Origin of the sequence: Pantoea sp. MBD-2R, from assembly GCF_039134845.1 — a bacterium.
In the GTDB taxonomy this organism is placed as follows: Bacteria; Pseudomonadota; Gammaproteobacteria; order Enterobacterales; family Enterobacteriaceae; genus Erwinia.
In genome coordinates, this window is record NZ_CP152417.1 from 1,256,141 (window position 1) to 1,717,513 (window position 461,373).

A 461,373-nucleotide genomic window follows, 5' to 3' on the forward strand; every position below is an offset into this window, starting at 1 on the left:
TTCTACAATGCTATTCCCTTGCTTCGTTTTCTAAATTTCGTTATTTATCCTCTTCTCACTAAAACGTAATCCTGTCTATAACGTACTCCTGTTACATTTTACCGTATTAAGCTGCGCTGACTTCCTTCTTGATGTTCTTAAATAGCCATGCTGGCTTGTTACATTATTTTCATCCGGTTTTTCGAGCGGTCACGCCTTATTTACGGGCTCTGCCGCTGGCTGTTTTAGCTGCATGCAATATAATGGCATGCAAATAAGGATTAACGCGTTCTCAGGAGGGGGAGAAGATGATTGAAAGAATGAAGCTACTGGAAAGTAAAGTAGAAACTCTGCTGATTGATGTAGCGGTAATTAAAGCGGACTACGCCACCCGAGTGGATATTGAAAGCGTACGAAGGGAAATTCGCTCTTCGATTACTGCGCAAACAAAATGGTTTATCGCGGCTTTATTTCTTCTGCCCGGATTGGGGCTGGGCATCGCAAAACTGTTGTTCTGAAGACAACGTCTCCGGTTTGCCAGCCCCTGTCTCCGGGCAATTAGTGGTGAGCGATCACCGAGGTAATGACGCCGGTGGCCACGGCAATCAGCACGTAGTTACCATCAATGTTCTGCCAGCGATGGCCCGCTGGTGGCGCTTTCAGGCCATGTTTGCGCCAGTCGTTCACCTGATAACCTTCACCACGGTATTTTTCCGGCAGAGGACGTCCCTTACGGAAGTCACCATGCTGAGCCGGGCGATGCTCTGCGTTATGCTGAGGCTGTGGCTCGTGACCACGTTGGTCGTGCTGTTGGCCGCCGTGCTGCTCATTTGGCTGACCGCCATGCTGATTGTTCTGAGGCGGACGCTTGACCGGCTGCTGTTGATGGCCATCCGGACCCTGCTGTGGACCCTCGGCAAAAGCGCTCAGGCTGGTGGTGGCAAACAGCAGCGCGGAAAGGGCAATAATTCCTGATTTTTTCATTGTAATGGTTCCTTGCAGGTCGAAAAATGTGATCTGATTCTGGTCAATCTGGGGGCGAAAGCGGTTTGTAACAATATCAATAATCTGAAGAAGAGGTTGATTAACGAAATATTTACGCTTTCCTGGCAATAATCTGACGCCGCATGGCGCGACGTCATAAGCTTTAGCGCACGTGAAAAGCCTGTTCCAGCATAAAGCGCTGCTGCTGCTCAGTGTAATTCACCCGCGAATTTTTACTGTTGGACCTTGCCAGAATCCACTCAACTTCAGCCTCCGTCAGCGGCTGAGGGTCGTGCCAGAAAGGGGTGATGGCCTGATCCTTCAGCCAGGATGCCAGCATTGTGGCGGGGGGCAGCGTAAAACCTGGAAAGAGTGCGGTGGATAGCTCGTCCATCAGTTGCTGCTGCTCTGCGTTATCGCTTTCACCGAGGAGGTGCAGGAAAGGCAGCAGTAAACGGCCGCAAATTTCGCCGTGGTGGTAATCTTTAATCGCGCCCAGCTCGCCCGCGATACCGTGGATCACGCCCAGCCCTGCCATACTCAGGCTTAATCCTCCCTGCCACGAAGCGATCATCATCTGTTCCCGGGCAATATTACCTTGCTCATCTTCACGATTCAGATGTGGCCAGGCGCTAATAAAAGCGCGCATGCCGGCAAGGGCGGTGTGACGAGTAAAAATATTGCCTTTGGCGGACAGGTAAGCTTCAAACAGATGAGTAAAAGCATCAATAGCACAGCACGCCAGCACCCGATCGGACGCACCGCGTAGCAAATCGGGATCGAGAATCGCTATCGGTGGAACAAAGTTGGCGTGGCGCAATGAGGCTTTGACTTTAGTTTCCACTTTCTCCGTGACCACTGCATTCTGCGTCACCTCACTCCCTGTGCCAGCCGTGGTTGGAACAGCGATCAGAGGCAGCGTTTCTCCACTGATGGCGGTATCACCCACTTTTTCCAGATAGCGCAGCGTGTTCAGTGGATGCTGGCTTAACGCAGCGAATGCCTTGGCTGCATCCAGCACGCTTCCGCCGCCAATGGCGACCACGCGCTGGACTTTGCCACGCCAGCGGGCAACCCAGGCATCAATTTCATTCGGTGAGGCTTCATGGCTGACGATTTCCATACCGATAAACTGCGGTGCCAGATCGGCTTCCAGCGCCTGCCAGGCAGGGCTTTTCAAAAAGGAGTGACCACAAAACAGCAGCGTGGGCAGCGGCGCATTGCACAACAGCGGCTGAAGTTCCCGCAGGCTCCCACGGCCAAAAAAGGTTTGTCGGTTAGCAATCTGGCTGGCGATCATAGCGAATCCTTACCGGATGAGGCGGTCTTGAATGAAGGTGACTCACTTTAGGTGAAAAGATCGCCCTGTATCAAAGCTTTCTTTTATCCAGAAGCACGCATCAGAGCGTGCGGGAAGGGCAGCTAAAGGTGATCATTTTGTCCTGGGGTGCGTTGATCACGCTAAAACGCGTATCGGAGAGTCGCTGAGCCAGCCAGCCTTCTTTCGTCACGGCAGACGGAATGTACTTTTGCGGATCGGCTGATTGAAGCGCACCGCTTTCCAGTTGCAGCTTATCCATCCGCACCCGGAACGAGGTAAAATGGTCGATGATTTCGCCTTCCGTATTGCCTAAGGACTGTCCGGCCAGGGTTTGCACTTTTCCTTCACACAGCGTTCCTTTTTCTCGCGATGAACAGCCGCTAAGCAAAAAAAGTGAGGCAAGCAGTGTGCCTGTAAGGATAAAAATCGCGGGAGCGACCCGCAAAAAACGTCTGGATTCCTGCCTGCGCATAATACGTCCTGATAAATAGCGAATGGCCTAAGTATAGTCATCCGTTTCAGGAACGGATGAGCATTGTATGGCGCTGTCAAACCGGTCGCAGGCCCGCCAACCCTGCTTGTTACAAGGGTATTATCATTTCGTGTGATATGACTGAATCAATTCAGCCAAATAGGTAACAACAGTTCGCAAACGCATTATTGAGTGCTACAATTCTGCCGCTTTTGATACTTTCCACTTATTCTCCGCTTTGAAACAGCCGTTTTCTTCGACTGAAGGCGCTATAACCCTGGTTTTTTAGGGGATTAAGCGGGCAAGTTCTGAAACTGCTTGTATACTTTTTCTGCAATGACGTATACGCGCTTCACCGTGCGGCGTCCGGGCGGACAGCAATTTCGTTATCGGGCGTCAGGCTGTGAAGCAATTGGCGAAAAATTTATCAATCGAACCGATCCTGTGAACAACAAAACTTCAGCTCTTTTCTTAGCACCGCTGTTTTTACTGCCTTCAGCAGTCAGTTACGCACAGTCCGCAACCTCGTCTGCGAGCGCCACAACCTCTGCTTCGTCTCAGGACGGATCGCTGATGGTGATTAAGCAGCGCAGCGGCTTATCCGAACTGGATACGCCTGCCGCCGTCAGCGTGGTAAGCGGGCAGGCTCTGCGCAGCAATACAGCTCAGGTTAATCTTTCAGAAGCATTGGGCAGCGTGCCGGGTTTGCAAATTCAAAACCGGCAGAATTACGCACAGGATCTGCAACTCTCCGTTCGCGGGTTTGGCAGCCGGTCAATGTACGGCGTGCGCGGCGTGCGTGTCTATGTCGATGGCATTCCAGCCACCATGCCGGACGGTCAGGGTCAGACGTCGAATATCGACATCAATTCGATTGATAAAGTAGAAGTGCTGCGCGGGCCTTACTCGGCGCTGTACGGTAACGCCTCAGGCGGCGTGGTGAATATTGATACCGAAACCGGCAGTCAGCCAACAACGCTATCAGCGGGCACCTATTACGGCAGCTATGGCAGCTGGCGCAACAGCGTTAAAGCCAGCGGATCAACGGGCGACGGTACACACGCTGGCGACGTGAATTACACGATTTCTGGTTCACGTTTCACCACTCGCGGTTTTCGCGACCACAGCGGGACGCAAAAAAACCTGGGTAACGGCAAGCTTGGCGTACGCCTCGATGATGTCAGCACCCTAACGCTGATGTTCAACAGCGTATCCGTTGATGCAAACGATCCCGGTGGACTTACCCGTTCAGAGTGGAAAGATGCGCCGCGTCAGTCTCCACGTGGCGATACATTCAATACGCGTAAGAGCCTTGACCAGACCCAGGTCGGCCTGCGTTATCAGCGTGATATGAGCGAAAACGACAAACTGACGCTCACGACCTGGCACGGCGAGCGGCATACCACGCAATATCAGTCTATCCCCGTAGCCGTGCAGACTCGCAGCCCTGCTTATCCTGGCGGCGTGATTGTGCTGGAACGTAAATATTCCGGCGTGGATACCCGCTGGAAGCATGACGATCAAATCGGTTCCGTTCCGTTCAGCATCACCGGCGGTCTGGATTATGAAACCATGACGGAACGCCGTCAGGGATTTCAGAACTTCGTGACCGAAAACGGTAGCACGATGCTGGGAGAGAAGGGCGATTTACGCCGGAACGAGAAGAACGTGATGTGGAATCTCGATCCTTACCTGCAAACTAGCTGGAATTTGACGCCAAAATGGACGCTGGATGCCGGAATGCGTTACAGCACGGTCAGCTTCGATTCCACCGATTACTACGTCACCACCGGCAACGGCGATGACAGCGGCAGCAAGCGTTATCACAAACTGTTGCCGATGGGCTCGCTGAACTATGCCGTCACCGATGCCTGGAACGTCTATTTCTCGGCCGGTCGCGGCTTTGAGACGCCAACCATTAATGAACTCTCCTACCGCTCAATTAGCGGCAATGAGACCGGACTGAATCTGGGCCTGAAGCCCTCCACCAGCGACACCTTCGAGCTGGGCAGCAAAACCCGTGTCGGCTACGGCCTGTTAACCGCCGCGCTGTTCCAGACAAATACCGACAACGAACTGGTGGTGGCGCAAAGCAGTAACGGTCGCTCAGTCTACAAAAACGCGGGTAAAACCCGGCGTCGCGGCCTGGAATTAGGGCTGGATCAGCAGTTCGCGGAAAACTGGCAGATGAAAATGGCCTGGACGCTGCTGGATGCCACTTATCGCAATGAAACCTGTGACGACAGCGGCAGCTGTACGCCGTCGGGAAACCGTCTGCCAGGCATCGCGCGCAATATGGGTTATGCTTCCTTAGGCTGGGTGCCGGAAGAGGGCTGGCACGCGGGCGCTGAAATTCGCTATATGAGCAGTATTCAGGCCAATGACGAAAACGATGCCAAAGCCCCTTCTTATACGGTGACCAGCCTGAACAGCGGCTACCGCTTTAACTGGGATAAGTGGTCGCTCGATACCTTCGCGCGTGTCGACAACCTGTTCGATAAACAGTATGTCGGTTCAGTGATTGTCAACGAGGGCAACGGGCGTTATTACGAGCCGGCGCCGGGACGTAACTACGGCATTGGCGCAACGCTCACTTATACCTTTATGTAAAAAAGAATCCAGAACAGCCTGCCGCAGAGCGAATGCCCTGCGGCAGGTTCGAAACATCGGGGTGGATAAGTCAGTATGAAACCGGGTGTTTTTTGCGATTGAGCTTATATGGCTTAATCGAAGACGTTAAATTTTGGTAAGGTCCATACTATGCAAAGTAAAGCACCGTTATCACGGATCCTCGTGATTCTTACGGCTGTATTTGCCGTCCTCAGCGGGTTGTACCTGTTGATTGGCGGTATCTGGCTGGCCAGGCTCGGCGGCTCGTTCTATTACATCATCGCGGGTGTGATTGAGCTGGTCGTTGCCTGGCTGCTGTTCCGTCGCCGTTCTTCAGCGCTGCTGTTGTATGCGGTATTCCTGCTGGCGACCCTGATTTGGTCGTTGTGGGAAGTGGGTTCTGATTTCTGGGCGCTGACGCCGCGTCTTGACGTCACCTTCTTCCTCGGCCTGTGGCTGGTTCTGCCGTTTGTTTACCGTGGTCTGTCACAGGGCAAATTCGCTCGTGGCGCACTGAGTGCGGTACTGGTGGTCACGGTGATTGCACTGGCTTACTCAGTGTTTAACGATCCGCAGGAAATCAACGGTTCCCTGACCCCGGAACAGGCTGCAAACGTCAACAAATCAGCTGATGGCATTGCAGCGGGCGACTGGCCTGCTTACGGTCGTACTCAGGCTGGAACCCGTTACTCGCCGTTGACGCAAATCAACGACAAAAACGTGGGTCAGCTGAAAGAAGCATGGACTTTCCGTACCGGTGATATGAAAGGCCCAACCGATCCGGGCGAACTGACTGATGAAGTCACGCCGATCAAAATCGGTGATTCCCTGTACCTGTGTACGCCTCACCAGATCCTGTTTGCTCTGGACGCGGCTACCGGTAAAGAGAAGTGGAAGTTCGATCCGAAGATGAAGACCGATCCTTCCTTCCAGCACGTGACCTGCCGTGGCGTTTCTTATCATGAAACCCCAGCCGCAGCAGCCACGCCAGCGGGCGGTAAACCAGCACTGTGCGCACGTCGCATTATCCTGCCGGTGAACGATGGTCACCTGTATGCCCTGGATGCAGAAACCGGCGCGCTGTGCCCGGAATTTGCTGAAAACGGCAAACTGAACCTGCAGCAGAACATGCCTTACGCGCGTGCGGGTGCTTATGAGCCAACTTCACCGCCTGTTATCACTGATAAAGTGATTGTGATTGCCGGTGCGGTAACCGATAACTACTCGACCAAAGAGCCATCTGGCGTGGTGCGTGGTTTTGATGTCAACACAGGTAAACTGCTGTGGGCATTCGATCCAGGCGCGAAAGATCCAAACGTGGTTCCGGAAGGCGAGCAGCACTATGTGCCGAACTCACCAAACTCCTGGGCACCTGCGGCTTATGACGCGAAACTGGATCTGGTTTACCTGCCAATCGGTGTAGCAACGCCAGATATCTGGGGCGGCAACCGTACGCCAGAAATCGAACGTTATGCGACCGGCCTGCTGGCGCTGAACGCGACGACAGGTAAAGTTGCCTGGTTCTACCAGACTGTTCACCACGATCTGTGGGATATGGACGTGCCTGCTCAGCCAACGCTGGCAGACATTACTGATAAGAGCGGCAACAGCGTACCGGTTATCTACGTGCCGACCAAAACGGGTGATATCTTCGTTCTGGATCGTCGTAGCGGTAAAGAAGTGGTTCCGGCTCCGGAAACCCCAGTGCCACAGGGCGCGGCTAAAGGCGACCACGTATCTCCTACCCAGCACTTCTCCGAACTGACCTACCGTCCGAAGAACAAGCTGACCGGTGCGGATATGTGGGGTGCGACAATTTATGATCAGCTGATCTGTCGCGTCATGTTCCACAGCATGCGTTATGAAGGTCCGTTCACACCACCTTCAGAGCAGGGTACCCTGGTATTCCCAGGCAACCTGGGTATGTTCGAGTGGGGCGGCATTTCTGTTAATACCGATCGTCAGATCGCGATTACCAACCCAATGGCGCTGCCGTTTGTTTCTCGTCTGATCCCACGTGGTCCGAACAACCCGATGTGGCCAAATGAGAAAGACAAAGGCGGCAGCGGTAGCGAGACTGGCGTTCAGCCACAGTATGGCGTGCCATACGGCGTGACCCTGAACCCGTTCCTGTCACCGCTGGGCTTCCCTTGCAAACAGCCAGCATGGGGTTATATCTCTGCGGTTGACCTGAAAACTAACGATATCGTGTGGAAAAAGCGCATCGGTACCGTTCGCGACAGCTCACCGGTTCCACTGCCGTTCAAGATGGGGATGCCTATGCTGGGCGGCCCAATCTCTACGGCGGGTAACGTGATGTTTATTGGTGCGACTGCGGATAACTATCTGCGCGCCTTTAACGTGACCAACGGTAAACCATTGTGGGAAGCTCGTCTGCCAGCGGGCGGCCAGGCGACGCCAATGACCTATGAAGTGAACGGCAAGCAGTACGTGCTGATCGCAGCGGGTGGTCATGGCTCCTTCGGCACCAAGCTGGGCGACTATATTGTTGCTTACGCACTGCCAGATGATGCTAAAAAATAAGCGATAACGGGCGTGCTATCTGCCGCCTGACAACGCCGGTTTTAAACGGCGTATCGACATAAGGCAACCGTTCAGCGGTTGCCTTTTTTTTGCCAAAGCGGCACGCTTATCAGTATCATAGTGAATGATTATCACTATTATTTTTATTCCCATGGAGACATTGTGTGACGATTCGTTCCTGGATTTTACTTGGTTCCCTGTTGGCGTCTGCGGGGTGCGCGGCGACCACTTATCCATTACAGATTACCGATATGGATAATCAGCAGATCACCCTGCCCAAAGAGCCTCAACATGTGATCCTCCAGGATGGTCGCGATATTTTAGCGCTGGCGTTGTTAGATCGTGATAATCCCTTTAAACGCGTGGTGGCATGGAATAACCTGCCGAAAAAGCAGGATCCGCAAACCTGGGATCTGCTGAAAAAGACCTGGCCTGAAGCCACAAAAATTATCGACATGGGGTTTAACGATCGGGGGGAAGTGAACCTTGAAAGCGTCATTGCTCAGAAGCCGGACCTGATGGTTGCGCAGCTGCGGGCGAAACCCGCGCTGAAACAAACGGGCGTGCTGGATACTCTGCAAAGATTGCATATTCCAGTGGTTTTCCTTGATTACGAACTGCATCCGGCGCAAAACACCGCCCGCAGCATCACGTTACTGGGCAAGGTACTTAATCAGGAAGCGCATGCGAAAGAATATACCGACTTCTACCAGCAGCACTGGAACAACATGCAGCAGAAAATTGCGCAGGTTAAGCAGAAGCCAACGGTATTTATTGAGCCTATCGCGGGTAACAGCGACAACTGCTGCTTTACTCATGGGCACAACGGCTGGGGCGGACTGGTGGAAGCGGTCGGCGGCAAAAACATAGGTTCAAGCCTGCTGCCAGGCGCATCAGGATTTGTGGCGCTGGAAAAAATTATCGCCATGAAGCCGGATGTTTATATTATGTCCGGTTCGAAGCGGCCCAATAATAATGTTCTGCCGTTTGGTTTTAATGTTTCGCCGCAAGAGGTTGGCGTAACGTTTAATCAGCTCATCCGCCGTAATGGATTGCAGCAAATCACGCCGGTGCAAGAAGGGAAGGTGTATGGTGTTTACCATCATTTTTACAACCACCCTTATAATATTATCGGGATGGAAATTCTGGCCAAAGATCTTTATCCGACTCAGTTTGCCGGACTGAACCCGACGGGGGATTTCCACCAGATCATTACCCGTTTTACTCAATTACCCGACGCCCCGGTCACGCTGAGTTATTCTCCGCAGCAAAAATAGTCTGCGTTATTGCACCAGATTTTCAGAAAAAAGGCGGCACGTTGTCGCCTTTTCACCTTATGATCTCCGCAATTTTATTTTCAGGTTGGCTTGCGATGTCTGAGTCTTCACACCTGCTTGATGTGCAGGATATTTGTTTGAAACAGGGTGACGAAACACGGCTGGCGCCGATTTCATTCACGCTTAATGCCGGAGAACGGATCTTACTGACAGGCCCGTCAGGCAGCGGCAAAAGTACCTTATTAAAAATTATTGCTTCGCTGTTGGAACCCTCTGGCGGTGAGATATTTTTTAAAGGCACTTCCTTTACGCAACTCAAGCCGGAAAAGTATCGGCAGCAAGTTTCCTACTGCTTTCAGACGCCGGTACTGTTTGGAACAACGGTTTTTGACAATCTGGCGCTGCCGTGGACGATTCGGCAGAGAAAAGTCGATGTTGCCGCGCTCAACAACGGGTTAGAGCGGGTCAATTTACCGCAAGAGATCCTAAATAAGAAAACGGAGCAGCTTTCCGGTGGGGAAAAACAGCGTGTTGCGTTATTGCGTAACCTGCAATTTCTGCCGGACGTTTTACTGCTGGATGAAATCACCAGCGCCTTAGACAAAGAAAATAAGCAGCTCATTAATCAGTTGATTGCCGAACGGGTAAACGAGCAGGGAGTGGCGGTGATTTGCATCAGCCACGACATAGCCGACATCGCTCAGGCGCAGCGGGTCATCACTTTGTCGCCGCCAGACAGGAAAGACGCGCATGAATCAGCATAATATTACTAATGAGTCGCTGGGGCTGGCGTTAATGCTGGTATTGCTGGCGTTATTTTTTAGTCGTAAAGAGAAGCTGGGGCTGGAAAAGGAGATGGTCTGGAGCGTCTCACGCGCCATTATTCAGTTAGTGATTGTCGGCTACGTACTTAAATATATCTTCGAACTGAATAATGCCTGGCTTACCGTGCTTATGGTGCTGTTTATCTGTGTGAACGCGGCACTTAACGCCCGCAAACGCAGCCGCAATATCGATCATGCTTTTAAACTGTCCTTTATCGCAATCGCCTTAAGTACGACCTTGACGCTGGCGATCCTGATTCTCAGTGGTTCAATTGAATTTACGCCCATGCAGGTAATTCCGGTTTCCGGCATGATTGCTGGCAATGCAATGGTTGCAGTGGGGTTATGTTACAGCAATCTTAACCAGCGCTTTCGCGATAATCGACAGCAGATACAGGAGATGCTAAGTCTTGGCGCTTCAATAAAAGTGGCGTCGGGGAGCCTTATCCGCGACAGCATTCGTGCGGCGATGATCCCGACAGTGGATGCGGCAAAAACGGTGGGTATTGTGAGTTTACCGGGCATGATGTCAGGGCTGATTTTTGCCGGCATCGATCCGGTTAAAGCGATCAAATACCAGATCATGGTGACGTTTATGCTGCTGGGCACCGCCAGCGTGTCGACAATTATCGCAGGATATCTCGCCAGTCGCCGGTTCTATAATGCCAGAGCGCAGTTGAAAGCAATGGATTAAACGCAGAAGAGGGATAATAACTGGCAGGACGATAATTTGCCTGCCAGTATCGGGCTATCAGAAGTTAATATTGGCGCTGATGCCGCCAATAAACGCATCCTTCACTTCGCTGACCGCACCTGGAGAAGCAACGTATTGCAGGTTAGGTCGCAGGCTCATCCAGTTGGTCAGGCGCGCATTGTAATAGACTTCATAGTTATATTCCGAGCCGCTCTGAACAGGTAAATAGGTCGGATTATTGTAGTCGTTCACGCCATTTTCCTGGTTGGTCTGACGCAGCATTTTACCGTAGTCGTCGTTGACGTGAATGCGTGCGGCGCCCACCCCAATCTCATCCGTTGGCCGCGCATCAAACGGACCTTTCCACACCAGCGCCAGCGATTGATAGTTATCGGTTTTTGAGGTTTTGTGATCGTTCATTACGGCCTGTGCCACAATGCCTAAACCACGTTGATTATCGCCATCCATTGCGGTCAGCTGTTGTTGCAGCAGCAAATAGCCGCCATAAGAATGGTCCTGTTCGCCATACTGACCGTTACTGTATGAGCTGTAGTTATCCCCACGGACGGAGGAGTAGTACATACCGACGCGATAATTCCCCTGTAGCTTTTCGTCACCGAGCTGCGGCTGCCAGCCTAATTCAGCCGGTACCAGATTACCTTCGGTATGGCCGCCATCAAGACGGAAGCCGTTGCCGGTATTATAGTTGGATGCGGTCTGATTATAGAAGCCTACCTGGAAGAACACTTCCGGTGTGAAGTTGAATTTCACACGGCCGCCCCATTGTGAAACCGGCCAGTTATACCAGCGGTCGCCTCGCCAGTTACCCGCCTGACCGCCACCGAACGCGAGGTTCTGGAAATTGCTGTCTTTGTTATCGAAATCTTCGCCTACCGTGACCCGTCCCGCTTTGATCTCCACTTTATGATCGAAGAAGCCCTTATTCAGCCAGAACTGGGTCAGACGCCAGGTTTGCCCGCGTCCCCATACTTCCTGTACGGAAGATAAGCCTCCAGAGCGCGGATCGTTAATATACTGCGTTAAATCCTGACCGTTACGGCTGGTAATGGTGGCCTGGAATTGGGTATCGTCCCAGTTGAGTAATTTTTCCAAATCTAAGGTTGTACCGAATCCCCATTGGTCGGTATAGCGCGCCGACGTTGACTGGTTGTAGCCTCCGGAGAAGTTACTGGCGGATTCCATGGTGTAGTTGACCTGAAACTTGACGCCGTCATTCTCCAGCTGGCTGCGATAACCGTCCCAGTCGCCGAAAGCATAGGGAGAATCAACGCTGAGCGGTGCATTTTCTGCCAGCGCCTGGCCTGAAGCCAGCAGTAAGCCAAAACCACAGAACGCCACAGTTCTTGTTAACGTGGTTTGCGGGAAGATGCTTTTCATGATGTTAACCTTGTTGTAGTGATAACGCTGTCTGGTGACCCCGGACAGAATTGCGGCGGTCCTCCACTTTTGTCAGCATTATCTCCGGTGTATAACAAAGCAACAGGGGGAAACCGCTAACTTTAAGCGTGAATGACGGCCATAACAGCAGAATGAAACCACTAATCAGGAATTTAATTGTTATAAATAGTGCTGAAGTCGTTTTGTTTTTGCTAAATAAGTTAAAAACTTTAGGTTGATCACGCTTTAAGAGGGGAAAAAGGGGAGGGGACTACAGCTGGCGGAAGTGGGGCTGACAGGCAGACAGCAAAAAGGGCCGGAGACCGGCCCTGATTGGTAGCGGCATCAGCTGCCGCCTGGCGGTTTAGCGGCGACCGAAAATCTTCGCGGCAAGAAAACCGACGCCAGCGGCAATAGCCAGCGAAACAAACGGCGAGTCCTGAGTTTTGGTTTTAACACAGTCCAGTGCGTCGTCAACGGCATAAGAAGCTTTTGCTGCGCCCTGACGTACTTTACCTTTTAACTCATGCTCAGGAGAATTGGCAGTCTTACCAAACTGCTCCTGGCCTTTACCCAGCGCTTCGTCAGCTTTATCGTTGGCTTTGTCTAATAAACTCATACTGTCTCCTTCTTGATGGCATGATTTCCTCATGAACGAATCTAAAGCATAGACCATCAAATCAGAGTTGCCGCTGCGGTTATGTGACTATTTATGAACAATGTAAAGAAAAGGGGCCGATAAATATCGGCCCCTTCAGCAATTAACTGGCAATCAGAGTATCAGTGTGACTTCATGCCAGCAGCGGTCATCATAAAGCGAAACAGTGTCGCGACGACGCCCAGCGCCATCACGCTCGCTGCGTAAATGACGACCATCCACAGGATGCGTTTCCACGCCGGGAGTTTAGGCGCTTGCTGTGTTTCAACCATACTTTCCTCCGTTTTACCTTTCTTCCCGCAGGGGCATTAACTGCCGCTCTGCGGGGTAACGCTGTCAGGTAAACAATGTGCCAATTATTGAAAACGAATTAATGGTAATGCTCGTTCGGATTGATCTTCCCGCGGAACACGTAGTAGCTCCAGAAGGTGTAAGCCAGGATGACCGGGATGATCAACAGTCCACCCACCAGCATAAAGCCCTGGCTCTGCGGCGGTGACGCGGCATCCCAGATGGTGATGTGTGGTGGAATGATGTTCGGCCATACGCTGATACCCAAACCGGTAAAGCCCAGGAACACCAGCGCCAGCGTCAGCAGGAACGGCGAGTAATGAGCATGACGCTTCAGTGCACGCAGCAGTCCCATTGAGGTCAGCAGCACCAGCACCGGCACTGGCAGGAACCAGAACAGGTTAGGCAGCGTGAACCAACGGTGCATGATGTCGGCGTGTTCCAGCGGCGTCCAGATGCTGACGATGGCGATAATGGCCAGTAGCGTCAGCAGCAGGGGCTTGGTCAGCGCGGTCATTTTGCGATGCAGTTCGTTCTCGGTTTTCATGATAAGCCAGGTGCTGCCCAGCAGCGCGTACGCGACGACCAGACCCAGACCACAGAACAACGCGAACGGCGTCAGCCAAACCAGTTCCGGACCGCTGTAAGCGCGGTTGGTTACTTCAAAACCGTTGATGAACGTACCCAGAACCACACCCTGACTGAAGGTGGCCAGGAAAGAACCGGCAATAAAGGATTTATCCCAGAATGGACGGTGTTCTTCCGTTGCCTTAAAGCGGAACTCAAAGGCCACACCACGGAAGATCAGGCCAATCAGCATCAGCGTCAGCGGAATCGACAGCGCATCAAGGATAACGGCATAAGCCAACGGGAAGGCGCCATACAGCGCCGCACCGCCCAGCACCAGCCAGGTTTCGTTGCCATCCCATACCGGCGCAACGGTGTTAACCATCATATCGCGCTCTGCGGCGTCCTTATTGAAAGGAAACAGAATGCCGATACCGAGGTCGAAACCATCCATCACGATATACATCAACGTTGAAAAGACGATGATGGTGAACCAGATAATTGAAGTATCAATGCCCACGTTATTTATCCTCTTCCTGCGTGTTTAACTTTTCTTTCACGGCAGACAGCGGACGCGCCTGAGTATGTTGAGTACCCGGTCCGCCTTCATGTTCTTCATGGCCTTCGCCCTGCTGTGGACCTTTCTTGATCAGATTGAACAGATAGGTATAGCCCACACCAAACACAGACGAGTAAACGACGATAAAGGCAATCAGGCTGATGCTCATATGCAGGTCGCCATGTGCCGACACCGCATCTTTGGTACGCAGCAGGCCATAAACTACCCACGGCTGACGACCGATTTCAGTCGTGAACCAGCCAGCCAGCAGTGCAATCAGACCAGATGGACCCATCAGCAACGCAAACCACAGGAACGGACGCGAGGTGTACAGGCGGCCACGGAAGCGCAACCACAGGCTTACCACACCCAGCAGAATCATCAGCATGCCCAGACCTGCCATGATGCGGAATGACCAGAACACCACCAGCGAGTTAGGACGGTCTTCTTTCGGGAAGGTCTTCAGCGCGGGTACTTGCTTATCCAGGCTGTGCGTCAGGATCAGGCTGCCCAGGTAAGGAATCTCCAGCGCATATTTGGTCTTTTCCTGCTCCATATCCGGAATACCGAACAGGATCAGCGGAGTAGGTTCGTTCGGTGGGTTTTCCCAGTGACCTTCAATCGCGGCAATCTTAGCCGGCTGATGCTCAAGCGTATTCAGACCGTGGGCATCACCCAGTACGGCCTGAATCGGCGAGACAATCAGCGCCATCCACAGGGCCATTGAAAGCATCTTACGGATGGCAGGCGTGTCGTTTTTGCGCAGCAAATGCCAGGCCGCAGAAGAGCCAACAAAGAAGGCACTGGCCAGGAAGGCCGCGGTAGACATGTGCAGAAGCCTGAACGGGAACGACGGGTTAAAGACAATTTTAAACCAGTCAACCGGGATCACCAGACCGTTCTGAATCGCAAAGCCCTGCGGCGTTTGCATCCAGCTGTTAGACGCGAGGATCCAGAATGTCGAGATGATGGTTCCCAGCGCAACCATGCAGGTGGCGAAGAAGTGCAGACCAGGACCTACGCGGTTCCAGCCAAACAGCATCACGCCCAGGAAGCCAGCTTCAAGGAAGAACGCGGTAAGCACTTCATAGGTCAGCAGGGGACCAGTGATGCTACCGGCAAACTGCGAGAATCCACTCCAGTTGGTACCAAACTGGTACGCCATCACCAGGCCGGACACCACGCCCATACCGAAGTTAACGGCGAAGATTTTCGACCAGAAATGGTAGAGGTCACGGTAGTCCTCGTTTCTGGTTTTCAGCCACAGACCTTCCAGCACCGCCAAAAAGCTGGCGAGCCCGATGGTGATAGCCGGGAAGAGAATATGGAAGGAAACGGTAAACCCGAACTGTATCCTCGCCAGGTGGAACGCATCTAATCCGAACATTGCTTACCTCGATCTAACATAAACTGCCTTTTCTTTTTTATTTACCAACAATTAACAAACGAGCCACATAATTACGCAGGCGCAATGTGGACTCTGTTATGCGGTTTTCAGAAGTTTGATCCTAAGACCAAATCAGGAGAAGGAGCAGCAACAATAATCGTGTTCTTGCATATAACAGCATAGATCTTTGCGATGAATTGTTTCATCGCCTCGTTAAATTATTTATGCAAACTGTTAAATATGGATTGCCGAATGATGCATATTTGTAAAAATAAAGTTTTTTTATGCCCTGGAAACGTTTTCATGCTGCTTTAAAAGGTAAAAATAAACAGAAGCAAAAAAAGCCTATTCGGTCGTTTTATTTATATATCTGGCGCCAGCCATAACTTTTTGGCGCAAATTGGCAGGGGGATATCATACTCAACAACATTTCAAACGCTGGAATAACGTCCCTTTATTCGCTAATGTTATTATAATGTTACCATGTGGAGAATGTGGGTTTAAATATTACGCTTAAGAATGTTATGCGAGATGAATAGTTACGCTGTGTAACCATTTCCTGTGCAAAGCAATGTAAATGTTACACAAGAAAAACGCATCTTGATTCATGCTGAATCATTTTGTTACATTCTGCTTTGCCCTAAAGTCAAATTTCTTGTCGAAAGTCAAAACCTGGCGATTTTTTGTGTGAGTGAACCCCTTCACAGAATGACAATGCCGACGTCGAAAGCCGTCTTATACCGGCGTGGACTGTTACTTCATCTTTCTAATCCTGAAGCCGTGCTGGTCTGGTTGGCCATTCTGTCACTGGGCGCGCATCCCCATGCCCCCGACTATGTAATGCCGCTGATGGTGGCTGGTTGTGCACTTTTAGGCGTGCTGGTATTTGGTAGCTATGCGTTAGTTTTTTCAACCGTGACGATGAATCGGGTCTATATAAAAGCCCGCCGGGGTATTGAAGGCCTGTTTGCCCTGTTTTTCGGTGCCGCAGGTATCAAGCTGTTGCTCTCCCGCCAGTAAAGTTACTCTGCTGCCACCTGTTATCAGGTGAGCAGCACCCTAACGCTATCCCTGATTCGCCTGCTTCTGGCGCCTCTCCTCACGACGCTTTGCCTCTGCTGACAATATGTCAAAAGTTTGATCTTCTTCTCAAAATGTAAATTACCCGGCCGCAGGGCGTATTAGTTTCGCCATGTTACCGTTAACATGCCAGCGCTGGAGTGAAGCATTTTTGACCTGTTTCTCTGTCACTACTACCTGCCATGATAAAGGCGGGAACATAATCAAGGGCTGCCTTGAGGCGCGCCGTCTGCTGGAGAAGAAATTCATGCCGTTAATCATCGTTGCTATTGGCGTAGTGCTGCTACTACTGCTGATGATCCGTTTTAAGCTAAATGGGTTTATTGCCCTGATACTGGTTGCACTGGCGGTCGGGGTAATGCAGGGCATGCCGGTCAATAAGGTTATTGGGTCGATCAAAGCTGGCGTAGGCGGAACCTTGGGTAGCCTGGCGCTGATCATGGGCTTCGGTGCCATGTTAGGCAAACTGCTGGCCGACTGCGGCGGCGCACAGCGCATTGCCACTACCCTTATCGCCAGGTTTGGTGAAAAACATATCCAGTGGGCGGTAGTGCTTACCGGATTCACCGTGGGTTTCGCATTATTTTATGAAGTGGGCTTCGTGCTGATGCTGCCGCTGGTGCTGACTATTGCTGCTGCGGCCCGCGTGCCGCTGCTGTTTGTTGGCGTCCCGATGGCGGCTGCACTTTCTGTGACGCACGGTTTTTTACCGCCGCATCCTGGCCCGACGGCTATCGCGACGCTGTTCCATGCTGATATGGGCAAAACTCTGCTGTTCGGTACGCTGTTAGGTATTCCTACGGTAATCCTCGCCGGCCCGGTCTTCGCACGCTTTTTAAAGAAAATCGATAAACCGATCCCACAAGGTTTGTACAACCCAAAAACCTTTACCGAAGCGGAAATGCCTTCGTTTGCGGTCAGCGTCTGGACTGCGCTGGTTCCGGTGGTGCTTATGGCGTTCAGAGCCGTAGCGGAAATGGTGTTGCCAAAAGGCCATGCGCTGCTGCCTTATGCCGAGTTTTTTGGCGATCCGATCATGGCAACGCTGATTGCGGTATTAATCGCACTTTTCACCTTTGGACTCAATCGGGGCCGCACCATGGATCAGGTAATGGATACGCTTACCGATTCCATTAAGATTATTGCAATGATGCTGCTGATTATCGGCGGCGGCGGGGCCTTCAAGCAGGTGCTGGTCGATAGCGGCGTGGACAAATACATCGCAAGTTTGATGGAAGGCAGTGCCGTTTCGCCGATCCTGATGGCCTGGTCGATCGCTGCCGCGCTGCGCATTGCGCTGGGGTCAGCAACGGTTGCGGCAATTACCGCTGGCGGGATTGTCGCGCCCATTATTGCCACTACCGGCGTCAGTCCAGAACTGATGGTGATTGCAGTGGGTTCGGGCAGCGTGATTTTCTCACATGTTAACGATCCGGGTTTTTGGCTGTTTAAAGAATATTTTAATTTGACGATTGGGGAAACGATGCGTTCCTGGTCAGTACTGGAAACCATTATTGCCGTCTGTGGTCTGGCAGGTTGCCTGCTGATGCAGGCAGTGATTTAAGCGCGTCCGTCGACTAATCGGAAACGAGGGGTTTCCGGTTAGTCCGCGTAATTCATTTCGCCGTTTTATTTCCTTAATTTCACAGGAAAAATTTATTTCCTCACCAGTATAAATAAGAGAAAGTTGCCAATAACCAAAGCGGGTAAGTATACTATCTCCTTGAATTGCTTATATTTTAAGACTTAAGTCAAATTTCTGAGAGTGACTCTTCTTTTTCCTCAGGGGCTGTTTTGCTTTATTACTGGCGCAGGCCAGCAAGCCTTAACGTCTAAAACGCTGTTTTTCGGTTTCTCACTTTTACTGGTTGGCGGGCATTAGCCTTGGGGATTATTTAGTTTGGAAAATCAACACTCAGATATCAACGCGACGGTACCCGAACTGTCGCTGAAGGGCATTCCTTCTACCATTCTTCGGCTGGGTAAGCATCTGGCCGACATGAAATATCAAATCGATATTTTAGGAAAAAATGGCTGGGCTGAACTGACGGCAAATCTGCACGGACTCGAACCGAGTGGTGAATGGGATGGCCCGGACGATGCGTTGACTTTTTTCAGCAAAATTTTCCCCTTTGCGATGCTGCCGGCGGAGACTGAACCGTTAGGCGTTTTCAATGTTCCGACCGAGCGGGTGATTAGCCGTAGCGGTCAATGGTGGCCCGATCACCTGAACGGCAACAGCGAGGCAAAATTGCGGGAACACCTTAATGGCCCCTTTGCGGCAGAAGGCACTTCCTGGTACTTTTTACCTGCGCTTGGTGTGCTTCTGGCAGCACAAGGTCAGAGCCGCGTTAACTACTGCCGCCAACATCATATTCCTTATATAACGGCCCGGATCAGTCATCTTGATTATCCTCCTGCCGATCGTTTTCGTCTTTATCACGTCACCAGAGGCGCAACGCGGCAAAGCTGGATCGTGATGAACGATCGCTATCTCCAGCAGATTCACCTGCCACGAATCACGTTGCCCGCGCTGACGACGTATGGCGTACATAGCGGTAGCTGGCCCCTGACGTTTCCGCCTGTGGAGCGTATTTTCGACGAGTTGCATAACCCGCAACCCGCTGAAAACTTCATTGCGCCCTGTGTCGATCTGGCGGCGGTGAAAGCACGCATGAAAGCAGAAAAGGAAATGGAAAAAAGAGCGAAAAAACCGGTCAAAATGGCGCTGAGCGATATGGATATTACCAATATCTGGCCTGTAAACATGACGCTTTCGTTTTTCTTCCTGGTGGCGCTGGTAGCCGCAGGATTAACGGCGGGAGAGGGTTGGATGGGCGGTCTGAGTATGCTGTTGTGCGGAATGGCTGGCAGCCTGTTACTGTTCATTGCGACGCCGGTTTTCCTGGTGAGTAAACGGCATCATCGTGCTTATCAACCTGAATCTGTCGCGCCAGAAGCATTGGAAGAGCCTGAAACAGTAACGGAATCACCTCCGACTACGCCAGCGGCGTAACCGCAGGGCCATTAACAAGGCCCTGCGTCAGTGGTTTTAATGGGGTTGCTGAAAACCGGCTTTCACCATTTCGTCCCGGAACGCGTTAGTAATGGTGTGATTACCGCCCGTCACCGGGTAAACCACGTTGTTGATCACGTCATCAAGGTAGTGCTCATTAAATTCCTGGCAGGTCACTTCAGCACCGCCCTCATCATTAATCGCAATCGTACCTCTGATGTGATTGCCGCTATCTTTTGCTTTCAGGCTGTATCGGCCCAAACTGCTATTAATTGTGCTCATAAGATCTCCTTGTTAACCATCGGGGAAAGTCATAGCAAGTGAGTTTATAACCAACGACGCAGTCATTTTAACGAGTGGCTTTTAGCGTGCCTAAACATTCTCTGTAAAGAAAACGCAGTTTGCGATCGCAATCGCAAAAAAATTGCGAAAAAAAACCCGACCGGATTGTTTTTTTAACTTATTGATTTTGCTGACTATACAAAAAAAGGGGCGATAGCGTAAATCGACAGGCGTTGGGCCACTGTTCTGGCATTTTTTGCGGGTCTGAAAGCAGAGTGGCAGAACTTCTTCTATACTCAAGTCACTACATCGTAGTGCTTTTTTTCAATATGGCTGAGGAAATGGAATGAAAATTATTCTCTGGATTATCGCGATTATCTTTATTGTCGGCCTGCTGACGCTTACTGGTGTCTTTAAAGTCCTGTTCTGATAAAGCTCGGGGTGGCAGTGCGTGTACCTGTATTGTCACCTTTTGCCTGTCGGGCCAAAAAGCTCGGTCAGCCGCTGCGGTAGTTTAGTTTTTTCTGCCGTGATGCGGCACTCTTCCTCTTCTCCATGCACCGTTCCCATGGCTTTCGTTCTGAAAAGACAATCCTTCAACGTAACAGGTTTCTGACAATTAGCGCAGACCGCACCATGATGTTTACCAAAATGGCCATCACTGGTGGTAAATATAAATCCCGCATGACCACATTTCCAGCAACGTATTCTCATGCCGGTTCCTCTTTCTGTATGCTTCTGAATGAGATTAATCTTACCAAAAAAAAATCTTAGATCGATAAATATTATTTATCAGTTGCGTATATTGATATTAACCGTTAACAACATGATTACTAACATCAAATTGTAACTGCTTTGCCTGGCTCATTAGAACTGACGATGAAAAGCACTCGTTTCAATCACTTTATTTTTCTTTTTGCTTAAATAAGCATTAATTGCGCAAAAGAGATGATTTAGATCAATATTTGATTAATGTATCCGATAAACGAGAAATTAAAGTTTAAACAGGCTTAATAAAAAATTTGTTTTTTTGACTTTTTTGCAAGTTATTTTTTGACTTGAATCAGGTTTATTGATCCAGCGCTATAAAAACCCTCCGGCGATTTTTTGTTCACGGTCATTCAGGAACCGTTTAAGCCTGATGTTTACAATAATGGCGTAACAGCAGCACCCCCGTTTTTTTACTTTTCCCGGCGGTGGCGTGCATTTTGTCAACACTCTTGGTTATCGGTAGATAAAAGTGAAATCAGACAAATCTTCTCTCATTATGCTGGGCATTGCTGGTTGCATTGCCTTAAGTAGTCCGGGGCATGCGCAAACGCTGGGTAGTGCTATCTCAAGCGGCTGGCAGGGCTTCAGCAACAGGGTCAGCACGACATGGAACGATCCGCAGGGTTACGATCTTTATGTACCTGCAATCACCTGGCATAACCGCTGGACCTACGACCGGGACAAAACCAACAGCTATAATGAGCGCCCGTGGGGCGCGGGTGGCGGTATTTCCCGTTATGATGACCAGGGCAACTGGAACGGTTTGTATCTGATGGCTTTCAAAGATTCCTATAATAAATGGGAACCTTTTGGTGGCTATGGCTGGGAAAAGATCTGGCGTCCGCTGGAGGATCAAAACTTTCGGCTGGGAATCGGTTATACAGCCGGGGTGACGGCGCGTGATAACTGGAAGTATATCCCCGTTCCGGCTCTCCTGCCGCTTGCTTCAGTGGGTTACCGCAAGGCCACCTTCCAGATGACTTATATTCCAGGTAGTTACAACAATGGCAACGTCTATTTTGCCTGGTTCAGATGGCAGTTTTAACGGCGGAAGTTATCTGAAATTATATTGTTATTGCAAAAAAGGCGATATTTATCACTTTTTCGCGATTGGCCACTGGACAAAAGCCTCGGCAATTGCTGTACTAACTGCCGACACAGTTTAGTGTCCATTTTTCATGTAAAGGTAATATAGATGTCTAAGATTAAAGGTAGCGTTAAGTGGTTTAATGAGTCCAAAGGATTCGGTTTCATTACTCCTGAAGATGGTAGCAAAGACGTGTTCGTACACTTCTCTGCCATCCAGAGCAACGGTTTCAAAACTCTGGCTGAAGGTCAGCGTGTAGAGTTCGAAATCACCAACGGTGCCAAAGGCCCATCTGCTGCTAACGTTGCCGCTATTTAAGTTATCAGACAGAATTTTAAAAACCCGCCTGATGGCGGGTTTTTTTTACCTCAATTTCTCCTCCCGCGCTCCCCGCCGCTTTTTGTGAACGCTATTTTCTTCTTTCACGCTTTGCGTAAAGATTGTGGCAAAAAATTATTCAAGAAACATTAATGTTTCTCCGCAACAGCTGTCGTGACTCACTTTTCCGCTGGCCGCGTATCTCCTTGAACGTTTTACGTAACATGAGGCGTTTGCTTATTGCGTCAGGCTGGCTATAAATTTTGTACGTCGTGAAGCCCAACGCTGAGATCGCAGGCTTAAATCCACAGGAGGAATAATGAAGATTCGTCTGGCGAAGGCCGGGGACAGTTTTGCCCTGAGTGCCCTGTTAACCGAACTGGGCTATGAGAATACCGAAACCTTTATTGAAAGGCGTCTGGCCCAGCTGATCAACGATCGCACTGAAAGGCTGCTTGTGGCTGAATATAACGGTATCGTTTTAGGCTTTCTCTCGCTGCATTTCATTCCACAACTGGCTTTGGCAGGAGATTTTGCGCGTGTCAGCTACTTCTGTATCGCTGAGGGAGAACGAAGCGCAGGCATGGGCCACCAGCTGCTACAGCATGCGGAACAGCTGGCTAAAGAAAGAGGCTGCGACCGGATGGAAGTCCATTGCCACCAGCGCAGACTCAAGGCCAATGCCTTTTATGAGCGGGAAGGATACAGCGAGTCCCCCCGTTATCTGATTAAAGATCTGAGCGAATAGCGCTCGAGTCCAGTCCGCTTGCCAGCACCAGCGCATCTGCAATGCTGTCGAGTTCGTTGCTGGCTAACCTGGCGGTACTGACGCGTATAAACTGATTACTGCCGCTGCGGCACCTTTCACCAGGCAGCACGGCGATCCCTCTTGCGGCAAGTGTGATCATGGCAAACTGCTCAGACTGCACCGGAATATAAAGGCTCAAACCATCGCGATCGGGAAGGTCAAGCCCGCGCTTAGCCAGCGCATCCAGCAGGCTGCGACGACGTTGCCGATAAATTGCTTTGGCCCGTTGGATTTGCTGCTGCGTGCCGCTATCGTTAATCATCCATGCCACTGCCTGTTGCAAAATGCGGCTGGTCCAGCTGGCGCCAAAATTACGCCAGGAGTGAATGCGTTTGATCAATGCCTGCGGGCCCGAAAGCACGGCCAGACGTAAATCCGGGCCATAGGCTTTTGAGTAGGAGCGCACATGCAGTGTTCGATCAGGGTAATGGCGCCCCAGACTTTGTGCTGGCCTCGCTGCCAGCTCACCAATGCCGTCGTCTTCGATGATTAGCGTATTGCTGCCCGCCAGGATCTGCGCCAGCTCCTCACGACGAGTTTGACTAACAGCATGACCGGTTGCGGAATGGGTGCCGGGCTGGTAGATCAGCGCCGTCGCGCCTTTATTCAGCAACATTTTTAGTGCGCCAGGTAACGGTCCCTGTTCGTCACAGGCCAGCGGCATCACTTCTGCGCCAATGTTGTCGAGCATATCCAGCAGCCTCGTTGCCGTTGGATCTTCAATAATGACTTTGTCTCCCGGCATAAATAACGTTTGTACGATACAGTTCATCGCATCGAATCCGCCATCCGTCGCCAGCCAGGCCTCCGCCGGAAAAGGCCAGCCGGGTTGGATTGCCGCCAGTAATCCAGGGGCGATAGCCTCACGCTGATAGCTGTTCAACTGAGGGCACTGAATGCCTTGCAGCATCGCTTCTCGCAGGTCCGGTAGCAGGGCAGGATCGGGCGAAGCCATAGCAAGGTCGGCGCGAATATTACTGCCATAATTACCAATCTTCTCAAAACGTACCGGTCTTGCCGTGAGGTTATCACCACATACCCAGACGCCGCTGCGGCCTTTTCCGGCAATCGCTTTCTGACGCTTGAGTTGCCCCCACGCGGCTGAAACCGTAGCCGGACTTACCGTTAAAATCTCTGCAAGCGTGCGTACCGGCGGCAGAGAAGTTCCTGGCGGGATTTCCCCAGATCGAATCAGTTCAGCAACCGCGGCGGCAATGCCTTTAATGGAAACGTCATTAATGCGTGCTGCCAGCCAGTCAGGGTCCAGCGTCGGGGTCATAAGAAATCCATTTGTTCAGTAACAAAGAAATTATTGTACAGATAATATCCTGGTCGTAGTATCGAAATTGTACAAAATGATTTTTTACCGGCGTTGCCTTGCAAACGCATTGACTGACACGAGAGAAAAAATGGTTACGATCAGACTGGCCGTTCGGGACTGGGACTATTTCACGCCGTTGGCGCTGGGTGACATCAAGCCTGAAGGCTTTGCGCTGGAAGTTCATCGCGTAGGAACGCTGGTCGGTGACTTAGCTACCAGCCCGGACTATGACGCAGCGGAGGTCTCCTTCAGCCGCTATGCTCAACTCAGGGCAAAAGGGGACACATCATTACTGGCGCTGCCGCATTTTTTAATGCGGGGGTTTCGTCAGCGCTGCATCATTACTACTGAAGACAGCCCGATCGTCTCGCTGGAACAGCTAAAAGGTAAAAATATTGGCGTTACAGGCTGGCAGGATTCCGGTAATACCTGGACTCGTGCGCTGCTGCGTGAAGCGGGAGTTGATATCAACGCCGCTTACTGGTTCGCAGGACGTTTAACCGCCGAACATCCGATCGTTGACCGTCTGAATGGTTTTGGTCGTCCCGGACGTATCGAAGCCGCACCGGGCGAGCACCCCCTGATCGATCTGCTGAAAGCGGGAGAGCTGGACGCTATCTTTACGCCCTTTATGCCCCAGGGATTTTTCCTGCCAGACTCCGGCCTGCGTCAGCTACAAACCGATTTCCGCCAGGCAGAACTGGCCTATTTTCAGCGTGTTGGTTATATCCCCGGTCATCACGTATTGGCATGCAAACCTGAGCTGGCGCTGGCGCATCCTGACGTCCCCCAGGCGCTGAGCGAACTTATCGATCGTTCTGCCCGACTCTGGTACGAGAAGCGGGAAAAATACGCGGATACCACCCCCTGGCTGCTCGACGACCTGCGCCGTACCGCGCAGGATTTACCGGCGAACTGGCAGGCTAATGGCCTTGAGGCCAATCGCAAGATGATTGGCGATTTCGCCACCGAGCTTTTCGAGCAGGGAATTGTTTCTCAACGCCTTACGCCGGAGGATCTCTTCCCGGCTGTACTGAAAGGAGCATAACGATGAAAGTTGCCTTAGGACAGTTTGCGGTCAGCCGTGAATGGCAGGATAACGCAGCAACCTGCATCAGTTTAATGACGCAGGCACAGGCGGGTGGGGCAGAGCTGCTGGTATTGCCGGAAGGCGTACTGGCACGCGATATCGCCGATCCGGACCTGGTTCTGAAAGCTGCCCAGCCGCTGAACGGTCCATTCCTCAGTGACATTTACGCGGCCAGTCGCGGCAATAATCTGACCACTATTATGACCGTGCACGTACCGACGGATGAAGGTAAAGCCCTGAACGTGCTCATCGCCGTGCGCAATGGTGAGATCGTCGCCCGTTACGACAAACTGCATCTTTATGATGCCTTCGCCATGCAGGAGTCCCGCAACGTCACCGCAGGCAATGAGGTTCCGCCGCTGCTTGAGGTCGCAGGAATGAAAGTTGGCCTGATGACGTGCTATGACGTGCGCTTTCCCGAACAGGCGCGCCGGTTAGTACTGGACGGTGCCGATGTGCTGGTATTGCCCGCCGCCTGGGTAAAAGGGCCGCTAAAAGAGATGCATTGGGAAGTGCTGGTGACCGCTCGTGCACTTGAAAACACCTGCTATCTGGTCGCCGTTGGAGAATGTGGCCCGCGCAATATCGGCAACAGCCTGGTTGTTGATCCGCTGGGTGTGGCGATAGCAAAAGCGGCCGAAGCGCCAGCGCTGGTTTTCGCCGATGTCGATCCCGCCCGTATTGCGCACGCGCGTCAGGTTTTACCGGTACTGGAAAATCGCCGTTTTGCTCGCCCTGAACTCAACTAAAACCGCGGGAAAACTATTGATGAAGATGAAAGCAACGGCTATTGCTTTGGCGATGGGCTTAATAGCAAGCAGCGCGCAGGCCACAGGGAGCATTCCGGTGCAGAATGTTGATCCTGCACTGCACGACCGTTTACCGGCCGATATCAAACAGGCTGGCAAGATGATTTCCGTGAACAACGGATCTTTTCCGCCGTACGAGATCGTCGAAGGGCCCACGTCGATGAGTGGGGCTTCTGCGGATCTTACCGAAGCGCTGGCCCAGCTGCTGGGCATCAAAATTGAACACGCAACCGTCAGCGGTCTGTCGGGCGTACTGGCGGGGATCAAATCGGGCCGCTATCAGTTGGCCATCGGTCCGATTGGCGACTATCCCGACAGGCAGCAAAAAAATGATTTTATCGACTACGTGCAGGAGTTTGTGGTGTTTGCCGTACAAAAAGGGAATCCGGCGCACATTAACGGGCTGGAAGATACCTGCGGGAAACGAATTGCCGTTATGGCCGCAGGCTCTGCCGAGCAGGTGATCCGCAAACAGTCCCAGGTGTGTACGGATGCAGGCAAACCTGCCGTCACGGTGCAGTCTTTTACCGATCAGCCTTCCTCTATTTTAGCCGTCCGCTCAAAACGCTCTGATGCCTTTTTCTCTTCTCAAGCCCCGCTGGTGTATTTTGTTCAGCAGGCGCATGGCCAGCTGGAACTCACCGGGCAAGGCAAGAAAAATGGCTTTGGTGATATTTTTCAGGGAACCGTAGTGCCAAAAGACTCAGCGCTGGGCAAGGTGGTGCTGGACGGCTACAACGTGCTGTTTGCCAACGGAACCTATGCGGCAATCATGAAAAAATGGCAGCTGGACGGCAACACTATCCCGCAGCCTGGATTCAATCTGGCTAAGGGGACAGGAAAATGACGACGGGTACCACGAATTCACGGGCCAGGGAAAGGGCAGACGTGCAACAGCGCGACGTGGCTTTTGCCCGTAGCGTACCGCGTTACGGTCGCCTGGCCAGCTGGATTATGGTGCTGCTGATTGCCGCCAACGCGAGCTGGCTGGTGGCAACCAATCCCAATTTCGAATGGCAGGTCGTGCTGAAATGGTTTACCGAAGCCTCGGTGCTGAAGGGGTTGCAGGTCACGCTTGGCCTGACGCTCGTTTCAATGGTGCTCGGCACGCTGTCAGGATTGCTGTTGGCCGTTGCCCGCCTGTCGGAAAACCGTCTGCTCAGAGGATTATCGGGTCTTTACATCTGGTTTTTCCGCGGCACGCCGCTGCTGGTTCAGCTAATCTTCTGGTACAACATGTCTACGCTGTTTCCCACTATTACGCTGGGTATTCCTTTAGGCGGCCCGATTCTGGCCAGCTGGAACACCAACGATTTGATCACACCCTTAACCGCGGCTATCGCCGGGCTGGCGCTCAACGAGGCGGCGTATATGGCCGAAATTATCCGTGCAGGTTTGCAGTCGGTGGATAGCGGTCAGGTAGAAACCACTCAGGCGTTTGGCATGAGCCGTGCTCGCGCACTGCGCCGTATCATTATCCCTCAGGCGATGCGCTCGATTATTCCGCCAACCGGTAATCAGTTGATCAGTATGATTAAAGCGACCTCTCTGGTCAGCGTTATTGCAATGGGCGATCTGCTCTATTCGGTGCAGTCGATCTATAACCGCACTTTTGAAGTGATCCCAATGCTAATGGTTGCCGTGATCTGGTATCTGCTGATTACCTCGGTGTTGAATATCGGGCAATCGGCTATTGAACGCTACTACTCACGTGGGATACGTCGTTCATCATCAGCAACGAAACGCCGTTTGCCCTCGGCGGAGACTAAAGCCAGTCCGCTGGTTAACCGTCCTTTACTGCATAAGGAAGATGTATGAACCCGATGCCGCTGATACGTGCCAGAAATGTGCAGAAAAGCTACGGTGATAATGAGGTGCTGAAGGGGATCGACCTTGATGTAATGCCGGGCGAAGTGGTAGTGATCCTTGGCCCTTCCGGCTCGGGAAAATCGACTTTTTTACGCTGCATCAATCATCTGGAAGATATGAATGCCGGGTCGATTATGATCGGTGAACATCAGGTGGGTTACGAGCTTAAAAAGGGGATGTTGCATCGTCTTTCTGCGCGCAAAATCGCTAAACAGCGGCAGGAAATCGGCATGGTCTTTCAGCAGTTCAACCTCTATCCGCATATGACCGTGTTGCAGAATATCATTGAAGCGCCAACAGGCGTCCACAAGCAACCGCGGGAAGAGGCGATTCGTTACGCCAGAGAATTACTGGCGACGGTCGGGCTGAGTGATAAGGCTGATGCCTGGCCACGTCATCTCTCTGGGGGGCAACAGCAGCGCGTAGCGATTGCGAGAGCGCTGGCAATACGTCCTAAGCTGATGCTGTTTGATGAACCCACTTCGGCACTGGATCCCGAGCTGGTCGGTGAAGTGTTGGCAACGATGCGTACGCTGGCGGATCGGGGATTAACGATGGTGGTTGTGACTCACGAAATAGGGTTCGCCCGTGAGGCTGCCGATCGGGTGGTATTTATGGACGGGGGCGTAGTGGTAGAGCAGGGGCCGCCGGATCGGGTGCTGGTTGCCCCAAAACATCCGCGATTTCAGGCTTTCCTGAGCCGTTTTATCTGATATGATCGGTGTGCCGTTGTGCAGATATTACTCTGTTACAGATTGCGGTTGTATTGACCAGCGATCTGCGCGTTAATACACTTTATGGTTATTGGCCTTTAGGGTCAGGTTAAAATAAAGAAGGTGTGTATGGAAGGTATCAGTATTGCCAAGCTGCTGATTATTGGTGCTCTGATCGTATTGCTGTTCGGAACCAACAAGTTACGATCTCTTGGTGGCGATCTGGGGTCAGCAATTAAGGGCTTTAAAAAGGCCATGAGCGACGACGACACTTCCGCGAAAAAAGCGCCGGTCGCTGAAGAAAAACCTGCTGAGCAAGTTGCACACAAAGAGTAATTCTCAGCTGGCACCATAAAAAAACGGATGACCTGTCATCCGTTTTTAGTTTCTGTTACCAAAATGTAAAATTTTATAACTTCTGAAACGATCTGTCGGATTAAAACGGTCCGCTATGAACCGTTTTGCCGCGCATTATTTCACTTCCAATCCTTTCGCCTGCATATCTGCATGATAAGAAGAACGTACAAACGGGCCGCAGGCTGCGTGCGTAAAGCCCATTTCCATTGCCGCTTCTTTCATCTCATCAAATTCTGCCGGACTGACGTAACGCTGTACGGGGAGATGATGGCGGCTTGGCTGCAAATATTGCCCCAGTGTCAGCATGGTGACGCCGTGGCGGCGCAGATCGCGCATCACTTCGACGATTTCCGCATTGGTTTCGCCCAGCCCAACCATCAAGCCTGATTTCGTGGGGATATCCGGATGCGCTTCTTTAAAACGTTCCAGTAATTTCAGCGACCACTCATAGTTAGCGCCCGGCCGAACCTGACGGTAAACACGCGGCACGTTTTCCAGATTGTGGTTAAAGACGTCTGGCGGCGTGGCGGTAAGAATATCCAGCGCACGATCCATACGGCCACGGAAGTCAGGCACTAACGTTTCAATCTTGATATTGGGGCTTTTTGCCCGAATAGCCGTAATGCAGTCTGCAAAGTGCTGTGCGCCGCCGTCACGTAAATCATCGCGATCGACAGAAGTAATAACCACATAACGCAGGCCCATATCGGCGATCGTCTGACCCAATTTTTCGGGTTCGTTAGCATCAGGCTGGATCGGACGGCCATGCGCCACATCGCAGAACGGGCAACGACGGGTACAAATTGCCCCGAGGATCATAAAGGTTGCGGTGCCGTGATTAAAACATTCAGCAAGGTTAGGGCAGGAAGCCTCTTCACAGACGGAATGCAGACCGTTTTTACGCATAGCGGCTTTGATGCCCTGAATGCGGCTGGAATCGGCAGGGAGTTTGATTTTCATCCACTCCGGCTTACGTAAGATCTCTGGGCGTTCTGTGACCACGGTTTTTACCGGGATCAGCGCCATTTTATCGGCATCGCGGTATTTGACGCCGCGTTCCATCTGAATGGGTTTACTCATAATCTTGCAAGTTCCAGGTTGGCATGCGCTAATCATCCGCAAAAACGAGCTGTAGTATTAAACTTTTTTTGATAAAGCGCGAAAATTATATCATCTCAGGTGCCAGGTTTCAGCCTGCTGAAGGCAGAAAATGTGACAGAATTGTAAATTTAACGCCATTCTTCCCGCAATAATATTAACGTGTCCAATAACCCTGCTGCGCCGCTTCGCACCCGTGCACTCATTACGATATCCAGCGGACGGCAGGGATAGAAAGCTGCCGGGCAAAATGTTCAATCAGTAATGGCTGAATGTCTGCCAGCGTGGTGCCTGCTTTCAGATCGGAAACCTGAGTCATTTCCAGGCCCGCATAGCCGCAAGGATTGATGCGGTGAAAAGGGGAGAGGTCCATATCAACGTTCAACGCCAGTCCATGGAAAGAGCAGCCGTTGCGGATACGTAATCCCAATGAGCAGATTTTCTTGCCGCTGACGTAAACGCCAGGCGCATCAGGTCTGGCTGCCGCTTCAATATCAAAATGCGCCAATGTCTCAACCACCGTCTGCTCGATAGCCGTAACCAGCTGGCGAACGCCGGTTTTCCTGCGTTTAAGGTTGAGCAACACGTACATAACTTGCTGGCCTGGACCGTGGTAAGTCACCTGACCGCCGCGGTCGCTCTGCATAACCGGGATATCCCCTGGACCAAGCAGATGCTCAGCTTTACCGGCCTGACCTTGAGTGAATACCGGCAGATGCTCGACCAGCCAGATTTCATCGGGGGTATCTTCGTCGCGCTGATTGGTAAAGTCGTGCATTGCCTGAGAGACAGGCGCCCATGGCTGTAGGCCAAGCTGGCGAATAAGCAGAGTTTCGTGCGGCAAAATGGCGGTCCGGTGAAGGAGTCAGACGGTCAGTATAACGCTGACAGAGGACGACAACCAGTCGCCTCCTGTCAGGCATGGCGCTTACAGCACCATGCGAACGATTTCGATTTTACCCAGCTCGTCGTACAGCGTTTCTACCTGCTCAATGTGCGTCGCCGTGATGGTAATAGAAACCGAGTGGTAGTTGCCTTTGCTGCTCGGTTTTACGTCCGGAGAGTAGTCACCCGGCGCGTGGCGCTGAACAACTTCAACCACTTGATCCACCAGCTCTGGCTGTGCCAGACCCATTACTTTATAAGTAAAGGGAGTTGGAAATTCGAGTAGTTCTTTAAGATTGGTTTTCATAAGGGCTCCGGTAACGCCAAAACAAAGACTCCCGCGTACGCGGGAGCCTACAGATAATCTCAATATGGGGTGCATTAACGCCGAAATCAAGAGGCCAATACAACCTGTTTCAAGGCATATTGCCGCTGATGGCGTCAGGGTTTAGCCAAACCAGTGATGGAACATCAGCTTAATATAATCCACGATGCGGCCAAAGAATCCACCTTCAGGCATTTCATTCAGCACCACCAGCGGATGTTGCTCAATAGTTTTGCCGTCCAGCTGGAAGTTGATGGTACCCACCACCTGGTTTTTAGCCAGCGGTGCATGCAGTTCGGTATTGGACAGCGTGTAGCTTGCTTTCAGATCCTTCATGCGGCCACGAGGAATGGTCAGATAAACATCTTTTTCCACGCCGAGCTGAACGCGATCGCTGTTACCAAACCAAACCGGCTCGGAAGCAAACTCTTTTCCTGCTTTCAGCGGCGCCACGGTTTCAAAGAAACGGAAGCCCCAGGTCAGGAGCTTCTTGCTCTCAACTTCACGACCTTTAAAGGTACGTCCGCCCATCACTGCTGAGATCAGGCGCATCTGGCCTTCCGTTGCAGAAGCGACAATATTATAGCCAGCCGCTTCGGTATGACCGGTTTTGATGCCGTCAACTTGTAAGCTGGTGTCCCACAGCAGGCCGTTGCGGTTGGTCTGGCGGATATTGTTAAAGGTAAAATCTTTCTCTTTATAAACTGCGTATTCATCCGGCACATCACGAATCAGTGCCTGACCGATCAACGCCATATCGCGTGCGGAGCTGTATTGTCCGTCAGCATCCAGGCCATGAACCGTCTGGAAGTGGGTGTTTTGCAGGCCAATCGCTTTAACGTAGTTGTTCATCAGGCCAACAAACGCATCCTGACTTCCCGCCACATAATCCGCCATCGCCACGCATGCATCATTACCCGATTGCAGCACGATACCACGGGTCAGCTGTGAAACCGGCACGCGGTCGCCCGGCTTCAGGAACATCAGTGAAGAGCCTTTGAACACCGGGTTTCCGGTTGCCCAGGCATCTTTACCCACGGTGACAACGTCTTCCTGATGAATTTTACCTGCTTTTACCGCCTGACCGATGACGTAGCTGGTCATCATTTTAGTCAGGCTGGCCGGATCGCGGCGCGCATCGGCATTTTTCTCTGCTAATACTTTGCCCGAGTTGTAGTCGATCAGGACATAGGCTTCAGCATCAATATCCGGAACGCCTGGGATCATTGTTTTAATATTTACGTCTTCAGCGTGAGCGAAGCTGGTCAGGCTGAGGGCAATCAGCGAGCCTGCCGTGAGGCGTTTAAGCAGTGGGAAAGAGGTGAGATTGTTCATGTAGGACTACAACATCCGTGGCTAAGTTAAAAAAAGTGACTCACTATAGCAAAAGCGGTTCTGCCCGGCATCCGTCTTTACCTGAGTGACAGACAAGTCATTGCAGATAAAAGACAAATGCCGGGACAGCATCACATTTTGCCTGGTGCGACGGTAATAAAGGACGTCAGGCTGGCTTCGCTGGAAAGCCGCTGCTGCAACGCGCTGGCCTGCTGACGCGAACTGAAATGACCCAGCTGGACGCGGTAAACATTTCCCCGACTGTCTACTTTACCGGGTACGCCAAACTGCTTGCTTAATGAATTCATTAGCTGATGAGCGCGGCTGGCATCGCTCAGGGCACCGACCTGCACAACATATCCTGTACCGGAAGCCGTTGCTACGTCGGATGCGACTGGCGCCGCGGCGGCAGCCGGCGCGGACATCGCCGCAGGGGCTGGCTCAGGTGCGGTAACCGGAGCCGGTTCGTTGCCTTCCAGAATGCCGTTGCGTAATGGCTGCGGTGCACCGAGGAAACCGCTGCTACGTACGGGCGCACCCATATTGTCATCACTATTCAGGCTGCTGTTATCAACCGGGCGGGATTCAGATTCCTGCGGCGAACTCATTGTCGGCTGTGCCGAAGTTTGATCCGCGCCAGCGCCCATCACGACCATACCGCCAGCAATGTCCGGGCGCGCCGGTAAGGCATAGCTCTGTTTCGCAACCGTGGTGCCTATTGTTCCCGGTCCCGACAGGGAACCGTCGGGTGCGACGTTGATAAAGTCCACTTTTACGCGGGTATTATTGGAAATATTCAGACGATCGCCTGCCGCTTTTGACAGGCTGATGATACGGCCAGGCTGAGCAGGGCCACGATCGTTAACGCGTACAACCAGCTGACGTCCATTTGCCAGGTTAGTAACCCGCACATAAGAAGGCAATGGTAAAGTCGGATGACCCGCGGTCAATGCTTCAGGATCGTATTGCTCGCCGGTGGCGGTACGACTGCCGTTGGCCGTTTCGCTGTACCAGCTCGCCAGCCCCGTTTCGCTAAAGTTCGATGCATCTTTCATGACACGATAATTTTTGCCGTTGGCGCGATAATCCTGATTTGCGCCAGGATTAAGGGGTTCATAGCGAGGTTCCACGCCGCCGATTTCAACAACAGGCCCGTTATAGGCGGGCTGTTGCTGAGTCACGGGTGCCTGCTGTTGTTCAGTAGTATTGCAGGCTGCCAGCATCGCTGTAGCCAGGCCAATCCAGAGCCAATCCTTACGCATGTATAAGCCTCTTATACGCTTTTCGACAACAGTTTACGGTGGGTATGGATCGACATAATAATGCCAAATCCGGCCATCAAAACAATCAGTGCGGAACCGCCATAACTCACCAGCGGCAACGGCACGCCTACCACCGGCAATATACCGCTGACCATGCCAATATTCACGAACACATAGACAAAGAAAATCAGCATCAGACCCCCGGCCATCACCCGGCCAAAGGTTGTCTGTGCCCGCGCCGCCATCAGCAGGCCGCGCATAATCACCAGCACGTACAGGACCAGCAGCACCAGTACGCCAACTAACCCTAACTCTTCCGCTAAAACCGCAAAGATAAAGTCAGTGTGGCGTTCGGGTAAAAACTCCAGCTGCGACTGTGTACCGTGCAACCAGCCTTTTCCGCGCAGGCCACCTGAGCCGATAGCGATTTTTGACTGAATAATGTGATATCCGGCACCCAGCGGATCGCTTTCCGGATCCAGTAGCATCATGACACGGTCGCGCTGGTAATCATGCATCAGAAAGAACCACAGTACCGGAATAAACGCGGCGACCAGTAGCACAGCCACAAGGATCAGTTTCCAGCTCATACCGGAAAGAAACAGCACAAACAGGCCGGACGCCGCAATCAAAATAGCGGTTCCCAGGTCAGGCTGAGCCGCAACCAGCAGCGTTGGCATAAAGATCAGCACCAGCGCAATGGCGGTATTTTTTAGCGTCGGCGGACAGACATCACGGTTAATAAAGCGAGCCACCATTAGCGGCACGGCGATTTTGGCGATCTCCGAGGGTTGAAAGCGCACCACGCCAAGATCCAGCCAGCGCTGAGCGCCTTTACTGATATGGCCGAATGCATCTACCGCAATCAGTAATACCACGCAAAGGATATAGAGATAGGGCGCCCATCCTTCGTAAACTCTCGGCGGGATTTGCGCCATTACCAGCATCATGACAATGCCCATCGCAATCTGGCCGAGTTTGCGCTCCATCATCCCAGGGTCCTGACCGCTGGCGCTCCAAATAACCAGCGCGCTGTAGACCAGCAGGGCAGAAATCAGAATAAAGAATGTTGGATCGACATGAATTCGGGTCCAGATCGTACGCTTCTGATGACGGTCGTTCATGGTTATTCACCTTCATAGCCAGACGGCACCGGGGCGGCATCTGGCAGGTTTGTATTGTTATCCCCGAGCATAATGTGATCGAGGATCTGACGCATAATGGTGCCGACAGCCGGACCTGCGCCGCCGTTTTCCAGAATCATGGTTACGGCTACGCGAGGCTTGTCGTAAGGGGCAAAAGCGGTCATTAATTTATGGTCTCGCAGCAGCTCGGACACCTTATGGGCGTTATAGGTTTCGTTGGCTTTCAGGCCAAACACCTGAGCCGTACCTGATTTTGCCGCAATTTTATAGGGGGCATCATCGAAGCTTTTGCGGGCAGTGCCGTTTGGCCTGTTCGCAACGCCATACATTCCGTCTTTGGCAATTTCCCAGTTACCCGAGTGAATATCGGCCACCGGCGGTACCTCCGGCGCACGCCAGGGCACTTTCACGTTGTTTTCTGCGCTCGCCATCATCAGATGCGGCGTTTTAACAATACCGTCGTTAATCAGGATCATCATCGCTTTATTCATCTGCACCGGCGTAGCAGTCCAGTAACCCTGACCGATGCCGACAGGGATGGTATCACCCTGATACCAGGGTTTTTTAAAGCGCTTCATCTTCCATTCGCGAGTTGGCATGTTGCCCGGCGTTTCTTCAGTCAGGTCGATGCCGGAAAGATGACCATAGCCAAACTTGCTCATCCATTCAGAGAGGCGATCGATGCCCATATCGTAAGCAACCTGGTAGAAGAAGGTATCTGCCGACTCCTCCAGTGATTTAGTCACGTTCAGACGACCATGGCCCCAATGTTTCCAGTCGCGAAAACGTTTTTCTGAACCTGGCAGCTGCCACCAGCCGGGGTCGAACAGGCTGGTATTGCGGTTGATCACGCCAGCCGAGAGTGCAGATACGGCAATATAAGGTTTGACCGTTGATGCCGGTGGATAGGCACCCTGAGTGGTGCGATTGATTAGCGGACGATTGGGGTCCTGCAACAGCATGTTGTAATCTTTACTGCTGATGCCGTCGACAAACAGGTTTGGGTCATAGCTGGGCATGGAGACCAGCGCCAGAACCTCTCCGCTGCGCGGATCGGTGACCACGACGGCGGCACGGCTGCCTGCCAGCAACGTTTCGATATACTGCTGCAATTTCAGATCGATGGTCAGCCAGATATCCTGTCCGGCCTGCGGCGGCTGCTCATGCAGCTGGCGAATTACGCGGCCACGGTTATTAACTTCAACCTCTTCATAGCCGGTTTTGCCATGCAATAAGTCTTCGTAATAACGTTCAATGCCCAGCTTGCCGATATCATGAGTGGCGGCGTAGTTTGGCCATTTTCCGGCTTTATCCAGTCTGTCGACATCACGATCGTTAATTTTAGAGACGTAACCCAGCACATGGGTCAGGGCAGAATTGTAGGGATAGTAACGGCGCTGATAGCCTTTCACTTCCACGCCGGGAAAAGCGTATTGATTAACCGCAAAGCGGGCAACCTGCACATCGTTCAGGCCGGTTTTGACCGGAATCGAGGTAAAGCGGCGGGAGCGTTTTCGTTCTTTTTCGAAGGCGACCAGATCTTCGTCGGTGAGATCGACAATTGGCCGCAGCGCCAGCAGCGTTTTTTCAAGGTCATCGACTTTTTCCGGAACTAATTCAATCTGATAAATGGTTCGGTTCAGCGCAAGGGGAATGCCATTACGATCGAAAATAATGCCGCGGCTGGGTGCAACAGGCACCAGCTTAATGCGGTTTTCATTTGAGCGGGTACTGTAATCGTTGTAGCGAATAATTTGCAGGTGGTACAGATTGACCACCAGGATACCGGAAAGCAGTAAAATGCCTAAAAAAGCGATCATCGCGCGGCGAACGAACAGCGTTTGCTCGGCGGTATAGTCACGAAAGGAGTTACGTTGTAATTTCATCCGCTGCTTAAGTGTATCCGTTTGAGCTTATTCGCGATGATAGGGGTGATTGGCGGTAATGCTCCAGGCACGATACAAACTCTCTGCCACCAGCACGCGAACCAGCGGATGGGGCAGGGTAAGTTTGGAGAGCGACCAGCTTTGCTCCGCCGCCGCTTTGCAGGCGGGAGAAAGGCCTTCTGGTCCACCAATCAGCAGGCTGACATCGCGACCATCCTGTTTCCAGCGTTCAAGCTGAGAGGCCAGCTGCGGGGTTTCCCACGGCTGACCCGGAATATCCAGCGTGACAATACGATTGCCCTTGCCAACGGCTGCCAGCATCATTTCGCCTTCTTTATCAAGGATACGTTTGATGTCGGCATTTTTACCGCGTTTGCCAGCCGGAACTTCAGTCAGTTCAAACGGCATATCTTTAGGAAAGCGGCGCAGATATTCCAGAAATCCGGTTTGCACCCAATCCGGCATTTTGGTGCCGACGGCGACCAGCTGCAACTTCACCGGTTAACTCCAGAGTTTTTCGAGTTCGTAGAGCTTACGGCTCTCTTCCTGCATAACGTGCACAATGACATCGCCGAGATCGACCACGACCCAATCTGCCGTTGCTTTACCATCCACGCCCAGCGGCTTAAGGCCTGCGGCACGGGATTCCTGCACCACGTGATCTGCAATAGACGCAACGTGACGGGTTGAAGTACCGGTGCAGATGATCATGCAGTCGGTGATACTGGATTTGCCCTGAACGTTAACAGAAACAATATCCTGGCCTTTCAGATCGTCAATCTTATCAATGACGAAGTCTTGGAGTGCTTGACCTTGCAAAAGGTTCCCCTTTGAGTAAATGAGTTATCGCGTCATTATCCCATGACGGCGTTTGAGATTCACGACCATTTAACTATTCTGTGAGTCGTCTTCCCGGCTTTCTGTGTATCAATGCTGAATTTGCATCAAGGAAAAACCTGGCAGCGGAGAATAACAGCCCTGGCCTGAGTGTCAATGGCCGTCACGCTTATCCTGACAGAGTTTTACATGGTGCGGCTAAAGGCGGCTATCCCGGGTAAAGTCGTCATAAAAGGGGATAAGCGACCGCGCGATATCGATGTTAAAAAACGGAATAAAAGTAAAATCGGGTGGGTTAATCAGAGCCGCGGCAATAACCGTAACGGCTGATTAATGAAAGGAACGTCCGATTTTATCTGGCGGAGAATAATTATCCGCGACGCTGATAAAGTCCCTGTTGGTTAATCCAGCTAATAACCGAAGCGGGCAGCAAATCGTCACAGGAAAGGCCCGCGTGAAAGCGTTGACGGATTTCCGTTGCGGAAATGGGCAGCAAGGCCGTATCGGCAAGAAAAACCGAACCGGCAGGCTGCTGATGCAGACGATCGATATCCTGAGTCTGATGGTCTTCCAGCCATTGTTGCAGGGCGGGCGTTTCCATTTTTGTGGCATAGCCTGGCCGTTTACAGACCAGAAGATGGCAATAATTCAGCAGCTCCTGCCAGCGGTGCCATTTGTGCAGCGTTAGCAAGGAATCCTGCCCGATAATAAAGCCCAGCGGCTGGTGTTCACCGCGCTCGGCCCGCACTTTAGCAAGTGTTTCAATGGTGTAAGAGGGCGTTTGGCGGGCCATTTCGCGGCAATCAACATTGAACAGCGGACGATCGGCAATGGCCAGCGACAACATTTTTACCCGCTGCTCAGAAGATGCTTCTGGCTGAGGGCGGTGCGGCGGCACATTATTAGGCAATAAGGTAATTTGCTGCAGTCCCAGCTGAGTGGCCAGCATTTCCACGGGACGCAAATGGCCGAAATGCACCGGATCAAAGGTGCCGCCAAACAGGGCCTGGAATGTTAGTGGCTCAGACATTGCAGAAACTCTCAGGGAAAGATCTACTGCATAGCAGCAGCGATAATGTTTCCAGTTCCGACCACACGGACTGCCCGTAGTCTTGTTTAAGGGTCAGCTCTATGCGGGTCAACAGATGAATGGCCTGCGTCAGCTGAGTGGCCGACAGACGCTGTAGCGCATCACTAAATAGCGGACGTCGGTTTTGCCAGATGCGGTGCTGGTCAAACAGCGTTCGCAACGGGGTTGTTGCCATCTGGCGCTGTAACGTTAACAGCATCATCAGCTCTCGTTGCACCGTTCGCAACAGGATAACCGGCTCGTTATCTTCAGCCTGCATTTGCTTCAGAATATGCTGTGCCCGTTTGCTTTTACCTGCCAGCAATGCATCCACCCAATGGAAAGGTGTAAAATGCGCAGCATCAAAAACCGCTTGTTCTACTCTGGGCAGCGTCAGTTTGCCGTCAGGCCACAGCAGTGAAAGACGTTCCAGCGCCTGTGACAGAGCCAGCAAGTTGCCTTCATAGCAATAACAAAGCAGCTGAATCGCCGCATCGTCGACAGCCAGTTTCATACTTTTGGCGCGGGTCGCTACCCAGCGTGGCAGCTGTGCCTGCTCAGGAGTTTGACAAGGAACCACAACGGCATGAGCGCTGAGCGCTTTAAACCAGGCGCTGTTTTCCTGCGCTTTGGTCAGTTTACTGGCACGCAGCATCAACAAGATATCGGCATGCAGTAGGGTAGAGAGGGTCAGCAACTGTTCAGCAATGGCTGCATTCGGCCCATTTTCAGGCAGGGTGAGCAGTAGCGTCTGACGACTGGCAAACAGGCTGAGTGCCTGGCAGGTAGAAAAGATAGCGTCCCAGTCCGTATGGGCATCAATCACTACGCTGAAATGCTCGGTAAAGCCCTGCTGTTGGGCGCTCGACCGAATAGCATCCTGCGACTCCTGCAAAAGTAGCGGCTCGTTGCCGGTCAGAATGTAGCAGGCGCGCAGCCCCTCATGGAGCTGCGCACCAAGCTGTTCAGGATAGATCCTGATCATTTGGCGTAAGAAGTATCAGGCAGAGTGTTGCGAGGCGAAGTTTGGTCGATAGCCGGTGGTGAAGCATCCAGCGTATTGATCGAACTGTCGTTCTCTGCCGCATGGACAGTCAGCAGCTTGCGCACCAGCTGTTGTGCTGCCTGAGTACGCATTTCACTGATAATAATATCCTGCTCAGAGTCCTTCGCCAGTGCGGCCAGCGGGTTATCGAAGAAGGAACGATAAACGGTTGCGCTAATCGGGTAGATACCTTTATTCGGGATCAGAACCTGAGCGGAAACGGTCATCATCAGTGAATATTCTGCTGTTTTACCGTCCTGGAAAATTGACGCGGTATCACGACCCTGGCTTTCGGTGCCGAGGCGCAGCGACGGCACGTCTTTACGAATGCCCGGCTTGTCGAGAATGGTTACGTTATTCAGTCGTAGCTGTTCACGAACAGCGCGAGCCAGCGGTCCGTAAGGATCGCCCGTATCCACAATCATTGTTTTCATTTCGGGTGGGACCGAAGTCGTCCCACGCAGATGATAGCCACAGCCGGCGGTGATCAACACCGCCAGGCCAGCGACCAGAGACATTATCAGATGTCGCACAATTCCTCCTGACATTAACCCACAACCAGGTTAAGCAGCTTGCCCTGAACGTAAATCACTTTACGGATAGTGACGCCATCAAGATATTTGGCGACCAGATGTTCCTGCGCGGCCCGGGCCTGTACCTGTTCCTGCGTAGCATCAGCGGGAACGGTGATTTTGCCGCGAACCTTACCGTTAACCTGCACCACGACCAGCAGAGAATCTTCCACCATTGCCGCATCGTCAGCCTCCGGCCACGGCGCATTGTCTACGTCGCCAGCACCGTTTAACGCTTCCCACAGGGTGAAGCAGGCATGCGGTGTGAACGGATAAAGCATGCGGACAACAGCCAGCAGCGCTTCGTTCATCAGTGCACGGTCCTGTTCACTTTCCTGCGGTGCGCGAGCCAGCTTGTTCATCAGTTCCATAATGGCCGCGATAGCGGTATTAAAGGTCTGACGACGGCCGATGTCATCGGAAACTTTAGCAATGGTTTTATGCAGATCGCGACGCAGCGATTTCTGATCGTCGTTCAGGCTGGCCACGTCGAGCGCTACGGTCGCGCCTTTTTCGCTGTGCTCAAATACCAGTTTCCAGACGCGTTTCAGGAAGCGGTTAGCGCCTTCCACGCCAGACTCCTGCCATTCCAGCGTCATGTCAGCCGGAGAAGCAAACATCATAAACAGGCGTACGGTATCCGCGCCGTAGCGTTCAACCATCACCTGTGGATCGATGCCGTTGTTTTTCGACTTCGACATTTTGCTCATGCCGGCGTAAACCAGTTCATGCCCGGCTTTATCAGTGGCTTTGGTAATGCGGCCTTTCTCGTCGCGCTCAACCGTAACATCAACCGGTGAAACCCAGTTACGCTCGCCGTTAACGCCCAGATAGTAGAAGGCGTCAGCCAGCACCATGCCCTGGCACAGCAGACGCTTAGCCGGTTCATCAGAGTTCACCAGGCCTGCGTCACGCAGCAGCTTGTGGAAGAAGCGGAAGTAGAGCAGGTGCATAATGGCGTGTTCGATACCGCCAACATACTGATCCACCGGCAGCCAGTAATTAGCCGCAGCCGGATCCAGCATGCCTTTATCGTAGTCCGGGCAGGTATAGCGCGCGTAATACCATGAAGACTCCATAAAGGTGTCAAAGGTGTCGGTTTCACGCAGCGCCGGCTGGCCGTTAACAGTGGTTTTTGCCCACTCAGCATCGGCTTTAATTGGGCTGGTAATACCATCCATCACCACATCTTCCGGCAGAATGACCGGCAGCTGATCTTCTGGCGTTGGCATTACGGTACCGTCTTCCAACGTGACCATAGGAATTGGCGCACCCCAGTAACGCTGACGGGAAACACCCCAGTCGCGCAGGCGATAGTTCACTTTACGTTCGCCAACACCTTTATCAGCCAGTGCCTGAGCGATGGCGTTGAAGCCCGCTTCATGATCCAGACCGTTGAACTCACCGGAGTTGAACAGGCTGCCTTTTTCGGTCATCGCCGCAGCGCTCACGTCGGGTTCGCTGCCGTCAAGGTTCAGCACGACAGGTTTGATCGCCAGATCGTATTTAGTCGCAAACTCCCAGTCACGCTGGTCGTGAGCCGGAACGGCCATTACAGCGCCGGTGCCGTATTCCATCAGCACAAAGTTAGCAACCCACACCGGCACTTTATCGCCAGTCAGCGGATGGATAGCAAACAGGCCGGTAGCCATGCCTTTCTTTTCCATCGTCGCCATCTCGGCTTCGGCCACTTTGGTGTTGCGGCATTCCGCGATAAAATCAGCCAGTGCCGGATTGTTTACCGAAGCCTGCGTTGCCAGCGGATGTCCGGCAGCAACGGCCACGTAGGTTGCACCCATAAAGGTGTCCGGACGGGTAGTGTAAACGGTCAGTTTCTCTTCGCTGGCATCAACATCAAAGGTGATTTCCACACCTTCAGAGCGGCCAATCCAGTTACGCTGCATGGTTTTAACCTGCTCAGGCCAGCTCTCCAGCGTGTCCAGATCGTTAAGCAGCTCATCGGCGTAGTCGGTGATTTTAACAAACCACTGAGGGATCTCTTTACGCTCAACTTTGCTGTCACAACGCCAGCAGCAGCCATCAATAACCTGTTCATTGGCCAGCACGGTCTGGTCGTTCGGGCACCAGTTCACCGCCGAGGTTTTTTTATAAACCAGGCCTTTTTCGTACAGTTTGGTGAAGAACCACTGTTCCCAGCGATAGTATTCGGGCTGGCAGGTAGCCAGTTCACGGTTCCAGTCATAGCCAAAGCCCAGCAGTTTCAGCTGGTTTTTCATGTAGGCGATGTTGTCGTAAGTCCACGGCGCGGGTGCCGTATTGTTTTTGACCGCAGCACCTTCAGCAGGCAGGCCAAAAGCATCCCAGCCGATGGGCTGCAGCACGTTTTTGCCCAGCATGCGCTGGTAGCGGGAAATGACATCACCAATGGTGTAATTACGAACATGGCCCATATGTAGGCGGCCAGAAGGATAGGGCAGCATGGAGAGGCAGTAATACTTCTCTTTACCTTCCTCTTCGGTCACTTTAAACGTTTGCTTCTCATCCCAATGCTGTTGAACACGGGATTCTATCTCTTCCGGGCGATATTGCTCTTGCATGGCAGCCAGTGGTCCTTTGTAAATAGCGCCTGCTACCTGAAGTAGCGCTGGGCTTTTGTTCATTTTGTTCGTTCAGATCCGCATAGCATAGCTGATTCGCCCCCGGCGCAACAACAGTAACCGCCCTGACAAGCGGCATTTCTCTGCAAGCTGGAAGACAGCGTGCAAAATTCAGCGCTGCCGTCACGCAATAATTTGTTAAGCGCTAAACTGATTGCAGCATATGTCGGCAGAAACAGGAGAAAAAATGAACAAGGTGGCTCAGTATTATCGGGAACTGGTTTCCTCTCTGACCGAGAGAATAAATAAAGGCGAGCATGATATTGATGCACTGGTTGAAAGCGCCCGTCAGCGAATGAATAACCGTGGCGAACTTACCCGCGATCAGATTGATGATGTAACCCGCGCTGTGCGTCGCGATCTGGAAGAGTTTGCCCGCAGCTATACGGAAAATCAGGATGAACCCAGCGACAGCGTATTTATGCGGGTCATTCGGGAAAGTATCTGGAAGGAACTGGCGGATATTACCGATAAGAGCCAGCTTGAATGGCGCGAGGTGTTTCAGGATTTGAATCATCACGGCGTCTATCAGAGCGGTGAAGTGGTGGGATTAGGCAATCTGGTCTGTGAACAATGCAATTTTACGCGCGCCATTTACACGCCCGAAACGCTTACGCGTTGCCCAAAGTGCGGCAACGACCAGTTTCAGCGTCAACCGTTCGAGCCCTAGCGTGCCTGAATCATTAAGGCTAAAACGGGTGACAGCATAAGAAACACGGGCCGATTATAACGATGTAAAAGAGATTACGTTACAGCCTGACTCGCGCCGTCCGTGGCGCGAGAATCTTTCTTAACGTGCCTGCGTTGCCTGTATTTTGAATTTTTGCGCCGCTTTTGGCCTTAATGCAGGATTTTAGCGAGAAAATCTTTTGCCCGATCGGACTGGGGATTGTTGAAAAAAGCATCCTTCGGAGAATCTTCCACAATCTTACCTTCATCCATAAAAATGACCCGGTTCGCCACTTTGCGGGCAAATCCCATCTCGTGCGTCACGACCATCATAGTCATGCCTTCATTAGCCAGCTCAACCATAACGTCCAGCACTTCATTAATCATCTCCGGATCGAGGGCTGAGGTAGGCTCATCAAACAGCATAGCAATCGGGTCCATACAAAGCGCACGAGCGATAGCCACGCGCTGCTGCTGACCACCAGAAAGCTGGCCGGGATGCTTATTGGCATGCGCTGAAAGGCCCACGCGCTCCAGGAGTTTTAATCCTTTCTGTCGCGCCTGTTCCTTATTACGCTTGAGGACTTTGACCTGTGCCAGCGTCAGGTTTTCGATAATGGTGAGATGCGGAAACAGTTCGAAATGTTGAAAAACCATGCCGACTTTTGCCCGCAGCTGGGCCAGATTAGTGCGTTTGTCGTTGACTGGCGTGCCGTTTACTTCAATCAGGCCTTCCTGGATCGGTTCCAGGCCATTGACCGTTTTGATTAGCGTGGACTTACCGGAACCCGATGGCCCGCACACAACCACCACTTCGCCTTTTTTCACTTCTGTTGAGCAGTCGGTCAGCACCTGAAAGTGACCATACCACTTTGAAACGTTTTTCAGGGTAATCATTTAAACAGTCCTTTTTCTTTTTAAATAGCTGACCAACAGCGAGGCGCTAAGGCTGATAACAAAATAGACAGCTCCGGCAAACAGCACCATTTCGATTTCGGTACCGTTATTAATGCCGATAGTGTCAGCCGTGCGGAAGAAGTCAGCAAGGCTGAGCACGTAAACCAGCGAGGTGTCCTGGAACAGGACGATGCCCTGTGTGAGCAGCAGAGGCACCATGGCGCGGAACGCCTGCGGCAGAATAATAAGCTGCATAGCCTGCCACTGCGTCATGCCCAGCGCCAGCGCGGCATTGCCCTGACCACGCGCAATACTGATGATCCCGGCACGAATAATTTCCGAATAGTAAGCGGCTTCGAACAGCGAAAACGCCACCATAGCGGAAATCAGGCGAATATCCGTTTTCGGTGAGAGGCCAAGCACCTGCTGGAGAAAACTGGGCACAACCAGATAGAACCACAGCAGCACCATCACTAAAGGAACCGAACGGAACAGGTTAACGTAAAGTTTGGCGAACCAGCTGATGGGCTTAAAGCTCGACAGGCGCATTACTGCCAGTAGCGTGCCCCAGATAATGCCAAAAACCACCGCGGTAACGGTAATCTTCAGCGTGATAATCATGCCGTTAACCAGGTAAGGCAGGTTTGGAGCAATTGTGCTCCAGTCAAATTCATACATTATTTGCCTCCCATGCCGCCAGGCAGACGGACTTTACGTTCTACCAGACTCATCAACAGCATCACTACGATGTTAATGCCGATATAGGCCAGCGTAATGGCGGTGAAGGATTCATAGGCATGCGCCGAGTAATCCAGCAGTTTTCCTGCCTGCGCGGCCATGTCGACCAGGCCGATCGTTGAAGCGATAGCGGAGTTTTTGACCAGGTTGAGCATTTCAGAGGTCATTGGCGGCACGATGACCCGATAGGCATTCGGCAGCAATACGTAGCGGTAAGTTTGCGGTAGCGTCAAGCCCATTGCCAGACCTGCATTTTTCTGCCCGCTCGGTAAAGACTGGATGGCTGCCCGAACCTGTTCGCAGACGCGAGCCGCGGTAAACAGCCCCAGGCACAGTACCGAGCAGGTAAAGAACTGAATATTGGGATCCAGTTCTGATTTAAACCACATGCCAATATTTTCCGGCAGCAGTTCAGGGATCACCAGATACCAGATAAAGAATTGCACAATCAGTGGAATATTACGGAACAGTTCCACGTAGCAGGTGCCAATAGCGACCAGCAGACGGTTAGGTGTGGTACGCAAAATACCAAACAGCGAACCGACAAAAAAGGCGATAATCCAGGCGCAGACCGAGACGGCGATAGTGACCTGAAAACCAGACCACAGCCATCCCAGATAGGTGGTATTACCGAACGGGGCCTGTTGCAGGAAAATTCCCCAGTTCCAATCGATTGACATTTTCAACTCCGGTAGAAAAAAGGGCAGCGACGCTACCCTGAAGATTGATGAGAGGTTTCAACAATCAGAGGGCAGCGACGGCCGCCCTTATTTTCTTTATTAGTTCAGTACGTTGTCGTTTGGTGCCTTGAAGGTCGCCTTCATGTCGTCCGACAGGGCGAAGTTCATATTCAGGTTCTTCGGCGGAATTGGCTGGCTGAACCATTTGCCGAACCATTTTTCCGCTTCCCCAGAGGTTTGTGCTTTAGCGATGGTGTCATCCATCAGCTGCTTGAAGCCGGTATCCCCTTTGCGCAGCATGCAGCCATAAGCTTCTTTTGACTGTGGCGTGCCGACAATTTCCCAGTTATCCGGTTTTTTAGCTTTAGCACGCTCTCCAGCCAGCAAGGCATCATCCATCATAAAGGCAACGGCGCGGCCGCTTTCGAGCGTACGGAAGGAGTCACCGTGGTCTTTCGCGCTAATAATGCGCATCTCCATTTTCTTTTCGTCATTCAGCTTGTTCAGTAAAATTTCGGAAGTGGTGCCAGAAGTGACGACCACGGTTTTGCCTTTCAGATCCGGGAAGTCTTTAATCGGGCTCCCTTTCTTCACCAGCAGGCGGGTGCCGATGACGAAAATCGTATCGGAAAACGCCGCCTGTTTTTGGCGCTCTGCGTTATTGGTCGTTGAGCCACATTCAAAATCGTAGGTGCCGTTTTGCAGTAAAGGAATGCGGTTCTGAGAGGTGATCGGCAGCATTTTTACCTGCAAATCTGGCTTATTCAGTTTTGCTTTGATCGCGGCAACGATGGCATCGGAATAGGCCTGAGAGTAGCCAACAACTTTTTGCTGATTATCGTAGTAAGAAAAAGGGACCGAAGATTCACGGTGACCCACAACAATGACGCCATTTTTGGCAATTTTATCCAACGTGGTAGTTTGCGGTGCCTCTTCTGCATGGGCAATCGCGGAGGCAAGGCCCAGTGCCAGGCACAGCCCCAGTTTCCGTAATTTCATCTCCAACTCCTTCGTTGTAAGGCGCCATAATAGTGCGCCGAGTGTGGTGTAGTGTTTATGGTCAAACGCGTTATTCAAATACAACAGCTTGATTACGCTTTAACATAGATGATTGTTAACGTAATGAAACAATAAAGTTTCTTTTTTGCGAGCCGCGCCGCACCAAATTAGCGCAGCTTACAGACCGTTGCGCCATGGTGAAGCAGGTGCTGGCTGCTAACGGTGCAATGGCGGACGCTGACGCGCTATTTGCTTACTTTTCAGCGAATTCGCCGTAATGTTTTGCAATAGACATGCCAGCTTATGCGCGCGATAAACTTAAGTCAGAGGACGGCGAGGAGAAGAGCGTAGGGTGAGAAAAAAAACGCTGAATCCGGAGAGATTCAGCGTTAAGGGGATTATCGGCGCTTGCGGCCCAACAGGATAGCAAAGGCACCAAACAGCAGCGTTGCTATCCATACTGGCCAGTTTCCAACGCGGGCATAAGGCGTTAGGCCTCGCGTCGGCGTCACCTGCGTCTCCAGTACGTTAGCGTTAAACTGTGGGATCATCTCTTCTGCGTTACCTGCTGCATCAACAACCGCCGTCACGCCGTTATTGGTATCACGCAGCAGCGGACGACCCAGCTCCAGCGCACGCATACGCGCCATCTGGAAGTGCTGCCATGGGCCAATGGAATGACCAAACCAGGCGTCATTTGAAATGGTCAGCAGAAAATCAGTATCGGGACGGAAGTTATCCCGCAGCTGCTGGCCGAGCACGATTTCGTAACAAATTGCCGCCGTCAGCTTATAGCCCGCCACCTCTAACTGCGGCTGTAGATAGTCGCCACGGCTAAAAGAAGACATCGGCAGGTCAAAGAAAGGTGCCAGCGGACGCAGCAACGTTTCCAGCGGGACGAATTCGCCAAAGGGCACCAGATGATTCTTCTGGTAACGATTGCCGCTGTGGTAATCGTAGGGTTTCTGATTACCCAATACGATAATCGAGTTGTAATCGTGATAGCGATTATTCTCAAGACGGGAATCGACAATCCCAGTAATCAGGCCGCTGCCCTGTGAACGAAGTTCTTCGTCTATTTCATGTAGAAAAGGCTGCTGATTCGTTTCGAGATCGGGAATTGCTGATTCAGGCCAGATAATTAGCGGCGCTTTACCCACGTAAGGACGGCTAAGCGACGTATAGGTTCTGAGTGTGTTAATCAGCTGGTTTGGATCCCATTTCAGCGACTGCGGGATGTTTCCCTGTACCAGCGCAACGTTTACTGCCCGTTCCGGCATCTCCTGATACCAGCTAATCTGGCGCAGTGGCCAGGGAAGAAGCAGCAGAGCCAGGGCAGCGACGGCGGTAATCCAGTTGCGTTTCACTGCGGCATAAACGGCCAGCCCCGCCACGATGGTCAGCACGAACGTAATGCCTTCCACGCCGGTCAGAGGGCCAAGCCCCTTCAGCGGACCATCAATCTGGCTGTAGCCAAACTGTAGCCACGGGAAACCTGTCAGTATCCAGCCCCGAAGGAATTCGGTAATTTGCCACAGTACGGGCGCAGCGAGCGTCAGGCGTAACAGGGTAGTTTTGGGGAAAAGGCGATTAAGCAGTGCAGCAAACAACATCGTGTAAAGCGAGAGATAAGCTGCCAGCAAAATAACCAGAAACACATTGACCGGGCCAGGCATGCCGCCAAACGTGGCAATACTGACGTAGACCCAGTTAACGCCGGTGCCAAACAGGCCAAAGCCCCAGACAAAGCCGATGGCGGTCGCCTGGCGAGTTGAACGGTCAAGCGTTAAGCCCAGCAGGCCCGCCAAAGAAATTAGGGCGGCAGGCCAAAAATCATAGGGCGAAAACGCCAGGGTGCCAGCGGCACCCGTCAGCAGCGCTAAAAGCAGGCGGACCCGCTGGCGCTGGTATAAAGAGGCAATAGCCATAAGGGAATTATTCTTCCAGTATCGGTTGCGGCGAATTTTCCGGAATTCTGACGTGGACCTGAATGATACGACGGCTATCGGCCATAGCGACCTTGAACTGGTAGCCTTCGATTTCAATGCTTTCTCCGCGCGCAGGGAGATGACCAAACGCCTGCATGACCAGACCGCCGATCGTATCCACTTCTTCATCGCTAAAGTGCGTTTCAAACACGTCGTTGAAGTCTTCAATTGGCGTTAATGCGCGGATCGTGTAGGTATGACGGCTCAGCTGACGGATATCGCGATCTTCTTCATCGTCATATTCGTCTTCAATTTCACCAACAATCAGTTCCAGAATATCTTCGATAGTCACCAGTCCGGAAACACCGCCGAACTCATCAATCACAATCGCCATATGATAACGCTGTGAACGGAACTCTTTCAGCATGCGGTCAACGCGCTTGCTTTCCGGCACGACAACCGCCGTACGCAGCACTTTTTCCATGCTAAACGGTTCAGATTCGCTGCTCATAAACGGCAGCAAATCTTTCGCCATTAGAATGCCTTCAACATGATCTTTATCTTCGCTGATTACCGGGAAACGGGAATGGGCAGATTCGATGATAACGTCCAGACACTCGTCGAGCGTCTGGTTACGCTTTAGCGTCACCATTTGCGAGCGAGGGATCATGATATCGCGCACGCGCTGCTCGGCAATATCCATGACGCCTTCCAGCATGTCGCGGGTATCCTGATCGATTAGCTCGTTCTGCTCTGAATCGCGGATGAGCTCCAGCAGGTCGTCGCGGTTTTTAGGCTCACCGTGAAACAGCTGGTTGAGGATAAGGGTGAAAAATCCCTTTTTACTACTGGGACTGTCATTGTTCTGTGAATGGTCATCGCTCATGGCGTTTTTGTTTCTGTCACTCATGTTGTGAGAAGGGGTATCCCTTCCGACGGATTGCCGAAAGGGACGGTGTTTACGGGAAATCTTTTTCCGAAATGTACGGGTCGTTATACCCAAGAGCAAGCATTATCTCGGTTTCGATGGACTCCATCTCTTCCGCTTCGTCATCTTCGATATGGTCATAGCCCAATAAATGCAGGCTGCCATGCACGACCATATGAGCCCAATGCGCCAGCAGAGGCTTTTCCTGTTCGATCGCCTCCTGCTCCACGACCTGCCGACAGATAATCAGGTCGCCCAACAGAGGAAGCTCAATGCCGGGCGGAGCTTCGAACGGGAAAGAGAGCACGTTTGTCGGCTTATCCTTACCGCGATAAGTGTGGTTCAGTTCATGACTTTCGGCTTCATCAACCACACGAATGGTCACTTCACTTTCTTCCTGAAACTGCGGTAATACTGCTTCCAGCCAGCGACGGAAATCAGCTTCTGCTGGCAGGCCGTCCGGCTTTTCGCAGGCTAACTGTAAATCAAGAATTACGGTACTCATTTATGCTCCTGCGCGGCCTGCTGTAGAGCAAGGGACTCACGCTTACGTTCTTCTGCCTGAGCGTCACGACGTTTTTGATCGGCAGCTTCCCAGGCTTCATAGGCAATAACGACGCGTGCAACTACCGGGTGACGCACAACATCCTCACTGTGGAAAAAGTTAAAGCTGATTTCCTCGACTTCGGATAACACTTCTATGGCATGACGAAGGCCGGATTTTAAATTACGCGGCAGGTCAATCTGCGTCACGTCGCCGGTGATAACCGCTTTTGAGTTGAAGCCGATACGGGTCAGAAACATCTTCATCTGTTCGATGGTGGTGTTCTGACTTTCATCAAGAATGATGAAGGCATCATTTAGCGTACGGCCACGCATATAGGCCAGCGGCGCAACCTCAATCACATTGCGTTCAATCAGTTTTTCCACGCGTTCAAAACCTAACATTTCAAACAGCGCGTCATATAACGGGCGTAAATAGGGATCGACTTTCTGGCTGAGATCGCCTGGCAGGAAGCCCAGCTTTTCACCTGCTTCTACTGCCGGACGGGTCAGTAAAATGCGCCGTACTTCCTGACGCTCCAGCGCATCGACCGCAGCTGCTACCGCCAGGTAGGTCTTACCCGTACCTGCGGGGCCGATCCCGAAGGTAATATCATGGTCAAGTATGTTAGCAACATACTGAGCCTGGTTCGGCGTGCGCGGTTTGATAACGCCGCGTTTGGTTTTGATATTCACGGCCTTGCCATATTCCGGCACGCTGTCAGCGGTTTGCTCCAGAACCCGGCTCTCTTTAATCGCCAGATGAATCTGTTCAGGATCGATATCCGGAATATGTCCGCGGACAGGGGCTGTATCAACATATAAATCACGCAGGATGCGTACGGCAGCATCGACAGTCAGCGCTTTACCGACCAGCTTGAAAGCGTTGTCGCGACGATTGATTTCAATGCCCAACCGGCGCTCCAGCTGCTTAATATTATCGTCAAATGGTCCGCACAGGCTCAGCAGGCGATGATTATCAGCAGGTTCTAAGATGATTTCGCGTGTTTCAATATTCAAACTAATCCTTTGGGTCGCTCAGGGCCAGGTTGAGGATGGCATTTGTATGGGCTTTGCAAAAGGCGTAGCCATAACGGAATTATTTATGGCAGTGCACCAATGCGCAAGCATCAGAAATGATATTTGGGCGAGGTCTGCACAAAGCAAGTGTCGGACGATGATTTGCAGCGGCATACCTGCGAGGCATGCCGCAATTTTTCGGGGAATCAAGGCTGGAAGAGACCTACACCCAGTTCGTTTTCTTTACGCGTACGCGCAATAACCGAAGCGGGGGTTTCGATGGTGCGCAGCCCCATCTGTTCTTCTGTGCGGACAATTTTTCCACGCAGGGAGTTGGTGTAAACGTCGACGATTTCAACATCAACGAACTTGCCAATCATTTCCGGCGTTCCCTCGAAGTTCACCACACGGTTGTTTTCAGTACGGCCAGAGAGCTCCATAACGTTTTTACGCGAGGTCCCTTCCACCAGAATACGCTGCACGGTGCCCAGCATGCGGCGGCTCCATGCCATCGCCTGCTGATTGATGCGATCCTGAAGGATCCACAGGCGCTGCTTCTTCTCTTCTTCAGGCACGTCATCAGGCAGATCGGCGGCTGGCGTGCCGGGACGAGCCGAATAAATAAAGCTAAAGCTGGTGTCGAAATTGATTTCGCCAATCAGCTTCATCGTCTGCTCGAAGTCCTGCTGCGTTTCGCCTGGGAAACCGATAATGAAGTCAGAGCTGATTTGAATATCAGGCCGGGCGGCAATCAGCTTGCGAATGATTGCTTTGTATTCCAGCGCAGTATGGGCACGCTTCATCATCGTCAGAACACGATCTGCACCGCTTTGCACCGGCAGATGCAGGAAGCTGACCAGCTCTGGCGTATCACGGTAAACATCAATGATATCGTCGGTAAACTCAATCGGATGGCTGGTGGTAAAGCGAATGCGGTCAATACCGTCAATGGCGGCAACCAGACGAAGCAGTTCAGCAAAGGTACAAATTTCCCCGTCAAAGCTTTCTCCGCGATAGGCATTAACGTTTTGTCCCAGCAGATTTACTTCACGCACGCCCTGTGCTGCAAGCTGGGCAATCTCAAACAGAATATCATCGCAAGGACGGCTGACTTCTTCACCCCGCGTATAAGGAACCACGCAGAAAGTACAATATTTGTTGCAGCCTTCCATAATGGAGACGAAAGCGGAAGGGCCATCGGCTCGCGGTTCTGGCAGACGGTCAAATTTCTCGATTTCCGGGAAGCTGATATCAACGATTGGGCTTTTGGTACCACGGACGCTATTGATCATCTCTGGCAGGCGGTGCAGCGTCTGCGGACCAAACACGATATCAACATAATGCGCACGCTGCCGAATATGTTCGCCTTCCTGCGAGGCAACGCAGCCGCCAACGCCGATAATAACGTCAGGCCGGGTGTCTTTAAACGTTTTCCAGCGCCCAAGCTGATGGAAAACTTTTTCCTGCGCCTTTTCACGAATTGAACAGGTGTTGAGCAGCAGTACGTCGGCTTCTTCCGCCACGTCAGTCAGGGTAAACCCATGGGTGCTGTTTAACAGGTCAGACATTTTGGATGAGTCATACTCATTCATCTGACAGCCCCAGGTTTTGATATAGAGTTTTTTTGTCATCTGGTTGCCATTCGTCATGCAGAAAGAAATGCAGGGCGCGTAGTGTAAAGTTTCGCTGCTGTTGTGACCAGTGCGCAGACTTTTCTGTTCGCAACAGCCTGTCAGCCCTCAAAAATCCGGTACACTTAGGGTAACAGAATTAGCCTTGATGTGTGTAGGTCTAAGCCGCACGAATGTCCAATGGACAGGAAACAAAATGACAGAAAAAACGCAAAAATGGGATGTTGTTATCGTAGGCGGCGGAATGGTGGGAGCCGCGCTGGCCAGTGGGTTGGCGGCTTATGGGTTCCGCGTTGCCGTGCTGGAACAGCAGGAACCGGCGGCATTCGATATCAACAGTACGCCGGATGTGAGGATCTCTGCGCTTGGCGCGGCTTCCGTCGATCTTCTGCGCCAGCTGGGCGTCTGGTCTCGTGTACAGGCAATGCGCAGCGCGCCTTACCGCAAGCTGGAAACCTGGGAGTGGCATACTGCACAGGTGAATTTTGATGCCGAATCACTGGGATTGCCTGAGCTGGGCTACATGGTTGAAAACAGCGTGCTGCAACTGGCTCTTTGGCAGCAACTCCAGCAGCAGGAAGTGACGTTGATCTCACCGGCGCGGCTGAAGGACCTGCAACCTTGCAACGGTGGCTGGCAACTTTCTCTTGAAAGCGGAGAAAATCTGCACGCGCGCCTGGTTGTTGGCGCTGATGGTGCCAGCTCGCAGGTGCGGCAGCTGGCGGGTATCGGGATTCATGGCTGGAATTATGCGCAATCCTGTATGCTTATCAGCGTTCGCTGTGAACAGGATGCAGGCGACTGTACCTGGCAACAGTTTACGCCTGAAGGGCCAAGAGCCTTCCTGCCGTTGTTTGATGGCTGGGCTTCGCTGGTGTGGTATGACAGTCCTGCCCGAATCCGCCAGCTCCAGACGATGGCGATGCCTCAGTTATCTGCGGAAATTAAAAAGCATTTTCCGGCACGATTGGGAAGAGTTACGCCCGTTACCGCCGGATCCTTCCCCCTGGTTCGGCGTCACGCTAGCCGCTACGTTCTTCCCGGTCTGGCTCTGGTGGGTGATGCGGCGCATACCATCAATCCTTTAGCGGGGCAGGGCGTTAACCTGGGCTATCGTGATGTGGATGCGCTAATCGATACGCTTACTGCCTCGCGCGATCGGGCTGAAGATTGGGCGGCGGAGAATGTCTTGTTACGCTACCAGCGCCAGCGGCTGAAAGATAATATGTTAATGCAGGGAGGGATGGATCTGTTTTATTTTGCGTTCAGTACGCCTGCCGCGCCTTTACGTATTTTGCGCAATCTGGGCCTGATGGCTGCGGAACGTTCCGGCGTGTTAAAACGTCAGGCGTTGCGTTATGCGCTTGGACTGTAAAAACGCTGAAATAAAACGGCCAGGATCCGGCGGCATGGAGGCCGCTACCGGAAAGTCTGACACCGGGCAAAGGTTAAAAGTCAGCCCGCCAGACGTATTCAGCCAGCAACAGACGTAAAAAAGCCCGCAAAAGCGGGCTTCTTTACTTATTGGCTGGGGTGCAGGGATTCGAACCCCGGAATGCTGGTATCAGAAACCAGTGCCTTACCGCTTGGCGACACCCCAATTTCTTGGGTGCGATCCGCGTTAACAGATCGTCTTTTTTATGGCTGGGGTGCAGGGATTCGAACCCCGGAATGCTGGTATCAGAAACCAGTGCCTTACCGCTTGGCGACACCCCAATAAAATTGGTGGCTACTACGGGAATCGAACCTGTGACCCCAGCATTATGAGTGCTGTGCTCTAACCAGCTGAGCTAAGTAGCCTAATTTTACTGCGTTACAACTATAGTACATCTGATGTGGCTGGGATACCTGGATTCGAACCAGGGAATGCCGGTATCAAAAACCGGTGCCTTACCGCTTGGCGATATCCCAATGTCCGCTTACAAGCACAACCCATCAGAAAAACTGGCTGGGGTACCTGGATTCGAACCAGGGAATGCCGGTATCAAAAACCGGTGCCTTACCGCTTGGCGATACCCCAACACATGCAATACCGCTGTCAGAAATGGTGCGGGAGGCGAGACTTGAACTCGCACACCTTGCGGCGCCAGAACCTAAATCTGGTGCGTCTACCAATTTCGCCACTCCCGCGCTAAAAAAAGATGGTGGCTACTACGGGAATCGAACCTGTGACCCCAGCATTATGAGTGCTGTGCTCTAACCAGCTGAGCTAAGTAGCCTTCTTTTTTCGCGTTACCTTCATCGGCGTTGCGGGGCGCATTATGCTAAGTTGGCCTGAAAGCGTCAACAAGTTTTTTCCCGTTTTTTATCTTAAATGATTCGTTTGTCTGGCTTATAACCAGTATGGCGACTAAATCAACAAAACCCGCTAAAAAAACGGCTCTTTTAAAACAATAACGGGCCGCTGACGGCCCGATGATGTTGAAAAAGACAGATTATTTATAAGCGGACTGGTGAACGCCTACGGCACGGCCTGAAGGGTCGTCCATGGTTTTGAACGCTTCGTCCCATTCAATGGCTTTAGCGGATGAGCAGGCCACGGATGGGCCACCCGGCACGCATTCTGCTGCGCTTGGAACCGGGAACAGCTCTTCAAAGATCTCACGATACAAATAGCCTTCTTTTGAGCCAGGCGTGTTGTATGGGAAACGGAAATGAGCCGTTTCCAGCTGCCGATCGCTAATTTGCTTTGCAGCCACTTCTTTTAGCGTATCAATCCAGCTGTAGCCCACGCCGTCGGAGAACTGCTCTTTCTGACGCCATGCAACGCTTTCTGGCAGGTAAGAAGAGAAACATTCACGCAGGATATGTTTTTCCATTTTGCCGTTAGCGCCACACATTTTATCGGCCGGGTTAATGCGCATTGCCACATCAAGGAATTTTTTATCCAGGAAGGGCACACGCGCTTCCACACCCCATGCAGACATCGCTTTGTTAGCACGAGCGCAGTCAAACATATGCAGAGCCAGCAGCTTACGCACGTTTTCTTCATGGAATTCTTTCGCGTTTGGCGCCTTATGGAAATAAAGATAGCCGCCAAAGACTTCATCTGCGCCTTCGCCCGACAGCACCATCTTGATGCCCATCGCTTTGATCTTACGTGACATCAGGTACATGGGTGTTGAAGCGCGAATGGTTGTCACATCATAAGTTTCAATGTGATAAATCACGTCGCGAATGGCATCCAGGCCTTCCTGCACGGTGAAATGAATTTCGTGGTGCACGGTGCCAAGATGCTCGGCAACAGATTTTGCTGCCTTCAGATCGGGAGAGCCTTCCAGACCGACGGCAAAAGAGTGCAGCTGTGGCCACCAGGCATCGCTCTTGTCCTGATCTTCAACACGTCTTGCTGCAAACTTTTTCGTTATCGCAGAGATAACAGACGAGTCCAGACCGCCTGAGAGCAGTACGCCATAGGGCACATCGGACATCAGGTGGCTTTTAACCGATTCCTCCAGCGCTTCTTTCAGCGCCGCCGCATCGGTCTTGTTGTGCTCAACCGCTTCATAGCTGAACCAGTCACGCTGCCAGTAACGGCGAATCTCGCCGTCGGTGCTGGACAGGTAGCTTCCTGGCGGGAATTCTTGAATTGATTTACACACCGGCACCAGGGCTTTCATTTCGGAAGCGACAAACAGGTTGCCGTGCTCATCGTTGCCCATATACAGCGGAATAATACCGATATGGTCACGACCAATCAGATACGTTTTCTTTTCTGTGTCGTACAGAATGAAAGCGAACATGCCCTGCAGGTCATCCAGGAAGTCCACGCCTTTTTCCTGATAAAGCGCCAGAATCACTTCACAGTCAGATTCGGTCTGGAACGTATAACGATCGCTCAGTTCTGCACGCAGCGCCTGATGGTTGTAGATTTCACCGTTCACTGCCAGCACGTGGGTATGCGCGGCGTTATAAAGAGGCTGTGCGCCGTTGTTAACATCGACAATAGACAGGCGCTCGTGCGCCAGAATAGCGTGGTCATCCGCATAGACGCCGGACCAGTCCGGACCACGGTGACGCATCAGACAGGAAAGCTTCAGGGCTTCCTTACGTAGCTCAGCAGCATCGCTTTTCAAATCTAAAACGCCAAAAATAGAACACATAGCCTTACTCCCTAACGACATCCCGCAACGGTGATGGTGATGATAACGAATCATGAACGGCGATTTGTTCGCCCGATAGATAAGAAAATGCGCTATATCGCTATCCTGATGCAAGCGTTTTAGCCTTTCTTTGGAAAAAAGGCTGTTGCCCAGGTGATATTTTTAGTGATTATTCAATGGAAGGGGTTTTTTATTATCGAATCGATAAATTTATTGCAAATCAGGTTAATAATTAATCAGCTTGTTAAGGTAAAAAAACCCGACGCAGTGGCCGGGCGGGAATTTACAGGATATCGATATCCGCAACGGACGGGAAAACCCAGCTGGGCCGGAACGGCATCGCATCAATGTCGCTTAATGTTGAAACGCCAGACAGCACCAAAATCGTTTCCAATCCGGCCTGGAAACCAGCCAGAATATCGGTACGCAGATTATCGCCAACAATAACGGTCTCTTCCGAGTGAGCCTGCATCTTGTTCAGTGCCGCCCGCATAATCCACGGGCTGGGTTTACCAACATAGAAAGGCGTACGGCCTGAAATTCTTTCAATACCCGCACACAGCGCGCCGCAGGCAGGCACAAAGCCGCGAGCGTGGGTGTCCGGGTTTGTTGCAATAAACCGCGCGCCGTTGGCAACAAACCAGGCCGCTTTTTGCATCATATCCCAGTTAAACGAGCGGGTTTCACCAACGATAACGAAATCCGGGTTGATATCGGTAATGGTGAAACCGGCTTTATAAAGTTCATGAATAAGCGCGCCTTCGCCAACCACATAGGCTTTTTTTCCTTCCTGACGGCGCAGGAAATCGGCGGTTGCCATCGCTGACGTATAAAAGACGCTTTCGGGCAGTTCGATACCGGCAGAAGAGAAGCGGTTAGCGAGGTCAAGGGCAGTCTGAGAAGGATAATTGGTCAGCACGACCAGCGGCATACCTTTATCCAGAATACGCTGCAAAAACTCATTCGCCCCAGGCACTGCGGTGTTGTCATGCATCAGCACGCCATCAATATCGCAGATCACGTTTTTTATCGTCATCTTTTCGCTGTCATTCAGAGTCAGAGTGCTCATTAACTTTCCAGTAAATGTTGTAATAGGATGCCGTTCAGCATAGCGCGCTTCGCCAGCGCAAAAGCGCCAATCGCTGAACGATGATCGATTTCAGAACGCACCACCGGCAGATTCTTTCGGAAGGCTTTTAGCACCTGAGTATTGATGCAGCCTTGAATCGCCGGTAGCAGAATTTTATCTGCTTCCGTTATCTCACCGGCAACAACCACCTTTTGTGGATTGAATAAGTTGATAGCGATAGCGATTGCTTTTCCAAGATGACGGCCGACATATTCAATAACTTCAGCTGCCAGCGCATCGCCCCGGTTAGCGGCCTTACAAATCTTCGCGATCTGGCAGTCATCCATACTCAGTATGCTGGGATAGCCGCGAGTCAATAACTGACGGACGCGGTTTTCGATAGCACCGTTGGCGGCAATCGTTTCCAGGCAGCCGAAATTGCCACAGTGGCAACGCTCGCCGAGCGGATCAACCTGAATATGACCCAGTTCGCCAACATTCCCATTGCTGCCAAGAAAAATATGGCCGTTTGCGATGATCCCGGCACCGGTTCCGCGATGAACTCGCACTAAAATAGAGTCCGCACAGTCGCGTGATGCACCGAAGTAGTGCTCCGCAAGCGCCAGGCTACGGATATCGTGTCCCACGAAGCTGGTGACATTAAAGCGCTGTTGCAGATTAGCGACGAGCGGCCAGTGATGCACATGAATATGCGGCATATAACGGATGACGCCATTATCCGGGTCAACCAGGCCGGGTAAGATCACCGAAATGGCAATCAGCTCTCGTATCTTACGCTGGTGCTGCTCAATAAAGCGGGCGATAGCGCTAAACAGCGCATTTTCCAGCGTTTCCTGGGTTCGTTCGGGGAGGGGATAGTCATCCTGCGCCAGTGACTTACCGCTGAGATCAAACAGGGAGAGCGTGGCGTCATTTCGGCCCAGACGAATGCCGATGGTATTAAAGCCCCGCGTTTCGGTGATGATAGAGATAGCGCGGCGGCCTCCGGTGGAGGCCTGCTGATCGACTTCTTTAATCAGCCCGCGTTCAATAAGCTGACGAGTGATTTTTGTGACGCTGGCGGGCGCTAGCTGGCTGAGTTCGGCGATCTTAATGCGCGATATCGGCCCTTGCTGGTCGATAAGCCGATAAACGGCCGCGCTGTTGAGTTGTTTTACAAGATCGACATTTCCTATTTGAGCCTGGCCGCCAGTGGTCATTCAGTTTCTACTCGCTTAAGACTTCGTCACCATTAACGAAAGTCTGGATTATTTGATAGTCACGGGTGAAAACCGTCAGATTCGCTACTTTTCCGGCCGTAACTGAACCTAACTTATCCTCTACACCCATAGCGCGCGCTGGATAAAGCGTTGCCATCCGCAGTGATTCTTCCAGTGAAATACCCGCATGTTCGACGCTGTTCGCCACAGCTTCGATCATCGTTAAGGCAGAACCACTGAGCGTACCCTGTTCGTCAACGCAAAGACCATCCCGATAGTATATTGTTTTTCCTGCAAAAATGAACTGGTCAATGGCTGCACCTGCTGGCGCAGTGGCGTCAGTAACCAGAATTAATTTGTCGCCTTTCAGGCGTTTTGCATTACGAATATTAACGTAGTTGACGTGTAAACCATCAGCGATAATGCCGCACCAGACGTCAGGTGAATCGAACAGAGTGCCGATCAAGCCCGGCTCGCGACCCGTAATAGGCGGCATCGCGTTATATAAATGGGTGGCGAAACTGATCCCGGCAGAAATCCCTTCACGCGCTTCGTCGCTGGTGGCGTAGGAATGTCCGGCGGAAATGACAATGCCCGCTTTGCTCAGTCGCGTGATGATCTCACTGTCGACCTGTTCTGGTGCCAGCGTAATCTTTGCAATGACATCGGCGTTTTCACAAAGGAAATCGACCAGCGCGGCATCCGGCTTGCGGATCAACGCGGGATCGTGCGTCCCCTTCTTCAATGGATTAAGCCACGGGCCTTCAAGGTGCAGCCCAAGCGCCTGATTAGCATTTTGCGCAAGATAAGCACGCATCACCTCAACGGCACGTTTGATCAGTTCATCAGTACTGGTAATCAGCGTAGGCAAGAAGCTGGTACAGCCCGACTTCTCATTTGCCCGCTGCATCACGGTCAGGGTTTCAACGCTGATGGCATTGATATCATCATTGAACTGGACGCCGCCGCAGCCGTTTAGCTGCAGGTCAATAAAACCGGGAGCAATTAGCGCGCCATTAACATCACGGGTTTCTGTGCCAGCAGGAAGCGCCTCAAGAGGACAAACTCGCTCAATCATTCCATCAGCAATAACAACAGCATGATTGTCCAGTACTTCGTGGCCGGTATAAATACGACCATGGGTTAAAGCGTACATACATTTTCTCCCGGTGTTATCAGGCATCACGCCCGATAACGGTGTGTCGATGATTTACAGATTTTTGACGTTTTCCGCTTCCATTTCGCGGAAGTATTTAACCGTTTTAACTTTCAGCTCCATCGTGGCGGGTTCGTCACACACCACAACCGCTTTGGCATGCAATTGCAGGCAACTAATGGTCCACATATGGTTCACATTGCCTTCTACCGCAGCCTGAAGCGCCTGAGCTTTTACATGACCCGTCACCAAAATCATCACTTCTTCAGCATCCAGCAGGGTGCCAACACCCACGGTTAACGCGTATTTTGGAACCTGATCAACATCGCCATCGAAGAAGCGAGAATTAGCAAGGCGCGTATCCTGAGTCAGGGTTTTAATACGGGTGCGTGAAGCCAGCGATGAAGCCGGTTCGTTGAAGGCGATATGACCGTCGTTGCCTACGCCGCCCATGAACAGATGGATTTTGCCGTAAGCGCGGATTTTCTCTTCATACTGGCGACATTCTGCGTCAATATCAGGCGCATTGCCATTCAGAAGATTGATATTTTCAGGTGAAATATCAACATGATCGAAAAAATTGCGGTGCATAAAACTGTGGTAGCTTTCTGGATGTTCTTTTGGCAAACCGACGTATTCATCCATGTTGAAAGTCACAACGTGTTTAAAGCTAACCTGGCCCGCTTTATGCATGTCAACCAGATGGCGGTAGGCTTCCAGCGGCGTGCCGCCGGTAGGCAGTCCAAGCACAAAAGGGCGTTCAGCAGTCGGCTGGAAGGCGTTAATGCGATTTACGATATGACGTGCTGCCCATTTTCCGACCTGGGCTGGCGTTGCCAGAGGGATCAGTCTCATGTATTACCTCATTAAAAACAGATTTTGAAAAGCGTCTGACGGTGCCCTTACTGCTAAGATAAAGCGTATCGCGTCAGGGCTGATATCCGCGAGGGATAAAACCGTAATGATTTTTTAGATCATAAAATAAGTTGCTATGCATGACCAGTGCCAGGCGAATAAAAAAGCGGTTTTAGGTGATAAAAATCACAGAAGTGAGGGTTTTAATTTGCGTAACGAATTAATTTTTCACTACACTCCACCGCATTATTCTGTCGTTATCAATATGACATTTTTACCATGATAAAAACGAAACGGGTTTTGACGCTTCAACGGGGCTCACAGGGGGAAGAGGGAAATGCTTAGTTATTTGCAAAAAGTAGGCAGGGCACTGATGGTGCCGGTAGCGACGCTACCTGCTGCCGCAATCCTGATGGGGATCGGCTACTGGCTGGACCCGGATGCATGGGGTGCAGGCAACGCTTTTGCGGCCTTACTGATCAAGTCCGGTGCCGCAATCATTGAACATATGTCGGTGCTGTTTGCGATCGGCGTGGCTTATGGAATGTCAAAAGACAAAGACGGTGCCGCTGCGTTGACCGGCTTTGTCGGCTTCCTGGTGGTCACGACGCTGTGTTCACCTGCTGCGGTCTCTATGATTCAGAAAATCCCGGTCGATCAGGTGCCTGCGGCTTTCGGTAAAATCGAAAACCAGTTTGTAGGCATCATGGTCGGGATCATTTCTGCCGAAATGTACAACCGCTTCAGCCACGTTGAACTTCCTAAGGCGCTCTCTTTCTTCAGCGGTCGTCGTCTGGTGCCGATTCTGGTCTCCTTCCTGATGATTCTAATCGCCTTTATCCTGATGTACGTCTGGCCGTTAATCTTTGGCGGCCTGGTCAGCTTTGGTGAGCATATTCAGAAGCTCGGCTCCGCGGGCGCGGGTGTTTATGCATTCTTTAACCGTTTGCTGATTCCGGTTGGTCTGCATCATGCGCTGAACTCCGTATTCTGGTTTGACGTCGCGGGTATTAACGATATTCCTAATTTCCTGGGCGGCGCTCAGTCGCTGGAAAGCGGTAAAGCCGTGGTAGGCATTACGGGGCGTTATCAGGCCGGTTTCTTCCCGGTGATGATGTTCGGCTTACCGGGTGCCGCGCTGGCAATTTATCAATGCTCACGTCCGGAAAACCGCGCCAAAGTCGGCGGGATTATGCTGGCCGCTGCGTTTGCCGCTTTCTTTACCGGTATCACCGAGCCGCTGGAATTCTCCTTTATGTTTGTGGCTCCGGTGTTGTATTTCATTCATGCCGTGCTAACGGGTCTCTCTGTTTACATCGCTGCAAGCATGCACTGGATTTCAGGCTTCGGCTTTAGCGCCGGTTTGGTGGATATGGTGCTACAGTCGCGCAATCCACTGGCGACGCACTGGTATATGCTGATCCCGCAGGGCTTAGTGTTCTTTGTTATCTATTACGTGGTATTCCGTTTTACTATCAAAAAATTCAACCTGTTAACGCCTGGCCGCGAGCTGGCTGTTGAAGGCGATGAAACCGATGGTTATGACGTAAATGTTGATAAGACGGGCAATGGAGAATCAGAAACAGAATCGTTAGCTCGCCACTATGTTAGCGCCGCAGGCGGCTCCGACAATCTGACTGCCATTGATGCCTGTATTACGCGTTTACGCCTGAACGTTAAGGACAGTAATGCGGTTAACGAATCACTGGCCAAACGGTTGGGAGCGTCGGGCGTGATTCGTCTTAACAAACAGAGCGTGCAGATTATTGTCGGTACGCGGGCCGAAACCATTGCCTCGGCGATGAAAACCGTGCTGGCGACAGGCCCGGTTAGCGCAGCGAGTGCGCCGGTGTCGGCCGGGGTTGCGGCGGCTCCGGTTGTACCCGCTTTTGTACCAAACAAGGTGACGGGGGTGGTTGCTACGCTGGTCGCGCCAGTTAGCGGCGAAGTGGTTGCGCTGGAACAGGTTCCTGATGAAGCGTTTGCCAGCAAAGCTGTAGGCGATGGACTGGCTATCAAGCCTACCAGCAGCACTGTGGTTTCACCCGCCAGCGGTACCGTAGTGAAAATTTTCAATACTAACCATGCGTTCTGCCTGGAAACCGATAGCGGTATTGAGGTCGTCGTTCATATGGGCCTCGACACCGTGGCGCTGGAAGGGAAGGGCTTTAGTCGCCTGGTTGAAGAGGGCGCACAGGTCACAACCGGACAGCCGGTCCTTGAAATGGATCTGGATTTCCTCAATGCAAATGCGCGTTCAATGATCAGCCCGGTGGTGGTCAGTAACATTGACGACTTCAGCGGAATCAGGCTGCTGGCCGGAACCACGGTGGTTGCCGGAGAAACGCCTGTTTATGAAGTTAAAAACTGAGTCCTGATTTAACGAAATGCCCAGGGCAGGAAGCGATTCCTGCCCTTTTTTTTCCTGTATACTAACAAACGGTTGTTTCCCTTCGTGGCTTTGTGGATCATACTCCGTTATTTCACGCACTAATTTAGCATTCCTGAGGAAATTGAGATGAGTGAGGCTGAAGCCCGCCCAACTAACTTTATTCGTCAGATCATCGACGAAGATCTGGCGACCGGCAAGCACACAAGCGTGCAAACCCGTTTTCCGCCGGAGCCAAACGGCTATCTGCACATTGGCCACGCCAAATCTATCTGCCTTAACTTTGGTATCGCACAAGATTATCAGGGGCAATGCAACCTGCGTTTTGATGATACCAACCCGGTTAAAGAAGATCTGGAATACGTTGAGTCAATCAAACACGATGTGCAATGGCTGGGCTTCGAGTGGAGTGGCGACGTCCGTTACTCATCTGACTACTTTGATCAGCTGCACAATTACGCCGTCGAGTTAATTAACAAAGGCCTGGCCTATGTTGATGAGCTGACGCCGGAGCAAATCCGTGAATATCGCGGCACCCTAACTTCTCCGGGTAAAAACAGTCCTTATCGCGATCGCAGCGTTGAAGAGAACCTGGCGCTGTTTGAAAAAATGCGTAACGGTGAGTTCGCCGAGGGTACTGCCTGCCTGCGTGCCAAAATTGATATGGCTTCCAACTTTATCGTAATGCGCGATCCGGTTCTGTACCGTATCAAGTTTGCTGAACACCATCAGACCGGCAACAAGTGGTGCATCTATCCGATGTATGATTTCACCCACTGCATTTCCGATGCGCTGGAAGGGATTACGCATTCACTTTGTACGCTGGAGTTCCAGGATAACCGCCGTCTGTATGACTGGGTGCTGGACAACATCACGATCCCTGCTCATCCGCGTCAGTACGAATTTTCACGTCTGAATCTCGAATACGCCATCATGTCCAAGCGTAAGCTGAACCTGCTGGTGACGGAAAAAGTGGTTGAAGGCTGGGACGATCCGCGCATGCTAACCGTTTCCGGTTTGCGCCGTCGTGGCTATTCTGCCGCGTCTATCCGCGAGTTTTGTCGCCGTATCGGTGTGACCAAACAGGACAACATTGTTGAAATGGCGTCGCTTGAATCCTGCATCCGTGACGATCTTAACGAAAATGCGCCGCGCGCGATGGCGGTTCTCGATCCGTTGAAGCTGGTCATTGAAAACCTGCCGGCGAATCACGAAGAAATTCTCACCATGCCGAACCATCCGAATAAACCGGAAATGGGAACGCGTGAAGTGCCATTCAGTCGTGAAATTTACATCGATCGTGCTGACTTCCGTGAAGAAGCTAATAAACATTACAAGCGTCTGGTGCTGGGCAAAGAAGTTCGCCTGCGCAACGCCTATGTGATTAAAGCAGAGCGCGTAGCGAAGGACGAAGAAGGCAATATCACCTGCCTGTTCTGCACCTGCGATATTGATACGCTGAGTAAAGATCCGGCTGACGGCCGCAAGGTAAAAGGTGTGATCCACTGGGTTTCTGCTGAACATGCGCTGCCCGTTGAGTTCCGTCTTTACGATCGCCTGTTTAGCGTACCGAATCCGGCTGCGGCAGAAGATTTCCTGACGACCATTAACCCGGAGTCGCTGGTTATCCGTCAGGGCTTTGTCGAGCCTGGTCTGCAACAGGCGCAGCCTTCAAGCCCTTATCAGTTTGAGCGCGAGGGCTATTTCTGTGCTGACAGCCTGTATTCTACCAGCAGCAAGCTGGTGTTTAACCGTACGGTTGGCCTGCGTGATACCTGGACAAAAACCGGCGAGTAAATACTCTTGCTGAGCAGAACAACGCGACCCTCGGGTCGCGTTTTTTTTCACTTCATTTTATTAACTCATCTCTTACAATAAAAATATAACATGTTTTTGGTCATGTTTTTCTCATTAAAATATCACTATTAATTGATAATTCGCGCCGCGAAAAATAGTATGTCGGAAGCTTTCATGATGGGAATTAAAATATTTTTTAGTTAAATATTTTATAAGAAAAAGGATTTTTATATGCAGCATTCTGTTTTTTTTCGAAATTCTTTGGGCATCGCTATCGTTTCAGTCATCGCTTTTAGTGGAACGCTCTATTCCACTCAGGCAGAAGCTGCTGGATTTATTGATGATGGCACAATGAACGCAAATCTTTATTACTGGCAACGTCATCGTGAACGTAAAGAGACGGATCCTGCCAGTAACCATTATGGGCAATATCAACAGAATCTTCATCATTCTACTTTTAATGGCAGTCTCGACTTCTCATCGGGTTATGCAGCAGATGTCATTGGCTTAGATCTGGCAGCATTTGGCGTAATGGAAATGTCAGGGAAGGGGCCAGCGGCGCCTAACGAGATTGCGTTTAGCGATGCCAAAACCCGCTGGGATGAAAAGTGGCGCGGTGATAAAAACGGCGCAACTATTTATAAAGCGGCGGTAAAAGTTAAAATTCAGGATTACTGGTTACGTGCTGGTTATATCCAGCCCGCTGGGCAAACATTACTGGCCCCGCACTGGAGCTTTCTGCCCGGAACTTACCGGGGAATAGAAGCTGGTGCAATATATGATTTCGCGGAAGCGGGCGCGCTGTCTGTTTCCTATATGTGGAGCGATGAATATAAAGCGCCATGGTATCGCAATATGTATCAATTCCGTAAAGCTGACGGAAAAACCGGCATATCTTATCTGCACTCCATTGGCGCTAAATATGATTTTAAAAACAATTTAATTATTGAAGGCGCAATGGGTCAGGCCGCTGACTACATGGATCAATATTTTAGTAAGGTTTCCTGGGCCTTCCCGGTTGCAGGAAACGATCTTCGCGCCAGCTGGCAATTTTACGGCGCACAGGACAAAGAGCATGGCGGGGCGGCTAACCCTAACGACGTGTATAACGGGCTGGCCTGGTTACAGGCACTGACGCTGGGCTATACGGCAGGCCCGCTCGATTTTCGTCTTGAAGGGACGATGGTCAAAGCCAACGGCAATCAGGGGTTTTTTCTGCAACGCATGACGCCCGGTTATGCCAGCTCGAATGGACGGCTTGACGTGTGGTGGGACTCGCGTTCGGATTTCAATGCCAATGGTGAAAAAGCCCTGTTCGCTGGCGTGATGTATGACCTGAAAAACTGGCAGCTGCCGGGCTGGGCGGTTGGAACGTCATATGCCTACGGCTGGGATGCGCGACCCTCAACGAATCCGCTTTATGACCAACACAGCCGGCTGAAAGAGTCTGCCTGGAATCTGGATCTGCTCTATAACGTGCAGCAAGGGCCGATCAAAGGCACCTCATTCAAGCTGCATTATACCCGCTATCAAAATCATTCCGATATCCCAAGCTGGGGCGGCGGCTACGGCAACATTTTCCAGGATGAAAAAGACCTTAAATTCATTGTGATGGCACCTTTCACTATTTTTGAGCCGGGCAGGCCATAAGCGCCGGTGCGGCATGTTGCGCAGAAAATCGAATAAATCTCTTACTCACGGACAAGGAATACGGATGAACAGGTTCAAGGCCAGTCTTGTTGCAGTAGCGTTGATGTCAGTATCAGGAACTCATGCCGCGCTTGCGGACCAGAAAATTGTCGATCGGATTAGTCAATTCGATGTGAAGTATAACGTCACCGATAATCAGGCCGCACTGCACGGGGTGGATTGTGCTGCACTGGGTGCCGACTGGGCCTCCTGTAACCGGGCTACCATTACGTTAACGAATCCAGGTCCGGCGATAAACAGTCGGGACTGGGCAATTTACATGTCTAACGTTCATCAAACGCTGAAGGTGGAAAACGACCAGTTCCGCATGGTGCATATCGTTGGGGACTTAACGCGACTGGAACCTACAGAAAAATTCAAAGGTTTTGCGGCGGGTGAATCGGTGGAAATCCCGATAATTAATGAATACTGGCAGCTGTTTATCACTGACGTGATGCCGCGCTGGTATGTCACGTCGGGGGATGCCAGGCCAAAAGTTATCACCAGCACTGATTCGGAAACACTAACGAATTTTGTCGAGCCTTTCGGCGATCGGTGGAAGCGTATTGCGGATGATAAAAATGTACTGATGGACGCTGCCAGCCGCTTGGAGAAAAACAGTGATGTGATCCCGCTTCCTGCTTCAGCGTTGCGAGGGCAGATTGTACCAACGCCATTACAGGTTAACATTCTGCCTGAGGATGCTGATCTGTCAAAGGGCGTCAGGCTTGATCTGGCTGCGCTTTCTGCTGATAAAGCGCTGGCGGTAAAACAACGTTTTGAGCTACTGGGACTGAAAGAGCAGGAGAAGGGCTATAAAATTTCCACCCGCATTGCGGGGGATACGCTGAGCAAAACGCTGGCGGTTGCGGGTGGTTATCATCTGACCATCGGCAAAGAAAAAGCGGAAGTGGTCGGTTACGATCAGAGCGGCGTGTTTTATGGTTTGCAGTCAATCCTCTCGCTGCTTCCTGCCGACGGCAGTGCGAAAATCGCCACTTTGCAAGCCAGTGACGCCCCACGCTTTGCGTATCGTGGCGTTTTCCTGGATGTGGCTCGTAACTTTCACAGCAAAGCCGCGATAATGCGCATGTTAGACCAGCTGGCGGCCTGGAAAATCAACGTGTTCCATTTCCACCTTAGTGATGATGAAGGCTGGAGAATTGAGATCCCCGGCCTGCCGGAACTGACCGAGGTAGGCAGTAAACGCTGTCACGATCTCAGCGAGCAACGCTGTTTACTGCCGCAGCTGGGTTCAGGGCCGGAAAGTGATAACAACGGTAGCGGCTATTTCAGCCGTCAGGATTATATCGCGATAGTGAAATATGCGGCGGCGCGTGGCATTGAAGTGATCCCGGAAATCGACATGCCTGCGCACGCGCGCGCAGCCGTCATCTCAATGGAGGCACGTTATAACAGGCTAATGGCACAAGGGAAAACCGCTGAAGCCTCCCAGTATCGTCTGGTCGATCCGACCGATAATTCGAATACGACTTCAGTACAGCTCTACGATCGTACCAGCTATCTTAATCCTTGCCTGGCTTCGTCCCTGCGCTTCACCGATAAAGTCATCAGTGAAATCCAGGCGATGCATCGTGAAGCCGGGCAGCCGATCAACACCTGGCACTTTGGCGGTGACGAGGCCAAAAATATTCGTTTCGGCACCGGCTATTCCGATATAAATAAACCTGTTGCGGGAACCGGCCTGCTCGACATGAGTAAAGAGGATAAGCCGTGGGCGAAATCACAGGTCTGTCAGGCCATGATCAAAGATGGCAAAGTCGAGGACATGGAACATTTGCCCAGCTACTTTGCGCGACAGGTCAGTCAGCAGGTGAAACAGCACGGCATTGGCAGAATGCAGGCGTGGCAGGATGGCCTGAAGGATGCCGAAAGTTCTCAGGCCTTTGCCACGGAGCACGTTGCGGTTAACTTCTGGGATACGCTGTACTGGGGCGGCTTTGATTCAGCCAATGACTGGGCGAACAAAGGTTATCAGGTCATTGTCTCTAACCCGGACTATGTCTATATGGATTTTCCGTATGAGGTGAATCCGCTGGAGCGCGGTTACTACTGGGGAACGCGCTTTAGCGATGAGCGTAAAATGTTCAGCTTTGCGCCGAATAACCTGCCACAAAACGCAGAAACCTCCGTAGACCGCGACGGCAAACCTTTTTCCGCGAAATCGGATAAAGCCTGGCCGGGCGCTTATGGCTTATCCGCCCAGCTGTGGAGTGAAACCGTGCGGACCGACGATCAGATGGAATATATGATCTTTCCTCGCGTTGTTTCGGTTGCCGAGCGGGCCTGGCATCGTGCTGCATGGGAGCAGGATTATCAGCCGGGCAGAGAATATATCGGTGGGGAAACAGCGCATGTTGACCACCAGGCGCAGCGAAAAGACTGGCAGCGATTTGCTAATCTGTTGGGGCAGCGTGAGCTGGCAAAACTGGATAAATCAGGTATTCACTACCGTCTGCCGGTGCCGGGCGCACGCATCGTTGCTGGCAAGCTGGAAGCCAACATCGCATTGCCAGGGATTGCTATCGACTACTCGCTTGACGAGGGAAAAAGCTGGCAGCGCTATGACCAGGCCGCGCAACCTGAGGTGAAGGGGAAGGCGATGGTGAGAGCGGTCAGCAGCGACGGCAAGCGCTTTAGCCGGAGTGAAACGCTGACAAACTGATTTACAAAATCTGAACAGCAGACGAAAAAAAACCGGTGAATTTCACCGGTTCTTTACTTGCACAGCTTACTTATCGTGCAGTGATTCGTCTTCGCGGCAGTCGCCGGTTGCGCAGTGACCATACAAATAGAGGCTATGGTTGCTGAGCTTGATGCCGTGACGTTCGGCGATATCACGCTGACGGGTTTCGATTGATTCATCGCTGAACTCGATCACTTTACCGCAGTCCAGGCAGATAAGATGATCGTGATGATGCTGCTGCGTCAGTTCGAAAACAGATTTACCGCCTTCAAAATTATGACGGGTCACGATACCCGCGTCGTCAAACTGGTTCAGAACGCGGTAAACCGTCGCCAGACCAATTTCTTCGCCCATATCGATCAGGCGTTTATATAAATCTTCCGCACTGACGTGATGGCTCTCTGGTTCCTGAAGCACTTCCAGAATTTTCAGTCGGGGAAGCGTGACTTTCAGGCCGGCCTTCTTTAATGCGGTGTTATTGTCAGTCATGCGGATATTGTCCTGTTACTTTGCTAGTCACTAAGTGGCTGAAAAGCCCTGAGCATCGGTCGACGCAAAAGCTGAGCGTCTCATTATAGAACTGATGCTTCGAAATAGAAACCACAGCGGGATTGCGCAACCGTTGAGGGAAGTAAGGATGAAAAGTCGTTACGTCCGGGAAAGCAAGTACCCATTTTCGCTGAGTTAACATTTCGCGCTGCCTCATCGCTGCCGCCGCCAGGGCGTAAGGCATATTGATGAGCTGGGTGACCGATGGCGTTATTCTACAGTTTTGCAGATGAAAGTTACAAATATGTACCTATTACTTCTATAGGAAAAAACAGTGACCCGATGTGAGATAGCTCGCACATCAGGCCCTTTCCTTATGCCTCAAGAATCTCTTTCAGCTGGAGTTCTTCATAAATCTGTTTGACCCACTTTTCGGTACGTTCGTTGGTCAACTCCGGCTGACGATCTTCATCGATGGCGAGGCCGAGGAAGTGATTGTCATCCGCCAGCCCTTTAGAGGCTTCAAAATGATATCCTTCGGTTGGCCAGTGACCGACGATGACCGCGCCGTTAGGCTCGATGATATCGCGGATAGTGCCCATCGCATCGCAGAAGTATTCTGCGTAGTCTTCCTGATCGCCACAACCAAACAGCGCAACCAGCTTACCGTTGAAGTCGATCTCTTCCAGCGTAGGGAAGAAATCGTCCCAGTCACACTGGGCTTCGCCGTAATACCAGGTTGGGATGCCCAGCAGTAAAATATCAAAGGCTTCAAGGTCTTCTTTGCTGCTTTTAGCGATATCATGAACTTCCGCAACCTCTTTACCGAGCTGCTTCTGGATCATTTTTGCAATGTTTTCCGTATTGCCCGTATCGCTGCCAAAGAAAATGCCTACGATTGCCATGATGTTAATAACCTCTTAAAACTTATAATGGAGGCGGCTAGCCTGCTTGTGTTAACGGCAATGATAGCAGACAGATTCAGGGGGATAAATCAGTAATCCGTCCGCATTTGTCGCTTTGTGCTTTGCCGCTGTATGAGCGTATTAGCGTTCAGGATGGGCCAGCTGGGCCATCACCATTTCTTCAATCAGCTCGCTGCGGCTCATATTACGCTGCTCGGCAAGCTGGTTCAGAGCATCAACCGCGTCACTGTTCATTTTCAGTTCCACGCGCTTCAGCCCGCGCACTTTATCACGCTTAAGCTGATTGCGTTTGTTGATACGCAACTGCTCATCACGCGTCAGCGGATTGGTTTTCGGTCGTCCCGGGCGACGCTCATCTGCGAACAGATCGATCGTGGTGCGGTCCGTGTTTTCTTTTGCCATAGAATCGTGATACTGAAAGGCTGGAGTTCTGATGGATTGAGCCATGATGTCACTGTCGTTGAGGCAGCGACAAAATTTTAGCGCGCCATCATACCCCAGTGAAAGTCGTGACGACAATGATTTAGCTTTTTAACAACCTTTTTGTTTCTGCTGAGCAAAAAAACGGCTGATAGCGCGTAAAACAGCATCAGGTTTTTCGGCATGCACCCAGTGACCCGCGCCGGCAATCACATGGGCGCGTGCCGCAGGAAACTGTTTCAGCAGTGCTTCACGATATTCCTCCGCCAGATAAGCGGAGAGTTCACCGCGAATAAACAGCGCCGGGCGTTGCCAGGCAGGCAGCGGTTGCCAGCCAATAATTTGATCATAGCATTGCCACAGCGCAGGGACATTAAATCGCCAGCGGCCTTCATGAAAGGACTTTAACAGGAATTGAATCACCCCTTCTTCATTGATTGTCTGGCGCATCAGGGCAGCCGCTTCGCTACGCGAGGTGACGCCGGCTTCGCTTACCGCATTTAGCGCCGCAAAAATCTCATCATGGTGACGGGTAGGGTAGGCGACCGGCGCAATATCAATTACCACCAGCTGTTCAACGCGTTCTGGTGCGAGGGAAGCCAGCGCCATTGCAATTTTTCCGCCCATCGAATGCCCAATAACCGCAAACTGCTCTACGCCCGCGTCATCCAGCGTTTCCAGCACGTCCTGAGCCATTTCCAGATAGTCCATTTTTTCAGAACGGGGAGAAAGTCCATGGTTGCGGACGTCCAGCTGGATCACCGGACGATCGTTTTTCAGGCTGCGGGCCAGAACGCCCAGATTATCCAGATTGCCAAAAAGGCCGTGAATCAGCACGACGGGCGAGTCAGAAACCGCAGATTGTTCAGATTGCAAGCGAGCATTCAATTTCATGGCAAAGTTCTTACAGTGGAAACGAGGGGTTAGGGTATCATGGAATCACGATTCTCTGCCGGACTGACCAGATGAATCATGACCCTCTTTTTGCGGCATATTCTGACTTTTGCTGGCAAACAGGGCTGGCGCTACACCCCGGCAGGATTTAACTTTATAATCCTCGTGTTAGAGTTGAACGATCGCTACCCACTTGAGGTGCGCCCGAATCAGCTCTTATCAGCAATAATCGTACTGGATCAAGATGAAAACTATTGAAGTCGACGAAGAGCTCTACCGTTATATCGCCAGCCACACTCAGCATATTGGTGAAAGCGCCTCTGACATTTTGCGCCGCATGCTTAAATTTTCCGCAGGCCAAAGCGCGCCGGCTGCGCCTGTCGCTGTTTCCAGCGCGACTGGCGAGAAAGTCGCAGCGCCTGTAAAAGAGGAAGCACGTCCGCAGGATCGCGTTCGCGCGGTTCGCGAGCTGCTGCTGTCGGATGAGTATGCTGAACAGAAAAAAGCGGTTAACCGCTTTATGCTGATTTTGTCGACTTTATACAATCTGGATCCCAAGGGATTTGCCGCCGCGACAGAATCACTTCTGGGCCGCACGCGCGTTTACTTTGCAGGTAATCAACAGACCCTGGTACAAAACGGCACCCATACCAAGCCACAGCATATTCCTGGGACGCCGTACTGGGTGATCACCAATACCAACACAGGTCGCAAACGCAGCATGGTTGAACATATCATGTCGTCAATGCAGTTCCCGACGGAACTGGCAGACAAAGTTTGCGGCACCCTCTAACTGATAAACTTTAGCGTCAGGGAGAAGCGCCAATGGCCAATCACCCCCGTGCCGGGCAACCAGCCCAGCAGAGCGATTTGATTAACGTTGCACAATTAACTTCGCAGTATTATGTCCTGCAACCTGAGCCAGGCAATGCAGAACATGCGGTGAAATTCGGCACATCCGGCCATCGCGGCAGTGCAGGACGTCATAGTTTCAATGAGACGCATATTCTGGCCATTGCTCAGGCAATCGCGGAAGAGCGCAAAAAGAATGGCGTTACAGGCCCCTGCTACGTAGGGAAAGATACGCACGCGCTGTCTGAACCGGCAATCATTTCCGTACTGGAAGTGCTGGCGGCCAACGGTGTTGATGTCATCGTGCAGCAGGACAACGGCTATACGCCAACGCCTGCGATTTCCAACGCCATCCTTGAGCATAATAAAGCAGGCGGCGCGCAGGCTGACGGTATCGTCATCACGCCTTCGCACAACCCACCTGAAGACGGCGGCATTAAGTACAATCCACCGAACGGCGGACCGGCTGATACTAACGTCACTAAAGTGGTTGAAGATCGTGCTAACGCCCTGATCAAAGATGGCCTGAAAGACGTTAAGCGTATCTCCCTGGCTAAAGCCTGGGAAAGCGGCCATTTGCAGGAGAAAGATCTGATCCAGCCTTATATTGAGGGCCTGGCGCAAATCATTGATATTCCTGCTATTCAGAAAGCCGGCCTGAAAATTGGCGTCGATCCATTAGGCGGCTCCGGCATTGCTTACTGGCAGCGTATCGCAGAATTCTACAACCTGGATCTGACTATCGTTAACGATTCTGTCGACCAGACCTTCCGCTTTATGCATCTGGATAAAGATGGCGTTATCCGTATGGATTGCTCGTCTGAGAGCGCGATGGCGGGCCTGCTGGCGCTGCGTGATAAGTTCGATCTCGCTTTTGCTAACGATCCGGATTATGACCGCCACGGTATCGTCACGCCTGCTGGCCTGATGAATCCTAACCATTACCTGGCTGTCGCGATCAATTACCTGTTCCAGCATCGTCCTCAGTGGGGCAAAGACGTTGCCGTCGGCAAAACGCTGGTATCCAGCGCGATGATCGACCGCGTGGTGAACGATATTGGCCGCAAGCTGGTGGAAGTCCCGGTTGGCTTCAAATGGTTTGTTGATGGTCTGTTTGACGGCAGCTTCGGCTTTGGCGGCGAAGAGAGCGCGGGTGCATCTTTCCTGCGCTTTGACGGTTCGCCATGGTCTACTGACAAAGACGGCATCATCATGTGCCTGCTGGCGGCAGAGATCACGGCCGTCACCGGTAAAAATCCGCAGCAGCATTATGACGAGCTGGCTGAGCGTTTCGGTGCGCCAAGCTACAACCGCCTGCAGGCTTCTGCCACTTCTGCGCAAAAAGCAGCGCTGTCTAAGCTGTCACCAGAAATGGTCAGCGCAGATACGCTGGCTGGCGATCCGATCACTGCACGCCTGACTGCCGCGCCTGGCAACGGCGCGTCAATCGGCGGTCTGAAAGTGATGACCGAGAACGGCTGGTTTGCGGCTCGTCCGTCCGGTACGGAAGATGCCTATAAAATCTATTGTGAAAGCTTCCTGGGTGCTGAGCATCGCGAGAAGATCGAAAAAGAAGCAGTAGAAATTGTCAGTGAAGTGTTGAAAAACGCCTGATTGACCGTTTAACGGAAAGGCGCTGAATCCAGCGCCTTTTTTTTGTCTTTTTTACCCTCCTTTCTCACCGCTTCCTTATCCGTTGCGCGACTCGATAACCATTCAGCACGTTCGGCACAGGATATTTATGTGAATAAAAAGTGATCAAAAGCACCCTGTTAACTTTTTTGTAACTTAATGACGGCAGACGGCCAAAAATGGCGATTTTTTCTACAAAATAGTGGTCGGATGAGTAGTAAAATTACAACGTAAGCGTTATCATTTTCGCCAGAATACCCCAGCCCATTTACCCGGAGGACGTATGAACCTTTATCAACCTTATTCGGTACGCCGTATTTTAATGCGTCGTCTTGCGGTGATCCTGGTCGGTGTCGCTGCATTACCCATCATGCTTTTCCGCCACGACAGAGCCAAATTTTATAGCTATCTGCACTGCGTCTGGTTAAAGACCAGTACCCAGCCAGTCTGGCTGGCGCAATCAGAAGCCGCAGGTGGCGATTTCTGGTGATAATCTCCCGCTCCGGCGGGATTTTTTTTGCCTTTCTTTCAACTTTTTCTCAGTATCACTGGGCCTGAAGGCAACTTTTCAGCTACACTTAAACTTCTACAAAACGTAGGAGGTTGTACAAGTATGAGCGAGAAAATTCCCGTGGGTATCAGTGCCTGCCTGCTTGGCGATAATGTCCGTTTCGACGGTGGTCACAAGCGCTGTGCGTTTGCAGCCGAAGATCTCGCCCCGTTTATGCGTTATGAGCCTGTATGTCCGGAAATGGCGATTGGATTACCTACGCCTCGTCCTGCGTTACGTCTGACCGAAATGGCTGATGGCGAAGTCGAGCTGTGCTTTAGCAATGGTAAGGGCGAGCCGGTAACGGACGCGATGCAGCGCTTTTCAGAGAAGAAAATCTCCTCTCTGCATCACCTTTGCGGCTACATCGTGTGTGCCAAATCACCGAGCTGCGGCATGGAGCGCGTGCGCGTTTATCAGCCCGACAACAACAATAATCGCAAGGCTGGCGAGGGTATCTTCACCCGCGAGCTGATGAAGCAAATGCCGTGGCTGCCGGTTGAAGAAGATGGTCGCCTGCACGACCCGGTTCTGCGTGAGAATTTTGTTGAACGCGTTTATACGCTGCATGAATTTAATGAAATGTGGCGCAGTGGCTTAACGCGCGGCAAGCTGATTGCCTTTCACAGTCGTTACAAGCTCTCACTGCTGGCGCATTCACAGCCTGAATATCGCGAAATAGGGCGTTTCGTCGCGGCCATCGAAAGCTGGTCTTCGCTGGAGGAGTATGCCATCGAATATCGTCAGCGCCTGATGGACTTGCTGAAGCACAAAGCGACGCGAGGCAACCACACTAACGTTATGATGCACGTTCAGGGGTATTTCCGACCGCAGCTGAACAGTAAACAGCGGCAGGAACTCACCTCGCTGATCGAGCACTATCGTCAGGGATTGCAGCCGCTGTTAGCGCCGATGACCTTGCTTAAACATTACATGTCGGAATACCCCGATCCTTATCTGGCGCAGCAGCGTTATTTCGAACCTTACCCGGAAGCGCTGCGTCTGCGCTACGGTCATTAATTCTGGAGTTTCATGGCCACCCATCTGGTCTGGATGCGCAACGATTTGCGCATCCATGATAACTACGCCTTACACGCAGCCTGCCGGGATGCCAAAGCGACCGTCATTACTTTGTTCATTGCCACGCCTGCCCAGTGGCAGACGCATCATATGGCAGCCAAACAGGCGGCATTTATCTATCAAAGCTTGCAGGAACTACAGGCTTCGCTGGCTGAAAAAGGGATTGCGCTGCACTGTCTGCACAGCAAAGACTTTACCGATTCTATCGGTGCGCTGACGGATTTTTGCCAGCAGCACAGCGTCGACCGGCTTTTTTATAATTATCAGTATGAAATTAATGAACGTGAGCGTGATGCGAAAGCCGAGCGGGCGCTCTCCAGGCTGGATATTGTTGTTCAGGGCTTTGATGACAGCCTGTTGCTGGCACCCGGCAGCGTACAAACCGGCAATCGTGAAATGTACAAAGTGTTCACGCCTTTCAGCCGGGCTTTTGTTAAGCGTCTGAACGAAGGATTACCCGAGTGCGTGCCTGCGCCACGCGCGCGCGAAGATGCGCCGCTGGCAAAAATACCGTCGCTTGAACCTTTTGATTATCCCTTTGAAGCGTTCGACCCGCAGCTATTTCCGGCAGGAGAAAAGGCGGCGCTACATCGCCTGCGTGAATTTAGCCAGCAGCCGGTAACCCACTATTCTAACCGCCGTGATATTCCCGCGGTTGATGGTACCAGTCGTCTGTCCGCTTATCTGGCTATCGGGGTGCTTTCACCACGCCAGTGTTTGCACCGGCTGCTGCGGGAACATCCCGACGCGCTGGAAAATCAGCAGATTTTCACCTGGCTGAACGAGCTGATTTGGCGCGAATTTTATCGCCACCTACTCGTTGCCTGGCCGTCGCTGTGTAAGCACCAGCCGTTTATCGGCTGGACGAAAAAGGTGGCGTGGCAGCGCAATCAGGAACATCTGACGGCCTGGCAGCAGGGAAAAACCGGCTATCCAATTGTGGATGCCGCCATGCGACAGCTGAACAGCCTGGGCTGGATGCATAATCGCCTGCGGATGATCACCGCCAGTTTTCTGATTAAAGATCTGCTGATCGACTGGCGGGAAGGGGAGCGCTACTTTATGGCGCAGCTGCTTGATGGCGATCTGGCCGCCAACAACGGTGGCTGGCAGTGGGCCGCGTCTACCGGTAACGACGCCGCACCTTATTTCCGTATCTTCAATCCGACTACGCAGGGTGAGCGTTTCGATAAAGACGGTGAGTTTATTCGCCAGTGGTTGCCCGAGCTGAAAGCGGTGCCGGATAAGCATATTCATCAACCTCATGCCTGGGCAAAGCAGCAGAAAATCTCGCTGGACTATCCCGATCCGATCGTGGACCACAAAGAAGCCCGTAAGCAAACGCTCGCGGCTTATGAAGCTGCCAGAAAATAACCGTTCCCAGCGGGCGGTTTTCTCCGCCCGTTCTCATCGATTGCCCCGTCTGCTATTGTTGCCGTTATCCCTCGCTTAAGGCTTTGATTTATTCCAGCCAGCACTTTCAGGAACAGTTATGCGAAATACCGAACTCGAACAAATCGTTAATCAGCAATTAAATACCGCGACCTTCAGCGACTATGCGCCAAACGGGCTTCAGGTTGAAGGACGCGAAGAAATAAAGAAAATCGTTACCGGCGTCACCGCCTGTCAGGCTTTGCTGGATGAAGCCGTCCGTCTGAAGGCGGATGCGGTGCTGGTACATCACGGCTATTTCTGGAAAAGCGAAGCGCCGGTGATTAAAGGCATGAAGCGCAACCGGTTGAAGACGCTGCTGGCGAACGATATCAATTTGTATGGCTGGCATCTGCCGCTGGATGCGCACCCGGAGCTGGGCAACAACGCGCAGCTGGCAAAAATGTTTGGCATTACCGTTAAGGGCGAGGTGATGCCGCTGGTGCCATGGGGCGAGCTGCCGGAGGCGTTGACCGGCGAGCAGCTGGCGGAACGTATCAGCAACGTGCTGGGACGCGAACCGCTGCACTGCGGTGATAATGCGCCACGCCTGATCCGCCGTATTGCCTGGTGTTCCGGCGGCGGGCAGGGCTTTATTGATGCCGCTGCCGCTTTTGGCGTGGATGCGTTTATCACGGGTGAAGTCTCCGAGCAGACCATCCACAGCGCCCGCGAGCAGGGACTGCACTTCTTTGCCGCTGGCCATCACGCTACCGAACGCGGCGGCATCAAAGCGCTGGGTGAATGGCTGGCGGAAAATCATGGACTTGATGTCAGCTTTATCGATATTGCCAATCCTGCCTGATCCTGAACGGGCGGTTTTTGCTACCGCCCATCACTGTTGTTGACACAACTCTTACATTTCCGCATAACTAGCTGTCCAGCAATTGAGTGGCCTCGATAAGCAGGCCCGGAGGAGTGTTTTGCAACGAGCACGTTGTTACCTTTTAGGCGAACGCGCGGTAGTGCTTGAGCTGGAACCCCCTGTTTCACTCAACAGCCAGCAGCGTATCTGGGGATTGTCGGCTCGCCTGACAAAACGACCTGAAGTGATCGAGGTCATCCCCGGTATGAACAACATCACGGTCATTCTTAGCGATCCGCAGAACACGGCGCTGGACGCCATCGAATGGCTACAGAACGGGTGGGAAAAAAGCGAAGCGCTTGAGTTGGACACGCGGCAGATCGCGATCCCCGTGATCTACGGCGGCGCTGCCGGGCCGGATTTGGATGAAGTCGCGCATCTTAGCGGCCTGACGCCACGACAGGTAGTCGAAGCGCACGCGGCGGCACACTACACCGTGTATTTTATCGGCTTTCAGCCGGGTTTCCCTTATATGGCCGGACTTGACGAACGCATTCATACGCCTCGTCGCGCCGAGCCTCGCGTTGCGGTTCCGGCAGGATCGGTGGGTATTGGCGGTAGCCAGACCGGTGTTTATCCGCTTTCCGCGCCGGGCGGCTGGCAGCTAATTGGCCTGACCACAGTCGCGCTTTTCACGCCGGAACAGCAGCCTCCGACCTATTTACGGCCGGGCGACAGCGTGCGATTTGTGCCGCAAAAGGAGGGGATATGCTGAAAATTTTACGTGCCGGGATGAGCACCACGCTACAGGATGCGGGCCGCACCGGTTGGCGTCAGTACGGTATCAGCTGTGGCGGTGTACTGGATCGGCCTGCGATGGAAACGGCCAATTTGCTGGTGGGCAATCAGCGAACCCGTGCGGTGCTGGAAATCACCCTGGGGCAGTTCTGCGCCGAGTTCGGCCGCGACGGCTGGATGGCGTTGACGGGCGCAGGATGCAACGCGGAACTGGACGGTAAACCCGTCTGGACCGGCTGGCGTACCGCAGTAAAAAAAGGTCAGCGCCTGACGCTGAAGATGCCGCAGCGCGGGATGCGCAGCTATCTTGCGGTTGATGGCGGTTTTGCGGTTCCCGAGGTGTTGGGATCGTGCAGTACCGATGTTAAAGCGGGCTTTGGCGGATTTAACGGCCAGCGCATTCAGGACGGTGACCTCCTGCCGCTTGCCGATCCGGCGCAGCATTTCAATAAGCCCGCCGGCGTGCGTCAGCTGCTGTTTGGCAACCGTGTCCGCGCCATGGTTGGGCCGGAATACTCTGAGTTCAGTCCGGAAAGCCGCGAAATATTCTGGCGAACGTCATGGCAGCTTAATCCGCAAAGTAACCGCATGGGTTATCGCTTGCAGGGCCGCGCACTAACGCGTACTGCTAAGCGTGAAATGTTATCGCACGGGCTTCTTCCCGGCGTTATCCAGGTGCCGCCTAACGGTCAGCCCATCGTGTTAATGGCCGATGCCCATACTACGGGCGGCTATCCACGCATCGCCTGCGTAATTGAGGCCGATCTCTATCATCTGGCGCAGATCCGTTTAGGGGAGCCGATTCACTTTGTCCACTGTTCGCTGGAAGAAGCGCTTCAGGCGAAGCGGGAACAGCAACGCGTCATTGAGCAAATGGCCTGGGGGTTACAACATGAAGGTTGATCTTAATGCCGATCTGGGCGAGGGCTGCGGTAACGATCGGGCGTTGTTGCAGCAGGTCTCCTCCGCCAACATCGCCTGTGGTTTCCATGCGGGTGATGCACAAACCATGAGGCAGAGCGTGCTTTGGGCGCTGGAATATGGCGTGGCAATTGGTGCGCATCCCAGCTTTCCCGACCGTGAAAATTTTGGCCGCACCCGAATGCAGCTTCCGGCAGAAACGGTACGGGCGCAGGTGATTTATCAGATCGGCGCGCTGAAGGCGATTGCACAAAGTGAAGGCGGCAGGCTGGTGCACGTTAAGCCACACGGCATGCTTTACAACCAGTCAGCGCAGGAGCCACAGCTGGCAGAAGCGATAGCACAAGCGGTGCTGGCCGTTGATGCCAGCCTGATTCTGGTCGGGCTGGCGAACAGCGAGTCGATTCGGGCCGCGCGTTCTCTGGGGCTGGCGACTAAACAAGAAGTTTTTGCCGACCGGGGCTATCAGGCTGACGGTACGCTGGTACCACGTTCTCAGCCAGGCGCGCTGATTGAGAGCGATGAGCAGGCCATTTCTCAAACGCTCAGCATGATCCAGCAGGGAAAAGTGCAGAGTATTACGGGTGAGTGGGTCAGTGTTCAGGCCGACACCGTTTGTCTGCACGGTGATGGCGCTCACGCGCTGGCTTTTGCCCGTCAGCTTCGCGAAGCATTTTCAGCGCAAAAAATTGACGTCAGCAGCCGCTGAAACAGGCGCAACGCCTGAAGAATGCCGCGCAACTTCGGAGGATGCATGGAAAATGCAGTAAATTTGTGGCCGCTGGCCGGCATTGCCGCCATCATTATCGGCTTTTTGTTACGTTTTAACCCGGCGCTGGTGGTGATTGTCTCCGGTATTATTACCGGTCTGGCCGCGTATATGCCGGTTGGCGATATTTTGGAAAAACTCGGATCCGGCTTTTTAAATACCCGTAATCTGCCGCTGATCCTGCTGCTGCCGCTGGTGGTGATTGGCCTGCTCGAACGTCACGGCCTTAAGGAGCGCGCGCAGGCGTGGATTGGGCAGATCAAAAGCGCCACGGCGGGCCGTTTGCTGATTGTTTATTTGCTGGCTCGTGAACTGACGGCGGCGATGGGACTGACCAGCCTGGGCGGCCATCCACAAATGGTACGTCCGCTGCTGGCACCGATGGCGGAAGGTACAACGGAGAATCGCTATGGCGATCTATCCCCAGAGGTTCGTCATCGGCTGCGCGCGATGGCCGCGGCAACGGATAACGTCGGTCTGTTTTTCGGCGAGGACATTTTTGTCGCCTTCGGCGCCATTATTTTTATGCATAATTTTATGCAGGAGGCCGCAGGCATCCAGACCGACCCGCTGCAAATTGCCATCTGGGGCATCCCCACCGCCGTTTGTGCTTTTTTGATCCATGCTTTCCGCTTACGTCGGCTGGATAAAACGCTGGCTGCCGAACTCTCCGCGCTTAGCGCACAGGCGCTGAAAGCAAAAGGGGAACGCTGATGTTTGAGCAGCAATATTTGTTCTGGCTGGCCAGCCTGCTGATGCTGGTGGTGGCGGTAATGTCCTGGCGGGATAAAGCCAATCCCCGACGCCTGACCACCGGGCTTTTCTGGGCGCTGTATGCGCTGGTGTTCTTTGTCGGTGACTGGACGGCGGAACTGATCGGTGCCCGGTCATTGCATATCATTATTGGCGTCATTGTTGTGGTGATGGCACTGATCGCCGGGCTTGGCGGTGTGAAACTGGGTTCTTATCACCAGCGCAGCCGTGAACAGCGCGAAGCCAGCGCTCAGCGGTTGCGTAACCGCTTATTCCTTCCGGCTTTGGCTATTCCCGTGGTCACGGTAGCCGGTGTGCTGTTAATCAATAATCTTCCTGGTCTGCAACTGGCACTGTTTGGGGCGGGCAACCACGCTACGCTTATCACGCTGTTTTCGATGACGATCGGCTGTCTTGTCAGCTGGTTGATTGCATTGAAATTGACGCGGGAAGGGCCGGCACAATCGGTGCAGGAAGCTCGCCGCCTGCTGGATGCTATCGGCTGGGCGTTTATTCTGCCTCAGCTGCTGGCGACGCTGGGCCTGCTGTTCACCACCGCTGGCGTCGGCACGGCAATTACTCATCTGACGGAAACGTATCTGGCCGTGGACAGCCGTTTCGCTGCGGTGGCGACCTATGCGATAGGCATGGCGCTGCTGACCATGGTGATGGGCAATGCCTTTGCCGCTTTTCCGATTGTGACGGCAGGGATCGGCATTCCCATCCTGGTTTTACAACATCATGGCAATCCGGCCGTGATGGCGGCGATCGGAATGTTTTCCGGCTATTGCGGCACGCTGATGACGCCGATGGCCGCCAATTACAATCTTGTACCGGCGGCATTGCTGGAGCTGCCGGATCGTAACGCGGTGATCAAAGCCCAGATCCCAACGGGCGTGCTATTGTTAATAGCGAATATTTTCCTGCTCTGGTTTTTAATGTTCTGACGAGGCAGCGCTGACAACAGTGCTGGTCACCGCCTTCGAACCTTTTGATGGCGAACTGATAAATTCTTCCTGGCGTCGCCAGCATGCCGCTACAGACCACAAGACTGGCGCTGGAAATGGCGCTGAGCATTGCACTAACGGTAGAAGAAGATCGTCGGCTGGAAGGTGGCGCAACACACTGAATAATGAAGGATGTGATAAATGCCAGAGGGTCCTGAGATCCGCCGGGCGGCGGATAAACTGGAAGCGGCGATTAAAGGTAAAACGCTGACCGATGTCTGGTTTGCATTTCCGCAGCTGAAAACGTACGAATCTTCGCTGATCGGTGAGCGGGTAGAGGCCATCGAAACGCGGGGGAAAGCCATTTTGACCCACTTTTCCAATGGGCTGACGCTTTACAGTCATAACCAATTGTACGGCGTCTGGCGCGTGGTAAAAAGCGGAACGGAACCACAAAGCAATCGAATATTACGGGTTCGGCTGGCCGCGGAAGATAAAACGCTGTTGCTCTACAGCGCCTCTGACATTGAAATGCATAACCAGGATACGCTGGGCGCGCACCCGTTTCTTCTACGGGTCGGGCCTGACGTGCTGGATATGACGCTGACGACTGAGCAGGTGAAAGAACGTCTGCTGTCGGCTAAATTCCGGCGGCGTCAGTTTAGCGGCCTGCTGCTTGACCAGGCATTTTTGGCGGGGTTGGGTAACTATCTGCGAGTGGAAATTCTCTGGCAGGCTGCGCTGGCACCCCAGCACAAAGCGCAGGATCTTTCACCGGAGCAGTTAGAGGTATTGGCGCAGGCGCTGCTGGATATTCCCCGGCTCTCTTATCAAACGCGCGGCGTGGCAAAGGAGAACAAGCATCATGGCGCACTGTTCAGCTTCAAAGTTTTTCACCGCGCCGGAAAAGCCTGCGAGCGCTGCGGTGGGATCATTGAAAAAACGTCGCTCTCCTCAAGGCCTTTTTACTGGTGTCCTGGCTGCCAGCAATAAAAAAAGCGCCGCAATGCGGCGCTTCTCATCTTTCCGACACGCGTTATTTGCTGTGTGACGTGAAGTCGCGCTGATCGTAGCCGGTATAAAGCTGGCGAGGACGGGCAATTTTGATGCCGTCGTCGTGCATCTCTTTCCAGTGAGCGATCCAGCCAACGGTACGCGCCATCGCGAAGATAACCGTAAACATGGAAGAAGGAATGCCCATCGCTTTCAGGATCAGACCTGAATAGAAATCGACGTTCGGATAGAGTTTGCGCTCAATGAAGTACGGGTCGTTTAGCGCGATATGTTCCAGCTCCATCGCCACTTCCAGCAAATCATCCTTCATGCCCAGCTCTTTCAGCACTTCGTGGCAAGTATCGCGCATCACGGTGGCACGTGGATCGTAGTTTTTGTAAACACGGTGACCAAAGCCCATCAGGCGGAAAGAGTCATTTTTATCTTTCGCTCGCTTGATGAATTCCGGAATGTGCTCCACGGTTTTAATCTCTTCCAGCATTCGCAGACAGGCTTCGTTTGCGCCGCCATGCGCCGGTCCCCACAGTGAAGCAATACCCGCCGCGATACAGGCAAACGGGTTAGCGCCGGAAGAACCTGCTGTACGCACGGTAGAGGTTGAGGCGTTCTGCTCGTGATCGGCATGCAGGATCAAAATACGATCCATCGCGCGTTCCAATACCGGGTTCACCACGTAATCTTCACACGGCGTGGAGAACATCATGTTCAGGAAGTTGGCGGAGTAGGAGAGATCGTTGCGCGGATAGACGAAGGGCTGGCCAATCGAATACTTGTAACACATTGCCGCAACGGTTGGCATTTTGGACAGCAAGCGGAAGGCAGCAATTTCACGGTGACGCTCAATATTGACGTCCATCGCATCATGATAGAAAGCCGCCAGCGCGCCGGTCACGCCACACATCACCGCCATCGGGTGCGAATCACGGCGGAAGCCGCGGAACAGATGGTGGATTTGCTCATGGATCATCGTATGACGCGTCACGATAGTACGGAATTCGTCAAACTGTTCTTTGGTTGGCGCTTCGCCATTCAGCAGGATATAGCACACTTCAAGATAATTAGAGTGCAGCGCCAGCTGATCGATAGGGAAACCACGGTGCAGCAGAATACCTTCGTCACCGTCGATATAGGTAATTTTAGACTCGCAGGACGCCGTAGACGTGAAGCCCGGGTCAAAGGTGAAATATCCTTTAGAGCCGAGACTACGGACATCAATCTCTTCCTGGCCTAACGTGCCACTCAGCACATCAAGTTCAATAGCCGCTTCACCCGGCAGGTTTAGCGTTGCTTTTTTATCAGCCATTTACAGTCTCCTTAGCGCCTTATCGATGAATCTATGACACCGGAAAAGCTATTATGTCCACCGCTGTGTGCTGATAAATTCATCAACTCTGTGGCATCTTATAATGTGCAGGGTACAGAGTGACGGGCACGTGCAGGCCGGGAGGGCATAATCGGGCTTCATTTCGCAGTTGTTAAAGATTCGGTCTGGTCGTAACTTATCAGTACCCGATACTCAGTGTGTCTATCACACCAATGTTACATAACTTGTGCTTAGGTGAAAGTGTATCCCCATAACTTTTGTGCATCATAGAACTTTTCACGCAGAGTTTGTAACAAGAATGTTGAAACTTTGTCAAATCAGATAATTAAATTTGTATAAATTGTGAAAAATGTGAGTGGGATCACTGTTCCACCGAAATGTTCCCAAGATGTTTGTAGGGGAATTGTAATGAGTTTGTGATCGACCTATACTGCCGCCAGGTCTCCGGAATACCCTGACACCAGGAGCCACCCAGCGTTTGTTTTACCGCGTCAATTAACACTGGATGTTGCTGTTTTGGTGCCGGTACAGAGCTTTACCACGCCCGTGGAAGGTTCTGAGCTTCAGGACCGGAGGAAGCAAAATAAGAAAGGCTGTGTGGGCAAAACCGTGAAAAAACAAAGACCTGTCAACTTGGATCTCTCAACGATCCGGTTTCCCGTTACTGCAATAGCGTCTATTCTCCACCGCGTGTCCGGCGTCATTACCTTTGTGGCCGTTGGAATACTGCTCTGGTTACTGGGCCTGTCACTCTCTTCGCCGGAAGGCTTCCTGCAGGCGTCAGCCGTGATGGATAGCTTTTTTGTTAAATTCATTATGTGGGGCATTCTTACCGCGCTGGCATATCATATTGTCGGTGGTGTTCGCCATATGTTAATGGATTTTGGCTACCTGGCAGAGACGCAAGTGGTGGGAACGCGCTCAGCGCAAATCTGCTTTGGTATCACCGTCGTGCTTTCAATTCTGGCTGGAGTCCTCGTATGTTAAGCAACGCTTCTGCATTAGGACGCAACGGCGTTCATGACTGGCTGCTGGTACGCGCATCAGCAATTATTATGACGCTCTACGTGCTCTACATCCTCGGTTTTGTGGTGATGTCGGACACGCTAACCTATGAGATCTGGCGCGGATTTTTTGCCTCCTCCGTTACTAAAGTTTTCACGCTGCTGACGCTGTTCTCCATTTTGATGCATGGCTGGATAGGGATGTGGCAGGTGCTGACAGACTACGTCAAACATCTGGCGACCCGTTTGCTGTTGCAGATGGCGATTGTCGTGGCGCTGTTTGTCTATGCGATTTATGGAACTGTAGTTGTGTGGGGTGCGTAAAATGAAGTTGCCAGTCAGAGAGTTTGACGCCGTTGTAGTCGGCGCTGGTGGTGCAGGCATGCGTGCTGCGCTACAGATTTCCCAATCGGGCCAAACCTGCGCCCTGTTATCGAAAGTCTTCCCAACCCGTTCGCATACTGTGTCTGCTCAGGGCGGTATCACCGTTGCGCTGGGCAATACCCATGACGACAACTGGGAATGGCACATGTACGACACGGTCAAAGGTTCCGACTATATCGGTGACCAGGACGCGATCGAATATATGTGTAAAACCGGCCCGGAGGCGATTCTGGAGCTGGAGCATATGGGTCTGCCTTTCTCCCGTCTGGACGATGGACGCATTTATCAGCGTCCCTTTGGCGGCCAGTCGAAAAATTTTGGCGGTGAGCAGGCAGCACGTACTGCTGCTGCTGCTGACCGTACCGGTCATGCGTTACTGCATACCCTTTACCAGCAGAACCTGAAAAACAAGACCACCATTTTCTCCGAGTGGTATGCGCTGGATCTGGTTAAAAACGCTGACGGCGCTATCGTTGGCTGTACCGCGCTGAATATTGAAGATGGCGAAGTCGTCTATTTCAAAGCGCGTGCGACGGTGCTGGCGACGGGCGGCGCGGGCCGCATTTATCAATCCACCACCAACGCCCATATCAATACCGGTGACGGTGTAGGCATGGCGTTGCGTGCCGGCGTGCCGGTGCAGGATATGGAAATGTGGCAGTTCCATCCGACAGGCATTGCCGGTGCAGGCGTGCTGGTGACGGAAGGCTGTCGTGGTGAAGGCGGTTATCTGCTGAACAAGCACGGCGAACGCTTTATGGAACGCTATGCGCCAAACGCGAAAGATCTGGCAGGCCGAGACGTGGTTGCCCGCTCAATGATGATTGAGATCCGTGAAGGCCGTGGCTGTGAAGGGCCATGGGGACCGCATATCAAACTGAAACTCGATCATCTGGGAAGCGAAGTACTGGAAGCGCGTCTGCCGGGCATTCTTGAATTGTCACGTACCTTTGCTCACGTGGATCCGGTAAAAGAACCGATTCCTGTTATTCCAACCTGCCACTACATGATGGGTGGCATTCCGACGAAAGTGACCGGTCAGGCGCTGACGGTCAACGAGCAGGGCGAAGATGTTGTTGTGCCGGGGCTGTTTGCCGTTGGCGAAATCGCCTGCGTCTCCGTGCATGGTTCCAACCGTCTGGGCGGCAACTCGCTGTTGGATCTGGTGGTATTTGGCCGTGCAGCGGGTCTGCATCTGCAACAGTCTATCCAGGAGCAGGGCGAACTGCTGGACGCTACCGACGACGAGATCGATGCGTCGCTGGCTCGCCTCAACCGCTGGAACAATACCGAGACCGGTGAAGATCCTGTTGAACTGCGTAAGGCTCTGCAAACCTGTATGCAAAATAACTTCTCGGTGTTCCGCGAAGGCGATGCAATGGCGAAAGGCCTTGAGGAACTGAAAGTCCTGCGCGAGCGCCTGAAAAATGCCCGTCTGGATGACCGTTCGCCTGACTTTAATACCCAGCGTATTGAGTGTCTGGAGCTGGATAACCTGATGGAAACCGCTTACGCCACGGCTGTTGCCGCTAACTATCGTACCGAAAGCCGTGGTGCTCACAGTCGCTTTGATTACCCTGAACGTGACGATGCAAACTGGTTATGCCACAGCGTGTATCTGCCGCAAACCGAAAGCATGACTCGCCGTGAGGTGAACATGCAGCCAAAACTGCGCGCGGCCTTCCCGCCGAAAGCACGTACCTACTAGTTTGCGGAGAATAAGAACATGAAAATCGAATTTTCTGTTTATCGTTATAACCCGGACGTGGACGACGCGCCGCGGATGCAGGATTACAGCCTGGAGTCGGAAGAAGGGCGGGACATGATGCTGCTGGATGCGCTGATCCAGCTGAAAGAGCAGGATTCGACGCTGGCTTTCCGCCGCTCATGCCGTGAAGGGGTTTGCGGCTCCGACGGCATCAACATGAACGGTAAAAATGGCCTGGCCTGTATCACGCCGGTCTCTGCTCTGGGTGCAGGAAAACGCAAAATTGTCATCCGACCACTGCCCGGTTTACCGGTAATCCGGGATTTGGTAGTAGACATGGGACAGTTCTACACTCAGTATGAGAAGATTAAGCCTTACTTGTTGAATAATGGGGAAAATCCACCGGCTCGCGAGCACTTGCAGCAGCCTGAACAACGCGAAAAGCTGGATGGTCTGTACGAATGTATACTTTGTGCATGCTGTTCGACCTCCTGCCCGTCGTTCTGGTGGAACCCGGACAAGTTTATTGGTCCGGCAGGGCTGCTGGCCGCTTACCGTTTCCTGATCGACAGTCGCGATACGGAAACCGGCCCGCGTCTGGACAATCTGAGCGATGCGTTCAGCGTGTTCCGCTGCCACAGTATTATGAACTGCGTGAGCGTTTGTCCGAAAGGGCTAAACCCGACACGCGCCATCGGCCATATTAAGTCGATGCTGTTACAGAGAAGCGCGTAAGCGTAACTCACCCGGAGACCTGCTGGTCTCCGGCTGTTTTATCAGGCTGAGTCCCGCTGATAAATGCGGAGCAAGGCCTGCGGCAAGTCGCTTATGCGGCGCGGGACATGCTTGTTCCGTTAAATTTTCACGGCGAAAAAAAAGCACAAAATGCTTAAGGGATCACAATGCAGAACAGCGCGATGAAACCGTGGCTGGACTCCTCCTGGCTGGCCGGCGCGAACCAGACCTACATAGAGCAGCTCTATGAGGACTATCTAACCGATCCTGACTCTGTTGACGTTGCCTGGAAATCGCTGTTCCAGCAGCTTCCTGGCGCTGGAGTCAGGCCTGAACAATTCCATTCGACAACCCGCGAGTATTTCAAGCGGCTGGCAAAAGACGCCACGCGCTATACCTCTTCCGTCAGCGATCCCGATACCAATGCCAAGCAGGTTAAAGTTCTACAGCTGATTAACGCCTTCCGTTTCCGTGGGCATCAGCTGGCGAATCTCGATCCGCTGGGACTGTGGCAGCAGGAATCGGTACCGGATTTGGATCCTGCCTTTCACGATCTGACCGAAGCGGATTTTCAGGAAACCTTTAACGTAGGATCTTTTGCGTTTGGCAAAGACACCATGCGTTTAGGCGATCTGTTTGATTTGCTGAAGCAAACCTATTGCGGGTCGATTGGCGCAGAATACATGCATATCACCAACACCGAAGAAAAACGCTGGATCCAACAGCGTATTGAATCGGTGGCGGGTCAGGCTTCTTTCTCGACGGACGAGAAAAAAGGTTTCCTGAAACAGCTGACCGCAGCGGAAGGGCTGGAACGCTATCTCGGTGCCAAATTCCCGGGCGCGAAACGCTTCTCGCTGGAAGGCGGTGATGCACTGGTGCCGATGCTGAATGAAATGATTCGGCATGCAGGTAAAAGCGGTACGCGTGAAGTGGTGTTGGGCATGGCGCACCGTGGCCGCCTGAACGTGCTGATTAACGTGCTGGGTAAAAAGCCGCAGGACCTGTTTGACGAATTCTCAGGCAAGCATAAAGAGCACCTCGGTACCGGCGACGTGAAATATCACATGGGCTTCTCGTCCGATGTGGAAACCGAAGGCGGCATGGTGCATCTGGCGCTGGCGTTCAACCCATCGCACCTTGAGATTGTCAGTCCGGTAGTGATGGGTTCGGTCCGCGCCCGTCTGGATCGTCTGGACGAGCCGAGCAGCAATAAAGTATTACCTATCACCATTCACGGTGATGCGGCAGTGACCGGTCAGGGCGTGGTTCAGGAAACGCTGAACATGTCTCAGGCGCGCGGCTACGAAGTGGGCGGTACCGTACGTATCGTGATCAATAACCAGATTGGTTTCACCACTTCCAACCCGAAAGATGCCCGTTCCACCCAGTACTGTACCGATATCGGCAAAATGGTACTGGCTCCTATTTTCCACGTTAATGCTGACGATCCTGAAGCGGTGGCGTTTGTTACCCGCCTGGCGTTGGATTTCCGTAACACCTTCAAACGCGACGTCTTTATTGACCTGGTTTGTTATCGCCGTCACGGCCATAACGAAGCGGATGAGCCAAGCGCGACTCAGCCGGTAATGTACCAGAAAATCAAGAAACACCCGACGCCGCGCAAGCTTTATGCCGACAGGCTGGAACGTGAACATATCGCCAGCCTGGAAGATGCCACGGAAATGGTCAACCTGTACCGCGACGCGCTGGACGCGGGCGAATGCGTGGTGCCGGAATGGCGTCCGATGAGCCTGCACTCCTTTACCTGGTCGCCGTATCTTAACCATGACTGGGATGAAAGCTATCCTTCCACGCTGGATCTGAAACGGTTGCAGGAGCTGGCAAAACGTATCAGCACCGTGCCAGAAGCAATTGAGATGCAGTCGCGCGTGGCGAAGATTTACAACGATCGCGCCGCCATGGCGGCAGGCGACAAGCCGTTCGACTGGGGGGCTGCTGAAAACCTGGCTTATGCCACGCTGGTAGATGAAGGCATTCCATGCCGTCTTTCTGGTGAAGACATGGGCCGTGGCACCTTCTTCCACCGTCATGCGGTTATTCATAACCAGGCGAACGGTTCGACCTGGACGCCGTTACAGCACATCCATAACGGCCAGGGCACGTTCAAGGTCTGGGACTCGGTTCTTTCTGAAGAAGCGGTGCTGGCGTTTGAATACGGTTATGCGACGGCAGAACCGCGCACGCTGACCATTTGGGAAGCGCAGTTCGGTGACTTTGCCAACGGCGCTCAGGTGGTCATCGACCAGTTCATCAGCTCCGGCGAGCAGAAATGGGGCCGGATGTGTGGCCTGGTGATGCTGCTGCCGCACGGCTATGAAGGTCAGGGCCCGGAACACTCCTCAGCGCGCCTTGAACGCTATTTGCAGCTGTGCGCAGAACAGAATATGCAGGTTTGCGTGCCTTCCACGCCCGCTCAGGTTTACCACATGCTGCGTCGTCAGGCGCTGCGCGGTATGCGCCGTCCGCTGGTAGTGATGTCGCCTAAATCTCTGCTGCGTCATCCGCTGGCGATCTCTTCACTGGAAGAGCTGGCTAACGGCGGCTTCCAGCCGGCGATTGGTGAAATTGACGATCTGGATCCGCAAGGCGTTAAGCGTGTGGTGATGTGTTCCGGCAAAGTGTATTACGACCTGCTGGAAAAACGCCGCAAAAACGAGCAGACCGATGTGGCTATCGTGCGTATCGAACAGCTCTATCCGTTCCCGCATAAGGCGGTACAGGACAAGCTGCAACAATACTCGCACGTGCATGATTTTGTCTGGTGCCAGGAAGAGCCACTCAATCAGGGTGCCTGGTACTGCAGTCAGCATCATTTCCGCGAAGTGTTGCCATTTGGTGCTTCATTACGTTACGCCGGTCGCCCCGCTTCGGCTTCCCCGGCAGTTGGCTATATGTCCGTTCACCAGCAGCAGCAGCAAGATCTGGTAAATGACGCGCTGAACGTTAATTAATTAAAGGAAAAATAATGAGTAGCGTAGATATCCTCGTTCCCGACCTGCCTGAGTCCGTTGCCGATGCCTCCGTGGCAACCTGGCACAAGAAACCGGGCGATACCGTCCAGCGTGACGAAGTACTGGTAGAAATTGAAACGGACAAAGTTGTGCTGGAAGTGCCTGCTTCTGCCGATGGCGTGCTGGAAGCGATTCTGGAAGACGAAGGCGCAACTGTCACTTCTCGTCAGACGCTGGGCCGCCTGAAAGAAGGCAACAGCGGCGGTAAAGAGAGTTCAGCGAAACCGGAGGCGAAAGAGTCTACTCCGGCTCAGCGCCAGAGCGCTTCGTTAGAAGATGAGAGCAACGATGCGCTCAGCCCGGCTATTCGTCGCCTGATTGCGGAACACAATCTTGATCCGGCTGCCATCAAAGGCACCGGCGTCGGTGGCCGTCTGACGCGTGAAGATGTGGAAAAACATCTGGCCAAAGCGCCAGAAGCCAAACCGGCTGAAGCGAAGGCGCCACAGGCTGCCACAGCGGCGCCAGCACCTTCACTGGCGGGCCGCAGCGAAAAACGCGTACCGATGACTCGTCTGCGTAAGCGTATCGCCGAACGTCTGCTGGAAGCGAAAAACAGCACCGCAATGCTGACAACGTTTAACGAAGTCAACATGCAGCCAATCATGAATCTGCGTAAGCAGTATGGTGAAGCGTTTGAGAAGCGCCACGGCATTCGCCTGGGCTTTATGTCCTTCTACCTGAAAGCCGTGGTTGAAGCGCTGAAGCGTTTCCCGGAAGTGAACGCGTCTATCGACGGCGAAGATGTGGTTTACCACAACTACTTTGATGTCAGTATTGCGGTTTCCACGCCTCGCGGCCTGGTCACGCCGGTACTGAAAGATATCGATGCGCTGGGCATGGCGGATATCGAGAAGAAAATCAAAGAGCTGGCGATCAAAGGCCGCGACGGCAAACTGACCGTAGACGAGCTTACCGGCGGTAACTTCACCATTACCAACGGCGGCGTCTTCGGTTCACTGATGTCCACGCCAATCATCAACCCACCGCAGAGCGCGATCCTTGGCATGCACGCCATTAAAGATCGCCCTATGGCGGTGAATGGTCAGGTTGTGATCCTGCCAATGATGTATCTGGCACTCTCTTATGACCACCGCCTGATCGACGGGAAAGAATCCGTCAGCTTCCTGGTGGCAATCAAAGAGCTGCTGGAAGATCCTTCACGTCTGCTGCTGGACGTTTAATCCCTGTCGGGTGCGGGCGGTTACCGCACCCAACCCTATGTGTGGCCGACACGCCGGCATTTGCCGGATTCGGCCGAGTCTTTTCCGACCTGGATGGATTAACAACATGAACTTACACGAATATCAGGCAAAACAGCTTTTTGCACGGTATGGTTTACCGGCACCTGTCGGCTATGCCTGCACCACTCCACGTGAAGCTGAAGAAGCCGCCTCAAAAATTGGCGCCGGTCCGTGGGTAGTGAAATGTCAGGTACACGCTGGCGGCCGCGGCAAAGCGGGCGGCGTGAAGGTAGTAAAAAGCAAGGAAGAGATTCGTGCTTTTGCTGAACACTGGCTGGGCAAGCGCCTGACCACCTATCAGACTGATGCCAACGGCCAGCCGGTTAACCAGATTCTGGTAGAAGCGGCAACCGATATCGATCAGGAACTTTATCTGGGCGCGGTTGTAGATCGCGGCACCCGTCGTGTGGTGTTCATGGCGTCTACTGAAGGCGGCGTGGAAATTGAAAAAGTGGCAGAAGAAACGCCGCACCTGATCCATAAAATGGCGCTGGATCCGTTAACCGGTCCACAGCCTTATCAGGGCCGTGAGCTGGCGTTCAAACTGGGCCTGACCGGTAAGCAGGTTGGTCAGTTCACCAAAATCTTTATGGGTCTGGCGAACCTGTTCCTGGAGCGCGATCTGGCGCTGGTGGAAATCAACCCGCTGGTTATCACTAAGCAGGGCGATCTGATCTGCCTGGACGGTAAACTGGGTGCCGATGGCAATGCCCTGTTCCGTCAGCCAGAACTGCGTGAAATGCGCGATCCAAGCCAGGAAGACTCCCGTGAGGCTCACGCTGCACAGTGGGAACTGAACTATGTGGCGCTGGAAGGCAACATCGGCTGTATGGTTAACGGCGCGGGCCTGGCAATGGGCACCATGGACATCGTTAAGCTGAGCGGTGGCCAGCCAGCGAACTTCCTCGACGTTGGCGGCGGCGCGACCAAAGAGCGCGTGACCGAAGCCTTTAAAATCATCCTGTCTGACGACGCGGTGAAAGCGGTCTTTGTTAACATCTTCGGCGGCATCGTGCGCTGTGACCTGATTGCTGATGGGATCATCGGCGCGGTGGCAGAAGTGGGTGTTAACGTACCGGTTGTGGTACGTCTGGAAGGAAACAATGCCGAGCTGGGCGCGTCAAAACTGGCGGACAGCGGTTTGAATATTATTGCAGCAACCAGCCTGAGTGACGCGGCACAGCGCGTTGTTGCCGCAGCGGAGGGGAAATAATGTCCATTTTAATCGATAAAAACACCAAGGTAATCTGCCAGGGCTTTACCGGCGGGCAGGGGACTTTCCACTCCGAACAGGCGCTGGCGTATGGTACGCAGCTGGTAGGCGGCGTAACGCCGGGTAAAGGCGGCACCGAACATCTTGGCCTGCCGGTATTCAACACCGTGCGTGAAGCCGTTGAAGCCACGGGCGCAACAGCATCCGTGATTTACGTTCCGGCACCGTTCTGCAAAGACGGTATCCTGGAAGCGATTGAAGCGGGTATCAAGCTGATCATCACCATTACGGAAGGTATCCCTACGCTGGATATGCTGACCGTAAAAGTGAAGCTGGATGAAGCCGGTGTACGGATGATTGGTCCAAACTGCCCGGGCGTGATTACCCCAGGCGAATGCAAAATCGGCATCATGCCGGGCCACATTCATAAACCAGGCCGTATCGGCATCGTTTCCCGTTCCGGCACGCTGACCTATGAAGCCGTGAAGCAGACAACTGACATCGGTTACGGTCAGTCTACCTGCGTCGGTATCGGCGGCGACCCCATCCCTGGCTCAAACTTTATCGATATCCTGAAACTGTTCCAGGACGATCCACAGACCGAAGCGATTGTGATGATCGGTGAAATTGGCGGTAGTGCAGAAGAAGAAGCCGCGGCCTTCATTAAAGAGCACGTCACCAAACCTGTTGTGGGCTATATCGCGGGTGTTACCGCGCCGAAAGGCAAGCGTATGGGTCATGCAGGCGCGATCATCGCGGGCGGTAAAGGCACGGCAGACGAGAAGTTTGCTGCGCTGGAAGCTGCGGGTGTGAAAACGGTGCGCAGCCTTGCCGATATTGGCGATGCAGTGAAAGCCGTACTGCCTGCTTAACGACGAGTAAGCGCTAAAACTGGCCACCTTCGGGTGGCTTTTTTTTTTGCTGTTAATAGGGGTTTCAGCGCACGACTCTCGGGCCATTAATAAACAATGCAGATTAAAAAAATTAACTATTATGCCAGTATGAACAGGCGTTAAATAAACGATATTGTTATGAATAATTAAAGAACAAACTTAATTTAAAAAACAAATGTGCAACAATCAAGAAAATTACGCGCCTTTCATTTCATACGAACTTAATTAAGATCAAAAAAACAGGATTTATATCAATTGCGGGATCTGGATAAAAAAACTGTTTTCATATTAAATTGCCCTGCATCAAAACAGTGAATTTGTTTAATAATAAAAATTAATGTTTTTGTCGTTTTCCGGCTGTCGGAACTGTTTGACAAAAGCATGGCGCGCTCGCGCTAAAAATAGAAATAATTATGAACAACGTATTCCTGGGGAACGTCCTGACGGCGCCTGGCCTGCAATCAGGCTTCAATGCCTTTTTGAACCCTTTACCTTTTAGGCTGCAATGCTGGATTGCACAGCCTGTCTGCGCCAATTTATGAGCAAGGAGTTAAAATGTTAGATATTGTTGAACTGTCGCGCTTACAGTTTGCTTTAACTGCAATGTATCATTTCCTGTTTGTCCCGTTAACGCTGGGGATGGCGTTTCTGCTGGCCATAATGGAAACGGTTTATGTGCTTTCAGGCAAACAAATTTATAAGGATATGACCAAGTTTTGGGGCAAGTTATTTGGCATTAACTTTGCGCTTGGCGTGGCAACCGGGCTGACAATGGAGTTTCAGTTCGGTACCAACTGGTCTTATTATTCCCATTACGTCGGCGATATTTTTGGTGCTCCGCTGGCTATTGAAGGCCTGATGGCCTTTTTTCTTGAATCAACCTTCGTCGGCCTGTTCTTTTTCGGCTGGGAGCGTCTGAGTAAGCGTCAGCATCTGGCCGTCACCTGGCTGGTGGCGCTGGGCTCGAATTTATCCGCGCTGTGGATTTTGGTTGCGAATGGCTGGATGCAAAATCCGGTCGCGTCAGAATTCAATTTCGAAACCATGCGTATGGAGATGGTCAGTTTCGCCGGGCTGGTGCTGAATCCGGTTGCACAGGTCAAATTCGTGCATACCGTCGCGGCAGGCTATACCACCGGCGCAATGTTTGTACTGGGCATCAGCGCTTATTATCTGCTGCGCGGTCGCGATGTCGCTTTTGCAAAGCGTTCTTTTGCAATTGCCGCCAGTTTTGGCATGGCAGCGATCCTCTCGGTTATCGTGCTGGGCGATGAGTCCGGCTATGAAATGGGCGACGTACAAAAAACCAAGCTGGCGGCCATTGAAGCGGAGTGGGAAACGCAACCGGCGCCTGCGGCCTTCACGCTATTCGGCCTCCCGGATCAGGACGCGCAGCAAAACCACTATGCAATCCAAATCCCCTGGGCGCTGGGACTGATCGCGACGCGCTCTGTTGATCAACAAGTTACCGGGTTGCGGGATCTGCTGGATCAGCATGAGATCCGTATTCGTAACGGCATGCAGGCTTATCATTTGCTTGAGCAATTACGGGCAGGCAACAGCGATCCGGCTGTAAAAAATGCTTTTGACGAAGTGAAGAACGATCTCGGTTATGGTCTTTTACTGAAGCGCTATACGGAAAATGTGACGGATGCCAGCGAAGCGCAAATCCGTCAGGCGACTAAAGATTCTATCCCCCGCGTCGCGCCGCTCTATTTCTCTTTCCGCATTATGGTCGCCTGCGGCGTTCTGATGCTGTTGATTATCGGCTGCGCTTTCTGGAGCGTGGTCCGTAACCGTATTGGAAAAAGCAGGCTGCTGTTGAAATGCGCGCTGTTTGGCATTCCGCTGCCGTGGATCGCTGTCGAAACGGGCTGGTTCGTTGCGGAATATGGTCGCCAGCCATGGGCGATTGGTGAAGTGCTGCCAACTGGCGTGGCAAATTCCTCCCTGACTACCGGCGATCTTCTATTTTCAATGATCCTGATTGCCGGCCTGTACACGCTTTTTCTGATTGCGGAAATGTACCTGATGATCAAATTTGCTCGCCTTGGCCCCAGCAGTTTGAAAACGGGCCGCTATCACTATGAACAATCGACGATTGCTGCTCCCCAGAAACGTTAGAACAGGAGAGAAAAAATGATAACTTATGAACTGTTGCGTTTCGTCTGGTGGGCGCTGATCGGCGTACTGCTGATTGGCTTCGCCATCGCGGACGGCTTTGATATGGGCGTGGGTATGCTTGGCCGTCTTCTGGGGCGAACGGATACCGAACGCCGCATTATGATTAACAGCATTGCGCCACACTGGGACGGCAATCAGGTTTGGCTAATCACCGCAGGCGGCGCGTTATTCGCTGCCTGGCCAATGGTCTATGCCGCAGCCTTCTCAGGCTTTTATGTCGCGATGATCCTGGTGCTGGCCTCACTCTTCTTCCGTCCGCTGGGTTTTGACTATCGTTCAAAAATCGAAAATCCACGCTGGCGCGGCATGTGGGACTGGGCAATTTTTATCGGCAGCTTTGTGCCGCCGCTGGTGATCGGCGTGGCCTTTGGCAACCTGCTGCAAGGCGTGCCTTTTCATGCGGATGAATATCTGCGTCTGTTCTATACCGGTAATTTCTTCCAGCTGCTGAATCCGTTTGCGCTGCTGGCAGGCATTGTTAGCGTCACCATGATCCTGACCCAGGGCGCGACATATTTACAAATGCGTACGGTGGGTGAACTGCACCTCCGTTCCCGTATCGCCGCGCAGATCTCAGCTTGCGTGATGCTGGTCTGTTTTGTAGTGGCTGGTCTTTGGGTAATGCGTGGAATTGAAGGCTATGTGGTGACCTCGGTAGTGGATCATAACGCCGCGTCCAACCCCCTGACGAAAACCGTCAGTCGTGAGGCGGGAGCCTGGCTGGTGAACTTCAACGCGATGCCTGTGCTGTGGAGCATTCCGCTGCTGGGGGTTGTGTTACCGCTACTGACTCTCCTCTGTTCACGATTAAAAAAAGGGGGCTGGGCGTTTGTGTTTTCCTCACTGACGCTGGCCTGCGTGATCCTCACTGCGGGCGTAGCGATGTTTCCGTTTATTATGCCTTCCAGCACGGTGCCTGATGTTAGCCTGACAATGTGGGATGCGACCTCCAGCCTGTTGACGCTAAAAATCATGACCGTAGCCGCCATTATTTTCGTGCCGATCATCCTGGCTTATACAACCTGGTGTTACTACAAAATGGCGGGTCGACTGACCAAAGCGCAGATTGAAGACAACACCCATTCTCTCTATTAATTGAGGAGCTGAACTATGTGGTATTTCGCCTGGATCCTTGGCACGCTACTGGCCTGTGCATTTGGCATCATTACCGCGCTGGCGATTGAACATATTGAAGACAGTGCCGCGCAGGAAAAACCGTAGCCATCAAGGCATCGGTCAGTTTTGAAACAGAGCCCGTCATGGGCTCTTTTTTTATCTCCGTGCCACTGCGGGTAGTAAAAGTCGCCTCTTTTTCAATCCCGACAGGGCAGGGGGACAAACTGCCCGATTTTTAACCGTGACCTCCCGCCATTCAATGCTGCTTTGCTCGCCGCTTGCGTCAGGATTTGTTTAAGATTTCTCCCGAAAACAGCTAAGTTGTTTCCAAAGGATAATTATTTTATTTACCCTCTGGCAATCCATTCCAAAGGCGTATGCTCTTGCGTATAGTAGCAACGTTTAAAAGCCATACCGGGATGTAGAGTGAGTACAACGCTGTTTCGATGGCCGGTCCGTGTCTACTACGAAGACACCGATGCCGGGGGGGTGGTTTACCACGCCAGCTATGTCGCTTTTTATGAACGGGCACGAACTGAGATGCTGCGTCAGCACCATTTCAGCCAGCAGGTGCTGCTTGAGCAGCAGGTTGGCTTTGTCGTGCGTCGTATCACGGTTGATTACCTTGCCCCTGCGCGTCTTGATGATTTAATTGAGGTGCAGAGTGAGGTGTCAAAAATGACCAGAACGACTATGACATTCACACAACGTATTGTTAATGCAGAAGGACGGACGCTGAATGAAGCGGAGGTTCTGATCGCCTGCATCAATCCACATCTGATGAAGCCCATTGCGCTTCCCAAGTCTATTGTCGCGGAGTTTATGCAGTGACTGACATGAACATTCTTGATTTGTTCCTGAAGGCTAGCCTTCTGGTCAAACTTATCATGTTGATTTTGATTGGATTTTCTATCGCCTCCTGGGCAATCATTATTCAGCGCACGCGCATTTTAAATGCGGCCGGGCGCGAGGCGGATGCCTTTGAAGACAAGTTCTGGTCAGGTATTGAACTGTCGCGTCTCTATCAGGAGAGCCAGTCTCGCCGTGACGAGTTAGGCGGTTCTGAACAGATTTTCTATGCAGGCTTCAAGGAATTTGCCCGTCTGCATCGCGCTAATAACCATGCGCCAGAAGCGGTGGTCGAAGGGGCAACGCGTGCGATGCGTATTTCTTTGAACCGCGAGCTGGAAACGCTGGAAAACCATATTCCTTTCCTTGGCACCGTGGGCTCTATTAGTCCTTATATCGGCCTGTTCGGTACGGTATGGGGCATTATGCATGCCTTTATTGCACTGGGCGCGGTTAAACAGGCGACTTTGCAGATGGTTGCGCCGGGTATTGCTGAAGCGCTGATTGCCACCGCTATCGGTCTGTTCGCGGCAATCCCTGCGGTAATGGCGTACAACCGTCTTAACCAACGCGTGAACAAGCTGGAACAGAATTACGATAACTTTATGGAAGAGTTCACGGCTATTCTGCACCGTCAGGCGTTCTCCAGCGAGAACAGCAAGTAAGAGCGGAGAGTATTATGGCCAGAACGCGTGGTCGCGGCGGTCGCCGCGACATGAAGTCCGAGATCAACATTGTTCCTCTGCTTGATGTTCTGCTGGTTCTGCTGCTGATCTTCATGGCAACGGCGCCAATCATTACGCAAAGCGTGGAGGTCGATCTGCCGGACGCAACGGATTCTAAAACTGTCTCCAGTGATGATAATCCACCCGTCATTGTCGAAGTGGCGGGCGTGGGGCAGTACAGCCTGGTAGTCGATCACGATCGGATGGAGCAGCTGCCGCCTGAGCAGGTTATGGCCGAGGCGCAGCGCCGTATCGAAGCCAATCCGAAGACGGTTTTCCTGATCGGCGGCGCGAAGGACGTGCCTTATGATGAGATCATTAAGGCGCTGAACTTGCTGCATCAGGCAGGCGTTAAGTCTGTTGGACTGATGACGCAGCCGATTTAATTTATTCGAACCGTTTTTGGGAATCGAGAGTGTCGAAGGCAACCGAGCAAAACGATAAGTTAAAACGCGCCATTATCATTTCAGTGATATTGCATATCTTCTTGATTGCACTCCTGATCTGGAGCTCGTTTAACGAACACATCGACGCCAGCAGTGGCGGCGGTGGCGGTAGCGATATAGATGCTGTGATGGTCGATTCTGGTGCGATAGTTGAGCAGTATAATCGCCAGCAGAATCAGCAAAGCGACAGTAAGCGTGCGGAACAGCAGCGCCAGAAAGCCGCTCAGCAGCAGGCGGAAGAGTTGCAGCAGAAGCAGGCCGCCGATCAACAGCGTCTGAAAGCGCTGGAAAAAGAACGCCTTCAGGCTCAGCAGGAAGCAAAAGAAGCGGCCCAACAGGCTGCCGAACAGAAAAAAGCGCAGGAGGCCGCGAAGCAGGCTCAGGCCGAGCAGAAGCAGGCCGAAGCCGCTGCGGCGCAAGCTAAAGCAGAGGCAAAAGCGCAGGCGGATGCGCAGGCTAAAGCCGCAGAAGCCAAAGCGCAGGCGGCTGCCCAGGCGAAATCCGCTGCCGCCGCGAAAGCGCAGGCTGATGCAAAAGCACAGGCTGATGCGCAGGCGAAAGCCGCCGCTGATGCACAGAAAAAAGCAGACGCTGAAGCGAAAAAAGCCGCCGCCGATGCCAAAAAACAGGCGGAAGCCGAAGCGAAACAGGCCGCTGCCGAAGCCGCTAAAGTGAAAGCCGCGCAGGAGGCGAAAGCCCAGGCCGCTGCGGATGCCAAAGCGCAGGCGCAGGAAGCGAAAGAGAAAGCGGCGCAGGCGGCGAAAGAAAAAGCCGAAGCCGCGAAAGAAAAAGCCGCTGAGGCAGCAAAAGAGAAGGCTGCTGAAGCTGCGAAGGAAAAAGCCGAAGCCGCTGAAAAAGCCAAAGCAGACGCTGCGGCGAAGGCCAAAGCCGATGCAGCTGCGAAAGCCAAAGCGGATGCTGCCGCAAAAGCCAAAGCTGCGGCAGATGCGAAGAAAAAAGCGGCAGCTGAAGCTGCGAAAGATAGCAGTGACGTTGACGATTTACTGGGCGGGCTGACTTCCGGCAAAAATGCGCCGAAAGAAGGCAAGTCCGGCGGCGCGGCGGGTCAGGGCAACCAGAAGAAGGCCGGGGCTTCAGGCGCGGCAATTGACAGCTATATTGGACAGGTGAAAGGGGCGATTGAGAGTAAGTTCTATGACTCCGATACCTTCAAAGGCAGAACCTGTGATGTGCGTATCAAACTGGCACCGGATGGCTTACTGATTTCTGCCACGCCGGCAGGGGGCGATTCTGCTTTATGTCAGGCTGCGATTAACGCCGCCCGCATGGCAAGAATTCCTAAGCCGCCAAGTGCTGAGGTTTATCAGGCGACTAAAGATGCGGTGCTCGAATTCAAACCATAAGAATTCGGTAACTTGCGGCATGTTGAACTAAGGTCAACATGCCGTACTCTATAGATGCACTATTGGTTCGTTGAAACACTGCTAGTTATCGTGGACGTTGCGTTCAGATAAGGGAGAAAAGATGAAGCAGGCATTACGTTTTGCACTAAGTTTCATGATGCTGTTTGTCGCCGTGGCGCATGCAGAAGTTCGCATTGAAATTACTCAGGGTGTTAACACCGCGCGTCCTATCGGCGTCGTGCCTTTTAAATGGGCAGGCCCGGGTGCAGCGCCGGAAGACATTGGCGGTATCGTTGCGGCAGATTTGCGCAACAGCGGTAAATTCAATCCTCTGGATCGTGCGCGTTTACCTCAGCAGCCCACCACAGCGGCAGAAGTTCAGCCAGCTGCATGGACTGCGCTGGGTATTGATGCGGTTGTTGTTGGTCAGGTTCAGCCTGGCGCAGACGGCAGCTACACCGTCTCTTACCAGCTGGTAGATACCTCCGGCAATCCGGGTGCTGTGCTGGCTCAGAATCAGTTCAAAGTGACTAAGCAGTGGTTGCGCTTTGCCGCGCACACCGCCAGTGATGAATCTTTTGAAAAGCTGACCGGTATCAAAGGCGCATTCCGTACGCGTATCGCCTATGTGGTGCAGACTAACGGTGGCCAGTTCCCATACGAGCTGCGCGTGTCTGACTACGACGGTTATAACCAGTTTGTCGTCCATCGCTCGCCTCAGCCGCTGATGTCTCCGGCCTGGTCCAAAGACGGTAGCAAACTCGCTTACGTTACCTTTGAGAGCGGTAAATCTGCGCTGGTCGTGCAGACGCTGGCGAATGGAGCCATTAAGCAGGTCGCTTCCTTCCCACGCCATAACGGTGCGCCTTCGTTCTCTCCAGATGGCAGTAAACTGGCATTTGCATTGTCGAAAAGCGGCAGCCTGAACCTGTACGTGATGGACCTGGCTTCTGGTCAGATCAACCAGATCACTGACGGTCGCTACAACAGTACTGAACCGACCTGGTTCCCGGATAGCCAGAGTCTGGCCTACACTTCCGACCAGGCAGGACGTCCGCAAATTTATAAAATCAGCGCTAATGGCGGCGCGGCACAACGTCTGACCTGGGAAGGTGGACAGAATCAGGATGCCGATGTCAGCTCTGATGGGAAATCACTGGTGATGATTAGCACCAACGGCGGTGCGCAACACGTCGCCAGACAAGATCTGGAAACGGGAGCCGTTCAACAATTAACGGACACGTTCCTGGATGAAACGCCAAGCATGGCACCAAACGGCACCATGGTAATCTACAGCTCTACGCAGGGCATGGGTTCCGTACTGCAGTTGGTTTCAACTGACGGGCGTTTCAAAGCGCGTCTTCCGGCAACTGATGGACAGGTCAAATTTCCTGCCTGGTCGCCGTATCTGTGATGCATTTAAAAATGTGCAAACAATAATAGGATTGTAGAAATGCAACTGAATAAAGTGCTGAAAGGCTTAATGCTGGCACTGCCAGTTATCGCAGTGGCTGCATGTAGCTCACACAAAAACAACAACAACGACCAGACCAACGGTATGGGCGATGATGCAAACGGTAGCATGAACAGCGGCATGAACGGCAACGGCGGCAACATGTCGTCTGACGAGCAGGCGCGCCTGCAGATGCAGGAACTGCAGAGAAACAACATCGTTTACTTTGGCCTGGACAAATTTGATATCCAGTCTGAATTCGCACAGATGCTGGATTCTCACGCGACTTTCCTGCGTAACAACCCGTCATACAAAGTGACCGTAGAAGGTCACGCGGATGAGCGCGGTACGCCAGAGTACAACATCGCCCTGGGCGAACGTCGTGCAACTGCCGTTAAAATGTACCTGCAGGGTAAAGGCGTTTCTGCTGACCAGATCTCTATCGTTTCTTACGGTAAAGAGAAGCCAGCTGTACTGGGCCACGACGAAGCGGCTTATGCCAAAAACCGTCGTGCCGTACTGGTATACTAAGAGAATCACATGATTAGTAACTTCAGACTTCACTTGCTGAGTCTGTCGTTACTGGTTGGCGTAGCGGCCCCCTGGGCCGCTAATGCCGAGGCGTCAATCAGTAACGTAGGTTCAGGCTCGGTCGATGACCGCGTCACCACGCTTGAGCGTATCTCCAATGCTCAGGGACAGCTTCTTCAACAGCTTCAGCAACAGCTCTCCGACACCCAGCGCGATATCGACTCACTCCGTGGTCAGATCCAGGAAAATCAATATCAGCTGAACCAGGTCACCGAGCGGCAAAAAAATATCTACCAGCAGCTAGACACGCTAAGCAGCAGCGGTGCCAGCGCGTCCCAGGCCGCTTCTGGCGATGCCAGTGCACCTGCGGCAGGCGGATCTTCAGCACCTGCTGATAACGCCGCGGCGGCGCCAACGCAAAGCGGGGATGCGAATACCGATTACAATGCCGCCGTTGCATTAGTATTGGAAAAAAAGCAGTTTGACCAGGCAATCGCTGCCTTTCAGGCTTTTGTGAAGAAGTACCCGGATTCAACGTATCAGCCAAACGCGAATTACTGGCTGGGACAGCTGAATTACAACAAAGGCAAAAAAGATGATGCGGCTTACTATTTTGCCACCGTGGTCAAAAAATACCCTAAATCACCGAAAAGTGCCGATGCGCTGTATAAGGTTGGGGTGATCATGCAGGAGAAAGGCGACAACGCGAAAGCGAAAGCGGTTTTCCAGCAGGTGGTCAAACAGTATCCAAACACGGATACAGCCAAACAAGCGCAAAAACGCGCTGCTGCGCTTTAAATGTCGAACTTTAGCCTGATATCGCATGAATTGTGGTCCAGTCGGGTGAAAGTCAGACAGTTGAACGGGTTATCTGAAAATAGTGGTTGCGCTGAATCGGTAAATCAGTAATATATGCCGCCGTTGCCGGGACATATGTTAAAACGTTTTGACAGCGCAAAAGTGGGTCGTTAGCTCAGTTGGTAGAGCAGTTGACTTTTAATCAATTGGTCGCAGGTTCGAATCCTGCACGACCCACCACTTTAAAGTTTCAGGCAGTACCGCTCGATGCGGGTCGTTAGCTCAGTTGGTAGAGCAGTTGACTTTTAATCAATTGGTCGCAGGTTCGAATCCTGCACGACCCACCATTATTCAGCAAGTTTCAGGCGCTGAACGATAGCATCAAAACGGCGAGCACCGCACAGCGGGTCGTTAGCTCAGTTGGTAGAGCAGTTGACTTTTAATCAATTGGTCGCAGGTTCGAATCCTGCACGACCCACCACTTTAAAAGTGAAAGCAGTAGTCAGGCGTGAAGGATTTGAACCTCTCTCAGGTTTCTGTTCAACACGGCAGTATCAGAAGTACCGAAGTGGGTGATTAGCTCAGTTGGTAGAGCATCTCCTTTACACGGAGGGGGTCGGCGGTTCGAGCCCGTCATCACCCACCACTTCGGGTCGTTAGCTCAGTTGGTAGAGCAGTTGACTTTTAATCAATTGGTCGCAGGTTCGAATCCTGCACGACCCACCAATGTAGAAAGGCGCCCTAAAGGCGCCTTTTTGCTATGCGTCATTCGTCAGGGTTCGAACCTGCAGCAGGTCGGGTCGACCAGAGGGAGACAACATTGCCGCAGGCAATGGCCCGAAGGGCGAGGCTTTAGCCGAGTCATCCTGCACGACCCACCAATGTAGAAAGGCGCCCTAAAGGCGCCTTTTTGCTATGCGTCATTCGTCAGGGTTCGAACCTGCAGCAGGTCGGGTCGACCAGAGGGAGACAACATTGCCGCAGGCAATGGCCCGAAGGGCGAGGCTTTAGCCGAGTCATCCTGCACGACCCACCAATGTAGAAAGGCGCCCTAAAGGCGCCTTTTTGCTTTTCTGCGTTTGTAGCATCGTCTAAAAAACCAAAAACCAAATTACGAGTCTGGCGCCAGTAAGGGGCAGAATACCGGCTCGCCGTGAATCCCTCCCGGGAGGCTTAACTGGCGCGTCCCTGCGCCAGATACCCGGCTTATCTGCCCCCTACTGCCGCCCGCAAACAATTGTGTCGTCTGTACGCAAATCAATTCCCATTATAACTTATCCGTTAGCCGCTATTTAAAAGCAGAGCCCTGCACCAGTCCAACAGCGATTTTGACAGCAGCACCGCTGTTTAAAGCAGGAAGGGCGGGCCGGATAAGCGGACCGTGACGCGCAGGGACGCGCGTCTCGAGCCTACAGGGAGGTATTTACGGCGAGTCCGAGTTCCGGCCCGCCCTTCCTCGCAGACGCCTGAGCCAAAGCGACTTACCCAGCCCACAGCGTTCACCCAGCCCACAGCGCTCACCCAGCCCACAGCGTTCACCCAGCCCACAGCGCTCACCCAGCCCACAGCGTTCACCCAGCCCACAGCACTCACCCAGCCCACAGCGCTCACCCAGCCCACAGCGTTCACCCAGCCCACAGCACTCACCCAGCCCACAGCACTCACCCAGCCCACAGCGCTCACCTAATCCACAGCAATCACCAACCACAACCCGCTATCCAACTTTTCCCGGCGTCAAATTTTTCCAGATATGCATCACCGCATAGCTCCGCCATGGACGCCAGGCCTGCGACAGCTGTTCCGCTTCCTTCGCCGTCACGCCGCCAAGATTTTTCCTCACAACGACATCGCTTGCAGGAAAGGCATCAGGCCAGCGCAGAGCACGCATAGCAATATACTGCGCAGTCCAGTCGCCAATGCCCGGCAGCGACGTCAGCAACATAATCGCCCGATCGGGCTGCATCACAACATCGGACAGCAGCGCTTTACTCACGCAGGCTTCGGCGAGCGCCAACAGGGCCCGGGCACGTGCGCCAACGATGCCCAGGCTGGCGATTTCATCCGCCGAAACGGTGATCAAACGTTCAGGTATGGGCGAAAGATGAGTGAGTTCTGGAAAAGGCGTTTCGATTGGCGTGCCAAAAGCATCCGCAAACCGCCCGCCCAGCGTGGTGGCCGCTTGAACAGTAATCTGTTGCCCGAGGATCGCCCGAACCGCCATTTCAAAATTATCGAACGCGCCAGGCACCCTGAGGCCTGGATCTTTTGACAGGCTTTCACCTAACCGCGGATCTTGCTGCAAATGAGCAACGATCAACGCCGGATGCGCATCCAAATCAAATAAATTTCTTAAGCGGCCGAGCAGCACAGGTAAAACCGGCGTCAGTGAATGGGTAAACTCAACTTTCAGCGCATTCGTTACCTGTACCACACGAATCCATCCCGTATGCTCTCCCAGACGCACCGTACGGGCGTAACTGATGTTATCGACACTCTCTACGCCTTTAATCGCTCGCTTGCTTAAAAAGCTTAACAGGCTTGCCCAGTCAAAAGGAGGCCGGTAGGTTAGCAGCAGCGAAGAGGTATCACCGGCAACCGCAACCGTATCTGCTGTGAGAGAGTTACGCAGGCGGCTGGGCGGCATGCGATAACGCGTGTTAAAAACGTCGTTAAAGCGCCTTAAGCTGGCGAAACCGCTGGCAAAAGCAATATCGGTAATCGGCAGTGTGGTTTCGGTAAGCAATTGTTTAGCCAGCAGCAATCGACGCGTTTGCTTCAACTCCACCGGTGAAACGCCCAGCTCCTTGTGTACGATGCGTCGGAGCTGGCGCAGGCTGAGCGAAAACTGCGAGGCGATTTTTTCGAGACTGCTGGTATTTTCCAATACGCCTTCTTCAATTCGCTGAACAAGCAACGTGGCGATACGATGGCTGCTATCCACCGGCGCATTGCCTGGCGCCAGCTCGGGACGGCAGCGTAAACAGGGACGGAAAGCGGCTTTCTCTGCCGCTTCGGCGCTGGCAAAAAACAGACAATTTTTAGCCAGCGGCGCTTTTACCGGACAAATAGGGCGGCAATAAATACCGGTTGAGGTCACGCCAACGAAAAAGACGCCGTCGAAGCGACTGTCGCGGGAAGTAAGCGCCTGATAAGCTATTTTTTCATCAATCATGGCATAATCCTGTAAGGCTGACGTTCACAGCCTGGTCGGTTTTATGCGACGAAACTCGCTGTTTTCGGTCAGCTAACTTTATTTATTTGCATGACCGAAAACGGCGGGTATATCGCCAACCAACGCGGATAATAAGTTCTGTCAGATAACTGACCACAATCCCGGGAGCAGGACAATGGACTATTTTTTTAAATTGTTGCCATCGCCAGTTGGCGAACTGACGCTTATCGCCAGCGACAACGGACTGGCCGCTATTCTGTGGGAAAATGAAAACCCGAAGCGCGTCAGAGCAATGATGCCTCAGGAAAATCCTTCTCATCCCATTTTGCTGGAGACGGAGCGCCAGCTGACGGAATATTTTGCCGGTCAACGCCGCTGTTTTACCGTCAAGCTCGATTTTGTCGGCACCGAGTTTCAGAAAAAAGTCTGGGCCGCGCTGGTAGCTATCCCGTTTGGCGAGACACGCAGCTACGCTGAAATTGCTCGTCAGATTGGGCATCCCGCCGCTGTTCGGGCGGTCGGTGCTGCAAACGGTAAAAACCCGATCTCTATTATCGCGCCCTGTCATCGTGTCATTGGATCCAATGGCAAACTCACCGGTTTTGCCGGTGGCCTGACCGCTAAAGCCCTGCTGCTAAAAATCGAAGCCACCGCAAACAGTGCTGAAGAATTCACCCTCAGTGAATGAAAATGCTGCTGAAGAAGGTGGTAAAAATTTCAGCGACAGAGGCATAAAATTCAGCTATCGTGTTTAGCATATAAAACAAATTAAGCCAGTAATGGCTTTTGTAACCTGACTGAAGCTGGTTTGGTTAAGTTAAACAAACGAGAGTGGTGCCATGAGCCTGATGTTCGATCCCGAAACCGCCGTTTATCCTTTCCCGCCTAAACCTGCCCGTCTGTCGGCGGACGAAAAACAGTTTTACCGTACCAGGATCAAAACGCTGCTGAAAGAACGAAATGCGGTGATGGTGGCGCATTATTACACCGATCCGGAAATTCAGGCGCTGGCGGAAGAGACCGGTGGCTGCGTGGCCGACTCGCTGGAGATGGCTCGCTTTGGCAGCCAGCATGCCGCCAGCACGCTGCTGGTCGCTGGCGTGCGATTTATGGGTGAAACCGCCAAAATACTCAGCCCGGAAAAAACCATTCTGATGCCGACGTTGCAGGCTGAATGTTCGCTGGATTTAGGCTGTCCGATTGACGAATTCAGCCGCTTCTGCGATGCGCATCCCGATCGTACCGTGGTGGTCTATGCCAATACGTCGGCGGCGGTTAAAGCACGCGCTGATTGGGTAGTGACCTCCAGTATAGCGGTTGAGCTGATTGAACATCTGGACTCGCTGGGCGAAAAAATTATCTGGGCACCCGACCGCCATCTTGGGCAGTACGTCACCCGTCAGACGGGCGCAGATATTCTTTGCTGGCAGGGTGCCTGTATCGTGCACGATGAGTTTAAAACTCAGGCGCTGGCGCGGATGAAAGCGCTCTATCCTGATGCGGCAGTGCTGGTGCACCCGGAATCCCCGCAGGCGATTGTAGAACTGGCCGATGCCGTCGGTTCAACCAGCCAGTTAATCGCTGCGGCAAAACAGTTGCCGCAGCGGCAAATGATTGTGGCAACCGATCGCGGTATCTTTTATAAAATGCAGCAGGCCTGTCCGGATAAGGAGCTGTTGGAGGCACCCACAGCGGGTGAGGGCGCAACCTGCCGCACCTGCGCGCACTGTCCGTGGATGGCGATGAACGGCCTGAAAGCAATAGCAGAAGGACTGGAGCAGGGCGGAAGTGCTCATGAAATACAGGTAGATGCCAAACTCCGTGAAGGCGCATTGCTACCCTTAAACCGTATGCTAACCTTTGCGGCAACGTTAAAATAAATCAGGATAACGACGCTTATATGGACTTTTTCAGCACGCACAATATTTTGGTACACATCCCTCTTGGCACGGGGGGTTACGACCTGTCGTGGATTGAAGCCATCGGCACGCTCGCCGGTCTGCTCTGCATCTGGCTTGCCAGCCTGGAAAAACTGGTTAACTACGCCTTTGGCCTGATTAACGTCACGCTGTTTGCGGTGATATTTTTCCAAATCCAACTCTACGCCAGTCTGCTGCTTCAACTGTTTTTCTTTGTGGCAAACATCTACGGGTGGTACGCCTGGAGCAGACAGAATGCGAATAATCAGCACGTATTACAGATCCGCTGGCTGAGCATGAAAAAGGCGCTGGGATGGGCGGGCGTTTGCGTGGTCGCGATTGGCCTGATGACGATCTGGATCAATCCGGTCTTTGCCTGGCTGACCCAGGTTGCCGTTACCGTCATGCAGTCGTCAGGACTGGCGGTAACCATGCCGCAGCTTCAGCCGGATGCTTTCCCGTTCTGGGATTCCTGCCTGATGGTGCTGTCGATTGTGGCAATGATTCTGATGACGCGCAAATACGTTGAAAACTGGCTGCTGTGGGTAGTGATCAATGTGATAAGCGTGATGATTTTTGCGCGGCAGGGAGTTTATGCGATGGCGTTGGAGTATGCGATCCTGACGTTGATTGCACTGAATGGTTCCTGGCTGTGGATCAAAAGCGCCCGTGAACAGGGTTCCCGGGCGCTTTCTTAACCTTTAGTGATGATGATGGGCATGAGCATGATCGTGCCCGCTTTTCCCCCAGGAGAGTTCGCAGTCGCCGTCATCGCAGCTCTGATACTCCATCTGCACCGTGGCGTGCTCTATCTGATAATGCTCATGCAGATAGTCATGGATGCGGTGCAGCAGGGCATCGTGATCGTAGGGAGGAATGACCTGAACATGCAGCGTCATCACCGGCTTTTCGCCCACCTGCCATAAATGAAGATGATGAACGTTTCGCACTTCAGGAATGCCACGCGTCAGCGCCCGTTTTAATTTATCCACGTCTACCGAAGGCGGGGTCCCTTCCAGCAGCTCATGAAAACTTTCTTTCATCAGCGCCCATGCGCTTCTTAATACCAGCAGCGCCACCACCACTGACAGAATCGGATCGACAGGCGTCCAGCCGGTATACATGATAATCAGCGCGGCAATGATGGCACCCACCGATCCCAGCAAGTCCCCCAGCACATGTAACGCGGCGGCACGGACGTTAAGGTTTTTTTCTTCGCTACCCTGATGCAGCAGCCAGAACGACAGCAGGTTCGCTAACAGACCACCGACTGCAATTACCAGCATAAATCCACCGGCAACCGGCTCTGGGTGCATAAAGCGCTGTAGAGCTTCCCAGACGATCAGTGCAGTGATGACCATCAGCGCCAGGGCATTAACAAAGGCAGCCAGCGTGGTTAAGCGCAGCAGACCAAAGGTATGGCGGCTGTTGGGCTTGCGATGGGCAAATTGTACGGCCAACAGCGCCATCAGCAGTGCGGCGGTATCCGTCAGCATGTGTCCGGCATCGGCCAGCAGCGCCAGTGAACCCGACAGCAGTCCGCCGACAATCTCAGCGACCATAAAAATAGCAGTGACCAGAAATGCGGCCAGTAAACGATTGCGGTTTCCACCGGTATGAGAATGCGAGTGCGCCATAATTATCCAGTTTTAAAATCAAGCATGCTTAATCATATCAATAATTTTACCTGACAAAACACAAAGACTTAACGTTAATAACGCTCTCTGCCGCAGTGCGATGCCTTATTAAAGCGTCAGTTTTTGAGAAATAAACCAGAACGTGTAAAATGAGCGTCAGAGAGGAGATTCTCTAAATGAAAAAGGAGAGCCAAAGCTCCCCTTTCAGTAAGATACCCGTTTGGATTACTGCGTGGTGCCATCCGTTTTGGTATCTGCACCGGGTCCGACTTTCTTATTGATATCCGGGCATTTACCGTCTTTACACTGGGTATTTTTATCAATCTGGTCGGCGGTCATCTTTGAATGATGTTTGGTGGTTTTATGCTTAGTGCCGTTGTGCGTGGCCGTTGCATCACCGGTGTTGTTGATTTTGCTGTTATCAACTTTGTTCGGTGCCAAATTCTCTTTTGCTCCACCCGCGGCTGCGCCCGCATCTGCCGCCTGGTTAGCGGTACCGTTGTTGCCGCCAGCGGCCATTGCTGCGCCACTGCCCAGAGTCATCGCTGCTGTCAGAAATACGATCGCAAACTTGTTCATCATTATGCTCCGTTAATGTTTTGTGTTGACGATCCAAACCTTGCTGAAAACGCGGTTTGAATAAAGAAATGGAGGAGGCGCAAGCGTCTCCCGCATAATGCTCACATTCGTGAAGCTTGTGATCTCTATGCGTTTTTTTTTAGTGTTGACCGATAAAAGTATAGTAAGGATTAGCAGAACAGCAAATTCGCCCGATGATTATTCAGGGAAAGTTGATTTACAGCCCCGTGCGCACGCGATAAATTGGCTGAGATGCGCCTGGTGTGCAGTATTGCCATGAAAATATCTGGAAATATTATGAATTATCAGAATGATGACCTGAGAATCAAAGAAATAAAAGAATTGCTTCCTCCTGTTGCCTTACTGGAAAAATTCCCGGCCACGGACACGGCGGCGAAAACAGTCGCTAAGGCCCGTCAGGCAATTCACAATATTCTGCAAAAAACCGACGACCGCTTATTAGTCGTCATTGGTCCTTGTTCCATCCATGATGTTACCGCCGCGAAAGAATACGCTCAGCGCCTGCTGAAGCTGCGCGAAGCGCTGAGTGATTCCCTGGAAGTGGTGATGCGGGTCTATTTTGAAAAACCGCGTACCACGGTGGGTTGGAAAGGACTGATTAACGATCCGCACATGGATAACAGCTATCAGATTAACGATGGCCTGCGTATTGCCCGTAAGCTGCTGCTGGACATTAACGATACTGGCTTACCGGCTGCCGGTGAGTTTCTGGACATGATTACTCCGCAGTACGTGGCCGATCTGATGAGCTGGGGGGCAATTGGCGCGCGCACCACCGAGTCCCAGGTGCACCGCGAACTTTCCTCCGGCCTTTCCTGTCCGGTAGGTTTTAAAAATGGTACCGACGGCACGATTAAGGTCGCTATCGACGCAATCAACGCGGCCAGCGCACCACACTGTTTCCTGTCAGTCACCAAATATGGCCATTCCGCCATTGTCGAAACCACCGGCAACGGCGACTGCCATATCATCCTGCGCGGCGGCAAAGAGCCAAACTACAGTGCGCACCATGTGAATGCCGTAAAAGCCGGCCTGGAAAAAGCGGGTCTGGACCCGCAGGTGATGATCGACTTCAGCCACGCTAACAGCAGCAAGCAGTTTAAAAAGCAGCTGACGGTGGCGGACGATGTCGCGCAGCAGATTGCGGGCGGTGACAAAGCGATTATCGGCGTAATGATTGAGAGCCATTTAGTCGAAGGCAATCAGAGTCTGGAAAGCGGCGAGCCGCTGGTTTACGGCAAAAGCGTTACCGACGGCTGCATCGGCTGGGAAGATACTGAAACTGTGCTGCGCCAGCTGGCAGACGCGGTAAAAGCCCGTCGCGGCTAAGTAAAGCGCCATAAAAAAATCCGCCCGAGGGCGGATTTTTTTATTGTCTGAACATCAGCAAATTACTTTGCTTTACCCTGGTTAGCCACGGCAGCCGCTTTCGCAGCGATCTCGTCGGCATCGCCCAGGTAGTAGTGTTTGATCGGCTTAAAGTTTTCGTCGAACTCATACACCAGTGGTACGCCAGTTGGGATGTTCAGTTCGAGGATCTCTTCTTCGCTCATGTTGTCCAGGTATTTCACCAGCGCACGCAGGGAGTTACCGTGTGCAGCGATGATCACTTTCTCACCGCTTTTCATGCGCGGCAGAATGGACTCGTTCCAGTAAGGCAGCACGCGATCGATGGTCAGCGCCAGGCTTTCGGTGGTTGGCAGCTGTTCAGCGGTCAGCGAAGCGTAACGTGGGTCGTGGCCAGGGAAACGTTCATCGGCACGATCCAGCTCTGGCGGAGTCACTGCAAAGCCGCGACGCCACTGTTTAACCTGCTCGTCACCGTATTTCTGTGCGGTTTCCGCTTTATCCAGGCCCTGTAGCGCACCGTAGTGACGCTCGTTCAGACGCCAGGATTTTTCAACCGGCAGCCAAACCTGATCCACTTCGTCCAGAATGTTCCACAGCGTGTGGATGGCACGTTTCAGCACGGAGGTATAAGCGAAGTCGAAGGTAAAACCTTCTTTTTTCAGCAGCTGACCCGCCGCTTTCGCTTCGGTACGCCCTTTATCGGAAAGATCAACATCGTACCATCCGGTAAAGCGGTTTTCATTGTTCCACTGGCTTTCGCCGTGACGTACCAGAACCAGCTTAGTTACAGCCATAGCTTAACTCCTTAAATTTCAGACGTTTCTGAGATAATGGTAAACCGAAAATTGCCCGACGCATTCCGTCGCAATTTCTACAGGCCATTACCATAACGGAAATCTGTGCAGCGCGTAAGCCTGTAGCCATCGCGATGCACGTTTTTCATGCGCTTAATCAAACCGCCGTCAGACGATAGCGCGTTACCGACTGATACGATTCACCGGGTTGTAGCCAGCAGTCGGGCTGTGGCCATTCAGGGTGATTCGGCGAGTCGGGCAGAAACTCGCTTTCCAGCGCGATGCCCTGAAAGGCAGTATAGACGCCCTGTTCGCGCGCCGGTGTGCCTTCCAGATAATTGCCGGAGTAAAACTGCAGCGCAGGCGCGGTCGTAAAGACGCTAAGCTTTAGCCGGCCATCCGCAGACCACAGTTCGGCGTTGGGCTGGTTATCCGCCACTTCGTTCAGCAGGAAAGCATGATCGTAGCCTTTCACCGCGCGCTGATCCGCATCCAGCAGGAAATCCTGCGCAACGCTTTTCAGCTGACGGAAATCAAAACCGCTATCGGTCACCGCGGTCAGATCGGCATTCGGTATCCCGTCGCGGTTCACCGGCAGATAGTAATCGGCGTTGAGCTGTAAACGATGATGACGGGCATCATCGTGCTGCGCATCCAGATTAAAATAGGCGTGATTAGTAAGATTGACCGGGCAGGGCTGGTCGACCGTTGCCTGATACTGGATCGACAGCGTATTGTCATCTTCCAGCCGGTAGAGCAGCGAAACCAACAGGTTGCCGGGATAACCCTGATCGCCATCGACAGATTCCAGTTTGTATTCCACTTCCTGCTCTGCCTGACGCACGATCTGCCAGCGGCGATGATGGAAGCCTTCCGGGCCGCCGTGCAGCTGATGCACGCCCTGATTCGCCGTCAGTTGAATAGATACGTCGTCTTTCTGCAACGTCGCGTTAGCGATGCGGTTAGCATAGCGGCCGACGGTCGCGCCCAGATAGGCCGTCTGATTCAGATAATCGGACGGTGTCGCGCAGCCCAGCAGAGCCTCACGTACGCTGCCATCTTTCATCGGGATACGCGCCGACAGCCAGGTCGCGCCCCAGTCCATAAACGTCGCAACCATGCCGCCAGCGTTGCGCAGCGTGGTGATACGCCACGGCTGGCCGTCGGGCGCATGGGAGTTGATTTCTCTTAGCATTGACCTGCTCCTGCCGATGCTTTACAGACGTAGAAGGTTTCTTTAATGCCGGATTGGGCTTCGTACTGCTCCGCCACGGCGGACTTCACGCTATCGACCAAATCCAGCGGCATCAGCGCCACGACACAGCCGCCGAAGCCGCCGCCGGTCATGCGCACGCCGCCACGCTCGCCGAGCGTCGCCTTAATGATTTCCACCAGCGTATCGATTGGCGGCACGGTGATTTCGAAGTCATCGCGCATGGAAGCGTGCGATTCCGCCATCAGCACGGCCATCCGCGCCAGATCGCCTTTTGCCAGCGCGCTAGCAGCTTCCAGCGTGCGGGCGTTTTCAGTTAGCACATGGCGAACGCGTTTAGCGACCAGCGGATCCAGCTCCTGTTCCCTTGCCGCAAACTGCTGCAAATCCACATCGCGCAGTGACGTTTTATCAAAGAAGCGGGCACCGGCTTCGCACTGCTGACGACGGGTATTGTACTCACTGCCCACCAGACTGCGGCGGAAGTTGGAGTTGATAATGACCACGGCAATATCTTCCGGCATTGGCACAGGTTGTGTACCCAGCGTCCGGCAGTCGAGCAGCATGGCGTGATCTTTCTCGCCCAGCGCGGAAATCAGCTGGTCCATAATGCCGCAGTTACAGCCGACAAACTGGTTTTCCGCTTCCTGACCGTTTACGGCGATGGCGGCACCGTCCAGCGGCAGCTGATACAACTGCTGGAAAACCGTGCCTACCGCCACTTCCAGCGAGGCGGAAGAACTCAGCCCCGCGCCCTGAGGCACGTTGCCCGCGATAACCATATCCACGCCAGCAAAATCACCGTTGCGCAGTTGCAGATGCTTCACCACGCCGCGCACGTAGTTAGACCACATCTGCGTTTCATGTGGGGTAATCGCGTCGTCCAGTGAAAAACTGTCCTGCTCGTTGTCGTAATCTGCTGCAATAACGCGGACCACGCGGTCGTCGCGTTTTGCACAGGCGATGACCGTTTGATAATCAATCGCACAAGGCAGCACAAAGCCATCATTGTAATCGGTATGCTCGCCGATCAGATTCACACGGCCCGGCGCCTGGAACGTCTGTGTTGCAGCATAGCCAAACTGGTCGGCAAAAAGCTGTTGGGTAGCGGTTTGTAATGTCATTCTGATGCTCCGGTCTCGCGGAAATGGATGTCGCTGACGGAGCGCAGGCGTTCAGCCGCCTGTTCCGCCGTTAAATCACGCTGGGTTTCTGCCAGCATCTCGTAGCCGACCATAAATTTGCGTACCGTCGCAGAACGCAGCAGCGGCGGATAGAAATGAGCATGAAGCTGCCAGTGTTGGTTTTCTTCGCCGTTAAACGGCGCGCCGTGCCAGCCCATGGAATAGGGGAAAGAGCACTGGAACAGGTTGTCGTAACGGCTGGTCAGTTTTTTCAACGCCAGGGCTAAATCCTTGCGCTGCGCATCGGTTAAATCGACCAGCCGTTTGACAGGCGCTTTTGGCAGCAGCAGCGTTTCAAATGGCCACGCCGCCCACCATGGCACCACGGCCAGCCAGTGTTCAGTTTCAACCACGGTTCTGCTGCCGTCTTTCAGTTCACGCGTGGCGTAATCCACCAGCATTGGCGAACCATGTTTGGCAAAGTAATCGCGCTGAAGATCGTCTTCGCGCTTCGCTTCATTGGGCAGGAAGCTGTTTGCCCAGACCTGGCCGTGCGGATGGGGATTGGAACAGCCCATCGCCGCGCCTTTATTTTCAAACACCTGCACCCACGGATAGTGCTGACCCAGATCGGCAACCTGTTCCTGCCAGGTTCGTACCACCTCTTCCAGTGCGGAAACGGAAAGTTCTGGCAGCGTTTTGCTGTGATCCGGCGAAAAGCAGATAACCCGGCTGGTGCCGCGCGCGCTTTCGCAGCGCATCAGAATATCTTCGCTTTCTGGCGCATCCGGCGTATCGGTCATCAGCGCAGCAAAATCGTTGGTAAACACATAGGTGCTGGTGTAATCGGGATTTTTATCGCCCGTTACGCGGGTGTTGCCAGGACAGAGAAAACAGTCCGGATCATGAGCCGGTAATTTTTCTTGTGAAGGCGTTTCCTGCGCGCCCTGCCATGGCCGTTTAGCACGATGGGGAGAGACCAGAATCCACTGATCTGACAGCGGGTTATAGCGGCGATGCGGATGATCGACCGGATTAAATTTTTGCATGTTTTGTCCTGATAACCTTACTTATACCAGCGAACCCTGGAGGAAAAATAGCACAATACGAGAGAATAAAGCGTGATCCAGTGTGGATAAATGGAATCGTTTACACAAACTGAAAAATCCGAAATAGCGGCCTTCAGGGGAAAATAATCGATAAACAGGCATGGCGCAATAGCATAAAGTGGTAGCGGTTACACTCAGAATGCAACCCGCGCCTGTACTATCTCAGCAGCGCCAGCTCAGTTCTGAGGTTAAACCACCTCTTCCTGCTGATAGCGATAGCCGCTGCCATCAGGCACAAAGGTTAAACGGTGTGTAATGCATTGCGGCGCATCTTCAGCATGGTGCGAAACAAACAGCAGCTGCGTTTTTCCTTCACCAATCAGCACGTCGACAAAGCGGCGCACCAGCTGACGGTTAATCGGGTCCAGTCCCTGAAGCGGTTCATCAAGGATGAGCAGAGCGGGATGCTTAACCAGCGCGCGCGCGATCAATACCAGCCGCTGTTGACCCCACGAGAGGCTGTGGAAAGGCACATCGGCGGCTTTGCTCATGCCAAGCCGCTGTAGCCACTGCGCTGCAAGCTGCTGCTGGCGGTCCGAAACGGCCTGGTAGATTCCAATGGAGTCGAAATAGCCGGAAAGAATGACGTTGCGCACGCTGCTGCTGACGCGGTAGTCAAGATGCAGGCTACTGCTGACATAACCGATATGCTGCTTGATGTCCCAAATGGTTTCGCCGCTGCCGCGACGGCGGCCGAACAGCGTTAAATCGTTACTGTAGCCCTGAGGATGATCGCCGGTCACCAGGCTGAGCAGCGTCGATTTTCCCGCGCCGTTCGGGCCAACAATTTGCCAGTGTTGCCCCGGCTGCACTTCCCAGCTCAGGTGATTAAGAATGGGTTTATCGTCATACGACACCACGCCATCGCGCAGTAAAATCAGCGGTAGCGCCGGTTCAGACTGCGCCTCATCAGGCTCGGGCAATGCCATTCCCTGTAAGCTTTCGCTGTGGGCCAGTTGTGCAACCAGCGCTTCAGCCAAAATTTCCTCACGTGGACCTACGTGAGTCAGCGTGCATTCAGCCAGCACGCCAACCTTATCGATAAAATCGGGAATATCATCAAAGCGATTCAGCACCAGCACAATGGTGTAATCCTGCTGATGCAGCCCGGCTAACACCTGCGCAAGATTAGCGCGTGAGGCCACATCCAGACCATCAAAAGGCTCATCAAGGATCAGCAAATCAGGCTGAGCCATCAGCGCCTGGCATAACAGCGTCTTACGCGTCTCGCCGGTTGAAAGGTATTTAAATCGCCTGTCGAGCAGGGAAGTAATGCCAAACAGCGCCGCCAGCTGTTCACAGCGCTCAGCGTTATTGATTTCAGCCTGAATAATCTGCGCGGTGGTGCGGCCGGTATCGTCTTCATCGGCGCTGAGCATGTCGGTGTTATTGCGCTGCCACTCCTCGGAGACCAGCTTTTGCAGCTGTTCGAGAGAAAGACGGGCAGGGCGGGAAAACTGCGTCGCCATCTTTCCTTTTGCCACCGGTAATTCGCCCGATAAGGCTTTAGCCAGCGAGGATTTACCGCTGCCGTTTGCGCCGACAAAAGCCCAGCTTTCACCCGCCTGGATGCAGAGATCGTTTAAGGTCAGGGTACGGGTACTGCTCAGATGAAACGTGCCTTGCGAAATATGCAACCCAGACATTGTTTATTCCATTTTATGCATTGTACCCCAACTAATAAACGCCAGCGGCCGCGCTGTCAAATGCGGCGGTTAATTTCAGAGTAGCGTGGCGATAATGACCTGGTCAGCATTAAAATGTGCTGTTACCGTCTGACCGGGTTGCAGTTTTTGCCGATCGACGCGATCGTTATCAAGCGTGGCGCACAGCGTTTCATTGCTGGCCAGGGTAATTAAAACTTCGCTGTGCGTGGCGCCTCGTTCAAGCTGGGCGAGCGTGCCGCTGAGCTGATTATCCGCCCCGGAAGCGCCTTGGGTAACATCGACCCACGGCGCTTTGATTAACACCAGCACTTCTTTTCCGGCGGTGAGCGCAAGACGATTCGCGCTTTGCTCGGTCAGCGCCACGTTGATGAGCGTTGCGCCATCGGCCAACAGGACTTCTACATGCTGCTGAATGGCCTCGGTATCGCGCTGTACAACGGTGCCAAAAAGCTGATTACGGGCGCTGGTCTGCAACGAAAAGCGAGCGATAGCGCCGAGCAGGCTGCCAAGCGGTACATCATCCTGTAAAACGTCGAACGCTTTTTGCTGAATCTGCTCCAGCAGGGCAAACAACTGGATCAGCCTCTCGCCACAGGGCGTCACCTGCGCACCGCCGCCGCCTTTGCCGCCGGTGGCACGCTCAACCAGCGTGCGGTCGGCCAGCGTGTTCATTTCATTAATCGCATCCCAGGCGCTTTTGTAGCTGATGCCTGCCAGCTTCGCGCCCTGGCTGATTGAGCCGGTGTGGCGGATCTGCTTCAGCAGTTCGATGCGGCGGGGATCGGCAAACAGTCGTTGTTGCAGCTTCAGAATCAGGGAAAGGTCGGCCTGCATAGCGGCTCCTGGTAAAAGGTTTTTCAGAATTGTACACCGTTGCGCGCGCCAGACGTAAAAACAGGTAAAACGCACAAAAGGTCAGTGCACTTTTTCTTCCCACAGATACAATGACTTCTTTTGGTCAGCAAGGGAGACAACCATGCTGGAATTACTGATGGGTCTTGGGGAAGCAATCCTCATGGTGCCGGTGGTGATGGCGATTATCCTCGGGCTGATTTACGGCCTGGGCGAAGTGTTTAACGTTATCTCCAAATTTGGTCACCGCAAGGACCAGACGGCGAAAAGCCGCCAGTAACAGAGCTTTATACCGCGCCCGCATTTTCCGGGCGCGTTTTTTTTGCGCGATCTCAACTTCTCTCTTCTCCTGCCGATAAATTACGTGACAAGGTTTTTTCTCGTTATAGTATCTCCTACATAACGACACCCTCTGGAGAACACCATGTCTGTGAAATTACGTCATTTCTTTATCGGTACAGTTTTAACGGCCAGCGTGGCAGGCCATGCCGTGGCGGCAGAAACTCTCACCGTATTTGCGGCTGCGTCGCTGACGAATGCATTGCAGGATATTGCTCAGCAGTATCAGCAGGGAAAAGAGGTGAAAATCGTCTCTTCGTTTGCCTCCTCTTCGACGCTGGCACGCCAGATAGAGCAGGGTGCGCCTGCGGATCTGTTTATCTCTGCCGATCAGCAGTGGATGGATTATGCTGCGCAGAAGAAAACGCTGGATGATGCCAGCCGCGTCACGCTGCTGGGTAACGATTTGGTGCTGGTTACGGCCGACGCGAAGGCTCCGCAGGTGGCGATTAACAAAACCACCGACTGGAAAAGCTTGCTGAAAGGCCAGCGTTTGTCGGTGGGCGATCCCGATCATGTACCCGCCGGTATTTACGCGAAAGAAGCGTTGCAAAACCTTGGTGCATGGTCTGAGTTAGAGCCGGTGTTGGCCCGGGGAAACAGCGTGCGAGCTGCGCTGGCGCTGGTCGAGCGTAACGAAACGCCTTACGGCATCGTGTATGGCTCCGATGCCATCGCCAGCAAAAAAGTCACCGTGGCCGGCGTCTTTCCCGCTGACAGCCACAAGCCAGTGGAATATCCCATGGCGATGCTGAAAGATCGTAATTCTGCCAGCGTTACCGCTTTCTACAACTATCTGAAAGGGCCAGATGCGGCGGCCGTTTTCAAACGTTACGGATTTACACCGGTATTATGATCCTTAGTGACCCCGAATGGCAGGCGATTGCGTTAAGCCTGAAAGTTTCAACAGTTGCGGTATTGTTCAGCCTGCCGTTCGGGATCCTGATGGCCTGGATACTGGTGCGTTGCCGTTTTCCAGGCAAAACCCTGCTCGACAGCCTGATCCATCTGCCGCTGGTGCTGCCACCGGTTGTGGTGGGCTATCTGCTGCTGATCGGCTTTGGGCGGCGCGGTTTTATCGGCGAATACCTGTATGACTGGTTCGGTTTTACCTTTGCTTTCAGCTGGCGGGGAGCCGCGCTGGCTTCCGCGGTTATCGCTTTTCCGCTGATGGTCAGAGCAATCCGTCTGGCGCTGGAAAGCGTCGACAGCAAGCTGGAGCTGGCGGCACGCACGCTGGGCGCCGGGCGCTGGCGGGTCTTCTTCACCATCACTTTACCGCTTACGCTGCCCGGGATTATTGCCGGAACGGTACTGGCTTTCGCCCGCTCGCTGGGCGAGTTCGGCGCCACTATCACCTTCGTGTCAAATATTCCTGGCGAAACCCGCACTATTCCTTCCGCGATGTATACCCTGATTGAAACGCCCGGTGCGGAAAACGCGGCGGCGCGTCTCTGCGTGATTGCTATTGTGCTGGCGCTCTGTTCGCTTTGGCTGTCGGAATGGCTTGCACGCTGGGGCCGCAAAAGGCTGGGGGGAACATGCTCGAACTGAATTTCACGCAGCGGCTGGGCGAGCATACGCTGAAAATTAATGCACAGCTGCCAGCCCGCGGTATTACCGCTATTTTTGGCGTGTCGGGCGCGGGTAAAACGTCCCTGATCAACGCAATTGGTGGCCTGACGCAGCCGCAGGAAGGCCGGATTGTGCTCAACGATCGTCTGCTCAGCGATGCCGCGTCGGGCCTGAACCTGCCGCCGGAGAAACGCCGAATTGGCTATGTATTTCAGGATGCCAGGCTGTTTCCTCACTATCGGGTGAAGGGCAATCTGGAATATGGCATGGCGAAAAGCATGCGGCCGCAGTTTGATTCGCTGGTCGCGCTGCTGGGCATTGGCGAGCTGCTGTCACGTTTTCCCGCCTCGCTTTCTGGCGGTGAAAAGCAGCGGGTAGCGATTGGCCGTGCGTTGCTGACTGCGCCTGAGATTTTATTGATGGATGAACCGCTGGCCTCGCTGGATCTGCCGCGCAAACGTGAGCTGCTGCCTTATCTGCAAAAGCTGGCAAAACAGGTTGAGATCCCCATTCTTTACGTCAGCCACAGCCTGGATGAAATTATTCAGCTGGCGGATAATGTGCTGGTGCTGGACAACGGTGAAGTCAAAGCGTTGGGCACGCTGGAGAAAGTCTGGGCCAGCAGCGCGATGCGGCCCTGGTTGCCCCGCGCCGAGCAAAGCACCGTGCTGAAAGTGCAGGTGCTTGAGCAGCATCCTCATTATGCGATGACCGCGCTGTCCTTAGGCGATCAGCATATTTGGGTCAGCCGCATCGATGCACCGCAGAAGACGCCGCTGCGCATTCGTATTCAGGCGGCGGACGTTTCGCTGATCCTACAGCCGCCGGTTAACAGCACTATCCGCAACGTGATCCCGGCGAAGGTTGCTGAACTGTTGGAAATTGAGGATCAAATTGAGGTGAAGCTGCTGGTCGGTCAAAGCGAATTGTGGGCGCGGATCACGCCCTGGGCTCGCGATGAGTTAATGATTAAACCGGGTATGTGGCTTTATGCGCAAATCAAAAGCGTGGCGATTGTCACCTGATTACAGCACTTCTTTGTAGATAGTGTCGGCAATGCCCGGTTCAAGATTGGTACCGATGACGCGACCGGCACGGGCTTTGATGGCGTCATCGGCATTGCCCATTGCCACGCCCAGCCCGACGTTTTCCAGCATGCTCAGGTCGTTATAGTTATCCCCGAAGGCCAGCACGTCGCGCATCTGATAACCTTGCGACTCGACCCATTCTGCCAGACGCTTACCTTTGCTGTTGCCCGCTTTGGCAATATCGACCTGATCGTGCCATGACCATTCGCAGGCCAGCCCCATCTCGTTTTCCACTTTTTCCGCGAACTGCTGTAGCGCGCGAGTGTCAGGATGTGAAAGCGCAAACTTCCAGATAGCGTCAGCCTGTTGGGCCGCTTTCGCCAGGCTGTCGACGTGATTAAACACCGGGCGCTGAGGTTCAGGCAGCGAAAGTCCCCAGTTAATCGTCCGCGTAACGTGGCCGGTTTCGGTCTGATAAAGCATCGCATTATCCACATACAGCAGCCCGTGGATCGCGGCTTTATCCAGCATCTCAATCACCCTGAGCGCCTGTGCTGCTGGCAGCGGATCGGCTTTTAAGACCTTTTTTGCATGATAATCATACAAATAGGTACCATTACAGCAAATTGCAGGTGTATCGAGCGCCAGCGCCTGATAAAAAGGATGGATGGCCACATGATGGCGGCCGGTCACAATCACCACCTTCACGCCAGCCTGCTGCGCTTTTTCCAGCGCGGCCAGTGATTCCGGCAGAATAGTTTTACCCGGCGTTAACAGAGTGCCGTCCAGGTCTAAAGCAATGATGCGATAACTCATAAACAGTTCCGAAAGTGACTTAATATGAGCTAATGAGTGTACACGGTGTGACCGGGTTAACAAAATTGACCGGCACAAATCACGCTACCCGCTTTGTCAAAACGCGCTACGCTGAAGCAGGTCAGAAACTCAGAACAAGGAGAATTCATGAAACAAGTCGTCTATACCGCCAGTCCGGAAAGCCAGCAAATTCACGTTTGGGATTTGAACGACAACGGGGCGTTAACCCTGTTGCAGGTTGTGGATGCGCCAGGTCAGGTGCAACCGATGGTGGTCAGTCCTGATAAAGGTTTTCTCTATGTTGGCGTGCGCCCCGATTTTCGCGTGATCGCTTACAAAATTGATGGGGAAGGAAAACTGGCAGAAGCAGGTCACGCATCACTGCCCGGCAGCCCTACGCATATTTCGACCGATCGGGAAGGGCGCTTTATCTTTGTCGGCTCCTATAACGATGCCTGTGTCAGCGTTACGCCGGTCGGCGCGGATGGCCTGCCTGGCGCGCCCGTCTCGGTGATCCACGGCCTGGACGGTTGTCACTCGGCCAACATCGATCTCAGCAATAAAACGCTGTTTGTCCCGGCACTGAAACAGGATCGTATCTGCCTGTTCGATTTGCAGGATAACGGCGGGCTGGTGGCGCATAAGCAACCTCAGGTGACTACGGTTGAAGGCGCCGGCCCGCGCCATATGGTGTTCCATCCAAACCAGCAGTATGCCTACTGCGTTAACGAACTGGACAGTACGGTTGACGTCTGGCAGCTGAATAACGCGCATGGCGAAGTCGAACGCGTACAAAGTCTGGATATGATGCCGGAAGGGTTTAGCGACACGCGCTGGGCGGCCGATATTCGCCTGACGCCAGATGGTCGTCATCTTTACAGCTGCGATCGCACGGCCAGCATTCTTACCGTGTTTAGCGTCAGCGAAGATGGCGGGTTGCTCACGATTGAAGGCTATCAGCCAACCGAAACGCAGCCGCGTGGTTTTAATATCGATCACAGCGGTAACTACCTGATTGCCTCAGGACAGAAATCGCATCACATTGAAGTGTACAAAATTACCGGTGAGCAAGGGTTGCTGGCACCGCTGGCGCGCTACGCGGTGGGTCAGGGCCCAATGTGGGTGACGATCGCGGCGCTTTGAAGGCGATGAGATTGGCAGCATAGTGCTGGCATGAGGAACATGGGCCGTCCACAAAGACGTAAAAAAGCGGCGTCCCTGCCGGCTCCGTGCATGGCCCAGGACGCTTTGTTCCCGTCCCATGATCCTCATGCTTTGACTTATTCACCGTCTGCAATAAGGGCAGGGGTAAGCCCGCCCTTATTTATTGCAGTTAGCTGTAGATAGCGGTAATCGATGCGCTGTCCAGCTGATGGAAATGGACATTAAAGCCCAGCATCGCCCCGCTGGCGTTTTCATCCACTTCCAGCGTCTCCACGTCTAAGGCATAGACGGTAAAGATATAGCGATGGCTTTCACCTTTTGGTGGTGCCGCGCCGCCGTATCCCGCTTTACCAAAATCGGTGCGCGTTTGCACCGAGCCGGAAGGCAGGTCGGCCACGCCAGAACCCGCGCCCTGTGGCAGAACACGCGTGTCAGCAGGCAGATTCGCCACGCCCCAGTGCCACCAGCCGGAACCGGTTGGCGCATCGGGATCGTAGCAGGTTACCACAAAACTTTTGGTGCCCGACGGCACCTCATCCCAAGCCAGATGCGGCGAAAGGTTATCACCGGTGTAGCCCATGCCGTTAAATACCTGGCGTTCCGGCAGCTTATCGCCATCGTTAAAATCCTGGCTGAACAGTTTCATTTCACCTCCTGGTGTTACAGATGCAGTAGTTTCAGCAGCTCCTCGGCTGCGGCTGCGGACGATGCAGGGTTTTGCCCGGTCACCAGATGACCATCGGTCAGGGCATAGCTTCCCCAGTCGTCGGTCTTTTCATAGTGGCCGCCCAGCGCTTTCAGCTCGTCCTCAACCAAAAAAGGTACCACATCTGTTAACCCAACGGCGCTTTCTTCGCTGTTGCTGAAACCGGTGACGCGTTTGCCCGCAACCAGTGGCGTGCTGTCTGGTTTTTTCGCATGGCGCAATACGCCCGGCGCGTGGCACACGGTGCCAACCGGTTTGCCGTTAGCATAGAAATTCTCAATCAGTTCAATACTGTGCTGATTTTCAGCCAGATCCCACAACGGGCCGTGACCGCCGGGATAGAACACGGCATCAAACGTGGTGCTGTCAATGCTATCCAGCTGTTGAGTGTTTGCCAGCGCCTGCTGGGCGACGATGTCTTTACGGAAACGCTCCGTATCCACCGTCTGCGCATCCGGCGCGTCGCTGACCGGATCAAGCGGTGGCTGGCCGCCCGCAGGCGAGGCCAGTACCACATTAGCTCCCGCATCGCGAAAGACGTAGTAAGGTGCCGCGAACTCCTCCAGCCAGAAACCGGTTTTCTTACCCGTGTTGCCCAACTGGTCATGGGAGGTCAGCACCATTAAAATTTTCATCTCGCTCTCCTTAAGGTTTGTCGCCGGCGACTCTGATCAGCACTTTGCCAAAGTTCTGGCCTTCTAACATGCCAATAAAGGTTTCCGGAGCATTGTCCAGGCCGTCGACGATATCTTCGCGGAACACGAAGCGATCTTCGGCTACCCACTGGCTCATTTGCTGGAAGAATTCGCCAAAGCGATGGCCGTAGTCCTGAGTGATGATAAAGCCTTCAACGCGCAGGCGCTTACGCAGGATTGCGCTCTGGAACTGTGGCAGATGATCCGGGCCAGGGGCGGTTTCCGTGCTGTTGTAGTCGGCAATCAAGCCACAAACCGGGATGCGGCCTTTGGTATTCATCAGCGGCAGAACGGCCTGGAATACCGGACCACCAACGCTTTCGAAATAGACATCGATGCCGTCGCGGCAATAGCGCTTCAGCGACTCGGCCAGATCGCCGGAGCGATGATCCAGGCAACGGTCAAAGCCCAGCACTTCTTCGGCGTAGCGGCATTTTTCTTCGCCGCCAGCAATGCCCACAACATAGCAGCCTTTCAGTTTGGCTATCTGTCCGACCATGGAACCCACTGCGCCGGTAGCCGCTGCCACCACCACGGTTTCGCCAGGCTGCGGATTACCGATATCCAGCAGACCCATATAGGCGGTGAAGCCGGTCATCCCAAGCATGCCCAGCGCCCAGGAAGGGTGCTTCAGCACCGGGCCGGTCAGTTTAAACAGGTCTTTGCCATCGGAAATGGCGAAATCCTGCCAGCCGCTCTGGCTGACAACCCAGTCGCCCGGCGCATAGTCTTCATGGTTAGATTGTTCAACGATAGCGACGGTGCCTGCGCCCATCACGTCATTGACTGCAATCGGCGGAACATAAGAAGGCGCGTCGCTCATGCGGCCACGCATATAGGGATCCAGCGAAAGCCAGACGGTACGCAACAGAATTTCACCTTTCCCTGGCGTGGGTACGTGCTGCGACTCAAGACGGAAATTCGCTTCGGTTGGCGCACCGTGAGGGCGTGAGGCCAACACAATGCGGCGGTTAGTCTGTTTATCTTGCGGCATGATCTTTCTCCTTATATTTACTGCTCGTAGGTAGAAAGCGTAGTGCATCAGCGCCTCTCTCGCCTGGTCGCACGTGCGGCGCATGGGGAGAAAGGCGGCTGGGGAACTCAGGCCATAAACAGCGCGGGACAGACCAGCGCCGCTGCAATAGCGTCTGTTAACTGCTGAAGTGCCTCAGGCTGGATGATATAAGGCGGCATCAGGTAGATCAGTTTGCCAAACGGGCGGATCCAGACGCCACGTTCGACAAAGAATCGCTGGAGTGCAGCCATATTTACCGGGTGATGGGTCTCAATGACGCCGATGGTGCCGAGCACGCGGGCATCCTTCACTTCCGGCAGATCCTGCAAAGGCAACAGAGCGGAACGCAGATGCGCTTCAATGTTCGCCACCTGCTGCTGCCAGTGATTCTCCTGCAACAGCGCCAGACTCTCGCTGGCAACGGCGCAGGCCAGTGGATTCCCCATAAAGGTAGGGCCGTGCATAAAGCAGCCCGCTTCGCCGTTGCTGATGGTGTTTGCCACATCGCGTGTGGTCAGCGTGGCGGAAAGCGTCAGGGTACCGCCCGTCAGCGCCTTGCCAACGCACATAATGTCGGGCGCAATCCCTGCATGTTCACAGGCAAACAGCTTGCCGGTACGGCCGAAACCGGTGGCAATCTCATCGGCAATCAGCAGGATGTTATGGCGATCGCAGAGTTCACGAACGCGCTGTAGGTAGCGTGGATGGTAAAAGCGCATGCCGCCCGCGCCCTGCACAATCGGTTCCAAAATCACCGCGGCCAGCTCATTCGTATGCTGCTCAATCAGCCGCGTGAAATCATCCGCATCGTTCTCCAGCCATTCGTCATCAAAACGACAGGCGGGCGCCGCGGCGAAAAGATGCGTCGGCAGATAGCCCTGGTACAGGCTGTGCATGGAGTTCTGCGGATCGCACACTGACATCGCCGCAAAGGTATCACCGTGATAGCCATTGCGCAGCGTCAGAAAACGCTGGCGCTTTTCGCCGCGCGCCTGCCAGTACTGCAACGCCATTTTCATCGAGACTTCCACCGCGACCGATCCCGAATCCGCCAGGAAAACGCACTCCAGACCGGCCGGCGTCATCGCTACCAGCTTACGGCACAGCGCCACGGCGGCAGGATGCGTAATCCCACCAAACATCACGTGTGACATCTGTTCAATCTGCGCATGCATTGCCTGGTTCAGGCGAGGGTGATTGTAGCCATGAATCGCCGCCCACCACGACGACATCCCGTCCGTCAGCTGTCGCCCGTCGGCCAGTTGCAGGGTGGTATCGAAGGCGTTAGTGACCGGATAAACCGGCAGCGGCTTGCTCATTGAGGTGTAAGGATGCCAGATATGGTCGCGGTCAAAGGCGAGATCGGAAGGGGTCATAAAAAACTTGTAAACCATTTTCAAAAAATTTAGTTTACAAGTATAACCAGGCAATAACGACAAAACAGCATTATTTTTGGAGCAAGCAATGGCAACTCGCTGGACAATCGCCCAGGCCCAGGCCCTTTTTGACAAGCCGTTTTTAGAGCTGATGTTCGAAGCGCAACAGATCCACCGTCAACATTTCGATCCGCGTCAGGTTCAGGTCAGCACGCTGCTGTCGATTAAAACCGGTGCCTGTCCGGAAGACTGTAAATACTGTCCGCAGAGCGCCCGTTATAAGACCGGCCTGGAGTCCGAGCGTCTGATGGAGGTGGAAGAGGTCCTGATCTCCGCGCGCAAAGCAAAAGCGGCCGGTTCTGACCGTTTCTGCATGGGTGCAGCATGGAAAAACCCGCACGAGCGCGATATGCCTTACCTTGAGCAGATGGTAAAAGGCGTAAAGGAGATGGGGCTGGAAACCTGTATGACGCTGGGCACGCTCAGTAACGATCAGGCGGCGCGTCTGGCGCATGCTGGTCTCGATTACTACAACCACAACCTCGACACCTCGCCGGAATTTTACGGCAGTATTATCACCACCCGCAGCTATCAGGAACGTCTGGATACGCTGGGCAAAGTCCGTGATGCGGGCATCAAGGTCTGCTCAGGCGGCATTGTAGGTCTTGGCGAAACCGTGAACGATCGCGCGGGCCTGCTGGTGCAGCTGGCGAACCTGCCGACGCCGCCCGAAAGCGTGCCGATTAACATGCTGGTAAAGGTCAAGGGAACGCCGCTGGCGGACAATGACGATGTCGATCCCTTTGATTTTATTCGAACTATCGCTGTGGCACGCATCATGATGCCGACGTCGCACGTCCGTCTTTCTGCGGGTCGTGAGTCGATGACTGAACAGACGCAGGCAATGTGCTTTATGGCGGGGGCAAACTCGATTTTCTACGGCTGCAAGCTGCTGACCACGCCGAACCCGGAAGAAGATAAAGACATGATGCTGTTCCGCAAACTGGGGCTGAACCCTCAGCACACCACCACGGAAGCGGGCGACAACGAACAGCAGCAAACGCTGGCGGGCCAGTTGCTCAACGCCGATACCGAACAGTTCTACAACGCGGCAGTGTAAATGGGCTGGCAACGAATCAGCCTGGCGCTTGCAGAGCGTCGGGCCAAAGGTCAGTTCCGTCAGCGCCGCGTCACTGACCAGGGGAACGCCCGCCTGTTGCAGGTAGATGGACGGCGCTACCTTAACTTTTCCGCCAACGACTATCTGGGCCTCAGCCACCATCCTCAGGTAATAACCGCCTGGCAACAGGGTGCGGAACGTTATGGTGTGGGCGCAGGGGGATCGGGACACGTAACCGGCTATAGCGTACCTCATCAGGAATTTGAACATCAGCTGGCCGACTGGCTGGGCTATCCGCGCGCGCTGCTGTTTATCTCAGGATTTGCCGCTAACCAGGCGGTGATCGGCGCCATGCTGGCGAAAGACGATCGCCTCTTTGCCGACAAGCTTGCCCATGCTTCACTGCTGGAGGCGGCCTCGCTCAGCCCGGCTACGCTGCGTCGCTTTGCGCATAATCAGCCCGCGTCGCTCGCAAAGCTGCTGGCAGGCAAAGAGGGAGAGGGCGAGACGCTGGTGGTAACGGAAGGCGTATTCAGCATGGATGGCGACAGCGCGCCGCTGGCCAAACTGCATCAGTTAACGCATCAACACCATGGCTGGCTGATGGTGGATGACGCGCACGGCATCGGAACCGTTGGCGAAGAGGGCCGTGGCAGCTGCTGGCAACAGCAGGTGAAGCCCGAACTACTGGTTGTCACCTTTGGCAAGGCCTTCGGACTGAGCGGCGCGGCGGTGTTGTGCAGCGAAGAGATCGCCGACTATCTGCTTCAGTTTGCTCGCCATCTGATTTACAGCACCGCGATGCCGCCGGCTCAGGCCTGCGCGTTGCAGGCGGCCTTGACCTGCGTTCGTCAGGGCGACGAGTTGCGTCAGCGCCTGCAACAAAATATTCAGCAGTTCCGTCAGGGCGCCGCTGAATGCGGGCTGAAAACCCTCGCATCCACGACCGCGATTCAGCCACTGATTGTTGGCGACGAGGTGCGAGCACTTGAGCTCGCGGAAAACCTGCGCGAGCAGGGCTGCTGGGTCACGGCAATCCGTCCGCCAACCGTGCCGCCAGGCACCGCCCGTCTGCGCATCACCCTGAGCGCGGCGCATCTGCCCGCTGATATCCAACGGCTGCTGGAGGTGCTCGATGACGCTAAGGGTTAATAAACATGCCGTTGCTCAAGCTTTTGGCCGGGCAGCGCAAAGCTATAACCAGCATGCGGAACTACAGCGTCTGTGTGGCGAAAAGCTGGCATCTTATGCGGCGCGTCAGCAGGGACTGAATGTTCTGGACGCCGGCTGCGGTCCGGGCTGGTTCAGCCAGCGCTGGCGCAGCGCGGGCAATCGGGTTACGGCGCTGGATTTATCTTCTGCCATGCTGGCGCAGGCGCGTGAAGAGAACACCGCCGATGATTATCAGCAGGGCGACATCGAAGCGCTGCCGTTTGCCGGCGGGCGGTTCGATCTGTGCTGGAGCAATCTGGCCGTGCAGTGGTGTGACGATTTGCGTCTGGCGCTGAAAGAACTGCGGCGCGTCACCCGACCTGGCGGACAGGTGCTGTTCTCGACGCTGGCGGCCGGATCGCTTAGTGAGATGCATATCGCCTGGCGCTCGCTGGATCTGCCTGCACCGGTCAACCGTTTTCTCCCGACGGAGGCTATTCACCAGGCGGGCCAGCCTTTTGGATTACGTCTTGAACAACAAACGTTAACGCTCGCTTTTGCCGACGTGCTCAGCGCCCTGAAATCGCTAAAGGGCATCGGCGCGACGCATCTGCACGAGGGGCGTAGCGGTGGCCTGAGCCGTCGGCATTTACATCAGCTGGCGCAGCACTGGCCGCGTGATGACCGTGGCTATCTGCTCAGCTATCAACTGGTTTATGGAGTAATAAATTGTGAGTAAGCGTTGGTTTATCACCGGCACGGATACGGAAGTCGGTAAAACCGTAGCCAGTACCGCACTGTTACAGGCAGCGAAAGCGGCAGGGTTTTGCAGCGTAGGGTACAAGCCGGTCGCTTCCGGGTGTGAGGTGACGGAAGCGGGCGTGCGTAATAGCGATGCGCTGGCTTTACAGCGTAACAGCGTGCTGACGCTGCCGTATGAAACGGTTAACCCGTTGGCCTTCGTCGAGCCCACTTCGCCGCATATCGTCAGTGCGGAGGAAGGCAGACCGATTACCTTTTCCCAGCTTTCGGCGGGGCTGGCAACGCTGAGTAGCCAGTCTGACTGGGTACTGACCGAAGGCGCAGGCGGCTGGTTTACACCGCTTTCTGAAACCACCACCTTTGCCGAATGGGTACAGCTGGAACAGCTGCCGGTGGTGCTGGTGGTTGGGGTGAAACTGGGCTGTATCAATCATGCCATGCTGACGGCGCAGGCAATTCAGGCCAGCGGACTGCGTCTGGCGGGCTGGATTGCAAACGACATCCAGCCCCGGGGCAAGCGGCATCAGGAATATATGGCTACCCTGACGCAGCGTTTGCCTGCACCGCTGCTGGGCGAAATCCCTTATCTGCACGACGGTAAAGATTTCGACCACTTAGGGCAGTATCTGCGCCTGCCTGAATAGCCGCGTGGCGGAAGGGATTCCGCCACAAATTCAGGACACCGTCAGCCAGGTGTTCACCATGCTTTCATCCAGCTGCGCGACCTTACCGTGCGCCACGTTGCGCCCGCGATGGAGCAGCAGGAAGTAGTCGGCCACCTTACGGATAAACGAAATCCGCTGCTCAAGTAGCAGGATCGTTAAGCCAAAATCGTGGTTAAGCCGGTGGATCAGATTGCCCATTTCCTCTTCCAGCCACGGCGCCATGCCTTCGGTTGGCTCATCCAGAATCAACAATTTCGGCTGCAAAACCAGTGCTCGTGCCAGCGCCAGCTGCTGTTGTTGATCGACCGGCAGCTCGCCGCAGCGCTGATGTCGCAGCGAGTAGAGCAGCGGAAACAGTTCAAACACCATCGGCGGAATGGCAGGGTGCCGTTGCTGACCCGCGCCTGCCAGCAGGGCAATTTGCAGATTGTCTTCGACGCTTAGCTGTGAAAAAAGGTGGCGGCCCTGCGGCACATAACCAATTCCCAGCGCAGCACGCTGTTCAACAGGCTGCATAAGGAGGTTTTGCGGCGGACCGTTGTCTTCCTGCCAGATCATCGAGCCACTGTTGATGGGCAGGTGACCCATAATGCAGTTGACCAGCGTGGTTTTTCCCATCCCTGGCCGCCCCAGCACGCCCGTACAGGTGCCCGGCGGCAAATCCAGATCGACATCCCACAAGATATGATTCTGCCCGTAAAACTGGTTAACAGAACGTAAGCTCAGCATCTGACACTCTCCTCCAGACAGTTTTCGATCGCACCTGATTGCATCCGCTCTACGTCGTGTGGCAAGCAGTCGTCAACGTTTCCTGCGAAACGTCTGCGGCTTTGTGCTTCTCGCTCTGGTGTTTTGAAAGCGTGAGGCGGTCTGAGTACCTTGCAATTCACAGGCCAACTTAAAAGGGGCGGTGACAAAATGGCCGTTGTGAGGAAATTAGCACCAGTTATTGGTCAGGAAATGTTAATAATTTACCGGTGAAACTGTCTTTTGCACTCTGTCAGTGCTCGTGACTTATCATCAGTGGTGCAATTGCCTGAATGGGAGGCAAAGATGGGGTGCTGGCAGACAGAAAATAAAGGGTGAAAAAGGCTGGCGCTGGCAAAATAAGTGTGCCTGACCGGCAGGAAAGAGGTTCTTAAACGACAAAAAAAAAGCAAAAAAAAATATTTGCGTACGCACTCATGCCCGACTGAAGATTTATACACAGCAGACGGCTCGGGCGTTACAATCAGTTATCCACTATTCCTGTGGATAACCGTGTGCATGACAGGATGAAAACCTGCCTGAGGCGAGAGCGGACGCGGCCTGAGCACGGGTTGCTGCGAAACTCATCTGAATTTTCATTCCACATAAAATCAGCTAGTTAACGAAAATCAAGCTGCTGAAATGGGCGGCATAATCCAGGTGCAGCATTTTGTCAGCACGTATTGACAAATGTTAAACTTTCATCCCGCCTGGGGATAACCTTCCGCCATGCCTAATGCTTAAGCATCGAGCGGTCCTGACGAAACGCGGGCCGGGCATTCACCTACACATCCTGCAAAATAACTGTAGATATATCCAGTCTTTTTTGCTGGCAAATTCGGCATAGCGGAGTAAAATTACTCTCCAGTCCGTGCTTTTTTATCACCAGGTAGCCATGCAATGAGCAAAGTCTTTAAACTCAACTCCGATTTCAAACCTTCTGGCGATCAGCCGGAGGCCATTCGCCGCCTCGAAGAAGGCCTTGAAGATGGGCTGGCGCATCAAACGCTGCTTGGGGTAACGGGGTCGGGTAAAACCTTTACCGTGGCAAACGTGATTGCCGATCTCAACCGTCCCACGATGGTTCTGGCGCCGAATAAGACCTTAGCAGCGCAACTTTACGGAGAGATGAAAGAATTTTTTCCTGATAACGCGGTGGAATATTTTGTCTCTTACTATGACTACTACCAGCCGGAAGCCTATGTGCCCAGCTCGGACACCTTTATCGAAAAGGATGCCTCGGTAAACGAACACATCGAACAGATGCGACTGTCGGCAACCAAGGCGCTGCTGGAGCGGCGTGATGTGATCGTGGTGGCCTCAGTGTCGGCCATTTACGGCCTTGGCGACCCCGATCTCTATCTGAAAATGATGCTGCATCTGTCGCGCGGAATGGTTATCGATCAGCGTGCTATTTTACGGCGGCTGGCGGAGCTGCAATATACCCGCAACGATCAGGCCTTCCAGCGCGGGACGTTCCGCGTGCGTGGCGAGGTGATTGATATTTTCCCGGCAGAATCGGATGACTACGCGCTGCGGGTTGAACTGTTTGACGAAGAGGTGGAGCGGTTATCGATTTTCGATCCGCTGACCGGGCAGATTGATTCGGTCATTCCTCGCTACACCATTTACCCTAAAACGCACTACGTCACGCCTCGCGAACGTATTTTGCAGGCAATGGAAGACATTAAAATCGAGCTGGGCGAGCGGCGTAAGACGTTGCTGGATAATAACAAATTGCTGGAAGAGCAGCGCATTTCCCAGCGCACACAGTTTGATCTCGAAATGATGAACGAGCTTGGCTACTGCTCAGGCATTGAAAACTATTCGCGCTACCTTTCCGGCCGTGGGCCGGGTGAAGCGCCGCCCACGCTGTTCGACTATCTGCCGGCGGATGGCCTGCTGGTGATCGATGAATCGCACGTTACCATTCCGCAGATTGGCGGCATGTATCGCGGCGACCGCGCGCGTAAAGAAACGCTGGTGGAATATGGTTTCCGACTGCCATCAGCGCTGGATAACCGCCCGATGAAGTTCGAAGAGTTTGAGTCGCTGGCACCACAGACTATTTACGTTTCCGCCACGCCCGGCAAATACGAGCTGGAAAAATCTGGCGGAGAAGTGATCGATCAGGTGGTGCGTCCGACGGGGCTGCTGGATCCGCTGATTGAAGTGCGGCCGGTCGCAACGCAGGTGGACGACCTGCTTTCTGAAATCCGTAAACGTGTGGCAATCAATGAACGCGTGCTGGTCACGGTACTGACCAAGCGCATGGCGGAGGATTTAACGGAGTATCTTACCGAGCACGGTGAGCGCGTCCGTTATCTGCACTCGGATATCGACACGGTAGAGCGCGTGGAAATCATTCGTGACCTGCGACTGGGTAAATTTGATGTGCTGGTCGGTATTAACCTGCTGCGAGAAGGTTTGGATATGCCTGAGGTTTCGCTGGTGGCGATCCTTGATGCGGATAAAGAAGGCTTCCTGCGTTCCGAGCGTTCACTGATCCAGACTATTGGCCGTGCGGCACGTAACGTTAACGGCAAAGCGATCCTTTACGGCGACAAAATCACCCCGTCAATGGAGCGCGCAATTGGTGAGACGGAGCGCCGTCGCGAGAAGCAGGAAATTTATAACAAGGAAAAAGGGATTGTACCGCAGGGCCTGAACAAGAAAATCGCCGATATTCTTGAGCTGGGGCAGGGGATCAACAAGAACAAAACCAAGGGAAGGGGCAAAACGCCGCTGCGCATTGTGGAAGACGATGCGGCGGTTATCGATTTGTCACCGAAAGGCTTGCAAAAACGCATCCGCGAGCTGGAGGCCAAAATGCAGGAGCATGCGCAGAATCTGGAATTCGAAGAGGCTGCCCACGTGCGTGACCAGCTGCACGAGGTGCGCGAGCTGTTTATCGCGGCTTCGTAATGGCGGAATCGCCCTTTTAGTCGTCATAAAACGGAAGGAGGCTGGGCCTCCTTCGTTCATCTCTCGGGCTTTAATCGCCTCGTTTTTGCCCAAATGCCTGCACCGCATGCTCCAGCGCGCTGTGCAGCAGCTGGCGGTCATGACGATAAGGAATATCTCCAGCTTCCAGCGGTTCCTGAATCACCAGGCGGTCGGTTAAACCGTGCGTATCGATCCGCGGGCTGACAACCACCGCGTCAATCACTTTCCTGCCGATATACTTTTCCATGATGGCCAGCTTGTCCGCCAGCGTCAGCTGCGCGGCTGCCGGGCTTAACTCCTTACCAAGATTGCCAATAAACACCATGGTTGCTGGCGTGCGACGCAGCGCCTGAGCCATATCGGGCATCAGCAATACCGGCATCAGGCTGGTATAAAAACTGCCCGGGCCGATCAGGATCAGATCCGCTTCGGCAATGGCCTGAATGGCTTCCCGGGTCGCTTTCACACCCTGAGAAAGCATCAGTTCCTGCGGCGGAGCGGACATCTGATCGATGGCCGTTTCGCCATAAATGAACTGGCCTTCATTGTCACGGGCGATTAAATCAACCGGCTGCTCGGACATGGGGATCAGAAACGCATCTACCTTCAGCAGATTACGAATCAAATTGATCGCTTCCAGCGGGCGCACGCTCAAATGATCCAGCGCTTTCAGCATCAGGTTGCCCAGATTGTGGCCAGCCAGCTCACCCTGACCGCCAAAGCGGTATTCAAACATCGCAGACGCGACGCTGGGCTCGGTAATCAGCTGGTTCAGGCAATTGCGCATATCGCCCCAGGCAATACCGCCTTCGGCACGGCGAATACGTCCCGTCGACCCGCCGTTGTCGGTGGTGGTTACAATGCCCGTCAGGCGCGATCCCAGAGGAGAAAGCGCCGACATCACGCGGCCCAGGCCATGCCCGCCGCCTATAGCGACGACGCGATCGAGATCGGCCAGTGTGCGATTACGCATAAAATTCCTTCAATATGTTAATACGGCGATAAACCTGTCGGCCAGTTTTGCCTTATTTTACGCGAATGTGGCGCGAAAATGCGGCGAAAAAACGTTATATATCAAAATACATAGCGAAACTCTGTTCTGGCAACGCTGCCTGATAAGCGGTAGAATTTCCCCACCATGATTTACGCAGTTAAGGGTAAATCACACTTAGCCCTGGCGCCTAAGTCTCCGGATAAGGTGCCCCGGCCGCAACCCCGAGTTGCCAGGGTGCAGAAAGAAATGCCTGCATCTCCCGTTATTTTGGAAAGGTGTTCTGGTGCCACAATTTACTGATAATTTCGACCGCAGCTTTTATTATCTGCGTCTGTCGATCACTGATGTCTGCAACTTCCGTTGCAATTACTGCCTGCCTGACGGTTATAAACCGCAGGGCGTTGCGAATAAAAGTTTCCTGTCGCTGGATGAGATCCGGCGTGTTACCCGTGCCTTTGCGGCTGCGGGGACGGAAAAAGTGCGCCTGACGGGTGGAGAACCTTCCCTGCGACGCGATTTTACCGAAATCATCGCTGCCGTGCGTGAAAATAGCGCAATACGTCAGCTCGCCGTGACCACCAACGGTTATCGGCTGGCACGTGACGTAGCGAAATGGCGCGAAGCAGGCCTGACGGCGCTCAATGTTAGCATCGACAGCCTGGATGCTCGCCAGTTTCATGCTATTACCGGCCAGGATAAATTTCACCAGGTGATGGACGGCATTGACGCTGCCTTCACGGCCGGTTTCAGCACGGTTAAAGTCAACACCGTGCTGATGCGCGATATTAATCATCATCATCTGGAAACCTTCCTCGACTGGATCCGAAATCGCCCAATCCAACTACGCTTTATTGAGCTGATGGAAACCGGCGACGGTGGCGAGCTGTTTCGTAAACACCATATTTCTGGCGAGGTTATCCGCGATCGGCTGGTGGCACAAGGCTGGATCAGGAAGGTGCGCGGGCGCAGCGACGGCCCGGCTCAGGTTTTCTGCCATCCTGACTACCAGGGCGAAATTGGCCTGATTATGCCTTACGAAAAAGATTTCTGCGCCAGCTGCAACCGTCTGCGGGTCTCTGCTACCGGTAAGCTCCATCTTTGCCTGTTTGGCGACGGTGGCGTTTCGCTGCGCGACCTGTTGCAGGATGACGACCAGCAGGATGCGTTGCAGGCGCGTATTGCCGCCAGCCTGCGTACGAAAAAGCAGACGCATTTTCTCCATCAGGGCAATACGGGTATTACGCAGAATCTGTCTTATATCGGCGGCTAACGCTAAGGATGTGATCAATGGGAAAATCGACGGCGGAATTTGTGCCGCTAAATGTTGCAGTACTGACCGTATCCGACAGCCGCGATGCGGCCAGCGACAGCTCCGGTGACTATCTGCGGGAAGCGTTAACCGAAGCAGGACATCAGGTGCTCGATCGCGCCATTGTGAAAGATAACCGTTACCGGATCCGCGCGGTGGTTTCCAGCTGGATCGCCAGCCTTGATATTCAGGTGGTGATCGTGAACGGCGGTACCGGTTTTAACAGCAAAAACAGCACGCCTGAAGCGCTGTTGCCGCTGTTTGACCGTGAAATCGACGGCTTTGGCGAATTGTTCCGCATGATCTCTTATGAAGATATTGGTAGCTCGACGCTCCAGTCGCGGGCCGTGGCCGGAATGGCAAATGAGACGCTGATTTTTGCCGTGCCCGGTTCTACCGGCGCCTGCCAGAGCGCCTGGGAACGCATCATTCAGGATCAGCTGGATGCCCGCACCCGTCCCTGTAATTTTGTTTCGCATGTGAAGAAGCCCTAACGTTATGCCGCAACTTACCCATATCAATGCCTCAGGCGAGGCGCACATGGTGGATGTTTCCGCCAAAAGTGAAACCGTACGTGAAGCGCGAGCCGAGGCCTTTGTGGTCATGCATCCCGACACGCTGCAAATGATCCTTGATGGCAGCCATCATAAAGGGGATGTTTTTGCGACGGCGCGCATTGCCGGTATTCAGGCGGCTAAACGCACATGGGAACTGATCCCGCTGTGCCATCCGCTGCTGTTAAGTAAAGTCGAGGTGACGCTGACTGCCGATCCGGCCAACAGCCGCGTACGCATTGAATCGCTATGTCGCCTGACCGGCAAAACCGGTGTGGAGATGGAAGCGCTGACCGCAGCATCGGTTGCCGCGCTGACTATCTATGACATGTGCAAAGCGGTGCAGAAAGATATCAGTATTGAACATTGTCGCCTGCTGAGTAAAAGCGGCGGTAAATCAGGAGATTTCAACGCGTTATGATTAACGTTCTGTTTTTTGCTCAGGTGCGTGAGCTGGTGGGCACGGGCAGCTTTACGATGACGAAAGATTACGCGACGGTGGAAGAACTGCGCGCCGTGCTGGCTGCTAAGGGCGACCGCTGGGCGCTGGCGCTTTCGCCAGACAAGCTGCTGGCATCGGTGAACCAAACGCTGGTCTCCTTCGATCATCCGCTTAAAGCCGGTGACGAAGTGGCGTTCTTCCCGCCGGTTACCGGAGGTTAAGATGACCACGCGGATCAGGGTAGGGCATGAACCTTTTGATATGGCGGAAGAGTACCGCTGGCTGGCCGCCTGTGATGAAGATGGCGCGGTCGTCACTTTTACCGGCAAGGTGCGTAATCATAACCTGGGCGATGACGTTTCGGCGCTGACGCTGGAACACTATCCGGGAATGACCGAAAAAGCGCTGGAAGAGATTGTGGCGGAAGCGCGCACGCGCTGGCCAATGCAGCGGGTCACCGTGATCCATCGTACTGGCGATCTGTTCCCCGGTGATGAAATCGTGCTGGTTGGCGTCAGTGGCGCTCATCGCGGTGCCGCCTTTGCCGCTGCCGAATTTATCATGGATTATCTTAAAACCCGTGCGCCTTTCTGGAAACGGGAAGCGACGCCGGAAGGTAATCGCTGGGTGGAATCTAAAGAGAGCGACCAGCAGGCCGCTGCGCGCTGGGAATAGTTCTGCCGAAAACAGGTAACTCCGATAGCGGAAAATCAACGCGCTGTGTACCCTTTACAGGACATCAAATAACAAGGAAAGTAATGACTTACTCTGCATTCAAGCGCGTTTCGCTGTTGGCTCTGCTGGTGCTGGCTGGCTGTAGTAATCAACCTGAGCACCCGCTTCCTGAACGGCGTCCGGCCGATGTTAAAGCGCAAATCAATCGCCTGTTGCCGGCGAAAGTCAGCGATCGCCAGGGCTGGACTAATGACATATTCGCGACCTTTAACGGTCAGGGCCTCGACGCGTCGGTGGCAAATCTCTGTTCGGTGATTGCCGTGGCGGACCAGGAATCTACCTTTAGCGCCGATGCGAACGTGCCGGGCCTGCCAAAAATTGCCTGGGGCGAAATCGACCGTCGGGCAGGCAAATTGCATATCCCTTCTTTTTTGGTGCGTACAGCGCTGATGATCACCTCGCCGAACGGCAAAAGCTATACCGAGCGGCTCGACAGCGTGCGCAGTGAGAAAGAGCTAAGCGCGATTTTCGACGACTTTATCAATATGGTGCCGATGGGGCAGAAGCTGTTTGGCAACCTGAACCCGATCCATACCGGCGGGCCGATGCAGGTCAGTATCGCTTTCGCTGAGGCACATGCTAAAGGCTATCCTTACCCGATTGATGGCAGCATACGACGTGAAGTCTTTTCCCGTCGCGGCGGCGTCTGGTTTGGCACAATGCATCTGCTGGGCTATCCGGCTCACTACAGCAAACAGATTTATCGCTTCGCCGACTTTAACGCAGGCTGGTACGCCAGCCGCAACGCGGCGTTTCAGGCGGCCGTGTCTCGTCTGACCGGCATTAAGCTGGCGCTGGATGGGGATTTGATTCAGTACGATTCCGATGCGGCAGGATCAACCGAGCTGGCGGTGCGCACATTGGCGAAACGCATGGATATGAGCAATCGGGAAATTCGTAACGCGCTGGAAAAGGGCGAGACGCTGGATTTCGAAAAAACCGAGCTGTGGCAGAAGGTGTTTGCGCTGGCGGATAAAAATGCCCGAACGCCACGTGAAATGCTGCCCGGTATCAAGCTGGAAAGCCCGAAAATCACTCGTAACCTGACTACAGCCTGGTTTGCTCAACGGGTTGATGGCCGCTACCAGAGCTGTCTGGCTCGGGGTAAATAGCCTGTTACGAATGAAGAAATAACCTCGTAAGCCGCTTTCAGCCTGCTAACACACTCAAAGCGCAAGGCTCATGTTCCTTGTGCCAGCACTATGTTAACAACCTCGAAAACGGGTCTTTTCAGCCGGTTTTTCGTTCCCTGGCGGTAGGTTTGCCGCTCAGGGAACAATTTTGCCTGCGCTAAGTAAACTGCGTTACACCGCTTCCAGCCGGAACAGCTGTACGGTTTGTGCCAGCTGCTTCGCCTGTTCTTCCAGCGAGGCCGCTGCTGCCGACATCTGCTGCACCAGCGCGGAGTTCTGTTGCGTTGCGCCATCCATCTGGTTCACCGCTACGGTTACCTGGCCGATGCCCTGAGACTGCTCATCGGACGCATGTACGATTTCCCCGATAATGGTTTTTACCGAGTTCACCGCCGTGGTCATTTCCTGCATGGTTCTGCCCGCATCCTGCACCAGTGATACGCCCAAATCGACACGCTGCGTGGATTCGCCAATCAGTGCGGAGATATCTTTTACCGCATTCGCACTTCGCTGCGCCAGGCTGCGCACTTCGGCGGCAACCACCGCAAAGCCACGGCCCTGTTCGCCCGCGCGGGCGGCTTCGACGGCTGCATTCAGCGCCAGTATATTGGTCTGGAATGCAATACCGTTAATGATGCTGGTGATGGCGCCAATCTTACGAGAACTGTCGTCGATTTGTTGCATAATCTGCACAACTTGCTGCACCAGTTGCTCACCGCGCTTCGCAATATCGGTGGCGTTGTTGGTCAGTTCCGTGGCGTTATGCGCATTATCGGCGTTGTGTTTCACGGTGGCGGTTAACTGTTCCATGCTGGCTGCGGTTTCTTCCAGCGCGGCAGCCTGCTGTTCAGTACGCGAGGCCAAATCAAGGTTGCCGGAAGCAATTTCTTCCGCGCCCTGGCGCACCGAGTCGCTGGCAGAAATGATTTCGCCCACCATGGTTCGCAGCTGTTGCTGCATGGTTTGCATGGCAAAGAAGATACTTTCCCGATCCCGTGCGGCGACCGGAATATCTGCTGACAGATTGCCTTCCGCCACGCCCAGCGCGATTTCCGCCGCCTGCGAAGGTTCGCCGCCCACCGGTTTAGAAATCTTACGGCTAAACATCAGGCCCAGTACCGTACAGACGATGACGATACTCAGCACCATCATAATCAGCGCATGAATCAGCTGGCGGTTAGCTTCAGCCATGACTGCTTTTACCGGCGTAACGATGCCCAGATACCACGGAAGGTCGCTGTTGCCAATTTTAACCGGACGCCAGGTTTCCAGCACGTCTTCGCCCAGTACGCTGTCATAATGCTCAACAACACCCTGAGTAAAACTGTCGGTTATGCCTTTATAAGGTTTACCCGCCTCGGCTTTGACCGGGCTTGAGACAACCAGCCCTTTATTAGACAGCAGCAGCGCGTAGCCGCTTCCCTGCCACGGCTTGATATCACCCACGCGTTTTTGCAGCGATGCCAGAGAAATATCCGCCGTTGCGACGCCTTTCAGCTGGTCACCATCCATAATTACCGCTGCAACGGAGGTGAGCAGCGTCGGCACGCCGTTATAGGCGTAGCTGTAAGGTTCAATCAGCACATCTTTTCTTAGCTGGCGTGGGATAAGATAGTAATCCCCCTGGCCCGGCGTCAGTATGGACGTGAGCGGATGCATGGCAAAATTGCCGCTGCTGTCGCGATCGACAAAATAAGCATAACGCCCCTCAGGCGCGGCATCTGGCTGATGAGCGAATTCTGCATCTTTACCATCGAACGCATTGGGTTCAAAGGTAACGGAAATTGACAGGTAGTCTGGATTTTGTTTCAGGGAGTATTTCAGCTGCTCGTCAGCCACTTTGCGATCGGTAATGCCCGCCGCAGGCAAAGCTAAAATGCTCTGGCCGACATCTCTGGCGATAGTGCGGGCATAGTCCAGATCTTGCTGTACGCTTAACGCATTGCTTTCGGCAATTTGCCCCAGATAGTCTTCGGCCAGCTTGCGCTGCTGTTGGCTGGACTGCCAGCTCAACAAACCGATTGTAATAGTGAAGCCGAGGGTGATGGTTAAAGCCCCCGTCAGGAGCATCACCGTGCGAGTACTCATTTTTCGCTTGTGGTTTGTTGTGGTCATCAGGCTACCCCGGAAAAGTAATAAAATAAGCTGAGACTTCCAGGTCAAGCGTGCTCCCTATAGTGAGACTATCGGCACAATCTGGTCGATCTTTATGCAGTGGCGTACCTTATTTGTGCAGCGCCTCGCTGCTCATAAGGTAAAAAGCCACCGGCGGCACTGGCTTAACCTCATCGGACTGTGCCAGACTTATCGCAACCCATTCATTTGTTAAAAGGAGAGCATGATGGATCGATATCCGCGTTCGAATGGCTCAATCGTGACCGGGGCCACAACCGGCCTGCAAACTTATATGGCTCAGGTTTATGGCTGGATGACCTGCGGCCTGCTGCTGACCGCCTTTGTTTCCTGGTTTGCGGCAAATACCCCAGCGGTAATGGAGCTGGTTTTTGCCAACCGTATTACCTTTTTTGGCTTGATTATTGTGCAATTAGGTCTGGTGTTCGTGCTGTCGGGGATGGTGCATAAGCTGAGCGGTGCGGTCGCAACCGGCCTGTTTATGCTTTACTCGGCGCTAACCGGACTGACGTTGGCCAGTATTTTCCTCGTTTATACGTACTCCTCTATCGCCAGTACCTTTGTGGTGACGGGCGGCATGTTCGGGGTGATGAGCTTCTGGGGTTACACCACCAAACGCGATTTAAGCCGCATGGGCAGCCTGCTGTTTATGGCGCTGATCGGTATTGTGCTGGCGTCAGTAGTGAACTACTGGCTGAAAAGTACGGCACTGATGTGGGCGGTGACCTATATTGGCGTGCTGGTGTTTGTCGGACTGACGGCGTACGACACGCAGAAGCTGAAGAACATCGGCGAGAATATCAATGTTGATGATAAAGAGAACCTGCGTCGCTACTCAATTATGGGCGCACTGACGCTTTATCTGGACTTTATTAACCTGTTCCTGATGCTGCTGCGTATTTTCGGCAACCGTCGTTAAGCAATAAAAAAAGGGGCGAAAATTCGCCCCTTTTTCGTATTCGTAGTGAATTAACATTGTACAGGCACGAGGAACACAGGCCTTCCACAAAGACGCAAAAACGGCGTCCGTGCCGGCTCGGCCTGGGCCGTCCATGGCCCAGGACGCTTTGTTCCAGGCCTGTGTTCCTCGCGCTTTGAGTCTGTCTGCCGTCTGAAAAGGGGCGAAAATTCGCCCCTTTTATTTATCTGTTACACGCTCAGCTTTGATTCTGCATATCCTGCTGATTTTTATGCCGCAGCGCTTTTGCCTGACTTTCCAGCCACAGGTAGAGCACCAGCGCCAGCAGCAGAGGAGCAATAAAGTAAATAACCCGATAGGCGAGCAGGGCGGCAATAATGCTACCGTGAGCCAGATGCTCGCCACCCAGCAGGGCAAGGAACACGGCTTCCAGCACGCCGATCCCGGCAGGAATATGAATAATGACGCCGGCAATACTGCTGATCAGCAACACGCCCAGAACCTGTGGGTAATCCACTTTTTCGCCCAACAGCAGCCAGATAATCGCGCCCATCACCAGCCAGTTGGCGCTGGAAACGGCAAATTGCAGGATCGCCATGCGAAACGACGGCAGCGCCAGCTTGTGGCCTTTAACCACCCAGCGGCGGCGTTTTGAAAAGGCGCAAAGCGCAAGATAGACCGCGACAAAAATCAGTAATCCAGCACCAATCGTTCGTAGCGTGCCTTCGCCAATAAACCAGCCAGAGGGCACCGGCACCATCCCGCTACTGAAGACCACACCTGCGACCAGGACATATCCCAGCCAGTTGGTTGCAATGCTCAGCGAAAAAATCCGCGTGATGGTACTCCCGCTAAGACCTAGCCGTGAATAGAGCCGGTAGCGCATTGCTACGCCGCCGACCCAGGTACTGAGCGTCAGGTTAAAGGCGTAGCAGATAAAAGAAACCAGCATCACCTGGCGCTTTTGCAGCTTATGGCCACAGTAGGCCTGACCAATCAGATCATAAACGCCATAGGTAAGATAGCTCACCACCACCAGCGCGATCGAAACACCGATTGCCGTACGATTGTAATTGGCAATGACCTCAACGACGTCATGCCAGTTAACCTTGCGGGCGTAGATCACCAGCAACACAATCACCGCAATAAAAAACAGCCAGGTGAATATTTTTTTCACCCATTTCCAGCGCGGATGTTTATCAGACATCAGGGATTAGCCCTCTCTTTTTCGGAATCTGACTCGACGCGATCCTGCGTTTCTATTTCGGGCTGTACCGGGGGCGGAACCTGCGCCAGTTTTGGCGTGTGGGCAGGCAGCCAGCCGGCGATAGCAGGGAAGTGACGCAGGAAGTGGAAGACCACCACGCTTTTACCGAACTGCCACCAGTTCTGTTTCGGGAGCCTGCTTTCATCAACGCGTTCGCAATCCTGCGACATCAGGCGGATCAGCTCGCCACGAATCACCTTATTAAAGGTGTGATCGTGGATCATCAGGTTGGCCTCAAGATTCAGTGACAGGCTCAGGGGATCCAAATTGCTGGAGCCAACCGTCGACCAGAAATTATCCTGTACGGCAATTTTGGCGTGAAGAGGGCGACGAATGTATTCGTAAATCTCCACGCCACCATCCACCAGATAATTATAAAGCAGCTCGGCGCCCACTTTAACAATTGGCATATCAGGTTTACCCTGAACAATCAGTTTTACCGACACGCCACGTTGGGCCGCGGAACGCATCTCTCGCAGTACACGATAGCCCGGGAAAAAATAGGCGTTGGCAATGATCACTTCTTCTTTCGCTTCCCGCAGCATATCCAGATAATTTTGTTCAATATCATCCGTATGCTGATCGTTATCCCGCCAGACAAACAGGATTTGCGCATCGCCCGGCGCATGATTGCGCGCCACGCGGCTTCGGTGATTATTCCACCAGCGTCGGTTCAATCCTTTGCTGTTGATCGCCTGCTGCACGTAGAGCGTAATATCCTGCACCACGGGGCCTTTGACCTCGACGGCATAGTCCTGCTTGGCTTCCGGGCCATAGCTGGAATTATGTTCAGCGGAGAAATTAATCCCTCCGACAAAAGCAATTTCGCCATCACAAACCACAATTTTGCGATGCATACGGCGGAAGACATTTGTTCGTACGCCTAACACCAGCGGACGTGGATCGTAAAAGACAAAGCGCACGCCGGCAGCGGTCAGGCTGCGGATAAATTCACCTGAAAGGTTATTTGATCCGTAGCCATCAAGCAGCATTTCAACCTTAACACCCCGATTGGCCGCTTCAAGAATCACTTTTTGCAATTCTTTACCCACATCGTCTTCAAAAAGGATAAACGTTTCGAGCATCACACTTTCGGTTGCCCGCTGTATGGCGCCAAAAACGCGCGGAAAATATTGCTCGCCATTGGCCAGCAAACGCAGACGGTTGCCATCACGCCATTCCGTTTTCATAGGTGAATCTCCACAGCCAGAGGCGCGTGATCGGACAGGTGCGACCAGGGTCGCAGCGGTATCGTTTGAGGGTGACTAATCCCTGCATTACGCACGTATATACGGTCCAGTCGTAACAGCGGAAAGCGGGCAGGGAATGTACGTGCGGGACGGCCGGATTTCCGGCTAAAAACCTCTTCCATCGCGGCTCCCTGGAATAAAATCTTATTCGCTTTCTGCTGCCAGTCATTAAAATCGCCCGCCACCACTACCGGTGCATCCGGCGGCAGAGTATTGAGTAGCTCGCAGAGCATATGTAATTGCGCGGTGCGATGTGCATCACGCAGTCCCAGGTGCACGCAGACCGTGTGTAACGTTATCTCTTTATCGGGGATCGTTATCTTACAGTATAGAAGACCCCGTTTTTCTGTGCCTTCCACAGAAACGTCGCGGTTCTCATATTCAACAATAGGAAAGCGGGAAAGCAGCGCATTCCCATGATGTCCTTCGGGATAGACTGCATTGCGGCCATAAGCAAAATCATTCCACATGGTATCGGCAAGAAACTCGTAATGCGGTTTTGCCGGCCAGTTTTCCACCTTTAGGGAATGCAGGGCGTGAGAGCCCATGACTTCCTGTAAAAACACAATATCAGCAGTTGTAGCTCTTACCGCGTCGCGCAGTTCCGGCAAAATAAAGCGTTTGTTAAAAGCGTTAAAACCCATATGCGTATTGATCGTCAGGACTTTTATTGAAAATCCTTGTGATTTTTGTGACATACTGTGCGCGCTCTCCTTTTCGACTGCAAAAAACAAAGTGTAGTCTCAGTCACAAAAGAGTGCCTTGAAGCGGAGATGTTTACTGCAATTTGTGAAAACTACGTTAGTCTGAGGAAATCCGTTATCACTTACTGTGGTAACAACACTGGGCGACCTCCGTTAGGTCTGCCAGGAGATAAAAATGAAATGGTCTAACCGTATCCAGATTGTCACCGGACAAACCTGTGTACATATCGCGCTGCACCTGTTGCTGATTGCCGCACTGGTGTGGGGATGGCAGCATCGGGCGCTGCTACAGGTCAGCACGGTTTTACTGGCGATGTATGCCAGCGTGTTCACCGTAATGCTGATGACTCAGCGCCTGCCTCGCTTGCGCCGCGTTGGCGACTTTCTGGAAGACGTGACTACCACGTACTATTTCGGAGCCGCTATGCTGGTGCTGTACCTGCTCTCACGCGTTATCCATAACAACCTGCTATTAGGATGCGTGGGCGTTCTGATGCTGACCGGACCCGCCGTGGTCTCCTTGCTGGCTAAAGAGCCCGTCCGCGCTCGCCAGCGTCATCGCTAAAGCGATACAGGCCACCTTCGGGTGGCCTGTTTTATTCCAGCGCGAGAATATTTCTCAGCATTGTCATAACATCTGTTATAATCCGCACCTTACGCACCGTGGTTTGTGCTCCCTTTCAACGTCAGGCGAAGCCTGGCGTCATTTTGTCCCCCTGGAAACTACACCGCTTGTCGCGGTCAGGGCGGACGGAGTCAGTCAACTTTATGTCATTTGATTCTCTCGGCCTTAATGCCGATATTTTGCGTGCAGTCACCGAACAGGGTTATAACGAGCCGACGCCAATTCAGCGCCAGGCTATTCCGGTCGTGCTGTCAGGTCGTGACCTGATGGCCAGCGCGCAAACCGGTACGGGCAAAACGGCCGGCTTTACCCTGCCATTGTTGCAGCTGTTAAGCAGCGCTAACCCGCATCCAAAAGGTCGTCGCCCGGTTCGTGCGCTGATCTTAACCCCCACCCGTGAGCTGGCAGCTCAGGTGGGGGAAAACGTTCATGACTACAGCAAATACCTCGACCTGCGTTCGCTGGTGGTATTTGGTGGCGTCAGCATCAACCCGCAAATGATGAAACTGCGTGGCGGCGTCGATGTGCTGGTTGCCACACCGGGTCGTCTGCTCGATCTGGAGCATCAGAACGCGCTGGATCTTTCTAAAGTAGAAATTTTGGTGCTGGATGAAGCGGACCGCATGCTGGATATGGGCTTTATCCATGACATCCGCCGCGTGCTGTCTAAACTTCCTGCAAAACGTCAGAACCTGCTGTTCTCCGCGACCTTCTCTGATGAGATCAAAGGTCTGGCAGAAAAGCTGCTGCACAATCCTGAGCAGGTTGAAGTGGCGCGTCGCAACACTGCTTCCGAGCAGATCACCCAGCACGTGCATTTCGTTGATAAGAAACGCAAGCGGGAACTGCTTTCGTTCCTGATTGGCCGTGATAACTGGCAGCAGGTTCTGGTGTTCACCCGCACCAAGCATGGCGCTAACCATCTTGCCGAGCAGCTGAACAAGGACGGCATTACGTCTGCCGCCATCCACGGCAATAAAAGTCAGGGCGCTCGTACTCGCGCGCTGAGCGATTTTAAAGACGGTAATATTCGTGTGCTGGTCGCGACCGACATTGCTGCGCGTGGTATCGACATCTCCGAACTGCCGCACGTGGTGAACTACGAGCTGCCAAACGTGCCGGAAGACTATGTACACCGTATTGGTCGTACCGGTCGTGCAGCAGCAACGGGCGAAGCGTTGTCACTGGTCTGCGTGGACGAACACAAACTGCTGCGTGACATTGAGCGCGTGCTGAAGCGTGAGATCCCACGTATCGCTATTGAAGGCTATGAGCCGGACCCTTCCATCAAAGCTGAGCCGATCCAGAATGGTCGTCAGCAGCGTGGTGGCGGTGCTGGCGGCGGCGCAGGCCGTGGTCGCGGTGGTGAACGCGGGCAGGGCGCGCGTGGTAACGGTGGCGGTGAACGCAGCCAAAGCCGTGGCAATGGTAACGGCGAGCGCAGCCAGTCTGCGGGCGAACGTAGCCAGAGCAATGGCCAGCGCCGTCAGGGCGCAGGTGCCGGCGCGGCGCGTACCGAAGGCAGCAGCAACGGTGCGCCACGCAACAAGACCCGTCAGCGCCGTTCTAATCCGGCCTGACAGTAACAGTTTCTAAGGGGGATCGCCCGATCCCCTTTCCTCACGCTACCAACGGTTTTTGACATGCGCGTTTTACTTGCCCCGATGGAGGGCGTGCTGGACTCACTGGTGCGCGAACTGCTCACCGAAGTCAATGACTACGATCTCTGCATCACCGAATTTCTGCGTGTTGTCGATCAGCTTTTGCCGGCCAAATCTTTCTATCGCCTGTGCCCTGAACTCCTTCATGCCAGCCGCACGCCTTCTGGTACGCTGGTTCGTATTCAGCTGTTAGGGCAGTATCCCGAATGGCTGGCCGAAAACGCAGCCCGCGCAGTTGAGCTGGGTTCCTGGGGCGTCGATCTGAACTGCGGTTGCCCCTCCAAAACCGTTAACGGCAGCGGCGGCGGCGCAACCTTACTAAAAGATCCCGAACTGATTTACCGTGGCGCAAAAGCCATGCGCGAAGCGGTGCCCGATCATTTACCGGTGACGGTGAAAGTGCGGCTGGGATGGGAATCTGACGCAAAGCAGTTTGAAATTGCCGATGCCGTGCAGCAGGCGGGGGCGAGCGAACTGGTGGTTCATGGTCGTACTAAAGAAGACGGGTATAAAGCCGAACGCATTAACTGGGAAGCGATTGGCGAAATCCGCCAGCGGCTGACGATCCCTGTCATTGCCAACGGCGAGATCTGGGACTGGGAAAGCGCTCAGGCGTGCATGCAGGTTACCGGCTGTGACTCGGTAATGATTGGCCGTGGCGCGCTAAATGTGCCGAATCTCAGCCGCGTGATTAAATATCATGAGCCGCGCATGCCCTGGCCGCAGGTGGTGACGCTACTGCACAAGTACGTTCAGCTGGAAAAACAAGGGGATACTGGTTTATACCACGTCGCCAGGATCAAACAGTGGCTGGGCTATCTGCGCAAGGAATATCGTGAGGCAACCGAATTGTTCAGCCATATTCGCGCGCTGAAAACCTCAGGCGAGATCGCGCGCTTTATTGACAGCTACAGCATGCGTACGGCACAGGCGCAGGACGTTTAGCGCCTGTCGTTACAATTTTGTAACATTAATTCCTGCGCAGCGCAGGATCTCTTAGCCTGCTAAGGGTATGATGTGACATATATCACAAACTTTATTCCGGCTCTGACATGACGGCGAATCCTGCATTAACCAGTGCGCAGCTTAACAAGCGCATTATCTCAGTGGTGATTTTCACCTTTTTCTGTTACCTGTCGATTGGTTTGCCGCTGGCGGTACTGCCTGGCTACGTGCATAACCAACTGGGCTACAGCTCTTTTATCGCCGGTCTGATTATCAGCCTGCAATACTTTGCCACCCTGATCAGCCGCCCGCAGGCGGGACGCTATGCCGATCTGCTGGGGCCAAAGAAGGTGGTGCTGCTGGGGTTGGTGTTGTGTGGTGCCAGCGGCCTGTTCAGCGTGCTGGCGGTCACTGTTAATGGGAGTTCACTGGTAAGCCTGATCCTGCTGGCCGTTGGTCGTGTGGTGTTAGGGCTGGGGGAAAGCCTGACGGCGACAGGATCCATTCTCTGGGGCATTAATATTGTTGGTACGACGCAGAGCGCCCGGGTGATCTCCTGGAACGGCGTCGCGACTTATCTGGCCATGGCTATCGGCGCGCCGCTGGGCGTGATGCTGAATGGCGCTTTTGGTATTCCCGGGTTTGCCGTGCTGATTATGTTGATGGCGATAGTCGGCTTCTGGATGGCAACCCAGCGGCTAACCGTGGTGGTTACTGTTGGGCAGCGGATTCCCTTTACTCAAGTCTTCTCACGGATCTGGCTGTATGGCCTGTGTCTGGGTTTAGGCACCATTGGATTTGGGACGATCGCGACCTTTATCACGCTGCTCTTTTCCAGTCGTGGCTGGAACGGCGCGGCCTTCTCGCTCACGCTGTTCAGCCTGGGCTTTGTGATGATGCGGCTGATATTCAGTAACTTCATCAGCCGTTTCGGCGGTATTCGCGTGTCGCTGGTCTCGTTTGCAATTGAATGCGCTGGCCTGCTGCTGATCTGGCAAGGTTCCTCTTCGCTTGTCGTTGATATTGGCGCTTTCCTGACCGGCTCTGGCTTCTCGCTGATTTTCCCGGCGCTGGGCGTGGAAGCCATTAAACAGGTTGCACCGCAAAACCAGGGGTCGGCATTAGGGCTCTACTCGGCATTCCTGGATTTCGGTTTAGGAATAACCGGGCCGGTCGCCGGTCTGCTAATTGGGCATTGGGGCGTGGACTCTATCTACCTCGCCGCTGCCGTTGTCGTGCTGTTTGCAGTGGCCATTACCTGGCGATTGAAGAGGGTAGCTGGCGTGCAGGCGCCGGCTGGTTGACGTCGGTCGGGGATTCATCCGGACGAAAAAGGAAAAATAATAAAGCCGCATTTAGCGGCTTTATTGCTTCTGCTTTTCCAGTTTGCGCTTAACATCTTCAATTAACCGGGGTCTTAAAATATGAAAGTCATTAATATATTTCTGAACAATGTCTTCGGGCATATTACCGTTGTGGCTTGAGCCATAATCTATCATCAAGATGATACGTTTATTGTGCACAATAAAGTCGGTATAGACGATGCAGGCATCGGAAGTTGCGTGGTGCTGATGTTTACTTAAAACGAAATTTACTGGCAGGACATGAATATGCAAAAGAGGTTCCGACAGGGCGGCCGCCGGTTTTCTGAAAGGCGCAATTTTACCGAAGCCACTAACAGTATCTGATAACTTGAATGCTTCCTGCTCCGGCCAGGAATGGAATTCAATAAGGTAGCCAGCGATGGCGGCAGCTTTTAAATCAGCACAAGCTTGATTAATCAAATCATTCTGCTTGCGTTTGCCGCTTAGCGTCTTTGTTTGATAAACTGCAAAGGCAGGAGTACAAAGCTTTTCAGGCCTCTTCAAATACTAAATCTCCATCCGTGCCATGTACAGATCTGTATTCCTCAGAGATTTTGACGGAATGCTGCAGCTCAGGAGCTGTTGCGTTCACATAAATAATTTGCGGATTAAGATTTACAGCTACCCTTCTTTGCGAAGAGCGCGCCTTGTGAAAAGACGCGCGTGACGGTGCCGTGGCCGCTACACCGTTACCTCTGGTAAAAGTCCGCATCGGAACTGAATTAGCTTTAAGTTTCATATTTGTTTCCTTCTCTGTTCGCTTTGCAGACAACTACTCAATGTGTCATATCCCGGCAGAAAGGAGACTATTGGCTTTTGAAAAGCGAATGCAACGCATTGACTATTAATTGTACGTTGTTCCTTTCAGGCTATCAAGAGGACCCGCTCCATCATTCCCCTTCAAAAGCGAGTAAACACCCAGTAAAGCGTGGCGGATAGGAGAATTGAGGCGGGTAGGGTTAGCACCCAGGCCATCGCCAGATTGCGCAACGTGGTCATTTGCAGTCCAGAGCGGTTTGCCGCCATGGTACCCGCCACGCCGGAAGAGAGCACATGGGTGGTGGAAACCGGCAGGCCAAAGGCATCCGCCGCACCAATCGTTGCCATGGCAACCAGCTCTGCGCTGGCACCCTGCGCGTAGCTAAGATGCGTTTTACCAATCTTTTCGCCGACCGTAACGACGATGCGTCGCCAGCCGACCATGGTGCCCAGCCCGAGCGCGATGGCGACCACCACTTTTACCCACCAGGGAATATAGCGCGTGGCGTTATCCAGCTCGCTTTTTAACGCCTGAAGATCCTGTTTCGTCTGTACAGGCAAATTCAGCTGCGAGTTGCTTTGCAGATGCTTAATGGTTTCGGATGCCAGATACATCGCGTTGCGAGTGTTGGAAACTGACTGTGCCGGGATATTATCAACGGTGCCGTACTGACGGATCTGCTCACCAATCCCACCGGTTAACTGTGCCAGCGCCGGAAGCACTTCAGGAACCAGCGTGCCGGTACGGACGTAAGCCGTTAACACACTGGCGGGTGAAGCGGGGGGTTCGATACCGGGCGACTGGCGCAGAAGTTCCTGCTGCGTTACGCTGGCAAGCGCGGCCACGCGTGGACTTTGTTCGGCAGGAATCGAGCGGTTCAACGCATAAGCCATCGGCATGGTGCCTACCAGAATCAGCATAATCAGCCCCATGCCTTTCTGGCCGTCGTTCGAGCCGTGGGCAAAAGAGACGCCGGTACAGGTCAGGATGAGCAGGCCGCGGATCCATCCTGGGGGCGCTTTATTCCCCTCTGGCGCGTCATAGAGCTGGCGATCTTTAATCACTTTTTTCATCAACAGCAACAGCGCCGCGGCACAGGCAAAGCCGATTACAGGCGAAAACAGCAGGGCATAGCCGACTTTCAGCGCCTGATCCCAATCCACGCCGCTGGTGCCGCTACGGCCGTGAATGAGCGCATTGGCCACGCCCACGCCGATAATCGATCCAATCAGCGTATGGGAAGAGGAGGCGGGCAGGCCCAACCACCAGGTCCCCAGATTCCAGATAATCGCCGAAAACAGCAGGGCGTAGATCATGGCGAATCCGGTACCGGTACCCGCCTGTAAAATCAGTTCAACCGGCAGCAGCGAAATAATGCCAAAGGCAACGGCGCCGCTGGAAAGCAGCACGCCCAAAAAATTAAAGAAACCGGACCAGACGACCGCAACGCCGGGGCTGAGCGAATGGGTGTAAATCACGGTTGCTACGGCGTTTGCCGTATCGTGAAAGCCGTTAACGAATTCAAAGCCCAGCGCGATTAACAGCGCCAGGCCCAGCAACAAATAGGGGACGTAGCTGGTCGAGGCGCCGCCTGCATCGCTGACGTCGTTAAATAAGTTCACGCCAGCAAAAGCAATGCCCAGCGCGAGCAGTAAAAAAAACGCTAAAACAGAACCACGGCTGTTTTTACGGTAAATCCCTGGATGGTTGCTGATGGCAGACCTCTGACGAATCGCACTGTTGTGGCTCATAAAACCTCTTTGCTTCGTGAATTAGCATGGCTTGTTTTCAGCAAAGCACACGCGCTATCTGTGAGGGTCTACGCCTGCCAGATGACAGAAAGATGACGCTGTGCGAAATCGCCTAAAGGTTATTGTGGTTAATCGCCTTATTTATCAGACAGTTTCCCCTGAATCCCCTGCTTGTTTTCGACTAAGGTATAGGAAACATCGCATCGCTATCCGAGGAATGTTCCCATTATTATCTCTGCTCCCCTGCCATCACCCCGCACGCTGGCAAGTCTCTCTCTTTGTCTGATACTCACCCCGACCCTTGCTGAAGCAGATACGGTATGGATGAAAAATGGCGATCGAATCAGCGGGACAGTACGCTCACTCAGTGATGGAAAGCTGGTGATGGATACCCGCTATGGCGGCACGCTTTCTCTTAACTGGATAGCGGTCAGTACGCTCTCCAGCGAAAAAGCTATCGATGTGCGAAATGGCAACGGGAAACAGGTATTTAAAGCGCAGCTGGAAGCCGCGGATCCGGGCTATATCGTGGTGCGACGCGGCGCAGATGAGCAAAGGGTGCAGGTTGGCAAATTTGAAGAGTTTATGAAGCCTAAGCCCAAAACGGATGCGCTGACCTGGACCGGCAATATTGATGCGGGCATCAGCCTGAAAAAGGCCTCGACCCATACCCAGGATTCCCATTTTTCTTACAATAACAAAATCAATATTGGTAAATGGCGTAACGATTTTGGCGGCACTTATACCCGCGAAAAAGAAGACGACACCATGAATACCGAAAACTACAGTTTGCGTTACGCGCTGGATTATAAATTTCGCGAACAGTTTTTCTGGCAGGGACGAGCCAGCTACAAGCGTGACTGGGTAGAAGATTTGTCGGAACAGTCGCTGATGGGCACCGGTCCGGGCTATCAGTTTTGGGATAACGAGCTGGGCTCGTTTTCGCTGGCGCTGCTGGGCGGCGCATTCAGCTATGGTTACAGTGATGGCAGCTCAGATAACCATTTTGGCGCTTCGGTGCGTTGGGATTATCAGCGCTATCTGAAGGGCAGAACCGTCACGCTATTTAGCCACGGTGATGTCGGCCATTCGCTGGACGAAGCCGGCATTTTTACCATGGACGCAGAAGTCGGGCTGCGCTATCAGTTAACCAGCTGGTCTTCGCTCAACGTCTCTTATGGTCACAGCCTGGTCAGCGGAACGCGGGATACGTTAAACGAGCGTAATTTTACTACCGGCCTGGGGGTTAAATGGTAAGCGTTGTCATGACGGGAGGATAAGGAAACGGGCCAGCAAGGTGCTGACCCGTTCTGATAGTTACGACTGAGTCGTTACCGTGGCCGCTTTTGCTGGCGCAGCGGCTTTTTTGTCATAAACCGGCCCTGGCTGGACAGGCGCGACGAAAGTGCTGTCGCTGGCGGTCGGTGCCTGAGGCTTCTGGCCCGCATCCGCATCTGGCGTCTGACCATTTGCTGTTGGCGCATCCGCCGGAGCCTGACCGTCTACCGTCGGCGTATCCGTAGCTGGCGCACTGGCCGCTGGCGCATCAGGATTCAGGATGTTAGCGCCCTGCGGCGTGACCGGCGTCAAGGGCTCTTCTTTTGGCACTGCACCGTCGTTTTCCTGAACAGGAATCGGTGCGCTGGAACCGTTAGCGGCGCCATTGACCTTGGTTGGCATCCCGGTACGTGCTTTCAACGCGTTTTCCATCGCGGCAGCATCAACGCTGGCATCTGCGGTCACTTTGTTGACTGCGGGAGTCAGGGTCAACGGCACCGGTTCACGTGAGTTGAACTGCTCTTCCGTTTGCGACAGCGGGTTGTGGACTTCCACCATGCGGGAACCATCGGGTTCAACAGAAGCCTTCACCGGCTGATCGATAAACTGTACGCGCGTGCCAACAGGCACATTGTCGAACAGCCATTTGATGTCGTCGGCACGTAAGCGAACGCAGCCATGGCTGACACGCAGGCCGATGCCGAAGTTGGCGTTGGTGCCGTGAATGGCATACAGACGGCCGATATAAAGCGCATAAAGGCCCATCGGGTTATCCGGGCCAGCCGGGAAGATTTTCGGCAACGGCGAACCGCTGGCGACGGAATCTTCATGCATTTTCTTGGTTGGCGTCCAGGTTGGGCCATCTTTCTTGCTCTGAACGGTAGTGGTCCAGTTGATCGGCGTATCTTTACCCAGCTCGCCCACGCCCACCGGCAGCACGACCACGGTTTTGGTGCCTTTTGGATAATAATAAAGACGCATTTCGGCGCTGTTAATCACAATGCCTTCACGCGGCGCGTCCGGCAGAATCAATTGCTGTGGAACAATCAGTTTTGAACCCGCTTTTGGCAGATAAACGTCAACGCCCGGATTGGCTTCCAGCATATTGCTCAGGCCCATCTGATACTGTGCAGCAAACGCTTCCAGCGGCAGTTTACTGTCCTGCGGTACGGTAATTTCAATATTCTCACCCACCACACGGCTGTTAGCCGCCGGTAGCGAGTAGACCACTGCAAAAGCAGAATGGCTGTAAGCCGTAATGGCCAGGGCTAAAGTAGCTAACGCGCGAATGCTCTTTTTCATATTCTTTCAGGTATAGCGCCATGTAAACTGTGGATAAAGAAGCCTGTACAGGTCGGGTGTGACCGGCTGCACATTATATGGGCATAATCGCTCAGGAAGAAACCCGCTTTTGTTACATCTGAGCTAACTTTACGCAGAATTTTAGCCTGCGCGATGATAACGTCCAGTTTGGCCTCAGGGTTGCCATAAAGGATCGTCGCCGTTGAGCTTGCGATTGAGGAAAAAAGCCGCACTGATTAACGCCAGATGGCTAAGCGCCTGCGGGGTGTTGCCGAGCGCAAAGCCCTGATGATCGAACTCTTCCGCATACAATCCCAGCGGATTGGCGTAGTTCAACAGCTTTTCAAATTCGAAATGCGCCTCGTAAACCCGCCCCGCGCGAGCCAGACATTCGACGTACCAGAACGAACAGGCTGTGAAAGCCCCTTCGTTGCCCTGCAAGCCGTCAGCAGGCGTTTCTTCAATGTTGTAGCGCCGCACCAGCCCGTCGTTAACCAGTTTCTCTTTAATGGTATCCAGCGTCGACAGCCAGTCGGGATCGGTCGCGCCGACAAACCGCACCAGCGGCATCAGCAGCATGGAGGCATCCACAAAACTGCCGTTTTTTGTCGCAACAAAATGCCCCTGTTCTTCATTCCAGAAATTGTTCCAGATATCCTCACGGATTTCGTCCCTGACGCGGCACCAACGATCGTAAGGGAAGGAGAGCGAACGTTTTTCGCCCAACCGAATCGCCCTGTCCATGGCCACCCAGCACATCAGCCGGGAATGCAGAAAATGCTGCGGTTCGCCGCGCATTTCCCAAATACCGGCATCGGGCTGATTCCAGCACTCGCCAACGTGGTCGATCATTTTACTGACGTGCGCCCAGCCACGATGTGAAATCGCTTCGCCATATTTATTCGCCAGATAAACCGCATCCATTAACTCGCCGTAGATATCCAGCTGCGACTGGTTCCAGGCATCGTTACCGATACGCACCGGCGTGGAATTGGCATAGCCGGACAGATTCAGTAATTCGCTTTCATGCAGTTCGGTGCCGCTGTCCAGCCGATACATGACCTGTAATTTTTCCACATCGTTATGGCTGTTTTCAACGCAGCGACCTACCCACTGGGTGAAGCTGTGCGCTTCTTCCACATAGCCCAGCCGCATGAGCGCGTACATGCTGAACGACGCATCACGTAGCCAGGAGGCGCGATAGTCCCAGTTCCGTTCGCCGCCCAACTCTTCCGGCAGACCAAACGTTGCGGCGGCGGCAATTGACCCATGCTTCCAGGAGGTCAGAAGCTTGAGGGTCAGCGCGGAACGATTGACCATCTCCTGCCAGCGACCGTGATAGGTGCTCTTTGCAGACCAGTGCCGCCAGTATTGCAATGTTTCCTGAAAACAGATTTCGGTATGCTCTTCGGTGACGTTTTCATCTTCCACGCTGCCCAGAACAAATTCACGGTGTTCACCCGTTTTCAGGGTGAAGGTGGCCGTGGCGGCATTTTCTCCCACGATGAAATCAGCCTTGCCCGTTAAGCACAGCGTCGGCTCTCCTTCCGCACTGAACAGCACTTTATTCTCTTGCAGGCTGGCAACAGTAGTGGCGCGTGCATAGTCATGAACCGGTGCGCAGCGCAGATGAAAGGTGGCTTCTCCCTGCACCACTTTTACCCGCCGGATAATGCGTGGTTGAGTATCTTCCCGCTGGCAGAGCGGCATATAGTCCGTGATCTCCGCCACGCCCTGGCGATCCAGCCAGCGCGTTTGCAGGATATTGGTATCAGGCAGATATAATTGCAGGCGTCGCGCCTCAGGCCAGTCCGGCGCAATGCTAAACAGACCCGCTTCATCGCCATCAAGCAAGGCGGTAAAGACCGACGGACTGTCGAGATTCGGCCAGCAAAAATAGTCAATAGCCCCATCATTGGCAATCAGCGCACAGGTACGCAGATCGCCAATGACGCCATGGTCTTCGATTTTTCTTTTTATCTCGCTCATTCCCTTCCTCATCTGATGGTGCGGGGCTGTTACGGTTAACTATAGCTACCGCATCAGCGAACCGGGTCAGGGAAGCGCAAGGAAGTGTAAACGGCCCGGAAATATCCTCTTCTATACTTTGAACGGGCTGACACCGACATCGAGGAGAGAGACATGAGTACATCTGAGAATAAAGTGGCCGTTATCACCGCTTCCGATTCCGGCATTGGTAAAGCCAGCGCCATCATGCTGGCCGAACAGGGCTTCGATATTGGCATTACCTGGCGTTCTGATGAAGAGGGCGCTCAGGATACGGCGGAGCAGGTTCGTGCGCTGGGCCGGAAAGCGGAGATCGAGCGGCTCGATTTGGCCGATCCTGAAGAGGGCGGTCGTTCACTTGAGGCATTAATTAAAAAATTAGGACGTATTGATGTGCTGGTGAATAACGCCGGTGCGAACTTCAAAGGGGATTTTCTTGAAACCCGCTTTGAAGACTGGCGTAAGGTTTTTACTGTCGACGTCGATGGCGCTTTTATCTGTGGGCAGATTGCCGCACGGCATATGGTCGATCGGGGAGAAGGCGGCAGAATTATTAATATTACCTCGGTGCATGAGCATACGCCGCTGCCCGGTTCGGTTTCCTATACTGCGGCGAAACATGCACTGGGAGGTTTGACGAAGGCGATGGCACTCAGCCTGATCCCGCATAAAATTTTGGTAAATTCTGTGGCGCCAGGCGCTATCGCGACGCCGATGAATGACATGAGCGATGATGACGCTAACAACGTCAACATCCCGGAAATCCCGGCAGGGCGGCCTGGCGATCCGCGTGAAATTGCCAGCATGGTAGGCTGGCTTTGCTCAGAATGGTCAAGCTATACCACCGGGCAGTCTTTTGTGATTGACGGCGGTTTTACGCTGGCAAACCCGCAATATTTCATTCAGTCGTAAAAGCAGGACTCAGGCTGCCACCCGCCTTTTATCCATCAGGTGCAAGGCGGGTGCGGCTTGATGAAAAATAATGAACAGCTTGTTTTCAGTTATTTTCCCGTGCTGAGCGGCGCTTGAACCAAATCCGCACGCCCCAGACCAGCACCAGAATCAGCACCACCCAGAAAATCTGCTTGAGATGGCGATCCAGTGCATGCAGCCACGGCGCAATAACCTGTCCGCCGACATAGCCTAAAGAGACAAAAATCAGCGCCCACAGGACGGCACCGATCACGTTTAGCAGCATAAACTTGTGCGGTTTTAACCGGCTGGCACCAATGATAATTGGCCCGACAATCCTCAGGCCATACATAAACCTGACGCCAATCACAAACAGCACCGGACGCTTGCGGATCAGCCGGTTGGCTTTGGCGATTTGTGTCTGATGCTTTTTAAAGCGTTTAAGAATAGTGTCGCCATAGTAGCGACCAAGGAAAAACAGTGCGGTATCGCCCAGAATCCCGCCCAGCATTGCTACCACGACCACCCAGCCATAATGCAACAGTCCTTCATGTGCAGCGACGCCACCCAGCAAGGTGAACGTTTCCCCTTCGGCAATGCAGCCAAAAAACAGCGCCAGGTAACCGTATTGTGAGATGAGGTGATTAACATCCATATGTGTGAACTCCTGCGGTTGTTGCGCTAAAACCCCTAAGTCTAACCGCTCTGGCTTAAAGCGGGTCAAAAGAGGGCAATTTCGCTATTTTTTTTCGTAACAAACTGAAGCGCTTACCGGAAACCTGCGCTGGGTAAAAAATAAACAGTTCATCATCACTTATACTTCAGCATGTCGCCAACCCGGGCGACTCGCTAAGGCTGAGGAGAGAAGATATGAACCACGTTTGGGGACTTCTTGCGCATCCTGACCGGGAGATGCGTGATATCAAGCAAGAGAACGAAACCGTCTCGCATCACTATACCCACCATGTTCTGTTAATGGCGCTTATACCTGTGGTCTGTGCATTTATTGGCACAACGCAGCTTGGCTGGGATTTTGGCGCTCAGCGAACCGTTCAGCTTTCGATGGTGAGTGGCGTTGGCCTGGCTATTCTGTTTTACGCCCTGATCCTGGCGGGCGTTGCGGTAATGGGCAGGGTGATTTACTGGATGGCGCGCGACTATCCACAGCGTCCCAGCCTTCAGCGTTGTACCGTCTTTGCTGGCTATGTTGCGACACCGCTATTTTTAAGCGGGCTGGTTGCGCTCTATCCACTGGTTTGGCTGTGTCTGTTCGTCGGCACAATGGCGCTGGTTTACACCGGTTATTTGCTCTATGTCGGTATTCCCATGTTCCTCAATATCGATCGTGAAGAGAGCCTGCGTTTTTCTGGCTCCACGCTGGCGATTGGCATCCTGGTTTTGGAAGTATTGATGGCACTCACTGTTGTGCTGTGGGGCTACGGCTATCGGCTTTTCTAGCTTCATTCGCCGCCGGGTTCCCGGCGGCGTTCTGGTAACGCCCGGAAACGAATATCCTGTAGGCGAAAAGTTAAATTTCATCGTATGATGCGCTTGCCAGCCCCCGTGAGGCCTGCTGTTTGCGGTGGCGGCGTGTGGCATTGCCATACCTGAATCACTACCCGCTTAAGTTTTTAACGATGCCTGCAAAAATCCGCTTGTCTCTTCTGAGTTTAGCTCTGCTTTTTTCTGGTCAGGCTCTTCTGCATCAGGCCGTCGCCAGTCCACGTCTGGCGGAAGTCGCCCCAGCAGCGCCACAGATTGCTTCTGGCAGTGCCATGGTTGTCGATCTCAATAACAACAAAGTGATCTATGCCAGTCATCCTGACCTGGTCAGACCCATGGCTTCCATTACTAAATTAATGACGGTAATGGTGACGCTGGATGCTCATCTGCCGATGGACGAAATGCTTAACGTCGACATCAGCCACACGCCTGAAATGCGCGGCGTCTTTTCCCGCGTCCGGCTGAACAGCGAAATCAGTCGTAAAAACATGATGCTGCTGGCACTCATGTCATCGGAAAACCGTGCGGCTGCCAGCCTGGCGCATCATTATCCTGGCGGCTACGATGCGTTTATCCGCGCGATGAATGCCAAAGCACGTGCCCTGGGCATGACGCATACGCATTATGTCGAGCCAACCGGCTTGTCGATCCAGAACGTCTCTACCGCACGTGATTTGACCAAACTACTGATGGCAACCCGAAGCTATCCGCTGATTGGACAACTGAGCACGACGCATGAAGAGATGGCCAGTTTTACCAGCCCAAATTACACGCTGCCGTTCCGCAACACTAACCATCTGGTCTACCGCCCGGACTGGAGCATTCAGCTGACCAAAACCGGCTTTACCAACGAGGCGGGCCACTGCCTGGTGATGCGTACCGTAATTAATCAGCGTCCGGTTGCGCTGGTGGTGATGGACGCCTTTGGCAAATATACCCATTTTGCTGATGCTAACCGTCTGCGCACCTGGATGGAAACGGGGAAAGTTTCACCGGTTCCGGCTGCGGCACTGAGCTATAAAAAGCAGAAAGCGGCAGAAGTGGTCAGTAACGACGGTCGCTCGGAAGCCGTCGAATAGTCAGGAAATCCTCTAGTGTCGGACCAGACAAAAGCTTAGACTGAGGCAAGCTTTTCTTGCTCTGGCTGGTCCGGCCTTGTTTGATATCTGGAAATTTTCATGTCTACATTATTCACCTTTATTCGCGTCTGTTTGCTGACACTGCTGGTTTTTTCGCCGGTCATGGTGCAGGCAGCAGACGATCAAACCAGCGAGCAAAGCAGCGAGGCACCGGCTAAAATCAATGCCGCTGTTGAACTGCCTAAAATGCAGAAAGTGCTGGATAAAATTAAGCAGCAGGTCTCCGGCGAAACCAACGACAGCAAGCTGAACGCGCTGAACGATTTGGCGCTGGAGCTTTCCAGCGATGCCGACACCTTAGTTCAGAGCATCACGCCGCAGCGTGCGCAGCTACAGGCGCAGCTGGCGGTTCTTGGCCCGGCGCCAAAAGCAGAAAGCGGCGTGAAAGAGACCGCAGAAGTCACCAGCAAGCGTAAAAATCTGGAAAGCCAGAAAAGCAAAATGGATGACCAGATCAAACAGGCTGAGGCGATCAAAAGCAGCGCCATCAATCTCTCCTCGCAAATTGTTAATCTGCGCCGTGATGCGCTAAAAACCCAGCTGGCGCTGAATGCCGGCAGTATTTTTGGCCCGCGCTTCTGGTCGCCGCTGTTTAATACCCAAAGCGATGACAATAACAAAGTCCATGACTTTATCGGCGAGCTGGCCGATACCGCGGCGCTTTCCTGGCAGCCGGGCTGGCGTTTTGGCACGGCTTTCTGGATCGTACTGGCTGGCCTGGTGGCAACCTTTGGACGTCGCTACTCCGAGGAGTTTTTGGCGTGGGTAGGCATTCATCTTCTGCCAGAAGGGCGCCTGCGTCGTAGCTTCCTTGCGGCGGCCATTGCCATGACCACGCTGGTGGCGATCGTGCTCTCATTTAACTTCCTCGATCTGGCCTTTACCCGCCATGATGAGGTGACGGACGACGTGCGGGATTTTGCCGATAAACTGGTCAGTCTGAGTATTTTGTGTGGCCTGATCGCCGGCCTTGGCCGGGCGTTTCTCTCAACCCGGCGGCCTTCCTGGCGCCTGCCAACCATCTCCAACGAAGTGGCACTGGCGTTAAAACCTTTTCCTCCGCTGACGGCCGGACTGGTCTTTGTTTTCCAGGCGCTGGAAAACCTGAACAGCAGCGCCAATACCAGCGTCGGCACCACGGTGTTAGCTAACGGTATTACTGCACTCCTGATTGGGGCAACCGCGCTTTCTATTAGCTTCCGTACCAATCGTGTTCGTCGGCGTATGGTGCTGGAGGGTTCCCAGCCGGAAGCGAAATCGACGCTGGTGGGCCTGATCCAAATGGCGATCACGCTGATTGGCGTCGCCATTATGGTTACGCTGGTGATTGGCTATGTCACCTTTGCCCGATTCCTGAGCTATGAGCTGATCTGGATGGGCATTGTTTTTGGCTCTTTCTACATCCTCAGTCATCTGGTGACGGACGGCTGCGAAAGCCTGTTTTCCACCAGCAACGCCAGCGGCAAGGGCATTCAGCGCTCGTTAAATATCGACGAACGTCATCTCAGCCAGGTAGCGGTGCTGCTGGGGGCGCTCGGTAAAACGATACTGGTGCTGGCGGCAGCCATGGCGTTACTGAACGGCACTTTCGGCAGCGCTACGCCGATTGAGCTGGTACAAAAAGCCATTGAGTTCTGGGGTGGAAAAGGGCTGGAGTCGCTGAATATTGTTCCGGCGCACGTGCTCAACGCGCTGCTGTGTCTGATTGTCGGCATCTATGTGCTGCGGTCGGTGAAGCGCTGGCTGGATCAGGATTTCCTGCCAAAAACCACTATGGATACCGGTATGCGCGTCTCGCTGATCACGCTGTTCAGCAACGTGGGTTATGTGCTGGTCTTCCTGCTGGCCCTGTCGATCATGGGGCTGCAATGGAACAAGCTGGCGTGGATCGTCAGTGCGCTGTCGGTAGGTATCGGTTTTGGCTTGCAGGAGATCGTAAAGAACTTTATTTCCGGTTTGATCCTGCTAACCGAACGTCCGGTCAAGGTCGGCGATTTGGTGAGCATCAGCGGCATCGAGGGCGATATCCGTCGTATTAACGTGCGCGCCACCGAAATTCAGCTGGGCGACAAATCAACGGTAATCGTCCCTAACTCGCAGTTTATCTCGCAGAACGTGCGTAACGCGACGATGGGCAATGCGCAGGGCGTGGTAACGATCACGCTGACTTTCCCGCTGGACATCGATCCGGTGCTGGTTCGTCAGCTGCTGCTTGATGTTTACATTGATAATGAGCGCATTCTGGAAATGCCAGAGCCATCGGTCTCATTTAAAGATCTCACTTCGGCAGGTATCGTACTGGCTGTCACCGGCAACGTCGCCAGCCCGCGTCAGGTTTCCGGCGCAAAAAGCGATCTGCTGTTCGATATCCTGACTCGCCTGCGCAAAGAGGGCGTCGTGCTGTCGACACCGCAAACCATGATTGTGGAACAGCGTAACGGGCAGAAGGTGGTGGTGCAGGACGGCGAGATTTAATCGTTTAGCCGCCGGTGTGGATGCTTTGGTGATGCGCCGCAAAACGGCGCTGCCGAATGAGCACCTGAAAGCAAAAAACCCGCTTAATGGCGGGTTTTTTGCGCTAAAGGCCAGGGCAATTTCTCATTTTTCCTGCTTGCCGCAGCTGCATTCCAGCCAGTTTTTTGCCTTGGTGGTTTTGCCGATACCGGGATTGAAACTGTTGGTCGGATCGAGCTGTCGATAGAAATCCTTCAGCTGGGGTTTGGCGACATATAAATGCCCAACGTTATGTTCGGCCGGATATTCCGCGCCGCGTTCTGCCAAAATCGCCAGCATCTTCTCTTTCAGCGCATGGACATCCACGCCTTTTTTCACAATGTAATCCTGATGGAAGACATGGCAGAAAAAGTGGCCGTAATAGAGGCGATGTACCAGCGCATCGTCAAACTCTGCGGGCAGTTGCTCAAACCAGTCGCGATCGTTACGGCGCAAAGCGATATCCAGCGCCAGAATATCCTCCACGTCCTGATGATGTACGGCATGATAACGAACGGCAGCGCCCGCTGCGGCAAAGCGATGCAGAAACGCTTTTGTCCCTTCTTCCGGCGTACATTCGAAAAATTGGCCGTCCGCCTGCTGAAAATAGCGGGTCAGATAGTCACGCGCTTCGGCCACCCCAGCACCGGACATCTTCAGCATCAGATGATGCTCAAAACGATCGCGGTACTGTTTCAGCCGCGGCGGAAGATGAGAAGGAAGTACATTACTCACCTTTTGCAGCAGGCGATCGATCAGGTTCGGTTTGATAAACGAAACGCGGCGCAACAGCGCATCGGCACGGCCTTTGAGCGTGAAAAACAGCGGCATCTTGTCGGTGCCGAGTTTATCGATCATCACAAAGGTATCTTTACCGTAGGTTTCGGCAATATCGAAAATATCGCGATGCAGATATTCTCCCGCAACCGGCAACTCTTTAAATTCACTAAGAATATGGCGGCGCAGTTCGTCCAGCACCGCAGTTTGGTTGGTGCCGATATAAAAGACCTGCTGGGCAGGCTCTACGGGAAAGGTATCCAACCGCACGGCAAACACCGCCAGTTTGCCCGCGCAGCCGGACGCTTCAAACAGCCGGCGGGGATCGGCGTTAAAACGCGAAGGGGTGTCGGCCTGTACATCACGCACGCGCTGCGCATAGTCGTGATCGGAGGCGTGGCGATTATCGTATTTCACATCGGCTGGCCGCCAGTTCTCGTCGTCGAGACGGCCAAGGATCTGTTCAGGCGTGCTGCCAAGGTCGATGCCCAGATGATTAACCAGCGTCAGTTTGCCGTTAGCATCGAGCTGGGCATACAGCGCCATTTCACTAAAGGCCGGGCCACGCTTAATCAGCGAACCGCCTGAATTATTACAAATGCCGCCCAGCACCGATGCGCCAATGCAGGACGATCCGATCACCGAGTGGGGTTCTCGCCCCAGAGGCTTAAGGATTTTCTCCAGCTGATAAAGCGTGCTGCCGGGGAAGGCCAATATCTGCTTCCCCTCGTCCAGCAGCTGGATTTTGTCCATTCTCAGCGTGCTGATAATCACAATGTCGCGGTCGTAATCGTTGCCGTCTGGCGTCGATCCCTCGGTCAGGCCGGTATTGGCCGCCTGCATTAATACAATGACGTCGGCCGCCACGCAGGCGGTAAGGATGCGCCACTGCTCCAGCAGCGTACCGGGGAAGACTACCGCCAGCGCGTCGCCGGAGCCTGAGCGAAAACCTTTGCGGTAGCGTTCAGTCTGGCTGGGATCGGTAAGAAGATGGTTGCGCCCGACGATGCGGGCCAGTTCGTTGACCAGCGTTTTGCTGGACGGGGAGGTTGTTTGCATGTCCTTTGTCCTGTTTTTTCGCACGACATAACTTTAGCACCGCTTAACAACGATGCGGTGTGCCAGCGTCAGCGTATTCAACCGCACCGGTTGAAAACTACCTGCTATCCTCAACTTATGGCACACTGACTGCCCTGAGATTTTTTCGTGATAAATCCTTGCCCTGCCGTTACCTGAGAGAAACCAACACGATGAAATGGATTTGCTCTGTTAGCTTTGCTGCCGCCATTCTGCTGCAGCCTGCCTTCGCGGAAAACGCGGCCCATCCTTTAACGCCAGCAGCCCGCGACGCTTATGTCACCGCTTTGCTGAAAAAAATGACGCTCGACGAAAAAATCGGTCAGCTGCGCTTAATCAGCGTTGGGCCGGATAATCCGAAAGAAGCGATCCGCGAGATGATTGCCCACGAGCAGGTTGGCGCGATTTTTAATACGGTCACGCGGCAGGATATCCGCGCTATGCAGGACCAGGTCATGCAACTCAGCCGCCTTAAAATTCCGCTGTTTTTTGCTTATGACGTGGTTCACGGTCAGCGCACCGTCTTCCCCATCCCGTTAGGGCTGGCGGCCAGCTGGGATCTGAATGCCGTGGCGGAAGTGGGGCGGATTTCCGCCTACGAAGCGGCGGACGATGGGTTGAATATGACCTGGGCGCCGATGGTCGACGTCACGCGTGAGCCGCGCTGGGGACGGGTATCAGAAGGTTTTGGTGAAGATACTTATCTGACCTCGGAACTGGGCCGTACGCTGGTGGCGTCAATGCAGGGCAAAAGTCCGGCAGACCGTTATTCCGTGATGACCAGCGTCAAGCATTTCGCGGCCTATGGTGCCGTGGAAGGCGGCCGGGACTACAACACGGTCGATATGAGCCCGCAGCGGCTGGCACAGGACTATTTACCGCCCTATAAGGCCGCGCTGGATGCCGGTAGCGGCGGCGTGATGGTCGCGCTCAACTCCCTGAACGGCGTTCCGGCAACGGCGGACAGCTGGCTGCTGAAAGATTTATTGCGCGACCAGTGGAAATTTAAAGGGATTACCATCAGCGATCATGGTGCCATCAAAGAGTTGATGAATCACGGCGTTGCCAGCGATCCCGAGGACGCGGTGCGCATTGCTATCAAGTCCGGCGTCAACATGAGCATGAGCGACGAGTACTACAGCAAATATCTGCCGAATTTGGTGAAAAGCGGCGCGGTCAGCGAAAAAGAGATCGACGATGCCACGCGTCACGTGCTGAACGTCAAATATGATATGGGCTTGTTTAACGATCCTTACAGCCATCTTGGCCCGGCAAATAGCGACCCGGCGGATACCAACGCGGAAAGCCGCTTACATCGTGCAGAAGCTCGTGACGTCGCGCGCAAAAGTATTGTGCTGCTGAAAAACCGTCTGGAGACGCTGCCGCTGAAAAAATCCGGCACCATTGCGTTGATCGGTCCTCTGGCCGACAGCCAGCGCGACATTATGGGCAGCTGGTCAGGTGCAGGCGTAGCGGGTCAGTCCGTTACCCTGTTGCAGGGGATGAAAAATGCGACGGCGGATAAGGCGACCATTCTGTATGCCAAAGGCGCAAATGCAACCGACAACAAAGGCGTGCAGGACTTCCTGAACCTGTATGAAAAAGCGGTCACCGTCGATTCACGCACGCCGCAGCAGATGCTGGATGAAGCGGTCGAAACGGCGAAAAAAGCCGATGTGGTTGTCGCCGTCGTCGGGGAAGCGCAGGGCATGGCGCATGAAGCGTCCAGCCGCAGCGAACTGACTATTCCGGCCTCGCAGCAGGCATTAATTGCCGCACTCAAAGCCACCGGTAAACCGCTGGTATTGGTTCTGATGAACGGCCGCCCGCTGACGCTGGTTAAAGAGGATCAGCAGGCCGATGCGCTGCTGGAAACCTGGTTTAGCGGTACCGAAGGCGGTAATGCGATTGCCGACGTGCTGTTTGGCGACTATAACCCGTCGGGCAAGCTGCCAATGTCGTTCCCGCGCTCTGTGGGTCAGATCCCGATTTACTATAATCATCTGAATACCGGCCGTCCTTACAATGCCAGCAAGCCAAACAAATATACGTCGCACTATTACGATGCAGCCAATGGTCCACTGTTCCCGTTTGGCTATGGATTGAGCTATACCACCTTTAACGTGTCGCCTGTCAGCTTGTCGGCTAAAACCCTGCTGCGGAACGGCACAATTAACGCCAGCATCACGCTGACCAATACCGGCAGCCGTGATGGCGCAACGGTGGTGCAGATGTATCTGCACGACCAAACGGCGAGCATCAGCCGCCCGGTTAAAGAGCTGAAAGGCTTTAAACGGGTTATGCTGAAAGCGGGCGAGTCGCAAACCGTGACTTTCCCTGTTGATGTGAACGCGTTGAAATTCTGGAATGCGAAAATGCAGCAGGTTGCCGAGCCGGGCAAATTCAGCGTGATGATTGGGCTGGATTCGGCGCGCACCAGCGAGGCAGAGTTTAGTTATCAGTAAAGCCGCTGGCCTGACAGGCTAACGATTTCAGGGGCGTTAATTCGCCCCTTTTTTACGCCATAATTTTTATCGGAAACCGCTATGCTCTCGTTTCGGGATAAAGTTCAACAGCAGGTCTTTCGCCTCAACGGTTTGGCGATGAGTGATTTCGACCTCTCCCAGCCGCCAGGCGATCCAGGATTGTATGGGCCGGACAGCGTCATCTGGCGGGTTCATGGCGATTTTTCGTCAATGCTCTGTGGTGGGATCGCTGCATTGCTGATGCAGATGCTGCATCCACTGGCGCTGGCTGGCGTCTGGGATCATTCCACTTTTCGCGACGATATGATGGGAAGACTGCGGCGTACCAGCCAGTTTATTGCCGTCACCACTTTCGGTAACACTGCCGATGCCTGGACGCTCATTGAGCGGGTTAAGCAGATCCATTTGCGGGTGAAAGGCGTGGACGCGCAGGGCAAAGCCTATGCCGCCAGCGATCCAGCGCTACTCACCTGGGTTCACGTTGCCGAAACCAGCCGTTTTCTCGCCGCTCACCTGCGTTATAAAAATCCCTCTTTGAGCCTGGAAGATCAGGATCGCTACTACGCGGAAGCGGCGCTAGTGGCTGAAGCGCTGGGTGCCGAAAATGTGCCAAAAACGACGCGCGGCGTGGCGATTTATCTCCAGGCGATGCAGCCACAGCTGCGCTGCGATGAACGCACCAAAGAAGTCCTTGCCCTGTTATTAAATTCTCCTGCACCGAGCTGGCAGGCTCGTCCGGCGATGAAAACGATGATGATGGCCGGGATTGAACTGTTGCCGCCCTGGGCGCAGCAGCAGTTCGGCTTTCGTTTTTCAGGCTATACGCGTCAGCCAATCCGCTGGCGAATGCAATTGCTGGCGGGCGCGCTGCGCTGGTGTATCCGGCGCGGCGCTTATTCACGGGCGATGGCGCGTATGGGCCGGGAACTTTGAGACTCTTTCCCTTGCCCTGACGTGGCACAACAGGAGATCCTGCTCTACTCTCGGAGGAAACAGGAACCCTCCACACCCAGCGTCGAGGCTCTATGACACAGTCGTATCGGATTGCTGAAGTTACCAATCAGCAACAAACGCTTATCGCAACGGTTGAACAGGATGAGCGTGCCGCCTATTTCTATATTCGCCCAGCGGAATCTTTTCGCGGTGAGTTCGCTGTGCGCGGCTGCTGGCTGAGAAACCTGCTGCCCGCGCCCGCGCAGGAAGACAACGAAGCGATGGCTCAGGGCAGGGTGCCGTTGCTCAGCGCCGAGTTCTGCCGCACGTTAGAAGCCGAACCGATGCTGGTACCTGCTGGTTTACAGGTTATTTGGGAGCCGAGCGACGATGGCGCGGCGCTGTGGTATCAGGGGCAGCTGCTGGCCGTCATTCCTGGCTGGAGCTTGTATCAGCAAAAACAGGTTAGCTTCTCGGCGGGCTGCATCAGGGAAAACCGCCTGACCGCGCCGTTGGGTTCAGCCTCGACCAACGACTATTACGCCCGTGCCGAGCAGCATCGTCATTTCTGGCGTGACTGGCACGATGGGCATCTTTGGGAGCCAATGCAGCGCGATTTGCTGAAATGCTATGAAGCGCAGTATGGCGAATCGCTAAAGTATTACGCTATCGATCAGGGCAACTGGCCGCCGATGGCCATCTCGCAGCACTACCATCAGGGCAGCTGGTACTTTCTGACGCTGGGCATGAGTATTCGGCCGATGCCATGGGTCGACTACCTTTATGACGATCTGGCTGCACAATACCGACGTGTTGAGCTGGCAATGGCCATCGACGCTGAAGTAATGACCGAGGAAAACGCGGTACAGATGGCAAGTGCGCTCGCCAGCTTCGCCCATTTTCCCTGGGCGCGGCTCAGCTGGCTGGGAGAAGGGCACACGCTGCAATCTTCCGTAGCGCCGGTAGGTTTTGAGGGATTTATTCTCTCTCACGCGCTGGCACGGGAAGAGAGTCGGTTCGCGCTGCCAAAGCGTGAAGGCGACAAGGTGAACCTGCTGTGGGCATCGCCAGTCACCACCGCAGAGCGTGAATTTGCTGAGGCGGACGACAAAGGCGGACTTGAGCTGATCGATCGCCTGCTGGATTACGGCGCGGGGCATATTTTCCGGCCACGCCAGCAGATCGTTGAACCGGCAAAATAATTGCCGGTACTGTCATAATTCCGCACGATTTTGTGCAGCCATCCTGACTGAAGATATGCCACAATTATCGGAGTTTCCTGAAGGAGTGTGCATGTCTGCAATTGAAGTCATTCTGGTCGATCGTCACGACCGTCCTGTCGGCAGAATGGAAAAGCTGGAAGTTCATCAAAAAGGGTTGCTGCATCGTGCGGTAACGGTGTATGTCTTCAATTCCCGTCATCAACTGTTACTCCAGCAGCGCGCCAGCGGCAAGTATCACTGTGGCGGGCTGTGGAGTAATACGACCTGCGGACATCCTCTGCCGGACGAAAGCACGCAGGATGCCGCCGAACGTCGACTTTTTGAAGAGATGGGGCTACGCCTGACGCTGCATCCAGCTTTTGAACTCAGCTACAACCTGCCGCTCAGCAATGGGCTGATCGAACACGAATATGGGCACGTCTGGTTTGCCTTCAGCGATGCCTTACCCCAGCCCAACCCGGACGAAGCGGACGACTGGCGCTATGCGTCACTGGCTGAGATCCAGCAAGAGATGCAGCAACATCCCGAACGGTTTACGCCCTGGTTCCTGTTAACCTTTGCGCGCGTTCAGCCGGCCTTTGCGCGTTTTTTAGCGCATCAGCAGGCTGGGTAGTGATCCGACTCCGTCGCGCCTCTCTGGCAACACCCCCTGAAAGGATGCGTTGCCAACCATCACTGCTTCTGCGTAGCAAAATCTTCCGCATCCACGTCGTAACCGGAAGGCTCCCAGCGTACGGTCATCAGCGCAATTAATCCTGCCAGCGGAGCCAGGCCAATCACCCAAAACACATTGGTGCCCAGCGTGGCGGAAAGCAGTGGGAACAGGAACAGGGAAACGGTGGAACTGCCGCGCATCAGCGTCTGGTTAAAGCCAACGCCCACGCCGCGCAGCGAGGTTGGGTAGCTTAACGAGGCGAAAGTCATGGTATGCGAACCTGGCCCAAAACCCTGGCCAAACAGAAATAGCGCCAGCATGGCGATGGAGACGGCGGCCTGGCCACCGTTATCCGGTCGGCCAATCAGCGCCAGGCCGATCAGCGCAATAAACTGGCATAAGTAGCCCAGCACGGTCATCTTCCATGCCCCGAAGCGCGGCACCAGACGCACAGCAAGCATGCCGCCGACGAAAGCAAACAGCAGGTTAAGCGCCAGCGAAACTAAAATGGTGGTCAGCATGGATTGTGCGAGGAAGCTGGAGATAATCACCGGCAGACCGAAAGCGACGGCGTTATAAGCGAAAGCGGAAGCAATCGCCGTCACGGTGGCGAGCAGGGTGCGGCGAAGATAGACGCCTTTTAGCAGCTCGCCATAATTGCGCCAGCTGGCACGGCGGGCAGGCGTGGCTGGGGTTAAATCGGCATCCTTTGCTACGTGCGCATTAATGCCATAAGAGTGCCGGAGAATGGCGGCAGCACCGTGCAGATCGCCCTGATTAGCCGCCCAGACCGGCGACTCGCTCATATAACGGCTGCGGATAGCGATGATCAGCAAGGCGGGAACCGCACCGAAGCCTAAAATAATTCGCCACAGCCAGCCCGCCTGCGCCTCGGGTAGCACCGAGTAAAAAAACAGTACCAGCAGATAGGAAACCGAGATGGCGGCATACCAGGTCGGACACCACATCGCAATGCTGGCCGCTTTATTTCCCCGGCCTTTCAGCTTTGAGAACTCGGCTAAGAAGGCCATGGCGACAGGGAGATCGATACCCACGCCCAGTCCCATCACAAAACGTGCAGCGGTCAGCACGTACTCATTGGGTGCCAGCGCACAGGCAAGCGCCGCCACAACAAAGAAGAACATATCGGCCATAAACACGCGGTAACGGCCAATTTTATCGGTGAGATAGCCGCCGATCAGCGCGCCGACAATGGCACCAAAAGCGATCGCCGAAGCCACCATTCCCGCGCCCGCAGGAGAAAGTCCAAATTCGCGCGTCACGTCTTTCATGCCGAAGGCGAGCGCACCTAAATCGTAGGCATCCAGAAAAACGCCGCCGAGCGCAATACCAATAACAATCCGTGCATTACTTCTGGCCTGCGTGCTGGTGTTTACCAGATGCGAGACGTCCGCCGCGCGGCGGATAGCGACAGCTTCGCCAGTGGCGATATTCCCTGCCGTGGCGATATGCGCCGAAGAAATTAAGTCGGTCATGATGTTGTGTTCTGATTTATTAAAATAGTTTTTGAGAATACTCCCGCCTGTAACAGAGTTAAATTCCGGCTGGTTATAAGTTAAAACCAAATCGGCAGGAACGGGTTTTCGTCGTGACTCACCGCGTCATAATAAAGTACTAAGTGATTAATTACTGCGCTATTCTTGAAGCTGACCAGGCAAAAAGGAACCAGGAAATGGCTAAATTGACGGGAAGGGTTGCCGGCATGGCGCTGGCGGTAGCGCTGGCAATGGCGGGCAGCGCTCAGGCAGCGGAACCGGTAAAAGTGGGCTCAAAGATTGATACCGAAGGCTCGCTGTTAGGCAATATCATTCTTCAGGTGTTGGAAAAGCACGGGGTGAAAACCGTTAACAAAATCCAGCTCGGCAATACCCAGGTGGTCAGAGGCGCGATTACGGCGGGAGAGCTGGATATCTACCCGGAATACACCGGCAACGGCGCGTTCTTTTTCCATGACGAACACGATCCGGCCTGGAAAAACGCGCAGGCAGGCTATGAGAAAGTAAAACAGCGGGACGAAGAAAAAAACCAGCTTATCTGGCTCACACCTGCACCGGCTAATAACAGCTGGACGATCGCCGTACGTGGCGACGTCGCGCAAAAAAATCATCTTAATTCCCTTCAGGATCTCAGCGCATATTTGAAAAATGGCGGCACCTTTAAGCTGGCGGCTTCCGCAGAGTTTATTGAGCGCGCCGATGCGCTGCCCGCTTTTCAGCAGGCATACGGCTTTAAGCTGAGTCAGGATCAGCTGCTGTCGCTGGCGGGCGGTGATACCGCGGTGACGCTGAAAGCGGCGGCGCAGCAGACCTCTGGCGTCAATGCGGCCATGGCCTATGGAACCGATGGCCCGGTAGCCGCGCTTGGCCTGCAAACGCTGAGCGATCCTAAGGGCGTGCAGCCAATCTACGCGCCTGCGCCGGTGATCCGCAGTGCGGTGCTGAAAGCGTATCCGCAGATTGGCGACTGGCTGAAGCCCGTTTTCGCCTCGCTGGATGAGAAAACGCTTCAGCAGCTCAACGCGCGCATTGCTGTAGAAGGGATGGATGCTAAGAAAGTCGCGGCGGACTACCTCCGGCAGCAAAAAATGCTGTAACGCGGCAACCACCAGCCTGAGCCGTCGGGGAAATTTTGCGCCTCACTATTCATAATCGCGTTGTACTGACGCTGGCACTTCTGCTGCTTCTCGCGGCCGGATTGCCGCTGCTTAACTGGGCGCCGAATCGCCTGGTCTCCGGGCAGCCGCTGTTCGTGCCGCAATTGCTGGAGGGAAATGGGCTGCTGCTGCTGTTCCCGGCCGGATTGCTGATAGCGCTGGTTTTTCTGCCTCAGAGCAGAGTCAGCCTCGGGCTGATGCTGATATGCAGTGAACTGTTGTTGATGGCGCTGCTTATCACCAGCGGCCGTGAAGCGGGTTTGCTGGCGCAGCGGGGCAGTGAGCTGGCGAGAACCTCATTTGGCAGCGGTTTCTGGCTATCCATCGCGCTGAGCCTGTTAATTGCTGCCGAGGCGATTTCTCACCTGACTTCACACGCACTGTGGCGGCTGCTGCTTAATGGACAAATCTGGCTACCGGTCATCGTTATCATTGCCAGCGGCCAGCTCGATCAGCTGGCACTATTGAAAGAGTATGCCAACCGCCAGGAAGTGTTCGATCAGGCGCTGAGTCGTCATTTACTGCTGCTGTTCGGTACGCTGCTACCAACGCTGCTTATCGGACTGCCGCTCGGCTGGTGCTGCTATCGCTTTCAGGCCGTTCAGTCTGCGGTTTTTCCCGTCCTGAATATCATTCAGACCGTCCCTTCCGTGGCGCTGTTTGGCCTGCTGATTGCACCGTTAAGCGGGCTTGCGCGACAATTTCCCTGGCTTAAAACGCTGGGCGTCAGCGGGATTGGGGTGGCACCGGCGCTCATTGCACTGGTGCTTTACGCGCTGTTGCCGCTGGTGCGAAGCGTGGTGGCCGGGTTGCAAAATGTGCCGCGTGAGGTGACGGAAACCGCCTGGGGAATGGGGATGACGCGCAGCCAGATTTTTTGGCAAGCCGAAATGCCGCTGGCGCTACCGGTGATGCTGGCAGGATTACGGGTTCTTACCGTGCAAACAATGGGCATGGCGGTGGTGGCCGCGCTGATCGGCGCGGGCGGATTCGGTGCGATTATTTTTCAGGGCTTGTTCAGCAGCGCGCTGGAACTGGTGCTGCTGGGCGTCATTCCTGTTGTGGCAATGGCGGTGATTGCCGATGGCTTATTTAAATTCGTTATTACCGCGGTGGAGGCGGCTCGCCCATGATTACCTTTGACCGGGTCAGCAAATATTTTTCGCATAAGGCTGCGGTCAGTGAACTGACGCTGCATATCGCCAAAGGCGAGTTTACGGTGCTGATTGGCACTTCCGGCTCGGGCAAATCCACCACGCTGAAAATGATCAACCGGCTGATTCCCCATGACGAAGGCTCTATTCAGGTGGCGGGAGAGGATATTCGCCGGATCAATCCTCAGACGCTGCGCCGCCGGATGGGCTATGCCATTCAGTCGACGGGCCTGTTTCCTCACTGGACGGTAGAAAAAAATATCGCCACGGTGCCAAACCTGCTGAAATGGCCGCCGCAACAGATTCGGCAGCGCGTCAGTGAACTGCTGGCGCTGCTGCATCTGGATGAATCGCTACGCCAGCGTTATCCGCATCAGCTTTCTGGCGGTCAGCAGCAGCGTGTTGGCGTGGCGCGGGCGCTGGCAGCCGATCCCGAAATACTGCTGATGGACGAACCTTTTGGCGCGCTGGATCCGGTTACGCGGGCGGCATTACAGCAGGAAATTACGCGTATTCACCAGATCTCTGGCCGAACGATTGTACTGGTGACGCACGACGTTGACGAGGCGCTGACGCTGGCCGATCGGCTGGTGTTAATGGATCAGGGGAAAATCGTGCAGCAGGGCACGCCGCTACAGCTGCTGACGCAGCCAGCCAGTGAGTTTGTGCGGGATTTCTTCGGGCGCAGCGAGCTGGGCATCCGGCTTTTATCGCTCGAAAACGCGGGTTCAGCGGCGCGGCGCGGCGAATGGCTTCAGGAGGAGGCGATTGTCGAAACCACCACGCTACGTGAAGCACTGTCACAGTTTATTGCGCGGCGAACCGATCGTCTGGCGGTGATGGATGTTAAACACCAGCCGCTTGGCGTCTTGCATTTTGCCGATCTTATCCGGCCACGGAGAGACTAAGATGCGGTTATTACGCGATCCCCTGATATGGCTGATCCTGTTTTTTATCGCTTTTGTGACGCTGTTGCCGCTGAGCGGCCCGCTTTTTGCCAGAGGGTTTCCCGAGCTGGAAAGGCCAGTCTATCAGCAGGACAGTTTTTGGCAGCTAACGCTGGCGCATATTGAACTGGTGGCGCTTTCCGGCACGATTGCCGTTGTGGCAGGGATGGGATGCGGAATAGCGGTGACGCGGCCAGCGGGGAAAGCCTTTCGATCCACGGTGGAAACGCTGGTCGCGGCGGGACAGACGTTTCCACCGGTTGCGGTGCTTGCTGTCGCCGTTCCACTTATCGGATTTGGTAAAGAGCCGGCGGTGATTGCGCTGGTGCTTTATGGGCTGTTGCCGATCCTCCAGGGCACTCTCGCCGGGATAACCGCCGTTCCGGCCAGCGTCCGTGAGATCGCAGAAGGCGCTGGAATGACACCCTGGCAGGTGTTATTGAGGGTGGAATTGCCGCTGGCCGCACCGGTGATTATTGCTGGCATTCGCACCTCAACAATCGTGAATATCGGCACGGCGGCAATAGCCTCAACGGTGGGCGCGAAAACGCTTGGCTCACCGGTAATTATTGGCCTGAGCGGGTTTAACACCGCCTGGATTATACAGGGAGCCTGCCTGATGGCGCTGCTGGCGGTGATTACCGATCGCCTGTTTGAGCGCCTGTTAAGGCAGTTCAGGAACGAATAAGGATGGTGTATCCGGTTAACATCACGCCGCCAATACCGCCCAGCGCCATCATCAGAAAGATGCAGACCACCCCAATTTTTTGCCAGTTCATGCCGTCGCTCGTTTGCAAATAAAGGAAGACGCGAAGTATAACGTTTTTCGCCCCTCAGGGTTAAGCCTTTGCTGGCTTTTATAACGGCATAAACGGAGGAAATCAGCTCAGGTGCGTGACTAAAAACCCCTGCTCCTGCCAGTGCGACATCTGTTCCTGCTGGCGGCGAGTCAGCGGTTTACCGGTAAAGATAAACAGCTGCTGTCCGGGAAACAGTTCAGGGCGAGGCAGCTCCAGCGGTTCGGCCAGCACGTCCATACGCCATCCCTGCTGCGACAGCCGCCAGGCTTCCAGCCAGATCCGGGTGCGGTCATCTGTTCCCCAGCCAATAATCAGCGCGTCTTTACCGGCTTTTTTTCTGCTGCCGGTCAGACAGAAGGCGACATAATCAATCAGGATGCCGTCCAGCAGGCTACACATCGCTCTTGCCGTGTTCTGATCCAGGCCCAACCGCTGTCTGATCGGAATAAATACGTGATCGATAAGCGCATCGGCGGGATGCTCCCGCCCGGTGGAAGCCACCTTCGCCCGGAGTTTGGAGGGTTTTACGTGGCGCAAAACCGTCATCATCTCTTCCTGAAGCGTTACCCAGCCATCATGAATATTGACGTTTTCGCCTTCCAGCAGCGCTTTTACTTTCCCTACAGGAACGCCGCTTTCAATCCAGCGCTTAATCTCTTCAATGCGCTGAATGTCCTCATCGTCGAACTGACGATGTCCGCCTTCGGTACGCGCGGGTTTCAGCAAGCCGTAGCGACGCTGCCATGCCCGAAGCGTGACCGGATTAATCCTGCATCGTTCAGCAACATCACCAATACTGTATAATGTCATTCATACCCTCAGACCTTATTCCACTCCCTTAACCGTATCGAACTCTTTATTGTTGTACAACTATTATTTGGTTGTACAAGTTGATGTAACGCGTGAAAAACTTTATATCTCATAAGCTGTAACGCTTTCATGCGTCTGATTCGTCCGGCGTCCATATGCACTTCTGGCAGACCGCTAATGAACAACATTGACTATCTATTACTAAATGCTGAGCAGGCTGATTCAGTGCGCGACGAGCTCTTTCATGTCCTGAGCGGCTGTGTCGCTACAGGAGCAAGTATAGGCTTTATCAGCACCGATCCTGAACCCATGATCGCATTCTGGCAAGGCGTAATAAGCAGTCTGGCAGCAGGCGAAAAAAAGCTGCTGGTGGCGCGCCAGCAGGGAAAAGTTGTGGCGACGGTGATTGTGGTGCTGGGCATGATGCCGAACGGCAGCCATCGCGCCGAAATCGCCAAGCTGCTGGTGCATCCTTCCGCCAGGCGACAGGGCATTGCGCGTGCGCTGCTGGAGCGAGCTGAAGATCTTGCTCGCCAGGCAGACCGCTCGCTGCTGGTGCTTGATACCCGTTCCGGTGACGTCGCTGAACAGCTCTACCTGGCGCAGGGTTGGCAAATCAGCGGGCAGATCCCGGCTTATGTGTTATCGACGGAGGGCATACTGGATGCCACCACGGTGATGTACAAGTTTTTAACGCCAGGCGAATAGTGCGTCTTGCGTAAAAAATGATTGAACGCAGTATCTGTTGCCAGTAATGTGATTCTGGTCACATCCTGAGCAGGTGCTGTCGCGGATTGCCTGCCCACCGATCCCCTTTTATGCCACTCGTTACCGTCGGATACACCCAAAAATATGTTCTATCTCAAAGTCATCAGTATCAGCTTTATCTGCGTGCTGCTGCTCTCTTTCGCACAGAGCTATGTTAAAGCCACCCACAGCGGCGTGGTGTTAACCGGTCAGAACTGGTCAACGGCTCGTCGGGATTCCGCCGGGCTGGCACCCGATGCACTGCACTATAAAGACACCGCGATTGTGCAGGTATATGCGGCACCCACCTTTGGCTGGCGCGGTCTGCTCGCCGTGCATCCGTGGATTATTTTTAAGAAAGCGGGCGAGACGCAATATCACCGTTATGAGGTGGTCAGCTGGGGAAGCAGCAATGTGATACGCCAGAACTATGCGCTGCCAGATGGTTTTTGGTTCGGCGCTAAACCGGGTCTGCTGGTGGAACACCGTGGCGCGGCGGCGGAAGCGATGATCCCGCATATTGAAGCCGCTATTGCCAGCTATCCCTGGCCACACACTTATCGCGTCTGGCCAGGCCCTAACAGCAACACCTTTTTAGCGCATATCGGCAGAGAAGTGCCCGCGCTGAAGCTGGATCTTCCGGCGAATGCCATTGGCAAGGACTTCCGCCCGCTAAGCCATCCGATTGGCCTGCCGCCTTCCGGTAAAGGTTTGCAGGTTTCCCTGCTGGGCGCGCTGGGCTTTACGATTGGCGCGCAGGAAGGTGTTGAAATCAACATTCTGGCCTTTAACCTGGGCGTGGATGTCCGCTCTCCGGCGCTGCGCTTGCCTTTTATTGGCCGTCTGGGCATGGCGAAAGCCAGCGACGTCAGCGGTTGAATTTAACGCCTGGCAGCACGCAGAGCATTTCATAAAGAATATTGGCGGCCAGCTGCGAGGTGGTGCCGTGAGCGATCTTTTCGCCAAACATTTCATCGTTGGTATCGGTGTGGGCATCAACATGAATCAGACCCACCGGCCCGTGTTTTTTCACCAGCGCCCGTAAAATTGCGGCCGAACGATGTAGCTATCAGGCAATGTTTTCGCTGATCTCCCGGCGTGGCCGCAGCCGTGAACCACTTCTGCGCGCCTTCCGTGATGAGGCAAAATTGCGTGCCGTGCTGAAGGATTAAACATGAAGTGCTGACGTAAAGTGCGTACTGTGTAAAAATACAGGTCGTTTTAGAAAAAAGTGGTCGTCATGGCGTTAAATGCCGCGTTAAAAGCGCAAATCGCTGGGTGGTACAAAGCCCTTCAGCAGCAAATTCCCGATTTTATTCCCCGCGCGCCGCAGCGGCAGATGATTGCCGAAGTGGCAAAAACGCTGGCCGGCGACGATGGCCGTCATCTGGCGATTGAAGCGCCTACGGGCGTCGGGAAAACGCTTTCCTATCTGATCCCGGGAATTGCTGTGAGCCGTGCGGAGGAGAAGCCGCTGGTGGTCAGTACCGCAAACGTGGCGTTGCAGGATCAAATCTTCAGTAAAGATCTGCCGCTGCTGAAAAAGATCATCCCCGATCTGCAATTTACCGCGGCCTTTGGGCGCGGGCGCTATGTTTGTCCCCGGAATCTCTCCGCGCTGGCAACCGATGAAGAGAAGCAGGGCGATTTGCTGCTGTTTCTTGACGATCGTATGACCGCCAGCAAAGACGAGCGCGAGCTTTGCACGTCGCTTGAAAAAAACCTCAATCGTCATCAGTGGGACGGTCTGCGCGACCACTGTGAAGAGACCATTGATGATTCGCTCTGGCAGCGCCTGAGTACTGATAAAGCCAACTGTCTCGGCAGCAACTGCCACTGGTTCCGGGAATGCCCGTTTTATGTAGCACGCCGGGAAATTGAAAATGCCGATGTGGTAGTGGCGAACCATGCGCTGGTGATGGCGGCGCTGGAAACGGAGTCGGTACTGCCGCCGCCGAAGAATCTGCTGCTGGTGCTGGATGAAGGCCATCATCTGCCGGATGTTGCCCGTGATGCGCTGGAGATGAGCGGCGACATTACGCCCGCCTGGAGCACGCTTCAGCTTGACCTGTTCTGCCGCCTGGTTGAACAGTGTATGGCGCAGTTCCGTCCTAAAAGGCCGCCGAATCTCAGTAATCCTGAGCGGCTGAAGGCACATTGTGAAGAGGTGCGCGAGCAGCTTCAGCAGCTGTCGCAGATCCTCAACCAGCTCCTGCCGGCAGATCCGCAGGAAGCGGAATACCGTTTTGAAATGGGGCGGCTGCCGGAAGAGGTGATGACGATTTGCGCGCGGCTGTTTAAGCTCAGTGACGGACTGCGCGGGCTGGCTGAAGCGTTGATGAACGATTTGAGTGAAAAGACCGGGCAGTTTGACGTGGTGCGCCTGCACCGCACGCTGCTGCAAATGAACCGCGCGCTTGGCTGGTTTGAAGCCAGCACCAAGCTGTGGCGGCTTTCGGCAATGGAACAGGCTTCCGGCGCACCGGTATCGAAGTGGGTGACCCGAGAGCTGCGCGAAGGCAATCCGCATCTGCTGTTCCACTGTGCCGGGATCCGCGTTAGCGACCAGCTGGAAAAACTGCTGTGGCGCAAAATTCCCCATGTGGTGCTGACCTCCGCGACGCTGCGCTCGCTGAACAGCTTTCAGCGCCTACAGGAAATGGCTGGCCTGAGTGAAAAAGTGGGCGACCGTTTCGTCGCGCTGGATTCGCCGTTTAACCACGTCACCCAGGGCAAGCTGATTATTCCTCAGATGCGCTATGAGCCGATGCTGGCTAATGAAGTCGCGCATCTGGCTGAAATGGCGCATTTTTTCCGCCAGCAGATCAAAGAGGGCGCGCACAAAGGCATTCTGGTGCTGTTTGCCAGCGGCCGGGCAATGCAGCAATTTATTGCTTATCTGCCCGAGCTGCGGCTGATGATGCTGGTACAGGGTGACAAACCGCGTCCGGCGCTGGTGGCGCTGCATCGTAAAAAAGTGCAGCAGGGTGAAACCAGCGTGCTGGTCGGTTTGCAGTCGTTTGCCGAGGGGCTGGATCTGAAAGGCGATCTGCTTTCGCAGGTGCATATTCATAAAATTGCTTTCCCCCCGGTGGACAGTCCGGTTATTTTGACCGAGGGCGAATGGCTGAAAAGCCTGAAGCGTTATCCGTTTGAAGTCCAAAGCCTGCCAAGCGCCTCTTTTAACTTAATTCAGCAGGTTGGCCGACTGATCCGCAGTCATGAATGTTTTGGCGAAATCATCATTTACGACGGACGCCTGTTGAGCAAAAGCTATGGCGCGCGTCTGCTGGGCGCGCTGCCGGTATTTCCGATTGAACAACCGGCTATGCCCGCAGGGGAACTGCCCAAGGCCAGCCCGCTGCTGAAAACGAAAAAAGCCGTGCGCCGTCGTCGCTAACAACTCAAGAGCAGAAGCATGGAATACACAAAAATTATCAAAGAAGTCGGGCGTGGAAAAAATCATGCCCGCGATCTCGATTTCACTACCGCCTGCGATCTTTACCGGCAGATGCTTGACGGTGCGGTGCCCGAGCTGGAAATGGGCGGCATCCTGATTGCGCTGCGTATCAAGGGAGAAGGCGAGGAGGAGATGCTCGGCTTTTATCAGGCGATGCAGGAACGCGTAATTACCTTAACGCCGCCGGCCAGTTTACCGATGCCGATTGTTATTCCCAGCTACAACGGCGCCCGTAAACAGGGCAACCTGACGCCGCTGCTGGCGTTGTTGCTTTCCGCGTTAGGCTTTCCGGTGGTGGTGCATGGCGTCAGCGATGACCCGACGCGTGTCACCAGCGAAGCGGTGTTCGCCGGGCTGGGCATCACGGCGAGTAGCGGTGCGGAGCAGGCGCAGCAGCGTCTGGAGCAGGGAAAGCTGGTGTTTATGTCGGTTGCCTCGCTTTGTCCGCCGCTGGCTGAACAGCTCTCGCTGCGCTGGCGGATGGGCGTACGGAACAGTGCTCATACGCTGGCTAAGCTGGTGACGCCGTTTGGCGAAGATGCTGCGCTGCGTCTCTCCAGCGTCTCGCACCCGGAATATATTGCGCGAGTCGGAAAATTTTTTCAGGCGATTGGCGGCCGGGCATTGCTGCTGAACGGCACCGAAGGCGAAGTGTATGCTAATCCGCAGCGCTGCCCGGCAATCAGCCTGATTGCTGGCGAGCAGCCAGAAGTGCTGCTGCCCCGTCAGGAAGAGAGCGGCATCGCGCGTGATGCATTACCCGAAGCCAAAGATGCACAGACCACCGCTGACTGGATCAAGCGCTGCCTGAACCGTGAAGTCCCGGTGCCACAGTCGCTGCGCCAGCAGATCGCCTGCTGCTACGTTGCTACAGGCCGTGCAAGCGATGTGGAAAGCGCGCTGGAACAGATTGCTAAAGCGGGTTACTAAGATCAAGCCTGCATGCCCTGCACGAGAGACTCCCGGCAGGGCCATGTCTACTGCTTACCGCATTTGTCAGCATCATCAATAATACGCTCCGCTAATTCCCGAAAAGGCATTCTCCTCAGCACATCGCCGGTGAGCACGGCGGCATCCGCTGTGTTTTCCATAAATTTTCGCAGATAATCTGAGTCGATATTTTGGCTTTTCAGACCACGGAGGGCATAAAGTTTTGCCTCGGGCGTGGCATCGGCAGATTCTAAAATGCTTTTAAAATCAGCTGCTGCCTGTGGACCGCGAAGGATTTCGGTATAAATACGCTCGCCGGGCGATATTTCACCGGCAAAACCATTCATACCCAGTGAAAACGTGGGAACCTGCGATAATTCAGTGCGGTTTTTTTTGCGAGGCGTTGACCAGAGAAGAGCTGATAGCAATACAGAGTGCCAGCATCGTAAGCTGAACGGTTTTGATTCCTGACATCATTCATTCCTTTGATTTTTCAGGCGGCAGATTTTTTGTCGTTCCGAGCGCATCAATGCGCTCAACGAAAACCCCAGGCGGCCAGTTTCGCCGCCCGGGCATTATCTTAGCGGCAGTAATTTTTCCGCCAGACGTGTCCAGATAGAGATCCCTTCGCCAATCAGCGCATCGTTAAAGTCGTAACGGGCGTTATGCAAAGGGGCGGACGGCGTTGCGCCATCGGCACCCAGCCAGAAGTAGGCTCCCGGGCAAACTTCCAGCATGCAGGCAAAATCTTCTGAAGCCATCGACGGGTTAATTTCCCAGTGCACGCGCTCCGGCGGCAGCAGCGACAACGCGCAGTCCCGCACGTTTTGTGCTTCCGCCTGATGATTACGGGTGACCGGGTAATCAGTAAGATACTGAATAGTGCCTTCAATGCCCATCGGTGAGGTAAAGGTCGTCACGAACTCATCAATCATCTTACGCACGTTGACCCGGACATCGCTCTGCAAACAGCGCAGCGTGCCGCGCAGCACAACGTTTTCCGGGATAACGTTAATCGCTTCGCCGCCGTTGATTTGAGTGATGCTGACCACCGCCGAGGCGAGCGGAGAAAGTCGGCGGGCAGGAATGGTTTGCAGCGCCAGAATCAGTTGCGCAGCGGCAACGATCGGGTCCGCGCCATTTTCCGGCATCGCGGCATGGCAGCTTTTGCCGCGCAGGGTGATTTCGAACGCATCCAGCGAGGCCATCATTGCACCGCTGTTGACTGCCAGATGCCCAACCGGCAGTCCGGGCCAGTTGTGCAGGCCGTAGATGGCGTCCATAGGGAACAGCGTAAACAGACCGTCTTCAACCATTTTACGTGCGCCACCCAGGTTCTCTTCCGCAGGCTGGAACACAAAATGCAGCGTGCCGCTGAAATTACGCGTGGCGCTAAGATGTTTGGCCGCTGCCAGCAGCATGGCGGTGTGGCCGTCATGGCCGCAGGCATGCATCACGCCAGGCTGAGCGGAGCGCCAGGCCGCATCGCCCAGTTCGGTGATGGGCAGCGCATCCATATCGGCACGAAAGCCGATAACCGGACCCGGGCCATTTTCCAGCGTGCCAACCACGCCGGTTCCGGCGAGTCCGGTATGTACCTGGAGCCCAAATGCTCGCAGCTGTTCCGCCACCTGACGTGAAGTTTGATGTTCGTAATAGCCCAGTTCCGGCCATGCGTGAAACTGCCTGCGCCACTGGGTGGCTTCTTCAATCAGCGAAACGGGGATCATTAAACCTTCACTCCTCTGCTGGCGGTAATCAATCAAGCTAAATTAAGGTAACACAGAAAGACAGGTGCCTCTCATCGTGATAAGCCGTTCTCCGGAAGCAGCAGCATTTCAATTTCCTGCCAGTTCTTTACCCGGCGATAGCCGGTAACCTGCACATTATGCGGCGCGGTGTAGAGAATGCCTTCACCACGAAAGTTTTCAAAATTCACCGCGTTATCGTCGATCATATAGTCAGCATTGATAATGCTTTTGTTGCCGCAGAATACAATATTGCTGGGTTTGATCGCCGGAAAATGATTTTTCAGCCAGCGAAATTTCGCGTTAAAAGAGGTGGGGATCTCCATTGCGGCGGTGGTGATAAATATCTCATAGTGCTTGCTGAGTTCTGCAATAACGCGCTGGCTGTCGGCGATAACATCCAGATCGCCAAAGAAATCTTCGTCATCCGTCACCAGCGTGAATATTTCCTGCAACATCTCGGGCTTATCCCGACGCAGATCGAATAAATTCAGATCGTGATGCGCCAGTTCCAGCGAGAAATGCGTGTTAACGGTTGTGACCATTTTAGGGTGAAAATCGGCGATGACTTCATCCATATCGATGGCAATTCTTTTCATTATCGCTCCATGACTGCGGAAAGGGTGAACGGACAGCATACCAAAAAAGCCAGAAGCGGGTGCTTCTGGCTGCTGATATCATGATGCAGGCATCGTTTGGCTCATCAGGATTTACGGGCATCCGGGCGGACTAAATCGAAGCGTAACTCCTCACTGATCGCATAGTAGGCGCTCGGACCGCCAGCGCGTAAAATAGGGTTCGCTTTGGCGGTCTGATAAATCCCTTCTTCAAGCAGTTGATGATCGATATGAATAGCCACCGCTTCCCCCAGCACCATCCATTGCTCTAATTTTTTGCCGCTGGCATCTTCTAACTGAATAAGCTGGGTCAGTTTGCATTCGAAATTGACCGGGCTTTCCGCCACCATACTGACGTTCACCTGCGTACCGGGAAGGGCTGTCAGCCCGGCAAGGGCGAACTCATCCTGGTCACTTGCGACGGAAGCGGAGCTTTCGTTCATCGCCACGGCCAGCTCGCGAGTCGCCAGATTCCAGACGAATTCACCGGTTTCAGCAATGTTCGCCACGCTGTCTTTCCAGCCCTGGCTGGAAAAACCGATAATCGGCGGCTGATAATTGAAGCAGTTAAAGAAACTGTAAGGCGCGAGATTACGCACGCCAGCGGCGCTTTGTGAGCTGATCCAGCCAATCGGGCGCGGGCCAATAATCGCATTTAGCGGGTCGTGCGGCAGGCCGTGGCCCAGGCGGGGTTGATAAGAGTGGCGTGAACGCGACATTGGAACTCCTTAAAATAAGATCAGTCATTTTATAGTAGCGGGTCTGAACAAGGAAAAAAGCCGGGAATTGTTTACGATCTTTACCGTAGCAGGTATCTTACGTGCCTTCAGATAAGAGAGTCGTTCATGAAAAACATCGCCGAAAAAAGCCAGCTTCATCCCCGTAACCGCCACCGTGGCCGCTACGATTTTCCTGCGCTGATTGCCAGCCATCCGCCGCTGGCCGCCTTTGTGGCAGTGAATCAGTATGGCGATGAGTCAGTTAATTTTGCCGATCCGGCGGCGGTGAAAATGCTGAATCAGGCGCTGCTGCACCATTTTTACCAGGTCGAAAACTGGAGCATTCCCGATGGTTTTCTCTGTCCGCCGGTGCCGGGCCGTGCCGATTACGTCCATCATCTGGCGGATTTGCTGGCAGAAGATAACCGCTCCGTTGTGCCACGCAACATTAACGTGCTGGACATTGGCTGTGGCGCGAACTGCATCTATCCGCTAATTGGTTATCGCGAATATGACTGGCGCTTTACCGGCAGTGAAGTTAACGAAGAGGCAATGCGCTCGGCAAATGCCATTATCGCAGCCAACCCTGGTCTGAATCGTGGCGTTCGCCTGCGTCGCCAGAAAGATCCTCAGGCCATCTTCAGCGGCATTATTCATAAAAATGAACAGTATCACGCGGTGATTTGCAATCCGCCGTTCCACGCGTCGGCCAGCGAGGCACAGCAGGGAACGCAGCGTAAAGTTCGTAACCTGGGCCTGGCAAAAAATTCGCCGCTGAACTTTGGCGGCCAGCAGGATGAGCTGTGGTGCGAAGGGGGCGAAAAAGCCTTTATCGCGCGTATGATTGCCGAAAGCCAGACCTTTGCCCGTCAGGTTGTCTGGTTTACCTCACTGGTCTCACGCAAAGAAAACCTGCCGGAAATCTGGCGTGCGCTGGAAGACGCCGAGGTAGCCGCCTTCCGTACCGTTGAAATGGCGCAGGGACAGAAACAGAGCCGGTTTATCGCCTGGACTTTCCTGGAAAAACCGGCTCGCGAACGTCAGATGTCTCGCGTTTAAATTGTCACGTTACTGTCCCGGCGCGGGCAGTGATGGCAGGCTGGCAGCGCCTTCAAGCTCGCTGCCGGTTTGCATCACCTGCACCGTCTGGTGCGGTGCTTTAATTCCTGCCGCATCAAAATGCTTCTTCACCCTGTTGTCGAGCGCAAAGCGTACGGTCCACTGTTTCAGCGGCTGCGTGGTGAAGGAGACACGAACCGTAAAGCCCTGATTCGTCAGCCCAACCAGCCCGGCGAAGTTCGGCTCGCCAATCACCATGCCGCGGATGGTGTCATCCTGCATCAGTTCCTCAACCGCTTCCCTAAGCGTCGCGTTAACGCGTTCGCTGTCTTCGCTGCGATCGACATCATAGTTAGCGACAAACGAGCCGATGCCACGCACAAAGTTGGCAAACGTGGTTATCGAAGACCAGGGAATAATATGATATGCGCCCGTATCCTGGCGGACCCCCACCGAGCGAATCGACATCCGCTCTACGGTGCCGGTAATCGCGCCGATGGTCACCAGATCGCCGGTGTTCATGCCGTTTTCAAACTGAATGAAAATACCGGTGATAATATCCTTCACCAGCGTTTGCGAACCGAACGAGACCGCCAGCCCCAGCGCGCCCGCACCGGCTAATAGCGGCGCGATATTCACGCCAATTTCAGACAGCAGGATCATAATGGTAATGGTGCTAATCACCACCGCCAGTGCGTTGCGGAACAGCGTGAGAAGCGTACGAGTTCGCGCACTGGGCATCGGCCTGCCGTGTGAATCCGAGGCCAGCCGACTTTCAATCAGGCTGGCAAGCAGCGTCCAGCCCACCGCCGAGAAGAACAGGATCATCACGATTCGAATAATCACATCGACCATTTTTACGCCAGCGCCGACGGTCAGCCAGTGCCAGAGATCGAACAGGTTCCACGCATTGAGCAGCAGCAGACTGACGGCAAATACCGTCAGGGTTCGTGCCAGCTTCAGCATCATAGAAATCCAGCTGTTGACCCGTTTTTGCAGCTCGGGATAGTTGCGGCGCAGTTCAGGCGACAGGATGATAGTTTTAGATATCCAGCGGCTGAGAATACCGGAAACCAGCGCGCCAAGACCAACAATGGCCAGCGAGCGAACCGTCGCAGACATCATAAATTTCAGGCTGTCGCCCGGGTTGAAGATGGATAGCAGAAACAGCGCGATAAAATAGGCACTCGCCAGCCAGTGCCAGATTGCAGCAAATGCTCTGATAAATAGCGAAAAAAAGCTCATTGAGCGATCGGCCAGACGGCCCAGATCCTGCTGGATACTGCGTCGGTTATGGAAGATCAGATAGAGCGCCCAGCCGGTAATTAGCCCCATCAGCACGATATTCACCAGTGCGGCAACCTGCACATTTACCTGATTGGAGACAATCGGCACAATCACCAGCAGACCATAACCAATTACGCTGCTCAGCCAGCTCAGGCGCGTGTTCCAGTAGAAGGCGCGTTCATCCGCAAGATGAAAGAAGCGCAGCTGTGGGTAGCGGGGACAGAATATGAGTCGCAGAATGGCTTTGAAAAATTCAATCAGTGCAAACGCATTGAGGAACAGCCCCTGTTGGTAAGCAATAGTCCGGCTACCGGCATTCAGTGAGTCACTGAGCATCTGTCCGACAAACAGCGCCAGAGCCAGCAGCAGCAGATCGAGAATAAAGGCTCCAATAATCATCGCAGGCAGGTGCAGCCAGTTCGTGCGATCGCTATTTTTCTGGCGTCCCCACTGGCCCATGCGGCGATAAACCGGCGTGATTGCCCGGCAAATCAGCCAGTAAAAGGCAAAAAGCGCAACGGCCAGCATAGCGAAGTGGCTCAGCGCATTAAAGAAAGTATTGTGATTGAATGGTTTATGAGGCGCACTAACAATATTGCGGTGGAGTTTTTTAAACTTATTCAAAAACTCACCGCCAAAATGGCGGCTGACGTCGGTTACGCTTTCCAGCACCGTTTTATCTTCTTCTTCGGCCGGTGGCGTCAGCACCGGCGCTTTGGTATCGGACGGGCTGTTGGCAGCGGAACGTAGCTGGGTGATTAATTCCTGACGGGATTGATCGTTTTGCAAAATATTAGCCAGCGCGGCCCACGCAGCTTTTTTTTCATCGACGCTGGGTTCTTGCGTACTACCGGACTGGGTTTGAGAGGCTGCAACGGCAGCGGCAGGTAACGATACGGCCTGAGTCTGTGCTGCAAAAAGTAAAAAAGTTACGGCAAGTAGCCACCGGACGGCGAGGCGCCAGGGTGGAAGGGTTCCCAACATCTTATTCTCCTGTTACGACGCAAAAGGGCGTCGACCAGAAAGTATAGTCTGCTAAGGTGCCAGCACAGGGAGAGGGGCGGTTTTTAAGAACAGGACGACGTAAAACGGGCGGAGGATCTCCGCCCGAAGGGATCAGGAAACGTGCTGCAAGAATTCCTGCAGGCGGGCGCCTGGTGGGTTATCAATTAACTCAGCCGGGTCGCCATCTTCCGCAATGCGGCCTTTATCGATGAAGATCAGACGGGACGCCACTTTTTTCGCAAAGCCCACTTCATGGGTCACGATAACCATGGTCATGCCTTCTTCCGCCAGATCCTGCATCACTTTTAACACTTCATGACGCAGTTCTGGATCCAGCGCGGAGGTGGGCTCATCAAACAACATCATCTTAGGCTTCACTGCCAGCGCACGAGCAATCGCGACGCGCTGCTGCTGTCCGCCTGACAGTTCAGAAGGGAAGTGATGAGCACGCTCGGCCAGGCCAACTTTACCAAGCAGCTCTTTCGCCAGGCGGTGCGCTTCCTCTTTTTTGGTGCCGCGTACGCGAATCGGACCAAAGGCGACGTTATCCAGCGCGTTCATCTGTGGGAACAGATGGAACTGCTGAAATACCATGCCTGCTTCCTGACGGATCAGGCGCTCGTCAACTTTCGGATCGTTGACTTTCAGCCCATCGACAATCAGCTCGCCGCTGGTGATCTCTTCCAGCTTGTTAATGCAGCGCAGCAGCGTCGATTTACCGGAACCGGAAGGCCCAATAATCACCACCACTTCACCCTGCTTGATGGTCAGATCGATATTGTGCAGAACCTGCGTCTGGCCGAAATGCTTGGAGACGTTTTTAAATTCAATCACAGGATTTTCATCCTTTTTTCAAGGCGACGCAGAACAAAGCTCAGCACCAGCGTAATAAACAGATAGATAACGGCCACGGCGCTCCAGATTTCCAGCGCGCGGAAGTTTCCGGCAATGATTTCCTGTCCCTGACGGGTCAGCTCGGCCACGCCGATGACGATAAACAGGGAAGTATCTTTGATACTGACGATCCACTGATTGCCCAGCGGCGGCAGCATACGGCGTAATGCCAGCGGCATGATGACGTAGCGCAGCGTTTCGCGACGAGAGAGTCCCAGCGCCAGGCCCGCTTCACGAAAGCCGTTATGAATAGACAGTACCGCGCCACGCGTGATTTCTGCGATGTAAGCGCCGGAGTTAATCATGATAGTGACCACGGCTGCGCTGAACGGATCGATGCGCAAATCGTTGAAGGCCATTGGCAGGGCAAAATAGATAAACATCACCTGCACAACAATGGGTGTGCCGCGAATAAGTTCAATAAAGACCAGCGCGATATTACGGGACAGCCAGCCACCGTAAGCGCGGGCAAAACCGGCAACCAGGCCGATAATTAAACCGCCAATCAGACCGAGGACCGAAATCCACAGCGTCAATCGGGCGCCCTCGAGCAGGGCCGGAATAGATGGCCAGATGGCGCTCCAGTCAAACTGCATTATTATTTCTCCGGATGAAAACCGTTCTTGTGTTGGTGTGAAAAACGCAGGCGCGGACGCCTGCGAAAGGTAAAAATGTTGAATTATTTAGGTTCGCTGCCGAACCATTTTTTATAAAGCGTATTGTAGGTGCCGTTTTCACGCAGTGTTTTCAGTGCGCCATTCACTTTTTCACGCAGTTCGTCGCTGCCTTTCGGGAAGGCGATGCCGTACTGCTGTGCTTCGATAGACTCGCCTACCGCTTTGAACTGGCCTTTGCCAGCGGTATTAATGAAGTACAGGATATTTGGCGTGTCATGCAGTACTGCGTCAGCACGGTTAGTGCCAAGTTCCATATAGGCGTTATCGATATTCGGGAACTGGCGTAAATCTTTAGACTTGATGTGCTGCTTAGCATAATCGACCGATCCGGTGCCGCTCTTAACAGCGACCACTTTACCGGTCAGGTCATTAATACCTTTGATCTGGTCATTATTGGCTTTCACCATCACCAGCAGGCCGCTTTTGTAGTATCCATCAGAGAAGTCGATCGCTTTTTTGCGCTCTTCGGTGATGGTGATACCGGCCAGCGCCAAATCAACGTTACGGGTTTGCAGGCCAGGAATGATCCCGCTGAAATCCATAGGCTTCAGGGTATAGTCAATCTTCAGCTCTTTAGCGATAGCGGCCCACAGGTCCACATCGAAGCCAACATATTGGTTACCCTGTTTGAACTCAAAAGGCACGAAAGCAGTATCGGTTGCAACAACCAGCTTTTTTTCTGCGGCAGTAGAAGAGACGGCAAACGCCAACGTCAGCGCTGCCAGGGAAAACTTAACAAGTGACTTCATCTTTTTATCCTTATAGCAGTCGGACAACGTTTTTTATCCGAGTGGCACTGGCCATATGAAAAAATTATGCCAGGTTTTCAAAATATATGGAAAACAGCACATTGAGTCAATTTTAATGGGCATTACGTAGGGTTAACGGAATAAAAGCACCATAAAGGGGCACCAAAATAGTGCATGCCGATCATTATGGTGCATTTAATGTTAGCCAGAATAAGAATAAAAACAAATATAAGGAGGAAGAGGGGAGAGTTCTGGATTGCACCAGAGATGAACATCAGCGCAACTGGCTATCCTTACTGCCACGACGATTATAAAGCGCAGCGGATTGTTGCTTGTCTCGCTGTTGCTGACACTGCACGCAATACTGCACGCCAGGTAACGCCAGCCGTCGAGCTTCGGGGATCGCTTCGCCACAGTGTTCACAATACTCAGCGCTGACGCCGCTATTGTGCATTGAGCGGCGAGCGCGGTTTACGGCATCTTCTACCGTGGAATCAATTTGCTCCTGAACTGCATCATCACGTGCCCAGCCACTGGCCATATTCTCCTCCAAAGCAGAAGGAGCAGATGAAAGGCCTCATCTGCTCCTGAATAATGCTCTACGAAAAGGCGCTAAAAACCTTATTCGATATTAGACTCGATGAACCACAGGAATTTATCCAGGTCGCGGGAAGCCGCGGTGAAAATGTCTGCGGTATCTTCATCTTCAACTTCGGTAATCGCTTTACGGGTATCATTCGCGACTACCGCATAACGTTCTGCCAGTGCTTTAAGATGATCCTGCACGGTGTGAATGTTCAGCGGATAGCTTTTCAGCGGCGTTCTGTCGTTAACAACCTGAGTCGTACCCAGTGCGACGCCACCCAGCTGTACTACACGCTCGGCGATAGTATCCTGATGATCGGTGATAGTCGTACGGAAACCATCCAGCATTTCGTGTACACCGATAAAGTTTGCGCCACGCATGTTCCAGTGCGCTTGCTTAGTAATCAGGGACAAATCAATGAACTCAGTCACCAGGCGATTCAGCACCTCAATGGTGGCTTTCTTTTCCTCGTCGGCCACATTGTTACGGGTGTAATGCAGATCGGATGACGTTGTTTTTACCAGTTTAGCGGTACTCATCATTAATATCCTCTTAATGGTCAGTTGTCCTGAATGTACGGGAATAAGTATAGCACCGGTTTTTAACTTTGCCGGGAAGGTCGTACCTATCGGTAGAATAGTGACGGCCTTTTACAGATAACCGACTGTAATCTGAGGTGATAAATGCGATTAATAAAGATTATCATTCAGCCGTGTTTTATAAATAATTGATATGTATGAATATTATTATTAATGAGCCGCGTGAGGCATCTTTTTCTAATTTTATTACTTTTTGTTTCCAGGATATTTCTGTATTTGCTAAAGCCTGGATGTTGATGGAAAAACAGCCGTTTAACATCAGGCTTTAAAAAAACATATCTGCTTTTTCAGAGCGATCCAAATTAATTAGTCGACCCGATCGCTGACGGGGGAAATTTGGGGCTTGCCCGCGCGGATCGTAAGCGTTGCGCCTGCTGAGGCCAGCACAATTGCCAGCAACCCAAGCCACTGAACCAGCGACAGGCGTTCTCCCAGAAACAACATCCCGGAAAGCGCCGCCATTGCCGGTTCCAGGCTCATTAGCGTACCGAACGTTTTTGCCGGTAAACGGGTTAGCGCGACCATTTCCAGTGAATAGGGCAATGCGCTGGAGAGCACCGCGATCGCCAGTGCTGCCGGAAGCAGCGACAGGCTCCAGATGCCGCCATCGGCATAAACCAGTCCCACGGGAACAAATATCAGCGAGGCAATCAGTGAGCCTGCCGCCACTGTCGCAGGGCCGTGATCTGCTCCCGCACGTTGACCGCTTAAGATATAAACAGCCCAGCACGCCCCCGCAAGAACCGCGAGCAGCGCGCCTTTAAGATCGACGCTGGCGATCTCTTTGCCCAGAGGCAATAAAAGCCAGAGTCCCAGCAACGCCAGCAACACCCAGAGAAAATCCAGCGGCTTGCGGGAGCCAGCCAGCGCCAGCGCCAGCGGACCGGTAAATTCCAGCGCAACGGCAATACCCAACGGTACCGTGCGAATGGCCAGATAAAAGGAATAGTTCATGGCGCCCAGCGCAAGGCCGTAACAAAGGAGGGGAAAACGCTGCTCTCTGCTAAAGCGCAGGCGCCAGGGCTTAAAGACGATACAAAGGATAATCGTACCAAAGCCAAGACGCAGGGCGGTGATGCCCGGTGCGCCTACCAGCGGAAACAACGTTTTGGCCATGGCTGCACCACCCTGAATGGAAGTCATGGCAATCAATAAAACCAGTATGGGTAACCAGAGTGGAGTGGCTTTTGGAACAGACGTAAACATCCTTCAGTCCAACCTTATTCGTCCATTAACACGCAAAAAAGTTCCCGAGAGTGTAATGTAAAGAGGTCGTTTTTCCTCTGTGTAAGATGAAAAAAGTGTAGGAATTTAGGAAAAAGTCGCTGTTGGAAGTAAAGAAGTGTCAGGTTTAATTAAGATTTATCTCAATGAACGTTTTTTTACATTACGAGTCAGGCGAAACGATAACGGTAAAAAGATAAGTAAAAATAATGACATAGATAAACCCGTTAACGTCCTGTTACACCAAACATTGTCTTGGACAACAAAATCGGGGCAGAGTTTCTCGCTAAGTTTTGTTATATTTTCAGCGTTGTCAGGAGATAAGTACTTTCACATTTGAGGTGGTTATGAAAAAAATTGCATGTCTTTCAGCACTGGCTTGTGTACTGGCGGTTTCTGCTGGTTCAGCAATGGCTCAGAGCACAGTTTCCGGCGGTTACGCACAAAGCGATATGCAGGGCGTGGCTAACAAAGCTAACGGTTTCAACCTGAAATATCGTTACGAAAACGGCAGCGATCCACTGGGTTGGATTGGCTCTTTCACCTACACCGAGAAAGATCGTACTGACGCCAGCGTTTATAACAAAGGCCAGTACTACGGAATCACCGGTGGTCCAGCTTACCGTCTGAACGACTGGGCAAGCATCTATGGTGTTGTTGGTATCGGCTACGGCAAATTCCAGCAGAACGCACCAGACCGCGTTAAGTCTGATTCAAGCGACGTTGGCTTCTCTTACGGTGCTGGCCTGCAGTTCAACCCAGGCATCGAAAACGTTGCCCTGGACGTTGGCTACGAGCAGAGCCGTATCCGTAGCGTTGACGTAGGTACCTGGATTGCTGGCGTAGGCTACAGCTTCTAAGTATCGCCTCATTCAGCTTTGGCTGTCTGATGAAAAAAATCCGCCCTTCGAGGCGGATTTTTTTATGGCTGAATCAGGAATGGGGCGCTTTTCTCGCCATCACCATTTCCAGCAGCATCAGCCGCAGCGTAAAGGGAGAGCGACAGAGCAGCTGAAGTAAAAGTGGCTTTTTCATCTCGTTTCCTCCGTTCACTTATTAAACAGGTATAGCACAGGCTATAATGTGTAGCCAGCGCTATTATGCGAAAATTTGTGCTTCTTTGAGCTTCGTTTACAATGTGGCACCAACAGACTGGTGCAGTGTTTGTTATGCATCAGTGATAATAAAAAGAGGAAGCTTAATGAGTCGTCGCGCAAAAAATTCAGTGCCCGCGCCACTGAAAGAAATTGAAGAGCATGTCGAAGGCTTTCGTCAGGTTCGGGAAGCCCATCGTCGTGAGCTGATTGATGACTATGTTGAGCTGATTTCCGACCTCATCCGTGAGTTCGGTGAAGCCCGCCAGGTTGATATGGCGGCGCGTCTGGGGGTTTCACAGCCTACCGTCGCTAAAATGTTGAAAAGACTGGCTGTGGCCGGCCTGGTTGAGCAGGTTCCCTATCGAGGCGTGTTCTTAACCGCAGAAGGGGAATCGCTGGCTGAAGAGAGCCGCAAGCGTCACCACATTGTGGAAACTTTTTTGCTGGCGCTGGGGATCAGTCCCGATACTGCCCGCCGCGATGCAGAAGGTTTGGAGCATCACGTCAGTGATGAAACGCTGGCTATATTCCAGAAATTTTACGAAAGCCGTCAGTAAACTTATCCCTCTGGTGGAACCCCATGGCAACGTTGCTCCGGCCTTTCCTGCACGATCGCTTCCTGCATCTGTTAGTTTTGCTGGGCCTGCTGCTGGCCTGCTTTGCGCCTTTCACGCTGCGGCAATTGCCTGCCGCCGTGGACTGGCCCACCATTCTCACCCTGGGTGGCCTGCTGATGCTCACCAAAGGCATCGAGGCCAGCGGCTATTTTGACGTTCTGGGACGAAGGCTGGTTCAGCGCTTTCAGTCGCAGCGCGCGCTGGCGCTGTTTTTAATCGCCGCTGCCGCGCTACTCTCAACTTTTCTTACCAACGATGTCGCATTGTTCATTCTGGTGCCGCTGACCCTGACCTTGCGTCACTATTCTTCATTGCCCGTCACTCGTCTGATTATCTTTGAAGCGCTGGCGGTTAACGCAGGTTCGCTGCTTACACCTATCGGTAATCCGCAAAATATCCTGTTATGGCAGCACGGCGGCGCAGGCTTTGGCCATTTTATCTGGCAAATGCTGCCGCTGGCCGGTGCGTTGCTGGCTAGCCTGCTGATCCTCACCGCTTTTAGCTTCCCCGGCCGGCGTATTGAGCGTGCAGAAGGGCGATCGGCGGTGAAATGGCAACGTTCCTTGTTAGTGGTTAGCGTGCTGCTTTACCTGTTTTTCGTGACGGCGCTGGAGCTGGGCTACGCTGGCTGGGGAGTTTTGCTGATATTCGCCGTTTATCTGCTGATGGCCCGTCACATTTTGCTGGCGATAGACTGGAGCCTGCTGGCAGTCTTTATCGCCATGTTTATTGACGTCTTTCTGCTGACAAAATTGCCCGCGTCTCAGGATCTGCTACAGCAAATGGTCCAGCTCTCCGCTGGCGGTAAATATCTGCTGGCGATTGGGCTGTCGCAGATTATCAGCAACGTACCCGCCACCATCCTGCTAATCGGCAGCCTGCCCGCGTCAACATTATTAGCCTGGGCGGTCAATATCGGGGGATTTGGGCTGCTTCCCGGCTCGCTGGCAAACCTGATTGCCTTACGAATGGCGAAAGATCGTACCGTCTGGCTGCGATTCCATTTCTACTCGTTGCCGATGCTGTTGTGGGCGATGGCGCTCGGATGGGGACTGCTTTTAGTTATAAATGCGGTCTAACGTGAGTCTATTCTGACTTCGTAAAGAAACGCTGGCATTTGTCAGTTTACGTCCTATGTTTATAGCAGAGTAAATCTTGCGGGCTCGGTTTGAGCCTGCCGTAACCTGATGAGAACTATGGCTAATCAATCTACTTCTTCCTCGGATGATGACAAAAGTCATCAGCACTCCGCTGAGCAGCAGGACGACAATCCGCAACAGGATAAAAACCCACAACAAAACGACGAGCAGCCTGAGCGCAAGCGCCCGGGTAAGAAGCCGCTGATCATTCTAGCTGTGGTGGTCGTGGTGATGGTGATTGTCGGCTTTTATTTCTGGTTTACCAGCCGCAACATTGAAACCACTGACGATGCTTTTACCGAGTCGGATGCGGTGACCATCGCGCCTAAGGCATCTGGCTATGTCACGCAACTGCTGGTGAAAGATAATCAGCGCGTGAAAAAGGGCGATCTGCTGGTGGTGATCGATCCGCAGGATAATCAGGCCCAGCGCGATCAGGCCCAGGCGCAGCTTGGACTGGCCACGGCCCAGCTTCATCAGGCGCAGGCACAGCTGGCGCTTTCTCGCGTACAGTATCCCGCGCAAAAAGACCAGGCTTTGGCACAGCAGGCGAAAGCTGAAGCGAACCTTGTGAACGCGCAGGAAGATGATAAACGTCAGCGCGGTGTTGATCCGCGAGCAACCTCGCAGCGTAATATCGATGCCGCCAGCGCACAGTTAAGAAGCGCCAGAGCGGAACTGCAAAGCGCCAAAGCGCAGGTGGAAGTCGCCTCACAAATTCAGCTGCAAATTCGTCAGCAGGAAACCAATGTTGAAGCCCGCCAACAGCAGGTTGAGCAGGCTAAGGCACAGTTGAATACCGCAAACCTTAACCTTTCCTATACCGAAGTCCGTGCGCCTTATGACGGTTTCGTCACTAAGCGTAACGTGCAGGTCGGTACGCTGGTTCAGGCCGGAAGCTCCCTTTTTTCCCTGGTCTCGCCTGATGTCTGGGTAACGGCAAACTTCAAAGAATCCCAGTTGGAACGAATGAATCCAGGCGACAAGGTTGAGATTACCGTCGATGCCTGGCCAGATATTAAGCTGGAAGGCCATGTGGACAGTATTCAGATGGGCTCGGGTTCGCGCTTCTCGACCTTCCCGTCAGAGAACGCCACCGGTAACTATGTGAAAATTGTTCAGCGCGTGCCGGTAAAAATTGTCATTGATAAAGGGCTGGATCCGAACAAGCCGCTGCCGCTGGGGCTTTCGGTGGAGCCTAAGGTGACGGTGGAATGAGTCACAGCGAAAGCTGGAAACCGGCCAGTAATCCCTGGCTGGTCGCCATGACGGTAACGCTGGCGGTGTTTATGGAGATCCTCGACACCACCATCGTTAACGTGGCGTTACCGCACGTCGCAGGTTCGCTCTCCTCCAGCTACGATGAGTCAACCTGGGTGCTGACCTCCTATCTGGTCGCCAACGGGATCGTGCTGCCCATTTCCGCCTTCCTCAGCCGTATGTTTGGCCGCAAGCAGTTCTTTTTGATCTGCATTGTGATGTTCACAATTTGCTCTTTCCTCTGCGGTATTGCTACCGAACTCTGGCAAATCATCCTCTTTAGGGTCCTTCAGGGCTTCTTTGGCGGCGGGCTGCAGCCGGTACAGCAATCGGTGCTGCTGGATTATTTCAAACCGGAAGATCGCGGTAAGGCATTTGGACTCTCGTCCATTGCGATTATCGTTGCGCCGGTACTCGGTCCCACGCTGGGCGGCTGGATCACCGATAACTACAGCTGGCGCTGGGTGTTCTTTATCAATATCCCGGTTGGCATTATCAGCGTGCTGGCTATTTACCAGCTGCTGGAAGATCCGCCGTGGGAGCGCAAATGGGCGAAGGGCAAGCTCAATATCGACTATATCGGTATCGGTTTGATTACCCTGGGTTTAGGATGCTTACAGGTGTTTCTCGACCGCGGTGAGGATGATGACTGGTTCAGCTCGCCGTTTATCGTCACCTTTGCCATTCTGAGCGCCATCGGGCTGGTTGGGGCAGTTTACTGGCTGCTGTATGCCAAAAAGCCGGTGGTCGACCTGCACGTGCTGAAAGATCGCAACTTCGCGGTTGCCAGCGTGCTGATGTCCGGTATGGCCGCTATTCTTTACGGCAGTTCCGTGGTAATCCCACAGCTGGCGCAACAGGATTTAGGCTACACCGCAACCTGGTCGGGGCTGGTGCTTTCGCCCGGTGCGGTATTGATTGTACTGACCATCCCGTTAGTGCTGAAGCTGATGCCAATTGTGCAGACGCGGTGGATCATCGCCTTTGGCTTCACCTGCCTGTTTGTCTCCTTTATCTATTCCGCCAAACTGACGCCGGATATCGACTTTACCACGCTGGTAATGATGCGCAGCGCGCAGACTATCGGGCTGGGCTTCCTGTTTGTGCCGCTGACCACCATCGCGTTTGTCACCATCCCACAGAGGCTAAATGCGGATGCCTCGGCGTTGTTTACGATGTGTCGTAACGTCGCCGGTTCGATAGGGATCTCGCTTTCAACCGCGATGATTACCGAACGCGAACAGGCACGCAGCGCCAGTATGGTGCATAACATGACGCCGCTAAATGAACCGTTTAACCTGACGGTAGAGCGCTGGGCGCAGGGCGTGAGGGACTTTACCTCCGCGGTGGGCGATCCGGTGACGATAGCGACTGGTCAGCTCTATCAGCAGATGATCGTGCAGGCGCGAATTCTCGCCTATATCGATGTCTTTATGGGCCTCAGCATTGTCGCCCTGGTTCTTATTCCATTTTGTTTACTGCTTGCGCCGATTAAGAGCGAGGGCAGTGCAGGAGCACACTGACATGAACGTTTCTCTTGATGCACGTTTGCGACTCAGCGTGCTGCTGGTCGCGGGTCTGACGTTATCGGCCTGTTCCGTTGGCCCGGATTACCGGCCGCCGAAACCGGTGACGCCGGCTTCTTTTAACAGCCTGCAATCGGACAGCGCTTCCCGACCTCAGGCAACGGCAACCAATCCTGGCTGGTGGAAATCGTTTAACGATCCCCAACTCAACAGCCTGATCGATCGGGCAATTGCCGGGAACCTGAGCTTACAGCAGGCGGTATTGCGTATTGCGGGTTCTCGCCAGCAGCTGAATCAGGCGCGAGGCGCATGGTTTCCGACGCTAAACGGCAGCGCTTCGGCGCAGCGCCAGCAGCTTGGGCTAAAGGGACAGCTGGAGTCGAAGGGCGTTTATCAGCAGCTGGATGACGTTGACACCGGCACCGATACCGATCTCTCTTCCGCACTGAATAGCCTGACGAAGCCGGTCGGGCTTTATCAGGGGAGTTTTGATGCGGCCTGGGAACTGGATCTGTGGGGCAAAGTGCGTCGCCAGGTAGAAATGGCTGGCGCGCAGCAGCAAGAATCTGTAGAGAGCCGCAATGATGCGCTGGTCTCGCTGGAGGCCGAAGTTGCCCGTACCTGGTTGCAGCTTCGCGGCGCGCAGTCGATCAGCCAGACGTTGGAAACCCAGATTGAGGTGGCGCAACAGACGCTGGAACTGACGCAGAGCCAGCAGCGTAATGGCCTGGCACCGCAGATGGACGTGGAAAATGCCCGGGCGCAGCTTAATTCTCTGCGGGCGCAGCTGCCGCAGTATCAGTCGCAAATTCATCAGGCCATGAACGGGCTGGCGGTGTTAATCGGCAAGCCGCCGGGCATGCTGGATGGCGAACTGGCGGTAAGTAAACCGATGCCTGCGCTGCCAAAAGCGATTCCGGTTGGCCTGCCTTCGACCCTGGCTCGCCGCCGCCCGGATGTGCGCCAGGCCGAGGCCAGACTGCACCAGGCTACCGCCAATATCGGGGTTTCTGTCGCCCAGCTGTTCCCGGATCTTTCCCTCACCGGCCAGTTTGGCATGCGGAATACCGATGCCAGCTATCTGGATAACTGGAGCAGCCACTTCTACAGCTACGGCGCTTCGCTCTCTATTCCAATCTTCCAGGGCGGCAGGCTGGTTTCAAGTGTGAAAGTGGCCAGAGCCGAACAGGCCAGTGCGGCGCTGGGCTATCGGCAGACTATCCTGACTGCATTGCAGGATGTGGAAAACGCGCTGGTCAGCTACCGTAACGATCAGCAACAGGTTGAGGGGCTGGATCAAACGGTAGAAGCGTTGCAAAACGCCTTCGATCTGGCAAGCGACAGCTATAAGCAGGGGCTTTCCTCCTTTATTGAAGCGCTTGATGCGCAGCGCCAGCTGGCGCAGGCGAAGCAGCAGGCCGCCTCGGCAAGGGTTCAAAGCAGCCTCGATCTGGTGGCCCTGTATAAAGCCCTTGGCGGCGGCTGGGAGCTATATCAAAACGTAACGCTGCCCGAATATTCCGTCTTCGGTCCAGCGGAAACCGGCGATGCACCCGTCCGATAAGTTGCGTTAACGCTCACCGCTGGTGGCAGGGATGCTCTGCCAGCGATGAGCCTGCCTGTTTGTTCCCCTCTCATCCTGCTCATCCCCCGTTTTTCCATTTTTTAATTTACGCACTCTACAACTGCCACAGGGAATGAAACGGCTCCCGCAGGTTATCGGTTTTTTCCCCCTTTTTACCTTAATTTGAAATAAACGTTTTAATTCTTTGCTGACCTCTCTAACGCCTCCTGGAGCATGCATAATGGCCGGAGACAATATTATTACCTGTTATATGATACTCCCGTCACAAAATGAGATGACTGTTGAGAGCTGTGCCGCAAAATTTAATTTTCATTGTTATTTTAAATGAAAAAAATGGACTAAGTTAGGATGCTATAAGGCCGTGCCGTATGCACCTGCCAGACGCTTTCATCCTGCATATCATTCCAAGAGGTTTGTCACCATTATGGCTAAAGAACAATATCTCACCCCCAATCGGGCTTCAGGCCCGAACAGCGCATCGCGAACGGAGCCCTTCGTGAAGATCATTGCCGTGATCGCCACGCTCGGCGGATTGCTGTTTGGGTACGACACCGGCGTTATCTCTGGCGCATTATTGTTTATGGGCGATGAGCTGCATCTCACGCCCTTTACCACCGGCCTGGTAACCAGTTCTCTGCTATTTGGTGCGGCCTTTGGTGCATTGCTTTCCGGACACTTTGCTGCGGCAGCCGGGCGGAAGAAAATCATTATTGTTCTTGCAGCGATCTTCGCTATCGGAGCGTTAGGAACCGCGATGGCTCCTGATGTCCACTGGATGATTTTCTTCCGCCTGGTGTTAGGCGTGGCCGTGGGCGGCGCATCGGCGACCGTACCGGTTTACATTGCTGAAATTGCGCCAGCGAATAAGCGCGGGCAGCTGGTCACGTTGCAGGAGCTCATGATAGTTTCCGGACAGATGCTGGCCTATATCTCCAATGCCGGGTTCAATGCTGCCTGGGGCGGTGAAAGTACCTGGCGCTGGATGCTGGCGATTGCGACTATTCCTGCGGTTGCTCTTTGGTTTGGCATGATGTTTATGCCTGATACGCCACGCTGGTATGCGATGAAAGGGCGTCTGGCCGAGGCGCGTCGGGTGCTGGAGCGTACCCGGGCAAAGAGCGATGTTGAGTGGGAAATGACTGAAATTGAAGAAACCCTCTCCGAAGAAGAAAATAAAGCTAAACCTCGGCTGCGTGAGCTGCGTAAACCCTGGTTATTCAAGCTATTTTTGATTGGCATCGGCGTGGCTGTTATTCAGCAGCTTTCGGGCGTGAATACCATTATGTATTACGCGCCCACCATGCTTAAAGCGGTGGGCATGAGTACCGATGCTGCGCTATTCGCCACCATTGCTAACGGCGCCATTTCGGTAATGATGACCTTTTTCGGCATCTGGCTGCTGGGAAAAATCGGCCGTCGTACGATGACGATGATCGGCCAGTTTGGCTGTACCGCCTGCCTGCTGTTTATTGGCTGTGTTTGCTACTTTATGCCGGAAACCATTAACGGGCAGGTTGATATAGTACGCAGCTATCTGGTACTGCTGGGCATGCTGATGTTTTTAAGTTTTCAACAGGGCGCGCTTTCACCCGTTACCTGGCTGCTGCTTTCTGAAATGTTCCCAACGCGGATGCGCGGAATATTCATGGGCGGCGCGGTCTTTGCCATGTGGATTGCGAATTTCTTAATTTCACTTGCTTTCCCGATGCTGCTGGCCAGCGTGGGTCTGTCAGGCGCGTTCTTTATCTTTGCGCTGATTGGCGTATTTGGCGCGATTTTTGTGGTCAAATGCGTGCCGGAAACCCGCAACCGTAGCCTGGAACAGATTGAGCACTATCTGCACGACTGGTTAAGCAATGACGCCGAAACGCGTTCAATTTCAACGCGGGAGCGTAAAGCAGAGAGTCACTAAGACGACGGTATGATTTTCCCTGGGGCAGCGGTGTATTCGCCGCCCCTTTTTTTTGGCATAATGCGCGCTGATTTATTCTCCCATCGTAAACGAAAGGCAATCCTGTGCTAGTTTCCAGCAACGTCACCATGCAGTTTGGCAGTAAGCCGCTGTTCGAAAACATCTCTGTCAAATTTGGCGGCGGCAACCGCTATGGCCTGATCGGTGCCAACGGTAGCGGCAAATCCACCTTTATGAAAATTCTCGGCGGCGATCTGGTGCCAAGCGCCGGGAACGTCTCGCTCGATCCTAATGAACGCATTGGTAAATTGCGTCAGGATCAGTTCGCTTTTGAACAATATAGCGTGCTGGATACGGTGATCATGGGCCACGGCGAGCTGTGGGAAGTGAAAGAAGAGCGTGACCGTATTTACGCGCTGCCGGAAATGAGCGAAGAAGACGGCTATAAAGTTGCCGATCTGGAAGTGCAATACGGTGAAATGGACGGTTACACCGCCGAAGCGCGTGCCGGTGAACTGCTGTTGGGCGTGGGCATTCCGCTGGAGCAGCATTACGGCCCGATGAGCGAAGTTGCGCCCGGCTGGAAACTGCGTGTCCTGCTGGCGCAGGCGCTGTTCTCCAACCCGGAGATCCTGCTGCTCGACGAACCAACCAACAACCTGGACATCGATACCATTCGCTGGCTGGAGCAGGTGCTGAACGAACGTAACAGCACCATGATCATCATTTCGCATGACCGTCACTTCCTGAATATGGTGTGCACGCACATGGCGGATCTGGACTACGGCGAGCTGCGTGTTTATCCGGGCAACTACGATGAATATATGACGGCGGCGACGCAGTCTCGTGAGCGTCTGCTGGCAGATAACGCGAAGAAGAAAGCGCAGATCAACGAACTGCAATCTTTCGTTAGTCGCTTCAGCGCCAACGCCTCCAAATCTCGCCAGGCGACTTCTCGTGCCAAGCAGATTGATAAAATCAAGCTGGAAGAAGTGAAGGCCTCCAGCCGCCAGAATCCGTTTATCCGTTTTGAACAGGATAAGAAGCTGTTCCGTAATGCGCTCCAGCTGGAATCCCTGACCAAAGGTTTTGATCAGGGGCCGCTGTTTAAAAACGTGAATCTGCTGCTGGAGGTCGGTGAAAAGCTGGCAATTATCGGCCCGAACGGTATCGGTAAAACCACGCTGCTAAAAACGCTGGTGGGTGAGCTTCAGCCTGATAGCGGTGAGGTCAAATGGTCTGAGAATGCCCAAATTGGCTACTATGCGCAGGACCACGCGCATGATTTTGCCGATGACCTGACGGTCTTTGACTGGATGAGCCAGTGGAAGCAGGAAAGTGACGACGAGCAGGCCGTTCGCGGCATTCTGGGACGTCTGCTGTTCAGCCAGGACGACATCAAAAAGCCAGCTAAGGTGCTCTCCGGTGGGGAAAAAGGACGCATGCTGTTTGGTAAATTGATGATGCAGAAGCCAAACGTGCTGATTATGGATGAACCGACTAACCACCTGGATATGGAATCCATCGAAGCGATCAACATGGCGCTGGAGATGTATGAAGGCACCCTGATTTTCGTTTCTCACGACCGTGAATTCGTCAGCTCGCTGGCCACGCGCGTGATTGAAATGACGCCGGGTAAACTGAACGACTTCACCGGCAACTACGAAGACTATCTGCGCAGCAAAGGTATCGTCTGATCGTATTGGAAGGGGAGGCGAAAGCTTCCCCTTTCACGTTCTGCGTCGGCGCTTTTCCCATCCGCCCTAAACGATTTCTACCCGATTCCGCCCGGATGATTTCGCCTGATACAGCGCCTTATCTGCCTGCCCGATAAGTTTCTGCCGGTTATTTTCAGCTTCGCTTCCTGGCGTCACATGCAGCCCGATACTGACGGTCACCACTTTGGCCGCGTTTTCACTGTTTTCGTGAGGAATAGCCAGAGTCGCAATCGCTTCTTTTGCTGCTTCAGCGAAGCGTAGCGCGCTCTCCTGCTCCCATCCGACAAGGATAACTGCAAATTCTTCCCCGCCGTACCGCGCAACAAGATCTTCAGACTGGTGAACAACGTTTTGTAAAGCACCCCCTATGCGCCTCAGACAATCGTCACCCGCCAGATGGCCGTAGGTATCGTTGAATCGCTTAAAGGAGTCGACATCGACCATTAACAGCGCCAGCGGGGTTCGCCATTGCTGCGAGCGCTCCAGACAGTGATCCAGATAAAGATCGAACTGGCGGCGGTTTGCCAGCCCGGTAAGGCTGTCTACCAGCGCCAGCGTTTGCAACGTGCGATTCATCGCCGCCAGCTGGTCGCGTGTTCGCGCCAGCTCCTCCTGATTGCGAATGCTGTAGCCGATATTACGCAATAATAAAGATCCCAGCACGGCAATCACTGCCAGCAGTAAAATACACAGCGCCACATAGACCAGCAGCTCCGTTAGCCAGGCATGGATCAGCTGTTTTTTGTCATATCCCACCGTCACCACCAGCGGATAACGCTTTAAGCTGGCGTAGCCAAAGACGCGTTCGACGCCGTCCAGGGCTGCGGCATAGATCGCCGTGCCGCTGTTGGACTTTTTCAACAGGCTGGTGAACAACGGGCTACCGGAAATATTACGGTTAATGGTGCTGTCGGGGAACGGGCTGGCATACAGGATATTACCGCTGTTGGTCATTAACGCCAGCAGCCCACGGTCGCCAAGATCGTAGTAGCCAAAAATTTGCCGGAAATAGTCAATCCGCAACGTAGCCAGCAGCACGCCCCGGAAAGAGCCATCACGGTTATTCAGACGCATTGAGAGCGGAACAACCAGGTCACCGGTACTGCGGCTGTGAATCACCTGACTTATCAGCATTTCAGAATCATTGTGCTGTTGATGATAGCGAAAATAAGCCCGATCGCTGTTGCTTCGATGCTGTTGCAGCGGTCCGCCGGAGGTAATAACCCAATTGCCCTGGGCATCGTAAACAAACAGCCCATGCAGCTGTGGGAGCGAGGCTTTACGCTCAACCAGCAGATTACGCAGATAGGTCTGCCTTTCCGGATCCAGTCCTACCAGCGTAATACGGTCACGCAAATCCTGTAGCGTAAGCTCTATCGGCAAAAAAGAGTCTTCGGCCTGGCGCGAGACCGATTGGGACAGGTTATGCGCGTCGCTCTGGGTCTCATTTAACATACGTTGCCAGCTGTTATACACAATCCAACCGTTTACCAGCAGGACGGCACAGCCGATCACCAGCAAAGAGACGATCAGCGATCGACGCAGTTTTAGCATGCTGACATCGGGTTGCGGGCGAAATTCCCCAGTCATGAAAACGCTCCCTTGCGTAAAATCGCAGTCCTGTAACTATAGTGGGGATGCGAAGAATCTGTTGTTTTTACGTAGAAAAGGTGTGAGTGAATGTGCGCGCCGTAGCAAAAACAGCGCGCGAATAAAAGTCGATCTGGAGAGGAAATCAGCCGCCACAAACTTCGCAAGCCGGATCTTTTGCCAGCGTCAGACTACGGAATTGCAGCGTCATAGCATCATAGATCAGCAGCTTACCCGCTACGCTTTCGCCATAATGGGTCAGTAAGCGAATGGCTTCCATCGCCTGTAGCGAGCCTATTACCCCAACCAGCGGCGCCATGACGCCTGCTTCCACGCAGCTTAGCGTGCCAGCGCCAAACAGGCGGCTCAGGCAGCGGTAGCAGGGATCATGTTCCTGCCAGCCAAAGACGCTGATTTGCCCTTCCATGCGGATTGCCGCGCCGGAAACCAGCGGGATTTTACTGGCAAAGCACAGCCGGTTGAGTTGTTCACGCGTGTCAACGTTATCGGTGCAGTCCAGTACCAGATCGTGGTCACTAATCAGTGCGCCCAGCGCATCGTCATCAAGCTGCTTGTTAATAGCCTGCACCGTCAGATGGGGGTTGATTTCGTTTAGCTGTTGCCGGGCGGACTCCACTTTTGCCATGCCGATTTGCGCGTCACGATGCAGGATCTGGCGTTGCAGGTTGGAGAGGGAAACCGTATCGAAATCCAGCAACGTTAGCTGGCCCACGCCAGCCGAAGCCAGATAAGGCGTGGCGGCACAGCCCAGGCCGCCCAGTCCAACCACCAGCACTTTTGATGCTTTCAGCTTCTCCTGACCCTCAAAGTCAAACCCGCGTAAAACGATCTGGCGGTTATAGCGCAGCATCTCTTCGTCGCTAAGTTCCGGTAGCATTAGCCCTCCAGCAAAGGGTTAAACGGTTCGACCTCAACCCATTCTCCGGCCTGCACGTTGCCGCGTTCGCGCTCAAGTACGATAAAACAGTTCGCCAGACTAAAGGAACTGAATACATGAGATCCCTGCGCGCCAGTACTATGAACTTCCAGTTCGCCGGCTGCATTACGCTGTAGCCTGCCGCGCTGAAAATCCAGTCGGCCGGGCGTCTTTTTCAGATTATCAGCCACTTTTACCCGCTGGCGTGGCGGAAGCGCTGCGCCTTGCTGGCCGCTAAGCTTCGCCAGCAGCGGCTGTACCAGCTGATAAAAGGTCAGTGCAGCGGAAACGGGATTGCCAGGCAGGCCGCAGAACCAGCTGCTTTGCAGACGACCAAAGGCGAAAGGTTTCCCCGGCTTGATCGCCAGCTTCCAGAAACTGATTTCACCCAATTCTTCCAGCATCGCTTTGGTGTAGTCAGCCTCGCCGACGGAAACGCCGCCGCTGCTGATTACCACATCCGCCTGTTCATCCGCCTGCATAAAAGCAGCCCGTAAAGCGGCCCGATCGTCAGGAATAATGCCGAGGTCGATCACTTCACAGCCCAGTTTATTCAACATCAATTGCACGGCGAAGCGGTTAGTATCATAAATCTGGCCTGCTGCCAGCGGCTGGCCCACCGGCTGCAATTCATCGCCTGTAGAGAAAACGGCTACGCGCAGCTTGCGCTTTACTTCCACCTTCGCTACCCCAAGCGAGGCGAGCAGAGGGAGCTCGGCGGCACCAAGACGCACGCCGGGGACTAATACGCTGGCACCGGCAACAATGTCTTCTCCAGCCAGCCGAATATTCTGACCTTTAACAACATCGGCACGAATAAAGACGGCCTCACCGACTTTTTCTGTCTCTTCCTGCATCACCACGGCATCACAGCCGTCGGGCACTGGCGCGCCGGTCATAATACGAATCGCGCTTCCGCCTGGCCATTCGCCCGTAAAAGGCGCACCGGCGAAAGCTTTTCCGGCAATATTCAGCGGTTTTCCTTCCTGAATATCGACCAGGCGTACGGCATAGCCATCCATCGCCGAGTTAGCAAAAGGGGGGACGTCAATGGGGGAAATGACCGCTGTGGCGGTGATCCGGCCCGGTGCTGTAACCAGTGAAAGCGTTTCAGTTTCAGCAACAGGGACGATTTGCGCGAGCATCGTTGCCAGCGCATCTTCAAGGGAGATAAGTCCCGCAGTAAAGGATTCCATAATGTCTCCAGCGTGCCTGACGCGAGGGCAGGCGTACAATCAATACGCTATTATGGCGTGAATTAACCTGAGGGTCACGTAAACCCATGCCAGTGTTATGTTATATAACCTTTTGTTATGAGCACTGTGTAAACTTTCCGCTTTACATCACTTTACCGCCTGCCTATAGTCAAAAACGATCAGAAATTTAATAAAAAAAATCTAACTTAGTGTTTTTCATGCCGATTTGGCACCGGGAGAACGGATTATGGTCAAGGCAGTTATCGCCATTCACGGCGGAGCGGGTGCGATCGCTCGTGCCAGCATGAGTGTGGAAAAAGAGCAGCTCTATATTCAGGCGCTTTCAGCCATTATTACTCAAGGCCAAACAATCTTAGCCGATGGCGGCAGCGCGCTGGATGCCGTTACCGAAGCCGTGCGTTTGCTGGAGGAGTGTCCGCTGTTCAACGCCGGAAAAGGCGCGGTCTTTACTCATCAGGGCACCCATGAACTTGATGCCTGCGTAATGGACGGTCATTCGCTACAGGCCGGAGCCGTGGCGGGCGTCAAACGCGTGCGTAATCCCGTTTTGGCGGCGCGGGCCGTGTTAGAGAACAGTCCGCACGTACTTTTGATTGGCGAAGGGGCTGAATCCTTTGCTTCAGACCATGGGCTTGAGCAGGTTGGCGCGGACTTTTTTTACACGCAGGAACGTTGGGATCAGCTGCAACGCGCCCTCTCCACGCAGCAAATGCTGCTGGATCATGACGGTGCCTCGCAAACGTCGGATGATCCTCTCGATCCGGATCGCAAATTTGGCACGGTAGGCGCGGTGGCACTGGATCAGTACGGTAATCTGGCGGCGGCCACCTCGACAGGCGGCATGACCAATAAACAGGCAGGACGCGTCGGCGACTCGCCAATTATTGGGGCGGGCTGCTATGCAAATAATGCCAACGTGGCGGTCTCCTGCACCGGCACAGGTGAAGTCTTTATGCGTACGCTGGCAGCCTATGATATTGCTGCACTGATGGAATATGGCGGTCTTTCGCTACAGGAAGCCAGCAATCGCGTGATTATGGAAAAAATTAAGGTACTTGGCGGCAGCGGCGGAGCAATTGCCGTAGACCGCGATGGCAACGTGGCGCTGCCGTTTAACAGCGAAGGCATGTACCGCGGTTTTGGCTACGTCGGTGACGCGCCAAACGTGGGTATCTATCGCGAAGCATAAAGGAGGCAGCATGGCTACGACCCCAACGTCAGGTTTATCTGCCGGACAGGTGCTTTCGGTGAGGGATCTTAACGTCAGTTTCAGCCAGCAGGGGGAGACTATCCATGCGGTAAAAAATCTCTCCCTCGAGGTTAAGCGTGGCGAAACGCTGGCCATTGTTGGTGAATCCGGCTCGGGAAAATCCGTGACCTCTTTAGCGCTGATGCGGCTTATTGAGCAGGGCGGAGGCCAGATCGACAGCGGAGAAATGTGGCTGCGGCGCAGAAGCGGTGATGTTATCGATCTTTCGCGTGCGCGGCAGTCAACGCTGCGCACCGTGCGCGGTGCCGATATGGCGATGATCTTTCAGGAACCGATGACCTCGCTTAACCCCGTTTTTACGGTTGGCGATCAGATTGCCGAGTCGATCCTGCTGCATCAGGGAAAAAGCCACCGTGAGGCGATGAAAGAAGCGGAACGCATGCTGGATCTGGTGCGGATCCCCGAAGCGCGCAGCGTGCTGTCGCGTTTTCCCCATCAGCTCTCTGGCGGCATGCGTCAGCGGGTAATGATTGCGATGGCGCTCTCCTGCCGACCCGCGCTGCTGATTGCGGATGAACCGACTACCGCGCTGGATGTCACCATTCAGGCGCAAATTCTGCAACTGATCCGCGTGCTGCAAAAAGAGATGGAAATGGGCGTCATTTTTATCACGCACGATATGGGTGTGGTAGCCGAAATGGCCGACCGCGTGCAGGTGATGTATCGCGGAGAAGTGGTGGAAACCGGACCGGTTGAAGCGATTTTTCAGGCACCGCAGCGTGATTACACTAAAGCGCTGCTGGCGGCCGTGCCGAAACTGGGCGCAATGACCGGCACGCTTTACCCGGCGAAATTTCCGGTGCTCACGCCGGGCGGCAATGACGATATTTCTCTGCCTCAGGATACTGTTCCGCCGGAGGCTAAACCGGTGTTGCAGGTGCGCGATTTAGTGACCCGTTTTGATATTCGCGGCGGCATTCTCAATCGGGTTAAGCGCCGCGTGCATGCGGTCGAAAAGGTCAGCTTCGATCTGCATCCCGGTGAAACGCTGGCGCTGGTGGGCGAGTCCGGCTGCGGCAAATCCACTACCGGCCGTTCCCTGCTGCGTCTGGTTGCCAGCCAGGGGGGAACCATCACCTTCAACGGGCAGCGCATCGATAACCTTACCGGTGCCGCGCTTTCGCATCTGCGCCGCGATATTCAGTTTATTTTTCAGGATCCCTACGCCTCTCTCGATCCGCGACTGACCGTGGGTTTCTCCATTATGGAGCCGCTGCTGGTTCACGGTATTGCCCGGGGTGACGAAGCTGAAAAGCGAGTGGCCTGGCTGCTGGAGCGCGTGGGCCTACTGCCGGAACATGCACGGCGTTATCCCCATGAGTTTTCGGGTGGTCAGCGTCAGCGCATCTGCATTGCCAGAGCGCTGGCGCTGAATCCAAAAGTGGTGATTGCCGACGAATCCGTTTCGGCGCTGGACGTTTCCATTCAGGCTCAAATCGTTAATTTAATGATGGATTTACAGCGCGAATTCGGTATCGCTTTCCTGTTTATTTCGCATGATATGGCGGTTGTCGAGCGGATCAGCCATCGCGTGGCGGTCATGTATCTCGGTCAGATTGTGGAAATCGGCCCGCGACAGTCCGTTTTTGAACATCCTCAGCATCCTTACACGCGTAAGCTGATGGCTGCGGTACCGGTTGCCGATCCCGCTCACCGTCGGCGTGAACGGCCGCTGCTGGTGGAAGAGATCCCAAGCCCTGTCAGAGCATTAGGCGATGAGCCACAGGTAGCACCGCTGCTTGAAGTCAGCGCCGGTCATTATGTCGCTCGTCATGCCGTAGGCGGCGCCTGAATTAGCTGTGCAAAACAACAAGGGATTACAGGAGAAAAACGCAAAATGATGAAACGTAAGTTACTGTTAACCGCCGGATTACTGGGCAGCTTTGCGGCGGTGCCAGCCTGGGCGGCGAAAGATGCGGTGATCGCTGTAGGATCCAACTTCACTACGCTAGACCCTTATGACGCTAACGACACCCTGTCGCAGGCGGTGGCGAAATCGTTCTATCAGGGTCTGTTTGGCTTTGATAAGGAGATGAAGCTGACCAATGTGCTGGCTGAAAGCGTTGATGCCAGCAAAGATGGCCTGACTTATACCATCAAGTTGCGCAGCGGCATCAAGTTCCAGGACGGCAGCGATTTTAATGCCGAAGCGGTAAAGGTCAACCTCGATCGTGCCAGCAATCCTGACAGCCATCTCAAACGCTATAACCTGTTCAAATCCATCGCTACCACGGAAGTCGTAGACCCGAAAACGGTGAAAATTACGCTGAAAGCGCCGTTCTCCGCCTTTATCAATACGCTCGCCAGCCCGGCAGCCGCGATGATTTCACCGACGGCGCTGAAAAAATATGGAAAAGAGATTGGTTTCCATCCGGTCGGCACCGGCCCTTATGAGCTGGAAACCTGGAATCAGACCGATTTTGTTAAGGTGAAGAAATTCGCTGGCTACTGGCACAAAGGCTATCCGAAGCTGGATACCATTACCTGGCGTCCGGTTGTCGATAACAACACTCGTGCCGCCATGCTGCAAACCGGTGAGGCTAACTTTGCTTTCCCAATCCCTTATGAGCAGGCCAAGCTGCTGGAGAAAAACAGCAAGCTGGATCTGGTGACGTCGCCGTCAATCATGCAGCGCTACATCAGTTTTAACGTGACGCAAAAGCCTTTTGATAATCCGAAAGTGCGTGAGGCGATCAACTTAGCCATCAACCGTCAGGCGCTGGTTAAGGTTGCTTTCGCCGGTTATGCCACGCCGGCAACCGGTATTGTGCCGCCTGCTATCCAGTATTCACAAAGCTATCCGGCCCCGGAATACAATCCGGCTAAAGCACGTGAATTGCTGAAAGAAGCGGGTTATCCAAACGGCTTTAGCACCACGTTATGGTCTTCGCACAACCACAGTACCGCGCAGAAAGTGTTGCAGTTCACCCAGCAGCAGCTGGCACAGATTGGTATTAAAGCGACCGTCACGGCAATGGATGCCGGACAGCGTGCAGCGGAAGTGGAAGACAAAGGGCAAAAAGAGAGCGGCGTGCGGATGTTTTATACCGGCTGGTCTGCGTCTACCGGTGAAGCTAACTGGGCATTGACGCCGCTGTTCGCCACGCAGTCCTGGCCGCCAACCATCTTTAACACCGCTTTCTACAGCAACACCCAGGTGGATAAAGATTTGACTGACGCACTGAACACCACTGATGGCGAGAAGAAAGCCGCGTTGTATAAAGACGCTCAGGATAAAATTTGGAAAGATCAGCCCTGGGCACCGTTGGTGGTGGAAAAACTGGTTTCCGCCAATACCAAAAATCTTACCGGTTTCTACGTGATGCCGGATACCTCGTTCAGCTTTGATGATGCCGATCTGAAGTAACTACGCTTGTTCGCCGCCGTGCGCCTCTGTGGCCACGGTGGCGAGGCGCAGGATAACCTATGCTCAATTATTTTATTAAACGCTTGCTGGGACTGATCCCCACGTTGTTGATCGTGGCGGTGCTGGTGTTCCTGTTTGTGCATATGCTGCCGGGCGATCCGGCAAGGTTGGTTGCGGGCCCGGAAGCAGATGCCACCGTGGTCGCCATGGTGCGTCAGCAGCTTGGCCTGGATCAGCCGCTGTTTCATCAGTTCTGGCATTTTATCAGCCATGCCGTGCAGGGTGATTTTGGCCAGTCAATGGTGTCAAAACGCCCGGTCTCAACAGAAATTGCCCAGCGCTTTTTGCCAACGTTGTGGCTGACGCTCAGCAGCATGGTGTGGTCGGTGATTTTTGGCATGTCGATCGGGATCGTTTCTGCCGTCTGGCGTAACCGCTGGCCTGACCGTCTGGGAATGACGCTGGCCGTTTCCGGCATCTCATTCCCCGCGTTTGCGCTGGGGATGTTGCTGATGCAGGTTTTCTCGGTCGAGCTGGGCTGGCTGCCTACCGTCGGTGCGGACAGCTGGCGGCACTATATTCTGCCTTCCCTTACCCTGGGGGCGGCGGTGGCGGCGGTGATGGCGCGCTTTACCCGAGCCTCCTTCGTCGAGGTGATGCAGGAAGACTATATGCGTACCGCGCGGGCAAAAGGCGTGCGCGAAACCTTCGTTGTCATCAAACATGGCCTGCGTAACGCCATGATCCCGGTTGTCACTATGATGGGCTTGCAGTTTGGTTTTCTGCTGGGCGGCTCTATTGTGGTGGAGGTGGTGTTTAACTGGCCGGGACTGGGACGCCTGCTCGTGGACTCGGTAGAAATGCGTGATTATCCGGTGGTACAGGCTGAAGTGCTGCTGTTCTCCCTGGAGTTTATTCTTATCAACCTGATTGTCGATATGCTCTATGCCGCGATCAACCCCGCGATTCGCTACAAATAAGGACCCGCGATGAAAAACTGGCGACGTAGCGCGGCTCTCTCCGCGATGCCAACTGTACACCGCGTGCGCACTCCCTGGCGGGAATTCTGGCGGCGTTTTCGCCGTCAGCCGGTGGCGATGATAGCCGGCATCTTTGTGGTGCTGCTTATTTTGCTGGCCGTTTTTGCGCCATGGATTGCGCCTTTTGATGCGGAAAACTATTTCGATTATGACCGCCTGACGGAAGGGCCGTCTGCGATGCACTGGTTTGGCGTGGATTCACTCGGCCGCGATATTTTTAGCCGCGTTTTGCTGGGGACGCGTTTATCGCTGATCTCGGGCTTTGTCTCCGTGGCAATTGGGGCGGCTATCGGTACTGCGCTTGGGTTGCTGGCGGGTTACTACGAAGGCTGGTGGGATCGCATTATTATGCGTATCAGCGACGTATTGTTTGCCTTCCCCGGCATCCTGCTGGCTATCGCCGTGGTGGCGATTATGGGCACGGGTATGGCGAACGTGGTGATTGCCGTCGCCATTTTCAGTATTCCCGCTTTCGCCCGCCTGGTCCGTGGTAATACGCTGGTGTTGAAGCAGATGACCTTTATTGAATCTGCCCGCAGTATTGGCGCATCGGATTTCACCATTATCATGCGCCATATCCTGCCAGGTACTCTCTCTTCCATCGTGGTCTATTTCACCATGCGTATCGGCACTTCGATTATCACCGCAGCGAGCCTTTCTTTTCTGGGGCTGGGCGCACAGCCGCCGACGCCGGAGTGGGGGGCAATGCTGAACGAAGCCCGTGCCGACATGGTGATGGCGCCGCATGTGGCGATTTTCCCGAGTCTGGCGATTTTTCTTACCGTTCTGGCTTTTAATCTGTTGGGCGATGGTTTGCGTGATGCCCTCGATCCAAAGTTAAAAAGCTGATTACATGGGTCTGCGCGTTTGCCTGTTGGCAGGCGCGAATTCTCTTTTCCTGTGCCAGGCTTACTCTTTTAACAGGAGGTCAGGCCGTGAAGGAATTCGATTACCAACAGGACTTTAAAACCATCGATTTTCGTCAGCAGCCCGAGCTTTATCAGGTTGGGCGCGGTGAGCAGGGCGTACTGATGGTCGAGCCTTATAAAAGTGAAATTCTACCGCACTGGCGCTTTAAAACGCCTGCCATTGCCGAGGTGTCGGCAAAGGAAATCATGAAGCTGTTTGAGGCGTACCGCGAGCAGGATGATTTTGTCGGTATGGACATGGCGCGTAAATTTATCCAGATGGGATATACCCGCGCCAGACGTTACGCCAATCATAAAGGCGGCCGTAAATACGATGACGATCGGCAGATCCTGCCCTATCACGTAAACGAAGAGAAAGCCGCCTCAGCGGCCATTTTTAAGGCCTGGTGGGACAAAATTCGCGAAGATCAGGATTATCTGGCCCGCAAGAAACAGCATCAGGCGAAATATGGCTGAGGCTGCTCTACCATGCTGCCGTGGTTGCTTCAGGCCGCCGCGCCTCTGCGTTGCGTGGCAAGGTGTCCTGCCCACAGTTCTGCAATCCACTTGACGCCTTTGGCGGTAAACCGCGCCTGAGAGAAAGCATGCTGATTCTCTCCCACGCTGGCATGGACCACGAAATAGCCCGCCTGGAGATGATGCTGCTGTGGCGTTAGTACGCCATTAGCGCGATACATGATATTGCGCTCAAACAGGAACTGTCGAAACTCCGGTTCTTTGACTTTAAGCATCTTACAAAGCTGGCGAAAACCCAGTGAGTCATCGACCTGCATATAGCGATCAAAAAAGTCCGCCTTTGGCGCCGTCAGCGCCAGCTGCTTTTCAGCGGTTTGGCGTCGTTCAAATTCCTCTGCCCATGCGCGTGCCGCGACAGCCGGATTGGTAAAGTCAGGCAAATGCGCATGCTGTTCGCGTTCCTGCCAGTTATCCAGCGCCTGGGCGATAAAGGCTGGTGCAAGGCGCGCGATCGCCTGTAACGAATCACGCTTGTTCAGAAAATATTCCTGGCGTGTCTCGCCTTCACGTTCATAAAGGTTGACCGACAGGGGCTGTGAAAGGCGCTGGGTGGTTTCCAGACTTTTAATTAACCGTTTCACTTCACCATGGGTAATGCCGATCATCTTAGCGATGTCGCGGCTGCTCATGGCGTTCGACTGATTCAGCGAATGACGGGTTTCTACTGGCATCATCATGGTCTTTACCCCTTACTGTCGGATAACAATGCCCTGTTGGGCAGTAGAAATAGTATACAATTGCCTGTTTAAATATCCAGTACTTTTTTTAGTCAAATTTTTAACGCGAAGTGATAACTTCTTCGCATAATTTTTAGGCTAAATGGTAATGTTGCAACAAGCCGCTATGCTTCAGATGTCTCTGCATTTTCCCGCTAAAAAGGAAGAATCTATGCACGCGCTGCGTATGTGTCTGGTTGTCGGGGTGATGGCTATAACCCTTACTGGCTGTGCTTCTAAAGTCACCGAAAAGCAAAATTTTTCGGGTTTTCTGTCCGATTACTCCCAATTAAAACCTACCCGTTCCCCGAGCGGGCATCCTACGCTTCGCTGGATCTCCCCCGATTTTCATTCTGCGGATTATCACGGCATCTTTTATATGCCGGTGGTCTATTACCCGCCAGCCCGGCCGACGGCGCGCGTAAATCAGACCACGCTCGACGGCTTGCGTAGATATGTTGATAGCCGGATGCAGGCTGCCGTTGCGAAACATAAACCCTTGGTGAGTTCCGGCGGCCCGGGCACGCTGATGATGAAAACGGCCATTACCGCCGTTAACGCAGAAAATCAGGATATGAAATTTTATGAAGTGGTGCCGGTGGCCGCGGTAATCGCCAGCACGATGGCGGCCTCAGGGCACCGTACGCAAAACAGCGTGCTCTATCTTGAAACCCAGTTAATTGATACCAAAACGGGTAACCCGGTGCTGGTGGCAGTCCGGAAAGCCTACGGTAAGAGCGTGGCAAACAGCAGCGCGCCGGTAACGCTGGATGATTTAAAACAGGCCGTAGATGAAATGGTTCAGGATGTGGCGGCTTTCCCGCCGCAGCCCTGAAGCTGACCGCCATTAAGGGGCGGCAGCTCAGGATCGACAGCGATCCCCTTCAGGAGAGAAAGCATGTTCCGATTACTGCACGGCAGCTTACTGGCTGGTGTCCTTTTAATGAACTGCCCGGTTCTGGCTGCAAAAACGACCGTTGAACAGCTGCAAAACGGATTAAATCACCCCTGGGCGGTCGCTTTTTTGCCAGGGAATCAGGGCATGTTGATCGCTGAACGTTCCGGCCAGCTACGGCACTGGCAAAACGGCACGCTTTCCGAACCGCTCGCCGGTGTGCCTGAAGTCTGGGCCGAGCGGCAGGGCGGGCTGCTTGATATTGCGCTATCCCCCGATTTTGTGCAGAACCGTCACGTTTATCTTAGCTATACCGAAGCTGACAGCAGCGGGCGCGCTGGTGCGGTAGTGGGTTACGGCACACTGAATCAGGAAAAAAGCCGGTTAACTGATTTTAAAGTGATCCTTCGACAAGAGCCGAAACTCTCGAGTGGCGCAAATCTGGGGTCGAGGCTGCTTTTCGACGAGAAGGGCTATCTCTATATCAGCTTTGGGGACAATTTTCAGGCCGCTACTGCGCAACAGCTAAACGCGCTGACCGGCAAGATTATCCGTCTGAATGCCGATGGCAGCGTGCCAAAAGATAACCCTTTTGTTAACCAGCAGGGTGCAAGAGGCGAAATCTGGACGTATGGGATGCGCAATCCACAGGGGCTGGCGCTAAATCCCTGGACTCACGAAATATGGGAAAGTGAGCATGGCCCGCGCGGCGGCGATGAGGTCAATATTCCGCGTAAAGGGAAGAATTATGGCTGGCCGTTGGCGACATGGGGCGTGGATTACAGCGGTGAAAAAGTCCCGGGTTCAAAAGGTGGGACAGTGCCAGGGACTGAGCAACCTGTTTTTTACTGGAAAGTCTCTCCCGCCATCAGCGGCATGGCGTTTTATAACAGCCAACGTTTCCCTCAGTGGAAGGATTCATTGTTTATCGGTTCATTAAAGGAAAAGAACCTTATTCATCTGACGGTCAATGGCGATCGTATTGTGGAAAAAGAACGTCTGTTGGGCGATCGCGGTGAACGCATTCGCGATGTCCGCACGGGACCAGATGGTTATCTGTATGTACTGACGGATGAATCGGATGGAAAATTACTGAAGGTTGGGCTGGAAAAATAAAGGGGCTGCCCGGCTGCCCGGCAGCCCGATTCCCTTATTTAAGCCACTGGCACACTTCCCAACCGCGCTGTTGTGCCAGCTGATGCAGGGGTTCAGCCGGATTGATTACCCAGGCATGGTCGGCATGTTCCAGCAACGGTAAATCATTCATCGAATCGCTGTAGGCCCAGGTCTGTGCAAAACCCGCGCTTTCTTGCAGCAACAGCCACTCTTTTAGCTGTCTGACTTTCCCGTGCGGGTGAGTCATTGTGCCATATGTCTGGCCGCTATAACGATCGTCTACGATCTCCACATCGATGGCCAGTGCACCATGTGCGCCCAGTTGCTGAGCGATAGGCGTGACCAGATGCTCACCGGTGGCTGAGACCACCATCACCCGATCACCGCGTTCCAGATGCCAGTTCATTCTTTTACGTGCGCAGGGATAAACCCTTGGCATCACGTCGCGCTGAATAAAACGTCTCACCCAACCCGAAACCGTCAGCGTACCCATCCCGGCGATCGGCGAGAGGGTCGTGTTCATGTATTCCTCAATTGAAAGCGACCCCTGGTGGTACTGCACCATCAACGCGCGTTCCTGCTCAATCAGTGCGGCTGGAGCAAAACCTTGCGAAACCAGCCAGCGTAACCACAGGCCAGTACTGTCTTCACAGATAAGCGTTTTATCAAGATCGAACAGAGCTAAATCCATCGTCATCACTCCTCAGCCGGGTTTAATTGAGATTAGTGGAGTTTTGTGACGGAAGTAGCAGTTCAGGACAAAATCAGAATTACCCGTACCTTGCCGGTAAGTCTGCGGAAAAAAAGGGGTTCTGGCCCGTGCTATACAGAATTCTCTATTAAACTCTAAAAAACTTTACGGTCGGACGGTTCAATTTTCGGCTGATAAACGATAGCGTAAACAGGATTTGCCTTAATTAATAAAAATATTGTTTTTCAAAAGGATACTTGGGTATCACCATGAATAAAATACGCCATTCTGTCGCTGCCAGCACGCTTTCTGCCCTTTTCCTGATTGTCGCTTCCCCCGTTTATGCCGTAGAGGCACCTGCTGCGCCGCAGATTGAAGCCAAAGCCTGGGTTCTGATGGATTATCACAGCGGCAAGGTGCTGGCGGAATCACACGCCGACGATCGTCTCGATCCTGCCAGCCTGACTAAAATGATGTCCAGCTACGTGATTGGGCAGGCGTTAAAGGCCGGAAAAATTCATAACGACGATCTGGTGACCGTTGGCAAAGACGCCTGGGCTACCGGTAATCCCGTGCTGAAAGGATCGTCGCTGATGTTTTTGAAGCCGGGCGATCGCATTCCGGTTTCTGAACTCAATAAAGGGATCATTATCCAGTCCGGTAACGATGCCAGTATTGCGCTGGCCGATTACGTTGCCGGCAGCCAGGACGCATTTGTCGGGCTGATGAACAATTACGTACGGGTACTGGGGCTGAAAAACACGCATTTCAAAACCGTTCACGGACTGGATTCTGACGGGCAATACAGTACCGCCAGGGATATGGCCCTGTTGGGACAGGCGTTGATTCGGGATGTGCCCGAAGAGTATGCGCTGCACCAGGAAAAAGAGTTTACCTTTAACCGCATCAGGCAGCATAACCGTAACCGGCTGTTGTGGAGTACCAACCTGCATGTCGATGGCATTAAAACCGGCCATACCGACGGCGCAGGAAATAATCTTGTTGCTTCAGCAACCGACGGCGATCAGCGTTTGATTTCAGTCGTGCTGGGTGCCGCGACGGATGCAGTACGCTTTCGCGAAAGTGAAAAGCTGCTGACCTGGGGTTTTCGCTTTTATGAAACGGTAACACCGATCAAAACCGATAAACCTTTTGCTACCCAGCGCGTTTGGTATGGCGACAAAAAAGAGGTTAACCTGGGCGTAGCCAGCGATGCGTCGATTACCGTGCCAAAAGGGCAAATGAAAAACCTGAAGGCCAGTTTTACGCTTTCGCAGCCTCAGCTCACCGCCCCACTGAAGAAAAATCAGGTTGTAGGCAACATTGATTTTCAGCTTGAGGGAAAAACCATAGAGCAGCGCCCGTTGGTGGTCATGGATGAGGTTAATGAAGGCGGATTTTTCAGTCGGATATGGGATTTTGTGATGATGAAAATGAACGGCTGGTTGGGTAAATGGTTTTCCTGAAAAGCCTGAGGGCAGACTGGCTGTCTGCCCTTAAATAATCCACTTAGAAGAAATCGTAAGCAATGGCTGAAATAGCAATCAGCCCAACCAGCACCACAAAAACATTGCTGAGTTTGCCGCTGTACTGACGCATCGCGGGCACTTTATTGATCGCGTACATCGGCATCAGGAACAGCAGAACGGCGATAATCGGCCCGCCCAGCGACTCAATCATACCCAAAATGCTTGGGTTCAATGTCGCTACCAGCCAGGTGGTAAAGAACATAAACACCGCCGTCATACGGTTGAGCTTGTTCTCTGACATTGCTTTGCCTTTTTCGCCCAGCGTTTTAACAATCAGTCCGTTAAATCCTTCGCGTGCGCCCAGGTAATGGCCAAGGAAAGATTTGGTAATGGCTACCATGGCAATGATCGGTGCCATCCAGGCCATTAGCGGCGTATTAAAGTGGTTCGCAAGATAAGAGAGAATAGAAATATTCTGTTCTTTGGCTTCCGCCAGGTTTTCGGGTGAAAGGCTGAGCACGCAGCTGAACACGAAGAACATCACCGTGACAACCATCATCAGATGACTGAAAGCCAGGATACGCGAACATTTCGGTTCAGCATCCGGGCCATATTCCTGACTCTTGGCTACCGCAAAAGCAGAGATAATCGGAGAGTGGTTAAACGAGAACACCATTACCGGAATAGCCAGCCACAACGTCATCCACAGACCGTTGCCTGTACCCGCAAGAGTGACGTTCTGGAAAATGGAACTGTTCCAGTGAGGGATCAGGAACAGCGCCAGCGCCATCAGCACCAGCACAAAAGGATAAACCAGTACGCTCATCGTTTTGACGATCATCTCTTTACCAAAACGTACGATAGTCATCAGGCCGACAATCAGTACCAGGGAGAGCAGCGCCCTCGGCGGTGCCTGAAGATGAAGCTGGTGGGTCATAAAGCTCTCGACCGTATTGGTGATCGCGACGCTGTAGACCAGCAAAATAGGATAGATAGCAAAGAAATAAAGCAGCGTCAGCAGCGTGCCTGCGCCCTTGCCGAAATGTTCTTCCACTACGCCGGTGATATCCTGATCTTTCCGCCCCGAAAGCACAAAACGGCACAGGCCACGGTGAGCAAAAAAGGTCATTGGAAACGCCAGCACGGCCATAATCAGCAAGGGGATCAGACCACCAATACCGGCGTTAATGGGTAAAAACAGCACGCCTGCGCCAATAGCGGTACCGTAAAGGCCCAACATCCACATCGTGTCACTCTTGCGCCAGCCTGTCGCAGCGCCGGCAGCTGTCTGCGACAGCGTAGCCGTTTTCGTTGATTCCATTGAAAATCTCCCGGTTGAAAGTAGTAAATTAAATAAGCGTTAAAAAGAAGGAAGCGTTATTTAATTTACGACTCTGAATAAGGCGAGCGACACTCTACCATCTGGAAAAGAAGAAGAAAGAGGAAGATGACAGCTTTGTGACCGCAGCAATAAGTAAGGTGGCATTTTTTTTAGAGTTATGCGCTGGAAGGTTTTTTTTATCTGGCGGTATCTTCTGGGGAAGGGGCGGTAAGGCAGTGATTAGGACTATATTATAGGTTTGTTTAATTGGTTAAATATCGACCTTTCAGGGTGAAAAATGCTCATATCGGTGATTTAAATATAATAATATCAATAAATTAAGTTATAAGGCCGTATGGGTTTGTTGCCGCTTTAACCCGTTGCGCAACATTCGAAATAAAATAGGCGGCAGATTTCGACTGTTGCGCAATAAGATGACGCGCTTTCTGGCAGCTGGTGAAAATAGACGCTGCCGTATGTTTACGCAATAAAGACGTTATTCAATCTCTTACCCAGCCTTTACGAATAGGTAAAGCAAACAGCAAGCGGTAAAGCGCAGAGATATTTTGTAGTAAACGTCGGCCACAGAAATGCCAGGCGACCTGAGCAAACAGGCAGGAGAGCATTCCCAGCAGCAGGCCGCCCAGCATATCCAGCGGCCAGTGAACACCCAGGAAAATTCGTGACCAGGCAATCAGTATGCCAGCCAGCATCAGAACCGCGCCGGACCAGGCCCGGTGCCAACACAGGAAGGCAATAGCAAAAGTAAAAATGATGGTGCCATGATTGCTGGGATAGGAATCACTCGGCGTGTGGGCCAAAAATTGATGACCAAAGCCGATAACAAACGGTCGTGGATGAGGATATAAATTGCCGATACACCATGAGATAGCCATGCCGTATGCAAGCGCAATTGCCGTTTTCAACACCAGTTCACGCTGCGATTTCACCTGACTTTGCGCGCCCCAAAACCACATAGCCACAATCAGTACAGGGACAACGGCAATCAAATCTTTGGCTATAAATATCGCCAGTGAGATGAGCCAGCCGGGCGTGTCGGGTGTGGCGTTAATCCACAAAAACAGCGTCCGGTTCAGCGCTTCCATCATGGTATGTCTCCTCGTCGGGTTCAGCAGAAAGTGTCGTATGCAAAAATGGCGGCCAGCGACATCGGCAGGCCATAAACTGAGCCGTAGCTATATATCGTCAGTAATATCAGGCGGATAACATAGAATCGAGACGGCACAAGTTAAATAGTCCCGCTCCTAATTCGGCAGGCGGTTGTCGTTTCGTTAAGATTGAATGAAGATTTTATGTTAATGCGATGAAAAATCCGCCAGGCAAGAGGATGCATAAGCGTTAAAAAAGGCAGGAGAGGGGCTGAAAGAAAAAAACCCGCTAATCATCAGATTAACGGGCTCCACAATTTGGGATTTCAAAGAAAAGCAGTGGCACTAATTAAGACTGCACGACAATATAAAAGTTCTCAAAGCAGCCAAAATATTTTTTTACCCACCAAACATTGGCCAGATTAACACAATCAGCGTCCCGGCCAGCGTAAGCAGTACGTTAGCGATAGCGTAAGTTCCGGCATAGCCCAGTGCGGGGATATTACTGCGTGCCGTATCGCTGATAATCTCCATTGCTGGCGCACAGGTACGTGCTCCCATAATGGCGCCAAACAGCAAAGCACGATTCATTTTTAATACCCACGCGCCAAATATAAAGCTAATAACTACCGGCAACAGGCTGACAATTAAACCCGCCACCAGCATCAACAGCCCGGTATCACCCAGCCCATGAGACAGGCCGCTGCCGGCGCTTAAACCCACACCCGCCATAAACACCATCAGGCCAAATTCTTTCACCATGGTCAATGCCCCTTGTGGGATATAGCCAAAGGTCGGGTGGTTTGCGCGCAGGAAACCCAGCATGATCCCGGCAAACAACAGGCCAGCCGCATTGCCAATGCTGAAACTAAAGCTGCTGAACTGAAAAGTAATCATGCCGACCATCAGGCCAATAATAAAGAAGGCGCAAAAAGCCAACAAATCGGTAACCTGACTGTGGATAGAGATAAAGCCAATCCGGTCGGCAACGGATTTAACCCGACGGGCTTCTCCGCTAATTTGTAATACGTCGCCTTTATTCAGGATGATGCTGTCATCAATCGGCATTTCGATTTGACTGCGGATAACCCGGTTAAGAAAGCAGCCGTGATCGGTCAGTTTCAGCTGGCTCAGGCGTTTATTTACCGCGTTATTATTTTTAACCACGATCTCTTCATTAATAATGCGCATGTCGAGTAAATCGCGGTCGAAAACTTCTTTACCGTTACGGAAGCTGGGATCGAGGCGGGAATGGGCGTCTGGATAACCGACCAGCGAGATCTCATCGCCCTGCTGCAATACCGCATCGCCGTCGGGATTCGCCAAAATGCCGTTGCGCCGGATTCGCTCAATGTAGCAGCCGGTCTGGCGATATATCCCCAGCTCGCGCAGGTTTTTGCCGTCGGTCCAGGCGACAAGTTCCGGCCCAACGCGATAGGCGCGTATAACGGGCAGATAGACTTTACGCTGGCTGTCGGGGTCCAGTCCGCGTTCGCGGGCGATTTGTTGCGCGCTGGTGGGCAGGTCCTGATGCTGTAATTTTGGCAAATAGCGTGCGCCAAAGATCAGGCTGACCAGCCCGATAAGATAGGTGAGGGCGTAGCCCAGGCTCAGGTTACTCTGCGCCTGAGCCAGCGTGCTGCCCGCAGGATAAGTTTGCCGCAGCGTATCGCCTGCCCCTACCAGAACCGGCGTTGAAGTCATCGATCCGGCCAGCATCCCGGCCGTCAGGCCAATATCCCAACCAAAAAGTTTCCCCAGCGCCAGCGCAACGATCACGGCGCTGCCGACCATCACCAGCGCAAGTAAGAGGTAATTTTTACCGTCGCGGAAGAAGATTGAAAAAAAGTTTGGCCCAGCTTCCACACCCACACAAAAAATAAATAACATAAAGCCCAAATTAAGGGCGTTAGGATTAATGCCGAAATGCTGCTGACCCAATAGCAATGAGACGACTAAAACGCCAATAGAATTACCCAGTTGGACAGAACCCAGTCGTAATTTACCCAGGCATAACCCCAACGCAAGCACGACAAATAATAACAGAATGTCATTTCCACTTAACAAATCTGCGACGTTTATATTCACGGTTTAACTTCTTGTTTACGAGTAACATGTTGAAATAATGGGTGTTTTGCGCTAAGTTTACTGTACTGCCAGCAGAGCAGCGGCAACGTTCAGGATTATCCGCGAATTACAGCCCAGCGCCATATAAAACGGTCGTCATTTTAATCGCTTCATTCTTTTTCAGCCAGTAAAAAGCCGTTGACGTTTGTAACGGTCTTTTGTTTATCAATAGCAGAGGAAAATGGCCCGGTATCATCCGGCCAGGTGACAACATCAATTACCGAGAGAAGATCCTATGGTGTTTAAGGGTATGTCCTGGACGAACCTGGTGTTCAGTCTTGTTCTCTTTAGTATCGTCTTTTTGGCGGTACGCTACGATATGGTCGCTGAAGGCTCAGGCTATGTACAAGCGCGGCCGGGTTTGCTGATGTTTACCATTCCTGGCGCGATTGCTGCGCTGACGTCCAAAGAGTCGCCGCTGACCGTGGCATTACTGGGAGCCCTATTGGCAATGCCTGTATGCCTGCTAATCCTGCATCTCTACAATATGCATTATCCCGGTTTCTTTATGGAGCTGGCTTTCGATACCAGCGCCATTTTCTGGTGCGGCTCTGGGGCGCTGGGTATCATGCTTTGCCGCACGCTGTTCTGGCATCCCCACAGCTAAACGCTTTGGGACATAACAGGGCGGCCATAAAAAAAGAGGACCGATAAATATCGGTCCTCTTCTTGCTGGCTCGCGCCATTGTTCTGTTTGAGAAATTACTGGAACAGGCCCAGATTTTCTTTGGCATAGGCTTCGAAATCCGTGCAGCCACCAATGTGGTTCTGATCCAGGAAGATCTGTGGCACGGTTTCAACAGGCTTACCGACGGTTTTTTCCAGATCGGCTTTGGTGATGCCTTCCGCATGGATATCGACATAGCGGAAGTTGAAATCTTCGCGTTCTTCAGTCAGCTTTTCAGCCAGCTCTTTTGCACGGACACAATAAGGACAGCCAGGACGTCCAAAAATTACTGCAAACATAGGTTTCTCCTCAAAGGTCAGTTCTTTCTGTGATGTACATCACAACTCATCACTCGCTGGCGCTTATGATGCCCGCTTCATCAGGTGAAAGAAAGAAGGATTTACCTGTTGGTTTAATTCGTGTTGTCTATAATCCCGGCGAAGCCTGTCGATAAATGACAGGCAAGCAGCACAAGCCAACGGGGGAGATGCCATGCGTGCTTTCAGTAAAATGCCCGTCCCAATCCTGGTTCTAGAGGCGTCAGGAGGAATTATGCTGGTTCTCTCTTACCTCACGCTGCATCAGATGCTACCCTTGCCGGCTTCTTTTTCCGCGCCATTAGCTGCCACCGTAATGCTTTTTGCGGGGATCGCGCTGATGCTACCCGCCGCGATTGTCATGATGTGGCGGACAGCAAAAGTGATGGCGCCGGAACTGTTTTATTTGCGTAAACGTACACCAGGAGACAAACATGACGCCGACCATTGAGCTACTTTGCTCTCATCGCTCTATTCGAACTTTTACTGACCAGCCTGTGAGCGATGCGCAACGCAAGGCGATCCTTGCCGCTGCACAGTCGGCTTCCAGCTCCAGTTTTTTACAGTGTTCCTCAATCATCCGTATTACTGACCCGGAGCTGCGCGCAAAGCTGGTAACGCTGAGCGGGGGGCAGAAGTATGTTGCTCAGGCTGCTGAGTTCTGGGTATTTTGCGCCGATTTTAACCGCCATTTGCAGATTTGTCCTGAAGCCCAGTTAGGGCTGGCGGAACAGCTTTTACTGGGCTGTGTGGATACCGCGCTGATGGGGCAAAACGCGATGATTGCGGCCGAATCACTGGGGCTGGGCGGCGTGTTTATTGGCGGTATCCGTAACGGCATTGCCGAGGTTACCGAACTGCTTGGTCTGCCAAAATTTGTGCTGCCGCTGTTTGGCCTCTGCCTCGGCTGGCCGGCACAAACGCCACAGGTTAAGCCGCGTATGCCCGCGGCGATGCTGGTGCATGAAAACCGCTATCAGCCCCTCGATCCAGACGTGCTGGCTACCTATGATCGCGAGCAGGAAGAGTATTATCTGTCGCGGGAGAGCAACCCTCGCCGTGAAAACTGGAGCGAGCATATCCAGAAGACCATCATCAAAGAAAATCGACCGTTTATGCTGGATTACCTGCATAAGCAGGGTTGGGCAACGCGTTAGGATCCCTGCGGAGGCACCTGGTGAAAATAGCGATTCTTTCCCGAGACGGTTCGCTCTATTCCTGTAAGCGGCTGTTACAGGCGGCAAAAGCACGAGGCCATAGCATTGAGGTTATCGATCCTCTCTCGTGCTATATGAATATTAATCCGGGTTCCTCAGCGATCCACTATCGCGGCAAGCAGCTGGGCCATTACGATGCGGTGATCCCACGCATCGGCTCAGCCATTACTTTTTATGGCACGGCCGTGCTGCGCCAGTTTGAAGTTTGCGGCAGTTTTCCGCTAAATGAGTCAGTGGCGATCACTCGTGCCCGCGATAAGCTGCGTTCGCTACAGCTGTTGGTCCGGCAGGGCATCGCGATGCCGGTGACGGGGTTTGCGCATTCGCCGGACGATACCAGCGATTTAATCGACATGGTAGGCGGTGCGCCGTTGGTGGTAAAGCTGCTGGAAGGCACGCAAGGCATTGGCGTCGTGCTGGCGGAAACCCGGCAGGCAGCGGAAAGCGTTATCGATGCCTTTCGGGGGCTGAACGCGCATATTCTGGTGCAGGAATTTATCAAGGAAGCGCAGGGAAAAGACATCCGCTGCCTGGTTGTTGGCGGAAACGTTGTAGCGGCCATTGAACGCAAAGCGCGAGAAGGCGACTTTCGTTCAAACCTGCATCGCGGCGGTACGGCTCGTCTGGTGGACATTACCGAAAGAGAACGTGAAATTGCCATCCGGGCAGCAGCTACGCTGGGTTTGGACGTTGCGGGCGTGGATATTTTACGCGCCAACCGCGGCCCGCTGGTGATGGAGGTGAATGCATCGCCAGGACTGGAAGGCGTCGAGAAAACCACGGGATTGGATATTGCCACCATGATGATTGCATGGATTGAGCAGCAGGCGCGCCCTGGCTTCTGTCTGAAAACGGGTGGCTAACCCGATATTTCTTTCACAATCGTGGTATTTAGACGCTTTTTTCCGTAAGCTAGGGCGCAATTTTAAGGCAGTATGAGATTGAATAAATGGATTCACTCGTCGTTCCGGATATTGATTTACTACGACGTTGGCTGGATCAGCAAAGCATCACCTGGTTTGAGTGTGACTCCTGTCAGGCCCTTCACCTGCCGCATATGCAAAATTTCGACGGGGTGTTCGATGCCAAGCTGGACCTCGTTGACGATGTCATTTTGTTCTCAGCGCTGGCTGAAGTTAAACCGACCGCACTGATCCCGCTGGTGGGAGAGTTATCACAAATCAATGCCAGCTCGCTGACCGTTAAGGCGTTTGTGGATATTCAGGATGACAATTTGCCGAAGCTGATTGTTTGTCAGTCACTCAGCGTGACGGCAGGCCTGACCTTTGGCCAGTTCGTACACTTTATGAAGCAGAGCGAAGAACAGATTTCGATGGTGGTTCTTGAAGCTTTTGCTAATCACCTGCTGATGATGGGCGAAGATGAAGATCGCGGCGAGTTCGTCGTTGCTCAGTCTGTGCTGCACTAATCTCCCTGTTCGGGTCAACTCATGTTGGCCCGCTCAACCCGACGCACATTCTTTCCTCGCACCAGCCTTTGCTGCTATTTCAACCAGTCCAACTCCTATCCCCGCAAATTTTTATGCTGTATTAATGCCTGATTATCCCTACTTTCATCGGCTTTACCTGCCGTTTAGCCTGTCATATAAACCAAAGGCGGCAAAACGTCGATAAAAGGCGTTTTTTACCTGCACCTCTGGCCTGAAGCGGCGTGTGGGTCTATCCTTGCGTGGGCGCATTTCGCGTGCAACGTCGCTGTAGATATCGATTTTTTCTATTAACAGCGTAATGAATAATCATTCATTATATGAAACTTATCCGCAGTTATTTGTTTGTCCTGTGGAAGCGGTGATTATCCCTGTTCAGGAGGATGGAAAATGTTCAGCCAGCGCAAAAAATGGTTGTCAGGTGTGGTTGCGGGCGTGGTAATGGCGGTTTCCGCCAGCTCAATGGCTGCTGATAAGACGCTGCACGTTTATAACTGGTCAGATTATATTTCGCCGGATACCGTGCCGAATTTTGAGAAGCAAAGCGGCATCAAAGTGGTTTACGACGTCTTCGATTCGAATGAAGTGCTCGAAGGCAAACTGATGGCCGGCAGTACCGGCTATGATGTTGTGGTGCCATCCTCCAGCTTCCTTGCCCGTCAGCTACAGTCGGGCGTATTTCAGCCGCTCGATAAGAGCAAGCTGCCAAACTATAAAAACCTCGATCCCGATTTGTTGAAAAAGCTGGAACAGCACGATCCGGGCAACAAATACGCCATCCCTTATCTGTGGGCGACCACCGGCATTGGCTACAACGTTGAGAAAGTCAAAGCGGCGTTAGGCAAAGATGCGCCGGTAGACAGCTGGGATCTGGTGCTGAAACCGGAAAACCTTGAGAAGCTGAAAAGCTGCGGCGTTTCGTTCCTCGATGCGCCTGAAGAAATTTTTGCCACCGTACTGAATTATCTGGGTAAGGATCCTAACAGCAGCGATCCCAAAGATTATTCAGGCGCGGCTACCGATCTACTGTTGAAGCTGCGTCCAAATATTCGCTACTTCCACTCCTCGCAGTACATTAACGATCTGGCTAACGGCAGTACCTGTGTGGCGATTGGCTGGGCGGGCGACATTATTCAGGCGAAGAACCGCGCGGCCACCGCTAAAAACGGCGTCAATATCAGTTATACCATTCCGAAAGAGGGTGCACTGGCGTTCTTCGATACGCTGGCTATTCCAAAAGATGCCAAAAATCTTGATGAGGCCTATCAGTTCCTTAATTATCTGCTGGAGCCGAAGGTGATCGCGGATGTTTCTAATAAAGTATTTTATGCCAACGGCAACAAAGCTTCAGTACCACTGATTAATGCCGACATTCGTAACAATCCTGGCATCTTCCCGCCAGCAGAAGTGATGGCTAAGCTGTTCGTGCTGAAAGTTCAGGATCCGAAACTTGATCGTGTGCGTACGCGAGCCTGGACTAAAGTTAAAAGTGGCAAGTAACTGACCTCCGCTTTGTCAATCTGCAACAGAGGTGCTTGTCCGGCCTCTGTTTTGTTTTTTTATGGCTATGCCAACTGTTAAGCGCCGGAGTGTAATGGAAGTGAACGACGCGATCCCTCGCCCGCAAAAAAAAGTTAGCAAGGCGGTCACGCCATTGCTGGAAATCCGCAATCTGACCAAGTCTTTCGACGGACAACATGCGGTTGATGACATTAATCTGACTATCTTCAATGGCGAAATCTTTGCGCTGCTGGGTGCATCCGGCTGTGGAAAGTCAACGCTGCTGCGTATGCTGGCCGGATTCGAGCCGCCAACTTCCGGTCAGATCCTGCTTGATGGTCAGGATCTGTCTCATGTTCCGCCTTATCAGCGTCCGATCAATATGATGTTTCAGTCCTACGCGCTGTTCCCGCACATGACGGTTGAACAGAATATCGCCTTTGGGCTGAAGCAGGATCGCCTGCCTAAAGATGAAATTGCCAGCCGCGTGGCCGAGATGCTGACCCTGGTGCATATGACGGAGTACGCAAAGCGTAAACCGCACCAGCTCTCAGGCGGGCAGCGCCAGCGTGTGGCGTTAGCTCGCAGTCTTGCCAAGCGTCCGAAACTGCTGCTGCTGGATGAGCCAATGGGCGCGCTGGATAAAAAGCTGCGCGATCGTATGCAGCTTGAGGTTGTCGATATCCTGGAACGCGTCGGCGCAACCTGCGTTATGGTGACGCACGACCAGGAAGAAGCAATGACCATGGCCGGACGTATCGCCATTATGAACCGGGGCAAGTTTGTGCAGATTGGCGAGCCGGAAGAAATCTACGAGCATCCCACCACGCGCTACAGCGCCGAATTTATTGGTTCGGTAAACCTGTTTGAAGGCCTGCTGCGTGAACGTCGCGCCGAGGGTTTGATTATCGACAGTCCGGGCTTGCTGCATCCGCTAAAAGTGGATTCGGATGCCTCGGTAATGGAAGGCGTACCGGTCCATGTCGCGCTGCGCCCGGAGAAGGTGATGCTGTGCGAAGAGATCCCGGCGGACGGCAATAACTTTGCCGTTGGCGAAGTGGTGCATATTGCCTATCTTGGCGACCTGTCGATTTACCATGTGCGACTGCATAGCGGTCAGATGATCAGCGCACAGTTGCAAAATGCTCATCGTTTCCGCAAAGGTGCGCCGACCTGGGGAGACGAAGTTCGTCTTTGCTGGGATGCGGACAGCTGCGTGGTTCTGACGGTGTAGTGGGGGAGCCATGAATCAACGTTCTGATACCGCTTCTCCGCCCGTTCGGATGAAGCAAAAACGTCCCGGCCTGTTTAGCACGTTACAATCAAGACAGGGCCGCAAGCTGGTTATCGCGCTGCCTTACCTGTGGCTGGTGCTGCTGTTCCTGCTGCCGTTTTTAATCGTACTGAAAATCAGTTTTTCAGATATCGCGCGTGCCATTCCGCCTTATACGGATCTGGTGACATGGGCCGATGGCCAACTGACCATGGTGATGAACCTGGGCAACTACCTGACGCTGACCGACGACCCGCTGTATATCGATGCTTATCTGCATTCATTACAGGTCGCCGCGATTTCTACCGTCATCTGCCTGCTAATTGGCTATCCACTTGCCTGGGCAATCGCGCACAGCCCGCGTTCCACACGCAACATTCTGCTGCTGTTGGTGATCCTGCCTTCCTGGACGTCGTTTTTGGTACGCGTCTACGCCTGGATGGGCATCCTTAATGACAACGGCATTCTGAACCGCTTTTTGCTGTGGACGGGTGTTATCGATCATCCGATAGCGATTCTGTACACCAACCTGGCGGTCTACATCGGTATCGTTTACTGCTATCTGCCGTTTATGGTGTTGCCGATCTATACCGCGCTGACGCGTATCGATTACTCGCTGGTGGAAGCGGCACTGGATTTGGGCGCTCGTCCGCTGAAAACCTTTTTCAGCGTGATTGTGCCACTCACCAAAGGCGGTATTATCGCCGGTTCCATGCTGGTATTTATTCCTGCGGTAGGCGAATACGTCATCCCGGAACTGCTTGGCGGCCCGGACAGCATTATGATTGGACGCGTGCTCTGGCAGGAGTTCTTTAATAACCGCGACTGGCCGGTCGCCTCGGCGCTGGCGGTGATTATTCTGTTAATCCTGATCCTGCCGATTATCTGGTTCCACAAGCATCAGAATAAAGAGATGGGAGAGAAGGCATGAGTTTACCCGTTGTCCGTTCGCCCTGGCGTATCGTTATTCTGGTGTTTTGTTTCTTCTTCCTGTACGCGCCGATGGCGCTGCTGGTGATTTACTCCTTTAACTCTTCTCAGCTGGCCGCGTGGGAAAGCTTCTCGCTGCACTGGTACAACGTATTATTTCATGATGATGCAATGATTAGTGCCGTAACGCTAAGTCTGAGTATTGCCGCACTGGCCGCTACCGCAGCGGTGGTGTTGGGAACGATTGCGGCGGTGGTCATCGTACGGTTTGGGCGTTTTAAAGGCTCAACCGGTTTTGCTTTTATGCTGACGGCACCGCTGGTGATGCCGGATGTGATCACCGGTCTGTCGCTGCTGCTGCTGTTTGTGGCGATGGGCAATACCTTTGGCTGGCCGGGCGATCGCGGCATGCTGACTATCTGGCTGGCACATGTGACCTTCTGTACGGCTTATGTGGCGGTGGTGATCAATTCGCGACTGCGCGAGCTGGATCGCTCAATTGAGGAAGCCGCGATGGATCTTGGCGCAACGCCGCTGAAGGTCTTTTTCGTCATTACCCTGCCAATGATAGCGCCGGCGATTGTCACCGGCTGGTTGCTGGCCTTTACGCTCTCGCTGGACGACCTGGTTATTGCAAGCTTCGTCACCGGGCCGGGCGCGACAACCTTGCCAATGCAGATCTTTGCCACCGTGCGTCGCGGCGTTAATCCGGAAATCAACGCGCTGGCGTCACTGATCCTGTTCGTGGTTGGCATCGTCGGCTTTATCGCCTGGCGATTTATGGCGCACGAAGAGAAGCAGCGACTAAGGGATATTCGCAAGGCCCGTGGCGGACATTAAATAGTTCTTCCTCAACAGTTGATATGAAAATGTCCGGTGCCTGTAAAGAGGGGCCGGGCATTTTTTATGTTGAGATTGTTCACTGCTGAAGAATATGACGAGTCATTCCCGGAGGGCTGGATATTCTCCTGGCGTCTCTTTTGTATTTTTCCCTTGCCTGAAACCATAACCAGCAGAGGTGCCAGCCCTCCAGATTAACTCCAAAGGTTTTGTACTTGCGCCAGTATTAGCCCAACACTTTATTCACGCAGGCTTTAAAGATTTTTACGCCAACCGGCAGCGAGTTCAGATCGAAACGCATATCGGGATGGTGCAGGCCGGGTACCAGCCCTGAGCCTAAGCCCCAAAAGCCCGCTTTAACCTGTGGACGCTGAACCGGATAGTGGAAGAAGTCCTCGCTGCCCGGCGTTGATCGAACCGACATCAACGCCTCTTCGCCCAGTACTTCGGTAATCGCTCCTGCAATCAGCGTGGTCATCTCGTCGTCGATCTCGGCGGCGGGCATCGACTTCACTATCTCGATTTCAGCGGTTGCGCCGAATGCGGCCACGCTCTGCAAAACGGCGCGTTCAACCCGGGATTGCAGCAGCGTCATATCTTCGTTTTCTGCCGCGCGCAGATCGAATATGACACGAGCCTCATCAGGTACCGAATTGGTGACGCCCGCATCGCATAAAAAGCGGGTGGCTTTTGCGCTCCAGCTTTTGCCTGGTGGCAGATGGATGGCATTGACGGCCTGCACTGCGCTCACGGCCGCGTCCAGTGCGTTGATGCCCAGATGCGGGCGTGCGGCATGGGCCGTCTGACCACGCACGGTTACTTCGATAGTCAGGCAGGCAGAATAGCGGACGGCAGGAATAGCGGTTCCGACCGCACACTCTTCTGCCGGACGCACATGGAAGCCCAGTATCATATCCACATCATCAACCGCGCCTCCGGCAATCATCGCCAGCGCGCCGGTACCCAACTCTTCAGCAGGCTGGAAAATAAGCTTCAGCCGGCCTTTTTTTACCGCTTTTTCCGCCATCAGCTCCTGCGCCGCCGTCAGTACTACCGAGGAATGCCCGTCATGACCACAGGTATGGCGTGCGCAGGCTTCACCGTTGATGATATGGCCGAGGGCATCCATATCAGCGCGTAGCGCCAGCGTCGGCCCCGGCACGCCGCTGTCCAGCACGGCCACGATGCCCGTTGTGCCATTAAAATTGTCCGTAACCCGATAGCCAGCGGCTTTCAACTGCTGGCTGATATAGGCAGAGGTTTTGAATTCCTGAAAACCCAGTTCCGGAATTTCATGCAGATAAGCGTAATGTTCTAAAACTTTTAACACGTTCAGTCTCCATCAGGCGGCGATCAGGCGATAAGGCGCATCACCAGCATAGCGATAACTGCGTTAATGACGCTGGTCAGCATCAGCAGCGGCCAGTATTTTTTCGGCACATCAGAAACGCCCAGCAGGCGTCCCATATATTGCAGTTGAGAACCCATCAGAAAAATAGCGGGAGCCAGAATAGTAATATCAATACCCGTTAGCACGCCCTTTGCCAGCAGGCTGACCGCCACGCCGGTTCCGGCGGAAGAAGAGAGCCAGGCGGTTAATAAAACGGTGATCGCTTCGCCGGGCAGGCCAAAAAGTCCCATAACCGGCGCAAAAACCTTACCGATAAAGCCCATGACGCCAAGCAAATTGAGCATTTCGGCAATGACATAGGCCATCACCACGTTGGGCATCAGGTTATGTGTGGCAATATGAAACCCTTTCCTGGCCCCCACAACGAAGATATCAAAAGGGTTGCTGCTGAGCGCAACCTGCGGTTTATTCTGCACAGGTAAAATCCTTTTTATAAACGGTATTCAGCGCCAGCCGGACGAAGGCGGCCCCAACAAATTTCAGCACGAACATCACCACCAGCGGCACCAGCACCGGCAGTGAAAGCGAAAGAAACAGCGCCGAGCCGATAGCGAAATAGTTATTGATCAGGCCCGCGCCGGAATATTGCCAGGCCGCCATAATCACCACCTCTTTTTTAGTAATCTGTTTCTCGTCATACAGCTCTTTGGTCAGGGCGGCACCCGCATCGGTACTTTGCAGATCGGTAATCAGCGCCAGGCCACAGCGGCCAGGAATGCCTAAAATCGGTTTGAGAAGCGGGGTCAGTAGCTTATGCGCAGCGCGGATAGCGCCGTAGTGGGTAAAGATTTCCAGCAGGCCCAGCGCCAGCATTACGGTCGGTATCAGTGAAAGGGCGAACAGAAATCCCGCTTTTGCGCCCGTGCCGCCTTCGCCTAAAAAGGTGGCGTGAGCGGCATCTTTAATCGCCCCAAACTTTCCGCCGAGGGTGGTGAAATCAAAGGCTCCCAGCCATTTCATGCCCTCAATATTAAAAAACAGCCCGGAGAAAAACAGTATTGCCACAATCAGGGCAAGATACGCCCCCAGACCAGGAGACCATTGTTGCGGGGGATTGACCTTCTCATTTGGCATCATTTGAAACTCCCTGAATAACTTTTGGTAATTGCGCAGCAAAGGTTTCCGGAGGTGGAAAGATTGCCTAATCTGCGCTAAAAATAGCTAACGGCTATTTCTCAGGAACAAGCAGGTATCGTGCCAGAAAACGGAAACAGGCCGGAAAACGAGAAAAAGCCGCTTTCATGTCGGCTGGCACGGATTTTCGCCGTCCTTGCAGAAGGCGTGTTGCCGTCAGGGAACAACAGCCTGGGCGTATTTTCTGTTGCAGCCGTTCGGAACCGGTCACGATCGGGTGGCGATGCACTCATTAAGTGCATCAACATCTTCAGCAGGAGAAAGCGATGTCAGAGGTGCTGAAAGAAGGGCAGGCGGCCCTGAAATCAAGTTCATCCGTACCGGTTCCCGTACTGGTCGCGGGGACGGCTATCATTGCTACCCGATTATTAGGCGTTGCGCTCCAGGCGCATGAGCTGGGTTTAGACGAGGTGCTCAGATTCGTGCATCGCAGCGCGCAGGCCTGGGATTCCACGCTGATTTTTATCGCCAGCCAGCTGTTGTTCTTTTTTGAATTGCGCTGCGCTATAGCAGTAATGCGTGGCCGCAACTGGGGACGGTGGGGATTCGGGCTGTCGCAGTTAGCGATCGTGTTTTATCTTTTTATCGCTTCAATGGGCTGGGTCTACCCTGAGCTTTTTAGCGTCAGTGGCGAAAACGGCCAGCAGATCCTCCACCTGCTGATTTCTCAAAAGCTGCCCGATTTGCTGGTTCTGCTGCTGTTGTTTGTCCCTGCGAGCAGCCGGGATTTTTTTCGGCAACGCTAAACGTACAGTGATACAATCTTCGCCCGCTTTTCGCTTTACGGAATAAACAGGCCTCTACATGCACTGCGCCCTTTATGATGCCGACCGCTGCCGCTCATGCCAGTGGCTGGACACCCCATACCCTCATCAGCTCGATCGCAAGCAGGAAAACCTGCGCCAGCTGCTTAATGAACAGCCGGTCAGGCAGTGGTTGCCTCCGGCCATTTCTGCTCAGCAGGCATTTCGTAACAAAGCGAAGATGGTGGTTAGCGGTAGCGTCGAGCGCCCAATTTTTGGCATCGTACATCGTGACGGCACGCCAGTGGATCTCTGTGAATGTCCGTTATATCCGTCGACTTTTGCTGAGGTATTTTCCCGGCTGAAGCCTTTTATTGCTCAGGCTGGCCTGACGCCCTATAACGTGGCACGCAGACGTGGCGAGTTAAAATTTATCCTGCTGACGCAAAGTACGCACAGCGGCGAAATGATGCTGCGATTTGTCTTGCGCTCTAAAGAGAAGCTGGCGCAGCTGGTGCGTGCATTGCCTGGGCTGCGCGAGCAGCTACCACAGCTGAGCGTCATTTCGGCGAATATTCAGCCGGTGCATATGGCTATTCTGGAAGGTGAGGAGGAGATCCCGCTGAGCGAAAACCAGACGCTTGCCGAGCAGTTAAACGATGTACCGCTGTGGATCCGTCCGCAAAGCTTCTTCCAGACGAATCCGGCCGTGGCTTCTTCACTGTACGCTACGGCACGGCAGTGGGTTAGCGAGCTGAATATCAGCAGCATGTGGGATCTGTTCTGCGGCGTGGGAGGCTTTGGTCTGCATTGCGCCACGCCGGAGATGGCGCTGACCGGGATTGAAATCAGTGCCGAAGCCATTGCCTGCGCCACACGCTCTGCTGAATTGATGGGCATGAAAAAAGTGAGTTTTGCCGCGCTCGATTCTACCGCCTTTGCCACTGGCGAAGGTGAAGTGCCCGATCTGGTGCTGGTGAATCCGCCGCGCCGCGGAATTGGCGTCGGGCTGTGCGACTATCTTAGCCAAATGGCCCCTGCATTTATCCTCTATTCCAGCTGCAACGCGCAGACTATGGCCAGCGATATTGCTCGCCTGAACGCGTATGCCGTCGAAAAAGTGCAGCTGTTCGATATGTTCCCGCACACCGCGCACAGCGAAGTGCTGGTTCTACTGCGACGACTTTGAAGGCTGTCCGCTGTTGCTGCCAAACCAGCGAAGCCTGAGCTGGCGTAACGTACCGTCGTCGCTCAGGCTTTGCAGCGCGGCGTTTAGGCTGCTCTTCAGCGCGTTATTATCTTTGCGCACGGCCATCGCCACACCGTAGCCAAAAAAATGGCTGTCGCGGACGGGCTGGCCGACAGCAGCCAGCTCGGGATGCGATTTCAGTACTTCGTGCATCGAAGGCGTATCGCCAAGGATCGCGTCAATCCGACTGTTTCGAATGTCCAGCAGCGCGTTCTGATAGTTGTCATAACTGACGGCGACCATATCCGGCCACTTTAAGGTCAGCCATGCCTGATGGGTCGTTTCGCTGCCCACGCCGATGCGCTTTCCCTTTAACTGCTCAATCGCAGCGTAACGGCCTTTAACGGCAATCAGCGTGGCGGAATTGATAAAGTAGGGCTGGGTAAAATCGACCTGTTCCTGACGCTCGGCCGTAACGTCGATACCGGAAATAACCACATCGTAGCGTTGAAACTTCAGTGAAGGCAGCAGCCGGTCAAAATCATTGTTGGTGAAGACACAGGTACGCTGCATCCGTGCACAGACGGCATTTGCCAGATCGATATCAAATCCTGCCAGCTGATTGTCATCGTTGAGATATTCAAAAGGAGGATTGATCGCGGCTGTTGCGATACGAATGGGGGGCGATGCAAATACAGGTATGCTGAAACCGATCAGCAGCAGGGGCAGTACAAATCTGAGCATCATTCGAGTCCTTGCGATCGAAAAAACCCGATTAGTATGTCTGCTCCCGCTGCGATGTTATCCGTTGATTAACCAGTAAAGAAGGGCTGTTATCCGTCAGTTACGGCGCTCGAAGGCCAGCGCACGGCGTTCAATTAATCGCATCATCAGCGTCAGCAAACCGTTTACACAAAGATAAATTACCCCTGCTGCCGCAAAGACCGTTACGTCATAGGTACGGCCATACAGCAGCTGCCCGTGTCCCATCACCTCCATCAGCGTGATGGTGTAAGCCAGCGAGGTACTTTTAAACACCAGCACCACCTCATTCGAATAGGAAGAGAGGGCGCGTTTAAAAGCATAGGGTAAAAGAATGCGCAGCGTATCTTTTCGGTTCATGCCCAGCGCGGCACAGGATTGCCACTGGCCGGCAGGAATCGCCCGCACCGCACCATAAAACAGCTGAGTGGTGTAGGCGGCACTGTTTAGCGACAGCGCCAGCAGCGCACAAAGCCAGGGCTGAGAAAGCAGATGCCACAGCCAGGGAACGGACTGAATGGATGGGAACTGGCCCGGACCGTAGTAGATCAGGAAAATCTGCACCAGCAGCGGCGTGCCGGTAAACAAGGTGATATAGACACGCACCAGCGCATTCAGGCCTGGCACTTTAAGCGACAGGATGACGGTAAACAACAGTGAGAGCAGCAGCGCCAAAATCAGCGAAGCGACCGTTAACGTCAGGCTGGTATGCAGGCCTTTTAGCAGCTCAGGCAAATAGCTCAGCATCCGTTATTCCCCTGCTCAAAACGCGTCGTCCGCGCTTCAATACGTTTAAGGATCTGCTGGCTCAACAGGGTGATAATCAGATAGATAGCCGCAGCACAGACGTACCAGGTAAAAGGTTCCTGAGTGCGCGCTGCAATGCTTTTGGTCTGCAACATAATGTCATTAACGCTAATCAACGAAACCAACGCGGTATCCTTCAGCAGCACCAGCCACTGATTTCCCAAACCCGGCAGGGCATGTCGCCACATCTGCGGCAGAATCAAACGGAAAAAAATCGCCGCCGTTTTCATCCCCAGCGCCTGGCCCGACTCCCACTGGCCTTGCGGTACCGCTTTTAATGCGCCACGTAAGGTTTGGGAAGCGTAGGAGGAATAGAGTATCGATAACGCAATCACGCCGCACAGGAACGGGCTGACGTCAAAATTCTCAATGGCTATTTGCACCGGAACATCAGTGAACCCAAGATGGATCGTGAAGCCATCGGAAAGCGTTAGCAGCAGCTGAGAGGCGCCGAAATAGACGAAAAGCACCACCAGAATTTCCGGCAGGCCACGAAACATCGTCACCAGACCGGTGCCGAGCCAGGCAATTGGCCGCCAGCGTGCTGACTCCCAGACGGCAAACAGCATCGCCAGAATCAGGCCAACCACCAGCGCAGAAACGGCAAGGCCGACGGTCATACCGGCGGCGCTTGCAAGAGGATAAAGTTCGTTCATTCAGGAATTACTGCTGGAACCATTTGCTGTAGATAGTTTTGTAAGTGCCGTTGGCCTTTACTTTATCCAGTGCGGTGTTGAACTTGTTTTGCAGGTCGGTATTACCCTGACGAACCGCGATGCCGAGACCGGTGCCGAAGTAGGCTTTGTCCGTGACTTTTTCACCAACCGGTGCCAGCGTAGCGTTTTGCTTCAGCCATTCGTTAACCACCGCCGTGTCGCCGAAGACGGCATCGATACGGCCATTTTTCAAATCCAGAATGGCATTTTGATAGCTGTCATACGGCACCATGCTGACACCTGACATTTTTTCAGTCAGGTATTTCTGGTGAGTCGTTCCGTTCTGCACGCCAACGCGCTTGCCCTTCAGCGCGTCCACGCTGGCAACTTTGCCTTTCTGCGCAATAAACAGCGCGGAGTTGTCGTAATAAGTTTTAGAGAACAGCACCTGTTTCTCACGTTCAGGCGTAACGTCCATCCCCGCCATTACCGCATCGAAGCGGCGGAATTTCAGGCTGGGGATCAGGCTGTCAAACGCCTGATTGGTAAAGGTACAGGTCGCGTTTATTTCACGGCACAGCGCATTGGCTAAATCAACATCGAAGCCCTGAATTTTGTTATCGGAATCAACAAATTCAAACGGAGGATAGGATGCTTCGGTCGCAAAACGGATGGTCTGGGCAGCGCTTGCGCTCAGGCTTAATCCGGCTAACAGCGCGGCAAGTACGATTTTTTTCATCATTATGTCCTGCATCAGTGCGATAGATAATTAGCAAACGCGTCGGTTTGCGGCTGTGTAAAGCGGCTGGCATCACCCTGTTCAACCACGTAACCATTTTCCATATACACTACGCGGCTGGCGGTTTTACGCGCCACTTCGACTTCGTGGGTGACAATCACCTGAGTAATATTGGTCTGGGCCAGTTCCTGAATGATCGAAACAATCTGAGCGGTGATCTCAGGATCCAGCGCGGCGGTAGGTTCATCGAACAGCAACACCGCAGGCTCCATCATCAACGCACGGGCAATGGCGACGCGCTGCTGCTGACCACCCGAAAGATGCAGTGGAAAACGATCGGCAAATTTGGTCAGACGCAAACGGTCCAACAGTTTATCGGCGCGGGCATGGGCTAACTCTTTATTCAGACCCAGTACGCGGCAGGGCGCTTCAATCAGGTTTTGCTTCACCGTCAGGTGAGGCCAGAGATTGTATTGCTGAAAGACCATGCCGACGTTTTGACGCAGTTCACGGATGGCGGCGTCGCCTGGCTTTTTGCTGAAGTCAAAATGATGACCCGCAATGCCCAACGTACCGGATCGCGGCATCTCAAGCAGGTTTAAAACGCGCAGCAGAGAGCTCTTACCGGCACCGCTTGGACCCAGCAGAACCAGCGTTTCGCCTTCGGGGCACGCCAGTTGAATGTCAAACAGCGCCTGATGGGCGCCATAAAAGCAGTTAATACCGTTAAGTTGAATACTCATGCGCAAAAAGTGAATAGCAATTGATGCTGCGAATGGTAACGTTGACGGCATACTTATGCAATCATCGTGGCGAAAAATTCGTTTCTGACCGTGAATATTGTTAAAGGCTAGCACAAAATGGCGTGAATCGGGTGAAAATACATCAGCTAAGGTGAGCACAACGGTATAAGTAGTGGTTTGTCAGGCGACAAAAATGTTAAGACGCGCGCGAGACGAGACGGGAAAAAAGCGACACGGGCCCTGGATAGCCCGTGCCGAGTCTCTTACTTCAGCAAACGCTGACTCAGGGAGCCGCCGTCAAGATGCGGGTTCGGGCTGGCATAACGGATATCATCTACGGTCCAGCACGTCCCTTCCCGTACCATCAGCACTTCATCCTGCCACGGTGGGTTGCCATCGCGGCTCAGGTTCACCCGCAGGGGAATATTACGCGCGTCAGTATTAGGAATGGTCGATGAATCCGCTACGCTGGCTGAGTCAGGTCCGGCTGCCAGGCTGGAAAAAAGATCGCCCTGATTTAACTGGCTTTCCTTTTTCGGATCGCTATTGGCGGCCAGCAGCGTTTGATAAAGTTTACCGCTCAGGTAAGGGCGATATTTTGCCAGCTGTTGAGCATTTGGCAGTCCTTGTGTCGGCTGTTCAGTGCGTAAATCGTAAAACTGTTGTGCAACAGAATCCGGGCCGCCATCGACGCACGGGCCGGTACGGCTACCAATGTCCTTGTAAGCGGGTTGTACCGTGGTACAGGCGCTGAGCAGCAGCGCCAGCGGAGCCAGTGCGGCAAGCTGGATTTTCATCTTGATTTCCTTATGGTTTCTGGATGACGATTTTTAGCATAAAGTATAGCCGCTCTGCTTGACTACAAGGGCTACACTCAACTTTCAGGAGGAAACGCGATGAAATTTTCTACTACCCCAACGCTGGAAGGCCAGCCGATTACCGAATACTGCGGCGTTGTCACCGGTGAAGCGATTCTTGGCGCGAACATCTTTCGCGATTTTTTTGCCGGGATCCGCGATATCGTTGGTGGCCGCTCTGGCGCCTATGAGAAAGAATTGCGTAAAGCACGCCAAATCGCCTTTGCGGAACTGGAAGACCAGGCAAAAGCGTTAGGGGCGGATGCAGTGGTCGGTATTGATATCGATTACGAGACGGTTGGCAAAGACAGCAGCATGCTGATGGTCAGCGTCAGCGGCACTGCTGTAAAAACGCGTCGCTGATGCGTCTGATGTTCGCGCTTGCAGCCGCCCTGCTGCTAAGCGCCTGTGCGCCGTCAGGACTGGAAAAACATCACGGCTACGTGGTGGATACCACCCATCCCGCCTGGGGCGCGCGACCGCGCATAAAAGTGCTGGTCATCCATTACACGGCGGAAGATTTTCCCAGTTCGCTGGCAACGCTGACCGATCGCGAAGTGAGCGCGCATTATCTGATTCCGGCGCAGCCACAAGAGCAGGGCAAGCTGCCTGTGGTATTACGTCTGGTGCCAGAATCTCAGCTTGCATGGCATGCAGGGATCAGCTTCTGGCGAGGCGCAACGCGGTTGAACGATACTTCTGTTGGCATTGAGCTGGAAAACCGCGGATACAGGGGGCACGCCGGTGAACGCGTCTGGTATCCCTTCAGCGCGCCGCAGATGAGCGTGCTGCTTCCGTTAATGCACGACATCGTACAGCGCTATGCTTTACTGCCGCAGAACGTTGTGGGTCACAGCGATATTGCGCCGCAGCGTAAGCAGGATCCCGGGCCGCTGTTTCCCTGGCACTGGCTGTCTCAGCAGGGCATCGGTGCCTGGCCTGACGGCAAGCGCGTTGATTATTATCTGGCAGGAAGAGCGCCGGAGCAGCCGATCGATCCGGCGGTATTGTTATCATTACTGGCGCGTTATGGCTATGAAGTCACGCCGGACATGAGCGCAAAACAGCAGCAAAAAGTCATTGCGGCATTTCAAATGCATTTCCGTCCGGCGGATTATTGCGGTCTGGCCGATGCCGAAAGCGAGGCTATTGCGCGCGCGCTGCTGGAGAAGTACGGTTCGGACTAGCCAAAAATGCTTCCCATTCGCTTACCAGCGTTTCCAGCGCATGACGATCCACGTCCAGATGCGTTACCAGGCGAGTCACCGAACCGGTACTGAGCAAAATGTTTTTGCTGTGCATCCATTCTTTCAGCGGTGCGACCTGTGATTCCGGCAGGCGTACAAACACCATATTGGTATCCTGACGGGAAACATCGACGCCAATCTCTCTCAGCTGTCCGGCCAGCCAGGCGGCATTGTTATGGTCATCTTTTAGTCGCGCAATATGGTGTTCCAGCGCGTACAGGCCACCGGCAGCGAGAATGCCCGTCTGACGCATTGCGCCGCCGGTCATCTTGCGCCAGCGCCGCGCCCGCTGAATATACGCTTCAGAGCCGCACAGCAGCGAACCGGCTGAGGTACCCAATCCTTTTGACAGGCAAATAGTTAGCGTGTCGCAATAACGGGTTAGTTCTTCCAGTTCGACGCCCAGCTCAACCGCAGCATTGAAAATGCGTGCGCCGTCAACGTGCAGCGCAAGCTTGCGTTCACGGGTAAAGTTCCAGGCATCCCGTAAATAATTGAGTGGCAAAACTTTGCCGTTATGGGTGTTTTCCAGACTGAGCAGCTTTGTCATAGCGAAATGAAAATCATCGGGTTTGATAAACTGCGCGACAACGTCCAGCGGCAAGGTGCCGTCTGCTGCGGCAAGGATTGGCTGCGGCTGGATACTGCCCAATACGGCTGCGCCGCCCGCTTCGTATTTGTAGTTATGGGCCAGTTGCCCAACGATATATTCTTCGCCACGCTGGCAGTGGCAGAGCAGGGCGACAAGATTAGCTTGCGTACCGGTAGGTAAAAACAGGGCTGCGGCTTTGCCGCTGAGCGTTGCCGCTTTCGCTTCCAGCGCGTTGACCGTCGGGTCATCGCCGTACACATCGTCGCCCGTTTCCGCCGACATCATTGCTGACAGCATCGCGGCGCTGGGACGAGTAACTGTATCACTGCGTAAATCGATCACCATTGCGTTCCTCTTATAAAAACGGACGCCGCAGCGCCCGTAACAAAAGACCCACAATGGTTTTACCGTAGCCAGTTGGTTTTTGCCAGCTCAACGACTTCATTACCCCTGCCGTTGATCAACGCGCGCAGCATATACAGGCTAAAGCCTTTTGCCTGCTCCATTTTAATCTGCGGCGGCATCACCAGTTCTTCACTGGCCGTCACCACGTCCAGTAATACCGGGCCGTCGTGGGCCAGCATCTCCTGGATTGCGGCATCCAGATCGGAAGCACGCTCCACACGAATGCCTTTCACGCCGCAGGCATTGGCAATGGCAGCAAAGCTTGGGTTTTGCAACGCTGTACCGTCGGTCAGATAGCCGCCGGACTGCATCTCCATCGCTACAAAGCCCAGTACGCTATTATTAAAGACGACCAGCTTGACCGGCAGTTTCAGCTGAGCGACGGAGAGAAAATCGCCCATCAGCATTGAAAAACCGCCATCACCGCACATCGCGATAACCTGGCGCTGTCTGTCAATTGACTGCGCACCGAGCGCCTGCGGCATTGCGTTGGCCATCGAGCCATGGTTGAACGATCCGATCAGGCGGCGCTTGCCGTTCATTTTCAGATAACGTGCAGCCCAGACGGTCGGTGTGCCGACGTCACAGGTGAAGATCGCGTCGTCACTGGCAAACGTGCTGAGCTGCTGCGCCAGATACTGCGGGTGAATCGCCTGTTTATCATTGGCCGTGGCCAGGTCATCAAGATCCTTCCTGGCTTCCTGATAGTGCTTCAGCGCTTTGTCGAGGAAATCCCGATCCTGTTTCACTTCCAGCAGCGGCTGCAAGGCAAGCAGCGTGGTTCGGATATCGCCAATCAGTGCCATATCGACATGGCAGTGAGAGCCGAGGCTGCCGGGATCGATATCGATCTGAATGATCTTCGCTTTTTCAGGATAAAAAGCGCGATAGGGGAAGCGCGTGCCAAGCAGCACGACGGTATCAGCGTTCATCATGGCCTGAAAACCGGAAGAGAAGCCAATCAGCCCGGTCATTCCCACATCGTAAGGATTGTCATATTCAACGTGTTCTTTGCCACGCAGCGCATGAACAATGGGTGCTTTTAACGTTTCCGCCAGCTTCACCAGTTCAGGATGAGCGCCTGCGCAGCCACAGCCGCACATCAGGGTGATGTTTTTTGATTCATTGAGCAGTTGCGCCAGCTTGGTCAGCTCGCCTGTAGCCGGTAAAACTAACGGCTGCTGAGGCGGATACCATTCGGCGCTGGCGCCCTCAGGAGCCGGTTGCAGCGCTATATCGCCGGGCAGGACCACCACGGAAACGCCACGGTTCAGGATAGCTTTGCGCATCGCAATGCCTAACACCTGCGGCAACTGTTCCGGATTGGATACCAGTTCACAGTAATGGCTGCACTCTTTGAACAGCTCCTGCGGATGCGTTTCCTGAAAATAGCCGCTGCCGATTTCGCTGGAAGGAATGTGGGCGGCAATGGCCAGTACCGGCACGTTGTTACGATGGCAGTCAAACAGCCCGTTGATCAGATGCAGGTTGCCCGGCCCACAGGACCCGGCGCAAACGGCCAGCTCACCGCTGATCTGCGCCTCAGCGCCCGCGGCGAAAGCGGCCACTTCTTCATGACGAGTTGGCATCCATTCGATGGTGCCCATGCGATTCAGACTGTCGCTCAGGCCGTTAAGTGAATCCCCGGTGACGCCCCAAATGCGTTTAACGCCGGCGTTTTCAAGTGTTTTTGCTACCAGTGCAGCTACAGTTTGTTTCATCTCTGGCTCCTTTTTATGCAGTGAAAGGGTCATCGTCCCGATGGCAAGATGATCTTCAGCAAAAAGCATAGTCGAGGCTGAGAGAAGGGCGAGCGGATGCTAACGGACAGTTTCCCGGTAAAGAGTGCAACTCTCCCAAAGCCACGCCAGGTGGCTCTGGTTTTGCAACAATGAACCCACCGCTCTGCACGAGTGGGTAAAAGAAGTGTAACCTGGCGTAAAACTAAACGCGTTAAGCCGCAAAGAACGCAATTAACACCGGGGCCAGCAGGCTGAGAATGAAGCCATGTACGATAGCCGCTGGGACAATTTCCATGCCACCGCTACGCTGTAGCACCGGCAGCGTGAAATCCATTGAGGTTGCCCCACACAGGCCCAGCGCGGTTGAGCGATGCCGGGATATGAGCGCTGGAATAAACATAATCGCCATCAGCTCGCGCAACAGATCGTTGAAAAATGCCGCGCTGCCAATGACCGGGCCGAAAGCGCCGCTCATCATAATACCGGAAAGGGAATACCAGCCAAAGCCGGAGGCCATCGCCAGACCGGTTCTGAGCGGTAAATTCAGCATTAGCGCGGCAATGACGCCGCCGACCAGCGCGCTCATAAAGACCATAAAGGCCACAATCATTCCGCGCCGGTTGAGCACAATCTGTTTGAGTGTCATGCCACTTCCACGCAGCTGCACACCCACCAGAAACAGCAGAAAAAGCAGCGCATATTCACTGGCGGTGGAGGCGTAAGACAACGGTCCCCAGTGACTGAGACCTGTGACGAAACCGAGAACGACGACGCCGCAGAGTTTCAGCGATTCCAGCGCCATCTGTAATCTTGAAGGAAGCACTTCCAGACGATGATTGTGCTGCCATGGACGGCGATTTTCCAACAGGCGCAGCGCTAACAGATTACATAGCAGGATACAGGCCGCGCTCACCAGGCAATATTGCACTATTGAAAGCAGGTTATGGACCAGATTGTCCAGAAAAGCCAGGCTGATCCCCATGAAAAACAGGATGATATAAACCATCCAGCTCAATACTTTGTTGACCATGGTAATCAGGGCAGCATTTTTCGGTAATAAATAGCCAACGATCAGCGGAATCAGAATGATCAGTAATCCGGAGTACATGCGGCGGGTCATCCATGGCAAAAGGAAGGTAAGGCGCTATTCTCGCGGAGTTTTTTTATTGAGTAAAGGCTTCATCGCGGGCCGTCCTGACGCCGTATGAAAAAATTTTAAGGAAATTAATTTCATGTAAACACGCCTTGAAAAATGACAGGACGGCTCCATTTTACTAGTGTTGGTAATTGTTACCCATAAAAATGCCAGCGCGGTTGGCTGGCATTTTATCGCAAGGTTGGTCAGAATGAGTGAAGAGACGGTCAGGCACTGACTGCCACCGCGGTCTCCACAGGAACGATAAGGCTGGCGTGATTGCCTTTCGGCCCCTGATGCACATCAAACTGGACTTGCTGCCCGGCTTTCAGCGTTCTGTAGCCGTCCATCTGGATAGTGGAATAATGAGCGAAAATATCTTCGCCGCCACCGACCGGACAGATAAAGCCGAAGCCTTTGGCGTTATTGAACCATTTAACAGTACCCGTCTCCATGCTTCTACATCCCTCGCAAGACATTCAAATGAGTGGGTTGGCGAGGCGTTAGCCTCAAAGCTGGTTACAACGCATTCAGCTTATGCCTGTACTGTAGAGAAATGGCATTGAGCGTCAAGCAAATGGCGTGTCCAGGCGAGGACGAAATCACCAAAATTTGAGGCAGTTAACGCTATTGCCGTTTTTGTGATGAAGGTCGCGTAGTGGCACTTTGAGTCAGAAATTCATTGGCGCTGACCAGCATTTTGGGCGTGTTAAACTTACCCTTAGTAGTGTTAGTCTGGCGCAAGCGAGCAACGTTTTCAGATCGGGTATGTATGGGAAACACTAACGATTGGCTTAATTTTGAACATCTTGCAGATGACAAACTTCGGGAAGGCCTTAAGCCACCTTCGATGTATAAAGTTATTCTTAATAATGACGATTATACACCTATGGAATTTGTTATTGACGTGCTGCAAAAGTTCTTTTCTTATGATGTTGAACGTGCAACGCAACTGATGCTCACGGTCCACTATCAGGGAAAGGCGATCTGCGGTGTTTTTACTGCCGAAGTGGCAGAGACCAAAGTCGCTCACGTAAACAAGTACGCCAGGGAAAATGAACATCCGTTGCTGTGTACGCTGGAAAAAGCCTGAATAAGGCGATCTATTGGGGGAAGTGTCTATGCTCAATCAAGAACTGGAACTCAGTTTAAATATGGCTTTCGCCAGAGCGCGCGAGCACCGACACGAGTTTATGACCGTGGAGCATTTGTTACTGGCGCTGCTCAGTAACCCATCGGCCCGTGAGGCACTTGAAGCCTGCACGGTTGATATTGTTGCTCTGCGACAGGAACTTGAAGCCTTCATCGAACAGACAACGCCAGTGTTACCGGTTAGCGAAGAAGAGCGCGATACTCAGCCCACGCTGAGTTTCCAACGCGTTCTGCAACGTGCCGTATTCCATGTGCAGTCGTCCGGACGCAGTGAAGTCGCTGGCGCTAACGTCCTGGTCGCGATCTTTAGCGAACAGGAATCGCAGGCCGCTTATCTGCTGCGCAAACATGAAGTCAGCCGTCTTGATGTGGTGAACTTTATTTCGCACGGCACGCGCAAAGATGAACCCGGTCAGGCACCGGGTGCAGAAAATCCAGTTAACGAAGAGCAAGCAGGCGGGGAGGAACGTATGGAAAACTTCACCACCAATCTTAATCAGCTTGCTCGCGTAGGCGGTATCGATCCGCTGATCGGGCGCGATAAAGAGCTGGAACGGACGATTCAGGTTCTTTGCCGCCGCCGCAAAAACAACCCGCTGCTGGTGGGTGAGTCCGGCGTGGGTAAAACGGCCATTGCTGAAGGTCTGGCATGGCGTATCGTGCAGGGCGACGTGCCGGAAGTGATGAAGGACGCCACGATTTATTCGCTGGATATTGGCTCGCTGTTAGCCGGTACCAAATACCGCGGCGATTTTGAAAAACGTTTTAAAGCGCTGCTAAAACAGCTTGAACAGGACAACAGCAGCATTCTGTTTATCGATGAAATTCATACGATCATCGGCGCAGGTGCCGCGTCCGGCGGGCAGGTGGATGCCGCTAACCTGATCAAGCCGCTGCTCTCCAGCGGTAAAATCCGCGTGATGGGTTCAACCACCTATCAGGAGTTCAGCAACATTTTTGAAAAAGACCGCGCGCTGGCGCGTCGTTTCCAGAAAATTGATATTACTGAACCTTCGGTCGACGAAACGGTACAGATCCTTAACGGCCTGAAGCCGAAATACGAAGCGCACCACGACGTTCGTTATACCGCCAAAGCGGTTCGTGCTGCCGTGGAGCTGGCAGTCAAATATATCAACGATCGTCACTTGCCTGACAAAGCTATTGACGTGATCGATGAGGCTGGCGCTCGCGCGCGTCTGATGCCGGTCAGTAAACGCAAGAAAACGGTTAACGTTGCGGATATTGAATCCGTTGTTGCCCGCATCGCGCGTATTCCTGAAAAGAGTGTTTCTGCAACCGATCGCGATACGCTCAAAACGCTTGGCGATCGCCTGAAAATGCTGGTGTTCGGTCAGGACAATGCGATCGAAGCCTTAACCGAAGCGATTAAAATGAGTCGTGCGGGATTGGGCCAGGATCGTAAGCCTGTCGGTTCTTTCCTGTTTGCTGGCCCAACGGGCGTCGGTAAAACAGAAGTTACCGTTCAGCTGGCTAAAGCGCTGGGCATCGAACTGCTGCGCTTTGATATGTCCGAGTATATGGAGCGCCACACCGTCAGTCGCCTGATTGGTGCGCCTCCAGGCTATGTCGGTTTCGATCAGGGCGGTTTGCTGACGGATGCAGTCATCAAGCATCCTCACGCCGTAGTGCTGCTTGATGAAATCGAGAAAGCGCATCCGGATGTGTTTAACCTGCTGTTACAGGTGATGGATAACGGTATGCTGACCGATAACAATGGTCGTAAAGCCGATTTCCGTAACGTGGTATTGGTAATGACGACGAACGCCGGTGTTCGTGAAACCGAACGTAAGTCTATTGGCCTGATCCAACAGGACAACAGCACCGATGCCATGGAAGAGATCAAAAAAATCTTTACGCCAGAGTTCCGTAACCGTCTCGACAATATCATTTGGTTCAAACATCTCGATGCCGTGGTTATTCATCAGGTTGTCGATAAGTTTATTGTTGAGCTACAGGCACAGCTGGATGCGAAGGGCGTTTCGCTGGAAGTTACTGATGAAGCGCGTAACTGGCTGGCTGATAAAGGTTACGATAAAGCGATGGGCGCACGCCCAATGGCGCGTACCGTGCAGGAAAACCTGAAAAAACCGTTGGCGAACGAGTTGCTGTTCGGTTCTCTGGTAGATGGCGGATCGGTTGCGGTGGCGCTCGATAAAGAGAAGAACCAGCTGACCTATCAGTTCCTCAGTGCGGAGAAGCGCAAAACGGAAGGTTCAGTGCATTAAGCCTGAGCGCTAAAATGCGAAAGGCCGGAGATTCTCCGGCCTTTTTTACAGGTGCAGACTCAACATCAGGCTACACGACAGATAAGCTAATTAGCGACTACGGAAGACAATGCGGCCTTTGCTCAGGTCGTACGGGGTCAGCTCAACAGTGACTTTGTCGCCCGTCAGGATGCGGATATAGTTTTTGCGCATTTTACCGGAGATGTGAGCGGTAACCACGTGTCCGTTTTCTAGTTCAACGCGAAACATGGTGTTAGGTAACGTATCCAGTACGGTACCCTGCATTTCAATATTGTCTTCTTTGGCCATCGAATCCTCTAGGTGTTACAACCTTAGTTTTGAACCGGCAAATAATGCCGAATTTCAAGTATTATGTAAAGAATTGTTGGTGATTTCACCAGCATCAGCCGCTCTGTTACGCGCTTTGCGCAGAGAAGCTCACGATTAAAACTGAGTAGTGTATTGGCGTCTGCGTGAGAGAGTTGCGGGCTAAGAATGGGTTCTACATTCGCTCCTGCGCGTAATGAAAACCAAAAGACAAGGGCTTAAGTATTCCCAGCCAGGCCACTCCCGGCTCGCCAGTAACAGGAGGCGATGGGCGGACGACATACCAAACGCGCATATTATATCACTGTTATGCCAACTTGCGTGGAAAACATCGCGCAATCGCCCTAAAAAAGGGTTTGTGGCCGCCAGCAGTCGGCTGATAGCGCCAAATCTGATAGCGAATTGACCAGTTGCAGATAATTTGTCCGGGCAATCTCTTCCGCACCCAGCGAGGCGGTATGAGGATTCAAAACCTGACAGTCAATCAGCTTGCCGCCCTGTTGCTGAAAATAGCGGCTGAAAACCAGTAACGCCGTTTTAGACGCATTTTCACTGCGGCTAAACATCGACTCGCCACAAAAAATCTGCCCCAGCGCCAGGCCGTACATGCCGCCCACCAACTCATTATCCCGCCAGACTTCAACAGACTGCGCATCACCAGCATCAAACAGCTTCATCCATGCGCGCCTGACGTCATGGGTAATCCAGGTGCCCTCATCGCGATCGGCAGCACAGCCCTCAATAACGTCCTGAAAGTTTTGATTTAGCGTGACGCGATAGGGCGAACGCTGATGAAAACGTTTCATGCTGCGGCTGAGGTGAAATTTTTCCGGATAAAGCACGGCACGGGGATCGGGCGACCACCACAGAATAGGATCCCCGGGAGAAAACCAGGGAAAAATACCGCGGTGGTAAGCACTGAGCAGCCGTGGCACGCTAAGGTCGCCGCCCATTGCCAGCAGCCCGTTAGGTTCACGCAGCGCCATCTCTGGCGGCGGGAAATTGAGTGATTCCCTGGATAGCTGGATCAGTCGCATAGTCACTGTCTCTGTCAAACGAGAGGGTAGACTATAGCGCAATCCGTTGATGGAAGGCGCTGTAATGGCTCTCTTTTGAGATTAATTCGAGATGATTTCCTTGCTCCACCAGCCTGCCGCCATCCATGACGCAGATTCTGTCAAAGCGATGCAATCCCTGCAGGCGATGCGTTACCATAATCAGCGTTTTATCCTGCGCTATTTCCTGCAACAGCTGTAGAATTTGCTGCTCTGTTTCGGCATCCAGGCCTTCTGTAGGTTCATCCAGCAATAGCAGGGAACCATTATGCAGCAACGCACGGGCAAGCCCCAGCCGCCGCTGTTCTCCGCCTGACAGCTGGCGTCCCCCATCGCCTAACCAGCTATTCAAACCCTGACCATCTTCCAGCAGGGTGTGCAATCCGACGCGCTGCAAGACCTCTGTCAGTTGTGAGTCGCTGCTGTCAGGCGATGCCAGCAACAGATTGTCACGCAGCGTATTGCTAAAAATATGCACCCGCTGCGTTACAACGCTGGTCAGTTTTCGCAACGAGGCTTCATCCCATGTTGGCAGCAAATGCCCGTTAAGCCAGATTTCACCCTGATCGGGATCCCATGCGCGGGTTAACAGCTGAAGTAAAGTTGATTTACCGCAACCTGTTCGGCCCAGCAGCGCAATGTGTTCGCCTGAGGCAATTTCCAGCGAAAAATTTTCTATTGCAGAGACGCCGGAATCGTAGCGGAAACTCAGGTTACGCAGGCTAAGAGCGGCACCGTGAGTTTTATGAGTAAACGGGCGAGAAAACGTTACCGCAGGTTTTTGCGCCAGGATCTGTGCCACACGACGTGCTGAAGTCATAACCTGACCGAGATGCAGAAAAGCGCTGCCAACCGGGGCTAATGCTTCAAAAGCAGCCAAAGAACAAAACACAAAGAGCGCGATTAACGCACCAGGTTCATTAGCGTTCGCTGTAGTGCCAGCACTCAGCCAGAACACCACTACCACCACTAAACCCGTTATGAGCAGCAGCAAAGCTTGCGACAGGCCCGCCAGGCCCACCTGTTTCCGTTGCGCCTGCTGCCATAACGTTTCGGTCTTATCCAGCTCAAGACGAAAGCGGGACGCTGCGCCATAAATTTTCAGTTCAGCCTGACTTTGTAGCCAGCCAGTCAACTGACTTCGATACTGCGCTCGCAGATGGGTAAGATCGTTCCCTGCATTACGACCCGCGCAATAAAATAGCGGCGGCAGTAGCAGCAGCGTCAGCAGCATGATGCCGCCAATGATCATCGCCAGCTGCCCGTCAAAGCAGCTCAGGCCCGCTGTCACCGCTACAATTACCACAAAAGCGCCAGTCAACGGTGAAAGTATTCGCAGATAGAGATGATCAAGCGTATCGACATCAGCAACCAGTCGGTTAAGGAGATCGCCCTGACTGAAACGGCGTAGTCCGGCAGGAGAGAGCGGGATGAATTTGCTAAAGGTAAATACCCGCAGGTGTTCCAGTACGCGAAACGTTCCTTCATGACTTACCAGACGTTCGGCATAGCGCGCTGCGGTGCGAATTATTGCTGCGCCCCGCACGCCAGCCGCGGGCAGCAGATAGTTAAAGCTAAACAGCCCTGCGGCGCCAGCTGTTGAACAGGCCGCCAGAAACCAGCCTGACAGCGTCAGCAGACCGATACTGGCTAACAGCGTAAGCACGGCCAGTGCGACCCCAAGCGTCAAAAGAAATACATGGCGACGGTAGAGCCGCAGAAAGGGCAGAAGCGTCCTCATTCAGCTTTCTCCTCACGTCGTGACGCCAGCGCCGCAAAAGGCCCTGACGCCTGTAGCAGTTGCTCTCTGACACCCTGCTGGACAATTTTGCCTTCCTGCATTACCCAAATTTCATCCCAACGATCCAGCTCGTTCAGCTGGTGGGTGATCAGCAGCGTGCTCTGGTTAAAAGAGGCATAATGTAAAGCCTGATTAACGCGTTGTTCGCTGCTGCGGTCCAGGCTGGCATTGGGTTCATCCAACAGCAGGAGCCTGCAAGATTTATACAGTGCGCGGGCAACAGCAATACGCTGCGCCTGACCAACGGAGAGTGAAGCAGCAAGCTCCGCCGTTGTATTGGCACCAAACCGGCCAATAAATTCACTGACGCCAGCCAGCTGGCAAACGTGCTGCATTTTTTGACTATCAACAGTGCCATTCAGCGCAATATTCTCTTCTATCGTCGCGGCAGGTAAATGCGGATTTTGTCCAACCCATGCCAGCTGCTGCTGCCAGTATTCCGGCTGGATATCCCGCAACTCTGTGCCGTTGATTCGTAGCGATCCGCGATAGGGAAGATGTCCAAGCAGTACATTAAGCAGAGAGGTTTTCCCGGCGCCACTTTTGCCTACTAAAGCAATTCGTTTCCCGTGTGGCCAGATGAAGCTCATTGGGCCGGCAAGGACGACGCCATCGCCTGTAGTAATAACCAGCGCTTCTGCGGTGATATTCAGGCCCGGGCTAAAGTCTGGAATACTCACGCCCTGCGGTACTTCAGCGCTTGTTTCCGAACATAAAAATTGTTCAAGCGCATCCGCTGCGCCTACCGCCTGGGCTTTGGCATGATAATAGGTCCCCAGATCCCGTAACGGCTGGAAAAATTCGGGTGCCAGCAGCAGCGCAAAGAAACCAGCAAATAAAGTCACGCCCGTACCGTAATGCCCGAAATTTAATTCGCCCAGATAAGAGAAGCCGAAATAAACCGCCACGACCGCGATAGAAATGGAAGCGAAAAACTCCAGTACAGCGGAAGAGAGAAAAGCCAGCCGTAACACTTCCATCGTACGTTGACGAAATTCGCCAGAAGCCGTGCCAATTTGTGCTGTTTCTGCTTCAGCCCGGTGAAAAAGGCGCAACGTATCCAGACCACGAAGGCGATCGAGAAAGTGGCCGCTCAATCTTGCCAGCGCCTGGAAATTGCGCCTGTTCGCCTCAGCAGCGCCAATACCAACCATCACCATAAATAAGGGAATCAGAGGGGCTGCGACCAGCAAAATCATGGCGGCTGCCCAGTTGACCGGTACAAGGCCAATCAGAATAAAGCAGGGAACGATAGCGGCCAGCCGCATTTGGGGAAGATAGCGCGCATAGTAATCCTGCATATCTTCAATTTGTTCCAGCAGCAGCGTGGCCCAACTCCCGGCTGGCTTGCCGCGGATCGTGGCCGGGCCAGTAGCGTCGAGACGATCGAGGATCTGACGCCGCAGCGCTTTTCTGATGACGTTGCCACAGGCGAAGCCCACTTTTTCTCGTAGCCAGGCGAGAAGGGCGCGTAACAAAAAGCAGGAAAAAAGCAGGATAAACTGCGGGATAACGGATTCGCGGGGAAGGTGATCGGCGATCAACCGCTGAAGTAGCGTAGCCATCAGCCAGGCTTGTAACAGAATCAGCAACGCGCTGATGATGCCTAAGAACAGTGAAAGCTGAAGCCAGCCCTGGCTATATATGCTCTGGTCTTTCAACCAGCGGAGCAACTGTTGCTGTCGTGACTTATCCATGCCTTACCGCATTGCCGGAAGTTTAGCGCGGGACACGCCGAACGACCTTGTAATTAACAGGGGAAATGACCGGCGATAATACAGTCTGCAAATGAAAAAGGCGACCTGTGAAGGTCGCCTCAGGCAAAATTGAATCAGACGTTTAACAACTTACTGAGAATCTTTAACTAGCCCGTCAAGATAACGTTCAGCATCCAGCGCGGCCATACAGCCTGTTCCCGCAGAAGTGATCGCCTGGCGATAGATATGATCCATCACGTCGCCAGCGGCAAACACGCCTGGAATGCTGGTTTGCGTAGCGTTGCCGTGCAGACCAGACTGAACCTTGATGTAACCATTTTCCAGTTCCAGCTGATCTTTAAAAATCGCAGTATTAGGGCTGTGGCCGATAGCAACAAACAGGCCAGCAACGTTAAGTTCTTCAGTCTGTGCATCATTCAGCGCTGAACGCAAACGCAAAGCGCTGACGCCCATCTGGTCACCCAATACTTCATCCAGCGTCTGATTGGTATGCAGAACGATGTTGCCGTTGCGCACTTTTTCCATCAGGCGGTCAATAAGGATTTTTTCTGCACGGAAGCTGTCACGGCGATGGATAAGGTGCACTTCAGCTGCAATATTCGCCAGATAAAGCGCTTCTTCCACAGCGGTGTTGCCGCCGCCAATTACCGCAACTTTTTGATTGCGATAGAAGAAACCATCACAGGTCGCACAGGCGGAAACGCCGCGGCCCTTAAAGGCGTCTTCCGATGGCAGGCCAAGATAGCGCGCAGAAGCGCCGGTTGCGATAATCAGCGCGTCGGCGGTATATTCACCGCTATCACCCGTCAGGCGAAACGGACGATTTTGCAAATCGACGCTATGGATATGGTCAAAGATAATCTCGGTGTTGAATTTTTCCGCATGCTCCTGCATGCGCTCCATCAACGCCGGCCCGGTCAAATCGTGCGGATCGCCAGGCCAGTTTTCAACTTCGGTCGTGGTGGTCAACTGACCGCCTTTTTCCAAACCGGTAATCAGCACCGGATTTAAGTTAGCGCGTGCCGCATAGACGGCAGCCGTGTAGCCCGCTGGGCCGGAACCCAGGATAAGTAATTTACTGTGTTTGGCCACGCTCATGAGACCCTCATTGATTGACTGGCATTTGTTTTGATTGTAGGGAATTTACTGCGGCAAAAAAAGCATTCTGCAATTTTGTTAACGATGACTGCAAAAGGTTTAACCAATTCACCGTTGAACCATCACGGGGAAATTTGCGCTAAAACAGGGCATATAACGCGAGATGATGGTGCAGCTCAGCGAAAATACCCATTAAAAAACAGTCACGCAGCGACACATCTGGCATGTTGTACTGATTTTAGTTGTTTTGCTTTGACAATCGGCTGCGCTTTTGCGAAAACAGTGTAGGAAGCGGAGAGGATTCAGGCTGGCAAACGCAGGTTTTCCCTGTTTTGGCGCATCAGCCGAATAAACTCAGTCTGTCATTGGTCATGACGCATGGTGTGGACAGACAGCATGCGTCAGGCGGATGGGCGTTTTATTTCGCAACAGGCTCCAGACTTCACTTAGAACAACTCTGTACAGTGAATACGTCCAGAGTATGGCAGGTAAAGGGAAGGCATTAAGAGAGACAATAATAATGGTAGACAATAAAAAACGACCTGGAAAAGATCTCGACAGGATCGATCGTAATATCCTTAATGAGTTGCAGAAGGATGGCCGCATCTCCAACGTCGAGCTTTCGAAACGAGTGGGCTTATCACCTACGCCGTGTCTTGAGCGTGTGCGTCGTCTTGAAAGGCAGGGGTTTATTCTTGGCTATACTGCCCAGTTGAACCCGCATTATCTGGATGCATCGCTACTGGTATTCGTTGAGATTACTCTGAATCGTGGCGCACCCGACGTGTTTGAGCAATTTAACGCCGCCGTACAAAAACTTGAGGAAACTCAAGAGTGTCATCTTGTTTCAGGCGATTTTGACTATCTGCTGAAAACCCGCGTACCCGATATGTCTGCCTACCGTAAATTGTTGGGGGAAACCCTGCTACGCCTGCCTGGCGTGAACGATACGCGGACCTACGTGGTCATGGAAGAAGTGAAGCAAAGTAACCGCTTAGTCATTAAAACGCGGTAACACAGGGCAGGTGCAAAACCTGGTAGTTTTCGGTACACTCCTGTGAATTCATACAGGTTCAGCGTCGGGCATACCCGGCGCTGTTGCCTTCATAGTTTACAGGCACCTGGAGAGTACTCTTGAGCCAGGAATACACAGAAGATAAAGAAGTTTCGTTACAACCGCTGAGCAGTGGGCGTCGTCTGCTGGAAGCGTTATTAATCATTGTTGCTCTTTTCGCCGTTTACCTGATGGTAGCATTGCTGAGCTTCAATCCTTCCGATCCCAGCTGGTCGCAAACCGCCTGGCATGAACCTATCCATAATTTGGGCGGCGGCGTTGGCGCCTGGCTTGCGGATACGCTGTTTTTCATTTTTGGCGTCATGGCCTATGCCATCCCTCCCGTTATTCTGGGGCTGTGCTGGATCACGTTCCGTCAGCGACATTCTCAGGATTACATCGACTATTTTGCCGTGGCGTTGCGTTTGATTGGCGTGCTGGCATTAGTGGTGACTTCCTGCGGCCTGGCCGCGCTGAATGCAGATGATATCTGGTATTTCGCTTCTGGCGGCGTCATCGGCAGCCTGCTGAGTAATGCTATGGCTCCCTGGTTCAATGGCGCAGGCGGGACGTTAACGCTGTTGTGCGTTTGGGCCGCTGGGCTGACGCTTTACACCGGCTGGTCATGGTTGACGATTGCTGAAAAGATCGGCGCTGCGGTTATGGGCGTTCTGACCTTTGCCAGCAACCGGTCTCGTCATGACGAGCGGTGGCATGAAGATGATGAGGAGCAAGAACATGACGAAGCGGCTTCATCATTAAAGCTTCAGGCACATGATGACGATGAGCACGATATTTTGTTATCAGCGCCGAAAAAAGTTCATGATGATAAAGAAGGATATGAAGAGGATGACCACGATCCGTTGCTGAGCAAACCCGTTGCTGCGGCTGTTGCTCAGCGTTCTTCGGAAGCCCCGGCCATTATCACGGCTCGGCCTCTGGCACCTGAAGCACCTGCTCTGGCCGCGTCTCAGGCTGTCTCTCCACCTGTCTCTGCCTCCACCCCAACGCAGGTCGCGACGCAACAACCTGCGTCAACGACTCCGGTCGCGACGGCAAGTGTGCCGCCAGAGCTTTACCGGTTTGAAGAGCCAGCGGAAACGCCTGCGCCATCCGTGCCGGTTGCAGAAGATGAAGGTCCGAGCATGGGCAACTGGCGTGAAGCGTCAGGCTCACCGTTTGATTTCTCTTCCTCAGCATCTTCTCAGCCAGCAGATATTGTGGCGGGCAGCATGACGGCTGAAGCAGCGAAAGCGGCGGCGGCATCCGGCGCCTTTATGCCGGGCTTCAGCGCAACCAGTGAAGCGGCTAATCCGCAGGTTAAGCAAGGTATCGGGCCTGAGTTACCTCGTCCTAATCCGGTAAAGCTTCCTACACGCCGTGAGCTCGCTTCTTATGGCATCAAACTTCCTTCACAGCGCATTGCCGAAGAGAAGGCTAAAGAAGAGGAACTGCGCCAGCAGCAGGCCGCCGTTGAAACTAATACGGATGCTCAGGTACAGGAGGAAGCGCATTTGCGCGAGGCTTTCATGGCTCAGCAACAGACGCGCTACGGTGAAAGTTACGCTGAGGAAGATGAAGAGGAAGCACAGCATCAGGCTGAGCTTGCACGTCAGTTTGCCGGACAGCAGAATCAACGTTACGGGCAGCCAGAGCCGGAAAATAATGCTGCGCTGAAACTGGATACTGCGGGCGCATTCGATTTCTCACCAATGGACGATCTGGTCGACGATGGTCCAAGTGAGCCGCTGTTTACCTTATCTGCCGTAGCGGAAGAAACTGTTAAGCCTGTTGAGCAGCCCCAGTGGCAGCAACACAGCCATGCTCCACAACAGACGCAGGCTCAGCAAGCTGCGCCATCGTGGCAGGCCGCTCGGCCGGAAGCCCCAGCTCAGCAAGCTGCGCCGTCATGGCGGGCTGCCCAGCCGGAAGCCCCGGTTCAGCAAGCTGCGCCGTCATGGCAGGCTGCCCAGCCGGAAGCCCCGGTTCAGCAAGCTGCGCCGTCATGGCAGGCTGCCCAGCCGGAAGCCCCGGTTCAGCAAGCTGCGCCATCGTGGCAGGCCGCTCAGCCGGAAGCCCCGGCTCAGCAAGCTGCGCCGTCATGGCAGACTGCCCAGCCGGAAGCCCCGGTTCAGCAGCCAGAAGCCGCCAATCCAATGGCCGACAGCCTGTTTCATCCGTTCCTGGTACGACATGAACAGCCGTTGGAAAAACCGACTACGCCATTGCCAACGCTTGATTTGTTGACGGCACCGCCAGCAGAAGCTGAGCCCGTAGACATGTTTGCCCTGGAGCAAACCGCTCGACTGGTTGAAGCTCGCCTGGCTGACTATCGCGTTAAAGCTGAAGTAGTCGGTATTTCGCCGGGGCCGGTGATCACACGTTTTGAACTGGATTTGGCACCGGGTGTTAAAGCGGCTCGTATTTCTAATCTTTCACGTGACCTTGCTCGTTCACTCTCTGCCGTAGCGGTACGTGTAGTGGAAGTCATCCCAGGTAAGCCATACGTGGGTCTTGAGCTGCCTAATAAGCATCGTCAGACGGTTTACATGCGTGAAGTACTTGAGTGCGATAAGTTCCGTGACAATCCTTCACCGCTAGCTGTTGTGCTGGGTAAAGATATTGCAGGACAGCCAGTCGTGGCGGATCTGGCAAAAATGCCACACTTGCTGGTTGCCGGTACAACGGGCTCCGGTAAGTCTGTTGGCGTGAACGCCATGATCATCAGCATGCTTTATAAAGCTACGCCGGAAGAAGTTCGCTTTATCATGATCGATCCAAAAATGCTGGAGCTGTCGGTTTACGAAGGCATTCCGCATTTGCTGACTGAAGTGGTCACCGATATGAAGGATGCGGCGAACGCGCTGCGCTGGAGTGTCGGTGAGATGGAGCGACGCTATAAGCTGATGTCCGCACTGGGCGTGCGTAATCTGGCTGGCTATAACGAGAAAGTGAAGCTGGCTGAAGCGATGGGGCGTCCTATTCCGGATCCTTTCTGGAAACCGGGTGACAGCATGGATACTACGCCGCCGGTGCTGGAAAAACTGCCTTACATTGTTGTATTGGTTGATGAGTTCGCCGATCTGATGATGGCGGTTGGTAAGAAAGTGGAAGAGCTGATTGCTCGTCTGGCGCAGAAAGCGCGTGCTGCCGGTATCCATCTGGTTCTGGCTACACAGCGTCCTTCTGTTGATGTTATAACCGGGTTGATTAAGGCGAACATACCAACGCGTATTGCCTTTACCGTTTCCAGTAAAATCGACTCCCGCACGATCCTCGATCAGGGCGGAGCCGAATCGCTGTTGGGAATGGGGGACATGCTGTATATGCCGCCGAACTCCTCAATGCCAATGCGTGTTCATGGCGCATTTGTCCTTGATCAGGAGGTTCATGCGGTCGTACAGGATTGGAAAGCACGCGGGCGCCCTCAGTATATCGAAAGCATTACTGCTGGTGAGGAAAGCGAAAGCGGTGCGCTCGGTCTTGATGCTGATGAAGAACTGGATCCTCTTTTCGATCAGGCAGTGTCGTTCGTGGTTGAAAAACGACGGGCTTCCATTTCTGGGGTGCAACGCCAGTTCCGTATCGGTTATAACCGTGCGGCCCGAATTATTGAGCAGATGGAAGCACAAAGTATCGTGTCGACGCCGGGTCATAACGGTAACCGGGAAGTCCTCTCGCCACCGCCCCATGAAATGTAATAGCAGCAAACGCTAAGCAGCGGGCCGGGATAATCCGGCCCGTTGAGTTTGCACGCGATATCCCCATATCTACTCTGTCCGTCAGGGGATTAAGGTTAATCTCCTGTTGCAATCGTTGCAGTCCGGCTACAGTTATCCACACAGGTTTACCCGCTAACCGGGATAAAATAGTTTCAATAAGGATGCCCTGATGAAAAAATTAATGATTTCCTGCTGTCTGCTTGCTGCTTTCTCTTCTGCCAGCGTGCTGGCTGACGCCTCTTCCGATCTGCAGCAGCGTCTGGACAAAGTGAAAAGCTTCCATGCCAGCTTTACGCAAAAAGTGACTGACGGCAGCGGCCAATCCGTCCAGGATGGTGAAGGTGAACTGTGGGTTAAACGCCCTAATCTTTTCAACTGGCATATGACCGCCCCTGATGAAAGTATCCTGATTTCAGATGGCGAAACGCTGTGGTTCTATAACCCTTTTGTTGAGCAGGTCAGCGCTACCTGGCTGAAGAATGCCACCAGCAATACGCCGTTTATGCTGATTGCCCGTAATCAGGGTAATGACTGGAAACAATACAACATCAAGCAACTGGGTGATAATTTTGAACTGACGCCGAAATCGGCCGATGGCAATTTGAAGCAGTTCACCATTAACGTTTCCAAAAGCGGAACCATTAACCAGTTCAGTGCGGTAGAACAAGATGGCCAGCGCAGCAGCTATGCGCTCAAAAGTCAGCAGAATGGTGCTGTCGCAGCCGATAAGTTCAAGTTTACGCCGCCAAAAGGCGTGACGCTGGACGATCAACGTCAGTGAGGTTAGCGTGAGCAGTCTGTCTCTGGATTTCTCCCACAACGAATTTCAGCCATTGGCCGCACGCATGCGGCCCCGTAAGCTTGCCGAATATATTGGTCAGCAGCATCTTCTGGCAGCGGGTAAACCTTTGCCCCGGGCAATTGAAGCGGGGCATCTGCACTCGATGATCCTCTGGGGGCCGCCGGGCACCGGAAAGACGACGCTGGCCGAAATTATTGGCCATTATGGCCAGGCTGACGTTGAACGTATTTCCGCGGTAACCTCTGGCGTCAAAGAAATTCGTGAGGCTATTGAACGTGCACGTCAAAACCGCAATGCGGGACGACGCACGATTCTGTTTGTGGACGAGGTGCATCGCTTCAACAAAAGCCAGCAGGATGCTTTTTTACCGCACATTGAAGATGGCACTATCACGTTCATTGGCGCGACTACTGAAAATCCCTCCTTTGAACTGAATTCGGCGTTACTTTCCCGGGCACGTGTCTATTTGCTGAAGTCCCTTACCCGCGAAGATATTGAAACCGTGCTGGATCAGGCGATGAAGGATGAGGCGCGGGGTTACGGCAAGCAAAATATTGTTCTGCCAGACGAAACCCGGCGGATGGTAGCTGAATTAGTTAGCGGTGATGCACGCCGAGCTTTAAATACGTTGGAAATGATGGCCGATATGGCCGAAGTGGACAGCAAAGGCCTGCGCACGCTCACGGTGCAACTCCTGAATGAAGTATCAGGCGAGCGTAGCGCCAGATTCGACAATAAAGGCGATCGTTATTACGATCTGATCTCTGCGCTGCATAAATCTGTCCGAGGCTCCGCGCCCGATGCGGCTTTGTATTGGTATGCCCGCATTATTACCGCAGGCGGCGATCCTTTGTATGTTGCCCGTCGGTTGCTTGCTATTGCTTCTGAAGATGTCGGTAATGCCGATCCTCGCGGTATGCAGGTGGCGATTTCAGCATGGGATTGTTTTACCCGTGTTGGCCCGGCTGAAGGCGAGCGGGCAATTGCACAGGCGATCGTTTACCTGGCTTGCGCACCGAAAAGTAACGCTGTTTATACCGCTTTTAAAGCAGCAATGCGTGATGCTCGCGATAACCCGGACTACGATGTTCCTGAGCACTTGCGCAATGCGCCAACTAAATTGATGAAAGAGATGGGGCTGGGTGCAGAGTATCGTTACGCTCACGATGAACCGAATGCTTATGCGGCAGGCGAGGACTATTTCCCGGCTGAAATGGCGATGACTCGCTATTACCGTCCCACCTCGCGAGGGCTGGAAGGGAAGATTGGTGAAAAGCTCACCTGGCTCGCTGAGCAGGATCAAAATAGCCCGACAAAACGCTATCGCTAACATTAACGTTGCGGTAAGGTTAGCAAGGAATTCAACGTATTCGCCGTGCGGATGCGCCCTTCTTTAATTAAATACTTATCACAGGACAAGCATGCTCGATCCTAATCTGCTGCGTAATGAGCCAGACGCAGTCGCTGAAAAACTGGCACGCCGGGGCTTTAAGCTGGACGTTGACACGCTGCGCTCGCAGGAAGAACGCCGCAAAGTCCTCCAGGTCGAAACGGAAACCCTGCAGGCAGAACGTAACTCCCGATCCAAATCTATCGGGCAGGCCAAAGCGCGTGGGGAAGACATCGAGCCGTTACGTCAGGAAGTGAACGCGCTGGGCGAACGCCTGGATGCGGCCAAAGCGGAACTTGATCTATTACAGAACCAAATTCGTGACGTTGCCTTAGCTATACCGAACATTCCGGTTGATGAAGTCCCTCTCGGTAAAGACGATAGCGATAACCTGGAAGTGAGTCGCTGGGGCGAGCCGCGCCACTATGATTTTGCAGTACGCGATCATGTAGAACTGGGTGAAATGGCTGCCGGGCTGGACTTTGCTGCTGCGGTGAAGCTAACCGGTTCACGTTTTGTGGTCATGAAAGGGCAGATTGCGCTGATGCACCGTGCGCTCAGCCAGTTTATGCTGGATCTGCATACTGAGCAGCATGGCTATCTGGAAACTTATGTTCCTTACCTGGTCAACCATACTTCTCTGTACGGTACCGGACAGCTGCCGAAGTTTGGTGAAGATCTGTTCCATACTCGTCCACTGGCAGAAGAAGCTTCTGCCAGTGATTATGCGTTGATCCCAACGTCTGAAGTCCCGCTGACTAACCTGGTTCGCGATGAAATCCTTGAAGAAGAGTCGCTGCCGTTAAAACTGACTGCTCATACTCCGTGCTTCCGTTCTGAAGCGGGCGCTTACGGTCGTGATACCCGCGGTCTGATCCGCATGCATCAGTTCGACAAAGTTGAAATGGTGCAAATCACGCGTCCGGAAGATTCCATGCAGGCGCTGGAAGAGTTGGTTGGGCACGCAGAAAAAGTGCTGCAGCTGCTGGAATTGCCTTACCGTAAAGTGCTGCTGTGTACCGGTGATATGGGCTTTGGTTCCTGCAAAACCTACGATCTGGAAGTGTGGCTCCCGGCTCAGGACACTTACCGTGAAATTTCATCCTGTTCCAATATGGGTGATTTCCAGGCACGTCGCATGCAGGCTCGCTGCCGCAGTAAAACCGAGAAAAAGCCGCGCCTTGTTCATACTCTGAATGGTTCAGGTTTGGCTGTAGGGCGTACTCTGGTCGCGGTGCTGGAGAACTATCAGCAGGCTGATGGCCGTATTGCTGTTCCTGAAGTGCTGCGTCCGTATATGAAAGGCCTTGAATTTATTGGCTGACGCTCAGCGTGTTATAAAAAACCTGCGGCTTTGTCTGCAGGTTTTTTTTATCCGTAAACCTTTAAAAACATCTGAAATTCGTTTCTTTATCAGCAATAAAAATCATCGATAATGAAAGCGGTATTTTTGTTAATACGCTCATTTTTCATAGAGATAACGTAATTACAGCCTGGCAACGTTGTTGCGTTAACTTATTGAAGATAAAAAAATTAAATCGGTTCGCAGCAAATCGTGCTGCATGCGATTTTTGGCCGTTGACTTTAATCTGGCGAGTGGCATTATGCGCGCCAAATCCTCTGCTGTTTTGGTAGTTTCCTGACTATGTCAACCTGGTCCCGTCCCGTAATTATGCTGCTTTGCGGCCTGCTGCTATTGACCATTTCTATCGCCGTGCTGAATACGCTGGTGCCGCTGTGGCTTACCCATGATGCGTTGCCAACCTGGCAAGTGGGTGGCGTGAGTTCATCTTATTTTACGGGCAACCTGGTGGGGGCATTACTCGCAGGCTGGTTGATTAAGCGACTCGGTTTTAATCGCGCTTATTATATCGCCTCAATTACTTTTGCTCTGGCTACGGCAGCTTTAGGACTGGAAAGCGGATTTCTTTCGTGGTCTTTATGGCGCTTTGTTGCAGGAATTGGTTGCGCGCTAATTTGGGTTGTGGTGGAAAGTGCTTTACTGTGCAGCGGAACGCTTCGTAATCGTGGCCAACTACTGGCTGCCTATATGATCGTTTATTATCTGGGAACGGTTGCCGGACAGCTTCTGGTTAGCAAAATGTCTACCGGCCTGCTGCATGTCCTGCCCTGGGTGACCGGTTTTATTGTTGCAGCCATTTTGCCGCTGATTTTTACTCAGATTACGGCTAAGTCCGAGGATGAAGAAACATCAGGCCGTATGTGGTCTATGTTGCGTCGTCGCAGTGCGCGTCTTGGTATTAACGGCTGCATTATTTCTGGGATCCTGTTGGGCTCGCTGTACGGCCTGATGCCGCTTTATCTTTCCCATCAGGGCATGAGCGACGCGAACGTCGGATACTGGATGGCGCTGCTTATTAGCGCGGGTATTATCGGGCAATGGCCGGTCGGACGACTTGCCGACCGTTATGGTCGTTTGCTGGTGCTTCGCGTGCAGGTTTTTGGCGTCATTCTGGGCGCACTGGCAATGCTCAGTAATACTGCCATGGCACCAGCATTATTCGTTTTAGGCTGTGCAGGTTTTACACTTTATCCCGTCGCTATGTCATGGGCCTGTGAGAAAGTGTCGCATCATGAGCTGGTGTCTATGAATCAGGCACTGTTGCTCAGTTACACGTTGGGAAGCCTTGCCGGCCCCGCGCTGACATCGTTACTGATGCAAAATTATTCCGATCGGGTGTTGTTTGTCATGATTGCCGCCGTAGCATTTATCTATCTGGTTATGCTGTTGCGTAAGGCCGATCAGCATGCCACACCGATTGCCCATGCATAAGTGCTAAAAATAAAGCCGACGGTTTAAAAGAGCAGGGCGGAGAAATCCGCCCTGGTTTAATACATAACCTTGTGGCCGTAGCCTTCGAGTATATGCTTTACCCGTTCCATGGTTTCGGCTTTCGGCGGATGAACGCCGTCCAGCTTATATTCCTCTCCCATCGCTATCCATTTGTGCTTACCCAGTTCGTGATAGGGCAAAAGCTCAATTTTTTCGACGTTTCCCATATCTCGGGTAAATTCACCAAGGCGATGGGCAGACTCATCATCATCTGAATAGCCCGGAACCACCACATAACGTATCCAGGTACGAATATTTTTCTTCGCAAGGTAACGCGCAAAATCCAGCGTACGCCGGTTCGAGACCCCGACAAGTATCTGGTGAACGTCATCATTTATCTGTTTCAGATCTAACATCACCAGATCGGTAACGTCCAGTAATTCATCAATAACCGGGTCGTAACGGCGTACAAAACCATTGGTATCCAGACAGGTATTAATCCCTTCTGCATGACAGGCGCGGAACCAGTCACGCACGAATTCGGCTTGCAGGATAGCCTCTCCGCCGGATGCCGTTACGCCGCCGCCGGAAGCATTCATGAAGTGACGGTAGGAGACAACATCCTTCATCAGCTCTTCAACAGTAATTTCCTTGCCGCCGTGCGTATCCCATGTATCACGATTATGGCAATACAGGCAGCGCATCAGGCAACCCTGAAAGAAGGTGATAAAACGGATGCCGGGACCATCAACGGTCCCACAGGATTCAAATGAGTGAATACGACCAGTGACTGACATTGCGATGAATTCTCCATAGTAGACCTGCGTTGCTGGCAGGGACGCAGTCTTAGCTGCGTTAAATCTGTTTTGCCAGCCGCCTGAGGCGAATGGCCTGAGAAGGCTGGCAAATCAGACTGAGAAAAGGCTCCAGCGGCGTGGAGCCTTTGCTTCTCAGAGAGATGAAGTTACATAGTCTGAGTGAAGGTACGGGTAATAACGTCCTGCTGTTGCTCTTTGGTCAGGGAGTTGAAACGTACTGCATAGCCTGAAACACGAATAGTCAGCTGAGGATATTTCTCAGGGTCATTCATCGCATCAAGCAGCATCTCACGGTTCATTACGTTTACATTCAGATGTTGACCGCCTTCAATGCTGGATTCATGGTGGAAGTAACCATCCATCAGCCCCGCAAGGTTAGCTTTACGTACGTCATCATCTTTACCCAACGCGTTTGGTACGATAGAGAAGGTGTAAGAGATGCCGTCTTTCGCGTAAGCAAACGGGAGTTTTGCTACTGACGTCAGAGAAGCGACAGCACCCTTCTGGTCGCGACCGTGCATTGGGTTAGCCCCAGGTCCGAATGGTGCACCGGCGCGGCGACCATCTGGTGTGTTACCTGTTTTTTTGCCGTAAACCACGTTTGAAGTGATAGTCAGTACTGATTGTGTTGGCACCGCATTACGGTAAGTCTGCAGTTTCTGAATTTTCTTCATGAAACGTTCAACAAGGTCGCAGGCGATATCATCGACGCGAGCATCATTATTACCAAACTGCGGATATTCACCTTCGATTTTGAAATCAACGGCAAGACCATCTTCATCACGGATGGTGGAAACTTTTGCATATTTAATTGCGGAAAGTGAGTCAGCAGCAACTGACAGACCAGCAATACCACATGCCATAGTGCGATACACATCGCGATCGTGCAGCGCCATCAGTGAGGCTTCATAACTATATTTATCATGCATATAGTGGATGACGTTAAGCGCAGTAACATACTGTTTGGCCAGCCAGTCCATAAAGTGATCCATGCGAGCCATGACTTTCTCATAGTCCAGCACTTCATCCATCATTGGCGCTTCTTTAGGGCCAACCTGCATTTTTAACTTCTCATCCACGCCGCCATTAATAGCGTAAAGCATGGTTTTAGCGAGGTTTGCTCGTGCACCGAAGAACTGCATTTGTTTGCCAACAATCATTGGGCTTACGCAACAGGCGATAGCATAATCATCGTTGTTAAAGTCTGGACGCATCAGATCGTCATTTTCATACTGAACGGATGACGTATCAATTGAGACTTTTGCCGCATACTTTTTGAAGTTAAGTGGCAATTTCTCTGACCACAAAATGGTCATATTAGGTTCAGGTGATGGACCCATTGTGTAAAGGGTATTGAGGAAGCGGAAGCTGTTTTTTGTCACCAGCGTACGGCCGTCTACACCCATACCAGCCAGAGACTCTGTGGCCCAGATTGGGTCGCCAGAGAAGAGTTCGTCATATTCCGGCGTACGCAGGAAGCGAACCATACGCAGCTTCATTACCAGATGATCGATAAGCTCCTGAGCGGCTTCCTCGGTAATTTTGCCCTCTTTCAGATCGCGTTCGATATAGATATCAAGGAATGTTGATACGCGCCCAAAGGACATTGCTGCGCCATTCTGTGATTTCACCGCAGCCAGATAACCGAAGTAAGTCCACTGTACTGCTTCCTGAGCGGTTTTAGCTGGCCCGGAGATATCGCAACCGTATTTGGCTGCCATCTCTTTAATCTGTTGTAGCGCACGATGCTGATCGGCAATCTCTTCACGCAGACGGATTGTCGCTTCAAGGTTTACGCCGTTTTCCATATCGCTCTGCAGTGAGGTGAACTGAGCGAATTTATCTTTCATCAGTAAATCAATGCCGTATAACGCAACACGACGATAATCACCAATGATGCGACCACGACCATAAGCATCTGGTAAACCGGTCAGCACGCCTGATTTGCGGCAGCGCAGGATATCGGGCGTGTAAACATCAAACACGCCCTGGTTATGGGTTTTACGATAATCAGTAAAAACTTTTTTCAGGCCAGCATCTAACTCGCGACCGTAAACTTTACAGGAACCTTCTACCATCTTGATGCCGCCAAAAGGGATCAGCGCGCGTTTCAGAGGTGCTTCAGTTTGTAAACCAACAATGGTTTCCAGCTTTTTATCTATATAACCAGCATCATGTGAAGTGATAGTGGATGCCAGATCGGTATCAAAATCGACTGGCGCATGGGTGCGGTTTTCCAGCTTAATGCCTTCCATAACCTTATCCCACAACGCCGTGGTGGCTGCGGTAGCGCCGCTCAGGAACGTTTCGTCACCTTCATAAGGCGTATAGTTTTTTTGGATAAAATCACGAACATTAATGCTGTTCTGCCACTCACCTGCTGCAAAGCTTTCCCAGGCAATGGCCTGTTTTTCATTGTGGTCGCTCATTTGATACCTACCTTAATGACTAGAATTTTTTTCGTTCCCGCCGTCGTTGCGCAGCGGGGCCAAATTACATTGCTGGCAATCAATGATGATCGCCTTCTCGCAGATAAATAACCCAGTAGGTCAAGCCTACCAGCAGGCCGCCGCCGATAATGTTACCGAGAGTGACTGGAATGAGATTGTCGATAACAAAATTGCTGACGGTCAGGCTTGAGAAGTGTGCTGCTGTGGTTCCTGTCGCTTGCCAGAACTCTGGGGCAGCAAAATCCTTAATAACGATGGCCAGCGGAATCATGAACATGTTAGCAATACTGTGCTCGAAACCACTCGCAACAAACATGCCAACGGGTAAGACCATCGCCAACATTTTGTCGGTCAGCGTTCGCCCCGAATAGCTCATCCAGACCGCCATGCATACCATCAGGTTAGCAAGCGTACCCAGACACAGTGCTTCAATAAAAGTATGGTGCATTTTATGATCAGCCGTTTGCAGAACATTTAATCCCCATGCACCATTAGCCACCATATATTGGCCGGCAAACCAAATCAGCCCAACGAAGAACATTGCGCCGAAGAAATTTCCGATATAAACGTTAATCCAGTTTTTAGCTAACTGGCTCCAGGTAATGCGTCCACTGGCTTTCGCTACCATAGTGAGAACGGTTGAGGTAAACAAGTCTGCACCACAAACGACCACCAGCATCAGTCCCAGTGAGAAACAGATACCGCCAACCAGTTTTGCCAGCCCCCACGGAACGGTTTCTGTCCCTGTGGTTGCCGTAATATAAAAAACAAAAGCAATTGAAATAAAAACGCCAGCAGTAATTGCAAGGAAAAAAGTGGTGAAGGGATGTTTCGTCGCCTTATAGACGCCAGCCTCTTCAGCGAAGAGGGCCATTTCAGACGGTACTCTCAAATCAAACGGGTTGCCAGCTTTCACACTAACGTCTCCCAAAATTATTCAACAATTAAATACTAACAAAGGAGTATAGGGGAGAATTTGATATGGATCATATTGCGTCAGAATGGAGAGGGTATAAAGCCTCCAAAATGTAGGGTTATTAACATTAAACTTTTGATTTATAAGAAATAAATAAATTTTAAAATATAAAATAAAATTGCTTTTTCGGCACGATTTGTATTGTTCAGGACGAAAACCAGGAGGTTGTTGTAGCTAGAGTGTAATAATGGTAATTAATGGAAATATTTAGATCACCTTTTATTAACTTTGCGCGGCTTACGCTTTTTTTTTCTGGATAAAAGAAATGGATCTAATTATTAAACGATGGCCTGCAATAATATGCAGGCCATCAAAAGATTATTTCCAGTAGCGGCGTTTTGCCTGCTGGAGTTTTTCATAAGCGGCAAGTAGTGATTGATGCGCCGGGAAGGCCAACAATTCATCATCCACATTCTGCAGTCCATAGAATGGCGCTTCGCCACTAATGGCTGCTGATGCCGCATCCACCGCATCCTGTCCATACATACGTACAAAAGCATGATGATACTGAACAGGATCGCGTTCCTCTTCCAGGCTCAGTAGCAGCAGGGTTTGTAAGCAGCGATAGTAGTTCGCGCGAGCAGGTGTAAAGATTGACGCATTGAACTCCATGGTCCATTCAGTCCAAATCAGCGCTTGATCAATATCACCACCGGCAAGGGCCAGCATAGCCTTCAGTTCACCAATGCGCAGTGTATACCAACCGTTATCTTTTCCGGTTGCCAGGCCTAAAAGTTCACGAACACGTGTGAAATCATCATGGCCGTCTTCGTCCAGCCGCTCAATTAACGCTAAATAGTCTTCTTTTTCCCACTGGCTTTCTGGTAAAGAGAGCAGCGTATAGCGCAGATAAGCGCCCATACTGTTGTTTGCTAACAGTAAATCTTCAGCTGGATAAATATCAGACATGCCAGGTACGATGATTCGACAGGCATACACGTCAAGATGCTGATAATCCGCAATATAGACTTCCTGGTCCTCTGCCTTAAAGATGGCCATCAGCGTGGCGAATTCTTCTTCAGTAGTGCCGGCAAAGCTCCAGTCTGCAAACGGATAATCTGCTTCATCCTTAAACATATCCCAGGAGATCAAGCCGCTGGAATCAATGAAGTGTGTTTCCAGATTAGCGTGTTCAGCCACTTCTTCATCGTCGAAAGTCGGTGGCGTAAATACGTCGAGATCTTTCAGGCTACGACCCTGCAATAGCTCGGTCACGGTGCGCTCAAGCGCAACGCCAAAATCAGGATGTGCACCAAAGGAAGCAAAGCAGGTACCATTTTCAGGATTGAAAAGTACCACGCAGATCACGGGATACTTGCCACCTAATGAGGCATCGTAAGAGAAGATCGGAAAACCTTCGGCTTCCAGTTTGTTAATTGACTCTACAACACCCGGATAGCGGTTAAGCACTTCCTGAGGAATTTCTGGGAGACTAATGGATTCGGCAATAATGCGGTTTTTAATATAACGTTCAAAAACTTCTGAGAGCCCCTGAACCCGCGCTTCGTTCGCCGTATTGCCCGCTGACATGCCGTTCGACACGTACAAATTGCCGATGATATTCATCGGAATATAAACCGTTTGCTGATCGGACTGGCGGGTAAAGGGCAGACCGCAAATCCCGCGGGCGGCATTGCCCGACTGAAGGTCAATTAAATCGCTGGCGCTGACCGACTGTTCTGGATCGTAAAAAGCCGTCAGGCGAGCATCGAGAATGCCTTCAGGAAGGCTGTCGTCCTCCGGCAGCGGAAACCATTTTTCATTGGGATAATGGACAAAGTCACCCTTTGCAATGGATTTGCCCAGCCAGAAGTCCGCAAAAAAGTAGTTGGTCGACAGGCGTTCAAAGTATTCGCCCAGGGCAGAAGCCAGCGCAGCTTTTTTACTGGCACCTTTACCATTGGTAAAACACAGTGGGCAGTCACGATCGCGAATATGGACTGACCAGACATGCGGAACGGGATTCAGCCAGGACGCTTCTTCAATATTGAAGCCCAGATCCTGTAGTTTTTGCTGAAAGCGTGTAATTGAGTCTTCCAACGCGGCATCTTTGCCTGGAATATAAGTTTGCGTCATAGGTAAAGCCCACTCGTTTTGGGTTGTGCCGAAAGCGCGCAATGATACGGTGTTTCCACCTGATTCGCTATCCGACCTGGATAATTTCATGGTCCCTATCATGGCATTTTTATCCTGCTGTGTTAGCGAGGAAAAGCTATTGCGGATATTGCCTCACAAAATATCGCTATCATTACATTAACCCTTACAAGCTGTTGCGGGATGTCATCCGGAACTGGTCGGCTTACCGGATTAAACATTGCAGCTAACGGATGGCGATGATAAAACCGATAGCAGAATCGAACCGATTGAACAGAAAGTGGTGAGGGGAAATGAGCCAGGTTTTCAATTTTAGCTCCGGTCCAGCGATGCTGCCGGTAGAAGTGCTGCGTCGTGCCGAACAGGAACTCTGCAACTGGCAGGGTTTAGGAACCTCCGTTATGGAGGTCAGTCATCGCAGTAAAGAATTCACTCAGGTTGCTGAAGAGGCAGAGAAAGATTTTCGCGATCTGCTGAAAATCCCCGCCAACTACAAAGTATTATTCTGTCACGGTGGCGCGCGCGCGCAGTTTGCGGCAGTGCCGATGAATCTGCTGGGTAACCACTCAACAGCAGATTATGTCGATGGCGGCTACTGGGCACAAAGCGCTATTAAAGAAGCGACAAAATATTGCACTCCTAACGTTATTGATGCCAAAACAACGCTTGATGGGTTGCGGGCGATTACCCCAATGAGCAGCTGGTCGTTGTCAGACGAAGCGGCCTATGTGCACTACTGCCCTAATGAAACTATTGATGGTATCGCTATTGATGAAGAGCCTGATTTCGGCGACAAAATTGCGGTAGCTGATTTATCATCGACCATCCTTTCTCGCCCTCTGGATATTAACCGTTACGGCGTAATTTACGCGGGAGCGCAAAAAAATATCGGCCCTGCAGGCCTGACGCTTGTTGTGGTCCGCGAAGACTTATTGGGTAAAGCCCAGCAAGCGTTGCCATCAATTCTTGATTACAAGGTATTAAGCGACAACGATTCTATGTTCAACACGCCGCCTACTTTTGCATGGTACCTTTCTGGTCTGGTCTTTAAATGGCTAAAAGAGCAGGGCGGGGTAGGTGAACTGAATAAGCGTAATCAGGCTAAAGCTGACCTCTTATATGGCACTATCGATAACAGTGATTTTTATCGTAATGATGTCGCCGGGCGTAACCGCTCGCGGATGAACATTCCGTTCCAGCTGGCGGATGCCGCATTGGACAGCGTGTTTATCGAAGAGTCGGTAGCAGCGGGTCTGCATTCGCTGAAAGGGCATCGCGCGGTAGGCGGGATGCGTGCGTCGATTTACAATGCTATGCCGCTCGAAGGCGTGCAGGCGTTAACTGATTTTATGATTGATTTTGAACGTCGTCACGGCTAAAGCGGTGATGCGGTTCTAAAATTGAAAACCCTGCAGCTTTGCGGGGTTTTATTGCATTTTATTTGGAGAATAAGTTTCACATGCAGGAATCTCTGACACTACAACCTGTCGCGCTGGTGGATGGTACCGTTAATCTTCCCGGGTCTAAAAGCGTTTCTAACCGTGCACTGCTTCTGGCTGCCCTCGCAAAAGGTACGACTCGCCTGACTAATCTGTTAGACAGTGACGATGTACGCCATATGCTTACTGCTCTTGAGGCATTAGGCGTGAGCTACACGCTGTCAGAACAGCGTACCGTCTGCGAAATTACCGGACAGGGCGGCCCGTTGCATGCAGACCTGCCGCTGGAATTATTCCTGGGAAATGCAGGTACGGCTATGCGTCCGTTGGCCGCTGCACTATGTCTGGGAAGCAATAATATTGTCCTGACTGGCGAGCCGCGCATGAAAGAGCGTCCTATTGGCCATCTGGTTGATGCTTTGCGTCAGGGCGGCGCGCAAATTGACTATCTGGAACAGGAAAACTATCCGCCGCTGCGTCTTAAAGGTGGTTTTATCGGTGGTGAAGTTACCGTTGACGGTAGCGTATCAAGTCAGTTCCTCACCGCGTTGTTAATGACGGCACCCCTTGCGTCCGCCGATACGAAAATCGTTATTAAGGGCGATCTGGTTTCTAAACCTTATATTGATATCACCCTTAATCTGATGAAAACCTTCGGCGTTAACGTACAGAACGACAGCTACGGCGTATTCCATATTGCGGGCAACCAGCAGTATGTTTCGCCTGGCGAGTATCTTGTCGAAGGTGACGCCTCTTCTGCTTCCTACTTCCTGGCCGCGGCGGCAATTAAGGGCGGTACGATAAAAGTGACCGGAATTGGCCGCAACAGTATGCAGGGCGATATCCGCTTTGCTGACGTACTGGAAAAGATGGGGGCTACCGTAGAATGGGGTGATGATTATATTGCCTGTACGCGTGGAGAGCTAAATGCAATTGATTTGGATATGAATCATATCCCTGACGCTGCTATGACTATCGCTACCGCCGCTCTCTTTGCTAAAGGGACAACGGTAATGAGAAATATCTATAACTGGCGTGTGAAAGAAACCGATCGTTTGGCTGCGATGGCAACTGAGTTACGTAAAGTTGGTGCGGAAGTTGAAGAAGGACACGACTACATTCGTGTCACCCCGCCAGAAAAGATCCTGTTTGCTGAAATCGGTACTTATAACGATCATCGTATGGCGATGTGTTTCTCGCTGGTAGCCCTTTCTTCTACAGCCGTCACGATCCTTGACCCAGGCTGTACGGCAAAAACTTTCCCAGACTATTTTGAGCAGTTTGCCCGGCTCAGCCAGCCAGCATAACTTTGCAAGTCTGCTGTCGTCATGTACAGCAGACTTGCGAGACTCCTCACGCTCCAGAGCATAACTATCATCAAAATCATCTGACGCTGAACGATTAATTTTGGGACGTCTATGCTTAGGGGGTAACGATCGGGGCGAGAGCAGCGTATAATGCGCGGCGATCTTTGTCTGAGTAAGTCAACAGACACCCACCGACAGGAGAATGATATGACGGCTATAGCCCCGGTGATCACTATTGATGGCCCTAGCGGTGCCGGTAAAGGGACCTTGTGTAAAGCGATGGCTGAGGCGCTGCGGTGGCATCTGCTGGATTCAGGCGCCATCTATCGTGTTCTGGCACTTGCGGCGTTGCATCATCAGGTGGACATCACTTCGGAAGAGGCGCTGGTGCCAATCGCCGCTCATCTTGACGTGCGTTTTGTATCTACCAACGGCGAGATGGAAGTGATCCTGGAAGGCGAAAACGTCTCCGGTGAAATTCGTACTCAGGATGTCAGCAACACTGCATCTAAAGTTGCTGCTTTCCCTCGCGTTCGTGAAGCGCTGCTGCGTCGTCAACGCGCTTTTCGCGAGGCACCCGGTCTGATTGCAGACGGCCGAGATATGGGAACAGTCGTGTTTCCAGATGCGCCAGTAAAGATTTTCCTGGATGCCAGCTCTGAAGAGCGTGCTCACCGCCGTATGCTACAGTTGCAGGAGAAAGGCTTTAATGTTAACTTTGAACGCCTTTTATCCGAGATAAAAGAGCGCGATGAGCGCGATCGGAATCGTTCGATTGCGCCTTTAAGGCCGGCAGAGGATGCGTTAGTACTGGATTCAACCAGCATGTCCATTGAGCAAGTGATTGAAATTTCGCTTAATCATGCGCGTGAAAAACTCGCTCTGTCGCTGTAGCATCGCAGTAACCGATTTTCTTAACCCTTTGATATGGATGTCATGGGGCATGTGAAACAACCCCATCCGGCAGGAAGTCAGGTGGACGTTAAATTGAAGAATCCTGAAGATTATCAATATGACTGAATCTTTTGCTCAACTATTTGAAGAATCCTTAAAAACAATCGAAACCCGCCCGGGTTCCATCGTTCGTGGCGTTGTTGTCTCTATCGACAAAGACGTTGTTCTGGTTGATGCGGGCCTGAAATCTGAATCTGCAATTCCTGCAGAGCAGTTCAAAAACGCAGCCGGCGAACTGGAAATCCAGGTTGGCGACGAAGTTGACGTTGCTCTGGATGCAGTAGAAGACGGCTTCGGTGAAACCCTGCTGTCCCGTGAGAAAGCTAAACGTCATGAAGCTTGGATCACGCTGGAAAAAGCTTACGAAGACGCTGAAACTGTTACCGGTGTTATCAACGGCAAAGTTAAAGGTGGCTTCACTGTTGAGCTGAACGGTATTCGTGCGTTCCTGCCAGGTTCTCTGGTTGATGTGCGTCCAGTACGTGACACGCTGCACCTGGAAGGCAAAGAGCTTGAGTTCAAAGTAATCAAGCTGGATCAGAAACGTAACAACGTGGTGGTTTCACGTCGTGCGGTTATCGAATCCGAAAACAGCGCAGAGCGCGATCAGCTGCTGGAAAACCTGCAGGAAGGCATGGAAGTTAAAGGTATCGTTAAGAACCTGACTGACTACGGTGCATTCGTTGATCTGGGCGGCGTTGACGGCCTGCTGCACATCACTGATATGGCATGGAAACGCGTTAAGCATCCAAGCGAAATCGTGAATGTTGGCGACGAAATCACAGTTAAAGTGCTGAAGTTCGACCGCGAGCGCACCCGTGTTTCTCTGGGTCTGAAACAGCTGGGCGAAGATCCATGGGTCGCTATCGCTAAGCGTTACCCAGAAGGCACTCGTCTGACTGGCCGTGTAACTAACCTGACCGACTACGGCTGCTTCGTTGAAATCGAAGAAGGCGTTGAAGGCCTGGTACACGTTTCAGAAATGGACTGGACCAACAAAAACATTCATCCGTCTAAAGTTGTTAACGTTGGCGATGTTGTTGAAGTTATGGTTCTGGACATCGATGAAGAACGTCGTCGTATCTCCCTGGGTCTGAAGCAGTGCAAATCTAACCCATGGCAGCAGTTCGCGGAAACCCACAACAAGGGCGACCGTGTTGAAGGTAAAATCAAGTCAATCACTGACTTCGGTATCTTCATCGGCCTGGACGGCGGCATCGACGGCTTGGTTCACCTGTCTGACATCTCCTGGAACGCTACCGGAGAAGAAGCAGTTCGTGAATACAAGAAAGGCGACGAAATCGCTGCGGTGGTTCTGCAGGTTGACGCAGAGCGCGAGCGTATCTCCCTGGGCGTTAAGCAGCTGGCAGAAGATCCGTTCAACAACTACATCTCTCTGAACAAGAAAGGTGCAATTGTTAACGGTAAAGTGACTGCAGTTGACGCTAAAGGTGCTACAGTTGAATTAGCTGACGGCGTTGAAGGTTACCTGCGCGCTTCAGAAGCTTCTGTTGACCGCGTAGAAGACGCAACTCTGGTTCTGAATGTTGGCGACGATGTTGAAGCTAAATTCACCGGTGTTGATCGTAAAAACCGCGTTGTTAGCCTGTCTGTACGTGCTAAAGACCAGGCAGACGAGAAAGAAGCCATCAATACTGTGAACGCTAAACAGGAAGACGGTAACTTCTCTAACGCTATGGCTGAAGCATTTAAAGCAGCTAAAGGCGAGTAATTGCGCTTGCATCAGGGCAGCTCAGGTTGCCCTGAAATAGCCATCACTGTCAGAGCTTTTTCCTAAAGGGATTAACCGGAGGATTTATGACCAAGTCAGAACTGATTGAAAGACTTGCTGGCCAGCACTCTCATATTCCGGCGAAAGTCGTTGAGGATGCGGTAAAAGAGATGCTTGAGCACATGGCGACCACATTGGCGCAGGGTGAACGCATCGAAATCCGGGGCTTCGGCAGTTTTTCTTTGCACTATCGTGCACCTCGAACTGGCCGTAACCCGAAAACGGGTGACAAAGTAGAGTTGGAAGGTAAATACGTTCCACACTTTAAGCCAGGTAAAGAGCTGCGCGATCGCGCGAATATTTACGGCTAGAGCTTACGCATTACAGCAATAAAACGACACTTCGGTGTCGTTTTTTTTGCCATGATTTCGTGCAGCCAAAGCTGGAAGGTGTTTCACAAAATATTTTGCCGCATGCAGTAAATCGCGAAAAACTTTGCGCATTGGCTCTGAAACAAAATATCAGCTTGCGGTTACCTCATAGATAATGCGCCACACTCTCCGTAACAGACAACATGGAGAGTTAACTATGCCTTACAGCCTTAGCAGGCTGTCGATATGGACGATCATCGCAGCGCTACCGCTTACCTTTCTTTCCCAGTTACCCGACGCAAAGTACGACTGGGTTTTGATGGTAACAGGCACGATATTTCTGGCCTGTCGTCAGCAATGGCTTAAAGAAGGCGCAATCCTGTTATTACTTTTTCTCTGGATGATCACGCCAGGAAGAGAACTCGTGCGGCAAATTCATTTCCTCTCCGCACGCCCTCTTGAAGCTACGGTGATTATTGACCAGGTGCAGCCGCTAACAGAGAGGATGAGGGTAAGGATTGTTCAGGCCGCTGAACAGCCCTTTTTTTCTCCGATTTATGCTCAGTTAAGCCTGAAAAATATCCCACAAAAATTTTGTGGCGGCCAGCGCTGGAAAATGCGGCTACGGCTTCGTCCCGTGCATGCAAGGCTCAACGAAGGCGGCTTTGATTCCCAACGTTTTGCTCTGGCAAACAGCATGCCATTGACCGGTAAAATCCTTAGCATGCAGCCAGTTAACAGCAGTTGTGGCTGGCGTGAGAAAATTATAGAAAGTCGCCGACAGAAATATGATGGTTTGCCATGGCAAGCCGTTATCTCAGCGCTCGCCTTTGGTGACAGAGGAGAGATGAGCACAGAGATAAAAACCCTTCTGCGAGAAACTGGCACCGCGCATCTGATGGCGATATCCGGCATGCATATCGGCCTGGCAGCCAGTCTGGGCTGGCTTATAACACGACTATTACAACTGTGTTTTCGTGCGCACTGGATAGGCTATCGCTTACCTCTGGCAGGAAGCCTGGTAATGGCGCTGATTTACAGCTGGATGTCAGGTGGCAGCGCGCCTGCAATGCGGGCAATTCTGGCGCTCATTACATGGAGTTTGCTACGGCTGAATGGGCGATGCTGTACAAACTGGCAGGTTTGGGCACTCTGCATTGCGGTCATCGTGTTTTTCGATCCACTAAGTATGCTTTCAGACAGCCTGTGGCTGTCGGCAGTAGCGGTAGCGGGTCTGCTATTCTGGTATCAATGGTTTCCATTGCCAGCATGCTTCATGGCAAAAAAACGCTGGTTACTACTGCGCCTGCTGCATTTACAGACAGGACTTTTTTTGCTGCTCATGCCGGTGCAAATAATGATATTTCATGGTATCAGCCTGAGCGCGCTGCTGGCTAATCTGTGGGCCGTACCCCTGGTTACTCTACTGACAGTGCCATTAATCCTTTGCGCTATTTTACTGGACTATTTTAATCCGCTGAGTTCCTTGCTGTGGTGGGCTGTCGACCAGACGCTGATGCTGGTATTTCGGCCGCTTCAGGCGCTGCCAGCCGGTTGGATCTTTGTTGACCGCGAAGGGCTATGGTTGAGTATGCTCGCCTGGCTGATTCTGGTGACGGGGCGCTTCGGCTGGTGGCGAACGTCACCCTTCGCCGTGATTGGGCTTTGTCTTTCTGTGGGATGCTGGCGGCTGAATATCCGCCAGCCGGAATGGCGCCTTGATATGCTGGACGTTGGGCATGGCCTTGCGGTGGCCATTTCACAGCAGGGAAAAGCTACCCTGTATGATACCGGCAATCAGTGGATTGGAGGAGACGCGGCGCTTAGCCACATTCTGCCCTGGTTACGCTGGCAGGGGCTAACAGTGCAGCATATTGTTCTCAGTCACGGGCACTTAGATCATATTGGCGGCCTGGAAAGTTTACAGACTGCTTTCCCACAGGCCGTTATTCATAGCGGATTAAACAAGTCAGGGCATTTGCCTTGCCATCAGGGTGTTAGCTGGCGCTGGCAATCCTTGAGATTTCAGGCCATTTGGCCCCGGCATCAGGAGCCTCAGGCAGGCAACAATCAGTCGTGTGTCGTTGCGGTGACGGATGGCAAATGGCGCGTGTTATTAACCGGCGATATTGAAGCGCCTGCCGAGTTGGAAATAGTGAAATTGTACCGCTCAGCATTGCAGGCTGAGGTCATTCAGGTTCCTCATCATGGCAGCGGAACATCGTCAATGCCGCCTTTGCTGAGAAGCGTGGGCGGAAAAGCGGCACTGGCCTCGGCGGCGCGTTATAGCGCATGGAAATTTCCTGCCGATCGTATCATTTCTCGTTATAAAGAGAATGGTTACCAATGGTATGACACGGCAGCGGATGGGCAAGTCCGCATAGAATTTTTCAATGAAAACTGGCGTGTTTTGCGGTTAAGAGCGCAAATAATGTCCCGTTGGTACCATCAGTGGTTTGGCGTACCACGTTAATCCAGGTAGAATAAGCGGCTATTTCAATTAAAGCTGGTTAAATAATGCATCAGGATAAAGATCTCTCCACCTGGCAGACTTTTCAACGCCTCTGGCCGATGATCAAACCATTTAAAGCAGGACTGGCTGTATCGTCCGTTGCACTCATTATTAACGCGGCGGGTGATGTGCTGATGATGTCGTTGCTGAAGCCATTACTGGATGACGGTTTTGGTAAAGCGGATACTTCTGTACTGATCTGGATGCCGCTGGTGGTCATCGGCTTAATGCTGGTGCGTGGTGTATCAAGCTATATCTCAAGCTACTGCATCTCGTGGGTTTCCGGCAACGTGGTTATGAGCATGCGGCGTCGTTTGTTCAGCCATATGATGGGCATGCCTGTAGCGTTTTTTGATCAACAGTCGACAGGTACGCTGCTTTCACGAATTACTTACGATTCTGAACAGGTCGCTTCTTCCTCTTCCAGCGCGCTGGTAACGGTTGTGCGTGAAGGTGCCTCTATTATTGGCCTGTTTATCATGATGTTCTATTACAGCTGGCAGCTGTCTCTGATCCTGATTTTACTCGCGCCGGTGGTCTCTTTTGCTATTCGCACGGTCTCTAAGCGCTTTCGTAATATCAGTAAAGGTATGCAGAACACCATGGGGCAGGTCACAACCAGCGCCGAGCAGATGCTGAAAGGGCATAAAGAAGTGCTGATTTTTGGTGGACAGCAGATTGAGAGCGAGCGTTTTGAGCGCGTCAGTAACCGCATGCGCCAGCAGGGCATGAAGCTGGTTTCTGCCTCCTCCATTTCCGATCCAATTATTCAGCTGATTGCCTCCCTGGCGCTGGCCTTTGTCTTGTATGCCGCCAGTTTCCCGAGCGTAATGGCAACGCTGACCGCCGGTACTATTACCGTGGTCTTTACCTCGATGTTTGGCCTGATGCGTCCGCTGAAGTCATTGACCAACGTTAACGCTCAGTTCCAGCGCGGCATGGCAGCCTGCCAGACGCTGTTCTCCATTCTGGATAGCGAGCAGGAAACGGATACCGGTAGCCGTACGATCGAACGTGCGCGTGGAGACATAGAGTTCCGCAACGTGACCTTTACCTATCCGGGACGCGAAACGCCTGCGTTACACAATATCAACCTGTCGATACCTGAAGGGAAAACGGTCGCGCTGGTAGGCCGTTCTGGTTCCGGCAAATCGACTATCGCGAGCCTGATGACGCGCTTCTACGATATCCAACAGGGAGAAATCCTGATGGATGGCCATGATTTGCGGGAATATACGCTCAGTTCTCTACGTAATCAGGTTGCGCTGGTTTCGCAGAACGTTCACCTGTTTAACGACACGGTTGCCAATAACATCGCCTACGCCCGCCATGAAAAATACAGTCGCGAGCAGATAGAAAAGGCAGCCGAAATGGCGCATGCGATGGATTTCATCAATAAAATGGATCAGGGTCTGGATACGGTGATTGGTGAAAATGGCGTATTGCTATCAGGTGGCCAGCGCCAGCGTATCGCTATTGCGCGCGCCCTTCTGCGAGATTGCCCAATTCTGATCCTTGATGAGGCAACTTCAGCGCTCGATACTGAATCAGAGCGTGCAATCCAGTCTGCGCTGGATGAACTGCAAAAAAACCGCACTTCGCTGGTTATTGCTCACCGCCTTTCTACGATTGAAAAAGCCGATGAGATTGTGGTGGTGGAAGATGGCCATATCGTTGAACGCGGCAGCCACGCAGCGCTGCTGGAGAAAAATGGTGCTTACGCGCAGCTTCACAAGATGCAGTTTGGTCAATGATTGAACGTATCTGGAGCGGGCGCTCTGCGCTTTGGCTGCTGCTTCTGCCGCTGAGCTGGCTGTATGGGCTGATCGCTAATCTGATCCGCCTGAGCTATCGTTGGGGCTGGCGGAAAGCCTGGCGGGCGCCTGTACCGGTTGTTGTCGTAGGAAATTTGACGGCAGGAGGCAACGGGAAAACGCCCGTTGTCATCTGGCTGGTGCAGGCTTTGCAACAGCGCGGATTTAAACCGGGCGTTGTTTCCAGAGGGTATGGCGGCAAAGCAGACCGCTATCCATTGGTGCTGAATGCGCAGACAACCACAGCACAAGCAGGCGACGAACCGGTACTGATTTATCAGCGGACCGGGGCAGCCGTCGCCGTGTCACCTCGCAGAAAAGAAGCGGTGCAGGCACTGCTTCAGCAGGATGATATCGACATCATCATCACTGATGATGGCCTGCAACATTATGCGCTGGCGAGAGACTTTGAAATCGTTGTCATTGATGGCAAGCGCCGTTTCGGTAATGGCTGGTGGCTGCCCGCCGGACCAATGCGCGAGCGGGCTTCTCGTCTGCGTAGCGTTAACGCAGTCATTACTAATGGCGGAGAGGCGTTAGAAAATGAAATATCTATGCAGCTGGTTCCGGCCCGGGCGGTAAATCTTAAAACCGGGATAACTCAGCCCGTCTCTTCGCTTACCGGCGTCGTGGCAATGGCTGGCATTGGTCATCCGCCACGCTTCTTTGCCACGCTGCGTCAGCAGGGCGTTATTCTGGAAAAGGAAGTCCCCTTTGCCGATCACCATGCCTACAGTGAATCTCAACTGACATCGCTGGTAACACCCGAACAAACGCTGCTGATGACCGAGAAAGATGCCGTTAAGGCCAGGCATTTTGCGGCGGCCAACTGGTGGTATTTACCGGTTAACGCCGATTTTCCGCCTGCACAAAGCGACGATCTGCTAAGTCGTATTGCCGCACTAAAATCTACGCGTTAATAGGCTGAAAAAAGGCGCTAAACTTAATGCATCTTATTAATTGGGATGCATTATGACCTCTCTTTGCCTTTCGCTAAAGCAGGCTCGTCACCTTCATCTGGCGGCTCAGGGCCTGTTGCGTCCGGCCAGGCGTAAAGCACAATTTGCTGATATTACCCGCACCATCCGCCAGATCGCTTTATTGCAAATCGACACAATTCACGTTGTTGCCCGCAGCCCTTATCTGGTGCTGTTCAGCCGTCTTGGCGATTATCCGCAGCAATGGCTGGGCGACGCGCTGAGTCAGGGAAAACTGTTTGAGTACTGGGCGCACGAAGCCTGTTTTATTCCTGCGGAAGACTACCCGCTGCTGCGGCATCGTATGCTTAACCCACAGCATCTTGGCTGGAAATATAACAGTGAATGGGTAAACACCTGGCAGCAGGAAATTGCGCAACTGATTGACTATATCCGTGAAAAAGGCCCGGTTAGAGCAGCGGATTTCGCCGCGCCACCCGGCCAGAAACCGGGCTGGTGGGCCTGGAAACCCCATAAGCGGCATCTGGAAAATTTGTTTAGCGCGGGGGAATTAATGGTGACAGAACGGCGTAACTTCCAGCGGGTTTACGATCTTCGTCAACGGGTTTTACCTGACTGGGATGATGCGGTTCATGCGGTGGCGGAATCGGAAGCGGTGCAGCAGCTGCTGCGCAACAGTGCGGCAAGTCTTGGCGTATTCCGTGCCGGCTGGCTACCGGACTATTATCGTCTTAAGCGCGCACCGGTTAAAGAAACGCTAGCAGAATGGCTTGCTTCAGGGGAAGTCGTGGACGTTGAGATAGAACAGTTAGGGCAAGGCTATGTACATTCCTCGCTGTTACCCCTGCTTGAGAACTTGCCGGCCGCCACGCATACGGCCGTGCTTTCTCCCTTTGATCCTGTTGTCTGGGATCGCAGGCGTGCGCTTGAGCTGTTCGGCTTTGACTATCGTCTGGAATGTTACACGCCAGCAGCGAAGCGGCAATATGGCTATTTTGTTCTGCCGATCCTGCACCGTGGCGAACTGAAAGGGCGACTGGACGCGAAAATGCTGCGACAGGAAAAAGTCCTGCTGATCAAACAGCTCTGGCTGGAACCGGGCGTCAAAATAACGCAGTCGCTGCGGGACGATTTGCAGCAGGCGATCTCTCGTTTTGCACGCTGGCAGGCGGCGGAAAAAGTCGAGCTGAACAGACTGCCGCCTGAGCTTGCCACCGTCTGGCATAAAAGCTGGTTGCTATAACCGCGACGGGGAGGTTAACTGCTCTGCGTCGAGCTATGATATTCTAATAATCTGTCTGACCGGGTCCACCACGGAGATATCATGGATCATCGTTTACTTGAAATCGTTGCTTGTCCGGTTTGTCACGGCAAGCTGTATTACAACAAAGATCAGCAGGAGCTTATTTGCAAACCTGACGGTCTGGCTTACCCGTTTCGTGACGGCATTCCTGTCCTGCTGGAAGTAGAAGCGCGCTCGCTGTCACTGGAAGAGAGCCATCCATGAGTTTTGTCGCTATCATTCCTGCGCGTTTCGCCTCCACGCGTTTGCCGGGAAAACCGTTGGTAGATATTCATGGCAAGCCAATGGTTGTGCACGTGATGGAGCGAGCGCTTGAATCAGGTGCCGAGCGCGTCATTGTCGCTACCGATAACGATGAAGTAGCGCGAGCGGTTGAAGCGGCAGGCGGGGAAGTTTGTATGACCCGCGCCGATCATCAGTCGGGAACCGAGCGCCTGGCTGAAGTGATTGAGCGCTATCAGTTTGCCGACGATACGGTAATTGTTAACGTTCAGGGCGATGAGCCGATGATCCCGCCGGTTATTATTCGCCAGGTGGCTGAGAATTTGGCAAAAAGCGAAGCCGGTATGGCCACGCTGGCGGTACCCATCGAGTCGGCTGAAGAAGCTTTCAATCCGAACGCGGTGAAGGTAGTGATGGATGCGAAAGGTTATGCACTCTATTTTTCGCGCGCCACTATCCCCTGGGATCGCGAACGTTTTACCGCCTCGCGTGAAACCATCGGCGAGCATTTTCTTCGTCACATTGGTATTTACGGTTATCGAGCCGGTTTTATTCGTCGCTACGTAAGCTGGCAACCTAGCCCGCTGGAGCAAATTGAGCTGCTGGAGCAGCTTCGTGTGCTGTGGTACGGCGAAAAAATCCATGTAGATGTCGCCAAAGCGATCCCCAGTGTGGGCGTCGACACGCCAGAAGATCTGGCCCGCGTTCGTACCGCGATGAAGTAAATTTTAAAGGGCCGCTGCTGGCCCTTTTTTTCTGCTCTTTGCGATCTGCCAGGGTAAAAATGGGTCAATGGGTCCATGCTTAACAGAGTGCGACAGAGGAGCAGAAGATGGAACAACTTCGTTCGGAACTTTCACTGGTGCTTGGCGAAACGCTGAGCCGCCTTGAGTGTGTCAGTGAACAACCTTATGCCAGTCTTTACTCGCTTTATGACCGCCACGGCCATTCGCTGCCGCTGGTAGCAAAATATTTTAATATCAAAGGGATCGCTTCGCAGGAAGCCTACAAGCTTTCAATGCTGGCTCGCGACAGCACCATCCGCATGCCTACGGTATACGGTATGATGGTCAGCCAGGAGCCGCCGGTTCATGAGGTATTGCTGCTTGAAAGAATGGGCGGCGTTTCGGTAGAAGCGCCAACCCGGACGCCCGGCCGTTGGCTCCAGCTTCAGGAGCAGATAGTCGAGGCGTTGCTGGCCTGGCACCGCATTGACAGCCATGGTCTGGTCGGCAACGTGGACAGCTCGCAGGAAAACGACTGGCCGACATGGTATAAGCAGCGGGTTGAGGTTTTGTGGTCGACGCTGGGCTTTATGCGTCCGGATCTGCTGTCCATGGACGATCACCGCCTGCTGTTTCGCTGCCGCCAAAATCTTGCCACGCTGTTTGAAGATTTTGACGATCCTTGTGTGCTGGTGCACGGTAACGTCACCCTGCGCAGCATGCTAAAAGAAGCCTGGAGCGATCAGCTATTGTCGATGGTAAGCCCGGGCCCAATGCTTTGGGCTCCGCGTGAATACGATCTTTTCCGCCTTTGTGAAGAGGGGGCGGGCGAGGCGCTGCTGTTCCATTATCTCAAGCAGGCGCCCGTTGATGAGGGTTTTATTGCCCGCCGCTGGCTCTACACGCTGTGGGATGAAACTGACCGTTTGCTCCATACCGGCCAGTTTAACCGGCAGCGCTTCGATGTTGCTGCCCGCTCAATCGGCCCCTGGCTCGGAGAGTGAGGCTTCTTGTGCGGTCAGGCTTTGCCACAGGCGGCCCAGCGACTCGTAAATGGCGCGTTCGCTGTGGCTAAGCCACATAGCGGAAGGGATCGCTTTCTCCCAGAAGTTAAGCGGCGAGGTAATCGCCAGCTGGTTAGCCGGTGCAGGCAGCGGATGCAAACCTTGCGCCTGAAAGAAGATCATGGCGCGCGGTAAATGCGAGGCCGATGTCACCAGCAGAAAAGGGCGATTGCCGACAACGTGAGCCACTTCCCTCGCTTCCTGTCGCGTATCGCGTGGCTTATCAAGAGTAATAATGTCTGAGTCTGGCACGCCCAGCGACTGTGCTACGCGCGCACTAATGTCTGCCGAACTGACCGGGTTGCGCTGAGCCGCAGCGCCGGTAAAAATCATTTTTGAACCTGGATTTTCCCGCCACAGGCGAATGCCTTCCACCAACCTCGGCAAGCTGTTACCGATCATATTTGACCCCGGCGCCCAATTCGGATTCCACGTATAGCCGCCGCCCAGCACCACCACATAATCGACTTTTTGCCGATCCGTCCAGGTGGCATAGCGGTTTTCAATCGGCGCAAGCATGCTGTCGGCAATCGGTTGCAGGCTGATGAGCAGCAATAACAGCCAGGCGGAAGAAAGGATTATTTTGCCGGTTTTCTGCCAGCGACTGAACCAGAGCAATAAAAGACCACTCGCCATCACTATCAGCAGCAAGGGCAGGGGCAGTAACAGGCTACCGGTCACTTTTTTTAACGCAAAAAGCATGGAAACGGGTTCCTTTTGTCCGAAAAAACGCCACCCGAGAGCGAAGCAGTGACGGAAAGGTTCATTCTCCGCCAGTGTATGCCAAAATAGCCGCCGGATTCACCTTTTGCCCAGCCCGGAGACCTTTATGCAGGACCGCAACTTTGATGATATCGCGGAAAAATTTTCGCAGAATATCTACGGTACCACCAAAGGCCGCATCCGCCAGGCCATTGTCTGGCAGGAGCTGGAAGCGATTTTAGCCACTCTGCCTGCGGGTCCCCTTAAGGTACTGGATGCTGGTGGCGGCGAGGGGCAAATTGCCTGCGGCCTTGCCAGCCTCGGACACCAGGTCTTGCTCTGCGATTTATCTGAAGAAATGCTACAGCGCGCGCGCCTCAATGCCGAAGAAAAAGGTGTGAGCGAGCACATGCAATTTAAACAAATTAGCGCGCAACAGGTGGGTCAACATTTGGATCAGCCTGTCGATCTGGTATTGTTTCACGCTGTGCTGGAATGGGTCGCCGATCCTGAAGCCGTACTGGCTGCGTTATACAATACGCTGGCACCCGGCGGCGTTCTTTCGCTGATGTTTTATAACCTCAACGGACTGATGATGCAGACGCTGGTGCTGGGCAATTTTGGCTATATGCAGGCCGATTTGCGTAAGCGCAAACGCAAAACGCTGTCGCCGGACTATCCACGAGAACCGGAGCAGGTTTATCGCTGGTTAAACGAGGCCGGCTTTGAAATTGAAAATAAAGCTGGCGTGCGGGTTTTTCACGATTACATGCGTGACAAAAACAAGCAAACCGAAAGATTCGAAGAAATTCTGGCGCTGGAAAAACGCTTCTGCCGTCAGGAACCTTTTTTAAGTTTGGGCCGTTATATCCACGTTACCGCGCGGAAGCCCATAAACAGGACGAACCATGAGTGAATTTTCCCAGACAGTACCGGAACTGGTTGCCTGGGCGCGAAAAAATGACTTTTCCGTCTCGTTGCCCACCGAACGTCTGGCATTTTTGCTGGCAGTAGCCACCCTCAACGGCGAGCGCATGGATGGCGAAATGAGCGAGGGCGAACTGACAGATGCTTTCCGCCATGTCAGTGAAGGTTTTGAGCAGACCAGTGAAACCGTTGGCGTTCGTGCTAATAACGCGATCAACGATATGGTACGTCAGCGTTTACTTAACCGTTTCACCAGCGAACATGCGGAAGGTCATGCGATTTATCGACTGACGCCGCTGGCCATCGGCATTACGGATTATTACATCCGCCAGCGCGAATTCTCCACGTTGCGACTTTCCATGCAGCTGTCGATTGTGGCCGGTGAACTCAAACGCGCGGCCGATGCCGCCGATGAAGATGGTGATGATTTTCACTGGCATCGTAACGTTTTTGCGCCATTGAAATATTCCGTCGCGGAAATTTTCGACAGCATCGATATCACGCAGCGCATCATGGATGAGCAGCAGCAGGCGGTGAAAGACGATATCGCCCAGCTTTTAAACAAAGACTGGCGTGCAGCGATCTCCAGCTGTGAACTGTTGCTGAACGAAACGTCAGGTACGCTGCGCGAGCTACAGGATACGCTTGAAGCGGCTGGCGACAAGCTCCAGGCCAATCTGCTGCGCATTCAGGATGCCACGCTGAACAGCCCGGACCTGGGCTTTATCGACAAGCTGGTGTTCGATCTGCAAAACAAACTTGACCGCATTATCAGCTGGGGCCAGCAGGCGATTGACCTGTGGATCGGCTATGACCGTCACGTGCATAAATTTATCCGTACCGCGATTGATATGGATAAAAACCGCGTGTTCGCTCAGCGGCTGCGTCAGTCGGTGCAAAACTATTTCGATAATCCATGGGCGCTGACTTATGCCAACGCCGATCGCCTGTTTGACGTGCGCGATGAAGAACTGACGCTGCGTAATGAAGAAGTCACCGGCGAGCTGCCGTCCGAGCTTGAATACGAAGAATTTAATGAAATTCGTGAACAGCTGGCAGCCATGATTGAAGAGGCGCTGGCTATCTATAAGGCGCAGCAAAAACCCCTCAACCTGGGCATGGTAATGCGTGACTATCTGGCCCAGTATCCCCGTGCGCGTCATTTTGATGTCGCAAGAATTGTCGTCGATCAGGCCGTGCGTTTAGGCGTGGCCGAAGCAGATTTCTCCGGCCTGCCCGCAGAGTGGCAGGTCATTAATGATTACGGAGCCAAGGTACAGGCGCATGTCATCGATAAATATTGAACAAGTAATGCCGGTTAAGCTGGCGATGGCGCTGGCTAATCCGATTTTTCCGGCGCTGGACAGTCAGCTTCGCGCCGGTCGCCATATTGGCATTGAAGAATTAGACAATCATGCCTTTTTGATGGACTACCAGGAGTACCTGGAAGAGTTCTATCACCGCTATAACGTGGAGCTGATCCGCGCGCCGGAAGGTTTCTTCTATTTGCGTCCGCGTTCCACCACGCTGATCCCGCGTTCGGTGCTTTCCGAGCTGGACATGATGGTGGGAAAAATCCTCTGCTACCTCTATCTCAGCCCTGAGCGCCTGGCCAATGAAGGGATTTTTACCCAGCAGGAACTGTATGACGAACTGCTGTCGCTGGCGGATGAAAACAAACTGCTGAAGCTGGTGAACCAGCGCTCAACGGGTTCTGACCTCGATCGACAGAAGCTACAGGAAAAAATGCGTGCCTCGCTAAGCCGCCTGCGCCGTCTGGGCATGGTGTGGTTTATGGGTAATGACAGCAGTAAATTTCGCATTATGGAATCCGTTTTCCGCTTTGGGGCCGATGTCCGCAGTGGCGACGATGTCCGTGAAGCGCAGCTTCGCATGATCAGAGACGGCGAAGCAATGCCGACCGAAAGCGCGCGTGCATTACAAGATGACAGCGAAGAGGACAGCAACGGGTCCGATAACGCGGAGAATGAGTAAATGATTGAACGCGGAAAGTTTCGCTCCCTGACGCTGGTTAACTGGAACGGTTTTTTTGCCCGCACCTTCGATCTGGACGAGCTGGTGACCACGCTCTCTGGCGGTAACGGTGCCGGTAAATCCACGACCATGGCGGCGTTTGTTACTGCACTGATCCCAGACCTGACGCTGCTGCATTTCCGTAACACCACGGAAGCGGGCGCGACCTCAGGTTCGCGTGACAAAGGCCTGCACGGTAAATTACGGCCGGGCGTCTGTTATGCCGCGCTTGACGTAGTGAACTCGCTTCATCAGCGCGTTATCGTTGGGGTACGGTTACAGCAGGTTGCCGGCCGCGATCGCAAAGTGGATATTAAGCCTTTCAGTATCCATGGCCTGCCAATGTCGCTCAACCCGACCGAAGTGCTGACTGAAACGGTCAACGCGCGTCAGGCGCGTGTTTTACCGCTTAGCGAACTGAAAGATAAGTTCGAAGCGATGGAAAGCGTGCAGTTTAAACAGTACAACTCCATTGCCGATTATCACTCGGTGATGTTCGATCTGGGCATCGTCGCGCGTCGCCTTCGTACGGCTTCTGACCGCAGCAAATATTACCGCCTGATTGAAGCGTCGCTCTACGGCGGTATCTCCAGCGCCATCACCCGCTCGCTGCGTGACTACCTGTTGCCGGAAAATGGCGGCGTGCGCAAGGCGTTCCAGGACATGGAAGCCGCACTGCGTGAAAACCGCATGACGCTGGAAGCGATTCGCGTCACCCAGTCCGACCGCGATCTGTTTAAGCATCTGATTACCGAAGCGACCAACTATGTGGCCGCCGACTATATGCGTCATGCCAATGAACGACGCATCCATCTCGATGGCGCCATCCAACAACGCAGCGAGCTGTTCGGCAGCCGTAAGCAGCTGGCGAGCGAGCAGTATCGTCACATTGAGATGGCTCGCGAACTGGCCGAGCATAACGGTGCGGAAAACGATCTGGAAACGGATTACCAGAGCGCCAGCGACCATCTCAATCTTGTGCAAACCGCAATGCGTCAGCAGGAAAAAATCGAACGCTACGAAGGCGATATCGATGAGCTGACCTATCGTCTGGAAGAGCAAAACGAGGTCGTGGCCGAAGCACGAGAAGTGCAGGAAGACAATGAAGCCCGTGCGGAAGCCGCCGAGCTGGAAGTGGATGAGCTGAAAAGCCAGCTGGCGGATTATCAGCAGGCGCTGGACGTCCAGCAAACCCGTGCAATTCAGTATCAACAGGCGCTGGGTGCCTTAAAACGCGCGCAGGAAATTTGTCAGATCCGCGATCTGAATATTGATAATGCAGATGAGTGGCAGGAAACCTTCCAGGCACGTGAGCAGGAGGCCACCGACCGGCTGCTGATGCTTGAGCAGAAGATGAGCGTGGCAGAAGCCGCGCACAGCCAGTTTGAACAGGCATTTGATTTGGTCACGCGCATTGGCGGATCGGTCAGCCGCAGCGATGCGTATCAAACCGGGCGCGAATTGCTGCGTGATGCCAGCAACCAGCGCTATCACGCTGAACAGCTGCAATCGCTGCGTTCGCGCCTGGCAGAAATGGAGCAGCGCCTGCGTGAACAGCAGGAAGCCGAGCGTTTGCTGAACGAGTTCTGCAAGCGTCACGGTCAGCAGTATGAGCCGGAAGAACTGGAAGCGTTGCAGCACGAGCTGGAAGCGCGAATTGAGCAACTGACGGAAAGCGTCTCGGACGCTGGCGAACGTCGGATGGCAATGCGTCAGGAGCTGGAACAGGTCAGCGACCGTATCGCTCGCCTGACCAGGCAGGCGCCACAGTGGCTGGCGGCGCAGGAAACGCTAACGCAGCTGAGTGAACAGACGGGCCAGGCGCTGGAAAACAGCCAGCAGGTCACTGAATTCATGCAGCAATTGCTGGAGCGTGAACGCGAAACTACCGTTGAACGTGATGAAGTCTCTGCGCGTAAGCGTGAGATCGAGAATCAGATTGAGCGTCTGAGCCAGCCGGGCGGTGCGGATGACAGCCGCCTGAATAACCTGGCTGAGCGGTTTGGCGGCGTGCTGCTTTCTGAAATCTACGATGATGTGACGATTGAAGATGCGCCTTATTTCTCCGCGCTTTACGGTCCGTCGCGTCACGCTATCGTGGTGCCCGATCTCTCGCTGGTGCGTGAGCAGCTGGATGGCCTGGAAGAGTGCCCGGAAGATCTTTACCTGATCGAAGGCGATCCGCAATCCTTTGACGACAGCGTCTTCAACGTTGAAGAGCTGCAACGGGCCGTGGTGGTCAAGGCGGGCGACCGTCAGTGGCGCTATTCACGTTTTCCAAAGGTGCCGCTGTTTGGCCGCGCTGCCCGTGAAAACCAGCTCGAACTGCTGCACGCGGAGCGTGAAACGCTGGCCGAGCGTTATGCCACCTTGTCCTTTGACGTGCAAAAAACGCAGCGACTGCATCAATCGTTCAGCCGCTTTATCGGTAGCCATCTTGGCGTGGCGTTTGAGGCAGATCCTGAAGCGGAAATGCGTCAGCTTAACGGCCGCCGTAACGAGCTGGAGCGCGCCCTCAGCGCTCATGAAAGTGAAAATCAGCAGCAGCGTCAGCAGTTTGAGCAGGCCAAAGAGGGCGTGGCTCAGCTGAACCGCCTGATGCCGCGTATCAGTCTGCTGCTGGATGAGACCTTACAGGATCGCTACGATGAAATCCTCGAGCGTCTGGATGAGGCACAGGAAGCCGCACGTTTCCTGCAACAGCATGCGGCTCACCTGGCAAAACTTGAGCCTTTACTGTCAGTATTGCAGAGCGATCCCGAGCAGCACGAACAGCTGAAGATGGACTATCAGCAGGCGCAGCAGACCCAGCGCGAAGCGCGCCAGCAGGCATTCGCCATTACCGAAGTTGTTCAGCGCCGCACGCACTTTAGCTACGTTGATTCTGCCGGAATGCTGGACGGCAACAGCGATCTGAATGAAAAACTGCGTCGTCGTCTTGAGCAGGCCGAATCGGAGCGTGCCCGTGCCCGTGAACGATTGAAAGGCCATCAGGCGCAGCTTACGCAATATTCTCAGGTGCTGGCCTCGCTGAAAAGTTCGTATGATGCCAAGCGCGACATGCTGAAAGAGTTGCAGCAGGAAATGCAGGATATCGGCGTGCAGGCGGATGCCAGCGCCGAAGAACGTGCCCGTCTGCGACGCGACGAACTCTACTCCTCGCTGACTAACAACCGCGCCCGCCGCAATCAGCTGGAGAAGCAACTGACCTTCTGCGAAGCAGAAATGGATGCACTGCAGAAAAAACTGAAGCGCATAGAGCGCGACTACCATCAGAGCCGTGAGCAGGTGGTGAACGCCAAAGCCGGATGGGTGGCAGTGCTGCGCATGGTGAAAGACAATGGAGTGGAACGTCGTCTGCATCGCCGCGAGCTGGCTTATCTGGGCGGTGATGAACTCCGTTCCATGTCGGATAAGGCGTTAGGTGCGCTACGCCTGGCGGTTGCGGATAACGAACATCTGCGCGATATCCTGCGGATGTCCGAAGATCCTAAGCGTCCTGAACGAAAAATTGAATTCTTCATTGCCGTTTACCAGCATCTGCGTGAACGTATTCGTCAGGATATTATTCGCACCGACGATCCGGTCGAAGCGATCGAGCAGATGGAAATCGAGCTGAACCGCCTGAGCGAGGAGCTCACGGCGCGTGAAAAAACGTTGGCCATCAGCTCACGCAGCGCCGCCAACATCATTCGCAAAACGATTCAGCGCGAGCAGAACCGGATTCGCCAGCTGAACCAGGGCCTGCAAAGCGTGAGCTTCGGTCAGGTGCAAAGCGTACGTCTTAACGTAAACGTGAGGGAGTCGCATTCAACGCTGCTGGACGTGCTGTCGGAACAGCACGAACAGCATCAGGACCTGTTTAACAGCAATCGTCTGACCTTCTCTGAGGCGCTGGCTAAGCTCTATCAGCGTCTGAATCCGCAGATCGATATGGGGCAGCGTACGCCGCAAACGATCGGCGAGGAACTGCTGGATTATCGCAACTATCTGGAAATGGAAGTGGAGGTTAATCGCGGTTCAGACGGCTGGCTGCGTGCGGAAAGCGGGGCGCTTTCAACGGGCGAAGCGATTGGTACCGGGATGTCGATTCTGGTGATGGTGGTGCAAAGCTGGGAAGAAGAGTCTCGCCGTCTGCGCGGCAAAGATATCTCTCCTTGCCGACTGCTGTTCCTCGATGAAGCCGCGCGTCTGGATGCGAAATCTATCGCTACGCTGTTTGAACTTTGCGATCGGCTTGAGATGCAGTTAATCATTGCTGCGCCGGAAAATATCAGTCCGGAAAAAGGCACCACCTACAAGCTGGTGCGTAAGGTGATTAATAATACCGAGCACGTGCATGTCGTTGGATTGCGTGGATTTGCGGCGGAACCGGCAACAAGAAATACGCTGGAAGAGTCAGAGGAGCAGCCGCTCACTCTGTGATAAAAATGGTCCGGTTTTTACAGCAGTATTGATAGTAAAAAGCGGCCACAGCGATTAATCTGTTACACGGCATTTGCTGCACCGCGGCAAGTGCCGTTTTCTTTTCTATACTGTTAACAATGACTAATCAACAGATGGTCATCGTCTGTTCCGACACGCTAAGGAGGCAAGGGATGTTGCTGACAAAACACGCTATAAGGTTATGGTCGGGCTGTTGCCTGACACTGTTACTCGGACAGACGCTACCGGCAGTTGCGGCTACGCCTTCCTATGCTGCGCCGGTAAACACTATCGTCTCTGTTTCTCATGCCCAGTCACGGTTACAGGCGTTATTTGCGACCGGCTATCGTCCATTTTATTTGAAAACGCTCGCGCCACTGTATGCGGCTTATGATATGCAGCCTATGTGGCAGGATCGTGAAGCCGTGCAGCAATTTCAGCAGCAGCTGGCCGAGGTTGCTATCTCAGGCGTTCAGCCGCAGTTTACCCAATGGGTGAGGCTGCTAACCGACCCATCCGTTACCGGGCTTGCTCGCGATGTGGTGTTGTCAGATGCCATGCTGGGATACCTGCAGTTTGTTTCGACAGTGCCAGCAAAAGGGGAAACCTGGCTCTACAGCAACGTCCCTTACAAACTGGACGTCCCTGCATTATCCATCATTAATCAATGGCAGCAGGCAGTACAGCACGGTGCAACCAGCGTATTTGTCGCTTCGCTGGTGCCGCAGCATCCCCAGTATGCGTTAATGCATCAGGCGTTAAAAAAGCTGCTGGCTGATAACCGGCCATGGCCGCAGCTCGCCAGCCGTCAAACGCTGCGTCCCGGTCAGATCAGTGACGACATGCCTGCCTTACGCGAAATTTTGCAGCGAACCAACATGCTGACGCCGGGCAATGACGCCCCTAAACCTGATGACGATGCGGTGCCAACGACTGCGGTACCGGCTTCTGTAGTTGATGAGGATGCGGTAGTAAGCCCTTCTGCCGCGCCAGTAGCGGAAAGCACTCAGGCAAACACGCCTGAACCTGCCGGAGAGGTGAACGGCAGTGCTCTGCCTGCAAATCCGGGGCAGATCTATTCCGCTGAACTGGTGGAAGGCGTGAAGCGTTTCCAGCGCTGGCAGGGATTGGAAGCGGATGGCGCTATTGGTCCACGTACGCGGGAATGGCTGAACGTTTCGCCACAGCTACGGGCCTCGCTGCTGGCACTGAATATCCAGCGCTTGCGGCTGCTGCCGGATGATATGCACAACGGGATTATGGTTAATATTCCCAACTTTTCGTTGATCTATTATCTGAACGGAAGTCAGATTCTGGCATCAAGAGTGATTGTTGGCCGTCCCGATCGAAAAACGCCGTTGATGCGCAGTGCGTTGAATAATGTGGTACTGAATCCGCCGTGGAACGTGCCGACTTCACTGGTTCGTCAGGATATCATTCCGAAGGTCAAACAGGATCCGGCTTATCTGTTCAAGCACAACTATACGCTGCTTTCTGGCTGGAGCAGTGATGCAGAGGTGATCGATCCTTCAATGATCGACTGGCATATGGTTTCGGCAGCCTCTTTCCCTTACCGGGTTCGCCAGGCGCCAGGCGCGACCAACTCGCTCGGCCGCTTCAAGTTTAATATGCCAAGTTCAGACGCTATTTATCTGCACGACACGCCAAATCATAATCTGTTCCAGAAAGATATTCGGGCGCTCAGTTCCGGATGCGTGAGGGTAAATAAGGCTTCCGATCTGGCAAATCTGCTGCTGCAGGATGCGGGTTGGAACGATTCACGTATTTCAAACACCCTGAAAGAGGGCGACACGCGCTACGTCTCTATTCGCCATCGCATCCCGGTGAACCTTTATTACCTGACCGCCTGGGTCGCTGACGATGGTAAAACGCAGTTTCGTACAGATATTTACAATTATGACATGACGGCGCGTTCAGGCGCACAGGTGTTAGCAAAGGCGGGCCAGCTGTTACTCTAGTTTTTGATTCTTCACGCTTTACTTTTCTCCGATTGCGTCCTGCATCGGAACGGGCACGGCAGGGACTTTAGGAAATGCCGTGCCCGTCACACTTCGTCGGTTGACGCAGCATTTTTACCCAGTTAAGGTTCGGGACGGTGACTATTTTCACCCTTTCAGAACATTTTAGCCGGGTAATACAGATTAATGGATAAATTCGACTCTCATCGCCGCAAATTGCTGGCCCTGGGCGGTTGCGCGTTAGGTTTGTCGCTGCTTCCGGGACAGGCGTTCGCTTCGCTGTCCACCTCTCGTCCAAGGGTTTTAACGCTGAATAACTTGCACACCGGAGAAAACCTCAAAACGGAATTCTTTAACGGTAAAAGCTATGACAAGGACGAGTTAACGCGCCTAAACCATTTTTTCCGTGATTATCGTGCCAACCAGATCAAAAGCATCGATCCGCACCTGTTCGATCAGCTTTATCTGCTCCAGGCCATGCTGAATACGCGCAAGCCAGTGCAGCTGATTTCAGGCTACCGCACGCTGGCAACCAATAATTCTCTCCGTTCACACGGCTCTGGCGTAGCAAAACACAGTTATCATACGCGGGGCCAGGCAATGGATTTTCATATCGAGGGCATCGCCCTGAGCAATGTACGCAAAGCGGCGCTTTCCATGAAAGCGGGGGGTGTAGGATACTACCCAAGCAGTAACTTTGTGCATATTGATACCGGGCCGGCGCGGCACTGGTAAGATGAAATTCCGGCCCGTGGGCTGGTGGTAATGGAGCATTATGGAATATCAAATCATACCGGTAACGGCATTCTCACAGAACTGTTCGTTAATCTGGTGTTCGGAAACGTTGCAGGCCGCAATCGTCGATCCGGGCGGTGATGCAGAAAAAATTCAGGCCAGCGTGAAAGCAAAGGGCGTGACGGTCACTCAAATTTTGTTGACCCATGGCCATCTTGACCATGTTGGCGCAGCAGCAGAACTGGCTGCTTTCTATAATGTTCCGATTATTGGGCCACATAAAGCTGACGCTTTCTGGCTGGAAAACCTGCCTGCGCAAAGCCAGATGTTTGGCTTTCCTGAGTGCGCTCCGCTATTGCCCGATCGCTGGCTGGAGGAGGGCGAAAAAGTCCAGACAGGAAATATCACTTTTGAGGTTCTGCTCTGCCCGGGACACACGCCGGGACACATCGTTTTTTTCGATCCCGCTTCGCGGATTTTGATATCAGGAGATGTGATCTTTAACGGCGGCGTAGGACGAACCGACTTCCCGCAGGGCAGCCACGATGATCTGATTCATGCCATCAAACACAAACTTCTCCCGTTAGGAGATGACGTGACGTTCCTGCCGGGCCACGGTCCGATGTCGACGCTGGGCCGCGAAAGAATAGCGAATCCTTTTTTGCAGTAACGGGACAGCATGAAATAAAAAAGCCTGCATTGAGCAGGCTTTTTTTTGCGCGCAATTTACAGCACGGCAACGATGGCTTCGCACAGTGGTGACATATTATCTGGCGTCATGCCTGCGACATTCACACGGCCTGAATTAACGGCATACACACCAAATTCTTCACGTAATCTGATGACCTGATCCTTGCTCAGCCCGCTGAACGAGAACATGCCGTTTTGGTTAATAATGAAGCTGAAATCGCCCTTAGCTCCTTTCTCCTGCAACGTATTAACAAACAGCTGACGCATGCGGTGAATGCGCTGACGCATATCGGTCAGCTCCTGCTCCCAGAGCGTACGTAACGTCTCGTTGCTGAGGATAGTGGCGACAACGGCCGCACCGTGCGCCGGTGGGTTTGAATAGTTGGCGCGGATGGTGGCTTTGACCTGGCTGAAAGCGGTATCAGCAATGCTGGCTTCACTGGCTACCAGCGTAAAAGCACCCACGCGCTCGTTATACAAACCAAAGTTTTTTGAATAAGAGCTGGCCACGATCAGTTCCTGATGACTTGCCGCGAAAATGCGCAGGCCTTCAGCGTCCTCTTCCAGCCCACGGGCAAAGCCCTGGTAGGCGAAATCGAACAGCGGTAGCCAGCCGTTAGCCAGCGACAGCTCAGCCAGCTGCGCCCACTGCTCAGCAGTAGGGTCGATGCCGGTTGGGTTATGGCAGCAGCCGTGAAACAGCACGACGTCACCCGCTTTAGCTTCACGCAGCGAGTTCAGCATGCCGTCAAAATCCAGTCCATGAGCGGCGGCGTCGTAATACTGATATTCAACGACTTCCAGACCGGCAGCGGCAAAAACGTTTTTGTGGTTTGGCCAGCTTGGATTACTGACCCAGATGCGTTTAGCGCTGGTCTGGGTGGCGATGAAATCGGCAGCAATACGCAGAGCACCCGTACCGCCAGGCGTCTGTGCAGTACGTGCACGCTTGTCTTGCAGAATGGCATTCTCTTTACCGAACAGCAGCACCTGAGTACATTTGCCAAAATCGGCGATGCCGTCGATGCTCAGATAATTTTTAGTCGTTTCATTTTCCAGCAGGTACTGCTCGGCTTTTTTTACGCTGGTCAGCACCGGGGTTTGCCCGGTTTCGTCTTTATACACGCCAATGCCGAGATTGATTTTATTAGGGCGTTCATCGGCGCGGAAAAGGTCGGCAAGGCCAAGGATAGGATCTGCGGCAGCAGCTGCAATGCGTTCAAACATAATGGAAGTCCGTTAGCTTAATCTGAAACGAAGTGGGTTTTCAGATTACCGCCGCCGTAACAAAATTGCCAACCGTTTGCGTGAAAAAGTGGATTAATAGCAGGAAGTTTTGAGGACAGACAGGCGAGCGACATTTATTTCAGAGATAAAAAAACGGGGCCGAAGCCCCGTTTTTCGTGTTGGCCGGAGGATAAATCCTCAGGCCCGCAATTAGAACTGGTAAACCAGACCTACTGCCACGGTGTCGTCGGTGTTCAGACCCAGTGGATTGTTGTCATCCAGCAGGTTGATCTGATAGTCAACGTAGGTAGACATGTTTTTGTTGAAGTAGTAGGTTGCGCCCACATCAACGTATTTGATCAGGTCAGCATCGCCAACGCCTTCAATATCCTTGCCTTTAGACTGCACGTAGGCAACGGATGGACGCAGACCGAAGTCAAACTGATACTGAGCGACTAATTCAATGTTCTGCGCTTTGTTAGCGAACGATGCGATTGACGCATCGCTGCCGTCAGAGAAGGTTCCGCTGTAAGAGATTGGCGTTGCGTTACGGGTTTCGCCGTACATTGCCGCCAGGTAAACGCTGTTAGCGTCATATTTCAGCGCGGTTGCCCATGCTTCAGCACGTTTGCCTGCGCCGCTGTTGTTAATAGTAATGGTATCAGCACTATCTTTAGAGTTCACTGCGGTACGAACACCAGCTGCCTGTGCATTAGTACGGTCATAAGAACCGTAAGCACCCGATACGCCTACACCGATTGGAGAGGTGTAGCTGGTAGACAACGCATAGCCGTCGCCGTTAGCACGACGGGTATCATCACGATCGTTCTTGCCCTGGTACTGTACAGCGAAGTCCCAGCCGTCAACCAGGCCGAAGAAGTTGGTGTTACGGTAGGTCAGAACGCCGGTAGTACGGCCGCCCAGGACGCCCAGGTCAGTATAAGCAGAGTCGCCACCGAATTCTGGCAGCATATCGGTCCAGCCCATTGGATCGTACAGCAGGCTGTAGTTACGGCCGTAGTCAATAGAGCCAAATTCAGCGAATTTCAGACCGGCGAAGCCCAGACGCGTTTTGTTACCGTCCTGCGCGTCTGAACCTTCTGAATTAGAAGCGTTAGCATTGTATTCCCACTGGCCGTAACCGGTCAGCTGGTCGTTAATCTGGGTTTCACCTTTGAAACCAAAGCGCACATAACTCTGGTCGCCGTCGTTGCCGTCATTATCAGAGAAGTAATGCAGACCAACTGCTTTGCCATAGAGGTCCAGCTTATTGCCGTCTTTATTATAAATTTCTGCTGCATTGGCTGCACCAGCGGCTAAAAGTGCTGGGATAACCAGTGCCAGAATGTTGCGCTTCATCATTATTTATTACCCTCATTGGAGTTATTTGGACACCTGCCACTGCCGTCAACAATTCTTTACAGAACCCTGAACCGAGTTTGGTGTCTTCCTGTGTCTGCACGCATCTTTCCATTCAGCGGTCGGTTAATCTACTCCGAAAATGCTACTAATCTCCTATTCTGGTTACAGGAGGAAAATATGTATTTCAAAATGTAAAATACAGGGAACTTTGTGAAGCATCTCATAATTTACAAAAATAAAAAAAGGCCAGCGAGGCTGACCTTTGTTATATATATGAATTTCTTATATTTAATGCCGAAAATCAGAAGCTGGCATTACGCGGTGTTCTTGGGAATGCAATCACGTCACGAACATTTTGCACGCCAGTAACATAAGCAATCAGGCGTTCGAACCCTAAGCCAAATCCTGAATGAGGGACTGTGCCATAGCGACGCAGATCGCGATACCACCAATAATCTTCTTTATTCAGACCCATTTCAGCCAGTCGCGCATCCAATACATCCAGACGCTCTTCACGCTGTGAACCGCCGATGATTTCACCAATGCCAGGCGCGAGAACATCCATAGCAGCCACGGTTTTACCATCGTCGTTCAGGCGCATGTAAAAGGCCTTGATGTCTTTTGGATAGTTTTTAACAACCACCGGCGCTTTGAAGTGTTTCTCTGCCAGATAACGCTCGTGTTCAGAAGAGAGATCGATGCCCCAGGAAACCGCATTTTCAAACTTTTCGCCACAGGCTTTCAGAATTTCGACGGCTTCGGTGTAATCCACCTGAGCAAAGTCTGTGGTTACAAATTGCTCAAGGCGTGAAATGGCTTCTTTGTCTACGCGCTCAGCGAAGAAGGCCATATCGTCAGCACGCTCTTCCAGAACGGCTTTGAACACATACTTCAGCATCGCTTCCGCTAATGCGGCATTATCTTCCAGATCGGCAAAGGCGACTTCCGGTTCAAGCATCCAGAATTCGGCCAGATGGCGGCTGGTATTTGAGTTTTCCGCACGGAAGGTGGGGCCAAAGGTATAGATTTTAGAAATTGCGCTGGCATAGGTTTCGCCGTTCAGCTGACCGGAAACGGTCAGGAAGGCTTCTTTGCCAAAAAAGTCTTCGTCATAATTGACTTTGCCTTCCGGCGTGCGCGGCAGGTTTTCCATATCCAGCGTAGAAACGCGGAACATTTCGCCAGCACCTTCGGTATCGGAGGCGGTAATCAGCGGTGTGGAAACCCAGAAAAAGCCTTGCTCATCAAAGAAACGATGCAGCGCCTGAGCCAGCGTGTGACGAACGCGAGCAACAGCACCAATCAGGTTGGTGCGCGGGCGCAGGTGAGCCACTTCACGCAGGTATTCAATGCTGTGACGCTTGGCAGCCATTGGATAGGTATCAGGATCGTCAACCCAGCCGACAACTTCAACGGCCGTGGCCTGAATCTCGAAGCTCTGGCCTTCGCCCGGAGATTCAACCACTTTACCGGTAATCATCACGGAACAGCCGGTAGTCAGACGCAGCACTTCTTCCTGATAATTATTCAGAGAATTATTGACGACAGCCTGGACGGGATTAAAGCAGGAGCCGTCATATACGGCGATAAAGGAAATACCGGCTTTTGAATCTCTTCGGGTACGTACCCAACCGCGAACGGTGACTTCGCTGTCAACCGCGACCCGGCCGTGCAGTAAATCCGCTACAGGCACAACGCTCATATAAAGTCTCTCTTTTCATCAGAATTAGAAATATCCCCGAAAATCGGGGTATGGCTATGTTACTTGCCGACGGACGAGACACAAGCAGAATTCGTTGTAATGAGGGAGATTTATTGCGTCAAAGCGGAAGAGAGGAGAAGAGGGGGGCGCCTCTTCTCCCTGAGCTATTCACTAGCTGGCTTTTTTCACCAGCGGCAAATCAAAGGCTTTTCGCAAAGCGCGGACGAAAGCTTTATCCTGACAAATTGTTTTGCCAGGGCTGTCGGAGAGTTTAGCAACCGGCTTGCCGTTACATTCCACCAGCTTGATCACGATATTAAGCGGCTTGACCTGAGGGATATCGCAGGTCAGACGCGTACCGATACCAAAGATGACGTTGGCACGCTGTCCAAAGTGGCGATAGAGGTCGAGCGCTTTATCCAAATCAAGATTATCGGAAAAGACCAGCGTCTTGCTTTGGGGATCAATGCCCAGCTTTTGGTAATGGGCGATAGCTTTTTCCCCCCATTCAACCGGATCGCCCGAATCATGGCGCAAACCCTGATAGCTGCTGGCGAAGTGCTGGCCGAAATCACGCAGGAAAGCGTCCATGGTGATACAGTCAGTCAGGGCAATGCCCAGGCTGTCAGGATATTCCTCCAGCCATGCCTGAAGCGCTGCGCGCTGGCTGTTCGCCAACACCGGGCTGATTTGTTGATGTGCCTGGAACCATTCGTGAGCCTGAGTCCCCACCGGTGCCAGCTGTAACTGACGGGCAACATCATAATTGCTGGAACCAACCAGCCACGGAAAATCTGCTTTCAGCGTGCTGACAATCGCCATCTGCACATCGCGTGAAAAACGGCGGCGCGTCCCAAAATCCATCAGCTTAAAGCGTGACATATCTAAATCGTTGGTCAGCGTGCTGAAACCAGCCAGCTTGCTTTGCAATCGTTCGACGGCCATCTCTGGCTGCACGGTTGGCGAGCGATGGCGGTGAACCACTTCACTGATCAGCGCCAGCAGAGGGACTTCCCACAGAATCACTTCCAGCCAGGGGCCGGCAATACGGATATCGAGCTTGCCCTGATGATTACGCACGCGGACCTGAGAGGGGTCGTAACGGAATTGCCGTAGCCACTGGAGGTAATCCGGCGTAAAAAAGGGCAGCCCGGAAAGGTATTCAGCTTCTTCGCTGGTGAGCGCCAGCGACTGCATCATACTAATCTGACTCGAAATTTCATCAGCGTAGATGCCGAGAAGATCGTCACCCCGGCAGCGAAACTCCGCTACGACGGAAACCTTCTGATAACGATGAAATACCGCCTGTTGCATATGCAACTTGTAGGCATCGGTGTCCAGCAATGTGGTCAGTATCGGGGAAGCATGTCGTGTCATGGTGCGTTTCAGCATCCTCTGGCGAAGAGCGTTATCCCTGGTTAAAAAAAAGGAAAAGACGCAGGAGTATAACTTGAATACTCATTTATTGAACCCGATCACAGCACAATTCAGCAGGGCAGGTCGAGGGCAATCTGTGCGCTTGTTAATGGAATGTATATTTTAACCGCATTATTCACCGCAGAACCGCATTCTCCGTGGCAACATCACGACAACAGGAATAGACTTGAAACGGTTAACTAATTATCGACGTGAGAAGGACTTATGACGCAATTGCCGCAAGCCAAGCATCGCCATGATTATCGTGCGCCGGATTATACTATTACCGATATTGACCTCACCTTTGTCCTTGATGCCGCCACCACCCGAGTCACGGCTGAGAGCCGGGTAAAGCGCTTAGGAAACCCCGGCGCGCCGTTGCGTCTCGACGGCGGCGACCTGACGCTGGTTTCTCTGGAAGTGGATGGCCAGGCGTGGTCGCATTATCAGCTGGAAGACGGGGCGCTTACCCTGACCAATTTACCGGAAACTTTCTCGTTGAAGATCGTCAACGATATTCATCCGGACAAGAACACCGCGCTGGAAGGGCTGTATAAGTCTGGCGAAGCGCTGTGCACGCAGTGTGAAGCTGAAGGTTTCCGCCATATTACCTGGTATCTCGATCGGCCCGACGTGCTCGCCCGTTTTACGACGACGCTGATCGCAGAAAAGCATCTCTATCCCTATCTGTTGTCGAACGGCAACCGGATCGATGGCGGCGAGGTGGGAGATGGCCGTCACTGGACCAAATGGGAAGATCCCTTCCCGAAACCTTGCTATCTGTTCGCGCTGGTCGCAGGCGATTTTGATGTATTACGCGACAGTTTCAAAACGCGTTCAGGCCGCGATGTGGCGCTGGAGATATTTGTCGATCGCGGCAATCTCGATCGCGCTGACTGGGCCATGACCTCGTTGAAAAACAGCATGAAGTGGGATGAAGAACGCTTCGGGCTGGAATACGACCTGGACATTTTCATGATCGTCGCCGTTGATTTCTTCAACATGGGCGCAATGGAAAACAAAGGCCTGAACGTCTTTAACGCCAAATACGTGCTGGCTAAAGCGGAAACCGCGACGGACAAAGACTATCTCGGCATTGAAGCTGTAATTGGTCATGAATATTTCCATAACTGGACCGGTAACCGCGTCACCTGCCGCGACTGGTTCCAGTTAAGCCTGAAAGAAGGTTTGACCGTTTTCCGCGATCAGGAGTTCAGCTCTGATTTGGGTTCCCGCGCGGTTAACCGTATTGATAACGTACGCATTATGCGTGGCGCGCAGTTTGCGGAAGATGCCAGCCCGATGGCGCATCCAATCCGTCCTGAACAAGTTATCGAAATGAATAACTTCTACACCCTGACCGTGTATGAAAAGGGTTCGGAAGTGATCCGCATGATGCACACGCTGTTAGGCGAAGAAAACTTCCAGAAAGGCATTCAGCTCTACTTCGAGCGTCACGACGGCAGTGCGGCAACCTGTGATGATTTTGTTCAGGCGATGGAAGATGCCTCTAATGTCGATCTCTCACAGTTCCGCCGCTGGTACAGCCAGTCGGGCACGCCAGTGCTCTCAATCCGGGATGATTACAATCCTGAGCTGGAACAATATACGCTGCACGTCACGCAAATGACGCCGCCGACTGCCGACCAAAAGCAAAAGCTGCCGCTGCATATTCCGCTTGATATCGAGCTTTACGACGGCGAAGGCAACGTGATTCCTTTGCAGCACAACGGTCATCCTGTGCATCACGTGCTGAACGTGACGGAAGAGTTCCAGAGCTTCGTTTTCGATAACGTTTACTTCCAGCCGGTGCCTTCTTTGCTGCGTGAATTCTCTGCGCCAGTGAAGCTGGATTACAACTGGAGTGATGCTCAGCTGACCTTCCTGATGCGTTATGCCCGCAATGATTTTTCTCGCTGGGACGCCGCTCAGAGTCTGCTTGCTACCTACATCAAACTCAACGTGGCGCGTTACCAGCAGGGGCAGCCGCTCTCTCTGCCGCTGCACGTGGCGGATGCCTTCCGCGCGGTGCTGCTGGAAGAGAACAGCGATCCCGCGTTGATGGCGCTGATCCTGACATTGCCGACGGAGAATGAAATAGCCGAGCTGTTTGATGTTATCGATCCGGAAGCGATTGCAGAAGTCAGGGAGTCGCTGCTGCGCACGCTGGCGACAGAACTGGCTGATGAGTGGCTGGCGGTTTATCACGCGCATCACAGCACGGAATATCGCATCGATCATGCGGATATCGGCAAGCGTGCATTGAAAAACGTTTGCCTGACCTATCTGGCATTTGGCGACGCTAAGCTGGCGGAAAAACTGATTGTTTCCCAGTTTAACAAGGCCAACAACATGACCGATTCGCTGGCGGCGATGGTGGCTTCTGTCGCGGCACAGTTGCCTTGCCGTGATGAACTGTTAACTGAGTTCGACGAGCGCTGGCATCGGGACGGACTGGTGATGGATAAGTGGTTTAGCCTCCAGGCGACAAGCCCGGCGGACGACGTGCTTAGCCGTGTACGGGCGCTGTTAAGCCATCGCTCGTTTACCCTGAGTAATCCAAACCGCATCCGCTCACTGGTTGGCGCATTCGCGTCTGGCAATCCTGCGGCTTTCCACGCGAAAGACGGCAGCGGCTATCAGTTCCTGGTGGAAATCCTGACGGATTTGAATACGCGTAATCCTCAGGTAGCCGCGCGAATGATTGAGCCGCTGATCCGCCTGAAACGCTATGATGCCGACCGTCAGGCATTGATGCGCAGCGCGCTGGAGCAGTTAAAAGGGCTGGAGAACCTCTCCGGCGATCTGTATGAGAAGATCGCTAAAGCCCTAAATAACTAACCGTTAGCCATAAAAATGGCCCGGCGCTGATGAGGCGTTGGGCCATTTTATAAGGAAAAAACTATCGTTGAGCGTAACGCTTTTCCACTTCTACCGGCGAGCGCTTCATCACGCGATCCAGCACTTCCGCTTCCAGCTCGGCCAGGCGCACTGAACCTTTACGGCGCGGACGCGGCAAATCAATCGTTAAATCCAGTCCAATCTGACCTTCTTCAATTAACAGGACGCGATCGGCCATGGCGACGGCTTCGCTCACATCGTGCGTCACCAGCAGCACGGTGAAATGATGGCGTTGCCAGAGAGATTCAATTAAATCCTGCATCTCAATGCGGGTTAGTGCATCCAGCGCGCCTAAGGGTTCATCAAGCAACAGCAGGCCCGGACGGTGGATCAGCGCACGCGCCAGCGCGACACGCTGTTTCTGACCACCGGAAAGCGCCGCCGGCCACTCTTTCGCCCGGTCAGCCAGGCCGACCGCTTCAAGCGCTTCCAGCGCCGCGGTTTTCCAGGCTTTGCCTTTTAAGCCCAGACCGACGTTATCGATAATACTTTTCCAGGGCAGCAAACGTGCATCCTGGAACATCAGGCGGGTATCGTCTCTTGCTTCACTCAGCGATGCGCTTCCGGCCAGTAGCTCACCGGTTGAGGTCTTTTCCAGCCCGGCCAGCAGGCGGAGAAGCGTACTTTTGCCGCAGCCGCTGCGTCCCACCACCGCCACAAACTGGCCGGAAGGGATATGCAGATCGATGTTATTCAGTACTGTCCTGCCGTTATACTGCTTGCTGACGCCGTTAATCACCAGAGGCGTGCCGGCATTGAGACGCGCCGGAGCGGTTTTTACTTCACTCATGCATTTTCCTCTTTCAGTTGATAAGCCGGGTGCCAGCGCAGCCAGACGCGTTCGAGTAACAGCGCGCTGACGTCAGCCAGTTTACCGAGCAGGGCATAAAGGATAATGGCGACTACCACCACATCCGTTTGTAAGAATTCGCGAGCGTTCATTGCCAGATAGCCAATACCTGAATTCGCGGAAATGGTTTCTGCAACAATCAGCGTCAGCCACATCAAACCCAGTGCAAAACGTACGCCGACCATAATGGAAGGCAGCGCTCCCGGCAGCACTACCTGAATAAACAGGCTCCAGCCGGAAAGACCATAGCTGCGCGCCATTTCTACCAGTCCGCGATCGATATTGCGGATGCCGTGATAAGTATTGAGATAAATCGGGAACAGCGTCCCCAGCGCCACCAGGAAAATCTTGGCGGATTCGTCAATGCCGAACCAGAGGATCACCAGCGGGATGAGCGCCAGGTGCGGTACGTTACGCAGCATCTGCACTGAGGTATCCAGCAGGCGTTCGCCAAGGCGTGACATACCGGTAATCAGTCCCAGAATCAGCCCAATTGACCCGCCAATACTGAAACCAATAGCGGCACGCCAGCTGCTGATCGCCAGGTGCTGCCACAACTCACCGCTGGCGGAAAGATTCCAGAAAGTGACCACAATGGCTTCCGGCGACGGCAGGATACGGGTTGAAAGCCAACCCGTTTGTGAGGCAATTTGCCAGACCACGATCAGCAGGACAGGTAACGCCCAGGGGATAAGCTGATTTCCGATGCGGTTAAGTTGTTTTTTCATAGTGACCTCAGCTCTGCGAAACTTTTTGTGGCGCGAAGTCATGCGCTACCGCTTCGCCATGCGCGGTAATGGCATGCGGCCTGGGCACTTCCGGCACGTTCAGATCGAGATGCGGGAACAGCAGTTCTCCCACGCGGTAAGCCTCTTCCAGATGCGGATAGCCCGACAGAATAAAGGTTTCAATGCCCAGATCGGCATATTCCTGCATTCTTGCTGCTACCGTTTCGCCATCGCCGACCAGTGCCGTACCCGCACCACCGCGCACCAGGCCAACGCCTGCCCACAGATTCGGGCTGATTTCCAGCTTGTCGCGGCGACCCCCGTGCAGCGCGGCCATACGGTGCTGGCCAACGGAATCGGTCTTCGCCAGCGCGGCCTGAGCTTTAGCAATGGTGGCATCATCCAGATGTGAGATCAGACGATCGGCCGCTTTCCACGCTTCTTCATTGGTTTCACGCACGATAACGTGCAAACGAATGCCGAATTTTACCTTGCGGCCCTGTGCGGCTGCTTTGGAGCGCACCTGTTCAATTTTCTCTTTAACCTGCGCCGGAGGCTCGCCCCAGGTCAGATAAACGTCGACCTGTTCAGCGGCCAGATCCTGCGCGGGTTCAGAAGAACCGCCAAACCACAGCGGTGGGCGCGGCTGTTGTACCGGTTTGAACATCAGACGTGCGCCACGGACGTGCACGTGTTTGCCTTCGTAATCAACCGTTTCGCCTTCGAGCACACGTCGCCATACGCGGGTAAATTCGGCAGATTCATCATACCGTTCTTTGTGATCGAGGAAAACGCCATCACCGGCCAGTTCTTCTGCATCACCGCCCGTTACCAGGTTGAACAGTGCGCGGCCGTTAGAGAGGCGATCCAGCGTTGCCGCCTGGCGCGCGGCCTGAGTAGGGGAGATAACGCCAGGGCGCAGCGCGACCAAAAAACGCAGGCGTTGCGTAACCGGGATCAGCGACGCTGCAACCAGCCAGGCATCTTCGCAGGAACGACCGGTTGGAATTAACACGCCGCCAAAGCCTAAACGATCGGCCGCCTGAGCAATTTGTTGCAGATAACCATGATCGACCGGACGTGCGCCTTCGGCAGTCCCTAAATAATGACCATCACCGTGGGTTGGCAGAAACCAGAAAACAGAAAGGCTCATCGTGTCACTCCTTATTCAGTCACGGAAGTGGCGTGCCAGATACGGCTGGCTACGTCGACTTTTACCGGCATTAAATGATTGGCATAAAACAGATCGGCAGTATGCTGTTGGGCTTTGGCCGTTTTCTCACTTACCGGGCCAATAATCGTTGGCGGCCGGTGGTCAAGATAACTGGCAATAACCGGTTCAGGCAGGCCAATGGTTTTAGAGAGGAGGGCGATACTTTGCGTGCGATCGCTGCGCGTTAGCTCGTCGGCCTGGCTAAAGGTATCCAATACCGCATTGACAAAGGGACCGTTGGCTTCGGTAAACGAGCGGGTCGCCAGGTAAAAAGAACCTGTCAGGTTCAAATCGCTGCCGTCTGCCAGCACCCGGACGCCGCCTTGAAGCAACGCGGCGGAGTAGTAAGGATCCCAAATCGCCCACGCATCCACATCGCCCTGCTGGAAGGCTGCACGCGCGTCAGCAGGTGTCAGATAGGTTGGTTTGATATCGCTGAACGTCAGGCCAGCTTTCGTCAATGCACGCAGCAGTAAATTGTGTGAACTGGAGCCTTTCTGGAAGGCGACCTTATGGCCTTTCAGGTCAGCTACGGTTTTAATCGGGCTGTTTTCCGGTACCAAAATCACTTCGGACTGCGGCTTCGGTGGCTCAGAGCCGACATACAGCAGATCCGCACCTGCCGCCTGAGCAAAGATTGGCGGGATATCGCCGGTACTGCCTAAATCAATGCTGTTAACGTTTAAGGCTTCCAGCATTTGTGGGCCAGCAGGGAACTCAACCCATTTGATCTGCGTACCGGGAAAACGCTTTTCCAGCAGCTGGTGGGAACGGGCCAGCGCCATACTGACTGAACCTTTCTGATAACCAATACGGAAAGTTTTGGGTGCGGCGGGTTCGGCAGCAAAAGTGCTGCCCATTAACAAACCAGTGACTGCCAGTGCCGATACGAAACGCGTAAACAAACTCATGCTTTCTTCCTTATACGGCAGTAGCCAGTGGCTGGTGTCGACGCGCAAGCGCATGCCAAAACGTCTCCACCGACTCAGCAATACGGTCCGCCAGGAGTGGGGAAAGCTCCGGCTGCCGGTCGTAGTTTGCGATCTGACTGTCGTCAGCGAAGACACCGTGCAGCACTTCCTGAGCTTTCAGGGCGTTCAGAACCGGCTTGAGGGCATAGTCAACCGCCAGCATATGAGCAAGCGTCCCGCCAGTCGCCAGCGGCAGCACCACTTTATGTTCCAGTGCGCGCTCGGGCAGTAAATCCAGCAGCGTTTTCAATGCGCCGGAAAACGAGGCTTTATAGACCGGGGTTGCCACGATCAGGCCATCCGCGCTCTCCAAATCCTCCCGCAGTGCCAGCAGGGCAGGGGAATCAAAACGCGCATAAAGCAGATCTTCAGGATGAAAATTATGCAGGTTCCAGGGTATGACTTCGACGCCGCGCTGTTCAAGGGCCTGCTGGCAGAGCGTCAGCAGGGCTGTAGACCGGGAAGGATAGCGAGGACTTCCTGCCAAAGTAATAACGCGCATCACCACTCCTTATAACTAAAAGTTATTGATTAAGCTTATTTTCAAACCGATGGAACTATCCTGACAGAGTGTGCAGAGAGGCTTAAATGATTTATCCGGCATATTTAAGTCGATTTTTAGATAAGAAAGGCGGGCCTGAGGAGAAACAGTGAAAAAAGAGCAGGATGCAACAGCGAAACCGGACGCAAACGTTTTACTTTCCGGTCAAACGACTTTACCATTTTCCCCCGCGCCTGCAGCGTCACTGCGTCGTCTTCAACCCGTATCTTCTTCCGCAACATGTCCATAATAAAGGCGGGAAAGGTCAGGGTACCGCACGCATTTTCAGGGTAGGTATCGTTGCGATACCACCGTTAGCTTTTTCCCGGGTCCGGTATCGCCGGCCATTCAGGAGCGAACATGTACAATCTGGTCCGTAAGGCGCTGTTTCAGCTGGATGCTGAACGTGCGCATGAACTGACTTTACAGCAGCTGCACCGCATAACCGGTACGCCACTGCTTCATCTGGCTCGTCAAACGCTGCCTTTCAAACCGGTAAACTGTATGGGGCTGGTATTTAAAAATCCCCTTGGCCTGGCCGCAGGACTGGATAAAAACGGTGAATGTATTGATGCCTTTGGCGCAATGGGCTTTGGATCGATTGAAATTGGTACGGTAACGCCACGCCCGCAGCCGGGTAATGACAAGCCAAGAATGTTTCGTATTCTGGAGGCGGAAGGGATCATTAACCGCATGGGTTTCAATAACCTCGGCGTAGACCATTTGGTCGAAAACGTAAAAAAAGCGCATTTCGATGGTGTCCTGGGCATTAATATCGGGAAAAATAAAGATACGCCGGTCGAACTGGGCAAAGAAGATTATTTAATCTGTATGGAAAAGGTTTATCCCTGGGCGGGATATATTGCGATTAATATCTCTTCACCAAATACGCCTGGATTACGTACGCTGCAATATGGCGAAGCATTGGACGATTTGCTGTTAGCGATAAAACAAAAACAGCAAGAGCTTGAAAAGCTACATCATAAATATGTTCCCGTTGCGGTAAAAATTGCGCCGGACCTCACAGAAGAAGAGCTTATCCAGATCGCGGATAGTTTAGTGCGGCACAACATTGATGGTGTTATTGCGACCAATACAACGCTGGACCGTTCTCTGGTTAACGGCTTAAAACACAGCGATGAAATGGGCGGGCTGAGCGGTCGCCCGCTGCAATTGCGCAGTACGGAAATTGTTCGCCGACTTTCACATGAACTTCAGGGACGGCTACCGATAATTGGCGTAGGTGGAATAGATTCCCTGGTCTCTGCCAGAGAAAAAATGGCCGCTGGCGCGTCGCTGGTGCAAATATATTCCGGCTTTATTTATAAAGGGCCGCCTTTGATAAAAGAAATTGTCACGAATTTGATCTGAAACCGACTTAACTTAGCCAGGGGCTTTATTTTCGCCTCTGGCTCGTTTATATTTTGTCCTGTTTACCCATTATTCAGACTATTGTGATGGCGTTGGCCGTCATCAACATATAGCGTGCTTACCTTTATTCATTACAGGACGCCCTATGAGGATTAAACCTGACAACAGCTGGCGCTGGTTTTTCGATGCTGAAAACGACCGCATGATGCTGGATATGGCCGACGGGACGCTATTCTGCTCACGCTTCCCGCGTAAGATGCTCACGCCAGATGCCTTCACGCCTTCGGGATTCTGTGTTGATGATGCCGCGCTGTTTAACAGCTTTGAAGAGAACAGCCGTAATGGCGATTTGAACGATGAGCAGCGTACCGAGCTGATATTAAACGCGCTGGTGGCACAACGCTTTCTTAAGCCGCTGATGCCCAAAAGCTGGCATTTCGAAACGCATCTGCAAAACAAAACGCCTGTTGAGGGTGAGATGGTAGCGGTACGCCTGTGTGAAAACGGCGAAGAAGCGACGCTGCTGGTGGTTGAAGCCGGAGAAAGCGCGGCGCTCTGTCTGCTGGCGCAGCCGCAACTGGCGCTGGCAGGTCGCACCATGATGCTTGGCGATGCCATCAAGGTGATGAACGATCGCCTGCTTCCGGCTATTTCGCAGTACCATTTCTCTTTTGCTCGCGCGGTGTAACCGAATCGTTATCCGCGCCCGGTAACAGCGTTTGGGCTGGCGTCATCGCTGGCTAATGACGATATTGCCTGTGGGAATGCAGCTGCAGGTCAGGATGGATTGATCCTCACGAACCGCCCCTTTTTTCATAGCGCGAACCTGGCCCGCTTCCAGCCTGACGCGGCAACTGCCACAAATTCCGGCGCGGCATGAGTAGGGAATGCGATAACCCTGCATTTCCAACTGCTCCAGCAACACCTGTTGATTGTTGCCGCGGAATGTTTCTCCCTGCCAACAGATCGTCACGCTCTCGGCCGCCTCATTAACCACTTCTAATGCTTCAGCAATCACGCCCGCGCCATAGGCACGTGGTGCGCTTGTTTCCAACACCTCAAGCTCATCGCCCACCCGCAGAATCCCGCTGTTGCGGGCGATAAGATTCAAACCAAAATCGACATCTCCGCTGCCATCCGCTGCGGTACGAAATTTTTGCAGCGTGCTCAGAGGTTCGCCAGTGGGATGTTTTCGGCCGCGCTCGGGACTGACGGTCGTAAAAATACAGCGGCTGCACGGTTTGGGGACATCAAATTCAACGCTGCCGATCTTGACCCGGGACCAGCTGTCTTCCGCCCAGGGCGTTGCGCCGGTTACCACCAGGTTGGGCCTGAACTGTTCCAGTTTGACCCCTGCCGGACAGCGCTGGCGTAAATCCTGAAGGGACGCTTCATTAACCAGCAGAAAAGGGAAGCCATCGGCGAATCCCAGCGGCACCTGCTGAAACCGTTTTACCCGGCGGGTCATTTCCGGGCCAACCCAGCGTAGCTGCACGGCGCGAGGAAAAAAGCCGCTCAGCCATTCATTAATAGCGTCAGGAGCGATCGATGAGGTGAAACTATTGCCCCAGATTTCTGTTGGCGCAGCAACGTTGGCAAAATCGGCAAAGCAAATTGTCGCGCTGCTGCCGTCCGGCGCGGCCAGATACAAACCTTCAGGAGTCAGCGCGGGGGTGAAAAGCACCATTTCAGGATACTGGCGGGCAGTGATAAATGTCCCGTCCGGGTCAGTCAGCATAAACACGCGATCGAAAGCCAGACCGCTTGCCAGCACCTGAGCATGGGAAACCTGGGTGCCGCGCATGGATTTTACCGGGTGAATAAACAGACGAGACAGGCCGATCATAAGATCTCCGGGCAGAAAAAGGGATGCCAGCGCGAAAAACTGCCGGGGGAGCTGACGAAAAGAAGCTAACTTTATGACATGTGCCTGCGATTAGCTATAATGCGCAGCAATTTTCTGAAGACGATAAGTGACGGTATGAATTCTCTGTTTGCCAGTACGGCGCGTGGGCTCGAAGAGCTGTTAAAAAGTGAACTGGAAGCGATGGGGGCGCAAGCCTGCCAGGTTGTCCAGGGCGGCGTACATTATCAGGGTGACGATCGTCTGATGTACCAGAGCCTGATGTGGAGCCGTCTGGCTTCCCGCATCCTGCTGCCGCTGACCGAGTGTGGCGTCTATAGCGACCTGGATCTCTATCTGGGCGTGCAGGCGATCGACTGGCCGGCCATGTTCGGCAGCGATAAAACCTTTGCCGTGCATTTCAGCGGCCTGAATGAAGTGATTCGCAACAGCCAGTACGGTGCGCTGAAAGTCAAAGACGCCATCGTGGACAGCTTCACGCGTAAAAACCTGCCGCGCCCGGATGTGGATCGCGAGCAGCCCGATATTCGCGTTAACGTCTGGCTGAATAAAGACACCGCGAGCATTGCGCTTGATCTGAGCGGAGAAGGTCTGCATCAGCGCGGCTATCGCCAGCAGACTGGCCAGGCACCTTTAAAAGAGAACCTGGCCGCGGCAATCGTGCTGCGTTCCGGCTGGCAAGCGGGTACGCCGCTGGTGGATCCGATGTGCGGTTCAGGAACCTTGCTGATCGAAGCGGCGATGATTGCCAGCGATCGTGCGCCTGGCCTGCATCGCACCCACTGGGGCTTTACCGGCTGGAATAAATTTGATGACGTGCTGTGGCGTGAAGTGACCAGCGAAGCACAAGTTCGTGCTCGCCGGGGCGTGCAGGAAACGACTTCACGTTTCTTTGGCTACGATAACGATTCCCGCGTGATTGAACGTGCGCGTGCCAACGCCCGTCGCGCAGGCCTGGCGGACATTATCGGTTTCACCGTACAGGACGTGCTGAAACTGACTAATCCACTGCCTGAAGGGCCGGTGGGCACCGTGCTGAGCAACCCGCCTTACGGTGAGCGTCTGGAAAGCGAACCCGCGCTGATTGCTCTGCACAGCCAGCTCGGCCGTATTATGAAGAATCACTTCGGCGGCTGGAACCTGTCGCTGTTCAGCGCGTCACCAGAACTGTTGAGCTGCCTGCAACTGCGTGCAGAGCGCCAGTTCAAAGCCAAAAATGGTCCGCTGGACTGCGTGCAGAAAAACTACCAGCTGGCGGTCAGCGCTTCGCCAAACCCGGCTGGGCAGATCGCTGAAGACTACGCTAACCGCCTGCGTAAAAACTTGAAGAAGCTGGAGAAATGGGCGCGTCAGGAAGGCATCGAATGCTACCGTATTTATGACGCCGATCTGCCGGATTATAATGTCGCGGTCGATCGTTATGGCGAGTGGGTCGTGGTGCAGGAATACGCGCCGCCAAAAACCATCGACCCAACCAAAGCCCGTCAGCGCCTGTTCGACGTGATTTCCGCCACGCTCAGCGTGCTGGATCTGCCAGCAAACAAGCTGGTCATGAAAACCCGCGAGCGTCAGAAAGGCAAAAGCCAGTATCAGAAGCTGGGCGAGAAGGGCGACTTCTTTGAAGTTTCCGAATTTAACGCAAAGCTGTGGGTGAACCTGACTGACTATCTCGATACCGGTCTGTTCCTCGATCACCGGGTTGCCCGCAAAATGCTGGGTCAGATGAGCAAAGGAAAAGATTTCCTTAACCTGTTTGCTTATACCGGCAGCGCCAGCGTTCACGCAGGCCTCGGCGGCGCGCGCAGTACCACGACTGTAGATATGTCCCGCACCTATCTGGAATGGGCCGAGCGTAACCTGCGCCTGAACGGATTGACCGGACGTCAACACCGCCTGATGCAGGCCGACTGCCTGAGCTGGCTGCGTGACTCCGACGAGCAGTTCGATCTGATCTTTATCGATCCGCCAACGTTCTCAAACTCCAAACGTATGGAAGAGAGTTTTGACGTGCAGCGCGATCATTTATTGTTGATGAAAGATCTGAAAAGGCTGCTGCGTAAAGGCGGCACCGTGATGTTCTCCAACAACAAACGCGGCTTCAAAATGGACCACGACGGGCTGGCTGAGCTGAATCTTGCTGCGCAGGAAATCACCGCCAAAACCCAGTCGCAGGATTTTGCCCGCAACCGTCAAATTCATAACTGCTGGCTGATTACTCACGCCGGTAAGGAATAAGTTTTTATGTCACTGATCAGTATTCATGGTGCTTACCTCTCCTTCAGCGATGCACCGCTGCTGGATAACACCGAACTGCATATCGAAGAAAACGAGCGCGTCTGTCTGGTTGGCCGTAACGGCGCAGGCAAATCCACGCTGATGAAAATCATCAACCGCGAGCAGCCGCTGGATGACGGCCGCATCATTTATGAGCAGGACCTGGTCATTGCGCGTCTGCAACAGGATCCGCCGCGGAATGTGAAAGGCTCGGTTTATGATTTTGTTGCCGAAGGTGTTAACGAGCAGGCCGAGTACCTGAAGGCCTATCACGCCATCTCGCATCTGGTCATGAGCGACCCGAGCGACAAGAACCTGAACGAGATGGGAAGGCTGCAAAGCATTCTCGATCATCAGAACCTCTGGCAGCTGGAAACGCGTATTCAGGACGTGCTGAAACAGATTGGCCTGGACGGTGATGCGCCACTTTCCTCGCTTTCCGGCGGCTGGCTGCGTAAAGCGGCGCTGGGCCGTGCGCTGGTCAGCAATCCACGCGTTTTAATGCTGGATGAGCCAACTAACCACCTGGATATCGAAACTATCGACTGGCTGGAAACGTTCCTGAAAACGTTCCAGGGCAGCATTATCTTTATCTCGCACGACCGTTCGTTTATTCGCAATATGGCGACGCGCATTGTCGACCTGGATCGCGGCAAGCTGGTCTCCTGGCCGGGCGATTACGATCAGTTCCTGCTGGGCAAAGAAGAAGCGCTGCGCGTGGAAGAGATGCAGAATGCAGAGTTTGACCGCAAGCTGGCGCAGGAAGAAGTCTGGATCCGTCAGGGCATCAAGGCTCGGCGTACCCGTAACGAAGGACGTGTGCGCGCGCTGAAAGCGTTGCGTAACGAGCGTGCCGAGCGTCGTGAAGTGATGGGCAAAGCCAATATGCAGGTAGAAGAGGCGAGCCGCTCCGGTAAGATCGTCTTTGAGCTGGAAGACGTTAGCTACGGCGTTGCAGGCAAGCAGCTGGTAAAAGGTTTCTCCCGCCAGGTACAGCGCGGCGATAAAATTGCGCTAATTGGCCCGAACGGCTGCGGCAAGTCCACGCTGCTGAAACTGATGTTGGATCAGCTGAAACCGGACAGCGGTCGTGTACATATTGGTACCAAACTTGAAGTGGCTTATTTCGATCAGCACCGCACCGAACTGGATCCCGATCGGACGGTGATGGACAACCTCGCGGAAGGCAAACAGGAAGTGATGGTTAACGGCAAGCCGCGTCACGTTCTGGGTTATCTCCAGGATTTCCTGTTCCATCCTAAACGCGCGATGACGCCGGTGCGAGCGCTGTCTGGCGGAGAACGTAACCGCCTGCTGCTGGCGCGTCTGTTCCTGAAGCCCAGCAACTTGCTGATCCTCGATGAACCGACCAACGATCTGGACGTTGAAACGCTGGAGCTGCTGGAGGAGCTGATCGACGGCTATCAGGGCACGGTACTGCTGGTCAGCCACGATCGTCAGTTTGTTGATAACACCGTAACCGAATGTTGGATCTTTGAAGGTCAGGGTGAAATCGGTGCCTTTGTTGGCGGTTATCACGATGCCCAGCTGCAACGGACGGCTTACAAGCATACCCGTAGTGCGGCGCAAAATACGCCAGCATCGCAACGTCAGGAAACCGTAAAAAACGAACCGGCAAAACGTCCCGCCGCTAAAATGAGTTATAACCTGCAACGGGAACTGGAACAGCTGCCGCAGAAAATGGAGCAGCTGGAAGCACAGCTGGCTGCATTGCAGGCTAAAGTGGCGGATGCCAGCTTCTTTAATCAGCCTCATGACGTGACGCAACCGGTCCTGGATGCCTTAGCCAGCGCCGAGCAGGAGCTGGAAGTGGCGTTTGAGCGCTGGGAATATCTGGAATCGCTGAAAAACGGTTAAAACCATGAGGTAATGTATGTGTTCATCGCACCAGGCCGACAAGTGGATGCTCTGCCCGCAGTGTGACCTGATGACACAGTTACCGGAACTAAAGCCGGGCAGCAAAGCCAGCTGCCCGCGCTGCGAAACCACGCTGGTGGTTAACTGGGATGAGCCGCGCAAGCGGCCAACCGGCTATGCGCTTGCCGCGTTGTTTATGCTGGTTCTGGCTAATCTGTTTCCCTTCGTCAATATGCATGTGGCTGGGCTGAGCAGTGAAATAACCCTGATGCGGATCCCTCAGGTGATGGTTTCTGAGGACTACAATAGCCTGGCAACGCTGTTTATGCTGTTCGTGCAGGCCGTGCCTGCCGTCTGCATGGTAGCGATCTTGCTGTTGGTGAATCCCGTCAGAATCCCGTTACCGCTGAAACGCGTAATGGCACGTATTTTGTTTCAAATTAAAAGCTGGGGAATGGCAGAGATTTTTCTTGCTGGCGTTCTGGTGAGCTTCGTCAAGCTGATGGCCTATGGCGATGTCGGCATCGGCACCAGTTTCATTCCGTGGTGCCTGTTTTGTCTGTTACAGGTTCGCGCTTTTCAATGTGTGGACAGGCGCTGGATGTGGCAGCGAATAGCCCCGGTTCCGGAGTTGCCGGCCAAACCGGTGCCGGCAATCAGTGGGCTTCGACAGGGTATGCGCTCCTGTAGTTGCTGCACCGCCATTCTTTCAGCCGATCGGTTTACCTGCCCACGCTGTGGTACAGGTGGCCACGTCCGTCGCAAAAACAGCCTGCAATGGACGCTGGCGCTGCTGATGACCTCCATATTGCTCTATATCCCCGCTAATGTGATGCCAATCATGATTACCGAATCGCTGGGGACGAAGATGACGTCAACGATTATGGCTGGTGTAGTTTTACTGTGGAGCGAGGGATCATATCCCATTGCGCTGGTCATTTTTATTGCCAGTATCATGGTGCCTTCGTTGAAAATGCTGGCCATAGGCTGGTTATGTTGGGATGCCAATGGCAAAGGCACACCGCATCACGACAGCGAAAAAATGCACAAAATTTATGAAGTAGTGGAATTTGTTGGCCGCTGGTCAATGATTGACGTATTTGTGATTGCGGTACTTTCTGCACTGGTGCGGATGGGGCAATTGATGAGTATTTATCCCGCGACGGGGGCGTTGCTTTTCGCTCTGGTAGTCATCCTGACGATGTTTGCTGCCATGGTCTTTGACCCTCGTTTGACCTGGGATCGTGTACGTGAAAACAGTATTGAGGAGCCGAGCATTGCAGGAAAATAATCACGGCGTAGCGAAGGTTGATCAAATCAAACGCTGGTCACCCGTCTGGATCATCCCCATTGTCACCTTATTGATCGGTGCATGGATCCTTTATTATCACTTCAGCCATCAGGGGCCGCTGGTTACGCTGATCACCACCAATGCTGAAGGCATTGAGGGCGGAAAAACGGCGATTAAAAGCCGCAGCGTCGATGTTGGCGTGGTCGAAAGCGCGGTGCTGACCGATGACCTGCATCATGTTGAAATCACCGCTCGCCTGAATTCCGGGATGGAAAAGCTGCTCAAAGGCGACAGCGCATTCTGGGTGGTTAAACCGACTATCGGCCGCGAAGGCGTGACCGGACTGGGCACCTTGCTTTCTGGCGCCTATATTGAGCTGCAACCGGGCAATAAAGGTGACAAGCCGGAGCAATATAAGCTGCTGGATGCGCCTCCTCTTGCCCCGCCGGATGCTAAAGGCATCAGGATTACCCTCGACAGCGCGAAAGCCGGCCAGCTGAATCCCGGCGATCCGGTACTGTTCCGTGGCTACCGGGTGGGTTCAGTGGAGACCAGTCATTTCGATGCGGATAAACGCATGATGACGTATCAGCTGTTTGTTGCTGCGCCTTACGATCGTCTGGTGACCACCAACGTTCGCTTCTGGAAAGACAGCGGTATCGCAGTGGATATGTCGGCCTCAGGAATGCGTGTGGAAATGGGTTCACTGACCACGCTATTTAGTGGCGGCGTCAGTTTTGACGTGCCGGACGGCTGGGAACTCGGGAAAATCGCCGACAACAAATCTGAATATAAACTGTTTGACGATCAGCGCAGCATCCAGGATTCCCTCTACACCGTGCACAGAGACTTCCTGATGTTCTTCAGCGATTCAATTCGTGGCCTGCAACCCGGCGCACCGGTTGAGTTCCGTGGCATCCGTCTGGGAACCGTTGCAGAGGTGCCGTTTAAATCGACCAAAGTCAGACAGCAGCTGGGTAACGATTATCGTATTCCTGTGCTGATCCGCATTGAGCCCGATCGTTTCCAGAGCATGCTGGGCAAAGACTTTGATATCGAACAGCATCTGAAAGACGGTATTAAGGCCGGTTTAAGAGCGTCGCTGAAGTCAGCTAACCTGCTCACCGGTTCGCTTTATATCGATCTGGACTTCAATGAAAATGCGAAGCCCGTTACCGGCCCTACATCGTTTGCTGGCTATGAGCTTATCCCGACGACAAGCGGGGGTCTGGCGCAGATTCAGCAGAAGCTAATGGATACGCTGGATAAAATTAATAATCTGCCGCTGAATCCAATGATTAATCAGGCAACCGGCACGCTGAAAGAGAGTCAGCGTACTATTCGGGAGCTGCAAAAAACGTTGGATAACATTAATCAGATTACCGGTAGCCAGTCGATGAAAGAGCTGCCGCAGGATATGCAGAAAACGCTACGCGAGCTGAATAACAGCATGAAGGGCTTCCAGCCTGGCGCGCCTGCTTACAGTAAACTGGTTGGCGATATGCAACGTCTGGATCAGGTATTACGGGAGCTTCAGCCGGTCCTGAAAACGCTGAATGCCAAAAGTAATGCGCTGGTGTTTGAAGCGAAACCCGGACAGGACCCACAGCCGAAGAGGGCGAAATAATGATGAAATGGATCCCCGTTGCCCTGGCGCTGGCGCTGAGCGCCTGTAGTAGCACGCCTGAGACGACCTATTATCAACTACCTTCAGCTGCGAAAAGCACGGTAGCAAGCAGCAGTGCCAACGCGCTGCGTCCTTCGGTGTTTGTGCAGCATGTTTCCGTGCCTGACTATCTGGCCGGTAACGGCCTGGTGTATCAGGCCAGTGAAGTGAAATATGTGATTGCCAGTAATAATCTCTGGGCCAGCCCGCTGGATCAACAGCTACAGCAGACCTTAGTGGCTAATCTCAGCGAGGCGTTGCCGGGCTGGTTGGTCTCTGCTTCGCCGCTGGGGCAGCAGCAAGATACGCTCACCGTAAACGTTACGGGCTTTCACGGACGCTATGATGGTCATGCCGTTCTGAGTGGTGACTGGGTACTGGAACATCAGGGACAAATCCTGAAGCGTTCTTTTGCGCTGGATATCCCACAGAAAGAGGACGGCTATGATGCGCTGGTCAAAACGCTGGCTCAGGGGTGGCAGCAGGAAGCCCAGCAGATGGCCAACGCCGTCCGCAGTAATAATTAAGGAAAATTAATCTATCCGCTAAGCCCTTGATTATCGCAATTCAGATTTATGCGTAATCGGGGCTTTTTTTATGCTTTTACAGCAGCTTATCAAAATTCCTCGGGTGAATTCAGAGAATGCATCGTGAAGGTGCTTATGCATTTTTATGACATTGGCGTGAATTTTGCGCATTGAAATTAATGTCAAATGGCGTTAGAACTAAATTGTGATTGCGTATGCACTCACTGATTTCTTTCCACCAGATTCCACCTGACCTGAAGAGGGGATTACAGGCATGATGAAGAGACAGAAACGAGATCGGCTCGAACGGGCACATTCACGAGGTTATCAGGCCGGTATTACCGGGCGTCCCAAAGAGATGTGTCCCTATCAAATGATAGACGCGAGGTCTCACTGGTTGGGAGGTTGGCGACAAGCTATGGAGGACAGGACGGTTACTGCGTAACCCGATTGTTCAGTGTAAAAAAGGACGAGGACCTCCGCCGCAGCGGAGGTTTCTGTTTTAGCGACTTAGAAAGCGGTCGTATCTTTAAACAGACCGACTTTCAGATCGGTAGCGTTATAAATAACATGGCCGTCTACCAGCACTTCACCATCTGCCACGCCCATCACCAGCTTACGGTTAATTACGCGCTTAAAATGAATGCGGTAGGAAACTTTTTTCGCGTCAGGCAAAACCTGACCGGTAAATTTCACTTCGCCCACGCCCAGCGCACGGCCTTTACCTTCAGCGCCTAACCAGCCGAGGTAGAATCCAACCAGCTGCCACATCGCATCCAGACCCAGACAGCCCGGCATAACCGGATCGCCGATAAAATGACAGCCAAAGAACCACAGGTCTGGATTGATATCCAGTTCAGCTTCCACGAAGCCTTTACCATAATTGCCGCCGTCTTCGGTCATTTTCACTACGCGGTCCATCATCAGCATATTACCAGATGGCAACGGTGGGCCTTCAGCGCCGAAAAGTTCACCACGACCGGAAGCAATCAGGTCTTCTTTTGTATAGGATTCGCGTTTATCTACCATGTTCTCAATAAGCCTTATTTTAATGAATCACGAAGGTTAGCTTACAGCTGTAAGCTGAACAAGTCCGATCAGCGCTGGTTGAACCAGTTTAACCAGCGCAGCGGCCAGGCACGCTGGCGCCCGTCCTGCTGAGTAATTTGCGTAATGCGTTCCTGTATTGATCGTAGCAAACAGGAACCTTCTTCTTTATCCCACTCTGCGCCAGTCAGAAGCGGAAGGGCCTCTTCAACGCTTTCCACCGCCCAGATATGGAAGGTACCTTCTCGTACGGCATCCACCACTTCCTGCTGTAACGAAAGATGGCGAACGTTGGCTACAGGAATAATAACGCCCTGTTTACCGTTAAGCTCGCGCTGATGACAAATATGGAAGAAGCCTTCAATTTTTTCGTTAAGGCCGCCTACCGGTTGTACGCGACCAAACTGATCAACCGAGCCGGTGACAGCAATTTGTTGAGTAATTGGTTGACCTGACAGCGCGCTAATCAGTGCGCAAAGCTCCGCAAGAGAGGCGCTGTCACCGTCTACTTCAGAATAAGATTGCTCAAACACTAATGACGCCGAGAAGGGAAGCTGCTGCTCTAATTCAAGTTCTGCAATCAACCACGCCTGCATAATCATCATGCCTTTAGCATGGATGTTGCCGCCAAGTTCGGCCTTGCGCTCAACGTCATGAAACTCGCCGTCGCCGACGTGAACGACGCAGCTAATTCTTGAAGGTTCTCCAAAGGCGCGCGGATGACCCGGAAATTCAATTACCGACAGGGCATTAATTTGCCCAACCATCTCGCCTTCAGTCTCAATTAAGATCTGTTCAAGCAGGATTTGGTCCCGTACGCGCTCGGCAAGGAAACCTTCACGCCATTCGCGCGTTTCCAGTGCGGTTTGCAGATGTTCACCGCCGATCGCCTCATCAGGACTGTACATGGACGCCTCTTGCAACTGGCGGGCTATCCATGCAGGGCAGAGCGGCAGCGTATCCTGATCGCCGGTGTAACGCACCGCTTCACGGATCAGTACTGGCCAAAAGTCTTCGGCAATCTCGCCATGACCCTCCGCGGCTGCGATAGTGCGTATCCACTTAACCCACAGGCTGAAAGCGTCGCCATCAACAATCTGGATGTTATCTTCATACTCTGAATAGAGCACCAGCGAAGCGAGTTCCGGCTCCATTTCCTGAAAATCTGCCAGCGCATCGCGTTCACCCGTTAATATCAGGCGAAGTTGCAGCGGCATAGGCGGAATAGCAACCGGCAGCGGTCGCGTATCATCCTGAGAGTGCCACTCGAAGCGTTGAGTCGTCAGGATTTTCTTTAAACGTAGCCACAGGAGTGGTTGGGCCAGCAAAGCTCGCAGCGAAAGGATCAGCGTCCCGCCGTTAGCTTTGTGAACCAGACCAGGCTCCAGCGTTATAACGTTATTAAACTGACGGAAACAACCAAAAAGCTGTTCAGTTTCAATCCAGTCAGCGCGATGGATACCGCCCTCGCTGGCAAAATTGTCCTGCAACGATGTGGCAGGTCGCCAGCTAATCGATGCGCCGTCAATCAGATAATGACCACCGTAGAGCGTGACGTCTTCACTGTCATCGATGCCGGACATCACTTCTTGCAGTAACGCCTGGTATTCCACGTTTTCTGGCATTTTTACCAGCATTAGCGGGGTTTTAGCTGGCGTATCCAGCAATAAACTCAGGCCGCTGTACAGCCTCGACTGTACTGCAGAAAAATTGAAATCGTCTTCAGGAACCTGTGAAAAAAAGGGCTGAATGCTGTCGGTATCGGGCTGCAGGGCACGCCATTCAAGTCGGTTGTTGGTCAAAGTTATCGTATTATTCTTCAAAGGAGTAAATGCGGCATTATACAAGATTTCAGCCTGTTAAGCACCGCAGACATGCATTACCCTGCACTCTGTAACAGAGTTTATGAGATAAGCCCCGTTTTCTGTGCGGCACCGATAAAAAAGCTGTTATTCTAAATAAGTTATGTGAGCGGCATGAGATCCCGATGAAATATCAGCAACTGGAAAATCTGGAAAGCGGGTGGAAATGGAAATACCTCGTAAAAAAGCACCGGGAAGGTGAGGCGATCACGCGTTATCCCGAGCGCAGCGCTGCGGAGGTTGCTGTTGGGGAACTGCTGGCAATAGAGAATCGGCCGGTTGAGGTGGTGCAGTGGATTAGCCAGCACATGAATCCTGCTCTTGAAAACCGCATGAAGCAAACGATTCGTGCTCGACGTAAGCGCCATTTCAATGCGGAACATCAGCATACGCGAAAAAAATCGATCGATTTGGAATATCTGGTTTGGCAACGTCTGGCCGGTCTTGCGCAGCGCCGACACAGTACCTTATCGGAAACGATTGTTCAGCTCATTGAAGATGCCGAGCGTAAAGAGCAGTATGCCAGTCAGATGTCTTCCCTGAAACAGGATTTGCAGGCTATTTTAGGTAAGCCAGATTAGCTGGGCTACGGCAATATTTCTCCATGCCCTGACCAAAAAAAACCTCGCCGAAGCGAGGTTTTTTTATCAAAGCGAAACTTAGCCCTGTGGCTGAGTTACAACGTCTTTGATGCCTTTAACCTGAATTTCTACACGACGGTCTGGACCCAGACATTCGATCAGGGCATTACGGCCTTTCACGCTGTCACAGGTGTTGCCGGTAACTGGGTTAGATTCACCCATGCCACGTGCAGAGATCTTGTTAGAAGGGATGCCTTTAGAAACGAGGTAGTCAACAACAGACTGTGCACGTTTCTCAGACAGTTTCTGGTTGTACTGCTCTGAACCGATACGGTCAGTGAAGCCCAGAACGACAACGTTGCCGTCTTTAGGATCCAGGGAGCTCAGCTGGGTGTACAGCTGATCCAGAGCCTGCTGACCTTCTGGCTTCAGAGTTGCCTTGTTGAAGGTGAACAGAACGTCTGATTTCAGAGTGAAACGCTTGGTTTCAACAACTGGAGCTGGAGCCGGAGCCGGCGCTACTACTGGAGCAGCTTCGTCCTGGCCAAAGCGGTAGGAAACACCTACGCTCAGCATGGCGTTGTCTGGACGCGCACCAACGGTGTTCGCATCACCAATGTTGTTAACCCACTGGTAATCCAGACGGGTAGCCCAGTTTTTGGTTACTGCGTATTCAACACCAACGGCTGCCAGCGGAGAAACACCGGTGTCGTGATCGCTGATGCGAACACCGTTGTTGTTTTGCGTGGAGTCAGCGCGCCATACCATGCCGCCCAGACGAGTGTACACGTCCAGATCGTCATAGATTGGGTAGCTCAGTTTAGCAGCCAGCTGAACGCCCTGTGCTTTGAATGCGCCGTTTACGTTGTTGCCTTTGTTAGGCATACGACCTAACCAGTCATAACCCAGTTCGAAGCCCAGGTACTGGTTAGCCTGATAGCCACCGAATGCACCAGCGCCCAGCTGGCTTTCGTGAGTTGGGCCGTCGTTGTTTGCATAACCGTTACCGTAGTAACCAGTGTCGTGATACTGAGACCAGCCCAGTTTTGCACCGGTGTACCAGGTGTCATCTTTAGGGGCGGCCTGCGCTACGGTAGCGAAGCCAGCCAGTGCCACTGCAATTGCGATAGCTGTCTTTTTCATTTTTGCGCCTCGTTATCATCCAAATAGGCAATGAGCTTTCATTAGCTCTTTGATTAATCCTTCGCCGGGTTATGACGCTCGATTATGACTCATCCAAAAAAGGGAGATTATTGAGCACCCTGGCGACGTAAAGTCTACAACGTACCAGCAAACTTACAAGTAAGATGTGAGGGGCGCCAGCAAAAAAACAGGGATTTATACACAATTTTACACATTCACAACGAACTAAATGGCAAAAAAGGTGACTGCGGAAGTGAGCTAACCCGTTGTCCCGCCGCGTCATAGCATAATCAGACGGTTATCACGTGCTCAGGAGACCTTTCTCATGAGAAAGGTCCTATTTTTACTTAATGATACAAACTTGAGTGAATTTTTAGTCCGTTAAAGGGTCTCTGCCCGGCAATATTGTTCGAATTCGGGCGCATGATCAGTCCTAAAGCCTGGCCACAAGATGCCGCTTCCTGAAGTCTGCGACGCTCGTCCGGCGTCATTTCGCCAGGCAACCAACCTAACACCACGCTGTAATTTCCTGTCTGTAAAGCTTTAATCATTGCTTCGACAGTCGTAATGGCTTCAGTCGATTGTACCTGCATCACTTTATCGAGCGGTAAACCCGACTGACGTAGCCAGCTACGGCTTAATTTTTGTGGCGGGGTCAGCCATAGCTGCCAGCGGGACTGGGTACCCAGCTGCTGCAGAAGGGGTAATAACAGCATTTGCGTGAGGGCAGGCTGATCATCGCAGTAAATCAGTTCGCTGATTAAGCCTGTGGCCTGTGCCGATGCGGTACAGGCAGAAGCCTGGCGGAAACTGGCGTTAGCAGAAGGAGATTTCAGGAAATGAGTATGCATAATTGGCGTCGCTCGCAGGTCACTGTATGGATATACAGTATAAGGGCGGTGCATAAAGATCAACCTTATTTTTCTGATAACGCCTCGCAAAATCTGAATGCAACTGACCGTAACGGCAATTATTAATTGAACCTGTTACCGCAATTGCATAGCTTTCCTTCTGGCAAAAAAAGTATCCGACCTATTGTTTTTCTTAAAGGAATAGCATCATGTACGATTCGAAAAAAAGGATTGAAACTGCGAAGCATCATCTTGCGGAACTGGGGAAAATTGGCAGCAGAAGTCAGTTTGGCGGTTACAGCCTTTCGGTTGAAGAGGTGGTTTTTGCTTTGGTCTCTGAGGGTGAACTTTATCTGCGCGCCTGCGAGCAAGTCAGACCTTACCTGGCGGAGCGGAAAATGGAGCCGCTGTGCTATTACAAACGCGGACTGCCGGTTGAACTTGAGTATTATCGGGTTGACGAGCCGTTATGGAATGAACATGAGCAACTGGTGGCGCTGTCGAAGCTTTGTCTTAATGGTGCTCGCCAGCATCGACTGCTGCAAAAGCAAAACCGCCGTTTAAAAGATCTGCCGAATCTCACTGTCCGTATGGAAACGTTGCTGAGACAGGTCGGGGTTTGCACCATTGCTATGTTAAAAGAACAGGGCGCCAGACGAACCTGGCTTAAACTACGAGAATTCAATAAAAATTTGAGTATTAACGTGCTCTTCGCACTGGAGGGAGCAATCCTTGAACGACATCATGAGGCATTGCCCGAAGCGGTTAAAGCAGAGTTGCGCCATTGGTACAGCGAAACTCTGCGCGCTCAGGCGAAACAACAGAAGCCTTAACCGGCATCCATGACCTTTTTTTTCAACAGGGCAATTTCTGGCAATAACGCAACAAGCAGTCCGATCTGTTGCAGAACCAGAGGCTCTTTCGTTGCCGGGTCAGCTTCGATAGCGGCGATTCGAACTGAAAGCTGGCTCAGCAGCCTCACGGCCTTCTCGTCATTAGCGGTATCTGTATGCAACAGGTCATCAACATAGCAAACGGCATCGTCCAAAAGTAACAGAACCGTCTGGTTAGCGATTTTTTCACGATGTGCGCCCAGTGCAGAGATATAGCTGAGAAAAGAATGGTTTAAGCACAGCAAACGAAAGGCATCTTCCCGCAGACCCGGGGTGGCATTCTTTTCGGCGGAAATGTTGGAGACGACCGAAGCCAGTTCTGCATCACTGTTATGGGCATCCCGACGGGCGATTCGATATTCAAGACGGTTATCTTTACCCTGATGATACTGCACCAGAATTGCATCCAGATAACGGCAGTTAGCATCAAGCGAACGTTCCGCAACGGCTGATAAGCGACGAAAACGCCAGTCCGGCCAGATAAAGGCTACGGCCAGCCAGGCGATACCACAGCCAATTAAGGTGTCGACAATACGCGGAAGGGCAATTTCGAATCCCTCTCCTAACAGGTTGAAACAGAACAGAACCAGTAAGGTGATAAACAGCGTGGCGTTGGCGTATTGAGATTGCCGGAAAGCAAAAAATAGCACGCCACTGACAACCATCAAGATCAGCTGGCCTTCCACCGAAGGAATCAACCACAAAAGCGGCAGACCAATAATAATGCCGGCGACCGTGCCTACAATACGCAGCGCTAAGCGTCGTTTGGTCGCGTTATAGTTTGGCTGACAGACAAACAGGCTGGTAAGCAGGATCCAGTAGCCATGTTCGAGACCGGTCAACTGAATAAAACCATAACCTGTGCAGAGCAGCAGTGACATACGTACTGCATGACGGAAAAGCGGCGATTGCGGCGATAAATGACGACTCAGACGCAGACGAATATCCGCCCAGCCAGTCAGCCCTTCGCTGGATAACGTCTGGTTATTACCCGTGCTGTTTTCTTCTAAAACCTGCTCAGATTCAATCGTCGCCAGCTGCGCGTCAATTGCTTTAAGATTATGCAGAAGATATTTCATGGCCTTTACCTCGCTACTTTGAGGTTGAGCGGCCGTCAGGCGATCCAGCGCGCCCTGTAAGTGCACAAACGCCCGTTCGAAACGCGCATCATGTTGCCAGGGTTCCCGCATCAGTATGCAGTTTGCTAACTGCTGACAGGCTTTTGCCTGCATTGTCAGAAGGCGCTGAAAGCGGAACAGAATATCGCTGTAACGATATTCTTTGCGCAAGGCATGGTACTGCGCATGGGACGAACTGGCGCGCTCATGAATATCCTGAGCAACGAAGTAATAGTGCAGCGTGCGTCGCGTTCCCCGTTGCCCCCGGTCGCCCCGTAAACGAGACTGAATAGAAATTTTTGTCTGATTCAGCGTAGCGACTAAGTTGCTGTTAGCCATGGCTGTTTCAATCAATGACGCATCGTCGTTTTCTTCTATATCGGGATCGAACAGGTTTGCCTTGGCTTCCAGATAGGTCGCCAGTCCTTCAAAACAGCGAGCAATATTTTCCTGTAAAGGGCGAATAGGAAAAATAACGTGGCCGGTCAGCGTCAGCAGGTTGTACCAGACCGCGCCGAGCAGCAGAAGCACCGGCTGCAAATACCATTGGGGGAAAAGCTGCACGCCTAAAAGGGTATAGATGGCAATCAGCAGAGCACCAAAAGCGATAGTGGCATAACGCTGGCCCAGCGCGCCAAGCAGGATAAATCCCCATGTGGAAAGCGCCAGCCCGATAATAAACAGCCAGGGGAACGGCACAAGCAACTCTACGGAAACCGAGGCTACGCAAAAGCAAACCAGCGTAATCAGCAAATTACGAAGGCGGCCGCTAAGGCGATCGTCAAGATCGGCCAGCGCGGCCGCAACGACACCCAGCGTAAGCGGGATAGTCCAGGTTATCTGACCAAGCAGCCAGGGCACACTGGTGGTGCCTGCCAGAGCAAAGAAAATGCGCAGGTTGTATAACACCGCGCTGTTATAGGCATAGCGGCGTAATCCAGGCGTTAACGTTAATCGCATGATTTTACTCAGTTGAAACGACTACGGGCATTGGCTTCGCGTGCGGCTTGAGCCACTTCAACGCTGACAACCCGCCGTCCCACCGGCCAAAGCGCAATGGCGGCAATTTTAAGATTGGCGATGCCGGTGGGAATACCGATGATCGTCAGACATTGGCCAATGCCTGCAATAATATGCATAACGCACAGCCACCAGCCGCAAAAAATCAGCCAGATAATATTTAGCAGCGTGCCGCCTGAGTTCATCAGGGCATTCTTTTTACCCGGATATAACTCATCAACGTGCATCGCTTCATTACCATAAGGCAGCAGAGAGAGCTTCGTGATCTCCCAGCAGGAACGGGTTAGCGGGAGAGTGAAAATAAACACAATGCTGAGCAAAGTGACGATAAGCCAGGAAAGCGTGGTAAGAAAGCCACCCATAATAAAGTTCAGAATGTTTAAAACGGTACGCATCAGTTATTCCTCTCGGTGCGCAGGATCAGAGACAGGTCAATGCGTTGATTGTACCGTGTTTTAAGGCTGGAGCGGTACATCGCTCGCAGTTAAACTGACAGCACTAAAATAACCAGAGCCAGGGGCCGGTCATGGAACTGAAAGCAACATCGCTGGGGAGGCATCTGGCGCAGCATCCCTACAACCGGGTACGGTTGCTGAACGCAGGTGTGGAAGTCAGCGGTGAAAAGCATGAATACCTTATCCCGTTTAATCAGCTCTTAGCGATTCGCTGTAAGCGAGGTTTAGTTTGGGGAGAGCTGGAGTTTTCTCTGCCAGACGATAAAGTTGTGCGGCTACACGGCACGGAGTGGCAGGAGACCCAGCGATTCTTTCATTATCTCAATCAGGCATGGCAGGCCTGGAGTGAGGAGATGAGCGTTATCTCAGCGCAGGTTCTTCAGCAACAGGTTGCGGGGCTTGAAGCCTTATCGCAACAAGATCGCTGGCTAAAAAAGAACGACACCGCAGGTTGGCGGACGGCCATTCTGGATGCGTTTTCCGCACTTCCTTTGCCCGTGGCGAGGCTTCAGGCGTTTGATAACTGCCGTGAAGCGTGGCTGTTCTGTCAGTCATGGCTGGAAAACAGCGAAAGCCTGCGGGAAAAACGCAATGCACAGTGGTCAGAAAAAATGCTGGTGGCGTATGCGGATTTTTTCACTAAGGTTGAAAGCTCGCCGCTGAATACTTCTCAGGCTAAAGCTATCGTCAATGGGGAAGATGTTGTATTGGTCCTTGCGGGGGCAGGAAGCGGTAAAACCTCGGTGCTGATTGCTCGGGCGGGCTGGCTGATGATGCGTAAGCAGGCCTCGGCAGAACAGATCCTGTTGTTAGCTTTTAGTCGTCAGGCCGCAGAGGAAATGAACGGGCGTATCAAAGCCCGACTGGATACCGGCGGTATTGAGGCGCGTACCTTCCACTCGCTGGCCCTGAGTATTATCCAGCAGGCGAGTAACAAATCACCTGTCATCAGCAAGCTGGAAACGGACACTTCGCTACGTCATAAGCTATTAATTGACGTCTGGCGGCAGCAGTGCAGTGAGAAAAAAGCGCACGCAAATGGCTGGAAGCAGTGGTTGCAGGACGAACTGGGTTGGGAACTGAGCGAAGGCGATTACTGGAAAGACGAGCACCTGGCGAAACGTCTTGCCAGTCGTCTTGAACGCTGGCTGGAGTTAGTGCGTATGCATGGTGGTGCGCAGGCCGCGATGATTGAGTCTGCCCCGGAAGAAATCCGCGATCTTTTTTCCAAACGAGTAAAGCTAATGGCGCCTCTGCTTAAAGCCTGGAAAAGTGCATTGAAGGAAGAAGGGGCAACTGATTTTTCAGGGCTGATTCATCAGGCGGTGAATCTTGTTGAGAAAGGGCGCTTTATCAGCCCGTGGAAGCATATCCTGGTCGATGAGTTTCAGGATATTTCGCCTCAGCGAGCTGCGCTACTTGCAGCATTAAGACGGCAGAACAGTCAGACATCGCTGTTTGCCGTAGGGGATGACTGGCAGGCAATTTACCGTTTTAACGGCGCTGAAATGAGCCTGACTACCGCTTTCCATCCTTATTTCGGGGAAGGGGATCGTTGTGTACTGGACACAACCTATCGTTTCAACGATCGCATCGGCGAGATAGCGAGCAACTTCATTCAGAGCAATCCTCACCAGTTAAAGAAATCGTTGAACAGCCTGCGTAAAGGCAACAAAAAAGCGATATCGCTGTTACCTCAGTCGCAGTTAGAAGCACTACTGGATAAACTTAGCGGTTATGCAACTGCCGATGAGCGGATATTAATTCTCGCGCGCTACCATCATCTGCGGCCGGTTCTGTTGGATAAAGCGGCAACGCGCTGGCCCAGGCTACACCTCGATTTCGCGACCGTGCATGCCAGCAAAGGTCAGCAGGCAGACTATGTTCTGCTGACAGGCTTGCAGTGCGGGGCAGAAGGTTTCCCTGCACCGGCGAGGGAGTCAGTAATGGAACAGGCGTTGCTGCCTGAACCTGAGGATTTTCCGGATGCGGAAGAGCGGCGACTGGCTTACGTAGCAATAACCCGAGCGAAGCAGCAGGCCTGGTTATTGTTCGATGCTGACAACCCGTCCGTTTTCGTTGATGAGTTCAAACGGCTCGGCGTGCCGGTGTTACGCAAGCCCTGAAACCTGCGCATCCCTTACTTCAGGTATTGCGGTAAATAACGTTGAGAATGGGAGAGCCCGCTTGAAGCTGCATGACCGCTATTTACAGACCGGTGGACGCGGCCAGGAATCAGCTGGTATGCAACGCTCTCATTAACAGAACAAAACGCTGGCGCGTGGCAGAATCAACCTGTTGATACCATAATTGTAAAACGCGCGTGCCTGGCGAATTTCCCTGGGCAACAGCAGAATCGGAAATGCTGGTCGGATTGGCCGACGTATGAGGCTGTGCAAAACGGGGAACCGATGCGGCTTTACCCTGCAAATTGAAGGCGATCATCGCCTGTTCGTAGTTTTCGCTGGTGGTCGTTAATCGGTCCTGCAAGCTTTCAATTTTATTACCCTGTTCGTCGTAAAGCTGAAATTCAGGATGTTTATTAAAAGCGTGCCCTTGTTGCATCGTATTTAATGCCGGCAAGGTTATGGTAATAGCCTGTACTCGCGCAGTGAAAGTGGCGACCAGCGGCGTAGAAAGCCACGGGGAGGCTAGTTGATGTTTATTTAGAAGGTTTTTTTCTACGCGAAACAACACCTGATGCTGTCCACGTTCGAGCTCCAAACCTTCTGCACCCTTAAGAAGCGAACCTGAAATTTTGCGTCCATCAAGCACCAACAGGTCGATATCAGACGATAGCTTTAAGGTGGTCGCCGTGACTGGGGCCGCCATCAACATTGTCAGCAAACCTGTTATGACCAAACCCAGCTTCATTCATTCTCCAGAGACGCAGGACGCGAAAACAACTAATGTATCAAAGTCTTTCAGTATGGCAGCATAGTAACATTTTAACATATTTTTCGTGCTAAATATTTTGCTTCGGACATTATTAGCATCAGCCGTCTCTATCCTGACCTGGATCCTGTCAGTAAATTATCGTCGTAAGGAGCAAAAGGTATGTCTGATCAAACAATGGCAGAGGTTTTAAGCACTACGCAACATATCGCGCTGGTCGGAGCCAGTGATAAACCGACCAGAGCCAGCTACGGCGTAATGGCCTATTTGCTGGGGCAGGGTTACAAAGTCACGCCTGTTAGCCCAAAACTGGCCGGACAAACTCTGCTTGGCCAGCCAGTATATGCCAGCCTGGACCAGATTCCAGAGCCGGTAGATATGGTAGACGTATTTCGTAATGCAGAAGCTGCTTATGGCGTAGCGCAGGAAGCTATTGCCATCGGCGCAAAATCGTTATGGCTACAGCTGGGGGTAATCAATGAACAAGCGGCAGTGCTGGCGGCAGAAGCGGGGCTGAAGGTGGTAATGGATCGCTGTCCTAAAATTGAAATCCCACGACTGGGGCTGGAGAAGAAATAAAAAACCCCGCTCTGCGGGGTTTTATCAATTTCTGAGGCGCGGGGCCTGCAACTGTTCACGAATAGAAGCCGCAAGCTCATCCATTGACGGATGTTCCGGGTGCTCGCCCGGCAGTTCCCAACTCAGTTGAGCTTCTGCGAGATAAGTATGCACCGTTTCGCCCTCTTCGTTTTCCATAACGACGTGGTACCAGGGCGCATTGCGTAACGAGCCGCCGTCAGCAACGTCATCAATTTGTGGATCCTCAAGTGAATACTCGGGATCGACATCCACCACTACGCCTAAAAAACCAAGCAGCTGGTGGCGTACCTGTTGGCCCAATCCAAATTTGCTGGCAATCATTGTGACCTCCTCAGAAACCTTGCCCTGCTACCAAGATGGGGGCAGGGACAGCGTTTTCAAGTCACAGTACGCGACAGGCAAATCCTTTCAGGTATAACCCTTCCGGATAGCTGGCGATCACCGGGTGATCGGCGGCCTGCCGGAACTGCTCTATAAATTGTACTTCACGCTGGGCATCCAGTGCGGCATCGGCAATGATTTTCTGGAACAGTTCAGTCGGCATCAGGCCGGAACAGGAAAACGTCAGCAAGGTTCCACCCGGATTCAACAGCTGCATCGCGAGCATATTGATATCTTTATAACCGCGGCAGGCGCCCATCAGCTGATTTTTGTTTTCAACAAACTTTGGCGGATCCATAACGATGAGATCGAATTTCTCTCCGCTATCGCGATAACGACGCAGCAGTTTGAAAACGTCATCACGCAGGAACTCAGCCTTAGACAGATCCAGCCCGTTTAACTCGACGTTCTGTTTTGCTACGTCCAGCGCGGCCTGAGAGGTATCAACGCTGATAACCTGTTCGCAGCCACCCATCAGAGCCGAGACGGCGAAACCGCCAGTATAGGAGAAGCAGTTCAGTACGCGCTTATCTTTTGCATAGCGGCGAGTTGCCAGACGGCTGTCGCGCTGATCCAGATAATAACCGGTTTTGTGGCCGGTCTGGATATCGACCAGCAGCTTCATACCGTGCTCGGTAATCGGCAGCAGTTCCGGAGGCGTATCACCCAATACCACGCCCTGGGCAAGTTCCAGGCCTTCTTTTTTACGCACCGCCACGTCAGAGCGATCGTAAATAGCACAGTCTGGGTAGCAGCTCTGAAGCGCGGAGATCAGCGGCGCGCGCTGATATTCGGCACCGGCCGACAGCAGCTGCAAGACTAAAAAGTTACCGAAGCGGTCAATGGTTATGCCCGGCAGGCCATCAGATTCACCGGCGATCAGGCGGTAGCTGTCCAGATCGTCACGCACGGCCAGCCAGTCGCGCAGTTGCTGCGCCGCCTTCAGGCGTTTAATAAAGAATTCAATGTCGATTGACTCATCCTGATCCCAGCTCCAGACGCGGGCACGGATCTGAGAAGCGGGAGACCAGGCTGCACGGGCCAGCCATTTACCCTGGCTGTCGCAAACGTCAATGGTTTCACCTGATTGGGCTTTGCCTTCCAGGCGGGCGACCGCACCGGAAAAGACCCATGGATGGCGACGAAGTAAGGACTTTTCACGTCCTTTGGCAAGAATTAAACGAACAGTCATATTTGCTATGCTTAAAGTCAGAAAATCAGGCGTTATTGTCCGGTGCCTACCGGCAAAATGCAATCTGTCTGTGCAGGAGGAAATCATGACGGCTATCGCAAAGCGAATCTGGGTACACGGGGTGGTGCAAGGGGTCGGTTTTCGCTACCACACTCAGCAGCAGGCAAAATCACAGGGGCTGAAGGGTTACGCCCGTAACCTTGATGACGGCAGTGTTGAAGTCCTGGCTTACGGGGAAGAAAAAGAGGTTGAGGCGTTGATTGCCTGGCTGAAAGCGGGCGGGCCACGATCGGCAAAAGTAGAAAAAGTGTTGGCTGAGCCTTTTCAGCCGCGTGAAGAACTTACAGGCTTCACGACGGGCTGAAAAGTGAAGGCGGCTGCTAAAGGCATTTTGCTGGCTTGGGCAGCCCGGCAATTTTAGTGGCTTGCTTCGCCGGGCCTTTCGGGAAAAGACGAAACAGGTAGCGGCTGTTGCCTTTTTCTTCGCCATATTTTTTCGCCATTGCTTTCACCAGCATGCGCACGGCAGGCGAAGTATTGAATTCCAGATAGAATTCACGTACGAAGCGCACCACTTCCCAATGCGCCTCGCTCAGTGCGATATCTTCTTCTTCCGCCAGCAGCGGCGCCAACGCTTCATGCCAGTCGGCCGTGTTCATCAGATAGCCCTGAGCGTCGCGTTCAATTTCTTTACCGTCAAAAAACACCTTGTTGCCTCGTTTACCGCATTTGATTCCCAGTCTAGCAAATTTCCCCGCTACAAAAAAATAAGGCCCCGCTATACGGAGCCTTATTGTGAGGATTGATATTAATTACTGCGGGACATACCGAGAATGCTCAGCAGACTGACAAAGATGTTATAGAGAGAAACATAAAGGCTAACGGTAGCGCGAATATAGTTGGTTTCGCCGCCGTGAATGATGTTGCTGGTTTCCCACAGGATAGCGCCAGAGGAGAACAGAACAAACATTACGCTGATGGCCAGGTGCAGCGCCGGAATATGCAGGAACAGATTAGCGACGACGGCAACTAACAGCACAACGAAGCCCGCCATCATCATCCCGCCAAGGAAGGACATATCTTTGCGGGTCGTCAGTACATAGGCGGAGCAGCAGAAAAACACCAGCGCCGTGCCGCCGAGCGCCATACCAATTACATCGCCCATCCCGGCTGAAAGCAGCGTATTAAGGATGGGCCCCAGGCTGTAACCTAAAAAGCCGGTAAAGGCGAAGGCCGCTAAAATACCGGCCGGACTGTCAGCCAGACGATACGTTAAGAACATCAGGCCATAAAAGCCCGCCAGCATCAGAAGCAGGCCCGGCGCGGGGAGGGCGAATACGGTACTGAGCGTGGCGGTGACCGCAGAGAAAGCCAGCGTCAGGCCCAGCAAAAAATAGGTATTACGCAAAACTTTGTGGGTTGAAAGCAACGAACGTTCGCGTGTGCTTGATACAATGCGTTCCATAAAATGCCTCTCAGGGTCATCAGAATAGCAGTGAGAATAAGGAGCGAGGCGGAGCGGGGGAAGACGTTTTACCCTTCTTTACTCGTTATGCCGCTGCTTTTGTGAGTAAGTTGGCGTTAATAGCAGCAAAAGAATCTTAATTGGTTGTTTATTCAGCAGTCGAATCAAAACCCACTTTACATCGTGAAAGAGGATGTTTATAGTTCGCCTCATTGTGGAGGGGTGGCCGAGTGGCTGAAGGCACCGGTCTTGAAAACCGGCGACGGGAAACCGTTCGAGAGTTCGAATCTCTCCTCCTCCACCATCAAATTTAACGGGTCAGCGAAAGCTGGCCCGTTTTGCTTTGTGCTTCAGCAAACCCGCTGATAACATTTCTGCTTCTGCTTCTGCTTCTGCTTCTGCTTCTGCTTCTGCTTCTGCTTCTGCTTCTGCTTTTGAAACTTATCCGTTTTCCAGCCTGTTCCGGTCGTTTTTTCAGCGCGGGTGGCGTGTTTCCGAACAAATTGCTCAAATAATGAATAAAAGCACCTAAATTCAATAAAATAGGTAATATTTTGCTTGGCAAGCTTAGCGTCATCCCCTATACTGCGCGCCATCAGTTACCCAAGACGTTTCAACAAGCGTTGTAGCTGATAAAAGTGTGGAGGGGTGGCCGAGTGGCTGAAGGCACCGGTCTTGAAAACCGGCGACGGGAAACCGTTCGAGAGTTCGAATCTCTCCTCCTCCACCATCAAATTTAACGGGTCAGCGAAAGCTGGCCCGTTTTGCTTTCTGCCCAGTCATTTTTATTCCGGCTTCGTTTGGAGAGATGATTAGAGCATTCCTAAACATCCTGTTTCTTTTCAAACTCCTGATGCGTCTCAACCGCAAAGGCGATAGTCTGCTATATTCTCAACACTAATGACTGACCCTATACCTGGCCTGTTTTCCAGACATGCCGTTGCCGTCTCAGTGTGGGTGTGGGCCTTGTTCCTGTCATATCACCATTTCGAGGCCGGGTGATTTACCTTGAATCAATGGAAAAAACACATGATTAAAAAGTATAGTCTCTGCGCGTTAGCGGTTTGCTCGGCACTTTCCGGGATCACAGCCTATGCAGCCGACGACAATTATCAGCTTGAGCAAGTGTTAATGATGAGTCGCCATAATCTCCGTGCGCCCCTGGCTGATAACGGCAGCGTCCTTGCTCAGGCTACGAAAAAAAACTGGCCGCAGTGGGATGTCCCGGGTGGACAGCTCACGACGAAAGGCGGCGTGCTGGAAGTGTACATGGGGCGTTATACCCGTGAATGGCTGGCGCAGCAGGGATTGGTGAAAGAGGGTGAATGCCCAACCAGCGATGATATTTATGCCTATGCCAACAGCCTGCAACGCACCGTAGCGACCGCGCAGTTCTTTATCACCGGCGCTTTCCCTGGCTGTGATATCCCTGTTTCTCACCAGGATGAAATGGGAACCATGGATCCAGTCTTTAATCCTGTTATCACTGATGGCAGTGAAGCCTTTAATAAGCAGGCGCTGACGGCCATGAACAGCGCAGCTGAAAAACTGTCGTTGAAGCCAGCGTTTCAGCGTCTTGAAAAAATTATCGACTATAAAAACGCGCCAGCCTGTAATGGTAAAAAACAGTGCGATCTCTCCAGCGATAACCAGAACCAGTTTAGCGCCGAAAACGGCAAAGAGCCTGGCGTTTCTGGCCCGCTAAAAATCGGTAACTCGCTGGTCGATGCCTTTACCCTGCAATATTATGAAGGCTTGCCAATGGAGCAGGTTGCCTGGGGGCAGATCAAGACGCCAGAGCAGTGGAAAGAGCTGTCGGCCATCAAAAATGGCTATCAGGATACGCTGTTTACCTCGCCTGACGTTGCCCGTGATGTCGCCGCACCGTTAGTCGACTACATCCGCAGCATGCTGGTGGATGAAGACAAGGCAACGGCACCCAAAGTCACGCTAATGGTTGGTCACGACTCCAATATTGCTTCCTTACTTACCGCGCTGGATTTCAAAGCGTACACGTTGCCCGATCAAAATGAGCGCACGCCAATTGGCGGCATGATTCAGTTCCAGCGCTGGCACGACAAGAAAAATAATCAGGAGCTGGTAAAAGTCGAGTACGTTTATCAAAGTAGCGAACAGCTTCGTGACGCCACGCCGCTGTCGCTGGATACGCCACCGAAACGCGTGACGCTACAGATGAACGGCTGTCAGACGGATGCCAATGGTTTCTGCCCATGGGATCAGTTCACTCAGGTACTGAATAAAGCGATTACGGGAACGCCGATGGCCGCTGCTCAACCGCAGACGCCCCCAGCGCCAGTCGCCGCTCCGGCGGAAAACGACCGTGCTACAGCAAAAGCCTTAGCCGATAAGGCTGCTGCGGATAAGATTGCGGCAGAAAAGGCGGCTCAGGCAAAAGCATCAGCTGAAAAAGCCGCTGCGGATAAGGCGGCTGCGCAGAAAGCTGCGGAAGCTAAGGCCGCGGCAGACAAAGCTGCTGAGGAGCAGGCGGCAAAAGAGAAAGCCGCTGCGGATAAAGCGACTAAAGAAAAAGCCGGCAAAGAAAAAGCTGCTCCAGCGGCAAAAGCCGCAGCGGACAAAAATGCTGCAAACGTCGAGTCCGAAAAAGCGAAGGCCACTGCTGCTCAGCCTCAGCCTGCTGCGGGTTAACGTTTAACAGCGTAGTAAAAAGCCAATACTATTTTGGCTCCAGGCTGTTAACGCACTCATCACGCCAGCACCGTGTTAAAACTTCAAGCCAACATTATGTTGGCTTTTTTTGACAGCAAAAAGGCCGACAGTCGTCGGCCTTTTTATCACCAGTCGGCGAAATTAACTTTCGCTGCTGACGACGACCAGTTTCTGGTTAACAAACTCTTTAATGCCCAGATCGGACAGTTCACGACCGTAACCTGAACGCTTCACGCCGCCAAACGGCAGCTCGGCGGAAGTGTCGGTAGACGAGTTAATGTAAACCATACCGGTCTCGATACGGGAGGCCAGCTGCTTGCCGCGTTCGATATCACGCGTGAATACCGAGCCGCCAAGTCCGTAGTGAGAATCGTTAGCCAGCTTCACTACCTCATCATCATTTTTGACGATGTAGATCTGCGCAACCGGGCCAAAGAACTCTTCAAAATAAGCCGGGTTATCGCGAGTGATACCCGAAAGAATAGTTGGCTGATAGAAGCAACCTTCACCTTCCACTGCCTTGCCGCCTAAATGCAGTTTGGCACCTTTTGCCACAGCCTCGTCAACCTGTTTCACCAGCGTATCACGCGCGCTTGAGGATGAAAGAGGGCCAAGGGTGGTGCTTTCATCCAACGGATCGCCAATTTTGACTTCACGGAATGCCTGGGTAAATTTCTCCAGGAAAGCGTCGGCCACTTTCTCATGAACAAGAAAACGCTTGGCAGCGGTACAGACCTGACCACAGTTGCTCAGGCGAGCGCCAACACCCGCTTTCACTGCTTTATCCAGATCGCTGTCATCCAGCACGACAAACACGTCGTTGCCGCCTAACTCAAGAGTGGTTTTCTTCAGGTATTTACCGGCCTGCTGTGCAACAGCGCTACCCGCACGCTCGGAGCCGGTTAGCGCCGCACCCTGTACGCGGTCATCCGCGATCAGTGACGCAATCTGATCGTTACTGACGAAAAGATTGGTCCAGGCACCTTTTGGTGCACCGGCTTCCAGCACCAGTTCTTCAAACAGCGTGGCGCAATGCGGTACGTTGGCGGCATGCTTAGCCAGCACTGGATTACCGGCGGCCAGGTTAGGGGCCAGAACGCGCATCAGCTGATAGAACGGGAAGTTCCAGGGTTCAACGGCAACCAGCACGCCAACAGGATGATTTTCGACCCATGCTTCACCAAGCTCGCTTGGATAACGGGTCGGCGCCAGAAAACGCTCGGCATTTTCTGCATAATAACGGGCAATTTGCGCGCAGAGTTTTACTTCCCCACGGCTTTGACCGATCAGCTTACCCATCTCAACGCTGGCCGCTTTTGCCAGCTCTTCAGCACGACTGTCGATCAGGTCGGCTAGCTTTTTTAGTACCTGAACGCGTGGCTGGATGGGGCCTTTCGACCAGGAAGAGTGATAAAGATCGTCAGCAACGGTTAACGCCTGCTCGACCTGCTGTTCGTTATGGTCTGGCCAGTTTTTAATAAGTTTGTTGTTAGCGGGATTAATTGTCTTATATGACATGCGGACTCCTTATTAAGTCTCCGGCCTGATTGTCAGGCTTAATGAACGTGAAGGTAAGCCTGGCAGCCAGACGGCAGATTAGCCAGGCACGAAGGCCTTTACCGGACGAATCCTGGAGAAAGCTTCACTCGTTTGAAAAGGCTTAACTTTTATCAGGACATGTCAGCAGGCATGAAAAAGGGCGGAAATTTCCGCCCTGATACGCTCGGTTAGCTAGACGTTTTTACGCTCGACAACCTTGTTGTCCCAGGTCAGCACATCCTGATCCGTTTTGTCGAAAGCACGCAGCAATACGTCGTCATTGCCCTGTTGCTCCCAGATCGCTTCGGCGAGTTTTTCATCGTAGTTCGCCACTTCAAAAATGGCTTCGGCAATTTCCGGGGAGGTTCCACGCAGACTGGCCCATTCTCCCACGTGATGTTCTTTCGATTGTTGCGTTGCCATAATTGTCTCCTGTGAATTGAGATTATCCGTTCAGTTTTACTGCAAGTCCGGCGACATATTCGCCCTGATAGCGAGCAATATTCAGCTCTTCTTCGCTGGGTTGGCGCGATCCGTCACCCCCGGCAAGCGTTGTCGCACCGTAAGGTGTGCCGCCACGAACCTGAGAAATATCAAAGAGTTCTTTAGTACCGTAGCCGATAGGCACGATCACCATGCCGTGATGAGCGAGGGTGGTCCAGGTCGACGTAATGGTCTGTTCCTGGCCGCCACCGGTCCCGGTAGAGGAAAAGACGCTGGCAAGTTTGCCGTAAAGCGCACCTGATGCCCACAGACCGCCAGTCCGATCGAGGAAGTTACGCATCTGACCGGACATGTTGCCAAAACGGGTCGGGGTACCAAGCAGGATAGCGTCATATTGCGGAAGTTCATCCGGCGTCGCCTCTGCGGCCGTCTGCTGGGTTTTGCCGCCAACCTGCGCAAAGCGCTCGGCATCCATGGTTTCCGGAACGCGCTTGATCGTCACCTCTGCCCCGGTAACGCGACGCGCACCTTCGGCCACGGCATTCGCCATGGTTTCCACATGGCCGTACATTGAATAATAAAGCACTAAGACTTTCGCCATCAGTCACTCCTTGATTGGTTTGAGATCGTCGCCAGATTGACCTGAGAGAAAAGTATAGATGAGGCTAACGAAGCCTGCCGGGAAGGTGGCTTTAGCTGCTTAAAACATCGCCAGTAATGACGTTTTTTTACGAAAAGTATTAGTAGTAATAATGTTATTATTCAGCCGCTTCATACAGTGCGAGAGCGGTAAAGTGCAATGACAGACATAAATAATTACCATGACCGGACGGGTAATCTATGCTTATTAACGCGGCCAGGAGTCTGGGTTTCCGAAAATGTCGCAGCGGTAAGCCCTACGCTTACTGCGAGAATACAGTATGACAGCTTAACTATTCGGAGGTAAGAAATGGCAGAACATCGTGGTGGATCTGGAAATTTCGCTGAAGACCGTAAGCGAGCATCAGAAGCGGGCCGTAAAGGCGGTAAAGCCAGTGGGGGGAATTTTAAAAATGACCCTCAGCGCGCTTCACTGGCAGGCGAAAAGGGCGGACGTAACAGCCGCGGCAGTCGTGACAAGACGGAATAAGCTGATACGTCCCTGAAACCGCCGGGCTGGTTCCGGCGGTTGACCCCATTCCTTTCCCCCTGCACACTAGCGCCAACTTTTGCTCTGAGCCTTCTTTATGCCAGCTTTCTTCTCGCGTTATAAACTCTCATTCAGTTCTCAAGAACGGGTTCTGGTGCTGATTACCATGGTCTGGGGCGGTACGTTTCTGGCCGTCCATAAGGCGATGGCCGTTAGCGGCCCCTTCTTTTTTGTCGGTGCGCGTTTTGCTACCGCAGCGGGGTTGCTGGCGCTGATTTCATGGCGCGCTTTGCGAGGCCTGACGCTGAACGAAATCAAAGCAGGCGCGGCGACAGGCCTGGCTATTGCCTGTGGTTATGGCCTGCAAACCTGGGGGATGCAGACCATCTCCAGCAGTAAATCCGCCTTTATCACCGCCATGTACGTGCCGCTGGTGCCGTTATTACAATGGATTTTTTTACGGCGTCTGCCGGGGCTGATGGCGTGGATCGGCATTGTGCTGGCCTTCAGCGGACTGCTGCTGCTGGCCGGGCCTGAGGGCAACACGCTGACGTTCTACGTTGGCGAAACTGCTACGCTGCTCAGCACGCTCGCTATTGCCGCAGAAATTATTTTAATCAGCGCCAGTGCCGGGAAAGTGGATGTTAAAAGGGTAACTGTTGTACAGCTGGCCGTTGCTTCGCTGATGGCGTTTCTGCTGATGCTACCCAACGGCGAATCGGTCCCGCCGCTCACCCCTTATCTGCTTTGTAGCGCCGTGGGATTGGGCCTTGCCAGCGCGGTAATTCAGGTAACAATGAACTGGGCGCAGCGCAGCGTTTCGCCAACCCGTGCAACGGTCATTTACTCAGGTGAACCGGTATGGGCGGGGCTGGTTGGGCGAATCGCAGGCGAGAGATTGCCCGCTGTCGCGTTACTGGGCGGTGCGCTGATTGTGGTGGGCGTTTTAGTGAGTGAACTGAAACTTAAACGCAAGAAGGCGAAGACAACGTCTTCGCCAGAGAACATTGAGATTGGCTAACTGTCTTGTCGCGCCACGCTGCCGCCGGTCAGCGCCGAGGCGCGGCGATGGCTGAGCAGGGCATTGAGGGCGATCGCGCCGAATGTCGCGGTGCCGATGCCGCCCATGGTGAAGTTACCGATTTTCAACGCGAAATCGCCCGCTCCTAACACCAGCGTAACGGCTACCGTAATCAGATTGCCGTTCTGGCCCAGATCAACATTATTCTGCACCCAGATACGGGCGCCGGCTACGGCAATAAGGCCAAACACGACGATAGATGCGCCGCCAATCACCGGCGCGGGGATGGTATGGATCAATGCGCCAAACTTTGGCGAAAAGCCCAGCAAAATTGCGATGGCGGCTGCGGCGACAAACACCAGCGTTGAATAAACTTTGGTGACTGCCATCACCCCGATATTTTCTGCATAGGTGGTGACGCCGCTGCCGCCGACGCTGCCGGAAAGCATGGTTGCCAGTCCGTCGCCCACGAAAGCACGCCCCATCCACGCATCCATATTTCTTCCGGTCATCCCTGCCACCGCCTTGATATGGCCGAGATTTTCAGCAATCAGAATGATGGCGACGGGCGCAATCATAAATATTGCCTGAGTGTTAAATACCGGGCTGGTTGTTAACGGCAAGCCGAACCAGGCCGCATGAGTGACCAGGCTGAAATCGACAGGTTTACCCAAACCCAGGCCGTTAGTGAGCAGCGCATAAAGCGCCCAGGCGACGATCAGTCCGACTAAAATCAGTAAACGTTGAACCATCCCGCGCGTAAACACCGCCACCAAACCAATGCAGACAACGGTCATTACCGCCGTCCAGCTATCGAACATGGAAGCGGAAACGCTGTGTACTGCGATAGGCGCAAGATTCAGACCGATAGCCATCACCACGGCACCCGTGACGACAGGTGGCATCAGCTTCTCAATCCAGCGCGTACCGGCCTTCATCACAATCAGGCCAACCAGGGTATAAACTAACCCGCAGGCGATAATGCCGCCCAGCGCCACGCCGAGGTTCGGGTTCAGGCCCTGGCCGGTAAATCCGGTGACGGCAATGACCACGCCAACGAAGGCGGCGCTGGAGCCGAGATAGCTGGGAACCCGGCCGCCGGTTATCAGGAAAAATAACAAAGTGCCAATGCCCGACATCAGCACCGACAGATTCGGATCCAACCCCATCAGCAACGGCATCAGCACCGTGGCGCCAAACATTGCCACCGCATGCTGAAGCCCCATAATCATCGTTTGACCCAGCGGCAACCTTTCATCAGGTGCGACTATACCCTCAGCCGAGGCTGACTGTTTACGCCATTTTGGAAACCAGGACATTGCCATCGTCTTCTCCAGAGAAGTGAGTCATTAACCGCCGGGGCGGGGGATCAGGCTTCCTGCCGCATCAGCTGATGATAGCCGCGGTCGAAATAGATCAGACCGTGCGTGTCGTCGTTGCAAACCAGCGCCTGCGCCTCGCAAAGTAAAATATCGTGGGTGCCAACGCTCATCACCTGCGTGACTTTGCAGTCGAAAGAGGCTATAGCGCCGGTCAGGATGGGTGAACCGGTCACCAGCGTTGACCAGTCCGCCGCCTGGAAGCGATCGGCCATCGCTGTTTTACCGCCAAACAGGTTGGAGAGCGTTTCATGGCCCGACGCCAGGGTATTGATGCACAGCTGGCGGTTCGCGTTAAAAATCTCATAGACCGAAGCGGAACGGTTCAGGCACACCAGCAGCGTTGGCGGCGTATCGGTGACGCTGCATACCGCAGAAGCCGTAAAGCCAGCGCGTCCGGCCGGGCCGTCTGTAGTGATGATATTGACCGCTGCGCCAAGGCGCGCCATCGCATTACGGAAATCTTGTTTTTCCACACGGCTTTCCGAAACCGGTAATAGCGTATCCAGTGACATAACTGTTTCCTTATTCAATCGTACAGGCATCGGTGAAATTTAGCCGTGGCAGGCGGGCGTAGACTTTCTGACTGTCGCCGTAGCCGATATTGATCAGCAGATTGCTTTTCCAGCCGCTGTCGGCAAAGAAAGCCGTATCGACCGCCGCGCGATCGAAGCCGGACATGGGGCCGGTATCCAGCCCTGACGCCCGGCAGGCGGCGATCAAATAGGCAGCCTGTAGCGAGCTGTTGCGAAAGGCGGTTTCTTCGGCCAGTGCAGGGCTACTGGTAAACCAGGCTTTCGCATCCGCATGCGGAAAAAGCGCGGGCAGCCTGTCGTAGAAGGCGGGATCCCAGGCAACGATTGCCGTAACCGGCGCGGACAGGGTTTTTTCCACATTGCCGCTGGAAAGCGTGGGCCGCAGTTTGGCCTTGCCTTCGGGGCTTTTGACAAAGCAAAATCGGGCCGGGCTACAGTTAGCCGAGGTTGGTCCCATTTTGACCAACTCATAGAGTTTAAGGAGCTGGTCATCGGTAACCGGCCGATCCTGCCAGCCATTGTGCGTGCGCGCTGCGGTAAACAGCGTCTCTAACGCCAGTGAATTGAGGGCTTCTGCCATAACGGCTCCAGTTAAGCAGTGAGAGAGGCCGCCGTGGTATCGGCGAGCCAGTCCAGTACAAGTGAATTAAAGCCCGCGCTGTCGGTCACGCTCATGGCATGCCCACCCCACGTCATCTTTTTTAACGTGGCGTTTGGCAGCGCCTGGTAAAGCGCTTCTGAGCAGGTCCAGGGCACCAGCAAATCATCCTGCGAGCACACCAGCAGTACCGGCTGAGTAATTGTGGCGGCCTGTTGCGTAAAATCACAGGCCATCAGGGCATTCAGGCGACGAAGGAGATTTTCAGTTCCCTGGAAATGTGCGGCATGCAGTTTATCTTCTGCTTCAATCCGTTCCTGATGCGCCGCCAGCCAGTCGGCAGGGTAGAGAAACAGCGGCTGCGCCCGCACAAAAGCCTCAACGCCCACGTTCAGCAGCAGTTCCTGCCTGACGCTAAAGCAGCGACGGGTATGGGCATTTAGCCGCAGCCAGCCGTTCACAATCACCAGTTTCGTGACGCGTTTGGGGAAATCCAGCGCCAGCTGCATGGCGATCATACCGCCCAGTGCATGACCAAGGATTTCATAGCGATCGATGCCCTTTTCAGCCAGCGCCGCAGCCAGCTCGCCAGCCATGTCGCGCATGCTGTAACCATCAGGCACGCTGCCCGCGCTCCGGCCGGTACCGCGCTGGTCATAAGTGACAACCCGATACTGCTTACGCAGCGCCTCTAACTGCGGCAGCCAGAAGCTGCCCAGGCCGCCAAGCCCGGCGGAAAGCACCAGCGTTCTCGCCCCCGGATGCGGCAGACCCGATACGTCAATATGCATTCTTTACTCCTTTCCGATATGCGCAACGCTGGCGATCTCTATCAGCGCATCGGGCTTGACCAGACCACACTGAATGCAGAAACGGGCCGGTTTTTCCCCGGGGAAATACTCGGCATACACGTTATTGACCTCGCCGTAGTTGTTCCAGTCAGTGATAAAGATGGAATTGAAAGTCACATCGTCCATTGTGCCGCCGGCCGTTTCGATCACGCTTTTGATGGTTTCCAGCACGTGACGCGTTTGTGCCGCCGCGTCACCAACGTGGACAACATTATTATCTTTATCAAAAGGTAAGGTGCCGGAGACATACACCACGCCATCGGCAAGCGTACCCGGAACAAAGGGCGCAATCGGAATACTGGTTCCGGGTGGAGTAACGATCATTTTTGGCATTGCACTTTCTCCAGTCTGACGGGCTGTTTTATGCCGTTTGTTTCAGCGGCGCATCGGTGGTTTGCAGGCTTTGGCAAAAAGTTGTTACGTCGGACACCCAGCCAAAAAACGTTTCGATATTGAACAGCGCCGCCTGTTGCGCAAACGCCGGACCTGCCTGATAAGTGGCGTCTTCCAACACGATGCCGAAATATTCAAGGAAAAAGCCGTCGCGCAGGGTCGATTCGACGCAGACGTTAGTCGCGATGCCGGTAAACACCAGATGGCGGATGCCGCGGCTACGCAACATGCTGTCGAGAGGGGTATTAAAGAAGCCGCTATAGCGAGGTTTAGGCAACACGATGTCACCCGGCTGCGGCTGAAGCTGATCGACCAGTTCATAATCCCAGCCGCCTTTCGCCAGCAGTTTGCCTTCCAGCTCCGGGTTTGAACGCATGGTCTTCAGCGCGTTCGATTTATGCCAGTTTGGCGATCCCGGGCCGCCAGCCTCGACGTAGCGCTCATCCCAGCCGTTCTGGAACCAGATAATCTGAATACCGGCTTCACGTGCGGCTTTCACCGCGATATTGATCTTATCGATTACCGGTCGGGTAGCGGAAACATCAAAACCGGCCAGATCCAGATAGCCACCGCGGGTGGCGTAGGCATTCTGCATATCAACCACAATCAGCGCGGTCTGCTCCGGCGGAAAGGCAATGGCTTCCGGGCGCGCATCCAGCGTGATGCTGTTTTTCGTAGAGGCAGTAGTACAAACGACAGGTTCTTTCTTATTCATCAGGCCACCTCTTTTGCGGCATCGATAATGTGGCTACGGCAGGTCATCAGCGGCTGAATGCGCTGTCCAAAGTTCTCAATGCCTTCCAGGAAATCGTCGAAAGTCAGCAGAACGCCTTGCGTGCCTTCCACGGTCGCGACTTCATCCAGCATCCGCGCCACGTTGGCGTAAGAGCCAACCAGCGTCCCCATATTGATATTCACCGCAGAAGTAGGATCGGCCATCTGGCGCACATTGGTGTCGCTGCCGGAACGCTTATCCTGCTGGCTTTGCGTGGTCAGCCAGGCCAGCGCTTCTTCGTCCGCGCCTTCTTTATAACTTTCCCATTTCGCTCGCGCAGCGTCGTCTGTTTCGTCAGCGATAATCATAAACAGCACGTAAGAACCGACATCACGGACCGCTTCGTCGGCCGCGTTTTTCATTCTTTCCGCAGTGGGTGCGAAAGCGGTTGGGGTGTTCACGCCTTTGCCGAAGCAGAAGTTGTAATCGGCATATTTCGCCGAGAAAGCCATACCGGCATCGCTCTGGCCTGCACAGATCACCTTCATCGGTTTTTGCGGCTGCGGACTGACCCGGCAGTCGTTCATGGTAAAGAACTCGCCTTTTAAATCAGATTTTCCGGTACCCCACAGGTCACGCAGAACGGAAACATATTCGGTGAGATAATCGTAGCGGCGGGCGAAATAGTCATCGCCAGGCCAGATCCCCATCTGATCGTATTCCGGCTTCTGCCAGCCTGTAACCAGGTTGACGCCAAAACGGCCATTGGAAATGGAATCGACGGTGGCGGCCATACGCGCCACGATGGCCGGTGGCAAAGTGAGCGTGGCCGCAGTGGCGTAGATCTCAATGCGTGAGGTGACTGCCGCAAGACCGGCCATTAGCGTGAAGGATTCCAGGTTGTGATCCCAGAACTCGGTTTTGCCGCCAAAACCACGCAGCTTGATCATCGACAGGGCGAAATCGAAGTGATAGTGCTCGGCCTTCAGCACAATGGCTTTATTCAGTTCAAAAGTCGGTTTGTACTGCGGCGCAGCGGTTGAAATTAACCAGCCGTTATTGCCGATCGGGATAAAAACACCAATTTTCATAGGATGACCTCATTATTGTCGGTGACTACATTTCCCGCGCTGCGGTGCGTCCTGCGGTTCCATTGAGGCGGCGCTCGCTAAAGACATTGCAAAGGGCGTGCCAGCTCCTGAAAAACGATGACTATTCAATACGTTGAAAAATTTGTGTTAAAATCCTGTGGAGCAATTGGTCCAAAACAGACCATTTGGTAAAAAATTTGTGCACAAAAAGCATGCAGAGATGGTCACTAAAAGTGCATAGGCTGTTATCACGAGCTTTGTTATTATCCCGACACACCACATGGATCAGGGAGTCAAGGTGAAGTCTGCCGAAAAAATACCCGCAAAAGCGCCTTCACGGCGTACAAGAGCTGTTGCCGCCAAACGTACTGCCATCCTCACAGCGGCACTGGAACTGTTTTCACTGTACGGCATGCACGGCACCAGTTTGGATAAGGTGGCGGAAGGTGCGGACGTCTCGAAGACTAACCTGCTTTATTACTTTCCCTCGAAGGAAGCGCTTTACATTGCCGTCCTGAAAAATATTTTGGATGTCTGGCTGGCGCCGCTGCGAGCGCTGCGAGACGATCAGCAGCCGCTGACGGCCATCAGGGACTACATACGCTTAAAGCTGGAAGTCTCCCGCGATCATCCCCAGGCTTCCCGCCTGTTTTGCATGGAGATGCTGCAAGGTGCGCCTTTATTAAAAGGCGAGCTGGAAGGGGATTTGCGGACGCTGGTGGATGAGAAGTCGGCGGTAATTGAAGGGTGGATTCGGGAAGGCAAGCTGGCTGCGGTTGAGCCGCATCATCTGATCTTTATGCTGTGGGCTACCACCCAGCACTATGCCGATTTTGCCACGCAGGTGGAAGCCGTCACGGGGCGGACGCTCAGCGACGAAGACTTTTTTAACCAGACATTGGAGAACGTGCAGCGGATGGTAATAGAGGGGATTCGCGTTCGTTAAAAAAACGGGCCATAAAGGCCCGTTTCTCAGTTTATTAAGCCGTTTTTTTACGCTGGCGCAGCCACCAGCCGACCGCCAGCATGATAAACCACAGCGGCGTCACCATCAGCGCCTGGCGCGTGTCTTCCTGCAAGGACAGTAACACCAGCACGAAGGCAAAGAAGGCGATACACACCCAGCACATAAACTTGCCGAGCGGCATTTTATAGACGGACTCTGCATGCAGCTGCGGACGCTGCTTACGGTAAGCGAGATATGAACAGAGAATAATCGTCCAGACAAACATAAACAGAATGGCGGAAACGGTCGTCACCAGCGTGAACACCTTCATCACGTTAGGGATCAGGTAAATCAACGCTACGCCGCCTAACAGGCACAGGCAGGAGAAAAACAGCCCGGCTGTTGGCACCGCACGGCGTGAAAGCCGACCGAAACGAGGATGTGCCACCCCTTGCTGAGCCAGACCGTACAGCATCCGGCTGGTTGAAAAGATGCCGCTGTTGGCAGAAGAAGCGGCCGAAGTCAGCACCACAAAGTTCACAATACTGGCCGCCGCTGGCAAGCCAATCAGCATAAACATTTCAACAAACGGACTGCGGTCTGCCACCACGTGATTCCATGGCGTGACGGCCATGATCACCAGCAGCGCGAGCACGTAGAACATAATAATACGCAGCGGGATGGCATTGATGGCGCGTGGAAGAACCTTCTTAGGATCGTGCGTTTCTGCCGCTGCCGTCCCGACCAGTTCAATGCCGACAAAGGCGAAAACCGCAATCTGGAAGCCTGCAAAGAAGCCACTCAATCCTTTCGGGAACATGCCGCCATGATCCCAGATATTACTTAGCGAGGCCGTTCCGCCGCCCGGAGAGGGATAATGCATTGCAACCAGTACAATACCGGTGACAATCAGCGCAACGATGGCAATGATCTTGATAATGGCAAACCAAAACTCCATCTCGCCAAAAAGTTTTACCGTCGCAATATTTAACGACAGGAAAACCACGATGCAGAGCAGGGCGCTCATCCCAATCGAAAAATTAGGGAACCAGAGCTGGAAGTAGGAGCTAATGGCCACCACGTCAGCAATTCCGGTAACGACCCAGCAGAACCAGTAGGTCCAGCCAGTAAAATATCCCGCCCATGGGCCGAGCAGATCGGCAGCAAAATCGCTGAACGATTTATATTCGAGATTAGAAAGCAATAATTCGCCCATGGCGCGCATGACGAAAAACAGCATAAACCCGATGATCATATACACAAAAATAATGGAAGGCCCGGCCAGGCTAATGGTTTTACCCGAGCCCATAAACAGCCCGGTGCCGATAGCGCCGCCGATAGCAATCAGCTGGATATGTCGGTTATGTAAGTTACGCCGGAGCTCACCCGGCGCTTGTCCGGTAGAAGTGGTGTTACTGGATTGGTCAACCATAACGAAATTCTTGTCCTGTAGTGATGTTGTGTCAGCTCTGAAGGCTTTTAGTGAGTTGGAGATGTTTGCCTGCATAAGATAGTGCACTTATGCCGCTTACCGCTAACGCTTTTTCATTGGGGGAAAGAGGGCGTGACAAGGCGTCACGGTAAAGCCTCTTTCTGCCTTAAGGGCGCAAATCTTAACGTAAAAGCGCAACGCTTACAGGTAAAGTTATGGAAAGCAGGCCTGATTGCGCAAAAACACCGCTACACTTTTTTATCCCGAACCCCGCAGTATTTGCGTCAAATGGTTACAGCGATAAAAGGCGGAGGATAACTTCCTGATGAAAGGTTTGATCGCCGTGGGCGTGGTCATTTTGCTGGTACTACTGGTAACGCCCTTTCTGGAAAAAAATTTGCCGTCTGAATGGAATCCGTTTACGCCACTGCGTGTGACGGACGCACCAACAGTCGTCACCCGCTATAAGTTGAAACGCTTGCAGGGAGATACCGCTGGCTGCATTGCTATCCTGCAAAATGCCCGGGAGGCGGGCTACATCCGCTTTAGTCAGCCGCCACCCGTTTCTGGTGCCTGTCCAATTGCCGTCCCCATACGCGTACAAAGTTTTGGCGATGTGCGCCTTAGCGCCAGCTTTCTGGCCAGCTGTTCGCTGGCACTGAGCACCACGATGTTTGTTACGCAGGTAGCCAAGCCGCTGGCGGCTGCGGAGTTAGGCTCATCTTTAGCGCAGATCGATCATTTGGGGAGTTATGCCTGCCGAAATATCTATCATCGCGCTCAGGGGCGATTAAGCGAACATGCAACAGCCGATGCGCTCGATATTGCGGGTTTCAGGTTACAGAACGGCAGACGGATTAGCGTACTGCAAGACTGGCCCCGGCAGCAGCCACAGTCCCATTGGTTACAGGCTGTTTTCCAGCAAAGTTGTGACTATTATGGCAACGCTCTTGGACCTGGTTATAACAGCGCGCATGCGAATCATTTTCACCTGGGCATGCGCGGGTTTAATCTCTGCTCTGCCAGATAGTGGAAAAAGCGCTCTAATTTCAGGGGGCGGAGGAGCATTAGCTGAGGAAACGAAATATTCGGCAGGGTTTCGGGTGAACAGTCGGCAGGCTAGCCTGCCAAAAAATGACATATAAAAACCGGCGACAGGGCAGATGAAATTTATCATCCACACTATTTATGGGTGGTGAAAAACATCTTGTCTGGCGCTTCTGTATCTGAAGACCATTGGGCAGGCTTTCGCCGATAATGCTTCCTTTAATTAAACAATTTTGTTAAAGGCAAATTGAGGAGGAAAGAGGGAAAAAATTATTTTAATCAATAAGGTGAGAGATATCGTGCGTTTGCCGTTGACGATTTAATCGGATCTGGCAGCCGTTTAAAGTAAAATTTCAGTAAATAATACGATGTTTAAATGCATTGAATATTTCCAGGAAAAATCCTATTCTTATCATTAAAAAACCCACTCTAATCTTCGGTTTTTTCTCGTTGAGGCTGGGTTGCCATGCGGCTTCGAGGTGTGACCGTTTATTGATCAATTGACCGAAAATTTATTCAGTTGACGCGATGTGATAAAGAGCCAGATGAAAAAAAGCTTTCTTTTTTGTTATTATCAGATAGCGGAAAAATAAATGTGAGTTATTACTTTGAAGTCAACCGTTCATTTTTTCTGTATTAACAATTAATCTGAAAACAGGGTGGGGCTGATGGTTCATCCTGACGAGAAGCTAATGACTGCAGAAAATTATTTTAGTTGGCGCAATGACGTGCATTCTGCTTTTCTGCAGTGCGCCGGGACGGCAGAAATAACCCTGCTTCTCGAGCAGCAAACCATTAAGCTGGGGTTAACATTCTATGCACTGTATATTCGGCATCCGGTGCCGTTTACCCGGCCAAAAATATTTGTTTTCAGTAATTACCCTAAGAACTGGCTTAAAATCTGGCAGGCAGAGAACTTTGCGGAATCCGATCCGGTTATCGGTTATTGCCAGACGCCTGGAACCTTATTATTGTGGAATGATCCGCGCGTGCCGGAAAGCAACCCGGTTTTCGTCGCGGCAAAAGAGTATGGCATCAGATCGGGTTTTTCATACTCAAAGATGGTGACGAACAGAGCCGTTGGGATATTATCAATGGCATCAGGTAAATCTTTTGAAAAGATTGGCTTAACCCATGAAAAACACCTTAAGCTCCAGTATTTAACGGATCTTGCTTTGGAAGCGTTGCAACGGGTGAATGATATTTCGATGTCGATAATGAAGATGACATTAAGCCAGCGAGAATCTGAAATTCTCAAATGGACGGCAGAAGGGAAAACCTCTGCGGAAATATCACTGATTCTCGGTATTTCGGAAAATACTGTAAATTTTCACCAAAAAAAGATGCAAAAGAGGTTCAATGCCCCCAATAAAACGCAAGTGGCCTCTTATGCAGCCGCAACAGGTATGCTTTGAGTAAGTAACCACTACCAGATTTGGTAGTTCCGTATTATTTATCAGTTGTCTACCCTGCGCCCGGGGTGACAGTCCTGATCTGGACGTGCGAACGGGCATTCACGACGGAATGCGACTGAGGATCAATGATGAAAATTATTCAGACCAAGCTAAGAGACATGCCTTCCTCTTTGCTGGCAGAACTGGGAAGTTACCGTTACAGCGTTTTCGCCCGTGGCGAAGGCTGGTCTATCCCGTCCCGCTTAAGTACGCCGGGCCAGGAATATGACCGTTTTGACCGTTCCGATGTGATCTGGCTGCTGGCCTGGACCGCACAGCAGGGTATCTGCGGCTGTGCTCGCCTGATGCAATGGCAGTCACCTGAAACGGCAGCCTCAGATGAGGCGAATGCGACCAAAGAAAAAAAACTGCTTCCTGTATGGGAGATGTCGCGCTTTTCCGCCAGACTGGATGTTGACCCGGAATTGCCGCTCAGTATTCTCTGGCACAGCGTACAGCTGGCTGAACAGTCAGGAATCGAGTTTCTATACAGTGCGGCGACACCGATGCTTGAACAAATGTTCGAACAGCATCTTGTTGCTTATGAACCGCTGACGGCTGGCGTTATCCAGTCGGAAGATAACCTGTTTGCCGTCCGGATTCCGGTGACCCAGCCTAACCTGGCCGAGAAGTTTCGCGGCGCGCGTCGCTTTAGCCCTGAAGAAGTTTTGCCAACGTTGGGTGTGTCCGTCAGTTGGGGAGCCAGAGGACGTTAAGCCTGCCATTTTGCCCACAGCGTGATTAACAACCACGCTGCCACGCACCAGCATCCCACGGCGCTGCCCAGCGCCAAAGGAAGTCTCATCATCCCAACAAAATACCAGAGCGACAGCAGGTAAAGAAAATAGGGAATAATGGCCCACATGCCAAATACGATAGTGGCGCGTAACGCCTCAATCCCTCTTTCGCTGGCGACAACATAATGCGCGATTAAGGCAAAAGTGGGAAAGAGTGGCAGGAGGCCTGCGAGATAGTAGTTACGGGTTTTAGACAGAATACCGATGAGCACGACAACGAATGCCCCAAGTACCGCTTTGAAAAGTAAGCCCATTGTGTCAACCGGTCAGAATAAAAACATGACCATGTGATACTGGTGACAAAAAAGCAATGGGCTTGTTGCAAAGAAGAAGGAATTACTGGCGATAAGCCTGCTTGATTTGACTAATCGTGCTGCTGAACACGTCAGCCTGCTGCTGGTCGGTCAGCTGGGCAATATACTTTTCCATGTTAATAATCACTTTCCCGGCGTCTGCCTGACCCATTCCTTTCAACATAAATGTTACCAGCGCTTTCATACAAGCCATTTCTTCGGAAAGCGTCTGCGTCTCTTTGCTGGTTGAAAAGTCAGTATTGCTCATAATTTCTCCTTGGTCCTTATCGACAAAACAGCACCTGAATTTTTAGCGCTGAAAACGTAGCTTAGTTACAAGTATATCACATATCGGCCTGACGGAGACCGGCGGACGCGAATGCCTCATGTCCGCGTCGCTGTTTATTTCTGTTCTAACCCCCGGTAAAAAGAGGTAAGATCGCGGGTCAGAATTACATCCCGAACGACCCCGGTATTACTCATTTGGAGAGACCTTTTTGATTAGCGTTCTTCTTGTTGATGACCACGAACTGGTGCGAGCAGGCATCCGCCGCATACTGGAAGACATCAAAGGTTTTCAGGTTATCGGTGAAGTCAGCTGTGGCGAGGACGCGGTAAAATGGTGCCGCAGCAACAGCGTGGATGTGGTGCTGATGGATATGAACATGCCCGGCATTGGCGGTCTGGAAGCGACCCGTAAAATCGTTCGTTACAGCCCTGATATCAAAATTATCATGCTGACCATTCACACGGAAAATCCGCTCCCGACTCGGGTAATGCAGGCGGGTGCTTCGGGTTATCTGAGCAAAGGTGCCGCGCCGCAGGAAGTGGTCAGTGCGATCCGCCAGGTCAACGCTGGCCAGCGCTATATCGCTTCTGATATTGCCCAGCAGATGGCCCTGAGCCAGATTGAGCCGCAAAATACCGACTCGCCTTTCGATTGTTTGTCGGAACGGGAATTACAGATTATGCTGATGATCACTAAAGGTCAGAAAGTGGCGGAAATTTCCGAACAGCTTAATCTGAGTCCTAAAACCGTTAATAGCTATCGTTATCGCATGTTCAGCAAGCTCAACATCAGCGGTGACGTGGAATTAACGCACCTGGCCATCCGGCATGGCCTGTTCAATGCGGAGTCGTTAATCAGTAGTGAGTGATGTTTTTGATGCCAAATCTTTCCTGAAATCTGTCACCAGCCAGCCGGGCGTTTATCGCATGTACGATGCTGGCGGTACAGTCATCTATGTCGGTAAAGCCAAAGATTTAAAAAAACGCTTATCGAGCTACTTCCGGGGCAATCTGGCCAGCCGTAAAACCGAAGCGTTGGTCGACAGCATTCGCCAAATTGACGTGACGGTGACCCATACCGAAACGGAAGCGCTGCTGCTTGAGCATAACTACATCAAGCTTTATCAGCCGCGTTACAACGTGCTGTTGCGTGATGACAAATCTTATCCTTATATTTTCCTCAGCGCCGATGAGCATCCGCGGCTGGCCAGCCATCGTGGTGCCAAACACGCGAAAGGGGAATATTTTGGCCCGTTCCCGAACGGCTATGCGGTGCGGGAAACGCTGTCGCTACTGCAAAAAATCTTTCCGGTGCGCCAGTGTGAAAACAGCGTCTATCGCAATCGCACTCGCCCCTGTTTGCAATATCAAATTGGCCGCTGCCTGGGGCCGTGTGTTGCGGGTCTGGTGAGTGAAGAGGAGTATGCCCAGCAGATTGAGTACGTACGCCTGTTTTTGTCGGGTAAGGACGATCAGGTACTAAATCAGCTGGTTGCGCGCATGGAGTCTGCCAGTCAGGCGCTGAAATTTGAAGAAGCGGCCCGGTTGCGCGATCAGGTGCAGGCGGTTCGCCGCGTCACGGAACGCCAGTTTGTCTCTAATAACGGCGATGATCTGGACGTCATCGGTGTGGCCTTCGATTCCGGTATGGCCTGTCTGCATGTCCTTTTCATCCGTCAGGGCAAGGTGTTAGGTAGCCGCAGCTATTTCCCGAAAGTGCCGGGCGACACCGAGCTGGCTGAAGTGGTGCAAACCTTTGTTGGGCAGTTTTACCTGCAGGGCAGTCAGGCTCGTACGCTGCCCTCCGATATCCTGCTGGACTTTACGCTGCCGGAAAAAGATCTGCTGGCCGAATCGTTGACCGGGCTGGCTGGACGCCGCGTGACGATTCAGAGCAAACCGCGGGGCGACCGCGCGCGATATCTGAAACTGGCGCGTACTAATGCCAGCACGGCGCTGGTCAGCCGTTTATCGCAGCAATCGACTATTCATCAGCGTTTGCAGGCGCTGAGCGAGGTATTGGATCTTCCTGAAATCAAACGAATGGAATGCTTTGATATCAGTCATACCATGGGTGAACAAACGGTCGCTTCCTGCGTCGTTTTCGACAGTAACGGGCCGCTGCGAGCGGAATATCGACGCTATAACATCACCGGCATTACGCCAGGTGACGATTATGCGGCGATGAATCAGGTGTTGCGCCGTCGCTATGGCAAAGAACTGCTCGACGGTAAAATCCCGGACGTCATTTTGATTGATGGTGGCAAAGGGCAGCTGGCACAGGCGAAGAACGTTTTCGCTGAACTTGAGGTCAGCTGGGACAAAGATCGGCCGATCCTGTTGGGCGTGGCGAAAGGAAGCGATCGTAAAGCCGGGCTGGAAACGCTGTTCTTTGAACCGGAAGGGGAGGGCTTTTCCCTGCCGCCAGATTCGCCAGCGCTGCATGTTATTCAGCATATTCGTGATGACTCTCACAATCATGCAATTACGGGACATCGTAATAAACGGGCAAAAGTGAAGAACACCAGTTCGCTGGAGGCGATTGAAGGGATAGGGCCAAAACGGCGTCAGATGTTGCTTAAGTATATGGGAGGCCTGCAACCGCTGATGAACGCTTCCGTGGATGAAATCGCTAAAGTTCCGGGAATTTCCCGGCTGCTGGCAGAGAAAATCTTTTATTCGCTGAAACACTAGGCATTGCAACCCTCGTGGCATTGTAGGAACATAGGGACAAATTCTACTCTGCCCAGACAGTTAGCCTACCTATGCATTTTAACATTCCGACGTTGCTCACCCTGTTTCGTGTCTTTTTGATCCCGTTCTTTGTGCTGGCGTTCTATTTGCCATTCCAATGGGCACCTCTGGCCTGCGCGCTAATTTTCATTTTTGCCGCGATTACCGACTGGTTCGATGGTTATCTGGCGCGCCGCTGGAAGCAAACGACCCGCTTTGGGGCTTTCCTCGATCCGGTGGCGGATAAAGTCATGGTCGCAATCGCTCTGGTGCTGGTGGCAGAACATTTTCACTCCTGGTGGGTTACGCTACCTGCGGCAACGATGATCGCCCGTGAAATCATTATTTCGGCACTGCGTGAATGGATGGCTGAAATTGGTAAGCGCAGCAGCGTGGCGGTTTCCTGGATCGGCAAAGTGAAAACAACGGCCCAAATGTTGGCCTTGTTTGCTCTGCTGTGGCGTCCTGATGACCTCATTCAGGGTATCGGCATCGTCGCTTTATACATCGCTGCCGTACTGACATTCTGGTCTATGTATCAGTATTTGAGCGCTGCGCGGGGCGATCTGTTCGAAGGGTGATCGATACGATTCAAAAAGCAGCAAACAAACGAAAAGTGAGGATATTTGTGTTGACTCATTTCTCCAGGTCAGTAGAATGCAACGCATCGAAAGGCAGCTGGGTTGCCAGAAGATAAAGTAAATCAGCAGCTTCAACGAAGCGAGTTGAAAAAGCGGGAATAGCTCAGTTGGTAGAGCACGACCTTGCCAAGGTCGGGGTCGCGAGTTCGAGTCTCGTTTCCCGCTCCAAATTTAGTCAGCAGAATGATCTGATGACAGACGGAATTAAGGCGCGTTGGCAGAGTGGCCATGCAGCGGATTGCAAATCCGCCTACCTCGGTTCGACTCCGGGACGCGCCTCCAATTTACACCCATGCCCGGGTGGTGAAATCGGTAGACACAAGGGATTTAAAATCCCTCGGCTTATGGCTGTGCGGGTTCAAGTCCCGCCCCGGGCACCATATTTTTACTGCCGATTAAAACGAATAAAAACAAGCACTTTGTGCAATGTCGTCGAAACCGCCCACGGGCGGTTTTTTTGTGCCTGAAATTCCTTCCTGACATGCCGCTGGCATCATTTTTATGTATGTGCCTGGCTATTATTTTTCATTACCTGCCACAGGAACTATCTGCACTAAAAAGTCACTTTTGGTGCGGGCCATACGTACAGCTATCATATCTCCAGACTGGTTTATTTGGGTTGAAGCTAACCGGACTTGATATCACCTGTAGTGAGGTATAAAATTTTATACACAGGAGTGGTCAGAGAGAGCTAACGGATGGCAGAAAAAGAAATCAGGTGGCGTAGCACTGCTTTGTCTGATTTGAAGCGTTTTCCGATGGATGTTATCAGGCAGGCGGGTTTTGAGTTGCACAAAGTACAGCAAGGTCAAGATCCCAGTGATTTCAAAATCATCACTGGCTGGGGGCCGGGCGTGACTGAAATCAGGATTCGGGGCGAAGATGGCATCTACCGTGTGATGTACGTTGCAAAATTTGAGGAGGCTATTTATGTGCTCCACAGCTTCCAGAAGAAAACTCAAAAAACGAGTCCCAGGGATGTTACGGCCATCAAGCAGCGCTATAAAGATTTGGAGCATGAACGGAGAATAAACAATGATTGATAAAATGAAGACCGGAACAACTCATGTGACCAGGGCAGGCGGTAACGTTTTTGCTGACCTCGGATTTGAACCAGAAGAAGCAACCCGTCTTCTGGCGCAATCAAATGCCGAAATTGCCCGTGCCGATGAATTGAAAAAGCAGCTTATGGAGGTAATCTCCGGATGGATGAAGGCTAACGGTCACAGACAGTTGGACGCTGCCAAAATCCTGCATGTTTCTCGTCCCCGGATTTCGGACTTAGTTAATCAAAAAACGGATAAATTTACTCTGGATACGCTGGTTGGCATGCTGGGCAATACGGGTAAAAGAGTGAGTCTGCATATTGAATAACTGATTTTTTTTAAAACCTCCCGGCTTATGGCTGTGCGGGTTCAAGTCCCGCCCCGGGCACCCTATTTTTACTGCCGATTAAAACGAATAAAAACAAGCACGTTGTGCAATGTTGTCGAAACCGCCCACGGGCGGTTTTTTTGTGCCTGAAATTCCTGTCTCAATGGCTTTACTGCTGGCTGGACGTTAATCTCACGTCGTCACGATAAAGTAAATTTGCAATAAGACATAATTCGTCACGCGGATTTAGCAATCGTCTTCCCTTCGACTATGCTCCTTCAGTATACTCGCTGACTCTAATTAATTAGCAACCTAATTATCAGGCTTTTGAATCTTGAATTCACAGGAACTTAACTTCTCGCGGCTGCTCCATCTGACGGCGTTGGCATGGCGTCAGGCCATCGATCGCCGTATGAAAGATGACGGGCTGAGTATGAGCAGCTGGATGGCCGTGGCGACGCTGGCAAGGCAAAGTGAGCCGATGAATCAAAAAGAGCTCGCTCAGGTACTGGGCTTGGAAGACGCTACCGTTGTGCCAATCATTGAACGCCTGGTTAAACAGCAGCTGGTCGAGCGCTTTCAGCCAGCCGAAGATCGGCGCAAGCGGCTGCTCCTCGTTACGCCGAAGGGTATCGAACTCTTTAAGAAGCTCTCCGTAGAGTCGGATAAACTGCGTGACGAACTGCTGGTTAATATTAGCCGTGATGAACTGGCAGTAACTCAGCGAGTGCTGCAAAAGCTACTGAAAGCGACCGAGGCGAAATAGCGTGCCGCGCAACCGTCCCGATCCTTTCGTCCCACGCGAATGGGGGCCAGGCGAAAAGCCGATGCTGCCCGGCTCGCCGTCAACACCGCTTCATCCCACCCACAAACGCATCGCTTTTGGGCTGATTGGGTTGCTGATCTCAATTACGGGCGCCTTAAGCAATGCGCTGGTAACGGCTAATCTGACCAGTTTGCAGGGGGTATTTGGTGCTTATACCAATGAAATTGCCTGGCTGCCTGCGGTTTACGTTATGGGTAATATTTCGATTAACCTGCTGCTGGTCAAATTCCGCCAGCAGTTTGGGCTGCGTGCGTTTACCGAAGCATTCCTCGTCCTCTATGCGCTGGTCTCTTTTTTTCATCTTCTGGTTAACGATCTTAGCTCGGCCATTATCGTTCGTGCCGCGCATGGCATGGTGGGGGCGGCGCTGAGTTCGCTCGGCATCTATTATCAGGTGCAGGCGTGGCCCGCGAAACATCGTTTAAAAGCGTTGACCATTGGACTGGGTGCGTCTCAGCTGGCAATTCCGCTGGCGCGGCTGTTTTCCAGCGAGCTGCTCCAGCTGGATGAATGGCGTGGGCTTTACCTGTTTGAGCTGGGCCTGGCGATGGTCTGTCTTGGTGCGGTTCTGATACTGAAACTACCGCCCGGCGATCGCATGAAAGTCTTTGAAAAAAAGGATTTTTTGACGTTTATGCTGATGGCACCCGGCATGGCACTGTTCTGCGGCGTGCTGTCGCTGGGCCGAATAGAATGGTGGACCAGTACGCCGTGGCTCGGGATTTGCCTTGCTTTAGGTTTGGTGCTGGTGATCGCTGCCGTAGTGGTGGAGCATAACCGCAGTAATCCGCTGATCAATACCCGCTGGCTGCGAACCGGGGCCATATTCCGCTTAGGTATTGTGATGATCATGCTGCGAGTCACCCTCGCCGAGCAGAACACTGGCGCCATTGGTTATTTACAGCAGGTAGGATTACTTAACGATCAGCTGCAAGGTCTGGCGCTGGCGATCCTGGCGGGCGTAATCGCCGGCATTGTTACCAGCGCCTTAACGATTAATGTTAAGCATCTCAGCTGGCCGATAGTGATGTCGCTCCTGCTGATTATGATTGCTTCGCTAATGGATGCGCATTCCAGTCCGCTGACGCGCGCAAACAATATGTACTTCAGCCAGTTTCTGCTGGGATTCAGCAGTACCTTTTTTATCGCTCCCGCCCTGTTGCTGAACATTGGTAGCGTTGTCACGCAGCCGAAAAATTTGGTAAGCCTGGTGGTGCTGTTTGGCATGAGCCAGAACCTCGGCGGCCTGATGGGATCGGCGCTGCTGGGCACGTTCCAGACCTGGCGGGAAAAATATCACTCCAGCCTGTTGGGCGACCAGCTCTCTTATCTTGATCCAAACGTCACGGAAAGGCTGGCACAATACAGCAGTGTGTTTAACAGTTTCATTGGCGACAGCACCCTGCTTGGCGCGCAAAGTACCTCACAGTTACAAACGGTCGCTACGCTACAGGCCAACGTGCTGGCATATAATGATACCTACCTTCTTACGGCCGGGATGGCCTTTATCACGTTGATCTGGGTGCTGTGGCGCCTGTCGCGTCTGCGCTATCTCAACTGGCAACAGGCGAAGCGTGAAGCACTGGCAGAACAACAGGCAATGCAACAACCGACAACACCGATCGGTACGGGGAAACAATGAGTCAGCAGGAACAGAACCAGCTTCAAACCCAGGAAAGAAACAACAAGCTACGTATTATTTCCATCGCTTTTGGTGCAGGCATTGCGATTGTTGGCGTATTGATCATTCTTTTTGCCTGGCAGCTGCCGCCCTTCACCAGCCAAATCCAGTCGACCGAAAATGCCTATGTGCGCGGTCAGGTCACTTTTATCAGCCCTCAGGTTAACGGTTATGTTACTGCGGTAAACGTGCTGGATTATCAACCGGTACGCAAAGGCGAGGTGATGATGACCATTGATGACCGTATTTATAAACAGCGAGTGCATCAGGCACAGGCACAGCTGGCGATGAAAAAAGCGGCGCTGGCGAATAATATTCAGCAGCGACGCAGCGCGCAGGCGGTCATTGCACGGAACCAGGCCGCGCTGGAAAACGCACAGGCCCAGGCGGTAAAAAGTGCTCTGGATCTGAAGCGAGTTGAGAATCTGGTTTCTGACGGTTCGCTCTCCGTGCGCGAGCGGGATGCTTCGCGTGCCAGCAACAGCCAGACCCTGGCAGATGTCCAGCAGGCAAAAGCGACGCTGGAAGTTTCCCGGCAGGATTTACAAACTGCCATCGTCAACCGTGCTTCGATGGAAGCCGATGTCGCCAACGCGCAGGCCGCGCTGGAACTGGCGCAGATTGACCTGCAAAACACGCGAATTATTGCGCCGCGCGACGGCCAGCTGGGGCAAATAGCCGTGCGGCAGGGCGCATATGTTACTGCCGGCACGCGACTCACCTCGCTGGTACCGCAGCAGATGTGGGTTGTGGCAAATATGAAAGAAACGCAGATGGCGCGTATCAGGCCGGGCCTGCCGGTGACGTTTACCGTTGATGCGCTGGATAATGAGCAGTTTCATGGCGTCGTGGAATATATTTCACCTGCCGCAGGATCGGAATTTAGCGCTATTTCACCGGACAATGCTACCGGCAACTTTGTGAAGATCGCTCAGCGTATTCCAGTGCGGATCAATATCACCAGCGAAAATGTTCAACATTTGCGGCCGGGCATGTCCGTTGAGGTGAATATTGACACCTCTGCCAAAGACGATCGTCAGGAGAAAAAATGATGCGCCGGACCCTGTTTCTGGCGCTGGTTCTTAGCGCTGCCGGTTGTTCCACGCAGGTTGAAAAAGCTCCCGGCTCGCTGCCGGTGCCGGTGCAGTGGCGTAATCAGGTTGGGCCGTCAGCCCCGCCAGAAGCCGGCTGGTGGCGCGCGTTCGGCGATGAAAATCTGAATCAGCTGGTTGCGCAGGCACTACGCAATAATCTGGACATCCTGACCGCGCGTTCACGCGTCGATCAGTATCGCGCCGAACTGCGCGCCGCGCAGGGCGATAACTTCCCGACGCTTGATGCAGGCGTTGCGGCTTCACATGCCCGAGCTTTGTCCTCGGTCAGTGGACAGCCTTATGAATATGCCGTTTTCCAGGGGCTGTTGCAGGCTAACTACGATGTCGATCTGTGGGGGGCGCGCAGCAGCAGCATTGATGCCGCACAAGCGTCGCTGGCAGCGGTGCAGGCGGCCGCGTCTGCGGCTGAACTGACGATAGCCAGTTCGGTGGCATCGGGCTATATGACCTTGATCGCCCTTGATGAACAGCTGCGGGTAACGGAGGCAACGCTGTCGTCCCGGGAAAACTCACTCAAGCTTGCTCAGCGTCAGTTTGAAACCGGCTATACCTCCAAACTGGAATGGGTGCAGTCCCAATCGGAATACCAAACTGCGAAAGCGCAGATCCCGGTATTACAACATCAGATCGCCCAGCAGGAGAACGCGCTCAGTATTCTGGTCGGCATGAATCCACGAGAAATTGCCCGCCAGAGCCGTTTTGAACATGTGCTGCCACAGCAGCTTCCTGCGCTGCTCCCTTCAGAACTATTGCAGCGTCGTCCGGATATCGTGCAGGCCGAGCGTCTGCTGCTGGCCGCCGATGACTCGCTGATCGCGTCAAGGGCAAAGCTTTTGCCGTCATTAAACCTGACTGCCAGCGGTACGGTACAAAGCGGCGTGCTGCATCAGCTGGTGGATAATCCGTTTCGCTTATGGAGCATTGGCGGCAGCGTGCTAGCGCCCATTCTTAATCGGGAAGCGCTGACTGCCCAGGTCGATGTTTCCATGGCCTCGCGCAACCAGGCGCTCTATAACTATGAAAAAGTGGTACGCAATGCCTTCAGTGAAGTGAATAACGATCTGGATGCCATCATGCGCTACCAGCAGCAGCTGAGTGAACTACAGCAGCAGGAACAGGTGGTCAGCGAAGCATTGCGTATCTCACGTAACCGCTATCAGAACGGCTATGCGTCTTATCTGGATGAACTGGACGCCCAGCGAACCCTGTTCAGTACTCAGCTGAATGTGGTTCAGGTAAAAAATAATTTACTGCTGGCGCAGATCGACCTTTACCGTGCCCTGGGCGGCGGCTGGCGCGCTCAGTAAACCCTGATGCGCTAAGTTCACGTTTTCACATCTTTTTATCTGTTCCTGTAGCAGGAGGCGTTTGCCTGCCTGCTTATCCTGCGGCGAAAGGGGCGAATATAGCGCTTGCAATTCCTGTTACCGTGTCGATAATCGCAATCCGAATAATAATGATTATCACTTGTATTTTTATCAGGGAAACGTAATGAGCCACCTGCTTTCAACCCCTCAGCACTTCAAAATGACCGTGCTTGCCGCGCTGATTAGTTCTGCCGCCGCGCCAGCGCTGGCTGCGACCACCGAGGCCAGCACCAGCGAAAAAACCATGACGGTTGTTGCAACGCCAGAAAACAATTTCACGCCGGGCGGCGATCGGCTGGTGCCTGCCTATCTGGATGGCCAGATCGCCAACGGTGGCCGGATGGGGCTGCTTGGCGAGCAGGACGCGCATAATGTGCCGTTCAACGTCATCGGCTACACCGCAAAAATGATCCAGGATCAGCAAGCCACCACCCTGAAAGAGGTTGTCGCTAACGACGCCTCTGTGCAGAACGTGCAGGGCTATGGCAACTTTGCGGAAACCTACCGTATTCGTGGTTTCGATCTTGATGGCGACGACATGACCTTCGGCGGCCTGCCGGGCGTGATGCCGCGGCAGGTCGTTTCCACGCAGATAGTGGATCGCGTTGAAGTGTTTAAAGGATCGAATGCGCTGGTTAATGGCTCTGCTGCCAGCGGCGTTGGCGGCATGATCAACCTGGAACCCAAACATGCGGATGACACGCCACTGACGCGGCTGGGGGTGGATTACACGTCTGCCTCTCAGGTCGGCACTTCGCTGGATGTAGGGCGTCGCTTTGGTGACAATAATCAGTGGGGCGTACGCGCCAACGTGCTGCACCGTGAAGGCGAAACCGCCGTCGATAACGAGAAGCGTCGCGCAACGGTCGCCTCCCTTGGCCTGGATTATCGGGGCGATAAGTTGCGTACCTCGCTGGATCTGGGATATCAGAAACAGGCTTATCACGGTGGTCGCCTGGGGATCAATGTCAGCGGCGTTGATTTCATTCCTGAAGTGCCGCGCGCCACCAGCAACTACAGCCAGAACTGGGTTTACAGCGATATCGAAAGCGAGTTTGGTATGGCGCGTGCCGAGTACGATTTTGCGCCAAACTGGACGGCTTACGCCGGTATGGGCGGACAGCACTCTCATGAAATGGGCGCCTATGCGTCACCGAAATTGACCAGTGCAGACGGCTCCGCAACGATTGGCCGCATGGATACTAACAAAATCGTTGATGCATTTAGCGGCCAGACCGGCGTGCGCGGCAAGTTCAATACCGGCTTCGTCAGCCACAGCGTGAATGTGGGTTATGCCGCGCAGACTAAGCGTGAGAAAACGTCTTACGGTATGGCACTGACTTCAGCCGGCACCAACGTTTACAACACTTCTGCTGTCGCGGCACCTGAGAACACCTATTTTGGCGGCGATCTTGACAATCCTAAGCCCACAAGCCGGATCCGTACGGAAGGCCTGTTGCTGGCCGATACGCTGGGCTTCCTGGATGATAAAGTGCTGCTGACGGCGGGCGTGCGTCATCAAAAAGTGGTGGTGCGTAACTACGCTTACGGCACGGCGGTAGAGGATACCGACTCACGCTTCACCAAGTCGCGCTGGACGCCGGGTTATGGCCTGGTCGTTAAGCCATGGGAAGCGGTTTCCCTGTATGCCAACCACATTGAAGCGCTGCAACCGGGTGAAACTGCCTCAACGGGCGCGCTGAACGTAGGTAAAGTCACCGGTATTTCGCTCTCGAAGCAAAACGAAGTGGGGATGAAGCTGGACACCGGCCGGATTGGCGGCTCGCTGGCGCTGTTTGAGATCAAAAAGCCAGCAGGCATTATCGATCAGCAGACGGGTATGTTTGGCATGTATGGCGAACAGCGTAACCGTGGCGTGGAACTGAACGTCTTCGGTGAGCCGGTTTACGGCGTGCGGCTGAACGGCAGCGCGACCTGGCTGGATCCCAAAATGACCAAAACGGTTAACGGCACCAACGACGGTAAAAATGCCATCGGCGTGGCAAACTTTTATACCGTGCTGAGTGCGGAATATGACATCAAACCGGTTGAGGGATTAACCGCACTGGCCCGCGTCACCCATTCCGGCTCTCAATATGCTGACAGTGCGAACACCAAAAAACTCGACGGTTATACCACGCTGGATCTGGGCCTGCGCTACCGCACGAAGGTACAGGAAAACGACATGACCTGGCGTCTCGGCGTGGAAAACGTCACCAACAAGAAATACTGGTCAGGCGTGGAAAGCTACGGAACCTACATTTATCAGGGCGATCCGCGTGAGCTGAAGCTGTCAATGTCTTACGATTTTTAATCGCTCATTCTTACTGTTAAGGCAGGCTTTATCACGATGCCTGCTCACTTTACGGCACGGGTTCCCGTGCCGTTGCTTTTAGAATATCTCTTTTCATCATTGCCACATCTTAATGGTTTTCCCCCTGTCCCGATCTCTAACTGTTTCACTGTCCACTCATCGCAACGGTCTCATAACAGGGTTACTCTCATCATAAAGTAAATTTTATTTAACATTAATCCATGGTAAGCATTAGACATTTATTTGTTTGTTAATGATCTCTCGTTTCTTATGTAACATAAACCTTATTATTTATGCGACTTTTGGGACTGCTGTCGCAATTTTTAATTTTCTATGTCATGTTAAAATATTAATTTTATTTATGTAAAATATTTGTATAATTAATTATATTTAATGTTTTCTTGTTTATCTCTGGGAGAGCAACACGTGGCTGTAACAAGAAAATCGGTCGTAGACAAAGCAGTATCTGATGGGTTATTGAACAGGAGGATCTTGAAAATATGCAGTTTGGTAAGGTCTTTTGGCGGGGATACAACAGTCTCACCGGTACAGGGATTTGTTGATTTCCTCAAGGGTATGGAAATGCTGAATGATGAATACGTCAGAAATGGGATAACCCGGCAAACCCGAGCGCCTTTTCTCTATAACGAAGGGCTTATTGATACAGAAAGCACGCTGTTTTTAGCGCGGAAAGGTGAGGAAATCATTGGCACGGTCAGCCTGCTTTCCAGCACCAACAACCCGATGCCCAGTGAGAAACTTTTTGCTCAAGAGATCGCCGCACTGAATCTGCATAACAGGAAGGTTGTTGAGGTGGGAACGTTGTCGGTAAAAAAAACGCCGGCCGCGGAAAATGTTGTCTTCAGGCTTTACCTGTCGATCATGATGCATGCCATTTTTATCGAACAGGTCGACGATATTTTTATTCAGGTCAAAGAAAAAACCGCCTCGTTTTACATTAATAATTTGCTGTTTGAAAAGGTGGGTACAGCGAAAACACATCCCGACTACCGTAATCTGCAAGCTTCATTGCTCAGAGCCGATGTGAAAAATCTGCGGGAAAAGATCTACGAACAGCAATGCTATGGCGCAAAAGGATGGCTCAGGATATTGCATGGACTGGGTTTACTGGCCGAATTTAAATCTTTTTATCATGAGGAAACGCTAAGCGAACGGTTTAATCTTGGCGAACAGGATGCCGAAGTCTATCGTTACCTCTGCCATCTTTAAACGCATCCCGTCCAGACCGGACGGGATCAATTGTTTACTGTTATTGGCTGTTTCCGCCGACGACTTGATGAGACGAAAGTATTATTAAAAATCTGCTGCAACTGGATAAGAATCAATATTTTCAGAGGGGCCTGTGCTATCATTGCGCTTTCCTGAATTTCAGGTGCAGGAAGCCGGGCAGACAAGGAACGGTCGAAGTATAAATATATTTTATTACCTTAGCCCCGATGTGAATTCAGCTTTATTGCGCCGCGCCTGATTTAGCGCTGCGATTTGACCGATTGAGACTGGCGGTTTAAGACAGGACGTTTCGCCAGCAAGACCGTGGTTAAGATGACTGAACGTCCTGAAAACGATATTCCAAAAGATTCACGTTACCTCCTTGATGACGCCCATTTCGCCATTGTGGTGCTTGCAGTCACCTCTTTTACTCTTATAATCTTTGTTCTCATCATTACTTTACTGATGACGTAGTAGTCCCGAGCCTTGCTGTTTTCACCTGAAGGGAGAAAGACGAGTATGGAAACCAAAGAAGACAGATTGCTGGCTTTGGTTGGGTTGCTGGCTGCTGGCCTGATTACTGTGGTGGTGCTTTTCACCCTGACCTGGTTGTCGGACGTGCGTCGCGCGCCGGCCGAAAACTGGTCCGAAACCTGTATCCCACAAACGCTTACTTCTCCCCAACCGCATTCTTCATCCTGATTTGCTGGCTGCGAATTTCCAGTGCGTAGGGTTCATTGATAGTGCGATTACCATTGGCATCCGCCAGGCCAAACAGGCCGCCAGGCGAACGTCGGTCGTCAGCCCACGACGGGTAATCAACGGCGGGGAAAATGGAGATACCCTGAATATCCGCTCCCTGAGCGCGCGCCTGGTTAACCTGTTCAACTACGCGTCCCAGCCATGGGGCTCGCATCGCGCCTTCAGCCCCGGTTTCTGCAATCAACATCGGGCGCTGATAACGCTGCCAGACTTCCAGCAGCAGGCTGGCAAGAGGGCGGTATTCGGCCTGCTGTTCATCCAGCGGGTCGCCGTTGGTATACCATTGATTATCTGGATAATAATTTAATCCAATAATATCCAGCAGGCTGTCGTTGCCGCCCAGTTCAGGATGCAGACGGCCGCCAATCATATCCCAGGCTTCATATTGCGCTTCATGCTGGCGGCTGGCTTCAGCCAGATGCTCTTTCATCATGTCCGGTGCAGCAATATGCACCAGCGGATCGGTCAGTACGAAGCGGGCACCGGGCAGTTCCTCACGTATCGCATGCATTGCGGCGACCGAGGCCCTGACCAGTTGCAGTTTCAACTCCCGGCCACGGGCCGTAACGCCGGGATTAAACAGGGCGACTTCCGCTCCCGCCCACGACCAGAAAGAGATTTGATTCATTGGCGTAAAGAAGGGCGCAGAATAGCCCTCATCACGCATCAGTTTTGCCAGCGCCCGGGCGAAATGCGCAAAACGATCGACAAACGCAGGCTGCCAGATATCAAGCTGCGCCGGCCAGCCAAAGTGGGCCAGCTCCCAGATGACCTCCAGACCATTGTTTTCGGCGGCGTGCAGCATAGATAAAAATGTCGACCAGTCGTATTCGCCAGGTTTTTGCTCAATCAGATACCAGCGAGCGCTGTCCCGGGCGGTTAACAGCTGATGAGTCGCTAACAGCGCGTAGTCTTTGTCCAGCAGAGTATCGTGGCCGCTGTTAATCACCAGATCGACCCGTTTACCTTCGCCACGGCAGGCGGTGGAGCAGGCGAAACTGCCCTGAAAGAAGCTTTTAAACAGCGGTGCGTGATGCCCTTGAGGCAACATTTCATGCGGTTGATGCTTCATGATGCTTTCCTCATGACGGAGGCGCTCGGCCTGGATATGGGCTAAGTCTAGTCCAAATGCTCCCGCAGGCCTTTTTTCACCGGCAGGTTGGTTAAAGAAACGTTAAGAGCGCCGCAATCAGAACTGTCGCATGACAATTAAACGCAACCGGAACGATAATGCATCCGGTAGACTGGTCTTCGCCGTTCGTTTCAAGACGGAAGCGGGTGAACGCCCAATAATGTTGAATGCACTAAGGATCCCATGTGACCGAAGCTTTTACCGCAGAAGTTGGCGGCACCCCTGATGAAGAGACAACCCTGACACGTGCTGTCGCCTCGCTGGTGCAAAACCATCCTGAAGACAGTGGGATTCATCCGCTGGAAGAGGGATTGAACGCGTTCGCCGCCCGTTATCAACTGATGACGATGGCGGAGCATACCCTGGATATCCAGTACTATATTTGGCAGAACGATATGTCCGGGCGTTTGCTGTTCAGCGCCGTGCTTGATGCGGCCGATCGCGGCGTGAAAGTGCGTCTGCTGCTGGATGACAACAACACCATGGGGCTGGATAAAACGCTGAGCGAACTGAGCCGCCACCGCAATATTCAGGTGCGGCTGTTTAACCCGTTCTCGTTTCGTACGCTGCGAATGTTAGGTTATCTTTCTGATTTTGCACGTTTAAATCGGAGAATGCACAACAAAAGCTTTACCGTCGATCGGGAAGCGACGATTGTGGGTGGTCGCAATATCGGCGATGAGTATTTTGGCGCAGGGGAAGAGCCGCTGTTTTCCGATCTCGACGTGCTGGCCATTGGGCCGGTGGTTGAAGAAGTGACTGACGACTTTGAACGTTACTGGCAAAGTCGGGCCGTAAAACCCTTCAGCAAAGTGGTGGATATTGAGCAAAAAGCGGATCGCGCCGCGATTACCCTGCCTGATGAGTGGCGCAGCGATCCTCAGGTCGAGCGCTATCTTCAGCGTATTGAAGCCTCTTCTTTTGCCACGCAGCTGGCGAAAGGCGAACTGGAACTGACCTGGGCACGCACCCGCCTGTTAAGCGACGATCCGCGTAAAGGGCTGGGCCGTGCAAAAGCCTCCTCGCTCTTACCGCAACGTATGCTGGAAGTCATCGGCAAACCCGAGAAGCAGTTCGACATTATTTCCGCCTATTTTGTCCCCACTCGTGCGGGCGTGGCGCAGCTGCTGGCTTTGAGAAGAAAAGGGGTCAAAATTGCCATCCTGACCAATTCTCTGGCAGCAAATGATGTTTCAGTCGTCCATGCGGGCTATGCCAAGTGGCGGAAAAAACTGCTGCGCCATGGTGTAACGCTTTACGAGCTGAAGCCCCATTCCGACACGCGCGATACGCCACACGACCGGGGCTTGACCGGTAATTCAGGGTCAAGTTTACACGCCAAAACCTTCAGCGTGGATAACGAGAAGGTCTTTATTGGCTCCTTCAACTTCGATCCGCGCTCGGCGATGTTAAACACCGAAATGGGCTTTGTGATCGAGAGTGAAAAACTTGCCGCCAGCATTCACCAGCGTTTTGTCAGCAGGATGCGCGATCGTGCATGGACGCTGCGGCTGGACAAATGGGGAAGGGTAAACTGGGTGGAGTATCCGGGCGAAGGAGAAAAAGAATGGGTACACCGGCATGAACCCCGCACCCGTTTTATTCAGCGGTTACTCGTGCGTTTGGTGTGGCGACTGCCGATAGAGTGGCTGCTCTGATCCTGCCCGGTCTGAACCGGGCAGAAGCAGAGTGCCGTATTTTACCTTTGCGGCTTCCCGGAAAACAGGAAGCGCAGCAGCGGGATGCGCAGATGGATCTCGTAAAGAATAAAGGCAATACCGAAAACAAAGACCAGGCCAGTGAAAAAGCCCAGCGTGTTATTACCGATATGCGGCACCACGAAAATTCCGTACAGGATGGTCAGCGGATGGTGTACCAGATAGATAAACAGCGAGGCATTAACCAGATAGGTTACGCGCGGTGAATGAGAATTCAGAAAGCGGTGGCCCAATGAGAACACCACATTCACCATCCACAATCCCATCATCATCGACACTATCGCATCGATTTCATACAGCCAGCCCTCTCCTTTACTCCAGGTCTGATTTGCCACATAGGCAACGAAAGCCAGCGCCGAGCCGATAAATGTCCAGGGTACAGGTTTAACCAGCAATGCTTTAATCGCCGGATATTTCCATGCCATTGCGCCAAGGACAAAGAAGGGTAAGAAGAACAGTGATTGCATAAAGGCATAGTTAAACAAGCCATTACTCAACAGCTGCGGCTCGAATATAAACAGAAAACGACGTACTGCACCCCAGCCAAGGCTACAAAGCAAAATAGCGAAGCTGAGTTTGGTCCAGTTAATATCGGCATAATCTTTTGCCGGGCGCTGAGCATCCCGCAGCCATTTAAACATCGCCATTCCGGCAACAGTCAGGACCACCAGCACCAGTAAAAACCAGAGATGAGAAATTAAATCCCAGGAGAGGGCATTGAACTTTTGATAAAGCGTCAGGTTGCTCCAGTCGCCGATCTTCGTCGTCCAGGCTTTTATCATAAAAAATTGCGGTACTGTCAGCAGCGGTATCGCCGCCAGCATAGGAATGCCAACACGCTCCAGACGCACTTTCAGCCAGTGCCTCGACGCATATTTCAAAAAAAGCATATAGGAAAAATAACCGGAAATGACAAAGAAGACCTGCATGCGAAAAGCATGAATAAAATCATTTAACAACGTCAGCCATTCGGAGGACGCCAGGCTATTTACTGACCATGCCTGGCTCGAATAAATCAGGGAGACGTGAAACGGCACGCCCAAAAGCATCAGATAAGCCCGGATCGAATCAAAAAAATATTCTCGTTGCTGTGTTTTTTCCGTCATATTCATCCCATATTCAACGTGTTACAGCGTTTGCTCGCCCTGAGCCACGCTAAAGCTTACCGCTTACTCTAGTTGAGAAAACACGGGTATACTATCAGGGGAATCTGTATCCGCTAAGCACTTGAGAACAGGGCGCTAAAAGCAACAAATGAGAGGAACAAAAACGTTGTTGAGCTGTCGGAATGCTGAATTATCCATTAAGATGGATGGGATTGATTTAAGCACACGAAAGGGGGGGATGTGCTGATTAAAATGAAAAATAAGCCAGAACTGATGAAATTGCGCTTACTTGGTGCAACAGTTTTGCTGTCAATGTATGCCAGTTCAAGCTGGGCTTTTAGCATTGATGACGTCGCAAAACAGGCGAAAGATTTGGCAGGGAAAGGATACGAGGCGCCGAAAAGCAATTTGCCTTCCCAATTGCGCGATATGAAATATGCTGATTATCAGCAGATCCAGTTCAATCGCGATAAAGCCTGGTGGAGTAAGCTGAAGACCCCGTTCAAGCTGGAGTTTTACCATCAGGGCATGTATTTCGATACGCCAGTGCAAATTAATGAAGTGACCGCCACCAGCGTGCACGAGATTAAATACTCGCCGGATTATTTTAATTTCGGCAACGTTAAGCACGATCCTGAAACGGTCAAAAATCTGGGCTTTGCCGGATTTAAAGTTCTCTATCCGTTAAACAGTAAAAACAAGAAAGACGACGAGATTACCAGCTTCCTGGGCGCCAGCTACTTCCGCGTTATCGGCGCGGGTCAGGTATATGGCCTTTCTTCTCGTGGTCTGGCTATTGATACGGCGCTGCCGTCCGGCGAAGAGTTCCCACGCTTTAAAGCATTTTGGGTGGAACGGCCTAAACCGTCTGACAAGCATCTGGTTATCTATGCGCTGCTGGATTCGCCACGTGCCTCCGGTGCCTATCGCTTTACCATCACGCCAGGCAAAGAATCGACTGTTGACGTGCAGTCTAAAGTCTACCTGCGCGATAAAGTGGGCAAGCTGGGCGTAGCGCCACTCACCAGCATGTTCCTGTTTGGTCCAAGCCAGCCATCCACGCAGGTGAACTACCGTCCGGCGCTGCATGACTCTAACGGGCTTTCCATTCACGCCGGTAACGGTGAGTGGATCTGGCGTCCGCTGAACAACCCAAGGCATCTGGCGGTGAGCACCTTTACCGTTGAGAATCCACAAGGCTTTGGTTTGCTGCAACGCGGCCGTGATTTTGCCAAATATCAGGATCTGGACGATCGTTACGATCTGCGCCCAAGCGGCTGGATCGAACCGCAGGGTAAATGGGGTAAAGGCCATATCGAACTGGTTGAAATCCCAACGGCAGATGAAACCAACGACAACATCGTGGCTTTCTGGACGCCGGAAACCCTGCCTGAACCAGGCAAAGAGATGAACTTCAAATACCGCCTGCATTTCACGCGTGATGAGAACCAGCTGCACTCGGCGGACACCGCCTTTGTGAAAGATACGCTGCGTTCAACTGGCGACGTGAAGCAGTCCAACCTGGTTCGCCAGCCGGACGGCACCGTGGCCTTTGTCGTCGACTTTACCGGTCAGGATATGAGCAAACTGCCGGAGAATACGCCGGTAACGCCACAGGTGAGCATCGGTAACAACGGCGAGCTGGTGGAAAACAGCGTGCGTTACAACCCTGTTACCAAAGGGTGGCGTCTGATCATGCGCCTGCGCGTGAAAGACAACAAACAGCCTACGGAAATGCGTGCTGCGCTGGTTAACGGTGACAAGACGCTGACGGAAACCTGGAGCTATCAGTTGCCTGCCAATGAATAAGTCTACTGCTCTACCCACTGAATACATTGATGCGTTGCCCCTTTCCGAGCCGCGGAAAGGGGCGCTGCGCGAGACGCTGTCCACGCAGTCGGATAATGCCTTCAGCGAGCTACATCAGTCGCTGAGTGGAAAAGATTCGGCGGTGGAGCGTCCCGACGACGCGCCTCTGGAGTCGGTCAAATCACGTATTGAGATGACGTGGCCAGACTCCGTGGGCAAAGGGGAACAGTTCGCTGAAGACCCGCTGCATCGCACTACGCTGAAGGCTATGCCGAAGCACACCCGTTCTTCTATGTACCCGGAAGCCTGGCGCACTAACCCTGTTGGTCGCGCCTGGGACTCCCTGCGTGGTCGTAAATCGAAGCCTCGCTATGCCAATGCGGAAGAGCAGCGTTCGGAAGAAAAATGGCGTCATGTCGGTTCGATTCGTCGCTATATTCTGCTGCTTCTGACCATTGCACAGACGGTGATCGCCACCTGGTACATGAAAACCATTTTGCCTTATCAGGGCTGGGCGCTGATCGATCCGATGGAAATGATCAACCAGAACTGGCAGCAATCCGTATTGCAGATCCTGCCTTACGTGCTGCAAACGGGGATCCTGTTCCTGTTTGCCGTGCTGTTCTGCTGGGTCTCAGCGGGGTTCTGGACCGCGCTGATGGGCTTCCTGCAACTGCTGATAGGTAAAGATAAATACAGCATTTCATATAACAGTAACGATCAGGATCCGATTAACCCGGAACACCGCACCGCGCTGATTATGCCAATCTGTAATGAAGACGTTGAGCGCGTATTTGCGGGCCTGCGTGCTACCTGGGAATCCGTGGTCAGAACGGGTGAACAGCAGCACTTTGACGTCTACATTCTCAGCGACAGCTACAATCCGGATATCGCCCTGGCTGAACAAAAAGCCTGGATGGAGCTGGTGCGTGATGTCGGCGGGGAAGGGCGTATCTTCTATCGCCGTCGTCGTCGTCGTGTGAAGCGTAAGAGCGGTAATATCGATGACTTCTGCCGCCGTTGGGGCAGCCAGTACAGCTATATGGTGGTGCTGGATGCGGACAGCGTGATGAGCGGTGAGTGTCTCACCGGTCTGGTGCGCATGATGGAAGCCAATCCGAACGCCGGTATTATCCAGTCTTCGCCAAAAGCGTCAGGCATGGATACGCTGTATGCGCGTTGCCAGCAGTTCGCCACGCGCGTCTACGGTCCGCTGTTTACGGCGGGTCTGCACTTCTGGCAGCTGGGTGAATCGCACTACTGGGGTCATAACGCTATTATCCGCGTGAAGCCGTTCATTGAGCACTGTGCCTTAGCGCCGCTGCCTGGTGAAGGTTCTTTTGCCGGTTCGATATTGTCGCATGACTTCGTGGAAGCCGCGCTGATGCGTCGTGCTGGCTGGGGCGTGTGGATTGCTTACGATCTGCCGGGTTCCTACGAGGAACTGCCGCCAAATCTGCTGGACGAGCTGAAGCGCGACCGTCGCTGGTGTCACGGCAACCTGATGAACTTCCGTCTGTTCCTGGTAAAAGGGATGCACCCGGTACACCGTGCGGTGTTCCTGACCGGCGTAATGTCTTACCTGTCAGCACCCTTGTGGTTTATGTTCCTGGCGCTTTCCACTGCTTTACAGGTGGTGCATACGCTAATGGAACCGACCTACTTCCTGCAGCCGAGACAGCTGTTCCCGGTCTGGCCGCAGTGGCGTCCGGAACTGGCGATAGCGCTGTTCTCCACCACCATGGTTCTGCTGTTCCTGCCGAAGCTGCTCAGTATCATTCTGATCTGGTTCAAGGGCGCAAAACCTTATGGCGGGATCCTGCGCGTGACCCTTTCTCTGTTCCTGGAAGTCCTGTTCTCAGTCCTGCTGGCACCGGTACGTATGCTGTTCCATACCGTGTTTGTGGTCAGTGCGTTCCTCGGTTGGGAAGTGGTCTGGAACTCTCCGCAGCGTGATGATGATGCAACGCCATGGAGCGAGGCTTTTAAACGCCACGGTTCACAGATGGCATTGGGCATTGTCTGGGCCGCAGGCATGGGCTGGCTGGATCTGAACTTCCTGTGGTGGCTGGCACCGATCGTCTTCTCACTGATCCTGTCGCCATTCGTGTCGGTATTTTCCAGCCGGTCAACAACCGGTTTGGCCTCTAAGCGCGCAAAACTGTTCCTGATCCCGGAAGAGTTTGAGCCGCCAAGAGAGCTGGTTGATACCGAGCGTTACAATCAGCTGAATCGCGAGCGTGCGCTGAAAGATGGCTTTATGCATGCGTTGTTTAACCCATCGTTTAACGCCCTGGCAAGCGCAATGGCAACGTCGCGTCACCTGAAAAGCGAGATTCTTGAGTTTGCCCGCGATCGCCGTGTTGAACAGGCGCTGAGCGAATCGCCAGCTAAACTGGATCGGGATCGTCGCCTGGCGCTGATCAGCGACCCGGTAACGTTGTCGCGGATGCATTACCGCTTGTGGCAAAATGCCGACAAGTATCACGACTGGTTTGATTATTACCGGTCGCTGAAAATGAATCCTCTGGCGATCCAGTCAACGAAACTGTAGGTTCTTTTGGCCCGTGAAGGGCCATCAGCAACAAAAACCGGGAACAAGGGTTTCCGGTTTTTTTATTTCAACAACAAAGACTTACGTGAGGCGGCTAGACTTTCGCTTCCACGCCAGGTGCCGCCGAACGCACCATAAACTGCTCGGTAACGTCAGGCAAGTGAGTCAGGCACCAGTCGGCCATTGCCACTTCCTGTTCGCGAATTTGTGCAAAGATCTTCGCCCCCTCAGTGTCGCCGACCAGCTCGGCCGCCGCAATCAATGAGGTGTAGTTGGCGATTTCGAAATTCTCGAAGACGTAACCGCTGATCGCGCCTTTCACGACTTCATCATCGGCCAGCATGCCACCCATGGCCTGTCCAAGCGCGGTTAATTTACCTACCGCATCTTTCAGGGTGGAGTGAGAGGTATCGTAACGGTCAATAACGGACTGAACCAATACCTGCTGCTGACGCGTCTCTTCAATATGCTGTTCAATGCGGGCTTTGAGGTCCGGGTAATGCTCCAGACGTCCGGCCATTTTTTCCAGCATGCTTTCGGCCTGTTTTTCCATGGCATGTGCATCTTTTACCCATGCCAGATAATTCTCTTGGTGAGTCATAAAAAGTACCTCTTTTAATTTTTTTCAGACACGCCTTGCAGGCGTGAGATTTAAGGTTGTCGCCGATGTTTATTAAGGCTGTTGTTCAGCGATACCCGTCAGTTTTTCATCTGTGGCTTTTTCTTCTGCCAGCGTTTCTGCCAGCAGCTTTGCTGCATCCTGATAGCCGAGTTTCACGGCCATCGCGTAGAGCGTGCCGTAAGTCGCGATTTCATAATGTTCAACTTTTTGCGCCGCGCCGATCAGTCCGGCATCCCTGACGGGACCTGCCTCAACCGAATCGATAATTTCCTGAGCTTCTTCTGCAAGTCCCTCAAGCGCATGACACTTCATACGTTTGATCCGCACGCCTTCGGTACTTTCTACCAGCTGATCGAGTCGCTCAATTTGCCCGTGGGTTTCTTCAAGATGCTGTTTAAACGCGGCAACAAGCTTTTCATCAGTTGCCGCGCGGGCCATTTTAGGCAGAGCCCGGGTGATCTGTTTTTCTGCGCTGTAAATATCTGATAAGTCGTGGATAAACAGATCTTCCATCGTTTTAATCGTCATTATTTACTCCGGTCATGTAGAGGTAAAAGGAAATAAGAAAAAACAGGAGGGCTTTAGAACAAGGTTAGCTTATTATTTTCATTCCTGTAGAAAAGAGTAAGTTCAATATTTAATTTAAGCGGGTAAAAGGGATGGTCAATAGGTGGATTTGAAGCGGAACTCTAACCGATTCATCAGGTTAGACGTGGCGTTGAAAGAAAAAAAACGATGGAAAAATATTATTAATCTAGCCACGTTTAAAATTTCTGAAATAAATAAGAGCATGATGATAGTAAATTACATTAATCTGTTAATCATTTAGTCCGCCATGAAATAAAATTTCACTGGCGGACCGTTAATAGATTTTTCAAGTCGGGAATTATCGAATTTCATGTCCAGTTTTCAGAGCGTTGCGTGCTCCACGTTCAGCCCGGGTATCAGAATAATTTTGCGGCACTCTTCCTCACGTTTTTCGAAAATTTTATAGCCGCGTGCCGCATCCTCAAGCGGCAGATGATGGGTTACAATCTCTTCCGGCTTTAAATGGCCTTGTTCTATAAGCTGAAGCAGATCGGGAAGGTAAGCATGCACATGCGTTTGTCCCATCTTGAAAGTCAGTCCTTTATCGAACGCATCGCCAAAAAGGAAACCGTGGATAAAGCCTGCATAAACGCCCGGCACGCTGACGATGCCGCCTCGTCGTACGGCGGCGATGCACTGACGAAGCGCCTTGCCGCTGCTGCCTTCAAGCTTCAAATTACTTAATACGGTCTCGGTCAGACTGCCTTTCGCCTCAAAGCCCACCGCATCAATCACCGCATCCACACCCCGGTGCCCGGCGCTATGTTCAATAATCCAGGCAGCAGGATCGTCATTATCATCAAAATTGATAGGGATCACACCGTAACGTTCGTGGGCAAATTCAAGGCGATAAGGATGGTGATCGATCATGAAAATCTGTTCTGCACCGGCCAATCGTGCACAGGCCGCGCTTAACAATCCAACCGGACCTGCACCAAAGATCGCTACGCTTGACCCTTTCTTAAGCTCCGCATTTTTAACGGCCTGCCACGCCGTTGGCAAAATATCGGAAAGAAACAGTACCTTCTCATCCGCCAGCGTATCAGGGACTTTAAACGGTCCGGTATTGGCTTTGGGCACCCGAACATATTCCGCCTGACCACCGGGGACGCCACCATACAATTTACTGTAACCAAACAGCGCCGCAGGTGGGGTAATGCTTTTGCGATTTAAGGTTGCGCCCTTGCCGCTGTTGGTATTTTCGCAGGCCGCATACTGGTGCAGATGGCAGAAAAAACAGTCGCCGCAGGCAATGACGAAAGGAATAACAACCCGATCGCCTTTCGCTACGTTAGTTACCCCGCTGCCCGTTTCGACAACTTCACCCATAAATTCATGACCAAAAATATCACCGTGATGCGTACCAGGAATTTTGCCCCGGTAGAGGTGCAGGTCAGAACCACAAATTGCCGTAGCGGTTACACGCAAAATAATATCATCGGGCGCTTCGATACCAGGATCGGGCATAGTATCGACACTAACCCGATGTGGGCCATGATAAGTCAGGGCTTTCATAGGCTCAGCTCCGGTTATGGATCGGAAGAGGGAGAAAAATTGGGACGATCGGTGAAGAGGCGGTTCTTTTTAAGCGCATTACCTGGTCCTTATACTCAGACAAAGTTAATAAAGCATAGAACAAGAATGCAGTTTCAATTGTTGATTGTCCGTGATGCAGGGGATGAACAATGTCATGTAGGGTGAGGCGGGAAGAAGTGATATTTACAGTATTTTTGCGTTTTCAGGTCATCGTTGCGCAAACTGTTCCTGTACAATGGCGCGTTTTTTATTCAGTAAGAGGAAATAACAGTGACGCTTTTACGTAGCATGCTGGTGGGAATGTCTATTCTGACCCTGACCGGATGCGGCAGTATTATTAGCCGGACGTTTCCGGGGCAGGGCCACAGCAACCAGTATTATCCTGGCGTGCAGTGGGATGTCCGTGATACGCCCTGGCGCTTTCTGACCATTATCGATCTCCCGCTGTCGCTGGTGGTCGATACTTTGCTGCTGCCTGTTGATGCGCATCACGGACCTTATGAGTAAGGTCGGTTACTCCCAGCGATCGGCCCGATCGGAATCGCTGTTATCGTCTTCCCACTCTTCCGCCGCGGCTTTACCTTCTTCAGTATCGGCTGGCGGTTCGAGCTGGAACTCGCCCTCGTCCCATTCATGCAGCGTGTTTTCCGGCAGCCATTCCTGACGCAGTTCGATCTCATCGAAATCGCCGTCGAAAATAGCCTGTGCGGCTTCACCACTGCGCAGCGCCAGACATTCTCCCTCATCGCTCTCGTCGGTAAAGAACTCGGCCTGCCACATGATATCGCCGTCCTGCATAACATATTTTTGCAGGTTGAACTGGCTTACGGATGCATCATCTTCTTCCAGCTCTGGATTAGCGGCCAGGTACTCTTCACGTGCGGCGTCAATAGCCTCTTCCAGCGTTGCATACATGCTCATGGGGTTTCTCCGTAACAAAATTTGCAGGTTTATGAAGGATAGTCGAAGATCTGAGGGGGTAAAACGTGGAGCGAAAAAAAAATTATTAGGGATTTGTTTAATATTATTAATCAGTTACAGACAGCCGGGCAATCTGTGCAGGCAGCTGATACATCGAATCTATCACCACATCGGCTCCAGCCGCTTTCAGTCGCTCCGCATGATCGCGCCAGGTATGTGCACCACCGGTAAAGCCTGCAACATACATCCCTGCACGTTTTGCGGCCGTTACGCCATGTACGGAATCTTCAATAACCAGCGTGTTTTCAGGGACAGCTCGCATAACCGCCGCGGCATGAAGGAAGATATCGGGCTGCGGTTTACCGCGATTTGGCCCAAGATCGACAGCCGAGAAGACAGAGCCGGGAAACAACGACTTCAGCCCTACGTGCGTTAACATAAAATCGAGCTGTTCCCGACCCGAATTAGAACAAATGCATTTAGGATAATCCAGCTGGCTGATAACCTCGTACGTTCCGGTAATGCGCCTTAATTTTTCCTCAAATTCGCTATATAAAGCGTTATAAAATGTCTGATGAAGCGTATCGGGAAGGTTAACGCCGCTTTCTTCGCGCACTTTTGTTATCAGCTCATTCCACGCCAGCCCGCTGTAATGCGTGCAGAACGCCTCAAGGCCGATAACAACGCCGTGCTGCTCAAGCAGCGCGCGGGTAAGATTGATGCCGATAATTTCTGAATCAACCAGCACGCCATCACAGTCAAAAATAATCAGATCGAGTTGTTTCATCTGCTCTTCCTGAAGGGGGCTGGTCACGGCAAAAGCACGTGACCAGCCAGGGATAAACGGCAATTTACGCAGGCACCAGCACTTTTTTATGCTTATGCAGCAGTTGCTGAATATCCCGCAGCCGTCCTACGGCAACGGAAGAAAGCTTCTCTTTGGAGACGTTGCGGTCCAGTGAAATGCAGTCTTTCCACAGTGAGCGTCCGGCAATAACGCCTGAAGCACCATTACGTAGAGAAATATCAACCTGCCGGAGAAAAGTCTGGTGATCGACACCCGCAGAGAGCACGGCCCAGGGAATATCGCCGCAAATCTCTGTTACCTTAGCGCAGGCCGTTTCCGTGCCAGGATAGGGAATTTTCAGCACCTTGGAACCGCAATCAATACAGGCCTGACAGCCGTCCTGAATCAGCTGCGGAATTTTACTTTGATAAACGTCACTGCTCTCATTTTCCAGCTGATAAGTCAGGAACTCCACCACCAGCAGCAGATCCTCGCGAGCAAAATCGGCAATGACTTCACGCAGCGTAGCAAGATTAGCGGTGTTCGCTTCCGGCGTATCCATACGCAGATAAATCATAATTTTACCACCGGTCGCGCCCAGTTCACGGACTTTACGGGCGTTAACGCCCTCGACCATTTTAGAGATACGGTATCCCTGCGGTGACGTATCCCAGCCGGAAGCGTCCAGCCCGACCAGTAAGCCGGTATTGCGCGGCACCACATCCTCATCAACGATACCCGGCACGGCACAAATCGGATCAACCAGTACGCAGCCTGCTTCGGCGGCAAGATAACGGGTAATATCGTATTTGGTCTTGCCCAACGTTTCATTGCTAATTTTTGCCTGCTCTTCTGGCGTAGCGGCTAACAACGTTCGCATACCGCCACGCTGGTCACAGGCGACGACCATCATCGATCCCGTGGCATCACAGATCATTTGATAACCACGACGTTCGGCTGTTGTCATTTTATTCATTAGAGTAAACCTCATTGAGAAAAATTAGTTGCAGTTCAGTTGTTGATTGATCCAGGAAATAAGCCCGGCGCGGTTAATTTCCCGATCCTGTAATAGGGTATAAACGTCGCCGAGCTGCATCGGGCAGGCTCGCTCTGCCAGCTGCATTAATTCAGGTATATACTCTTCGCCAGGATGACCTTTAACGCGACAGGAACAGCGTGACTTATAGCGTTGGGCAACCTGCTCAGGCGAAATTTTATTCCATACTTCAACGTGATGTTGGCAGCCGCTCAGAGAAAGATAATCCGCCAAAATGGACTTATCACGAAAGCCAAACCAGGCATCCATAATAAATAAACTCTTTTCCGGCGCGGCCTTAACGATATTAAACATTGCCTCGTAAGCGGCATAACCCAGCTTTCGATTTAAGGGTCTGTCAATAACATCGGCGAACTGAACCATAAATGGCTCTTTAATTTCATCAATACTCAGGACAGGCGCATTAAAGTGGTCAGCCAGCAAACGGGCGACACGGCTTTTTCCTGAGGCTGGAATGCCATTGACTAAAATCAGTTTTTTCATAATAACCCAAGGATTTCATCAATTGTTTTCGCTTGTCTGATCCGCGTGAGTGTTTCTTCCTGATCGAGTAATTCCACAATCGAAGCAATCCCTTCCGTAATGTGCGAATCGCTGTCTACGCCGCCGAACATGACAATAATGTCGATAGGCTCACTGCCTTTGATAGAGACAGGTTGATCCAGCGTGACCATGCTAAAACCATTTTTAAGCACGCCACATTCCGGTCTGGCATGAGGAATAGCAATCCCTTCATCAAAAACATAATACGCGCCATACTTATTGGTATTATCAATAACGGCCTGTGGATAGTCAGCGGTGACAAAACCTCCTTCTATTAAGGGTCTGGCGGCTGTTTCGATTATCTTGCTCCAGCAATCAATATGCATTCCAATTTGAATATATTGATTCTGTGAAAGGAACTGTCGAATGCTCATAGTACCTCATATATTTTTACGGATGGTATTTCTCAGCTCGTCCATTTTTACAAAGATGTCATCTACGTGATGACGGTATACCGGACTGGCGGCATAGGTTTTCACCGCCTGGTTATATTTAATCATCAATTTTTTTTGGGTGTCATTATCCGAGGGCGCTTTTGATAGCGAGCTTTCCAACAGGGATATTTCCTGCTTAATCTTTTCCGCCGCTTCATGATTTTCATTTTGATGTTGTGGCTCAGATGAAATAAACATATTTTTCAATTTTGCAAACATAAAGCCTCCGCGTCTGTTCAGGCTAATACAGGACATTAATCAGGTTGTTTAACCAGCTTGCGGCTTGAGAACCAAATAATCAGCGTAACGAACAGGATAAAACCAATCACAAACGGCCAGTCATTCTGGAAGGCGTGACCTAAAATTAATCCGGTGCTGATAACGTCAGAATCGCTAAATGTGACGCCTTTAAAGCCGAAGGTTTCAAGTAGCGGCACCAGGATCGCCGGTAATAACGTGATAAACAGGCCATGAACGATACCGCCAATAATGGCGCCTTTTCTGCCGCCCATCGCATTACCAAATACGCCGGCCGTCCCGCCCGCGAAGAAGTTGGTGAGCAAGCCTGGCAGGATCATTGCCAGCCCAAACATGGGGAAAACAATCATGCCGATAATCGACCCTACCGTGGTGGCAAGAAAACCAACGATGACCGCATTGGGGGCATAGGGAAACAGCACCGGGCAATCCAGCGCCGGTATGGCGTTGGGCACCAGGCGCATGGCAATGCCTCTGAAAGCCGGCACCAGCTCATTAAGCAGCAAGCGCACGCCGCTGTAGAGCACAAATACCCCGGCGACAAACTGCATCGACTGCATAAATGCATACATGATGTAGTTTGTTTCTCCGGCGAACTGGGCAATGTAGCCCGGCCCGGCAAAAAAGGCAGGAATGAGATACATCGGTATCATTACCACCGCCATCGACAGATAGGTGTCCTGCAAAAACTTAAAGTTATCAGGTAGCTCCAGATCTTCCGTCGAGCGGGAGTTTTTCCCAATGGCGCGCGCGACGGCGGCCTGAACCAGATAGCCAATTGTGCAGAAGTGACCCAGGGCGACATCATCGGAATCGGTAATTTTCCGTACGATGGGTTGGGCAATAGCCGGCATCAGCACCGCCATGATGCCGCCGAATATCCCTCCGGTCAGGATCAGCGTCATGCCGGTTAACCCCGCTTTATAGCCGATAACGGTACCAATGGTGGCCATCCATAGCAGCGCCTGGCCGGTGAGAAAGATATATTTGAACGGCGTAATGCGCGCAATGATGATGTTGACGGCAAATATCACCAGTAGCGTCAGCGCCACTTCCGATCCCAGCTCGCGGTTCGCTACGCCAGCAATGGCAGCAACGTCGGTAATGTAGCCCTTCATACCAAAACCGTGGGTGAAAATATCATTGAGGAAGGTGAGTGATTCAACAATGATATTGATACCCGCCATCATGATCAGGAAACCCAGCAGGGTTTTAAACGTCCCCTCCAGCGTTTTCCCAACCGACTTTTTCTGTAAGATAAGGCCAAGCATGGCGATCAGCGCGATGAGAATTGAAGCCTGGCCTAAAAAATCTTTCACAATAAAATGAATAATAGCGTCCACGGATGACCTCACTTTTTTATTTTGAGCCTAAATAAGCCAGGATTTTTTCTTCAAGTTCTTTCTTGTCGGTCAGTTTGTTTAAGATAATAACGCGCTTCTTTTCGTCATCGCTGGCATCGGAGTTAAGAATGTCAGCAAATATTTTTTGAGTAAGAATAATGTCATATTTGAATGATGACGCTTCGGATACAGTGGTATGATCGATATCCGCATCGATAGACAGTTTTTGCAAAACAGATTTGGCGCTCATTTCGATAGCAAAGCTTGAGCCGAGGCCGCAGCCACATACGCAGAGTACTTTAAGCATGGTATTACCTCAGATAAGATTGTTGGCTTTAGCCAGTTTATAAAAGTTGCTTTCTTTATCTACCAAACGTTTGTCGGAATTATTAAGATCGACAGGTATGGCTTTATTGTTGTTATTTATAACAATGATTTTATTAGTCAGGCCGCTGTTTATGCATCTGACGACTTCTTCGGCCAGAATCGCGCCCTGTATAATTTCCTCTCCGGTAGGGGTGCCGTTTCTCAATCCATAGCCCATGATTGTTTTTCTAATTCTGATACCAATCTTGTGCTCAATTTTACCAATCATGGTATCAATAGCGCCCTGAAATCCAGGGGTATATTCTTTGGTATAGCCTTCTGAACAGAGAATAATGACGCTATTCTGCTGGTCGATCTTTGTGCGGATTTTTGCTGTCAGCTCATCGATATCCCAAACCGCTTCAGGAATAAGCGCGATATCCGCATTGCTTTTTAAGGCCGCCTGCAAGGTGAGTTCGCCGCAATAGCCGCCAAGTAACTCCACCATAAATACACGCCCCGGTAGTCCGCGGCCGGTATTGCGTAACTTTGCCACTTCACTAATCACCTGTTCGCAGGCAGTCGAAAATCCAATACTGTAGCTACTGCCGGTAATATCATTATCAATGGTCATGCCTATTCCGTAACAGTTGATACCATATTCGCTGAGCACCTTTAAAAACTGGAATGAGCCATCACCGCCGCCCATGACCAGACAATCAATCTTTTTTTGCCGGATGTTTTTTATGATCTTTTCGTAATCCGATTTCCTGCATTTCTCTTCTTTTCTTCCTGACGCAATAAGCGGAACCGAAGAGATCGATAAATCCACCAGATCCCGCCGTGATATCTCTTTTGCTGTGTTGTTAATAAGCCCGGAAATGCCGCCATCAAATATGACGATTTCAGAATCGGTCATCCTGTTTATCTGAAAGATAAAATTATTCATGCCGCTAACGTCACCACCACTAATGACTAATCCTATTTTCATGGCTGGCTCCTGAATAATTATTTTTGTTGTTTGTAGATTTGATGTTAATGATGCCCGAATTAAATTTTTCGAACCTGGTCACAATTTTGCAACGAAATAGGATTGCCACATAGCTTGACAGCGTTATATATCGCTTAATTATGTGAAGTAGATCGTCTTATTTTAGCGGGGTTTTAGTGATGGTGTTTGTAACGTGTTGTTTCTTTTAGGATTTAATTTTGTGAGCTGCATCGCGTTGATCGCAGCGGTTGGCATGAATAAGCTATTCGCGTATTTGTGAGTTAATTCACATTAAAATGGGTTTCGGTTTTTTGTTATGTCATTCAGGCAGCGCTGCGTTTCTCACGCTCCCTGCTTAAAAAAGAAAACCCCGGCCGAAGCCGGGGTTTTGCGTTCTGAGGTAAACCAGAAAGACTTACTGCAGCAGAGACAGCACGCCCTGTGGAACCTGGTTAGCTTTTGACAGCACGGAGGTACCGGCCTGCTGAAGGATCTGCGCTTTGGACATGTTAGACACTTCCGTTGCGTAGTCAGCATCCTGAATACGTGACTGAGACGCGGTCAGGTTGGTTACAGAGGTGTTCAGGTTGTTAATGGTAGATTCAAAACGGTTCTGAATCGCACCCAGGGCACTACGTGAAGTATCCACGTCTTTGATACGCGCATCGAGGTCAGAGAGGTTGCCGCCGGTCACGCTGAAGGTAGCGCCCAGGCCAGAAGCCTGGAAGCCTGCGCCTGACAGGTCGATGCTGATCACGTTAGCGTCGGTAGAATCGTTAGCGCCAACCTGGATTTTTACGCTGCCGGTGGTGTTGAAAATTGCCGTGCCGTTAAAGGTACTTGCCGCGCCGATACGGTTGATTTCAGACAGACGTGCATCAACTTCTTTCTGGATTGAGTCGATGTCGTCAGCACTGTTGGTGCCGTTTTTCGCCTGCACGGTCAGTTCACGAATACGCTGTAAGTTGGTGTTGATCTCGTTCATTGACCCTTCAGCCGTCTGAGTCAGAGAGATACCGTCGTTGGCGTTACGTGCTGCCTGAGTCAGACCTTTAATCTGAGAATTCATGCGGTTAGCGATAGCTTCGCCCGCAGCATCATCTTTTGCGCTGTTGATACGCAGACCAGAAGAAAGACGCTCGATGGCGGTGCTCAGAGAAGCCTGTGATTTGTTCAGGTTGTTCTGAGTGGTCAGGGACATGATGTTGGTATTGATAACGGACATAATAGTTTCCTTCAAGATTGACTTGGGTCGATTACGGCGCCCGGATGCCCGTCACCGTCAGTGAAATATTTATCGGCGAATGGTGAAATAACTTTAAACAGTTTCTGAATAAAATTTGATCTGAAGCGCGATGAAGAGCGCCGGGAAAAATCGCCGCTAAAAACCTTTAAATAACAACAGTGCAACATAAAAAAGTATTTACACATTTAAATGTTTAAATATAATGGGCGCCTTATCTCACCAGGAAACTCAACGCTATGACCAGTAAAACGCTTTTTACCCCGATGCAACTAGGCGGCCTGACGCTGCGTAACCGTATTGCATTGCCACCGTTAACCCGCTGCCGCAGCGAACAGCCGGGCAATATCCCAGGCGAGATGATGGTGGAGTATTATCGTCAGCGCGCCAGTGCGGGCTTTATGATCACCGAAGGTACGCAGATTGAACCACGTGGGCAGGGATACGCCTGGACGCCCGGCATCCACAGCGCAGAACAAATCAGCGGATGGAGAAACGTGACCGAGGCGGTTCATCAGCAGGGCGGCGTGATTTTCTGTCAGCTGTGGCATGTTGGACGCGTATCGCACACCGCCTTACAGCCGGGCAACCAGCCGCCGGTTGCGCCTTCAGTTGTTGCCGCTGAGGGTGTGCGCGTGTTTATTGAAACGGGGCCGGGCGCAGGCATTCTGACCGCGCCAAGTGAGCCGCGTGAGCTGAGCACCGCTGAAGTGAAAGAGATTGTAGAGCTGTATCGTAAAGCGGCGGAAAATGCGAAAGAAGCCGGTTTTGACGGCGTGGAACTGCATTCCGCCAATGGCTATCTGATCAATCAGTTTATCTCTGAACACAGCAATTTCCGCACGGATGAATACGGCGGCTCGCTGGAAAATCGCCTGCGTTTTTTACGGGAAATCATTGCCGCAGTCAGTTCGGTCTTTGGCAGTCAGCGGGTCGGCGTGCGTTTTGCACCGCTGTTCTCCAGCACTGACGAAGAACGTGTTTACCTGGGACTGGTGGAAAGCGATCCGCATACGACCTATATCACAGCGGCAAAAATGCTGAATGAGATGGCGATTGGCTATCTGTCGATTGCCGAAGCAGACTGGGATAACAGCCCGGATCTGCCGGAAAGCTTCCGCATTGCGCTTCGTGAGGCTTTCACCGGGCCGATTATGTATTCCGGCCGCTACACCCGTGAAAAAGCAGAGCGCGTGCTGGAAAATGGCTGGGGAGATCTGTTTGGTTTTGGCCGAACGTTTATCGCTAACCCGGATCTGCCAGCGCGTTTCCTGCACGATTATCCGCTAAACAGCGTTGATGCCTCTTCTCTGTATGGCGGAACCCGTAAAGGATATACTGACTATCCTTTTTATAAATGATTCTGTGAGGCTGCATGACACCTGAAAATGCCATGAAGTTGTTGGCTAACCCAACACGTATGGCAGTATTACACTGGCTCAAAAACCCGGCGCAGGCTTTTGCAAGCTACAGCCAGCTGTATGATTTCGAGCTCTATGGCGTCTGTGCCAGCCTCATTCAGGACAAGGCGGGGCTGTCACAGCCCGCCACGTCGCTTTGCCTGAAAGTTCTACAGGAAGCCGGGCTGCTTGAAGCCAGCAAGGTCGGTAAATGGACCTATTATCGCCGTTGCGAAGCCCGTATCAGCGAGGTAACCGGCTCGGTCACTGCTTTCCTTAACGACCTATAGCTCGACAGTGGAATGAGAAGGGCGGCGACGCAGCGTCCGCCAGGAATAAACGGCGTTGAACAGCACCACCAGCGCCGTCACCACAAATACCGCACGAAATCCCCAGTGCGCCGAAACCACGGCGCCCATCAGCGGGCCGGTGACATTACCGATATCGCGAAAAGACTGGTTATAGCTGAAGATACGCCCGGCAACCTGATTGCTGGCGTTATAAATCAATAGCGTTTGCACCGCTGGCAGCAAAGCACCGTCAGCCGCTCCCAACAGAAATCTCAAGATGCCAAGCTGGAAAGGATTCTGCACCAGCGACATTGGGATCAGCAGCAGAACAGAAAACACCAGCATCGCTATCAGGATCCGATCCGGGCCAATGCGATCCCCCAATTTTCCCAGTCGGGGTGCGCAAATTAAAGCCGCGACGCCGGGCACGGAAGCAATCAAACCGCTCACAAAAGCCAAATTCTGAATATTCCCCGCCAGATCGCGGACGTACAGCGTCAGAATTGGCGCAATCGAACCGGTAGCAACCTGAATAATCAGCGTGGTCACGAACAGCGACAGCACCAGTTTTGGCTTCTTCAGCGAGGTAAAAACCTGTCGGGCATGCAGCATGTCTTTTTTCAGCACCGGCACAAACTCTTCGCGGATAGCAAACAGCGTCATGATAAAGCAGATAAACAGCACGGCGGCAGTGATAAAAAACACCGGGCGCAGGCCAAAACTGTCGGCCAGCAGGCCGCCGATTAACGGTCCGATTAACGCACCGCTGACCGCCCCGGTGGACAACCAGCCCAGCGCCCAGCCGCTTCGTTTGCGGGGCACCTGGGTGGCGATCAGCGCATTTGCATTCGGCACAAAGCCACCGAGCAGCCCAAGCAGCGCACGCAGGGCGAGAAACTGCCAAATCGAGGTCGCCATTCCCATCAGCACCATCACAATCGCCATGCCCAGCGCCGAGCGAAGCAGCATCACTTTTCTGCCTTTACGATCGGCCAGCCCGCCCCAGAAAGGAGAAGCGATAGCCGAAAAAAGAAAGGTAATGCTGAAAACCAGCCCGGACCAGATATTGAGCGACTGCGGATCGGTTACGCCAAGCTGCTCGACATACAGCGGCAGGAAAGGCATCACCAGGCTGAAGGCCATACCCGTCAGAAAACAGCCGCACCAGGCGACGAACAGGTTTTTTTGCCAGTTAACGGAGGAGGGAGCAACGTCAGAAATCGCCATAAATAGCTGCGTGACCTCTCTGGAAGGTTATTGTTAGCACACTAATTATGCGCTTTTAATAATCCACTGAACAGAAAATAGCAGAGAAAAAGCAGGGTATTGACGGGAGGTTTAGCTTTCCGGCAGGCCGCTGGCAGCCTGCCAAAAAGTCGATTAATAGAGTGAAGGTTCGCCAGAAGGGCGGGTCTTAAAGCGGCGATGCAGCCACATGTATTGCTCGGGTGCCATCAGCACGCCATTCTCCACCACTTTATTCATCCGGGCGGCGGTAGCGGCTTCATCATCCAGCGGCACGGCTTCTTCGGCGGGCAGGATAACCATCTCATAGCCCCGGCCGTGCGGTAAGCGACGCGGAACAAAAGGGATCACCGCAGGCTGTCCACTGCGGATCAGCAGGTAACTGCCTTTGGTCGACGCGGCTTTTTCAACCCCAAAAAAGGGCACAAACACGCTACTTTTAGGACCGTAATCATGATCCGGCGCATACCAGATAATATCGCCGTTTTTCAGCGCGCGGATCATCCCTTTTAGATCTTTGCGATCCAGCATGCTTTTGTTAGATCGCATCCGGCCCCAGGTTTGCAGCCAGTCGAGCAGAGCATTATCGTTCGGACGGTAAACGCCGATACCGGGATTGTGGATGCCGAAAATTCGCGCGCCCAGTTCCAGCGTCAGAAAATGCATCCCGATCAGCAGTACGCCTTTCCCTTCCTGATGCGCCTTATCAATATGCTCCAGGCCGCTCACGTGGAACCACTTGCTGATCCGCCAGTCGGGCCAGAACCAGGCCATGCCGGTCTCAATCAATCCCATGCCGACGGATTCAAAATTACGTACTACCATCGCTTCGCGCTCTGCTTCCGGCATGTCAGGAAAGCAAAGCTCCAGATTGCGGCGGGCAATTTCAACGCGACTGCGAATAAACCGCATCGATAAACGGCCCAGCCCGCAGCCCAGCCGATAAAGTAACGGATAAGGCAACAGAACCAGCAGGTAAAGTAAGCCGATACCTAACCAGGTAAACCAATAACGGGGATGCAACAATGCACGCGTAAATTGAGGCAGCTGAGTCATAAGTTTCCAGACCGTAAAAAAAGGGCACCATTATGCTGCCCCGAATTTATAATTTATGGCCTATTGTGCCATTTTTAGCGGCTAACTGAAATAATGCGTTGTCTTTCAGACGGTTTATGACGCCAACAAAAGGATTGCTGGCGTCGGCAGGGTACTTTACGCGTTAAATAAGCCTTTTACTTCGTGAGGCTCGCAGCGCCAGTATTGCTCTGGCGCATCGACTTTGGCCCCCAGTTTTGCCGCGGCATGCCACGGCCAGCGTGGATCGTAGAGCATACCGCGCGCCAGGGCGACCATATCCGCCTGCTGTTCCACCAGCACCGCTTCTGCCTGTTCAGGTTCGGTAATCAGACCCACGGCAATCACCGGAATGGCGACGGCTTTTTTAATTCCGGCTGCAAAAGGCACCTGATAGTTAGGGCCGACGGCAATTTTCTGCTCTGGCGACAGGCCACCGCTGGAAACGTGAATATAAGCGCAACCTTCCTTCTCAAGGGCTTTGCTTAAGGCGATCGACTGCTCCAGATCCCAGCCGCCTTCAACCCAATCCGTTGCCGAAATACGCACGCCAACCGGTTTGTTTGCTGGGAAGACCCGGCGAACCTCGCGGAAAATCTCCAGCGTCAGACGCAGACGGTTTTCCAGCGAACCGCCATACTGGTCTTCACGCTTATTAGAAAGCGGCGAGAGGAACTGATGCAGCAAATAGCCATGTGCGGCGTGAACCTCAATCAGATCCAGACCCAGACGATCGGCCCGAATCGCGCTGTCAATAAACTGCTGTTTGATCTCTTCAATGCGCGCGGTGGTCAACGCCAGCGGCGCATTGTCGCCGTCGTTAAACGGCACGGCAGAAGGCGCTGAGGTTTGCCAGCCGCCCTGTTCAGGCTGCAAAAATCCGCCGCCCTGCCATGGCACATCGGTTGAGGCTTTACGGCCAGCATGCGCCAGCTGAATTCCAACGGGCATTTTGGAATAGTGGCGGACGTCTTTTAATACGTCACCCAGTGCCTGTTCGGTTTCGTCGTTCCACAGCCCTAAATCCTGCGGGGTTATCCGCCCGGCCGCTTCAACAGCGGCGGCTTCCACAATCAGCAGGCCAGCGCCAGAGAGGGCCAGATGCCCCAAATGGATACGATGCCACGCGGTCGCTTTACCATGATCGGCAGAATACTGGCACATTGGCGCAATGGCGATGCGGTTTTTCAGCGTTAGCTTACCCAGTTGGATTGGGCTGAAAAGTTGACTCATAGTTGCTCTCCGGTGTGAATCATTACGACATGCAAAAAGCTAACTATAGGCGGGATTTGTTTATGTCGTTGGTCCGCGTATGCTTTTCGGGTATGATAGCGCCCGCAAAATTTCTCTCTTGAACGCAGGAACGTACACCATGCCAGTGTTACATAACCTTGTATCCAATGAAGAACTGAAGGCGCGGATGTTGGCCGAGACCGAACCGCGTACCACAGTCTCTTTCTATAAGTATTTCACCATTAACGATCCTAAGGCCTTTCGCGATGCGCTTTACCTGGCGTTTACCCGTCTGAAAGTGTTTGGGCGCGTTTACGTTGCTCACGAAGGTATCAACGCGCAAATCAGCGTGCCGGCCAGCCAGTACGAAGCGATGAAAGCGATGCTGTATGCTTTCGATCCGGCACTGGACAACCTGCGAATGAACATTGCGCTGGATGATGACGGCAAATCCTTCTGGGTGCTGCGTCTGAAAGTGCGTGAGCGTATCGTTGCCGACGGCATCACTGATGAAAGCTTTGATGCCAGCGACGTGGGCGGCTATCTGAAAGCGGATGAAGTCAACGCCATGCTGGACGATCCGGAAGCGATCTTTGTTGATATGCGTAACCACTACGAATATGAAGTGGGCCATTTTGACCAGGCGCTGGAGATCCCGGCTGACACCTTCCGCGATCAGCTGCCAATGGCGGTTGATATGCTGCAAGACAGTAAAGACAAAAAGATCGTGATGTATTGCACCGGGGGGATTCGCTGCGAAAAAGCCAGCGCCTGGATGCGTCACAATGGTTTTGAAAACGTCTGGCACGTGGAAGGCGGCATCATTGAGTATGCCCGTCGCGCCCGTGAGCAAGGGTTACCGGTTCGCTTTAAGGGCAAAAACTTTGTCTTTGATGAGCGTATGGGCGAACGTATCTCTGATGATGTGATTGCACAGTGTCACCAGTGCGGTACCGCTTGCGACACGCACGTGAACTGCCTGAACGACGGCTGCCATCTGTTATTTATTCAGTGTCAAAGCTGTGCGGAGAAATACCATAACTGTTGCAGCCCAATCTGTATGGAAGAGTTAGCGCTTAGCCCGGAAGAGCAGCGCGCGCGCCGTGCGGGCCGTGAAAATGGTAATAAAATATTCAATAAGTCCCGTGGTTTACTGAATATGACGCTGAAAATCCCTGGGCCGGATAACTGATTTTCAGGGCCGTTCTGCTGGCCCAAAAGCGTTCTGCTCTGTTCTGTCAGTCATCTGCTGGCAGGGCAGAGCCTCTCCTGATTAGCGCTAAAACCTTGCGCCACATCGCGTGCCACGCAGGCTGCCGGCCCTCTCAATCGTTTTAAAATCGATTCGCCTTCATCAATTAGCACATAACTCACAAGAAACGCCCAATTACAGCGATTCCTGTCACAAACTTGAAAAAGCAAAGAACGTCGTATAGAGTAAATTACCGTAAAGAGACGTCATTACGCGTTTTACTTCCGATTTTTCGCTGCTTTATAGCTTTCATTCCCTTCTCTCGATTACGCGCTACACCGGCAACGAAAGCTATGATGCTGCTCTATTCATTCTGTCACTAAGGGGACTGCATGAGCGCTCAATCCGAACAAAAGCCAAAGAAGCATTTCTGGCAAAAAAAGCCGAAAGAGCTGGCTTTCGAAGATATCACCATCGTTGATAAAGACATGCTGAAGCGTGCCGTTGGCGCGGCCGCGCTGGGCAACGCCATGGAATGGTTCGACTTTGGTGTTTACAGCTATTTAGCCGTTACGCTGGGTAAAGTCTTTTTCCCGGGCGGCAACGCGGCGGCTCAGCTGCTGGCGACCTTTGGCGCTTTTGCTGCCGCCTTCCTGGTTCGTCCGGTTGGCGGCCTGGTCTTTGGCCCGTTGGGTGATAAGATCGGCCGCCAAAAAGTGCTGGCGATTACCATGATTATGATGTCGATCGGGACCTTCTGTATTGGTCTTATCCCCAGCTACGACAGCATCGGTATTCTGGCGCCGATTCTGCTGCTGGTGGCGCGTCTGGTACAGGGCTTCTCAACCGGTGGTGAATACGGCGGTGCGGCAACCTTTATTGCCGAATATTCCACTGATAACCGTCGCGGCTTTATGGGCAGCTTCCTGGAGTTCGGTACGCTGGGCGGTTATCTGCTGGGCGCCGGGTTAGTCACCATTATGACGGCGGCAATGCCGGCGGAAACGCTGCTGGACTGGGGCTGGCGTGTTCCCTTCTTCATTGCCGCACCGCTGGGGCTGTTTGGTCTCTACGTTCGTTTAAAACTGGAAGAAACGCCAGCTTTCCAAAAACATATGGAAAAACAGGACGCGCTGGAGCACAGCAAGCCGCGCCTGACGCTGCTGCAAATGTTAAGCAAGTACCGCGCGCAGATGCTGAAATGTATCGGCCTGGTGCTGCTGTTTAACGTTTCCAACTACATGCTGACCTCTTACATGCCAAGCTACCTGACCGGTATTTTAGGTCTTAGCGAGATGAGCAGCCTGCTACTGGTTCTGGTGGTGATGTTTGTGATGATGCCGCTGACGCTGTTTTCAGGACACTGGACCGACCGTCTGGGTCGCCGTCCGGTTATTCTTGGCGGGGCGATTGGCCTGATCGTACTGGCGGTACCTTGCCTGATGCTGATTGGTTCGGGAAATATGCTGCTGGTGTTCCTCGGCCTGATTATTCTGGGCGTGCTGCATACCTGCTTTAGCGGAACCATGCCCGCTACGCTGCCTGCACTGTTTGCGACCGATATCCGTTACAGCGCGCTGGCAATCGGCTTCAACCTTTCCGTGTCGCTGTTTGGGGGCACTACGCCGCTGATTACCACCTGGCTGGTGGATACCACGCATAACCTGCTGATGCCAGCTTATTACCTGATGGGTGCGGGTGCGATTGGCGTGCTGACTGTCTTCACCATGCGTGAAACGGCACGTAAACCCCTTTCCGGTTCCGCACCGGCAGTGGCCAGCGAAGCGGAAGCGCATAAGCTGATTAAGAAACTGCGCCTGCGTCAGCAGCAGAAGAAAGAAGCGGCCGCATTAGCCGCAAAATAATTTCTGGTAAATTAACTGGAAATTAACAGCACCATTTAAAATAGTGCTGTAAGTAAAAAAGACGGCCCGTTCAGGCCGTCTTTTTTTATTTAAAGCGGGATAAAGAGAAGGGCGATAAGTCAAATTGCGCTGTTTTATTCTGCGCAAATAGCGCGGCTATTTCGCCCAGCACCGTAGCGAATTTAAAACCGTGACCGCTTAAGCCGGTAATAATAAGTCGCTGTGGCGAGCCGGGAAGCGTATCAATGATAAAGTCTTCATCCGTCGTATTATCATAAGTACAGGCTTCACCGCGCAGACAAACGCCCACGCCGGGTAAAAACTGCCGTATAAAGCCAAACAGTTCGCTGCCGTCTTCGGCAACATTACCAAATGGCTTACGCTGTTCGGGCGCGGTAATGGGCTGTCCGCCGTCGTGTTTGCCTATTTTTATCGCGTTATTTTCTGCCGGGAAACCGTAGTAGTGCGAGCCGTCGGGCGTTTCCACGGTAAAAGCCGGAAACTGATTGTTTTCGCTGTAGCGTCCATCGGCCTGATGCCAGGCGAACACTTTGCGCACGGGCGTAACGGGCAGCGTGGGCAGCAGCGTTTTCACCCAGGTTCCCGCGCTCAACAACAGCTTATGGCCACGGTAGATGCCATCGTCGGTATGCACCAGTTGCAGGCCATCGCGCTCCTCAAGCGCGTTCACCGCACAATTAAAGAGCTGCGCGCAACCCGCTTCGCAGGCAAGCCGAATCAGCTGGCGAACGGCTTCTTCCGATTTCAGATAGCCAGAGTTGGGTTCGAAAACCCCCGTATAGCCTTCAGGAACAGCCAGTTGCGGCCAGCGCCGATTGATGTCCTCACCGTTCAGTATCTCAACCGGTAGGTTGAATTGCTCTGCGCTCTGGCGAACATTATGTATAAATTCTGAGGAAACAGGCGCAAGATTGATAACGCCGCTGCGCTGCATAATGCGCTCGCCACACTGTTTTTCCAGCTCGTCCCACAGCTGCTGTGCTCTGAGCACCAGTGGCACATAGCGTGATCCTTCACCGTAAGCATGGCGGATTAGCCGTGATTCACCATGATGGCTGCCTTCCCGATGCGGTGGATGCGCCCGGTCAATCATCAGTACACGCAGGCCGGCCTGGGTTGCATACCAGCCAGCGGCTGCGCCGACCGAACCGCTACCCACTATTATTAAGTCATATACCATCAGCGCCTTGCTCCTCTGTGAAATTGCCTGTCGCAGGATAGCAAAATGCGGCAGAAATGAAAAAGGCACCCCATGGGGTGCCTTCAGGCTAACGCGTTCAGAATTAATGCTTTTTGTAGTCGCGGTCCTGATAGTCAGTCGCTTCGATTTTCGCTATGCCAGCTTCAAGAATGGAAATGAATTGCCTGGCGACGTCGGTAGTCAACCAATAGGTCTGGCCAACCTCAGCTTCTTCTGTTTGCTGTTCGTTTGACGAAAGCGAATGTAGACGGATCATCATGGCATCGTAGCTGTCTACGGTACTGATATCCCACCCAATGAGGGGATGTGTCTGGATAACCTCTTTGTTCCTGTCCATTATAACCCCCTTATTACTCGTGTTAACGATGACAACGAAGTGATTTATCGAGGTTCAATGCGGCCTTTTTATTCATAGAGCAGGATAATTATAACATAATCTGCAATTCGTACAGAATGAAATTTTGTTCAGGGCCAAAACCCTCTATTTAAGCGGCAGCAAGCTTAACGGCAAAAAAAAATATCTTCATGCCCGTCAAGCTTCTGTCAAAAATAACATAGGGTCGATCAATAAATAGTCAGGTGATATTTTTTTCAAGCGCGTCAGCCAGCTCGGTGTAGTGCTGTTGAATATAGTCATCATATTCCTGATTAAGCGCTTGTTGACGGAGTTGCTGGATTAGCAATTGCGACGTATGGGCATCCAGACATAAAGAGAGGGAAGAAAAGGCGTTTTCCAGCACGCTAAGACGGCGTTGCTGCCCGGCTATCAGCGTCAGTAGTTCACCAAAAGTCATCGCTTCTTCGGGGTTTTCAGCCTGCATAGTTACTCCTCACCTGGGTCGCTAAACGAATCAGATCAGTCTACAACCTGCGGGCGATTCCGGCGAGTGCGGTCAGAAGCAAAGATAAAAAAAACCGGGCGGCGAAGCCCGGCAAAAAACGGAAAGTGAAAGCTCAGCGCCACCAGACCGCTGAACGTCACAATATCAACGCGTTCAGTCGGGCGGGCATTGAGCAGAAATTAGTCGGTGATAAACCAGTCGTCGGCGCTTTCCCAGGTTTCCTGGAGAATATCGGTGATTTGATCTTTGGCTTCTTTACCGCCGCCCATCACCGTCAGGTTGTTGGCACCAGCATAGCGTACAGAAACGCTGTTGGACGTTTCAGGAAAATGTTTATCGATACGCTTGCTGAGCTCTGCCGATAACGCATCAATTGCGCCAGCAGGAAGGGATGTGGTTTTTGCTACAGTGACTTCAATACGCATAAAAGCCTCCGAAAGAATTACTGTGAATATATACAGTAAGACCGGCGAAGGCAAATTATTTAATCAGCAATATTTAAAGTACAGCGGCTTAAAGTTCAACACGCCAGTTCAGCGTTTCACCCGCCAGGAACGGCACCAGCGTGTCATTACCCAGCGCAATGCTCTCCGGAACGGTCCACGGCTGGCGCACCAGTTTTATCCTGCCTTCATTCAGCGGCAGACCGTAGAAACGCGGGCCGTTTTCTGAACAGAACGCTTCAAAGTGCTGTAGCGCATCCATTTCTTCAAAGACGGTTGCATACGCAGGCAGAGAAGACGGCGCGTTAAAGACGCCAGCACAGCCGCAGCTTGCCTCTTTACGGTGACGTAAATGCGGCGCCGTATCCGTGCCGAGGAAGAAACGATCATGGCCAGAGGCAATTACCTTGCGCAACGCGTCCTGATGCACGTTTCGCTTCAGGATCGGCAGGCAGTAAAGGTGCGGACGAACGCCGCCAACCAGCATATGGTTGCGGTTAAACATCAGGTGCTGCGGGGTGATGGTTGCGCCAAGGAAACGATTGCCTTCCTGCACGTAAGCGGCCGCTTCTTTGGTGGTGATATGCTCAAACACCACTTTCAGCTCGGGATACTGTTTACGCAGTGGTTCCATTACCGTTTCGATAAAGCGCGCTTCACGGTCAAAAATATCAATATGCACGTCGGTGACTTCGCCGTGGATCAGCAGTGGCATCCCGATTTTCTGCATCCGCTCCAGCACCGTAGCAATGGCGGCAATATTCGTGACGCCATGGCTGGAGTTGGTCGTGGCATGCGCAGGATAAAGCTTCGCGGCGGTAAAGACGCCAGCGCTGAAGCCTTTTTCCACTTCATCCGCATCCAGGGAGTCAGTCAGGTAGCAGGTCATCAGCGGTTGAAACTGATGGCCAGCTGGGGTGGCGGCCAGAATGCGTTCGCGGTAGGCGAGGGCAGCGGCAACGCTGGTTACGGGCGGTACCAGATTAGGCATGACTATCGCGCGACCTGAAACCTCGCTGGTAAACGGCAGCACGGTTTGCAGCATTTCATCGTCACGCAGATGAATATGCCAGTCGTCAGGACGGCGGATAAGCAATTGCTGGGGTAAGGCGGTCATAAACAGGCTCCGGCAGAAATGAAATCAGGTCGATTTGGCCGGGTACCAAGCATAAGGATAAAGAAAGCGCTTTGCACCTGCTTTCACGCATTTTTAAAAAATAACGCTCCCCGGCGGTAAATGGCGGGGAGCGTTGGATTTGCATGGCGTTATTCGGTGAACGGGATCACCAGCTCGCCCGGTTTGACTTCCAGTCCTTTGGCAAAGCGTTTCGCCAGCGATTCCGCTTTGCTGCGGTCGGTACTGAGCACGTAGGCCGGGCGCTGATTAAAGTAATCTTTCAGCGACTGATTCAGGTAAGGCGTCAGGGTATTTAGCACGCCCTGCATCTTTTCTGGCTGAACCTGCACGTCGGTCAGCTGCATATCCTTCAAAAAGACCGCGCCCTTATCTTTATCAAATACCGGCTGCGCCTTCATGGTCAGCTGCATATCGGCCTGCTGAGGGCCAAACAGCGAGGTGATATTTACTTTCGCATGGCCGGATAACGTCACCTTATTAGGCTCTTCGCGGCCAATCTGACTTTTTAGATCGGTCAGCACAATATGTGCGTCGGCCAGTCCGGCCACGCCAATCTGCTTTTCATAATTATTGTGTTTTTGCAGCGCCTGGTTTACTTCCTGTTCGCTAATGGTGTACTGCGTCAGCTGATTACAGCCGGCCAGCAAAACGGCCAGCAGCAGGGCGCTCAGCCCCAAAAAAAACCTTTTCATAATGTCCTCTATGTGATGATTCAACAAACCCTTTTTGTGATGCCAAGCTTGCCCGACATCGGGGTTGATGTCACCAGAAGAGCGGTAAAGAGAAGGGGAATTATGTGTCGAAATAAAGCGAGCCCGGCAGAAACCGGGCTCGTCATCGGGCAGGAACGATCAGGCCGCGACGGAAGAGAGCAGGTTAATCTGCGTCTGTTTCGCCATATTATCGCGATAGTCAGCAACGCGGCCTGGATATTCCACCCCGGCCACCAGCGTCAGGGAGCGCAGCACCGGAAACAGATGAATATCATCGAGCGACAGCTCGCCGTTCACCGCATTGGGCTTCACAATCAGCTTATCGAGCTTGCGCAGATCGTCGTTAACATTTTTGATAAAGCCTTCAGAGTGCTGTTTCAGCTCTTCAAAGCTGCCCGCATTGGCTTCCTTTTTGTTGCGGAAGTAACTGCGAGCTTCCGGCGTGGCGAATTCGGCAAAAGGCGCAGCGGCAATCCTCGGCAGCAGCAGCTTATTCAAATAGCCGTTGATATGACGCAGCCAGTCGGTGATGGCCGGATTGGTTTTGCCGGTCAGCAGCGGTTCACCATCGCTTTTGTCAACATACTGCACAATGTCCAGACTCTCCGGCATGCAGCTGCCATCTTCTTTCATCAGGATCGGGGCCATTTTCTGGCCGATCAGCTTGGTAGGTGTCGCTTCGTCATCGTTCAGCATCACGACCAGTTCAACAGGCAGATTCTTCAGACCAAAAATCATTCGGGCTTTCACACAGAATGGGCAGTGATCGTAAATAAATAGTTTCAAGAACGCCTCCTTACAGCGATAAAGCTGATGGCAGTTGCCATCAATCTTCTGAATGTATTAAGGAAGTATGGAAGAGATTGACGATTTCTGAAATATTATCCGCATTATTTTCCCCAGTTGTGCGCGGGCGGTTATAGTGAAATGACGCAGGCTCTGTGAAGGATCGGCGGTAAATCGACCTTTAACCGGAGCCGCAAAATTTTTGACTCAGGCCAGATTCAGGAGAAAAGATGTTTGGCTATCGTTCCGCAGCCTCAAAAGTACGCCTGACCACCGACAGGTTAGTGATACGACTGGTTCACGAGCGTGATGCCTGGCGTCTGGCTGATTATTACGCAGAAAACCGCGCTTTTTTAAAGCCGTGGGAACCGATCCGCGATGAAAGCCACTGCTATCCGTCAGGCTGGCAGGCGAGGCTCGGCCTGATCGCTGATATGCACAGGCAGGGCAATGCTTACTATTTTGCGGTGATGGATCCTGATGAGAACGAAGTGCGTGGCGTGGCGAATTTCAGCAATGTCGTGCGCGGCTCGTTTCATGCCTGCTATCTGGGATATTCGCTCGGCGAAAAGTGGCAGGGGCAGGGAATGATGTTTGAGGCGCTGCAATCGGCGATCCGCTATATGCAGCGTCAGCAGCGTATTCACCGTATTATGGCAAACTACATGCCGCATAATCAGCGCAGCGGCAACTTACTGGCGCGGCTCGGTTTTGAAAAAGAGGGCTACGCCCGCGATTATCTGCTCATTGACGGCCGCTGGCAGGATCATGTGCTGACCGCGCTCACCGCCAAAGAGTGGACACCCGAACGACGTGGATCCCTGTAATGAAAATTCTTCTTTCGCCCGTTGAGGCACGCATCATTGGCTGCCTGCTGGAAAAGCAGGTCACAACGCCCGATCAATATCCTATGTCACTCAATGGCGTTGTCACCGCCAGCAACCAGAAATCCAACCGCGAGCCGGTTTTATCGTTAAGCGACAGCGCCGTACAGGACGCGCTGGACAGGCTGGCGAAAAAACATCTGGTGACTACGCAAAGCGGGTTCGGTAATCGCGTGGTGAAATATGAGCACCGTTTCTGCAACAGTGAATTTGGTCAGCTGAAGCTGTCGCCCGCTGAGTTTTCCCTGATTGCTACCTTGCTGCTGCGCGGCGCGCAAACGCCGGGCGAGCTTCGTACCCGCAGCGGTCGGTTACATGAATTTGCCGATATGACCGAGGTCGAAAAAACGCTGGAAGGATTAGCTTCGCGCGAGGATGGCCCTTTTGTGGTCAGGCTGGCGCGCGAGCCGGGCAAGCGTGAAAGCCGTTATATGCATCTGTTCAGCGGTGATGTGGATGAAGCCGCGTTTCCTGCTGAGGTGAGCGGCGAGGAGAGCAGTGAACTGAGTGAAAGGGTTGCGGCGCTGGAGCAGCAGGTGGCAGAAATGCAGCAGCAGCTGGCACGGTTGCTGGAAGGAGTCTGACGATGACGGCATTACGGATAGGCATTGTCGGTCTGGGCAGCATCGCCCAAAAAGCCTGGCTGCCGGTGCTTACACAAACGGCGGGCTGGCAGATTGCCGGGGCTTTTTCCCCTAATCAACAAAAAGCCCGGACGGTTTGCGACAGCTATCGCATTCCGCTGTTTTCCTCGCTGGATCAGCTGATTGACGCCAGCGATGCGCTGTTCGTTCATACCTCAACTGCCAGTCATTTCAGCATTGTCAGGCAGATTCTGCTGGCGGGAAAAGATGTCTGCGTCGATAAACCGCTGGCGGCAACGCTGGCCGAGGCGGAACAGCTGACCGAACTGGCCCACCGCCGGGGACGCAGGCTGATGGTGGCGTTTAATCGCCGCTTTGCGCCACGCTATTTGCAACTTAAGGCGGCAGCCGGGAGCCTTGCCTCGCTGCGTATGGATAAGCATCGCTGTGACAGCGTGGGGCCGCACGATCTGTTTTTCACCCTGCTTGATGATTATCTACATGTCGTGGATACCGCACTGTGGCTCAGCGGCGGCAAAGGACGGCTACAAAGCGGTACGCTGCTCACCAATGAGGTGGGTGAAATGCTGTATGCCGAACACCACTTCAGCGAGGCCAGCCTGCAAATCACCACCAGCATGCACCGTCGTGCCGGAACGCAGCGTGAAACGGTGACGGCGATTGCCGACGGCAGCGTCTGGCAGGTGGATGATATGCGGGATTTGCGTCAGGAAACGGCGGGCAAGGTCATTATTGATGCCGTCCCCGGCTGGCAAAGTACGCTGGAGCAGCGAGGCTTTGTCGGTGCGGCTCACCATTTCATCGACTGCGTAAAAAATCAGACTATGCCGCAAACGTCAGGCGAAGCGGCACTGCTGGCGCAGCGCATTGTGGAAAAGCTCTGGCGCGACAGCGATCGGGAATAATGCTGTAACAATCGGGTGTGGTTATTTCATTTCATATCAGTAGACTATGCCGGTTCCTGCACCGCCACTGACGGCTATCAGGCGATAACCGTGGCCCGCGCCACCTCATAGCATACTCAGGAAGACCATGAACCTGTTGAAATCACTGGCAGCGGTCAGCTCTATGACCCTGTTTTCTCGCGTGCTGGGCTTTGCACGCGACGCCATTGTGGCGAGAGTTTTTGGCGCAGGGATGGCCACCGATGCCTTCTTTGTCGCCTTCAAATTGCCTAACCTGTTACGTCGTATTTTTGCCGAAGGCGCCTTTTCCCAGGCCTTTGTGCCGATCCTCGCCGAGTACAAAAGCAAGCAGGGCGAAGAAGCCACGCGCGTTTTTATCGCTTACGTATCGGGCCTGCTGACGCTGGCGCTGGCGATCATCACCGTTCTTGGCATGTTTGCCGCGCCCTGGGTCATTTTGGTCACTGCGCCAGGTTTTGCGGATACCGCGGATAAATTTGCGCTCACCTCAGCGCTGCTGCGCGTGACCTTTCCTTATATTCTGCTGATCTCGCTGGCTTCACTGGTGGGCGCGATCCTCAATACCTGGAACCGTTTTTCCGTTCCGGCGTTTGCACCTACGCTGCTTAATATCAGCATGATTGGCTTTGCGCTGTTTGCCGCACCCCATTTCCATCCGCCGGTCATGGCGCTGGCCTGGGCCGTGGTGGCCGGTGGCGTATTGCAGCTGGGCTATCAGCTACCGCACTTGAAAAAAATCGGGATGCTGGTTCTGCCTCGTCTGAACCTGAAAGATGCTGGCGTATGGCGGGTGATGCGTCAGATGGGCCCGGCGATTCTTGGCGTGTCGGTCAGCCAGATTTCATTGATCATCAATACCATTTTCGCCTCTTTCCTCGTCTCCGGCTCGGTCTCCTGGATGTACTATGCGGATCGCCTGATGGAGTTTCCGTCCGGCGTGCTGGGTGTGGCGCTGGGAACCATTCTGCTGCCGTCGCTGGCGAAAAGCTTTGCCAGTGGCAATCATGAAGAATATAACCGCCTGATGGACTGGGGTCTGCGCCTTTGCTTCGTGCTGGCGCTACCGAGCGCCGTCGCGCTGGGAATTTTGGCAAAGCCGCTCACGGTGGCGCTGTTCCAGTACGGGAAATTTACCGCGTTCGATGCCTCAATGACGCAGCGCGCGCTGGTGGCTTATTCCGTCGGGCTGATGGGGCTGATCGTGGTGAAAATCCTGGCGCCGGGCTTCTATTCACGTCAGGACATCAAAACGCCGGTGAAAATCGCCATTATTACCCTGCTGATGACGCAGCTAATGAATCTGGCGTTTATCGGTCCGCTGAAGCACGCGGGACTTTCGCTTTCCATTGGTCTGGCGGCCTGCCTTAACGCTTCGCTGCTTTACTGGCAGCTGCGTAAACAGAAAATTTTCCAGCCTCAGCCTGGCTGGTTCAGTTTCCTGCTGCGTTTGATTTTTGCCGTCGTGGCGATGGCGGCGGCGCTGGTTGGCGCGCTGTGGCTGATGCCTGACTGGGCGCAGGGCAATATGCTGGAACGCCTGCTGCGACTGGCTGCGGTGTGTGCGGCCGGTGGTGGCGTTTATTTTGCCGTACTGGCCATCCTGGGATTCCGCGTCCGGGACTTCGCACGAACCACGGCGATATAATGAGCAGTAAGCTATACGGCGGCGGCGATCTTATCCACAAAAACAGGGGATAAGTTATGTACAACTGGTGCTAAACCGGTACATATATCGTCAGTGCGTCTGCCTCCGGAGGAGAACAGGCGCACCGTCAGCCGCTTTTTACAGCGTGGCGAGTCCATCGATAAGCGCGCCTCGCCACCATGCCATATCATGGCCGCCTGTATAGAGTTTCAGATCGCTATCCACGCCCGCTGCCAGTAAGCGTTGATGCAGCTGCTGCACATGCGGAACGGTTGTCCCTTCCAGCGTCCCCACGCACAACGCGATCCGCACTGCCTTTGGCGGTGTCGAAAGCACCTGCTCGCTCACCCAGGAAGCCGCGCTTGCCGTGAACATAAACGGACGTTTCTCTTTATCCGGCGACCACCACATGGAAGGAGAGTGGCTGAGCACGCAGCCGAAGATGTCCGGTGCACAGAGGGCGGCCATGAGTGCGGTTACGCCGCCCAGACTTTGTCCACACAGTACGGTTTGCGAACGGCCGGCCCAGGTTCTGTCGGGGTGATCTTCGCGAGCCTGAGGCACCAGCCGCCGGGCGATATCAATCACCAGCTGGCTCTCGCCGCCCAGGATGGCCGCGCGATCGGCCTGATCAAGATTATCGATGCCGAGTATCGCCATCGGGCCAATACGGCCGGTGTTTATCGCCACGTCGATAGCACTTGTCACGCCGACATGGTCGAACCATTTTTCGGCATCGGGCAATACCAGTAATCCCAACGGCGTTGATTTGGGCAGGTCGGGAAGGTAGAGACGAACGCGGCGCGGTTTACCGGCGACAACAGGGTACGAGGTGATAAGTTTACCCTGGCAGGCAGCGGTCATGCCCCATTCGCGTTGCTCAGGAGCCTGATCCAGGGCCAGCACGGATTCCGTTCCTCCTCCCACGTTAATACCCGGCATGTTATTCAGCGGATCGGCCTGACCGGTAAACGGCGGGCGGCGAGTACCAAAGTGCGCCAGCTGCCCGGATGACGTGCCCGGCGGAATTTCAGTAAGGGTGTATGAGCCGCAGTAGCTGGCCGGCAAGCGCAGCGTCAGCGTCCAGATGTTGTCTGCTACGTGAGTCATGTATCCCAGCGCGGCATGGTCTTTATCAGTAACACGATTCAGGAAGAGATAGACACCCTGTAGCGGCTTATCCGCGCGCCACAAAAAAGTCACATCGCGCTGGTCGTCATACTCTTCAACCCTGGTCACCAAAGGCAACCCAACAGATTCAACGTCGTGCCAGAACCGGGAGAGATCCGGCAAGGCGCGTGCAGTCAGCTGTGCGAATATCCGTTCTGTAACACCGTTATCACGGGGCGTGGAGAGCGAGCTGTTCCTCATTTTGGTATTCCCTGAAAGAGATAAGGTGATAAGCACGGCCAAGGTAAATTAACCGTGTTGTTATTTTAGAATGGTCGTAATTCGGTGTCACGTTAAAAAAAACAGACGAAAGTCTCAATATAAATTTATCAGTGAATTATCTGATTTGTTAAATTTAGTAGATGCAGGAAATAAAGGGTTATAAAAATTGAGTAGAATTACGAAATATAAGGTTTTAAGTGCACCTATTAACGCTGGATTAATGAGTTATTGAAATTAGATGAATGACGAAATAAAAGGTTATATGGATTTAGTAGTAGCAGGAAACGAATGGTTTTTTAAATTTAGTAGTCACAAGAAACGAAGGGCTATTGCTATGAGTTGCAAATGAGAATTATTTATAAAAATTTACATTACTTCTAAATTTGTGTTAGCGTTATAAACAGAGTCCTCCGAGGAAGGCTCCAGGTAAATAGCAAACTCAGTGATTTTCAACGGCATCGTTTCATCAGCGGGCGCTGGAACATCACTCTGCTGAGCTATTGTCGGACGAAACTATTTCTCTTGTTGGCTTCTGTATTACAGACAGAAACGATGCTCTGTTCCATATAGTTTATCCTGCGCATTCTGCTAAGAATGTGGCGCTCCCGGTCGCCTCTATTTTGCGATTAGGGAATAATGACAATCTGTTTTGTGGCGTTATTCCGAAATGCTGGCGGCTTGAACGTTATTATTTATTTTGGGAGAGGGGAGTCTGTATTCAACAGCGGCTTCGCAACAACAACGATTAGTTTGCGTCAGGTACGGTTACTGAGTCTTAAATAATGCGCCCCCTGTTTATTTTGCGGGGACTCAGTGCCGGTTAGCTGATTAGCCTGACCCGAGATTTGTGGCTGCCTCAGCAAGCGGGGGCTTGCGTAAGCTATCGAATTTCATCAGGTCAGGCAGGAGATGAATTTTCTCATGCGTATTCTTTTTGTCGGGCCACCTTTATATGGGCTTTTATACCCCGTGTTCTCGCTAGCCCAGGCTTTTCGCGTTAACGGGCATGAAGTGGTTATTGCCAGCGCGGGTAAATTTGCGCAGAAAGCGGCTGAAGCCGGTCTGGTCGCGTTTGATGCCGCGCCTGGATTTGATTCCGAGGCCGATTACCGGCGGCGGGAAGCGCTGCGCAAACAGAGCAATGCCGGCACCAAAATGGGCAACTTCTCGTTCTTCAGTGAAGAGATGGCGGACAGCCTGATGGAAATGGCAGGTGAGTGGAAGCCGGATTTAATTGTCTATCCGCCTCTCGGCGTGGTCGGCCCTTTAATTGCGGCTAAATATAATATTCCTGTGGTTATGCACTCCGTGGGCTTTGCCCACACGCCCTGGCATATCAAAGGCGTAACCCGCTCGCTGGCCGACGCCTATGCCCGCCATGGCGTTGCCGCTCCCCCGCGCGATTTGGCGTGGATTGACGTTACGCCGCCGAGTATGAGCATTTTGCAAAATGACGGCGAGCCGGTAATTCCAATGCAATATGTTCCCTATAACGGCGGCGGCGTGTGGGAAGACTGGTGGGAACCGACGCCAGACCGCAAGCGCTTGCTGGTCAGTCTTGGCACCGTTAAGCCGATGGCCGACGGGCTGGATCTGATTTCATGGGTGATGGATTCAGCAGATGAGGTGGATGCTGAGATCATTTTACATCTGTCCGCCAACGCGCGTTCTGACCTGCGGACATTACCCGCCAATGTGCGGCTGGTGGACTGGATCCCGATGGGCGCATTCCTGAACGGTGCCGATGGCTTTATCCATCACGGCGGCGCGGGAAATACGCTGACCGCTTTGCACGCCGGTATCCCGCAAATTGTCTTCGGCGAAGGGGCAGACCGTCCGGTAAATGCGAAGGCGGTGGTGGATCGCGGCTGCGGGATCATTCCCGGCAAGGAAGGATTGTCCAGCGATCTGGTCAATGCCTTCCTGAATAATCACTCGCTGCGCACGGCATCAGCCGACGTTGCAGCAGAAATGGCGGCGCAGGCCAGTCCCTCTGACGTGGCTGACACTCTGATAGCCAGGCTAAACACGCGCTGACCGTCAACGCTACGCCAGTGACGGGCTGCCTGCGGCTGAGGAAGAGCAAAGGCAGCCTGCACTGAAGTCATTAACCCGATTTACCTGAGTACGGCATAACGGTTGCACTCAGGAATTTTTCTCTAGCAGATGAAGGAGGCGCGATGCCCACTGCTCATTCTCCAAAGCCAGCTGGCTGGATTGTACGTCTTGCTGGCGTGTGCTGGGAACGTAAGAAGTTAAGCCTGATTGTCATCTTTGCTTCGGTGTCGACCATTCTCCTCGCCGCGCTAACGCCACTACTGACCCGACAGGCGGTAAACGATGCGTTAGCCGGTGATACGACAAGGTTGCCCTGGCTCGCCTGCGGGCTGCTGTTTATTGCGCTGTTCGATTTCATCGGCAACTACGTGCGCCGCGGCTATGCCGGAGAACTGTCGCTATGGGTTCAGCACACTTTGCGGGGCCGCGCCTTCGACAGCATTCAACAGCTGGATGGCGCCGGTCAGGACGCGCTGCGCACAGGACAGGTGATTTCACGTACCAACAGCGATCTTCAACAGATGCACGTGCTATTGCAGATGAGCCCGGTGCCGCTGGCCGTTCTGACCTATTACATTGCCGGCCTTGCGGTGATGTTATGGATGTCGCCACCCATGACGCTGATCGTGGTCGTTGTGCTTGCGGGCCTGGCGTTTACCGCACTTAGCGCACGCCGTCGTGTTTTTGCGCAGACAGGTCAGGCTTCCGACCGGCTCGCTAACCTGACAGAGCACATGCGTGAAGTACTGACGCAGATCGCCATCGTTAAATCCTGCGTGGCCGAGCTGCGCGAAATGGAGTGGTTGGATCGCCAGTCACGAAAAATGGTGCGCGTGCGTATTGGTTCGGCAATCGCTCAGGCCATGCCGGGCGCGACGATGCTGGCGCTGCCGGTGCTCGGCCAGATCGTGCTGCTGGGCTTCGGTGGATGGTCAGTGATGGCCGGACGGATTGACCTCGGAACCTTCGTGGCCTTTGCCGGTTTCCTCGCCATGCTGACCGGCCCAACCCGTGTCTTCGCCTCGTTCCTGGTGATTGCGCAGCGTACCCAGGCTTCTGTTGAGCGCGTTTTCACCCTGATCGACACCAGGCCGCAAATGCAGGATGGCGTTGAGCAGGTGGCGGGTAAGGTGACAGGTCTTGAACTGGAAAGCGTCGGATTTAACTACGGCAACGGCGCTGACGTCTTAAACGAAGTGTCCTTTTCCATCAGCGCGGGAGAGACGGTGGCGATAGTCGGCGCATCGGGTTCGGGTAAATCAACCCTGCTGATGCTGCTCGCGCGTTTCTACGATACCACCCGCGGTAAGCTGTGGCTTAAAACGGAGCAGGGCAGGCAGAACATCGCCGAACTGCGGCTGGATGCGCTGCGTCGGGCGGTTGGCGTGGTGTTTGAAGATACCTTCCTGTTTGCCGGTACGGTCGCTGAAAATATTGCCTATGGTCATCCGCAAGCGACCGAAGAGGACATCCGGCGTGCCGCCGATGCGGCTGGCGCGACCGGGTTTATCTCAGCGCTGCCGAAAGGATTTAAAACGCCGCTTGCCGAACGTGCAACCAATCTTTCCGGCGGACAGCGACAGCGCCTTGCGCTCGCCCGCGCGTTGCTTACGGCGCCGGGTTTATTGATCCTTGACGACACTACCTCGGCGGTGGACGCCGGCACCGAGGCAGAGATCAACGCGGCGCTTAGTGGCTATGCCGACGATGAGCATATGCTGATGGTGATCGCCCGTCGTCGTTCGACTTTGCAGCTCGCCAGCAAGATTGTGGTGCTGGAAGAAGGGCGCGTCGCTGATATCGGCACTCAGGCTGAACTTGAGGCACGATCGCCAGCATTCCGCTCGCTGATGTCCGGCTCAGGGGAATTCCTCGAAGGATCTGCCCGTTCAACCGCCGTACTCTGGCCGGAACCAGAGGTATCTGAAGCCGCTACGGCGGATGAAAATGCGGAGGGAACGGCTAACGCGCGGGAAGGTTTCCGTGAACGCATGACCCGCGTCCCGGAGCGGGCAGTAAAAATGGCGCAGGAAGGCAAAGGAAAGCGGGTCGCCTCGCTGGTCAGGCCGGTGATGTGGATGTTTATTGCTGCTGCTCTGCTGATTGCGATTGACTCCGCTGCCAGCGTTGGCGTACTGGTGCTGCTGCAACGGGGCATCGACCTGGGCGTAGCCGGGGGCAACCTGACGCTGATCGGCATTTGCGCTGCCTGTGCGCTGTTGCTGGTCGCGATCGGCTGGTGCTGCTACTCATTGCAGACCATCATCTCATCGCGTGCCGCAGAAACCGTACAGCATACGGTGCGCTTACGAAGCTTTGGGCATTTGTTACGTCTGGCGCTGCCTTACCATGAGCAGCAGGCTGATACCCGACTAACCCGCATGACGGTTGACGTCGATGCGCTGGCGCGGTTCCTGCAAAACGGCCTCGCCGGCACGGCAACCAGCCTGATTACCATGGGCGCGATTGCCGTTGCGATGTTCTGGCTCGATCCGGTGCTGGCGCTGGTGGCGCTGGGTGCGGTTCCGGTGGTCATTATCGCCACGCTGATTTACCGTCGTTTGAGCTCGCCCGCCTATGCGCAGGCCCGCTTAGAGATTGGTAAAGTGAACAGTACCCTGCAGGAGAAAGTCTCCGGGCTGCGTACGGTGCAGTCGCATGGTCAGCAGGATGCAGAGGCCGCCAAACTTCGTAAGCTGTCGGATCGCTTCCGCGCCACCCGCGTGCGTGCGCAGAAGTACCTGGCCGTCTACTTCCCTTTCCTGACGTTCTGTACGGAAGCGTCTTACGCTGCGGTGCTGCTGGTTGGCGCATCCCGCGTGGCCGATGGGCAGCTCACCGCAGGCGTGCTGGCAGCCTTCTTCCTGCTGCTTGGGCAGTTCTATGGGCCCGTTCAGCAGCTCTCCGGCATTGTCGATTCTTACCAGCAGGCCTCGGCCAGCGGCAGGCATATCGATGAATTGCTGGCAACCGAAGGCGCAGAGCAGGTACAGCCATCGGCTCCGTCGTCAGTTGTTCCTCTGCACGGCGATCTGACGCTGGATCAGGTCACGTTCCATTACCCGGGCAGCAACGAGAAAGCGCTGGATAAGCTTAACCTCTCCATCCCGGCAGGCTCGGTCGTGGCGGTGGTCGGAGCCAGCGGCGCGGGCAAGTCGACAATGGTTAAACTGATTGCCGGTCTTTACGTTCCTTCAGCAGGCCAAATTCGCGTTGGCGGACGCTCGGTTAATGAGATGCCGCTGGCAGACTACCGTTCCCAGGTGGGTCTGGTCGAGCAGGATGTGGCATTGTTTAGCGGCGATATCGCGGAGAATATTCGCTATGCGCGGCCGGAGAGTACCGATCGGGAAGTGGAAAATGCGGCTCGCCAGGCCGGGCTGTTAGCGACGGTGCGAGCGCTGCCGCAGGGATTCAGAACGCCGGTGAGTCACGGTGGCGCAGGATTGTCGGCAGGGCAGCGTCAGCTTATCGCTTTGGCTCGCGCGCACCTTGCCAATGCGAATGTTCTGCTGCTTGACGAGGCGACGGCACGTTTGGACCGCGCTTCTGAAGAGGCGCTAATGACCTCGCTGGCCGACGGTGCTCGTCAGCATGGACGTACGGCGCTGGTGGTGGCGCATCGGCTCACCACCGCCTGTCGATGCGATCGGATCGCCGTCATGGCCGCAGGCCGCGTCGTCGAATATGGCTCGCACGCTGAACTGCTGGCAGTGGATGGCCTTTACGCACGTCTGTGGCATGAAAGTACGGGCAAGGCCCAGGGATCCCGAACGGCGGCGGCACAGACCATCGAAGAAGGAATTGAAGAGGTATTATCCTGAAGCGGTAATATTGCTGCCACCTCATCAGAAAAAGGCTATCTGGTGAGGTGGCTGCTGAAAAGCCTAAACCGGAGGCGCGCTTTACCGGGGAACCGGTGGTGCATTGCTGGCGGGATTTTCTGCCATATTCAGCAATGCCTGCTGGAACCCAGCGTTGAACGTCTGGCCATGCGTGAGTTCAGGATGGGACCAATACCCGGCAGGCAGTCCAGCCTTGTGAAGCAGTGACAGCGTAGCGCGGATTTTATCCTGCACATCCGCAGCGGGTGCCTGCGGGTTTTTGCTGGAGGCGGGACTTCCTTCAATAAACCAGAGCTGCTTGTGGTCGTATTGCTGACGGTTGACGGCCCCGAGCATTTTAAGTAAATCAACATATTCACTGTTTAACGTCGGACTGGTCGAATAAAAAACAGTAAATAACGACGAGGACAAATAGGCGTTAAGCACATACAGGCCGCCGAGAGAATGTCCCCAAACCCCACGTTTATGTGTATCAATGTTCAAGCCTCGTTCCGCAACGGGTGCGATTGTCGCTTCCAGCAGATGTTGGAAAATGATACTGCCGCCGCACTCTCTGCTGCGCTGCTGTTGGCACTGCTTACCCCTTGCTGTCACCGGTGGCGTGTAGTCAAACGATCGGGCGTTAAGCTCAAAAGGCTCAACCGTCTGATAACCTACCGCGACGATAACCGGTGGATTATTTTCTGACAGTTTCTTCAGTAATGGCTCAGATAATCTGTCCATCACCGCATTCCCATCCAGCAGGTAAAGGATCGGAAAGCCGGACGGCGGCGGCGTTTTATTGGGCACGCCGGTCCAGACTTTGTAATGCCTTTTGCCATCCGCAGAGTCGAATTCGTTAACGGAGAAGTGATAAAAAAGGGATCCTTTATCCGCGATATTGGGGCCAAGCGGGGTCATATCGGGTCTGGCATCACTCTTTATGGCAAACAGGAAGGTAAAGAAGAAGGCGGCAAGACGTAAAGCATTGCGGCAGTTTTTGCGGTTTAACCGGTAACTCATTGACACACTCTCACCATTTACTCTTTCTCAAATGCTGCGGAGCGGTTCCCGCAGCTTTATCAAACCGATCCCAGCTTCGGGATCAGAAATGCAGCCCCAGCTCCATATAGTAAGTGCGGCCCGGTTCATTATAGGTATTGGCACCCGCGCCCCACAGGTATGCACCTGTTGTCGCGTTTCCGGTGCTTTGGGCGTTGCCTTCACGGAAGTGACGTTTATCGAACAGGTTATCAATACCGGCAGTGACATCCATATATTTCGTCACGGCATAGGTGCCGCTTACGCCAACCAGCGCATAAGGCTTAACCTGCCGGGTTTCGCTGCCGGAGGTGGCTTCTCCTTTGTAGTTATATTTTTTCGGCTTCTGGCGGCCGTACCAGGTTAGCGTTCCCTGCAAGGAGAGATCGTTCGTGGCCTGCCAGTCCAGCGTCGAGTTGATGGTGTATTTCGGGATGATCGACAGGTAATCGCCGGTGGTTTTGTTTTGGTTTTCGATAATATAAGTGAAGTTGTTTTTCATCGAAACGGACCCGGCGATCGGGAAGTTAAGCGTCCCTTCCAACCCCTCGACCACTGCTTTAGGTACGTTTTCCCACTTATAAACATCCGAGGTGCCGTTGGTGTATTCCGCCGAATAACCCGCTTCGATTTTATCGTGGTAGTCATTGCGATACCAGGTCAGACCGGCCTGCACCTCTTCATGGTGATACTCAATGCCAATCTCTTTATTGACGCTGGTCTCCGCCTTCAGATCGCTGTTTCCCTGTAGGTAGCAGTAGCCGGCGCTGTCATAGCAGCCCTGGCCTTTACTGAATAACAGATAGTTAGGATTGGTCTGGTACAGGTTCGGCGCTTTCCAGGCACGGGCAATACCCAGCTTCAAAGTGAAATCGCTGCCCAGTTCCTGCGATAAATTCAGCGCCGGACTCCAGTTGCTTCCGGTGATGCTCTGATGATTAAAACGGATACCCGGCGTCAGCAGCGTTGAATCCGTCAGTTCAATATTGTCTTCGGTGTAGAGGCCATAGATATCGGCCGAGCTGTAGATATTACGCCCCGAGTCAGCAATTCCCTCTACCGAGCCTCCGGCCGTGGTAGATTCAGTATTCGACGAGGGATCTCGCATCGCCTGATGATTCATCTCCGCGCCCAGCGTTAGCGTCTGGTTAACCCACAGGTCGAAGGGAATATTCACATCTGAATGCAGGTTAGTGTCATACAGCGTAATCGTGGAAAAGCCTTCGTCAGAGGGGCTGAAGATCCCGGCGATCCCACCCGACAATCCCTCATTGAGCCGGGTATTACGCGTCTTTTCAAACTGAACGTAATTGCTGGTGGTCACGCCGTTATCCCACGCCCCGGTATATTTCAGGCTGAGCGACTGACGATAAAGCACGTTTGTTTCTTTGCCGTAATATTTCTTCACCAGCGCATTGCTGTTGGTGTTCTGCGTATCACCCGCATAGAGATTGCCCTGACGGCTAAAGCCGGTATCCAGCTCCAGCGCCTGCTGCGGCATAAATTCCCAGCGCAGGGCGGAATGGATATCTTTATTAATAAAGCCTTCGCGACCTGAAGGATAAGATCCGGCGTAGGATCCGATACGCGGCGTGGTGTGGCTTTCATTTATATCCTGGGCATCTGCCTGCGTTTTATTCCAGTTGCCATACAGGCGCAGGGTAAGATTATCCGCCAGCGCGCCGCTTAAGCTGGCGTTATAACGTTTGGTGGTGCCCTCAGATTTATGCTCCGGCATATTGAGGTAGGTATTAAAGTTACCGTGCCAGGCATCTGTTGTCGGTTTGGTAATAATATTTACCACGCCGCCCATTGCGCCATTGCCGTAGAGCGCTGCGGCCGGGCCACGGATAACCTCAATGTGGTCGATCATTTCCGGCGGCACCCAGTTGGTGTCGCCGCGAGTATCACGCTCGTCGCTCCAGCCAAACCGCACCGAATTACGGCTGCCGACCGGCATACCATCAACCAGAATGAGGGTATTTTCCGGGCCCATGCCACGAATATCAATTTGTCGGTTATTACCGCGCTGACCGCTGTTGGAGTTGCCGGTAAGATTTACGCCAGGCATGGTGCGAATAATCTCAGCGACGTCACGTTGAATGGGATGCTTTTTAATGGCCTGACTGTCGATAATGGAGACGCCGGGCGCCTGTAATGTCTGTTCCCTGGCCGTGACGACCAGCGTATTTTCGCTGCTGCTTTTATTATTAGTAACAGCCAGTTCGTTACTATTTTCTTTATTACTGGTCTGCTGTTTAATCCCTGTATTTTCATTGGCCATTGCCAGAGAAAATCCCTGACTGCATGCAATAAGCGAAGCCAGTAAAGAATATTTATACGCAATTTTCATAATGGTATTAAACACCTGCCTGTGTGCTATAAATGAAAACACAAACTATAATGAGAATGATTATTAATTACAATCAACTCTTTTCCGGCAGGATGAGATAAGGCTAATGCATTTCGTTTATTCAGCATAAAAAAACTGCTCCTGACTCAGTTGATTACCAACTTTTCGGGAGCAGTTCAGGAAGTGGGGCGCAGGTAATGCGCTGGCTTACACCTTACGGCTAATAAAGCTGCTGGACGTCGCCTGACCGTTTGGGCCATAGAACTTCTGCGTATGGTGCGGTTTCAGCACTTCAATTGCCTGTTCGGTAAAGCTGATCTGGTGATTGAGCAGCAAACCGTTATGAAGATTCATATCGCGCAATCTTACGGTTTGCTCCTGAATCGCAGCCCAGCGGCGGGCCAGATCGGGCTGATTGCTGTAAGGCGCATGAACACCCACTTCTTTATCGGCATCCCGACGCAGCTGCTCAATAAAATTGAGCGTGCCGAGCAGAGAGCTTTTATCTTCGGTAATGCGTTGAAGTAAGCTGCTGTTGATCTGGCCACCTGACAGCTGCTGCTGCTCTGCCATCATCACTTCAGCCAGTGTGGTCAGTACTTCCAACATTTTATCAAGGGCGCCTGGCAGCTTATTCATTGACTTATTTACCTTCTATAGAGTCTTTAGCTTGCTGAATCAGAGCATCGGCGATTTTGCCGGTATCCATTTTCAGTTCGCCGTTTTTGATGGCGGTTTTTAACTGTTCAACGCGGGCAGTGTTGATATCCTGCGCGCTGTTTTTAGTTAACTGAGACTGTGCACCACTCAGTACTACCTGAGTACCGGCGGATTCAGTCGTTTTCGTCTCGACCGGACGTGCTTTAGGCGTGATAACCTCGTTAGTCTCACGCTGCTGTACCGTACTGGCCGGTTTCATCGGTTGAGTTCTGTCGATGCTCATATCTGACTCCTGTATGCTCAGGCGATCTGTTGCCTGATAATAAGATAAGTGTATTGCGTCTGTTATTTACACTATCGGCAGAGATGAGGTCATCTTTAGGGCTTTATAAGCGCTTTATAACGATATAAGAATATTCCCATCCCCGCCTACTTTGCCGCTGACAATCTGCCCGGAGTTTAATCTTACCCGGACCAGCTGTGCGGCGGTGGCATTATTCATCGCCCGACCCTCACTGGTCACGTTAAATCCGTCGCCGCTGGCGGTAACGTTCACGTTATCGCCCGCTTTAACCTTCCACGGCTGGCGGACCATCATCTTTGTTAGCGGCTGGCCGGGAGGGATATCCCGCAGCGTCACCGCGTCAACGACGTCGGTCATCGAGGTCACGGCCATTGCGGGCAGCGTGTCCAGTCGACCATGGGCTGTTTTCACATCATCTGCGGTAATGGCAGCACCGCGAGCGACCATGCGCGCAGCAACCAGATAATCACCTGTAACCTGAATCTGTACCTGAATATAGCGACGGTTCCGATCGCAATTTGCGGCCACGCTTAAGTTGCCCCACATCCGGCTATTGCCCGGTAAGGAGAATTGCGGCGCTTCACACGTGGGCCACTGCGCCTGCGGCGTTTTCACCACCACGGTCAGGGTATCGGCACCCGTGCCGTTTTCCCCATAGCGAGCTTTAAAAAAATCAGTGAGCTGAGCGGTTAAATCGGCCGCGCTGACTGACATCGTCACGAGGCTCAGCCCCATCAGAAAGAAGTTCACACCACGCATTGCTTTATCCCCCGTACAACATGGCAGCAATTCTACGCACGGGGCTGCAATGTCAAGGCGCAAATTAACGACGATTTTTAGCGCTATTCAAACGATCGGAATAATCCGAGAAGGTTATTCTCTCCTCACTGAATTTTCATATTGCGGAGGAAGCATGCTCGACAAACTGGATGCAGCACTGCGGTTTAACACAGAAGCGTTAAATCTGCGTGCCCAGCGGCAGGAAATCCTGGCATCGAATATCGCCAATGCGGATACCCCAGGTTATCAGGCGCGCGATATCGATTTCGCCAGCCAGATGAACAAGGTAATGGAGCAGGGGCGGTCGCAGGGTGCGGGCATGTCGATGGCGGTGACGTCATCTCGCCATATCGCGGGACAATCACAGGAACCTGCGTCGATGGATTTGATGTACAGAGTGCCTGACCAGCCCTCGCTGGACGGCAACACGGTTGATATGGACCGGGAACGTACCGAGTTCGCGGACAACAGCCTGAAATACCAGACCGATTTGACGGTTATCACCGGACAAATCAAAAGCATGATGTCCGTGCTACAGGGGCAATAAGTTATGTCTTTACTGAATATTTTTAACATCTCCGGCTCGGCCATGGCTGCCCAGTCACAGCGTCTGAACGTTGCCGCCAGTAACCTGGCTAACGCCGACAGCGTGACCGGACCAGACGGTCAGCCTTATGTCGCGAAGCAGGTGGTTTTCCAGACCGATGCCGCACCGGGTGCAGCAACCGGCGGCGTAAAGGTCGCGCAGGTTATTGATGACCCAACGCCGGCAAAACTGGTGTACGAACCGGGTAATCCGATGGCGGACGCAAAAGGTTACGTGAAGATGCCAAACGTGGATGTCGTCGGCGAGACCGTTAACACCATGTCGGCATCACGCAGTTATCAGGCCAACGTTGAAGTCCTGAATACCGTTAAACAAATGATGATGAAAACCCTGACACTGGGTCAATAAGGAAAAGGCTGATGGGCATTACAGTTGGCGTTAATGAGAAGTTAGACAACTCCTCGATTACTACTTCGTCGTCGACTACCGATACGTCGGCAGCAGACTTACAGAGTAACTTCCTGACCCTGCTGGTCACGCAGTTAAAAAACCAGGATCCGACGAATCCAATGGATAACAGCCAGCTGACAACTCAGCTGGCGCAGATCAATACCCTGAGCGGCATCGAAAAACTCAATACCACGCTGGGATCGATTTCCGGCCAGATCAGCAGCGGGCAGTCGCTACAGGCCTCCACGCTGATCGGTCACGGTGTGATGGTTGACGGTACGCAGGTACTGGTCGGCAGCGGTCAGACCACGCCGTTCGGTGTAAGTCTGGAGCAGGCTTCAACCGCCTCTACGGCAACGATTACCGACGCCTCAGGCAAAGTGGTACAGACCATTAATCTGGGCGCACTGAGCGCTGGCGTGCACACCTTCTCATGGGATGGCACGGCGGCAGACGGTACAACCGCTGCAGATGGTAAATATTCCGTGGCAATCAGCGCCAGCAACGCCAGCGGTCAGCTGGTCGCGCAGCCGCTGAACTATGCACTGGTTAATGGGGTGACTAACGACACTAGCGGTGCCGTTCTAGACCTCGGCACGATGGGTACGACCACCGTCGCGAATGTTCGTCAGATTATTTAATTAACCCCTTTTCAGGAGTCTACACATGGCATTTTCACAGGCAGTCAGTGGCTTAAACGCCGCGTCCAGCAACCTTGACGTTATCGGCAACAACATCGCCAACTCGGCAACGGTTGGCTTTAAATCCGCGACCGTTTCTTTCGCCGACATGTTCGCTGATTCTAAAGTCGGTCTGGGCGTTAAAGTGGCTGCGGTTACTCAGGACTTTAACGACGGTACTACAACGTCAACCAGCCGTGGGCTGGACGTGGCAATCAGCCAGTCTGGTTTCTTCCGTATGACCGACAGCAGCGGCGCGGTGACCTACACCCGTAACGGCCAGTTCACCCTGGACGAAAACCGCAACATCGTTAATGCCAACGGCCTGCAGCTGACTGGCTATCCGGCAACCGGTACGCCACCAACCGTTCAGACCGGTGCTAACCCTGTTGCACTGAGCGTTCCGACGACCGCAATGGCGGCGAAAGCGACCACTACGGCTGCGCTGACCGCTAACCTGAACTCAACCGACAGCGTACCGGCGACCACGCCGTTCGATTCCACTAACACGGATACCTATAACAGCAAAGCGTCAATGACGACTTATGACTCGCTGGGTAACGAACACACCGTCAACCTGTACTTCGTGAAAGGGGCGACCGATTCCACGACTAACCCGTCGAATCCTACCACTACCTGGAACGTGCAGGCTGTTGACGCCAGCACCGGCGCGGCGGCTGGCAGCTTCGACATGACCTTTAACAGCAGCGGTCAGCTGACCTCTACAGCGACCCAGACGATCAGCCTGGCGTCACTGAACGGTTCTGCACCGAGCAGCTTCACCCTGAACATGGCGGGCAGCCAGCAGCAGAACACCGGTACTGATACCTTCGGCAACCCAACGCAGGACGGTTACAAACCCGGTGAACTGACCAGCTACCAGATCAACAACGACGGTACCGTTGTCGGCAACTACTCCAACGAGAAGACGCAGACTCTGGGTCAGATCGCACTGGCTAACTTCGCTAACCCGGAAGGCCTGAAATCTGAAGGTAACAACGTCTGGTCGGCAACCGCATCTTCTGGTCAGGCACTGGTCGGCATCGCCGGAACCGGTAACCTCGGCACCCTGACCGCAGGCGCGCTGGAATCTTCCAACGTCGATCTGAGTAAAGAGCTGGTGAACATGATTGTGGCACAGCGTAACTATCAGTCTAACGCCCAGACCATCAAAACTCAGGACCAGATCCTCAATACCCTGGTCAACCTGCGTTAATTCGGCTAACAGGATCGTCTTATGGATCACGCGATATATACCGCAATGGGGGCCGCAACACAGACCCTCCAACAGCAGGCAGTGACGGCCAACAACCTGGCCAACGCCTCAACCCCGGGCTTCCGTGCGCAGCTTAATGCGCTGCGCGCTGTCCCGGTTCAGGGCGAGTCGCTTCCGACTCGTACGCTGGTAACCGCCTCAACGCCGGGGTCAGATATGACGCCAGGCGCGATGGACTACACCGGGCGCTCGCTGGACGTCGCCGTTCGTCAGGATGGCTGGCTGGCAGTCCGCGCCGCAGATGGGTCAGAGGCTTATACCCGTAACGGCAACATGGAAATTGACCAAACCGGACAGCTCACCATTCAGGGCAACCTGGTGATGGGCGACGGGGGGCCAATCGCCGTGCCGCAAGGGTCGGAAATCACCATTGCCGCTGACGGTACGATTACCGCGCTAAACCCGGGCGATTCGCCGAATGCCACCGTGCAGCTTGGCCGTCTGAAGCTGGTGAAAGCCACCAGTTCAGAAGTGAACCGGGGTGATGATGGTCTGTTCCGTCTGACCGATAGCGCCCAGGCACAGCGTGGCGCGGCTTTACAGAGCGATCCGACCATTCAGGTTATGCCTGGCGTACTGGAAGGCAGCAATGTCAGCTCCAGCCAGACCATGGTCGACATGATCGCTAACGCACGACGCTTCGAGATGCAGATGAAAGTCATCTCCAGCGTCGATGAGAATGAACAACGCGCTAACCAGCTGCTGTCAATGAGCTAAGAGCAGAGGAACTTAACATGATCAACTCTTTATGGATTGCTAAAACCGGTCTTGACGCTCAGCAAACCAATATGGACGTCATCTCGAACAACCTGGCAAACGTCAGCACCAACGGCTTTAAACGCCAGCGTGCCGTGTTCGAAGATCTGATGTACCAAACTATTCGTCAGCCTGGCGCGCAGTCTTCCGAGCAGACGACGTTACCTTCTGGTATGCAGATGGGTACCGGTGTTCGTCCGGTTGCGACCGAGCGCCTGCACACTCAGGGCAACCTGAACAAGACCGATTCGTCGAAAGACGTGGCGATCAGCGGTCAGGGTTATTTCCAGGTCCAGATGCCCGATGGCACCGTAGCCTACACCCGTGATGGCTCATTCCAGACTGACCAGAATGGCCAGCTGGTGACCAACGGCGGTTTCCCGGTGCAGCCGGCTATCACCATTCCGGCTAACGCCTTAAGCATGACCGTAGGGCGTGACGGTGTGGTTAGCGTGACCATTCAGGGTCAGACCGCGCCGACTCAGGTTGGTCAGTTAACGCTGAGTACCTTCATTAACGATGCGGGTCTGGAAAGCAAAGGTGAAAACCTTTACCAGGAAACGCAGGCATCTGGTGCGCCGACTGACAGTACGCCGGGCAACAACGGTGCGGGTTTGCTGTACCAGGGCTACGTTGAAACCTCAAACGTTAACGTCGCCGAAGAACTGGTCAGCATGATTCAGACTCAGCGCGCCTATGAGATCAACAGTAAGGCAATCAGCACGTCCGATCAGATGCTGGCCAAACTGACTCAGCTGTAATACCCGTCATCCTTTAAGCCACAGGCGCGTTGGCTGCGTTCGTTCACCCGAATCACTTACTCAAGTAAGCTCATCGGGGTTCGCTCCCTTGCCGCCTTCCTGCGACTTGAATTATTTAGGGTATGGATTTTTGAAGTCACAGAGGCCGGGTTCGCCCGGCTCTAAATAAAAAATTTTCATTAATTATTAAAGGTTAATTCCATGGCGAAGCAAATCTCAATGCCTGGACGCTTGTTAGTAGCCACGCTGCTCCTGACGCTTAACGGTTGTGCTTTAGTTCCACGTAAGCCTCTGGTCGAAGGTTCGACAACGGCCCAGCCGCTGCCCGCTTCGCCACCGATGGTTAACGGTTCCATTTTTCAGGGCGTGATGCCGATGAACTACGGCTACCAGCCGCTGTTCGAGGATCGCCGTCCACGTAATATCGGCGATACGCTGACGATCACGCTGCAGGAAAACGTCAGTGCGAGCAAGAGCTCCACGGCGTCTGCCGGACGTGACGGTAGCGCAACGCTGGGTCTGACCGCGTTACCATCCGCGCTGACCGGCTTGCTGGGTGGCGATAAAACGAATATCGACGCCAGCGGTAAAAACACCTTTGCAGGTAAAGGCGGCGCGACAGCCAACAACACCTTTACCGGCACTATCACTGTAACCGTGAATCAGGTGTTGCCGAACGGCAACCTGAAAGTGGTCGGTGAGAAACAGATTGAGATCAACCAGGGCACGGAATTTATCCGCTTCTCGGGCGTGGTTAACCCACGCACCATCAGCGGTAGCAATAGCGTCGTTTCGACCCAGGTGGCGGATGCCCGTATTGAGTACGTCGGTAACGGCTACATCAATGAGGCACAGACGATGGGCTGGCTGCAACGGTTCTTCCTGAACCTGTCACCATTCTAAGAGGTTTAAATGCGTAATATTATTTTCCGGTTTACCCTGGTTTTGCTGGCCGCGGTCAGTTCATTTGCTCACGCCGACCGTATTCGCGATTTGACCACCGTTGGCGGCGTGCGTGATAACTCGCTGATCGGTTACGGTCTGGTTGTGGGTCTGGATGGCTCGGGTGACCAGACCACCCAGACGCCATTCACCACGCAGAGTTTGAACAACATGTTATCTCAGCTGGGCATTACCGTGCCTTCTGGTACCAACATGCAGCTGAAAAACGTGGCGGCGGTCATGGTGACGGCCAAGCTGCCGGCGTTTGGCCGTCAGGGTCAGGTGATTGACGTCGTGGTTTCCTCAATGGGTAACGCAAAAAGCCTGCGCGGCGGTACGCTGCTGATGACGCCGATGAAAGGCGTGGACAACCAGGTTTATGCGCTGGCGCAGGGTAACATTCTGGTTGGCGGCGCGGGTGCTTCTGCGGGCGGCAGCAGCGTCACGGTTAACCAGGTGAACGGCGGTCGTATCACCGGCGGCGCCACCATTGAACGTGAACTGCCAAATAACTTTGGCACCTCTAACGTGATCAGCCTGTACCTGAACCAGGAAGATTTCAGCATGGCGCAGCGTATTGCCGATGCCATTAACGGTCGCTACGGTTCAGCGCAGGCAATTGATGGCCGTACCGTACAGGTACAGGTTTCTGCTAACGGCACTTCACAGGTTCGCCTGCTGGCCGATATCCAGAACATTGATGTTTCCGTGCCGATTCAGGATGCGAAAGTGATTATCAACTCGCGTACCGGCTCGGTCGTGATGAACCGTGAAGTGATGCTCAGCTCCTGCGCTATCGCTCAGGGCAACCTCTCGGTAACGGTGAACCAGCAGCAGAACGTCAGCCAGCCTAACACGCCGTTTGCCGGTGGACAGACTGCCGTCACGCCGCAGACTCAGATTGACCTGCGCCAGAGCGGCGGCGCGTTGCAGAGCGTGAATGCCAGCGCCAACCTGAACAGCGTAGTGCGTGCACTGAATGCGCTGGGTGCCACGCCGATTGACCTGATGTCTATTTTGCAATCAATGCAGAGCGCGGGCTGTCTGCACGCCAAACTGGAAATTATCTGATGACCGATACCCAGTCTCTGATGTCAGCGGCTTACGACAGCCGCTCACTGAACAACCTGAAACGTGATGCGAGTAACGATCCTAAGGCTCACGCTAAAGAAGTCGCTAAGCAAGTGGAAGGCATGTTTGTACAGATGATGTTGAAAAGCATGCGTCAGGCGCTGCCGCAGGATGGCCTGCTGAGCACCGAACAGACGCGTCTTTACACTTCAATGTACGATCAGCAGATTGGGCAACAGATTGCATCAAAAGGACTGGGCCTGGCCGACATGATGGTCAAGCAGATGGAACAGGCACAGGCACCCGATGAGAAAGCGGGCACCATTCCGATGATGCTGGATAAAGACTTTATCAACACGCTGCCGCCGCTGGCGTTAGAACAGATTGTACGTAAGGCGGTGCCGCGTCTGCCAGCCTCGTCTGACAGGCCGTTGAGTGGCGACAGCAGCGACTTTATCGCTCAGCTGTCGCAGCCAGCGAAAGAGGCCAGCGCCGGCACCGGTATTCCTCATCACCTGATTCTGGCGCAGGCCGCGCTGGAGTCGGGCTGGGGACAACGTCAGATCCTGACCGCGGAAGGCAAACCAAGCTTTAACGTTTTCGGTATCAAAGCGACGAGCAGCTGGCAGGGGAAAACCACCGAAATCACCACTACCGAATATGAGCATGGCGAAGCGAAGAAGGTAAAAGCCAAATTCCGCGTCTATGACTCCTATTTCGATGCGCTGAATGATTACGTGAAGCTGATTGCCAACAACCCGCGTTACCAGGCGGTGACCACGGCGGCAACGCCGGAGCAGGGCGCGAAAGCACTCCAGGCAGCAGGCTATGCGACCGATCCAAAATATGCGCAGAAGCTGGTGGGAATGATCCAGCAATTCAAAAACATGGGTGAAAAAGTCGTGAAGGCTTATAGCCAGGACGTGGGCGATTTATTCTAAATTTTTCGCTCAAGTTTGCTGCATTTTAACCGATAACAGTGACAGGCCGGATTGACGCTAACGCGTGGACCGGCAACCGATTGTAATGCCGGCCCGTGCTGAGCCAGGGTGATAAGGAACCGACATGTCTAACTTAATTAATACCGCTATGACAGGTATCAACGCCGCCTCGGCCGCGTTGAGCACCACCAGTAACAACATCAGTAATTACAGCGTTGCTGGCTACTCGCGTCAGACGACGGTTCTTGCTCAGGCAAGCAGTACGCTCAACGGCACGCAGTACTATGGCAACGGTGTTTCGGTTGCCAGCGTCAATCGTGAATACGACGCCTTTATTACTAACCAGCTGCGCAGCGCCAGTACCCAGTCCAGCGCGCTGACCACGCAATACAGCCAGCTCTCTAACCTGGATGATATGTTTTCCAGTACCACCAACACGCTGTCAACGACCGTGCAGGATTTCTTCTCCTCGCTGCAAACGTTGACCAGCAACGCATCTGACTCTTCATCACGTCAGGCCGTGTTGGGCAAAGCAGACGGGCTGGTAAACCAGTTTCAAGTCACCGATACCTATTTGCGTAACGTTGACAGCAGCCTGAATACCTCGATCGGCTCCAGCGTGGACCAAATCAACGGCTATGCCAAGCAGATCGCCAATATTAACCAGCAGATCACCAAGCTGAAAGGCGCGGGCGCGGGTAACGAACCTAACGATCTGATGGATCAGCGCGATCAGCTGGTCAGCGATCTGAACAAAATTGTCGGCGTCACCGTGACGCAGCAGGATGGCGGCAGCTACAACATCAGCATCGGTAACGGTATTTCGCTGGTGCAGGGCGATAGCTATAGCAAGCTGGCTGCGGTTTCTTCCAGCGCGGATCCTGCCCGAACCACCATTGCTACTGTGGATTCAACCACGAAAGCCACCACGGAAATTCCGGAAAAACTGATCACCACCGGCTCACTGGGTGGTCTGCTCGCTTTCCGTACCGATCTGGATAATACACGCAATCAGCTTGGCCAGATGGCGATGGCGTTGGGTGACAGCTTTAACACCCAGCACGAAGCCGGTTATGACAGCAACGGCGATGCGGGCGAAGCGTTCTTTAATCTGGGCGGCCCGACTGTCACGGCCAACAGCAACAACAGCACCGGCGTTTCCGTTTCTGCGGCCTGGAGTGATACCAGCAGCGTGCAGGCGTCAGATTACAAGGTGAGCTACGATGGCAGCAGCTGGAGCGTAAAACGTTTATCTGACAATGCGACCGTGACCCCAACCGCGGGAACGGATGCGTCCGGTAATTCTACGCTGAGCTTTGATGGCTTACAGCTGACGGTGAACGGTACGCCATCGGCTAAAGACAGCTTCACGGTGAAACCCGTTTCTAACGTGATTTCCAGCATGAGTGTAAATATTACCGACGAAGCTAAAATTGCCGCCGCCGATGCCGATAATGGTGTAAGCAACAACAACAACGCGCAGTCGCTGTTGGATTTGCAGACCAAAAAGGTCATTACCGGCAACAGTACGCTGACTCAGGCTTATGCCAGCATGGTCGCTACCATTGGTAACAAAACCAGCAACCTGGAAACCACCAGCACCACGCAGGGCAATGTGGTGACGCAGCTGACCAATCAGCAGCAGTCCGTTTCCGGCGTTAACCTGGATGAAGAATATGGCAACCTGACGCGTTATCAGCAGTACTACACTGCGAACGCGCAGATTTTGCAAACTGCCACCACTATATTTAACGCGCTGATCGGCGCCGTTAGCTGATTCTGAGGAAGGAACAAATCATGCGTTTAAGCACCACGATGATTTATGACCAACAAATGCGCGGTATTTCTGACTCGCAGTCTGCCTGGTTGAAATCGGGCGAACAGCTGTCAACCGGCAAGCGTGTGGTCAACCCATCAGACGATCCGGTGGCGGCCGCTCAGGCAGTTGTGCTGTCACAGGCTCAGGCTGAGACCAGCCAGTACAAGACGGCACGTAATTTTGCGACCAGCAGCCTGGCGCAGGAAGACACTAACCTGTCGCAGGTGACGAACGTCATCACTCAGGCTCAAACGGCCGTTGTTGCTGCATCAACCGGTACGCTGTCGGATGCCGACCGCGCCACCTATGCGACAACCCTGACCAGCCTGCGCGATCAGCTGATGAACCTTGCTAACTCGACAGACGGCAACGGCCGTTACATTTTTGCAGGCTACAAATCCGATACGGCACCTTTTACTCAGGATGCCAGCGGCAACGTGAGCTATGTCGGCGGTGATACGGCGATTAACCAGAAAGTCGATGCCAGCCGTACCATGGTCACCAGCCATACCGGTAGCCAGATTTTTAACAGCCTGACCAGCACTGCGGTAGCCGAGCCGGATGGCAGCGCAAGTGAGAGCAATATTTTCACCACGTTGAATACCGCCATCAACGCGCTGAAACAGCCGCTGGCCGATGCCGATGCAACGACTAAAGATGCCGCCGCCGCCGATATGGCTAAGGCTAACCGTGGCCTGCGTAACTCAATGGACAACGTGCTGAAAGTACAGTCTGAAGTGGGCACGCAGCTAAGCGAGCTGGATAATATTGAATCCAAATCTGATGACACGGCGCTCAACCAGTCAACGCAGATGAGTAACCTGGTCGACGCTGACTACACAAGTACCATTTCCGCTTACACCATGAAGCAGGCTGCTTTGCAGGCTTCCTACAAGGTGTTTAGCTCAATGTCTCAGATGTCCCTGTTCAAAACGAATTAAACCTGTTACCCATTTTGGACGCGCTTAAACCGGGTGCGTCCACTTTTCCCCCGTTATCAGAGTAACCTCCTGATAACGGGTTTTTTTTGCCCTGAGTTTGCCGTCGCGAACAGGACTACTTCAGTTGGAAAACGTTCGCCTGCACTGCCGTGTTGGCGGGGGAGTTTTGACGCTGCATCAGAGTACGCGATGAGTTGATGATAGCTGCCAGCGGGAGTTTATCGGCTTTCACGCCTGCAAAAAAAGCCCCGGTCAGTGACCAGGGCTTTTCGTCAGGGTTGCGGTTTATTCCGGGCGGGTTGCCGGGGCCGTTGCCTGATGGGTTGCTGCGTGACCGCCAGCTGAGCCTTTACCTTCAAAGTTGAAGGAAGGACGAACCCAGTCGCTGTTGCGAGCAGGTTCTGCCTGATACTCAGGTGCCGGCGCTTTAGTCATCGGAGCCGTAGCATGATGCTTGAAGGCCGGAACCGCAGCGTCTGTTACCGCAGGTGCAGCTTCAGCAGCAGGAGCCTGAGGTGCGGCAGTGGCCTGAGCAGCCGGTACAGGTTCAACAGCCGGAGCCTGAGGTGCAGCAGTCGCCTGAGCAGCCGGTGCAGATTCAACAGCCGGAGCCTGAGGTGCGGCAGTCGCCTGAGCAACCGGTGCCGCTTCAGCAGCAGGAGCCTGAGCAACCGGTGCAGCCTCAGCAACCGGTTCGTCACGTGCCGGAACCGGAGCGTGAGGCTCGGAAGCCACAACAGGTTCTGCGACTGCTTCTGGCGCCTTCAGCACGTCTTCAACCTGCTGCTTCGTTTCTGCACTCACATCGGAGGCAGAAGTGACGGCTTGCGGGTTGTTTTCAGCAGTCTGCTGCGCTTCAGCAATCTCTTTAGCCGGTGCAGCTTCTTCAGCGGTGCTGGCAAAAGAATCAACCGCAGGCTGAGTCTCTTCTACCGGCTGAGCTTCTTCCGCCACCGCTTCAGCAACAGGCTCGTCAGCAGCTGAGATAACCGAAGGTTCCTCATTGACTGGCGCTTCAATGGCGGCAGTTTCGTCGGTGTTAACCAGCGTCACTTCCGGCTGATTCGCTGGCTGAGGCTCGGCGATATGTACCGGCTGAGCTTCATCCTGAACGCCTTCCGGCAGCGAAGCGGTTTCGGCTACGGCAACAGCAGGGGCGGTTTCAACATCCTGATGACCATAATCTGGCACCACGGACTGTTCGACCTCATCACCATCGGTAATATGCGCCACAGGGTAAGAGACCCAAACTTTACCTGAAGCCATTTCCGGAGACGCAGCAGCAAAGGTCAGCGGCATTGGCGACTGGTTTGGATAGCGCTCGTCACGATAGCGACGACGACGTTGGCCGCTAACGCGCAGATGGCGAGGCGAACGGCGTGAACGACGTGGCATCGTGTTGCTGTCGCGTTCTTCACTTTCATCCGATTCAACGATATCTACCGCCCCGGTCAGCGCAGCTGGCTGTTCTTCAACTGGCGCAGCAGGCTCGTCTTCAGCAGGTGCGAATGAACGTGCAGCCGTTTGCTCGGCCGTCTCAATCCGTACCTTCTGATTCAGCTGACGTGGCTTACGACGTGGCAGTACCTGAACCTGCTCTTCAGCAGCTTCTGCAACTTCTTCAGCCGGTACGACTTCAGCAACTTTATCTTCCTGCGCAGCGAGACGTTTTTCATCCTGACGACGTTTACGCTCGGCACGCTGATCGCGACGCTGTTGTTGCGCCTCTTCACGCTGCTGATTACGCGCTTCGTCGCTGACCGGTTGGATTTCGTCATGCGTTTCTGCCTGTTGTGGCGCATTACGCTTGTTACGACGATTATCTTCACGGCCTTCAGCGGCAGGATCGCGGTCGCGAACCATACGCTCATTGCGATTGGAGTTGCGGTCGTTACGCTCGTTACGATTGTTATTACGTTCGCCACGCTCGGTACGTTCACCACGCTCGGTACGTTCATTACGCTCGGTACGTTCATTACGATCGCTGTTACGTTCGTTGCTGCGCTCGCTGCGGTCGCCGTAGCGCTCACCACGTTCGCCGTTATTACGGTCACGACGGTTATTCTGGCGACGATTGTTGCGGCGTTCGCTACGCGGAGGTGTGGCTTCCGGCGCTTTTTCTTCCACAACGGCAGCAGGCTGAGGCTGTTCAACAGGTTTTTGCTCACCTGTAAACATTTTCTTCAGACCGCTCAGGAAGCGGCTGACCAGGCCTGGCTGCTGGCTTTCCGGCGCAGCAGGCTGTGGCGCAACGGCAGGGCTGGCGATTTCAACCACAGGCTCCTGTGGAACAGGCGGCGCATCCGGCATCACAAACGCGGCAAGAGCCGGCTGCTCAGGACGCTTACGCTCAGCATGTTCTTCTTCAGAAGGCAGGGCCATTTCCGCTTCATGCAGCTTCGGCAGATGATAGCTAAGGGTCTGCGTTTCTTCACCGCTGCGCACGCGCAGAACGGAGTAGTGTGGGGTTTCCATCTGATCGTTAGGCACGATGATGGCCCGCACGCCGCCCTGACGTTTTTCGATGGCGCTAACCGCTTCACGTTTTTCGTTCAGCAGGTAAGACGCAATCTGCACCGGCACGATAGCGTGAACTTCTTTGGTGTTCTCTTTGAGCGCTTCTTCTTCAATCAGACGCAGGATAGAGAGCGACAGCGATTCGTTATCACGGATGGTGCCGGTCCCGCTACAGCGAGGGCAGACGTGATGACTGGACTCGCCCAGTGACGGGCTGAGGCGCTGACGCGACATTTCCAGCAGGCCGAAACGGGAAATATGGCTAATCTGGATGCGCGCACGGTCCTGACGGACGGCCTCACGCAGGCGATTCTCAACCGCACGCTGATGGCGAACCGGCGTCATATCGATAAAGTCGATAACGATCAGGCCACCCAGATCGCGCAGGCGTAGCTGACGTGCGATTTCGTCTGCTGCTTCCAGGTTAGTGTTAAAGGCTGTTTCTTCGATATCGCCACCGCGGGTTGCACGAGCGGAGTTGATATCAATAGCGGTCAGTGCTTCAGTGGTGTCGATCACAATCGAGCCGCCGGAAGGCAGGCGCACTTCGCGCTGGAAGGCGGATTCAATCTGCGATTCGATCTGATAGTGGCTGAACAGCGGGATCTCACCGGTATAGAGCTTGATTTTGCTGCTAAAGTCCGGACGACCCAGCGCCGCGATATGCTGGCGAGCCAGTTCAAGAACTTTCGGATTATCAATGAGGATTTCACCGATATCCTGACGCAGGTAATCACGGAAAGCGCGCACGATAACGTTGCTTTCCTGATGGATCAGGAAGGGAGCAGGGCGGCTGTCGGCGGCTTTTTTGATCGCTTCCCAGTGTTTCATACGGAAGCTCAAATCCCACTGTAGCGCTTCGGCTGATTTGCCGACGCCAGCGGTACGCACAATCAGACCCATGCCTTCGGGCAGTTCCAGCGCGGAAAGGGCTTCTTTCAGTTCGGTGCGATCGTCGCCTTCAATACGGCGGGAAATGCCGCCAGCACGAGGGTTGTTCGGCATCAGAACCAGATAGCTGCCCGCAAGGCTGATAAAGGTGGTTAACGCTGCGCCTTTGTTGCCGCGCTCTTCTTTATCAATCTGAACGATAACTTCCTGACCTTCGCGCAGCACGTCTTTAATGTTAGGACGACCATGCGAGTTGTAATTGCTGGGGAAGTTTTCGCGGGAGATTTCTTTCAGAGGGAGAAAACCGTGTCTTTCAGCGCCGTAATCGACAAAGGCGGCTTCGAGACTAGGTTCAATGCGGGTGATCTTGCCTTTGTAGATGTTGGCTTTCTTCTGCTCGTGTCCCGGACTTTCAATATCCAGGTCATACAGACGCTGTCCGTCTACCAGAGCAACACGCAACTCCTCCTGTTGAGTTGCGTTTATCAACATTCTTTTCATCGTAACTTACTCATTATTCTTACATTAGTGACAAAGCTACGGGCAATAGTAACGCTGGACGCAATCGACCGATGGCCCCGTGTCTCATCGCAAAGCCGTCAACCTCCCGGTTATCGGCGGCTCAAGGGGCGCAAAATCTCGGTAGCCTGTTTTTCATTAGAAAAAACAGCGCTTTTAAAAAGGGGGAGAACCACCAGTGGATACCAGAGTGAACCAATCCCGTCTTGTCGTCCAGGCTGCAACCCGCAGCCCGCTAAATGCCTGATGACACAATACGTCTTACGCCATTGCTGCGTGTATGGGTTATCCGGCAAAATTTCTTATTACGCTATTTTCTTGTTTCACAAGGCCAGAGCCTGGAAAACGGAATCATTATTCCATTGCTAAGCTTGTGATAGCAAGGTGACTTTTCCCGCTCTGAGAAGTTTATTCCAGCTTTTCGAATCATTTGCAGCGCAATTCAGCAAATTGCCTAAAAACTGGACATAAACGCCTGCATCGCAGGGGTCTTAGTCAGTTAAGCACAGAAAAAGAAGTGGCGCTATCCTGGCGCTCTATTTAGAATCGCCGACCATGAAAACCAATACTCCCGCAGTACAAATAGTGACTATTTCCGCCGATGAGGCGGGACAGCGCATCGATAACTTTTTACGCACCCAGTTGAAAGGCGTGCCGAAAAGTATGATTTATCGCATTTTGCGTAAGGGCGAAGTGCGCGTTAATAAAGGTCGAATCAAGCCTGAATATAAGCTGGAAGCGGGGGATGAGGTGCGTATCCCGCCGGTGCGGGTGGCGGAGCGTGAAGATGCCGCCGTCTCGCCAAAGCTGGCTAAGGTTGCCGCGCTCGCCGATGCAATCCTTTATGAAGACGATTATATTCTGGTGATGAACAAGCCGTCAGGCACCGCCGTGCACGGCGGAAGTGGGCTGAGCTTTGGCGTTATCGAAGGGCTGCGCGCGCTACGACCTGATGCTCGCTTCCTGGAGCTGGTGCATCGTCTCGATCGCGATACTTCCGGCATTCTGCTGGTGGCGAAAAAACGTTCTGCGCTGCGTTCGCTGCATGAGCAGTTACGTGAAAAAGGCATGCAGAAGGATTACCTCGCGCTGGTTCGCGGCTCCTGGCCTTCGCATATCAAAGCGGTACAGGCTCCACTCCTGAAAAATATCCTGCAAAGCGGTGAGCGCATTGTGCGGGTAAGTAGCGAAGGCAAACCGTCCGAAACGCGCTTCAAGGTTGAAGAACGTTACGCGCAGGCTACGTTGGTAAAGGCCAGCCCGATTACCGGTCGTACCCACCAGATCCGTGTGCACACGCTGCATGCCGGGCACCCGATTGCTTTTGATGACCGCTACGGCGAAAGAGATTTTGATGCGCAACTGGCCGGTACGGGCTTGAAACGCCTCTTCCTGCACGCTGCCGCGCTGAAATTCACTCATCCTAACACCGGTGAAGTCATGCGCGTGGAAGCGCCGCTGGACGATGAGCTGAAGCGCTGCCTGGCGGTGCTGCGGAAAAATTCCCCGGCGAAGTGATGTTTGGTACAGCGGTGTTGTCGAAAAGAAATGACTGCAAATAAGCTTACCGTTTGACGCCATGGACGGCGCCAAACGAGCGTATCAGGCATGAGGTTTTTTGCGTGTCCGTGTTCCGGGTAGCCCCTCCCGCTTTCTGACCAGCCTGAAGCGACCGATCTCATCCAGACCTAACCTGCCAGCGGATCGATTCCCGCTTCCCGCAGCATCTCACACAGCGCAATCAGCGGCAGTCCAACCAGCGTATTCGGATCGCGGCCGGAAAGACGGTCAAACAAAGTAATTCCCAGCCCTTCGCTTTTAAAACTTCCCGCACAGTTAAGCGGCTGTTCTTTACGAATATAGTGGTTGATTTCCGCTTCGCTTAGCGGGCGGAAATCGACGCTAAAAGGTTCACAAATCACGTTCAGCTTATTATTTCGGCTGTCTAAAAGCGCCAGGCCAGTATAAAAAATGACGCTGTGGCCGCTGGCCTGACGTAACTGCGCGCGAGCGTTCTCTTCCGTATGCGGTTTTCCGGTGATTTTTCCGTCAATTACGCAGACCTGATCGGAGCCTATAATGAGATGTGCAGGATAAGATTTAGCCAGCGCGCAGGCTTTAGCTGCCGCAAGACGCTTAACAAGATCCGTTGCAGATTCATTGGGTTGAGCCGTTTCATCCACCTCAGGCGAAGCGGTAATAAAAGGAACGCCCAGCTTCTCAAGCAGGGTTTTTCTGAACGGGGAAGTGGAGGCTAAAACCAGCTGTGTCATATTTTTTTCCAGAATAGATAGCGAATCAGTGCGGGACATTTTAAACTGTGCGCCGCACTGGATGCGAATAATGGGTGAAAGATGCTGTTAAACGGCCTTTTTCTTTGACTCTATGTCGTTACAAAGTTAATATGCGCGCCCTATGCAAAAGGTAAAATTACCCCTAACTCTTGATCCGGTTCGCACCGCTCAAAAACGCCTGGATTACCAGGGCGTTTACACCCCTGAACAGGTGCTGCGTGTTGCCGAATCGGTCGTGAGTGTGGACAGCGATGTGGATTGTACGATGTCGTTCGCGATTGACGAGCAGCGTTTAGCGGTACTGAAAGGTACTGCTGCGGTTTCCGTTACGCTCTCTTGTCAACGCTGCAACCAGTCTTTCCCGCACGCGGTCCACGTGACGTATTGTTTTAGCCCGGTCGTTACTGACGAGCAGGCTGAAGCACTCCCGGAAGCGTACGAGCCGGTCGAGGTCAACGAGTTTGGCGAAATCGACCTGCTGGCAGTGGTAGAAGATGAAATTATCCTCGCTCTGCCTGTCGTTCCGGTGCATGATTCTGAACACTGTGAAGTGTCCGAGGCGGACATGGTCTTTGGCAAACTGCCTGCAGAGGCGGAAAAACCAAACCCATTTGCCGTATTAGCCAGTTTAAAGCGTAAGTAATAGGAGTAAGGTCCATGGCCGTACAACAGAATAAACCAACCCGTTCCAAGCGTGGCATGCGTCGTTCACACGATGCGCTGACCACAGCAGCTCTTTCCGTAGATAAAGTTTCTGGCGAAACGCATCTGCGTCACCACATCACTGCGGATGGTTACTACCGCGGTCGCAAGGTCATCGTTAAGTAATTCGCGGCTCTGCCGGCGATACTTTGACACGATTGACCCTGGCGATAGATGCCATGGGCGGGGACTTCGGTCCCTGCGTGACAGTGCCTGCGGCAATGCAGGCACTGGCATCTCACTCGCAGTTGCATCTTCTCCTGGTCGGCGATCCCGACAAAATCACGTCATTACTCGCAAAAGCTGATTCCGCCTTACGGGCACGTCTGCAGATTATTCCTGCCGAGTCGGTTATTGCCAGTGATGCTAAACCTTCCCAGGCGATTCGTCACAGCCGTGGTTCTTCCATGCGCGTGGCGCTTGAGCTGGTAAAAGAAGGGCAGGCACAAGCCTGTATCAGTGCCGGGAATACTGGGGCGCTGATGGGGCTGGCGAAATTACTGCTCAAGCCGTTAAACGGCATTGAGCGGCCCGCGTTGATGACGGTGTTGCCAAACGTGCAGGGTGGAAAAACGGTGCTGCTGGATTTAGGTGCCAATATTGAGTCAGACAGCGCCCTGCTGGTGCAGTTTGCCGTGATGGGCGCAGTGATGGCCGAAGAGGTGTTAAACATTGGTCATCCACGCGTGGCGCTGCTAAATATTGGTCATGAAGAGACCAAAGGTTTGCAAAGCATCCGCGACGCTGCGGTAATTCTGCGTGAATCGCCGGAAATTAACTATATTGGATACCTCGAAGGAAACGATCTTCTTACCGGAAAGACGGATGTACTTGTGTGCGATGGTTTCATCGGCAATGTCACCTTAAAAACGATGGAAGGAGTAGTAAAAACGTTTCTTTCGCTGTTGCAATCACAGGGCGAAGGTAAAAAAAGGGCCTGGTGGCTGTCACTGCTGGGACGCGTGCTGAAAAGGCGTCTGGCTAAGCAGTTCGGCCATCTGAATCCCGACCAGTACAATGGCGCCTGCCTGTTAGGCTTGCGCGGTATCGTGGTGAAAAGTCACGGTAACGCCAGCCAGCACGCATTTTTTGCGGCAATAGAACAGGCAGAGCAGGCGGTGCGGCAGCAACTTCCCGAACGGATTGCTGCCCGCCTTGAAACTGTATTACCTAAGAGTGACTGACGTACATGTATACGAAGATTATCGGTACGGGTAGCTATTTGCCCGAACAGGTGCGGACTAATGCCGATCTGGAAAAAATGGTAGATACATCGGACGAGTGGATTGTCACGCGAACCGGTATTCGTGAACGTCGGATAGCCGCAGCAGACGAAACCGTCGCGACGATGGGCTTCCACGCGGCTGAACGTGCGCTGGAAATGGCCGGTATCGACAAGAACGATATCGGTTTGATCGTGGTTGCCACCACCTCCTCCAGTCATGCTTTCCCAAGTTCAGCCTGCATGATCCAGCAGATGCTGGGTATTGATGATGCCGCATCCTTTGATCTGGCAGCGGCATGCGCAGGCTTTACTTATGCTCTGAGCGTGGCCGATCAGTACATCAAAAACGGCGCAGTAAAAAACGCGCTGGTGATCGGTGCTGACGTGCTGGCGCGTATGCTTGATCCAAACGATCGCGGCACGATCATCCTGTTTGGCGACGGCGCGGGTGCGGTGGTGCTGGGTGCCAGCGAAGAACAGGGCATCATTTCGACCCATCTGCATGCTGATGGCCGCTACGGTCAGCTGTTGACGCTGGCGAATCAGGATCGTGAGCACCAGGAGCAGCCTTCTTACGTCACCATGGCGGGCAACGAAGTGTTTAAGGTTGCCGTAACCGAGCTGGCGCACATCGTAGAAGAGACGCTGAAGGCAAATAATCTTGAGCGTGAAGCCATCGACTGGCTGGTACCGCATCAGGCTAACCTGCGTATTATCAACGCCACCGCGCGCAAGCTGGGCATGGAGATGGATAAAGTGGTTGTGACGCTGGATCGTCACGGCAACACCTCTGCCGCTTCCGTTCCGACCGCGCTGGATGAAGCCGTACGCGATGGCCGTATTAAGCCAGGTCAGCTGGTGCTGCTTGAAGCCTTTGGTGGCGGTTTCACCTGGGGCTCGGCGCTGGTTCGTTTTTGATTAACAGGATATAACAATGACGCAATTTGCAATGGTTTTCCCGGGACAGGGATCGCAGACGGTTGGCATGCTGGCTAACCTGGCAGCTGAAAATCCGCTGGTGGAAAAAACTTTCCGTGAAGCTTCCGATGCGCTGGGTTACGACCTTTGGGCACTGGTGCAGCAGGGGCCGGTTGAAGAATTGAACAAAACCTGGCAAACTCAGCCCGCGCTGCTGGCCGCATCTGTTGCTATTTTCCGCGTTTGGCAGGAAAAAGGCGGATTGACGCCTGCAATGCTGGCAGGACACAGCCTGGGCGAGTATAGTGCGCTGGTTTGCGCGGGCGTGATCGACTTTAGTGATGCGATCAAGCTGGTAGAACTGCGTGGCAAACTGATGCAGGAAGCGGTGCCGGAAGGCACAGGCGCAATGCAGGCGATTATCGGCCTGGATGATGCAGCCATTGCTAAAGCTTGTGAGGAAGCGGCTCAGGGACAAATTGTCTCCCCGGTCAACTTCAACTCACCCGGTCAGGTTGTTATCGCCGGAAATAAAGAAGCGGTAGAGCGTGCGGGGGCAGCCTGTAAGGCCGCCGGTGCTAAACGCGCTCTGCCACTGCCCGTTAGCGTGCCGTCACACTGCGCGCTGATGAAGCCGGCAGCCGACAAACTGGCTGTTGCGCTGGAAAAGTTAACCTTCAACGCCCCGGTCATTCCGGTGATTAACAACGTTGATGTGAAATGTGAGACCTCAGCAGAGGCGATTCGCAGCGCGCTGGTTCGCCAGCTGTACAGCCCGGTCCGCTGGACCGAATGCGTCGAGTTTATGGCGCAGCAGGGTGTGACGTCGCTGCTGGAAGCTGGGCCTGGCAAAGTACTGACCGGCCTGACAAAACGTATTGTTGATACGCTGACTGCGGCGCCGGTTAACGATCCGGAAAGCCTGGCAGCTGCGCTTTAACAATCAGACGAGGATGAGCATGAGCTTCGAAGGAAAAATCGCGCTGGTTACCGGTGCAAGTCGCGGCATTGGCCGTGCTATCGCGGAAACGCTGGTAGCACGCGGCGCGAAAGTGGTAGGTACAGCGACCAGCCAGAGCGGCGCAGATGCTATCAGCGCTTACCTGGGCAGCAATGGCAAAGGCCTGCTGCTGAATGTAACCGACAGCGCCTCTATTGAGAATGTGTTGGCTACTATTCGTGCTGAATTTGGCGAACCAGACATTTTAGTCAATAATGCTGGCATCACGCGTGATAATCTTCTGATGCGTATGAAAGACGATGAGTGGCAGGATATCCTGGACACGAATCTGACTTCCGTATTCCGCCTGTCAAAAGCGGTAATGCGAGCTATGATGAAGAAGCGCGTGGGCCGAATTATTACCATCGGTTCTGTTGTAGGAACCATGGGTAATGCGGGTCAGGCAAACTACGCTGCAGCAAAAGCGGGTTTGATCGGCTTTAGCAAGTCACTGGCACGAGAAATCGCGTCACGTGGTATTACCGTTAACGTTGTGGCACCTGGTTTCATTGAAACCGACATGACGCGTGCACTGACTGAAGATCAGCGTGCGGGCATTCTGGCGGAAGTGCCAGCGGGTCGCCTTGGCGACGCGCAGGAAATCGCCAATGCCGTTGCATTTTTAGCCTCTGACGAGGCGGCGTACATCACTGGTGAAACGCTGCACGTCAATGGCGGAATGTACATGGTCTGATAATCACGAAAATTATTTGCGTTATTTGCGGGAAAAGCCGCAAAATAGCGTAAATTCGTGGTTTGACCAGCCGGGATTTAGTTGCATCTTTTTCAACATTTTATACACTACGAAAACCATCGCGAAAGCGAGTTTTGATAGGAAATTTAATAGTATGAGCACTATCGAAGAACGCGTTAAGAAAATCATTGGCGAGCAGCTTGGCGTTAAGCAGGAAGAAGTCGTTAACACTGCTTCTTTTGTAGAAGATCTGGGCGCTGATTCTCTTGATACCGTTGAGCTGGTAATGGCTCTGGAAGAAGAGTTTGATACCGAGATTCCGGACGAAGAAGCTGAGAAAATCACTACTGTTCAGGCTGCTATTGATTACATCAATGGTCACCAGGCATAAGTGAGCATCTCCAGGCGGTCACTCGACCGCCTGAGTTTTATCTGTACGTCCCACTGAGTATCCTAATTTCCCTCCCTGGAGGACGAACGTGTCTAAGCGTCGTGTAGTTGTGACCGGTCTTGGCATGTTGTCTCCTGTCGGCAATACCGTAGAGTCTACCTGGAATGCTCTTGTTGCCGGTCAGAGTGGCATCAGCCTGATCGACCATTTTGAAACTAGTGCCTACGCAACGCGTTTTGCTGGCTTAGTAAAGGATTTTAACTGTGAGGAGTACATCTCGCGTAAAGATCAACGCAAGATGGATGCCTTTATTCAATATGGAGTTGTCGCTGGCATTCAGGCCATGCAGGATTCTGGTCTGGTCATTACTGACGAGAATGCCGATCGCATCGGTGCCGCTATCGGTTCTGGTATTGGTGGTCTCGGTCTGATCGAAGAAAACCACGCTTCGCTGGTCAACGGCGGCCCGCGTAAAATCAGTCCTTTCTTCGTTCCTTCCACGATTGTGAACATGATTGCCGGTCATCTGACTATCATGTACGGCATGAAAGGCCCGAGTATTGCCATCTCCACGGCGTGTACTACTGGTGTGCACAATATTGGTCAGGCTGCGCGTATCATCGCTTATAACGATGCAGATGTTATGCTGGCAGGCGGTGCCGAAAAAGGCAGTACGCCATTGGGCATGGGCGGTTTCGGGGCAGCGCGTGCGCTTTCCACCCGTAATGACGATCCGCAGGCGGCAAGCCGCCCGTGGGACAAAGACCGCGACGGCTTCGTGCTGGGCGACGGTGCGGGTATTGTCGTGCTGGAAGAATACGAGCACGCCAAAAAACGCGGCGCGAAAATTTATGCAGAACTGGTGGGCTTTGGCATGAGCAGCGATGCTTACCATATGACCTCCCCACCAGAAAATGGCGCAGGCGCGGCGCTGGCAATGGTTAACGCATTAAAAGATGCGCAGCTCTCGCCAGAGCAAATCGGCTATATCAACGCTCACGGCACGTCTACGCCGGCCGGTGATAAAGCGGAAGCTCAGGCGGTTAAATCCGTCTTTGGTGCCAGTGCAGCCAGCGTAATGGTTAGCTCAACCAAATCCATGACCGGTCACCTGTTAGGTGCGGCAGGCGCTGTAGAATCTATCTACTCGATCCTGGCGCTACGCGATCAGGTTATCCCGCCAACCATCAACCTGGATAATCCGGATGAAGGTTGCGATTTGGATTTTGTGCCTCACACAGCACGTCAGGTAAAAGGCCTGGAGTATGCGTTATGCAACTCCTTCGGTTTTGGCGGAACCAATGGTTCATTAATTTTCCGCAAAATTTAACCTTTATCTGCCTTGAGAGGCCCGCAATTGCGGGCCTTTTTCGTTTTAAAATCGTGCTGCAAACTTCATCTCAGGTGAAACTTTCTGTGGCAGGGATGAATCAGGCGTAGTTAGCGGTTAATCTTTACCGTGAGACGGCAGTCGCTCAGGAGGGACGGTGATGTTAATCAATGGTCAGGCAGTTGAGAATATTGCGGCAAGCGATCGCGCCGTCCAGTTTGGCGATGGCTGTTTTACCACCGGTCGCCTCTGGCAGGGCGAAGTCGTGATGCTTGAAGCGCATTTAAAACGTCTTCGCGAAGCCTGCCATCGTTTGTTCATTCACCATGTCGACTGGGAAGCGTTGCGACAGGAAATGATGATGGCCGCCGCAACACGCGATGAAGGCGTTATTAAAGTTATCCTGTCGCGTGGATCCGGCGGGCGCGGTTATAGCGCCCGCGGCTGCGAGCAGCCAACCCGCATCGTTTCGCTTTCCGCTTATCCGGCCCACTATCATCAGATGCGTCAAAGCGGCGCAAAGCTGGCGTTGAGCACGATACGGCTGGGACGCAATCCTCTGCTTGCAGGGATTAAGCATCTTAACCGCCTTGAGCAGGTGCTGATCCGTACAGAGCTTGAGCAGACTGGTGCCGACGAAGCGCTGGTGCTTGACACTGAAGGTCAGCTGGTGGAATGCTGTGCGGCGAATTTATTCTGGCGCAGCGGAAAGCAGGTATTCACTCCCATCCTGAGCGATTCTGGGGTTAATGGCATTCAGCGTCAGTGGGTCATCGCCAGACTGAAGCAACTGGGCAACGCTGTGGCTGAAGTCAGAATGCCACCGGACGTGCTCACGGAAGCAGATGAAGTGCTGATAACCAACGCACTTATGCCGATCTTGCCGGTAAGTCAGATTGAAAACCGGTTTTACCGTAACAGAGAGTTGTTTTACCAGCTTTGCAAGCAAGACGATTTACAGGGAACTTTATGAGAGCAAAACGCAAACTTCTGGTCGGGATTATCGTCCTTGTTATAGCAGGCCTCGCTTACAGCTACTGGCAGATCGGCCAGTTTGCCAGCCAGAAGCTGACGGTCGAAAAGGAAACGATATTTACGCTCCCGGCAGGCGCGGGGCGAGTTGTACTGGAAGCTGAACTCAATCAGCAAAAGATTGTTCCTGACAGCATCTGGTTCGGTTGGTTGCTTAAGCTTGAACCCGAACTGGCGAAATTTAAAGCGGGAACCTATCGCTTTAATCCAGGCATGACGGTCCGTCAGATGCTCGCGCTGCTGGCCAGCGGTAAAGAAGCGCAGTTTCCGGTTCGCTTTGTAGAAGGGACTAAAATGCAGGAGTGGCTTGCCCAGCTTCGGGCCGCGCCCTATATCAAGCACACTCTGCCAGACGATAAGCTGACAACGGTCGCCGACACGCTAAAAATAGCCCCGCAGGATGTTGAAGGCTGGTTTTATCCTGACACCTATTCCTATACGGCTAACACTACAGATGTGGCGATCCTGAAGCGTGCCCACGAGCAGATGGAAAAAACCGTCGACCGGCTTTGGCAGAGCAAGAAAGACGGGCTGCCCTATCGCGATAAAAATGATTTGCTGACCATGGCATCCATTGTGGAAAAAGAAACGGCACTCAGCGAAGAGCGCAGTAAGGTGGCTTCGGTATTTATTAATCGCCTGCGGTTGGGCATGCGGCTGCAAACCGATCCGACGGTGATTTATGGCATGGGCGACAGCTATAAAGGCACGCTGACCCGTAAAGATCTGGAAACGCCGACGGCTTACAATACCTATGTTATTGCCGGCATGCCGCCAGGCCCGATTGCGATGCCGGGCAAAGCCTCCCTGGAAGCGGCCGCCAATCCACTGAAAACCGACTTCCTCTATTTTGTGGCGGACGGCAAAGGCGGTCACACTTTTACCACCAATCTTGCCAGCCATAATCGGGCAGTGCAGGCGTGGCGTCTGGCGGTCAAGGAAAAAAATGAACGGTAAATTTATTGTTATTGAAGGGCTGGAAGGCGCGGGGAAGACCACCGCACGGGATGTCATCGTCGCGACGCTTAAGCAGCAGGGCATCAGTGACATTGTCTTCACCCGGGAACCCGGCGGTACGCCGCTGGCCGAGAAGTTGCGCGATCTTATTAAGCAGGGTATTGCAGGCGAGCGGGTAACCGATCAGGCTGAACTACTCATGCTCTACGCTGCACGTGTTCAGCTGGTGGAGAATGTCATTAAGCCAGCGCTGGCGCGTGGCGCGTGGGTGGTGGGCGATCGTCACGATCTCTCTTCCCAGGCGTATCAGGGCGGTGGACGCGGGATGGATACGGCGCTGATGAGCCAGTTAAAACGCAGCGTGCTCGGTGAGTTTGCACCTGATATGACGCTTTATCTGGACGTCACGCCCGAAATTGGTTTGCAACGCGCCAGAGCACGCGGCGAGCTGGATCGCATTGAGCAGGAATCACTGAATTTTTTCACCCGCACCCGCGAGCGCTATCTGGCGTTGGCCGCCAGCGACAGCCGAATTAAAACCGTTGATGCAACGAAAACGCTCGATGGGGTTTCACAGGCGATCCGCCAGACGTTAACGCAGTGGCTTCAGGAACAGCAATGATCTGGTATCCGTGGCTAAATCAGCCTTACCGTCAAATTATTGCTCAGCATCAGAACGGCCGGCCGCATCATGCCTTGCTGCTTCAGGCGCTGCCGGGTATGGGTGATGCCTCGCTGGTATGGGGCATTAGCCGCTGGCTGATGTGCCAGCGGCGTTCCGGGCTGAAAAGCTGCGGTGAGTGCCATGCCTGCCAGCTAATGCAGGCTCACACCCATCCTGACTGGTATGAACTCAGCGCCGAAAAGGGCAAAAGCTCGCTGGGTATTGACGCGGTGCGCAGCGTAACCGAAAAGCTTTATCACCATGCTCAACAGGGCGGGGCGAAAGTCGTCTGGGTGCCGGACGCATCGCAGCTCACCGAGGCCGCAGCCAACGCGTTGCTAAAGACGTTAGAAGAGCCGCCCAAAAATACCTGGTTTCTGCTGTGCTGTCAGCAGCCGGGCAGTTTGCTGGCCACGCTGCGCAGCCGCTGCCTCACTCTTCATCTTGCTGCGCCAGATGAAGGCCAGAGCCTGAACTGGCTACAAAAGCAGACGCCTGCGCCACAAAGTGATGCGCTCGCCGCTTTAAGGTTGAGCGGCGGTGCACCCGCAGCGGCAGAACAGCTGCTGGGAGAGAAGAACTGGGCAGCGCGTCAGGCGCTGTGTCAGGCACTGCCGAAGGCGCTGAATGGCGATATGCTATCCTTGCAGCCCGTATTGAATCAGGATGATGCAGTACGCCGTATTGGCTGGCTGTGTGCGCTGCTGGTGGATGCGCTTAAATGGCAACAGGGCGGCGGACGCTTTATTGCCAACGTCGACCAGCAAACACTGGTTGCGGGTATCGCTCAGCTGCTGCCCGGAAGCGCAATGGATGCCAGCGTGCGGCAGTGGATGATCTGTCGCGATCGCCTGCTGAATGTACCAGCCGTTAACCGTGAATTATTATTGACCGACCAGCTACTGGCATGGGAGCAAATGCTGCATGCCACCACAGCGGGTTTACCGAACTAGAGAGTTATTATGTTTTTAGTGGATTCGCACTGCCATCTTGATGGCCTGGATTATGAAAAGCTTCATCAGGACGTCGACGATGTGTTGGCCAAGGCCGCGGCACGCGACGTAAAGTTTATGCTGGCCGTGGCGACGACCTTACCGGGTTATAAAGCGATGACTCAGCTGATTGGCGACCGTCCCAACGTTGCTTACTCCTGCGGCGTTCATCCCCTGAATCAGAATGAGCCTTACGACTTTGCCGAGCTGCGTCAGCTGGCGGCTGACGAGCGGGTAATCGCGATGGGCGAAACCGGACTTGATTACTACTATCAGCAGGATACCAAAGCCCAGCAGCAGGCTTCCTTTCGGGAACATATCCGTATTGGGCGGGATCTGAACAAGCCGGTGATTGTTCACACGCGTGATGCACGAGAAGATACGCTGGCGATCCTGAAAGAAGAGAAGGTCGAAGGCTGTGGCGGCGTCCTGCACTGTTTTACTGAAGATCGCGACACCGCTGAAAAGCTGCTGGATATGGGCTTCTATATCTCTTTCTCTGGCATCGTCACTTTCCGTAATGCAGAGACAATCCGTGAAGCGGCTCGCTACATTCCGCTGGACAGAATCCTGGTTGAGACAGATTCTCCTTATCTTGCCCCGGTTCCGTATCGCGGCAAAGAGAATCAGCCAGCCTATACGCGTGACGTGGCGGAATATATGGCCGTATTAAAAAACGTGAGCCTTGAGGTGCTGGCGCAGGCCACTACTGAGAATTTCTCTCGCTTATTCCATGTGCCGCCATCTCGCCTGACGGACAATTAATTTATTTTATTGCTCGTAATTAAAATGTGAAAAGTGTAACGCCGCATCGCTCTTGCCGGGCCATGCGGCTTTTTTATGGGCAAAAACTGGCATTTGCGCCCGAAATAAACTACACAGCAGGCGGTTGTTGAACGAAACGTGATAGCCATCAAACTAATTTTACCCGAATTATTTTACAGTCCGTAATAAATACCGAGGGCGTTAATCGCTCCATTCATAGCGGGTCCTCCCCCGTTATCGCGCGAACCAGCGCGTAATAAAAAGCACTCATACTCAGGAGTTTCACACTATGTTCAAAAATGCATTTGCAAACCTGCAAAAGGTCGGTAAATCGCTGATGCTGCCGGTGTCGGTTCTGCCGATAGCCGGTATTCTGCTTGGCGTAGGTTCAGCCAACTTCAGCTGGCTGCCCGCAGTTGTCTCGCATGTTATGGCTGAAGCAGGGGGATCGGTATTCGCCAATATGCCGCTGATCTTCGCAATTGGCGTGGCGTTAGGCTTTACCAACAACGACGGTGTCTCGGCACTGGCCGCGGTTGTCGCTTATGGCATTATGGTGAAAACCATGGCGGTGGTCGCACCATTAGTGATTCATCTGCCTGCTGAAGAGATTGTGGCACGCCATCTGGCCGATACCGGCGTGCTCGGGGGGATTATTGCCGGTTCGATTGCCGCCTATATGTTCAACCGTTTTTATCGTATCAAGCTGCCTGAATATCTCGGCTTCTTTGCCGGCAAACGCTTTGTACCGATTATTTCCGGTTTTACCGCTATTTTTGTCGGGGTGGTACTCTCCTTTATCTGGCCTCCGGTGGGTTCCGCGATTCAGGAGTTCTCACAGTGGGCTGCCTATCAGAACCCGGTGGTAGCCTTTGGTATTTATGGTCTGGTAGAGCGTTCGCTGGTGCCGTTCGGCCTGCACCATATCTGGAACGTTCCTTTCCAGATGCAGATTGGTGAATTTACCAACGCAGCCGGTCAGGTCTTCCATGGTGATATCCCTCGCTACATGGCGGGCGACCCAACTGCCGGTAAACTTTCTGGCGGCTTCCTGTTCAAAATGTACGGTCTGCCTGCTGCGGCAATTGCTATCTGGCATTCCGCTAAGCCAGAAAACCGTGCGAAAGTGGGCGGGATCATGATCTCTGCCGCGCTGACCTCATTCCTGACCGGTATCACCGAACCGATTGAGTTCTCATTCATGTTCGTGGCACCTATCCTGTACGTGATCCACGCAATTCTGGCAGGCCTGGCGTTCCCAATTTGTATCCTGCTCGGCATGCGTGACGGTACCAGCTTCTCACACGGTCTGATCGACTTTGTGGTACTGAGCGGCAACAGCAGCAAAATCTGGCTGTTCCCCATCATCGGTATTATTTACGGTCTGGTTTACTACACCATTTTCCGCGTAGTGATCGCCCGCTTTAACCTGAAAACACCAGGCCGCGAGGATGCGACTACTGAACAAACCGCAGGTGCCTCCAGCGAAATGGCGGCCAATCTGGTAGCGGCTTTTGGGGGTAAAGAGAACATTACTAACCTTGATGCCTGTATTACTCGTCTGCGCGTTAGCGTCGCCGATGTCTCGAAGGTGGATCAGTCTGGACTGAAAAGACTGGGTGCTGCTGGCGTAGTGGTGGCTGGCTCAGGCGTTCAGGCTATTTTTGGTACAAAATCCGATAACCTGAAAACCGACATGGATGACTACATCCGTAATTTGTAAAACGGCGGACATAAACAAGGGGAGCGTAAGCTCCCCTTTTTTTATGCTAACGGCGGTAAAACCGGCAATACAGGGCGGATTCAGAAAGAAAAATCACGGGAAGGTTGAAAGAAAACAAATATCTCGCTCATACTGCCTTAACTCAACGTTGCCCCAGGAAGAGATATCATGGCTGAAGAAACCATTTTCAGTAAAATCATTCGTCGCGAAATCCCGTCTGATATTGTTTATCAGGATGAGCTGGTCACCGCCTTTCGCGATATTTCCCCGAAAGCCCCAACCCATATTTTGATCGTGCCTAATATTCTCATCCCTACCACCAATGATGTGGTCGCGGGTCATGAGGCGGCGCTGGGCCGGATGATCGTTGTTGCGGCAAAAATCGCCAAAGAAGAAGGCTTTGCGGAAGATGGATACCGTCTGATTATGAACTGTAATCAGCACGGCGGGCAGGAGGTCTATCATATTCACCTGCATCTGCTGGGCGGTCGTCCGTTAGGGCCAATGCTGGCTGAGTGAATGCGATTCTGAGACGGACTGACTATATGATGCGGGCTATCGCAGGCTTAACGTTTCTCGCTCTGCTGAGTGGTTGTACAAGCGATCGTACGACCATAGATACGTCGCAGGCACTGGTGATGGAGTCGTCGGTGTTATCGGCAGGCATCATTACCGATAAACCCACTCTGTCCGTGCACGAAGGGCAGCAACGCGCTTCAACGCTGCTGTATAATCAGCAGGAGAAGCCGGTCACTGTGCATTACCGTTTTTACTGGTATGACGATAAAGGTCTGGAAATCCTGCCTTTTGAAGTTCCCCGTACGGTGACGGTCGCGGCACACGGCAGTATTGAAATATCATCGCAAACGGGTAATCTGACCGCCAGTAAAGTCAGGCTCTATCTGTATCTTTAGGAGATATGCGTGGAAAGGAAGATAACAAAACTCTCGGGCGTCATGTTACTGGCGCTGGTACTCAGCGGCTGTATTAGCCAGCAACAGCAGCAGAAACCCGCACCCGTAGAGCCGGTTCAGCCTGCACAGCCTGTGCCACCGCCGGTACAGCAGCCACAGCCGCTGCCGGGCGAAACGGTTCCGCAGCCGCCAAAAATGCAGTCAATTAACTGGGATGCCAGCGTAACGCCGCTGGTGGCGCAAATGCTGAGAGCCGATGGCGTCACGCCAGGCAGCGTCCTGCTGGTGGATGGGGTGAAAAACAGCACCAACGGTAGCCTGCAAACGGCGAAGGCCACCGCAGCATTGCAGGATGCGCTAAAAAACAATACGCAGTTCAAGCTGGTTTCTACCGAACAGCTGGTAACGGCGAAGCAGACGCTGGGCCTCTCGGCGGAAGACAGCCTGGGTTCCCGTAGCAAAGCCATTGGCCTCGCACGCTACGTGGGCGCGCAGTATGTGCTGTACAGCAACGCTCAGGGCGACATCAAGTCACCTGCGCTGCAAATGCAGCTGATGCTGGTGCAGACCGGTGAGATCATCTGGTCGGGTAACGGCGTTGTACAACGTTGATCCGGCACTTAACAGGCTCATTGCAGTAAAATTTCCGGCGGCGCAATCCGCCGGTTCTTTTTTTCCACTGCCAGGACTTACCGGGCTGACGGCGAAAATTGAGCTGGGTGAAACCGCTCTGCTTGCCCGCCAGGAGCACAAAGCGCAGCCCATTCCGGGCGTTAACCGGCGTCGTGAATACCATATTCTGCGCCAGCTTGCGGCAAGCGGTCTCGCCCCGGCGGTGCAGGGCTATGCTAACGGATGGCTGTTGCTCAACTGGCAGCCGGGTGAGAACGTATCCGATCTGGCGCACCATCTGACGCCGCTCATCCAGTACGTAGCTAAATTGCACCAGCAGCCGCTTAGCGGCCATCGTTTATCGATACTGAAATTGCTGGAGCAGTACTGGTTAATCAGTCGGCCCGATCGTCGTCACTATGGCTGGCTGAAGCGGCTGCAACGGCTACAGCGGCAGGGAGAGCCAAAGCCGCTGCGTCTTGCGCTGCTGCATATGGATATTCATCCGGGCAACCTGATCGTGTATCAGGATGAGCTGAAGCTGATCGACTGGGAGTACGCCAGCGATGGCGACGTGGCGCTGGAACTGGCGGCGATAGTGGCAGGCAATGAACTTTCAGAAAACCAGCAGTCCCGGCTGACGGAGCAGTATGCCAGTATGCAGCGACTGGATGTCACGGTCCTGCATCGGCAAATGCAGCGCTGGCAGCCCTGGTTACGGTTATTGATGGCCAGCTGGTATGAACTGCGCTGGCAACAAAGCGGCGAAGAGATGTTTTACACGCTGGCAGAAAAAGCCTGGCAGCGGGTGTTATCAGATTAAGAGGTGAAGTGTGGGACCGGTAATGTTAGATGTGCTCGGCTACGAGCTGGATGCGGAAGAGCGGGAAATTTTACAGCATCCGCTGGTCGGCGGACTGATTTTATTCAGCCGTAATTATCACGATCCTGCGCAGCTGCAAGAGTTGATCAGACAGATTCGGGCGGCTTCCCGCCACCGGCTGGTGATTGCGGTCGATCAGGAAGGCGGCCGCGTGCAGCGTTTCCGCGAAGGATTTACGCGCCTGCCTGCAATGCAGTCTTTTGCCGCGCTAAACAACGAAGCCGAAGCGGGCGCCCTGGCGCAGCAGGCAGGTTGGCTGATGGCCAGCGAAATGATCGCGATGGACATTGATATCAGCTTTGCGCCGGTGCTGGATATTGGTCACGGCAGCGCCGCCATCGGCGAGCGCAGCTTCCATGAAGATCCGGCGATCGCGTTACGAATGGCGCGACAGTTTATTAAAGGCATGCATGAAGCCGGAATGAAAACCACCGGCAAGCACTTCCCGGGACATGGCGCGGTCAGTGCAGATTCGCATAAAGAGACGCCGCACGACGATCGCCCGGAAGCGGTTATCCGCCAGCATGATATGCAGATTTTCCGGCAGCTGATTGATGAACAACTGCTGGATGCCATTATGCCCGCGCACGTTATCTATACTCAGGTGGATCCACGGCCGGCGAGCGGTTCATCGCACTGGCTGAAAAAAGTGCTGCGCAACGAGCTGGGCTTTGATGGCGTCATCTTCTCCGACGATCTGTCGATGGAAGGCGCGGCGATAATGGGCAGCTACGCCGAACGTGGCCAGGCTTCTCTGGATGCGGGCTGCGATATGATTTTGGTTTGCAATAACCGCCAGGGGGCAGTCAGCGTGCTGGATAATCTGTCTCCGATCAATGCCGAACGCGTCAGCAAGCTCTACCATCGTGGAACCTTTACTCGTCAGCAGCTGCTGGCTTCTTCGCGCTGGAAAGAAACTCGTCAGCGGCTGGAAGCATTGCAGGCGCGCTGGCAGGAGTCGACCCACTAACAGACTAAAAATCCCAGGAGAAGGGTGATGATCATCTATCTGCATGGTTTTGATTCAACCAGTCCGGGCAATCACGAAAAAGTGTTACAGCTGCAGTTTATCGATAAGGATGTGCGGCTGCTCAGCTACAGCACGCTGCACCCCAAACATGATATGCAGTTTCTGCTGAATGAGACGGATAAACTTCTGCGCAGCTGTGAAGATGAGCGTCCGTTGATCTGCGGCGTAGGGCTTGGCGGCTTTTGGGCTGAGCGCATCGGTTTTTTGAATGACATACGGCAGGTGATTTTCAATCCCAACCTCTGGCCGGAAGAGAATATGGTCGGAAAAATTAACCGACCGGAAGAGTATATTGATATTGCCACCAAATGCGTCAGCAACTTTCGCGAGAAAAATCGCGATCGTTGTCTGGCCATTTTATCGCGTAATGACGATGCGCTGGACAGTCAGCGTACGGCAGCCGCGTTACATCACTGCTATGAAATTATCTGGGATAACGAGCAGGGGCATAAATTTAAAAATATCTCGCCGCATCTGCAACGGATCAAGGCGTTTAAAACGCTGGGCTAAGCGTGCTGCATCGTAAGAAGCCTGCCATATCGGCAGGCTTTTTTGTTTCTTATTTATCATTGTCCAAAACATGAACCCGTTAACTCAACTCGCCAGGCAGAACGCCCTGTATTCCTGCCAATTCCTTTAAAGACCGATAAAAAATAGCGCAGTCGGACGCCTGAAATTTAATAAACCTGAGCCGTGGCGATTAAATTATCCAGTGAAAACAGCGTGATATTCCGAAAGCTCTCAAAAAAATTGACCTGCATCAATTTTAACAGGACGGCCGATTTACCGCGTGGTATTCTGCCAGCAGATAGCGAATAAATCGCCAACCCTATGTTAATTAAGGATATTATTTTAACCTTTGATTAACGACTGGTTCACATTTTTAAGGGGGTCGTTTGACTACACCAATGAAAAAGATTGTTATCGTCGGCGGGGGGGCCGGAGGGCTGGAGCTGGCTACTCAGCTGGGTCACAAACTGGGCCGTAAGAACAAAGCAGAAATTACGCTGGTGGATCGTAACCACAGCCATCTCTGGAAACCGCTGCTGCATGAAGTGGCAACCGGTTCACTGGATGAAGGCATCGATGCCCTGAGCTATCTGGCACATGCCCGCAACCATCATTTCCATTTCCAGTTAGGTACGCTGACTGAAATCGACCGTGAAAACAAACGACTACAGCTGGCTGAAATTCGCGATGCTCAGGGCGAACTGTTAGTCCCCGAGCGCGAGCTTGCCTATGACACGCTGGTCATGGCGCTGGGCAGCACTTCAAACGACTTCGGTACGCCGGGCGTTAAGGATCACTGCATTTTCCTTGATAACCCTCATCAGGCCCGTCGTTTTCATAACGAAATGCTCAATCTGTTCCTGAAGTTCTCCGCCAGCGAAGGCGTGCAGGAGCAGGTCAATATCGCCATCGTCGGTGGCGGGGCGACCGGTGTTGAGCTGTCGGCCGAGCTGCACAATGCGGTTAAACAGCTGCACAGCTACGGTTATAAAGGGCTGGATAACAAAGCGCTGAACGTGACGCTGGTGGAAGCGGGCGAACGTATTCTGCCGGCTTTGCCACCGCGAATTTCGACTGCTGCTCATCAGGAACTGACCAAGCTGGGCGTGCGTGTCCTGACGCAAACCATGGTGACCAGTGCGGATGAAAACGGCTTAAATACCAAGTCAGGCGAATTTATTGCCGCCGATTTGATGGTCTGGGCTGCCGGCATCAAAGCGCCAGACTTTATGAAAGAGATCGGTGGGCTGGAAACAAACCGGATCAACCAGCTGGTTGTTGAACCTACCCTGCAAACAACGCGTGATGCCGATATCTACGCAATCGGCGACTGTGCATCCTGTGCGCTGCCGTCCGGTGGTTTTGTTCCGCCACGCGCGCAGTCTGCTCACCAGATGGCATCACAGGTGCTGGAAAACATTCTTGCGCAGATGAAGGGCCGCAAGCAGAAAGCCTATGTTTATAAAGATCATGGCTCGCTGGTGTCGCTCTCACGCTTCAGCACGGTTGGTAGCCTGATGGGCAACCTGATGCGCGGTTCAATGATGGTAGAAGGACGGATTGCCCGCTTTGTCTACATCTCGTTGTACCGTATGCATCAGGTCGCGCTGCATGGTTATTTCAAAACCGGGCTGATGATGCTGGTTGGCAGTATTAACCGCGTTATCCGTCCGCGACTTAAGCTGCACTAATCAAAATTAACCTGATTTAGTACCGAATATGCATAAAAAAAGGCTTATGGTGACGATATTGCCATAAGCCTTTCCTGTGGCTGAACCCCCTTAAGAACTCTCTTAAAAGCTTTCCCTTATGACCGGGAAACGCGATTTCCTCCGCTATTCTTATTGTCAACAATGGTCCTGTTAAGCAAAATTTATCTTAACTAACACGGCGCGTCGCGCACGCCGGGTAAGGCGCTTCTGTTCAGGGAAGAGGCAGCGGGCAAAAATGCGCGGTAACAATGTCAGGAGGAAGTCCTGTGAATAAATCAATGTTGGCGGGTATCGGGATTGGCGTAGCGGCGGCACTGGGTGTGGCTGCCGTAGCGAGCATGAATGTTTTTGATCGTAGCCCGCAGTTTGCGCAGGTTCTTTCAGCAACCCCGATAAAAGAAACAACAAAAAACCCTCGTCAGGAATGCCGCAACGTTACGCTGACTCACCGACGTGCGGTACAGGATGACCATCGGATTGCGGGTTCCGTGCTGGGAGCTGTTGCAGGCGGCGTGCTGGGACATCAGTTCGGCGGTGGACGTGGACGTGATGTGGCAACCGTCGCGGGCGCACTGGCAGGCGGCTACGGCGGCAACCAGGTGCAGGGCGCTATGCAGGATCGGGACACTTACACCACGACCGAGCAGCGCTGCAAAACCGTCTACGATAAGCAGGAAAAGACCCTCGGCTACGATGTCACCTATAAAATCGGCAACGAGCAGGGCAAAATTCGCATGGACAGCGATCCCGGTACGCGCATACCGCTTAACAGCGATGGTCAGCTGGTACTGAATAATCAGGCATAACTGACAGCAAACGGATAAGAAGCTTCATCATTGATGGAGCTTTTTTTATGCCTGTAATTTGGCTCAGGAGATCAGCACCAGCCAGTCAACCCTCCACGGGTAAGCCAAACGGCTAAAACCAGCCGTCCGCGCTTTACTGGTCACCGGCGCGTTATCCACTAAACTCATTAAGTAAGCTGATAGATCACCTCCACCAAGGCAAGGAGATTGTCATGTCCGAACAGAGTGAAATGACCAACGTATTTGCAAGTAAAATGCGTGATGCAGACCTGAATTTTATCGCAAATATTGCCAGCAAATTTGGCGTGGGATTAGGCGTAACCTTATTTGTTAAAGGCGCACTGGTGACGGGAAACACCATTTCCGGCAAGGAATATTACGACAAAATCGTGGCGCTTTTTGGCGATGTCGAGGATGGCTCTACCGAACAGGCTGTCGCGAATTATTTCAAGCGTACCGGTGAAGAATATTATACGCCAACCGATGATGAATCATCCGTTCCTTTAAATTTCTTACATCTGCAAGATGTCTCTTTCAGGCTGGGTTCTGAGAAATTCTCGCATCATAAGAATGGCTTGCTGAGGATTAAAATCGAAGAGATAGATGGCTTTATGTTAGGGATATCTTCAAACGACGAGTAGGGTCGTTAACCCTGAACGCCCTGACAACATCAGATGAAAGATCCGTTTCAGCCTGCCTGAATCAACAGGCTGAAACGGTAATCAATGGTCAGGCAGCATTTTCCAGGATTTGCCCCATAAACTCCCGCACCCACTTCATGCGCAGCTTACGCTCACCGAGATCGCGGATAAACTTCAGCTTAGTCGGGCCGTCCAGCCGCCAGTTCTGCGGCTCTTTTTGCAGCAGACCGATTAGCCAGCCAGGATCGGCTTTGTTTTTCTCCGCAAACTCGATAAAGCCGCCTTTGTCGCTTGCTTCGACGCGGCGAATACCAATTTTTTGCGCCATCAGGCGCAGCGCGGCAATATCCAGCAGATTACGGGCGGGATCCGGCAGCTGACCAAAGCGGTCAATCAGTTCGACCTTCAGATCGTCCAGCTCGCCTTCCTGCTGTGCGCTGGCGATACGCTTATAGAACGACAGGCGTGTGTTGACGTCAGGAATAAATTCTTCCGGCAGCAGGGAAGGCATGCGCAGCTCAATATCGGTCTGATTATTGGTCAGATCTTCCAGCGACGGCTCACGGCCTTCTTTCAGCGCATCGACCGCGTTTTCCAGCAGTTCCATATAAAGCGAAAAGCCGATGCTTTCCATCTGGCCATGCTGATCTTCGCCCAGCAGTTCCCCGGCACCACGAATTTCCAGATCGTGCGTGGCCAACGCAAAGCCAGCGCCCAAGTCCTCCAGCGAAGCGATAGCCTCCAGACGCTTATGCGCATCGGTAGTCATCGCTTTTGGATGCGGCGTCAGCAGCCACGCGTAGGCCTGATGGTGAGAACGACCCACACGACCGCGCAGCTGATGCAGCTGCGCCAGCCCGAAGCGGTCTGCACGCTCAATAATAATGGTATTGGCGGTCGGGATATCGATACCGGTTTCGATAATGGTGGTGCAAACCAGCACGTTGAAACGCTGATGATGGAAATCATTCATCACCCGTTCCAGATCGCGCTCGCGCATCTGGCCGTGGCCAATGGCTATGCGCGCTTCGGGAACGAGTTCGGCAAGCCGCTGTGCCGCTTTCTCGATGTTTTCCACATCATTGTACAGATAGTAAACCTGGCCACCGCGCAACACCTCACGCAAGATCGCTTCACGCACCGCCAGATTATCGTACTCCCGTACAAACGTTTTTACCGCTAAACGTCGGGCAGGGGGCGTGGCGATAATAGACAGATCGCGCATCCCGCTCATCGCCATGTTCAGCGTACGTGGAATCGGTGTCGCGGTTAGCGTCAGAATATCCACGTCGGCGCGCATCGCTTTAATACGCTCTTTATGCCGCACGCCAAAGCGATGCTCTTCGTCAACAATCAGCAGCCCCAGATCGCGCCATTTGATCTCGCTTTGCAGCAGCTTATGCGTGCCGATCAGGATATCGATTTTCCCTTCACTCGCCTCGCTGAGGATCTGTGCCTGTTCTTTGGCACTGCGGAAACGCGACAGCATTTCTATACGCACCGGCCAGTTGGCGAAGCGATCGCGGAAGTTGTCATAGTGCTGCTGCGCCAGCAGGGTGGTCGGCACCAGTACCGCAACCTGCTTATGGTTTTCAACCGCCAGGAAGGCGGCCCGCATGGCGACTTCGGTTTTACCAAAGCCAACGTCGCCACAAACCAGACGATCCATCGCCAGCGGCTGACACATATCGCTCAGCACGGCATTGATTGCCTGTGCCTGATCGGGGGTGGTTTCAAACGGGAAGCTGTCGCAAAACAGACGATACTGAGCCGGATCGTGCTTAAAGGCAAAGCCCGCTTTCGCCGCACGCTGCGCATAAATATCCAGCAGCTCAGCGGCCACGTCGCGGACTTTTTCCGCCGCTTTCTGGCGCGCGCGCGACCAGGCATCGCTGCCCAGCTTGTGCAGCGGCGCATTTTCATCGGCACCGCCCGCATAGCGGCTAATCAAATGCAGCGAAGAAACGGGCACGTAGAGTTTCGCGTCGCCCGCATAGGCCAGCATCAGATATTCAGCGGTAATACCGCCGGTTTCCAGCGTGGTCAGGCCGATATATCGGCCAACGCCATGTTCAAGATGCACCACCGGCTGGCCGGGATGCAGTTCCGCCAGGTTGCGGATCAGCACATCCGGATTGATGGTGCGGCGGCTGTCCTGACGACGACGGCTGACGCGTTCACCCAGCAAATCGCTTTCGCAAATCAGCGCGCGATGACGCAGGTTGTCGATAAAGCCGTGTTCGCTGGCACCAATCAGCAGATAGTGACCGGGCCGATCTGCGTCCTGTAGTGCAGGAATCGCTTTAGGAATGATTTTAATACGAGCAAGCAGCTCCTGTAAGGCTTCGCGTCGGCCTTCGCTTTCCACGGAGAAGACCACCGGGCCGCTGAAACTTTCCAGGAATTTGCGCAGCGCATCCAGCGGCGCTTTCGCCTGAGCCTGAACCGCGAGGTCCGGCAGATTCTGGTAGCTCAGGTTGGTGTTAGCCGCTTTGTCCGGTAGCGCATCGCTTTTCAGCTGGATGCGCGGCCACTGCTTCAGCTCGCTGAACAGTTCATCGGTGCGCAGCCAGAGTTTTTCCGGCGGCAGTAACGGACGCATAGGATCGACGCGGCGATTCTCATAACGCGCGATCACATCCTGCCAGAAGCGGTCAGCACTGCTTTCCAAATCCCCGGTATTCACCAGCAGCGTATTCGCCGGTAAATAGCTGAACAGCGGCGGGAGCGACTGTTCAAAGAACAAAGGCTGCCAGTACTCAATCCCGGCGGGAAGCGTGCCTTTACTGACCTGCTGGTAGACATGTTCAGCTTCACGGCGCACGTCAAAATGCTCCCGCCACTGGCTGCGGAACAGCTCGATGGCGGCTTTATCAGTGGGGAACTCGTGCGCAGGCAGCAGGTTGATGGCCGGCACTTCTTCCAGCGTGCGCTGGCTGTCTACGTCGAACAGGCGCAGGCTGTCGATCTCATCATCAAAGAAATCGATGCGGTAAGGCTGTTCGCTGCCCATTGGGTAGAGATCCAACAGCGCGCCGCGCGTGGCGTACTCGCCGTGCTCCATCACCTGGTCAACATGGCGATAGCCAGCCTGTTCCAGCTGGGCACGCAGCTTATCGCGCGACAGCTGCTGGCCTTTTTTCATTACCAGCGCATGACCATGCAGAAAGCTGTGCGGACAAACGCGCTGCATCAGCGTATTAACCGGCAGGATCAGCACGCCTTTTTCGAAACCAGGCAGGTTATAAAGCGTCGAAAGACGTGAAGAGATAATTTCCTGGTGAGGGGAAAAACTGTCAAAAGGCAGCGTTTCCCAGTCGGCCAGGCTGATAACCGGCTGGTCGGTGAACTGTTTGATCTCATCCTGCAAGCGCAGCGCGTTTTGCATATCCGGCGCGATTAGCATCACCGGGCCATCATGCCGCGCGAGGATTTCAGCACATTCCACCGCGCAGGCGGCACCGGTAAGTTCTCCCAGCTGACGCTGGTCGCCTGCTTTCAGAGGCAGGGTGTATCGGGCGTGTTCAGGCATAATCAGTCAGACGGTCTCTTCACATAAAAGGAGAGCGGAAACAACGTTTCCGTTTCGGCTAACCGAGTATACCTCTATTTCGGCGATTGTTGGGTGTAGTGCATTTTAGGTCGGTCAATGTTTGCCCACATCAGCTCTTTTTCGCCATGATAGCTGTGATTGCCGTCGTCCCAGCGGACGTAATAGCC

General features: G+C 53.1%; 422 protein-coding genes, 17 tRNA genes, 2 other RNA genes, 1 pseudogene and 1 riboswitch (1 of these 443 running past the window's edge). Of the genes and pseudogenes, 248 read left to right on the forward strand and 194 right to left on the reverse strand.

What is annotated here, in order from left to right:
• Positions 1–287 precede the first annotated feature (287 nt).
• Positions 288–497 carry a hemolysin XhlA gene (locus AAGQ96_RS05770; protein ID WP_147196153.1) on the forward strand — a complete coding sequence of 70 codons (210 nt, stop codon included), beginning with the start codon at positions 288–290 and terminating at the stop codon, positions 495–497.
• 40 nt (positions 498–537) lie between these two features.
• Here the strand turns inward: AAGQ96_RS05770 and AAGQ96_RS05775 are convergent, their stop codons facing one another.
• The 3 genes from AAGQ96_RS05775 to AAGQ96_RS05785 all read right to left on the reverse strand — a co-directional run bounded on the left by AAGQ96_RS05775 (position 538) and on the right by AAGQ96_RS05785 (position 2,756).
• On the reverse strand, positions 538–963 hold the full coding sequence (locus AAGQ96_RS05775) for an RcnB family protein (RefSeq protein ID WP_147196155.1): 426 nt from the start codon (positions 961–963) through the stop codon (positions 538–540).
• 163 nt (positions 964–1,126) lie between these two features.
• Positions 1,127–2,263, reverse strand: coding sequence for an iron-containing alcohol dehydrogenase (locus AAGQ96_RS05780; protein WP_342755051.1), 1,137 nt, complete (start codon positions 2,261–2,263; stop codon positions 1,127–1,129).
• Positions 2,264–2,363: 100 nt separating this feature from the next.
• Complete coding sequence (locus AAGQ96_RS05785; RefSeq protein ID WP_174822355.1) at positions 2,364–2,756, reverse strand: hypothetical protein; 393 nt, start codon at positions 2,754–2,756, stop codon at positions 2,364–2,366.
• Between the two features lie 573 nt (positions 2,757–3,329).
• On the opposite strand from AAGQ96_RS05785, the gene pqqU reads away from it, so the two are divergent.
• The 5 genes from pqqU (at position 3,330) to fetB (ending at position 10,705) form a co-directional block, all read left to right on the forward strand.
• Complete coding sequence (gene pqqU, locus AAGQ96_RS05790) at positions 3,330–5,366, forward strand: TonB-dependent receptor PqqU (protein ID WP_342755052.1); 2,037 nt, start codon at positions 3,330–3,332, stop codon at positions 5,364–5,366.
• A gap of 150 nt (positions 5,367–5,516) precedes the next feature.
• Positions 5,517–7,910 (forward strand): glucose/quinate/shikimate family membrane-bound PQQ-dependent dehydrogenase, encoded by a 2,394-nt coding sequence (locus AAGQ96_RS05795; RefSeq protein ID WP_147196161.1) that lies wholly within the window; start codon positions 5,517–5,519, stop codon positions 7,908–7,910.
• 170 nt (positions 7,911–8,080) lie between these two features.
• Complete coding sequence (locus AAGQ96_RS05800) at positions 8,081–9,187, forward strand: ABC transporter substrate-binding protein (protein WP_342755529.1); 1,107 nt, start codon at positions 8,081–8,083, stop codon at positions 9,185–9,187.
• A 95-nt stretch (positions 9,188–9,282) separates the two neighbouring features.
• A complete protein-coding gene (gene fetA / locus AAGQ96_RS05805; protein ID WP_342755053.1) occupies positions 9,283–9,951 on the forward strand; it encodes an iron ABC transporter ATP-binding protein FetA in 669 nt (222 codons plus the stop codon).
• The gene (gene fetB / locus AAGQ96_RS05810) at positions 9,938–10,705 is read left to right on the forward strand and encodes an iron export ABC transporter permease subunit FetB (protein WP_342755054.1); all 768 of its coding nucleotides are present in this window, start codon (positions 9,938–9,940) and stop codon (positions 10,703–10,705) included. The genes fetA and fetB overlap by 14 nt, the downstream gene beginning before the upstream one ends.
• 57 nt (positions 10,706–10,762) lie before the next feature.
• Here fetB and AAGQ96_RS05815 read toward each other — a convergent pair whose 3' ends face one another.
• The 5 genes from AAGQ96_RS05815 to AAGQ96_RS05835 form a co-directional block, all read right to left on the reverse strand.
• Complete coding sequence (locus AAGQ96_RS05815; protein WP_342755055.1) at positions 10,763–12,103, reverse strand: carbohydrate porin; 1,341 nt, start codon at positions 12,101–12,103, stop codon at positions 10,763–10,765.
• 364 nt (positions 12,104–12,467) lie between these two features.
• Positions 12,468–12,722, reverse strand: a complete 255-nt coding sequence (locus tag AAGQ96_RS05820; RefSeq protein ID WP_147196169.1) for a CsbD family protein — start codon at positions 12,720–12,722, stop codon at positions 12,468–12,470.
• A gap of 161 nt (positions 12,723–12,883) precedes the next feature.
• Positions 12,884–13,033 carry a DUF2474 domain-containing protein gene (locus AAGQ96_RS05825; RefSeq protein ID WP_147196171.1) on the reverse strand — a complete coding sequence of 50 codons (150 nt, stop codon included), beginning with the start codon at positions 13,031–13,033 and terminating at the stop codon, positions 12,884–12,886.
• A 98-nt stretch (positions 13,034–13,131) separates the two neighbouring features.
• Positions 13,132–14,139 (reverse strand): cytochrome d ubiquinol oxidase subunit II, encoded by a 1,008-nt coding sequence (gene cydB / locus AAGQ96_RS05830; protein WP_147196173.1) that lies wholly within the window; start codon positions 14,137–14,139, stop codon positions 13,132–13,134.
• A 1-nt stretch (position 14,140) separates the two neighbouring features.
• Complete coding sequence (locus tag AAGQ96_RS05835; protein ID WP_342755056.1) at positions 14,141–15,565, reverse strand: cytochrome ubiquinol oxidase subunit I; 1,425 nt, start codon at positions 15,563–15,565, stop codon at positions 14,141–14,143.
• A gap of 714 nt (positions 15,566–16,279) precedes the next feature.
• Between AAGQ96_RS05835 and AAGQ96_RS05840 the strand changes: the two genes are divergently transcribed.
• The 3 genes from AAGQ96_RS05840 to AAGQ96_RS05850 all read left to right on the forward strand — a co-directional run bounded on the left by AAGQ96_RS05840 (position 16,280) and on the right by AAGQ96_RS05850 (position 19,661).
• Positions 16,280–16,585, forward strand: a complete 306-nt coding sequence (locus AAGQ96_RS05840; protein WP_342755057.1) for a LysE family transporter — start codon at positions 16,280–16,282, stop codon at positions 16,583–16,585.
• Between the two features lie 307 nt (positions 16,586–16,892).
• Complete coding sequence (gene gntT / locus AAGQ96_RS05845) at positions 16,893–18,209, forward strand: gluconate transporter (RefSeq protein ID WP_147196179.1); 1,317 nt, start codon at positions 16,893–16,895, stop codon at positions 18,207–18,209.
• Positions 18,210–18,545: 336 nt separating this feature from the next.
• Positions 18,546–19,661 carry a hypothetical protein gene (locus AAGQ96_RS05850; RefSeq protein WP_342755058.1) on the forward strand — a complete coding sequence of 372 codons (1,116 nt, stop codon included), beginning with the start codon at positions 18,546–18,548 and terminating at the stop codon, positions 19,659–19,661.
• 36 nt (positions 19,662–19,697) lie between these two features.
• On the opposite strand, the gene AAGQ96_RS05855 is transcribed toward AAGQ96_RS05850, so the two are convergent.
• Positions 19,698–19,943: a hypothetical protein gene (locus AAGQ96_RS05855; RefSeq protein WP_147196183.1), complete on the reverse strand. Its 246-nt coding sequence runs from the start codon at positions 19,941–19,943 to the stop codon at positions 19,698–19,700.
• A gap of 465 nt (positions 19,944–20,408) precedes the next feature.
• Entirely contained in the window at positions 20,409–20,657 is a 249-nt protein-coding gene (locus AAGQ96_RS05860) for a hypothetical protein (RefSeq protein ID WP_147196185.1), read from the reverse strand.
• A gap of 553 nt (positions 20,658–21,210) precedes the next feature.
• Between AAGQ96_RS05860 and pagP the strand changes: the two genes are divergently transcribed.
• The 3 genes from pagP (at position 21,211) to AAGQ96_RS05875 (ending at position 22,867) form a co-directional block, all read left to right on the forward strand.
• Positions 21,211–21,759, forward strand: a complete 549-nt coding sequence (pagP, locus tag AAGQ96_RS05865; RefSeq protein ID WP_147200550.1) for a lipid IV(A) palmitoyltransferase PagP — start codon at positions 21,211–21,213, stop codon at positions 21,757–21,759.
• A 150-nt stretch (positions 21,760–21,909) separates the two neighbouring features.
• On the forward strand, positions 21,910–22,119 hold the full coding sequence (cspE, locus tag AAGQ96_RS05870) for a transcription antiterminator/RNA stability regulator CspE (RefSeq protein WP_004156612.1): 210 nt from the start codon (positions 21,910–21,912) through the stop codon (positions 22,117–22,119).
• 319 nt (positions 22,120–22,438) lie between these two features.
• Complete coding sequence (locus AAGQ96_RS05875) at positions 22,439–22,867, forward strand: GNAT family N-acetyltransferase (RefSeq protein ID WP_147196187.1); 429 nt, start codon at positions 22,439–22,441, stop codon at positions 22,865–22,867.
• On the opposite strand, the gene AAGQ96_RS05880 is transcribed toward AAGQ96_RS05875, so the two are convergent.
• Positions 22,848–24,206 (reverse strand): aminotransferase class I/II-fold pyridoxal phosphate-dependent enzyme, encoded by a 1,359-nt coding sequence (locus tag AAGQ96_RS05880; RefSeq protein WP_342755059.1) that lies wholly within the window; start codon positions 24,204–24,206, stop codon positions 22,848–22,850. The genes AAGQ96_RS05875 and AAGQ96_RS05880 overlap by 20 nt on opposite strands.
• A 130-nt stretch (positions 24,207–24,336) precedes the next feature.
• Here AAGQ96_RS05880 and AAGQ96_RS05885 point away from each other — a divergent pair, with 130 nt between their 5' ends.
• The 6 genes from AAGQ96_RS05885 (at position 24,337) to tatE (ending at position 29,065) form a co-directional block, all read left to right on the forward strand.
• The gene (locus AAGQ96_RS05885; protein ID WP_342755060.1) at positions 24,337–25,296 is read left to right on the forward strand and encodes a nitrate ABC transporter substrate-binding protein; all 960 of its coding nucleotides are present in this window, start codon (positions 24,337–24,339) and stop codon (positions 25,294–25,296) included.
• A 2-nt stretch (positions 25,297–25,298) separates the two neighbouring features.
• Positions 25,299–26,087 carry a deaminated glutathione amidase gene (locus AAGQ96_RS05890; protein ID WP_147196194.1) on the forward strand — a complete coding sequence of 263 codons (789 nt, stop codon included), beginning with the start codon at positions 25,299–25,301 and terminating at the stop codon, positions 26,085–26,087.
• Positions 26,088–26,106: 19 nt separating this feature from the next.
• The gene (locus AAGQ96_RS05895) at positions 26,107–26,994 is read left to right on the forward strand and encodes an ABC transporter substrate-binding protein (RefSeq protein WP_342755061.1); all 888 of its coding nucleotides are present in this window, start codon (positions 26,107–26,109) and stop codon (positions 26,992–26,994) included.
• Positions 26,991–27,965, forward strand: a complete 975-nt coding sequence (locus AAGQ96_RS05900) for an amino acid ABC transporter permease (protein ID WP_342755062.1) — start codon at positions 26,991–26,993, stop codon at positions 27,963–27,965. The genes AAGQ96_RS05895 and AAGQ96_RS05900 overlap by 4 nt, the downstream gene beginning before the upstream one ends.
• Positions 27,962–28,729: an amino acid ABC transporter ATP-binding protein gene (locus tag AAGQ96_RS05905; protein ID WP_147196200.1), complete on the forward strand. Its 768-nt coding sequence runs from the start codon at positions 27,962–27,964 to the stop codon at positions 28,727–28,729. Before AAGQ96_RS05900 ends, AAGQ96_RS05905 begins: the two co-directional genes overlap by 4 nt.
• Before the next feature lie 129 nt (positions 28,730–28,858).
• Positions 28,859–29,065, forward strand: a complete 207-nt coding sequence (tatE, locus tag AAGQ96_RS05910; RefSeq protein ID WP_147196202.1) for a twin-arginine translocase subunit TatE — start codon at positions 28,859–28,861, stop codon at positions 29,063–29,065.
• A gap of 135 nt (positions 29,066–29,200) precedes the next feature.
• Here the strand turns inward: tatE and lipA are convergent, their stop codons facing one another.
• From lipA to leuS, 13 genes are all read right to left on the reverse strand, one after another.
• Entirely contained in the window at positions 29,201–30,166 is a 966-nt protein-coding gene (gene lipA, locus AAGQ96_RS05915) for a lipoyl synthase (protein WP_147196204.1), read from the reverse strand.
• Between the two features lie 223 nt (positions 30,167–30,389).
• The gene (gene lipB, locus AAGQ96_RS05920; protein ID WP_147196206.1) at positions 30,390–31,028 is read right to left on the reverse strand and encodes a lipoyl(octanoyl) transferase LipB; all 639 of its coding nucleotides are present in this window, start codon (positions 31,026–31,028) and stop codon (positions 30,390–30,392) included.
• 84 nt (positions 31,029–31,112) lie between these two features.
• Entirely contained in the window at positions 31,113–31,376 is a 264-nt protein-coding gene (gene ybeD, locus AAGQ96_RS05925) for a DUF493 family protein YbeD (protein ID WP_013201269.1), read from the reverse strand.
• A gap of 141 nt (positions 31,377–31,517) precedes the next feature.
• Positions 31,518–32,729, reverse strand: a complete 1,212-nt coding sequence (gene dacA / locus AAGQ96_RS05930; protein WP_342755063.1) for a D-alanyl-D-alanine carboxypeptidase DacA — start codon at positions 32,727–32,729, stop codon at positions 31,518–31,520.
• 131 nt (positions 32,730–32,860) lie between these two features.
• Positions 32,861–33,991, reverse strand: a complete 1,131-nt coding sequence (gene rlpA, locus AAGQ96_RS05935) for an endolytic peptidoglycan transglycosylase RlpA (RefSeq protein WP_342755064.1) — start codon at positions 33,989–33,991, stop codon at positions 32,861–32,863.
• 11 nt (positions 33,992–34,002) lie between these two features.
• Entirely contained in the window at positions 34,003–35,115 is a 1,113-nt protein-coding gene (gene mrdB / locus AAGQ96_RS05940; protein WP_147196213.1) for a peptidoglycan glycosyltransferase MrdB, read from the reverse strand.
• A gap of 2 nt (positions 35,116–35,117) precedes the next feature.
• Positions 35,118–37,022, reverse strand: a complete 1,905-nt coding sequence (mrdA, locus tag AAGQ96_RS05945) for a peptidoglycan DD-transpeptidase MrdA (RefSeq protein WP_147196215.1) — start codon at positions 37,020–37,022, stop codon at positions 35,118–35,120.
• A 27-nt stretch (positions 37,023–37,049) separates the two neighbouring features.
• Positions 37,050–37,520 carry a 23S rRNA (pseudouridine(1915)-N(3))-methyltransferase RlmH gene (gene rlmH / locus AAGQ96_RS05950; protein WP_147196217.1) on the reverse strand — a complete coding sequence of 157 codons (471 nt, stop codon included), beginning with the start codon at positions 37,518–37,520 and terminating at the stop codon, positions 37,050–37,052.
• Positions 37,521–37,523: 3 nt separating this feature from the next.
• The gene (gene rsfS, locus AAGQ96_RS05955; RefSeq protein ID WP_147196219.1) at positions 37,524–37,841 is read right to left on the reverse strand and encodes a ribosome silencing factor; all 318 of its coding nucleotides are present in this window, start codon (positions 37,839–37,841) and stop codon (positions 37,524–37,526) included.
• A 388-nt stretch (positions 37,842–38,229) separates the two neighbouring features.
• Complete coding sequence (gene nadD, locus AAGQ96_RS05960) at positions 38,230–38,889, reverse strand: nicotinate-nucleotide adenylyltransferase (RefSeq protein WP_342755065.1); 660 nt, start codon at positions 38,887–38,889, stop codon at positions 38,230–38,232.
• On the reverse strand, positions 38,882–39,913 hold the full coding sequence (gene holA / locus AAGQ96_RS05965) for a DNA polymerase III subunit delta (protein ID WP_342755066.1): 1,032 nt from the start codon (positions 39,911–39,913) through the stop codon (positions 38,882–38,884). The genes nadD and holA overlap by 8 nt, the downstream gene beginning before the upstream one ends.
• Positions 39,910–40,506, reverse strand: coding sequence for an LPS assembly lipoprotein LptE (gene lptE / locus AAGQ96_RS05970; protein WP_342755067.1), 597 nt, complete (start codon positions 40,504–40,506; stop codon positions 39,910–39,912). The genes holA and lptE overlap by 4 nt, the downstream gene beginning before the upstream one ends.
• A 14-nt stretch (positions 40,507–40,520) precedes the next feature.
• Complete coding sequence (leuS, locus tag AAGQ96_RS05975) at positions 40,521–43,103, reverse strand: leucine--tRNA ligase (RefSeq protein ID WP_342755530.1); 2,583 nt, start codon at positions 43,101–43,103, stop codon at positions 40,521–40,523.
• 247 nt (positions 43,104–43,350) lie between these two features.
• Here leuS and AAGQ96_RS05980 point away from each other — a divergent pair, with 247 nt between their 5' ends.
• The gene (locus tag AAGQ96_RS05980; RefSeq protein ID WP_147196228.1) at positions 43,351–43,833 is read left to right on the forward strand and encodes a zinc ribbon-containing protein; all 483 of its coding nucleotides are present in this window, start codon (positions 43,351–43,353) and stop codon (positions 43,831–43,833) included.
• Between the two features lie 170 nt (positions 43,834–44,003).
• Here AAGQ96_RS05980 and AAGQ96_RS05985 read toward each other — a convergent pair whose 3' ends face one another.
• From AAGQ96_RS05985 to miaB, 9 genes are all read right to left on the reverse strand, one after another.
• Complete coding sequence (locus AAGQ96_RS05985) at positions 44,004–44,729, reverse strand: amino acid ABC transporter ATP-binding protein (protein ID WP_147196230.1); 726 nt, start codon at positions 44,727–44,729, stop codon at positions 44,004–44,006.
• Entirely contained in the window at positions 44,730–45,407 is a 678-nt protein-coding gene (gene gltK / locus AAGQ96_RS05990; protein WP_147196232.1) for a glutamate/aspartate ABC transporter permease GltK, read from the reverse strand.
• Positions 45,407–46,147 carry an amino acid ABC transporter permease gene (locus AAGQ96_RS05995; protein ID WP_147196234.1) on the reverse strand — a complete coding sequence of 247 codons (741 nt, stop codon included), beginning with the start codon at positions 46,145–46,147 and terminating at the stop codon, positions 45,407–45,409. Before AAGQ96_RS05995 ends, gltK begins: the two co-directional genes overlap by 1 nt.
• Before the next feature lie 99 nt (positions 46,148–46,246).
• Complete coding sequence (locus tag AAGQ96_RS06000; protein WP_147196236.1) at positions 46,247–47,146, reverse strand: glutamate/aspartate ABC transporter substrate-binding protein; 900 nt, start codon at positions 47,144–47,146, stop codon at positions 46,247–46,249.
• Positions 47,147–47,544: 398 nt separating this feature from the next.
• Complete coding sequence (gene lnt, locus AAGQ96_RS06005) at positions 47,545–49,074, reverse strand: apolipoprotein N-acyltransferase (protein ID WP_342755068.1); 1,530 nt, start codon at positions 49,072–49,074, stop codon at positions 47,545–47,547.
• A 7-nt stretch (positions 49,075–49,081) separates the two neighbouring features.
• Entirely contained in the window at positions 49,082–49,960 is an 879-nt protein-coding gene (corC, locus tag AAGQ96_RS06010) for a CNNM family magnesium/cobalt transport protein CorC (protein WP_147196240.1), read from the reverse strand.
• A 73-nt stretch (positions 49,961–50,033) separates the two neighbouring features.
• The gene (gene ybeY / locus AAGQ96_RS06015; protein ID WP_147196242.1) at positions 50,034–50,507 is read right to left on the reverse strand and encodes an rRNA maturation RNase YbeY; all 474 of its coding nucleotides are present in this window, start codon (positions 50,505–50,507) and stop codon (positions 50,034–50,036) included.
• Positions 50,504–51,565 carry a PhoH family protein gene (locus AAGQ96_RS06020; RefSeq protein WP_147196244.1) on the reverse strand — a complete coding sequence of 354 codons (1,062 nt, stop codon included), beginning with the start codon at positions 51,563–51,565 and terminating at the stop codon, positions 50,504–50,506. The genes ybeY and AAGQ96_RS06020 overlap by 4 nt, the downstream gene beginning before the upstream one ends.
• A gap of 206 nt (positions 51,566–51,771) precedes the next feature.
• The gene (gene miaB, locus AAGQ96_RS06025) at positions 51,772–53,196 is read right to left on the reverse strand and encodes a tRNA (N6-isopentenyl adenosine(37)-C2)-methylthiotransferase MiaB (RefSeq protein ID WP_147196246.1); all 1,425 of its coding nucleotides are present in this window, start codon (positions 53,194–53,196) and stop codon (positions 51,772–51,774) included.
• A 196-nt stretch (positions 53,197–53,392) separates the two neighbouring features.
• On the opposite strand from miaB, the gene ubiF reads away from it, so the two are divergent.
• Positions 53,393–54,571 carry a 3-demethoxyubiquinol 3-hydroxylase gene (gene ubiF / locus AAGQ96_RS06030; protein ID WP_342755069.1) on the forward strand — a complete coding sequence of 393 codons (1,179 nt, stop codon included), beginning with the start codon at positions 53,393–53,395 and terminating at the stop codon, positions 54,569–54,571.
• A gap of 150 nt (positions 54,572–54,721) precedes the next feature.
• Here the strand turns inward: ubiF and AAGQ96_RS06035 are convergent.
• The 12 genes from AAGQ96_RS06035 to nagB form a co-directional block, all read right to left on the reverse strand.
• A tRNA-Gln gene (locus tag AAGQ96_RS06035) sits at positions 54,722–54,796 on the reverse strand.
• Between the two features lie 41 nt (positions 54,797–54,837).
• Positions 54,838–54,912: transfer RNA gene (locus AAGQ96_RS06040), tRNA-Gln, on the reverse strand.
• 7 nt (positions 54,913–54,919) lie between these two features.
• Positions 54,920–54,996 (reverse strand) — tRNA-Met (locus AAGQ96_RS06045).
• Positions 54,997–55,032: 36 nt separating this feature from the next.
• Positions 55,033–55,107: transfer RNA gene (locus AAGQ96_RS06050), tRNA-Gln, on the reverse strand.
• Positions 55,108–55,141: 34 nt separating this feature from the next.
• Positions 55,142–55,216, reverse strand: a tRNA-Gln gene (locus AAGQ96_RS06055).
• A gap of 25 nt (positions 55,217–55,241) precedes the next feature.
• Positions 55,242–55,326, reverse strand: a tRNA-Leu gene (locus AAGQ96_RS06060).
• Positions 55,327–55,338: 12 nt separating this feature from the next.
• A tRNA-Met gene (locus tag AAGQ96_RS06065) sits at positions 55,339–55,415 on the reverse strand.
• Positions 55,416–55,631: 216 nt separating this feature from the next.
• Positions 55,632–57,299, reverse strand: a complete 1,668-nt coding sequence (asnB, locus tag AAGQ96_RS06070) for an asparagine synthase B (RefSeq protein WP_342755070.1) — start codon at positions 57,297–57,299, stop codon at positions 55,632–55,634.
• 283 nt (positions 57,300–57,582) lie between these two features.
• Positions 57,583–58,335 (reverse strand): HAD-IIA family hydrolase, encoded by a 753-nt coding sequence (locus AAGQ96_RS06075; RefSeq protein WP_147200552.1) that lies wholly within the window; start codon positions 58,333–58,335, stop codon positions 57,583–57,585.
• Positions 58,336–58,367: 32 nt separating this feature from the next.
• Positions 58,368–59,588 carry an N-acetylglucosamine repressor gene (locus AAGQ96_RS06080; protein WP_147196252.1) on the reverse strand — a complete coding sequence of 407 codons (1,221 nt, stop codon included), beginning with the start codon at positions 59,586–59,588 and terminating at the stop codon, positions 58,368–58,370.
• A 7-nt stretch (positions 59,589–59,595) separates the two neighbouring features.
• Positions 59,596–60,744: an N-acetylglucosamine-6-phosphate deacetylase gene (nagA, locus tag AAGQ96_RS06085; protein WP_147196254.1), complete on the reverse strand. Its 1,149-nt coding sequence runs from the start codon at positions 60,742–60,744 to the stop codon at positions 59,596–59,598.
• A gap of 54 nt (positions 60,745–60,798) precedes the next feature.
• Positions 60,799–61,599, reverse strand: a complete 801-nt coding sequence (gene nagB, locus AAGQ96_RS06090; RefSeq protein WP_147196256.1) for a glucosamine-6-phosphate deaminase — start codon at positions 61,597–61,599, stop codon at positions 60,799–60,801.
• Positions 61,600–61,936: 337 nt separating this feature from the next.
• On the opposite strand from nagB, the gene nagE reads away from it, so the two are divergent.
• The 4 genes from nagE (at position 61,937) to AAGQ96_RS06110 (ending at position 70,160) form a co-directional block, all read left to right on the forward strand.
• Positions 61,937–63,970, forward strand: coding sequence for an N-acetylglucosamine-specific PTS transporter subunit IIBC (gene nagE / locus AAGQ96_RS06095; protein WP_342755071.1), 2,034 nt, complete (start codon positions 61,937–61,939; stop codon positions 63,968–63,970).
• Between the two features lie 147 nt (positions 63,971–64,117).
• Positions 64,118–65,785: a glutamine--tRNA ligase gene (gene glnS, locus AAGQ96_RS06100; protein WP_147196260.1), complete on the forward strand. Its 1,668-nt coding sequence runs from the start codon at positions 64,118–64,120 to the stop codon at positions 65,783–65,785.
• A gap of 231 nt (positions 65,786–66,016) precedes the next feature.
• Positions 66,017–67,435: an OprD family outer membrane porin gene (locus tag AAGQ96_RS06105; RefSeq protein ID WP_342755072.1), complete on the forward strand. Its 1,419-nt coding sequence runs from the start codon at positions 66,017–66,019 to the stop codon at positions 67,433–67,435.
• A gap of 64 nt (positions 67,436–67,499) precedes the next feature.
• The gene (locus tag AAGQ96_RS06110; RefSeq protein WP_342755073.1) at positions 67,500–70,160 is read left to right on the forward strand and encodes a beta-N-acetylhexosaminidase; all 2,661 of its coding nucleotides are present in this window, start codon (positions 67,500–67,502) and stop codon (positions 70,158–70,160) included.
• Between the two features lie 66 nt (positions 70,161–70,226).
• Here the strand turns inward: AAGQ96_RS06110 and fur are convergent, their stop codons facing one another.
• The 4 genes from fur to ybfF all read right to left on the reverse strand — a co-directional run bounded on the left by fur (position 70,227) and on the right by ybfF (position 72,910).
• Positions 70,227–70,670 (reverse strand): ferric iron uptake transcriptional regulator, encoded by a 444-nt coding sequence (gene fur, locus AAGQ96_RS06115; RefSeq protein WP_147196266.1) that lies wholly within the window; start codon positions 70,668–70,670, stop codon positions 70,227–70,229.
• Positions 70,671–71,044: 374 nt separating this feature from the next.
• Positions 71,045–71,575 (reverse strand): flavodoxin FldA, encoded by a 531-nt coding sequence (gene fldA / locus AAGQ96_RS06120; RefSeq protein WP_147196268.1) that lies wholly within the window; start codon positions 71,573–71,575, stop codon positions 71,045–71,047.
• A gap of 141 nt (positions 71,576–71,716) precedes the next feature.
• Positions 71,717–71,998, reverse strand: coding sequence for a LexA regulated protein (gene ybfE, locus AAGQ96_RS06125; RefSeq protein WP_147196269.1), 282 nt, complete (start codon positions 71,996–71,998; stop codon positions 71,717–71,719).
• Positions 71,999–72,127: 129 nt separating this feature from the next.
• A complete protein-coding gene (ybfF, locus tag AAGQ96_RS06130; RefSeq protein WP_342755074.1) occupies positions 72,128–72,910 on the reverse strand; it encodes an esterase in 783 nt (260 codons plus the stop codon).
• Positions 72,911–73,154: 244 nt separating this feature from the next.
• Between ybfF and seqA the strand changes: the two genes are divergently transcribed.
• The 12 genes from seqA to nei all read left to right on the forward strand — a co-directional run bounded on the left by seqA (position 73,155) and on the right by nei (position 84,441).
• Complete coding sequence (gene seqA / locus AAGQ96_RS06135) at positions 73,155–73,703, forward strand: replication initiation negative regulator SeqA (protein WP_147196273.1); 549 nt, start codon at positions 73,155–73,157, stop codon at positions 73,701–73,703.
• A gap of 32 nt (positions 73,704–73,735) precedes the next feature.
• Complete coding sequence (gene pgm / locus AAGQ96_RS06140; protein ID WP_147196275.1) at positions 73,736–75,376, forward strand: phosphoglucomutase (alpha-D-glucose-1,6-bisphosphate-dependent); 1,641 nt, start codon at positions 73,736–73,738, stop codon at positions 75,374–75,376.
• A 301-nt stretch (positions 75,377–75,677) separates the two neighbouring features.
• Complete coding sequence (locus AAGQ96_RS06145; RefSeq protein WP_147196277.1) at positions 75,678–75,884, forward strand: YbfA family protein; 207 nt, start codon at positions 75,678–75,680, stop codon at positions 75,882–75,884.
• A gap of 123 nt (positions 75,885–76,007) precedes the next feature.
• Positions 76,008–76,964 (forward strand): 2-thiouracil desulfurase family protein, encoded by a 957-nt coding sequence (locus AAGQ96_RS06150; RefSeq protein WP_147196279.1) that lies wholly within the window; start codon positions 76,008–76,010, stop codon positions 76,962–76,964.
• A 12-nt stretch (positions 76,965–76,976) separates the two neighbouring features.
• Positions 76,977–78,398 (forward strand): deoxyribodipyrimidine photo-lyase, encoded by a 1,422-nt coding sequence (gene phrB / locus AAGQ96_RS06155; protein WP_342755075.1) that lies wholly within the window; start codon positions 76,977–76,979, stop codon positions 78,396–78,398.
• 118 nt (positions 78,399–78,516) lie between these two features.
• Positions 78,517–79,260, forward strand: a complete 744-nt coding sequence (locus AAGQ96_RS06160) for a type 2 GTP cyclohydrolase I (RefSeq protein WP_147196283.1) — start codon at positions 78,517–78,519, stop codon at positions 79,258–79,260.
• A gap of 118 nt (positions 79,261–79,378) precedes the next feature.
• Positions 79,379–80,035 carry a 5-oxoprolinase subunit PxpB gene (pxpB, locus tag AAGQ96_RS06165; RefSeq protein WP_147196285.1) on the forward strand — a complete coding sequence of 219 codons (657 nt, stop codon included), beginning with the start codon at positions 79,379–79,381 and terminating at the stop codon, positions 80,033–80,035.
• Entirely contained in the window at positions 80,029–80,961 is a 933-nt protein-coding gene (pxpC, locus tag AAGQ96_RS06170) for a 5-oxoprolinase subunit PxpC (RefSeq protein ID WP_342755076.1), read from the forward strand. Before pxpB ends, pxpC begins: the two co-directional genes overlap by 7 nt.
• Positions 80,951–81,688, forward strand: coding sequence for a 5-oxoprolinase subunit PxpA (gene pxpA, locus AAGQ96_RS06175; protein WP_147196289.1), 738 nt, complete (start codon positions 80,951–80,953; stop codon positions 81,686–81,688). The genes pxpC and pxpA overlap by 11 nt, the downstream gene beginning before the upstream one ends.
• Before the next feature lie 45 nt (positions 81,689–81,733).
• Positions 81,734–82,462, forward strand: coding sequence for a DUF969 domain-containing protein (locus AAGQ96_RS06180; protein ID WP_342755077.1), 729 nt, complete (start codon positions 81,734–81,736; stop codon positions 82,460–82,462).
• Entirely contained in the window at positions 82,459–83,448 is a 990-nt protein-coding gene (locus AAGQ96_RS06185; RefSeq protein ID WP_147196294.1) for a DUF979 domain-containing protein, read from the forward strand. The genes AAGQ96_RS06180 and AAGQ96_RS06185 overlap by 4 nt, the downstream gene beginning before the upstream one ends.
• A gap of 201 nt (positions 83,449–83,649) precedes the next feature.
• Positions 83,650–84,441, forward strand: coding sequence for an endonuclease VIII (gene nei, locus AAGQ96_RS06190; protein WP_147196296.1), 792 nt, complete (start codon positions 83,650–83,652; stop codon positions 84,439–84,441).
• Positions 84,442–84,484: 43 nt separating this feature from the next.
• Here the strand turns inward: nei and AAGQ96_RS06195 are convergent, their stop codons facing one another.
• Positions 84,485–85,765, reverse strand: a complete 1,281-nt coding sequence (locus AAGQ96_RS06195) for a citrate synthase (protein ID WP_147196298.1) — start codon at positions 85,763–85,765, stop codon at positions 84,485–84,487.
• 618 nt (positions 85,766–86,383) lie between these two features.
• Between AAGQ96_RS06195 and sdhC the strand changes: the two genes are divergently transcribed.
• The 25 genes from sdhC to AAGQ96_RS06320 all read left to right on the forward strand — a co-directional run bounded on the left by sdhC (position 86,384) and on the right by AAGQ96_RS06320 (position 106,504).
• A complete protein-coding gene (sdhC, locus tag AAGQ96_RS06200) occupies positions 86,384–86,773 on the forward strand; it encodes a succinate dehydrogenase cytochrome b556 subunit (RefSeq protein ID WP_147196300.1) in 390 nt (129 codons plus the stop codon).
• A complete protein-coding gene (sdhD, locus tag AAGQ96_RS06205; RefSeq protein ID WP_342755078.1) occupies positions 86,767–87,114 on the forward strand; it encodes a succinate dehydrogenase membrane anchor subunit in 348 nt (115 codons plus the stop codon). The genes sdhC and sdhD overlap by 7 nt, the downstream gene beginning before the upstream one ends.
• 1 nt (position 87,115) lies before the next feature.
• Positions 87,116–88,882: a succinate dehydrogenase flavoprotein subunit gene (sdhA, locus tag AAGQ96_RS06210; RefSeq protein ID WP_147196304.1), complete on the forward strand. Its 1,767-nt coding sequence runs from the start codon at positions 87,116–87,118 to the stop codon at positions 88,880–88,882.
• An 18-nt stretch (positions 88,883–88,900) separates the two neighbouring features.
• Positions 88,901–89,617 (forward strand): succinate dehydrogenase iron-sulfur subunit, encoded by a 717-nt coding sequence (locus AAGQ96_RS06215; RefSeq protein WP_147196306.1) that lies wholly within the window; start codon positions 88,901–88,903, stop codon positions 89,615–89,617.
• Positions 89,618–89,784: 167 nt separating this feature from the next.
• Positions 89,785–92,592, forward strand: a complete 2,808-nt coding sequence (gene sucA / locus AAGQ96_RS06220; RefSeq protein WP_147196308.1) for a 2-oxoglutarate dehydrogenase E1 component — start codon at positions 89,785–89,787, stop codon at positions 92,590–92,592.
• 14 nt (positions 92,593–92,606) lie between these two features.
• Complete coding sequence (odhB, locus tag AAGQ96_RS06225) at positions 92,607–93,836, forward strand: 2-oxoglutarate dehydrogenase complex dihydrolipoyllysine-residue succinyltransferase (RefSeq protein WP_147196310.1); 1,230 nt, start codon at positions 92,607–92,609, stop codon at positions 93,834–93,836.
• Positions 93,837–93,942: 106 nt separating this feature from the next.
• Entirely contained in the window at positions 93,943–95,109 is a 1,167-nt protein-coding gene (sucC, locus tag AAGQ96_RS06230; protein WP_147196312.1) for an ADP-forming succinate--CoA ligase subunit beta, read from the forward strand.
• The gene (gene sucD, locus AAGQ96_RS06235) at positions 95,109–95,981 is read left to right on the forward strand and encodes a succinate--CoA ligase subunit alpha (protein ID WP_147196314.1); all 873 of its coding nucleotides are present in this window, start codon (positions 95,109–95,111) and stop codon (positions 95,979–95,981) included. Before sucC ends, sucD begins: the two co-directional genes overlap by 1 nt.
• A gap of 576 nt (positions 95,982–96,557) precedes the next feature.
• Complete coding sequence (cydA, locus tag AAGQ96_RS06240) at positions 96,558–98,126, forward strand: cytochrome ubiquinol oxidase subunit I (protein ID WP_342755079.1); 1,569 nt, start codon at positions 96,558–96,560, stop codon at positions 98,124–98,126.
• Positions 98,127–98,141: 15 nt separating this feature from the next.
• The gene (cydB, locus tag AAGQ96_RS06245) at positions 98,142–99,281 is read left to right on the forward strand and encodes a cytochrome d ubiquinol oxidase subunit II (protein ID WP_342755080.1); all 1,140 of its coding nucleotides are present in this window, start codon (positions 98,142–98,144) and stop codon (positions 99,279–99,281) included.
• 15 nt (positions 99,282–99,296) lie between these two features.
• A complete protein-coding gene (cydX, locus tag AAGQ96_RS06250; protein WP_147196320.1) occupies positions 99,297–99,407 on the forward strand; it encodes a cytochrome bd-I oxidase subunit CydX in 111 nt (36 codons plus the stop codon).
• Positions 99,408–99,728: 321 nt separating this feature from the next.
• The gene (gene ybgC, locus AAGQ96_RS06255) at positions 99,729–100,133 is read left to right on the forward strand and encodes a tol-pal system-associated acyl-CoA thioesterase (protein WP_147196322.1); all 405 of its coding nucleotides are present in this window, start codon (positions 99,729–99,731) and stop codon (positions 100,131–100,133) included.
• A 5-nt stretch (positions 100,134–100,138) separates the two neighbouring features.
• Positions 100,139–100,816: a Tol-Pal system protein TolQ gene (gene tolQ, locus AAGQ96_RS06260; protein ID WP_174822379.1), complete on the forward strand. Its 678-nt coding sequence runs from the start codon at positions 100,139–100,141 to the stop codon at positions 100,814–100,816.
• Positions 100,817–100,830: 14 nt separating this feature from the next.
• On the forward strand, positions 100,831–101,262 hold the full coding sequence (gene tolR / locus AAGQ96_RS06265) for a colicin uptake protein TolR (RefSeq protein ID WP_147196326.1): 432 nt from the start codon (positions 100,831–100,833) through the stop codon (positions 101,260–101,262).
• Between the two features lie 29 nt (positions 101,263–101,291).
• On the forward strand, positions 101,292–102,686 hold the full coding sequence (tolA, locus tag AAGQ96_RS06270) for a cell envelope integrity protein TolA (protein WP_342755081.1): 1,395 nt from the start codon (positions 101,292–101,294) through the stop codon (positions 102,684–102,686).
• Positions 102,687–102,807: 121 nt separating this feature from the next.
• Positions 102,808–104,100 (forward strand): Tol-Pal system beta propeller repeat protein TolB, encoded by a 1,293-nt coding sequence (gene tolB / locus AAGQ96_RS06275; protein ID WP_147196331.1) that lies wholly within the window; start codon positions 102,808–102,810, stop codon positions 104,098–104,100.
• Between the two features lie 39 nt (positions 104,101–104,139).
• Positions 104,140–104,670, forward strand: a complete 531-nt coding sequence (gene pal / locus AAGQ96_RS06280; protein WP_147196333.1) for a peptidoglycan-associated lipoprotein Pal — start codon at positions 104,140–104,142, stop codon at positions 104,668–104,670.
• A gap of 9 nt (positions 104,671–104,679) precedes the next feature.
• The gene (cpoB, locus tag AAGQ96_RS06285) at positions 104,680–105,468 is read left to right on the forward strand and encodes a cell division protein CpoB (RefSeq protein WP_342755082.1); all 789 of its coding nucleotides are present in this window, start codon (positions 104,680–104,682) and stop codon (positions 105,466–105,468) included.
• 164 nt (positions 105,469–105,632) lie between these two features.
• Positions 105,633–105,708, forward strand: a tRNA-Lys gene (locus AAGQ96_RS06290).
• A gap of 31 nt (positions 105,709–105,739) precedes the next feature.
• A tRNA-Lys gene (locus tag AAGQ96_RS06295) sits at positions 105,740–105,815 on the forward strand.
• 58 nt (positions 105,816–105,873) lie between these two features.
• Positions 105,874–105,949, forward strand: a tRNA-Lys gene (locus tag AAGQ96_RS06300).
• 89 nt (positions 105,950–106,038) lie between these two features.
• Positions 106,039–106,114 (forward strand) — tRNA-Val (locus AAGQ96_RS06305).
• A gap of 4 nt (positions 106,115–106,118) precedes the next feature.
• Positions 106,119–106,194 (forward strand) — tRNA-Lys (locus AAGQ96_RS06310).
• Between the two features lie 31 nt (positions 106,195–106,225).
• A non-coding RNA gene (locus AAGQ96_RS06315) (RtT sRNA) lies at positions 106,226–106,349 on the forward strand.
• A 31-nt stretch (positions 106,350–106,380) separates the two neighbouring features.
• Positions 106,381–106,504: non-coding RNA, RtT sRNA (locus AAGQ96_RS06320), on the forward strand.
• Positions 106,505–106,891: 387 nt separating this feature from the next.
• On the opposite strand, the gene AAGQ96_RS06325 is transcribed toward AAGQ96_RS06320, so the two are convergent.
• Positions 106,892–107,176: a hypothetical protein gene (locus tag AAGQ96_RS06325; RefSeq protein ID WP_342755083.1), complete on the reverse strand. Its 285-nt coding sequence runs from the start codon at positions 107,174–107,176 to the stop codon at positions 106,892–106,894.
• A 6-nt stretch (positions 107,177–107,182) separates the two neighbouring features.
• On the reverse strand, positions 107,183–108,640 hold the full coding sequence (locus tag AAGQ96_RS06330; RefSeq protein WP_342755084.1) for an AlkA N-terminal domain-containing protein: 1,458 nt from the start codon (positions 108,638–108,640) through the stop codon (positions 107,183–107,185).
• 175 nt (positions 108,641–108,815) lie between these two features.
• Here AAGQ96_RS06330 and AAGQ96_RS06335 point away from each other — a divergent pair, with 175 nt between their 5' ends.
• The 3 genes from AAGQ96_RS06335 to pnuC all read left to right on the forward strand — a co-directional run bounded on the left by AAGQ96_RS06335 (position 108,816) and on the right by pnuC (position 111,257).
• Positions 108,816–109,328: a methylated-DNA--[protein]-cysteine S-methyltransferase gene (locus tag AAGQ96_RS06335; protein WP_342755085.1), complete on the forward strand. Its 513-nt coding sequence runs from the start codon at positions 108,816–108,818 to the stop codon at positions 109,326–109,328.
• A gap of 151 nt (positions 109,329–109,479) precedes the next feature.
• A complete protein-coding gene (gene nadA, locus AAGQ96_RS06340) occupies positions 109,480–110,520 on the forward strand; it encodes a quinolinate synthase NadA (protein WP_147196343.1) in 1,041 nt (346 codons plus the stop codon).
• Between the two features lie 20 nt (positions 110,521–110,540).
• Positions 110,541–111,257, forward strand: coding sequence for a nicotinamide riboside transporter PnuC (gene pnuC / locus AAGQ96_RS06345; protein WP_342755086.1), 717 nt, complete (start codon positions 110,541–110,543; stop codon positions 111,255–111,257).
• A 3-nt stretch (positions 111,258–111,260) separates the two neighbouring features.
• Here the strand turns inward: pnuC and zitB are convergent, their stop codons facing one another.
• Both zitB and AAGQ96_RS06355 read right to left on the reverse strand, forming a co-directional pair.
• Positions 111,261–112,196, reverse strand: coding sequence for a CDF family zinc transporter ZitB (zitB, locus tag AAGQ96_RS06350; protein ID WP_147196347.1), 936 nt, complete (start codon positions 112,194–112,196; stop codon positions 111,261–111,263).
• A gap of 225 nt (positions 112,197–112,421) precedes the next feature.
• On the reverse strand, positions 112,422–112,778 hold the full coding sequence (locus AAGQ96_RS06355; protein WP_147196349.1) for a protein YbgS: 357 nt from the start codon (positions 112,776–112,778) through the stop codon (positions 112,422–112,424).
• A gap of 294 nt (positions 112,779–113,072) precedes the next feature.
• Between AAGQ96_RS06355 and aroG the strand changes: the two genes are divergently transcribed.
• Positions 113,073–114,125, forward strand: coding sequence for a 3-deoxy-7-phosphoheptulonate synthase AroG (gene aroG, locus AAGQ96_RS06360; RefSeq protein ID WP_342755087.1), 1,053 nt, complete (start codon positions 113,073–113,075; stop codon positions 114,123–114,125).
• 62 nt (positions 114,126–114,187) lie between these two features.
• Here aroG and gpmA read toward each other — a convergent pair whose 3' ends face one another.
• From gpmA to modE, 6 genes are all read right to left on the reverse strand, one after another.
• Complete coding sequence (gpmA, locus tag AAGQ96_RS06365; RefSeq protein WP_147196353.1) at positions 114,188–114,940, reverse strand: 2,3-diphosphoglycerate-dependent phosphoglycerate mutase; 753 nt, start codon at positions 114,938–114,940, stop codon at positions 114,188–114,190.
• A gap of 157 nt (positions 114,941–115,097) precedes the next feature.
• Entirely contained in the window at positions 115,098–116,135 is a 1,038-nt protein-coding gene (galM, locus tag AAGQ96_RS06370; protein WP_342755088.1) for a galactose-1-epimerase, read from the reverse strand.
• Positions 116,129–117,277 carry a galactokinase gene (galK, locus tag AAGQ96_RS06375; protein WP_342755089.1) on the reverse strand — a complete coding sequence of 383 codons (1,149 nt, stop codon included), beginning with the start codon at positions 117,275–117,277 and terminating at the stop codon, positions 116,129–116,131. The genes galM and galK overlap by 7 nt, the downstream gene beginning before the upstream one ends.
• Entirely contained in the window at positions 117,274–118,326 is a 1,053-nt protein-coding gene (gene galT, locus AAGQ96_RS06380) for a galactose-1-phosphate uridylyltransferase (protein WP_147196359.1), read from the reverse strand. The genes galK and galT overlap by 4 nt, the downstream gene beginning before the upstream one ends.
• Before the next feature lie 248 nt (positions 118,327–118,574).
• Positions 118,575–120,032, reverse strand: a complete 1,458-nt coding sequence (gene modF / locus AAGQ96_RS06385) for a molybdate ABC transporter ATP-binding protein ModF (protein WP_342755090.1) — start codon at positions 120,030–120,032, stop codon at positions 118,575–118,577.
• 75 nt (positions 120,033–120,107) lie between these two features.
• The gene (gene modE / locus AAGQ96_RS06390; RefSeq protein ID WP_147196363.1) at positions 120,108–120,887 is read right to left on the reverse strand and encodes a molybdenum-dependent transcriptional regulator; all 780 of its coding nucleotides are present in this window, start codon (positions 120,885–120,887) and stop codon (positions 120,108–120,110) included.
• 142 nt (positions 120,888–121,029) lie between these two features.
• Here modE and AAGQ96_RS06395 point away from each other — a divergent pair, with 142 nt between their 5' ends.
• From AAGQ96_RS06395 to modC, 4 genes are all read left to right on the forward strand, one after another.
• Complete coding sequence (locus AAGQ96_RS06395) at positions 121,030–121,185, forward strand: AcrZ family multidrug efflux pump-associated protein (RefSeq protein WP_147196365.1); 156 nt, start codon at positions 121,030–121,032, stop codon at positions 121,183–121,185.
• Positions 121,186–121,329: 144 nt separating this feature from the next.
• A complete protein-coding gene (modA, locus tag AAGQ96_RS06400; RefSeq protein ID WP_342755091.1) occupies positions 121,330–122,100 on the forward strand; it encodes a molybdate ABC transporter substrate-binding protein in 771 nt (256 codons plus the stop codon).
• Positions 122,097–122,798: a molybdate ABC transporter permease subunit gene (gene modB / locus AAGQ96_RS06405; RefSeq protein ID WP_147196369.1), complete on the forward strand. Its 702-nt coding sequence runs from the start codon at positions 122,097–122,099 to the stop codon at positions 122,796–122,798. Before modA ends, modB begins: the two co-directional genes overlap by 4 nt.
• A complete protein-coding gene (modC, locus tag AAGQ96_RS06410; protein ID WP_147196370.1) occupies positions 122,786–123,844 on the forward strand; it encodes a molybdenum ABC transporter ATP-binding protein ModC in 1,059 nt (352 codons plus the stop codon). The genes modB and modC overlap by 13 nt, the downstream gene beginning before the upstream one ends.
• Here modC and AAGQ96_RS06415 read toward each other — a convergent pair whose 3' ends face one another.
• Complete coding sequence (locus AAGQ96_RS06415; protein ID WP_342755092.1) at positions 123,845–124,663, reverse strand: pyridoxal phosphatase; 819 nt, start codon at positions 124,661–124,663, stop codon at positions 123,845–123,847. It lies immediately after the preceding gene.
• Between the two features lie 147 nt (positions 124,664–124,810).
• Here AAGQ96_RS06415 and pgl point away from each other — a divergent pair, with 147 nt between their 5' ends.
• On the forward strand, positions 124,811–125,806 hold the full coding sequence (gene pgl, locus AAGQ96_RS06420) for a 6-phosphogluconolactonase (RefSeq protein WP_342755093.1): 996 nt from the start codon (positions 124,811–124,813) through the stop codon (positions 125,804–125,806).
• 190 nt (positions 125,807–125,996) lie between these two features.
• Here the strand turns inward: pgl and AAGQ96_RS06425 are convergent, their stop codons facing one another.
• The 4 genes from AAGQ96_RS06425 to bioA form a co-directional block, all read right to left on the reverse strand.
• The gene (locus AAGQ96_RS06425) at positions 125,997–126,473 is read right to left on the reverse strand and encodes a kinase inhibitor (protein WP_342755094.1); all 477 of its coding nucleotides are present in this window, start codon (positions 126,471–126,473) and stop codon (positions 125,997–125,999) included.
• Positions 126,474–126,487: 14 nt separating this feature from the next.
• Complete coding sequence (locus AAGQ96_RS06430; RefSeq protein WP_147196378.1) at positions 126,488–127,168, reverse strand: type 1 glutamine amidotransferase domain-containing protein; 681 nt, start codon at positions 127,166–127,168, stop codon at positions 126,488–126,490.
• 10 nt (positions 127,169–127,178) lie between these two features.
• Positions 127,179–128,222 carry an NADP-dependent oxidoreductase gene (locus AAGQ96_RS06435; RefSeq protein WP_147196380.1) on the reverse strand — a complete coding sequence of 348 codons (1,044 nt, stop codon included), beginning with the start codon at positions 128,220–128,222 and terminating at the stop codon, positions 127,179–127,181.
• A gap of 107 nt (positions 128,223–128,329) precedes the next feature.
• Positions 128,330–129,619 carry an adenosylmethionine--8-amino-7-oxononanoate transaminase gene (gene bioA, locus AAGQ96_RS06440; RefSeq protein ID WP_342755095.1) on the reverse strand — a complete coding sequence of 430 codons (1,290 nt, stop codon included), beginning with the start codon at positions 129,617–129,619 and terminating at the stop codon, positions 128,330–128,332.
• A gap of 88 nt (positions 129,620–129,707) precedes the next feature.
• Between bioA and bioB the strand changes: the two genes are divergently transcribed.
• The 4 genes from bioB to bioD are packed head-to-tail and all read left to right on the forward strand — an operon-like array spanning position 129,708 to position 133,297.
• Positions 129,708–130,739 carry a biotin synthase BioB gene (gene bioB / locus AAGQ96_RS06445; protein ID WP_342755096.1) on the forward strand — a complete coding sequence of 344 codons (1,032 nt, stop codon included), beginning with the start codon at positions 129,708–129,710 and terminating at the stop codon, positions 130,737–130,739.
• Complete coding sequence (gene bioF, locus AAGQ96_RS06450) at positions 130,740–131,891, forward strand: 8-amino-7-oxononanoate synthase (protein WP_342755097.1); 1,152 nt, start codon at positions 130,740–130,742, stop codon at positions 131,889–131,891. It begins immediately after the preceding gene.
• Positions 131,875–132,630 carry a malonyl-ACP O-methyltransferase BioC gene (bioC, locus tag AAGQ96_RS06455; RefSeq protein ID WP_147196388.1) on the forward strand — a complete coding sequence of 252 codons (756 nt, stop codon included), beginning with the start codon at positions 131,875–131,877 and terminating at the stop codon, positions 132,628–132,630. Before bioF ends, bioC begins: the two co-directional genes overlap by 17 nt.
• Positions 132,623–133,297 (forward strand): dethiobiotin synthase, encoded by a 675-nt coding sequence (bioD, locus tag AAGQ96_RS06460; protein ID WP_147196390.1) that lies wholly within the window; start codon positions 132,623–132,625, stop codon positions 133,295–133,297. The genes bioC and bioD overlap by 8 nt, the downstream gene beginning before the upstream one ends.
• Positions 133,298–133,327: 30 nt before the next feature.
• Here bioD and AAGQ96_RS06465 read toward each other — a convergent pair whose 3' ends face one another.
• Positions 133,328–134,047, reverse strand: coding sequence for an ATP-binding cassette domain-containing protein (locus tag AAGQ96_RS06465; protein ID WP_147196392.1), 720 nt, complete (start codon positions 134,045–134,047; stop codon positions 133,328–133,330).
• 918 nt (positions 134,048–134,965) lie between these two features.
• Here AAGQ96_RS06465 and uvrB point away from each other — a divergent pair.
• Positions 134,966–136,990: an excinuclease ABC subunit UvrB gene (gene uvrB / locus AAGQ96_RS06470; protein ID WP_147196394.1), complete on the forward strand. Its 2,025-nt coding sequence runs from the start codon at positions 134,966–134,968 to the stop codon at positions 136,988–136,990.
• A gap of 70 nt (positions 136,991–137,060) precedes the next feature.
• On the opposite strand, the gene yvcK is transcribed toward uvrB, so the two are convergent.
• Complete coding sequence (gene yvcK / locus AAGQ96_RS06475) at positions 137,061–137,984, reverse strand: uridine diphosphate-N-acetylglucosamine-binding protein YvcK (RefSeq protein WP_147196395.1); 924 nt, start codon at positions 137,982–137,984, stop codon at positions 137,061–137,063.
• Positions 137,985–138,164: 180 nt separating this feature from the next.
• A riboswitch (molybdenum cofactor riboswitch) is annotated at positions 138,165–138,299 on the forward strand.
• Between yvcK and moaA the strand changes: the two genes are divergently transcribed.
• The 6 genes from moaA (at position 138,286) to AAGQ96_RS06505 (ending at position 142,157) form a co-directional block, all read left to right on the forward strand.
• Positions 138,286–139,275 (forward strand): GTP 3',8-cyclase MoaA, encoded by a 990-nt coding sequence (gene moaA / locus AAGQ96_RS06480; RefSeq protein ID WP_147196397.1) that lies wholly within the window; start codon positions 138,286–138,288, stop codon positions 139,273–139,275. It overlaps the preceding riboswitch by 14 nt.
• 17 nt (positions 139,276–139,292) lie before the next feature.
• Positions 139,293–139,808: a molybdenum cofactor biosynthesis protein B gene (gene moaB, locus AAGQ96_RS06485; RefSeq protein ID WP_147196399.1), complete on the forward strand. Its 516-nt coding sequence runs from the start codon at positions 139,293–139,295 to the stop codon at positions 139,806–139,808.
• Positions 139,809–139,812: 4 nt separating this feature from the next.
• The gene (moaC, locus tag AAGQ96_RS06490; RefSeq protein ID WP_147196401.1) at positions 139,813–140,289 is read left to right on the forward strand and encodes a cyclic pyranopterin monophosphate synthase MoaC; all 477 of its coding nucleotides are present in this window, start codon (positions 139,813–139,815) and stop codon (positions 140,287–140,289) included.
• Positions 140,286–140,531, forward strand: coding sequence for a molybdopterin synthase sulfur carrier subunit (gene moaD, locus AAGQ96_RS06495; protein WP_147196403.1), 246 nt, complete (start codon positions 140,286–140,288; stop codon positions 140,529–140,531). Before moaC ends, moaD begins: the two co-directional genes overlap by 4 nt.
• A gap of 1 nt (position 140,532) precedes the next feature.
• Positions 140,533–140,985 carry a molybdopterin synthase catalytic subunit MoaE gene (gene moaE / locus AAGQ96_RS06500; RefSeq protein ID WP_147196405.1) on the forward strand — a complete coding sequence of 151 codons (453 nt, stop codon included), beginning with the start codon at positions 140,533–140,535 and terminating at the stop codon, positions 140,983–140,985.
• An 83-nt stretch (positions 140,986–141,068) separates the two neighbouring features.
• The gene (locus AAGQ96_RS06505) at positions 141,069–142,157 is read left to right on the forward strand and encodes a DUF1615 domain-containing protein (protein WP_147196407.1); all 1,089 of its coding nucleotides are present in this window, start codon (positions 141,069–141,071) and stop codon (positions 142,155–142,157) included.
• Positions 142,158–142,349: 192 nt separating this feature from the next.
• Here AAGQ96_RS06505 and AAGQ96_RS06510 read toward each other — a convergent pair whose 3' ends face one another.
• Positions 142,350–144,293: a methyl-accepting chemotaxis protein gene (locus AAGQ96_RS06510; protein ID WP_342755098.1), complete on the reverse strand. Its 1,944-nt coding sequence runs from the start codon at positions 144,291–144,293 to the stop codon at positions 142,350–142,352.
• A gap of 226 nt (positions 144,294–144,519) precedes the next feature.
• Between AAGQ96_RS06510 and AAGQ96_RS06515 the strand changes: the two genes are divergently transcribed.
• Positions 144,520–145,230, forward strand: a complete 711-nt coding sequence (locus tag AAGQ96_RS06515; RefSeq protein ID WP_147200553.1) for a Bax inhibitor-1/YccA family protein — start codon at positions 144,520–144,522, stop codon at positions 145,228–145,230.
• 238 nt (positions 145,231–145,468) lie between these two features.
• Here the strand turns inward: AAGQ96_RS06515 and AAGQ96_RS06520 are convergent, their stop codons facing one another.
• Genes AAGQ96_RS06520 through AAGQ96_RS06530 form a run of 3 tightly spaced genes read right to left on the reverse strand, consistent with a single transcriptional unit; the run spans position 145,469 to position 148,445 of the window.
• Positions 145,469–146,437: a lysylphosphatidylglycerol synthase domain-containing protein gene (locus tag AAGQ96_RS06520; protein WP_147196411.1), complete on the reverse strand. Its 969-nt coding sequence runs from the start codon at positions 146,435–146,437 to the stop codon at positions 145,469–145,471.
• Positions 146,437–147,687, reverse strand: a complete 1,251-nt coding sequence (gene clsB / locus AAGQ96_RS06525; protein WP_147196413.1) for a cardiolipin synthase ClsB — start codon at positions 147,685–147,687, stop codon at positions 146,437–146,439. The genes AAGQ96_RS06520 and clsB overlap by 1 nt, the downstream gene beginning before the upstream one ends.
• Positions 147,684–148,445, reverse strand: coding sequence for an endonuclease/exonuclease/phosphatase family protein (locus AAGQ96_RS06530; protein ID WP_147196415.1), 762 nt, complete (start codon positions 148,443–148,445; stop codon positions 147,684–147,686). The genes clsB and AAGQ96_RS06530 overlap by 4 nt, the downstream gene beginning before the upstream one ends.
• A gap of 181 nt (positions 148,446–148,626) precedes the next feature.
• Here AAGQ96_RS06530 and AAGQ96_RS06535 point away from each other — a divergent pair, with 181 nt between their 5' ends.
• The 4 genes from AAGQ96_RS06535 to AAGQ96_RS06550 all read left to right on the forward strand — a co-directional run bounded on the left by AAGQ96_RS06535 (position 148,627) and on the right by AAGQ96_RS06550 (position 152,986).
• On the forward strand, positions 148,627–149,016 hold the full coding sequence (locus AAGQ96_RS06535) for a YbhQ family protein (protein WP_147196417.1): 390 nt from the start codon (positions 148,627–148,629) through the stop codon (positions 149,014–149,016).
• Between the two features lie 203 nt (positions 149,017–149,219).
• Complete coding sequence (rhlE, locus tag AAGQ96_RS06540) at positions 149,220–150,656, forward strand: ATP-dependent RNA helicase RhlE (RefSeq protein ID WP_147196419.1); 1,437 nt, start codon at positions 149,220–149,222, stop codon at positions 150,654–150,656.
• A gap of 63 nt (positions 150,657–150,719) precedes the next feature.
• Positions 150,720–151,682, forward strand: coding sequence for a tRNA dihydrouridine(16) synthase DusC (dusC, locus tag AAGQ96_RS06545; protein ID WP_342755099.1), 963 nt, complete (start codon positions 150,720–150,722; stop codon positions 151,680–151,682).
• A gap of 107 nt (positions 151,683–151,789) precedes the next feature.
• Complete coding sequence (locus tag AAGQ96_RS06550; RefSeq protein WP_342755100.1) at positions 151,790–152,986, forward strand: MFS transporter; 1,197 nt, start codon at positions 151,790–151,792, stop codon at positions 152,984–152,986.
• 60 nt (positions 152,987–153,046) lie between these two features.
• Here AAGQ96_RS06550 and AAGQ96_RS06555 read toward each other — a convergent pair whose 3' ends face one another.
• The 3 genes from AAGQ96_RS06555 to AAGQ96_RS06565 all read right to left on the reverse strand — a co-directional run bounded on the left by AAGQ96_RS06555 (position 153,047) and on the right by AAGQ96_RS06565 (position 155,557).
• Positions 153,047–153,550, reverse strand: a complete 504-nt coding sequence (locus AAGQ96_RS06555; RefSeq protein WP_147196425.1) for a type II toxin-antitoxin system YafO family toxin — start codon at positions 153,548–153,550, stop codon at positions 153,047–153,049.
• Entirely contained in the window at positions 153,537–153,785 is a 249-nt protein-coding gene (locus AAGQ96_RS06560; protein ID WP_147196427.1) for a hypothetical protein, read from the reverse strand. The genes AAGQ96_RS06555 and AAGQ96_RS06560 overlap by 14 nt, the downstream gene beginning before the upstream one ends.
• 161 nt (positions 153,786–153,946) lie before the next feature.
• The gene (locus AAGQ96_RS06565) at positions 153,947–155,557 is read right to left on the reverse strand and encodes an inorganic phosphate transporter (RefSeq protein ID WP_147196429.1); all 1,611 of its coding nucleotides are present in this window, start codon (positions 155,555–155,557) and stop codon (positions 153,947–153,949) included.
• A gap of 324 nt (positions 155,558–155,881) precedes the next feature.
• Here AAGQ96_RS06565 and AAGQ96_RS06570 point away from each other — a divergent pair, with 324 nt between their 5' ends.
• Positions 155,882–156,814 (forward strand): DUF481 domain-containing protein, encoded by a 933-nt coding sequence (locus tag AAGQ96_RS06570; RefSeq protein WP_342755101.1) that lies wholly within the window; start codon positions 155,882–155,884, stop codon positions 156,812–156,814.
• 60 nt (positions 156,815–156,874) lie between these two features.
• Here AAGQ96_RS06570 and AAGQ96_RS06575 read toward each other — a convergent pair whose 3' ends face one another.
• A complete protein-coding gene (locus AAGQ96_RS06575) occupies positions 156,875–158,137 on the reverse strand; it encodes a L,D-transpeptidase family protein (RefSeq protein ID WP_342755102.1) in 1,263 nt (420 codons plus the stop codon).
• Positions 158,138–158,311: 174 nt separating this feature from the next.
• Positions 158,312–160,126 (reverse strand): glycoside hydrolase family 15 protein, encoded by a 1,815-nt coding sequence (locus AAGQ96_RS06580; RefSeq protein WP_147196434.1) that lies wholly within the window; start codon positions 160,124–160,126, stop codon positions 158,312–158,314.
• 153 nt (positions 160,127–160,279) lie between these two features.
• Between AAGQ96_RS06580 and AAGQ96_RS06585 the strand changes: the two genes are divergently transcribed.
• On the forward strand, positions 160,280–161,056 hold the full coding sequence (locus AAGQ96_RS06585; protein WP_147196436.1) for an SDR family oxidoreductase: 777 nt from the start codon (positions 160,280–160,282) through the stop codon (positions 161,054–161,056).
• A gap of 85 nt (positions 161,057–161,141) precedes the next feature.
• Here the strand turns inward: AAGQ96_RS06585 and AAGQ96_RS06590 are convergent, their stop codons facing one another.
• A complete protein-coding gene (locus AAGQ96_RS06590) occupies positions 161,142–161,711 on the reverse strand; it encodes a DedA family protein (RefSeq protein WP_342755103.1) in 570 nt (189 codons plus the stop codon).
• Positions 161,712–161,926: 215 nt separating this feature from the next.
• On the opposite strand from AAGQ96_RS06590, the gene AAGQ96_RS06595 reads away from it, so the two are divergent.
• From AAGQ96_RS06595 to AAGQ96_RS06605, 3 genes are all read left to right on the forward strand, one after another.
• Entirely contained in the window at positions 161,927–162,514 is a 588-nt protein-coding gene (locus AAGQ96_RS06595; protein WP_147196440.1) for a Yip1 family protein, read from the forward strand.
• 179 nt (positions 162,515–162,693) lie between these two features.
• The gene (gene pbpG, locus AAGQ96_RS06600; RefSeq protein WP_147200554.1) at positions 162,694–163,638 is read left to right on the forward strand and encodes a D-alanyl-D-alanine endopeptidase; all 945 of its coding nucleotides are present in this window, start codon (positions 162,694–162,696) and stop codon (positions 163,636–163,638) included.
• Positions 163,639–163,737: 99 nt separating this feature from the next.
• Positions 163,738–166,173 carry a DUF3772 domain-containing protein gene (locus AAGQ96_RS06605; RefSeq protein WP_147196442.1) on the forward strand — a complete coding sequence of 812 codons (2,436 nt, stop codon included), beginning with the start codon at positions 163,738–163,740 and terminating at the stop codon, positions 166,171–166,173.
• Between the two features lie 123 nt (positions 166,174–166,296).
• Here the strand turns inward: AAGQ96_RS06605 and dld are convergent, their stop codons facing one another.
• Positions 166,297–168,027: a D-lactate dehydrogenase gene (gene dld / locus AAGQ96_RS06610; RefSeq protein ID WP_342755104.1), complete on the reverse strand. Its 1,731-nt coding sequence runs from the start codon at positions 168,025–168,027 to the stop codon at positions 166,297–166,299.
• Between the two features lie 191 nt (positions 168,028–168,218).
• Between dld and bglX the strand changes: the two genes are divergently transcribed.
• The 4 genes from bglX (at position 168,219) to idi (ending at position 173,300) form a co-directional block, all read left to right on the forward strand.
• Positions 168,219–170,510 carry a beta-glucosidase BglX gene (gene bglX, locus AAGQ96_RS06615; RefSeq protein WP_342755105.1) on the forward strand — a complete coding sequence of 764 codons (2,292 nt, stop codon included), beginning with the start codon at positions 168,219–168,221 and terminating at the stop codon, positions 170,508–170,510.
• Between the two features lie 81 nt (positions 170,511–170,591).
• On the forward strand, positions 170,592–171,464 hold the full coding sequence (locus AAGQ96_RS06620; RefSeq protein WP_147196447.1) for an oxygenase MpaB family protein: 873 nt from the start codon (positions 170,592–170,594) through the stop codon (positions 171,462–171,464).
• A gap of 92 nt (positions 171,465–171,556) precedes the next feature.
• Positions 171,557–172,666, forward strand: coding sequence for a suppressor of fused domain protein (locus tag AAGQ96_RS06625; protein ID WP_342755106.1), 1,110 nt, complete (start codon positions 171,557–171,559; stop codon positions 172,664–172,666).
• Positions 172,667–172,757: 91 nt separating this feature from the next.
• The gene (gene idi / locus AAGQ96_RS06630) at positions 172,758–173,300 is read left to right on the forward strand and encodes an isopentenyl-diphosphate Delta-isomerase (protein WP_147196451.1); all 543 of its coding nucleotides are present in this window, start codon (positions 172,758–172,760) and stop codon (positions 173,298–173,300) included.
• 59 nt (positions 173,301–173,359) lie between these two features.
• Here idi and AAGQ96_RS06635 read toward each other — a convergent pair whose 3' ends face one another.
• Positions 173,360–174,838, reverse strand: a complete 1,479-nt coding sequence (locus AAGQ96_RS06635) for an MFS transporter (protein ID WP_342755107.1) — start codon at positions 174,836–174,838, stop codon at positions 173,360–173,362.
• A gap of 197 nt (positions 174,839–175,035) precedes the next feature.
• Between AAGQ96_RS06635 and AAGQ96_RS06640 the strand changes: the two genes are divergently transcribed.
• From AAGQ96_RS06640 to AAGQ96_RS06655, 4 genes are read left to right on the forward strand one after another with little or no spacing between them, the layout of a single operon-like run.
• The gene (locus AAGQ96_RS06640; RefSeq protein ID WP_342755108.1) at positions 175,036–175,956 is read left to right on the forward strand and encodes an ABC transporter substrate-binding protein; all 921 of its coding nucleotides are present in this window, start codon (positions 175,036–175,038) and stop codon (positions 175,954–175,956) included.
• A 35-nt stretch (positions 175,957–175,991) separates the two neighbouring features.
• On the forward strand, positions 175,992–177,149 hold the full coding sequence (locus tag AAGQ96_RS06645) for an ABC transporter permease (RefSeq protein WP_147196457.1): 1,158 nt from the start codon (positions 175,992–175,994) through the stop codon (positions 177,147–177,149).
• Positions 177,146–178,078 (forward strand): ABC transporter ATP-binding protein, encoded by a 933-nt coding sequence (locus AAGQ96_RS06650; RefSeq protein WP_342755109.1) that lies wholly within the window; start codon positions 177,146–177,148, stop codon positions 178,076–178,078. The genes AAGQ96_RS06645 and AAGQ96_RS06650 overlap by 4 nt, the downstream gene beginning before the upstream one ends.
• 1 nt (position 178,079) lies before the next feature.
• Entirely contained in the window at positions 178,080–178,805 is a 726-nt protein-coding gene (locus AAGQ96_RS06655; protein ID WP_342755110.1) for an ABC transporter permease, read from the forward strand.
• Here the strand turns inward: AAGQ96_RS06655 and AAGQ96_RS06660 are convergent.
• Together AAGQ96_RS06660 and AAGQ96_RS06665 are read right to left on the reverse strand one after the other, a co-directional pair.
• Complete coding sequence (locus AAGQ96_RS06660) at positions 178,792–178,896, reverse strand: protein YohO (protein WP_147196463.1); 105 nt, start codon at positions 178,894–178,896, stop codon at positions 178,792–178,794. The two genes, AAGQ96_RS06655 and AAGQ96_RS06660, sit on opposite strands and share 14 nt — an antisense overlap.
• Positions 178,897–178,998: 102 nt before the next feature.
• Entirely contained in the window at positions 178,999–179,727 is a 729-nt protein-coding gene (locus AAGQ96_RS06665) for a MerR family transcriptional regulator (RefSeq protein ID WP_147196465.1), read from the reverse strand.
• 177 nt (positions 179,728–179,904) lie between these two features.
• Here AAGQ96_RS06665 and AAGQ96_RS06670 point away from each other — a divergent pair, with 177 nt between their 5' ends.
• Together AAGQ96_RS06670 and AAGQ96_RS06675 are read left to right on the forward strand one after the other, a co-directional pair.
• Entirely contained in the window at positions 179,905–180,435 is a 531-nt protein-coding gene (locus tag AAGQ96_RS06670) for a GNAT family N-acetyltransferase (RefSeq protein WP_342755111.1), read from the forward strand.
• Positions 180,436–180,579: 144 nt separating this feature from the next.
• Positions 180,580–181,353, forward strand: coding sequence for a DUF3750 domain-containing protein (locus AAGQ96_RS06675; RefSeq protein WP_342755112.1), 774 nt, complete (start codon positions 180,580–180,582; stop codon positions 181,351–181,353).
• Positions 181,354–181,399: 46 nt separating this feature from the next.
• Here AAGQ96_RS06675 and AAGQ96_RS06680 read toward each other — a convergent pair.
• Positions 181,400–181,522: pseudogene (locus tag AAGQ96_RS06680) on the reverse strand (arginase family protein); the annotation flags it as partial.
• A gap of 192 nt (positions 181,523–181,714) precedes the next feature.
• Here AAGQ96_RS06680 and dinG point away from each other — a divergent pair.
• Entirely contained in the window at positions 181,715–183,874 is a 2,160-nt protein-coding gene (gene dinG, locus AAGQ96_RS06685; protein ID WP_147196472.1) for an ATP-dependent DNA helicase DinG, read from the forward strand.
• Between the two features lie 18 nt (positions 183,875–183,892).
• On the forward strand, positions 183,893–184,864 hold the full coding sequence (gene ybiB / locus AAGQ96_RS06690; RefSeq protein ID WP_147196474.1) for a DNA-binding protein YbiB: 972 nt from the start codon (positions 183,893–183,895) through the stop codon (positions 184,862–184,864).
• 47 nt (positions 184,865–184,911) lie between these two features.
• On the opposite strand, the gene AAGQ96_RS06695 is transcribed toward ybiB, so the two are convergent.
• From AAGQ96_RS06695 to AAGQ96_RS06710, 4 genes are all read right to left on the reverse strand, one after another.
• Entirely contained in the window at positions 184,912–185,211 is a 300-nt protein-coding gene (locus AAGQ96_RS06695) for a hypothetical protein (protein WP_342755113.1), read from the reverse strand.
• Between the two features lie 228 nt (positions 185,212–185,439).
• Positions 185,440–186,594 (reverse strand): M20 aminoacylase family protein, encoded by a 1,155-nt coding sequence (locus tag AAGQ96_RS06700; protein ID WP_342755114.1) that lies wholly within the window; start codon positions 186,592–186,594, stop codon positions 185,440–185,442.
• Positions 186,595–186,665: 71 nt separating this feature from the next.
• Positions 186,666–187,211 carry a 5'-3'-deoxyribonucleotidase gene (locus AAGQ96_RS06705; protein ID WP_147196480.1) on the reverse strand — a complete coding sequence of 182 codons (546 nt, stop codon included), beginning with the start codon at positions 187,209–187,211 and terminating at the stop codon, positions 186,666–186,668.
• A 104-nt stretch (positions 187,212–187,315) separates the two neighbouring features.
• Positions 187,316–187,948 carry a flavin reductase family protein gene (locus AAGQ96_RS06710; protein WP_342755115.1) on the reverse strand — a complete coding sequence of 211 codons (633 nt, stop codon included), beginning with the start codon at positions 187,946–187,948 and terminating at the stop codon, positions 187,316–187,318.
• Between the two features lie 126 nt (positions 187,949–188,074).
• Between AAGQ96_RS06710 and rlmF the strand changes: the two genes are divergently transcribed.
• Complete coding sequence (gene rlmF, locus AAGQ96_RS06715) at positions 188,075–189,007, forward strand: 23S rRNA (adenine(1618)-N(6))-methyltransferase RlmF (protein ID WP_147196484.1); 933 nt, start codon at positions 188,075–188,077, stop codon at positions 189,005–189,007.
• Positions 189,008–189,016: 9 nt separating this feature from the next.
• On the opposite strand, the gene ybiO is transcribed toward rlmF, so the two are convergent.
• The 7 genes from ybiO to rhtA all read right to left on the reverse strand — a co-directional run bounded on the left by ybiO (position 189,017) and on the right by rhtA (position 196,010).
• A complete protein-coding gene (ybiO, locus tag AAGQ96_RS06720; RefSeq protein ID WP_342755116.1) occupies positions 189,017–191,278 on the reverse strand; it encodes a mechanosensitive channel protein in 2,262 nt (753 codons plus the stop codon).
• A gap of 132 nt (positions 191,279–191,410) precedes the next feature.
• On the reverse strand, positions 191,411–192,133 hold the full coding sequence (glnQ, locus tag AAGQ96_RS06725; RefSeq protein ID WP_147196488.1) for a glutamine ABC transporter ATP-binding protein GlnQ: 723 nt from the start codon (positions 192,131–192,133) through the stop codon (positions 191,411–191,413).
• Positions 192,130–192,789, reverse strand: coding sequence for a glutamine ABC transporter permease GlnP (glnP, locus tag AAGQ96_RS06730; RefSeq protein ID WP_147196490.1), 660 nt, complete (start codon positions 192,787–192,789; stop codon positions 192,130–192,132). The genes glnQ and glnP overlap by 4 nt, the downstream gene beginning before the upstream one ends.
• An 83-nt stretch (positions 192,790–192,872) precedes the next feature.
• Positions 192,873–193,619, reverse strand: a complete 747-nt coding sequence (glnH, locus tag AAGQ96_RS06735; protein WP_147196492.1) for a glutamine ABC transporter substrate-binding protein GlnH — start codon at positions 193,617–193,619, stop codon at positions 192,873–192,875.
• Between the two features lie 274 nt (positions 193,620–193,893).
• Positions 193,894–194,160 (reverse strand): DksA/TraR family C4-type zinc finger protein, encoded by a 267-nt coding sequence (locus tag AAGQ96_RS06740; protein WP_147196493.1) that lies wholly within the window; start codon positions 194,158–194,160, stop codon positions 193,894–193,896.
• Between the two features lie 80 nt (positions 194,161–194,240).
• Complete coding sequence (gene dps, locus AAGQ96_RS06745; RefSeq protein ID WP_147200555.1) at positions 194,241–194,744, reverse strand: DNA starvation/stationary phase protection protein Dps; 504 nt, start codon at positions 194,742–194,744, stop codon at positions 194,241–194,243.
• Between the two features lie 366 nt (positions 194,745–195,110).
• Entirely contained in the window at positions 195,111–196,010 is a 900-nt protein-coding gene (gene rhtA / locus AAGQ96_RS06750) for a threonine/homoserine exporter RhtA (RefSeq protein WP_342755117.1), read from the reverse strand.
• Positions 196,011–196,375: 365 nt separating this feature from the next.
• Between rhtA and ompX the strand changes: the two genes are divergently transcribed.
• The 8 genes from ompX to AAGQ96_RS06790 all read left to right on the forward strand — a co-directional run bounded on the left by ompX (position 196,376) and on the right by AAGQ96_RS06790 (position 206,861).
• Positions 196,376–196,888, forward strand: a complete 513-nt coding sequence (gene ompX, locus AAGQ96_RS06755; protein ID WP_147196497.1) for an outer membrane protein OmpX — start codon at positions 196,376–196,378, stop codon at positions 196,886–196,888.
• A gap of 341 nt (positions 196,889–197,229) precedes the next feature.
• Positions 197,230–197,682, forward strand: a complete 453-nt coding sequence (gene mntR / locus AAGQ96_RS06760) for a manganese-binding transcriptional regulator MntR (protein WP_147196499.1) — start codon at positions 197,230–197,232, stop codon at positions 197,680–197,682.
• Positions 197,683–197,705: 23 nt separating this feature from the next.
• On the forward strand, positions 197,706–198,821 hold the full coding sequence (locus tag AAGQ96_RS06765) for an SLC13 family permease (protein WP_147196501.1): 1,116 nt from the start codon (positions 197,706–197,708) through the stop codon (positions 198,819–198,821).
• A 108-nt stretch (positions 198,822–198,929) separates the two neighbouring features.
• A complete protein-coding gene (locus tag AAGQ96_RS06770; RefSeq protein ID WP_342755118.1) occupies positions 198,930–200,099 on the forward strand; it encodes an HlyD family secretion protein in 1,170 nt (389 codons plus the stop codon).
• Entirely contained in the window at positions 200,096–201,664 is a 1,569-nt protein-coding gene (locus AAGQ96_RS06775) for a DHA2 family efflux MFS transporter permease subunit (protein WP_147196505.1), read from the forward strand. Before AAGQ96_RS06770 ends, AAGQ96_RS06775 begins: the two co-directional genes overlap by 4 nt.
• 1 nt (position 201,665) lies before the next feature.
• Positions 201,666–203,231, forward strand: coding sequence for an efflux transporter outer membrane subunit (locus AAGQ96_RS06780; RefSeq protein WP_342755119.1), 1,566 nt, complete (start codon positions 201,666–201,668; stop codon positions 203,229–203,231).
• Between the two features lie 445 nt (positions 203,232–203,676).
• Positions 203,677–205,164, forward strand: coding sequence for a sugar porter family MFS transporter (locus AAGQ96_RS06785; protein WP_147196510.1), 1,488 nt, complete (start codon positions 203,677–203,679; stop codon positions 205,162–205,164).
• Positions 205,165–205,268: 104 nt separating this feature from the next.
• Complete coding sequence (locus AAGQ96_RS06790; RefSeq protein ID WP_147196512.1) at positions 205,269–206,861, forward strand: ABC-F family ATPase; 1,593 nt, start codon at positions 205,269–205,271, stop codon at positions 206,859–206,861.
• A gap of 66 nt (positions 206,862–206,927) precedes the next feature.
• On the opposite strand, the gene AAGQ96_RS06795 is transcribed toward AAGQ96_RS06790, so the two are convergent.
• The 3 genes from AAGQ96_RS06795 to moeA form a co-directional block, all read right to left on the reverse strand.
• A complete protein-coding gene (locus AAGQ96_RS06795) occupies positions 206,928–208,472 on the reverse strand; it encodes a sensor domain-containing diguanylate cyclase (protein ID WP_342755120.1) in 1,545 nt (514 codons plus the stop codon).
• A 145-nt stretch (positions 208,473–208,617) separates the two neighbouring features.
• On the reverse strand, positions 208,618–209,370 hold the full coding sequence (moeB, locus tag AAGQ96_RS06800; protein ID WP_342755121.1) for a molybdopterin-synthase adenylyltransferase MoeB: 753 nt from the start codon (positions 209,368–209,370) through the stop codon (positions 208,618–208,620).
• Positions 209,370–210,605, reverse strand: coding sequence for a molybdopterin molybdotransferase MoeA (moeA, locus tag AAGQ96_RS06805; protein WP_147196518.1), 1,236 nt, complete (start codon positions 210,603–210,605; stop codon positions 209,370–209,372). The genes moeB and moeA overlap by 1 nt, the downstream gene beginning before the upstream one ends.
• A gap of 247 nt (positions 210,606–210,852) precedes the next feature.
• Between moeA and AAGQ96_RS06810 the strand changes: the two genes are divergently transcribed.
• The 6 genes from AAGQ96_RS06810 (at position 210,853) to AAGQ96_RS06835 (ending at position 217,688) form a co-directional block, all read left to right on the forward strand.
• Complete coding sequence (locus AAGQ96_RS06810) at positions 210,853–211,815, forward strand: isoaspartyl peptidase/L-asparaginase (protein ID WP_342755122.1); 963 nt, start codon at positions 210,853–210,855, stop codon at positions 211,813–211,815.
• A 10-nt stretch (positions 211,816–211,825) separates the two neighbouring features.
• A complete protein-coding gene (gsiA, locus tag AAGQ96_RS06815) occupies positions 211,826–213,688 on the forward strand; it encodes a glutathione ABC transporter ATP-binding protein GsiA (RefSeq protein WP_342755123.1) in 1,863 nt (620 codons plus the stop codon).
• 48 nt (positions 213,689–213,736) lie between these two features.
• Positions 213,737–215,263, forward strand: coding sequence for a glutathione ABC transporter substrate-binding protein GsiB (gene gsiB, locus AAGQ96_RS06820; protein WP_254446345.1), 1,527 nt, complete (start codon positions 213,737–213,739; stop codon positions 215,261–215,263).
• 59 nt (positions 215,264–215,322) lie between these two features.
• The gene (gene gsiC, locus AAGQ96_RS06825) at positions 215,323–216,243 is read left to right on the forward strand and encodes a glutathione ABC transporter permease GsiC (RefSeq protein ID WP_147196526.1); all 921 of its coding nucleotides are present in this window, start codon (positions 215,323–215,325) and stop codon (positions 216,241–216,243) included.
• 9 nt (positions 216,244–216,252) lie between these two features.
• Entirely contained in the window at positions 216,253–217,152 is a 900-nt protein-coding gene (gsiD, locus tag AAGQ96_RS06830; RefSeq protein WP_147196528.1) for a glutathione ABC transporter permease GsiD, read from the forward strand.
• Positions 217,153–217,238: 86 nt separating this feature from the next.
• Positions 217,239–217,688: a DUF4385 domain-containing protein gene (locus AAGQ96_RS06835; protein ID WP_342755124.1), complete on the forward strand. Its 450-nt coding sequence runs from the start codon at positions 217,239–217,241 to the stop codon at positions 217,686–217,688.
• A 29-nt stretch (positions 217,689–217,717) separates the two neighbouring features.
• Here AAGQ96_RS06835 and AAGQ96_RS06840 read toward each other — a convergent pair whose 3' ends face one another.
• Entirely contained in the window at positions 217,718–218,425 is a 708-nt protein-coding gene (locus tag AAGQ96_RS06840) for a phage antirepressor KilAC domain-containing protein (protein ID WP_147196531.1), read from the reverse strand.
• A 211-nt stretch (positions 218,426–218,636) separates the two neighbouring features.
• Between AAGQ96_RS06840 and AAGQ96_RS06845 the strand changes: the two genes are divergently transcribed.
• Together AAGQ96_RS06845 and AAGQ96_RS06850 are read left to right on the forward strand one after the other, a co-directional pair.
• On the forward strand, positions 218,637–219,299 hold the full coding sequence (locus AAGQ96_RS06845; protein WP_147200556.1) for a DUF3313 domain-containing protein: 663 nt from the start codon (positions 218,637–218,639) through the stop codon (positions 219,297–219,299).
• Between the two features lie 63 nt (positions 219,300–219,362).
• Positions 219,363–220,475 (forward strand): PQQ-dependent sugar dehydrogenase, encoded by a 1,113-nt coding sequence (locus AAGQ96_RS06850; RefSeq protein WP_342755125.1) that lies wholly within the window; start codon positions 219,363–219,365, stop codon positions 220,473–220,475.
• A gap of 34 nt (positions 220,476–220,509) precedes the next feature.
• Here the strand turns inward: AAGQ96_RS06850 and AAGQ96_RS06855 are convergent, their stop codons facing one another.
• Complete coding sequence (locus tag AAGQ96_RS06855; RefSeq protein ID WP_342755126.1) at positions 220,510–221,166, reverse strand: HAD family hydrolase; 657 nt, start codon at positions 221,164–221,166, stop codon at positions 220,510–220,512.
• Between the two features lie 269 nt (positions 221,167–221,435).
• Here AAGQ96_RS06855 and AAGQ96_RS06860 point away from each other — a divergent pair, with 269 nt between their 5' ends.
• Positions 221,436–222,632, forward strand: a complete 1,197-nt coding sequence (locus tag AAGQ96_RS06860; protein WP_342755127.1) for a serine hydrolase — start codon at positions 221,436–221,438, stop codon at positions 222,630–222,632.
• A gap of 43 nt (positions 222,633–222,675) precedes the next feature.
• Here AAGQ96_RS06860 and AAGQ96_RS06865 read toward each other — a convergent pair whose 3' ends face one another.
• The 3 genes from AAGQ96_RS06865 to AAGQ96_RS06875 all read right to left on the reverse strand — a co-directional run bounded on the left by AAGQ96_RS06865 (position 222,676) and on the right by AAGQ96_RS06875 (position 227,153).
• On the reverse strand, positions 222,676–223,956 hold the full coding sequence (locus AAGQ96_RS06865) for an HAAAP family serine/threonine permease (RefSeq protein WP_147196539.1): 1,281 nt from the start codon (positions 223,954–223,956) through the stop codon (positions 222,676–222,678).
• Positions 223,957–224,456: 500 nt separating this feature from the next.
• Positions 224,457–225,062: an undecaprenyl-diphosphate phosphatase gene (ybjG, locus tag AAGQ96_RS06870; RefSeq protein ID WP_147200557.1), complete on the reverse strand. Its 606-nt coding sequence runs from the start codon at positions 225,060–225,062 to the stop codon at positions 224,457–224,459.
• Positions 225,063–225,464: 402 nt separating this feature from the next.
• The gene (locus AAGQ96_RS06875) at positions 225,465–227,153 is read right to left on the reverse strand and encodes an aspartate:alanine antiporter (protein WP_342755128.1); all 1,689 of its coding nucleotides are present in this window, start codon (positions 227,151–227,153) and stop codon (positions 225,465–225,467) included.
• Between the two features lie 289 nt (positions 227,154–227,442).
• Between AAGQ96_RS06875 and ybjM the strand changes: the two genes are divergently transcribed.
• Positions 227,443–227,799 (forward strand): inner membrane protein YbjM, encoded by a 357-nt coding sequence (ybjM, locus tag AAGQ96_RS06880; RefSeq protein ID WP_147196541.1) that lies wholly within the window; start codon positions 227,443–227,445, stop codon positions 227,797–227,799.
• A 95-nt stretch (positions 227,800–227,894) separates the two neighbouring features.
• On the opposite strand, the gene AAGQ96_RS06885 is transcribed toward ybjM, so the two are convergent.
• Entirely contained in the window at positions 227,895–228,158 is a 264-nt protein-coding gene (locus AAGQ96_RS06885) for a GrxA family glutaredoxin (protein WP_147196543.1), read from the reverse strand.
• A gap of 253 nt (positions 228,159–228,411) precedes the next feature.
• Between AAGQ96_RS06885 and AAGQ96_RS06890 the strand changes: the two genes are divergently transcribed.
• The 8 genes from AAGQ96_RS06890 to potI all read left to right on the forward strand — a co-directional run bounded on the left by AAGQ96_RS06890 (position 228,412) and on the right by potI (position 235,383).
• Positions 228,412–228,627, forward strand: a complete 216-nt coding sequence (locus AAGQ96_RS06890) for a DUF1418 family protein (protein ID WP_342755129.1) — start codon at positions 228,412–228,414, stop codon at positions 228,625–228,627.
• Entirely contained in the window at positions 228,611–229,333 is a 723-nt protein-coding gene (gene nfsA, locus AAGQ96_RS06895; protein ID WP_342755130.1) for an oxygen-insensitive NADPH nitroreductase, read from the forward strand. Before AAGQ96_RS06890 ends, nfsA begins: the two co-directional genes overlap by 17 nt.
• A gap of 20 nt (positions 229,334–229,353) precedes the next feature.
• Positions 229,354–230,256: a 30S ribosomal protein S6--L-glutamate ligase gene (rimK, locus tag AAGQ96_RS06900; RefSeq protein WP_147196548.1), complete on the forward strand. Its 903-nt coding sequence runs from the start codon at positions 229,354–229,356 to the stop codon at positions 230,254–230,256.
• Positions 230,257–230,342: 86 nt separating this feature from the next.
• Positions 230,343–230,822, forward strand: coding sequence for a YbjN domain-containing protein (locus tag AAGQ96_RS06905; protein WP_147196550.1), 480 nt, complete (start codon positions 230,343–230,345; stop codon positions 230,820–230,822).
• A gap of 408 nt (positions 230,823–231,230) precedes the next feature.
• A complete protein-coding gene (gene potF / locus AAGQ96_RS06910) occupies positions 231,231–232,340 on the forward strand; it encodes a spermidine/putrescine ABC transporter substrate-binding protein PotF (RefSeq protein ID WP_147196552.1) in 1,110 nt (369 codons plus the stop codon).
• Positions 232,341–232,440: 100 nt separating this feature from the next.
• Positions 232,441–233,574 carry a putrescine ABC transporter ATP-binding subunit PotG gene (potG, locus tag AAGQ96_RS06915; protein ID WP_174822380.1) on the forward strand — a complete coding sequence of 378 codons (1,134 nt, stop codon included), beginning with the start codon at positions 232,441–232,443 and terminating at the stop codon, positions 233,572–233,574.
• Positions 233,575–233,623: 49 nt separating this feature from the next.
• Positions 233,624–234,544, forward strand: a complete 921-nt coding sequence (potH, locus tag AAGQ96_RS06920) for a putrescine ABC transporter permease PotH (RefSeq protein WP_254446346.1) — start codon at positions 233,624–233,626, stop codon at positions 234,542–234,544.
• Positions 234,541–235,383 (forward strand): putrescine ABC transporter permease PotI, encoded by an 843-nt coding sequence (potI, locus tag AAGQ96_RS06925; protein WP_342755131.1) that lies wholly within the window; start codon positions 234,541–234,543, stop codon positions 235,381–235,383. Before potH ends, potI begins: the two co-directional genes overlap by 4 nt.
• Positions 235,384–235,609: 226 nt before the next feature.
• Here the strand turns inward: potI and AAGQ96_RS06930 are convergent, their stop codons facing one another.
• From AAGQ96_RS06930 to AAGQ96_RS06940, 3 genes are read right to left on the reverse strand one after another with little or no spacing between them, the layout of a single operon-like run.
• Positions 235,610–236,713 (reverse strand): M20 peptidase aminoacylase family protein, encoded by a 1,104-nt coding sequence (locus AAGQ96_RS06930; protein WP_342755132.1) that lies wholly within the window; start codon positions 236,711–236,713, stop codon positions 235,610–235,612.
• A gap of 23 nt (positions 236,714–236,736) precedes the next feature.
• Complete coding sequence (locus AAGQ96_RS06935) at positions 236,737–237,210, reverse strand: YjiG family protein (protein WP_342755133.1); 474 nt, start codon at positions 237,208–237,210, stop codon at positions 236,737–236,739.
• Positions 237,200–237,871 carry a nucleoside recognition domain-containing protein gene (locus AAGQ96_RS06940; protein WP_342755134.1) on the reverse strand — a complete coding sequence of 224 codons (672 nt, stop codon included), beginning with the start codon at positions 237,869–237,871 and terminating at the stop codon, positions 237,200–237,202. The genes AAGQ96_RS06935 and AAGQ96_RS06940 overlap by 11 nt, the downstream gene beginning before the upstream one ends.
• Before the next feature lie 323 nt (positions 237,872–238,194).
• Between AAGQ96_RS06940 and AAGQ96_RS06945 the strand changes: the two genes are divergently transcribed.
• Both AAGQ96_RS06945 and rlmC read left to right on the forward strand, forming a co-directional pair.
• Positions 238,195–238,674, forward strand: coding sequence for a YbjO family protein (locus AAGQ96_RS06945; protein WP_342755135.1), 480 nt, complete (start codon positions 238,195–238,197; stop codon positions 238,672–238,674).
• Positions 238,675–238,732: 58 nt separating this feature from the next.
• Positions 238,733–239,860, forward strand: a complete 1,128-nt coding sequence (gene rlmC, locus AAGQ96_RS06950) for a 23S rRNA (uracil(747)-C(5))-methyltransferase RlmC (protein WP_342755136.1) — start codon at positions 238,733–238,735, stop codon at positions 239,858–239,860.
• On the opposite strand, the gene AAGQ96_RS06955 is transcribed toward rlmC, so the two are convergent.
• The 6 genes from AAGQ96_RS06955 to AAGQ96_RS06980 form a co-directional block, all read right to left on the reverse strand.
• The gene (locus AAGQ96_RS06955) at positions 239,843–240,604 is read right to left on the reverse strand and encodes a transporter substrate-binding domain-containing protein (protein WP_147200558.1); all 762 of its coding nucleotides are present in this window, start codon (positions 240,602–240,604) and stop codon (positions 239,843–239,845) included. The genes rlmC and AAGQ96_RS06955 overlap by 18 nt on opposite strands.
• A 96-nt stretch (positions 240,605–240,700) precedes the next feature.
• Positions 240,701–241,369 carry an arginine ABC transporter permease ArtM gene (gene artM / locus AAGQ96_RS06960; protein WP_147196570.1) on the reverse strand — a complete coding sequence of 223 codons (669 nt, stop codon included), beginning with the start codon at positions 241,367–241,369 and terminating at the stop codon, positions 240,701–240,703.
• Entirely contained in the window at positions 241,363–242,085 is a 723-nt protein-coding gene (gene artQ / locus AAGQ96_RS06965) for an arginine ABC transporter permease ArtQ (RefSeq protein ID WP_147196572.1), read from the reverse strand. Before artQ ends, artM begins: the two co-directional genes overlap by 7 nt.
• 7 nt (positions 242,086–242,092) lie before the next feature.
• Positions 242,093–242,824, reverse strand: a complete 732-nt coding sequence (gene artJ, locus AAGQ96_RS06970; RefSeq protein ID WP_342755137.1) for an arginine ABC transporter substrate-binding protein — start codon at positions 242,822–242,824, stop codon at positions 242,093–242,095.
• Positions 242,825–242,838: 14 nt separating this feature from the next.
• Positions 242,839–243,567 (reverse strand): arginine ABC transporter ATP-binding protein ArtP, encoded by a 729-nt coding sequence (artP, locus tag AAGQ96_RS06975; RefSeq protein WP_147200559.1) that lies wholly within the window; start codon positions 243,565–243,567, stop codon positions 242,839–242,841.
• A 263-nt stretch (positions 243,568–243,830) separates the two neighbouring features.
• On the reverse strand, positions 243,831–244,364 hold the full coding sequence (locus tag AAGQ96_RS06980; protein ID WP_147196576.1) for a lipoprotein: 534 nt from the start codon (positions 244,362–244,364) through the stop codon (positions 243,831–243,833).
• A 99-nt stretch (positions 244,365–244,463) separates the two neighbouring features.
• Between AAGQ96_RS06980 and AAGQ96_RS06985 the strand changes: the two genes are divergently transcribed.
• Together AAGQ96_RS06985 and AAGQ96_RS06990 are read left to right on the forward strand one after the other, a co-directional pair.
• Positions 244,464–244,787 (forward strand): heavy metal-binding domain-containing protein, encoded by a 324-nt coding sequence (locus AAGQ96_RS06985; RefSeq protein WP_147196578.1) that lies wholly within the window; start codon positions 244,464–244,466, stop codon positions 244,785–244,787.
• Complete coding sequence (locus AAGQ96_RS06990) at positions 244,787–245,611, forward strand: N-acetylmuramoyl-L-alanine amidase (RefSeq protein ID WP_342755138.1); 825 nt, start codon at positions 244,787–244,789, stop codon at positions 245,609–245,611. Before AAGQ96_RS06985 ends, AAGQ96_RS06990 begins: the two co-directional genes overlap by 1 nt.
• Here the strand turns inward: AAGQ96_RS06990 and ltaE are convergent.
• The 4 genes from ltaE to cspD form a co-directional block, all read right to left on the reverse strand.
• Positions 245,571–246,605 carry a low-specificity L-threonine aldolase gene (ltaE, locus tag AAGQ96_RS06995; RefSeq protein ID WP_147200560.1) on the reverse strand — a complete coding sequence of 345 codons (1,035 nt, stop codon included), beginning with the start codon at positions 246,603–246,605 and terminating at the stop codon, positions 245,571–245,573. The two genes, AAGQ96_RS06990 and ltaE, sit on opposite strands and share 41 nt — an antisense overlap.
• 62 nt (positions 246,606–246,667) lie before the next feature.
• Positions 246,668–248,389 (reverse strand): ubiquinone-dependent pyruvate dehydrogenase, encoded by a 1,722-nt coding sequence (gene poxB / locus AAGQ96_RS07000; protein ID WP_342755139.1) that lies wholly within the window; start codon positions 248,387–248,389, stop codon positions 246,668–246,670.
• Positions 248,390–248,621: 232 nt separating this feature from the next.
• Positions 248,622–249,518: a lysine exporter LysO family protein gene (locus tag AAGQ96_RS07005; RefSeq protein WP_342755140.1), complete on the reverse strand. Its 897-nt coding sequence runs from the start codon at positions 249,516–249,518 to the stop codon at positions 248,622–248,624.
• A gap of 254 nt (positions 249,519–249,772) precedes the next feature.
• The gene (gene cspD / locus AAGQ96_RS07010) at positions 249,773–250,000 is read right to left on the reverse strand and encodes a cold shock-like protein CspD (RefSeq protein ID WP_147196586.1); all 228 of its coding nucleotides are present in this window, start codon (positions 249,998–250,000) and stop codon (positions 249,773–249,775) included.
• Between the two features lie 317 nt (positions 250,001–250,317).
• Between cspD and clpS the strand changes: the two genes are divergently transcribed.
• Together clpS and clpA are read left to right on the forward strand one after the other, a co-directional pair.
• Entirely contained in the window at positions 250,318–250,638 is a 321-nt protein-coding gene (gene clpS, locus AAGQ96_RS07015) for an ATP-dependent Clp protease adapter ClpS (RefSeq protein WP_147200561.1), read from the forward strand.
• A gap of 28 nt (positions 250,639–250,666) precedes the next feature.
• Positions 250,667–252,943 (forward strand): ATP-dependent Clp protease ATP-binding subunit ClpA, encoded by a 2,277-nt coding sequence (gene clpA / locus AAGQ96_RS07020; RefSeq protein WP_147196589.1) that lies wholly within the window; start codon positions 250,667–250,669, stop codon positions 252,941–252,943.
• Between the two features lie 90 nt (positions 252,944–253,033).
• Here the strand turns inward: clpA and infA are convergent, their stop codons facing one another.
• The 5 genes from infA to trxB form a co-directional block, all read right to left on the reverse strand.
• Positions 253,034–253,252 (reverse strand): translation initiation factor IF-1, encoded by a 219-nt coding sequence (gene infA / locus AAGQ96_RS07025; RefSeq protein WP_002211347.1) that lies wholly within the window; start codon positions 253,250–253,252, stop codon positions 253,034–253,036.
• 362 nt (positions 253,253–253,614) lie between these two features.
• Positions 253,615–254,307, reverse strand: coding sequence for a leucyl/phenylalanyl-tRNA--protein transferase (gene aat / locus AAGQ96_RS07030; protein WP_147196591.1), 693 nt, complete (start codon positions 254,305–254,307; stop codon positions 253,615–253,617).
• Between the two features lie 31 nt (positions 254,308–254,338).
• Positions 254,339–256,066: a cysteine/glutathione ABC transporter ATP-binding protein/permease CydC gene (cydC, locus tag AAGQ96_RS07035; RefSeq protein ID WP_342755141.1), complete on the reverse strand. Its 1,728-nt coding sequence runs from the start codon at positions 256,064–256,066 to the stop codon at positions 254,339–254,341.
• A complete protein-coding gene (gene cydD / locus AAGQ96_RS07040) occupies positions 256,063–257,823 on the reverse strand; it encodes a cysteine/glutathione ABC transporter permease/ATP-binding protein CydD (RefSeq protein ID WP_342755142.1) in 1,761 nt (586 codons plus the stop codon). The genes cydC and cydD overlap by 4 nt, the downstream gene beginning before the upstream one ends.
• 150 nt (positions 257,824–257,973) lie before the next feature.
• Positions 257,974–258,942: a thioredoxin-disulfide reductase gene (gene trxB, locus AAGQ96_RS07045; protein ID WP_342755143.1), complete on the reverse strand. Its 969-nt coding sequence runs from the start codon at positions 258,940–258,942 to the stop codon at positions 257,974–257,976.
• A 520-nt stretch (positions 258,943–259,462) separates the two neighbouring features.
• Here trxB and lrp point away from each other — a divergent pair.
• From lrp to AAGQ96_RS07075, 6 genes are all read left to right on the forward strand, one after another.
• Positions 259,463–259,957, forward strand: coding sequence for a leucine-responsive transcriptional regulator Lrp (gene lrp / locus AAGQ96_RS07050; RefSeq protein ID WP_006118610.1), 495 nt, complete (start codon positions 259,463–259,465; stop codon positions 259,955–259,957).
• 119 nt (positions 259,958–260,076) lie between these two features.
• Positions 260,077–263,697 carry a DNA translocase FtsK 4TM domain-containing protein gene (locus AAGQ96_RS07055; RefSeq protein ID WP_342755144.1) on the forward strand — a complete coding sequence of 1,207 codons (3,621 nt, stop codon included), beginning with the start codon at positions 260,077–260,079 and terminating at the stop codon, positions 263,695–263,697.
• Positions 263,698–263,887: 190 nt separating this feature from the next.
• Positions 263,888–264,499, forward strand: coding sequence for an outer membrane lipoprotein chaperone LolA (gene lolA / locus AAGQ96_RS07060; protein ID WP_342755145.1), 612 nt, complete (start codon positions 263,888–263,890; stop codon positions 264,497–264,499).
• Positions 264,500–264,506: 7 nt separating this feature from the next.
• Complete coding sequence (locus AAGQ96_RS07065) at positions 264,507–265,850, forward strand: replication-associated recombination protein A (protein WP_147196604.1); 1,344 nt, start codon at positions 264,507–264,509, stop codon at positions 265,848–265,850.
• A 91-nt stretch (positions 265,851–265,941) separates the two neighbouring features.
• A complete protein-coding gene (serS, locus tag AAGQ96_RS07070) occupies positions 265,942–267,234 on the forward strand; it encodes a serine--tRNA ligase (RefSeq protein WP_342755146.1) in 1,293 nt (430 codons plus the stop codon).
• Positions 267,235–267,555: 321 nt separating this feature from the next.
• A complete protein-coding gene (locus AAGQ96_RS07075) occupies positions 267,556–268,704 on the forward strand; it encodes an MFS transporter (protein ID WP_147196609.1) in 1,149 nt (382 codons plus the stop codon).
• Positions 268,705–268,760: 56 nt separating this feature from the next.
• Here the strand turns inward: AAGQ96_RS07075 and pflA are convergent, their stop codons facing one another.
• The 4 genes from pflA to ycaO form a co-directional block, all read right to left on the reverse strand.
• Positions 268,761–269,501: a pyruvate formate lyase 1-activating protein gene (pflA, locus tag AAGQ96_RS07080; RefSeq protein WP_147196611.1), complete on the reverse strand. Its 741-nt coding sequence runs from the start codon at positions 269,499–269,501 to the stop codon at positions 268,761–268,763.
• A gap of 167 nt (positions 269,502–269,668) precedes the next feature.
• The gene (pflB, locus tag AAGQ96_RS07085) at positions 269,669–271,951 is read right to left on the reverse strand and encodes a formate C-acetyltransferase (RefSeq protein WP_147196613.1); all 2,283 of its coding nucleotides are present in this window, start codon (positions 271,949–271,951) and stop codon (positions 269,669–269,671) included.
• 79 nt (positions 271,952–272,030) lie between these two features.
• Complete coding sequence (gene focA / locus AAGQ96_RS07090) at positions 272,031–272,888, reverse strand: formate transporter FocA (protein WP_147196615.1); 858 nt, start codon at positions 272,886–272,888, stop codon at positions 272,031–272,033.
• Positions 272,889–273,266: 378 nt separating this feature from the next.
• Entirely contained in the window at positions 273,267–275,024 is a 1,758-nt protein-coding gene (ycaO, locus tag AAGQ96_RS07095; RefSeq protein WP_342755147.1) for a 30S ribosomal protein S12 methylthiotransferase accessory factor YcaO, read from the reverse strand.
• A gap of 311 nt (positions 275,025–275,335) precedes the next feature.
• Between ycaO and serC the strand changes: the two genes are divergently transcribed.
• The 12 genes from serC to AAGQ96_RS07155 all read left to right on the forward strand — a co-directional run bounded on the left by serC (position 275,336) and on the right by AAGQ96_RS07155 (position 289,363).
• Entirely contained in the window at positions 275,336–276,421 is a 1,086-nt protein-coding gene (serC, locus tag AAGQ96_RS07100) for a 3-phosphoserine/phosphohydroxythreonine transaminase (protein WP_342755148.1), read from the forward strand.
• Between the two features lie 80 nt (positions 276,422–276,501).
• A complete protein-coding gene (gene aroA, locus AAGQ96_RS07105; protein ID WP_342755149.1) occupies positions 276,502–277,788 on the forward strand; it encodes a 3-phosphoshikimate 1-carboxyvinyltransferase in 1,287 nt (428 codons plus the stop codon).
• Between the two features lie 207 nt (positions 277,789–277,995).
• Positions 277,996–278,682: a (d)CMP kinase gene (gene cmk, locus AAGQ96_RS07110; protein WP_342755150.1), complete on the forward strand. Its 687-nt coding sequence runs from the start codon at positions 277,996–277,998 to the stop codon at positions 278,680–278,682.
• A 118-nt stretch (positions 278,683–278,800) separates the two neighbouring features.
• On the forward strand, positions 278,801–280,474 hold the full coding sequence (gene rpsA, locus AAGQ96_RS07115; RefSeq protein WP_147196624.1) for a 30S ribosomal protein S1: 1,674 nt from the start codon (positions 278,801–278,803) through the stop codon (positions 280,472–280,474).
• Between the two features lie 86 nt (positions 280,475–280,560).
• Positions 280,561–280,845, forward strand: coding sequence for an integration host factor subunit beta (gene ihfB / locus AAGQ96_RS07120; RefSeq protein WP_013201528.1), 285 nt, complete (start codon positions 280,561–280,563; stop codon positions 280,843–280,845).
• Positions 280,846–281,062: 217 nt separating this feature from the next.
• The gene (locus AAGQ96_RS07125) at positions 281,063–283,318 is read left to right on the forward strand and encodes a ComEC family protein (protein ID WP_342755151.1); all 2,256 of its coding nucleotides are present in this window, start codon (positions 281,063–281,065) and stop codon (positions 283,316–283,318) included.
• A gap of 44 nt (positions 283,319–283,362) precedes the next feature.
• Positions 283,363–285,111 (forward strand): lipid A ABC transporter ATP-binding protein/permease MsbA, encoded by a 1,749-nt coding sequence (msbA, locus tag AAGQ96_RS07130; RefSeq protein WP_342755152.1) that lies wholly within the window; start codon positions 283,363–283,365, stop codon positions 285,109–285,111.
• On the forward strand, positions 285,108–286,091 hold the full coding sequence (gene lpxK / locus AAGQ96_RS07135; protein ID WP_147196631.1) for a tetraacyldisaccharide 4'-kinase: 984 nt from the start codon (positions 285,108–285,110) through the stop codon (positions 286,089–286,091). Before msbA ends, lpxK begins: the two co-directional genes overlap by 4 nt.
• A 52-nt stretch (positions 286,092–286,143) precedes the next feature.
• Entirely contained in the window at positions 286,144–287,352 is a 1,209-nt protein-coding gene (locus AAGQ96_RS07140; RefSeq protein WP_147196633.1) for a winged helix-turn-helix domain-containing protein, read from the forward strand.
• An 81-nt stretch (positions 287,353–287,433) separates the two neighbouring features.
• The gene (locus tag AAGQ96_RS07145) at positions 287,434–287,616 is read left to right on the forward strand and encodes a Trm112 family protein (protein WP_147196635.1); all 183 of its coding nucleotides are present in this window, start codon (positions 287,434–287,436) and stop codon (positions 287,614–287,616) included.
• A complete protein-coding gene (gene kdsB / locus AAGQ96_RS07150; RefSeq protein ID WP_342755153.1) occupies positions 287,613–288,359 on the forward strand; it encodes a 3-deoxy-manno-octulosonate cytidylyltransferase in 747 nt (248 codons plus the stop codon). The genes AAGQ96_RS07145 and kdsB overlap by 4 nt, the downstream gene beginning before the upstream one ends.
• 107 nt (positions 288,360–288,466) lie before the next feature.
• Positions 288,467–289,363 carry a YcbJ family phosphotransferase gene (locus AAGQ96_RS07155; RefSeq protein ID WP_147196639.1) on the forward strand — a complete coding sequence of 299 codons (897 nt, stop codon included), beginning with the start codon at positions 288,467–288,469 and terminating at the stop codon, positions 289,361–289,363.
• Here AAGQ96_RS07155 and elyC read toward each other — a convergent pair.
• Positions 289,337–290,125 (reverse strand): envelope biogenesis factor ElyC, encoded by a 789-nt coding sequence (gene elyC, locus AAGQ96_RS07160; RefSeq protein ID WP_342755154.1) that lies wholly within the window; start codon positions 290,123–290,125, stop codon positions 289,337–289,339. The genes AAGQ96_RS07155 and elyC overlap by 27 nt on opposite strands.
• A 127-nt stretch (positions 290,126–290,252) precedes the next feature.
• Between elyC and cmoM the strand changes: the two genes are divergently transcribed.
• The 7 genes from cmoM to AAGQ96_RS07195 all read left to right on the forward strand — a co-directional run bounded on the left by cmoM (position 290,253) and on the right by AAGQ96_RS07195 (position 300,895).
• Complete coding sequence (gene cmoM / locus AAGQ96_RS07165; RefSeq protein ID WP_342755155.1) at positions 290,253–291,041, forward strand: tRNA uridine 5-oxyacetic acid(34) methyltransferase CmoM; 789 nt, start codon at positions 290,253–290,255, stop codon at positions 291,039–291,041.
• Positions 291,034–292,356 carry a chromosome partition protein MukF gene (gene mukF, locus AAGQ96_RS07170; RefSeq protein ID WP_147196645.1) on the forward strand — a complete coding sequence of 441 codons (1,323 nt, stop codon included), beginning with the start codon at positions 291,034–291,036 and terminating at the stop codon, positions 292,354–292,356. The genes cmoM and mukF overlap by 8 nt, the downstream gene beginning before the upstream one ends.
• Positions 292,337–293,047: a chromosome partition protein MukE gene (mukE, locus tag AAGQ96_RS07175; protein WP_147196647.1), complete on the forward strand. Its 711-nt coding sequence runs from the start codon at positions 292,337–292,339 to the stop codon at positions 293,045–293,047. The genes mukF and mukE overlap by 20 nt, the downstream gene beginning before the upstream one ends.
• Positions 293,048–297,511, forward strand: a complete 4,464-nt coding sequence (gene mukB / locus AAGQ96_RS07180; protein ID WP_342755156.1) for a chromosome partition protein MukB — start codon at positions 293,048–293,050, stop codon at positions 297,509–297,511.
• Between the two features lie 173 nt (positions 297,512–297,684).
• Positions 297,685–299,490, forward strand: a complete 1,806-nt coding sequence (gene ldtD, locus AAGQ96_RS07185; protein WP_342755158.1) for a L,D-transpeptidase — start codon at positions 297,685–297,687, stop codon at positions 299,488–299,490.
• A 186-nt stretch (positions 299,491–299,676) separates the two neighbouring features.
• Positions 299,677–300,225, forward strand: a complete 549-nt coding sequence (locus AAGQ96_RS07190) for a YcbK family protein (RefSeq protein WP_147196654.1) — start codon at positions 299,677–299,679, stop codon at positions 300,223–300,225.
• A 40-nt stretch (positions 300,226–300,265) separates the two neighbouring features.
• Entirely contained in the window at positions 300,266–300,895 is a 630-nt protein-coding gene (locus AAGQ96_RS07195; RefSeq protein WP_342755159.1) for an MBL fold metallo-hydrolase, read from the forward strand.
• Between the two features lie 56 nt (positions 300,896–300,951).
• Here AAGQ96_RS07195 and AAGQ96_RS07200 read toward each other — a convergent pair whose 3' ends face one another.
• From AAGQ96_RS07200 to pncB, 4 genes are all read right to left on the reverse strand, one after another.
• The gene (locus AAGQ96_RS07200; RefSeq protein ID WP_342755160.1) at positions 300,952–302,142 is read right to left on the reverse strand and encodes an amino acid aminotransferase; all 1,191 of its coding nucleotides are present in this window, start codon (positions 302,140–302,142) and stop codon (positions 300,952–300,954) included.
• Positions 302,143–302,352: 210 nt separating this feature from the next.
• Entirely contained in the window at positions 302,353–303,504 is a 1,152-nt protein-coding gene (gene ompF, locus AAGQ96_RS07205) for a porin OmpF (protein ID WP_305790947.1), read from the reverse strand.
• Between the two features lie 301 nt (positions 303,505–303,805).
• Positions 303,806–305,206, reverse strand: a complete 1,401-nt coding sequence (asnS, locus tag AAGQ96_RS07210; protein WP_147196661.1) for an asparagine--tRNA ligase — start codon at positions 305,204–305,206, stop codon at positions 303,806–303,808.
• Between the two features lie 171 nt (positions 305,207–305,377).
• Entirely contained in the window at positions 305,378–306,583 is a 1,206-nt protein-coding gene (gene pncB, locus AAGQ96_RS07215) for a nicotinate phosphoribosyltransferase (protein WP_147196663.1), read from the reverse strand.
• 264 nt (positions 306,584–306,847) lie between these two features.
• On the opposite strand from pncB, the gene pepN reads away from it, so the two are divergent.
• A complete protein-coding gene (gene pepN / locus AAGQ96_RS07220; RefSeq protein ID WP_342755161.1) occupies positions 306,848–309,463 on the forward strand; it encodes an aminopeptidase N in 2,616 nt (871 codons plus the stop codon).
• A gap of 61 nt (positions 309,464–309,524) precedes the next feature.
• Here pepN and ssuB read toward each other — a convergent pair whose 3' ends face one another.
• From ssuB to ssuE, 5 genes are read right to left on the reverse strand one after another with little or no spacing between them, the layout of a single operon-like run.
• Positions 309,525–310,313 carry an aliphatic sulfonates ABC transporter ATP-binding protein gene (ssuB, locus tag AAGQ96_RS07225; RefSeq protein ID WP_147196667.1) on the reverse strand — a complete coding sequence of 263 codons (789 nt, stop codon included), beginning with the start codon at positions 310,311–310,313 and terminating at the stop codon, positions 309,525–309,527.
• Positions 310,310–311,101, reverse strand: coding sequence for an aliphatic sulfonate ABC transporter permease SsuC (gene ssuC / locus AAGQ96_RS07230; protein ID WP_147196669.1), 792 nt, complete (start codon positions 311,099–311,101; stop codon positions 310,310–310,312). The genes ssuB and ssuC overlap by 4 nt, the downstream gene beginning before the upstream one ends.
• A 7-nt stretch (positions 311,102–311,108) precedes the next feature.
• Positions 311,109–312,254, reverse strand: coding sequence for an FMNH2-dependent alkanesulfonate monooxygenase (gene ssuD / locus AAGQ96_RS07235; protein ID WP_147196672.1), 1,146 nt, complete (start codon positions 312,252–312,254; stop codon positions 311,109–311,111).
• An 11-nt stretch (positions 312,255–312,265) separates the two neighbouring features.
• On the reverse strand, positions 312,266–313,225 hold the full coding sequence (locus tag AAGQ96_RS07240; protein WP_342755162.1) for a sulfonate ABC transporter substrate-binding protein: 960 nt from the start codon (positions 313,223–313,225) through the stop codon (positions 312,266–312,268).
• Between the two features lie 10 nt (positions 313,226–313,235).
• Positions 313,236–313,787 (reverse strand): NADPH-dependent FMN reductase, encoded by a 552-nt coding sequence (gene ssuE / locus AAGQ96_RS07245; protein ID WP_342755163.1) that lies wholly within the window; start codon positions 313,785–313,787, stop codon positions 313,236–313,238.
• 399 nt (positions 313,788–314,186) lie between these two features.
• Between ssuE and pyrD the strand changes: the two genes are divergently transcribed.
• Positions 314,187–315,197: a quinone-dependent dihydroorotate dehydrogenase gene (gene pyrD / locus AAGQ96_RS07250; protein WP_147196678.1), complete on the forward strand. Its 1,011-nt coding sequence runs from the start codon at positions 314,187–314,189 to the stop codon at positions 315,195–315,197.
• A 145-nt stretch (positions 315,198–315,342) separates the two neighbouring features.
• Positions 315,343–315,885 (forward strand): cell division protein ZapC, encoded by a 543-nt coding sequence (locus tag AAGQ96_RS07255; protein ID WP_147196680.1) that lies wholly within the window; start codon positions 315,343–315,345, stop codon positions 315,883–315,885.
• A 42-nt stretch (positions 315,886–315,927) separates the two neighbouring features.
• Here AAGQ96_RS07255 and AAGQ96_RS07260 read toward each other — a convergent pair whose 3' ends face one another.
• Positions 315,928–317,043: a YcbX family protein gene (locus tag AAGQ96_RS07260; RefSeq protein ID WP_342755164.1), complete on the reverse strand. Its 1,116-nt coding sequence runs from the start codon at positions 317,041–317,043 to the stop codon at positions 315,928–315,930.
• Between the two features lie 135 nt (positions 317,044–317,178).
• Between AAGQ96_RS07260 and rlmKL the strand changes: the two genes are divergently transcribed.
• The 6 genes from rlmKL (at position 317,179) to rmf (ending at position 325,142) form a co-directional block, all read left to right on the forward strand.
• Positions 317,179–319,296, forward strand: a complete 2,118-nt coding sequence (gene rlmKL / locus AAGQ96_RS07265; protein WP_342755165.1) for a bifunctional 23S rRNA (guanine(2069)-N(7))-methyltransferase RlmK/23S rRNA (guanine(2445)-N(2))-methyltransferase RlmL — start codon at positions 317,179–317,181, stop codon at positions 319,294–319,296.
• A gap of 6 nt (positions 319,297–319,302) precedes the next feature.
• Entirely contained in the window at positions 319,303–321,213 is a 1,911-nt protein-coding gene (locus AAGQ96_RS07270; protein ID WP_147196686.1) for an ABC transporter ATP-binding protein, read from the forward strand.
• Between the two features lie 16 nt (positions 321,214–321,229).
• Positions 321,230–322,504: a membrane integrity-associated transporter subunit PqiA gene (gene pqiA / locus AAGQ96_RS07275; RefSeq protein ID WP_147196688.1), complete on the forward strand. Its 1,275-nt coding sequence runs from the start codon at positions 321,230–321,232 to the stop codon at positions 322,502–322,504.
• Positions 322,491–324,131 (forward strand): intermembrane transport protein PqiB, encoded by a 1,641-nt coding sequence (pqiB, locus tag AAGQ96_RS07280; protein WP_147196690.1) that lies wholly within the window; start codon positions 322,491–322,493, stop codon positions 324,129–324,131. Before pqiA ends, pqiB begins: the two co-directional genes overlap by 14 nt.
• A complete protein-coding gene (pqiC, locus tag AAGQ96_RS07285; RefSeq protein WP_342755166.1) occupies positions 324,131–324,697 on the forward strand; it encodes a membrane integrity-associated transporter subunit PqiC in 567 nt (188 codons plus the stop codon). The genes pqiB and pqiC overlap by 1 nt, the downstream gene beginning before the upstream one ends.
• 277 nt (positions 324,698–324,974) lie before the next feature.
• Positions 324,975–325,142, forward strand: a complete 168-nt coding sequence (gene rmf, locus AAGQ96_RS07290) for a ribosome modulation factor (protein ID WP_125288886.1) — start codon at positions 324,975–324,977, stop codon at positions 325,140–325,142.
• Between the two features lie 65 nt (positions 325,143–325,207).
• On the opposite strand, the gene fabA is transcribed toward rmf, so the two are convergent.
• A complete protein-coding gene (fabA, locus tag AAGQ96_RS07295; RefSeq protein WP_147196695.1) occupies positions 325,208–325,726 on the reverse strand; it encodes a bifunctional 3-hydroxydecanoyl-ACP dehydratase/trans-2-decenoyl-ACP isomerase in 519 nt (172 codons plus the stop codon).
• A gap of 68 nt (positions 325,727–325,794) precedes the next feature.
• On the reverse strand, positions 325,795–327,546 hold the full coding sequence (locus AAGQ96_RS07300) for a Lon protease family protein (protein ID WP_342755167.1): 1,752 nt from the start codon (positions 327,544–327,546) through the stop codon (positions 325,795–325,797).
• 185 nt (positions 327,547–327,731) lie between these two features.
• Between AAGQ96_RS07300 and matP the strand changes: the two genes are divergently transcribed.
• Positions 327,732–328,187: a macrodomain Ter protein MatP gene (gene matP, locus AAGQ96_RS07305; protein ID WP_147196700.1), complete on the forward strand. Its 456-nt coding sequence runs from the start codon at positions 327,732–327,734 to the stop codon at positions 328,185–328,187.
• 78 nt (positions 328,188–328,265) lie between these two features.
• Here matP and ompA read toward each other — a convergent pair whose 3' ends face one another.
• Together ompA and sulA are read right to left on the reverse strand one after the other, a co-directional pair.
• On the reverse strand, positions 328,266–329,330 hold the full coding sequence (gene ompA, locus AAGQ96_RS07310) for a porin OmpA (protein ID WP_147196702.1): 1,065 nt from the start codon (positions 329,328–329,330) through the stop codon (positions 328,266–328,268).
• Between the two features lie 347 nt (positions 329,331–329,677).
• Positions 329,678–330,181 carry an SOS-induced cell division inhibitor SulA gene (gene sulA, locus AAGQ96_RS07315; protein WP_147196705.1) on the reverse strand — a complete coding sequence of 168 codons (504 nt, stop codon included), beginning with the start codon at positions 330,179–330,181 and terminating at the stop codon, positions 329,678–329,680.
• Between the two features lie 209 nt (positions 330,182–330,390).
• On the opposite strand from sulA, the gene AAGQ96_RS07320 reads away from it, so the two are divergent.
• On the forward strand, positions 330,391–331,014 hold the full coding sequence (locus AAGQ96_RS07320) for a TfoX/Sxy family DNA transformation protein (protein ID WP_342755168.1): 624 nt from the start codon (positions 330,391–330,393) through the stop codon (positions 331,012–331,014).
• Here the strand turns inward: AAGQ96_RS07320 and yccS are convergent.
• Together yccS and AAGQ96_RS07330 are read right to left on the reverse strand one after the other, a co-directional pair.
• Complete coding sequence (gene yccS / locus AAGQ96_RS07325; RefSeq protein ID WP_342755169.1) at positions 331,011–333,152, reverse strand: YccS family putative transporter; 2,142 nt, start codon at positions 333,150–333,152, stop codon at positions 331,011–331,013. The genes AAGQ96_RS07320 and yccS overlap by 4 nt on opposite strands.
• A gap of 8 nt (positions 333,153–333,160) precedes the next feature.
• The gene (locus AAGQ96_RS07330) at positions 333,161–333,607 is read right to left on the reverse strand and encodes a YccF domain-containing protein (protein WP_342755170.1); all 447 of its coding nucleotides are present in this window, start codon (positions 333,605–333,607) and stop codon (positions 333,161–333,163) included.
• 131 nt (positions 333,608–333,738) lie between these two features.
• On the opposite strand from AAGQ96_RS07330, the gene helD reads away from it, so the two are divergent.
• On the forward strand, positions 333,739–335,793 hold the full coding sequence (gene helD / locus AAGQ96_RS07335) for a DNA helicase IV (RefSeq protein ID WP_342755171.1): 2,055 nt from the start codon (positions 333,739–333,741) through the stop codon (positions 335,791–335,793).
• Positions 335,794–335,902: 109 nt separating this feature from the next.
• Here the strand turns inward: helD and AAGQ96_RS07340 are convergent, their stop codons facing one another.
• The gene (locus tag AAGQ96_RS07340) at positions 335,903–336,541 is read right to left on the reverse strand and encodes a DUF2057 family protein (RefSeq protein ID WP_342755172.1); all 639 of its coding nucleotides are present in this window, start codon (positions 336,539–336,541) and stop codon (positions 335,903–335,905) included.
• Positions 336,542–336,724: 183 nt separating this feature from the next.
• Between AAGQ96_RS07340 and AAGQ96_RS07345 the strand changes: the two genes are divergently transcribed.
• The gene (locus AAGQ96_RS07345) at positions 336,725–337,141 is read left to right on the forward strand and encodes a CoA-binding protein (RefSeq protein ID WP_342755173.1); all 417 of its coding nucleotides are present in this window, start codon (positions 336,725–336,727) and stop codon (positions 337,139–337,141) included.
• A gap of 24 nt (positions 337,142–337,165) precedes the next feature.
• Here the strand turns inward: AAGQ96_RS07345 and hspQ are convergent, their stop codons facing one another.
• Together hspQ and rlmI are read right to left on the reverse strand one after the other, a co-directional pair.
• Positions 337,166–337,483, reverse strand: coding sequence for a heat shock protein HspQ (gene hspQ, locus AAGQ96_RS07350; protein WP_147196718.1), 318 nt, complete (start codon positions 337,481–337,483; stop codon positions 337,166–337,168).
• 61 nt (positions 337,484–337,544) lie between these two features.
• A complete protein-coding gene (rlmI, locus tag AAGQ96_RS07355; RefSeq protein WP_342755174.1) occupies positions 337,545–338,735 on the reverse strand; it encodes a 23S rRNA (cytosine(1962)-C(5))-methyltransferase RlmI in 1,191 nt (396 codons plus the stop codon).
• Between the two features lie 85 nt (positions 338,736–338,820).
• On the opposite strand from rlmI, the gene yccX reads away from it, so the two are divergent.
• Positions 338,821–339,099 (forward strand): acylphosphatase, encoded by a 279-nt coding sequence (gene yccX / locus AAGQ96_RS07360; protein WP_147196722.1) that lies wholly within the window; start codon positions 338,821–338,823, stop codon positions 339,097–339,099.
• A gap of 16 nt (positions 339,100–339,115) precedes the next feature.
• Here the strand turns inward: yccX and AAGQ96_RS07365 are convergent, their stop codons facing one another.
• Together AAGQ96_RS07365 and yccA are read right to left on the reverse strand one after the other, a co-directional pair.
• Positions 339,116–339,394 (reverse strand): TusE/DsrC/DsvC family sulfur relay protein, encoded by a 279-nt coding sequence (locus tag AAGQ96_RS07365; protein WP_254446347.1) that lies wholly within the window; start codon positions 339,392–339,394, stop codon positions 339,116–339,118.
• A 149-nt stretch (positions 339,395–339,543) separates the two neighbouring features.
• Positions 339,544–340,200, reverse strand: coding sequence for an FtsH protease modulator YccA (yccA, locus tag AAGQ96_RS07370; RefSeq protein WP_147196726.1), 657 nt, complete (start codon positions 340,198–340,200; stop codon positions 339,544–339,546).
• Between the two features lie 216 nt (positions 340,201–340,416).
• Between yccA and AAGQ96_RS07375 the strand changes: the two genes are divergently transcribed.
• The 3 genes from AAGQ96_RS07375 to agp all read left to right on the forward strand — a co-directional run bounded on the left by AAGQ96_RS07375 (position 340,417) and on the right by agp (position 342,867).
• Positions 340,417–340,504 (forward strand) — tRNA-Ser (locus AAGQ96_RS07375).
• 338 nt (positions 340,505–340,842) lie between these two features.
• Positions 340,843–340,930, forward strand: a tRNA-Ser gene (locus AAGQ96_RS07380).
• Between the two features lie 299 nt (positions 340,931–341,229).
• Positions 341,230–342,867 carry a bifunctional glucose-1-phosphatase/inositol phosphatase gene (gene agp, locus AAGQ96_RS07385; RefSeq protein ID WP_342755175.1) on the forward strand — a complete coding sequence of 546 codons (1,638 nt, stop codon included), beginning with the start codon at positions 341,230–341,232 and terminating at the stop codon, positions 342,865–342,867.
• A gap of 162 nt (positions 342,868–343,029) precedes the next feature.
• On the opposite strand, the gene AAGQ96_RS07390 is transcribed toward agp, so the two are convergent.
• From AAGQ96_RS07390 to wrbA, 3 genes are all read right to left on the reverse strand, one after another.
• Positions 343,030–344,406 carry an NAD-dependent succinate-semialdehyde dehydrogenase gene (locus tag AAGQ96_RS07390; protein WP_147196731.1) on the reverse strand — a complete coding sequence of 459 codons (1,377 nt, stop codon included), beginning with the start codon at positions 344,404–344,406 and terminating at the stop codon, positions 343,030–343,032.
• Positions 344,407–344,619: 213 nt separating this feature from the next.
• Positions 344,620–344,850 (reverse strand): YccJ family protein, encoded by a 231-nt coding sequence (locus tag AAGQ96_RS07395; protein WP_147196733.1) that lies wholly within the window; start codon positions 344,848–344,850, stop codon positions 344,620–344,622.
• A gap of 22 nt (positions 344,851–344,872) precedes the next feature.
• Complete coding sequence (wrbA, locus tag AAGQ96_RS07400; protein ID WP_147196735.1) at positions 344,873–345,472, reverse strand: NAD(P)H:quinone oxidoreductase; 600 nt, start codon at positions 345,470–345,472, stop codon at positions 344,873–344,875.
• Between the two features lie 348 nt (positions 345,473–345,820).
• Here wrbA and AAGQ96_RS07405 point away from each other — a divergent pair, with 348 nt between their 5' ends.
• Both AAGQ96_RS07405 and AAGQ96_RS07410 read left to right on the forward strand, forming a co-directional pair.
• Positions 345,821–346,000: a general stress protein gene (locus tag AAGQ96_RS07405; protein WP_147196737.1), complete on the forward strand. Its 180-nt coding sequence runs from the start codon at positions 345,821–345,823 to the stop codon at positions 345,998–346,000.
• A 97-nt stretch (positions 346,001–346,097) separates the two neighbouring features.
• Positions 346,098–347,021, forward strand: a complete 924-nt coding sequence (locus tag AAGQ96_RS07410) for a DMT family transporter (RefSeq protein ID WP_342755176.1) — start codon at positions 346,098–346,100, stop codon at positions 347,019–347,021.
• Here AAGQ96_RS07410 and rutG read toward each other — a convergent pair.
• From rutG to rutA, 7 genes are read right to left on the reverse strand one after another with little or no spacing between them, the layout of a single operon-like run.
• The gene (gene rutG / locus AAGQ96_RS07415; RefSeq protein WP_342755177.1) at positions 347,018–348,346 is read right to left on the reverse strand and encodes a pyrimidine utilization transport protein G; all 1,329 of its coding nucleotides are present in this window, start codon (positions 348,344–348,346) and stop codon (positions 347,018–347,020) included. The two genes, AAGQ96_RS07410 and rutG, sit on opposite strands and share 4 nt — an antisense overlap.
• A 44-nt stretch (positions 348,347–348,390) precedes the next feature.
• Positions 348,391–348,915: an NADH-dependent FMN reductase RutF gene (gene rutF, locus AAGQ96_RS07420; protein WP_342755178.1), complete on the reverse strand. Its 525-nt coding sequence runs from the start codon at positions 348,913–348,915 to the stop codon at positions 348,391–348,393.
• A gap of 10 nt (positions 348,916–348,925) precedes the next feature.
• Complete coding sequence (locus AAGQ96_RS07425) at positions 348,926–349,516, reverse strand: malonic semialdehyde reductase (RefSeq protein ID WP_342755179.1); 591 nt, start codon at positions 349,514–349,516, stop codon at positions 348,926–348,928.
• An 11-nt stretch (positions 349,517–349,527) separates the two neighbouring features.
• Positions 349,528–350,325 carry a pyrimidine utilization protein D gene (rutD, locus tag AAGQ96_RS07430; RefSeq protein WP_147196749.1) on the reverse strand — a complete coding sequence of 266 codons (798 nt, stop codon included), beginning with the start codon at positions 350,323–350,325 and terminating at the stop codon, positions 349,528–349,530.
• 3 nt (positions 350,326–350,328) lie between these two features.
• Positions 350,329–350,718, reverse strand: a complete 390-nt coding sequence (rutC, locus tag AAGQ96_RS07435; RefSeq protein ID WP_342755180.1) for a pyrimidine utilization protein C — start codon at positions 350,716–350,718, stop codon at positions 350,329–350,331.
• A gap of 28 nt (positions 350,719–350,746) precedes the next feature.
• Positions 350,747–351,493, reverse strand: coding sequence for a pyrimidine utilization protein B (gene rutB, locus AAGQ96_RS07440; protein ID WP_147196753.1), 747 nt, complete (start codon positions 351,491–351,493; stop codon positions 350,747–350,749).
• The gene (gene rutA, locus AAGQ96_RS07445) at positions 351,493–352,584 is read right to left on the reverse strand and encodes a pyrimidine utilization protein A (RefSeq protein WP_342755182.1); all 1,092 of its coding nucleotides are present in this window, start codon (positions 352,582–352,584) and stop codon (positions 351,493–351,495) included. Before rutA ends, rutB begins: the two co-directional genes overlap by 1 nt.
• Before the next feature lie 280 nt (positions 352,585–352,864).
• Here rutA and rutR point away from each other — a divergent pair, with 280 nt between their 5' ends.
• Positions 352,865–353,530 (forward strand): HTH-type transcriptional regulator RutR, encoded by a 666-nt coding sequence (gene rutR / locus AAGQ96_RS07450; protein ID WP_147196756.1) that lies wholly within the window; start codon positions 352,865–352,867, stop codon positions 353,528–353,530.
• Positions 353,531–353,564: 34 nt separating this feature from the next.
• Here rutR and cycA read toward each other — a convergent pair whose 3' ends face one another.
• Entirely contained in the window at positions 353,565–354,962 is a 1,398-nt protein-coding gene (gene cycA / locus AAGQ96_RS07455; RefSeq protein ID WP_147196758.1) for a D-serine/D-alanine/glycine transporter, read from the reverse strand.
• A 325-nt stretch (positions 354,963–355,287) separates the two neighbouring features.
• On the opposite strand from cycA, the gene AAGQ96_RS07460 reads away from it, so the two are divergent.
• The 3 genes from AAGQ96_RS07460 (at position 355,288) to AAGQ96_RS07470 (ending at position 358,179) form a co-directional block, all read left to right on the forward strand.
• Positions 355,288–355,992, forward strand: coding sequence for an extensin family protein (locus AAGQ96_RS07460; RefSeq protein ID WP_147196760.1), 705 nt, complete (start codon positions 355,288–355,290; stop codon positions 355,990–355,992).
• 709 nt (positions 355,993–356,701) lie between these two features.
• Positions 356,702–357,424 carry a transcriptional regulator SdiA gene (gene sdiA, locus AAGQ96_RS07465; protein ID WP_147200564.1) on the forward strand — a complete coding sequence of 241 codons (723 nt, stop codon included), beginning with the start codon at positions 356,702–356,704 and terminating at the stop codon, positions 357,422–357,424.
• A 128-nt stretch (positions 357,425–357,552) separates the two neighbouring features.
• Positions 357,553–358,179: an acyl-homoserine-lactone synthase gene (locus AAGQ96_RS07470; RefSeq protein ID WP_342755531.1), complete on the forward strand. Its 627-nt coding sequence runs from the start codon at positions 357,553–357,555 to the stop codon at positions 358,177–358,179.
• Here the strand turns inward: AAGQ96_RS07470 and AAGQ96_RS07475 are convergent.
• Both AAGQ96_RS07475 and AAGQ96_RS07480 read right to left on the reverse strand, forming a co-directional pair.
• Complete coding sequence (locus tag AAGQ96_RS07475) at positions 358,176–358,514, reverse strand: GlpM family protein (RefSeq protein ID WP_342755183.1); 339 nt, start codon at positions 358,512–358,514, stop codon at positions 358,176–358,178. The genes AAGQ96_RS07470 and AAGQ96_RS07475 overlap by 4 nt on opposite strands.
• Positions 358,515–358,596: 82 nt before the next feature.
• Complete coding sequence (locus tag AAGQ96_RS07480; RefSeq protein ID WP_147196764.1) at positions 358,597–358,821, reverse strand: DUF2594 family protein; 225 nt, start codon at positions 358,819–358,821, stop codon at positions 358,597–358,599.
• A 229-nt stretch (positions 358,822–359,050) separates the two neighbouring features.
• Here AAGQ96_RS07480 and uvrY point away from each other — a divergent pair, with 229 nt between their 5' ends.
• The 15 genes from uvrY (at position 359,051) to AAGQ96_RS07555 (ending at position 372,824) form a co-directional block, all read left to right on the forward strand.
• Complete coding sequence (gene uvrY, locus AAGQ96_RS07485) at positions 359,051–359,710, forward strand: UvrY/SirA/GacA family response regulator transcription factor (protein ID WP_147196766.1); 660 nt, start codon at positions 359,051–359,053, stop codon at positions 359,708–359,710.
• Entirely contained in the window at positions 359,703–361,535 is a 1,833-nt protein-coding gene (gene uvrC, locus AAGQ96_RS07490) for an excinuclease ABC subunit UvrC (protein ID WP_147196768.1), read from the forward strand. The genes uvrY and uvrC overlap by 8 nt, the downstream gene beginning before the upstream one ends.
• A gap of 71 nt (positions 361,536–361,606) precedes the next feature.
• Positions 361,607–362,155, forward strand: coding sequence for a CDP-diacylglycerol--glycerol-3-phosphate 3-phosphatidyltransferase (gene pgsA / locus AAGQ96_RS07495; RefSeq protein WP_147196770.1), 549 nt, complete (start codon positions 361,607–361,609; stop codon positions 362,153–362,155).
• A gap of 152 nt (positions 362,156–362,307) precedes the next feature.
• Positions 362,308–362,383, forward strand: a tRNA-Gly gene (locus AAGQ96_RS07500).
• A gap of 40 nt (positions 362,384–362,423) precedes the next feature.
• Positions 362,424–362,497, forward strand: a tRNA-Cys gene (locus AAGQ96_RS07505).
• A 12-nt stretch (positions 362,498–362,509) separates the two neighbouring features.
• Positions 362,510–362,595: transfer RNA gene (locus tag AAGQ96_RS07510), tRNA-Leu, on the forward strand.
• Positions 362,596–362,913: 318 nt separating this feature from the next.
• Positions 362,914–363,258, forward strand: coding sequence for a type II toxin-antitoxin system RelE/ParE family toxin (locus tag AAGQ96_RS07515; RefSeq protein WP_342755184.1), 345 nt, complete (start codon positions 362,914–362,916; stop codon positions 363,256–363,258).
• Positions 363,251–363,589 (forward strand): XRE family transcriptional regulator, encoded by a 339-nt coding sequence (locus AAGQ96_RS07520; protein ID WP_147196774.1) that lies wholly within the window; start codon positions 363,251–363,253, stop codon positions 363,587–363,589. The genes AAGQ96_RS07515 and AAGQ96_RS07520 overlap by 8 nt, the downstream gene beginning before the upstream one ends.
• 334 nt (positions 363,590–363,923) lie before the next feature.
• Positions 363,924–364,355 carry a MarR family transcriptional regulator gene (locus AAGQ96_RS07525; protein WP_342755185.1) on the forward strand — a complete coding sequence of 144 codons (432 nt, stop codon included), beginning with the start codon at positions 363,924–363,926 and terminating at the stop codon, positions 364,353–364,355.
• Positions 364,356–364,416: 61 nt separating this feature from the next.
• A complete protein-coding gene (locus AAGQ96_RS07530) occupies positions 364,417–366,057 on the forward strand; it encodes an MFS transporter (protein WP_174822381.1) in 1,641 nt (546 codons plus the stop codon).
• Positions 366,054–367,148, forward strand: a complete 1,095-nt coding sequence (locus tag AAGQ96_RS07535) for an HlyD family secretion protein (protein ID WP_147196780.1) — start codon at positions 366,054–366,056, stop codon at positions 367,146–367,148. Before AAGQ96_RS07530 ends, AAGQ96_RS07535 begins: the two co-directional genes overlap by 4 nt.
• Complete coding sequence (locus AAGQ96_RS07540; RefSeq protein WP_147196783.1) at positions 367,145–368,518, forward strand: efflux transporter outer membrane subunit; 1,374 nt, start codon at positions 367,145–367,147, stop codon at positions 368,516–368,518. Before AAGQ96_RS07535 ends, AAGQ96_RS07540 begins: the two co-directional genes overlap by 4 nt.
• Positions 368,519–368,702: 184 nt before the next feature.
• Positions 368,703–370,892, forward strand: a complete 2,190-nt coding sequence (locus tag AAGQ96_RS07545; protein ID WP_147196786.1) for a TonB-dependent siderophore receptor — start codon at positions 368,703–368,705, stop codon at positions 370,890–370,892.
• Positions 370,893–371,285: 393 nt separating this feature from the next.
• Positions 371,286–372,122, forward strand: coding sequence for a hypothetical protein (locus tag AAGQ96_RS07550; RefSeq protein ID WP_342755186.1), 837 nt, complete (start codon positions 371,286–371,288; stop codon positions 372,120–372,122).
• Between the two features lie 519 nt (positions 372,123–372,641).
• Positions 372,642–372,824, forward strand: a complete 183-nt coding sequence (locus AAGQ96_RS07555; protein WP_147196790.1) for a hypothetical protein — start codon at positions 372,642–372,644, stop codon at positions 372,822–372,824.
• On the opposite strand, the gene AAGQ96_RS07560 is transcribed toward AAGQ96_RS07555, so the two are convergent.
• Positions 372,793–373,956, reverse strand: coding sequence for a beta-glucosidase (locus AAGQ96_RS07560; protein WP_342755187.1), 1,164 nt, complete (start codon positions 373,954–373,956; stop codon positions 372,793–372,795). The two genes, AAGQ96_RS07555 and AAGQ96_RS07560, sit on opposite strands and share 32 nt — an antisense overlap.
• A gap of 245 nt (positions 373,957–374,201) precedes the next feature.
• Here AAGQ96_RS07560 and AAGQ96_RS07565 point away from each other — a divergent pair, with 245 nt between their 5' ends.
• Complete coding sequence (locus AAGQ96_RS07565) at positions 374,202–375,674, forward strand: phospholipase D family protein (RefSeq protein ID WP_147196794.1); 1,473 nt, start codon at positions 374,202–374,204, stop codon at positions 375,672–375,674.
• A 41-nt stretch (positions 375,675–375,715) separates the two neighbouring features.
• Here AAGQ96_RS07565 and mdoC read toward each other — a convergent pair whose 3' ends face one another.
• The gene (mdoC, locus tag AAGQ96_RS07570; protein ID WP_342755188.1) at positions 375,716–376,840 is read right to left on the reverse strand and encodes a glucans biosynthesis protein MdoC; all 1,125 of its coding nucleotides are present in this window, start codon (positions 376,838–376,840) and stop codon (positions 375,716–375,718) included.
• 270 nt (positions 376,841–377,110) lie between these two features.
• Between mdoC and AAGQ96_RS07575 the strand changes: the two genes are divergently transcribed.
• Both AAGQ96_RS07575 and mdoH read left to right on the forward strand, forming a co-directional pair.
• Entirely contained in the window at positions 377,111–378,649 is a 1,539-nt protein-coding gene (locus AAGQ96_RS07575) for a glucan biosynthesis protein G (RefSeq protein ID WP_174822382.1), read from the forward strand.
• Positions 378,642–381,203 carry a glucans biosynthesis glucosyltransferase MdoH gene (gene mdoH, locus AAGQ96_RS07580; RefSeq protein WP_147196800.1) on the forward strand — a complete coding sequence of 854 codons (2,562 nt, stop codon included), beginning with the start codon at positions 378,642–378,644 and terminating at the stop codon, positions 381,201–381,203. The genes AAGQ96_RS07575 and mdoH overlap by 8 nt, the downstream gene beginning before the upstream one ends.
• Before the next feature lie 94 nt (positions 381,204–381,297).
• On the opposite strand, the gene AAGQ96_RS07585 is transcribed toward mdoH, so the two are convergent.
• The 3 genes from AAGQ96_RS07585 to AAGQ96_RS07595 form a co-directional block, all read right to left on the reverse strand.
• Positions 381,298–381,804 carry a DUF892 family protein gene (locus AAGQ96_RS07585; RefSeq protein ID WP_147196802.1) on the reverse strand — a complete coding sequence of 169 codons (507 nt, stop codon included), beginning with the start codon at positions 381,802–381,804 and terminating at the stop codon, positions 381,298–381,300.
• Between the two features lie 72 nt (positions 381,805–381,876).
• A complete protein-coding gene (locus tag AAGQ96_RS07590; RefSeq protein ID WP_147196804.1) occupies positions 381,877–382,353 on the reverse strand; it encodes a DUF892 family protein in 477 nt (158 codons plus the stop codon).
• Between the two features lie 381 nt (positions 382,354–382,734).
• A complete protein-coding gene (locus AAGQ96_RS07595; RefSeq protein WP_342755189.1) occupies positions 382,735–383,928 on the reverse strand; it encodes a zinc-dependent alcohol dehydrogenase in 1,194 nt (397 codons plus the stop codon).
• Positions 383,929–384,237: 309 nt separating this feature from the next.
• Here AAGQ96_RS07595 and AAGQ96_RS07600 point away from each other — a divergent pair, with 309 nt between their 5' ends.
• Complete coding sequence (locus AAGQ96_RS07600; protein WP_147200566.1) at positions 384,238–384,456, forward strand: YceK/YidQ family lipoprotein; 219 nt, start codon at positions 384,238–384,240, stop codon at positions 384,454–384,456.
• 6 nt (positions 384,457–384,462) lie between these two features.
• Here AAGQ96_RS07600 and AAGQ96_RS07605 read toward each other — a convergent pair whose 3' ends face one another.
• The 10 genes from AAGQ96_RS07605 to AAGQ96_RS07650 form a co-directional block, all read right to left on the reverse strand.
• A complete protein-coding gene (locus AAGQ96_RS07605) occupies positions 384,463–384,870 on the reverse strand; it encodes a MysB family protein (protein WP_147196810.1) in 408 nt (135 codons plus the stop codon).
• Between the two features lie 106 nt (positions 384,871–384,976).
• Positions 384,977–385,657, reverse strand: a complete 681-nt coding sequence (locus AAGQ96_RS07610; RefSeq protein ID WP_342755190.1) for an HAD-IA family hydrolase — start codon at positions 385,655–385,657, stop codon at positions 384,977–384,979.
• A gap of 64 nt (positions 385,658–385,721) precedes the next feature.
• Positions 385,722–386,633, reverse strand: coding sequence for a tagatose-bisphosphate aldolase (locus AAGQ96_RS07615; protein WP_147196814.1), 912 nt, complete (start codon positions 386,631–386,633; stop codon positions 385,722–385,724).
• Positions 386,634–386,657: 24 nt separating this feature from the next.
• Positions 386,658–387,197: an ATP-binding protein gene (locus AAGQ96_RS07620; RefSeq protein WP_147196817.1), complete on the reverse strand. Its 540-nt coding sequence runs from the start codon at positions 387,195–387,197 to the stop codon at positions 386,658–386,660.
• Entirely contained in the window at positions 387,194–387,631 is a 438-nt protein-coding gene (locus tag AAGQ96_RS07625; RefSeq protein ID WP_342755191.1) for a PTS sugar transporter subunit IIA, read from the reverse strand. Before AAGQ96_RS07625 ends, AAGQ96_RS07620 begins: the two co-directional genes overlap by 4 nt.
• A 6-nt stretch (positions 387,632–387,637) precedes the next feature.
• On the reverse strand, positions 387,638–387,910 hold the full coding sequence (locus AAGQ96_RS07630; protein WP_254446322.1) for a hypothetical protein: 273 nt from the start codon (positions 387,908–387,910) through the stop codon (positions 387,638–387,640).
• Between the two features lie 35 nt (positions 387,911–387,945).
• The gene (locus AAGQ96_RS07635) at positions 387,946–389,292 is read right to left on the reverse strand and encodes a PTS sugar transporter subunit IIC (RefSeq protein WP_342755192.1); all 1,347 of its coding nucleotides are present in this window, start codon (positions 389,290–389,292) and stop codon (positions 387,946–387,948) included.
• Between the two features lie 16 nt (positions 389,293–389,308).
• On the reverse strand, positions 389,309–389,599 hold the full coding sequence (locus AAGQ96_RS07640; protein ID WP_147196823.1) for a PTS sugar transporter subunit IIB: 291 nt from the start codon (positions 389,597–389,599) through the stop codon (positions 389,309–389,311).
• Positions 389,600–389,608: 9 nt separating this feature from the next.
• A complete protein-coding gene (locus AAGQ96_RS07645; protein WP_342755193.1) occupies positions 389,609–390,589 on the reverse strand; it encodes a 6-phosphofructokinase in 981 nt (326 codons plus the stop codon).
• Positions 390,590–391,004: 415 nt separating this feature from the next.
• Positions 391,005–391,814, reverse strand: a complete 810-nt coding sequence (locus AAGQ96_RS07650; RefSeq protein ID WP_147196827.1) for a flagellin — start codon at positions 391,812–391,814, stop codon at positions 391,005–391,007.
• Between the two features lie 257 nt (positions 391,815–392,071).
• Between AAGQ96_RS07650 and AAGQ96_RS07655 the strand changes: the two genes are divergently transcribed.
• Together AAGQ96_RS07655 and AAGQ96_RS07660 are read left to right on the forward strand one after the other, a co-directional pair.
• Entirely contained in the window at positions 392,072–393,193 is a 1,122-nt protein-coding gene (locus tag AAGQ96_RS07655) for an alkene reductase (RefSeq protein ID WP_342755194.1), read from the forward strand.
• 14 nt (positions 393,194–393,207) lie between these two features.
• Positions 393,208–393,522: a helix-turn-helix transcriptional regulator gene (locus AAGQ96_RS07660; protein WP_147196832.1), complete on the forward strand. Its 315-nt coding sequence runs from the start codon at positions 393,208–393,210 to the stop codon at positions 393,520–393,522.
• Here the strand turns inward: AAGQ96_RS07660 and mdtG are convergent.
• The 3 genes from mdtG to AAGQ96_RS07675 all read right to left on the reverse strand — a co-directional run bounded on the left by mdtG (position 393,517) and on the right by AAGQ96_RS07675 (position 397,074).
• Entirely contained in the window at positions 393,517–394,749 is a 1,233-nt protein-coding gene (gene mdtG / locus AAGQ96_RS07665; protein ID WP_147196834.1) for a multidrug efflux MFS transporter MdtG, read from the reverse strand. The genes AAGQ96_RS07660 and mdtG overlap by 6 nt on opposite strands.
• A gap of 153 nt (positions 394,750–394,902) precedes the next feature.
• A complete protein-coding gene (locus tag AAGQ96_RS07670) occupies positions 394,903–395,823 on the reverse strand; it encodes a Kdo(2)-lipid IV(A) acyltransferase (RefSeq protein WP_147196836.1) in 921 nt (306 codons plus the stop codon).
• A 156-nt stretch (positions 395,824–395,979) separates the two neighbouring features.
• Positions 395,980–397,074 carry an NADH:flavin oxidoreductase/NADH oxidase gene (locus AAGQ96_RS07675; protein WP_147196838.1) on the reverse strand — a complete coding sequence of 365 codons (1,095 nt, stop codon included), beginning with the start codon at positions 397,072–397,074 and terminating at the stop codon, positions 395,980–395,982.
• 139 nt (positions 397,075–397,213) lie between these two features.
• Between AAGQ96_RS07675 and AAGQ96_RS07680 the strand changes: the two genes are divergently transcribed.
• Both AAGQ96_RS07680 and proP read left to right on the forward strand, forming a co-directional pair.
• Positions 397,214–398,266, forward strand: a complete 1,053-nt coding sequence (locus tag AAGQ96_RS07680) for a rhodanese-related sulfurtransferase (protein WP_147196840.1) — start codon at positions 397,214–397,216, stop codon at positions 398,264–398,266.
• Positions 398,267–398,658: 392 nt separating this feature from the next.
• The gene (gene proP, locus AAGQ96_RS07685; protein WP_147196842.1) at positions 398,659–400,131 is read left to right on the forward strand and encodes a glycine betaine/L-proline transporter ProP; all 1,473 of its coding nucleotides are present in this window, start codon (positions 398,659–398,661) and stop codon (positions 400,129–400,131) included.
• Between the two features lie 85 nt (positions 400,132–400,216).
• Here the strand turns inward: proP and solA are convergent, their stop codons facing one another.
• The 7 genes from solA to grxB all read right to left on the reverse strand — a co-directional run bounded on the left by solA (position 400,217) and on the right by grxB (position 405,275).
• Complete coding sequence (gene solA, locus AAGQ96_RS07690) at positions 400,217–401,332, reverse strand: N-methyl-L-tryptophan oxidase (RefSeq protein ID WP_147196844.1); 1,116 nt, start codon at positions 401,330–401,332, stop codon at positions 400,217–400,219.
• A 103-nt stretch (positions 401,333–401,435) separates the two neighbouring features.
• Complete coding sequence (bssS, locus tag AAGQ96_RS07695) at positions 401,436–401,690, reverse strand: biofilm formation regulator BssS (protein ID WP_147196846.1); 255 nt, start codon at positions 401,688–401,690, stop codon at positions 401,436–401,438.
• 238 nt (positions 401,691–401,928) lie between these two features.
• Complete coding sequence (locus tag AAGQ96_RS07700; RefSeq protein WP_147196848.1) at positions 401,929–402,174, reverse strand: hypothetical protein; 246 nt, start codon at positions 402,172–402,174, stop codon at positions 401,929–401,931.
• A gap of 200 nt (positions 402,175–402,374) precedes the next feature.
• Positions 402,375–402,620 (reverse strand): DNA damage-inducible protein I, encoded by a 246-nt coding sequence (dinI, locus tag AAGQ96_RS07705; protein WP_147196850.1) that lies wholly within the window; start codon positions 402,618–402,620, stop codon positions 402,375–402,377.
• 88 nt (positions 402,621–402,708) lie between these two features.
• On the reverse strand, positions 402,709–403,755 hold the full coding sequence (gene pyrC / locus AAGQ96_RS07710; protein WP_342755195.1) for a dihydroorotase: 1,047 nt from the start codon (positions 403,753–403,755) through the stop codon (positions 402,709–402,711).
• Between the two features lie 149 nt (positions 403,756–403,904).
• Positions 403,905–404,468, reverse strand: coding sequence for a lipoprotein (locus AAGQ96_RS07715; protein WP_147196854.1), 564 nt, complete (start codon positions 404,466–404,468; stop codon positions 403,905–403,907).
• Positions 404,469–404,627: 159 nt separating this feature from the next.
• Positions 404,628–405,275 carry a glutaredoxin 2 gene (gene grxB, locus AAGQ96_RS07720; RefSeq protein ID WP_342755196.1) on the reverse strand — a complete coding sequence of 216 codons (648 nt, stop codon included), beginning with the start codon at positions 405,273–405,275 and terminating at the stop codon, positions 404,628–404,630.
• A gap of 230 nt (positions 405,276–405,505) precedes the next feature.
• Between grxB and rimJ the strand changes: the two genes are divergently transcribed.
• The 4 genes from rimJ (at position 405,506) to murJ (ending at position 409,335) form a co-directional block, all read left to right on the forward strand.
• The gene (gene rimJ / locus AAGQ96_RS07725; protein WP_342755197.1) at positions 405,506–406,102 is read left to right on the forward strand and encodes a ribosomal protein S5-alanine N-acetyltransferase; all 597 of its coding nucleotides are present in this window, start codon (positions 405,506–405,508) and stop codon (positions 406,100–406,102) included.
• A complete protein-coding gene (locus AAGQ96_RS07730) occupies positions 406,102–406,743 on the forward strand; it encodes a DUF480 domain-containing protein (protein WP_147196860.1) in 642 nt (213 codons plus the stop codon). Before rimJ ends, AAGQ96_RS07730 begins: the two co-directional genes overlap by 1 nt.
• A 2-nt stretch (positions 406,744–406,745) precedes the next feature.
• Positions 406,746–407,669: a Gfo/Idh/MocA family oxidoreductase gene (locus AAGQ96_RS07735; protein ID WP_342755198.1), complete on the forward strand. Its 924-nt coding sequence runs from the start codon at positions 406,746–406,748 to the stop codon at positions 407,667–407,669.
• Positions 407,670–407,796: 127 nt separating this feature from the next.
• Positions 407,797–409,335 (forward strand): murein biosynthesis integral membrane protein MurJ, encoded by a 1,539-nt coding sequence (murJ, locus tag AAGQ96_RS07740; protein ID WP_147196865.1) that lies wholly within the window; start codon positions 407,797–407,799, stop codon positions 409,333–409,335.
• A 138-nt stretch (positions 409,336–409,473) separates the two neighbouring features.
• Here murJ and AAGQ96_RS07745 read toward each other — a convergent pair whose 3' ends face one another.
• Positions 409,474–410,706, reverse strand: a complete 1,233-nt coding sequence (locus AAGQ96_RS07745; RefSeq protein ID WP_342755199.1) for an alpha/beta hydrolase-fold protein — start codon at positions 410,704–410,706, stop codon at positions 409,474–409,476.
• Positions 410,707–411,648: 942 nt separating this feature from the next.
• Here AAGQ96_RS07745 and AAGQ96_RS07750 point away from each other — a divergent pair.
• Positions 411,649–412,764 carry a glycosyltransferase gene (locus AAGQ96_RS07750; protein WP_342755201.1) on the forward strand — a complete coding sequence of 372 codons (1,116 nt, stop codon included), beginning with the start codon at positions 411,649–411,651 and terminating at the stop codon, positions 412,762–412,764.
• Between the two features lie 143 nt (positions 412,765–412,907).
• Complete coding sequence (gene iroC, locus AAGQ96_RS07755; RefSeq protein ID WP_342755202.1) at positions 412,908–416,609, forward strand: salmochelin/enterobactin export ABC transporter IroC; 3,702 nt, start codon at positions 412,908–412,910, stop codon at positions 416,607–416,609.
• An 81-nt stretch (positions 416,610–416,690) separates the two neighbouring features.
• On the opposite strand, the gene AAGQ96_RS07760 is transcribed toward iroC, so the two are convergent.
• From AAGQ96_RS07760 to flgA, 5 genes are all read right to left on the reverse strand, one after another.
• Positions 416,691–417,632, reverse strand: coding sequence for an alpha/beta hydrolase-fold protein (locus AAGQ96_RS07760; RefSeq protein WP_342755203.1), 942 nt, complete (start codon positions 417,630–417,632; stop codon positions 416,691–416,693).
• Between the two features lie 82 nt (positions 417,633–417,714).
• Complete coding sequence (locus AAGQ96_RS07765; RefSeq protein ID WP_147196876.1) at positions 417,715–420,003, reverse strand: TonB-dependent siderophore receptor; 2,289 nt, start codon at positions 420,001–420,003, stop codon at positions 417,715–417,717.
• 207 nt (positions 420,004–420,210) lie between these two features.
• Positions 420,211–420,642, reverse strand: a complete 432-nt coding sequence (flgN, locus tag AAGQ96_RS07770) for a flagellar export chaperone FlgN (protein WP_147196878.1) — start codon at positions 420,640–420,642, stop codon at positions 420,211–420,213.
• 4 nt (positions 420,643–420,646) lie between these two features.
• Positions 420,647–420,946 carry a flagellar biosynthesis anti-sigma factor FlgM gene (gene flgM / locus AAGQ96_RS07775; RefSeq protein ID WP_147196881.1) on the reverse strand — a complete coding sequence of 100 codons (300 nt, stop codon included), beginning with the start codon at positions 420,944–420,946 and terminating at the stop codon, positions 420,647–420,649.
• Positions 420,947–421,060: 114 nt separating this feature from the next.
• A complete protein-coding gene (gene flgA, locus AAGQ96_RS07780) occupies positions 421,061–421,726 on the reverse strand; it encodes a flagellar basal body P-ring formation chaperone FlgA (protein ID WP_342755204.1) in 666 nt (221 codons plus the stop codon).
• A 154-nt stretch (positions 421,727–421,880) separates the two neighbouring features.
• On the opposite strand from flgA, the gene flgB reads away from it, so the two are divergent.
• From flgB to flgL, 11 genes are all read left to right on the forward strand, one after another.
• Positions 421,881–422,294 carry a flagellar basal body rod protein FlgB gene (flgB, locus tag AAGQ96_RS07785; RefSeq protein ID WP_147196885.1) on the forward strand — a complete coding sequence of 138 codons (414 nt, stop codon included), beginning with the start codon at positions 421,881–421,883 and terminating at the stop codon, positions 422,292–422,294.
• A 3-nt stretch (positions 422,295–422,297) separates the two neighbouring features.
• Complete coding sequence (gene flgC, locus AAGQ96_RS07790; protein ID WP_147196887.1) at positions 422,298–422,702, forward strand: flagellar basal body rod protein FlgC; 405 nt, start codon at positions 422,298–422,300, stop codon at positions 422,700–422,702.
• Positions 422,703–422,713: 11 nt separating this feature from the next.
• On the forward strand, positions 422,714–423,385 hold the full coding sequence (flgD, locus tag AAGQ96_RS07795; RefSeq protein ID WP_147196889.1) for a flagellar hook assembly protein FlgD: 672 nt from the start codon (positions 422,714–422,716) through the stop codon (positions 423,383–423,385).
• A gap of 25 nt (positions 423,386–423,410) precedes the next feature.
• Positions 423,411–424,640 (forward strand): flagellar hook protein FlgE, encoded by a 1,230-nt coding sequence (gene flgE / locus AAGQ96_RS07800; RefSeq protein ID WP_147196891.1) that lies wholly within the window; start codon positions 423,411–423,413, stop codon positions 424,638–424,640.
• A 21-nt stretch (positions 424,641–424,661) separates the two neighbouring features.
• Positions 424,662–425,417, forward strand: coding sequence for a flagellar basal body rod protein FlgF (locus AAGQ96_RS07805; RefSeq protein WP_147196893.1), 756 nt, complete (start codon positions 424,662–424,664; stop codon positions 425,415–425,417).
• Between the two features lie 17 nt (positions 425,418–425,434).
• Positions 425,435–426,217, forward strand: coding sequence for a flagellar basal-body rod protein FlgG (gene flgG, locus AAGQ96_RS07810; RefSeq protein ID WP_147196895.1), 783 nt, complete (start codon positions 425,435–425,437; stop codon positions 426,215–426,217).
• A gap of 201 nt (positions 426,218–426,418) precedes the next feature.
• Complete coding sequence (locus AAGQ96_RS07815; protein WP_147196897.1) at positions 426,419–427,120, forward strand: flagellar basal body L-ring protein FlgH; 702 nt, start codon at positions 426,419–426,421, stop codon at positions 427,118–427,120.
• 9 nt (positions 427,121–427,129) lie between these two features.
• The gene (locus AAGQ96_RS07820) at positions 427,130–428,230 is read left to right on the forward strand and encodes a flagellar basal body P-ring protein FlgI (protein ID WP_147196899.1); all 1,101 of its coding nucleotides are present in this window, start codon (positions 427,130–427,132) and stop codon (positions 428,228–428,230) included.
• Positions 428,230–429,171, forward strand: a complete 942-nt coding sequence (gene flgJ / locus AAGQ96_RS07825; protein WP_147196901.1) for a flagellar assembly peptidoglycan hydrolase FlgJ — start codon at positions 428,230–428,232, stop codon at positions 429,169–429,171. Before AAGQ96_RS07820 ends, flgJ begins: the two co-directional genes overlap by 1 nt.
• Before the next feature lie 124 nt (positions 429,172–429,295).
• Complete coding sequence (flgK, locus tag AAGQ96_RS07830) at positions 429,296–430,948, forward strand: flagellar hook-associated protein FlgK (RefSeq protein WP_342755205.1); 1,653 nt, start codon at positions 429,296–429,298, stop codon at positions 430,946–430,948.
• A 20-nt stretch (positions 430,949–430,968) separates the two neighbouring features.
• Positions 430,969–431,931, forward strand: coding sequence for a flagellar hook-associated protein FlgL (flgL, locus tag AAGQ96_RS07835; RefSeq protein ID WP_147196905.1), 963 nt, complete (start codon positions 430,969–430,971; stop codon positions 431,929–431,931).
• Positions 431,932–432,216: 285 nt separating this feature from the next.
• Here flgL and rne read toward each other — a convergent pair whose 3' ends face one another.
• A complete protein-coding gene (gene rne, locus AAGQ96_RS07840; protein WP_342755206.1) occupies positions 432,217–435,840 on the reverse strand; it encodes a ribonuclease E in 3,624 nt (1,207 codons plus the stop codon).
• A gap of 573 nt (positions 435,841–436,413) precedes the next feature.
• Between rne and rluC the strand changes: the two genes are divergently transcribed.
• On the forward strand, positions 436,414–437,376 hold the full coding sequence (gene rluC, locus AAGQ96_RS07845) for a 23S rRNA pseudouridine(955/2504/2580) synthase RluC (RefSeq protein ID WP_147196909.1): 963 nt from the start codon (positions 436,414–436,416) through the stop codon (positions 437,374–437,376).
• Positions 437,377–437,546: 170 nt separating this feature from the next.
• Here rluC and AAGQ96_RS07850 read toward each other — a convergent pair whose 3' ends face one another.
• Positions 437,547–438,131 carry a nucleoside triphosphate pyrophosphatase gene (locus AAGQ96_RS07850; RefSeq protein WP_342755207.1) on the reverse strand — a complete coding sequence of 195 codons (585 nt, stop codon included), beginning with the start codon at positions 438,129–438,131 and terminating at the stop codon, positions 437,547–437,549.
• 142 nt (positions 438,132–438,273) lie between these two features.
• On the opposite strand from AAGQ96_RS07850, the gene yceD reads away from it, so the two are divergent.
• From yceD to AAGQ96_RS07965, 23 genes are all read left to right on the forward strand, one after another.
• Positions 438,274–438,795: a 23S rRNA accumulation protein YceD gene (gene yceD, locus AAGQ96_RS07855; RefSeq protein WP_147196913.1), complete on the forward strand. Its 522-nt coding sequence runs from the start codon at positions 438,274–438,276 to the stop codon at positions 438,793–438,795.
• Between the two features lie 14 nt (positions 438,796–438,809).
• Entirely contained in the window at positions 438,810–438,980 is a 171-nt protein-coding gene (rpmF, locus tag AAGQ96_RS07860; protein WP_003849870.1) for a 50S ribosomal protein L32, read from the forward strand.
• A gap of 23 nt (positions 438,981–439,003) precedes the next feature.
• A complete protein-coding gene (gene plsX, locus AAGQ96_RS07865; protein ID WP_342755208.1) occupies positions 439,004–440,038 on the forward strand; it encodes a phosphate acyltransferase PlsX in 1,035 nt (344 codons plus the stop codon).
• Positions 440,039–440,043: 5 nt separating this feature from the next.
• Positions 440,044–440,997 (forward strand): beta-ketoacyl-ACP synthase III, encoded by a 954-nt coding sequence (locus tag AAGQ96_RS07870; RefSeq protein WP_147196918.1) that lies wholly within the window; start codon positions 440,044–440,046, stop codon positions 440,995–440,997.
• Positions 440,998–441,013: 16 nt separating this feature from the next.
• Positions 441,014–441,937 (forward strand): ACP S-malonyltransferase, encoded by a 924-nt coding sequence (gene fabD, locus AAGQ96_RS07875; RefSeq protein WP_342755209.1) that lies wholly within the window; start codon positions 441,014–441,016, stop codon positions 441,935–441,937.
• 19 nt (positions 441,938–441,956) lie between these two features.
• Positions 441,957–442,691 (forward strand): 3-oxoacyl-ACP reductase FabG, encoded by a 735-nt coding sequence (gene fabG / locus AAGQ96_RS07880; RefSeq protein WP_147196922.1) that lies wholly within the window; start codon positions 441,957–441,959, stop codon positions 442,689–442,691.
• Between the two features lie 154 nt (positions 442,692–442,845).
• Positions 442,846–443,082, forward strand: a complete 237-nt coding sequence (acpP, locus tag AAGQ96_RS07885; RefSeq protein ID WP_004157115.1) for an acyl carrier protein — start codon at positions 442,846–442,848, stop codon at positions 443,080–443,082.
• Positions 443,083–443,170: 88 nt separating this feature from the next.
• Complete coding sequence (fabF, locus tag AAGQ96_RS07890) at positions 443,171–444,412, forward strand: beta-ketoacyl-ACP synthase II (RefSeq protein WP_342755210.1); 1,242 nt, start codon at positions 443,171–443,173, stop codon at positions 444,410–444,412.
• Positions 444,413–444,569: 157 nt separating this feature from the next.
• Positions 444,570–445,385 carry an aminodeoxychorismate lyase gene (gene pabC, locus AAGQ96_RS07895; RefSeq protein WP_342755211.1) on the forward strand — a complete coding sequence of 272 codons (816 nt, stop codon included), beginning with the start codon at positions 444,570–444,572 and terminating at the stop codon, positions 445,383–445,385.
• The gene (mltG, locus tag AAGQ96_RS07900) at positions 445,382–446,401 is read left to right on the forward strand and encodes an endolytic transglycosylase MltG (protein ID WP_342755212.1); all 1,020 of its coding nucleotides are present in this window, start codon (positions 445,382–445,384) and stop codon (positions 446,399–446,401) included. Before pabC ends, mltG begins: the two co-directional genes overlap by 4 nt.
• Positions 446,391–447,023, forward strand: coding sequence for a dTMP kinase (tmk, locus tag AAGQ96_RS07905; protein WP_147196931.1), 633 nt, complete (start codon positions 446,391–446,393; stop codon positions 447,021–447,023). Before mltG ends, tmk begins: the two co-directional genes overlap by 11 nt.
• The gene (gene holB, locus AAGQ96_RS07910) at positions 447,020–448,018 is read left to right on the forward strand and encodes a DNA polymerase III subunit delta' (RefSeq protein ID WP_147196933.1); all 999 of its coding nucleotides are present in this window, start codon (positions 447,020–447,022) and stop codon (positions 448,016–448,018) included. Before tmk ends, holB begins: the two co-directional genes overlap by 4 nt.
• Positions 448,019–448,027: 9 nt before the next feature.
• Complete coding sequence (locus AAGQ96_RS07915) at positions 448,028–448,822, forward strand: metal-dependent hydrolase (protein WP_147196935.1); 795 nt, start codon at positions 448,028–448,030, stop codon at positions 448,820–448,822.
• Between the two features lie 289 nt (positions 448,823–449,111).
• On the forward strand, positions 449,112–450,545 hold the full coding sequence (ptsG, locus tag AAGQ96_RS07920) for a PTS glucose transporter subunit IIBC (protein ID WP_147196938.1): 1,434 nt from the start codon (positions 449,112–449,114) through the stop codon (positions 450,543–450,545).
• Positions 450,546–450,713: 168 nt separating this feature from the next.
• Positions 450,714–451,064 carry a purine nucleoside phosphoramidase gene (gene hinT, locus AAGQ96_RS07925; protein WP_147196941.1) on the forward strand — a complete coding sequence of 117 codons (351 nt, stop codon included), beginning with the start codon at positions 450,714–450,716 and terminating at the stop codon, positions 451,062–451,064.
• A gap of 26 nt (positions 451,065–451,090) precedes the next feature.
• On the forward strand, positions 451,091–451,459 hold the full coding sequence (locus AAGQ96_RS07930) for a YcfL family protein (RefSeq protein ID WP_147196943.1): 369 nt from the start codon (positions 451,091–451,093) through the stop codon (positions 451,457–451,459).
• 9 nt (positions 451,460–451,468) lie between these two features.
• Entirely contained in the window at positions 451,469–452,071 is a 603-nt protein-coding gene (lpoB, locus tag AAGQ96_RS07935; RefSeq protein ID WP_342755213.1) for a penicillin-binding protein activator LpoB, read from the forward strand.
• The gene (thiK, locus tag AAGQ96_RS07940; protein ID WP_342755214.1) at positions 452,031–452,894 is read left to right on the forward strand and encodes a thiamine kinase; all 864 of its coding nucleotides are present in this window, start codon (positions 452,031–452,033) and stop codon (positions 452,892–452,894) included. Before lpoB ends, thiK begins: the two co-directional genes overlap by 41 nt.
• A 10-nt stretch (positions 452,895–452,904) precedes the next feature.
• Positions 452,905–453,924, forward strand: a complete 1,020-nt coding sequence (gene nagZ / locus AAGQ96_RS07945) for a beta-N-acetylhexosaminidase (RefSeq protein WP_147196946.1) — start codon at positions 452,905–452,907, stop codon at positions 453,922–453,924.
• A 27-nt stretch (positions 453,925–453,951) separates the two neighbouring features.
• Positions 453,952–454,494: an alpha/beta hydrolase YcfP gene (gene ycfP / locus AAGQ96_RS07950; RefSeq protein ID WP_147196948.1), complete on the forward strand. Its 543-nt coding sequence runs from the start codon at positions 453,952–453,954 to the stop codon at positions 454,492–454,494.
• A gap of 386 nt (positions 454,495–454,880) precedes the next feature.
• Entirely contained in the window at positions 454,881–456,185 is a 1,305-nt protein-coding gene (locus tag AAGQ96_RS07955) for an NAD(P)/FAD-dependent oxidoreductase (RefSeq protein WP_147196951.1), read from the forward strand.
• Between the two features lie 287 nt (positions 456,186–456,472).
• The gene (locus AAGQ96_RS07960) at positions 456,473–457,012 is read left to right on the forward strand and encodes a glycine zipper 2TM domain-containing protein (protein ID WP_147196953.1); all 540 of its coding nucleotides are present in this window, start codon (positions 456,473–456,475) and stop codon (positions 457,010–457,012) included.
• 212 nt (positions 457,013–457,224) lie between these two features.
• Positions 457,225–457,653 (forward strand): hypothetical protein, encoded by a 429-nt coding sequence (locus tag AAGQ96_RS07965; protein WP_147196955.1) that lies wholly within the window; start codon positions 457,225–457,227, stop codon positions 457,651–457,653.
• Positions 457,654–457,741: 88 nt separating this feature from the next.
• On the opposite strand, the gene mfd is transcribed toward AAGQ96_RS07965, so the two are convergent.
• Together mfd and AAGQ96_RS07975 are read right to left on the reverse strand one after the other, a co-directional pair.
• Positions 457,742–461,185, reverse strand: coding sequence for a transcription-repair coupling factor (gene mfd, locus AAGQ96_RS07970; RefSeq protein ID WP_342755215.1), 3,444 nt, complete (start codon positions 461,183–461,185; stop codon positions 457,742–457,744).
• A 74-nt stretch (positions 461,186–461,259) separates the two neighbouring features.
• Positions 461,260–461,373 carry the 3' portion of a hypothetical protein gene (locus tag AAGQ96_RS07975; RefSeq protein ID WP_147196960.1) on the reverse strand. Its footprint extends 96 nt past the window's final position, so 114 of the gene's 210 nt are visible here — the last part of the coding sequence; its start codon lies off the right edge, out of view; it ends in the stop codon at positions 461,260–461,262.

What these genes read in the sequence shown, in the direction of transcription:
- AAGQ96_RS05770 (WP_147196153.1), top strand. Translation starts at nt 288, where the DNA reads ATGATTGAAAGAATGAAGCTACTGGAAAGTAAAGTAGAAACTCTGCTG.
- AAGQ96_RS05775 (WP_147196155.1), bottom strand. Translation starts at nt 963, where the DNA reads ATGAAAAAATCAGGAATTATTGCCCTTTCCGCGCTGCTGTTTGCCACC.
- AAGQ96_RS05780 (WP_342755051.1), bottom strand. Translation starts at nt 2,263, where the DNA reads ATGATCGCCAGCCAGATTGCTAACCGACAAACCTTTTTTGGCCGTGGG.
- AAGQ96_RS05785 (WP_174822355.1), bottom strand. Translation starts at nt 2,756, where the DNA reads ATGCGCAGGCAGGAATCCAGACGTTTTTTGCGGGTCGCTCCCGCGATT.
- pqqU (WP_342755052.1), top strand. Translation starts at nt 3,330, where the DNA reads ATGGTGATTAAGCAGCGCAGCGGCTTATCCGAACTGGATACGCCTGCC.
- AAGQ96_RS05795 (WP_147196161.1), top strand. Translation starts at nt 5,517, where the DNA reads ATGCAAAGTAAAGCACCGTTATCACGGATCCTCGTGATTCTTACGGCT.
- fetA (WP_342755053.1), top strand. Translation starts at nt 9,283, where the DNA reads ATGTCTGAGTCTTCACACCTGCTTGATGTGCAGGATATTTGTTTGAAA.
- fetB (WP_342755054.1), top strand. Translation starts at nt 9,938, where the DNA reads ATGAATCAGCATAATATTACTAATGAGTCGCTGGGGCTGGCGTTAATG.
- AAGQ96_RS05815 (WP_342755055.1), bottom strand. Translation starts at nt 12,103, where the DNA reads ATGAAAAGCATCTTCCCGCAAACCACGTTAACAAGAACTGTGGCGTTC.
- AAGQ96_RS05820 (WP_147196169.1), bottom strand. Translation starts at nt 12,722, where the DNA reads ATGAGTTTATTAGACAAAGCCAACGATAAAGCTGACGAAGCGCTGGGT.
- AAGQ96_RS05825 (WP_147196171.1), bottom strand. Translation starts at nt 13,033, where the DNA reads ATGGTTGAAACACAGCAAGCGCCTAAACTCCCGGCGTGGAAACGCATC.
- AAGQ96_RS05835 (WP_342755056.1), bottom strand. Translation starts at nt 15,565, where the DNA reads ATGTTCGGATTAGATGCGTTCCACCTGGCGAGGATACAGTTCGGGTTT.
- AAGQ96_RS05840 (WP_342755057.1), top strand. Translation starts at nt 16,280, where the DNA reads ATGCCGACGTCGAAAGCCGTCTTATACCGGCGTGGACTGTTACTTCAT.
- gntT (WP_147196179.1), top strand. Translation starts at nt 16,893, where the DNA reads ATGCCGTTAATCATCGTTGCTATTGGCGTAGTGCTGCTACTACTGCTG.
- AAGQ96_RS05855 (WP_147196183.1), bottom strand. Translation starts at nt 19,943, where the DNA reads ATGAGCACAATTAATAGCAGTTTGGGCCGATACAGCCTGAAAGCAAAA.
- AAGQ96_RS05860 (WP_147196185.1), bottom strand. Translation starts at nt 20,657, where the DNA reads ATGAGAATACGTTGCTGGAAATGTGGTCATGCGGGATTTATATTTACC.
- pagP (WP_147200550.1), top strand. Translation starts at nt 21,211, where the DNA reads ATGCTGGGCATTGCTGGTTGCATTGCCTTAAGTAGTCCGGGGCATGCG.
- cspE (WP_004156612.1), top strand. Translation starts at nt 21,910, where the DNA reads ATGTCTAAGATTAAAGGTAGCGTTAAGTGGTTTAATGAGTCCAAAGGA.
- AAGQ96_RS05875 (WP_147196187.1), top strand. Translation starts at nt 22,439, where the DNA reads ATGAAGATTCGTCTGGCGAAGGCCGGGGACAGTTTTGCCCTGAGTGCC.
- AAGQ96_RS05880 (WP_342755059.1), bottom strand. Translation starts at nt 24,206, where the DNA reads ATGACCCCGACGCTGGACCCTGACTGGCTGGCAGCACGCATTAATGAC.
- AAGQ96_RS05885 (WP_342755060.1), top strand. Translation starts at nt 24,337, where the DNA reads ATGGTTACGATCAGACTGGCCGTTCGGGACTGGGACTATTTCACGCCG.
- AAGQ96_RS05890 (WP_147196194.1), top strand. Translation starts at nt 25,299, where the DNA reads ATGAAAGTTGCCTTAGGACAGTTTGCGGTCAGCCGTGAATGGCAGGAT.
- AAGQ96_RS05895 (WP_342755061.1), top strand. Translation starts at nt 26,107, where the DNA reads ATGAAGATGAAAGCAACGGCTATTGCTTTGGCGATGGGCTTAATAGCA.
- AAGQ96_RS05900 (WP_342755062.1), top strand. Translation starts at nt 26,991, where the DNA reads ATGACGACGGGTACCACGAATTCACGGGCCAGGGAAAGGGCAGACGTG.
- AAGQ96_RS05905 (WP_147196200.1), top strand. Translation starts at nt 27,962, where the DNA reads ATGAACCCGATGCCGCTGATACGTGCCAGAAATGTGCAGAAAAGCTAC.
- tatE (WP_147196202.1), top strand. Translation starts at nt 28,859, where the DNA reads ATGGAAGGTATCAGTATTGCCAAGCTGCTGATTATTGGTGCTCTGATC.
- lipA (WP_147196204.1), bottom strand. Translation starts at nt 30,166, where the DNA reads ATGAGTAAACCCATTCAGATGGAACGCGGCGTCAAATACCGCGATGCC.
- ybeD (WP_013201269.1), bottom strand. Translation starts at nt 31,376, where the DNA reads ATGAAAACCAATCTTAAAGAACTACTCGAATTTCCAACTCCCTTTACT.
- dacA (WP_342755063.1), bottom strand. Translation starts at nt 32,729, where the DNA reads ATGAACAATCTCACCTCTTTCCCACTGCTTAAACGCCTCACGGCAGGC.
- rlpA (WP_342755064.1), bottom strand. Translation starts at nt 33,991, where the DNA reads ATGCGTAAGGATTGGCTCTGGATTGGCCTGGCTACAGCGATGCTGGCA.
- mrdB (WP_147196213.1), bottom strand. Translation starts at nt 35,115, where the DNA reads ATGAACGACCGTCATCAGAAGCGTACGATCTGGACCCGAATTCATGTC.
- mrdA (WP_147196215.1), bottom strand. Translation starts at nt 37,022, where the DNA reads ATGAAATTACAACGTAACTCCTTTCGTGACTATACCGCCGAGCAAACG.
- nadD (WP_342755065.1), bottom strand. Translation starts at nt 38,889, where the DNA reads ATGTCTGAGCCACTAACATTCCAGGCCCTGTTTGGCGGCACCTTTGAT.
- holA (WP_342755066.1), bottom strand. Translation starts at nt 39,913, where the DNA reads ATGATCAGGATCTATCCTGAACAGCTTGGTGCGCAGCTCCATGAGGGG.
- leuS (WP_342755530.1), bottom strand. Translation starts at nt 43,103, where the DNA reads ATGCAAGAGCAATATCGCCCGGAAGAGATAGAATCCCGTGTTCAACAG.
- AAGQ96_RS05980 (WP_147196228.1), top strand. Translation starts at nt 43,351, where the DNA reads ATGAACAAGGTGGCTCAGTATTATCGGGAACTGGTTTCCTCTCTGACC.
- AAGQ96_RS05985 (WP_147196230.1), bottom strand. Translation starts at nt 44,729, where the DNA reads ATGATTACCCTGAAAAACGTTTCAAAGTGGTATGGTCACTTTCAGGTG.
- gltK (WP_147196232.1), bottom strand. Translation starts at nt 45,407, where the DNA reads ATGTATGAATTTGACTGGAGCACAATTGCTCCAAACCTGCCTTACCTG.
- AAGQ96_RS05995 (WP_147196234.1), bottom strand. Translation starts at nt 46,147, where the DNA reads ATGTCAATCGATTGGAACTGGGGAATTTTCCTGCAACAGGCCCCGTTC.
- AAGQ96_RS06000 (WP_147196236.1), bottom strand. Translation starts at nt 47,146, where the DNA reads ATGAAATTACGGAAACTGGGGCTGTGCCTGGCACTGGGCCTTGCCTCC.
- lnt (WP_342755068.1), bottom strand. Translation starts at nt 49,074, where the DNA reads ATGGCTATTGCCTCTTTATACCAGCGCCAGCGGGTCCGCCTGCTTTTA.
- corC (WP_147196240.1), bottom strand. Translation starts at nt 49,960, where the DNA reads ATGAGCGATGACCATTCACAGAACAATGACAGTCCCAGTAGTAAAAAG.
- ybeY (WP_147196242.1), bottom strand. Translation starts at nt 50,507, where the DNA reads ATGAGTACCGTAATTCTTGATTTACAGTTAGCCTGCGAAAAGCCGGAC.
- miaB (WP_147196246.1), bottom strand. Translation starts at nt 53,196, where the DNA reads ATGACAAAAAAACTCTATATCAAAACCTGGGGCTGTCAGATGAATGAG.
- ubiF (WP_342755069.1), top strand. Translation starts at nt 53,393, where the DNA reads ATGACAGAAAAAACGCAAAAATGGGATGTTGTTATCGTAGGCGGCGGA.
- asnB (WP_342755070.1), bottom strand. Translation starts at nt 57,299, where the DNA reads ATGTGTTCTATTTTTGGCGTTTTAGATTTGAAAAGCGATGCTGCTGAG.
- AAGQ96_RS06075 (WP_147200552.1), bottom strand. Translation starts at nt 58,335, where the DNA reads ATGACGATAAAAAACGTGATCTGCGATATTGATGGCGTGCTGATGCAT.
- AAGQ96_RS06080 (WP_147196252.1), bottom strand. Translation starts at nt 59,588, where the DNA reads ATGACCACTGGCGGCCAGGCTCAAATAGGAAATGTCGATCTTGTAAAA.
- nagA (WP_147196254.1), bottom strand. Translation starts at nt 60,744, where the DNA reads ATGTACGCTTTAACCCATGGTCGTATTTATACCGGCCACGAAGTACTG.
- nagB (WP_147196256.1), bottom strand. Translation starts at nt 61,599, where the DNA reads ATGAGACTGATCCCTCTGGCAACGCCAGCCCAGGTCGGAAAATGGGCA.
- nagE (WP_342755071.1), top strand. Translation starts at nt 61,937, where the DNA reads ATGCTTAGTTATTTGCAAAAAGTAGGCAGGGCACTGATGGTGCCGGTA.
- glnS (WP_147196260.1), top strand. Translation starts at nt 64,118, where the DNA reads ATGAGTGAGGCTGAAGCCCGCCCAACTAACTTTATTCGTCAGATCATC.
- AAGQ96_RS06105 (WP_342755072.1), top strand. Translation starts at nt 66,017, where the DNA reads ATGCAGCATTCTGTTTTTTTTCGAAATTCTTTGGGCATCGCTATCGTT.
- AAGQ96_RS06110 (WP_342755073.1), top strand. Translation starts at nt 67,500, where the DNA reads ATGAACAGGTTCAAGGCCAGTCTTGTTGCAGTAGCGTTGATGTCAGTA.
- fur (WP_147196266.1), bottom strand. Translation starts at nt 70,670, where the DNA reads ATGACTGACAATAACACCGCATTAAAGAAGGCCGGCCTGAAAGTCACG.
- fldA (WP_147196268.1), bottom strand. Translation starts at nt 71,575, where the DNA reads ATGGCAATCGTAGGCATTTTCTTTGGCAGCGATACGGGCAATACGGAA.
- ybfE (WP_147196269.1), bottom strand. Translation starts at nt 71,998, where the DNA reads ATGGCAAAAGAAAACACGGACCGCACCACGATCGATCTGTTCGCAGAT.
- ybfF (WP_342755074.1), bottom strand. Translation starts at nt 72,910, where the DNA reads ATGAAATTGAATGCTCGCTTGCAATCTGAACAATCTGCGGTTTCTGAC.
- seqA (WP_147196273.1), top strand. Translation starts at nt 73,155, where the DNA reads ATGAAAACTATTGAAGTCGACGAAGAGCTCTACCGTTATATCGCCAGC.
- pgm (WP_147196275.1), top strand. Translation starts at nt 73,736, where the DNA reads ATGGCCAATCACCCCCGTGCCGGGCAACCAGCCCAGCAGAGCGATTTG.
- AAGQ96_RS06145 (WP_147196277.1), top strand. Translation starts at nt 75,678, where the DNA reads ATGAACCTTTATCAACCTTATTCGGTACGCCGTATTTTAATGCGTCGT.
- AAGQ96_RS06150 (WP_147196279.1), top strand. Translation starts at nt 76,008, where the DNA reads ATGAGCGAGAAAATTCCCGTGGGTATCAGTGCCTGCCTGCTTGGCGAT.
- phrB (WP_342755075.1), top strand. Translation starts at nt 76,977, where the DNA reads ATGGCCACCCATCTGGTCTGGATGCGCAACGATTTGCGCATCCATGAT.
- AAGQ96_RS06160 (WP_147196283.1), top strand. Translation starts at nt 78,517, where the DNA reads ATGCGAAATACCGAACTCGAACAAATCGTTAATCAGCAATTAAATACC.
- pxpC (WP_342755076.1), top strand. Translation starts at nt 80,029, where the DNA reads ATGCTGAAAATTTTACGTGCCGGGATGAGCACCACGCTACAGGATGCG.
- pxpA (WP_147196289.1), top strand. Translation starts at nt 80,951, where the DNA reads ATGAAGGTTGATCTTAATGCCGATCTGGGCGAGGGCTGCGGTAACGAT.
- AAGQ96_RS06180 (WP_342755077.1), top strand. Translation starts at nt 81,734, where the DNA reads ATGGAAAATGCAGTAAATTTGTGGCCGCTGGCCGGCATTGCCGCCATC.
- nei (WP_147196296.1), top strand. Translation starts at nt 83,650, where the DNA reads ATGCCAGAGGGTCCTGAGATCCGCCGGGCGGCGGATAAACTGGAAGCG.
- AAGQ96_RS06195 (WP_147196298.1), bottom strand. Translation starts at nt 85,765, where the DNA reads ATGGCTGATAAAAAAGCAACGCTAAACCTGCCGGGTGAAGCGGCTATT.
- sdhD (WP_342755078.1), top strand. Translation starts at nt 86,767, where the DNA reads ATGTTAAGCAACGCTTCTGCATTAGGACGCAACGGCGTTCATGACTGG.
- sdhA (WP_147196304.1), top strand. Translation starts at nt 87,116, where the DNA reads ATGAAGTTGCCAGTCAGAGAGTTTGACGCCGTTGTAGTCGGCGCTGGT.
- AAGQ96_RS06215 (WP_147196306.1), top strand. Translation starts at nt 88,901, where the DNA reads ATGAAAATCGAATTTTCTGTTTATCGTTATAACCCGGACGTGGACGAC.
- sucA (WP_147196308.1), top strand. Translation starts at nt 89,785, where the DNA reads ATGCAGAACAGCGCGATGAAACCGTGGCTGGACTCCTCCTGGCTGGCC.
- odhB (WP_147196310.1), top strand. Translation starts at nt 92,607, where the DNA reads ATGAGTAGCGTAGATATCCTCGTTCCCGACCTGCCTGAGTCCGTTGCC.
- sucC (WP_147196312.1), top strand. Translation starts at nt 93,943, where the DNA reads ATGAACTTACACGAATATCAGGCAAAACAGCTTTTTGCACGGTATGGT.
- sucD (WP_147196314.1), top strand. Translation starts at nt 95,109, where the DNA reads ATGTCCATTTTAATCGATAAAAACACCAAGGTAATCTGCCAGGGCTTT.
- cydA (WP_342755079.1), top strand. Translation starts at nt 96,558, where the DNA reads ATGTTAGATATTGTTGAACTGTCGCGCTTACAGTTTGCTTTAACTGCA.
- cydB (WP_342755080.1), top strand. Translation starts at nt 98,142, where the DNA reads ATGATAACTTATGAACTGTTGCGTTTCGTCTGGTGGGCGCTGATCGGC.
- cydX (WP_147196320.1), top strand. Translation starts at nt 99,297, where the DNA reads ATGTGGTATTTCGCCTGGATCCTTGGCACGCTACTGGCCTGTGCATTT.
- tolQ (WP_174822379.1), top strand. Translation starts at nt 100,139, where the DNA reads ATGAACATTCTTGATTTGTTCCTGAAGGCTAGCCTTCTGGTCAAACTT.
- tolR (WP_147196326.1), top strand. Translation starts at nt 100,831, where the DNA reads ATGGCCAGAACGCGTGGTCGCGGCGGTCGCCGCGACATGAAGTCCGAG.
- tolB (WP_147196331.1), top strand. Translation starts at nt 102,808, where the DNA reads ATGAAGCAGGCATTACGTTTTGCACTAAGTTTCATGATGCTGTTTGTC.
- pal (WP_147196333.1), top strand. Translation starts at nt 104,140, where the DNA reads ATGCAACTGAATAAAGTGCTGAAAGGCTTAATGCTGGCACTGCCAGTT.
- cpoB (WP_342755082.1), top strand. Translation starts at nt 104,680, where the DNA reads ATGATTAGTAACTTCAGACTTCACTTGCTGAGTCTGTCGTTACTGGTT.
- AAGQ96_RS06330 (WP_342755084.1), bottom strand. Translation starts at nt 108,640, where the DNA reads ATGATTGATGAAAAAATAGCTTATCAGGCGCTTACTTCCCGCGACAGT.
- AAGQ96_RS06335 (WP_342755085.1), top strand. Translation starts at nt 108,816, where the DNA reads ATGGACTATTTTTTTAAATTGTTGCCATCGCCAGTTGGCGAACTGACG.
- nadA (WP_147196343.1), top strand. Translation starts at nt 109,480, where the DNA reads ATGAGCCTGATGTTCGATCCCGAAACCGCCGTTTATCCTTTCCCGCCT.
- pnuC (WP_342755086.1), top strand. Translation starts at nt 110,541, where the DNA reads ATGGACTTTTTCAGCACGCACAATATTTTGGTACACATCCCTCTTGGC.
- zitB (WP_147196347.1), bottom strand. Translation starts at nt 112,196, where the DNA reads ATGGCGCACTCGCATTCTCATACCGGTGGAAACCGCAATCGTTTACTG.
- AAGQ96_RS06355 (WP_147196349.1), bottom strand. Translation starts at nt 112,778, where the DNA reads ATGATGAACAAGTTTGCGATCGTATTTCTGACAGCAGCGATGACTCTG.
- aroG (WP_342755087.1), top strand. Translation starts at nt 113,073, where the DNA reads ATGAATTATCAGAATGATGACCTGAGAATCAAAGAAATAAAAGAATTG.
- gpmA (WP_147196353.1), bottom strand. Translation starts at nt 114,940, where the DNA reads ATGGCTGTAACTAAGCTGGTTCTGGTACGTCACGGCGAAAGCCAGTGG.
- galM (WP_342755088.1), bottom strand. Translation starts at nt 116,135, where the DNA reads ATGCTAAGAGAAATCAACTCCCATGCGCCCGACGGCCAGCCGTGGCGT.
- galK (WP_342755089.1), bottom strand. Translation starts at nt 117,277, where the DNA reads ATGACATTACAAACCGCTACCCAACAGCTTTTTGCCGACCAGTTTGGC.
- galT (WP_147196359.1), bottom strand. Translation starts at nt 118,326, where the DNA reads ATGCAAAAATTTAATCCGGTCGATCATCCGCATCGCCGCTATAACCCG.
- modF (WP_342755090.1), bottom strand. Translation starts at nt 120,032, where the DNA reads ATGTCTGGGTTGCATATTTCGCAAGGCACGTTTCATCTGAGCAGTACC.
- modE (WP_147196363.1), bottom strand. Translation starts at nt 120,887, where the DNA reads ATGCAGGCCGACCTTTCCCTGATTCTGAAGCTGCAACAACGACTGTTT.
- AAGQ96_RS06395 (WP_147196365.1), top strand. Translation starts at nt 121,030, where the DNA reads ATGCTGGAATTACTGATGGGTCTTGGGGAAGCAATCCTCATGGTGCCG.
- modA (WP_342755091.1), top strand. Translation starts at nt 121,330, where the DNA reads ATGTCTGTGAAATTACGTCATTTCTTTATCGGTACAGTTTTAACGGCC.
- modB (WP_147196369.1), top strand. Translation starts at nt 122,097, where the DNA reads ATGATCCTTAGTGACCCCGAATGGCAGGCGATTGCGTTAAGCCTGAAA.
- modC (WP_147196370.1), top strand. Translation starts at nt 122,786, where the DNA reads ATGCTCGAACTGAATTTCACGCAGCGGCTGGGCGAGCATACGCTGAAA.
- AAGQ96_RS06415 (WP_342755092.1), bottom strand. Translation starts at nt 124,663, where the DNA reads ATGAGTTATCGCATCATTGCTTTAGACCTGGACGGCACTCTGTTAACG.
- pgl (WP_342755093.1), top strand. Translation starts at nt 124,811, where the DNA reads ATGAAACAAGTCGTCTATACCGCCAGTCCGGAAAGCCAGCAAATTCAC.
- AAGQ96_RS06425 (WP_342755094.1), bottom strand. Translation starts at nt 126,473, where the DNA reads ATGAAACTGTTCAGCCAGGATTTTAACGATGGCGATAAGCTGCCGGAA.
- AAGQ96_RS06430 (WP_147196378.1), bottom strand. Translation starts at nt 127,168, where the DNA reads ATGAAAATTTTAATGGTGCTGACCTCCCATGACCAGTTGGGCAACACG.
- AAGQ96_RS06435 (WP_147196380.1), bottom strand. Translation starts at nt 128,222, where the DNA reads ATGCCGCAAGATAAACAGACTAACCGCCGCATTGTGTTGGCCTCACGC.
- bioA (WP_342755095.1), bottom strand. Translation starts at nt 129,619, where the DNA reads ATGACCCCTTCCGATCTCGCCTTTGACCGCGACCATATCTGGCATCCT.
- bioB (WP_342755096.1), top strand. Translation starts at nt 129,708, where the DNA reads ATGGCAACTCGCTGGACAATCGCCCAGGCCCAGGCCCTTTTTGACAAG.
- bioF (WP_342755097.1), top strand. Translation starts at nt 130,740, where the DNA reads ATGGGCTGGCAACGAATCAGCCTGGCGCTTGCAGAGCGTCGGGCCAAA.
- bioC (WP_147196388.1), top strand. Translation starts at nt 131,875, where the DNA reads ATGACGCTAAGGGTTAATAAACATGCCGTTGCTCAAGCTTTTGGCCGG.
- AAGQ96_RS06465 (WP_147196392.1), bottom strand. Translation starts at nt 134,047, where the DNA reads ATGCTGAGCTTACGTTCTGTTAACCAGTTTTACGGGCAGAATCATATC.
- uvrB (WP_147196394.1), top strand. Translation starts at nt 134,966, where the DNA reads ATGAGCAAAGTCTTTAAACTCAACTCCGATTTCAAACCTTCTGGCGAT.
- yvcK (WP_147196395.1), bottom strand. Translation starts at nt 137,984, where the DNA reads ATGCGTAATCGCACACTGGCCGATCTCGATCGCGTCGTCGCTATAGGC.
- moaB (WP_147196399.1), top strand. Translation starts at nt 139,293, where the DNA reads ATGGGAAAATCGACGGCGGAATTTGTGCCGCTAAATGTTGCAGTACTG.
- moaC (WP_147196401.1), top strand. Translation starts at nt 139,813, where the DNA reads ATGCCGCAACTTACCCATATCAATGCCTCAGGCGAGGCGCACATGGTG.
- moaD (WP_147196403.1), top strand. Translation starts at nt 140,286, where the DNA reads ATGATTAACGTTCTGTTTTTTGCTCAGGTGCGTGAGCTGGTGGGCACG.
- moaE (WP_147196405.1), top strand. Translation starts at nt 140,533, where the DNA reads ATGACCACGCGGATCAGGGTAGGGCATGAACCTTTTGATATGGCGGAA.
- AAGQ96_RS06505 (WP_147196407.1), top strand. Translation starts at nt 141,069, where the DNA reads ATGACTTACTCTGCATTCAAGCGCGTTTCGCTGTTGGCTCTGCTGGTG.
- AAGQ96_RS06510 (WP_342755098.1), bottom strand. Translation starts at nt 144,293, where the DNA reads ATGACCACAACAAACCACAAGCGAAAAATGAGTACTCGCACGGTGATG.
- AAGQ96_RS06515 (WP_147200553.1), top strand. Translation starts at nt 144,520, where the DNA reads ATGGATCGATATCCGCGTTCGAATGGCTCAATCGTGACCGGGGCCACA.
- AAGQ96_RS06520 (WP_147196411.1), bottom strand. Translation starts at nt 146,437, where the DNA reads ATGTCTGATAAACATCCGCGCTGGAAATGGGTGAAAAAAATATTCACC.
- clsB (WP_147196413.1), bottom strand. Translation starts at nt 147,687, where the DNA reads ATGAAAACGGAATGGCGTGATGGCAACCGTCTGCGTTTGCTGGCCAAT.
- AAGQ96_RS06530 (WP_147196415.1), bottom strand. Translation starts at nt 148,445, where the DNA reads ATGTCACAAAAATCACAAGGATTTTCAATAAAAGTCCTGACGATCAAT.
- AAGQ96_RS06535 (WP_147196417.1), top strand. Translation starts at nt 148,627, where the DNA reads ATGAAATGGTCTAACCGTATCCAGATTGTCACCGGACAAACCTGTGTA.
- rhlE (WP_147196419.1), top strand. Translation starts at nt 149,220, where the DNA reads ATGTCATTTGATTCTCTCGGCCTTAATGCCGATATTTTGCGTGCAGTC.
- dusC (WP_342755099.1), top strand. Translation starts at nt 150,720, where the DNA reads ATGCGCGTTTTACTTGCCCCGATGGAGGGCGTGCTGGACTCACTGGTG.
- AAGQ96_RS06550 (WP_342755100.1), top strand. Translation starts at nt 151,790, where the DNA reads ATGACGGCGAATCCTGCATTAACCAGTGCGCAGCTTAACAAGCGCATT.
- AAGQ96_RS06560 (WP_147196427.1), bottom strand. Translation starts at nt 153,785, where the DNA reads ATGAAACTTAAAGCTAATTCAGTTCCGATGCGGACTTTTACCAGAGGT.
- AAGQ96_RS06565 (WP_147196429.1), bottom strand. Translation starts at nt 155,557, where the DNA reads ATGAGCCACAACAGTGCGATTCGTCAGAGGTCTGCCATCAGCAACCAT.
- AAGQ96_RS06570 (WP_342755101.1), top strand. Translation starts at nt 155,882, where the DNA reads ATGAAAAATGGCGATCGAATCAGCGGGACAGTACGCTCACTCAGTGAT.
- AAGQ96_RS06575 (WP_342755102.1), bottom strand. Translation starts at nt 158,137, where the DNA reads ATGAAAAAGAGCATTCGCGCGTTAGCTACTTTAGCCCTGGCCATTACG.
- AAGQ96_RS06580 (WP_147196434.1), bottom strand. Translation starts at nt 160,126, where the DNA reads ATGAGCGAGATAAAAAGAAAAATCGAAGACCATGGCGTCATTGGCGAT.
- AAGQ96_RS06585 (WP_147196436.1), top strand. Translation starts at nt 160,280, where the DNA reads ATGAGTACATCTGAGAATAAAGTGGCCGTTATCACCGCTTCCGATTCC.
- AAGQ96_RS06590 (WP_342755103.1), bottom strand. Translation starts at nt 161,711, where the DNA reads ATGGATGTTAATCACCTCATCTCACAATACGGTTACCTGGCGCTGTTT.
- AAGQ96_RS06595 (WP_147196440.1), top strand. Translation starts at nt 161,927, where the DNA reads ATGAACCACGTTTGGGGACTTCTTGCGCATCCTGACCGGGAGATGCGT.
- pbpG (WP_147200554.1), top strand. Translation starts at nt 162,694, where the DNA reads ATGCCTGCAAAAATCCGCTTGTCTCTTCTGAGTTTAGCTCTGCTTTTT.
- AAGQ96_RS06605 (WP_147196442.1), top strand. Translation starts at nt 163,738, where the DNA reads ATGTCTACATTATTCACCTTTATTCGCGTCTGTTTGCTGACACTGCTG.
- dld (WP_342755104.1), bottom strand. Translation starts at nt 168,027, where the DNA reads ATGCAAACAACCTCCCCGTCCAGCAAAACGCTGGTCAACGAACTGGCC.
- bglX (WP_342755105.1), top strand. Translation starts at nt 168,219, where the DNA reads ATGAAATGGATTTGCTCTGTTAGCTTTGCTGCCGCCATTCTGCTGCAG.
- AAGQ96_RS06620 (WP_147196447.1), top strand. Translation starts at nt 170,592, where the DNA reads ATGCTCTCGTTTCGGGATAAAGTTCAACAGCAGGTCTTTCGCCTCAAC.
- AAGQ96_RS06625 (WP_342755106.1), top strand. Translation starts at nt 171,557, where the DNA reads ATGACACAGTCGTATCGGATTGCTGAAGTTACCAATCAGCAACAAACG.
- idi (WP_147196451.1), top strand. Translation starts at nt 172,758, where the DNA reads ATGTCTGCAATTGAAGTCATTCTGGTCGATCGTCACGACCGTCCTGTC.
- AAGQ96_RS06635 (WP_342755107.1), bottom strand. Translation starts at nt 174,838, where the DNA reads ATGACCGACTTAATTTCTTCGGCGCATATCGCCACGGCAGGGAATATC.
- AAGQ96_RS06640 (WP_342755108.1), top strand. Translation starts at nt 175,036, where the DNA reads ATGGCTAAATTGACGGGAAGGGTTGCCGGCATGGCGCTGGCGGTAGCG.
- AAGQ96_RS06650 (WP_342755109.1), top strand. Translation starts at nt 177,146, where the DNA reads ATGATTACCTTTGACCGGGTCAGCAAATATTTTTCGCATAAGGCTGCG.
- AAGQ96_RS06655 (WP_342755110.1), top strand. Translation starts at nt 178,080, where the DNA reads ATGCGGTTATTACGCGATCCCCTGATATGGCTGATCCTGTTTTTTATC.
- AAGQ96_RS06660 (WP_147196463.1), bottom strand. Translation starts at nt 178,896, where the DNA reads ATGAACTGGCAAAAAATTGGGGTGGTCTGCATCTTTCTGATGATGGCG.
- AAGQ96_RS06665 (WP_147196465.1), bottom strand. Translation starts at nt 179,727, where the DNA reads ATGACATTATACAGTATTGGTGATGTTGCTGAACGATGCAGGATTAAT.
- AAGQ96_RS06670 (WP_342755111.1), top strand. Translation starts at nt 179,905, where the DNA reads ATGAACAACATTGACTATCTATTACTAAATGCTGAGCAGGCTGATTCA.
- AAGQ96_RS06675 (WP_342755112.1), top strand. Translation starts at nt 180,580, where the DNA reads ATGTTCTATCTCAAAGTCATCAGTATCAGCTTTATCTGCGTGCTGCTG.
- dinG (WP_147196472.1), top strand. Translation starts at nt 181,715, where the DNA reads ATGGCGTTAAATGCCGCGTTAAAAGCGCAAATCGCTGGGTGGTACAAA.
- ybiB (WP_147196474.1), top strand. Translation starts at nt 183,893, where the DNA reads ATGGAATACACAAAAATTATCAAAGAAGTCGGGCGTGGAAAAAATCAT.
- AAGQ96_RS06695 (WP_342755113.1), bottom strand. Translation starts at nt 185,211, where the DNA reads ATGAATGGTTTTGCCGGTGAAATATCGCCCGGCGAGCGTATTTATACC.
- AAGQ96_RS06700 (WP_342755114.1), bottom strand. Translation starts at nt 186,594, where the DNA reads ATGATCCCCGTTTCGCTGATTGAAGAAGCCACCCAGTGGCGCAGGCAG.
- AAGQ96_RS06705 (WP_147196480.1), bottom strand. Translation starts at nt 187,211, where the DNA reads ATGAAAAGAATTGCCATCGATATGGATGAAGTCATCGCCGATTTTCAC.
- AAGQ96_RS06710 (WP_342755115.1), bottom strand. Translation starts at nt 187,948, where the DNA reads ATGTCGCGTTCACGCCACTCTTATCAACCCCGCCTGGGCCACGGCCTG.
- rlmF (WP_147196484.1), top strand. Translation starts at nt 188,075, where the DNA reads ATGAAAAACATCGCCGAAAAAAGCCAGCTTCATCCCCGTAACCGCCAC.
- ybiO (WP_342755116.1), bottom strand. Translation starts at nt 191,278, where the DNA reads ATGTTGGGAACCCTTCCACCCTGGCGCCTCGCCGTCCGGTGGCTACTT.
- glnP (WP_147196490.1), bottom strand. Translation starts at nt 192,789, where the DNA reads ATGCAGTTTGACTGGAGCGCCATCTGGCCATCTATTCCGGCCCTGCTC.
- glnH (WP_147196492.1), bottom strand. Translation starts at nt 193,619, where the DNA reads ATGAAGTCACTTGTTAAGTTTTCCCTGGCAGCGCTGACGTTGGCGTTT.
- AAGQ96_RS06740 (WP_147196493.1), bottom strand. Translation starts at nt 194,160, where the DNA reads ATGGCCAGTGGCTGGGCACGTGATGATGCAGTTCAGGAGCAAATTGAT.
- dps (WP_147200555.1), bottom strand. Translation starts at nt 194,744, where the DNA reads ATGAGTACCGCTAAACTGGTAAAAACAACGTCATCCGATCTGCATTAC.
- rhtA (WP_342755117.1), bottom strand. Translation starts at nt 196,010, where the DNA reads ATGTTTACGTCTGTTCCAAAAGCCACTCCACTCTGGTTACCCATACTG.
- ompX (WP_147196497.1), top strand. Translation starts at nt 196,376, where the DNA reads ATGAAAAAAATTGCATGTCTTTCAGCACTGGCTTGTGTACTGGCGGTT.
- mntR (WP_147196499.1), top strand. Translation starts at nt 197,230, where the DNA reads ATGAGTCGTCGCGCAAAAAATTCAGTGCCCGCGCCACTGAAAGAAATT.
- AAGQ96_RS06765 (WP_147196501.1), top strand. Translation starts at nt 197,706, where the DNA reads ATGGCAACGTTGCTCCGGCCTTTCCTGCACGATCGCTTCCTGCATCTG.
- AAGQ96_RS06770 (WP_342755118.1), top strand. Translation starts at nt 198,930, where the DNA reads ATGAGAACTATGGCTAATCAATCTACTTCTTCCTCGGATGATGACAAA.
- AAGQ96_RS06775 (WP_147196505.1), top strand. Translation starts at nt 200,096, where the DNA reads ATGAGTCACAGCGAAAGCTGGAAACCGGCCAGTAATCCCTGGCTGGTC.
- AAGQ96_RS06780 (WP_342755119.1), top strand. Translation starts at nt 201,666, where the DNA reads ATGAACGTTTCTCTTGATGCACGTTTGCGACTCAGCGTGCTGCTGGTC.
- AAGQ96_RS06785 (WP_147196510.1), top strand. Translation starts at nt 203,677, where the DNA reads ATGGCTAAAGAACAATATCTCACCCCCAATCGGGCTTCAGGCCCGAAC.
- AAGQ96_RS06795 (WP_342755120.1), bottom strand. Translation starts at nt 208,472, where the DNA reads ATGACTGGGGAATTTCGCCCGCAACCCGATGTCAGCATGCTAAAACTG.
- moeB (WP_342755121.1), bottom strand. Translation starts at nt 209,370, where the DNA reads ATGCTACCGGAACTTAGCGACGAAGAGATGCTGCGCTATAACCGCCAG.
- moeA (WP_147196518.1), bottom strand. Translation starts at nt 210,605, where the DNA reads ATGGAATCCTTTACTGCGGGACTTATCTCCCTTGAAGATGCGCTGGCA.
- AAGQ96_RS06810 (WP_342755122.1), top strand. Translation starts at nt 210,853, where the DNA reads ATGGTCAAGGCAGTTATCGCCATTCACGGCGGAGCGGGTGCGATCGCT.
- gsiA (WP_342755123.1), top strand. Translation starts at nt 211,826, where the DNA reads ATGGCTACGACCCCAACGTCAGGTTTATCTGCCGGACAGGTGCTTTCG.
- gsiB (WP_254446345.1), top strand. Translation starts at nt 213,737, where the DNA reads ATGAAACGTAAGTTACTGTTAACCGCCGGATTACTGGGCAGCTTTGCG.
- gsiC (WP_147196526.1), top strand. Translation starts at nt 215,323, where the DNA reads ATGCTCAATTATTTTATTAAACGCTTGCTGGGACTGATCCCCACGTTG.
- gsiD (WP_147196528.1), top strand. Translation starts at nt 216,253, where the DNA reads ATGAAAAACTGGCGACGTAGCGCGGCTCTCTCCGCGATGCCAACTGTA.
- AAGQ96_RS06840 (WP_147196531.1), bottom strand. Translation starts at nt 218,425, where the DNA reads ATGATGATGCCAGTAGAAACCCGTCATTCGCTGAATCAGTCGAACGCC.
- AAGQ96_RS06845 (WP_147200556.1), top strand. Translation starts at nt 218,637, where the DNA reads ATGCACGCGCTGCGTATGTGTCTGGTTGTCGGGGTGATGGCTATAACC.
- AAGQ96_RS06850 (WP_342755125.1), top strand. Translation starts at nt 219,363, where the DNA reads ATGTTCCGATTACTGCACGGCAGCTTACTGGCTGGTGTCCTTTTAATG.
- AAGQ96_RS06855 (WP_342755126.1), bottom strand. Translation starts at nt 221,166, where the DNA reads ATGGATTTAGCTCTGTTCGATCTTGATAAAACGCTTATCTGTGAAGAC.
- AAGQ96_RS06860 (WP_342755127.1), top strand. Translation starts at nt 221,436, where the DNA reads ATGAATAAAATACGCCATTCTGTCGCTGCCAGCACGCTTTCTGCCCTT.
- AAGQ96_RS06865 (WP_147196539.1), bottom strand. Translation starts at nt 223,956, where the DNA reads ATGGAATCAACGAAAACGGCTACGCTGTCGCAGACAGCTGCCGGCGCT.
- ybjG (WP_147200557.1), bottom strand. Translation starts at nt 225,062, where the DNA reads ATGGAAGCGCTGAACCGGACGCTGTTTTTGTGGATTAACGCCACACCC.
- ybjM (WP_147196541.1), top strand. Translation starts at nt 227,443, where the DNA reads ATGTCCTGGACGAACCTGGTGTTCAGTCTTGTTCTCTTTAGTATCGTC.
- AAGQ96_RS06885 (WP_147196543.1), bottom strand. Translation starts at nt 228,158, where the DNA reads ATGTTTGCAGTAATTTTTGGACGTCCTGGCTGTCCTTATTGTGTCCGT.
- AAGQ96_RS06890 (WP_342755129.1), top strand. Translation starts at nt 228,412, where the DNA reads ATGCTGGTTCTCTCTTACCTCACGCTGCATCAGATGCTACCCTTGCCG.
- nfsA (WP_342755130.1), top strand. Translation starts at nt 228,611, where the DNA reads ATGACGCCGACCATTGAGCTACTTTGCTCTCATCGCTCTATTCGAACT.
- AAGQ96_RS06905 (WP_147196550.1), top strand. Translation starts at nt 230,343, where the DNA reads ATGGATTCACTCGTCGTTCCGGATATTGATTTACTACGACGTTGGCTG.
- potF (WP_147196552.1), top strand. Translation starts at nt 231,231, where the DNA reads ATGTTCAGCCAGCGCAAAAAATGGTTGTCAGGTGTGGTTGCGGGCGTG.
- potH (WP_254446346.1), top strand. Translation starts at nt 233,624, where the DNA reads ATGAAGCAAAAACGTCCCGGCCTGTTTAGCACGTTACAATCAAGACAG.
- potI (WP_342755131.1), top strand. Translation starts at nt 234,541, where the DNA reads ATGAGTTTACCCGTTGTCCGTTCGCCCTGGCGTATCGTTATTCTGGTG.
- AAGQ96_RS06940 (WP_342755134.1), bottom strand. Translation starts at nt 237,871, where the DNA reads ATGATGCCAAATGAGAAGGTCAATCCCCCGCAACAATGGTCTCCTGGT.
- AAGQ96_RS06945 (WP_342755135.1), top strand. Translation starts at nt 238,195, where the DNA reads ATGTCAGAGGTGCTGAAAGAAGGGCAGGCGGCCCTGAAATCAAGTTCA.
- rlmC (WP_342755136.1), top strand. Translation starts at nt 238,733, where the DNA reads ATGCACTGCGCCCTTTATGATGCCGACCGCTGCCGCTCATGCCAGTGG.
- AAGQ96_RS06955 (WP_147200558.1), bottom strand. Translation starts at nt 240,604, where the DNA reads ATGCTCAGATTTGTACTGCCCCTGCTGCTGATCGGTTTCAGCATACCT.
- artM (WP_147196570.1), bottom strand. Translation starts at nt 241,369, where the DNA reads ATGCTGAGCTATTTGCCTGAGCTGCTAAAAGGCCTGCATACCAGCCTG.
- artQ (WP_147196572.1), bottom strand. Translation starts at nt 242,085, where the DNA reads ATGAACGAACTTTATCCTCTTGCAAGCGCCGCCGGTATGACCGTCGGC.
- artJ (WP_342755137.1), bottom strand. Translation starts at nt 242,824, where the DNA reads ATGAAAAAAATCGTACTTGCCGCGCTGTTAGCCGGATTAAGCCTGAGC.
- artP (WP_147200559.1), bottom strand. Translation starts at nt 243,567, where the DNA reads ATGAGTATTCAACTTAACGGTATTAACTGCTTTTATGGCGCCCATCAG.
- AAGQ96_RS06980 (WP_147196576.1), bottom strand. Translation starts at nt 244,364, where the DNA reads ATGAAAATCCAGCTTGCCGCACTGGCTCCGCTGGCGCTGCTGCTCAGC.
- AAGQ96_RS06985 (WP_147196578.1), top strand. Translation starts at nt 244,464, where the DNA reads ATGAAATTTTCTACTACCCCAACGCTGGAAGGCCAGCCGATTACCGAA.
- AAGQ96_RS06990 (WP_342755138.1), top strand. Translation starts at nt 244,787, where the DNA reads ATGCGTCTGATGTTCGCGCTTGCAGCCGCCCTGCTGCTAAGCGCCTGT.
- poxB (WP_342755139.1), bottom strand. Translation starts at nt 248,389, where the DNA reads ATGAAACAAACTGTAGCTGCACTGGTAGCAAAAACACTTGAAAACGCC.
- AAGQ96_RS07005 (WP_342755140.1), bottom strand. Translation starts at nt 249,518, where the DNA reads ATGTACTCCGGATTACTGATCATTCTGATTCCGCTGATCGTTGGCTAT.
- cspD (WP_147196586.1), bottom strand. Translation starts at nt 250,000, where the DNA reads ATGGAGACGGGTACTGTTAAATGGTTCAATAACGCCAAAGGCTTCGGC.
- clpS (WP_147200561.1), top strand. Translation starts at nt 250,318, where the DNA reads ATGGGAAACACTAACGATTGGCTTAATTTTGAACATCTTGCAGATGAC.
- clpA (WP_147196589.1), top strand. Translation starts at nt 250,667, where the DNA reads ATGCTCAATCAAGAACTGGAACTCAGTTTAAATATGGCTTTCGCCAGA.
- infA (WP_002211347.1), bottom strand. Translation starts at nt 253,252, where the DNA reads ATGGCCAAAGAAGACAATATTGAAATGCAGGGTACCGTACTGGATACG.
- aat (WP_147196591.1), bottom strand. Translation starts at nt 254,307, where the DNA reads ATGCGACTGATCCAGCTATCCAGGGAATCACTCAATTTCCCGCCGCCA.
- cydC (WP_342755141.1), bottom strand. Translation starts at nt 256,066, where the DNA reads ATGAGGACGCTTCTGCCCTTTCTGCGGCTCTACCGTCGCCATGTATTT.
- cydD (WP_342755142.1), bottom strand. Translation starts at nt 257,823, where the DNA reads ATGGATAAGTCACGACAGCAACAGTTGCTCCGCTGGTTGAAAGACCAG.
- trxB (WP_342755143.1), bottom strand. Translation starts at nt 258,942, where the DNA reads ATGAGCGTGGCCAAACACAGTAAATTACTTATCCTGGGTTCCGGCCCA.
- lrp (WP_006118610.1), top strand. Translation starts at nt 259,463, where the DNA reads ATGGTAGACAATAAAAAACGACCTGGAAAAGATCTCGACAGGATCGAT.
- lolA (WP_342755145.1), top strand. Translation starts at nt 263,888, where the DNA reads ATGAAAAAATTAATGATTTCCTGCTGTCTGCTTGCTGCTTTCTCTTCT.
- serS (WP_342755146.1), top strand. Translation starts at nt 265,942, where the DNA reads ATGCTCGATCCTAATCTGCTGCGTAATGAGCCAGACGCAGTCGCTGAA.
- AAGQ96_RS07075 (WP_147196609.1), top strand. Translation starts at nt 267,556, where the DNA reads ATGTCAACCTGGTCCCGTCCCGTAATTATGCTGCTTTGCGGCCTGCTG.
- pflA (WP_147196611.1), bottom strand. Translation starts at nt 269,501, where the DNA reads ATGTCAGTCACTGGTCGTATTCACTCATTTGAATCCTGTGGGACCGTT.
- pflB (WP_147196613.1), bottom strand. Translation starts at nt 271,951, where the DNA reads ATGAGCGACCACAATGAAAAACAGGCCATTGCCTGGGAAAGCTTTGCA.
- ycaO (WP_342755147.1), bottom strand. Translation starts at nt 275,024, where the DNA reads ATGACGCAAACTTATATTCCAGGCAAAGATGCCGCGTTGGAAGACTCA.
- serC (WP_342755148.1), top strand. Translation starts at nt 275,336, where the DNA reads ATGAGCCAGGTTTTCAATTTTAGCTCCGGTCCAGCGATGCTGCCGGTA.
- aroA (WP_342755149.1), top strand. Translation starts at nt 276,502, where the DNA reads ATGCAGGAATCTCTGACACTACAACCTGTCGCGCTGGTGGATGGTACC.
- cmk (WP_342755150.1), top strand. Translation starts at nt 277,996, where the DNA reads ATGACGGCTATAGCCCCGGTGATCACTATTGATGGCCCTAGCGGTGCC.
- rpsA (WP_147196624.1), top strand. Translation starts at nt 278,801, where the DNA reads ATGACTGAATCTTTTGCTCAACTATTTGAAGAATCCTTAAAAACAATC.
- ihfB (WP_013201528.1), top strand. Translation starts at nt 280,561, where the DNA reads ATGACCAAGTCAGAACTGATTGAAAGACTTGCTGGCCAGCACTCTCAT.
- AAGQ96_RS07125 (WP_342755151.1), top strand. Translation starts at nt 281,063, where the DNA reads ATGCCTTACAGCCTTAGCAGGCTGTCGATATGGACGATCATCGCAGCG.
- msbA (WP_342755152.1), top strand. Translation starts at nt 283,363, where the DNA reads ATGCATCAGGATAAAGATCTCTCCACCTGGCAGACTTTTCAACGCCTC.
- lpxK (WP_147196631.1), top strand. Translation starts at nt 285,108, where the DNA reads ATGATTGAACGTATCTGGAGCGGGCGCTCTGCGCTTTGGCTGCTGCTT.
- AAGQ96_RS07140 (WP_147196633.1), top strand. Translation starts at nt 286,144, where the DNA reads ATGACCTCTCTTTGCCTTTCGCTAAAGCAGGCTCGTCACCTTCATCTG.
- AAGQ96_RS07145 (WP_147196635.1), top strand. Translation starts at nt 287,434, where the DNA reads ATGGATCATCGTTTACTTGAAATCGTTGCTTGTCCGGTTTGTCACGGC.
- kdsB (WP_342755153.1), top strand. Translation starts at nt 287,613, where the DNA reads ATGAGTTTTGTCGCTATCATTCCTGCGCGTTTCGCCTCCACGCGTTTG.
- AAGQ96_RS07155 (WP_147196639.1), top strand. Translation starts at nt 288,467, where the DNA reads ATGGAACAACTTCGTTCGGAACTTTCACTGGTGCTTGGCGAAACGCTG.
- elyC (WP_342755154.1), bottom strand. Translation starts at nt 290,125, where the DNA reads ATGCTTTTTGCGTTAAAAAAAGTGACCGGTAGCCTGTTACTGCCCCTG.
- cmoM (WP_342755155.1), top strand. Translation starts at nt 290,253, where the DNA reads ATGCAGGACCGCAACTTTGATGATATCGCGGAAAAATTTTCGCAGAAT.
- mukF (WP_147196645.1), top strand. Translation starts at nt 291,034, where the DNA reads ATGAGTGAATTTTCCCAGACAGTACCGGAACTGGTTGCCTGGGCGCGA.
- mukE (WP_147196647.1), top strand. Translation starts at nt 292,337, where the DNA reads ATGTCATCGATAAATATTGAACAAGTAATGCCGGTTAAGCTGGCGATG.
- mukB (WP_342755156.1), top strand. Translation starts at nt 293,048, where the DNA reads ATGATTGAACGCGGAAAGTTTCGCTCCCTGACGCTGGTTAACTGGAAC.
- ldtD (WP_342755158.1), top strand. Translation starts at nt 297,685, where the DNA reads ATGTTGCTGACAAAACACGCTATAAGGTTATGGTCGGGCTGTTGCCTG.
- AAGQ96_RS07190 (WP_147196654.1), top strand. Translation starts at nt 299,677, where the DNA reads ATGGATAAATTCGACTCTCATCGCCGCAAATTGCTGGCCCTGGGCGGT.
- AAGQ96_RS07195 (WP_342755159.1), top strand. Translation starts at nt 300,266, where the DNA reads ATGGAATATCAAATCATACCGGTAACGGCATTCTCACAGAACTGTTCG.
- AAGQ96_RS07200 (WP_342755160.1), bottom strand. Translation starts at nt 302,142, where the DNA reads ATGTTTGAACGCATTGCAGCTGCTGCCGCAGATCCTATCCTTGGCCTT.
- ompF (WP_305790947.1), bottom strand. Translation starts at nt 303,504, where the DNA reads ATGATGAAGCGCAACATTCTGGCACTGGTTATCCCAGCACTTTTAGCC.
- asnS (WP_147196661.1), bottom strand. Translation starts at nt 305,206, where the DNA reads ATGAGCGTTGTGCCTGTAGCGGATTTACTGCACGGCCGGGTCGCGGTT.
- pncB (WP_147196663.1), bottom strand. Translation starts at nt 306,583, where the DNA reads ATGACACGACATGCTTCCCCGATACTGACCACATTGCTGGACACCGAT.
- pepN (WP_342755161.1), top strand. Translation starts at nt 306,848, where the DNA reads ATGACGCAATTGCCGCAAGCCAAGCATCGCCATGATTATCGTGCGCCG.
- ssuB (WP_147196667.1), bottom strand. Translation starts at nt 310,313, where the DNA reads ATGAGTGAAGTAAAAACCGCTCCGGCGCGTCTCAATGCCGGCACGCCT.
- ssuC (WP_147196669.1), bottom strand. Translation starts at nt 311,101, where the DNA reads ATGAAAAAACAACTTAACCGCATCGGAAATCAGCTTATCCCCTGGGCG.
- ssuD (WP_147196672.1), bottom strand. Translation starts at nt 312,254, where the DNA reads ATGAGCCTTTCTGTTTTCTGGTTTCTGCCAACCCACGGTGATGGTCAT.
- AAGQ96_RS07240 (WP_342755162.1), bottom strand. Translation starts at nt 313,225, where the DNA reads ATGAGTTTGTTTACGCGTTTCGTATCGGCACTGGCAGTCACTGGTTTG.
- ssuE (WP_342755163.1), bottom strand. Translation starts at nt 313,787, where the DNA reads ATGCGCGTTATTACTTTGGCAGGAAGTCCTCGCTATCCTTCCCGGTCT.
- pyrD (WP_147196678.1), top strand. Translation starts at nt 314,187, where the DNA reads ATGTACAATCTGGTCCGTAAGGCGCTGTTTCAGCTGGATGCTGAACGT.
- AAGQ96_RS07255 (WP_147196680.1), top strand. Translation starts at nt 315,343, where the DNA reads ATGAGGATTAAACCTGACAACAGCTGGCGCTGGTTTTTCGATGCTGAA.
- AAGQ96_RS07260 (WP_342755164.1), bottom strand. Translation starts at nt 317,043, where the DNA reads ATGATCGGCCTGTCTCGTCTGTTTATTCACCCGGTAAAATCCATGCGC.
- rlmKL (WP_342755165.1), top strand. Translation starts at nt 317,179, where the DNA reads ATGAATTCTCTGTTTGCCAGTACGGCGCGTGGGCTCGAAGAGCTGTTA.
- AAGQ96_RS07270 (WP_147196686.1), top strand. Translation starts at nt 319,303, where the DNA reads ATGTCACTGATCAGTATTCATGGTGCTTACCTCTCCTTCAGCGATGCA.
- pqiA (WP_147196688.1), top strand. Translation starts at nt 321,230, where the DNA reads ATGTGTTCATCGCACCAGGCCGACAAGTGGATGCTCTGCCCGCAGTGT.
- pqiC (WP_342755166.1), top strand. Translation starts at nt 324,131, where the DNA reads ATGATGAAATGGATCCCCGTTGCCCTGGCGCTGGCGCTGAGCGCCTGT.
- rmf (WP_125288886.1), top strand. Translation starts at nt 324,975, where the DNA reads ATGAAGAGACAGAAACGAGATCGGCTCGAACGGGCACATTCACGAGGT.
- fabA (WP_147196695.1), bottom strand. Translation starts at nt 325,726, where the DNA reads ATGGTAGATAAACGCGAATCCTATACAAAAGAAGACCTGATTGCTTCC.
- matP (WP_147196700.1), top strand. Translation starts at nt 327,732, where the DNA reads ATGAAATATCAGCAACTGGAAAATCTGGAAAGCGGGTGGAAATGGAAA.
- ompA (WP_147196702.1), bottom strand. Translation starts at nt 329,330, where the DNA reads ATGAAAAAGACAGCTATCGCAATTGCAGTGGCACTGGCTGGCTTCGCT.
- sulA (WP_147196705.1), bottom strand. Translation starts at nt 330,181, where the DNA reads ATGCATACTCATTTCCTGAAATCTCCTTCTGCTAACGCCAGTTTCCGC.
- AAGQ96_RS07320 (WP_342755168.1), top strand. Translation starts at nt 330,391, where the DNA reads ATGTACGATTCGAAAAAAAGGATTGAAACTGCGAAGCATCATCTTGCG.
- yccS (WP_342755169.1), bottom strand. Translation starts at nt 333,152, where the DNA reads ATGCGATTAACGTTAACGCCTGGATTACGCCGCTATGCCTATAACAGC.
- AAGQ96_RS07330 (WP_342755170.1), bottom strand. Translation starts at nt 333,607, where the DNA reads ATGCGTACCGTTTTAAACATTCTGAACTTTATTATGGGTGGCTTTCTT.
- helD (WP_342755171.1), top strand. Translation starts at nt 333,739, where the DNA reads ATGGAACTGAAAGCAACATCGCTGGGGAGGCATCTGGCGCAGCATCCC.
- AAGQ96_RS07340 (WP_342755172.1), bottom strand. Translation starts at nt 336,541, where the DNA reads ATGAAGCTGGGTTTGGTCATAACAGGTTTGCTGACAATGTTGATGGCG.
- AAGQ96_RS07345 (WP_342755173.1), top strand. Translation starts at nt 336,725, where the DNA reads ATGTCTGATCAAACAATGGCAGAGGTTTTAAGCACTACGCAACATATC.
- hspQ (WP_147196718.1), bottom strand. Translation starts at nt 337,483, where the DNA reads ATGATTGCCAGCAAATTTGGATTGGGCCAACAGGTACGCCACCAGCTG.
- rlmI (WP_342755174.1), bottom strand. Translation starts at nt 338,735, where the DNA reads ATGACTGTTCGTTTAATTCTTGCCAAAGGACGTGAAAAGTCCTTACTT.
- yccX (WP_147196722.1), top strand. Translation starts at nt 338,821, where the DNA reads ATGACGGCTATCGCAAAGCGAATCTGGGTACACGGGGTGGTGCAAGGG.
- AAGQ96_RS07365 (WP_254446347.1), bottom strand. Translation starts at nt 339,394, where the DNA reads ATGAACACGGCCGACTGGCATGAAGCGTTGGCGCCGCTGCTGGCGGAA.
- yccA (WP_147196726.1), bottom strand. Translation starts at nt 340,200, where the DNA reads ATGGAACGCATTGTATCAAGCACACGCGAACGTTCGTTGCTTTCAACC.
- agp (WP_342755175.1), top strand. Translation starts at nt 341,230, where the DNA reads ATGATTAAAAAGTATAGTCTCTGCGCGTTAGCGGTTTGCTCGGCACTT.
- AAGQ96_RS07390 (WP_147196731.1), bottom strand. Translation starts at nt 344,406, where the DNA reads ATGTCATATAAGACAATTAATCCCGCTAACAACAAACTTATTAAAAAC.
- AAGQ96_RS07395 (WP_147196733.1), bottom strand. Translation starts at nt 344,850, where the DNA reads ATGGCAACGCAACAATCGAAAGAACATCACGTGGGAGAATGGGCCAGT.
- wrbA (WP_147196735.1), bottom strand. Translation starts at nt 345,472, where the DNA reads ATGGCGAAAGTCTTAGTGCTTTATTATTCAATGTACGGCCATGTGGAA.
- AAGQ96_RS07405 (WP_147196737.1), top strand. Translation starts at nt 345,821, where the DNA reads ATGGCAGAACATCGTGGTGGATCTGGAAATTTCGCTGAAGACCGTAAG.
- AAGQ96_RS07410 (WP_342755176.1), top strand. Translation starts at nt 346,098, where the DNA reads ATGCCAGCTTTCTTCTCGCGTTATAAACTCTCATTCAGTTCTCAAGAA.
- rutG (WP_342755177.1), bottom strand. Translation starts at nt 348,346, where the DNA reads ATGGCAATGTCCTGGTTTCCAAAATGGCGTAAACAGTCAGCCTCGGCT.
- rutF (WP_342755178.1), bottom strand. Translation starts at nt 348,915, where the DNA reads ATGTCACTGGATACGCTATTACCGGTTTCGGAAAGCCGTGTGGAAAAA.
- AAGQ96_RS07425 (WP_342755179.1), bottom strand. Translation starts at nt 349,516, where the DNA reads ATGGCAGAAGCCCTCAATTCACTGGCGTTAGAGACGCTGTTTACCGCA.
- rutD (WP_147196749.1), bottom strand. Translation starts at nt 350,325, where the DNA reads ATGCATATTGACGTATCGGGTCTGCCGCATCCGGGGGCGAGAACGCTG.
- rutC (WP_342755180.1), bottom strand. Translation starts at nt 350,718, where the DNA reads ATGCCAAAAATGATCGTTACTCCACCCGGAACCAGTATTCCGATTGCG.
- rutB (WP_147196753.1), bottom strand. Translation starts at nt 351,493, where the DNA reads ATGAATAAGAAAGAACCTGTCGTTTGTACTACTGCCTCTACGAAAAAC.
- rutA (WP_342755182.1), bottom strand. Translation starts at nt 352,584, where the DNA reads ATGAAAATTGGTGTTTTTATCCCGATCGGCAATAACGGCTGGTTAATT.
- rutR (WP_147196756.1), top strand. Translation starts at nt 352,865, where the DNA reads ATGGATCAGGGAGTCAAGGTGAAGTCTGCCGAAAAAATACCCGCAAAA.
- cycA (WP_147196758.1), bottom strand. Translation starts at nt 354,962, where the DNA reads ATGGTTGACCAATCCAGTAACACCACTTCTACCGGACAAGCGCCGGGT.
- AAGQ96_RS07460 (WP_147196760.1), top strand. Translation starts at nt 355,288, where the DNA reads ATGAAAGGTTTGATCGCCGTGGGCGTGGTCATTTTGCTGGTACTACTG.
- sdiA (WP_147200564.1), top strand. Translation starts at nt 356,702, where the DNA reads ATGACTGCAGAAAATTATTTTAGTTGGCGCAATGACGTGCATTCTGCT.
- AAGQ96_RS07470 (WP_342755531.1), top strand. Translation starts at nt 357,553, where the DNA reads ATGAAAATTATTCAGACCAAGCTAAGAGACATGCCTTCCTCTTTGCTG.
- AAGQ96_RS07475 (WP_342755183.1), bottom strand. Translation starts at nt 358,514, where the DNA reads ATGGGCTTACTTTTCAAAGCGGTACTTGGGGCATTCGTTGTCGTGCTC.
- AAGQ96_RS07480 (WP_147196764.1), bottom strand. Translation starts at nt 358,821, where the DNA reads ATGAGCAATACTGACTTTTCAACCAGCAAAGAGACGCAGACGCTTTCC.
- pgsA (WP_147196770.1), top strand. Translation starts at nt 361,607, where the DNA reads ATGCATTTTAACATTCCGACGTTGCTCACCCTGTTTCGTGTCTTTTTG.
- AAGQ96_RS07515 (WP_342755184.1), top strand. Translation starts at nt 362,914, where the DNA reads ATGGCAGAAAAAGAAATCAGGTGGCGTAGCACTGCTTTGTCTGATTTG.
- AAGQ96_RS07520 (WP_147196774.1), top strand. Translation starts at nt 363,251, where the DNA reads ATGATTGATAAAATGAAGACCGGAACAACTCATGTGACCAGGGCAGGC.
- AAGQ96_RS07530 (WP_174822381.1), top strand. Translation starts at nt 364,417, where the DNA reads ATGCTGCCCGGCTCGCCGTCAACACCGCTTCATCCCACCCACAAACGC.
- AAGQ96_RS07535 (WP_147196780.1), top strand. Translation starts at nt 366,054, where the DNA reads ATGAGTCAGCAGGAACAGAACCAGCTTCAAACCCAGGAAAGAAACAAC.
- AAGQ96_RS07540 (WP_147196783.1), top strand. Translation starts at nt 367,145, where the DNA reads ATGATGCGCCGGACCCTGTTTCTGGCGCTGGTTCTTAGCGCTGCCGGT.
- AAGQ96_RS07545 (WP_147196786.1), top strand. Translation starts at nt 368,703, where the DNA reads ATGAGCCACCTGCTTTCAACCCCTCAGCACTTCAAAATGACCGTGCTT.
- AAGQ96_RS07550 (WP_342755186.1), top strand. Translation starts at nt 371,286, where the DNA reads ATGTTTTCTTGTTTATCTCTGGGAGAGCAACACGTGGCTGTAACAAGA.
- AAGQ96_RS07555 (WP_147196790.1), top strand. Translation starts at nt 372,642, where the DNA reads ATGGAAACCAAAGAAGACAGATTGCTGGCTTTGGTTGGGTTGCTGGCT.
- AAGQ96_RS07560 (WP_342755187.1), bottom strand. Translation starts at nt 373,956, where the DNA reads ATGAAGCATCAACCGCATGAAATGTTGCCTCAAGGGCATCACGCACCG.
- mdoC (WP_342755188.1), bottom strand. Translation starts at nt 376,840, where the DNA reads ATGACGGAAAAAACACAGCAACGAGAATATTTTTTTGATTCGATCCGG.
- mdoH (WP_147196800.1), top strand. Translation starts at nt 378,642, where the DNA reads ATGAATAAGTCTACTGCTCTACCCACTGAATACATTGATGCGTTGCCC.
- AAGQ96_RS07585 (WP_147196802.1), bottom strand. Translation starts at nt 381,804, where the DNA reads ATGACTCACCAAGAGAATTATCTGGCATGGGTAAAAGATGCACATGCC.
- AAGQ96_RS07590 (WP_147196804.1), bottom strand. Translation starts at nt 382,353, where the DNA reads ATGACGATTAAAACGATGGAAGATCTGTTTATCCACGACTTATCAGAT.
- AAGQ96_RS07595 (WP_342755189.1), bottom strand. Translation starts at nt 383,928, where the DNA reads ATGAAAGCCCTGACTTATCATGGCCCACATCGGGTTAGTGTCGATACT.
- AAGQ96_RS07600 (WP_147200566.1), top strand. Translation starts at nt 384,238, where the DNA reads ATGCTGGTGGGAATGTCTATTCTGACCCTGACCGGATGCGGCAGTATT.
- AAGQ96_RS07605 (WP_147196810.1), bottom strand. Translation starts at nt 384,870, where the DNA reads ATGAGCATGTATGCAACGCTGGAAGAGGCTATTGACGCCGCACGTGAA.
- AAGQ96_RS07610 (WP_342755190.1), bottom strand. Translation starts at nt 385,657, where the DNA reads ATGAAACAACTCGATCTGATTATTTTTGACTGTGATGGCGTGCTGGTT.
- AAGQ96_RS07615 (WP_147196814.1), bottom strand. Translation starts at nt 386,633, where the DNA reads ATGAATAAAATGACAACAGCCGAACGTCGTGGTTATCAAATGATCTGT.
- AAGQ96_RS07620 (WP_147196817.1), bottom strand. Translation starts at nt 387,197, where the DNA reads ATGAAAAAACTGATTTTAGTCAATGGCATTCCAGCCTCAGGAAAAAGC.
- AAGQ96_RS07625 (WP_342755191.1), bottom strand. Translation starts at nt 387,631, where the DNA reads ATGAGCATTCGACAGTTCCTTTCACAGAATCAATATATTCAAATTGGA.
- AAGQ96_RS07630 (WP_254446322.1), bottom strand. Translation starts at nt 387,910, where the DNA reads ATGTTTGCAAAATTGAAAAATATGTTTATTTCATCTGAGCCACAACAT.
- AAGQ96_RS07640 (WP_147196823.1), bottom strand. Translation starts at nt 389,599, where the DNA reads ATGCTTAAAGTACTCTGCGTATGTGGCTGCGGCCTCGGCTCAAGCTTT.
- AAGQ96_RS07645 (WP_342755193.1), bottom strand. Translation starts at nt 390,589, where the DNA reads ATGAAAATAGGATTAGTCATTAGTGGTGGTGACGTTAGCGGCATGAAT.
- AAGQ96_RS07650 (WP_147196827.1), bottom strand. Translation starts at nt 391,814, where the DNA reads ATGTCCGTTATCAATACCAACATCATGTCCCTGACCACTCAGAACAAC.
- AAGQ96_RS07655 (WP_342755194.1), top strand. Translation starts at nt 392,072, where the DNA reads ATGACCAGTAAAACGCTTTTTACCCCGATGCAACTAGGCGGCCTGACG.
- AAGQ96_RS07660 (WP_147196832.1), top strand. Translation starts at nt 393,208, where the DNA reads ATGACACCTGAAAATGCCATGAAGTTGTTGGCTAACCCAACACGTATG.
- mdtG (WP_147196834.1), bottom strand. Translation starts at nt 394,749, where the DNA reads ATGGCGATTTCTGACGTTGCTCCCTCCTCCGTTAACTGGCAAAAAAAC.
- AAGQ96_RS07670 (WP_147196836.1), bottom strand. Translation starts at nt 395,823, where the DNA reads ATGACTCAGCTGCCTCAATTTACGCGTGCATTGTTGCATCCCCGTTAT.
- AAGQ96_RS07675 (WP_147196838.1), bottom strand. Translation starts at nt 397,074, where the DNA reads ATGAGTCAACTTTTCAGCCCAATCCAACTGGGTAAGCTAACGCTGAAA.
- AAGQ96_RS07680 (WP_147196840.1), top strand. Translation starts at nt 397,214, where the DNA reads ATGCCAGTGTTACATAACCTTGTATCCAATGAAGAACTGAAGGCGCGG.
- proP (WP_147196842.1), top strand. Translation starts at nt 398,659, where the DNA reads ATGAGCGCTCAATCCGAACAAAAGCCAAAGAAGCATTTCTGGCAAAAA.
- solA (WP_147196844.1), bottom strand. Translation starts at nt 401,332, where the DNA reads ATGGTATATGACTTAATAATAGTGGGTAGCGGTTCGGTCGGCGCAGCC.
- bssS (WP_147196846.1), bottom strand. Translation starts at nt 401,690, where the DNA reads ATGGACAGGAACAAAGAGGTTATCCAGACACATCCCCTCATTGGGTGG.
- AAGQ96_RS07700 (WP_147196848.1), bottom strand. Translation starts at nt 402,174, where the DNA reads ATGCAGGCTGAAAACCCCGAAGAAGCGATGACTTTTGGTGAACTACTG.
- dinI (WP_147196850.1), bottom strand. Translation starts at nt 402,620, where the DNA reads ATGCGTATTGAAGTCACTGTAGCAAAAACCACATCCCTTCCTGCTGGC.
- pyrC (WP_342755195.1), bottom strand. Translation starts at nt 403,755, where the DNA reads ATGACCGCCTTACCCCAGCAATTGCTTATCCGCCGTCCTGACGACTGG.
- AAGQ96_RS07715 (WP_147196854.1), bottom strand. Translation starts at nt 404,468, where the DNA reads ATGAAAAGGTTTTTTTTGGGGCTGAGCGCCCTGCTGCTGGCCGTTTTG.
- rimJ (WP_342755197.1), top strand. Translation starts at nt 405,506, where the DNA reads ATGTTTGGCTATCGTTCCGCAGCCTCAAAAGTACGCCTGACCACCGAC.
- AAGQ96_RS07730 (WP_147196860.1), top strand. Translation starts at nt 406,102, where the DNA reads ATGAAAATTCTTCTTTCGCCCGTTGAGGCACGCATCATTGGCTGCCTG.
- AAGQ96_RS07735 (WP_342755198.1), top strand. Translation starts at nt 406,746, where the DNA reads ATGACGGCATTACGGATAGGCATTGTCGGTCTGGGCAGCATCGCCCAA.
- murJ (WP_147196865.1), top strand. Translation starts at nt 407,797, where the DNA reads ATGAACCTGTTGAAATCACTGGCAGCGGTCAGCTCTATGACCCTGTTT.
- AAGQ96_RS07745 (WP_342755199.1), bottom strand. Translation starts at nt 410,706, where the DNA reads ATGAGGAACAGCTCGCTCTCCACGCCCCGTGATAACGGTGTTACAGAA.
- AAGQ96_RS07750 (WP_342755201.1), top strand. Translation starts at nt 411,649, where the DNA reads ATGCGTATTCTTTTTGTCGGGCCACCTTTATATGGGCTTTTATACCCC.
- iroC (WP_342755202.1), top strand. Translation starts at nt 412,908, where the DNA reads ATGCCCACTGCTCATTCTCCAAAGCCAGCTGGCTGGATTGTACGTCTT.
- AAGQ96_RS07760 (WP_342755203.1), bottom strand. Translation starts at nt 417,632, where the DNA reads ATGAGTTACCGGTTAAACCGCAAAAACTGCCGCAATGCTTTACGTCTT.
- AAGQ96_RS07765 (WP_147196876.1), bottom strand. Translation starts at nt 420,003, where the DNA reads ATGAAAATTGCGTATAAATATTCTTTACTGGCTTCGCTTATTGCATGC.
- flgN (WP_147196878.1), bottom strand. Translation starts at nt 420,642, where the DNA reads ATGAATAAGCTGCCAGGCGCCCTTGATAAAATGTTGGAAGTACTGACC.
- flgM (WP_147196881.1), bottom strand. Translation starts at nt 420,946, where the DNA reads ATGAGCATCGACAGAACTCAACCGATGAAACCGGCCAGTACGGTACAG.
- flgA (WP_342755204.1), bottom strand. Translation starts at nt 421,726, where the DNA reads ATGCGTGGTGTGAACTTCTTTCTGATGGGGCTGAGCCTCGTGACGATG.
- flgB (WP_147196885.1), top strand. Translation starts at nt 421,881, where the DNA reads ATGCTCGACAAACTGGATGCAGCACTGCGGTTTAACACAGAAGCGTTA.
- flgC (WP_147196887.1), top strand. Translation starts at nt 422,298, where the DNA reads ATGTCTTTACTGAATATTTTTAACATCTCCGGCTCGGCCATGGCTGCC.
- flgD (WP_147196889.1), top strand. Translation starts at nt 422,714, where the DNA reads ATGGGCATTACAGTTGGCGTTAATGAGAAGTTAGACAACTCCTCGATT.
- flgE (WP_147196891.1), top strand. Translation starts at nt 423,411, where the DNA reads ATGGCATTTTCACAGGCAGTCAGTGGCTTAAACGCCGCGTCCAGCAAC.
- AAGQ96_RS07805 (WP_147196893.1), top strand. Translation starts at nt 424,662, where the DNA reads ATGGATCACGCGATATATACCGCAATGGGGGCCGCAACACAGACCCTC.
- flgG (WP_147196895.1), top strand. Translation starts at nt 425,435, where the DNA reads ATGATCAACTCTTTATGGATTGCTAAAACCGGTCTTGACGCTCAGCAA.
- AAGQ96_RS07815 (WP_147196897.1), top strand. Translation starts at nt 426,419, where the DNA reads ATGGCGAAGCAAATCTCAATGCCTGGACGCTTGTTAGTAGCCACGCTG.
- AAGQ96_RS07820 (WP_147196899.1), top strand. Translation starts at nt 427,130, where the DNA reads ATGCGTAATATTATTTTCCGGTTTACCCTGGTTTTGCTGGCCGCGGTC.
- flgJ (WP_147196901.1), top strand. Translation starts at nt 428,230, where the DNA reads ATGACCGATACCCAGTCTCTGATGTCAGCGGCTTACGACAGCCGCTCA.
- flgK (WP_342755205.1), top strand. Translation starts at nt 429,296, where the DNA reads ATGTCTAACTTAATTAATACCGCTATGACAGGTATCAACGCCGCCTCG.
- flgL (WP_147196905.1), top strand. Translation starts at nt 430,969, where the DNA reads ATGCGTTTAAGCACCACGATGATTTATGACCAACAAATGCGCGGTATT.
- rne (WP_342755206.1), bottom strand. Translation starts at nt 435,840, where the DNA reads ATGAAAAGAATGTTGATAAACGCAACTCAACAGGAGGAGTTGCGTGTT.
- rluC (WP_147196909.1), top strand. Translation starts at nt 436,414, where the DNA reads ATGAAAACCAATACTCCCGCAGTACAAATAGTGACTATTTCCGCCGAT.
- AAGQ96_RS07850 (WP_342755207.1), bottom strand. Translation starts at nt 438,131, where the DNA reads ATGACACAGCTGGTTTTAGCCTCCACTTCCCCGTTCAGAAAAACCCTG.
- yceD (WP_147196913.1), top strand. Translation starts at nt 438,274, where the DNA reads ATGCAAAAGGTAAAATTACCCCTAACTCTTGATCCGGTTCGCACCGCT.
- rpmF (WP_003849870.1), top strand. Translation starts at nt 438,810, where the DNA reads ATGGCCGTACAACAGAATAAACCAACCCGTTCCAAGCGTGGCATGCGT.
- AAGQ96_RS07870 (WP_147196918.1), top strand. Translation starts at nt 440,044, where the DNA reads ATGTATACGAAGATTATCGGTACGGGTAGCTATTTGCCCGAACAGGTG.
- fabD (WP_342755209.1), top strand. Translation starts at nt 441,014, where the DNA reads ATGACGCAATTTGCAATGGTTTTCCCGGGACAGGGATCGCAGACGGTT.
- fabG (WP_147196922.1), top strand. Translation starts at nt 441,957, where the DNA reads ATGAGCTTCGAAGGAAAAATCGCGCTGGTTACCGGTGCAAGTCGCGGC.
- acpP (WP_004157115.1), top strand. Translation starts at nt 442,846, where the DNA reads ATGAGCACTATCGAAGAACGCGTTAAGAAAATCATTGGCGAGCAGCTT.
- mltG (WP_342755212.1), top strand. Translation starts at nt 445,382, where the DNA reads ATGAGAGCAAAACGCAAACTTCTGGTCGGGATTATCGTCCTTGTTATA.
- tmk (WP_147196931.1), top strand. Translation starts at nt 446,391, where the DNA reads ATGAACGGTAAATTTATTGTTATTGAAGGGCTGGAAGGCGCGGGGAAG.
- holB (WP_147196933.1), top strand. Translation starts at nt 447,020, where the DNA reads ATGATCTGGTATCCGTGGCTAAATCAGCCTTACCGTCAAATTATTGCT.
- AAGQ96_RS07915 (WP_147196935.1), top strand. Translation starts at nt 448,028, where the DNA reads ATGTTTTTAGTGGATTCGCACTGCCATCTTGATGGCCTGGATTATGAA.
- ptsG (WP_147196938.1), top strand. Translation starts at nt 449,112, where the DNA reads ATGTTCAAAAATGCATTTGCAAACCTGCAAAAGGTCGGTAAATCGCTG.
- hinT (WP_147196941.1), top strand. Translation starts at nt 450,714, where the DNA reads ATGGCTGAAGAAACCATTTTCAGTAAAATCATTCGTCGCGAAATCCCG.
- AAGQ96_RS07930 (WP_147196943.1), top strand. Translation starts at nt 451,091, where the DNA reads ATGATGCGGGCTATCGCAGGCTTAACGTTTCTCGCTCTGCTGAGTGGT.
- ycfP (WP_147196948.1), top strand. Translation starts at nt 453,952, where the DNA reads ATGATCATCTATCTGCATGGTTTTGATTCAACCAGTCCGGGCAATCAC.
- AAGQ96_RS07965 (WP_147196955.1), top strand. Translation starts at nt 457,225, where the DNA reads ATGTCCGAACAGAGTGAAATGACCAACGTATTTGCAAGTAAAATGCGT.
- mfd (WP_342755215.1), bottom strand. Translation starts at nt 461,185, where the DNA reads ATGCCTGAACACGCCCGATACACCCTGCCTCTGAAAGCAGGCGACCAG.